This window comes from Hyphomicrobiales bacterium, from assembly GCA_002869065.1.
In the GTDB taxonomy this organism is placed as follows: Bacteria; Pseudomonadota; Alphaproteobacteria; order Rhizobiales; family Rhodobiaceae; genus Rhodobium.
The window spans coordinates 230687-692059 of record PKTR01000002.1; the positions used below are offsets into that span (position 1 = coordinate 230687).

423 protein-coding genes, 7 tRNA genes, 6 pseudogenes and 2 riboswitches (2 of these 438 only partly in view) are annotated in these 461373 nt (G+C 63.7%); of the genes and pseudogenes, 186 read left to right on the top strand and 250 right to left on the bottom strand.

Annotated elements, in window-relative coordinates; translation table 11 throughout:
- The 6 genes from C0606_04820 to C0606_04845 all read left to right on the top strand — a co-directional run.
- Positions 1–1405 carry the 3' portion of a ferrous iron transporter B gene (locus C0606_04820; protein PLX37612.1) on the top strand. Its footprint begins 923 nt before the window's first position, so 1405 of the gene's 2328 nt are visible here — the last part of the coding sequence; its start codon lies beyond the left edge, outside the window; the stop codon is at positions 1403–1405.
- 5 nt (positions 1406–1410) lie between these two features.
- Entirely contained in the window at positions 1411–1674 is a 264-nt protein-coding gene (locus tag C0606_04825; protein ID PLX37613.1) for a sugar metabolism transcriptional regulator, read from the top strand.
- Between the two features lie 179 nt (positions 1675–1853).
- The gene (locus C0606_04830) at positions 1854–2720 is read left to right on the top strand and encodes an ATPase (GenBank protein PLX37614.1); all 867 of its coding nucleotides are present in this window, start codon (positions 1854–1856) and stop codon (positions 2718–2720) included.
- A 148-nt stretch (positions 2721–2868) separates the two neighbouring features.
- Positions 2869–3789, top strand: a complete 921-nt coding sequence (locus C0606_04835; protein ID PLX37615.1) for a homoserine O-succinyltransferase — start codon at positions 2869–2871, stop codon at positions 3787–3789.
- 63 nt (positions 3790–3852) lie between these two features.
- Positions 3853–4170 (top strand): hypothetical protein, encoded by a 318-nt coding sequence (locus tag C0606_04840; protein ID PLX37616.1) that lies wholly within the window; start codon positions 3853–3855, stop codon positions 4168–4170.
- The gene (locus C0606_04845; GenBank protein ID PLX37617.1) at positions 4163–4588 is read left to right on the top strand and encodes a type II toxin-antitoxin system MqsA family antitoxin; all 426 of its coding nucleotides are present in this window, start codon (positions 4163–4165) and stop codon (positions 4586–4588) included. Before C0606_04840 ends, C0606_04845 begins: the two co-directional genes overlap by 8 nt.
- A 75-nt stretch (positions 4589–4663) precedes the next feature.
- Here C0606_04845 and sat read toward each other — a convergent pair whose 3' ends face one another.
- Positions 4664–5842, bottom strand: a complete 1179-nt coding sequence (gene sat / locus C0606_04850; protein ID PLX37618.1) for a sulfate adenylyltransferase — start codon at positions 5840–5842, stop codon at positions 4664–4666.
- Positions 5843–6425: 583 nt separating this feature from the next.
- Between sat and C0606_04855 the strand changes: the two genes are divergently transcribed.
- Positions 6426–8873: a glycogen phosphorylase gene (locus C0606_04855; GenBank protein PLX37619.1), complete on the top strand. Its 2448-nt coding sequence runs from the start codon at positions 6426–6428 to the stop codon at positions 8871–8873.
- A gap of 64 nt (positions 8874–8937) precedes the next feature.
- Positions 8938–11106: a 1,4-alpha-glucan branching enzyme gene (locus tag C0606_04860; protein PLX38680.1), complete on the top strand. Its 2169-nt coding sequence runs from the start codon at positions 8938–8940 to the stop codon at positions 11104–11106.
- Between the two features lie 53 nt (positions 11107–11159).
- Here the strand turns inward: C0606_04860 and malQ are convergent, their stop codons facing one another.
- The 5 genes from malQ to C0606_04885 all read right to left on the bottom strand — a co-directional run bounded on the left by malQ (position 11160) and on the right by C0606_04885 (position 18706).
- The gene (malQ, locus tag C0606_04865) at positions 11160–13307 is read right to left on the bottom strand and encodes a 4-alpha-glucanotransferase (protein ID PLX37620.1); all 2148 of its coding nucleotides are present in this window, start codon (positions 13305–13307) and stop codon (positions 11160–11162) included.
- The gene (glgX, locus tag C0606_04870; GenBank protein ID PLX37621.1) at positions 13304–15535 is read right to left on the bottom strand and encodes a glycogen debranching enzyme GlgX; all 2232 of its coding nucleotides are present in this window, start codon (positions 15533–15535) and stop codon (positions 13304–13306) included. The genes malQ and glgX overlap by 4 nt, the downstream gene beginning before the upstream one ends.
- A 9-nt stretch (positions 15536–15544) precedes the next feature.
- Positions 15545–16996, bottom strand: coding sequence for a glycogen synthase GlgA (locus C0606_04875; GenBank protein ID PLX37622.1), 1452 nt, complete (start codon positions 16994–16996; stop codon positions 15545–15547).
- A gap of 4 nt (positions 16997–17000) precedes the next feature.
- The gene (gene glgC, locus C0606_04880; protein ID PLX37623.1) at positions 17001–18269 is read right to left on the bottom strand and encodes a glucose-1-phosphate adenylyltransferase; all 1269 of its coding nucleotides are present in this window, start codon (positions 18267–18269) and stop codon (positions 17001–17003) included.
- Positions 18270–18370: 101 nt separating this feature from the next.
- On the bottom strand, positions 18371–18706 hold the full coding sequence (locus tag C0606_04885) for a hypothetical protein (protein PLX37624.1): 336 nt from the start codon (positions 18704–18706) through the stop codon (positions 18371–18373).
- A gap of 133 nt (positions 18707–18839) precedes the next feature.
- On the opposite strand from C0606_04885, the gene C0606_04890 reads away from it, so the two are divergent.
- The 15 genes and pseudogenes from C0606_04890 (at position 18840) to dppF (ending at position 30160) form a co-directional block, all read left to right on the top strand.
- The gene (locus tag C0606_04890) at positions 18840–19331 is read left to right on the top strand and encodes a hypothetical protein (protein ID PLX37625.1); all 492 of its coding nucleotides are present in this window, start codon (positions 18840–18842) and stop codon (positions 19329–19331) included.
- Positions 19332–19334: 3 nt separating this feature from the next.
- On the top strand, positions 19335–19988 hold the full coding sequence (locus C0606_04895; protein PLX37626.1) for a hypothetical protein: 654 nt from the start codon (positions 19335–19337) through the stop codon (positions 19986–19988).
- A 66-nt stretch (positions 19989–20054) separates the two neighbouring features.
- Positions 20055–20366, top strand: a complete 312-nt coding sequence (locus tag C0606_04900) for a hypothetical protein (GenBank protein PLX37627.1) — start codon at positions 20055–20057, stop codon at positions 20364–20366.
- A 2-nt stretch (positions 20367–20368) separates the two neighbouring features.
- Positions 20369–20575, top strand: a complete 207-nt coding sequence (locus tag C0606_04905; protein ID PLX37628.1) for a hypothetical protein — start codon at positions 20369–20371, stop codon at positions 20573–20575.
- Between the two features lie 169 nt (positions 20576–20744).
- The gene (locus tag C0606_04910; GenBank protein PLX37629.1) at positions 20745–21011 is read left to right on the top strand and encodes a hypothetical protein; all 267 of its coding nucleotides are present in this window, start codon (positions 20745–20747) and stop codon (positions 21009–21011) included.
- Between the two features lie 521 nt (positions 21012–21532).
- A pseudogene (locus C0606_04915) lies at positions 21533–21616 on the top strand (thiosulfate sulfurtransferase).
- Between the two features lie 344 nt (positions 21617–21960).
- The gene (locus C0606_04920) at positions 21961–22251 is read left to right on the top strand and encodes a hypothetical protein (GenBank protein PLX37630.1); all 291 of its coding nucleotides are present in this window, start codon (positions 21961–21963) and stop codon (positions 22249–22251) included.
- Between the two features lie 10 nt (positions 22252–22261).
- Complete coding sequence (locus C0606_04925) at positions 22262–22546, top strand: hypothetical protein (GenBank protein ID PLX37631.1); 285 nt, start codon at positions 22262–22264, stop codon at positions 22544–22546.
- Positions 22547–22789: 243 nt separating this feature from the next.
- On the top strand, positions 22790–23725 hold the full coding sequence (locus C0606_04930; GenBank protein ID PLX37632.1) for a sulfurtransferase: 936 nt from the start codon (positions 22790–22792) through the stop codon (positions 23723–23725).
- Positions 23726–23751: 26 nt separating this feature from the next.
- Positions 23752–24396: a hypothetical protein gene (locus tag C0606_04935; GenBank protein PLX37633.1), complete on the top strand. Its 645-nt coding sequence runs from the start codon at positions 23752–23754 to the stop codon at positions 24394–24396.
- A 200-nt stretch (positions 24397–24596) separates the two neighbouring features.
- Positions 24597–26195, top strand: coding sequence for an ABC transporter substrate-binding protein (locus tag C0606_04940; protein ID PLX37634.1), 1599 nt, complete (start codon positions 24597–24599; stop codon positions 26193–26195).
- A 76-nt stretch (positions 26196–26271) separates the two neighbouring features.
- Positions 26272–27282, top strand: coding sequence for a peptide ABC transporter permease (locus C0606_04945; protein PLX37635.1), 1011 nt, complete (start codon positions 26272–26274; stop codon positions 27280–27282).
- A gap of 28 nt (positions 27283–27310) precedes the next feature.
- Positions 27311–28210 (top strand): dipeptide ABC transporter permease DppC, encoded by a 900-nt coding sequence (locus tag C0606_04950; protein PLX37636.1) that lies wholly within the window; start codon positions 27311–27313, stop codon positions 28208–28210.
- A gap of 4 nt (positions 28211–28214) precedes the next feature.
- Positions 28215–29189: a dipeptide ABC transporter ATP-binding protein DppD gene (gene dppD, locus C0606_04955; protein ID PLX37637.1), complete on the top strand. Its 975-nt coding sequence runs from the start codon at positions 28215–28217 to the stop codon at positions 29187–29189.
- Positions 29186–30160: a dipeptide ABC transporter ATP-binding protein gene (dppF, locus tag C0606_04960; GenBank protein ID PLX37638.1), complete on the top strand. Its 975-nt coding sequence runs from the start codon at positions 29186–29188 to the stop codon at positions 30158–30160. The genes dppD and dppF overlap by 4 nt, the downstream gene beginning before the upstream one ends.
- A gap of 41 nt (positions 30161–30201) precedes the next feature.
- On the opposite strand, the gene C0606_04965 is transcribed toward dppF, so the two are convergent.
- The gene (locus tag C0606_04965; protein PLX37639.1) at positions 30202–30690 is read right to left on the bottom strand and encodes a BadM/Rrf2 family transcriptional regulator; all 489 of its coding nucleotides are present in this window, start codon (positions 30688–30690) and stop codon (positions 30202–30204) included.
- 113 nt (positions 30691–30803) lie between these two features.
- Complete coding sequence (locus tag C0606_04970; protein ID PLX37640.1) at positions 30804–31730, bottom strand: LysR family transcriptional regulator; 927 nt, start codon at positions 31728–31730, stop codon at positions 30804–30806.
- Between the two features lie 152 nt (positions 31731–31882).
- Here C0606_04970 and rbcL point away from each other — a divergent pair, with 152 nt between their 5' ends.
- The 5 genes from rbcL to C0606_04995 all read left to right on the top strand — a co-directional run bounded on the left by rbcL (position 31883) and on the right by C0606_04995 (position 37486).
- Positions 31883–33304, top strand: a complete 1422-nt coding sequence (gene rbcL, locus C0606_04975; protein ID PLX37641.1) for a ribulose-bisphosphate carboxylase large subunit — start codon at positions 31883–31885, stop codon at positions 33302–33304.
- Between the two features lie 32 nt (positions 33305–33336).
- Entirely contained in the window at positions 33337–33693 is a 357-nt protein-coding gene (locus C0606_04980; GenBank protein PLX37642.1) for a ribulose bisphosphate carboxylase small subunit, read from the top strand.
- Positions 33694–33896: 203 nt separating this feature from the next.
- Positions 33897–34709 carry an AAA family ATPase gene (locus tag C0606_04985; protein ID PLX37643.1) on the top strand — a complete coding sequence of 271 codons (813 nt, stop codon included), beginning with the start codon at positions 33897–33899 and terminating at the stop codon, positions 34707–34709.
- Between the two features lie 117 nt (positions 34710–34826).
- Positions 34827–37163, top strand: coding sequence for a VWA domain-containing protein (locus C0606_04990; GenBank protein PLX38681.1), 2337 nt, complete (start codon positions 34827–34829; stop codon positions 37161–37163).
- A gap of 11 nt (positions 37164–37174) precedes the next feature.
- Complete coding sequence (locus C0606_04995) at positions 37175–37486, top strand: hypothetical protein (GenBank protein PLX38682.1); 312 nt, start codon at positions 37175–37177, stop codon at positions 37484–37486.
- A 92-nt stretch (positions 37487–37578) separates the two neighbouring features.
- On the opposite strand, the gene C0606_05000 is transcribed toward C0606_04995, so the two are convergent.
- The 3 genes from C0606_05000 to ccrA form a co-directional block, all read right to left on the bottom strand.
- Entirely contained in the window at positions 37579–38115 is a 537-nt protein-coding gene (locus tag C0606_05000) for a hypothetical protein (protein ID PLX37644.1), read from the bottom strand.
- A 127-nt stretch (positions 38116–38242) separates the two neighbouring features.
- Positions 38243–40888 (bottom strand): DUF3772 domain-containing protein, encoded by a 2646-nt coding sequence (locus C0606_05005; protein ID PLX37645.1) that lies wholly within the window; start codon positions 40886–40888, stop codon positions 38243–38245.
- 275 nt (positions 40889–41163) lie between these two features.
- Complete coding sequence (ccrA, locus tag C0606_05010) at positions 41164–42450, bottom strand: crotonyl-CoA carboxylase/reductase (protein PLX37646.1); 1287 nt, start codon at positions 42448–42450, stop codon at positions 41164–41166.
- Positions 42451–42918: 468 nt separating this feature from the next.
- Between ccrA and C0606_05015 the strand changes: the two genes are divergently transcribed.
- The 3 genes from C0606_05015 to C0606_05025 all read left to right on the top strand — a co-directional run bounded on the left by C0606_05015 (position 42919) and on the right by C0606_05025 (position 47205).
- Positions 42919–43227, top strand: a complete 309-nt coding sequence (locus C0606_05015; protein ID PLX37647.1) for a hypothetical protein — start codon at positions 42919–42921, stop codon at positions 43225–43227.
- 169 nt (positions 43228–43396) lie between these two features.
- Complete coding sequence (locus C0606_05020) at positions 43397–45391, top strand: protein meaA (protein PLX37648.1); 1995 nt, start codon at positions 43397–43399, stop codon at positions 45389–45391.
- Between the two features lie 374 nt (positions 45392–45765).
- A complete protein-coding gene (locus C0606_05025) occupies positions 45766–47205 on the top strand; it encodes an aldehyde dehydrogenase family protein (GenBank protein ID PLX37649.1) in 1440 nt (479 codons plus the stop codon).
- 152 nt (positions 47206–47357) lie between these two features.
- Here the strand turns inward: C0606_05025 and C0606_05030 are convergent, their stop codons facing one another.
- From C0606_05030 to C0606_05040, 3 genes are all read right to left on the bottom strand, one after another.
- Positions 47358–47630, bottom strand: a complete 273-nt coding sequence (locus C0606_05030; protein PLX37650.1) for a hypothetical protein — start codon at positions 47628–47630, stop codon at positions 47358–47360.
- A 134-nt stretch (positions 47631–47764) separates the two neighbouring features.
- Complete coding sequence (locus C0606_05035; GenBank protein ID PLX37651.1) at positions 47765–48802, bottom strand: hypothetical protein; 1038 nt, start codon at positions 48800–48802, stop codon at positions 47765–47767.
- Positions 48803–48840: 38 nt separating this feature from the next.
- Positions 48841–52014, bottom strand: a complete 3174-nt coding sequence (locus C0606_05040; GenBank protein ID PLX37652.1) for a hypothetical protein — start codon at positions 52012–52014, stop codon at positions 48841–48843.
- Positions 52015–52152: 138 nt separating this feature from the next.
- Between C0606_05040 and C0606_05045 the strand changes: the two genes are divergently transcribed.
- Entirely contained in the window at positions 52153–52617 is a 465-nt protein-coding gene (locus C0606_05045) for a GNAT family acetyltransferase (GenBank protein PLX37653.1), read from the top strand.
- A 33-nt stretch (positions 52618–52650) separates the two neighbouring features.
- On the opposite strand, the gene C0606_05050 is transcribed toward C0606_05045, so the two are convergent.
- On the bottom strand, positions 52651–53478 hold the full coding sequence (locus C0606_05050; protein PLX37654.1) for a murein transglycosylase: 828 nt from the start codon (positions 53476–53478) through the stop codon (positions 52651–52653).
- Between the two features lie 174 nt (positions 53479–53652).
- Here C0606_05050 and C0606_05055 point away from each other — a divergent pair, with 174 nt between their 5' ends.
- Complete coding sequence (locus tag C0606_05055; GenBank protein PLX37655.1) at positions 53653–55047, top strand: cytochrome P450; 1395 nt, start codon at positions 53653–53655, stop codon at positions 55045–55047.
- A 13-nt stretch (positions 55048–55060) separates the two neighbouring features.
- Positions 55061–56116: a hypothetical protein gene (locus C0606_05060; protein PLX37656.1), complete on the top strand. Its 1056-nt coding sequence runs from the start codon at positions 55061–55063 to the stop codon at positions 56114–56116.
- On the opposite strand, the gene C0606_05065 is transcribed toward C0606_05060, so the two are convergent.
- The 7 genes from C0606_05065 to C0606_05095 all read right to left on the bottom strand — a co-directional run bounded on the left by C0606_05065 (position 56113) and on the right by C0606_05095 (position 62939).
- Entirely contained in the window at positions 56113–56808 is a 696-nt protein-coding gene (locus tag C0606_05065) for a cyclic nucleotide-binding domain-containing protein (GenBank protein PLX37657.1), read from the bottom strand. The two genes, C0606_05060 and C0606_05065, sit on opposite strands and share 4 nt — an antisense overlap.
- A 29-nt stretch (positions 56809–56837) precedes the next feature.
- Positions 56838–57347, bottom strand: a complete 510-nt coding sequence (locus tag C0606_05070; protein ID PLX37658.1) for a peptidylprolyl isomerase — start codon at positions 57345–57347, stop codon at positions 56838–56840.
- 535 nt (positions 57348–57882) lie between these two features.
- On the bottom strand, positions 57883–58233 hold the full coding sequence (locus tag C0606_05075) for a hypothetical protein (GenBank protein PLX37659.1): 351 nt from the start codon (positions 58231–58233) through the stop codon (positions 57883–57885).
- A gap of 124 nt (positions 58234–58357) precedes the next feature.
- Complete coding sequence (aprA, locus tag C0606_05080) at positions 58358–60244, bottom strand: adenylyl-sulfate reductase subunit alpha (GenBank protein PLX37660.1); 1887 nt, start codon at positions 60242–60244, stop codon at positions 58358–58360.
- Complete coding sequence (aprB, locus tag C0606_05085) at positions 60244–60723, bottom strand: adenylyl-sulfate reductase subunit beta (protein PLX37661.1); 480 nt, start codon at positions 60721–60723, stop codon at positions 60244–60246. Before aprB ends, aprA begins: the two co-directional genes overlap by 1 nt.
- 43 nt (positions 60724–60766) lie before the next feature.
- Positions 60767–61609 carry an adenylyl-sulfate reductase gene (locus C0606_05090; GenBank protein PLX37662.1) on the bottom strand — a complete coding sequence of 281 codons (843 nt, stop codon included), beginning with the start codon at positions 61607–61609 and terminating at the stop codon, positions 60767–60769.
- Positions 61610–62852: 1243 nt separating this feature from the next.
- Positions 62853–62939: transfer RNA gene (locus C0606_05095), tRNA-Leu, on the bottom strand.
- A 199-nt stretch (positions 62940–63138) separates the two neighbouring features.
- Between C0606_05095 and C0606_05100 the strand changes: the two genes are divergently transcribed.
- The 5 genes from C0606_05100 (at position 63139) to C0606_05120 (ending at position 68577) form a co-directional block, all read left to right on the top strand.
- Complete coding sequence (locus C0606_05100; protein PLX37663.1) at positions 63139–64113, top strand: complex I NDUFA9 subunit family protein; 975 nt, start codon at positions 63139–63141, stop codon at positions 64111–64113.
- A gap of 217 nt (positions 64114–64330) precedes the next feature.
- Complete coding sequence (locus tag C0606_05105) at positions 64331–65149, top strand: undecaprenyl-diphosphate phosphatase (protein ID PLX37664.1); 819 nt, start codon at positions 64331–64333, stop codon at positions 65147–65149.
- 132 nt (positions 65150–65281) lie between these two features.
- A complete protein-coding gene (locus C0606_05110) occupies positions 65282–65974 on the top strand; it encodes a glutathione S-transferase (protein ID PLX37665.1) in 693 nt (230 codons plus the stop codon).
- Positions 65975–66465: 491 nt separating this feature from the next.
- Positions 66466–67644, top strand: coding sequence for a tRNA epoxyqueuosine(34) reductase QueG (queG, locus tag C0606_05115; GenBank protein PLX37666.1), 1179 nt, complete (start codon positions 66466–66468; stop codon positions 67642–67644).
- Between the two features lie 27 nt (positions 67645–67671).
- Entirely contained in the window at positions 67672–68577 is a 906-nt protein-coding gene (locus C0606_05120) for an NAD(P)-dependent oxidoreductase (protein ID PLX37667.1), read from the top strand.
- Positions 68578–68618: 41 nt separating this feature from the next.
- Here the strand turns inward: C0606_05120 and C0606_05125 are convergent, their stop codons facing one another.
- Entirely contained in the window at positions 68619–69308 is a 690-nt protein-coding gene (locus C0606_05125; GenBank protein ID PLX37668.1) for a hypothetical protein, read from the bottom strand.
- A gap of 161 nt (positions 69309–69469) precedes the next feature.
- On the opposite strand from C0606_05125, the gene C0606_05130 reads away from it, so the two are divergent.
- On the top strand, positions 69470–69730 hold the full coding sequence (locus C0606_05130) for a hypothetical protein (protein ID PLX37669.1): 261 nt from the start codon (positions 69470–69472) through the stop codon (positions 69728–69730).
- A gap of 20 nt (positions 69731–69750) precedes the next feature.
- Here the strand turns inward: C0606_05130 and C0606_05135 are convergent, their stop codons facing one another.
- From C0606_05135 to C0606_05160, 6 genes and pseudogenes are all read right to left on the bottom strand, one after another.
- On the bottom strand, positions 69751–70746 hold the full coding sequence (locus C0606_05135) for an aldo/keto reductase (GenBank protein ID PLX37670.1): 996 nt from the start codon (positions 70744–70746) through the stop codon (positions 69751–69753).
- Between the two features lie 132 nt (positions 70747–70878).
- Positions 70879–71823: an oxidoreductase gene (locus tag C0606_05140; GenBank protein ID PLX37671.1), complete on the bottom strand. Its 945-nt coding sequence runs from the start codon at positions 71821–71823 to the stop codon at positions 70879–70881.
- 26 nt (positions 71824–71849) lie between these two features.
- A complete protein-coding gene (locus C0606_05145; GenBank protein PLX37672.1) occupies positions 71850–72692 on the bottom strand; it encodes a protocatechuate 3,4-dioxygenase in 843 nt (280 codons plus the stop codon).
- A complete protein-coding gene (ligA, locus tag C0606_05150; protein ID PLX38683.1) occupies positions 72685–73083 on the bottom strand; it encodes a protocatechuate 4,5-dioxygenase subunit alpha in 399 nt (132 codons plus the stop codon). Before ligA ends, C0606_05145 begins: the two co-directional genes overlap by 8 nt.
- Positions 73084–73161: 78 nt before the next feature.
- Positions 73162–74019: pseudogene (locus C0606_05155) on the bottom strand (3-hydroxyisobutyrate dehydrogenase).
- 91 nt (positions 74020–74110) lie between these two features.
- Positions 74111–75367 (bottom strand): LysR family transcriptional regulator, encoded by a 1257-nt coding sequence (locus tag C0606_05160; GenBank protein ID PLX37673.1) that lies wholly within the window; start codon positions 75365–75367, stop codon positions 74111–74113.
- Between the two features lie 142 nt (positions 75368–75509).
- Here C0606_05160 and C0606_05165 point away from each other — a divergent pair, with 142 nt between their 5' ends.
- The 7 genes from C0606_05165 to C0606_05195 are packed head-to-tail and all read left to right on the top strand — an operon-like array spanning position 75510 to position 80592.
- Positions 75510–76244: a PIG-L domain-containing protein gene (locus tag C0606_05165; protein PLX37674.1), complete on the top strand. Its 735-nt coding sequence runs from the start codon at positions 75510–75512 to the stop codon at positions 76242–76244.
- Complete coding sequence (ligK, locus tag C0606_05170; protein PLX37675.1) at positions 76241–76915, top strand: 4-carboxy-4-hydroxy-2-oxoadipate aldolase/oxaloacetate decarboxylase; 675 nt, start codon at positions 76241–76243, stop codon at positions 76913–76915. Before C0606_05165 ends, ligK begins: the two co-directional genes overlap by 4 nt.
- A gap of 28 nt (positions 76916–76943) precedes the next feature.
- Positions 76944–77981 (top strand): 4-oxalomesaconate tautomerase, encoded by a 1038-nt coding sequence (locus C0606_05175; GenBank protein PLX37676.1) that lies wholly within the window; start codon positions 76944–76946, stop codon positions 77979–77981.
- Between the two features lie 33 nt (positions 77982–78014).
- Entirely contained in the window at positions 78015–78884 is an 870-nt protein-coding gene (locus tag C0606_05180; protein ID PLX38684.1) for a 2-pyrone-4,6-dicarboxylate hydrolase, read from the top strand.
- 29 nt (positions 78885–78913) lie between these two features.
- The gene (locus C0606_05185; GenBank protein PLX37677.1) at positions 78914–79267 is read left to right on the top strand and encodes a protocatechuate 3,4-dioxygenase; all 354 of its coding nucleotides are present in this window, start codon (positions 78914–78916) and stop codon (positions 79265–79267) included.
- A gap of 4 nt (positions 79268–79271) precedes the next feature.
- Positions 79272–80111: a protocatechuate 3,4-dioxygenase gene (locus C0606_05190; protein ID PLX37678.1), complete on the top strand. Its 840-nt coding sequence runs from the start codon at positions 79272–79274 to the stop codon at positions 80109–80111.
- A gap of 58 nt (positions 80112–80169) precedes the next feature.
- Positions 80170–80592, top strand: coding sequence for a hypothetical protein (locus C0606_05195; protein PLX37679.1), 423 nt, complete (start codon positions 80170–80172; stop codon positions 80590–80592).
- Positions 80593–81218: 626 nt separating this feature from the next.
- Here C0606_05195 and C0606_05200 read toward each other — a convergent pair.
- From C0606_05200 to C0606_05210, 3 genes are all read right to left on the bottom strand, one after another.
- On the bottom strand, positions 81219–82433 hold the full coding sequence (locus C0606_05200) for a pyridine nucleotide-disulfide oxidoreductase (protein PLX37680.1): 1215 nt from the start codon (positions 82431–82433) through the stop codon (positions 81219–81221).
- On the bottom strand, positions 82433–82756 hold the full coding sequence (locus tag C0606_05205) for a (2Fe-2S)-binding protein (GenBank protein ID PLX37681.1): 324 nt from the start codon (positions 82754–82756) through the stop codon (positions 82433–82435). The genes C0606_05200 and C0606_05205 overlap by 1 nt, the downstream gene beginning before the upstream one ends.
- 211 nt (positions 82757–82967) lie before the next feature.
- The gene (locus C0606_05210) at positions 82968–84131 is read right to left on the bottom strand and encodes a cytochrome P450 (protein PLX37682.1); all 1164 of its coding nucleotides are present in this window, start codon (positions 84129–84131) and stop codon (positions 82968–82970) included.
- Positions 84132–84207: 76 nt separating this feature from the next.
- Between C0606_05210 and C0606_05215 the strand changes: the two genes are divergently transcribed.
- Positions 84208–85194, top strand: a complete 987-nt coding sequence (locus C0606_05215) for an AraC family transcriptional regulator (GenBank protein ID PLX37683.1) — start codon at positions 84208–84210, stop codon at positions 85192–85194.
- A 94-nt stretch (positions 85195–85288) separates the two neighbouring features.
- Positions 85289–85801, top strand: coding sequence for a GNAT family N-acetyltransferase (locus tag C0606_05220; GenBank protein PLX37684.1), 513 nt, complete (start codon positions 85289–85291; stop codon positions 85799–85801).
- Between the two features lie 89 nt (positions 85802–85890).
- Here the strand turns inward: C0606_05220 and C0606_05225 are convergent, their stop codons facing one another.
- From C0606_05225 to C0606_05250, 6 genes are all read right to left on the bottom strand, one after another.
- Positions 85891–86262: a hypothetical protein gene (locus C0606_05225; GenBank protein PLX37685.1), complete on the bottom strand. Its 372-nt coding sequence runs from the start codon at positions 86260–86262 to the stop codon at positions 85891–85893.
- Positions 86263–86341: 79 nt separating this feature from the next.
- Positions 86342–88735 carry a cytochrome C gene (locus C0606_05230; protein ID PLX38685.1) on the bottom strand — a complete coding sequence of 798 codons (2394 nt, stop codon included), beginning with the start codon at positions 88733–88735 and terminating at the stop codon, positions 86342–86344.
- Between the two features lie 147 nt (positions 88736–88882).
- Positions 88883–90319, bottom strand: coding sequence for a c-type cytochrome biogenesis protein CcmI (ccmI, locus tag C0606_05235; GenBank protein ID PLX37686.1), 1437 nt, complete (start codon positions 90317–90319; stop codon positions 88883–88885).
- Positions 90316–92775 carry a heme lyase NrfEFG subunit NrfE gene (locus C0606_05240; protein ID PLX37687.1) on the bottom strand — a complete coding sequence of 820 codons (2460 nt, stop codon included), beginning with the start codon at positions 92773–92775 and terminating at the stop codon, positions 90316–90318. Before C0606_05240 ends, ccmI begins: the two co-directional genes overlap by 4 nt.
- Positions 92772–93641 (bottom strand): hypothetical protein, encoded by an 870-nt coding sequence (locus tag C0606_05245; protein PLX37688.1) that lies wholly within the window; start codon positions 93639–93641, stop codon positions 92772–92774. The genes C0606_05240 and C0606_05245 overlap by 4 nt, the downstream gene beginning before the upstream one ends.
- Positions 93642–93959: 318 nt before the next feature.
- Positions 93960–96377: a hypothetical protein gene (locus C0606_05250; GenBank protein PLX37689.1), complete on the bottom strand. Its 2418-nt coding sequence runs from the start codon at positions 96375–96377 to the stop codon at positions 93960–93962.
- Between C0606_05250 and C0606_05255 the strand changes: the two genes are divergently transcribed.
- Both C0606_05255 and C0606_05260 read left to right on the top strand, forming a co-directional pair.
- Positions 96370–97110, top strand: coding sequence for a DNA-binding response regulator (locus C0606_05255; GenBank protein ID PLX37690.1), 741 nt, complete (start codon positions 96370–96372; stop codon positions 97108–97110). The genes C0606_05250 and C0606_05255 overlap by 8 nt on opposite strands.
- A 140-nt stretch (positions 97111–97250) precedes the next feature.
- Positions 97251–97802 carry a hypothetical protein gene (locus tag C0606_05260; GenBank protein ID PLX37691.1) on the top strand — a complete coding sequence of 184 codons (552 nt, stop codon included), beginning with the start codon at positions 97251–97253 and terminating at the stop codon, positions 97800–97802.
- 78 nt (positions 97803–97880) lie between these two features.
- On the opposite strand, the gene gabD is transcribed toward C0606_05260, so the two are convergent.
- From gabD to C0606_05295, 7 genes are all read right to left on the bottom strand, one after another.
- Positions 97881–99356, bottom strand: a complete 1476-nt coding sequence (gabD, locus tag C0606_05265; GenBank protein ID PLX37692.1) for a succinate-semialdehyde dehydrogenase (NADP(+)) — start codon at positions 99354–99356, stop codon at positions 97881–97883.
- A complete protein-coding gene (gene gabT, locus C0606_05270) occupies positions 99356–100642 on the bottom strand; it encodes a 4-aminobutyrate--2-oxoglutarate transaminase (protein ID PLX37693.1) in 1287 nt (428 codons plus the stop codon). Before gabT ends, gabD begins: the two co-directional genes overlap by 1 nt.
- A gap of 175 nt (positions 100643–100817) precedes the next feature.
- Positions 100818–101438 (bottom strand): TetR/AcrR family transcriptional regulator, encoded by a 621-nt coding sequence (locus C0606_05275; protein PLX37694.1) that lies wholly within the window; start codon positions 101436–101438, stop codon positions 100818–100820.
- Positions 101438–102220 carry a short-chain dehydrogenase gene (locus tag C0606_05280; protein PLX37695.1) on the bottom strand — a complete coding sequence of 261 codons (783 nt, stop codon included), beginning with the start codon at positions 102218–102220 and terminating at the stop codon, positions 101438–101440. The genes C0606_05275 and C0606_05280 overlap by 1 nt, the downstream gene beginning before the upstream one ends.
- 155 nt (positions 102221–102375) lie before the next feature.
- Entirely contained in the window at positions 102376–104052 is a 1677-nt protein-coding gene (locus C0606_05285) for an ABC transporter permease (protein PLX37696.1), read from the bottom strand.
- Positions 104049–105101, bottom strand: a complete 1053-nt coding sequence (locus C0606_05290; GenBank protein PLX37697.1) for an ABC transporter ATP-binding protein — start codon at positions 105099–105101, stop codon at positions 104049–104051. The genes C0606_05285 and C0606_05290 overlap by 4 nt, the downstream gene beginning before the upstream one ends.
- Positions 105102–105236: 135 nt before the next feature.
- The gene (locus C0606_05295) at positions 105237–106235 is read right to left on the bottom strand and encodes an iron ABC transporter substrate-binding protein (GenBank protein ID PLX38686.1); all 999 of its coding nucleotides are present in this window, start codon (positions 106233–106235) and stop codon (positions 105237–105239) included.
- Between the two features lie 755 nt (positions 106236–106990).
- On the opposite strand from C0606_05295, the gene C0606_05300 reads away from it, so the two are divergent.
- Genes C0606_05300 through C0606_05315 form a run of 4 tightly spaced genes read left to right on the top strand, consistent with a single transcriptional unit; the run spans position 106991 to position 111501 of the window.
- A complete protein-coding gene (locus tag C0606_05300) occupies positions 106991–107554 on the top strand; it encodes a 2-oxoacid:acceptor oxidoreductase (GenBank protein PLX37698.1) in 564 nt (187 codons plus the stop codon).
- Positions 107555–107567: 13 nt separating this feature from the next.
- Positions 107568–108821, top strand: a complete 1254-nt coding sequence (gene porA / locus C0606_05305) for a pyruvate ferredoxin oxidoreductase (GenBank protein PLX37699.1) — start codon at positions 107568–107570, stop codon at positions 108819–108821.
- Between the two features lie 23 nt (positions 108822–108844).
- Positions 108845–109861, top strand: coding sequence for a pyruvate ferredoxin oxidoreductase (locus C0606_05310; GenBank protein PLX37700.1), 1017 nt, complete (start codon positions 108845–108847; stop codon positions 109859–109861).
- A complete protein-coding gene (locus C0606_05315) occupies positions 109858–111501 on the top strand; it encodes a glutamate synthase (GenBank protein PLX37701.1) in 1644 nt (547 codons plus the stop codon). The genes C0606_05310 and C0606_05315 overlap by 4 nt, the downstream gene beginning before the upstream one ends.
- Before the next feature lie 81 nt (positions 111502–111582).
- Here C0606_05315 and C0606_05320 read toward each other — a convergent pair whose 3' ends face one another.
- The 9 genes from C0606_05320 to C0606_05360 form a co-directional block, all read right to left on the bottom strand.
- On the bottom strand, positions 111583–112545 hold the full coding sequence (locus C0606_05320; protein ID PLX37702.1) for an ornithine--acyl-ACP N-acyltransferase OlsB: 963 nt from the start codon (positions 112543–112545) through the stop codon (positions 111583–111585).
- A 372-nt stretch (positions 112546–112917) separates the two neighbouring features.
- Positions 112918–115467, bottom strand: a complete 2550-nt coding sequence (locus C0606_05325; protein ID PLX37703.1) for a hypothetical protein — start codon at positions 115465–115467, stop codon at positions 112918–112920.
- Positions 115468–115494: 27 nt separating this feature from the next.
- The gene (locus tag C0606_05330; protein PLX37704.1) at positions 115495–117024 is read right to left on the bottom strand and encodes an AAA family ATPase; all 1530 of its coding nucleotides are present in this window, start codon (positions 117022–117024) and stop codon (positions 115495–115497) included.
- 306 nt (positions 117025–117330) lie between these two features.
- Complete coding sequence (locus tag C0606_05335) at positions 117331–119049, bottom strand: hypothetical protein (GenBank protein PLX37705.1); 1719 nt, start codon at positions 119047–119049, stop codon at positions 117331–117333.
- A 508-nt stretch (positions 119050–119557) separates the two neighbouring features.
- The gene (locus tag C0606_05340; protein ID PLX37706.1) at positions 119558–120496 is read right to left on the bottom strand and encodes a glutathione synthase; all 939 of its coding nucleotides are present in this window, start codon (positions 120494–120496) and stop codon (positions 119558–119560) included.
- 152 nt (positions 120497–120648) lie between these two features.
- The gene (gene cysK / locus C0606_05345) at positions 120649–121632 is read right to left on the bottom strand and encodes a cysteine synthase A (protein PLX37707.1); all 984 of its coding nucleotides are present in this window, start codon (positions 121630–121632) and stop codon (positions 120649–120651) included.
- Positions 121633–121861: 229 nt separating this feature from the next.
- A complete protein-coding gene (locus C0606_05350; GenBank protein ID PLX37708.1) occupies positions 121862–122326 on the bottom strand; it encodes a dUTP diphosphatase in 465 nt (154 codons plus the stop codon).
- Positions 122323–123555, bottom strand: a complete 1233-nt coding sequence (gene coaBC, locus C0606_05355; GenBank protein ID PLX37709.1) for a bifunctional phosphopantothenoylcysteine decarboxylase/phosphopantothenate--cysteine ligase CoaBC — start codon at positions 123553–123555, stop codon at positions 122323–122325. The genes C0606_05350 and coaBC overlap by 4 nt, the downstream gene beginning before the upstream one ends.
- 61 nt (positions 123556–123616) lie before the next feature.
- Entirely contained in the window at positions 123617–124837 is a 1221-nt protein-coding gene (locus C0606_05360; GenBank protein PLX38687.1) for an ethanolamine utilization protein EutM, read from the bottom strand.
- Between the two features lie 225 nt (positions 124838–125062).
- Between C0606_05360 and rsmI the strand changes: the two genes are divergently transcribed.
- The 4 genes from rsmI to C0606_05380 all read left to right on the top strand — a co-directional run bounded on the left by rsmI (position 125063) and on the right by C0606_05380 (position 129283).
- A complete protein-coding gene (rsmI, locus tag C0606_05365) occupies positions 125063–126055 on the top strand; it encodes a 16S rRNA (cytidine(1402)-2'-O)-methyltransferase (GenBank protein ID PLX37710.1) in 993 nt (330 codons plus the stop codon).
- Positions 126052–126426, top strand: coding sequence for a YraN family protein (locus C0606_05370; protein PLX37711.1), 375 nt, complete (start codon positions 126052–126054; stop codon positions 126424–126426). Before rsmI ends, C0606_05370 begins: the two co-directional genes overlap by 4 nt.
- Positions 126427–126538: 112 nt before the next feature.
- Entirely contained in the window at positions 126539–128266 is a 1728-nt protein-coding gene (locus tag C0606_05375; protein PLX37712.1) for a sodium-independent anion transporter, read from the top strand.
- A gap of 123 nt (positions 128267–128389) precedes the next feature.
- A complete protein-coding gene (locus tag C0606_05380; GenBank protein ID PLX38688.1) occupies positions 128390–129283 on the top strand; it encodes a phospholipase in 894 nt (297 codons plus the stop codon).
- A gap of 127 nt (positions 129284–129410) precedes the next feature.
- Here C0606_05380 and C0606_05385 read toward each other — a convergent pair whose 3' ends face one another.
- The 3 genes from C0606_05385 to C0606_05395 form a co-directional block, all read right to left on the bottom strand.
- Positions 129411–130325 (bottom strand): dihydrodipicolinate synthase family protein, encoded by a 915-nt coding sequence (locus C0606_05385; protein ID PLX37713.1) that lies wholly within the window; start codon positions 130323–130325, stop codon positions 129411–129413.
- 120 nt (positions 130326–130445) lie between these two features.
- Positions 130446–131306, bottom strand: a complete 861-nt coding sequence (locus C0606_05390; protein PLX37714.1) for a hypothetical protein — start codon at positions 131304–131306, stop codon at positions 130446–130448.
- Positions 131307–131557: 251 nt separating this feature from the next.
- The gene (locus C0606_05395; GenBank protein ID PLX37715.1) at positions 131558–131944 is read right to left on the bottom strand and encodes a sulfurtransferase; all 387 of its coding nucleotides are present in this window, start codon (positions 131942–131944) and stop codon (positions 131558–131560) included.
- A gap of 300 nt (positions 131945–132244) precedes the next feature.
- On the opposite strand from C0606_05395, the gene C0606_05400 reads away from it, so the two are divergent.
- Positions 132245–133318, top strand: a complete 1074-nt coding sequence (locus tag C0606_05400) for a penicillin-insensitive murein endopeptidase (protein ID PLX37716.1) — start codon at positions 132245–132247, stop codon at positions 133316–133318.
- A gap of 78 nt (positions 133319–133396) precedes the next feature.
- On the opposite strand, the gene C0606_05405 is transcribed toward C0606_05400, so the two are convergent.
- The 3 genes from C0606_05405 to C0606_05415 all read right to left on the bottom strand — a co-directional run bounded on the left by C0606_05405 (position 133397) and on the right by C0606_05415 (position 135395).
- Positions 133397–134263, bottom strand: coding sequence for a hypothetical protein (locus tag C0606_05405; GenBank protein ID PLX37717.1), 867 nt, complete (start codon positions 134261–134263; stop codon positions 133397–133399).
- 47 nt (positions 134264–134310) lie between these two features.
- A complete protein-coding gene (locus C0606_05410; GenBank protein ID PLX38689.1) occupies positions 134311–134997 on the bottom strand; it encodes a peptide-methionine (S)-S-oxide reductase in 687 nt (228 codons plus the stop codon).
- A 116-nt stretch (positions 134998–135113) separates the two neighbouring features.
- A complete protein-coding gene (locus C0606_05415) occupies positions 135114–135395 on the bottom strand; it encodes a hypothetical protein (protein ID PLX38690.1) in 282 nt (93 codons plus the stop codon).
- Between the two features lie 438 nt (positions 135396–135833).
- Between C0606_05415 and C0606_05420 the strand changes: the two genes are divergently transcribed.
- Positions 135834–135923, top strand: a tRNA-Ser gene (locus C0606_05420).
- 420 nt (positions 135924–136343) lie between these two features.
- Here the strand turns inward: C0606_05420 and C0606_05425 are convergent.
- The 4 genes from C0606_05425 to C0606_05440 form a co-directional block, all read right to left on the bottom strand.
- On the bottom strand, positions 136344–137075 hold the full coding sequence (locus C0606_05425) for a hypothetical protein (protein ID PLX38691.1): 732 nt from the start codon (positions 137073–137075) through the stop codon (positions 136344–136346).
- Between the two features lie 214 nt (positions 137076–137289).
- Entirely contained in the window at positions 137290–138288 is a 999-nt protein-coding gene (locus C0606_05430; protein PLX37718.1) for a hypothetical protein, read from the bottom strand.
- Positions 138289–138388: 100 nt separating this feature from the next.
- A complete protein-coding gene (locus C0606_05435) occupies positions 138389–138814 on the bottom strand; it encodes a hypothetical protein (protein ID PLX37719.1) in 426 nt (141 codons plus the stop codon).
- 21 nt (positions 138815–138835) lie between these two features.
- A complete protein-coding gene (locus C0606_05440; GenBank protein ID PLX37720.1) occupies positions 138836–139156 on the bottom strand; it encodes a hypothetical protein in 321 nt (106 codons plus the stop codon).
- 493 nt (positions 139157–139649) lie between these two features.
- On the opposite strand from C0606_05440, the gene C0606_05445 reads away from it, so the two are divergent.
- Genes C0606_05445 through C0606_05455 form a run of 3 tightly spaced genes read left to right on the top strand, consistent with a single transcriptional unit; the run spans position 139650 to position 141967 of the window.
- Positions 139650–140744 (top strand): hypothetical protein, encoded by a 1095-nt coding sequence (locus tag C0606_05445; GenBank protein PLX37721.1) that lies wholly within the window; start codon positions 139650–139652, stop codon positions 140742–140744.
- Positions 140745–140783: 39 nt separating this feature from the next.
- Complete coding sequence (locus tag C0606_05450; GenBank protein ID PLX37722.1) at positions 140784–141029, top strand: hypothetical protein; 246 nt, start codon at positions 140784–140786, stop codon at positions 141027–141029.
- Positions 141026–141967 (top strand): efflux transporter periplasmic adaptor subunit, encoded by a 942-nt coding sequence (locus C0606_05455; GenBank protein PLX37723.1) that lies wholly within the window; start codon positions 141026–141028, stop codon positions 141965–141967. Before C0606_05450 ends, C0606_05455 begins: the two co-directional genes overlap by 4 nt.
- Positions 141968–141973: 6 nt before the next feature.
- Here the strand turns inward: C0606_05455 and flgL are convergent, their stop codons facing one another.
- The 6 genes from flgL to C0606_05485 all read right to left on the bottom strand — a co-directional run bounded on the left by flgL (position 141974) and on the right by C0606_05485 (position 147461).
- Positions 141974–142885 (bottom strand): flagellar biosynthesis protein FlgL, encoded by a 912-nt coding sequence (gene flgL / locus C0606_05460; GenBank protein ID PLX37724.1) that lies wholly within the window; start codon positions 142883–142885, stop codon positions 141974–141976.
- A 14-nt stretch (positions 142886–142899) separates the two neighbouring features.
- A complete protein-coding gene (flgK, locus tag C0606_05465) occupies positions 142900–144654 on the bottom strand; it encodes a flagellar hook-associated protein FlgK (protein ID PLX37725.1) in 1755 nt (584 codons plus the stop codon).
- Between the two features lie 13 nt (positions 144655–144667).
- Positions 144668–145147, bottom strand: coding sequence for a hypothetical protein (locus C0606_05470; protein PLX37726.1), 480 nt, complete (start codon positions 145145–145147; stop codon positions 144668–144670).
- A 15-nt stretch (positions 145148–145162) separates the two neighbouring features.
- Complete coding sequence (locus C0606_05475; GenBank protein ID PLX37727.1) at positions 145163–145462, bottom strand: hypothetical protein; 300 nt, start codon at positions 145460–145462, stop codon at positions 145163–145165.
- Positions 145463–145523: 61 nt separating this feature from the next.
- Positions 145524–146756 (bottom strand): flagellar hook protein FlgE, encoded by a 1233-nt coding sequence (locus tag C0606_05480; GenBank protein ID PLX37728.1) that lies wholly within the window; start codon positions 146754–146756, stop codon positions 145524–145526.
- Positions 146757–146807: 51 nt separating this feature from the next.
- Positions 146808–147461: a flagellar biosynthesis protein FlgD gene (locus C0606_05485; GenBank protein PLX37729.1), complete on the bottom strand. Its 654-nt coding sequence runs from the start codon at positions 147459–147461 to the stop codon at positions 146808–146810.
- Positions 147462–148198: 737 nt separating this feature from the next.
- On the opposite strand from C0606_05485, the gene C0606_05490 reads away from it, so the two are divergent.
- The 5 genes from C0606_05490 (at position 148199) to C0606_05510 (ending at position 153239) form a co-directional block, all read left to right on the top strand.
- Positions 148199–148873 carry an RNA polymerase sigma-70 factor gene (locus C0606_05490; protein ID PLX37730.1) on the top strand — a complete coding sequence of 225 codons (675 nt, stop codon included), beginning with the start codon at positions 148199–148201 and terminating at the stop codon, positions 148871–148873.
- A gap of 164 nt (positions 148874–149037) precedes the next feature.
- A complete protein-coding gene (locus tag C0606_05495) occupies positions 149038–150537 on the top strand; it encodes a hypothetical protein (protein PLX37731.1) in 1500 nt (499 codons plus the stop codon).
- A 161-nt stretch (positions 150538–150698) separates the two neighbouring features.
- The gene (locus C0606_05500) at positions 150699–152375 is read left to right on the top strand and encodes a flagellar hook protein (protein PLX37732.1); all 1677 of its coding nucleotides are present in this window, start codon (positions 150699–150701) and stop codon (positions 152373–152375) included.
- On the top strand, positions 152375–152773 hold the full coding sequence (locus C0606_05505) for a flagellar protein FliS (GenBank protein PLX37733.1): 399 nt from the start codon (positions 152375–152377) through the stop codon (positions 152771–152773). Before C0606_05500 ends, C0606_05505 begins: the two co-directional genes overlap by 1 nt.
- 220 nt (positions 152774–152993) lie before the next feature.
- Positions 152994–153239, top strand: coding sequence for a hypothetical protein (locus C0606_05510; GenBank protein PLX38692.1), 246 nt, complete (start codon positions 152994–152996; stop codon positions 153237–153239).
- 168 nt (positions 153240–153407) lie between these two features.
- Here C0606_05510 and C0606_05515 read toward each other — a convergent pair whose 3' ends face one another.
- The 15 genes from C0606_05515 to C0606_05585 form a co-directional block, all read right to left on the bottom strand.
- Positions 153408–154052, bottom strand: a complete 645-nt coding sequence (locus C0606_05515; protein ID PLX37734.1) for a nucleotide exchange factor GrpE — start codon at positions 154050–154052, stop codon at positions 153408–153410.
- A 306-nt stretch (positions 154053–154358) separates the two neighbouring features.
- Positions 154359–154679, bottom strand: coding sequence for a thiol reductase thioredoxin (locus C0606_05520; GenBank protein ID PLX37735.1), 321 nt, complete (start codon positions 154677–154679; stop codon positions 154359–154361).
- A gap of 92 nt (positions 154680–154771) precedes the next feature.
- Entirely contained in the window at positions 154772–158344 is a 3573-nt protein-coding gene (gene addA / locus C0606_05525) for a double-strand break repair helicase AddA (GenBank protein ID PLX37736.1), read from the bottom strand.
- A complete protein-coding gene (gene addB, locus C0606_05530; protein ID PLX37737.1) occupies positions 158341–161481 on the bottom strand; it encodes a double-strand break repair protein AddB in 3141 nt (1046 codons plus the stop codon). The genes addA and addB overlap by 4 nt, the downstream gene beginning before the upstream one ends.
- A 172-nt stretch (positions 161482–161653) precedes the next feature.
- Positions 161654–162352: a mannose-1-phosphate guanylyltransferase gene (locus C0606_05535; protein PLX37738.1), complete on the bottom strand. Its 699-nt coding sequence runs from the start codon at positions 162350–162352 to the stop codon at positions 161654–161656.
- 81 nt (positions 162353–162433) lie between these two features.
- Positions 162434–163948, bottom strand: a complete 1515-nt coding sequence (locus tag C0606_05540) for a tRNA (adenosine(37)-N6)-threonylcarbamoyltransferase complex ATPase subunit type 1 TsaE (protein ID PLX38693.1) — start codon at positions 163946–163948, stop codon at positions 162434–162436.
- Between the two features lie 18 nt (positions 163949–163966).
- Positions 163967–166675 carry a two-component sensor histidine kinase gene (locus C0606_05545; protein ID PLX37739.1) on the bottom strand — a complete coding sequence of 903 codons (2709 nt, stop codon included), beginning with the start codon at positions 166673–166675 and terminating at the stop codon, positions 163967–163969.
- Positions 166676–167012: 337 nt separating this feature from the next.
- Positions 167013–168407 (bottom strand): adenosylhomocysteinase, encoded by a 1395-nt coding sequence (locus tag C0606_05550; GenBank protein ID PLX37740.1) that lies wholly within the window; start codon positions 168405–168407, stop codon positions 167013–167015.
- 211 nt (positions 168408–168618) lie between these two features.
- Positions 168619–169356 carry a hypothetical protein gene (locus tag C0606_05555; GenBank protein PLX37741.1) on the bottom strand — a complete coding sequence of 246 codons (738 nt, stop codon included), beginning with the start codon at positions 169354–169356 and terminating at the stop codon, positions 168619–168621.
- A 61-nt stretch (positions 169357–169417) separates the two neighbouring features.
- Positions 169418–169714, bottom strand: a complete 297-nt coding sequence (locus C0606_05560; GenBank protein ID PLX37742.1) for an HPr family phosphocarrier protein — start codon at positions 169712–169714, stop codon at positions 169418–169420.
- Entirely contained in the window at positions 169711–170115 is a 405-nt protein-coding gene (locus C0606_05565) for a PTS fructose transporter subunit IIA (GenBank protein PLX37743.1), read from the bottom strand. The genes C0606_05560 and C0606_05565 overlap by 4 nt, the downstream gene beginning before the upstream one ends.
- Before the next feature lie 142 nt (positions 170116–170257).
- On the bottom strand, positions 170258–170710 hold the full coding sequence (locus tag C0606_05570) for a serine/threonine protein kinase (GenBank protein PLX37744.1): 453 nt from the start codon (positions 170708–170710) through the stop codon (positions 170258–170260).
- 2 nt (positions 170711–170712) lie between these two features.
- Positions 170713–172500 carry a histidine kinase gene (locus tag C0606_05575; GenBank protein PLX37745.1) on the bottom strand — a complete coding sequence of 596 codons (1788 nt, stop codon included), beginning with the start codon at positions 172498–172500 and terminating at the stop codon, positions 170713–170715.
- Positions 172501–172619: 119 nt separating this feature from the next.
- Positions 172620–173321 carry a DNA-binding response regulator gene (locus C0606_05580; GenBank protein ID PLX37746.1) on the bottom strand — a complete coding sequence of 234 codons (702 nt, stop codon included), beginning with the start codon at positions 173319–173321 and terminating at the stop codon, positions 172620–172622.
- A 163-nt stretch (positions 173322–173484) separates the two neighbouring features.
- Positions 173485–174900: a hypothetical protein gene (locus C0606_05585; GenBank protein PLX37747.1), complete on the bottom strand. Its 1416-nt coding sequence runs from the start codon at positions 174898–174900 to the stop codon at positions 173485–173487.
- A 215-nt stretch (positions 174901–175115) separates the two neighbouring features.
- Between C0606_05585 and C0606_05590 the strand changes: the two genes are divergently transcribed.
- The 8 genes from C0606_05590 to C0606_05625 all read left to right on the top strand — a co-directional run bounded on the left by C0606_05590 (position 175116) and on the right by C0606_05625 (position 182998).
- Positions 175116–175868 (top strand): pyridoxamine 5'-phosphate oxidase, encoded by a 753-nt coding sequence (locus C0606_05590; protein ID PLX37748.1) that lies wholly within the window; start codon positions 175116–175118, stop codon positions 175866–175868.
- A gap of 326 nt (positions 175869–176194) precedes the next feature.
- On the top strand, positions 176195–177808 hold the full coding sequence (locus tag C0606_05595) for a phosphoenolpyruvate carboxykinase (ATP) (protein PLX37749.1): 1614 nt from the start codon (positions 176195–176197) through the stop codon (positions 177806–177808).
- Between the two features lie 202 nt (positions 177809–178010).
- Positions 178011–178787, top strand: coding sequence for a desaturase (locus C0606_05600; protein PLX38694.1), 777 nt, complete (start codon positions 178011–178013; stop codon positions 178785–178787).
- Between the two features lie 95 nt (positions 178788–178882).
- Positions 178883–179233: an XdhC/CoxI family protein gene (locus C0606_05605; GenBank protein ID PLX37750.1), complete on the top strand. Its 351-nt coding sequence runs from the start codon at positions 178883–178885 to the stop codon at positions 179231–179233.
- Positions 179234–179235: 2 nt separating this feature from the next.
- A complete protein-coding gene (locus C0606_05610; GenBank protein ID PLX37751.1) occupies positions 179236–179868 on the top strand; it encodes an amino acid transporter in 633 nt (210 codons plus the stop codon).
- A gap of 4 nt (positions 179869–179872) precedes the next feature.
- On the top strand, positions 179873–180589 hold the full coding sequence (locus C0606_05615; protein PLX37752.1) for an XdhC/CoxF family protein: 717 nt from the start codon (positions 179873–179875) through the stop codon (positions 180587–180589).
- Positions 180586–182217, top strand: a complete 1632-nt coding sequence (locus tag C0606_05620) for a 4-diphosphocytidyl-2C-methyl-D-erythritol kinase (protein ID PLX37753.1) — start codon at positions 180586–180588, stop codon at positions 182215–182217. Before C0606_05615 ends, C0606_05620 begins: the two co-directional genes overlap by 4 nt.
- 10 nt (positions 182218–182227) lie before the next feature.
- Positions 182228–182998 (top strand): 2-deoxy-D-gluconate 3-dehydrogenase, encoded by a 771-nt coding sequence (locus tag C0606_05625; GenBank protein ID PLX37754.1) that lies wholly within the window; start codon positions 182228–182230, stop codon positions 182996–182998.
- Between the two features lie 258 nt (positions 182999–183256).
- Here C0606_05625 and betA read toward each other — a convergent pair whose 3' ends face one another.
- From betA to C0606_05640, 3 genes are read right to left on the bottom strand one after another with little or no spacing between them, the layout of a single operon-like run.
- Complete coding sequence (gene betA, locus C0606_05630) at positions 183257–184909, bottom strand: choline dehydrogenase (GenBank protein ID PLX37755.1); 1653 nt, start codon at positions 184907–184909, stop codon at positions 183257–183259.
- Between the two features lie 26 nt (positions 184910–184935).
- The gene (locus C0606_05635) at positions 184936–186399 is read right to left on the bottom strand and encodes a betaine-aldehyde dehydrogenase (GenBank protein ID PLX37756.1); all 1464 of its coding nucleotides are present in this window, start codon (positions 186397–186399) and stop codon (positions 184936–184938) included.
- Positions 186396–186995, bottom strand: a complete 600-nt coding sequence (locus C0606_05640; GenBank protein ID PLX37757.1) for a transcriptional regulator BetI — start codon at positions 186993–186995, stop codon at positions 186396–186398. The genes C0606_05635 and C0606_05640 overlap by 4 nt, the downstream gene beginning before the upstream one ends.
- Before the next feature lie 382 nt (positions 186996–187377).
- Between C0606_05640 and C0606_05645 the strand changes: the two genes are divergently transcribed.
- The 3 genes from C0606_05645 to choV all read left to right on the top strand — a co-directional run bounded on the left by C0606_05645 (position 187378) and on the right by choV (position 190140).
- Positions 187378–188325: a glycine/betaine ABC transporter substrate-binding protein gene (locus C0606_05645; protein ID PLX38695.1), complete on the top strand. Its 948-nt coding sequence runs from the start codon at positions 187378–187380 to the stop codon at positions 188323–188325.
- 122 nt (positions 188326–188447) lie between these two features.
- Positions 188448–189299: a choline ABC transporter permease subunit gene (gene choW / locus C0606_05650; protein PLX37758.1), complete on the top strand. Its 852-nt coding sequence runs from the start codon at positions 188448–188450 to the stop codon at positions 189297–189299.
- A 13-nt stretch (positions 189300–189312) separates the two neighbouring features.
- Positions 189313–190140 carry a choline ABC transporter ATP-binding protein gene (gene choV, locus C0606_05655; GenBank protein PLX37759.1) on the top strand — a complete coding sequence of 276 codons (828 nt, stop codon included), beginning with the start codon at positions 189313–189315 and terminating at the stop codon, positions 190138–190140.
- 32 nt (positions 190141–190172) lie between these two features.
- Here choV and C0606_05660 read toward each other — a convergent pair whose 3' ends face one another.
- Both C0606_05660 and C0606_05665 read right to left on the bottom strand, forming a co-directional pair.
- On the bottom strand, positions 190173–191186 hold the full coding sequence (locus C0606_05660; GenBank protein PLX37760.1) for a rubrerythrin: 1014 nt from the start codon (positions 191184–191186) through the stop codon (positions 190173–190175).
- A gap of 130 nt (positions 191187–191316) precedes the next feature.
- Complete coding sequence (locus C0606_05665; protein ID PLX38696.1) at positions 191317–192150, bottom strand: hypothetical protein; 834 nt, start codon at positions 192148–192150, stop codon at positions 191317–191319.
- Here C0606_05665 and C0606_05670 point away from each other — a divergent pair.
- Positions 192098–193903, top strand: a complete 1806-nt coding sequence (locus C0606_05670) for an elongation factor 4 (GenBank protein ID PLX37761.1) — start codon at positions 192098–192100, stop codon at positions 193901–193903. The two genes, C0606_05665 and C0606_05670, sit on opposite strands and share 53 nt — an antisense overlap.
- A 27-nt stretch (positions 193904–193930) precedes the next feature.
- Here the strand turns inward: C0606_05670 and C0606_05675 are convergent, their stop codons facing one another.
- The 4 genes and pseudogenes from C0606_05675 to C0606_05690 form a co-directional block, all read right to left on the bottom strand.
- Positions 193931–194206 (bottom strand): hypothetical protein, encoded by a 276-nt coding sequence (locus tag C0606_05675; GenBank protein PLX37762.1) that lies wholly within the window; start codon positions 194204–194206, stop codon positions 193931–193933.
- Between the two features lie 14 nt (positions 194207–194220).
- On the bottom strand, positions 194221–195156 hold the full coding sequence (locus C0606_05680; protein ID PLX37763.1) for a diacylglycerol kinase: 936 nt from the start codon (positions 195154–195156) through the stop codon (positions 194221–194223).
- A gap of 57 nt (positions 195157–195213) precedes the next feature.
- Positions 195214–196359: pseudogene (locus tag C0606_05685) on the bottom strand (SAM-dependent methyltransferase).
- Between the two features lie 333 nt (positions 196360–196692).
- Positions 196693–197874, bottom strand: a complete 1182-nt coding sequence (locus C0606_05690; GenBank protein PLX37764.1) for a hypothetical protein — start codon at positions 197872–197874, stop codon at positions 196693–196695.
- A gap of 221 nt (positions 197875–198095) precedes the next feature.
- Here C0606_05690 and C0606_05695 point away from each other — a divergent pair, with 221 nt between their 5' ends.
- Together C0606_05695 and C0606_05700 are read left to right on the top strand one after the other, a co-directional pair.
- Positions 198096–199799, top strand: coding sequence for an alkaline phosphatase (locus C0606_05695; GenBank protein PLX37765.1), 1704 nt, complete (start codon positions 198096–198098; stop codon positions 199797–199799).
- An 87-nt stretch (positions 199800–199886) separates the two neighbouring features.
- Positions 199887–201575 (top strand): hypothetical protein, encoded by a 1689-nt coding sequence (locus C0606_05700; protein PLX37766.1) that lies wholly within the window; start codon positions 199887–199889, stop codon positions 201573–201575.
- A gap of 436 nt (positions 201576–202011) precedes the next feature.
- Here the strand turns inward: C0606_05700 and C0606_05705 are convergent.
- Positions 202012–202098, bottom strand: a tRNA-Leu gene (locus C0606_05705).
- A 286-nt stretch (positions 202099–202384) separates the two neighbouring features.
- Between C0606_05705 and C0606_05710 the strand changes: the two genes are divergently transcribed.
- The 3 genes from C0606_05710 to C0606_05720 all read left to right on the top strand — a co-directional run bounded on the left by C0606_05710 (position 202385) and on the right by C0606_05720 (position 204202).
- A complete protein-coding gene (locus C0606_05710; GenBank protein ID PLX37767.1) occupies positions 202385–202966 on the top strand; it encodes a cytochrome B in 582 nt (193 codons plus the stop codon).
- Positions 202967–203009: 43 nt separating this feature from the next.
- Positions 203010–203495 (top strand): disulfide bond formation protein B, encoded by a 486-nt coding sequence (locus tag C0606_05715; GenBank protein PLX38697.1) that lies wholly within the window; start codon positions 203010–203012, stop codon positions 203493–203495.
- 350 nt (positions 203496–203845) lie between these two features.
- Positions 203846–204202, top strand: coding sequence for a Zn-dependent protease (locus tag C0606_05720; protein ID PLX38698.1), 357 nt, complete (start codon positions 203846–203848; stop codon positions 204200–204202).
- Positions 204203–204235: 33 nt separating this feature from the next.
- Here C0606_05720 and C0606_05725 read toward each other — a convergent pair whose 3' ends face one another.
- A complete protein-coding gene (locus tag C0606_05725; GenBank protein PLX37768.1) occupies positions 204236–204700 on the bottom strand; it encodes a GNAT family N-acetyltransferase in 465 nt (154 codons plus the stop codon).
- A gap of 419 nt (positions 204701–205119) precedes the next feature.
- Here C0606_05725 and C0606_05730 point away from each other — a divergent pair, with 419 nt between their 5' ends.
- Both C0606_05730 and C0606_05735 read left to right on the top strand, forming a co-directional pair.
- The gene (locus C0606_05730; GenBank protein PLX37769.1) at positions 205120–205530 is read left to right on the top strand and encodes a hypothetical protein; all 411 of its coding nucleotides are present in this window, start codon (positions 205120–205122) and stop codon (positions 205528–205530) included.
- A 146-nt stretch (positions 205531–205676) separates the two neighbouring features.
- Positions 205677–206228 carry an RNA 2',3'-cyclic phosphodiesterase gene (locus C0606_05735; protein ID PLX37770.1) on the top strand — a complete coding sequence of 184 codons (552 nt, stop codon included), beginning with the start codon at positions 205677–205679 and terminating at the stop codon, positions 206226–206228.
- Positions 206229–206267: 39 nt separating this feature from the next.
- Here C0606_05735 and C0606_05740 read toward each other — a convergent pair whose 3' ends face one another.
- The gene (locus tag C0606_05740) at positions 206268–206654 is read right to left on the bottom strand and encodes a hypothetical protein (protein PLX37771.1); all 387 of its coding nucleotides are present in this window, start codon (positions 206652–206654) and stop codon (positions 206268–206270) included.
- A gap of 389 nt (positions 206655–207043) precedes the next feature.
- Between C0606_05740 and C0606_05745 the strand changes: the two genes are divergently transcribed.
- The 9 genes from C0606_05745 (at position 207044) to C0606_05785 (ending at position 218003) form a co-directional block, all read left to right on the top strand.
- The gene (locus C0606_05745) at positions 207044–208303 is read left to right on the top strand and encodes an oxidoreductase (GenBank protein ID PLX37772.1); all 1260 of its coding nucleotides are present in this window, start codon (positions 207044–207046) and stop codon (positions 208301–208303) included.
- Between the two features lie 82 nt (positions 208304–208385).
- Positions 208386–210020, top strand: coding sequence for an anaerobic glycerol-3-phosphate dehydrogenase subunit A (glpA, locus tag C0606_05750; protein PLX37773.1), 1635 nt, complete (start codon positions 208386–208388; stop codon positions 210018–210020).
- Complete coding sequence (glpB, locus tag C0606_05755) at positions 210017–211303, top strand: anaerobic glycerol-3-phosphate dehydrogenase subunit B (GenBank protein ID PLX37774.1); 1287 nt, start codon at positions 210017–210019, stop codon at positions 211301–211303. The genes glpA and glpB overlap by 4 nt, the downstream gene beginning before the upstream one ends.
- Before the next feature lie 464 nt (positions 211304–211767).
- A complete protein-coding gene (locus C0606_05760) occupies positions 211768–213510 on the top strand; it encodes an ABC transporter substrate-binding protein (GenBank protein ID PLX37775.1) in 1743 nt (580 codons plus the stop codon).
- Between the two features lie 193 nt (positions 213511–213703).
- Positions 213704–214771, top strand: a complete 1068-nt coding sequence (locus C0606_05765) for an ABC transporter ATP-binding protein (GenBank protein PLX37776.1) — start codon at positions 213704–213706, stop codon at positions 214769–214771.
- A gap of 49 nt (positions 214772–214820) precedes the next feature.
- Entirely contained in the window at positions 214821–215900 is a 1080-nt protein-coding gene (locus C0606_05770; GenBank protein ID PLX37777.1) for an ABC transporter ATP-binding protein, read from the top strand.
- Positions 215897–216760: an ABC transporter permease gene (locus tag C0606_05775; GenBank protein ID PLX37778.1), complete on the top strand. Its 864-nt coding sequence runs from the start codon at positions 215897–215899 to the stop codon at positions 216758–216760. The genes C0606_05770 and C0606_05775 overlap by 4 nt, the downstream gene beginning before the upstream one ends.
- Entirely contained in the window at positions 216760–217560 is an 801-nt protein-coding gene (locus C0606_05780; protein ID PLX37779.1) for a sugar ABC transporter permease, read from the top strand. Before C0606_05775 ends, C0606_05780 begins: the two co-directional genes overlap by 1 nt.
- A 161-nt stretch (positions 217561–217721) precedes the next feature.
- Positions 217722–218003 (top strand): hypothetical protein, encoded by a 282-nt coding sequence (locus C0606_05785; protein PLX37780.1) that lies wholly within the window; start codon positions 217722–217724, stop codon positions 218001–218003.
- Positions 218004–218058: 55 nt separating this feature from the next.
- Here C0606_05785 and C0606_05790 read toward each other — a convergent pair whose 3' ends face one another.
- Entirely contained in the window at positions 218059–219024 is a 966-nt protein-coding gene (locus C0606_05790) for a hypothetical protein (GenBank protein ID PLX37781.1), read from the bottom strand.
- 816 nt (positions 219025–219840) lie between these two features.
- On the opposite strand from C0606_05790, the gene C0606_05795 reads away from it, so the two are divergent.
- The 7 genes from C0606_05795 (at position 219841) to C0606_05825 (ending at position 226078) form a co-directional block, all read left to right on the top strand.
- On the top strand, positions 219841–221238 hold the full coding sequence (locus C0606_05795; GenBank protein PLX38699.1) for a hypothetical protein: 1398 nt from the start codon (positions 219841–219843) through the stop codon (positions 221236–221238).
- 4 nt (positions 221239–221242) lie between these two features.
- Positions 221243–222184: a hypothetical protein gene (locus tag C0606_05800; protein PLX37782.1), complete on the top strand. Its 942-nt coding sequence runs from the start codon at positions 221243–221245 to the stop codon at positions 222182–222184.
- A gap of 4 nt (positions 222185–222188) precedes the next feature.
- A complete protein-coding gene (locus C0606_05805) occupies positions 222189–222989 on the top strand; it encodes a transglutaminase (protein ID PLX37783.1) in 801 nt (266 codons plus the stop codon).
- 33 nt (positions 222990–223022) lie between these two features.
- The gene (locus tag C0606_05810; GenBank protein ID PLX37784.1) at positions 223023–223760 is read left to right on the top strand and encodes a peptidase; all 738 of its coding nucleotides are present in this window, start codon (positions 223023–223025) and stop codon (positions 223758–223760) included.
- A 61-nt stretch (positions 223761–223821) separates the two neighbouring features.
- Positions 223822–224826, top strand: a complete 1005-nt coding sequence (speB, locus tag C0606_05815) for an agmatinase (protein ID PLX37785.1) — start codon at positions 223822–223824, stop codon at positions 224824–224826.
- Positions 224827–224996: 170 nt separating this feature from the next.
- Complete coding sequence (locus C0606_05820) at positions 224997–225362, top strand: CidA/LrgA family protein (GenBank protein PLX37786.1); 366 nt, start codon at positions 224997–224999, stop codon at positions 225360–225362.
- Positions 225362–226078 carry a hypothetical protein gene (locus C0606_05825; protein ID PLX37787.1) on the top strand — a complete coding sequence of 239 codons (717 nt, stop codon included), beginning with the start codon at positions 225362–225364 and terminating at the stop codon, positions 226076–226078. The genes C0606_05820 and C0606_05825 overlap by 1 nt, the downstream gene beginning before the upstream one ends.
- Before the next feature lie 24 nt (positions 226079–226102).
- On the opposite strand, the gene C0606_05830 is transcribed toward C0606_05825, so the two are convergent.
- Genes C0606_05830 through C0606_05850 form a run of 5 tightly spaced genes read right to left on the bottom strand, consistent with a single transcriptional unit; the run spans position 226103 to position 230535 of the window.
- Complete coding sequence (locus C0606_05830; GenBank protein ID PLX37788.1) at positions 226103–226867, bottom strand: precorrin-6A synthase (deacetylating); 765 nt, start codon at positions 226865–226867, stop codon at positions 226103–226105.
- The gene (locus C0606_05835; GenBank protein ID PLX37789.1) at positions 226864–228198 is read right to left on the bottom strand and encodes a cobyrinic acid a,c-diamide synthase; all 1335 of its coding nucleotides are present in this window, start codon (positions 228196–228198) and stop codon (positions 226864–226866) included. The genes C0606_05830 and C0606_05835 overlap by 4 nt, the downstream gene beginning before the upstream one ends.
- Positions 228195–228983: a precorrin-4 C(11)-methyltransferase gene (cobM, locus tag C0606_05840; protein ID PLX37790.1), complete on the bottom strand. Its 789-nt coding sequence runs from the start codon at positions 228981–228983 to the stop codon at positions 228195–228197. The genes C0606_05835 and cobM overlap by 4 nt, the downstream gene beginning before the upstream one ends.
- Positions 228980–229351, bottom strand: coding sequence for a precorrin methylase (locus C0606_05845; protein PLX38700.1), 372 nt, complete (start codon positions 229349–229351; stop codon positions 228980–228982). Before C0606_05845 ends, cobM begins: the two co-directional genes overlap by 4 nt.
- Positions 229348–230535, bottom strand: coding sequence for a cobalamin biosynthesis bifunctional protein CbiET (locus tag C0606_05850; protein ID PLX37791.1), 1188 nt, complete (start codon positions 230533–230535; stop codon positions 229348–229350). The genes C0606_05845 and C0606_05850 overlap by 4 nt, the downstream gene beginning before the upstream one ends.
- Here C0606_05850 and C0606_05855 point away from each other — a divergent pair.
- Entirely contained in the window at positions 230534–231283 is a 750-nt protein-coding gene (locus C0606_05855; GenBank protein ID PLX37792.1) for a cobalt-precorrin-6A reductase, read from the top strand. The genes C0606_05850 and C0606_05855 overlap by 2 nt on opposite strands.
- Here the strand turns inward: C0606_05855 and cobJ are convergent.
- Genes cobJ through C0606_05890 form a run of 7 tightly spaced genes read right to left on the bottom strand, consistent with a single transcriptional unit; the run spans position 231259 to position 239224 of the window.
- Positions 231259–232014, bottom strand: coding sequence for a precorrin-3B C(17)-methyltransferase (gene cobJ / locus C0606_05860; protein ID PLX37793.1), 756 nt, complete (start codon positions 232012–232014; stop codon positions 231259–231261). The two genes, C0606_05855 and cobJ, sit on opposite strands and share 25 nt — an antisense overlap.
- Positions 232011–232733: a precorrin-2 C(20)-methyltransferase gene (locus C0606_05865; GenBank protein ID PLX37794.1), complete on the bottom strand. Its 723-nt coding sequence runs from the start codon at positions 232731–232733 to the stop codon at positions 232011–232013. The genes cobJ and C0606_05865 overlap by 4 nt, the downstream gene beginning before the upstream one ends.
- 2 nt (positions 232734–232735) lie before the next feature.
- A complete protein-coding gene (locus C0606_05870) occupies positions 232736–233365 on the bottom strand; it encodes a precorrin-8X methylmutase (GenBank protein ID PLX37795.1) in 630 nt (209 codons plus the stop codon).
- A complete protein-coding gene (cobG, locus tag C0606_05875) occupies positions 233365–234570 on the bottom strand; it encodes a precorrin-3B synthase (protein ID PLX37796.1) in 1206 nt (401 codons plus the stop codon). The genes C0606_05870 and cobG overlap by 1 nt, the downstream gene beginning before the upstream one ends.
- Entirely contained in the window at positions 234567–237818 is a 3252-nt protein-coding gene (locus tag C0606_05880) for a cobaltochelatase subunit CobN (GenBank protein ID PLX37797.1), read from the bottom strand. The genes cobG and C0606_05880 overlap by 4 nt, the downstream gene beginning before the upstream one ends.
- A gap of 6 nt (positions 237819–237824) precedes the next feature.
- Positions 237825–238859 carry a cobalamin biosynthesis protein CobW gene (gene cobW / locus C0606_05885; protein PLX37798.1) on the bottom strand — a complete coding sequence of 345 codons (1035 nt, stop codon included), beginning with the start codon at positions 238857–238859 and terminating at the stop codon, positions 237825–237827.
- A complete protein-coding gene (locus tag C0606_05890; protein ID PLX37799.1) occupies positions 238856–239224 on the bottom strand; it encodes a metal-binding protein in 369 nt (122 codons plus the stop codon). Before C0606_05890 ends, cobW begins: the two co-directional genes overlap by 4 nt.
- A gap of 95 nt (positions 239225–239319) precedes the next feature.
- Positions 239320–239560: riboswitch (cobalamin riboswitch) on the bottom strand.
- Between the two features lie 35 nt (positions 239561–239595).
- Between C0606_05890 and cobO the strand changes: the two genes are divergently transcribed.
- Both cobO and C0606_05900 read left to right on the top strand, forming a co-directional pair.
- Positions 239596–240231, top strand: coding sequence for a cob(I)yrinic acid a,c-diamide adenosyltransferase (gene cobO / locus C0606_05895; protein ID PLX37800.1), 636 nt, complete (start codon positions 239596–239598; stop codon positions 240229–240231).
- A gap of 3 nt (positions 240232–240234) precedes the next feature.
- A complete protein-coding gene (locus tag C0606_05900; GenBank protein PLX37801.1) occupies positions 240235–241680 on the top strand; it encodes a cobyric acid synthase CobQ in 1446 nt (481 codons plus the stop codon).
- A gap of 30 nt (positions 241681–241710) precedes the next feature.
- Here the strand turns inward: C0606_05900 and C0606_05905 are convergent, their stop codons facing one another.
- From C0606_05905 to C0606_05935, 7 genes are all read right to left on the bottom strand, one after another.
- Positions 241711–242679, bottom strand: coding sequence for a threonine-phosphate decarboxylase (locus C0606_05905; GenBank protein ID PLX37802.1), 969 nt, complete (start codon positions 242677–242679; stop codon positions 241711–241713).
- A gap of 110 nt (positions 242680–242789) precedes the next feature.
- Positions 242790–243728, bottom strand: a complete 939-nt coding sequence (cobD, locus tag C0606_05910) for a cobalamin biosynthesis protein CobD (GenBank protein PLX37803.1) — start codon at positions 243726–243728, stop codon at positions 242790–242792.
- A gap of 148 nt (positions 243729–243876) precedes the next feature.
- The gene (locus tag C0606_05915; GenBank protein PLX38701.1) at positions 243877–244548 is read right to left on the bottom strand and encodes an energy-coupling factor ABC transporter ATP-binding protein; all 672 of its coding nucleotides are present in this window, start codon (positions 244546–244548) and stop codon (positions 243877–243879) included.
- Between the two features lie 16 nt (positions 244549–244564).
- Positions 244565–245359 carry a cobalt ECF transporter T component CbiQ gene (cbiQ, locus tag C0606_05920; GenBank protein PLX37804.1) on the bottom strand — a complete coding sequence of 265 codons (795 nt, stop codon included), beginning with the start codon at positions 245357–245359 and terminating at the stop codon, positions 244565–244567.
- Between the two features lie 3 nt (positions 245360–245362).
- Positions 245363–245983 carry a cobalt ABC transporter permease gene (locus C0606_05925; GenBank protein ID PLX37805.1) on the bottom strand — a complete coding sequence of 207 codons (621 nt, stop codon included), beginning with the start codon at positions 245981–245983 and terminating at the stop codon, positions 245363–245365.
- On the bottom strand, positions 245980–246603 hold the full coding sequence (locus C0606_05930) for a cobalamin biosynthesis protein CbiM (GenBank protein ID PLX37806.1): 624 nt from the start codon (positions 246601–246603) through the stop codon (positions 245980–245982). The genes C0606_05925 and C0606_05930 overlap by 4 nt, the downstream gene beginning before the upstream one ends.
- Before the next feature lie 12 nt (positions 246604–246615).
- Positions 246616–247422, bottom strand: a complete 807-nt coding sequence (locus C0606_05935) for a DUF4198 domain-containing protein (GenBank protein ID PLX37807.1) — start codon at positions 247420–247422, stop codon at positions 246616–246618.
- Positions 247423–247573: 151 nt separating this feature from the next.
- Positions 247574–247789, bottom strand: a riboswitch (cobalamin riboswitch).
- A gap of 228 nt (positions 247790–248017) precedes the next feature.
- On the opposite strand from C0606_05935, the gene C0606_05940 reads away from it, so the two are divergent.
- Both C0606_05940 and C0606_05945 read left to right on the top strand, forming a co-directional pair.
- Positions 248018–248374: a hypothetical protein gene (locus C0606_05940; protein ID PLX37808.1), complete on the top strand. Its 357-nt coding sequence runs from the start codon at positions 248018–248020 to the stop codon at positions 248372–248374.
- Positions 248375–248573: 199 nt separating this feature from the next.
- Positions 248574–249068 carry a DUF992 domain-containing protein gene (locus C0606_05945; GenBank protein PLX38702.1) on the top strand — a complete coding sequence of 165 codons (495 nt, stop codon included), beginning with the start codon at positions 248574–248576 and terminating at the stop codon, positions 249066–249068.
- A gap of 180 nt (positions 249069–249248) precedes the next feature.
- Here C0606_05945 and C0606_05950 read toward each other — a convergent pair whose 3' ends face one another.
- The 3 genes from C0606_05950 to C0606_05960 form a co-directional block, all read right to left on the bottom strand.
- Entirely contained in the window at positions 249249–249476 is a 228-nt protein-coding gene (locus C0606_05950) for a hypothetical protein (protein ID PLX37809.1), read from the bottom strand.
- 135 nt (positions 249477–249611) lie between these two features.
- Positions 249612–250604, bottom strand: a complete 993-nt coding sequence (locus C0606_05955; protein ID PLX38703.1) for an AI-2E family transporter — start codon at positions 250602–250604, stop codon at positions 249612–249614.
- Between the two features lie 188 nt (positions 250605–250792).
- Positions 250793–252412 (bottom strand): histidine kinase, encoded by a 1620-nt coding sequence (locus C0606_05960; GenBank protein ID PLX37810.1) that lies wholly within the window; start codon positions 252410–252412, stop codon positions 250793–250795.
- A 369-nt stretch (positions 252413–252781) separates the two neighbouring features.
- On the opposite strand from C0606_05960, the gene C0606_05965 reads away from it, so the two are divergent.
- Positions 252782–252979 (top strand): CsbD family protein, encoded by a 198-nt coding sequence (locus C0606_05965; protein PLX37811.1) that lies wholly within the window; start codon positions 252782–252784, stop codon positions 252977–252979.
- Positions 252980–253123: 144 nt separating this feature from the next.
- Here the strand turns inward: C0606_05965 and C0606_05970 are convergent, their stop codons facing one another.
- The 3 genes from C0606_05970 to C0606_05980 form a co-directional block, all read right to left on the bottom strand.
- Positions 253124–254152: a sensor histidine kinase gene (locus C0606_05970; GenBank protein PLX38704.1), complete on the bottom strand. Its 1029-nt coding sequence runs from the start codon at positions 254150–254152 to the stop codon at positions 253124–253126.
- A gap of 145 nt (positions 254153–254297) precedes the next feature.
- On the bottom strand, positions 254298–254465 hold the full coding sequence (locus tag C0606_05975; GenBank protein PLX37812.1) for a DUF1328 domain-containing protein: 168 nt from the start codon (positions 254463–254465) through the stop codon (positions 254298–254300).
- Positions 254466–254543: 78 nt separating this feature from the next.
- Positions 254544–255338 carry a response regulator gene (locus tag C0606_05980; GenBank protein PLX37813.1) on the bottom strand — a complete coding sequence of 265 codons (795 nt, stop codon included), beginning with the start codon at positions 255336–255338 and terminating at the stop codon, positions 254544–254546.
- A gap of 147 nt (positions 255339–255485) precedes the next feature.
- Here C0606_05980 and C0606_05985 point away from each other — a divergent pair, with 147 nt between their 5' ends.
- Both C0606_05985 and C0606_05990 read left to right on the top strand, forming a co-directional pair.
- Entirely contained in the window at positions 255486–255677 is a 192-nt protein-coding gene (locus tag C0606_05985) for a hypothetical protein (GenBank protein ID PLX38705.1), read from the top strand.
- On the top strand, positions 255667–256233 hold the full coding sequence (locus C0606_05990) for an RNA polymerase subunit sigma (protein PLX37814.1): 567 nt from the start codon (positions 255667–255669) through the stop codon (positions 256231–256233). Before C0606_05985 ends, C0606_05990 begins: the two co-directional genes overlap by 11 nt.
- Before the next feature lie 19 nt (positions 256234–256252).
- Here C0606_05990 and C0606_05995 read toward each other — a convergent pair whose 3' ends face one another.
- Positions 256253–256618, bottom strand: coding sequence for a hypothetical protein (locus C0606_05995; protein ID PLX37815.1), 366 nt, complete (start codon positions 256616–256618; stop codon positions 256253–256255).
- Between the two features lie 145 nt (positions 256619–256763).
- Between C0606_05995 and C0606_06000 the strand changes: the two genes are divergently transcribed.
- On the top strand, positions 256764–257519 hold the full coding sequence (locus tag C0606_06000) for a hypothetical protein (GenBank protein PLX37816.1): 756 nt from the start codon (positions 256764–256766) through the stop codon (positions 257517–257519).
- A 46-nt stretch (positions 257520–257565) separates the two neighbouring features.
- The gene (locus C0606_06005; GenBank protein ID PLX37817.1) at positions 257566–258837 is read left to right on the top strand and encodes a hypothetical protein; all 1272 of its coding nucleotides are present in this window, start codon (positions 257566–257568) and stop codon (positions 258835–258837) included.
- A gap of 194 nt (positions 258838–259031) precedes the next feature.
- Here C0606_06005 and C0606_06010 read toward each other — a convergent pair whose 3' ends face one another.
- The 9 genes from C0606_06010 to C0606_06050 all read right to left on the bottom strand — a co-directional run bounded on the left by C0606_06010 (position 259032) and on the right by C0606_06050 (position 269732).
- Positions 259032–259286 carry a hypothetical protein gene (locus tag C0606_06010; GenBank protein PLX37818.1) on the bottom strand — a complete coding sequence of 85 codons (255 nt, stop codon included), beginning with the start codon at positions 259284–259286 and terminating at the stop codon, positions 259032–259034.
- A gap of 83 nt (positions 259287–259369) precedes the next feature.
- Entirely contained in the window at positions 259370–259795 is a 426-nt protein-coding gene (locus C0606_06015) for a hypothetical protein (protein ID PLX37819.1), read from the bottom strand.
- Between the two features lie 4 nt (positions 259796–259799).
- Positions 259800–260144 (bottom strand): hypothetical protein, encoded by a 345-nt coding sequence (locus C0606_06020; protein ID PLX37820.1) that lies wholly within the window; start codon positions 260142–260144, stop codon positions 259800–259802.
- A 220-nt stretch (positions 260145–260364) separates the two neighbouring features.
- The gene (locus C0606_06025; GenBank protein PLX37821.1) at positions 260365–261306 is read right to left on the bottom strand and encodes a hypothetical protein; all 942 of its coding nucleotides are present in this window, start codon (positions 261304–261306) and stop codon (positions 260365–260367) included.
- An 849-nt stretch (positions 261307–262155) separates the two neighbouring features.
- On the bottom strand, positions 262156–263481 hold the full coding sequence (locus tag C0606_06030) for a hypothetical protein (GenBank protein PLX37822.1): 1326 nt from the start codon (positions 263479–263481) through the stop codon (positions 262156–262158).
- A gap of 144 nt (positions 263482–263625) precedes the next feature.
- The gene (locus C0606_06035; GenBank protein ID PLX37823.1) at positions 263626–264036 is read right to left on the bottom strand and encodes a hypothetical protein; all 411 of its coding nucleotides are present in this window, start codon (positions 264034–264036) and stop codon (positions 263626–263628) included.
- 65 nt (positions 264037–264101) lie between these two features.
- On the bottom strand, positions 264102–267311 hold the full coding sequence (locus C0606_06040) for a hypothetical protein (protein PLX37824.1): 3210 nt from the start codon (positions 267309–267311) through the stop codon (positions 264102–264104).
- A 657-nt stretch (positions 267312–267968) separates the two neighbouring features.
- On the bottom strand, positions 267969–269132 hold the full coding sequence (locus C0606_06045) for a hypothetical protein (GenBank protein ID PLX37825.1): 1164 nt from the start codon (positions 269130–269132) through the stop codon (positions 267969–267971).
- An 18-nt stretch (positions 269133–269150) separates the two neighbouring features.
- A complete protein-coding gene (locus tag C0606_06050; protein ID PLX37826.1) occupies positions 269151–269732 on the bottom strand; it encodes a hypothetical protein in 582 nt (193 codons plus the stop codon).
- A gap of 169 nt (positions 269733–269901) precedes the next feature.
- On the opposite strand from C0606_06050, the gene C0606_06055 reads away from it, so the two are divergent.
- The 3 genes from C0606_06055 to C0606_06065 are packed head-to-tail and all read left to right on the top strand — an operon-like array spanning position 269902 to position 271749.
- Positions 269902–270120 (top strand): excisionase, encoded by a 219-nt coding sequence (locus C0606_06055; protein ID PLX37827.1) that lies wholly within the window; start codon positions 269902–269904, stop codon positions 270118–270120.
- A 45-nt stretch (positions 270121–270165) separates the two neighbouring features.
- Entirely contained in the window at positions 270166–270612 is a 447-nt protein-coding gene (locus C0606_06060; protein PLX37828.1) for a DNA-binding protein, read from the top strand.
- A 42-nt stretch (positions 270613–270654) separates the two neighbouring features.
- Positions 270655–271749, top strand: coding sequence for a recombinase XerC (locus C0606_06065; protein ID PLX37829.1), 1095 nt, complete (start codon positions 270655–270657; stop codon positions 271747–271749).
- A gap of 74 nt (positions 271750–271823) precedes the next feature.
- Here C0606_06065 and C0606_06070 read toward each other — a convergent pair whose 3' ends face one another.
- From C0606_06070 to C0606_06095, 6 genes are all read right to left on the bottom strand, one after another.
- On the bottom strand, positions 271824–273554 hold the full coding sequence (locus C0606_06070) for a restriction endonuclease subunit S (GenBank protein ID PLX37830.1): 1731 nt from the start codon (positions 273552–273554) through the stop codon (positions 271824–271826).
- Positions 273551–274999 (bottom strand): DNA methyltransferase, encoded by a 1449-nt coding sequence (locus C0606_06075; GenBank protein PLX37831.1) that lies wholly within the window; start codon positions 274997–274999, stop codon positions 273551–273553. The genes C0606_06070 and C0606_06075 overlap by 4 nt, the downstream gene beginning before the upstream one ends.
- A gap of 3 nt (positions 275000–275002) precedes the next feature.
- Positions 275003–277447 (bottom strand): restriction endonuclease, encoded by a 2445-nt coding sequence (locus C0606_06080; GenBank protein ID PLX38706.1) that lies wholly within the window; start codon positions 277445–277447, stop codon positions 275003–275005.
- A 216-nt stretch (positions 277448–277663) separates the two neighbouring features.
- A tRNA-Phe gene (locus C0606_06085) sits at positions 277664–277739 on the bottom strand.
- A gap of 299 nt (positions 277740–278038) precedes the next feature.
- On the bottom strand, positions 278039–279265 hold the full coding sequence (locus C0606_06090; protein PLX37832.1) for an NnrS family protein: 1227 nt from the start codon (positions 279263–279265) through the stop codon (positions 278039–278041).
- A 233-nt stretch (positions 279266–279498) separates the two neighbouring features.
- Positions 279499–280191, bottom strand: a complete 693-nt coding sequence (locus C0606_06095; GenBank protein PLX37833.1) for a cyclic nucleotide-binding protein — start codon at positions 280189–280191, stop codon at positions 279499–279501.
- A 333-nt stretch (positions 280192–280524) separates the two neighbouring features.
- Between C0606_06095 and C0606_06100 the strand changes: the two genes are divergently transcribed.
- Both C0606_06100 and C0606_06105 read left to right on the top strand, forming a co-directional pair.
- Complete coding sequence (locus C0606_06100) at positions 280525–281184, top strand: SCO family protein (GenBank protein ID PLX37834.1); 660 nt, start codon at positions 280525–280527, stop codon at positions 281182–281184.
- Positions 281185–281192: 8 nt separating this feature from the next.
- A complete protein-coding gene (locus C0606_06105) occupies positions 281193–281804 on the top strand; it encodes a hypothetical protein (GenBank protein ID PLX37835.1) in 612 nt (203 codons plus the stop codon).
- 77 nt (positions 281805–281881) lie between these two features.
- On the opposite strand, the gene C0606_06110 is transcribed toward C0606_06105, so the two are convergent.
- On the bottom strand, positions 281882–282256 hold the full coding sequence (locus C0606_06110; GenBank protein PLX37836.1) for a hypothetical protein: 375 nt from the start codon (positions 282254–282256) through the stop codon (positions 281882–281884).
- Between the two features lie 14 nt (positions 282257–282270).
- Complete coding sequence (locus C0606_06115; protein PLX37837.1) at positions 282271–283158, bottom strand: bile acid:sodium symporter; 888 nt, start codon at positions 283156–283158, stop codon at positions 282271–282273.
- A gap of 362 nt (positions 283159–283520) precedes the next feature.
- On the opposite strand from C0606_06115, the gene C0606_06120 reads away from it, so the two are divergent.
- Together C0606_06120 and C0606_06125 are read left to right on the top strand one after the other, a co-directional pair.
- On the top strand, positions 283521–284150 hold the full coding sequence (locus C0606_06120; GenBank protein ID PLX37838.1) for an SCO family protein: 630 nt from the start codon (positions 283521–283523) through the stop codon (positions 284148–284150).
- On the top strand, positions 284095–284724 hold the full coding sequence (locus C0606_06125; protein PLX37839.1) for a TlpA family protein disulfide reductase: 630 nt from the start codon (positions 284095–284097) through the stop codon (positions 284722–284724). The genes C0606_06120 and C0606_06125 overlap by 56 nt, the downstream gene beginning before the upstream one ends.
- Positions 284725–284818: 94 nt before the next feature.
- On the opposite strand, the gene C0606_06130 is transcribed toward C0606_06125, so the two are convergent.
- From C0606_06130 to C0606_06175, 10 genes are all read right to left on the bottom strand, one after another.
- The gene (locus C0606_06130) at positions 284819–285646 is read right to left on the bottom strand and encodes an ABC transporter permease (protein ID PLX37840.1); all 828 of its coding nucleotides are present in this window, start codon (positions 285644–285646) and stop codon (positions 284819–284821) included.
- Position 285647: 1 nt separating this feature from the next.
- Complete coding sequence (locus tag C0606_06135) at positions 285648–286178, bottom strand: protein NosL (GenBank protein PLX37841.1); 531 nt, start codon at positions 286176–286178, stop codon at positions 285648–285650.
- Positions 286175–287056 (bottom strand): ABC transporter ATP-binding protein, encoded by an 882-nt coding sequence (locus C0606_06140; GenBank protein ID PLX37842.1) that lies wholly within the window; start codon positions 287054–287056, stop codon positions 286175–286177. The genes C0606_06135 and C0606_06140 overlap by 4 nt, the downstream gene beginning before the upstream one ends.
- Positions 287053–288030: a NapH/MauN family ferredoxin-type protein gene (locus C0606_06145; GenBank protein PLX37843.1), complete on the bottom strand. Its 978-nt coding sequence runs from the start codon at positions 288028–288030 to the stop codon at positions 287053–287055. Before C0606_06145 ends, C0606_06140 begins: the two co-directional genes overlap by 4 nt.
- The gene (locus C0606_06150) at positions 288027–288767 is read right to left on the bottom strand and encodes a 4Fe-4S ferredoxin (GenBank protein PLX37844.1); all 741 of its coding nucleotides are present in this window, start codon (positions 288765–288767) and stop codon (positions 288027–288029) included. Before C0606_06150 ends, C0606_06145 begins: the two co-directional genes overlap by 4 nt.
- Before the next feature lie 37 nt (positions 288768–288804).
- Entirely contained in the window at positions 288805–290151 is a 1347-nt protein-coding gene (locus C0606_06155; protein PLX37845.1) for a nitrous oxide reductase family maturation protein NosD, read from the bottom strand.
- A gap of 109 nt (positions 290152–290260) precedes the next feature.
- The gene (locus C0606_06160) at positions 290261–291304 is read right to left on the bottom strand and encodes a hypothetical protein (GenBank protein ID PLX38707.1); all 1044 of its coding nucleotides are present in this window, start codon (positions 291302–291304) and stop codon (positions 290261–290263) included.
- 260 nt (positions 291305–291564) lie between these two features.
- Positions 291565–292278: a cytochrome C gene (locus tag C0606_06165; protein PLX38708.1), complete on the bottom strand. Its 714-nt coding sequence runs from the start codon at positions 292276–292278 to the stop codon at positions 291565–291567.
- 46 nt (positions 292279–292324) lie between these two features.
- Positions 292325–293044 (bottom strand): hypothetical protein, encoded by a 720-nt coding sequence (locus C0606_06170; protein ID PLX37846.1) that lies wholly within the window; start codon positions 293042–293044, stop codon positions 292325–292327.
- A gap of 78 nt (positions 293045–293122) precedes the next feature.
- Positions 293123–295417, bottom strand: a complete 2295-nt coding sequence (locus C0606_06175) for a cytochrome C (protein PLX37847.1) — start codon at positions 295415–295417, stop codon at positions 293123–293125.
- Positions 295418–296106: 689 nt separating this feature from the next.
- Between C0606_06175 and C0606_06180 the strand changes: the two genes are divergently transcribed.
- Positions 296107–296688 carry a hypothetical protein gene (locus tag C0606_06180; protein ID PLX37848.1) on the top strand — a complete coding sequence of 194 codons (582 nt, stop codon included), beginning with the start codon at positions 296107–296109 and terminating at the stop codon, positions 296686–296688.
- An 87-nt stretch (positions 296689–296775) separates the two neighbouring features.
- On the opposite strand, the gene menA is transcribed toward C0606_06180, so the two are convergent.
- The 3 genes from menA to ald form a co-directional block, all read right to left on the bottom strand.
- Positions 296776–297762, bottom strand: coding sequence for a 1,4-dihydroxy-2-naphthoate octaprenyltransferase (gene menA / locus C0606_06185; protein ID PLX37849.1), 987 nt, complete (start codon positions 297760–297762; stop codon positions 296776–296778).
- A 3-nt stretch (positions 297763–297765) separates the two neighbouring features.
- Entirely contained in the window at positions 297766–298500 is a 735-nt protein-coding gene (gene ubiE / locus C0606_06190) for a bifunctional demethylmenaquinone methyltransferase/2-methoxy-6-polyprenyl-1,4-benzoquinol methylase (GenBank protein PLX37850.1), read from the bottom strand.
- A gap of 270 nt (positions 298501–298770) precedes the next feature.
- Positions 298771–299889 (bottom strand): alanine dehydrogenase, encoded by a 1119-nt coding sequence (gene ald / locus C0606_06195; GenBank protein PLX37851.1) that lies wholly within the window; start codon positions 299887–299889, stop codon positions 298771–298773.
- 150 nt (positions 299890–300039) lie between these two features.
- On the opposite strand from ald, the gene C0606_06200 reads away from it, so the two are divergent.
- Entirely contained in the window at positions 300040–300501 is a 462-nt protein-coding gene (locus C0606_06200) for an AsnC family transcriptional regulator (GenBank protein ID PLX37852.1), read from the top strand.
- A 5-nt stretch (positions 300502–300506) separates the two neighbouring features.
- Here C0606_06200 and C0606_06205 read toward each other — a convergent pair whose 3' ends face one another.
- Both C0606_06205 and C0606_06210 read right to left on the bottom strand, forming a co-directional pair.
- A complete protein-coding gene (locus C0606_06205; GenBank protein ID PLX37853.1) occupies positions 300507–302285 on the bottom strand; it encodes a TRAP transporter permease DctM/Q in 1779 nt (592 codons plus the stop codon).
- Positions 302286–302318: 33 nt separating this feature from the next.
- A complete protein-coding gene (locus C0606_06210) occupies positions 302319–303269 on the bottom strand; it encodes a TRAP transporter substrate-binding protein (protein PLX37854.1) in 951 nt (316 codons plus the stop codon).
- A 348-nt stretch (positions 303270–303617) separates the two neighbouring features.
- On the opposite strand from C0606_06210, the gene C0606_06215 reads away from it, so the two are divergent.
- From C0606_06215 to C0606_06225, 3 genes are all read left to right on the top strand, one after another.
- Complete coding sequence (locus C0606_06215) at positions 303618–304643, top strand: ABC transporter substrate-binding protein (GenBank protein ID PLX37855.1); 1026 nt, start codon at positions 303618–303620, stop codon at positions 304641–304643.
- Between the two features lie 66 nt (positions 304644–304709).
- Positions 304710–305477 (top strand): nitrate ABC transporter ATP-binding protein, encoded by a 768-nt coding sequence (locus C0606_06220; protein PLX37856.1) that lies wholly within the window; start codon positions 304710–304712, stop codon positions 305475–305477.
- Positions 305470–306312 carry an ABC transporter permease gene (locus C0606_06225; protein ID PLX37857.1) on the top strand — a complete coding sequence of 281 codons (843 nt, stop codon included), beginning with the start codon at positions 305470–305472 and terminating at the stop codon, positions 306310–306312. The genes C0606_06220 and C0606_06225 overlap by 8 nt, the downstream gene beginning before the upstream one ends.
- A 434-nt stretch (positions 306313–306746) precedes the next feature.
- Here C0606_06225 and C0606_06230 read toward each other — a convergent pair whose 3' ends face one another.
- Positions 306747–306959: a hypothetical protein gene (locus C0606_06230; GenBank protein PLX38709.1), complete on the bottom strand. Its 213-nt coding sequence runs from the start codon at positions 306957–306959 to the stop codon at positions 306747–306749.
- 702 nt (positions 306960–307661) lie between these two features.
- Between C0606_06230 and C0606_06235 the strand changes: the two genes are divergently transcribed.
- From C0606_06235 to C0606_06250, 4 genes are all read left to right on the top strand, one after another.
- Positions 307662–308711 carry a cysteine desulfhydrase gene (locus C0606_06235; GenBank protein PLX37858.1) on the top strand — a complete coding sequence of 350 codons (1050 nt, stop codon included), beginning with the start codon at positions 307662–307664 and terminating at the stop codon, positions 308709–308711.
- Positions 308712–308787: 76 nt separating this feature from the next.
- Positions 308788–309009: a hypothetical protein gene (locus tag C0606_06240; GenBank protein PLX37859.1), complete on the top strand. Its 222-nt coding sequence runs from the start codon at positions 308788–308790 to the stop codon at positions 309007–309009.
- 312 nt (positions 309010–309321) lie between these two features.
- Positions 309322–309588 (top strand): hypothetical protein, encoded by a 267-nt coding sequence (locus tag C0606_06245; protein PLX37860.1) that lies wholly within the window; start codon positions 309322–309324, stop codon positions 309586–309588.
- 130 nt (positions 309589–309718) lie between these two features.
- Entirely contained in the window at positions 309719–311857 is a 2139-nt protein-coding gene (locus C0606_06250) for a hypothetical protein (protein ID PLX37861.1), read from the top strand.
- 20 nt (positions 311858–311877) lie between these two features.
- Here the strand turns inward: C0606_06250 and C0606_06255 are convergent, their stop codons facing one another.
- Positions 311878–312948 carry a hypothetical protein gene (locus C0606_06255; protein PLX37862.1) on the bottom strand — a complete coding sequence of 357 codons (1071 nt, stop codon included), beginning with the start codon at positions 312946–312948 and terminating at the stop codon, positions 311878–311880.
- Positions 312949–312989: 41 nt separating this feature from the next.
- On the opposite strand from C0606_06255, the gene C0606_06260 reads away from it, so the two are divergent.
- Genes C0606_06260 through C0606_06305 form a run of 10 tightly spaced genes read left to right on the top strand, consistent with a single transcriptional unit; the run spans position 312990 to position 319947 of the window.
- Positions 312990–314051, top strand: coding sequence for a 4Fe-4S ferredoxin (locus tag C0606_06260; protein ID PLX37863.1), 1062 nt, complete (start codon positions 312990–312992; stop codon positions 314049–314051).
- Positions 314038–315330: a 2-hydroxyacyl-CoA dehydratase gene (locus C0606_06265; protein ID PLX37864.1), complete on the top strand. Its 1293-nt coding sequence runs from the start codon at positions 314038–314040 to the stop codon at positions 315328–315330. The genes C0606_06260 and C0606_06265 overlap by 14 nt, the downstream gene beginning before the upstream one ends.
- A complete protein-coding gene (locus tag C0606_06270) occupies positions 315327–316193 on the top strand; it encodes a hypothetical protein (GenBank protein ID PLX37865.1) in 867 nt (288 codons plus the stop codon). The genes C0606_06265 and C0606_06270 overlap by 4 nt, the downstream gene beginning before the upstream one ends.
- The gene (locus C0606_06275; GenBank protein ID PLX37866.1) at positions 316172–316873 is read left to right on the top strand and encodes a hypothetical protein; all 702 of its coding nucleotides are present in this window, start codon (positions 316172–316174) and stop codon (positions 316871–316873) included. The genes C0606_06270 and C0606_06275 overlap by 22 nt, the downstream gene beginning before the upstream one ends.
- 35 nt (positions 316874–316908) lie before the next feature.
- Complete coding sequence (locus tag C0606_06280; protein PLX37867.1) at positions 316909–317349, top strand: hypothetical protein; 441 nt, start codon at positions 316909–316911, stop codon at positions 317347–317349.
- Positions 317350–317368: 19 nt separating this feature from the next.
- Positions 317369–317755 (top strand): hypothetical protein, encoded by a 387-nt coding sequence (locus C0606_06285; GenBank protein PLX37868.1) that lies wholly within the window; start codon positions 317369–317371, stop codon positions 317753–317755.
- Positions 317756–317803: 48 nt separating this feature from the next.
- A complete protein-coding gene (locus tag C0606_06290; protein ID PLX37869.1) occupies positions 317804–318175 on the top strand; it encodes a hypothetical protein in 372 nt (123 codons plus the stop codon).
- The gene (locus C0606_06295) at positions 318165–318554 is read left to right on the top strand and encodes a biopolymer transporter ExbD (protein PLX37870.1); all 390 of its coding nucleotides are present in this window, start codon (positions 318165–318167) and stop codon (positions 318552–318554) included. The genes C0606_06290 and C0606_06295 overlap by 11 nt, the downstream gene beginning before the upstream one ends.
- A 17-nt stretch (positions 318555–318571) precedes the next feature.
- Positions 318572–318979, top strand: coding sequence for a biopolymer transporter ExbD (locus tag C0606_06300; protein ID PLX37871.1), 408 nt, complete (start codon positions 318572–318574; stop codon positions 318977–318979).
- A complete protein-coding gene (locus C0606_06305; protein ID PLX37872.1) occupies positions 318976–319947 on the top strand; it encodes a hypothetical protein in 972 nt (323 codons plus the stop codon). The genes C0606_06300 and C0606_06305 overlap by 4 nt, the downstream gene beginning before the upstream one ends.
- Positions 319948–320180: 233 nt before the next feature.
- Here the strand turns inward: C0606_06305 and C0606_06310 are convergent.
- Positions 320181–320270: transfer RNA gene (locus tag C0606_06310), tRNA-Ser, on the bottom strand.
- Between the two features lie 730 nt (positions 320271–321000).
- On the opposite strand from C0606_06310, the gene rplU reads away from it, so the two are divergent.
- From rplU to C0606_06375, 13 genes are all read left to right on the top strand, one after another.
- Positions 321001–321654 (top strand): 50S ribosomal protein L21, encoded by a 654-nt coding sequence (gene rplU / locus C0606_06315; GenBank protein PLX37873.1) that lies wholly within the window; start codon positions 321001–321003, stop codon positions 321652–321654.
- Positions 321655–321699: 45 nt separating this feature from the next.
- Entirely contained in the window at positions 321700–321969 is a 270-nt protein-coding gene (locus C0606_06320) for a 50S ribosomal protein L27 (GenBank protein PLX37874.1), read from the top strand.
- Between the two features lie 111 nt (positions 321970–322080).
- Positions 322081–323016 carry a hypothetical protein gene (locus C0606_06325; protein ID PLX37875.1) on the top strand — a complete coding sequence of 312 codons (936 nt, stop codon included), beginning with the start codon at positions 322081–322083 and terminating at the stop codon, positions 323014–323016.
- Between the two features lie 62 nt (positions 323017–323078).
- On the top strand, positions 323079–324134 hold the full coding sequence (obgE, locus tag C0606_06330) for a GTPase ObgE (GenBank protein PLX37876.1): 1056 nt from the start codon (positions 323079–323081) through the stop codon (positions 324132–324134).
- A gap of 59 nt (positions 324135–324193) precedes the next feature.
- A complete protein-coding gene (locus C0606_06335) occupies positions 324194–325318 on the top strand; it encodes a glutamate 5-kinase (protein PLX37877.1) in 1125 nt (374 codons plus the stop codon).
- Positions 325319–325334: 16 nt separating this feature from the next.
- The gene (locus C0606_06340; protein ID PLX38710.1) at positions 325335–326624 is read left to right on the top strand and encodes a glutamate-5-semialdehyde dehydrogenase; all 1290 of its coding nucleotides are present in this window, start codon (positions 325335–325337) and stop codon (positions 326622–326624) included.
- 53 nt (positions 326625–326677) lie between these two features.
- Complete coding sequence (locus tag C0606_06345) at positions 326678–327271, top strand: nicotinic acid mononucleotide adenylyltransferase (GenBank protein PLX38711.1); 594 nt, start codon at positions 326678–326680, stop codon at positions 327269–327271.
- A gap of 121 nt (positions 327272–327392) precedes the next feature.
- Positions 327393–327800, top strand: a complete 408-nt coding sequence (gene rsfS / locus C0606_06350) for a ribosome silencing factor (GenBank protein ID PLX38712.1) — start codon at positions 327393–327395, stop codon at positions 327798–327800.
- A 56-nt stretch (positions 327801–327856) separates the two neighbouring features.
- A complete protein-coding gene (locus C0606_06355) occupies positions 327857–328339 on the top strand; it encodes a 23S rRNA (pseudouridine(1915)-N(3))-methyltransferase RlmH (protein ID PLX37878.1) in 483 nt (160 codons plus the stop codon).
- 250 nt (positions 328340–328589) lie between these two features.
- Positions 328590–329894 (top strand): hypothetical protein, encoded by a 1305-nt coding sequence (locus C0606_06360; GenBank protein ID PLX38713.1) that lies wholly within the window; start codon positions 328590–328592, stop codon positions 329892–329894.
- Positions 329891–331273, top strand: a complete 1383-nt coding sequence (locus C0606_06365) for a peptidase S41 (GenBank protein PLX37879.1) — start codon at positions 329891–329893, stop codon at positions 331271–331273. Before C0606_06360 ends, C0606_06365 begins: the two co-directional genes overlap by 4 nt.
- 68 nt (positions 331274–331341) lie before the next feature.
- Positions 331342–332505, top strand: coding sequence for a hypothetical protein (locus tag C0606_06370; protein ID PLX37880.1), 1164 nt, complete (start codon positions 331342–331344; stop codon positions 332503–332505).
- A 106-nt stretch (positions 332506–332611) separates the two neighbouring features.
- Complete coding sequence (locus C0606_06375) at positions 332612–333121, top strand: RNA pyrophosphohydrolase (GenBank protein ID PLX37881.1); 510 nt, start codon at positions 332612–332614, stop codon at positions 333119–333121.
- An 85-nt stretch (positions 333122–333206) separates the two neighbouring features.
- Here the strand turns inward: C0606_06375 and atpC are convergent, their stop codons facing one another.
- The 7 genes from atpC to C0606_06410 form a co-directional block, all read right to left on the bottom strand.
- Positions 333207–333614 carry a F0F1 ATP synthase subunit epsilon gene (gene atpC, locus C0606_06380; protein PLX37882.1) on the bottom strand — a complete coding sequence of 136 codons (408 nt, stop codon included), beginning with the start codon at positions 333612–333614 and terminating at the stop codon, positions 333207–333209.
- A 54-nt stretch (positions 333615–333668) separates the two neighbouring features.
- Complete coding sequence (gene atpD / locus C0606_06385; GenBank protein ID PLX37883.1) at positions 333669–335096, bottom strand: F0F1 ATP synthase subunit beta; 1428 nt, start codon at positions 335094–335096, stop codon at positions 333669–333671.
- A gap of 22 nt (positions 335097–335118) precedes the next feature.
- Positions 335119–336000 (bottom strand): F0F1 ATP synthase subunit gamma, encoded by an 882-nt coding sequence (locus C0606_06390; protein ID PLX37884.1) that lies wholly within the window; start codon positions 335998–336000, stop codon positions 335119–335121.
- A gap of 39 nt (positions 336001–336039) precedes the next feature.
- A complete protein-coding gene (locus C0606_06395; GenBank protein ID PLX37885.1) occupies positions 336040–337569 on the bottom strand; it encodes a F0F1 ATP synthase subunit alpha in 1530 nt (509 codons plus the stop codon).
- Entirely contained in the window at positions 337569–338129 is a 561-nt protein-coding gene (locus C0606_06400) for a F0F1 ATP synthase subunit delta (protein PLX37886.1), read from the bottom strand. The genes C0606_06395 and C0606_06400 overlap by 1 nt, the downstream gene beginning before the upstream one ends.
- Positions 338130–338637: 508 nt before the next feature.
- On the bottom strand, positions 338638–339678 hold the full coding sequence (locus tag C0606_06405; GenBank protein PLX37887.1) for a hypothetical protein: 1041 nt from the start codon (positions 339676–339678) through the stop codon (positions 338638–338640).
- Positions 339679–339929: 251 nt separating this feature from the next.
- Positions 339930–342119: a primosomal protein N' gene (locus tag C0606_06410; GenBank protein ID PLX37888.1), complete on the bottom strand. Its 2190-nt coding sequence runs from the start codon at positions 342117–342119 to the stop codon at positions 339930–339932.
- Between the two features lie 127 nt (positions 342120–342246).
- Between C0606_06410 and fsa the strand changes: the two genes are divergently transcribed.
- Entirely contained in the window at positions 342247–342903 is a 657-nt protein-coding gene (gene fsa, locus C0606_06415) for a fructose-6-phosphate aldolase (GenBank protein PLX37889.1), read from the top strand.
- 206 nt (positions 342904–343109) lie between these two features.
- Here the strand turns inward: fsa and C0606_06420 are convergent, their stop codons facing one another.
- Positions 343110–343538, bottom strand: a complete 429-nt coding sequence (locus tag C0606_06420) for a peptidylprolyl isomerase (GenBank protein ID PLX38714.1) — start codon at positions 343536–343538, stop codon at positions 343110–343112.
- Positions 343539–343847: 309 nt separating this feature from the next.
- On the opposite strand from C0606_06420, the gene C0606_06425 reads away from it, so the two are divergent.
- Entirely contained in the window at positions 343848–344999 is a 1152-nt protein-coding gene (locus C0606_06425) for a hypothetical protein (GenBank protein PLX37890.1), read from the top strand.
- Between the two features lie 238 nt (positions 345000–345237).
- Positions 345238–345314, top strand: a tRNA-Arg gene (locus tag C0606_06430).
- Between the two features lie 331 nt (positions 345315–345645).
- On the opposite strand, the gene C0606_06435 is transcribed toward C0606_06430, so the two are convergent.
- The 17 genes from C0606_06435 to C0606_06515 form a co-directional block, all read right to left on the bottom strand.
- Positions 345646–345903, bottom strand: a complete 258-nt coding sequence (locus tag C0606_06435; GenBank protein ID PLX37891.1) for a hypothetical protein — start codon at positions 345901–345903, stop codon at positions 345646–345648.
- A 350-nt stretch (positions 345904–346253) separates the two neighbouring features.
- Positions 346254–348128 carry a hypothetical protein gene (locus tag C0606_06440; protein ID PLX38715.1) on the bottom strand — a complete coding sequence of 625 codons (1875 nt, stop codon included), beginning with the start codon at positions 348126–348128 and terminating at the stop codon, positions 346254–346256.
- A gap of 28 nt (positions 348129–348156) precedes the next feature.
- Positions 348157–349080, bottom strand: a complete 924-nt coding sequence (locus tag C0606_06445; GenBank protein ID PLX37892.1) for a site-specific DNA-methyltransferase — start codon at positions 349078–349080, stop codon at positions 348157–348159.
- Between the two features lie 150 nt (positions 349081–349230).
- Positions 349231–349482, bottom strand: a complete 252-nt coding sequence (locus C0606_06450) for a transcriptional regulator (protein ID PLX37893.1) — start codon at positions 349480–349482, stop codon at positions 349231–349233.
- Between the two features lie 894 nt (positions 349483–350376).
- Positions 350377–351519: a hypothetical protein gene (locus tag C0606_06455; GenBank protein PLX37894.1), complete on the bottom strand. Its 1143-nt coding sequence runs from the start codon at positions 351517–351519 to the stop codon at positions 350377–350379.
- 279 nt (positions 351520–351798) lie between these two features.
- Positions 351799–352383 (bottom strand): hypothetical protein, encoded by a 585-nt coding sequence (locus tag C0606_06460; GenBank protein PLX37895.1) that lies wholly within the window; start codon positions 352381–352383, stop codon positions 351799–351801.
- 33 nt (positions 352384–352416) lie between these two features.
- Positions 352417–352620: a hypothetical protein gene (locus C0606_06465; GenBank protein PLX37896.1), complete on the bottom strand. Its 204-nt coding sequence runs from the start codon at positions 352618–352620 to the stop codon at positions 352417–352419.
- Positions 352621–353129: 509 nt separating this feature from the next.
- Positions 353130–354440, bottom strand: coding sequence for an integrase (locus tag C0606_06470; protein ID PLX37897.1), 1311 nt, complete (start codon positions 354438–354440; stop codon positions 353130–353132).
- 594 nt (positions 354441–355034) lie between these two features.
- Positions 355035–355808, bottom strand: coding sequence for a hypothetical protein (locus C0606_06475; GenBank protein ID PLX37898.1), 774 nt, complete (start codon positions 355806–355808; stop codon positions 355035–355037).
- Entirely contained in the window at positions 355805–356830 is a 1026-nt protein-coding gene (locus C0606_06480) for an urea amidolyase (protein PLX37899.1), read from the bottom strand. The genes C0606_06475 and C0606_06480 overlap by 4 nt, the downstream gene beginning before the upstream one ends.
- Positions 356827–357570 carry an allophanate hydrolase gene (locus C0606_06485; GenBank protein PLX37900.1) on the bottom strand — a complete coding sequence of 248 codons (744 nt, stop codon included), beginning with the start codon at positions 357568–357570 and terminating at the stop codon, positions 356827–356829. Before C0606_06485 ends, C0606_06480 begins: the two co-directional genes overlap by 4 nt.
- 14 nt (positions 357571–357584) lie before the next feature.
- Positions 357585–358238: a DUF2848 domain-containing protein gene (locus tag C0606_06490; protein ID PLX37901.1), complete on the bottom strand. Its 654-nt coding sequence runs from the start codon at positions 358236–358238 to the stop codon at positions 357585–357587.
- Between the two features lie 6 nt (positions 358239–358244).
- Positions 358245–359531 carry a hypothetical protein gene (locus tag C0606_06495; GenBank protein PLX37902.1) on the bottom strand — a complete coding sequence of 429 codons (1287 nt, stop codon included), beginning with the start codon at positions 359529–359531 and terminating at the stop codon, positions 358245–358247.
- The gene (locus C0606_06500; protein ID PLX37903.1) at positions 359528–360079 is read right to left on the bottom strand and encodes a C4-dicarboxylate ABC transporter permease; all 552 of its coding nucleotides are present in this window, start codon (positions 360077–360079) and stop codon (positions 359528–359530) included. Before C0606_06500 ends, C0606_06495 begins: the two co-directional genes overlap by 4 nt.
- 118 nt (positions 360080–360197) lie before the next feature.
- Positions 360198–361232, bottom strand: a complete 1035-nt coding sequence (locus C0606_06505) for a C4-dicarboxylate ABC transporter substrate-binding protein (GenBank protein ID PLX37904.1) — start codon at positions 361230–361232, stop codon at positions 360198–360200.
- Positions 361233–361264: 32 nt separating this feature from the next.
- Positions 361265–362080, bottom strand: a complete 816-nt coding sequence (locus tag C0606_06510) for a putative hydro-lyase (protein PLX37905.1) — start codon at positions 362078–362080, stop codon at positions 361265–361267.
- 74 nt (positions 362081–362154) lie between these two features.
- Positions 362155–363051: a LysR family transcriptional regulator gene (locus tag C0606_06515; protein PLX37906.1), complete on the bottom strand. Its 897-nt coding sequence runs from the start codon at positions 363049–363051 to the stop codon at positions 362155–362157.
- Between the two features lie 67 nt (positions 363052–363118).
- On the opposite strand from C0606_06515, the pseudogene C0606_06520 reads away from it, so the two are divergent.
- Positions 363119–363250 (top strand): annotated as a pseudogene (locus tag C0606_06520) (IS3 family transposase).
- Between the two features lie 282 nt (positions 363251–363532).
- Here the strand turns inward: C0606_06520 and C0606_06525 are convergent.
- The 4 genes and pseudogenes from C0606_06525 to C0606_06540 all read right to left on the bottom strand — a co-directional run bounded on the left by C0606_06525 (position 363533) and on the right by C0606_06540 (position 369059).
- A complete protein-coding gene (locus C0606_06525) occupies positions 363533–364003 on the bottom strand; it encodes a hypothetical protein (GenBank protein ID PLX37907.1) in 471 nt (156 codons plus the stop codon).
- A pseudogene (locus tag C0606_06530) lies at positions 363988–364168 on the bottom strand (glycoside hydrolase). The gene C0606_06525 and the pseudogene C0606_06530 overlap by 16 nt, the downstream one beginning before the upstream one ends.
- Positions 364169–364640: 472 nt before the next feature.
- Positions 364641–367355, bottom strand: a complete 2715-nt coding sequence (locus C0606_06535) for a hypothetical protein (protein ID PLX37908.1) — start codon at positions 367353–367355, stop codon at positions 364641–364643.
- Positions 367356–367367: 12 nt separating this feature from the next.
- A complete protein-coding gene (locus C0606_06540) occupies positions 367368–369059 on the bottom strand; it encodes a hypothetical protein (protein ID PLX38716.1) in 1692 nt (563 codons plus the stop codon).
- Between the two features lie 718 nt (positions 369060–369777).
- Between C0606_06540 and C0606_06545 the strand changes: the two genes are divergently transcribed.
- A complete protein-coding gene (locus C0606_06545; GenBank protein PLX37909.1) occupies positions 369778–370803 on the top strand; it encodes a hypothetical protein in 1026 nt (341 codons plus the stop codon).
- 176 nt (positions 370804–370979) lie between these two features.
- Here C0606_06545 and C0606_06550 read toward each other — a convergent pair whose 3' ends face one another.
- The 4 genes from C0606_06550 to C0606_06565 form a co-directional block, all read right to left on the bottom strand.
- Complete coding sequence (locus C0606_06550) at positions 370980–372224, bottom strand: hypothetical protein (GenBank protein PLX37910.1); 1245 nt, start codon at positions 372222–372224, stop codon at positions 370980–370982.
- Positions 372225–372227: 3 nt separating this feature from the next.
- Positions 372228–372899, bottom strand: coding sequence for a hypothetical protein (locus tag C0606_06555; GenBank protein ID PLX37911.1), 672 nt, complete (start codon positions 372897–372899; stop codon positions 372228–372230).
- A gap of 163 nt (positions 372900–373062) precedes the next feature.
- The gene (locus C0606_06560) at positions 373063–373761 is read right to left on the bottom strand and encodes a hypothetical protein (GenBank protein ID PLX37912.1); all 699 of its coding nucleotides are present in this window, start codon (positions 373759–373761) and stop codon (positions 373063–373065) included.
- A 51-nt stretch (positions 373762–373812) separates the two neighbouring features.
- On the bottom strand, positions 373813–374295 hold the full coding sequence (locus C0606_06565) for a hypothetical protein (GenBank protein PLX37913.1): 483 nt from the start codon (positions 374293–374295) through the stop codon (positions 373813–373815).
- 187 nt (positions 374296–374482) lie between these two features.
- Between C0606_06565 and C0606_06570 the strand changes: the two genes are divergently transcribed.
- From C0606_06570 to C0606_06580, 3 genes are all read left to right on the top strand, one after another.
- A complete protein-coding gene (locus C0606_06570) occupies positions 374483–375421 on the top strand; it encodes a recombinase XerC (GenBank protein ID PLX37914.1) in 939 nt (312 codons plus the stop codon).
- A 103-nt stretch (positions 375422–375524) separates the two neighbouring features.
- Entirely contained in the window at positions 375525–375956 is a 432-nt protein-coding gene (locus C0606_06575; GenBank protein ID PLX37915.1) for a hypothetical protein, read from the top strand.
- Positions 375957–376049: 93 nt separating this feature from the next.
- Positions 376050–376688, top strand: coding sequence for an MFS transporter (locus tag C0606_06580; GenBank protein ID PLX37916.1), 639 nt, complete (start codon positions 376050–376052; stop codon positions 376686–376688).
- Positions 376689–376791: 103 nt separating this feature from the next.
- On the opposite strand, the gene C0606_06585 is transcribed toward C0606_06580, so the two are convergent.
- From C0606_06585 to C0606_06625, 9 genes are all read right to left on the bottom strand, one after another.
- The gene (locus tag C0606_06585; protein PLX37917.1) at positions 376792–378201 is read right to left on the bottom strand and encodes a dihydrolipoyl dehydrogenase; all 1410 of its coding nucleotides are present in this window, start codon (positions 378199–378201) and stop codon (positions 376792–376794) included.
- Between the two features lie 73 nt (positions 378202–378274).
- The gene (locus C0606_06590; protein ID PLX37918.1) at positions 378275–379510 is read right to left on the bottom strand and encodes a dihydrolipoyllysine-residue succinyltransferase; all 1236 of its coding nucleotides are present in this window, start codon (positions 379508–379510) and stop codon (positions 378275–378277) included.
- Between the two features lie 51 nt (positions 379511–379561).
- Positions 379562–382522 (bottom strand): 2-oxoglutarate dehydrogenase E1 component, encoded by a 2961-nt coding sequence (gene sucA, locus C0606_06595; protein PLX37919.1) that lies wholly within the window; start codon positions 382520–382522, stop codon positions 379562–379564.
- A gap of 146 nt (positions 382523–382668) precedes the next feature.
- Positions 382669–383574, bottom strand: coding sequence for a succinate--CoA ligase subunit alpha (locus C0606_06600; protein PLX37920.1), 906 nt, complete (start codon positions 383572–383574; stop codon positions 382669–382671).
- Positions 383574–384773 (bottom strand): ADP-forming succinate--CoA ligase subunit beta, encoded by a 1200-nt coding sequence (locus tag C0606_06605; protein ID PLX37921.1) that lies wholly within the window; start codon positions 384771–384773, stop codon positions 383574–383576. The genes C0606_06600 and C0606_06605 overlap by 1 nt, the downstream gene beginning before the upstream one ends.
- A 50-nt stretch (positions 384774–384823) precedes the next feature.
- On the bottom strand, positions 384824–385786 hold the full coding sequence (gene mdh / locus C0606_06610) for a malate dehydrogenase (GenBank protein ID PLX37922.1): 963 nt from the start codon (positions 385784–385786) through the stop codon (positions 384824–384826).
- A 308-nt stretch (positions 385787–386094) separates the two neighbouring features.
- On the bottom strand, positions 386095–386898 hold the full coding sequence (locus C0606_06615) for a hypothetical protein (protein ID PLX37923.1): 804 nt from the start codon (positions 386896–386898) through the stop codon (positions 386095–386097).
- A gap of 120 nt (positions 386899–387018) precedes the next feature.
- Positions 387019–388173 (bottom strand): cell division protein ZapE, encoded by a 1155-nt coding sequence (locus C0606_06620; protein ID PLX37924.1) that lies wholly within the window; start codon positions 388171–388173, stop codon positions 387019–387021.
- Between the two features lie 254 nt (positions 388174–388427).
- The gene (locus C0606_06625) at positions 388428–389048 is read right to left on the bottom strand and encodes a hypothetical protein (protein ID PLX37925.1); all 621 of its coding nucleotides are present in this window, start codon (positions 389046–389048) and stop codon (positions 388428–388430) included.
- Between the two features lie 556 nt (positions 389049–389604).
- On the opposite strand from C0606_06625, the gene C0606_06630 reads away from it, so the two are divergent.
- Positions 389605–390033: a heat-shock protein Hsp20 gene (locus C0606_06630; protein ID PLX37926.1), complete on the top strand. Its 429-nt coding sequence runs from the start codon at positions 389605–389607 to the stop codon at positions 390031–390033.
- A 101-nt stretch (positions 390034–390134) separates the two neighbouring features.
- A complete protein-coding gene (locus C0606_06635; GenBank protein PLX38717.1) occupies positions 390135–390386 on the top strand; it encodes a DUF1150 domain-containing protein in 252 nt (83 codons plus the stop codon).
- Between the two features lie 118 nt (positions 390387–390504).
- Here the strand turns inward: C0606_06635 and ptsN are convergent, their stop codons facing one another.
- From ptsN to C0606_06700, 13 genes are all read right to left on the bottom strand, one after another.
- Positions 390505–390969 carry a PTS IIA-like nitrogen-regulatory protein PtsN gene (gene ptsN, locus C0606_06640; GenBank protein PLX38718.1) on the bottom strand — a complete coding sequence of 155 codons (465 nt, stop codon included), beginning with the start codon at positions 390967–390969 and terminating at the stop codon, positions 390505–390507.
- 70 nt (positions 390970–391039) lie between these two features.
- Positions 391040–391621 carry a ribosomal subunit interface protein gene (raiA, locus tag C0606_06645; GenBank protein ID PLX37927.1) on the bottom strand — a complete coding sequence of 194 codons (582 nt, stop codon included), beginning with the start codon at positions 391619–391621 and terminating at the stop codon, positions 391040–391042.
- Positions 391622–391828: 207 nt separating this feature from the next.
- Entirely contained in the window at positions 391829–393439 is a 1611-nt protein-coding gene (rpoN, locus tag C0606_06650) for an RNA polymerase sigma-54 factor (protein PLX37928.1), read from the bottom strand.
- A gap of 66 nt (positions 393440–393505) precedes the next feature.
- Positions 393506–394219: an LPS export ABC transporter ATP-binding protein gene (lptB, locus tag C0606_06655; protein PLX38719.1), complete on the bottom strand. Its 714-nt coding sequence runs from the start codon at positions 394217–394219 to the stop codon at positions 393506–393508.
- 299 nt (positions 394220–394518) lie between these two features.
- A complete protein-coding gene (locus C0606_06660) occupies positions 394519–395070 on the bottom strand; it encodes a lipopolysaccharide transport periplasmic protein LptA (protein ID PLX37929.1) in 552 nt (183 codons plus the stop codon).
- The gene (locus C0606_06665; GenBank protein PLX37930.1) at positions 395067–395849 is read right to left on the bottom strand and encodes a hypothetical protein; all 783 of its coding nucleotides are present in this window, start codon (positions 395847–395849) and stop codon (positions 395067–395069) included. The genes C0606_06660 and C0606_06665 overlap by 4 nt, the downstream gene beginning before the upstream one ends.
- A 153-nt stretch (positions 395850–396002) precedes the next feature.
- Positions 396003–396617 (bottom strand): ribonuclease D, encoded by a 615-nt coding sequence (locus C0606_06670; GenBank protein PLX37931.1) that lies wholly within the window; start codon positions 396615–396617, stop codon positions 396003–396005.
- A gap of 160 nt (positions 396618–396777) precedes the next feature.
- Positions 396778–396854, bottom strand: a tRNA-Arg gene (locus C0606_06675).
- 220 nt (positions 396855–397074) lie between these two features.
- Positions 397075–397824 (bottom strand): pyrimidine 5'-nucleotidase, encoded by a 750-nt coding sequence (locus C0606_06680; protein ID PLX37932.1) that lies wholly within the window; start codon positions 397822–397824, stop codon positions 397075–397077.
- A 5-nt stretch (positions 397825–397829) separates the two neighbouring features.
- Positions 397830–398711: an acetylglutamate kinase gene (argB, locus tag C0606_06685; protein PLX37933.1), complete on the bottom strand. Its 882-nt coding sequence runs from the start codon at positions 398709–398711 to the stop codon at positions 397830–397832.
- 264 nt (positions 398712–398975) lie between these two features.
- On the bottom strand, positions 398976–399533 hold the full coding sequence (locus C0606_06690; GenBank protein ID PLX37934.1) for a butanol dehydrogenase: 558 nt from the start codon (positions 399531–399533) through the stop codon (positions 398976–398978).
- Between the two features lie 141 nt (positions 399534–399674).
- The gene (locus C0606_06695; protein PLX37935.1) at positions 399675–400967 is read right to left on the bottom strand and encodes a cytochrome C; all 1293 of its coding nucleotides are present in this window, start codon (positions 400965–400967) and stop codon (positions 399675–399677) included.
- Between the two features lie 15 nt (positions 400968–400982).
- Positions 400983–401528, bottom strand: a complete 546-nt coding sequence (locus C0606_06700) for a cytochrome c4 (protein ID PLX38720.1) — start codon at positions 401526–401528, stop codon at positions 400983–400985.
- A 587-nt stretch (positions 401529–402115) separates the two neighbouring features.
- Between C0606_06700 and C0606_06705 the strand changes: the two genes are divergently transcribed.
- Together C0606_06705 and C0606_06710 are read left to right on the top strand one after the other, a co-directional pair.
- Entirely contained in the window at positions 402116–402622 is a 507-nt protein-coding gene (locus tag C0606_06705) for a hypothetical protein (protein ID PLX37936.1), read from the top strand.
- Between the two features lie 153 nt (positions 402623–402775).
- Positions 402776–404836 carry a hypothetical protein gene (locus C0606_06710; protein ID PLX37937.1) on the top strand — a complete coding sequence of 687 codons (2061 nt, stop codon included), beginning with the start codon at positions 402776–402778 and terminating at the stop codon, positions 404834–404836.
- A 46-nt stretch (positions 404837–404882) separates the two neighbouring features.
- Here C0606_06710 and C0606_06715 read toward each other — a convergent pair whose 3' ends face one another.
- From C0606_06715 to C0606_06730, 4 genes are all read right to left on the bottom strand, one after another.
- Positions 404883–405497 carry a YihA family ribosome biogenesis GTP-binding protein gene (locus C0606_06715; GenBank protein ID PLX38721.1) on the bottom strand — a complete coding sequence of 205 codons (615 nt, stop codon included), beginning with the start codon at positions 405495–405497 and terminating at the stop codon, positions 404883–404885.
- A 70-nt stretch (positions 405498–405567) separates the two neighbouring features.
- Positions 405568–407406, bottom strand: coding sequence for a membrane protein insertase YidC (locus C0606_06720; protein PLX37938.1), 1839 nt, complete (start codon positions 407404–407406; stop codon positions 405568–405570).
- Positions 407399–407833, bottom strand: coding sequence for a ribonuclease P protein component (gene rnpA / locus C0606_06725; GenBank protein ID PLX37939.1), 435 nt, complete (start codon positions 407831–407833; stop codon positions 407399–407401). The genes C0606_06720 and rnpA overlap by 8 nt, the downstream gene beginning before the upstream one ends.
- A gap of 61 nt (positions 407834–407894) precedes the next feature.
- On the bottom strand, positions 407895–408029 hold the full coding sequence (locus C0606_06730; protein PLX37940.1) for a 50S ribosomal protein L34: 135 nt from the start codon (positions 408027–408029) through the stop codon (positions 407895–407897).
- 352 nt (positions 408030–408381) lie between these two features.
- Between C0606_06730 and C0606_06735 the strand changes: the two genes are divergently transcribed.
- From C0606_06735 to C0606_06745, 3 genes are all read left to right on the top strand, one after another.
- Positions 408382–409170 (top strand): TVP38/TMEM64 family protein, encoded by a 789-nt coding sequence (locus C0606_06735; protein ID PLX37941.1) that lies wholly within the window; start codon positions 408382–408384, stop codon positions 409168–409170.
- A gap of 4 nt (positions 409171–409174) precedes the next feature.
- A complete protein-coding gene (locus tag C0606_06740) occupies positions 409175–410602 on the top strand; it encodes a dihydrolipoamide dehydrogenase (protein ID PLX37942.1) in 1428 nt (475 codons plus the stop codon).
- 113 nt (positions 410603–410715) lie between these two features.
- Positions 410716–412245: a histidine kinase gene (locus C0606_06745; GenBank protein PLX37943.1), complete on the top strand. Its 1530-nt coding sequence runs from the start codon at positions 410716–410718 to the stop codon at positions 412243–412245.
- Positions 412246–412257: 12 nt separating this feature from the next.
- Here C0606_06745 and C0606_06750 read toward each other — a convergent pair whose 3' ends face one another.
- Complete coding sequence (locus tag C0606_06750) at positions 412258–412755, bottom strand: DUF4405 domain-containing protein (protein PLX37944.1); 498 nt, start codon at positions 412753–412755, stop codon at positions 412258–412260.
- A gap of 231 nt (positions 412756–412986) precedes the next feature.
- Positions 412987–413835, bottom strand: a pseudogene (locus C0606_06755) (TIGR00730 family Rossman fold protein).
- Between the two features lie 267 nt (positions 413836–414102).
- Between C0606_06755 and dapD the strand changes: the two are divergent.
- From dapD to C0606_06785, 6 genes are all read left to right on the top strand, one after another.
- A complete protein-coding gene (gene dapD, locus C0606_06760) occupies positions 414103–414960 on the top strand; it encodes a 2,3,4,5-tetrahydropyridine-2,6-dicarboxylate N-succinyltransferase (GenBank protein ID PLX37945.1) in 858 nt (285 codons plus the stop codon).
- 168 nt (positions 414961–415128) lie between these two features.
- Complete coding sequence (locus C0606_06765) at positions 415129–415863, top strand: hypothetical protein (protein ID PLX37946.1); 735 nt, start codon at positions 415129–415131, stop codon at positions 415861–415863.
- A gap of 33 nt (positions 415864–415896) precedes the next feature.
- Entirely contained in the window at positions 415897–416277 is a 381-nt protein-coding gene (locus C0606_06770) for a hypothetical protein (protein PLX37947.1), read from the top strand.
- A gap of 76 nt (positions 416278–416353) precedes the next feature.
- Entirely contained in the window at positions 416354–417538 is a 1185-nt protein-coding gene (locus tag C0606_06775) for a succinyl-diaminopimelate desuccinylase (GenBank protein ID PLX37948.1), read from the top strand.
- Between the two features lie 61 nt (positions 417539–417599).
- Positions 417600–417881 (top strand): transcriptional regulator, encoded by a 282-nt coding sequence (locus C0606_06780; GenBank protein ID PLX37949.1) that lies wholly within the window; start codon positions 417600–417602, stop codon positions 417879–417881.
- Between the two features lie 146 nt (positions 417882–418027).
- Positions 418028–418627, top strand: a complete 600-nt coding sequence (locus C0606_06785; protein PLX37950.1) for a hypothetical protein — start codon at positions 418028–418030, stop codon at positions 418625–418627.
- Between the two features lie 125 nt (positions 418628–418752).
- Here the strand turns inward: C0606_06785 and C0606_06790 are convergent, their stop codons facing one another.
- The 5 genes from C0606_06790 to lepB all read right to left on the bottom strand — a co-directional run bounded on the left by C0606_06790 (position 418753) and on the right by lepB (position 422511).
- Positions 418753–419490 carry a tRNA pseudouridine(38-40) synthase TruA gene (locus C0606_06790; protein PLX38722.1) on the bottom strand — a complete coding sequence of 246 codons (738 nt, stop codon included), beginning with the start codon at positions 419488–419490 and terminating at the stop codon, positions 418753–418755.
- Positions 419490–420167: an N-acetyltransferase gene (locus tag C0606_06795; GenBank protein ID PLX37951.1), complete on the bottom strand. Its 678-nt coding sequence runs from the start codon at positions 420165–420167 to the stop codon at positions 419490–419492. Before C0606_06795 ends, C0606_06790 begins: the two co-directional genes overlap by 1 nt.
- Positions 420118–421044 (bottom strand): methionyl-tRNA formyltransferase, encoded by a 927-nt coding sequence (locus tag C0606_06800; GenBank protein ID PLX38723.1) that lies wholly within the window; start codon positions 421042–421044, stop codon positions 420118–420120. The genes C0606_06795 and C0606_06800 overlap by 50 nt, the downstream gene beginning before the upstream one ends.
- Before the next feature lie 159 nt (positions 421045–421203).
- Positions 421204–421743 carry a peptide deformylase gene (locus C0606_06805; GenBank protein ID PLX37952.1) on the bottom strand — a complete coding sequence of 180 codons (540 nt, stop codon included), beginning with the start codon at positions 421741–421743 and terminating at the stop codon, positions 421204–421206.
- A 54-nt stretch (positions 421744–421797) separates the two neighbouring features.
- Entirely contained in the window at positions 421798–422511 is a 714-nt protein-coding gene (gene lepB, locus C0606_06810; GenBank protein PLX37953.1) for a signal peptidase I, read from the bottom strand.
- A 176-nt stretch (positions 422512–422687) separates the two neighbouring features.
- Between lepB and C0606_06815 the strand changes: the two genes are divergently transcribed.
- The 3 genes from C0606_06815 to C0606_06825 all read left to right on the top strand — a co-directional run bounded on the left by C0606_06815 (position 422688) and on the right by C0606_06825 (position 426850).
- Complete coding sequence (locus tag C0606_06815; protein PLX37954.1) at positions 422688–423878, top strand: DNA recombination protein RmuC; 1191 nt, start codon at positions 422688–422690, stop codon at positions 423876–423878.
- 36 nt (positions 423879–423914) lie between these two features.
- Entirely contained in the window at positions 423915–424856 is a 942-nt protein-coding gene (locus C0606_06820) for a glyoxylate/hydroxypyruvate reductase A (protein ID PLX37955.1), read from the top strand.
- Positions 424857–424987: 131 nt separating this feature from the next.
- Entirely contained in the window at positions 424988–426850 is a 1863-nt protein-coding gene (locus C0606_06825; protein ID PLX37956.1) for a dihydroxy-acid dehydratase, read from the top strand.
- A gap of 431 nt (positions 426851–427281) precedes the next feature.
- Here the strand turns inward: C0606_06825 and C0606_06830 are convergent, their stop codons facing one another.
- The 3 genes from C0606_06830 to C0606_06840 form a co-directional block, all read right to left on the bottom strand.
- On the bottom strand, positions 427282–428145 hold the full coding sequence (locus C0606_06830) for a glycoside hydrolase (protein PLX37957.1): 864 nt from the start codon (positions 428143–428145) through the stop codon (positions 427282–427284).
- Positions 428142–428492, bottom strand: a complete 351-nt coding sequence (locus C0606_06835; GenBank protein ID PLX38724.1) for a MarR family transcriptional regulator — start codon at positions 428490–428492, stop codon at positions 428142–428144. Before C0606_06835 ends, C0606_06830 begins: the two co-directional genes overlap by 4 nt.
- Positions 428493–428633: 141 nt before the next feature.
- On the bottom strand, positions 428634–430127 hold the full coding sequence (locus C0606_06840) for a leucyl aminopeptidase (protein ID PLX37958.1): 1494 nt from the start codon (positions 430125–430127) through the stop codon (positions 428634–428636).
- A 210-nt stretch (positions 430128–430337) separates the two neighbouring features.
- Here C0606_06840 and C0606_06845 point away from each other — a divergent pair, with 210 nt between their 5' ends.
- A complete protein-coding gene (locus C0606_06845; GenBank protein PLX37959.1) occupies positions 430338–431165 on the top strand; it encodes a pilus assembly protein TadD in 828 nt (275 codons plus the stop codon).
- A 179-nt stretch (positions 431166–431344) separates the two neighbouring features.
- Here C0606_06845 and C0606_06850 read toward each other — a convergent pair whose 3' ends face one another.
- The 9 genes from C0606_06850 to C0606_06890 all read right to left on the bottom strand — a co-directional run bounded on the left by C0606_06850 (position 431345) and on the right by C0606_06890 (position 440639).
- Positions 431345–432319: a type II secretion system protein gene (locus C0606_06850; protein ID PLX37960.1), complete on the bottom strand. Its 975-nt coding sequence runs from the start codon at positions 432317–432319 to the stop codon at positions 431345–431347.
- 14 nt (positions 432320–432333) lie between these two features.
- Positions 432334–433332 carry a pilus assembly protein gene (locus C0606_06855; GenBank protein PLX37961.1) on the bottom strand — a complete coding sequence of 333 codons (999 nt, stop codon included), beginning with the start codon at positions 433330–433332 and terminating at the stop codon, positions 432334–432336.
- 11 nt (positions 433333–433343) lie between these two features.
- Positions 433344–434744, bottom strand: a complete 1401-nt coding sequence (locus C0606_06860; protein PLX38725.1) for a protein kinase — start codon at positions 434742–434744, stop codon at positions 433344–433346.
- A gap of 234 nt (positions 434745–434978) precedes the next feature.
- Positions 434979–436238 (bottom strand): CtpF protein, encoded by a 1260-nt coding sequence (locus C0606_06865; GenBank protein PLX38726.1) that lies wholly within the window; start codon positions 436236–436238, stop codon positions 434979–434981.
- A 38-nt stretch (positions 436239–436276) separates the two neighbouring features.
- Positions 436277–437014 (bottom strand): pilus assembly protein, encoded by a 738-nt coding sequence (locus C0606_06870; protein ID PLX37962.1) that lies wholly within the window; start codon positions 437012–437014, stop codon positions 436277–436279.
- A 29-nt stretch (positions 437015–437043) separates the two neighbouring features.
- Complete coding sequence (locus tag C0606_06875; protein ID PLX37963.1) at positions 437044–438480, bottom strand: pilus assembly protein; 1437 nt, start codon at positions 438478–438480, stop codon at positions 437044–437046.
- Between the two features lie 46 nt (positions 438481–438526).
- Entirely contained in the window at positions 438527–439321 is a 795-nt protein-coding gene (cpaB, locus tag C0606_06880; protein ID PLX37964.1) for a Flp pilus assembly protein CpaB, read from the bottom strand.
- A gap of 222 nt (positions 439322–439543) precedes the next feature.
- Positions 439544–440065, bottom strand: a complete 522-nt coding sequence (locus C0606_06885; GenBank protein ID PLX37965.1) for a peptidase — start codon at positions 440063–440065, stop codon at positions 439544–439546.
- A 394-nt stretch (positions 440066–440459) separates the two neighbouring features.
- Entirely contained in the window at positions 440460–440639 is a 180-nt protein-coding gene (locus C0606_06890) for a Flp family type IVb pilin (protein ID PLX37966.1), read from the bottom strand.
- Between the two features lie 306 nt (positions 440640–440945).
- On the opposite strand from C0606_06890, the gene C0606_06895 reads away from it, so the two are divergent.
- The 3 genes from C0606_06895 (at position 440946) to C0606_06905 (ending at position 443193) form a co-directional block, all read left to right on the top strand.
- Positions 440946–441782 (top strand): hypothetical protein, encoded by an 837-nt coding sequence (locus C0606_06895; GenBank protein PLX37967.1) that lies wholly within the window; start codon positions 440946–440948, stop codon positions 441780–441782.
- A gap of 238 nt (positions 441783–442020) precedes the next feature.
- Positions 442021–442590: a pilus assembly protein gene (locus C0606_06900; GenBank protein ID PLX37968.1), complete on the top strand. Its 570-nt coding sequence runs from the start codon at positions 442021–442023 to the stop codon at positions 442588–442590.
- A gap of 15 nt (positions 442591–442605) precedes the next feature.
- Positions 442606–443193 (top strand): hypothetical protein, encoded by a 588-nt coding sequence (locus C0606_06905; GenBank protein ID PLX37969.1) that lies wholly within the window; start codon positions 442606–442608, stop codon positions 443191–443193.
- Positions 443194–443312: 119 nt separating this feature from the next.
- Here C0606_06905 and C0606_06910 read toward each other — a convergent pair whose 3' ends face one another.
- Positions 443313–444266, bottom strand: a complete 954-nt coding sequence (locus tag C0606_06910; GenBank protein PLX37970.1) for a hypothetical protein — start codon at positions 444264–444266, stop codon at positions 443313–443315.
- A gap of 162 nt (positions 444267–444428) precedes the next feature.
- The gene (locus tag C0606_06915) at positions 444429–445460 is read right to left on the bottom strand and encodes an acetylpolyamine amidohydrolase (protein PLX37971.1); all 1032 of its coding nucleotides are present in this window, start codon (positions 445458–445460) and stop codon (positions 444429–444431) included.
- 169 nt (positions 445461–445629) lie between these two features.
- Between C0606_06915 and C0606_06920 the strand changes: the two genes are divergently transcribed.
- Positions 445630–446193, top strand: coding sequence for a TIGR02281 family clan AA aspartic protease (locus tag C0606_06920; protein PLX37972.1), 564 nt, complete (start codon positions 445630–445632; stop codon positions 446191–446193).
- Positions 446194–446340: 147 nt separating this feature from the next.
- Positions 446341–447861 carry a phosphomannomutase/phosphoglucomutase gene (locus C0606_06925; GenBank protein PLX37973.1) on the top strand — a complete coding sequence of 507 codons (1521 nt, stop codon included), beginning with the start codon at positions 446341–446343 and terminating at the stop codon, positions 447859–447861.
- Positions 447862–448073: 212 nt separating this feature from the next.
- Here C0606_06925 and C0606_06930 read toward each other — a convergent pair whose 3' ends face one another.
- Both C0606_06930 and C0606_06935 read right to left on the bottom strand, forming a co-directional pair.
- Positions 448074–448361 carry an excinuclease ABC subunit C gene (locus C0606_06930; GenBank protein PLX37974.1) on the bottom strand — a complete coding sequence of 96 codons (288 nt, stop codon included), beginning with the start codon at positions 448359–448361 and terminating at the stop codon, positions 448074–448076.
- Between the two features lie 267 nt (positions 448362–448628).
- Positions 448629–449093: an AsnC family transcriptional regulator gene (locus C0606_06935; protein ID PLX37975.1), complete on the bottom strand. Its 465-nt coding sequence runs from the start codon at positions 449091–449093 to the stop codon at positions 448629–448631.
- Positions 449094–449251: 158 nt separating this feature from the next.
- Here C0606_06935 and C0606_06940 point away from each other — a divergent pair, with 158 nt between their 5' ends.
- Positions 449252–450265 carry a 1-aminocyclopropane-1-carboxylate deaminase gene (locus C0606_06940; protein PLX37976.1) on the top strand — a complete coding sequence of 338 codons (1014 nt, stop codon included), beginning with the start codon at positions 449252–449254 and terminating at the stop codon, positions 450263–450265.
- 48 nt (positions 450266–450313) lie between these two features.
- Here C0606_06940 and C0606_06945 read toward each other — a convergent pair whose 3' ends face one another.
- Entirely contained in the window at positions 450314–450787 is a 474-nt protein-coding gene (locus tag C0606_06945; GenBank protein PLX37977.1) for a hypothetical protein, read from the bottom strand.
- Between the two features lie 480 nt (positions 450788–451267).
- Between C0606_06945 and C0606_06950 the strand changes: the two genes are divergently transcribed.
- Positions 451268–451750, top strand: a complete 483-nt coding sequence (locus C0606_06950; GenBank protein ID PLX37978.1) for a hypothetical protein — start codon at positions 451268–451270, stop codon at positions 451748–451750.
- 523 nt (positions 451751–452273) lie between these two features.
- Positions 452274–452756 carry a hypothetical protein gene (locus C0606_06955; protein ID PLX37979.1) on the top strand — a complete coding sequence of 161 codons (483 nt, stop codon included), beginning with the start codon at positions 452274–452276 and terminating at the stop codon, positions 452754–452756.
- Positions 452757–452798: 42 nt separating this feature from the next.
- On the opposite strand, the gene C0606_06960 is transcribed toward C0606_06955, so the two are convergent.
- From C0606_06960 to C0606_06995, 8 genes are all read right to left on the bottom strand, one after another.
- Complete coding sequence (locus tag C0606_06960; GenBank protein PLX37980.1) at positions 452799–453275, bottom strand: hypothetical protein; 477 nt, start codon at positions 453273–453275, stop codon at positions 452799–452801.
- A gap of 126 nt (positions 453276–453401) precedes the next feature.
- Positions 453402–454031 (bottom strand): uracil phosphoribosyltransferase, encoded by a 630-nt coding sequence (locus tag C0606_06965; protein ID PLX37981.1) that lies wholly within the window; start codon positions 454029–454031, stop codon positions 453402–453404.
- A 105-nt stretch (positions 454032–454136) separates the two neighbouring features.
- A complete protein-coding gene (locus C0606_06970) occupies positions 454137–455357 on the bottom strand; it encodes a phosphopentomutase (protein PLX37982.1) in 1221 nt (406 codons plus the stop codon).
- A gap of 149 nt (positions 455358–455506) precedes the next feature.
- The gene (locus C0606_06975; protein ID PLX37983.1) at positions 455507–455974 is read right to left on the bottom strand and encodes a hypothetical protein; all 468 of its coding nucleotides are present in this window, start codon (positions 455972–455974) and stop codon (positions 455507–455509) included.
- A 153-nt stretch (positions 455975–456127) separates the two neighbouring features.
- Entirely contained in the window at positions 456128–456907 is a 780-nt protein-coding gene (locus C0606_06980) for a hypothetical protein (GenBank protein PLX37984.1), read from the bottom strand.
- 158 nt (positions 456908–457065) lie between these two features.
- On the bottom strand, positions 457066–458379 hold the full coding sequence (gene deoA, locus C0606_06985; GenBank protein ID PLX37985.1) for a thymidine phosphorylase: 1314 nt from the start codon (positions 458377–458379) through the stop codon (positions 457066–457068).
- A 91-nt stretch (positions 458380–458470) separates the two neighbouring features.
- Positions 458471–460960, bottom strand: a complete 2490-nt coding sequence (gene hrpB, locus C0606_06990) for an ATP-dependent helicase HrpB (GenBank protein ID PLX37986.1) — start codon at positions 460958–460960, stop codon at positions 458471–458473.
- A 59-nt stretch (positions 460961–461019) separates the two neighbouring features.
- Positions 461020–461373: the end of a glucokinase gene (locus C0606_06995; GenBank protein ID PLX37987.1), read on the bottom strand. Its footprint extends 681 nt past the window's final position; 354 of the gene's 1035 nt are visible here — the last part of the coding sequence; the start codon falls outside the window, past its right edge; the stop codon is at positions 461020–461022.

The window sequence follows — 461373 nt, forward strand, 5'->3', positions numbered from 1 at the left end:
GAGCGCCTTCATCGATTTCTTCGACATCCTGACGGGCACGCTGCTGGTCGACGGACCGGCGCATCTGATGGCCTTGTGGGGCATGCCCGACTGGCTGATCGCGCTTTTGCCGAAGGGCATCGGCGTCGGCATCCAGACCGTGTCGACCTTCATTCCGGTGATCGGCTTCCTGTTCCTGTTCCTCACCTTCCTTGAGGACTCCGGCTACATGTCGCGCGCCGCCTTCGTCATGGACCGCTCGATGCGGGCGATCGGCCTGCCGGGCAAGTCCTTCATTCCGATGATCCTCGGCTTCGGCTGCACGGTGCCGGCGGTGATGGCGGCCCGCACGCTCGACAACCGCCGCGACCGGATCATGACGGTGATGATGGCGCCGTTCATGTCGTGCGGCGCCCGGCTGCCGGTCTATGCGCTGTTCGCCGCCGCCTTCTTCCCGAGTGGCGGGCAGAACATCGTCTTCCTTCTGTACCTGCTCGGTATCGTCTTTGCCGTGATGACCGGCCTGGCGCTGAAGAACACGCTGCTGCGCGGCCAGACCTCGCCGTTCATCATGGAGCTGCCGCCCTATCACATCCCGACCATCAAGGGCCTGCTGCGGCAGACCTGGGACCGGCTGAAGAACTTCATTTTCGATGCCGGCAAGATGATCGTCGCGGTGATCGTCGTTCTGAGCGTGCTCAACACGCTCGGCACGGACGGCAGCATCGGCAACGAGAACACCGACAAGTCGGTGCTGGCGACGATCGGCAAGACGATCACGCCGGTGGTGTCGCCGATGGGCATTTCGCAAGACAACTGGCCGGCGACCGTCGGCCTGTTCACCGGCATCTTCGCCAAGGAGGCCGTGGTCGGCGCGCTCGATTCGCTCTACACCCGCATGGCCGAAGCCGACGCACCGGCGACAGGCGCGGAAGACGACGGATTCGATCTCGCCGCCGGCATCGGCGAGGCATTTGCCTCGATCCCGGCCAATCTCACCGACGCGCTCGCCAGTTTCGCCGATCCGCTCGGCATCGACATCGGCGACCTCAGCGATCAGACGGCGGCGGCGACCGATCAGGGCGTTGCGAGCGGAACCTTCGGCGCCATGGCGAGCCGCTTCGATGGCGTCGTCGGCGCCCTCGCCTATCTGGTCATGATCCTGCTCTACATCCCTTGCGTTGCCGCGATCTCGGCGATCTGGCGCGAGACCGGTACGCGCTGGACGCTGTTCGCCGCTGGCTGGACCACCGGGCTCGCCTATGGAACCTCCGTACTCGTCTACCAGATCGGCACTTATGGCGCGCATCCGAGCTCGTCGCTGCTGTGGATCGGCGGGGTTCTCTCGGTCTTCGTTCTGGTGCTGACCGCGATGCGCATGATGGGCAGCGACACCGATGGCGCCGACCTGTCTCCGGCGGAGTAGAGCCCATGCTGATCAGCGACATCCGCAGCTACATCGCCGATGCCGGGCGAGTCTCGGTCTCCAGCATCGCGGCCCGCTTCGACATCGAGCCCGATGCGCTGAAGGGTATCCTCGACACGCTTGCGGCGAAGGGCACGATCCGGCCCGTCGGCGAACCGCAATCGGCCTGCAGCACAGGCAGCGGCTGCAACAGCGGCGGGTGCGGATGCTGCTCCTACGGCGTTGAAGAAATCTACGAATGGGTCGGCCGGCGGCGCGACCGCGCCTGAGCTCCGGCACGCGACGCGCGGCGGCGGCGTCACCTTGCGCGATTCGTCGCGACGATTCCCCAAGTGTTCCCCTTTGACGCTCCGCCGAATGCGGGCATCATGGCGAAAAAGGCACCGTCTCACCGGCTGTTCAACACATGGCTGGCGGTGTTCTTGTTGTGCGGGGAAGCGGGGCAATCATGTTTTTCACGTCGCCACAGGGGTTCCGGGACTGGGACCGCAAGGCCGTCACGGTTTTTGGCATGTCGGGGGTTGGCAAGACGACCGTCGCCTCGATGCTGCGCTCGAGCGAGTGGTTCCACTATTCGGTCGATTTCCGCATCGGCACCCGCTACATGGGCGAGCACATCGTCGACAATTTCAAGCGCGAGGCGATGAAGGTCAAATTCCTGCGCGACCTGCTGATCTCGGATTCGATCTACATTTCCTCGAACATCTCGTTCAACAATCTCGATCCGCTGTCGACCTATCTCGGCAAGCCGGGCAAGGCGGCGCTCGGCGGCATCTCCTTTCCGCAATACCGCAAGCGCCAGGAACAGCACCGCGTGGCCGAAATCGCCGCGCTGCGGGACGTTCCGGCCTTCATCGAGAAGGCGCGCGACATCTACGACTACGACCAGTTCATCTGCGATTCCGGCGGCAGCCTCTGCCACGTGGTCGACCCGGACGACCCGAAGGACCCGGTGCTGTCGGTGCTGGCGAAGAACACGCTGCTGCTCTACATCCGCGGCACGGCCGAACACGCGGCGATGCTGGTCGAGCGGTTCAAGGCCGATCCGAAGCCGATGCACTACCCCGACGACCTGCTGTGCGAGCTGTGGAACATTTTCAAACGGGACAACGATATCCGCCGCGACCGCGATGTCGATCCGAACGCGTTCGCGGTGTGGGGGTTCGAGCAATTGCTGCACACCCGCATCCCGCTCTATGAGGCGATCGCGGCCAAGCACGGCTATACCGTGGAGGCCGAGGAAATGATGGCAGTGAAGAGCGCGGGCGACTTCGTCGACCTCATCGCCACGGCGATTTCCCGACGCACGGACTGATACACCGCCGGTTCGGTCATGCTGGCCGGACGAGCTGTCAGTTGCGAACGCGCCCGCAACCGCCTATCTCATTCTCCCGCACCTTTCGCAGCGGCACCGGGGAAGCTCCGGCGCCACGAAGGGAGCGCATCCGAAGCAGGAGCCTGTCATGCCGATCAAGATTCCCGACGATCTTCCCGCCCGCGCCACGCTGGAGCAGGAAGGCGTCATGATCATGACCGAGGAGATGGCGGTCCGTCAGGACATCCGTCCCCTGCAGGTGGCGCTGCTCAATCTGATGCCGAACAAGGTCCGCACCGAGACGCAGTTCGCCCGGCTGATCGGCGCCTCGCCGCTGCAGGTCGAATTCACGCTGATCAAGATCGGCGGCCACACGCCGAAGAACGCCTCGGCGGCGCACATGCTCGCCTTCTACGAGGATTGGGAAGCCGTTCGGGACCGCAAGTTCGACGGGCTGGTGATCACCGGCGCGCCGATCGAGCGGCTCGAGTTCGAAGAGGTGACCTATTGGAACGAGCTGAAGCAGATCCTCGACTGGACGCAGACCAACGTCCATTCGACCATGGGGATCTGCTGGGGCGCGCAGGCGGCGCTGCACTATTTCCACGGCGTGCCGAAGCACGACCTGCAGCGCAAGGCGTTCGGCGTGTTCCGCCACCGCAATCTCAATCCGGCGTCGCCCTATCTGCGCGGCTTCTCCGACGACTTCTCGATTCCGGTGTCGCGCTGGACGGAAATCCGCAACACCGATCTGCCGGAGGATACCGGGCTTGAACTGCTGATGGAGTCGGACGACACCGGGCCGTGCCTGATCGACGATCCAACGCGCCGCTTCCTCTACATGTTCAATCACATCGAGTACGATTCGAGCTCGCTGGCGGAGGAATACTGGCGCGACGTGGAGGCCGGCATCGACATGCAGGTGCCGCATGCCTACTTCCCGAGCAACGATCCGCACCTGACGCCGGAAAACCGCTGGCGCAGCCACGCGCATCTCTTGTTCGGCAACTGGATCAATCAGGTCTACCAGACCACGTCGTACGATCTGGACAATATCGGGACGGAGTAACGTGCAGGACGGAGCCCTTAGAGGTCATCTTGAAAAAACACCATAGTGGTGTTATTTTCCGTCATGATCGACAAGCGAAAAGCGACCTACGATCTTGACGCAATTCAGACTGCTTTCTTCAGCGAAAGCAGTCTGGTTGCTACCGGTTCCGCGCTTCGCGGCGCTGCCGCGCTTGGATTTGGACGGCGTGAAATCGTCCGGACCATCCAATCGATCAGGCGCAAGCATTTCGTCAAGTCGATGACGTCCTATGCCGACCACCGCATCTGGCAGGATGTTTATTACGTGCCGAGCGAGGTAGGAACACTCTACGTCAAGTTCACGGCTGGAGCCGTGACGGAGTTTCTCCTCCTGTCGTTCAAGGAGAAAGACAATGGCTGAAGCGATTTGCCCGGAATGCGGCCATCCGATGCATCGCGACGAGCGGCCGATGACCATCACCTATAAGGACCAGTCGACCACTTTCGACATGCCGGGCTGGTACTGCAATGACGATGGCGAGAGTCTCCATAGCGGCGACGACATGAAGGTCTCCGACCGGGCACTGAACCGGCTGAAGGCCGAAGTCGAAGGCTTGCTCGAACCGCAAACGATTCGCCGGATACGCAAGCGCCTGAAACTTACGCAGAAGGATGCCGGCCGCCTCATCGGTGGCGGTCCCAATGCGTTTCAGAAATACGAAAGCGGTGATGTCCTTGTCAGCCGGGCTGTGACCAGCGCTCTGCTCCTGCTCGATTCCAATCCCGACGGCCTGGAGACGCTCAAAAAGCGCGCGGCAGGCGCAAGCGAAGCTGCGTAGCTGCAAGCATCGTTGCCAAACAAAAAGGCCGCGGATCGCTCCGCGGCCTTTCGTGTGTCTGATACTCCGATCGCGTCAGGCGATCTTGGTCTTGGCGTAGAATTCCTGCAGCACCGCGACCACTTCTGGACGCGAGAACTCCGGCGGGATCGGATCGCCATTGGCCAGCATCTCGCGCTGCTTGGTGCCGGAGATGTTGATCTGGTCTTCCTTGCCGTGCGGGCAGGTCTTGGCGGTCGCCATGCCGTAGCACTTCTTGCAGTAGAAGGTGATGTCGATCTTGAGCGGCTCGGTGACCAGCGCACCGTCCCACAGCTCATCGAAGATGTGCTGGGCATCGAACGGGCCATAGTAGTCGCCGACGCCGGCGTGATCGCGGCCGACGACGAGGTGCGAGCAGCCGAAGTTCTGACGGATCAGCGCATGCATCAGCGCCTCGCGCGGGCCGGCATAACGCATCTCGATCGGGTAACCGGCCTGCACCACGGTGCCGGGGCGGAAATAGTTGTCGATCATCGCCTGGATCGCCTTGGTGCGAACCTCGGCCGGGATGTCGCCCGGCTTCAGCGCGCCGAGAACCTGGTGGATGAAGACGCCGTCGGTGACTTCGGCGGCGATCTTGACCAGATGCTCGTGGCTGCGGTGCATCGGGTTGCGGGTCTGGAAGGCGGCGACCCGCGACCAGCCCTTCTGCAGGAAGAGCGCACGCGATTCGGCCGGGCGCAGATAGAGCCCTGCATACTTGGTCGGGAACTCGCCCTCGGAAAGCGCCTTGACCGGGCCGGCGAGGTTCACCGCGCCCTGTGCCATGACCTTCTGCACGCCCGGATGCTCGGGATCGGTGGTGCGGAAGACATGCTCGCACTCAAGCGCCTTGTCGATGGCGTACTTCTCGCGCACTTCCATGATGCCGAGGATTTCATTGTTGGAAGCGTCGACCAGCGCCACTTCCTCCTCGATGCCGATCGAGTCGGCGAGATCGCGCGACGTCGACAGCGTGATCGGGATCGGCCAGAAGACGCCGCTGGTCAGCTTCATGTCGACGCAAGCACCGCGCCAGTCGGCCTCGCCCATGAAGCCTTCGAGCGGCGTGTAGGCGCCCATGGCCAGCATGAACAGGTCGGAGACCTCGCGCGAGGTCATCGGGATCTTCTTCAGCCCTTCGGCGCGCTTGAGCTCTTCCGCCCGCTCTATTTCCGGAGCAAGCAGCGGTTTCAGCGTTGCCGCGCCGTGCGGCGGTACGAGATGCGACATGGGGTTCCCCCTCCCGTGAAGTGTGCAATCGGGGCTATTTCTGTTCGCCCCATTCCGCCGGCTTACCCTCATCGGCATAGCGGTCGTGATGGCGCGAACAGTAAGTCATCCCGAGTGTTCGTTCAAAAAAAGAATATTAGGACTTTTGCATAAGCCGCCGATGCACAGGTTACGGGGCAGAGCCCCGGACATTCGGCAGCCTGCTCCGGTCCGGCGGGTCGCGATGTGTTTCGCACAGCCGCAGGCGTTCTCAAGGACTCTTGGTGCCGCGGCATAACGCGGCCCAACCGGTCATATCGAAGCCGATTTCATTACGCGGATCGCGTGTCTTTCGTGGCGGTGAAATCGTGCTATGAGTTAGCGATGTCTAAACTCGGTTTTCCCAGCCGGGCTTTTGCACATAAAATTGGGGAACTGCTGGGATACCCGTGCCGCCCCGAAAAGGGGCACGGCAGGGGACATGACTGCAATGCCGTATCGGCGAAGGGGCCACGGCTGCGGGGGACCGGACAAGATGTGCCGGGTGCCCGCCTGGTTTGTCCTGCGGTGACATGGCCGCACGGCAAAGGGGATTGGAGAGACCATGACGCTCGAAGGACTGGCCACTGTCGGCGAACTCTGCGAAGGCGATTGCGCGGATCTGCAGCAGCGCATCGTCGACCGGCTGATCTATACGGTCGGCAAGGACGTCGAACACGCCAAGGACAGGGACTGGTGCGCGGCGCTGTCGCTTGCCGTTCGCGACTACGTCGTCGACCGCTGGCATGCCGACATCGTGCGCACCGACGTGGCGCGACCGAAGCGGGTCTATTACCTGTCGATGGAGTTCCTGATCGGCCGTCAGCTGCACGACGCGGTCTCCAATCTCGGCATCGAGGACATCTGTCGCGAGGCGACCGCCGCGCTCGGCATCGACTACGAACAGCTTCTGACGCTCGAAGCCGATGCGGCGCTCGGCAATGGCGGGCTCGGCCGGCTGGCCGCCTGTTTCCTCGATTCCATGTCGACGCTCGGCATCGCCGCCTTCGGTTATGGCATCCGCTACGAGCACGGCCTGTTCAAGCAGCGCATCAAGGACGGCTGGCAGATCGAGGAAGCCGAGGACTGGCTGGTCTCCGGCCATGTCTGGGAGTTCGAACGCTCCGACGTCACCTTCCCGGTGTCGTTCGGCGGCCATGTGGAAACCGACCATTCGGGCCGCGCAGTGTGGCATCCGCAGACCCAGGTGATCGCGGCCGCCTTCGATACGCCGGTGGTCGGCTGGCGCGGCAATCACGTCAATACACTCAGGCTGTGGGCGGCGAACCCGGCGCAGCTGTTCGACCTGCACACCTTCAACCGAGGCGACTTCATCCACGCTTCGCGCGATGCGATCCTCGCCAATTCGCTGTCGCGGGTGCTTTATCCCGACGACACCACGCCGGAAGGCAAGGAACTGCGGCTGAAGCAGGAATATTTCTTCACTGCTGCATCGCTCGAAGACGTCCTGCGGCGGCATATCGACGAGCATGGCGACCTCGAGACCCTGCCCGACTACGTCGCCATCCAAATGAACGACACCCACCCGACGATCGCGGTGCCGGAACTGATCCGCCGCCTGGTCGACGATCACGGCATGACGCTCGATCGGGCGATGGAAATCACCACCGCGGTGCTGTGCTACACCAATCACACGCTGCTGCCCGAAGCTCTGGAACGCTGGCCGGTCGACCTGATGTGGCGGGTGCTGCCGCGGCACATGCAGATCATCGAGTGGATCGACGCCTGGCACGCCGGACGCATTCGCGATCTCGGCGATCCCGTGCCGATCGATGCGGTCAAGGTGATCGACAATCATGGCGGCGTGCGCATGGGCACGCTCGGTTTCATCGGCAGCCACCGGGTCAACGGCGTATCTGCGCTGCATACGGAGCTGATGAAGCAGACCGTGTTCCGCGACCTGCACACGCTCTATCCCGACCGCATCGTCAACCAGACCAACGGCATCACGCCGCGGCGCTGGCTCTACGAATGCAATCCGGAACTGCGCGACCTGATCACCGATGCCATGGGCGACGAATGGGTCGACGATCTGGAGCGGCTCGAAGCGATCGCGCCGCTGGCCGACGACGCCGCGTTCCGCACCCGCTTCAAGATCGCCAAGCAGGACAACAAGAACCGGCTGGCGAATGTGGTCGCCGAGCGGATCGGCCTGAAGATCGATCCGCAGGCGATGTTCGACGTCCACATCAAGCGCATCCACGAATACAAGCGCCAGCTCCTCAACGTGATGGAGACCATCGCGCTCTATCGCGAGATCAAGCGTAACCCGAACGCGGAGTGGACACCGCGAGTCAAGCTGTTCGCCGGCAAGGCGGCGCCGGGCTATTTCATGGCCAAGCTGATCATCAAGCTGATCAACGATGTCGCCAACGTCATCAACAACGATCCGGAGATCGGCGATCGGCTGAAGGTCGCCTACCTGCCGAACTACAATGTCTCGTTTGCCGAAATCATCATCCCGGCGGCCGACCTGTCTGAGCAGATCTCGACGGCGGGCATGGAGGCGTCAGGCACCGGCAACATGAAGTTCGCGCTCAATGGCGCGCTCACCGTCGGCACGCTCGACGGCGCCAATGTGGAAATCCGCGACCGGGTCGGCGACGACAACATCTTCATTTTCGGTCTCACCGCGGAAGGGGTCGACGAGCGGCGGCGCCAGGGCCTCGACGGACGAGGCGCCATTGCCGACAGCCCGCTCCTGTCGGAAGCGCTCAGCATGATCGAGCACGGCGCCTTTTCGCCCGACGATGCCAATCGCTTCCGCGGCATAGTCGACAAGCTGCGTTATGACGACTACTTCCTGGTGACCGCAGACTTCCAGTCGTACTATGATACGCAACGTCGGATCGACCGGGCCTTCCGGGACTCCGAAACCTGGCATCGGCAGGCACTTCTCAATACGGCACGGGTCGGCTGGTTCTCCTCCGACAGGACGATCCGCGGCTATGCCAAAGACATGTGGGACGTCCCTGTCGGGCCTCTGCGATAGCGGGGATCAGATGGCACATTCTCAGGAGATTGCACCCTCGGCCGAGGTCATTTCCACGGCCGAAATGGCTACTCTTGTCCAAGCGGACTGTCACGATCCGTTTTCGATCCTCGGCATGCACGAGACGACGAGCGGGCTTGTGGTGCGGGCGTTCTTCCCCGGCGCCGACAGCGTGACGCTGATCGACCCGGCGGACGGCAGTGCCGTTTGCGAGGTGCCGTGCGTCGACAAGGCGGGCGTGTTCGCCGGACCGGTTCCCGGTCGCGACGCGTGGTTCCATTACCGGCTCGACGTGGCCTGGGGCACCAACCGTCATGTGCTGGAAGATCCCTATCGCTTCCCGCCGGTCATCGGCTCGATGGACGAGCATCTGTTCTCGGAAGGGAATCATCTCGAGCTCTACGAAAAGCTCGGCGCCCATCCGATAACACTCGAGGGCATCTCGGGTGTACATTTCGCGGTCTGGGCACCGAATGCGCGCCGCGTCTCCGTGGTCGGCAATTTCAACGGCTGGGACGGACGGCGGCACATGATGCGGGCGCGTGGAGCGAGCGGCATCTTCGAGATTTTCATACCCGACATCGGCACCGGCGAAGCCTACAAATACGAGATCAAGGCGCAGAACGGCACGGTCCTGCCGCTGAAGGCCGATCCGTTCGGCTTCTACGCCGAGCTGCCGCCGCGCACCGCCTCACTGACCGATACGCTCGACGACACGCCGTGGGGCGACGACGCCTGGCTTGCCGAACGGCGCGAACGCAACAGCATGTCGGCGCCGATCTCGATCTACGAGGTGCATCTCGGATCATGGCGCAAGGACGAGGGCTGGCGGCGGCTGAGCTACCGTGAACTGGCCGAAACGCTGGTGCCCTATGTCAAGGACATGGGCTTCACCCATATCGAGCTGATGCCGATCAACGAGTTCCCGTTCGACGGCTCATGGGGCTACCAGCCGGTCGGGCTGTACGCGCCGACCTGCCGCTTCGGCACGCCGAGCGATTTCAAGTTCTTCGTCGACGCCTGTCACCAGGCCGGCATCGGCGTCATCGTCGACTGGGTGCCGGGGCATTTCCCGACCGACCCGCACGGGCTGGCCCATTTCGACGGCACCGCGCTCTACGAGCATCAGGACCCGCGCAAGGGCTACCACCCCGACTGGAACACGCTGATCTACAATTACGGCCGACCGGAAGTGTCCAACTTCCTGATCGCCAACGCTCTGTTCTGGCTGAAGCGGTTCCACATCGACGCGCTGCGCGTCGATGCGGTCGCCTCGATGATCTATCTCGACTATTCGCGCAAGGACGGCGAGTGGATCCCCAACATCCACGGCGGCAACGAAAACCTCGAAGCCATCGCCTTCATCAAGCGGCTGAACGAGGTCGCCTACGGGTCGGTCGACGGCATTGCCACGATCGCCGAGGAATCAACGGCCTGGCCCGCCGTGTCGCGGCCGACAGACGCCGGCGGTCTCGGCTTCGGCTACAAGTGGAACATGGGCTGGATGAACGACACGCTCGACTATATCGGGCGTGAGCCGATCCACCGCCGCTACCATCACCACCAGATGACATTCGGCATGGCCTATGCCTTCTCGGAGAATTTCATCCTGCCGCTCAGCCACGACGAGGTGGTGCACGGCAAGGGCTCTCTGCTCGGCCGCATTCCGGGCGACGGTTGGCAGCAATTCGCCACGTTGCGCGCCTATTTCGGCTTCATGTGGGGCCACCCGGGCAAGAAGCTCCTGTTCATGGGCGGCGAGTTCGCGCAGGGGCGCGAGTGGAACTACGAGAGCCAGCTCGACTGGCACCTGCTCGACTACTCGCAACATAGCGGCATGCAGGCGCTGGTGCGCGATCTCAACGCCCTCTATCGCGACCGCCCGGCACTGCATGTCTTCGACACCGACCCGCGCGGCTTCCAGTGGATCGAGGCGAATGCCGAGGCCGAATCCTTCTACGCCTTCCTGCGCCGTGGCGAGAACGGCACGCCGCCGATCGCGGTGCTGTGCAACTTCACGCCGGTGCCGCGCGAGGGCGTTCGCGTCGGCCTGCCGAATGGCGGCAAATGGCGCGAGATCCTGAACACGGATTCGGCCGACTATGACGGCTCGGGTGTCGGCAACAAGGGCGCCGTCGTGGCGGAAGAGATCCCGTGGAACGACCAGCCGTTCTCGGCCGAGATTACGCTGCCGCCGCTGGCGACCGTGATGCTGGAATTCAGCCCGGAATAGCGCTACGCGGCTTCTTCTGGATCGAAGAAATGTGAACCCTGAGAGCCGGGCTCTCAGGGTTTCTTGCGTCCGTCCGTCATGATCGCGGCAAGCTCGGTCACGCGCGGATCGCGGCCGATGTCCTCGACCGCGACATCGAGCCGGCGCACCCAGTTGGGATGCTCGCTGGTGGTGCCGGGCAGGTTCGGCTGATCTTCCTGATGCAGTAGATCCTCGATCTGGACGCCGACGAGATCGGACGGGCTCGCGGCCAGCCGGCCATGCAGGCGCCTGGCGATGTCGTCGACCAGCTCCGTATCCTCAAGGCCGGCAGCCGGATCCGGCATATCGGCGGCATCGTGGCGTTCGAGCATGCGGCACAGCCGGCGCCGGTCGATGGCGCGGTCGGCCTGTTCGGCGGCAATCACGTCCGCCGGCTTGTTCTCGATCTTGCCGCGCCAGTCGATCTCGGTGCCCTTCCACCAACCGCGTAGCGGCGGCAGGTCGTGGGTGCCGACGCAGGCCAGCACCCGTTCCGGATAGGTCTCGGGCGGGCAAAAGGCACCATCCCATTCGCGCTCGAAATAGGCAACGCGACAGCCGAGCATGTTGTTCTCGGCAAGTATCTCGCGGAAGCCCTCCGGCACGTTGCCGAGGTCCTCGCCGATGACGACGGCGTTGGCGCGGTGCGACTCGATCGCCAGCACGGCCAGCAGATCGTCGAGCGGATATTTGACGTACGCCCCCGGCAGATCGCCATCGGGCAGCCAGAACGCCTTGTTCAGCCCGAGCACATGGTCGATGCGGGCAAGGCCGGCGTGGCGCAGCAGGGAGCGCAGCAATTCGGCAAACGGACGGTAGCCGCGCTCGCGCAGGGTGCGCAGATTGAACGGCGACAGCGCCCAGCGCTGACCGCCCTTGGCGAAGGCATCGGGCGGCGCGCCCATCGAGACGCCATAGGCGTACTCGTCCGGTGCGCTCCAGGCATCAGCCCCGTTGCCGCAGACGCCGACGGCGAGGTCGAGATAGAGGCCGAGCGCCATGCCCGCTTCTTTCGCGCGCGCCGAGGCCTGACCAAGCTGCTCGTCGGCGATCCATTGCAGGAATTCGAAGAAGGCGACGCGGCGATGGTTTTCGACCGCGAAGCGCGCGACGGCCTCGCTCTTCGGATCGCGGTACATTTCCGGCCACTGGTCGAAGCCGCCCCAACCGCCCGGCGGCGGCGGCAGCACCTCGCTCAGCGCGTCGAACAGTGCGTGGCGGTGCAGCCGCGGGCCGATTTCGGCGCGGAACTCGGCAAAGGCATTGTGGCGGGCGCGGTCGATGCCGCTGCGGCGCTTGAACTCTTCATAGAGGATATCGAGCAGGGCCAGCTTATGGCGGGCGGCGTGGGCGTAGTCGACATGGCGGGTGTCGCGCAGGCTCGCCAGCGCCACCGCGTTTTCCGACACATAGCGGCGGGCCGCCTCGCAGTGCGCGAATTCCGGCAGCATGTCAGGCGCGATGTGCAGCACGTTGAGGAACAGCCGGCTCGACGGCGAATAGGGGCTGGTCCGGTTCGGCTCGGACGGATAGAGCGCGTGGACCGGGTTGAAGCCGACGAAATCGGCGCCGAGCGGGGCAAGCGCCTCGGCAAGGCGGGCGGCGTCCTCGAAATCGCCGATGCCGCAGTTGCGCCTGGAGCGCAGGCCGTAGAGCGGTCCGGTGACGCCCCACAGGCGACTTCCCGCGCCGGCAATATCGCCGACACCGAGCGCGGTCGGCGGGGCGACGATGACGGTCGAGACGTGCCGCTCCTCGCCATGATCGATCACGAGTCGATGCAGCCCGAAAGGCAGGTCGGCGCCGAAGGAAAGCGCACGGCGGCCGTCGCCGGCGTCGTCGAGATTTTCCATGCGGCCGGTGCCGCGCAGTGTCTCGCCACCATCGAGATTGAGCGCCCACTCGAAGGCACCACTATCGGCGCGAAGCGGCACTGATATGGCTCCACCGAGCTGGGTCCGCACCGTCCCCGGCGCGAAGCCGGCATTTGCGGCGGCATCCATATCGGCGAGCGTCGCGCGGATATCGTCGGCATTGTCGGCGGCATAGCCGAGCGACCGCACGATCGCGCGCAGCGACTCGTCGGGCGCATAGTGATGCTGGCCGGTGGTGTCCCAGTAATCGCGTTCGATGCCGAGCCTTGCAGCCAGATGATCGAGCGACGCTGCCGGCTCGGTCATTGCCAGGCTCCATTGGTTTCGCGTGCGGCGACCGCGTTGCGGTCGCGGGGAATTTCAACAAACACCCGGATCGAGCGTTCGGCTGTCATGATCTCGGCGCCGCCGGTGAGAATCAGGACCACCTCGGGCGTACCATCAGGACTCACCGTCGTCATCACCTCACGCCAGAGATAGCCCTCGCGCGGCTGCGGCACGATGAAGGGCAAGGCGACGGTGGCCGCATTGAAGATGATGAACAACGCGTCGTCGCTGTGTTCGTAGGCAGCCGATTCGGCCGCCCCGCGCAACACGACGCCGACGGAACGCCAGTCCGGATTGGCCCAGTCCTCCGGCCCCGGTTCACGGCCGAGCGAGGAGAACCAGCAGATATCCCGCATGCCGTCGCTTTCGCGCGGATTGGAATGCAGAAACCGGTTCTGGCGCAGGATCGGGTGACGGCGGCGGAAATCGACCAGCCGCGACACGAAACGCTGGAAAACGAGTTCGTCGTCTTCCTCCTCGCTGTCCGCTGCTGCAGTCGCCGTCGGATCGTTCGTGAAGGACGGACCGTCATCGGAATGATCGGGCCAGTCGATCCAGCCGATCTCGTTGTCCTGGCAATAGGCGTTGTTGTTGCCGCGCTGGCCATTGCCGACCTCGTCGCCCGCAAGCATCATCGGCGTGCCCTGCGAAAAGAACAAGGAGGCGATCAGATTGCGCCGCTGACGCAGACGGAGCTCGTTGATCGCGGCATCGTCGGTTGGCCCCTCGACACCGTAATTGGCGCTGAAATTGGCGCTGTGGCCGTCGCGATTGTCCTCGCCGTTGGCGGTATTGTGCTTGGTCGAATAGGCGACCGTGTCGGCGAGCGTGAAGCCGTCATGGGCCGAAACATAGTTCAGCGTCGCCCAGGGACGGCGCGAAGAGCGGTCGAAGTAGTCCGCAGAGCCGAGCAAACGGGTGGCGAATTCGGGCGTGATGCCTGCGTCTCCCCGCCAGAAGCGGCGCATGGTGTCGCGAAAGCGGTCGTTCCATTCCGAGAAGCCGGGCGGAAAACCGCCCAGTCTGTAGCCGCCAATGCCGACATCCCACGGCTCGGCGATCAGCTTGACGCGCGACAGGACCGGGTCCTGACGGATTGCCGTGAGGAAAGCCCCGTCGGGATCGAAATCGCGGGCGCCACGACAGAGCGCGCTGGCGAGATCGAAGCGGAAGCCGTCGACATGCATCACCTCGACCCAGTAACGCAGCGAGTCGAGCACCATCTGCAGAACGCGCGGATGGTGGACATTGAGGGTGTTCCCGCAGCCGGAAAAGTCATGATAGTGACGCGGCGAATCCGGTACCAACCGATAGTAACTGACATTGTCGATGCCGCGGAACGACAGGGTCGGCCCGAGATGGTTGCCTTCCGCGGTGTGGTTGTAGACGACGTCGAGCAGCACCTCGATGCCGGCCGAATGGAGCCGGCGAACCATGTACTGGAACTCGCTGATATCGCCCGCCGTCAGATAGCGCGGTTCGGGCGCGAAGAAGCCGATCGAGTTGTAGCCCCAGTAGTTGACGAGACCCCGGTCGACAAGAAAACGGTCGTCGATGAAGGCCTGCACCGGCAGCAGTTCGACCGCGGTGACGCCGAGCTTGACCAGATGGTCGAGCATGGCATCGCTGGCCAGTCCGAGGAAGCGACCATTGTTGGGCGCCCGCACGTCGGGGCGGTGCATGGTGGCGCCCTTGACGTGCACCTCGTAGACGACACTCTCGTTCCAGGGCGTTTCCGGCGGCAAGTCGTCGCCCCAGCTGAACGAGGGATCGACGACGACAGATTTCGGCACGGCGAAGGCACTGTCGCGGCGGTCGAAGGACAGATCGGCGCGGCGCGAGCCGACCCGGTAGCCCATCAGCGCGTCCGACCAGGTCAGGCGGCCGCTGAGCGCCTTGGCATAGGGGTCGATGAGGAGCTTGTTGGCATTGAAGCGATGGCCGACCGCCGGATCGTAGGGTCCGTAGACGCGGTAGCCGTAGAGCGTTCCAGGCCGCACGCCGGCGAGATAGCCGTGCCAGATGTCGTGGGTCTTTTCCGGCAGACGGATGCGATCCGTCTCGCGCCCGGTCTCGGGCGAAAACAGGCACAGCTCCACCCGCGTCGCATTGGCGGAGAACAGGGCGAAATTGGTCCCCTCGCCATCCCAGCTCGCCCCGAGTGGATAGGGCCGGCCGGCCGTGACGTGCAAATGCGCTGACGACATGGACGAGCCCTACCCCGCGGCGCTGGAATCGACAAGCGATCTGTAGAGGTCGAGATAATCTTCGGCCGAGCGATCCCAGCCGACCTGCTGGCACATGCCGCGCTTGCGCAGCGCGGTCCACGTTTCCTTGTCGGCGTAGAGTTCGAACAACCGCTCGAGCGCAAAGCCAAGCGCTTCGGCGGTCACATGGGCGAACTGGATGCCCGTCGCCACGCCATCGCGGAGCGCCACCTCGTTGGCATCGATGATGGTGTCGGCGAGACCGCCGGTGCGCGCGACCACGGGCACCGCGCCGTAGCGCAGGCCGTAGAGCTGGGTCAGGCCGCAGGGCTCAAAGCGCGACGGGATCAGAATCGCGTCGGCACCAGCATAGATCCAGTGAGCGAGCGGTTCGTCATAGCCGATGCGCACGGCGATCGAGCCGGGGTGCTGGGCGGCGATTTCGCGATAGAGGTTTTCCAGATGCCTGTCGCCGGAGCCGAGCATGACGAACTGGCCGCCGCGCGCGGCAACGCTCTCCAGAAGGCCCGGCAGAACGTCGAGACCCTTCTGGTAAGCCAGCCGGCTGACCACGCTGATCAGCAGCGCGTCGGGATCAGCCTTGAGGCCGAGGATCTCCTGCAGGACGCGCTTGTTTTCCGCCTTGCCCTCGGGTTTGAAGGCGGAATAGGGCGCGGCCAGAAGACGGTCGGTCTTCGGATCCCAGATCTTCTCGTCGACGCCGTTCAAGATGCCGTGCAGGGCGTCGGCCCTCATCCGCAACACGCCTTCCATGCCGTAGCCGAATTCGGCGGTACGGATCTCACGCGCATAGGTCGGGCTTACCGTGGTCAGCCGGTCGGCGGAAATCAGCCCGCCCTTGAGGAAGCCCACGCGGTGGTAGAATTCGACCCCGTCATGGGAGAATTCGTGGCCGGGCAGGCCGAGCTCTGGAAAGGTCGCGGGATCGAACGAGCCCTGATAGGCGATGTTGTGGATGGTGAACACCGTGCGGGCCCGCGCGCCATGGCGGTTGCGCAGATAGATCGGCGTCAGACCGGTCTGCCAGTCATGGGCGTGCACGACGTCCGGCCGCCAGCCATCGATGCCGAGATGGCCGATCTCGGCGGCCATCCACGACAGCGCGGCGAAGCGGCGATGGTTGTCACCCCAGTCATTGCCGTCAGGCGCCGTATAGGGGCCGCCGTCGCGTTCGTAGAGATGCGGTGCATCGAGCACCATCAGGTCCAGACCGCCGAAATCCTTGCGGCGCAGCCAGGCCATGCCGCCGAACAGATCGGCGTAGTAGTAGAGTTCCTCGGTCTCGCCGAGCTTCTCCTTGACGCTGGGATAGGCGGGGATGAGCACGCGGACGTCGCAGCCCTTTCCCGCCAATGCGAGCGGCAGCGCGCCGACGACGTCGGCAAGGCCGCCGGTCTTGACCAGCGGGAAACACTCCGAGGCGACGAATAGAACCCGCAACCGGCTAGACCTCGAGCTTGTTGATCATGTTCTGGGTGATCAGCACCACACCGCCCTCGGTGCGGCGGAAACGCCGAGCGTCCTCCTCCGGATCCTCGCCGACAACGAGGCCGGGGGGAATGGTGACGCCACGGTCGATCACCACCTTGGAGAGTCTAGCACCACGATTGATGGTCACATAGGGCATGGCCACGACGTGCTCGAGCTGGCTGTAGGAATGGGTGTGCACACCGGTGAACAGCAGCGACTTGTCGATGCGCGAACCGGAAATGATGCAGCCGCCCGACACCATCGAGCTGATGGCCTGGCCGCGCCGGCCCTCTTCGTCGTGGATGAACTTCGCCGGCGGGGTTATCTCGGCATAGGTCCAGATCGGCCAATCCGTGTCGTAGAGGTCGAGGGCGGGAATGAAATCGGTCAGGTCGACATTGGCCTGCCAGAAGGCGTCGATGGTGCCGACGTCGCGCCAATAGGGTTCGCTTTCCTTGCGCGATCGCACGCAGGACGCCGAGAAGCGGTGCGCGAGCGCGGTGCCGCTCTTGACGATGTGCGGAATGATGTCATTGCCGAAATCGTGGCTCGAATTCTCGTTGTCGCTGTCCTCGGCCAAGAGGTCGAACAGGAACTTGCGGTGGAAGACGTAGATGCCCATCGAGGCCAGCGCCTGATCCGGCTTGTCGGGGATCGCCGGCGGATCGGCGGGCTTTTCGACGAATTCGACGATGCGGTCGTTCTTGTCGACCTTCATCACGCCGTAGCCCTTGGCCTCCATGCGCGGCACCTCGATGCAGCCGATGGTGACGTCGGCGCCGCTTTCGACGTGCTGCACGATCATCGGCTCGTAATCCATTTTGTAAATGTGATCGCCGGCCAGGATGATCAGATATTCGGGACCATAGCCCTCGAGAATGTCCATGTTCTGGGCGACCGCGTCGGCGGTGCCCATGTACCATTTCTCCTCCGTGACCCGCTGCGAAGCGGGCAGGATGTCGAAGATCTCGTTACGTTCGGCGCGGAAGAAGTTCCAGCCCCGCTGCAAGTGCCGGATAAGGCTGTGCGCCTTGTACTGGGTGGCGACCCCGATACGGCGGATACCGGAATTGAGGGCATTGGAGAGCGCGAAGTCGATGATCCGGCTCTTGCCGCCGAAATAGACCGCCGGTTTCGCGCGGGTGTCGGTGAGTTCCTTCAGCCGGCTGCCGCGACCGCCGGCCAGCACGATGGCCATGGTATGGCGCCCAAGGCCTCGCGATCCTTGCATTCTGTCACTCATGATAGCACCGCCCCATTTCTTCAAAACCAGCACACGCACGCCGTTGCCGGCGTTGATGCCGCGTTGTTCCGATCACACAGCCGCAGCCGTTCGCACCCCGGTCATCCACCGTAGACATTCAGGAATTTCAGACAAATGACACGTAAGCAGGAGGCTACGTTCTTATCATTAGCGATCAGACACTGATCGACAATGCGCTCAATCAATTGCGGGACAGTTAAATCGAGATCGTCGGCCATCAGTTCGACGACATTCCAGTAGGCCCGTTCCAGGCGAATCGTCGTGCTGTGGCCATGAATCCGGAAACTGCGCTTTTCCGGCACGAACTCGCTGATCTGGTCCGTTGTGCAGGCCTGGAACATGTGATCCAGGAAGTCGTTTTTTTCGATGAAAATCGACATTGGCCGGTGCTGTTCCCCCACCTCACGACACTCCATCGGCGCCGTCGTCTATAATTACTACCCATGCTTCGCGGCACGAGCATAGCATCCTTCCAACAACGACAGAACGTCGAAGACGCATAGGCGCTGCCCGCTTTGGGGCGGTGCGAAGACCGGGAGGCATGCCGTAATGGAATTGTTCCGCAAGACGCTCGACCCCGTCATTGCGCTGGCGGCGATCGCCGTCCTCGATATCTTCCTGTTCCTGCTGGTCGGCTCATGGACGGTCGGCGGCGGCGAGACGATGATGACCGGTCTGGCGGCGAAAGCGGTGCTCGGCGACGACATCGAACGGCTACCGTTCTGGTCGCTCGTGTTCGAACCGAACTGGGGCTACTGGAAGATCTATATCAGCCTCGGCATGCTGTTCGGCGCCTTCGTGGCGGCCGTGCTGTCGAAGGAATTCTACCTGCGCATGCCGCGCCGGCTCGGCGAATGGGTGATGATCACCATCGGTGGGCTGATGATGGGCGTCGGTATCCGGCTTGCCTTCATCTGCAACGTCTCGACCTTCTTCGGCATCACGCCGGAAATGAACATGGGCGGCTATCTGGCGATCAGCGGCATCATCGCCGGCGCCTGGGTCGGATCTCTGATCTACAAGAAAATCCTGGAGAGCTGAGCGATGACACCGGTTGGACAATGCCTCGTCGCCTTCCTGTTCGGATCCGTCGTCGGGTTCCTGGTGCAGCGCTCGCGGTTCTGCAACACGGCCGCGCTACGCGACGCGATGCTGTTCAAGAGCTTCCGCAACACCAAGGCGCTGCTCGTCGCGATGATCATCCTGACCATCGGTTTCACCGGCTTCATCTCGATCGGCGAAGGGCACACGATGCACTTCGACGTCGGGCTGAACACCATTGCCGGGCTGTTCATCTTCGGCATCGGCATGGTGCTGGCCGGCGCCTGCACCGTGTCGACCTGGGTGAAGACGGGCGAAGGCAATATCGGCGCGCTCTGGGCGCTGTTATTCACCTTCGTCGGCATGTTCCTGTTTTCGCTGGTGTGGTCGTGGAACTACTGGCCGCCGGCACCGGCCTCGATGACCGGCGAGATCAACCTCGAAGCGCTCCAGCTCGGCTTCAGCAACGCGGCCACGCTGCAGGAGAAGTTCGGCATCCCGGCGATCGCCTTCGGCATCGTGCAGGCCGCCGTTCTGGCGCTGATCTACCTCGCAATCCTGAAGAAGGAAGCCGCCCAGCATCAACGTCACGTCGAGGCGCAACAGGCACGCGCCGCCAGGAAGACCGCAGAAGGCACCGCCGAGGCGGCGCAATAGACATCGCAACACCGGTCGCGCCGGCCGCGCCTGGCGGCGGAGCGCGACGAGACACAGGAGGACGCCATGGGTCTGTTCGGATTTGGCAACAAGGGTAAGGAAACCGCGGCAACGGGCGGCACCGTCACACTGTCCGACGGCACCAGCTATCCGGTCGCCGTCGTGGTCGACTGCATCGGCGATTCCTGCCCTCGGCCGCAATTGATGACCAAGAAGACCATCAACTCGGTCGAAACCGGCGACATCATCGAGGTGCTGGTCGACAATCCGTCCTCGGTCGAGGCGCTACCGCCGATGTGCGACGAGATCGGCGCCAGCCACCTCGAGACGGTCAAGGATACGCGCTCCTGGCACGTCTATATCCGCAAGGACACCTGAGCATGAGCGGCCAGTTCATGATGCGCGCCTTTTCGACGCTGATGGGCCTGATCACCTTCGCCGGGCTGGTTTACGTCTACGCGTTCCCGCCCGCCAGCATGCGCGTCGACCGCGACGGGCAGCCGCATTTCCAGCCGCAGGTGCTCAACCCCGAAACCGGGGAAGGCGTGCCGCTCGGCGACCTGATCAAGCACTTCAAGGGAGGCTGAGGATGGCGTTCGACCTGCAGACCGCCGTGCATATCGGCATGTTCTTCGTCGCCATGGCGGCACTCTATGTGAGCTTCCTGAAGGACAGTTACTGAGCGACTCGGCACGGCATGAGTGTCGGCGACGGCGGGATGCGCAGCAACGCAACCGCCGGTGAGGAGGAAACGGAATGGACCGGAACAGCCTGATTTTCTGCGTCGCCGCGGTGATCGCGGCGCTCGGGTTATCGGCGGCGGGCTTTTCGATCGCCGCGCTGCCGCCCGACGCGGTGCCGAGCCGGCCGGTTGCGGCGGAAGATCTCGGCATGGTCGATGTCGGCGACGGGTTCGGCGAAGTGCCGGCAACCGAGCTGATCGGCTACTACATCGACAATCCGCCGGTGACCGCCGCGAGTACTGCCGCCGAAGAGCCGACGCGCCGCTTCGGAGGCTGCTGATGGCCGTCTGGCGCGCCCTTTTGCCGATGCTCGCGGTGGCCGCCACCGCCGGCTCCGCGTTTGGGGCGCCGCTTGCCATGATCGACAGCGTCGACGCCATTCCCGCCAACGCAATCGTCATCGACACGCGTGCCGAAGAGGCCTGCGCGAAAGCTTCGCCGGCGAGTACGGCCGGGCCGGCGCGCTGCCTGTCGGTTGCCTCGGTGACCGGCGCCGGGCAGCGGCTCGCCTCGTTCCGCGACATCGTCTGGCGGCTTGGCACGCTCGGGCTCGACGGCTCGGAGCCGGTGCTGGTCGTCGGCGACCGTCAGGGCGACCGCGATGCGATTGCCGCCTTGCTCCATTTCGCCGGCCAGGCGGAGGTGGTGGTGTGGGCGAAACCGATCGACGCCCTTGAAGGCTCTGCAATCGACTCCGGCCGCACCGCCGATATGGCTCGCCCGGTGGTCTACACCGCCGCGATGCGCGATGCGGGTCTCGTGCTGCGCGACGAACTCGCCATGGAACTTTCAGCCGGCGGCACGCTCGTTCTCGACGGGCGCAGCGAGGCGGAATACTGGGGCGAACGGATCCGCACGGTGCGCGGCGGACATATCGCCGGGGCGCAATCCCTGCCGGCGGTGCGCCTGCGCGCGGGCGACCCGGTCACGGTTCCCGCCGGCACGGTGCCGGTTGTCTATGGCCATGGTGCCATCGACGGGCTCGCCTACTGGACGCTGGTTGCAGCAGCCGGCGTCGAGGCCCGGCTTTATCTCGACGGATTCGCCAACTGGGCCGACAGCACACTGCCGATCGAGGCCGCCGTCTATCCGCAAACTTCGCAGGATGCCGCACCGTCACCGTCGCCACTCGCTTCGGGACCGGTCGGTGCTGCCGCGCTCATCGGCGCCCTCGTCGGCGCGCTCGGCACGGCCGCCGCCTTCACATTCGGACGCAAACGGAGAGCCTGATGGACGTTCTGTTGCTCATTTCCTCGGCCGATGCCGCACCGCTCGCCACCCCGCTCGGCCGAGCGCTGACCCGTGCGGGCGCCTCCTGGGGCTGTTTCCTGACCAATGACGGCGTCAAGGTCGCGGGCGACGCCGCCTTTGCCGCAGCGCTCGTCGGCGCGGAACGCCGGGTCGTATGCGAACACAGCTGGGACCTGCACATGGACGGCCATGACTGCCCGCTGGAGCGCGGCAGCCAGACCATCAACAGCGCGCTGGTGGCCGAAGCCACCCGTGTCGTCAGCCTTTAAGGGGGACACGATGGCCGGTGAAAAGAAATCCATTCTGGTGCTCGCGCGGCGCGACCACACCGAGGCGATGCGGGTCGCGGCCGGGCTGACGATCTTCGGCCATACGGTGCGGCTCGTCTTCATGACCGATGTCGTTGCCGAAACCGAGGCCAATGCCGAACAGGCCGAGCTGCTGGAGCTGTCCGACATCGTGCCGGAAACAACGGTCGCGGCGATGGGCGATCAGCTCGCGCTTTTGTCGGCGAACGAACTCGGCGCGGCGCTGACCGCCGCCGACCACGTCGTGTCGATTTAGGGAGGGACAAACCATGCGTGTTCTTGCTTTCAAGACCGGTCTGTTTCCCGACAGCGAAACCGTCGCAGCCGCGCTCGCCGCGCTCGACGACGACGTGACAATCATGGATCTGACGGAGACGAAGAGCGACGAGACCTGGGATGGGGTCGTCGCCGAGCTGATTTCCGCGGATCGGGTCATCACCCTTTGACCCGAAAACCCGCCATTGGCGAAAGCCGAGGCTAAAAACGAGGAGTCCGAGGAATGAGACTGCTGAAAAACTTCGGAACGTTGCTCGGTGCGGCGCTTGTCGCGGTGAGCATTGGAGGCATGGCCCAGGCCGCTGACCCGCTGGTCAGCGTCGACTGGGTGAAGGCAAACACGGGCGCGGACGGGGTCGTCTTCGTCGACCTGCGCCCGGCAACAGACTATCTGCGCGGGCATATTCCCGGCGCGGTCAACACCAATTACGGCAAGGACGGTTGGCGCGAGGCGCAGGGACCCGTCCCCGGGCAGCTGCCGAAGGACACGGCGAAACTCGCCGGCGTTATCGGCAACCTTGGCATCGGCAATTCGAGCCATGTGGTGCTCGTACCGCCGGGCAAGAACTCGACCGATATGGGCATCGGCACCCGGCTCTACTGGACCTTCAAGGTGCTCGGTCATGAAGAGGTCTCGATCCTTGACGGCGGTATGGCCGCCTATCTCGCCGAGCAGAAGGACAAGAAGCCGGTCAACCCGCTCGAAAAGGGCGCGGCCAAGCCGGAAGCACAGACCTTCGCGGTCAATCTGAACAAGGACATGGTGATCTCCATCGACGACGTGAAGGCGGCCGGCGAAAACGGCATCCAGCTCGTCGACGCGCGCACCGCCGACCAGTATCTCGGCGTCAACCGGCACGGCAAATCCAAGGCAAGCGGCACCATCGACGGTGCGCGCAACCTGCCGCAGAGCTGGATGACGGAAAATGGCGGCGGCAAGTTCCGCTCGACGGACACGCTGAAGAAGCTCTACGCTGCCGCCGGTGTCGACACCGGGGCTCCGCAGATCACCTTCTGCAATACCGGCCACTGGGCGTCGATGGACTGGTTCGTGTCGAGCGAGCTGCTCGGCAACAAGCAGACCAAGATGTATGACGGGTCGATGACGGAATGGACCAACGCCGGACAGCCGACCACGGCGCAGATCACGCTGCAGTAGTCTGCCACTTCCTCAAGGCTATCCCGGTGGCCGCGGCGATGCTGATCGCTGCGGCCACCGCCACCTTCTCCGCCGACAAATCTCCCCGCCCCTATCCGGTCAGCGACGATGCCCGGCGCCTTGCCGCCGAACTGATCGTCATGCGCGGCGATGCGAGCCGGCTTGCCGCCGACGAAGACCAGGACCCGCCCGCGCTGTCACCCCGTGTGCGTTCGGCCCTGACGGCACGACTCAAGGGCTCGGCCGGACCGCTCGCCCTGCTGTTGCGGCGGGGCGGCGCGGCAATTGCCGGCGACGACGTCGCGGTCCTGCGCGCCGGCATCGAGGCGGGCGAGTGGGACGGCGTCGTGGCGCGACTCGATCAACTCATTGCCCGACATCCCTTCGACCCGACCGGCATCCTGCCGCTCGACTTCTCGCCAAAGGCCGTCGCGCTTGGTCAGACCCTGCACGAAAGCTATTGCCTGGGCTGCCACGAAGGCGGCGACCTGCCGGACTGGCTGCCGATGCCCGATCTGTTCGAGATGGCGCGTACCCTCGACGACACCGAACTCGCCGCCCGGTTCTACAACGGCGTGCGCGGGGCGGCCGAAACCGCTCTCGACCAGCCGATGTCGGCCGGTGACCTCGGGGCAATGATCTCGTTCTATCGCACCGCGCCACATCACTGACGTCGGGTTTTCCGTCGCGTTCTGCGCTTTCGCCTTCACTTATGTGAAAAGGCGAAAGTTTTCGCTTGCTTCCCGCGTCCGGGTCGGATGGACTACGCCCTTAGTCGGACCCGGCTGTTGCGGCGGGCATTTCCACGCCTGCCGGCCCGGGTTCTTCGTGACCGCGCCCGCGGTCACCCATTCGGGAGGTAGTTCCACTCATGAAATCCACCATTGCACGATTGCTCGCCGCAACGATCCTTGCCACGGGTCTTGCCGGCGCAGCCAACGCCAAGACCTTCGTACATTGCTCCGAAGGCTCGCCGGAAGGTTTCGACCCGGCGCTCTACACCTCGGGCACGACCTTCGACGCGACGTCGCGCTCGGTCTACAACAAGCTGGTCGAGTTCGAACTCGGCACCACCAAGATCGGCCCGGGCCTCGCCGAAAGCTGGGACGTTTCCGAGGACGGTCTCGAATACACCTTCCATCTGCGCAAGGGCGTGAAGTTCCACGCGACCGACTTCTTCACCCCGACCCGCGAGTTCAACGCCGACGACGTGCTGTTCTCGTTCAACCGCCAGCTCCAGAAGGATCATCCCTGGCACGAGTACACCGCCGGCGCGAACTGGGAATATTTCAACGGCATGTCGATGCCCGATCTCATCAAGGAGATCGTCAAGGTCGACGACTACACCGTGAAGTTCGTTCTCAACCGGCCGGAAGCGCCGATGATCGCCAACCTCGGCATGGACTTCGCCTCGATCCTTTCGGCTGAATATGCCGACAAGCTCGTTGCCGACGGCAACATGCAGGACCTGAACCAGAAGCCGGTCGGCACCGGCGCGTTCAAGTTCGTCGCCTATCAGAAGGACGCCGTCATTCGCTACAAGGCCAATGACGACTATTTCGAAGGCCGTCCGAAGATCGACGATCTGGTGTTCGCGATCACCACTGACGCCTCGGTCCGCCACCAGCGGCTGAAGGCCGGCGAATGCCACTTCAACCCGTATCCGAATCCGGCCGACCTGAAGGCGATCGGTGAGGACCCGGATCTGAAGCTGATGGATCAGGAAGGCCTCAACGTCGGTTACCTCGCCTACAACACGCAGATGCCGCCGTTCGACAAGACCGAAGTCCGCAAGGCTCTGTCGATGTCGGTCAACAAGCAGGCGATCCTCGACGCCGTGTTCCAGGGCGCCGGCAAGGCGGCCAAGAACCCGATCCCGCCGACCATCTGGTCCTACAACGACGCAGTCCAGGACGATCCGTACGATCCGGAAGCGGCCAAGAAGATGCTTGCCGACGCCGGCGTGAGCGATCTCAAGATGAAGATCTGGGCGATGCCGGTGCAGCGGCCGTACAACCCGAATGCGCGCCGCATGGCCGAACTCATCCAGTCAGACTTCGCCAAGGTCGGCGTGACGGTCGAGATCGTCTCGTTCGAATGGGGCGAGTACCTGAAGCGTTCGAAGGACGTGAAGCGTGACGGTGCCGTTCTGCTCGGCTGGACCGGTGACAATGGCGATCCGGACAACTTCCTCGCCGTTCTGCTCGGCTGCGACGCCGTCGGCGGCTCCAACCGCGCCCAGTGGTGCAACAAGGAGTTCGAAGACCTGATCCAGAAGGCCAAGGTCGTTTCCGATCAAGCCGAGCGCACCAAGCTGTACGAAGAGGCCCAGGTCGTCTTCAAGCGCGAAGCGCCGTGGACCACGATTGCGCACTCGGTCGTCTTCAAGGCGATGCGCAAGGAAGTCGAAGGCTACAAGATCGACCCGTTCGGCGGTCACGTGTTCAAATACGTCGACATTGCTGAATAGCCCGATCTAGAAACCAGAGAGGCGCCGGCGGTCATCGCCGGCGCCTTTTCCCTTTTCCCTTGCGTTTCGGTCCGTCATGTTCGCCTTTCTCCTTCGGCGTCTCGGTCTTCTGATCCCGACATTCCTCGGCGTGACAATCGCCGCCTTCGGCTTCATCCGCCTGCTTCCGGGCGACCCGGTCCTGCTGATGGCCGGCGAGCGCGGCCTCACCCCCGAGCGGCACGCACAACTGCTGCATCAGTTCGGGTTCGACCGGCCGATCTACATTCAGTATTTCGATTATCTGATGGGTGTGCTGAGCGGTGATCTCGGCAATTCGCTGGTCACCAAGAAGCCGGTCTTCGAAGAATTCTTCACGCTGTTTCCGGCAACCGTCGAACTGTCGCTGTGCGCGATCATCTTCGCTGCCGCCGTCGGTCTGCCGGCCGGTGTGATCGCCGCGGTGAAGCGCGGCTCGACCTTCGACCACACGGTGATGACGTCGGCCCTGGTCGGCTATTCGATGCCGATCTTCTGGTGGGCGCTTTTGATGATCATCGTGTTCTCCGGCCAGCTCGGCTGGACACCGGTGTCGGGCCGCATTTCGCTGATGTATTTCTTCGAGCCGGTCACCGGATTCATGCTGATCGACTCGCTCCTGTCAGGGCAGTCGGGCGCCTTCAAGAGCGCGCTGACGCATCTGATATTGCCGACCATCGTGCTCGGCACCATTCCGCTTGCCGTCATTGCGCGCCAGACCCGCTCGGCCATGCTCGAAGTGCTGGGCGAAGACTATGTGCGCACGGCGCGCGCCAAGGGCCTGACGCCACTGCGCGTGGTCGGGCTGCATGCGCTGCGCAACGCGCTCATTCCGGTGATCACGACCATCGGCCTGCAGGTCGGCGTGCTGCTCGCCGGCGCGATCCTGACCGAAACGATCTTTTCCTGGCCGGGCATCGGCAAATGGATGGTCGATTCGATCTCGCGCCGCGATTACCCGTCGGTCCAGGGTGGCCTGTTGATGATCGCGGCCATCGTGATGATCGTCAATCTGACCGTCGACGTGCTCTACGGCCTGATCAATCCCCGCATCCGCCACCAGAAGTAACAGCGGGCAAAAGAAAAAAGGGTTCGTCATGGCCGATGTCACCGTCGCTTCCGCCAAACAAGCCAACCGGGCGCTCCTCGCCGAGTTCTGGTACTATTTCCGCGAGAACCGCGGTGCTGTCATCGGCCTGTTCGTGTTTTCTTTTCTGGCGATCGTCGCGATCTTCGCGACGCTTGTCTCACCGCACGATCCGATTCATCAGTACCGCGAAGCGCTGCTGGTGCCGCCGATCTGGGAAGACGGCGGCGACGCCCGCTTCCTGCTCGGTACCGACGCGGTCGGTCGGGATATCCTGTCGCGGCTCATCCATGGCTCGCAGTTCTCGCTGTTCATCGGCTGCATCGTCGTCTCCATTGCGCTGACCGGCGGCATCTTTCTCGGGCTGATCGCCGGCTATGCGGGCGGCATGGTCGACACGATCATCATGCGCGTCATGGACATCATCCTCGCCTTCCCCAGCCTGCTGCTGGCGTTGGTGCTGGTTGCCATCCTCGGCCCCGGACTGACCAATGCGATGATCGCCATCGCGCTCGTTCTGCAGCCGCATTTTGTGCGCCTCACACGCGCTTCCGTGCTGTCGGAAAAGCAGAAGGAATACGTGGTCTCGGCCCGCGTCGCCGGCGCCGGTCCGCTGCGGCTGATGATCCTGACCATCCTGCCGAACTGCCTGGCGCCGCTGATCGTGCAGGCGACGCTGTCGTTCTCGACCGCCATTCTCGACGCAGCCGCGCTCGGCTTCCTCGGCATGGGCGCACAGCCGCCGACGCCGGAATGGGGCACGATGCTGGCCGAAGCGCGCGAATTCATCCTGCGCGCCTGGTGGGTCGTGACCTTCCCGGGCCTCGCCATCCTGATCACCGTTCTGGCGATCAATCTGGTCGGCGACGGGCTGCGCGACGCGCTCGATCCCAAGCTGAAGAGGAGCTGAGCCGATGCCCCTCCTCGACATCCGCAATCTGACGGTCGAATTCGACACCGCAGCCGGACCGTTCCGCGCCGTCGACTCGGTCGATTTCTCCGTCGACCCCGGCGACGTGCTCGCCATCGTCGGCGAGTCGGGCTCCGGCAAGTCGGTCGCCATGCTCGCCGTAATGGGCCTCTTGCCGAAGACGGCGACGGTCACCGCCGACGTGATGACATTCGGCGATCACGACCTCGCCCGCATGGCCGCACGCGAACGCCGCAAGGTGATCGGCAAAGACATCGCGATGATCTTTCAGGAGCCGATCTCAAGCCTCAATCCGTGCTTTACGGTCGGTTTCCAGCTGACCGAAATGCTCGGCGCTCATCTCGACCTCAACCGCTCGGCACGACGCGACCGAGCCGTCGAACTGCTCGACGCGGTCGGTATTCCCGAACCGGAGCGGCGGTTGTCAGCCTTCCCGCACCAGCTTTCGGGCGGGATGAGCCAGCGCGTGATGATCGCCATGGCGATCGCCTGCCAGCCGCAGCTCCTGATCGCGGACGAGCCGACCACCGCGCTCGACGTCACCATTCAGGCGCAGATCCTCGACCTCCTGCTCAACCTGCAGAAGGAAACGGGCATGGCGCTGGTGCTGATCACCCACGACATGGGCGTGGTCGCGGAGACCGCGCAGCGCGTCGTCGTGCAGTATGCCGGCCAGCAGGTCGAGCGGCAGGATATCGTGCCGCTGTTCACGACGCCGCATCACCCCTATACGGCAGCGCTGCTCGATGCGTTGCCGGAACGGGCGACCGAAGACCGACTGCCGTCGATCCCGGGTGCCGTTCCCGGTCAGGGCGACAATATCGCCGGCTGTCTGTTCAACCCGCGTTGCAAGTTCGCCACCGACAAGTGCCGCACGGTCGATCCGATGCGCACCGACGAGGCGCTCGGCGCGGCGCTCTGTCATTTTCCGCTCAACACCGGCGAGGTGGCGGCATGAGCGACATCGTCATCACCGCCCGCAACCTGACGCGGCACTATGAAGTCAGCCGCGGCGCGTTCGCCAAGCCGGCCACGCTGAAGGCGCTAGACGGCGCCAGCTTCGATCTGGAAACCGGCAAGACACTCGCCATCGTCGGCGAGTCCGGCTGCGGCAAGTCCACGCTCGCCCGCCTGGTCACGATGATCGAGCCGCCAACCGCGGGCGACCTCACCATCGACGGCATCGATGTCGCCACCGCTGGCGCTGCGGAGCGCAAGAAACTGCGGCAGAAGGTGCAGATCGTCTTCCAGAACCCGTATGGCTCGCTCAACCCTCGCCAGAAGGTCGGCTCGATCCTGGAAGAGCCGCTGAAGATCAACACCGACCAGTCGTCGGAGCAGCGCCGCGCGGCGGCGCTCGCCATGCTCGACCGGGTCGGCCTCAAGCCGGAACATTACGGCCGCTACCCGCACATGTTCTCCGGCGGCCAGCGCCAGCGCATCGCGGTCGCCCGCGCACTGATGCTAAACCCGAAGATCATCGTGCTGGACGAGCCGGTGTCGGCGCTCGACCTGTCGATCCAGGCGCAGGTGCTCAACATCCTCGCCGACCTGCAGAGCGAGTTGCAGCTCTCCTACCTGTTCATCAGCCACGATCTGTCGGTGGTCAAACACGTCGCCGACGACATCATGGTGATGTATCTCGGCCATCCGGTCGAAATGGGACCGGCGGAGGCTATCTTCGAGAAACCGCGCCATCCTTATACGCAGGCGCTGCTGTCGGCGACGCCGATCGCCGATCCGACTAACCGGCGCGAGCGTATCCGGCTGGAAGGGGAGCTCCCCTCGCCGATCAATCCGCCGTCAGGCTGTCCGTTCCATCCGCGCTGTCGCTATGCCGGCGACCGTTGCCGCAGCGAAGTGCCGCTCGCCGTTACCCATGGCGAGACGTCGGTCGCGTGCCACGCGGTCGAGGAAGGGCGGATCTGAAGTCGCGGGACTAAGGGCGCTCGACTAAAGACGCTTTGGGACTAGAGGCTCGGGCGCGGCGGCGGATCGCTCTCTTCGACCACGAGGTCGGGGAACAGCAGCGCCGTCAGTCCGTGCGCACCGCTTCTGTGAGCGGCGATGACATCGCCGAGCGTGTAGCGATCGAGCACGGTGAGATAGGCGTCCAGCGCCTCGGCGAGGATCGGCTGGACGTAGCAGGCATCCCGAATCAGGCAGGTCGAGGTCTCGGCGTCGAAGCACTCGGCGAGATGCAGGTCGTCCTCGGTTTCGCGAATGAGATCGCCGAGCGTACGCGCGAGCATCTCAGGCGCAAGCCGCAGCCCGCCGCCACGGCCGCGAACGGTTTCGACAAAGCCCGCCTGGCCAAGCTTGTGGGCGATCTTCATCAAATGATTGCGCGAAATGCCATAGGCGCGGGCGACCTCCTCGATGGTCGACAGCGAGCCCTCGCGCAGGCCGAGATAGATCAGAAGACGAATGGCGTAGTCGGTGTAAACGGTGAGCCGCATACCGCGCCCTTCAAATGTGTGCGGAAAATACTCTTTTAGCCGATTCGAACGGGAAAGGGCATGTCGCGGACCGTCGCGCGGCGCTTTGACCGAGGCGCTCGGAGATCATTTTCCTACTCCGATGCAGAGTGATCGACGGTTTCGGCAAGCACGCCGGGTCCGTCGGTTTCGAGGAACTCGAGGAACGAGCGCGCGGCGAGCGGCAATTGCGCGCCGGTCTGGTGCACCGCGTTCCACGGGCGGTGCAATGGGAAGCCTTCGCATTCGAGCAGCGTGATCGACTCGGTTGCCAGCTCGAGCTGCAAACCGTGGCGGGACAGAACCGCGATGCCGAGGCCGGCCATCACACCCTGTTTGATCGCCTCGCCGCTGCCGAGTTCCATGTAGGGCTCGACGGTCAGCCCGCTGGCCTCGAACAGCCGGTCGACGGCCTGGCGTGTCCCGGAGCCTGATTCGCGCACGAGAAAGCGCTCGCGCGCCAGTCGCTCGACGGAGACCGGCTGCTCGGCGACAAGCGGATGATCAGGGTGTGCGACGACGACGAGGACATTGTCGAGAAACGGTACATGGGCGACGTCATACTCGTCCGGCACCTGGCCCATGATGAACAGATCGTCGGCATGCTCTGCGAGCCGGTCGAGCATCTTGGCGCGATTGGTCACGGTCAGGATCGGCTGAATCTTGGGGTGACGGCGAACGAACTCGCCGAGCAGGTGGGGCAGGAAATACTGCGTCGTAGTGACGCCGGAGACCCGCAACGGGCCCGCGACCTCGCCGCGCAGCGTCTCCAGCGCGTCGTCCAGTCCAGCCAGCTCATCGAGAATCTGACGGCTCGAGCGCACCACCGCGCGGCCCGCCGCGGTCAGGTGCAGACGCCTCCCGACCTGCTGGAACAGCGCGAAACCTGCCTGTTCTTCCAAGCGCTTAATCTGGATCGACACGGCTGGCTGAGTAAGGCTTGCCTCTTCGGCGGCACGCGTAATGCTGCCCAGGCGGGCGACGGCTTCGATCAGGCGCAGTTGCTTGAGGGTGGCGTGCATAGCTGGACCATTAAATTTTGTTTATGGACCCCATAAGAATAAAATAATTTTTCTTTATGTGAAGTTCTGGCAGTCTCCGCCTCGCATGAAAACGGTTAGAGCGCTCCCGCACCAACGACGGGGAGGCGCCCCCTACCGGGAGGGAATCACGAATGTCTAAGAAATCCTACCAGGCCGGTGTGAAGGAATACCGCGAGACCTATTGGATGCCCGACTACACGCCGTCGGAAACCGATCTGCTCGCCTGTTTCAAGATCACCCCGCAGGCCGGCGTGCCGCGCGAAGAAGCCGCTGCCGCCGTCGCTGCCGAATCGTCCACCGGTACCTGGACCACGGTGTGGACCGACCTCCTCACCGACCTCGACCACTACAAGGGCCGCGCCTACGCGATCGAAGACGTGCCGGGCGACGACGAAGCCTTCTATGCCTTCATCGCCTACCCGATCGATCTGTTCGAAGAAGGCTCGGTCGTCAACGTCTTCACCTCGCTGGTCGGCAACGTGTTCGGCTTCAAGGCGGTGCGCGCGCTGCGTCTGGAAGATGTGAAGTTCCCGATCGCCTATGTGATGACCTGTAACGGTCCTCCGCACGGCATCCAGGTCGAACGCGACATCATGAACAAGTACGGCCGTCCGCTGCTTGGCTGCACCATCAAGCCGAAGCTCGGCCTGTCGGCCAAGAACTACGGCCGTGCCGTTTACGAATGCCTGCGCGGCGGTCTCGACTTCACCAAGGACGACGAGAACGTCAACTCGCAGCCGTTCATGCGCTGGCGTCAGCGTTTCGACTTCGTCATGGAAGCGATCGAGAAGGCCGAAGCCGAGACCGGCGAGCGCAAGGGCCACTATCTCAACGTGACCGCGCCGACGCCGGAAGAGATGTACAAGCGGGCCGAATACGCCAAGGAAATCGGCGCGCCGATCATCATGCACGACTACATCACCGGCGGCTTCTGCGCCAACACCGGTCTTGCCCAGTGGTGCCAGGACAACGGCATGCTGCTGCACATTCACCGTGCCATGCACGCCGTGATCGACCGTAACCCGCGTCACGGCATTCACTTCCGCGTGCTGACCAAGATCCTGCGTCTGTCGGGCGGCGACCACCTGCACACCGGCACCGTCGTCGGCAAGCTGGAAGGCGACCGCGCCTCGACCCTCGGCTGGATCGACCTGCTGCGCGAGAGCTACATCAAGGAAGACCGTTCGCGCGGTATCTTCTTCGATCAGGACTGGGGTTCCATGCCGGGCGCCTTCGCGGTTGCCTCGGGCGGTATTCACGTCTGGCACATGCCGGCTCTCGTCTCGATCTTCGGCGACGATGCCGTGCTGCAGTTCGGCGGCGGCACGCTCGGCCACCCGTGGGGCAATGCGGCGGGTGCCGCGGCCAACCGCGTGGCGCTCGAAGCCTGCGTCGAAGCCCGCAACCAGGGTCGCCAGCTTGAGAAGGAAGGCAAGGATATCCTGACCAAGGCCGCCGAAAGCTCGCCGGAGCTGAAGATGGCCATGGAGACCTGGAAGGAAATCAAGTTCGAGTTCGACACCGTCGACAAGCTCGATGTCGCGCATCGCTAAGTCGAATTTGAGAACTTGAAAGGAAAACCATCATGAGTGAAATGCAGGACTACAAGTCGAGCCTCGCCGATGTCGCGAGCCGCAAGTTCGAAACGTTCTCCTACCTGCCGGAAATGGATGACGATCGCATCCGCAAGCAGGTCGAGTACATCGTCTCCAAGGGCTGGAACCCGGCGATCGAACACACCGAGCCGGAGAACGCCTTCGACCATTACTGGTACATGTGGAAGCTGCCGATGTTCGGTGAGACCGACGTCGACCACATCCTCGCGGAAGTGGACGCCTGCCACAAGGCGCATCCGAACAACCATGTCCGCCTTATCGGCTTCGACAATTTCGCACAGTCGAAGGGCGCGGAGATGGTCGTCATCCGGGGCACACCGGTCTGATCGGCATAGATTGATGCCGTACTGACGAGAGGGCCCCCGCTTCGCCAGGAACGGGGGCCCTTTTGCTTCCGGCACCCTTGCCGCCGCACAGCCCTGCGCGCCGCCGGAACAGGCGCGCCTGGCTGGTCCGGCACCAGATATTCACGCTCGCTGCCCGGCACGGCCCGTTTTGCCGGTGCGCGACAAAGACTGACGGAAAACCGATGTCCGCTTCGCTTACCGAACAATTCCGTATCGACAAAGAACCGTTCTACCGTCCGGTCGGCAACGAGGTGGCGCTCTACGAAGCCGCCTATGCCCGGCGCATGCCGGTGATGCTGAAAGGGCCGACGGGCTGCGGCAAGTCCCGCTTCGTCGAATACATGGCCTACAAGCTGCAGCGGCCGCTGATCACGGTTGCCTGCAACGAGGACATGACCGCGTCCGACCTGATCGGCCGCTTCCTGCTCGACCGGGACGGCACCAAATGGCAGGACGGCCCGCTGACGACGGCAGCGCGGATCGGCGCGATCTGCTATCTCGACGAGATCGTCGAAGCGCGCCAGGACACCACCGTGGTGATCCACCCGCTGACCGACCACCGCCGGGTTCTGCCGCTCGACAAGAAGGGTGAACTGCTGCAGGCGCATCCCGATTTCCAGCTCGTGATCTCCTACAATCCCGGCTACCAGAGCCTGATGAAGGATCTCAAGCCGTCGACCAAGCAGCGCTTCGGCGCGATGAATTTCGACTACCCGGAAGCCGAGATCGAGACCGACATCGTCGCGGCGGAAACCGGCGTCGACAAGGAGATCGCCGGCAAGCTGGTCCAGATCGCCCACCGCGCACGCAATCTGAAAGGCCACGGGCTTGAGGAAGGCATCTCGACGCGTCTGCTGGTCTATGCGGGCCAGATGATCGCCGAGGGCGTCGATCCCGCGCTTGCCTGCACCATGACGCTGGTGACGCCGCTGACCGACGATCCGGACATGCGCGAAACGCTGGAAGCGGCCGTCGCGACGTTCTTCTTTGCCTGAAGCAGACGCCCGCCAAAGCCGGGTGCCCGCCGGCGCCCATGAAAGTGATCGAGGACAGGCGTGTGCCCGCCAGTGGGCGGCGCGGCGCCCATCCGCAACCGCAGCCGAGCCGCGGCCATGACCATCGACCTTGAAACCTATAGCGAGGAGCTGTGCAAAGCGGCTCCGGAAGTGCGCGAAGTCCTCGAGGCGTCGTTCCACGAAGCCGCGCGGATGATGTCGCCGAACGGGCTCTCGGCCTATCTGGAGGGCGCCAAGGCGCTGTGCAATCTCGGGCGCGGCACCGATCTGGTCATCACCTTCCTGCAGGAAATGCCGCTGGTCGCCAAGGAATGCGGCGACTCGGTTGTCGAGGATTGCGTCATGGCGGCGATGAAGCTGTCGTCGATGACGTCGGGCGAAGTCATCACGCTGCTGGTCGGCAGCCTGCCGACAGCGGCGCGCCGGCTCGGCGACCCGGATCTTTTGCGCGGCTATCTGGCGCTGATCCACCAGACCGCGGCCAAGGCACCGCGCGGCCTGCGCCCGATGCTGATCATCATCGACGAGCTGTTGTCGAAGCTGACCCTGTCGGGGCTGCGCCGCTGGGCGAATTTCGGCGCCGAGGCCTACCGCACCGACCTCAACACGCTGCGCCAGTATTTCGCGCTGGAGACCGCCGACAGCAAGGCGGTATTGCGCAAGGAGCGGCGCGGCACGCTGTTCGTCGGCAGCCAGCGCAAGCTGAACTTCTATCTGCGCGCGCTGTGGGGACGGGACTTCTTCCTCAGGCCGACAGCGGCCGATCACGCCGGCTTCCGGCCCTATATCGAGCATGTGACGCTGCACCTGCCCGACGCCGTCGATCCGATCGGCGAGGTCACCGGGCTCGAACTCTACCGCGCGATGGCGGCCCATCTCGCCGCCCACATCGCCTACACCCACAAGCGGATCTCGGCCGAGCAGATGACGCCGGCGCAGATGTTCTTCATCGGCCTCGTCGAAGACGCGCGGGTCGAATATCTGGCAATCGAATCGTTCCCGGGGCTCAGGCCGCTATGGCGGGCGCTGTTGTCGCTGACGCACCCGCAAGCGCCGGAACACCCCTCGCTGGCGCTGCTTGAAAAAGCCGCGCTCGGATTTCTCGATCCCGAGGCCTCGACCGGCGACACCGATATCGACGCCGTCGTGGCGCGGTTCCACCGCGATATCGCGGCCAACGCCACCGACAACACTTTCTCGTGGCATGTCGGGCTCGAACTGTTCAACGTTCTGGCGGCGCGGCGCGACGTGCCGTCGCTACGCATTCTCGAACAGATCCGCATTCCCTATCGCGACGACAACCGCTTCATCTGGGAATTCGAGGAGTTCGACTGGAGCCGCGGCGCGGAATATCTGCCCGCCAGCCAGCGCCAGGTGCGCAAGACGGTCAGCACGCTGGAAATGGTGCACGAACTCGACTGCGAACTGGCCGGCGACGACGCGCAGGAGATCTGGCGGCTGGAAACGCCCTTCTGGCTCGATCAGGAGGCCTGCACGATCAACGAGCTGGAGGGCAAGGAGCCGATCTCCGATCCGTTCCATTACCCCGAATGGGATTACCAGGTGCAGCTCCATCGACCCGACTGGTCGACGGTGTTCGAGCGCCGACAGCCGAAGGGCGATCCGGCCTCGATCGACACGATCCTGACCGAGAACCGGCCGATCACCTCGCGCATCCGCCAGATCGTCGACATGCTGCAGCCGCAGGGCGTGCAGCGGGTGCGTAACCTGGAAGACGGCGACGAGATCGACATCAACGCCGCGGTCGACGCCATGGTGTCGATCCGTATGGGCATGCAGCCGAACCCGCGCATCACCATGCGCAACGTTTTGCGGCAACGCGACCTTGCGGTGATGCTGCTGCTCGACCTGTCGGAATCGACCAATGATCTCGTCGAGGGCGAGGTCGAGGGCGGCAAGACCATTCTCGACCTGACCCGCGAGGCGGCAACGCTGGTGGCAACGGCTATCGAGGGCATCGGCGACGCGTTTGCCATCCACGGCTTTGCCTCCGACAGCCGGCACGACGTGCAGTATTACCGCTTCAAGGATTTCGAGCAGCGTTTCGACGTCAACGCGAAGTCGCGCCTTGCCGGCATGCAGGGAGGGCTGTCGACCCGCATGGGGGCTGCGATGCGCCATGCCGCTCATCACCTGATGCAGCAGCGGGCGCGGCATAAATTGCTTCTGATCGTCACCGACGGCGCGCCGGCCGACATCGACGAGCGCGATCCGCAATATCTGCGCCACGACACCAAGAAGGCGGTCGAGGAGCTCTATGCCGGCGGCATCCTGAGCTACTGCCTGACGCTCGACGCCGGCGCCGACGACTACGTCAAGCGCATCTTCGGCTTGAACAATTACACGATCATCGACAATGTGCAGCGACTGCCGGAGAAACTGCCGGCGCTGTTTGCCAGCCTGACCAAATAGGACACATGCCGATGGCCGAACCGAAGCGCTACGTTGGGATCGACAACGACGTCAATGGCGGCATGACCGACACGGGCAAGATCATCCGCGATGCCTGGATCTTCGGCCTGATCGAGGAGAGCGAGACCTGCGCCGGCTGGACCGCGCAGGGCATCGAAAGCCTGTGGACCAAGGTCAGCGCGCGCTGGGAGGAATATGGCTTCCTTGTCTCCAACCTGCCGCCGGAGATGCGCGAACGGTTCGACCGCATCCAGAGCGAAGCGATCGAACGCGCCCGCGCCGCGGGATGGAATCCCGATCGCGACGTCGCGGCCGACGAATAGGGTTCGCCGGCATCTAAGATGAGATAGGGCGGGGTCTTTCGCTCAACGCATCGGGTTATCCGAAAACCGGTCCCCGCTTTTCGGCCCGATGCTCAACCGGCGGGCTTTGCTACCACCAGGCTCCAGAACACCCGGTATTTGCTCTTCGGCGTGTACCCCGTGCCGATCCCCATGCGGGTCGCGTTCGGGTCGAGCATGACCGCGTTGTGCTGCTTCGAATCGCGCCAGCCGGAGAAGGCCTCGGCGAGCGTTCGATAGCCGGCCGAGACGTTTTCGGCTGCCGCATCGTGTCCATACCCCGCCGCTGTCAGCCGGGTCGAGACCTTGCGCGTCTTGGCGAGCGACAGGTTGACGTCGTTCTTGTCGGCCATGGCGCCGGCCTGTTCCTCGGCAACGCGCATCAGCACCGGATCGAGCGCCAGCGGTGGCAAACCGTGATTGGCGCGATAGCCGTTGATCATCGACGCTGCGGCTCGGGCATCGACGGCAACTGCCGGACGGCCGAGGTCCTGATAGAAGGACGGCTTCGCCGGGCCTGAGGGACCGCAACCGGCGAGGCCGGCCGCGACACCGCTGCCGATAACGGCGCTGCGCGCAAGCGTGAGCACGAAAGAACAGACGTCGACCATTCAAAAAGCTCCGAAACCGGTGGAACAAGTGCCCATGCACGCGCCGGATCCGACCGGCGCTTCGGCACGCAGTCTAAGGCACACGTGCTTAATCAAACGATAGTGCGCGAGGTCATGGACTCGTGCGTTACGTCGTGTCGCCGTCGCCGCCGTCCTCGATCTCCTGCGACCCCGGCGTCTCCGTTGTCGACGGCTTGCGTGCCCTGCCGCGACGGGGTGCCGGCTTGGCCTTGTCGGCCAGCAGGGCCTCGAGCTTGGGCATGTCGCGCAGATTGACGTCGCGCTGCGGGAACGGGATCTCGATGTTGGCGGCGCGGAATTCGCGGGCAATGGCGAAGCGGATATCGCTCGACACGGTCAGCGAGTTGCCGATGTCGCCGAGATAGCAGCGCAGCTGGAAATCGAGCGAGCTGTCGCCGAAGCCGACGAACACGACATAAGGTGCCGGATAGGCGAGTACCATCTCGTGCTCCTTGCCGATCGTGAGAAGGATCTCCTTCACCTGTTCGGGGTCGCTGTCGTAGGACACACCGATCGGCACGATGATGCGGCCGGACGGATCGTTGTGCATCCAGTTCTTCACGACGCCGGAGATCAGGTCGGAGTTCGGCACGATGACCGAGGCGCGGTCGAAGGTCTCGATCTCGGTCGCGCGCACATTGATGCGCCGGACGATGCCTTCTTCGGAGCCGACGATGATCCAGTCACCGGTCTTGATCGGCCGCTCGGCCAGCAGGATCAGGCCGGAGACGAAATTGTTGACCACGGACTGAAGACCAAAACCGATACCGACCGAGAGCGCACCGGCAACGATGGCGATGTTCTGCAGATCGAGCCCGATATAGGAGAAGGCGAACATGCCGGCGAGGATGACGCCGACATAGCCGACACCGGTACGGATCGACGTCTTCAGGCCGACGTCGAGACGGGTGCGCGGCAGCAGCTTGTGTTCCATCCAGCCCTGGATGGTGCGGGTCACCGCGATGCCGATGATGAACAGCACCAGCGCCGTCAGCACCGTCGACAGCGAGAAGGTGATGCCGCCGAACTGGAAACCGAAGAAGACGTTTCGGATATCGCTGAGAACTTCCTTGGAGCGCACGCCCCACTGGGCAAGCACGGCCAGGGCCGCAATCAGGATGAGCAACAGCCGGGTGACGCCGGAGAGGATGACACCGATCTGTTCGATCGTCGTCTCGCCGAAACCCATATTGACGACCAGGCCACGGCCGAACCGGGTGCCCGGGTGAAACGCGATCGTGATCGCCTCATCGACCAGCAGCAACAGCAGGAACAGAATTCCGAGAACGGTGGACGCCCAGACGAGCTGAATGGCGGCGAACCAGCCAAGCGTGACGTAGCCGAACAATGGCGCCAGGATACAGACGAACACCACCGGCCAGGCGAGCATCAGTCCCCAGCGCCAAAGGACGGATTGGCGCATCGCTTCGTCTTTGGAGATGAAATCGGGGTTCTCTGCCCGCCCGTTTGCGATAACCCGCAAACCGATCGCCACGATGATGCCGATCAGCATGGCGAGAATGCCGCGGCTCAGAGTCACCATTGCAGCCGGCGCGAGGAGAACGTCGTTGAGCCCCTCGTTGAGGGCGCCGAGGCCAAAAACGATGCCGAGGATAAGGCTCAGCCGGGTCAGGTTTGACGCTGCGGTATCGGACAGCGCCACCATCCGCCAGGTGGGACGGCCAGGAGCAAGAAGCGCGCGCGCCAGACCATAGGTCACGGAAAGGATCATGATGCCGAGGAAGAGCGACACGGTCAGAACGTGAATGCGTTCCGGATCGAGGTCCAGGACCGAAATCGCGGCGAAGATGATCGACATCGCGGCCAGCGGCAACAGGACATTGACGAGAACGATGACCGCGGCAGCACCGTATTTTCGCAATGGCGGCGGGTTCATCGCATCGCGGGTGCGTTGCGCACGACGGACGATGAAGCGGCGCACCGGAGCGCCGATGAAAATCGCCAGCAACAGGATCGCGCCGAGCACGAACGGTGCGGACGGGCCGAGCCTTTTACGCGCCAGCGACCACCAGTCGGCCGGCAAGAGCTCCAGGCTCGTTTCCATATGAGGCAGGAATTCCAGGCTTTCCCACCACAGCTTGGGATCGAGAAGCGGTCTGGAGCGGCTCAGAAGATTCGCGGTGAATTGCGCCTGTCGACGGGTGCTGATGGTCTGCAACAATTCGCGCGCGCGCAGCAGCTCGACCTGTCCCTGCCTGACCAGCCCGTTGAGGACACCCAGTTCCTTCTGGATCAGAGCGCGCTGCGCAATGAGTTCAGGTGTTTCGGGCGTCGCTCCGTTGTCGCCCTCTTTTTTCTCAGGCGCGAGTTTTTCAAGCCGCGCCTGAAGCGCCTCGATGGCCGGCGACTGCTCCTGTTCGAGCAGTTGCGCTTCGTCGCGGACCTCCTCGACGGCGGTCCGCAATTCGTCGAAGTCCTTGTCGACGAGGCCGCTCCGCTTCAGCGCGGCAGCGATCCGGTCGAGCTCCACGCGCCAGGCGTCGATCTGCGCCTGGGCGGCCTCGGCCGCGGCCTTGGCAGCGGGCGAAATCGGGACGGCTTCCCCTTCACTGGCGGGTGTATCGGCCGCCTTTTCCTCATCCACATCGGATTGCCCGACGGCTTCAGCGACGGATTCGGCAAGATCCGCGCCGGGCAGCGCCATCTCCTCGGCGGCACCGGCGCCCAGCGCCTCGGACAGCGACGTCGTCTGCGCCAGACCCGCGACAGGCATGGCTGCAAAGACAGTCATGAGAACGGCGAGAGCGATCGCCGACCATGAGTTATCGGGGAAGGACCTTAGTCCGCGCACCATTCGCCTCCGGGGACCCTGCAATTGCGTGCGGATACAAAGGTCGGGAAAGCGGCGAAATCATGCCCGCCGCAACCATTGTCTCCGAATCTTGGCAAAGACTAACGGAATGCGGCTCAAAACCAAGCGCGGGAGAGGAAAAAGCAGAGGCAGATAGTTGCCGGCGCGGCTGAACCGATCAGCCGCGCCGTGCGATATGGCGTTGCGAGGACGCCCTATTCCTCGTCGTCGGCGATCGCGTCCTCGAGCGAGCGAAGCCCGGTGCGCGGCGCGCTCACCAGCACCGCCATGTTGCCCGGGGCGTGCTGGTTCTTCCACATCTTGGTGTGCGCCTTGGGGATCTGATCCCACGGGAACACTTCGGACATATAGGGGTCGATGCGCCGTTCGATCATCAGCTTGTTGGCTGCCGCAGCCTGCTTCAAGTGGGCGAAATGCGAGCCCTGCAGACGCTTCTGATGCATCCACATGTAGCGAACGTCAAAGGTGCAGTTGAAGCCCGAGGTGCCGGCGCAGATCACGACCATGCCGCCCTTCTTGCAGATGAAGGTCGAGACCGGGAAGGTCGCCTCGCCAGGATGCTCGAAGACGATGTCGACGTTGTTGCCCTTGCCAGTGATGTCCCAGATCGCCTTGCCGAACTTGCGGACTTCCTTGAACCACTCGCCATATTCGGGCGAATTGACCGTCGGCAGCTGACCCCAACAGTTGAAGTCCTTGCGGTTGATCACGCCCTTGGCGCCAAGGCCCATGACGAAGTCGCGCTTGTCCTCATCCGAGATCACGCCGATGGCGTTGCCGCCGGCGGTGTTGATGAGCTGGATCGCGTAGGACCCGAGACCGCCCGACGCGCCCCACACCAGAACGTTCTGGCCCGGCTTCAGCTCGTGCGGATGGTGACCGAACAGCATGCGGTAGGCGGTTGCCAGCGTCAGCGTGTAGCAGGCGCTTTCTTCCCACGTCAGATGCTGCGGGCGCGCCATGAGCTGCTGCGCCTGGACGCGGGTGAACTGCGAGAACGAGCCGTCCGGCGTCTCATAGCCCCAGATGCGCTGGGTGGTCGAGAACATCGGATCGCCGCCGTTGCATTCCTCGTCGTCGCCGTCGTCCTGGTTACAGTGGATGACGACCTCGTCGCCGACCTTCCAGCGCCGGACCTTGTCGCCAACCGCCCAGACGATGCCGGAGGCATCCGAACCGGCGATGTGGTAGGGCGCCTTGTGGCCGTCGAAGGGGGAAACCGGAACGCCGAGACCGGCCCAGATGCCGTTGTAGTTGACGCCGGCGGCCATCACGAGAACCAGCACCTCGTGGCTGTCGAGTTCCCAGGTCGGAACGACTTCGAGCTGCATGGCCTCTTCGGGCGGGCCGTGACGCTCGCGACGAATGACCCAGGCGTACATGTTCTTCGGCACATGGCCGAGCGGCGGGATCTCTCCGATCTCGTAGAGATCCTTCTTCTCAGGCGTGGCGGCCGTATCGCCGGCTGCAGTTGAGGTCATTGTTCTACCCTGTCTTGATCTCAGCGGGCACTGACGACCGGTTGTCCCGGACTGTCCGCCGCACTTCCTTCGTTCTCCGGAGGCCCCTCGTGCAGGCTGCGCACCCTGTTCCAGCCCGACGATGCCGCTCCCCGGCTCCCTTGTATTTTTTCCACGTCGTCATATCGCTTCCATCACCCGCCGGAACGCACCGGATTCGGGAAATGGTGCACCGCACCCTCGCATCGTTTGCAGTGCCGAGCAACACTATCGACGCTCCGGTGCAACCGGCCATTCGACATTGGGCCTATACCAGGGCGGCGGGCGGCGATCGTTTGCCCACAACCGCCGACCCGCCCTGTCGCAACGGGTGGCCACTATCATGAACGTTTTTCCTCAAATCACCTGCATTCTCTTAATATGTTCTCGAATTATTTCCTATATCTTTCTCCGGTACGCGGTTATCCGAGCAAAAGCTGACGAACACCCATGCTGGAACACCTGAACGGAAATGAATTATTTCTACTTTCGTCGTTCTTCTTCTTTGGAGCGGGCATTTTCGGCTGGCTGTCCGACGGCGTCGTTCACGATCTTGGCTTTGGTATTCTTGGAAACACGGCGCTTTCCATGATCGGCGCGGTTGGTGCGGTCATACTTCTCGACCGGTTCGGACCGATGCTGGCGGCGCTGCTGACAATACGGGTCGAACCGGCCGTTCTGCTGGTTGGAACATCGGCCGGCGGCGCGACTTTGGTGCTTCTCCTCGCTCTGGCCGCCAAGAACCTGGTGTTCCGCTGAGCCTGACACCCCGCGACGCGGCTCGTTTTGTCGCACCCTGCCGCGTATATTTGTCTTTCATGTCTAACCATTTGCCTAATGACGTGCTGCGCTGCACGATCTATCCCTGAATGGGAGAAAACGGGCCGCGTATGGTTCGGCACGACAAGCAAATTCAAGGGTGGATGGCATGAGCACGACGACGGGAACGGGCGGTAACACGCGCGACAAGGCTTGGATCTTCCGGACCTATGCCGGCCATTCGACGGCAGAGGCGTCCAACGCGCTCTACCGCGGCAACCTCGCCAAGGGCCAGACCGGCCTGTCGGTCGCCTTCGACCTGCCGACGCAGACCGGCTACGACCCGGACCATGCGCTGGCGCGCGGCGAAGTCGGCAAGGTCGGCGTACCGGTCAGCCATCTCGGCGACATGCGGGCCCTGTTCGACCAGATCCCGCTCGACAAGATGAACACGTCGATGACGATCAACGCGACGGCGCCATGGCTGCTCGCGCTCTATGTCGCTGCCGCCGACGCGCAGGGTGCGGACCGGGCGCTGTTGTCGGGCACCACGCAGAACGACATCATCAAGGAATATCTGTCGCGCGGCACCTATGTGTTCCCGCCGGCGCCGTCGATGCGGCTGACCACGGACGTCATCGCCTGGACCTATCGCGAGACGCCGAAATGGAACCCGATGAATGTCTGCTCCTACCATCTGCAGGAAGCGGGCGCGACGCCGGTGCAGGAACTTGCCTTTGCGCTGTCGACGGCAATCGCCGTGCTCGACACGGTGAAGTCGTCGGGCGCCATCCCGCCGGAAGATTTCCCGAAAGCCGCCGGCCGCATCTCGTTCTTCGTCAATGCGGGCATGCGCTTCCTCACCGAAATCAGCAAGATGCGCGCCTTCGTCGATCTGTGGGACGAGATCTGCCGCGAGCGCTACGGCATCGAGGAAGAGAAGTACCGCCGCTTCCGCTATGGCGTGCAAGTGAACTCGCTCGGCCTGACCGAGCAGCAGCCGGAAAACAACGTCTACCGTATTCTGATCGAGATGCTCGCCGTGGTGCTGTCGAAGAAGGCGCGCGCCCGCGCCGTACAGCTTCCGGCCTGGAACGAGGCGCTCGGCCTGCCGCGTCCGTTCGACCAGCAATGGTCTTTGCGCATGCAGCAGATCATGGCCTATGAGACCGACCTCCTGGAATATGCCGACATCTTCGACGGCAGCCACGCGATCGAGGCCAAGGTCGAGGCGCTGAAGGACGAAGCGCGCGCCGAACTCGCCCGCATCGAGGCGATGGGCGGGGCGGTCGCCGCGGTCGAGACGAGCTACATGAAGCGGGCGCTGGTCGAATCCAATTCGGCCCGCCTCGCCGCCATCGAAGCAGGCGAGCAGGTCGTCGTCGGCGTCAACAAGTGGACCGAGACCGAGCCCTCGCCGCTGACCACCGGCGACGGCGCGATCCTGACCGTTTCGGAAGACGTCGAGCGCGACGCCATCGAGCGGCTGAAGGCCTGGCGCGACGCCCGTGACAGCGCTGCCGTCGACGCCGCGCTGACCGAACTGCGCGCTGCCGCACAGGAAGGCCGCAACATCATGGAACCGTCGATCGCCTGCGCCAAGGCCGGCGTCACCACCGGCGAGTGGGGCGAGACGCTGCGCGGCGTGTTCGGCGAATACCGGGCGCCGACCGGCGTCGGCAAGGCGGCCCGCGACGACGCCGACGACCTCGCCGAGGTGCGCGCCTCCGTCGACGCGGTCTCGGAGAAGCTCGGCCGGCGGCTGAAGTTCCTGGTCGGCAAGCCGGGCCTTGACGGCCATTCGAACGGCGCCGAACAGATCGCCGTGCGCGCCCGCGACTGCGGCATGGAAGTGGTCTACGAGGGCATCCGCCTGACGCCCGCCGAAATCGTCAACGCCGCGCTCGAGGAAGGCGTTCATGTGGTCGGCCTGTCGATCCTGTCTGGCTCGCATCTGGCGCTGGTGCGCGACGTCATGGAGCGGATGCGCGCCAACGGCCTCGACGACGTGCCGGTCGTCATCGGCGGCATCATCCCGGCCGACGACGCGGCAACGCTGAAGGCGATGGGGGTCGCGGCGGTCTACACGCCGAAGGACTTCCAGCTCACCGACATCATGGCCGACGTGGTGCGCATCGTCGAGCGCCAGGAACAGGCCGCCTGACGGGGGCATTCCCGTCCCCTTTGGCGTCATCCTCCGGCTCGACCGGAGGATCGGATGCAACGCGGCACGACCTCTCGCCCCCTTGTGCGAGCGCTAGGCCGGCCGTTAGCGCGTCAATGGCGCACGCGCATCGCGCGGACAGCGATCCTCCGGTCGAGCCGGAGGATGACGCAAGATGCGGGCGCGGCGCCATCCGGCAAGGCGTTCCGTCCGTTTCATGCCGTCACCAAAGCCAACTCGATTGCAAACCCATCTTGCGCCGCCGGTTCGTTCGTGCTTCCTGATGCTCCGAAAGTCGGACGCGACGGCTGGCCGCATTCGCGGATTCGCCGCCTCGCCCGACGCTTTGGAACCAAGAAAACGGGTGGAAAGCCATGTTGGAAAAGCGCGAATTCTACATCAACGGCGAGTGGGTCGCCCCGGCCGCGGCCAATGATTTCACGGTCATCGACCCGTCGAACGAAGAACCCTGCGCGGTGATCTCGCTCGGTGCCGAAGCCGACACCAACGCCGCCGTCGCCGCCGCCAAGGCCGCGTTCGAGCCGTGGTGGAACACGCCGCGCGAAGAGCGTCTGGCCGCCGTCGAGCGCATTTTCGAGATCTACAACGCCCGTGCCGACGACATGGCCAAGGCGATCAGCCTCGAAATGGGCGCGCCGATCGACATGGCCAGAAACGAACAGGTCGGCGCCGGCTCCTACCACATCAAGAATTTCATCCGCGCGTTCAAGAATTTCGAATTCGAGCGCATGCTCAGCGAGCGCGCGCCAAATGACCGCATCATCTATGAGCCGGTCGGCGTGTGTGCGCTGATCACGCCGTGGAACTGGCCGATGAACCAGGTCACGCTGAAGGTGATCCCGGCGCTCCTGACCGGCTGCTCGATGGTGCTGAAGCCGTCGGAAATCGCGCCGCTGTCGTCGATGCTGTTCGCCGAGATCGTGCATGAGGCGGGCGTCCCGGCCGGCGTGTTCAACCTCGTCAATGGCGATGGCCTTGGCGTCGGCACGCAGCTTTCCGGCCACAAGGACATCGACATGGTGTCGTTCACCGGCTCGACCCGGGCCGGCATCGCGATCTCCAAGAACGCGGCCGAAACGCTGAAGCGGGTGCATCTGGAACTCGGCGGCAAGGGCGCCAACATCATCTTCGCAGATGCCGACGAAAAGGCGGTGAAGCGCGGCGTGCTGCATTGCTTCAACAACACCGGCCAGTCGTGCAACGCGCCGACCCGCATGCTGGTGCAGCGCGAGATCTACGATCAGGCCGTCGAGACGGCCGCCTCGGTCGCGGCCGCCTGCAAGGTCGGTCTCGCCAGCGAGGAAGGCCGTCACATCGGCCCGGTGGTCAGCGAAGCCCAGTTCAACAAGATCCAGGACCTGATCCAGAAGGGCATAGACGAAGGCGCCCGTCTGGTCGCCGGCGGTCTTGGCCGTCCGGAAGGCTTCAATCGCGGCTACTTCACCCGCCCGACCGTGTTCGCCGACGTCAACAACGACATGACGATCGCGCGCGAGGAAATCTTCGGCCCGGTGCTGTCGATCATCCCGTTCGAGACCGAAGAGGAAGCGATCGCGATCTCCAACGATACGCCGTATGGCCTGACCAACTATCTGCAGAGCACCGATCCGGCGCGCTGCAATCGGGTCGCGCGCAAGCTGCGCTCCGGCATGGTCGAGATGAACGGCAAGTCGCGTTCGGCCGGCGCGCCGTTCGGCGGCATGAAGGCATCTGGCAACGGCCGTGAAGGCGGCGTGTGGGGCATCGAGGACTTCCTCGAGGTCAAGGCCGTCGGCGGCTGGGCCGACGAATAAGCCAGATCACGCTTTTGAACAGAACAAACCCCGCCGGGTCATCCCGGCGGGGTTTTTGTTTGCGCGCCGGCAGATTTACTGCGGAGCGCCACGCTCAGGAAATGCGGCGGCGTTTGGAGCGCACGCGTCCAGCTTGGTGCCCCTAGCTTGTGTTATTGTCTGATCGAACTGACACACTGAATCTGGATATTCTGAGTGACCTGGCTCGCGTTCTCAATGACTTCCACGGTCCCTGCCCGCGCCACGTTCCCGCGGTAGCCGCCACCATTCTCATTGTCCAACCAGATGAAGTCGACGCCGACTTGAGGCAAGATGAAGCTTCCCGACGCTGTCTGGAAATTGGCCGTTGCCAGCACTGGTCCCGACGGATTGCCTCCTTCGAAGAAGGCAATGTTCACCACTGTGGCGAGCTGTTTCGTGCTCATAGAATTCCCTCCCCAATAGTTCTTGGCGCCACAACTATTGGAGATATTTACGCGCGATACAACCTTTTGAGCGAACACCTGACCCCGGCTAGGAAAATCGAGGCGGCAAAACCCTCTTTGGTCTCGCCGGCCGGTCAATTCTCAAGCTTGTGGGCGTCGAGGAACAGAACCTTGAGATTGCGCCAGGGACGGAAGCTGTCGGCCTGCATTTCGAGCCGCGTCGGCGAGCGGCGCTGCAGCCCGTCGAGGCAGAAGAACGCGAAGTCGCTCGGCTTGTCGGCTTCGACCACGAGGTGGAACTTGCGGATCGGGCCCGACCAGTTGTCGCCTGTCTTCAGGATATATTCGAGTTCCTGGCCGAAATAGGTGTACTCGCCGGGCTTGCCCTCGGCACCGATCCGCTTGTCGATGTCGGCCATCATGGCATCATCGATGCAATAGGTCTTGCGGGCGGCCGCAACGGTTTCGGGCTCGTTGACCAACAGGCCGACCGGCGGCGACAACGTGGTGCCGACGACCGGGCGGTAGCTGTGCTCGATGATGACTTCCTGGCCGGCCGGGAAAGTCTGCAGCCAGTAGAAGGTCGTGAACAGCTTCCAGCCCGGCTGGGTGCCGCCAAAGGCCTTCGACAGCAGGCCGAGCGAGGTGAGTTCGGCCCGTTTCGCCTCGTCGAGGGCACCGATTGCGGCGCGGGTCCTGGCCAGATATGGCGTGATCGGAACGCCGAGATCGACCAGCATCTCCGTGCGGTCGATGCCGAGCGCCCGCGCGCGCTGCTCGACCTGCATCTTGACCGGCTCGCCATCGACCAGCGTCTTCATGCCGACGAAATCGACCGGATCGTCCTTCACCGGCAGGATGACGGTGTTGAAATCGTCGACCGCGCCGATGCCGGGCAGCGGAAAGGCGACGAGGGTTTTCACGTCGTCCCTGGAGACATTGCGGAAGACATAGCGCACGGTCACGAGCCCCGGTGTCAGGGTCAGGCTCTCCGCCTCCATCACCACATCCGGCTGGCTGATGAACCGTAACCCGCCGGCGCCGAGCGTCGCCGAGGAGTCATTCGCACCGGCCGGCATCGCGCAGCCAAGCAGGATCGCCGAGCACAGCACCGCCAGGCGGGCACGCAAGGACATCGATGTCGGGATCAGACGCATATCGGCATACTCCATACTTCTGGCCGGTTCGCGAGGGCTGACGTATTGGCGGATTAGTTGGACAGCAATCCGTCGAGCAGGCTGTTACCCGACGGCTGCTGATTTTTCTTCTTGTTGTTTTTCTTGTTGTTGCCCTTGCCGTTCTTGCCGCCGGCTTTCTGCTTCTGGTTGCCGCCGAGGCCGAGGCTGTCGGTAAGCTGTCCAAGGCCGCCGCCCTTCTTGCCACCGCCGAGCAGGTCACCGACAGCGCCGGCGCCACCCTTGCCGTCGAGCAGTTTCTCGACAGTGTCGCCGGCATCGCCATCAAGCAATCCGCCGCCGAGGCTCTTCAGCTTGGAAAAAGCCGCCTGCGGATTGCTCAAGATGCCCTCGATATCGGGATAGATTTTCGGATTGGCCCACGGTCCCTCGATGATGATCGGCACGCCGAGCCCGACCATCTTGCCGTCGTTCTTGTTCTTTTTCTTCTTGCCCGCCTTCTGGCCTTCGAGACTCGGCACGACCTTCGGGTCGACCTTCCATTTCAGGCGCTGTTTGGGCATGTCGATGGTACCGTCGCCGCCAACTCGAACGAGCGGGCCGACCATGCGGAACTTCTTGCCGCTGGCGATGCCGTCCTTGATGTCGAAGGCCACGACAAAGCTGCTGAAGTCGGTCTTCGCCGATTTGTTCTCCTGCCAGCCGAGCAACACGTCGGCGGAGAGACCGCGCATCATCTGAGCGATGTTGATGCCGCGCACCGCGCCATCGCGGAAATCCATGCGCGCATTGCCATCGAGCGCATTGACGAAATCGTACTGGCTGGCGCCGGCTGTCGTCAGGGAGACGGAGAGATTGCCGCTGCCTTCCAGCCATTCGAAATCGGCGGCGTCGCGCAGGAACGGATAGGCCGAGAGCTTGTCGAGGTCGAACTTCGCGTTGACCGCCGCGGCCTTACCCGATCCGTCGAGGGTCAGCTTGCCGGTGCCGGTGCCCTTGTAGAGGCTCAGCTTTTCGAGGTTGGCGGTGAGCGTGCCGGCGGCCAGTTTCACCGACAGCTTCGAGGGGCCGATCTTGATCTCATCCCAGCGGATGCCCTTGGTCGACAGGGTCAGATCGGCGTCGGCGGCACGCAGGCCGGAGAAGTCGATCTTCTCGCGGCTCCAGCCTCGTTTCGCGGCCCCGCCGCCACCCGAGCCCTTGCCGGATTTGCCGAGATAGGGATCGAGGGTGAGAACGTCGAGGGCGAGTTTCGCGGTCAGCGACGGCCGCTTGTCGCCGAACACCAGCTTGCCCGAGCCCTTGCCCGAGGTGTCGTCGAGCGACAGCGTCGCATTGGAAAAAGCAACCGCGCGCTTCGTCAGCTTCAGATTGCCCGAGAAGCTGAATTTCTCGAGCCCCTTGCCCGGCGGCAGCGGATTGCCGAGCCAGGCGGCCAGCTTGCGCACCGACGGCGTCGACAGCTTGACAGCACCGTTGACCCGTCCGCCGGCAGACGCCTTGCCCTCAAAGCCGACCGACAGCCGGTTCGATGACACGCTCGCCGAAACCGGGCTCGGATTGCCGGCGGCAAGGGCTGCGGGCGAAGCATCGGCAGCGATGCGGAACCGCTCGCCCCGCCAGTTCAGGGCACCGGTCACGTCGACCGGTTTACCGAGGCCGGCAATGGTCGCGTCCATGGTGATGCCGTCGATCCTGTTCGCCTTCTTGTCGCCGCCGAAGGCATCGGCGAGGTCGAGGCCGCCGACGCTGCCGTCCCTGAGGCTTGCCTTGCCGGCGAGCACCAGCGCGTCGCTGACGGCAACCGAGGTGGCGCCCTCGGTCTTGAAGGTCAGATCCGAGCCGATCTCGCCGGTGATCGGCCGTTGTTCACCGGCGAGCGCGGCAATGGCCTTCAGCGACAGGCCGCTCGAGCGCAGCCGCCCGGCAAAGGCAGGAACCTTGCCGCTGCCATCCGCCGTCAGTGCCATCGCCACCCGGCCACCAAGCACCGCGGCTTCGTTGACGAGCAGGTCGAGGCGACCGTTCTTCAGCTTGATATCGGTGGCGACCTTGCCGAGATTGACGTCGCTGCCCGTCATCGCGCCGATCTCGATCGCCAGATCCGCGTCGGCGGCCTTCAGCGGCGAAAGGTCGATGGCGACGTCGGGCGGTCCCTCGGCCGCCGTCTTTTCCTTCTCCTTGCGCGCGGCCTCGCGCTTGCCGCGATAGCGCTCGAAGTCGATCCGGTCGAGCGCGAGCTTGCCGGAGAGCGCCGGGCGCGGTCCATCGAGCGCGACGGCAAGGCGGCCGGTCAGCGTGCTGTCGTCGAAGCCGAGTTTCAGGTCGTCGACCGCCGCACCCTGCGGCCGATAGGAAAGCCTGGCGGCAAGCGAGACATCCTCGAAGCCCTTCAGGCCGGCGACCTTCTGGCCCATCTGCTTCAGCAGCTTTCTGATGGCGGGTGCCGATGCCTCGATGGTTCCGGCAAAGGCGAGCGCCGGCTGCTGGCGCAACGTGCCTTCAAGGGTCGCCTCATTGCCGGCCGCGGACAGCGACAGCGAGAGATCGCTTTCGCCGCCATCGGCCAGCGCCAGCGGCGCGGCGACGTTCGATTCGAACGCCACGGTCAGATCGTTCCAGACGACCTTGCCCTCGACGTCGAGCGCGGAATTGAGCGAGGGCATGCTCACCGTGATGTTGATGTTCTTGACCGAGACCAGCTGACCGCTGCGCTGGTCGTCCCACACGGCAAGGCCGTCGCGGATGCGCAGCTTGCCGAAGCGTAGGCGGCGGAGCGTGCTGTTGGCGGCAAGGCTTTGAACGGCGGAGCCACCCGCCGCGTCGTCGGCGGTGTCCTGCGGAGCAGCGGATTGCAGCGTGGCGCGAGGCGCCCAGGAGGTGCGGCCGGTCTTGTCGACCTCGAGGAAAATGTTGGGTTCGATCAGGGTGACGCCGGTGACGCGCACCTTGCCCGATAGAAGCGGCAACAGCCCGAGACCGAAGCGGACCTCGCGCGCGCTCGCGAACTCGATGCCGTCGGCGCCGGCGGCTCCCGAAAGGCCGATATCCTGCGCCGACATCTTGAGGAAAGGCAGCGCGGAAATGCTGATCGGCCCGTCGATGCGCAGGCGCCAGCCGGCGGTTTCCTCGATCTGGGAAATGATCTGCTTCTTGACCGTCTGCTCGGACACGAAGAACGGCACGGCCAGAACGGCTGCCAGCAGCAGGACTATGATCGCGCCAAGGGCAACGAACAGCCGTTTCATGGGCGTCGTCTCCTGTATTCCGAATCAGTGCAAAGTGTAGAGGAAAGCCGGCCGCGATTCTCGCGGGAGCCTGCGACAAAGCCGGCTTTCGTCGCGTTTCGCTCGTCAACAATCCGTCAGCAGACCGGAAAGCCCGCCATGACGACCTCAAGACCGGCCGATCCGGCCGCAAGCGCCACTCTGACCATCGCTCCGGCCACGACCGATCAGCGCGACGCCATCGTCGCGCTGTGGCTGAGTTGCGGACTGATGATGCCGTACAATGACGGCGGCGCCGACTTCGATTTCGCGGCGGCCAAACCGGGCTCCGATGTGCTGGCGGGCACGCTTGACGACACGGTCGTTGCCTCGGTCATGGTCGGTCATGACGGCCACCGCGGCTGGCTCTATTACGTCGCCGTCGACGATGCCTGGCGCGGACGCGGGTTCGGGCGGCAGATGATCGAGGCCGGTGAGGCCTGGCTGGAGGAGCGCTGCGTGGTCAAGGCGATGCTTCTGGTGCGCCCGACCAACACCGCCGTCATTTCCTGTTACGAGCATCTCGGCTACGAAACGGCACCGCGCACGGTGCTGCAGAAATGGCTGCGGCCGCCCGAAGAATAGACGGCTGCCCCCTCTCCCAACCTGCAAACCATGCTACTCGTCGATCTTGGCGCCGATGATGGCAATCGCCTTCTGATAGACGCCAGCGGCGTTCCAGGCCTGGATGGCGCGGAAGTTGGTCTGGCCGGGCTGATAGCCGCCGCCGGCCCTCCAGCCATGAGCCTTGAGGAAGTTCGCCGTCGAGGCGAGCGCGTCTGCGCGGGAACCGATCAGGTCGCGGCGGCCGTTGCCGTCGCCGTCAACGCCGTAGCGCAGGTAATTCGCCGGCAGGAACTGGGTCTGGCCGAGTTCGCCGTGGCCGGCGCCGCGCATCTGGCTGCGGCTCAACTCGCCGCGCTGGATGATCTCGAGCGCCGCGTAGAGCTCGCGGGTGAAGAAGGCGGAGCGGCGGCAATCATAGGAAAGCGTCGCCAGCGCGGAGATGGCATCCTGGTTGCCCGAAAAGGCGCCGAAGCCTGTTTCCATGCCCCAGATCGCGATCAATACTCCGGGCGGGACGCCGTAGCGCCGCTCGATACCGGCAAAAAGGCGGGCGTTCTGTGCCTTCAGTCGCTTGCCTTTGGCGATGATGCCGCTCGCGCCGCGCTTCTGCATGAACTGGTTCAGCGACAGCTTGAAGCTGCGCTGGCTGCGGTCGAGACGGATGGTCTTCGTCGCATAGGTGACGTTGTCGAGCGTCTGGCGAAGCGTCCGCTCCTTGATGCCGTTGCGGGCGGCTTCCTTGCGGAACTCCTTGACCCAGGCCGGGAAGCCGGCGCTGGTATTGCCGCATTTGGCGGCCAGCGCGGCGCCGGAGAACGAGACCACGGCAAGGCCACAGGCCACCGCCACAAGTGTATTGAAAACCCGCAGAAAATGCATTCTGGATCACCCTGCCTGCTCTGCCATCGCGCCCCTCGTGTGAGTGTAGCGGGATTCCTTCCTAGCGTCATCGCGTCTTCGCGCGTTCACGATTGCTTGACTCAGTAGCGGGTGCTGTTTCAGGTAAGCGAAGCTGACCGACGCAACGCGCGCGGTCTTTCGCAGAAAGTCACCATGAACGAATTCGTACCTCCCTATCCGCCGCGGGCTGAGAAATGGGTCCCCCTGCGGCGGCTGATCAAGGTCGCCCGGAAGAACTTCCTCGCCGTCTTTCCAAGAACCGCATACGACAAGGACTTTCTGAGCGGCCAGGTGCTGCGGCGCCCGATGGTGCTGGTCAATTCGCCCGCCCTGATCAAGGAAGCCTTCGGCCAGAAGCATTCGGTCTATCAGCGCAAGAGCCCGCAGATGCGCCATGCGTTGCATCCGTTGCTCGGCGACGGGTTGTTCATCAGCGACGGCGATGTCTGGAGCCAGCGGCGCAAGATCGTCGCGCCGATCATCCATACCAACCGCCTGTCGGAGTTCGCGCCGACAATGATCGAGGCCGCGATGGAACGGCGCGAGGCATGGCTGGCGGCGGGAGACGGCACGGAAATCGACGTGATGTCGGAAATGGCCAAGCTGACGGCGGAGATCATCTGTCGCTCGGTGTTCGGCAAGCAGCTCGACGCGGAACATGGCGACGAGATCGTCGACGGCTTCTTTCACTACCAGAAGCATGTCGACCAAACCGATATCATGTCGCTTCTGAAGATTCCCGACTGGCTGCCGCGGCCGCGCGGTCTGCGGGTCCGCCGCGCGAAGAACCGGGTGCTGGCGGTGCTCGAGGATGTGATCTCGCGCACCAAGGAGCACGAGGCGGGCAACGAGAATTCCGTCGTCTCGACGCTGATCGCGGCACGCGACGAAGACGGCAAGCCGCTCAGCCGGGCGGCGATCCGCAACGAGGCCGCCGTGATCTTCATGGCCGGCTACGAGACCACGGCCAACACGCTGTCCTGGGCCTGGTACATTCTCTCGCAGGCCGACTGGGCGCGCGAGCGGCTGCACGCCGAGCTCGACGAGGTGCTCGCGGGGCGCGTGCCGACGCTCGAAGACGTCAAGAACCTGCCCTACACCCGCGCGATCATCGAGGAAGTGCTGCGGCTTTATCCGCCGGTGCCCATGCTGGCGCGCGAAGCCTCGAGCGACGAGACGATCGGCAGCCACAAGGTCGAGAAAGGCACCATCGTGCTTGTTTGCCCCTGGCTGTTGCAGCGAAATCCGAAGCTCTGGAAAAAACCGGACAATTTCGTGCCGGAACGCTTTCTGCCAGATTCCGGCCCGGCGCCGTCGAAATACGCCTATGTTCCGTTCTCGACCGGTCCCCGCGTCTGTGCCGGCCTTACCTTCGGACTGACCGAGGCCATCATCTGCCTTGCGGTGCTGGCGCAGAAGGTCGACCTCAAGCTTTCGCCGAGCGCCGAGGTGGAAGCCGTCTGCCGGTTGACCCTGCGCCCGGGTGAATCCCTGCCGATGACGGTCCACCGCCGTGCCGAACCGGCGGCGGCGCCGACGCCTTCCTAGGAATTCACCGCTCATGTCGACGAAGCGATTTCCGGACGCCCCGCGGGCTCCGAAACCGGTCGGGCCGCCGCTCACGACACTGTTTAGCGACAGTCGGGGCAGAAAAGCCTTCCTGCGCTACTGGCTGCTTGATCCGCTTCTCGGCGGCATCGGTCTTGCCATGCATTTCCTGTTTCGGCTGGTGCTGCCGAAGACTGCGTCGAAGTTCGGTGCGTTCGGAGGCCGCGTTGTGCGCAAGCTGATCGAAGACGACGATATCGAGGCCTATTTCAAGCGCGTCTTCCTGCGGATCGATCCCGAGCTCGACCACGACCCGGCGCGCCTTGCCGCAATCTCCACAGAATGGTGGCAATCGGTCGGCCGCACCTATGCCGACTACTCCCATGTCGACCGGCTCTACGACCGTGGCCTGGTGGCGGTCGAGGGGCGCGAACATCTCGAGGCAGCGCGCGCCAGCGGCCGCCCGTTGATCTTCGTTTCGGTCCATCTCGGCAATTTCGAACTGCTCGGAGATCTGCTGCTGGTCGGCAAGCTCGGCGTTCATGGCCTCGGCATCTACCAGCCGCAACCGAACCGTTTCGAGAACAAGGTGCTCGACATCGTTCGCCGCCGTTATGATGGCGTCTGTCTGCCGCCCGGCCAGGCGTCAGCGGTCTATCTGATGCGCCACATTCATGACGGCGAGAATGCGCTCATCTTTATCGACGACGTGGCCGACAACCAGATCCATCTGCCGCTGTTCGGGCGTCCGGTGCCGACCCGTTCCAACGCGGTAAAAGCCGTGAAACTGGCGCTTTCCGTGGATGGCCTGCTGGTTCCCGTCCACAATCTGCGGGAGAACGACGGCCGGTTCCGGGTAACGTTCGGAACGGCGATCGAGCCGCTCGACGGCGCCAGCCGAAGCGAGCGAATCGAGCGGACGATCCGCTGGTTCTCCGACTATTTCGAACCGCTGGTGCGCGCGCACCCCGAGCAATGGTTCATGGCCCATTCGGTGCGTTTCCGCGCCGGCGACCGCGAATGCGAAATCTCAGCCCGTGCGGGCGCCTCGCATAGCGCACCCGTCTAGGCCCGCGAGCCGTTTTCCTTCAGCGAGGCATTGGAACGCACCAGCTTGTCGCCGATCGCCCGCGCGATGCTGTTCTCGATGACACGGCCAATCTCGGGACGGTTGGCGACCATATCGCGTAGATGCTGCGCCTCGATCATCCAGAAACGCGCCGGCTTCGAGACGATGACAGTCGCGTTTGCCGGCGTCCCTTCCAGCACGGTGATTTCGCCAATCAGGCTGCCGGGCTCGCAGGTCGCAACCGGCACCTCGCCGGCCAGCACCGTGGCGCGTCCGTCGGCGAGATAGGCAAGGTGCTCAACCGGGGCTCCCTCGCGGGTCAGCACGGTTCCCTCGTCGGCATGCAGCCAGACGCCGGCATCGAGCAGGCGGCGCCGGTCGGCAGGGCGCAGATCCGGGAAACGGGTAGCCATGAAGGCGCCCTCCTCGTCGGAAAAGCGTGCCGAGCGGTTCTTGTGCCAGGTGATGAGAAGCTGGACGACATTGACGACGACGAGCAGCGTGTCCCAGAAGACGCCGACGGGATCATTCAGCCAGACCGCGTCGTAGGTGATGGCGAAGAGCGCAGAAAGAATGACGAACAGGCGCAGCAACACCATCCGCCGCATCAGCATCGAAACGACGAGAAGAATATAGGTCAGATGGCCAACGAGGCCGCCGAGCGAAAACGCCGATTCCAGAGTCAGTTCCATGAAACCCGCCCTTGCCGGGACAGTGCCGGTCAGACCGGAATGGTGCGGGTGCCGCCGAGATCCGGTTCCTTGCGGATCGGGCCGCCGGCCTCGATCTCTTCCTCGGTCGCGTCGCGGACGGTGAGGATGGTGAGCGCGAAGATCACCTCGCGGCCGCACAGCGGATTGTTGCCATCGACGGTGAGCGTCGTCTCGTCAATGCGGGTGACGAGGAAACTGCGGGTTTCGCCGCGATCGTTCTCCATCAGGATACTGGTGCCGACTTCACGGTATTCCTCGGGCACGTTCTCGAGGAGATCGGTGAACACCAGCGACTCGTCACGCGGGCCATAGATCTCGTTGCAGTCGATCGGCACCTCGATGACCTCACCGGCGGAGCGACCGGTCAGCTGCGCATGAACTGCGGGCGCGAGGATCTCGTTGTGGCCGTGCACGTAGCCGAGCGGGAACTCCACGGAGGTGAGCACATGACCGGTCTTGCTGTCGGTGATCGTGTAGGTGAGTTCGACCAGCTTGCTGTCCTGGATCGTTTCGGCCATTTCCAACTCCGATCTGTCGGGCGTTTCGTCTGCAAGGCAAAACCGGCGCAACGTGTCGCCGTGCCGGACGGTTATTCAAAGCATGCTGTGTTTAATCAGAAACACGCACCATGCCTTGTTCGATTGGGTAACGCGTTTTCTTATCCGAAAAGTCTGTCAACTTTGCGGGAAAGAGCGTCAGGCGAATGCCTATTAAACACGAAGAGGGCCCGCATCAAGGGGCCCTCAGCGTATCGCCGTATCAGGTATTGCGGCCGCGCGATCCGAAATGCCGCGCGGCGACAAGGTCACGGCTTTTTCGGCGTCTCGTAGGGGACTTCTTTCTGCATCGGCTCCCAGATGGTCTCGTAGCCGACATAACCCTTCTCGTTCGGCTCCATCTGACGGGTCGTCAGAAAGCGCGACTTGCCTTCAGGAACCTTGGCCTTGGGATCTACCTTCGCCATGTCTCACCTCTTGCTTGCGTTCTTGCTTCGCTGCGTCATGAGGATCGGGACCGATCATCCGCACAGCCGACAATGATGGATCGGAGTGGTCAGAAGATGCTCGCGGCGAAAACACGAACTTCGCCCTCTTCGTAACCGAGGACCAGCCTGCCAAGCCACTCCCCCTCCTTCTTGGTGCTCCGTTGCCGATAGAGCACCGTCACGTGTTCACCGCGGCGGATGATGCCGAGATAGTCGTAATCCTCGGACAGATTCCGCGCCAGCTCGCTTTTCGCGAACTGATGTCCAACTTCGACCTGGTTGGCGGAGAGCGCCAGCTGGCGGGCGAAACGCTTGACGAATTCGCCGTAGCTGCCCTCGTTGGACGACTTGACGAGGTGAGCCCACAAGGGATGCGCGAGGGCCGTGATCTCGTCGTCAGTGTGGTCGATTATGTTCATTCCGTGCTTCTCTGTCGCGGCGATTTCGGCGCCTTCGGCATGGGAGACCCGCTCCCGTCAGCGCGCTCCGGACAGAAGCCCGATAGAGCTCCTGTCCGGTGTCCTTGAACTAACCCTCACCGGGTTATTCGGCAGCGGCCTTTTCTTCAGCGTCGCCGACCAGGTGGTAGCACGGAGCCTTCTCCATGGTGTACTCACCGGTCTTGGGATCGCGACGCGAAACCGTCAGCACGTGCCAGTTCTCGTCGTCGAGCTTCATGTAGTCGCCGCGGTAGTAGTAACCCGGCCAACGCGTTTCCTTGCGGAACAGCGTGTGGTGCATGACGCATTCCGACGTGCGCAGGCGATGCTTCAGTTCCCAGGCGCGCAGCAGCTCGTGAATGTCCTCGGCCGCCAGCTTCTCAAGATCCTCTTCCATGATCTTGATCTTCTTGAGGCCGATGTTCAGGAGCTTCTCGTTGGTCATGTAGTTCACACTCTGACCACCGCAGTACTCGTCCATCAGCTTCTGCAGACGGTCGAGGCCCTGACGCGGGTTGATGTAGTTCGGGTTGACGCTGCCCGCGACGATCTCGTTGCGGTACACCTTGAAGTGCTCGAGCGGCTGGTAGATCTCTTTCTTGCGACGTTCGATCTGCTCGTTGGAGACCTTGATGCCGTTCGCCTTGCCATCGTCGATGTACTGGCAGGCGGCCTTGGCGGCGAGACGACCTTCGGTGAAGGAGCCCGACGAGAAGGCGTGCGGCGTGCCGCCGACGGCGTCGCCAGCCCCGAACAGGCCTTCGATCGTCATCATGCGGTTGTAGCCCCAGAAGTACTCCGGCGGAGACACGTCTTCCGGACCACTGGCCCAGCCGCCGCAACCGGTCGCGTGCGAACCCATGACATAGGGCTCGGACGTGGTCAGTTCCGGGTTCTCGTTCTTCGGATCGACGTCGGTGGCGGCCCACAGGACGGCCTGGCCGACGGTCATGCCGAGGAAGTTTTCCCAGCCCACTTCTTCCAGATGCGGGTCCTGGAACGAATGCATGGTGACCATGTGGATCGGGCCACGGCCGGCATTCACTTCGCTGATGAAGGCATGGTTACGCAGGCAGGTCGGGATCGGGCGATGCGTCAGGTGCGACGCTTCGGGATCCAGATATTCCTTGCCGACCATCTTCTGCAGTTCCGGGAACCACTTGGATTCGTATTCCTCGCCGTAGCCGTTCTGCGTGTAGGTCTTGAGGTGCAGGAAGTACGCACCGACCGGGCCGTAGCCGTCCTTGAAGCGAGCCAGAACGATACGGTTTTCCATCTGCGTCATCTTGGCGCCGGCATCGATCATGAGACCGTAAGCGGAACCCGACGACCACGGCGCGTACCAGACGCGGCCCGCGCCCTCACCGACCGAACGCGGCTTGAAGATGTTCGAGGCACCACCGGCGCCGCAGATCACGGTCTTGGACTTGAAGACGTGATAGTCGCCCGTGCGCACGTTGAAGCCAACGGCACCGGCGATGCGGTTTTCCTTGGCATCGTCGAGCAGCAGGTGGGTGACGCAGATGCGGTTGAACACCTTGTCGGCCGACTTCTTGGCGGCTTCCGACACGATCGGCTTGTAGGACTCGCCGTGGATCATGATCTGCCAGCGACCTTCACGCATATACGTGCCGGTTTCCGGGTTGCGCATGATCGGCAGGCCCCACTCCTCGAACTGGTGGACGGTCGAGTCGACGTGGCGCGCCATATCGAACGCCAGGTCTTCACGAACCATGCCCATCAGGTCGATGCGGGCGTAGCGCACATGGTCTTCCGGGTTGTTCTCGCCCCAGCGGGTGCCCATGTAGCAGTTGATGGCGTAAAGGCCCTGCGCGACCGCACCGGAGCGGTCCATGTTGGCCTTTTCGGCAATGACGATTTTCTTGTCCTGACCCCAGAACCTGGCTTCCCAGGCCGCGCCGGTGCCACCGAGGCCCGCGCCGACGACCAGGATGTCGATGTCGTCTTCGATGATTGTTTTGTAAGTCATCAGTAATACACGCCCGCTTTCATCGTCAGCCCATTGGATTCGAGGGTGTGCAAGCCACCCTCATCCAGGCGGATATACTTCGGTTCGTTGTACAGCAGCTGGCTGTCACGCATTTCCTTCGACGGCGCCGGCACGTCCTTGAGCTGCGGGATAGCCTTGCCCCACGGCTTGGTCGTGATCGGGGAGAGGAAGTTCTTCTCCGTGCCGTTGCGGAACTTGATCCGCCAGGCGATCGTGCCCTTTTCCTCGTCGCGGACGACGCGGACGCTGTGCCCGAGCGGCGCGAAGTCGGCATAGCCGCGCACGTCGATGGCGTGGTGCGGGCAGGCCTTCACGCAGGAGAAGCACTCCCAGCACATGTTGGGCTCGATGTTGTATGCACGCCGATAGGTCTTGTCGATGTGCATGATGTCCGAGGGACAGATGTCGACGCAGTGTCCGCAGCCGTCACATCTCGTCATATAGACGAAAGTTGGCATACTTCGGCTCCTTCTCAGTTCGCAAGAATCTTATCGGTTGTGACTAGTAGTGACGCGGTGCTTCGCGCTTGATTCCAAGGCCCATATCCATCGGCGCATCCACCAGGAGCGACATGGAATGACGGGCACGCTGCTCCGGATCGTCGCGGGTCAGGACCGGCAGGTTCTCGGCGGAACCGTCGGCCTTGGTGACGCGCTTCTGGAAGGCGGCAGCCGGCTTGAAGAACATATGCGCGAACTTCGACCACAGGACCGTTCCGAACAGCACCGTGCTGGCGACGATGAACAGGGCGAGGAACAGGATCTCCCAGACACCGGCGTCAACCGACTGCATGAACGACCAGATCAGACCGAAGGTCGCGGTCGCCAGCAGCGACAGGATGAAGATGTCGGCGCGGCACAGCTTGTACCACGGCTTGCCCTCGGCCGACACGTCGACGCGGATGGCGAACCAGAACCAGTAGCCGCCGAAGCACAGCGACAGGGCGCCGAGATGCCACAGCAGCGGCCAGATGGCCGGGGTCGAAGCGTCCGCACCACCGTACACGAATACCATGATCACGGTGGTCACGATGAAGAGGATGAACCCGTACATGGTGAAGAGGTGAGAAATCCGGCGACGCACATTGGCGAATTCGGAGGAGGTCATAACCTCGCCGAGGCCGGTCTTGACCGCCATGGCCACCATTTCGCCCGAACCGACGTTGCGGACGGCGTTCTTCTTCGACTTCTTCCAGTTCTCGGAGAAATACTTACCGCTCGCCTTGTGCATGACGTCGAGCGCCGTACCACCCACGACCAGGATCGCCATGGCGATCACATAGATCTGCTGGATGGTGGACGGGATGAGCTCCGAAAGCTCGGAGAAGGGATTGATCGTGAACATCAAACTTGATCTCCTGTCTAATTACGCTGCCGATTGCCGCCGTGGTCGCGCCTAAAACGCGTTATCGAATGCATAGCAGAACCGTCCTTGACGGAAACAAGTCGATTTGCCGCGGAGCAAAGGTTTGGAAAAGGATTGCCGAAAGGCTTGTTTCGCTTCTTCACAGGAATAGCGTGGGGCGGAAACCCCTACAAAATCAGCCCCGTAAGATACGAACTCCAAGCATAAACGCCTCTCCCCCTTTACCTGTACAACAGGTCCATTTTTTTTCTTCACCAGATACATTACCGAGTTTGCATGTAACAAACTTTTTTGGTGAGTTCAAACGAAAACCGGGGTGGTTTCGCGGCGCTCTACCCCACGTCAACTATATTATTCCGAGCCGCTAATATACGATGATTTTGCATGACTTTATTTGTGCTGCACACCTTGCGGCGCCCGCAAACAAACGCACGGGCCCTGCCGACAAATTGATCATACCTATTTTCGAACAAGATTCACAGTTTCATACATTCGAATGTGGCAAACACTGACGCCTGCCCGCGGACTCTGCCAAACAAAAATTTGGATATGCTTGAATTCTACTGTTCTCAAGACTTCCGCGCCAATTGAACCGAACGGCGGCAAACGCGCTCCGCGACGGCTGCCGAACCGACCCTCGACGGCACATGGAGACGTCCGGCTCCGGCTGTCCCCGGAGCCACGGCGGATTCCGTTTGTGGCGGAAAAAGGGCTGCAAGAGCATTCGGTTATCGCGAAGGCCCAGGCCGTTGCGGGATGCTGCTTGCTGCGCCCCGCAAGGTGCCGGAGCTGCGGTTTTCGCCCCCCCGTGCAGCCGCGCGACCCCGGCGGCATTGCATGTGGCGGCCAGCCATAGGGCGGCAGCATCTTTTTGGTCGTACGCTGTTAGTCGTAGTCTATTCGTCTAAGAGGCATCTTCGCTGACCTTTGCGAGGCCATGCCGGCGAGAGGCGCGACACGTATCGCAGGCGCGCGGAGGGATGGGGCTTACTCTCTTGCCGAAGCGTCCGCGCACGAGGGCCGCGGTTCGTCTCATATATGAGCCGACGAAAGAAACGGGCTGACGCGGCACCGACGCCGCCGCTCTGCAACGATGCCCCGGACGACATCGGCGCGCCCTGGCTCACCGGACATCAGCCGGCCGCCAAAACGAAAAAAGGCCCGGAAAACCGGACCTTCTTCGGATGTTTCGGACCTTGGTAGATTGTCTGAAACCGGAATATGGTGCCCAGGAGAGGACTCGAACCTCCACGCCCTTTCGAGCACTAGCACCTGAAGCTAGCGCGTCTACCAATTCCGCCACCTGGGCAATGGCCGAGACGTTTACGGCTGCAAAAGCGGCTTGTCAATCACTCAATCGGTGTTCCTGCCGCATTCTTTTCTCCACCGCGCCCGATGACCTGTACAGGCACGCGGCGAGGGGTTAAGAACGCTCAACGGCGGTCGTTCGTCCCCGCGGGTTCGGGCGTCTGCGGCCGCGTCCTCCCTATCCCACGGAGCTCTTCGTCATGGCGCATCCTCAAGACGGCAAGCTGGTCACCATTTTCGGCGGTTCGGGTTTCGTCGGGCGGCACATCGTGCGCGCGCTGGCGCGGCGCGGCTGGCGCATTCGCGCCGCGGTCCGCCGTCCCGACCTTGCGCAGCATCTGCAGCCGCTCGGCGCGGTCGGTCAGATCATGCCGGTGCAGGCCAATCTGCGCGACCGGGCCTCGATCGAGCGGGCGCTTGCCGGGTCGGACGCGGTGATCAACGCGGTCGGCATTCTCGCCGAGGGCGGCAAGCAGCGCTTCATGTCGGTGCACGCGCAGGGCGCGCGCGACGTTGCCGAAGCCGCCAAGGCCGCCGGCGTCAAAACGCTGGTGCAGATCTCGGCGATCGGCGCGGATGCCGAGTCGCCGGCGCTCTACGGCCGCTCGAAGGCGAAGGGCGAAGAGAGCGTGTTCGCCGCCTTCCCGGAAGCCGTGATCCTGCGCCCGTCGATCATCTTCGGTCCCGAGGACGACTTCTTCAACCGGTTCGGCGCCATGGCGCAGATGTCGCCGGTTCTGCCGCTGGTTGGCGGCGAGACGAAGTTCCAGCCGGTCTTCGTCGGCGACGTCGCCGAAGCGGCCGCGCTTGCGGTTGAGGGCAAGACGGACGCCGGCGCGATCTACGAACTCGGCGGGCCGGAAGTGCGCAGCTTCCGTTCCTGCATCGAGCAGATGCTGGAAGTCATCGATCGCAAGCGGCTGATCGTCGATCTGCCGCTCGGCCTCGCCCGTTTCCAGGCACGTTTCCTGCAGCTTCTGCCGAAGGCGCCGCTGACCGTCGATCAGGTCGACATGCTGGGCCGCGACAACGTGGTTTCCGAGGCGGCGATTGCCGACAGGCGCACGCTGGACGGGCTCGGTATCGCCGGCACGACCATGGCGGCCGTTCTGCCGACCTATCTGCAGCGGTTCCGTCCGCAGGGCCAGTTCACCCGCGGCCAGACAGTGGCGTGATGGGCGCCTGACGGGCGCCGCCCGGTATTTGCCGCAATTGCCGGCAATGAACGCCGCAGGCCAGTAGCGTGACTTCAAGATCGAGCGCTCGCGCCCACCCGCGCGGGCGTTTGTTTTGCCGAATTAACGATCCGTTAAGCGTCCGGTGGAATGACCGGTATGCGGGGCCTTTCTTCGTGGCCATATGGCCGCATCCGAATCGGGACAAGGAAACCGAATGTCCATCGAGCAGATCGTTGTGCTGGCCATCGTGCAGGGGCTTACCGAATTCCTGCCGATCTCCTCTTCCGGGCATCTGATCCTGATCCCCGCCTTCACCGGCTGGCCGGATCAGGGCATCGTCACCGATGTGATGGTCCATATCGGCTCGCTGCTCGCGATCCTCGTCTATTTCTGGCGCGACGTCTTCGCGCTGATCGGCGGCACCCGCGACATGATCCTCGGCCGCTGGACGCCGGCGGCGAAGATGGCGCTCTATATTCTGCTGGCGACCTTCCCCGCACTCGGCTTCGGTCTCGCGCTCAAGCTGAGCGGCCTGCTCGACCAGATCCGCGGCGTCGAGATCGTCGCCTGGAACGCGGTGATTTTCGCGATCCTGATGTATTTCGCCGACCGCTTCGGCCCGCGCATCAAGACCATGGCGGAGATGAAGCTCGGCCCTGCGATGATCATCGGTTTCGCACAGGCGCTCGCGCTTATCCCCGGCACCAGCCGCTCCGGCATCACGATGACGGCCGCGCGCGCGCTCGGGTTCCGACGCGACGAGGCGGCGCGGTTCTCGTTCCTGCTCGGCGTGCCGGCGATCACGGCGGCAGGCGCCCTGACGGCGCTCGAAGTGGTCGAGAAGGGCGAGAGCATTCCGCTCGACGCCGTCTATGCGGCCGGGCTGACGTTTCTTTCGGCGATGGCGGCCATCGCCTTCCTGATGGCGCTCGTGAAGCGCATCAGCTTCGTGCCGTTCGTGCTCTACCGGCTGGCGCTTGCGGCCGTCCTGTTCGCCTTCATGTATGGCTGGCTGCCGGGCGTGCAGGGCTAGGTCCGCGCCCAAAGCCGTTGAGAAGCGGCATGAGCCGGTCTATTAGAAACACCTGCCGCGGCCACAACTGCTGATCGGCGGCGGGCAAATCGGGTTTTCGGCTTCAGCGCCGCGATGTGATGACAGTCTGAAATGTTCACGCTCTATCATCATCCGTTTTCCTCCACTTCGCGCTTCGTCCGCCTCGCGCTGGCCGAGTACAACATCAATGCCGAGTTCACGGTCGAGAAGACCTGGGAGCGGCGCAGCGAGTTCCTCCACCTCAACCCGGCCGGCACGGTGCCCGTCGCGGTCGAAAACCACGGGCCGGCGCTCGTTGGCGGCATGGTTCTTATGGAGTATCTCGACGAGACACGCGGCTACGCCGTCGGCGAAAAGCGGCTGATGCCGGATCATCCGGAAAAGCGCGCCGAAATGCGCCGGCTGGTGTCGTGGTTCCTCGACAAGATGGAAAGCGAAGTCACCGAGCCGCTGGTGTTCGAGAAGATCGTCAAACAGGAGATGCCGGCAGCGCTCGGCGGCGGGGCGCCGGAATCCTCGGTGCTGCGTGCCGCGCGCGCCAATATCCGCCCGCATCTGCGCTATATCGGCTATCTGGCGCAGCAACGGAACTGGCTGGCCGGCGACCGGCTGACCTTCGCCGACCTTGCCGCTGCCGCCTCGCTCTCCTGCGCCGACTATCTCGGCGAGGTGCCGTGGGACGAGGATGCCCATGCCAAGGCATGGTACGCGCGCATCAAGTCGCGGCCGAGCTTCCGCCCGCTTCTGACCGAGACCGTGCGCGGCATGCCGCCCTCGCGCACCTACATCGATCTGGATTTTTAGATCGGTTTAGACGGCGCGCCGACTTTCCCTTTCCTCTCCGACGTCATGCCGGACGTGGATACCGGCATCCAATGGCAAACGCCCCATTTAAAAGCTGTTGAGAGTGGGCGTGGCGGTTGCCACGAACAGAACCGGCCTACCGTGCCGAGATGGTCAAGGGACCCCGCGTCAAGCGCGGGGTGACGGAGAGTGCGTGGGGGGTGTGCGGTGCTCAGGCGTTTCCCTTTTCCCTTACGTCATCCTCCGGCTTGACCGGAGGATCGCTCTCCAAACGGATGACGTTCTTGAGTACATACCGCCTTTCCAATCCCCTCCCTCAGTTCGCCAGTATCGCGCTTGTTGCTACCCGATCCTCCGGTCAAGCCGGAGGATGACGACAGTGAGAAGTGGCTGGGGTGACGGTGAGAGGGTTGAGCACACGCAGTACGCTCGGCCGTGAGCAAAAAAGCTCCATCTGGATTTCTAGGTCCTATCCCCGTACATCTGCGGCGATGAGCCCGACCCCTGCCACGCCCGCGAAAGACCTTGCCGCGCTGAAAGAGCGCCTGCGGGAAAAGGCGCGCGCCTACGGCTTCGATCTGTGTCGTGTGACCAGCGCCGAGGCGATCCCGAAAGCCGGCGACGCGCTCGACGCCTTCGTCGCCGCCGGCCATCACGGCAGCATGGAATGGATGGCGACCACCGCCGACCGCCGCCGGGCGCCACAAGCGTTGTGGCCGCAAGCGCGCTCGGTGATCGTGCTGGCGATGAATTACGGGCCCGAGGAAGACCCGCGCGCATTGCTCGACGAACCGTCGCTCGGCGCGATCTCGGTCTATGCCCGCCACCGCGACTACCACGACATCATCAAGGGGCGGCTAAAGCAGATCGCCGGCTGGCTGGTCAGCGAGCTTTCCTGCGATCTGAAAGTGTTCGTCGACACCGCGCCGGTAATGGAAAAGCCTCTCGCCGCAGCGGCCGGCATGGGCTGGCAGGGCAAGCACACCAATCTGGTGTCGCGCGAGTTCGGCTCGTGGCTGTTCCTGTCGGAGATCTTCCTCGACGTCGAGCTGCCGGCGGACGAGGCGGAGACCGATCACTGTGGCCAGTGCCGCGCCTGCCTCGATGCCTGCCCGACCGCTGCCTTCCCCGCGCCCTACCGACTCGATGCGCGGCGCTGCATATCCTATCTCACCATCGAGCTGAAAGGCCCGATCCCGCGCGATCTGCGCCCGCTGATCGGCAACCGTATCTATGGCTGCGACGACTGTCTCGCCGCCTGTCCGTGGAACAAGTTCGCGCAGGCCGCACGCGAGGCGAAGCTCATCGCCCGTGACGATCTCAAGCGCCCGGCGCTTGTCGACCTCGCCGCGCTCGATGACGCGGCCTTCCGCGCCCATTTCTCCGGCTCGCCGGTGAAGCGCATCGGCCGCGACCGCTTCCTGCGCAACGTGCTGATCGCGCTCGGCAACGCGGCCGGATCGGCCGAGGCGGCGACTTGCCTTGCCGCCGCCCTGCCCCATCTCGATGACGACAATGCGCTGGTGCGCGGTGCGGCGATTTGGGCGGTGTCACGTCTTGCGGACGAAACGCAGTTCCGCCACCTTGCCGACGCGCGCGCGGATCGCGAGACCGACCCGGACGCGAAAGACGAATGGGCCGCCGGCCTTGCTGGTTTGGCCGATGAATAAGAAGAAGAAGTGGGAGACCCTGACGCCATGACCGACGACCGGCTGTTCATTTTCGGCTACGGCAATTCCTCGCGCGCGGTGAACGAACGGATCGGTTCCCGCTTCGCCGCCGTTTGCGGCACGACGCGCAGCGCAGACAAGGCCGAGCGCATCAAGGCGGACAGCGTCACGCCCTACATCTTCGACGGCAGCGAACCCGGCGCCGGCATCGACGAGGAACTGGCGCGGGCGACCCATGTGCTGATCTCGATCCCGCCCGATGCGGACGGCGACCCCGTGTTGCGCCAGCATGGCGCGGCGCTCAAAGCCTCCAAATCGCTGAAATGGGTCTGCTACCTCTCGACCATCGGCGTCTATGGCGACCACGAAGGCGCTCTGATCGACGAGACCGCCGAATGCCGGCCGGTGAGCGCGCGCTCCAAGCGCCGCGTGTCGGCCGAAGCCGAGTGGATGGCGCTTGGGGAAGAAGCGGGCGTGCCGGTCGCGGTGATGCGCCTTGCCGGCATCTACGGGCCGGGCCACAACGTCATGACGCGGCTTGAAAAGGGCACTGCCCGGCGGCTGGTGAAGCCGGGCCAGGTGTTCAACCGCATCCATCTCGCCGACATCGCGGCGATGGTCGACGGCGCGTCGAGCCGGCTGCTTGGCGGCATCTATAACGGCGCCGACGACGAAGCCGCGCCGCCGCAGGACGTGCTGGTCTATGGCGCGGAATTGATGGGCATCGCGCCGCCGCCGGAAGAGCCGTTCGATGAAGCCGAACTGACGCCGATGGCGCGCACCTTCTACGGCGAGACCAAGATCGTCAGCAATGAGAAGGCGAAAAGCGAACTCGGCTGGGTGCCGGTCTATCCGAGCTACCGCGAAGGGCTTGCCGCGATGTGGCAGGACGGCAGCTGGAACGCCAAGAACACCAGCGACAAGAAGCGATAAGAGCCGCAAATGGTGAAAGCAGATGAGTGATTAAATAGCATTTATGCTTTCTCTGACAATTTATTCTGCGCCTTTTTCAGTTCTTTTCTTTTTAAATCCATTATAGCATATACTTTTTCAAATATTTTACCTCTAATGATATCAAAATTTTGTATTTTATTATCGAACTCAGGCGTCCTCAATTCATAATATTCTGGACGGTAAAAAGCCTCTAATCTTACATACTCTATTTCATTACTAGTTATTTCTGTAATGCTCGAAAAAATACTCTCTCCTGGAAAGAGATATGCGGCATATGTTTCTAGTTCAATAAAAATATCCTCACTTTTCGCAATATCCAAGTCAAACATTTTGCGTGCTGAGGCGCTCTGATGCCTACCCTCATCCGAGAGGATTTCATTAAAGTTGATCGCCTCAATCGAAAAATTCTCTGCCTCTTTCTCAATTTTCCTCAGAACGAATTCCAATTTAACGAAGGTGTCGATTTGCGAGTATTTTTCTTTGATAATTGCCAATTGGATAGTTTTCCAAACAGGCCTCGCCGCCACCCAAGCGGCAACAAGCGCAAGCAGTCCTGCAGGCGCCCCGAGCCATCCCCTCAGGCAACTCCAGCCGTGTTCTCCCTCGGCACAGAACGGCGCCATGTCACCTGAAATCGAGCCGAGGAAAAACCCAAGCGCGGCGAAGGCAATCGCGATCACACCAATGAAAAAAGGATCATTGAGTTTCATTTCGCCATATTAGGCGAGTCGGCGCTTTTCATGCACGCATAGATTTATCGGCGAGTGGTCTGCCGACAATCGAGTGGGCATTCTCCCCCTCCCCTATCGGTCAGCAGCAATCCGCCCTACACTGCGCCGGGAACGTTCGAAACCGGAACAGGGGATTTTCCATGACGCTCAAATCACTGGCGGACGATGCCGTGCGGCGAATCAACGCCGCCATTTCGACCCAGCTCAGCGATGCGGAACGGATCACGGTATCGAGGATCGTCGAACAAGCGCTGATCGACGCGGTCAACGACGTCACCCAGCGCTATCGGGATACGACAAAAAGCTATTTCGGTGAGGACGCCGACAAGGCGCACAAGCTCGCCGAGGAGATCAAGCGCGCGAAGGCGGCACTGATCTCCAATCTGGATGGGTTGAGATAATACCCGTCGGACGCAAAGGATTACGCCGCGAATTCCTCGGTGTCGATCTCGGTCTGGGTCTTGGCGTTGTAGCGCGGACCGATCACGGTCTTTTCATTGATCAGCGCGTCGAGGCGGGCGACGGTTGCCGCGTCGAGGTCGATCGCGTCGGCGGCCGCGTTTTCGGCCAGATGGGCGCGATTGGCGGTGCCGGGGATCGGCAGGATGTCGTCGCCCTTGGCCAGCGTCCAGGCGAGCGCGAGCTGCGCCATCGTGCAGCCGACCTCGTCGGCAATCGTCTTGTACTCGTCGAGCAGGCGCAGATTGGCCGCGTAGGTGTCGGGTGCGAAACGCGGCATCGAGCGGCGCAGGTCCTTCTCGGCCAGCGTCGAGACATCGCGCAGCACGCCGCCGAGAAAGGCGCGCGCGAGCGGGCTGAACGCCACCAGGGCGGTGCCGAGTTCACGGCAGGCGTCGAGCACAGCAATCTCCGGATTGCGCGTCCACAGCGAGTATTCCGACTGCAGCGCCGCGATCGGGTGGACCGCGTGCGCCTTCTTCAGCGTCGCGGCCGAGACCTCGGAAAGGCCGATCGCCTTGATCTTGCCCTCACTGACGAGATCGGCGAGCGCGCCGACGGCGTCCTCGATCGGCGTCTTCATGTCCCAGCGGTGCAGGTAGTAGAGATCGATGGCGTCGGTCTTGAGGTTCTGCAGGCTCGTCTCGCAGGTTTCCCGGATCTTGGCGGGATCGTTGTTGATCTCGCGTTGGCCGGCGGCGTTCTTGATGATGCCGCACTTGCTGGCGAGGAAATATTCGTCGCGACGGTCGGCCAGCGTCTCGCCGATCAGCTGCTCGCTCAAGCCGAAGCCATAGAGATAGGCTGTGTCGAGATGGGTGTAGCCGAGGTCGAGCGCGTCGCGCAGCAACTGCTGGGCCTCTTCCTTCGGCGGCGGCGAACCATAGGCGTGCGCAACGTTCATGCAGCCAAGCCCGATTGCCGAAACCGTTGCCGTTCCCAGTTTACGCTGCCGCATGTCCGCTCTCCTCGATTGCTCTTGTCACTCTCAAAACAGACGGCGACAGGGTTATGACGCCTGCCGCCGGAAGATTCGCCGCGTGCACCGGATCAGGCACGCGCGGCATCTATGTGTAGCCGTTCGACCGTACTAGTCGAAGCTCTTTTCGATCCGGTCGAGGGTTTCCATCGCCGGGAGGCACTGGGCGACGGAGCTGTTCGGCTCGCGGCCTTCCTGGATGGCGGCGACGAATTCGCGGTCGATCAGCTCGATGCCGTTGTTGGACACCGCGACGCCGGTCAGGTCGATCGGGTTTTCCTTGCCGTCATAGAGATCGTCGTAACGGGCGAGATAGGTGCCGTTGTCGCAGATGTAGCGGAAGAAGGTGCCGAGCGGGCCGTCATTGTTGAACGACAGCGACAGGGTGCAGATGGCGCCCGACGGGGTTTTCATGCCGATCGCCATGTCCATGGCGATGTTCAGCTCCGGATGCATCGGGCCCTGCAGGCCGAAGGCGCGCGAGGCGGTCTCGCCGGTCTGGTACTGGAACAGGTCGACCGTGTGGCAGGCGTGGTGCCACAGCAGATGGTCGGTCCAGGAGCGCGGTTTGCCGAGCGCGTTCATGTTGGTGCGGCGGAAGAAATAGGTCTGAACGTCCATCTGCTGGATCTTCAGCTCGCCGGCCTTGATCTTGTTGTGGATCCACTGGTGGCTCGGGTTGAAGCGGCGGACGTGGCCGGCCATGGCGATGAGGCCGGTTTCCTTCTGGGTGGCGACGACGGCCTGGGAATCGGCCAGCGTGTCGGCCATCGGGATCTCGACCAGAACATGCTTGCCGGCCTTCATGCAGGCGATCGACTGATCGGCGTGCATCTGGGTCGGGGTGGCGAGGATGACCGCGTCGACGTCGTCGCGGGCAAGACTCTCGTTCAGATCGGTGGTCCAGTGGCCGACATTGCGGTTGTTGGCGAAGGCCTCGATGTCGGCCGCATTGCCGCCGACGACCGAGGTGACCTCGACGCCGTCAATCGCGGCCAGCGCGTCCATATGCTTGGTTCCGAAGGCACCGGCGGCGCCGGCAACGCAGATCTTCATCAGTCTTCTCCGTAATACGGTCTGTCTCAGGATTTGTTTTCAAGGATCAGGTGCCCGACGGCGGTGTTCGACGCCGGCACATGGTAATGGCGATGGACGCACTCGACCTCGTCGTCGAGGGCGCCGCGCATGACGAGCCACATAACGAGTTCGATGCCTTCCGAGCCCGCCTCGCGCAGATAGTCCACATGGGGCAGCGCGACGGCGGCGGCCGGATCGCCGGTCAGGTCGTCGAGGAACTTGTTGTCGAATTCCGGGTTGATCAGCCCGGCGCGTTCGGCCTGCAGCTGATGCGACATGCCGCCGGTGCCGAAGATCACCACCTTCAGGTCCTTGTCGAAGGACTCGACCGCCTTGCGGATCGCCTTGCCGAGATTGAAGCAGCGATTGCCGGTCGGAGGCGGATACTGCACCACGTTGACGGCGACCGGGATCACCGGGCACGGCCATTCCTCGGGCTGACCGAACATCAGCGACAGCGGCACGGTCAGGCCGTGATCGACTTCCATGTCGTTGACGATGGTGAGGTCGAATTCGTCGAGGATGATCTCCTGCGCCATGTGCCAGGCGAGTTCCGGGTGGCCCTTCACGACCGGCACCGGGCGCGGGCCCCAGCCCTCGTCGGCGGGCTGGTATTCGGCTGCACAGCCGAGCGCGAAGGTCGGGATGATCTCGAGCGAGAACGCCGTCGCATGGTCGTTGTAGACGACGATGACGACGTCGGGGTCGACCTCCTTGATCCACTCCCTCGACTTCTCGAAGCCGGCGAAAAGCGGCGTCCAGTAGGGATCGCCGGTGATGCCTGTGTCGATCGCGACACCGATCGCGGGGACGTGGGACATGGCAGCGCCTGCAACGATTTTAGCCATTGTTCGACCACTCCGACTTGCTGCGGTTGCCTTCGATGGAGCGGCCGCCGGCCATCATCATCGCGCGGTATTCGTCGCGGCTGACGCCGGTCATCAGCGCCGCCAGATCCTGGAAGGTGATGCCGTCGGTCGCGGCGAGCTTCGAGGTGTAATAGATGTTGCCGCCAAGGCTCAGCATGCCGTTCCAGTCGCGCTCGAGCACGGACTGGCGCTGCTCCTCGGTCATCGGGAAGCGCTCGAGATAGGCCCGCTCATCGGCCTTGAACGCCTCGCGGTTCGCCGCCTGGCGCAGCGACATGCAGAACATGTTGAGGTGATATCCCCGCCGCGACTGGTTGGCATCGAACACATAGGTGCCCGGTATGTCGTGGTAATCCTGTGATCCGGCCATCGTTTCCTCCTCGCTGGTCGGTATTCCTGTCAGACAGTCGAGGACCGCGTCGGCGCGGGCGCCGTAGTCCGGGCCCGCCTCGGCCGCATCGAGCTTCAGATCGCCGACGATCTGCTGCCACTCGACGGTCGAGCGCGCCATGCGGCCTTCAAGGCCGAGTCCATCGACGGTCAGCGCCACTTCGCGCATTTCGGCTGCGCGGCGAACGCCATGGGTCATCACCCGCTCGAGCATGTAGGCGGCGCGCTTCTTCCAGTCGAAGCCGGGGAAGGTCACGTCGAGCGAGGCGAGCACGGCTTCGTCGACGCCGGCCTTTCTCGCCGACAGCACGCATTCGACGGTGAGCGCCTCAAGCCCCTTGATCATGATCGAGCGGATCATCTTGATCGAGGACGCCGCGCCGACCGGGCCGTCGACGAGCTTCGCCTTCATGTCGAGCGCCCCGATCACCGGCATCAGGTCGGCAGCGTGCGGGCCACCGATCAGCAGCGGCGTCTTGTGCAGGGTCGGATGCACCGGCGCCATCACCGCGACGTCGACATAGCGACCACCGGCGGCCTCGACCGCTTCGGCGGCCGCGCGCTTGGTGTCCGGGGCGCAGGAATTGCAGTCGAGATAGAGCGCGCCCGGCGCGATGTGGCCGCAGGCGCTCTTCGCCGCGACAAGGGCCTGATCGGCGGTCACCACCGAGACGATGACGTCGGCATCGGAAAGCGCCTCGGCGACCGTGGCGCCACCGTCGACGTTCCACTTCGCGTAGTCGGCGCGCTTCGCGTCGCGTATCACGGCATCGGTCGCATCGGTCTTGATGTCATAGGCGGAGAGCGCCCGCGGGCGATTGTCGGCCCAGCCCTCGACGAAAGCCTGCGCGGCCTCACCGAAACCGATGAAGGCGAGTTTGGCCGGGACAGCGGCGGTCGACGATGTGCTGGTCATGGGAGTATCCAAGGGTCCGTTGCGGTCTTGACTGAGGGTGGAGATAGCATTCGATTTCAGCGAACGGAAATTGATTGCCTTCAACCCCTATTCAATTTTCGAATAGGAACGCCGGCTGATCGATGCGCGTGTGGTCGAGTGACTGGCCGGCCTTGCGCAACAGGGTGAGGAATCGCTCCTGGGTCGCGGTGGGACGCCAGTCGCGGCGCACGGTGACGCCAATCGGGCGTTCGACCAGCGGCATGTCGACATTCAGCACCGACAACAGGCCGAGGCTTTGCTCGTGCCGCACCTGATGGCCGGAGATGAAGGTCAGGCGATTGCTGCCGCACAGCAATTCACGGATCAGAATGAGCGAGCTCGCCTCGATCAGGCCATTGCGATTGAGGTGCTTGACGCCACCGAATGCCTCTTCGAACAGCTCGCGGGTCGGGGCGCCACGGCGCGGCAGAACCCAGGGATAGTCGATCAGATCGCTGACGCGGACAACCCGCTGGCGGGCAAGCGGATGCCCGGCGCGGACAACCACGGTGAGCGGGTCCTGAAACAGCGGCTCCTGCACCACATCCTCGATCGGCACGGGATCGCGCAACGCGCCGACAAGCAGATCGATTTCTCCGTGGCGCAGGGCGTGCAGCAGGTCGTCATAGGGACCATCGACGATGCTGACGCGGACATCCGGGTTGGTGCGCATCAGGGAGTTCACGGCGCTCGGCAACAGAAACGAGCGCGGCAGCGGCATGGTGCCAACGGCGATCACCGCGGTATCGAGGCCAAGCCAGCCGGCGACTTCCTCGAAACCCTGCTCGAGCTCGGCAAAGGCGAGTTTCGCATGCTGGGCAAGGGTCTGCGCGGCGCGGGTCAGCTCGATGCCGTGCCCGGTCTTGACGAACAACGCGACGCCGGCGAGCCGTTCCAGATCGCGCGCGGCGCGGTGCAGCGCGGGCTGGGAAATGCCGGCCGTTCGGGCGGCGAGGCTGAAATTGCCGGCGCCGGAAATAGCGGTCAGCGCGCGCAGTTGGGCCGCCGTCAGAAGCTGATCGAAATTGGCAAAACCCCGGCCGCCGCCCTTTTTCGAGCCGCTGCGAAGCGCCTCGCGCGCGCCGGTCTGGATATGCGCCAGCGCGCGGTCGACGCGCTCGTGGAACAGCAGCCCCGGCTCGGTCGCGTACATGCCGTCATTGCGCCGCTCGAACAGCGAGACGCCGAGCATTTCCTCCAGCTTGGCAATCGCCTGGGTGATCGCCGGCTGGGAGAGGTAGACCTGCTGCGAGGCGAGGCTGACGCTGTTCTGGCGCACCACTTCGCGAAAGGCGCGCAGGTGGCGCAGGTTCGGGATCTTCTCCACGCATCGTTCCTTTTTCCAGCCTCACGGAAATCATTATAGCAATTTCTTATATCGTGAAAGCGTCTTTGGAATGGGCAATGCCGGCGCCATCGCGGATAGTAGCCTCGAAAATGGACCTTGCTGGTCGAAGGAGAGGCATCCAATGAGCGACAAGAAGACGGCGCTGGTAGTCAGCGCACATGCGGCCGATTTCGTCTGGCGGGCGGGCGGCGCGATCGCGCTGCATCAGGAAAAGGGCTACGACGTCACCATCGTCTGCCTGTCCTATGGTGAGCGCGGCGAGTCCGCGAAGCTGTGGAAGCAGGAGGGCATGACCCTCGACCAGGTCAAGACCGCGCGGCGCATCGAGGCGGAAAACGCGGCCAAGGCGCTCGATGCCCACGACATCCAGTTCTTCGATCTCGGCGACTATCCGCTCGACTTCTCCAAGGACGCGCAGAACATGCTGGTCGACACGATCCGCAAGGTTCAGCCGGCCTTCATGATGAGCCACTCGATGTGGGACCCGTACAATACGGACCACATGAACACGACCAAGTTCGTGCTCGAATGCCGCATGATCGCGCAGGCCTGGGGCCACAATCCGGGTCAGAAGGTGCTCGGCGCGCCACAGCTCTATCTGTTCGAGCCGCACCAGACCGAGCAGATGGGCTGGAAGCCGGACGTATTCCTCGACATCACCGACGTGTGGGAGAAGAAGCGCGCGGCGATCGAGTGCATGCAGGGCCAGGAGCATCTCTGGCACTTCTACACCAATGTCGCGGAAAACCGCGGCAACCACTTCCGCCGCAATTCCGGCGGCATGGCCGGCGGCCGCAATGCGAAATACGCGGAAGGCTTCCAGTCGATCTTCCCGCGCACCGTGGACGTACTGTGATGGCCGTCGTCGTTCAGAACATCGAGCGCGCCGACAAGGACGTGATCGCCGGGCTGGCGGAATGCGGCGTGGCGACCGTTCACGAGGCGCAGGGACGCAAGGGGTTGCTCGCCTCCTACATGCGGCCGATCTATCCCCGCGCCCGCATCGCGGCGTCTGCTGTCACCATCTCCGCCCCTCCGGGCGATAACTGGATGGTGCATGTGGCGATCGAGCAGGTGCAGGCCGGCGACATTCTGGTGCTCGCCCCGACCAGCCCGTGCGAGGACGGCTATTTCGGCTACCTTCTCGCGACCTCGATGCAGGCGCGCAGCGGCGTCGGGCTGATCATCGATGCGGGCGTGCGCGACACGCGCGACCTCACCGACATGAACTTCCCGGTGTGGTCGAAGGCGGTTTTTGCGCAGGGCACCGTCAAGGAGACGCTCGGTTCGGTCAACGTGCCGGTGGTCTGCGCCGGCGAACTGGTCAATCCGGGCGACGTGATCGTTGCCGACGATGACGGCGTGTGCGTGGTGCGCCGCGAGGAAGCCGCCGACGTGCTGGCCAAGGCGCGCGACCGCGAGGCCAAGGAAGAGGACAAGCGGCGCCGGCTGGCGGCCGGTGAACTCGGCCTCGACATCTACAACATGCGCCCGCGGCTCGCCGAAAAGGGCCTGAAATATGTCTAGCGCGACGCCGCCCAAAGCCATTCGCTGCATGTGGATGCGGGGCGGCACCTCGAAGGGCGGCTATTTCGTCGGCGACGAATTGCCGACGGACATCGCCGAGCGGGACCAGTTCCTGCTCGATGTGATGGGCTCGCCCGATCCGCGCCAGATCGACGGTATGGGCGGCGCCGATCCGCTGACCTCCAAGGTCGGCGTGGTCCGCCGGTCCGAACGTGAAGGCGTCGACGTCGACTACCTGTTCCTGCAGGTCTTCGTCGATCAGGCGATCGTTACCGACGCGCAGAACTGCGGCAACATCCTCGCCGGCATCGGCCCGTTCGCCATCGAGCGCGGGCTGGTCGAGGCAGAGGACGGCGAAACCACCGTCTCGATCTTCATGGAGAACACCGGACAGGTCGCGGTCGCGCGGGTCTCTACCCCCGGCGGTGTCGTTTCCTATCGCGGCGAGGCCAAGATCGACGGTGTGCCGGGGACGGCCGCGGCTGTTCCGATCGAGTTCCAGGACGTCGCCGGATCGAGCTGCGGCGCGCTGCTGCCGACCGGCAATGCGGTCGACGTCATCGACGGCATCGAGGTTACGCTGATCGACAACGGCATGCCGACTGTCGTCATGCGGGCGAGCGACATGGGCATTACCGGCACCGAGACCCGCGAGGAGCTCGAGGCCAACGAGGCGCTGCGCGCCAGGCTCGAAGCGATCCGGCTGAAGGCCGGCCCGATGATGAATCTCGGCGACGTCGAGAAGAAGACCGTGCCGAAGATGAGCATGGTCAGCGCGCCGAAAAACGGCGGCGCGATATCTACCCGCACCTTCATTCCGCATCGCTGTCACGCCTCGATCGGCGTGCTCGGCGCGGTCAGCGTCGCCACCGCCTGCCTGCTGCCTGGCTCACCGGCGGCGGCGCTGGCGTCGATCCCTGATGGACCGCGAAAGACGCTGTCGATCGAACACCCGATCGGCGAGTCCTCCGTGATCCTCGATGTTGCCGAGGACGGCACGGTGGGTGCGGCCGCGGTGCTGCGCACGGCGCGCAAACTGTTCGACGGCGTGGTGTTCGGCCGATAGCGGCGCGCTGCAAGAAAACGAGTAACGATGATGATGGACCCGGATTACCTGCCCTTTCACCCGAACCCGTCGAAGCCGGCCTATCAGCCGCCGGCGGGCGCGGTCGACGCCCATTGCCATGTGTTCGGGCCCGGCGACGTGTTCCCCTATGCGCCGGAGCGCAAATACACGCCGTGCGATGCGTCGAAGGAACAGCTCTTCGCGCTGCGCGATTTCCTCGGCTTCGACAAGAACGTCATCGTCCAGGCGTCGTGCCACGGGCGCGACAACGCCGCGCTCATCGACGCGCTGAAGACCGCTGGCGAGAAGGCACGCGGTATCGCCGTGGTGCGGCCCGATATCGAGGAAGCCGAACTTCGCGACATGCACGAGGCGGGTGTGCGCGGCGTGCGCTTCAACTTCGTCAAGCGGCTCGTTGATGCAACGCCGAAAGAGGTCTTCCTCGGCATCGCCGACAAGATCGCCAAGCTCGGCTGGCACATCGTCGTCTATTTCGAGGCGCCGGACCTCGCCGATCTGACGCCGTTCGTGAAGCAGCTGCCGACGACCATCGTCGTCGACCATATGGGCCGGCCGGACGTCACCAAGGGCGTCGATCACCCAGACTTCCAACGCTTCGTCGACCTTCTCGGCGAGAACGAGAACATCTGGACCAAGGTGAGCTGCCCCGAGCGGCTGACCGTTGCCGGTCCGCCCTATGACGACGTCGTGCCCTATGCGCGGCACCTCGTCGACAGCTTCCCCGACCGCGTGTTGTGGGGAACCGACTGGCCGCATCCGAACATGAAATCGCACATGCCGGACGACGGCCACCTCGTCGACCAGATCCCGAAGATCGCGGTCGACCAAGAAAAGCGCCAGGCCCTCCTGGTCGATAATCCGATGCGCCTCTACTGGGCGTAACGCAAGGAAACGCAAAAGGAAGCGGTCACATGAACACGGATCTCAGGCAGGAGCCGATACCCGGCACGCCGATCTTCGACGGCGAGCAGGCCATGAAGGGCTATGCGCTCAACAAGATGTGCTACTCGTTCAACAAGGCTGACGCGCGCGAGGAATTCCTCGCCGACGAGGAGGCCTATTTCGACAAGTTCGGTCTCAACGAAGAGCAGAAGGAAGCGATGCGGAACAAGAACGTTCTGCAGATGATCGCGGCCGGCGGCAACATCTACTACCTGGCGAAATTCGCCGGCATTTTCGGCCTCAACGTTCAGGACGTCGGCGCACAGCAGACTGGCAAGACGGTTGAGGAATTCAAGGAAATGCTGCTGCGGGCGGGAGACTGAGATCATGGCACAGGTTGTTGGCGGACTGACCACGTCCCACATCCCGGCAATCGGCGGCGCCATTGCCAAGGAACTGTTCACCGACCCGTACTGGAAGCCGTTCTTCGACGGCTATCCGCCGGTGCGCGACTGGCTCGACGAGGTCAAGCCGGACGTCGCGATCGTGATCTACAATGATCACGGGCTGAACTTCTTCCTCGACAAGATACCGACCTTCGCGGTCGGAGCGGCGCCGGAATATCGCAACGAGGACGAGGGCTGGGGCATTCCGACGATCCCGCCGTTCGCCGGCGATCCGGCATTCTCCTGGCACGTCATTAACAGCCTGGCGGGCGAGGAATTCGACCTCACCACCTGCCAGGAAATGGCCGTCGACCACGGCTTCACAGTGCCGATGCAGCTGTTCTGGCCGGAGCGCAAGAACATGCCGAAGGCGATCCCGATCGCGGTCAACACGGTGCAGCATCCGATCCCGACGCCGGCGCGCTGCTACAAGATGGGCCTCGCGCTGCATCGCGCCATTACCTCCTATCCGGAGGATCTGAAGGTCGTAGTGCTCGGCACCGGCGGGCTGTCGCATCAGCTCGACGGCGAGCGGGCCGGCTTCATCAACAAGGAGTTCGACCTGATGTGCATGGAGCAGCTCGTCGACAACGCCGAAGAGCTGGCGAAGATGTCGACGCACGAGCTGATCCGGCAGGCGGGCGCTCAGGGCACCGAATTCATCATGTGGCTGATGATGCGCGCCGCGCTCGGCCCGAAGGTGAAGAAGCTGCACCAGAACTATCACATCCCGATTTCCAATACCGGATCGGGTCTGTTGCTGCTGGAGGCCGCGGCCTGAGCGGCGGGACGTACCGCTTGAAGGGTTGCGCCGGAGTGCGTGTCAGGAAAGACCAGATATGATCGACCTGATTAATCAGACATCGCTGACGCTGGAGAGCGCGAGAGTGCTCGCCGGCGAGGCGCTCCGCCAGGCGAAGGCCATTGGCAAATGCATGCACGTTACGATCGTGGATGCGGCAGGCCATGTGCTCGTCTATCAGCGGATGCCCGGCGCGCCCTACCCCGGACGGGAATTTTCCGAGAAAAAGGCCTACACCGCGGTCAGCTTCAAGAAGTCGACTGCGGTGTGGAAAGACCGGCTGGCAGAAAACCCGCATCTCGCCGCCGGCCTCAGCCAGCATCCGGACGTGGCGATGATCGGCGGTGGACTGCCGATCACCATCGACGGCGCGGTCGTCGGCGCCATCGGCATCGCCGGCGGCCTCGAAGAGGACGATATTACCGTCGCCGAGGCGACGCTGGAGGCGTTCGGGCTTTAGGTTTGCCGATTGCGTGGCGGCATCGCCGACGCATTTTGGCCGGACCGCAGTGCCGCTTCCCTCTCCCTCGTCATCCTCCGGCTCGACCGGAGGATCGGGTGCTGCAGGCACGTCGTCCGAGAGTGAAAGCAACGCCTGGCGAAGCCGGCGCAGCGCCAGACAACACATCATCATGCGCGTCGATAGCGATCCTCCGGTCGAGCCGGAGGATGACGCAGAATGTCGGTTTGACGACGGCCCGCCGTCCCGTTGACATACCGTGTCGCGAGGGGCAATGGCCCCCCCGCTCACGGCCGGGGTGACGGGGAGTGGTTGGGGCGAGGCAACGCTTGTGGATCGGCACGGCGTTTCATAGGCGAAAACCCTCTCCGTCGTCATCCTCCGGCTCGACCGGAGGATCGGGTGCAACAGGCACGCCTTGCGAGAGTGAAAGCAACGCCTGGCGAAGCCGGCGCAGCGCCAGACAACACATCATCATGCGCGTCGATAGCGATCCTCCGGTCGAGCCGGAGGATGACGTGAGTATGTGGGACAGAGGACGTGCGAGCTTCGGGCTCTGCCCGCCCGCAAGGCTGCACGCCAACCCAAAGAAGCCCGGGGGAAATGTTCCACCGGGCTTTTTGTCTCTACAGCAGCGACTTCAGCGGGAAATCGGGGTCGGCGGCCTGATCCGGCGTCGGGCCGGCACCTGCGGCGAGCAACTTGCGCGCCATGATGTAGTCGGCGCCCTTGTTGACCGCATCGATGGCGCGGAACGTCCCGTCGCGGAAATGGAAGATCGAGAAGCGCTGGCTTTCCATGTCACCGCGCAGCACCTGCTGATCGCTGCCCTGCGACAGGCCGGCCATTTGCAGCTTCAGATCGAACTGATCGGACCAGAACCACGGCACGGCGTCGTAGGGCTTTTGCTTGCCGACGATGGCGGCCGCGACGCTGCGCGCCTGATCGGCGGCGTTCTGCACCGATTCAAGCCGGATGCGGGCGTCCGCGAAGGGGTGCTCATAGGCGGCGCAATCGCCGGCGGAATAGACGGCGGGGTCCGAGGTGCGGCCGTGATCGTCGACGACGATGCCGTTGTCGCAATGAATGCCGGCGGCTTCGGCCAGCTCCACATTCGGGATGACGCCGATGCCGACGACGACGAGATCGCACCGTACCTCGCCGCCATCGGCGAGTACCACGGCTTCGATACGGCCATCCTTGCCGGCAAACTCGGCGACGCCCGCACCGCAGCGGATGTCGACGCCGTGCGCCTGGTGAACGCCGGCATAGAACTCCGACAGCATCGGCGGCGCGACGCGGGCGAGCACCCGGTCCATCGCCTCAAATACGGTCGCCTTCTTGCCGAGCTTGGAGGCCACAGCCGCGAACTCCAGCCCGATGAAACCGGCGCCGACAACGGCGACATGCTCGGCGTCGGCGAGCCGGCGTTCGATGCGGTCGATATCGGCGAGGGTCTTGAGATAGAACACGCCGTCGAGATCGGCGCCCGGCACCGGAATCTGACGCACGCGCGCGCCGGTCGCTAGCACCAGATGGTCGTAGGCAAGGCCGCTGCCATCGCCGAGCGCGACGGTTTTTGCCGCGCGGTCGAAGGCGGCAACGCCGGTCGACAGCTTCAGGTCGATGCCGTTCTGGCCGTAGAAGTCATCGGCGCGGAATTTCAGCCGTTCGGCATCGGAATCGCCGAGCAGATAGGCCTTCGACAAGGGTGGGCGCTGGTAAGGGGGATGGGACTCCTCGCCGATCAGGGTGATCGGGCCTTCATAGCCCTCCTGACGCAACGAATCCGCACACTGGAAACCGGCCTGACCGGCTCCGACGATGACCACTCCGACCATCAGCTCTGTTCCTCGGGCAGGCGCACCACAAGGCCGTCGAGACTGCCGGACACCTTGATCTGACAGCCGAGACGACTGTTCGCGGTGCGCGTCGATACGGTGAATTCCAGCATGTCGTTCTCGGCTTCCGCCATCGCGCCGACTTTGTCAAGCCAGGCATCGTCGACATAGACGTGACACGTTGCGCAGGCGCAGGAGCCGCCGCATTCGCCCTCAATTCCGGCGACGTTGTTGAGCGTCGCGGCCTGCATCAGCGTCCAGCCTTCGGGCGCCTCGACCTCGGTTTTTGTGCCGTCGTGGGCGATATAGGTGATCCTGGGCATCAGCCGTCCTTCCCCCAAGGGTTTTCTTGCCGCGCGGACCCTCATCCGGCGGCATTCGGAGTTGTTTTCGTTGTAAAATCGGGCAGCACTGTGCCCGCCGGCATGAAAACCGGCGGGCATGGTGCGCTGCGTCTGGAGCCCATCGCGCCCCAAGGCTTTCTGGGGCATGTTGTTTGTCGCAAAACCGGAATCCACTTTTGCGCAACATGCTCTACAGGATGCGGATGTCGAGCTTCAGCGGGCTGCGGAAGGTCGTCGACGGCATCCACGGGAGTTCCTCGTCGACCCGCTCGAAATCCGGGAAGCGGGTGAGGAATTCCTCGAACGCGATCTTCATCGCGAGACGCGCGATCGCCGTTCCGAGACAGGCATGCACACCGCCGCCGAAGCCGAGATGGCCGCGCGGCTTGCGGGTGATGTCGTAGACGTCCGGGTTCGGGAAACGGCGTTCGTCGCGATTGCCCGCGCCATAGGCGAGGCAGACGAAATCGCCGGCCTTCATCGTCTGGCCGTGCAACTCGGTGTCCTTGGCGAGGCAGCGGCGGAAGCGCTGTGCCGAGGTGTTGAAGCGCAGGCTTTCCTCGATCGCATCGGGGATCAGCGAGAGATCGGCAGCGAGCGCCTTGCGGGCCTCGGGATGGTCGGCGAGGTTGAGCGCGAACATGGTCATGAAGCCGGAGAGCGATTCCACGCCGGCCATGATCAGCGTCGTCACCGTCATCTGCACTTCGCGGTCGAGCAGCTTCTCGCCGTCGATCTCGGCCAGGATGAACTGGCTCAGAAGATCCTCGCCGGGGTTCTTCTTGCGCTCCTCGACGAGGCGGGCGGCATAGTCGCTCATCCACTCGAAGGCGGCGATGTGCTCGGGGCCCTTCTGGCGGCTGACCGGGTCGGACTGTACCATCAGCACCGCCTTGTCGCGGACCTCGTTGCGGCCCTCATCCGGCAGGTTGAACAGATAGAACAGCAGGTCGACCGTCATCTTCGACGAGAAACCAGTGACGAAGTCGAACATCGACTGGCCCTCGAGCGCGGCGATATGGGCCTTCGCCGCCGCACGCGCCGGCTCGATGATGTGGTCGAGGGCGCGCTTCGTCACCGCCATCTGGATCAGCGAGCGCAGCCGGTCGTGACGCGGGGGATCGGTGGTGCCGAGCGTGGCGCCGGCGCGGTTCGGGAGCTCGTCCATCAGGTTTCCCTTGGCGGACGAATAGGTCTCCCAGTTGTTCAACGCGGCGAGAATGTCATCGTAGCGGGACAGGATCCACATATTCGCGTCCTCGCTCCAGAAGCAGGGATGTTCGTCCCGGAGCGTCTTGTAATATGGGAACGGGTCCGCATCGACCGCCGGGGAATAGGGATCGAACCGGAACATGGACTTAACCTCCTTCTAATATACGTTTTGTCTTTGTTGTTGGCGGGCAGTTTATGGCCGACCGATCGTTCAAGGAATGGACCTATCGCTCTTCTCCTTGTACTTTTGGAACATCTTTGTCCCCTGGAGCCCGGCGATGCCCGCGACCGAAATCTCCCGCTTCACGCTCTATCGCGACCCCAATACGGCCGACGATCCGGAGTTCGTGCATATCGAGGACATCGGCGCGCGCTCGCGACTGTACGAATGGCAGATCACGCCGCACCGCCACACCGGCATGTTCCAGATCGTGTTCGTGCGCGAGGGCGGCGCGACGGTGCGGCTCGACGAGCGCACCGCGGAGCTGAAGGCGCCGGCTGCCGTGACGGTGCCGAGCGGCGTGGTGCACAGCTTCGTTTTCGAGCCGGAAACGCTCGGCCATGTGGTGACGGTCTCGCAGGTGCTGCTGGTCGATGCCCGCTACCGGCGCAGTCGCAAGCTGCTCGACCCGCTCTATCGCGCGCCGCTCACGCTTGATTTCTCGGACGCGCCGGACCAGCGCGACATCGTCGCCCGGACGCTCGAACAGATGCATGCCGAGTTCCTGTGGCCGCAGCTTGGGCGCTCGTCGATGTTCGAATGGCAGTTGCGCATCCTTTTGATGACGCTGCGTCGCCAGCTCGAGCGGATCTCGGCACCGCAATCGGAGCCGGGGTCCCGCAGCGAGACCTTCGCCCGACTGCGCGAGCTTATCGAGGATCAATATCGCCAGCACTGGAGCATTGCCGACTATGCCGAGGCGCTCGGTATCAGCCGGGTTCAGCTCAACCGGCTGGCGCGCTCGTTCGCCGACAAAAGCGTGCTCGACCTGATCCAGGACCGGCTGCTGCTCGAAGCCCAGCGCCACCTCACCTACACCTCGGCGAGCGCGGCCGAGATCGCCTATGAGCTCGGCTTTCAGGACCCGGCCTATTTCTCGCGCGTGTTCAAGCGGCGGACGGGAGCGACGCCGGGTGAGTTCCGCCGTTCAAGCCGCGCGGCGACCACCCCGGAACCTGCCCGCGAGGCAGCCGAAACCAGATAGGCGCCCTGCTTCCGCTGCGGGTTTTTCGCCGCTCTATTCCAGCCTATGATCCGCACCGCCGGACAGGTCCGGTACGAAAAGACGGGATTTCCGAATGAGCAAAGATGCGATCATCCGTCTGGCCGAGGCCGACGACGCCGAGGCCATTCACGCCATGCTGGAGGCGCTGGCCGGCTATATCGGCGCGGAAACGAAGATGGTCGCCTCGGCTGCAGATCTGCGCCGTTTCGGTTTCGGCGAACATCCCGCCTTCGAGGCTTTGATTGCCGAAAGCGACGGCGAAGCCCTCGGGCTCTGCCTGTGGTTCCCGACCTTTTCGACCTGGCGCGGCCGGCCCGGCGTCTATGTGCAGGACCTCTACGTTTCGGACCATGCGCGCGGCATGGGGCTCGGCCGGCGTTTGCTGGCCGCAGCGGCCGAACGGGGGCGCCAAATCGGCGCGACCCATCTCCGGCTTGCCGTCGATCACGACAATTCCGACGCCAAGGCCGCCTACCGGCGGATCGGCCTCGTCCACATCGAGGAAGACCACATCTTCCAGATCTCCGACGGCCCCTTCGACGATCTGGCCGGGGGTAGCGAGAGCCTCAAGGCGGCGGCCCAATAAAAAACCGGCGACCGCAAGGCCGCCGGTGCAAGTCGGGCTTTGGGATCGGCGGCGCGTCCAGGAATGCGCCGCTAAATTTTCGTTGCGTGCTATTTCGCTCCGCAGGCGAATTTCGCCTTCAGCGTACCCATCAGCGCTTCGGCTGCGGGCATGGTGCGGCGGCTGTATTTCTCGTTGATCCAGCGCATGTAGGCCCAGCGGACCTCGTCGGCCAGATTGTCCTCGGGCAGGCAGATGCCAGAGGCATCGCCAACAGCGCCGGTGAACTTCAGCGCCCCGACATAGCCGAGGATATACTGTTCGCATTCGAGCTCGGCCGTTTCGCCCCAGCGGGCGTCGTTGTCGGCTTCCATGCACGGCGCCAGCAACTGGCCTGCCGAATAGTCCTCGGCCTGGGCTGCGGTGCCAAGAGCCAGAACCAGGGCTGCGGCACCGATCGTCGTGATCTTCAGCTTGAGCATGGGTCTTGTCTCCCTCGCTCGGTTGAAAGGAAAGAAAGGCGGGGCGGCCAACAGCGACCGCCCCTTCCCGGTGTCGCGGTTACTTGGCGCTCTTCTCCTTGGCATAGGCGTTGAGCACCTTGTTCATGACTTCCTGATGCTGGTCGTTGTTGACGAACCCAGGTGTGTTCACCTTCGACCAGAGGTCTTCGTTGGTCATGTTCTGGTGGCAGCCCATGCAAAGGCCCGTGCGCTCCATCTTTTCGCGCATATCCTGCGGCAGCGGACCCGTCAGCGGCCAATGCGAGCCGATGGTGACGAGCTGCTTGCCGTCCCGCGTGATGATCTGCGACAGGTCGTGATCAAGCGTCGGGACAGGTTGCGACTGGAGCTGGGTCTTCTGCGGAATGGTTTCGCCCAGAGCGGTTTCGAGATCGACGGTGAAGCCCTTCTCGTAACCCTTCATGAAGCGACCATCCGAGATGCCGTAGCCAAGCGCCTTCGGATTGTCGTGGCAGCTCTCACATGTGCGGGCTTCACGACCGGCCGTGTGCGGCTGGACGGCGGCATGGTCAAGACCCTTGGTGCCGCCGGCGTCAGGCGTCATCCAGGTTTCGTTATGGGCGACAGTCTTGCCGTCCTTGTCGATAACCGTGGTGATGACCTGGCAACCAGGCATCAGCGGGCTGACGCGACCTTCGCCATTGATGCCAAGCGTCGGTTCTTCCCAACGCAGGTACGAGCGGGTCTCGGAGACTTTGCCCGCGGACTTCAGGCCGTTTGTGCCCAGCTTGTTGTCCTCGGTCAGGCCATCGGGGCCGCGCGAGTTGGCGTTGTTGATCCAGTCGACGTCGGTCTTGCCTTCAGAGTAATCGACGGTGATGTGGCAGCCGTAGCACTGCGGAGCCCAGTCCGCGTGGCAGGCGTAGCATTCCATCGATTCCATGTGCTTGCCGACATTCATCATGGCGACCTGAGCGTTCAGGTTCTTCCAGGTCTTGTCGGTGGCGATCTGCTTGAGCACCGGGATCTCGAAGTCGAGGCCGGAAGCCGAATGCAGGACCACTTTCTTGCCGCTCTTGACGACGTTACCGAGCGGGTTGCCGCGGGCACTCAGGAGATACCCGTCTTCGGCTTCATACTCGGTGGCGAACGCCATGAAGTCCGGCAGTTCGTCAGCAAGGCCGCGACCCTTGTCGCCGATGTCCTTGGCATGCTCTTCGGCATAACCGAGCGGCAGTTCCCAAGGATATTTCGACACGGTGCCGTGGCAGTCTTCGCACTCGATCTCGACCTGCGCCAGCGTGGTACCCGGCAGGTTGCCGTCGCCGTGCATGTCGATCGAGGTGTGGCAGTCCTGGCACAGAAGTCCGCCTTCCGGATTGCCCGGCCGGCTCTGCTTCTGATGGTGCAGATCGTCCTTGATGAAGACGTAGTTCTTGGTGTGCAGCTTGGGCTGCTTGCCACCCTTTTCATCGTACGGCGACCCGTACGGGAACTCCATGATGCCCTGATAGCTCACGCCAATCCGCTTGCCGCGGTTGTGGCACGAGTTGCAGGTCTCGGCCGGAATACCCGAATACTCGATATCGCCATGCTTGATCTTGGTCTTGCGGGTCGACTGCATGCGGTGGGTAAGCAGCTTGCCCGGCTGATCCTTGGCGATCGTCGGATCCTTGCCCTCATAGAAGCCGTCGTTCGAATAGGGAACGTGGCACGACGAGCAGCCCGAACCGCGATAGTCGCCGCGTTTCTCACGACCGGTCACACCGACATGGCAGCGCTGGCACTGCTGGCGCGAGTAAGTGATACCGGCGAGATTCGGATGTTCGGAGATCGAGTCGACATCGACGGCCGGAACCTGCTCGACTTCGGTCGGCATCTGATCCGGATGATCGGCGATGAACTTCTCCATGTAGTCCTTGTACGCCTCGGTACCGACGGTCGGCCGCGGGCCGTCCTCGTCCTTGATGGCGTAGTTGGCCCAGACGACCTTGTGGTCCTTCTGGACGCCCCAGGACCACAAATTGCCCTGCAGCTTGCCGGCTTCGGTGTTCATCAGCGACTTCGAGAGACGCTCGGCATAGCCTTCGTGGCACTGGCCGCACGCTTTTTCCGCCGCGCCCCAGATCGCGCCAGGGTCGGAGTAGAACATGTGCGGGCCGCCCGCTTCGGTCAGCGCCTTGGGCGCGCCGCTGTGGGCCTCGTCGGCCGTGGTTGCGCTCGGGTTGCCGCCATGACAGACGACACAGCCACCCGGGTCGCTGTAGTCATGACCCATCGCTTCGATGGTGTCCTGCATCGGACCGTCGGAGAAACGCTCGATGCCCTCGTGACAGGACATGCAGCCTTTTTCCTTGGCCAGTTCGGACGTCACCGTCATGACTTCCTTCGGCTCCTCAGCCTTCGGCTCTTCCGCCGCGAATGAGGGGCCCGCAACAAGCCATGCAGCCGTCCCGAGTATTGCGAGTAGTTTTTTCACGGTTGCCTCCATCGGCATGGCCCCCGAACCGTCGACAAGACGGCCGCCAAGAGCCGATTCCACCAATCGCAGGGTAAAAAAAGGGCCCGGAATTCGCCCTGACCGAGGTCAGAAATTGGCGTTTCCGGGCCCGAAAACCGACGGCTGTCGGCTGCTGAGCTATTGCGCGATGCCGATTGCGCTCGCGGTTTCTTCCAACTGGGCGAGAACGGTCGTATCGCCCTCGAAATGGGTGCGTGCCGTGGCGAGTGCCGCCTCCGCACGCTCCTTGTCGTGCAGTATCGAATAGGAGCGGATCAGCATGATCCAGCCGTTGATGTCCTTCGGATTCTCCTCAAGCCGCGCGGCAAGGCCCTCGACCATGCCATCGATCATCTGGCCCTGCTCCTCTTCGCTCATCGAAGCGGCGTTGGCGATGTCTTGCTGGGTCGGGCCTTTGGGTTCAGACGCCGCGGGCTTGACCGCATCGAGGCCGAGCGCGCGAGCCGCCTCGTCGAGCTTGGCGACGATGAAGGGCGCGGCCTTGTAGCGATCGCGGGCGGTATCGAGCGAGGCACTCGCGGTCTCGTTTTCGCCGATGCGCGCCTGCAGCGTCGCCAGCTCGATCCACGACTTGTAGTCCTTCGGCTCGTTGCCGAGATTTGTTTTGAGTTCGGCGATGCGTTCCTCGACCTTGGCCTTTTCGTCGCCGAGCGCGAAATTGCCAGCCTTGGAGAGTTCGGCGGCGGTCGCATCGGGGAGCAACGTCTTCAGATCGACCTTGAGGAAGCGAGCCATATTGGTGATGTCGCGGCGAACCAGCGGCATCCACGGTGCTTCCGGCGCGGATTCCCGTTTCAACGCCATCCAGTCGGCGAGCGCGCCCTCGAAATCCTGCGTCTGCGCCTTGGCGAGCGCCAGATAATAGCGGGCGCGAGGGTCCTTCGGCCGCTTCGTGATCACCTGGGTGAAGGCGATACGGGCGGCCGGGACGACGCGGTTGCCATTCGCCAGCGTGATCGCCTCGGCATAGGCGACGACGACGCCGGGGTCTTCCTTAGACAGTTCGACGGCGTGGCGGTAGGCCTCGGCGGATTCGGTGTAATTCTGCAGCATCGCGTAGGCCTGGCCGAGCATCCACCAGTCCTCGAAATTCTTCGGATCCTTTTTGGTCTTTTCGGCCAGATAGGCGACGCGGCTCTTCAGATCGCCGCCCTTGGCGGCTTCGGCGAGCAGATCCATCTTGCGCTGGACAAGCGGCAGGTCGGGCATGGCAGGATTGCCGTAAGTCCAATAGAGGCCAAGCGAGGCGGCGCCGGCAACGACGACGACAGCGGCGGCTGCGGCCGGCATGCGGCGCACGACGCCGGGGCTGGTGTCGAGCTGGCGAGCGGCCTTCAACGTGCGGCGTTCGATCTCTTCCTCGGCGGCGCGGTATTCGTCCTCGCCGATGAGGCCACGATCGCGGTCCCGGGCCAGTTCGTCGATCTGGTCACGATAGACCGAAATCGCGTAGTCGGATTCCATGCTGACCGTCCGCTTGCGGGCGAGGAACGGACGGGCAAGCCACAGCGCGACAACCGCGGTGATGGCAGCGACGGCGAGCCAGAACATCATTGTGCCCCTCCTTCGAGAATCTTGCGGGCCGCATCGCGGTCCTCCGCGCTGAGCGCTGCGCGCCCGGCCACGTCCTTGCCGCTGCGGCGGTAGTAGGCGCCGCCGATCAGGAACGCGATGGCGATGAACAGCACCGGTGCGGCCCACAGCACGTAGGTCGTCGGCTTGACCGGCGGCTTCAGCAGAACGAAATCGCCATAGCGGTCGACGACGTAGCCTTTCACGGCAGCAGCATCATCGCCGGCCTGCAGCCGCTCGCGCACCAGGATGCGCAGGTCGCGGGCGAGCGAGGCGTTGGAGTCGAAGATCGACTCGTTCTGGCAGACGAGACAGCGCAGTTCCTTGCCGATTTCGCGAGCTTTTGCCTCCATCGCCGGATCGGGCAGCAACTCGTCGGCCGTCAGCGCAGCAGCCCGGTCGCCACCCATCGCAGCGAGCAAGCCGAGGGCGAGGATCGCGGCGGGTGCCGCCTTGCGACCGGCCTTGCTGCGGGTCGCACGATTGGCGCGGCGCGCCGGGGCGCCGATGCGCAGCCGCCGGTCGGCGAGCGACACCATGCCGGCGAACGCCATCAGCACGCCGCCGACCCACATCCACACGACGCCCGGATTGTAATAGAAGCGCGTGACCCAACCGCCCTTGCCATCCGGATCGCCGATGACGGCATAGAGATCCCCGTGCCAACGGGTGTCGATGGCGGCTTCGGTGGTTGCCTTGCCCTCGACCGGATACCAGCGGCGCTCGGGATACATGGTGCCGACAGCTTCATCGCCGCGCTTGACGGTGATGGTGGCGATCTCGGCCTGATAGTTCGGGCCCTCGCCCTTGTTGACCTCGACGAGCGTGAAGCCGTAGCCGCCGACCTCGGCTACATCGCCCGGCTTCTGCACCTGGATGCCTTCCGCCTGCCAGACGGAAATCGCTGTGACGCCGAGGATCGCAAGCGCCAGGCCGCCATGGCCGAGATAGAGCCCGTAGCTCGAGCGCGGTAGGCCGAAGGCGCGGCGCAGACCGCCGAGGAAGCCGACGCGGGCGAAGCCGGCGCGGTCGACGAAATCGCTCAGCGTTCCTGCGATCAGCCAGGCGGCGACCGCCATGCCGGCATAGCCGAGGATATCGGCACGGCTGGCGAAGATGCCGGTCAGCACGCAGGCGCCGATTGCGGCGGCGAGCAACACATAAAGGCGCTGTACGAGGGCGCGGGCATCGGCCCGTTTCCAGGACAGCATCGGACCGATGGCGGCGACCAGCGCGACCGGTGCAAACATCGGAATGAAGGTCAGATTGAAGTAGGGCGCACCGACGGTGAGCTTTTCGCCGGTGAAGATGTCGACGAACAGCGGGTAGAGCGTGCCGACGAAGACCGCGCCGCCGCCGGCGGCCAACAGCAGATTGTTGAGCAGCAGGCTGCCTTCGCGCGAAAACGGGGTGAACAGGCCGCCGCCATTGATCGTCGAGGCGCGGGCGGCAAACAGGGCCAGCGCGCCACCGATGGCGATGATCAGCAGACCCAGAATGAACACGCCGCGTTCGGGGTCCTGCGCGAAGGCGTGCACCGAGGAAAGAATGCCGGAGCGCACCAGGAAGGTGCCGATCAGGCTCAGCCCGAAGGTGAGGATGGCGAGCAGGATCGTCCATTTCTGCAGCGCGTCACGCTTTTCAACGACGATCGCGGAGTGCAGCAGCGCGGTGCCGAGCAGCCAGGGCATGAAGGACGCGTTTTCGACCGGATCCCAGAACCAGAAACCGCCCCAGCCGAGTTCGTAGTAGGCCCACCAGGAGCCGAGCGCGATACCGAGCGTCAGGCCCGACCAGGCAATCAGGATCCAGGGCCGCATCCAGCGCGCCCAGCTCGGGTCGATGCGCCCGGCAATTAGCGCGCCGACGGCGAAGGAGAAAGCCGTCGAGAAACCGACATAGCCGAGATAGAGGAAGGGCGGATGGAAGGCGACGCCCGGATCCTGAAGCAACGGGTTCATGCCGCGACCGTCGACCGGCGGCGCGGGCAGACGCTCGAACGGGTTCGACGTGGCGAGAATGAAGGCGAGGAAGCCGAAACCGATGAGGGCTTGAATGGCCAGTACGCGAGCGCGCATGCTGAGCGGGATATTGCCGCCGAACAGCGAGATCAGCACACCGAACAGCGCCAGCATGAAGACCCACAGGAGCATCGAACCCTCGTGGTTCGCCCACACGCCGGTGACCTTGTAGAGCATCGGCTTCGTGGAATGGGAGTTCAGCGCCACGTTGGCGACGGAGAAATCGGAGACGACATAGGCGTAGACCAGCGCGGCAAAGGCACCGGTGACGGCCAGAAACTGGATTTGCGCGGCGCTGTCGGCGAACTGCATGGCGCCGACGGTGCCGCGATGGGCGCCGGCCAGAGGCACGACCGCCTGCAGCAGGGCCACCACGAGGGCAACGCAGAGCGCGAAATGGCCGAGTTCTACGATCATGACTGTGACTGCCTTTCGAACGGGGCTCCGTTGAAGAACCGGCCGCGCGCCGAGGGCCCGGCCGAGGGGTCGGATGCGGGATGGTCGTCGCCCCCGCCATTGTGGCGGGCGGCCTCGGCGGCGGGCCTCAAACCGGCGGCGGTCGGCGCGCGGCCGGCAAGACCGTCGAGGTCGTGGACGACGAAATCGGTCGGTGAAAGGAACGTCACCAGCCGGCTCTTGCGAATACGGGTAAACAGGCGACTGACCGTCTCGGCGTTGAGGCCGAGATAGTCGGCGATGTCCTCGCGGCTCAACGGCAGCGTGACGCGATAGCCGCCGGGACAGGGATCGCCCAGCCGATAGGTCATTTCGGCAAGGAACAGCGCGACACGTTCCAGACCGTCGAAGCGGCCGAGCATGATGAGATTGGCGTTGGAGCGCTCGAGCTGGACGTGGGTGGCGCGGAACAGGCTGGCCGACAGGGCCGGCGCGAGCCCGGTGGATATCATCGCCGCGAGATCGATTTCGCAAAGCTGGCTGGGGGCCAGAATGTCGACCCAGGATTCGACGCCTTCGGCACCGCCAACGGGACAGAGGATATCGCCGGATGTGTTCAGGCTGGTGATCTGGCGGCGACCGTCGGCAAGCGTTGTCGACAGGCCGACGAGGCCGCTGACCACCACCCACAGACGGCGGCAGGGATTGAGACCGCCGACGAGACGCGTGCCGCGGGCGAGCGAGATCAGCCGCTGCGGGCTGACCCCAGTCTCGTCTCGGGCTGCGGTGATGTGGGGTTTGAGCGGGCAACGCGCCAATTCACAGCAGCCGCAATCGTGCTCCTCGGGCGCGGAATACGCCACATTGGTCTTGCGTGCTGCGAACATGACTGCCTCGTCCCCCGGGACCCGCGGCCTTGAGCGGGTCTACCCGTCACCTCCCCGGTGAGCGGAGGTGAGCGGTGCGATCGCGCAGCCAGTTCTGAGGGGCGGAATATTGCGACGATTTGGCTGGCGCGATCGCACACCGGCGTTCAGCCGATGGACGCGACTCTAGTGGGGGGATGTAACGCCGCTTTTTCGTCCGAGCCGTCCGGAGGTTACAAATGATGGCGAGATGTAACGAAATGTAACGACGGCCTCGGGTGTGTCGCGAAAAGCCTTAATCCACGGGCTCGCTGGCGTCTTTGACGTTCGGCAAGCGGATCAGGCTTCAGCCTGCGTCGAGGGCGGCGTGTCGAGCAGACGGCGCAGCGTGCGGGCGAGCTGTTTCGGGTCCATCGGCTTTTCCATCACCGAAAGATGCGCGTCGGGAGCGAGTTCCAGGTCGGTCGCGCGGTAGCCCGTGCAGATGATGACCGGACACTCCGGCTTGGCCTCGCGGACAGCCTTGGCGAGCGCACTGCCGCTCAACTCCGGCATCACCAGATCGGTGACCACCGCATCGAACCGGCGGGGATTGGCGTTGAACACCGAAAGGGCGGTTTTCGGGTCGCTGTAGGCCTCGACCATGTAGCCGAGCCGCATCAGCAGTCGGCGGTAGGTGGTCACCAGATCGACCTCGTCGTCGACGAGCAGGATCTTTTCGTGGCCTCCGGGAGTTGCCGTCACACCGCTTTCGACCGATTCCTCGGGCGGGACCTCGCGCAGACACATGGTGAAGGTCGTCCCCTCGCCCGGCTCGCTCGTGAAGGACAGCGTGCCGTCCATGTCGTGCACCAGCGTGTTGACGACCGACAGGCCAAGGCCCGTCCCCTTGCCGATCGGCTTGGTTGTGAAGAAAGGATCGAAAATCCGGCTGGCGTAGTCGGCGGGGATGCCCGGACCGTCGTCGGCGACGGTGAGCTGCAGCCAGCTGGTATCGGAAGCGAATTCCGTTCGTCCGGCGCCGTCCGACTGTTCCGCCTCGGTGATTTCCGGCGGCGGCGCTGCCATGGATGACAGGGTGATCCGGATCGACCCCTGCTCCGCACCGATCGCCTCGGCGGCATTGCGGCAGAGGTTCATCAGCACCTGATGAAGCTGAGTCGGGTCGGCGCGGGTTGCGAGATCGCTGTCGCCGCCTTCGAAGGACAGCTCGATGGTCGGCGGGATCGAGGCACGGACCAGACGCAGAACCTCTTCCACCGCATCGGCGACACGCAGGGTGACCGGTGCGCCGGGCTGGCGGCGGGCGAAGGTCAACAGCTGGCGAACGAGCGCCTGGGCGCGCTTGGCGGCGATTTCGATCTGGCTGAGTTCCTCGCCGATCTCGCTGTCTTCGGGCACGTCGAGATTGGCGAGGTGAACATTGCCGAGAATGGTGGTGAGGATGTTGTTGAAGTCGTGCGCGATCCCGCCGGCGAGCACGCCGACGGCTTCCATCTTCTGCGCGCGGGCGACCTGTTCCTTGACCTTGCGGCTCTCGGTGATGTCCTCGCCGATGCCGATGAAATTGATCACCTTGCCGTTGTCGTCCTTAAGCGGAAGGATGCTGGTTTCGGCCCAGTAATGGCCGCCGGAGCGGGTGCGATTGCGGAACACGCCGTGCCATTCGCGGCCGGCCGCCAACAGTTTCTTCAAGCGCTCATAGGTGGTTGGCGAGGTGTCGCCAGACTGCAGGAAGCGCGGCGTGCGGCCAATCACCTCCTCGCGCGGGAACTCGGTGAGCAACTCGAACTTGCGGTTGACGTATTCAATGCGCCCGTCCGTATCCGTGATGACGATGGTCGTCGGGCTCTGCTCGATGGCGCGCGAAAGCTTGCGTTCGGCCCGTTCGGCCCGGCGGCGCTCGGTCAGTTCCTCGGTGAGGCGTTCGACGGTGGCGTTCAGTTCGTGGATCAGGGCATAAAACAGGCCGTAGAGGATCAGCGCGACGACGCCGAGGCCGAACAGGAACATGAAGCCGAGCGTGATCAGCCGTTCGCCTTCGGACACCGACAGCACGATGCTCTGGGTCGAGTCGCGGCGCTCGGTGCGCCAGACGTGTTCGAGCGTTTGCAGGGCGCGGATCGCCTTGGTGTCATCCACCTTGACCAGCGTGTCGGTGCGCCCGATGGGCCAGTTTTCCTTCGCCGCGCGGCGCGCTATCGGGATCTTCCACTGATAGAACTTGATGGTCCGTTCGATCTCGTCGAGCGCGAGCCGTTCGGCGCGCGACGGATTGCTGTCGCGATAGGCGGCAACCGCGTTGTGAAAGGCCGGCAACTGCTTGCTCAGGCGGTCGTAATAGAACTGGTCCTTGCGCAGCACATAGTTCTTGAAGTTGTGAATGATGCCGCCATAACCGAGCTGGCCACGGATTTCGCTGATCCACACGCCCTTGCGGTCGGCGTTCTCGGCGTAGGTCAGCCAGGCCTCCTTGATGCTGGAAAAGCGGCGGTCCGTTTCCAGCCCGGTGTAGAGACCGACCAGCACGGTGGCGGCGAGCAGGCCGGCGGCGCCGAAGCCGACGATGCGTGCGCGAATCCAGTGATGGGACGAAAACCACGGTAGGGCCATGAGAGACCGATGCCTCCATTTGCGGGCGCATCGTGACCGTTTAGACTGGTTTTGCAAAGACCGCCGAAGTATGGACATTACCAGCCGGGCCTTTTGCCGGAGCCGGCAAGGTGTTTCACCCGCGCGCAGATCGGGCATGACCATGGCCGACCGTATTCTGGTCGTTGACGACGATCCGCAGATCACCTCGTTTCTCGAGCGCTACCTCGTGAAGCAGGGCTACGAGGTGACGTGCGTGGGAACGGGCGCCGACATGCTTGGTGTTCTGGAGCGCGAGGAAATCGACCTGTGCGTTCTCGACATCGGTCTACCCGATCGCGACGGCTTCGAGCTGACGAAGGAAGTCCGGCTGCGCTCGAACATGCCGATCGTCGTGCTGAGCGCGCGCGACGAGACCTTCGACCGTGTCGTCGGGCTGGAATTCGGCGCCGACGACTACGTCACCAAGCCGTTCGAACCGCGTGAGCTTCTGGCGCGTATCAAGTCGGTTTTGCGCCGCTTTCAACCCGCCGCCGCAGCGCAGCCGGACGACGGCGCGCCGGCGGCCGCGCACCACAAGACCTTCACCTTCGGCGACTGGGTGCTGGATGCCGAAGCGCGCACTGTTTCGCAGCGTGACGGTGGCGCGGATGCCGGTCTGACGAGCAGCGAATTCGATATTCTATATGCACTCGTCACACATTCTGGAACGGTCTTTGACCGTGATCGGCTGCTCGATATCGCGCGTGGTCGCTCGACCTATTCGGGCGACCGGGCGATCGATGTGCACATCATGCGGCTGCGCCGCAAGATCGAGCCGGACCCGGCCAACCCGATCCACATCAAGACCGTGCATGGCGCAGGCTACGTGCTTGCCGGCGCTGTGACCAAGGGCTAGCCGCGCAGCGGGAAGTTCCGCGATTTCTCCTTCATGATCAAAAGATTGCCGCAATGCGGTATTAAAATTTGAGAAGATCGCAAAGGGGTCGTCAGGGTCAGCATTTTCGGTTATTGCGATGCGGTGCAGGAGTGCCGGCAATGTCGATCTGTCGCCCCGTTATTGTTTTCCTCGCTCTTTTCACGGGCCTCGCCGCACTGATGCTGGCGCCTTACGCCGCGGTGGACGGACGTGCGCAAACCTTGATGCAGACCATCGATCCGCACGCGCTCTACGAAGCGCGTTGCGTGCGCTGCCACCCACCGCACGCCGGCGAGTTCGTTCCCTCAGCGCTTGAACGCGACGAAGACGGCACCATCGTCGGCAAGCATCGCGGCGCGGCGATCGACGATCTGCTGGTCAACGGGCATGGCAGGCTGTCGAAGGAAGAGGTCCCGGTGATGCTCGATCATCTGACGCGAATCTTCGAGCTCGGTTCGCTGTTCCGCAATCGCTGCCTGATCTGTCACGACCGCGCGGTCGATCTTGCCCGCGAACGGCTGGCGCTGAAAGACGGGCGGGTGATCGGCCGCTACAGCGGGCGCGACATCGCCACCTTCCTGCAGTCCCATGGGCGGCTTTCGCTCGAGGAAATCGCGCCCGTTATCGACATGCTGACGCGGCAGATCGCGACCGCGCAGCGCGGCCTGTAGATGCCGCTGCGCCAAACGCAAAACGCCCCGCGGGGAGAATCCGACGGGGCGTTTTTCTTCGTTTTCGTGGTCGTGTGATCACACGCCCATGCAGAGATATTTCATCTCGAGGAAATCCTCGATGCCGTGGCGCGACCCCTCACGGCCGATACCCGACTGCTTGATGCCGCCGAACGGCGCCACCTCGGTCGAGATGATGCCGGTGTTGATGCCGACGATGCCGTATTCGAGCCGCTCCGCCACCTGCCAGACGCGACCGAGATCGCGGGCGTAGAAATAGGCGGCGAGGCCGAATTCGGTGTCGTTGGCCTGGGCAATGACGTCCTCGACCGTGTCGAAGGAGAACAGCGGCGCGACGGGGCCGAAGGTTTCCTCCCGCGAGACCTTCATCGCCTTCGTCACGCCGGTGATGATGGTCGGCTCGAAGAACATGCCGCCCTTCTCGTGGCGCTTGCCGCCGAGAATGACCTTGCCACCCTTGGCGGTCGCGTCGGCAATGTGGTCCTCGACCTTGGCGAGACCCTGCTCGTCGATCAGCGGGCCGGTGGTCACGCCTTCCTCGAAGCCGTCGCCGACCTGCATCTCGGCCACAGCCGCGGCGAGCTTTTCTGCGAAGGCATCATAGACGCCGGCCTGGACGTAGAGCCGGTTCGCGCAGACACAGGTCTGGCCGGCGTTGCGATACTTCGAGGCCATCGCGCCTTCGACCGCGGCGTCGAGATCGGCGTCGTCGAAGACGATGAAGGGCGCGTTGCCGCCAAGCTCCAGACTCACCTTCTTGATCTGATCCGAGCACTGGCGCATCAGAATACGGCCGACCTCGGTCGAGCCGGTGAAGGTGATCTTGCGGACCTTGTCGTTGCCGGTCAGTTCCTGGCCGATCGCCGGGCCGTCCTGGCCGACGATGATGTTGAAGACGCCGGCGGGAATGCCGGCCCGTTCGGCGAGAACCGCGAGCGCGATCGCCGACAGCGGCGTCTGTTCGGCCGGCTTGACGACCGCCGTGCAGCCGACCGCGATCGCCGGCGCCACCTTGCGGGTGATCATGGCGTTCGGGAAGTTCCACGGCGTGATCGCGCCGACGACGCCGACCGGCTGGCGGATGACGACGATGCGCTTGTCCGCCTGATGGCCCGGAATGGACTCGCCATAGACGCGCTTCGCCTCTTCGGCGAACCACTCGACGAAGGACGCGCCATAGGCGATCTCACCGCGCGCCTCGGCGAGCGGCTTGCCCATCTCGGCGGTCAGGATGACGGCGAGGTCTTCCTGATTGGCCATGATCAGCTCGTACCAGCGACGCAGAAGCCCGGCGCGGTCCTTGGCGGTGCGGGCGGCCCAGTCCTTCTGCGCGTCATAGGCGGCGTCGATGGCGCGCGCGGTCTCGGCCGCGCCCATATCGGGCACGGCGAGAACCGTCTTGCCGGTCGCCGGATTGGTGACGTCGAAGGTGGCGCCGTTGTCGGCAGCCACCCATTCGCCGCCGACATAACCGTCCGCCACCAGAAGCGAGGGATCGCTCAGGCGGGACTTCAGCGTCACGGTATCGAGCATCAAGCAGCCCCTTCGCTGGCTTCGCGGATCGATTCCTCGAGGATATCGAGGGCCTCGGCGAACACCTCGTCCTGGATGGTGATCGGAGCGAGGAAGCGGATGACGTTGCCGTAGACACCGCAGGTCAGCAGGATAAGACCCTTCTCCAACGCCTTCATGCGCACCCGGTTGGCCATGTCGGCGTTCGGCGTCGCCTTGTCGACGGTGTTGAACTCGACCGCATTCATGAAGCCGAGGCCACGAATGTCGACGATCTCGGGGATCGCATCGCGCATCGCTTCGAGGCGCTGCTTCAGCCGCGAACCGAGCGCTTCGGCGCGGGCACACAGGCCCTCTTCCTCAACCACGTCGAGAACCGCATGGGCAGCTGCGATACCGAGCGGGTTGCCGCCATAGGTGCCACCAAGACCGCCCGGTGCGGGCGCGTCCATCAGTTCGGCACGGCCGGTGACGGCGGCCAGCGGGAAGCCGCCGGCGAGGCTCTTGGCCATGGTCACCAGATCGGGCGCAGCATCGAAATGCTCCATCGCGAACATGCGGCCGGTGCGGGCAAAGCCGGTCTGCACCTCATCGGCGATCAGAACGATGCCGTGCTCGTCGCAAACCTTGCGCACGCGGGCCATGAACTCGCGCGGCGCGGCGTAGAAGCCGCCCTCGCCCTGAACCGGTTCGACAATGATCGCGGCAACGCGCGACGGCTCGACATCGGCCTTGAACAGCTTTTCAAGCGCGGCCATCGAATCGTCGACCGAGACGCCATGCAGTTCGACCGGGAACGGTGCGTGGAACACGTCGCTCATCATCGGGCCGAAGCCGATCTTGTAGGGCGCGACCTTGCCGGTCAGCGACATGCCCATGAAGGTGCGGCCGTGGAAGCCGCCGGCAAAAGCGATGACCGCCGAGCGCTTGGTCGCGGCGCGGGCGATCTTGACCGCGTTCTCGACGGCTTCGGCGCCGGTGGTGACGAAAATGGTCTTCGCGTCGCCCTTGACCGGGGCCATGGCATTGAGCCGCTCGGCGAGCGCGACGTAGTTCTCGTATGGCACGACCTGATGGCAGGTATGCGTGAAGCGGTCGATCTGCGCCTTGACGGCTTCCATCACCTTGGGATGCCGATGGCCGGTGTTGAGCACAGCAATGCCGGACGCGAAATCGATATAGCGGCGGCCTTCGATGTCCCAGATTTCGGAGTTTTCGGCACGATCCACATAGATCTGCGTCATCACCCCCACGCCACGGGAAATGGCACCGTCCTTACGGCTGGAAACCTCGGAATTCGTCGACATGATTGCACCTGATTCTGGTTGGGCGGCAGCGCGTTTTCCCGCCCTCCCCGTTCTCCGGGGCGGCGGCGCCTGCCAAATGTGATCACATTTTCTAGCACACCAAAAGTATGAAGCCGATTCCTTTTTTTCGGCGCTCTCGAGGCTTGTGGAAACCGCGGAGTCTCTCGTTTTTGGGCTAGGGTCGTGGTCCGAACAGGGCTGCGATATGCGCTCTCAGGCTGATCTCGAAGTCGGTCGCGAGGAGCTGGAATTCGGGTTCGCGCACGAGGCTGGCGACGATTGGGCTTCGGTGGGACATGTGCCAGCAGCCGACCAGCGCCTCCTGGACACGAAGCAGGTCGGAAACGGCATTTCTCGCATCGAGAACGCCCCGCTCGACCAATAGCCCGGCAAGCTGTTCGAGATTGGCGACGACGCTCTTTTTGAAGGCGCGCGCGGTTTCCTCGTCGAGATTGGCCTCGAGCACCGTGTTCATGATCGCACTGAGGCGGCAATAAAGCCGGCTCGACAGGACGATCGTAGCCAAGGCGTCCGCCTTGCTTGCAGCATCGACCGTTGTCGCAGCTTCGTGCAGGTGCGCAAAGGCGCGATCGAACAGGCCGATGAAGAGGGATTCCTTGCTGGCGAAATAGCGGTAGAGCGCAGCCTTGGTCACGCCGACATCGGCGGCGATGTCGGCAAGACTCACCTCGGCAAACGTCCGGGTCTCAAAGCGCACCTCGGCGGCATCGAGGATCTGCCGGCGGCGTTCGGCCTTTTGCTCCTCGCCGCGGGCACGCTGGCGGATCGCGGTCATCAGCTCACGATCCAGCCGGCGATCTTGCGCGCAACCGAGCGCGGTGCGAGCTTGGCCGCGACCGAGGATGCCAGATTTCGGCTGCCGGCAACGACGATGGCGTTCTTGCGCTTCGCCAGACCGATGCGGGCGACGTCGTCCGCGGTCATCACGCCACGGTCGAACAGGCCCGAATGGGTCATGTTCGCCGCTTCCGCGAACTCGGTGTCGGTGGCGCCGGGGCAGAGCGCGCTCACCGTGATGCCCTTGCCGCGCAACTCTTCATGCAAGGCCTCGCTGAACGACAGGACGAAGGCCTTGGTTGCAGCGTAGACGGCAAATTTCGGAATCGCCTGGAAGGCTGCCGCCGAGGCCACATTGATGATGAAGGCGCCGGGCGCCCCTTGCAGATGCGGGATCATGCGGTGGCTGAGCTCGACGAGGCGGGTGACGTTGACATCGATCATGCCGCATTGGCGCTCCACTGGGATGCGCTCGAAGCGACCGAGGGCGCCGAAGCCGGCATTGTTGATCAGCCCGCCGAGTTTCCAGTCGCGCGCGGCAATCGCCGCGTCGATGCGGGCCGGCGCATCCCGCTCGGCGAGATCGACGGTCAGATAGTCGACGGCAACGCCGTGACGGTCGCGAATTTCGTCGGCGAGGGAGCGGAGGTTTTCCTCACGCCGCGCGGTGAGCACAAGATCATGACCGCCGGCGCCCAGTTGCCGGGCGAAGGCCATCCCGATGCCGGAGCTCGCGCCGGTGATGAGCACCCGACGGCCGGGGGTGGCTGAAGCGGTCATGTTTGGCTCCTGCGTTAAGTGACCATTAGTTACTAATTGGAATCCCGGCCAATGTAAATAACCCATGTTCACTTAATCTGGAAAGCGATCATGCCGAACGCAGGCGGGCGGGGTCATGCCCCGCCCGTTTCGCCGGTCGCGCCCAGCTGTTTCGATCAGCGGATCAGTGTGACCGCCTTGTGGCCCGTGAGGTTGAGCAGGATGCGCACCGCCAAGAGGCAGCCGACGACAATCGCCATGATGCAGACAGAGAAGGCCGCCGCCTGATTGATGGCACCACGATCGGACAGCTGCAGCACCGATACGGAGGCGACCTGGGTCGAGGGGGTGATTAGGAAGATCACCGCCGACAGCGAGACCATGGTGCGCATGAAATAGAACACACCAACGCCGAGCAAGGTCGGCCAGATCAACGGCAGCGTCACCTTGCGCAAGGTCCGGCCGACCCCGGCGCCAAGCATCGTGGAGGCCTCGTCGAAGGTGCCGCCGATCTGCTTCAGGCTGGTCGAGGAGATCAGGAACGCCTGGCTGTGATTGTAGTAGCCGTTGAGGATGATGATTAGCGCGAAGGTCCCGTAGAGAAAATTGAACGGGTTCGAGGGATCGTTGAAGGCGAGCACATAGCCGAGGCCAAGCACCATGCCGGGCACGGCCGAGGGCAGCACCGACAGCAGCGACAACGGGCCGGTGAGCGGAGTGCGGAACTTCTGCACCACGATGGCGGCAAGGCCGGCGACCAGAACGCCGAACGCCGCGCTCGACAGCGCGACGAACACGCTGTTCCACAACGGTTCAGCGCCATTTTGCACGTCGAACTGATAGTGGCGGAGCGTCAGCGTCATGTTGTAGGGCCACAGCCTGACGAAGCTCGCGACGATAACGATGCCGATCACCGACATCAGCACGGCGGCAACGGAATAGGTGAAGACGCCGAAACCGAGATCGCGCTTGCGCGACGGCTTGATGATGAGCGGCTTCGACTGATCCGTCAGCAAGGCATGCTGATTGCGCGTGATGCGTTTCTCGAGCAGCTTCGCGGTGATCGCCGGCACCAGCAGCACGACGCCGATGACAGCGCCGAGGCCGAACTGGGCCTGGCCGATCACCTGATTGTAGACCTCGGTCGCGAGCACGTTGAAATCGCCGCCAATGACCATCGGATTGCCAAAGTCGGTCATGACCAGCGTGAAGACGACAAAGCAGGCAGCCGCGATGCCGTAGCGCGTTGCCGGCAGGGTCACGGTGCGGAAGATGCGGAAAGGCTTGGCGCCCATCCCCTCGGCGCTCTCGTAGAGCCGCCCGTCGGCGGTTGCCAGCGCCGCCGACAGGATCAGAACCGCATAGGGAAAGCCATAGAGCAGGTTTGCTATGCAGGTGCCGACCGGACCGTAAATGTCGAAATCGAAACCGAGGAAGCGATTGAACGCGCCGTTGCGGCCGAGCAGCAGGATCAGGCCCTGCGCCTGAACGAGTGAGGGCGCGAAGAGCGGCATCATGGCGATAAGCCGCAGTACGCTGCGCCCGCGCACCAGGGTGCGTTGCAGCGTGTAGGCATAAAAATAGCCAATCGTCACGGCGCCGAGGGTCGCAATCGTCGCCATGGTCAGACTGTTGCGGACCAGTCCCCAGAACCGCCCTGCGCCGAAGGTCGAGATGAAATTGCCGAGCCCGTAGCCGTCGCCGGTCTCAAGGCTTCGGATAAGAATGGTGACGAGCGGCAGGATGAGGAACAGCACCATGGGGATGGCGACGATCAGCGTCAGCCCCCAGGAGAACGCCTTGTCGCGGTCGATCCCGGAGCGTTCCTCGACCGTGGCGGCCGGCGCGCTCATGCGAGCACCCGCAGCGTGTCGGCGGGGAGATGCAGCGTTACGGCGTCGCCGATGGCGGGCATGGCGCCGGGGCCGTGCACCTCGACCATGAGCGGTTCGCTGATATCACCTGCCGCGCCTTGCGGCGTCACGAAGACCCGGGTCAGATTGCCGAGGAAAACGACTTCGGCAACGCTGCCGGCAACCCGGTTGGCGCCGGCTGCTCCCGCCGGCTCGATGGCGATCGCTTCGGGGCGAATGCCGAGTGTCGTGCCGGGTTCGACGGTTGCCCCCGTCACTTCAAGCGGTGTTCCGGCGAAGGCGGCGCGGCCGTCGCCGTTGGCGGCGGTCGGCAGCAGGTTCATGCGGCCGATGAAGTCGGCGACGAAGGAGGTTTCCGGCCGCTCGTAGAGGTCGGACGGCGAGCCGATCTGTTCGATCCTGCCGGCGCGCATGACGACGATCAGGTCGGCCATGGCGAGCGCCTCTTCCTGATCGTGGGTCACCATGATGGTGGTGATTCCGAGCCGGTGCTGGACCGCCCGGATCTCGCCGCGCAGCCCTTCTCGCACCTTGGCGTCGAGCGCGGACAGCGGCTCGTCGAGCAGCAGCAGCGAGGGATTGGGCGCAATGGCGCGGGCGAGCGCGACGCGCTGTTGCTGGCCGCCCGACAGTTGTGAGGGCAGCTTGTGGTCGTGGTCGCTGAGGTGAACGAGACGAAGCATCTCGTCGACGCGGGCGTTGGCGTCGGGCTTTTTCCAGCCGCGACACTCGAGACCGTAGGCGACGTTGCGGGCCGCCGTCATGTTGGGAAACAGCGAATAGGACTGGAACACGACACCGAAATTGCGTTCGCGCGCCGGCACGCGGGAGAGGTCGGCGGCGCCGAGCCGTATCTCGCCTTCTTCCGCCGTCTCGAGGCCGGCGATGACGCGCAGCAGCGTGGTCTTGCCGCAACCGGACGGCCCGAGGAAGCACACGAAGGTTCCTACGGGAACGTCGAGCGAGACCGCGTCAAGCGCGGTCAGCGCGCCGAACCGTTTGACGATGTTGCGCAGCGAAAGATCCATGGAACGCCGTCCTCTTGTCCGTCGGGCCGGAAACAGAATGCGGCGCGGCAGGAGTCCCGCCGCGCCGATGTCGGAGGCGGCCGTCCGGCCAAAGGGTCACCCCTCACCCGGACAGCCGGTCCCGGAGGAGCGGGATCAGCGTTCGAACTTCTTCTGCCATTCCTCGATGATGCGGGTGCGCTCGCTGGCGGCCGCCATGAAATCGACCGGGAAGAGAATCGAGGCCACATCCGCCGGCATGCCGGCCTTGGTGAACTTCTCGGGCATGGTGCCGCCCGGAATGGTGACGATCGCCTTCCACTGGAAATAGGCGTTGGCGGCTTCCTGGCTCACCGTCCAGTCGAGGAACCGCTTGGCGGCATCCTTGTTCTTGGAGGCGGCAACGAGGCCGTTGGCTTCAAGCTCGTTGCCGGCGCCTTCCGACGGGATCACCATGGCGAGGGGATAGCCCTCGTCGATGTTCTTCACCGCGCGCAGGGCAAAGGACGCACCGATCGTGTATTCGCCGGCGGCCGTCGTGTTGCAGGGCTTCGAGCCCGACTTGATGTACTGGGCGATATTCTTGTCGAGTTCGCCAAGGAAGGCCCAGCCCTTTTCCTCGCCCATGAGCTGCAGCAGCGAGTCGATCTGGATGTAGCCGGTGCCCGAGCTCGCCGGGTTCGGCATCACGACCTCGCCCTTGTAGGACGGATCGGTGAGATCGGCCCAGGACGTCGGCATTTTCAGCCCCTTGGAGGCAAGGCGCTCGGTGTTGACGCAGAATGCGGCCATGTAGCCGGTCACCGCGAACCACTTGTTGTCGGCATCGCGGAAACGCGCCGGGATCGCCTCGATGCCCTTCGGCGCATAGGCCTCGAGACCTTCGAGGATCTTCGGATTGACCATCGACGTGACGGCGAAACCCCACAGCACATCATGCTGCGGGTTGTCGGATTCGGCGATGATGCGAGCCGCGAGATCGCCGGTCGACAGACGCAGCATCTGCACGTCGATGTCGGGCAGCGCCTTCTTGGCCTCGGCGAGGAAGGCCTGCGCCTCGTCCTCTTCGTAGGCGGTGTAAACGGTGATGGTTTCGGCTTCGGCATACCCGGTCAGGGCGAGCGCCATCGCGGCGGCACCGAACAACGAACGCATGAATGACGTTTTCATGATGCTAGTCCCCTCTGCTTTTCTCATGCGATGCCGCTCCGCCGGTTTTCCGGTCTTGAGAAACCTCGCATCTCTACTCCCAGGGGAAGGCTAGGCGGAAAAAGTAAGCCGGTAAACATTTTTTCTTTCCGCAGTGAGCAGAAATTTATTGTTCAAAACCATTTGCCAGCGAATCTGTTTTTCTGATTTTCGGGATACCACAATGAACGTTGCCTGACGGAAACGCTCCGCTTCCTGCCGCACTGCGCGGCCTTGCCCGCGACAGGAGGCCGCCTCCGTAAGACCCTGAATAGACGGGTCGGCCTATCGACTATAGTCTAGCGCAAAAGCGGCATCTCGAAGCCGTCTCCCGATTCGTCCTTATCATGGCCAAAGGCCACATCGTCGGAACGGAAACAGCCTCCTCGTTCCGGCACCTCCAAGCCAGTTCACTGGCGTAACGGTTTCTCGGCAGGTCTCCCAAACCGCTGAAAAGCCTATGGAACAGGACATCGAAGCGGGCCGGCGGCAAAGACTACAGGGAAGCGGAACTGAACAGGTCAGGGATCGGCACAATCGCACAAACTTCACCGCGGCGGACCGTCAAACCGTCACATCCGGCACGCATCATGCCTGATCGGCATCCTGTCGGATCCGATGGCGCTTTTGGCGGGCGGCAGCGCGAAAAAATGCACACGTAAAAAGGGGAGACGGCGGGCCGACCAGGGAACCGTCGTGTTGCACACAAGGACTGCACAATCATGTTCGAAATCCGGATCCATGGCCGCGGCGGCCAGGGTGTCGTGACCGGCGCGGAGCTTCTGTCGGTGGCGGCCTTCGACGAGGGCATGCATGCCCAGGCGTTTCCGAGCTTCGGCTCGGAGCGGATGGGCGCGCCGGTGATCTCGTTCTGTCGCATCGACGACAAGGAGATCCGCCTGCGCGAGCCGATCGACCAGCCGGACGCGCTGATCATCCAGGACCCGACGCTGCTGCATTCGGTCGATGTCTTTTCCGGCCTGAAGGATGACGGCTACATCATCATCAACTCGACGCGGACCTTCGAAGAGCTCGGGATCTCGAGCGTAGTCGCCAAGCGCCCGCCGCATCATGTGGTCGATATCGGCGCCACCGAAATCGCCAAGAAGCATGTCGGTCGCCCGGTGCCCAATGCCGCCCTGCTCGGCGCCTTTGCTGCGCTGACCGGCAAGCTGCATCTCGAATCCGTTGAAAAGGCCATCCGCGAGAAATTCCCCGGCCCGATCGGCGAAGCCAACGTGTCGGCGGCGCGCGAAGCCTATGCGCTGGCCAAAGAAGCGGCCTGAGGAGAAACGAACCATGTTGAAGCAGGTTGAAGGTTCACAGGCCGTTGCGGAAGCGATCGCCCTGTCGCGGCCGGAGGTCGTGTGCGCCTATCCGATCACGCCGCAAACCCATATCGTGGAAGGCGTCGGCGCGCTGGTGAAGTCGGGCGCGCTGACGAATTGCGAGTTCATCAACGTCGAAAGCGAATTCGCCGCGCTGTCGGTCGCCATCGGCGCCTCGGCGGCCGGTGCGCGGGCCTATACCGCGACCGCCAGCCAGGGCCTCCTGTTCATGGCCGAAGCGGTCTACAACGCCGCCGGCCTCGGCCTGCCGATCGTCATGACGGTCGGCAACCGGGCTATCGGCGCGCCGATCAACATCTGGAACGACCACACCGACTCCATGGCGATGCGCGATGCCGGCTGGATCCAGCTGCACGCGGAAACCAACCAGGAAGCGGCCGATCTCCACATCCAGGCGTTCAAGCTCGCCGAGGCGCTGTCGTGCCCGGTGATGGTATGTATGGACGGCTTCATCCTCACCCACGCCTATGAGCGCGTCGATATCCCGACGCAGGAACAGGTCGATGCGTTCCTGCCGCCGTTCGAGCCGGTGCAGATGGTCGACCCGGACAATCCCTATTCGATCGGTGCCATGGTCGGCCCGGAGGCCTTCACCGAGGTGCGCTATCTCGCCCACTACAAGCAGAATGAGGCGCTCACCCTGATCCCGGAAATCGCCGGCGAGTTCGAGGAACAGTTCGGCCGCGCCTCGGGCGGGCTGCTGCATCCCTACCGGATCGAGGGCGCGAAGACGATCGTTGTCGCGCTCGGTTCGGTCAACGGCACCATCAAGGACGTCATCGACGAGATGCGCGACGACGGCTACGAGATCGGCTCGATCGCGATCAGCTGCTTCCGTCCGTTCCCGCTGACCGAACTGCGCGACCTGCTCGAGGACGCGATGCACATCGTGTGCATCGAAAAGAGCCTGGCGCCGGGGCTTGGCGGCGTGCTGGCCTCGAATGTGCGCATGTCGCTGCGCGCGCTCTACCGGCAGGTCTACACCGTCATCGGCGGCCTCGGCGGACGACCGATCACCCGCGCCTCGCTGCGCGACGTGTTCGAACGGGCCGGCGAAGAGGCGCTCGACGACGTCACTTTCCTCGACCTCAACTGGAAGGCCGTGAAGGACCAGCTCGCGCGGGCACGCGAAACCCGGCATTCCGGCCCGATTGCCGAGAACGTGCTGAAAGCCCTCAACCCCGGCCTCGACGAAGACCGCTGAGCGGAACGAAGGACCAGACGATCATGGACGATACCGTACGCCAGAAGGTCAAGTTCTATCAGACCGGCACCCACACGGTCGGCAACCGGCTCATGGATGCCGATGACCGCACGGTTCAGGCGCAGACCGACCGTACCAACGCCATCACTTCCGGCCACCGCGCCTGTCAGGGCTGCGGCGAGGCGCTCGGCGCGCGCTATGCGCTCGATGCGGCGATGCAGGCAGCCGGCGGCAAGCTGATCGCCGTCAACGCGACCGGTTGTCTGGAAGTGTTCACAACGCCCTACCCGGAAACCTCCTGGCAGATCCCGTGGCTGCACTCGCTGTTCGGCAATGCACCGGCGGTCGCCACCGGCGTTGCCGCGGCTTTGCGCGTCAAGGGCAAGTCCGACGCCCGCGTCGTCGCCCAGGGCGGTGACGGCGGCACCGTCGATATCGGCTTCGGCTGTCTGTCGGGCATGTTCGAGCGCAACGACGATGTGCTCTACATCTGCTACGACAACGAGGCCTACATGAACACCGGCGTGCAGCGCTCGTCCGCCACGCCGCCGGCCGCGCGGACCGCAACGACGCCCGCCGTCGGCGATCATCCGGGCAACGTCTTCGGCACCGGCAAGAACGTGCCGCTGATCGCCATGGCGCACAACATCCCCTATGTGGCGACCGCCAGCGTCGCCGAGCTGCACGACCTCGAAGAAAAGGTCACCAAGGCGATGTCGATGCGCGGCGCACGCTATCTTCACATCATGGTGCCCTGCCCGCTCGGCTGGGGCTCTGCCTCGCACGACACGGTGCGGCTCGCCCGGCTCGCGATCGAGACAGGCCTCTTCCCGCTGTTCGAGGCCGAGCACGGCGCAGTCGTGAAGACCCACAAGATCCGCCGCAAGATACCGGTTGAGGATTACCTCAAACCGCAAAAGCGCTTCGCGCATCTGTTTAAGGGCGACGGCGACGCAGAAAGCATCGCCCGCATTCAGCGCATGGCGGACGCCAATATCGCCCGCTTCAACCTTCTGGGCGCCGAGGAGACCGGAGCATGAGCACCCACGACCAGCTTCCCTTCGCGATCACCCTCGATCCGGGCACCAGCCTTGCCAACCACACCGGCACCTGGCGCACCAACCGGCCGATCTATGTCGACAAGCTGCCGCCCTGCAACAATGCCTGCCCGGCGGGCGAGGACATTCAGGGCTGGCTGTTCCACGCCGAGGAAGGCGACTACGCGGCTGCCTGGCAGAGCCTCGTGCGCAACAATCCGATGCCGGCGGTGATGGGCCGCGTCTGCTACCACCCGTGCGAGAACGCGTGCAACCGCGCGCAGCTCGACGAGGCGGTCGGCATCCATGCCGTCGAACGCTTCCTCGGCGACTACGCCATCGCCAACAAGCTGATGCCGGAGGGCCTTGCGCCGGCAACCGGCAAGAAGGTGCTCGTCGTCGGCGCCGGCCCGAGCGGCCTGTCCGCCGCCTATCACCTGACCCGCATGGGCCACAGTGTGACGATCCGCGAGGCGGGTCCGATGGCCGGCGGCATGATGCGCTTCGGCATTCCGAAATACCGCCTGCCGCGCGATATTCTGGACGCGGAAATCCAGCGCATTGTCGACATCGGCGTGACGCTCGAACTCGACACCAAGGTCGAGGACATCGAAGGCGCGTTCAACGCGGAAGGCTTCGACGCGGTGTTTGTTGCCGTCGGCGCCCACCTCGCCAAGCGGATCAACATTCCGGCGCACGCCGCCGGCAAGATCCTCGATGCGGTCTCGGTGCTGCGCGACATGGAAGCGGGCGCGGAACCGCCGCAGCTCGGCCGGCGCGTCATCGTCTATGGCGGCGGCAACACGGCGATGGACGTTGCCCGCACCGCCAAGCGGCTCGGCGTCGAAGAGGCGATGATCGTCTATCGCCGCACCCGCGAGCAGATGCCGGCGCATGAGTTCGAGGCGGCGGAAGCGGAAGAGGAAGGCGTCCTCATCCACTGGCTGCGCACCATCAAGCAGATCGACGAGACCACCTTCACGGTCGAGAAGATGGTGCTCGACGAGAACGGCAAGCCGAAGCCGACCGGCGAGTTCGAGACGCTCGAAGCCGACACGCTGGTGCTGGCGCTCGGTCAGGACGTCGATACCAGCTTCCTGGAAAGCGTGCCGGGCGTCGAGATCGTCAGCGACGGCATCGTCAAGGTCGACCCACAGATGATGACCGGCCGGGCGGGTCTGTTCGCCGGCGGTGACATGGTGCCGGCGGAACGCACGGTGACGGTCGCCATCGGCCACGGCAAGAAGGCGGCGCGCTGCATCGACGCGTGGCTGAACGGCAAGGACTACGCGAAGCCCGCCGGCCACGGCCTTGCCGAATATGCCGGCATCAACCCGTGGTACTACGACGATGCGCCGGCCTCCGAGCAGGGCCATCTCGACATCGTGCGCCGTCAGACGAGCTTCGACGAGGTGCTGAAAGGGCTGACGGAGGAAAACGCGCTCTACGAGGCGCGCCGCTGCCTGTCCTGCGGCAACTGCTTCGAATGCGACAATTGCTACGGCATCTGTCCCGACAACGCCGTCATCAAGCTCGGCCCCGGCAAGCGCTTCCAGTTCAACTACGACTACTGCAAGGGCTGCGGCATGTGCGCCACCGAATGCCCGTGCGGCGCGATCGCCATGGTGCCGGAAGAGATCTGATCCGCTTCGCTACTGGCTGAAACGACAAACGCCCGGTCTTTTGACCGGGCGTTTCTTTTTCGAGCGCGGTGATGCCCGGGATTAGCTCGCGTGGCGGCCGGCGTCGGCGCCGTAATAGTTCACATAGCGCGGATTGAGTTCCGACACCGGCATGATGATGAGCACGTCGGTGGTGCCGAACTGGTGATCAACCACCGCGCCATCGCCGATATAGGCGCCGAGGCGGAGGTAGCCCTTGATCAGCGGCGGCAGGGCATGCAGCGCCTGACGCATGTCGATCGCCTCTTTCGGCATCAGGTTCATGTCGGTGTAGCGCTCAGACCGAGCCGAGACCCGCCACTCTTCCGGCGCGCGTGAATTGTGGTGCAGGAAGGACAGCGGCAGAGCAAGTCGCTCCGGATCGGTGCCCTCGAGGCTGGCGCAGCCGAGCATCGCGTCGACGCGGTTCATCAGCACATAGGACCACACGCCGTGCCACAGGAGCTCGACGGTGCGCTTGTTGCGGTAGGGCTTGAGCACGCAGGAGCGGCCGAGTTCGAGGAAGTTGAGATCCGGCTTGCGGTCGAGCAGCGGCTGGATGTCGTATTCGCCGGCGGTGTAGAAACCGTCGTTCAATTCGGCGACCGGCTGGCGAAGCAGGCGGTAGGTGCCGACGATGGCCGGCTTCCTGCGGCCAAGCGCCCGGCCGCGCTCCATGATGTCGTGGTCGAGAACCAGCATGTGGTCGCAGATCGCGTCGTAGTCGTCGACATCACGGCCGAGCGCGGCGGTGTGCGGATCGGCAACCGCCGACATTTCCTCGTAGAACACGCGATAGCGCAGTTCCTGCGCCTTTTTGACTTCCTTGTAGGTGCGCGCCAGTCGAACTTCGAGGGAGCCGATGCGGCCGAGAGTCGGGGCTGCGGCCGCGCGGGCAGCCGGCAGGATGCGACCGGTCGGGCTGCGGAAACCGGGTAGCCAGCGCGGCGTTCCGGCCGGTATCTGGCGATTGGGCGCAAAGCGCTTCACCAGCGTCTTCGGATAAGACTTGCCGCCTCGTTTCATCTCGTTCGTGTCAGGTCGCATCGTACGTTCCCGCATTTGCTTTTTGCTCACCGACAAAGCGCCGGCACTTCGCCGGGCGTCTCAGCCTCAAGCTTTTCGAGAACGACGATCCCCCTTCCCCCTGATACCGGAATGTCCGCCGGCAGGTGACATCACGCATTCCCGCGCCCGGTCGCCGTTCGACGTCTCTTTTCCGACGAATCGATGACAATCGTATGATGGTGTCACCAACGCGCCGTACGCACCTCGACGCTACAAGTGGGGCTTCGTATCGCGGAATGAAAGAGGAAATTTAGCCGGCGCACGGACAAGCGCGGCGAACGCCACCGGGCAATCCGATGTCGACGGCGCGGCGGGCAGGCGGGCGTGGCTTCAGGCCGATTGCCGCAGACCGACCGCCTCATCGAGAATGGCGCCGAGCGCATCGACATCGAGCGGCTTTGTCAGCCGCCGGTCTGCGCCCGCGGCCCGGCAGGCTTCCTCGGTTTCGGCCATGGCATCGGCGGTCAACGCCAGGACCGGCATGCGCGTCTGGCCTCGCTCGCTTTCGATGCTGCGAATGGTGGCGGTCGCCTCGAAGCCATCGACGACCGGCATGTGGAGATCCATCAGCACGATATCGATCGGCCGGGCAACGCCGTCGAACGAGGCGAGCACGGCCTCGACCGCGGCCTTGCCGTCACCGACATGGCGGACATGATGCCCGAGCTTTTCGAGCGCGGAGCGGGCGAGCAGCGCGTTGATGTCGTTGTCTTCGGCAAGCAGCACCGACAGCGACCGGCTCGGCACATAGCGCGGCGCAGCGAGACGACCGGCTTCGAAATCGGTGTCACCCTCCCCGCCCTCATTCGCGCAGACCGCCGCGATGACGCGCAACAGCGAGGTTGAGCGGACCGGCTTGACCAGATAGGCGTCGAAGCCTTCTTCGCGATAGGCGGCGAGTTCGGCCCGTTCGCCGGGCGTGACGAGCACGACGGAGGGGCACTCGACGCCGCGCGCGACGAGCGCTTCGCGCGCCGCGACCGGGCCATCCGGCGAGCGACTGTCGACCAGCACCACATCGAAGGGCTGGGCGAGGATCGTTCCCGGCGACACCGAATGCGGATCGCCGGCCACCTCGACGTCGGCGCCCATTCGGCTGAGCGAGCGGGCGAGCAGCGGCACCTCGACCAGCGAGCGCGAGACCATGAGAATGCGCCGGCCGACCAGCGCCTCCTCGTGGCGGGCGGGCTTGAGAACCGGCAATTCGAGGGTGAACGAGAAGGCCGCACCGGCGCAGGGTGCGCTTTCCACCCCGATCTCGCCGCCCATCAGGCGCACGAGGCGCTGGGAAATGGCGAGGCCGAGCCCGGTGCCGCCGAAGCGGCGGGTCGGGCCGAGATCGGCCTGCTCGAATTCCTCGAAGATCCGCTTCTGCTGAGCCTCATCGAGGCCGATGCCGGTGTCGCGGATGGTGAAAGCGAGCGTCGCGGTGCCGGTCGCGTCGCCCGATGCCCCGGTTGCATCAAGGAGGATCACCTCGAGCGACACACCACCGGATTCGGTGAACTTGACGCCGTTGCCGGCAAGGTTGAGCAGCACCTGACGCAGGCGCGGCCCGTCGACCAGAAGCGCGTCCGGCACGGCGGGATCGACATAACCGGCGATCTCGATGCTCTTGGCGTGGGCGCGCGGCGCGATCAGCTCGACCAGCGTTTCGACGACGGCGCGGATATCGGTTTCGGCCGGGTTGAGATCGAGGCGGCCGGCCTCGACCTTGGAGAAGTCGAGCACGTCGTCGATCAGCGTCAACAGCGCCTCGCCGGAGGTGCGAACCGCCTCCACGTAGCTGGTCTGTTCCGAGGACAGCGGCGTGTCGGACAACAGCCCGGCCATGCCGAGAATGCCGTTCAGCGGCGTGCGGATCTCATGGCTGACGGTGGCGACGAAGCGCGACTTGGCGCGGTTGGCCGATTCCGCCTGATCGCGCGCCTCGATGAGGGCTGCTTCGGCGGTCAGGCTTGCGGTGACGTCGCGGATCACCGACTGGATCAGCGGCGGGCCGCCCTCTTCGGCTACGGCAGAATCCCGCCAGAGAAACCAGCGCGGTCCATCGACGGTGTCGAGCATAACATGGCGCTCGGGCCTGCCGCCCCGGTCGGCCATTTCCTCGCGAATCGGCGTCAGCGGCAGCGTGCGACCGGTGACCGCATCGGCCTCGATACCAAAGGTTCGGGTGAAGGCGTCATTGACGAAGACGACGGGACCACCCGCCTCACGGCGCACGACCACGTCGCCGACCGTGTCGATGACGCTGCGATAGAGTTCCAGCGTTTCGCGCAATTCCCAGGAATGGTCGGTGAGCGTTTCGAGGCGCCGGCGCAAAAGGTCGACATCGTCGATCAGTTCGCGGCGGGAATTTGCGAAACGGTCGAGACGGGATATCGAGGCGCCACCGGCCAGCACGAGCGCCGCTGTGCCGAGCATCGCGAAGGGAATGGCGATCGGAACCTCGGTCGCCAGCCCGACGACGGCGGCCGCGCCGCCGAGCGAGGCGGCAGCCGCGGCCGACAATGCGAAAATGGCGGCCCCGGCCTTCAGCGGCTTGCGGCGATTGGCGGCTTTTTCGGAGGTCACGGCCCGACCGGGACGCGTGCGCGGAGCGTTCATCTCTCCGTCGGCGGGATGTCGCCCGGCGGCATCCTTTGCGAGCGCATCGTCAACGGCACGTTCGTCGCCGGCGCGCGCGACTTTTCGCGCATGCCTGTCCCGCATTCGGCCGGCGTGGTTGCCCAACGCCGGGCGTGCTTTCCCCGTTCCTCGACCCGTCACAACGCTACTCCAAAACGCATACGGGCTCAGGATAAGGCAAGGGGATTGCGAAACTCTTGACGCATGGGCGCATCCGCCCGCATTGGCCGGCGGGTTGGCTTCGAAAAACATCGCTGCGGGAGCAACGGGCTGTTGCGGTCAGGCTGCGATGGCGAGCGAGGCGATGGTGCCGCGATAGCCGAGCGCCTCGGCGAGATGGACCCGTCCGACCTGTTCGGCGCCGTCGAGATCGGCGAGCGTGCGGGCAACCTTCAGCACCCGGTGGTAGCCGCGGGCGGAGAGTTGCAGCGTATCGGCGGCCTGACGGAGAAGGTCGAAACCGGCCTCATCGGGGGCGGCGACCTCCTCGATTAGGGCGGCCGAGCAGGTGCCGTTGGTGCGGGTCTCGACGCCAAGCGCGGTGTAGCGGGCAGTCTGGCGGTCGCGGGCGGCGGCGACACGCTCAGCGACAATCGCCGAGCTCTCCGCCGGTGCCGGCGCAATCAGATCGGCGGCGGTGACCGCGGGCACCTCGATGCGGATGTCCATGCGATCGAGCAGCGGGCCTGAAATGCGGGCCTGATAATCGGCGGCGCAACGCTGGCCGCGCCGGCAGGTATAGCCCGGTTCGCCGGCATAACCGCAGCGGCAGGGGTTCATTGCCGCGATCAACTGGAAGCGCGAGGGATAGGTCACCCGATGATTGGCGCGCGCGATCAGCGTGTCGCCGGACTCAAGCGGCTGCCGTAGCGAATCGAGCACCTGCGGGGTGAATTCCGGCAGCTCATCGAGGAACAGCACGCCGTTGTGGGCAAGAGACACCTCGCCCGGACGCGCGCGCAAGCCGCCGCCGACAAGCGCGGCCATGGAGGCGGAATGATGCGGCGCGCGGAATGGCCGACGGCTCGACAATTGCCCGCCGGCCAACGCGCCGGCAATCGAGGCAATCATCGACACCTCGAGCAGTTCCTTCGGTTCGAGCGGCGGCAGGATCGAGGGCAGCCGCGCGGCAAGCATCGACTTGCCGGCGCCGGGCGGCCCGACCATGAGGAGATGGTGGCCGCCTGCGGCGGCGACTTCGAGCGCACGCTTGGCACTTTCCTGTCCCTTGATATCGGCAAGATCGGGCAAGGCGCCGGCGGGCGGGCGCAGGCGCGGCTCCGGCCGCGTCATCACCTGGGTGCCCTTGAAGTGATTGGCCAGCCCAATGAGGCTACGCGGCGCGAGAATATCCATCGAGGCGTCGGCCCAGGCGGCTTCCGGGCCGCAATCGGCCGGGCAGATCAGCCCCTGAGCGAGCGCGTTGGCGCCGATTGCCGCCGGCAGCACACCAGCCACGGGCGCGATGGTGCCATCAAGCGACAGTTCCCCGAGCACCACATAGGCGCGGAGCTGATCGGCCGGCACCGCGCCCATCGCGGCCATCAGCCCGAGCGCGATCGGCAGGTCGTAGTGGCTGCCCTCTTTCGGCAGATCGGCGGGGGCGAGATTGACGGTGATGCGCTTCGCCGGCAGGGCGAGGCCCGAGGCGACAAGCGCAGCGCGCACCCGCTCTCGGCTTTCCGCCACCGCCTTGTCGGGCAGCCCGACGATGGTGAAGGAGACGGCGCCGGCGCCGATCTGCACCTGAACGTCGACCGGTACGGCTTCCACACCCTGAAACGCGACGGTGGTGACGTGACTGACCATGACCGCTCCCCCGGCAAGCGTTCCGCCGGATGCCGGTCCGCCTGAAACCGCGTCCCGAAAGGGGGCGACACGTGAACAAAACGGGACATCGCACGCGGCAATTCAACCGAATACAACCTGACAGCAACTATTCCGCGAATTTTGGAACATTGCAAGAACAAAATGAGGTGTATCGAGATTCTGCCGCAACCGGAGGCCAGGGTGTCGCCGGGGAGTGGCGGGACGGGCCTGCACGAGAAAGGCCGGAGGCGAAGACCCCCGGCCTGGTGTTCCTCATCGCGGAAGGACGTTTGAAACGCCGCGCCGTCAAGCCACCTTGCTCTGGCTCTTGTGGCTTTCCTTGATCGCCATGGACAGCTCGTCGAGGCCTTTCAACACATGGACGCTGGCGTCATCGAGCTCGCGCAGTGCTCTCGACATGGTGTCGGGGTCGTTGCGCACCGCCGCATCGAGGGCGGTCTTGGCCGAGGCGTGGACGATCTTGTGCGGTTCGACCAGCGACGTGAAGGCGGGCATGCCACGAACCGTCGGGTCCTTGATGCCGTCATACCACTTGCCGAGGCGGCAGGTGTGGTGATCCGGCACTTCGCTGCTCTTCCAGTTGTCGGCGCCCATGCAGGTGTCGACGACACGCTGCTTGAACAGCACGTGATCGATCTTGGCCATGTAGCAAAGCGCGATATCGGAATCGGCGTCGAACATATCGCGCGCGTTCTGCGAGAACTGCGACGTGCTTCGGTGCATGTTCTTGGAGATGGTCTGCACCAGCCGGTCGCTCTCGCCGGCGATGTCGGCGACATTGCCGATGCTCGAGGCGATTTCGGAGCTGGCGCCCTTCTGCTGGCCGAGAATGCCTGAGATTTCCATCATCCGGTTCGACACGCTGCTGACCTGATCGGCGATCTGGCCCATCTGCCCGGCGGCGTGGCTGATCGCTTCCTCGCCCTCGTTGACGGCGCTGGTCGAGGCCTGCATGGTCTTCTGGATGGTCGACATGCCCTCGCGCAGCGCGGCGATGCGGTGCGCGATATCCTCGGTCGAACGGGCGGTCTGGTTGGCAAGGTTCTTGACCTCGGAAGCGACCACCGCGAAGCCCTTGCCGGCCTCGCCGGCGCGCGCGGATTCGATCGTGGCGTTCAGCGCCAGCAGGTTGGTCTGCGCGGCGATGCCCTCGATAACGCTGAGGATCTGGCCGATCTGATCGGACGCCTCGGCGAGTTCATCCACGTTGCGCGAGGTTTCCTCGACCGCGGAGGCGATATTGCCGATGGTCGACGACATCTGCTCGATCGCGCTACGGCCGCTCGACACCGACTGGTTCGCCTCGCCGGCCTCACCCGACGCGCTCTCGCTGTTGCGGGCGATTTCCTCGACCGAGGCGACCAGCTCGGCAGCCGCCGAAGAGATCGTCTGGCCGTTGGTGGCGACGTCGTTCGAATTGCGCTGCAGGAAAGCGAGCTGCAGGATGATGTTGTTGATCTCGGCAACGGCCTGGGCGAGCTTTCCGAGGTTTTCGGTATTGGCCTCTTTCAGAGAACTCACCGCCTGCTCGACGGAAGCCTCTTCATAGGAGGTCAGCGAAGTCGCCATATCGGTGAACAGGCGCAGCACCAGGGTCGACAGCGCGGCATTCAGATTGCCGCGGCTCATGCGATGGTGCTGTGTCATCAGCGGAATGGTTTTCAGCAACAGCCACCCATAGGCGGAAACATACCAGGCCGGGGTCAGACCGATGCGCTGATGAATCTCACCGATATGCCGCGATTTCGCGAAGGCGTCGGGGCTGACTTCATCGGCAAAGAAAGTCTTCCAGTGTTCGAGCTGGGCGTCCTTCAGGCGAGGAACGACATTGTTGCCCGGAAATTTTTCCGCGACGGACATATTTTGGAGCTGTCCGTAAAACTCATCGAGAAGAGACGGTATTTCTTTGACGAGATGCTTGCGCAACTCTTCCGGCCGTTCCGGGCTGGAAAGTCCCATGCGCATAAACTCAATGGATTCATCTCGACCGATTTCGGCTGTCATGGCAATACCTTTCCCCCGTCCCGCAAGTAAGAACCTTAGTTTTTTGATGGACCCCTTTGACGCATTGTATTCCTGCAATCCGTTAACAATTGATGAGAAAACTTGAACCTCTTGCTAACGAAAACCCCCTACACAACATGCCCGCTGAAAGATTGAACGGGGTTATACGTTGATACCCTCGCGCGAAGAAAGATTTCATACGCCGCGCGGAAACAAAATTTGTTAATACGAAATTCGGTTATTTAGACAGTCAAGCCGCGACCGACATGACAAACCCGTCAACCAGCAAGACGGGCTGTCAGTCCGTTCGGTGTGAACGCCAAGATTCCGGCTAAAGCCATGCGGGAATGAGGAATTTTTTCTTTTTGTTGCAATGGCAACCAATGTGCGTGGCGACCGCCGGCGACCACTCACAGAACCGCCTCTCCGCTCAGCCGCTCAGGGCCGGCAAAGGGATTGCCGCGGTTTTTTCACGCCGGAAGAGGAGGACGAGTATGTCCACGTGTTTCTAAGTGTTTTCCTCAATGCTGTCCCACAGGAGGGCGGCGACGTCGGGGCCGCCGAATTTTTTCACGGCGCGAATACCCGTCGGAGAGGTCACGTTGATCTCGGTCATGTAGTCGCCGATGACGTCGATACCGACGAAGAGGAAACCGCGCCGCTTCAGTTCCGGGCCGATTGCCGCGCAGATCTCGCGCTCACGGTCGGTCAGCTCAGTCGCCTCCGCCTTGCCGCCCTGGACCATGTTGGAGCGCAAGTCGTCGACTGCCGGGATACGGTTCACCGCACCGGCATATTCGCCGTTGACCAGCAGGATGCGCTTGTCGCCGGCACGCACCGCCGGCAGATATTTCTGGATCACCCAGGGCTCGGGGAACATTTCCTCGAACAGGCCGAGCAACGAGCCGAAGTTCTGGTCCTCGGCGCGCAGCCGGAACACCGCCTTGCCGCCATTGCCATAAAGCGGCTTGACGACGATGTCGCCGTGCTCCTCGCGGAAGGCGCTGATCGTGTCATGATCGCGGGTGATGAGTGTCGGCGGCATCATGTCGGCGAAATCGACGACGAAGAGCTTTTCCGGCGCGTTTCGCACCGCCGCCGGATCGTTGACGACAAGCGTCTGCGGGTGGATGCGCTCAAGCAGATGCGTGGTGGTGATGTAGGCGAGATCGAAGGGCGGATCCTGGCGCAGCAGCACCACGTCCATTTCGGTCAGCTCGACCTTTTCCGCCGGGCCGAGGGTGAAGTGGTCGCCGGCGACATCGCGCACGGTGACGGGCTCGATCGCTGCATAGACCCGCCCATCGCGCATCGCGAGGCGATCCGGCGTGTAGTGGAACAGCTTGTGGCCGCGCTGTTGCGCCTCCAGCATCATGGCGAAGGTGGAATCGCCGGCGATCGAAATCGAGGCGATATGATCCATCTGGACGGCAACGGAAAGCGGCATCTCGGAAATCCCTCAAGACAGAGGATGAATGAATGGAGCGGGCGCCCGGCGAAGCGGCCGAGAGCGTCCACTCCCTTCATGTGTTGCCAAACGGGACGAATGGCAAGTCCACACGGCGTCGCCGTCGACGATTCCGCCCGGCAGACCGGTTGTCAGACCTCGAGGCCGTCGAACAGAGCGGTCGAGAGATAGCGTTCGGCGAAGGACGGAACGATGAGCACGATGTTCTTGCCCTTCATCTCCGGACGCTTGCCGATGGCGAGTGCCGCGGTGAGCGCCGCACCGGCGGAAATGCCGACCGGCACGCCCTCGGTGAGGGCACATTCGCGCGCCATTTCTAGCGCTTCGTCGTTGCCGACCTGGAACACGACATCGATGACATCGCGGTCGAGGATGCCGGGGACAAAGCCCGCGCCGATGCCCTGGATCTTGTGCGGTCCCGGCGCACCACCGGACAGCACCGGGCTATCGGTCGGCTCGACGGCGACGATCTGCACGTCGGGCTTCTTCTCCTTCAACACCTGACCGACACCCGTGATGGTGCCGCCGGTGCCGACGCCGGCGATGAAGACGTCGACGCCGCCATCGGTGTCGTTCCATATCTCCTCCGCGGTCGTCGCGCGGTGGATCGCCGGGTTGGCCGGGTTCTCGAACTGCTGCGGCATCACCGCATCGGGGATTTCGGCGACCATCTGCTCGGCGGTCTCGATCGCGCCCTTCATGCCGCGCGCGCCCTCGGTCAGGCGCAGTTCGGCACCGAACAGGCGCAGCATCTTGCGCCGCTCCACCGACATGGTCTCCGGCATGACGAGGATCAGCCGGTAACCGCGAGCGGCGGCGGCAAAGGCAAGCGCAATGCCGGTGTTACCCGAGGTCGGCTCGACCAGCGTCGTCTTGCCCGGCTCGATCTTGCCGTCTGCCTCGAGCGCATCGAGCATGGCGACGCCGATGCGATCCTTGACGCTCGCGATCGGATTGAAGAATTCAAGCTTCGCCAGAATGTTGGCCTCGACGCCATGCGCTTTCGCCAGCCGGTCGAGGCGGACGATCGGGGTATCGCCGATGGTTTCGGTGATCGAAGAATAGATCCGGCCACGGCCAGGGGCCGAGCTCGTTGCGGTCGTACTGTCACTCATGGGAGCCTCTCAGCGAACAACATGGGTCCGGCGCGGGCCGGAAGGCGTTTTGTCTAGAATAGGGTCGGCGGTCACGGATTTCGAGTTTCGAAAAACGAATTTTTCGCGATCCACGCAACAATTTTGCTCCATCCACCCGTGTTTCACGGGCATGTTTTTGCCAACTGGAAAAAACCGGGCCAAAACCGGAATGAAGTTGCGTGCAGGAAATGCCGCTGGGGCAAGCGCGTTATACGCCGCCGGTAGAGCCGAACCCGCCGGCGCCTCGTTCGCTCTCAGGCAGCGCATCGACGAGTTGCAGATCCGCCTGCAGGACCGGTGCGACGACGAGTTGGGCGATACGGTCGCCGCGCCGGATCAGGGCGGGCTCCGCGCCGAAATTGATCAGCAGTACCTGCACCTCACCGCGATAGTCGGCGTCGATCGTACCGGGCGCATTGAGCACGGTCACGCCCTGCTTCAGGGCGAAGCCGGAGCGCGGGCGAACCTGCGCCTCGGTGCCCGGCGGCAGTGCAATCGAAAGCCCGGTCGGCACGAGCGCGCGCGCGCCCGGCGCCAGCGTCATCGGCGCTTCCTCGGCGACGGCAGCGACGAGGTCGAGGCCGGCGGCATCCGCGGTCTGATATTCGGGAAGCGGCAGCCCGTCCGCATGGTCGAGCCGGCGGACGGCGACGGTGACGCGCGGTGTGGTCATTGCCCGCCTCCCGGCATGCCGGAGAGCTTCTCGGCGATGCGCGCGACGAGGCGCTCGGCAACTTCGGTCTTGGTCAGCTTCGGCCAGGAATCGACACCGTCGGAAGAGACCAGGCGGATGGTGTTGTTGTCACCACCCATGACGCCGGTTTCCGGTGACACGTCATTGGCGACGATCCAGTCGGCACCCTTGCGAGCGAGCTTGCCGAGCGCGTTCTCGACGAGATCGTCGGTCTCGGCGGCAAAGCCGATGACGAGGCGCGGACGCAGCGTGTGATGGCGGCCGACGGTCGCCAGAACGTCCGGGTTCTCGACCAGCGCCAGTTCCGGCACGGAGGCCCCGAGAACTTTTTTGATTTTCTGTGCCTTGGCGTTGTCGACCCGCCAGTCGGCAACTGCGGCGGCGAAAATGGCGGCATCGACCGGCAACGCGTTTTCCACCGCCTCCAGCATTTCGCAGGCGCTCTCGACGTGGATCGTGGTGACGCCGGCGGGATCGGCAACGGTTACCGGGCCGCTGATCAGCGTCACCTCGGCGCCGGCGGCGGCGGCGGCGGCGGCAATGGCGTGACCCTGCTTGCCCGACGAGCGATTGGCGATGTAGCGCACCGGATCGACCGGCTCATGGGTCGGGCCGGAGGTCACCAGAATGCGCCGGCCGGCGAGCGGCTTGTCACCCGGAGCCAACGCCTCCTCGATCGCCGCGACGATCTCGAGCGGCTCGGCCATACGGCCGGGGCCGTATTCGCCGCAGGCCATGTCGCCCTCATTGGGGCCGACAAAGGCGACGCCGTCGGCCTTGAGGCGTTCAACGTTGCGGGTGGTCGCGGGGTGCTGCCACATGCGTACATTCATCGCCGGCGCGACGAGCACCGGCTTGTCGGTCGCGAGCAGCGCGGTCGTTGCCAGATCGTCGGCGATGCCGGCCGCCATGCGGGCAAGCAGATTGGCGGTCGCGGGGGCGACAACGAGCAGGTCGGCATCGCGCGACAGCTCGATATGGCCCATCTCGGCCTCGTCGGTGAGGTCGAACAGCTCGCCATAGACCTTGTCGCCGGTCAACGCGCCGACCGACAACGGCGTGACGAATTCCTTTGCCGCCGCGGTCATGACGGCCCGCACCGAGGCGCCGCGCTCGCGCAGGCGGCGGATCAGGTCGAGCGTCTTGTAGGCGGCGATGCCGCCGCCGATGATGAGCAGAATTCGGCGGTCGTTGAGGGATGGCGCCATGGCGGCCTCAAACTCCGTTCAGCCCGGTATTGCGCCGACGAGAAGCCGGCGCAATCCGGTTCTAGAAGCCCGCGAAGGACCGCGGCGCCGGATCGACGACCGTCGCCGAGCCCGACTTGACTTCGTAGATGGCGAGACCGCGCTGGTTGGTGCCGTCGTTGCGCAGGCGGAAGACGCCGTCGATCCCGAGGAAGCCATCGGAACTCGTCAGCACGTCCTCGGCGAAGCGGCGCGAACCGGCGCTGCGGACGAGGCCGAGCGAAAGGATGGTCGCGTCATAGGCGAGCGTCGCGGTGCGCGGCGGCGGACTGCCGAACTGGCCCGCATAACGGCTGGCGAAACCCGGGAAGTCCTTCTTGGAGGGGCCCGCGAACCAGCCGCCGGCAAGGCTCGGCGCACTCAGGATGGCCGGGCTGTCCCACTGGCCGGTGCCGACGAATTTCACCGTCTGCGGATTGACGCCGGCGGTCACCAGCGTGCGCGCGATGATCGGCACGGCAGCGCCGCCATCAGGCATGAAGACCGCATCGATCTGGCCGCCGAGGCGGGCGATATTTTCCGCCTTTTCCTTGATATCGGCCTCGGTGCCGGCGTAGCGCTCGATGGCGAGCACGCGGGCACCGTACTGACCGGCATATTCGCGGAAGGCTGCTTCTGCCACGCCGCCATAGGCGTTGTTCGGCACGATGGCGGCGAAGGATTTCTTGCCGCGGGCGACCGAGTAGGAAACGATCCGGCGGACGTCGTTCTTCGGCAGGAAGCTCAACAGATAGACGCCGCGCGAGGCGACGCTCGCATCACTCGAGAAAGCGATGATCGGAACGCCGGCCGGGCGCGCGACAGCGGCAGCGCCATTGACGGCGGGTGCGAAGACCGGGCCGATGATCAACTCGGCACCCTCGGCGACCGCCTGCTGGGCCGCGGCGCGGGCGCCTTCGGCCGTGCCGCCGGTATCCTTGACCAGAAGCTGAACGTCGCCGTTCGGGAAATCGTTCATCGCCATGCGGGCGGCGTTCTTGAAGATCGGCGCGATGCTGGCCGCCTGGCCCTGCGCGGAACTCGGCACCAGCAGGGCGACGCGCACCGAACCGTTGCCGATGATCTCACCGCTCGGTGCCTGAGTCGTCAGACCGGGCCCGGACGGTGCCGCCCCGAAGCCGGGAAACATCGGTCCGGACGACGAGCCACCGCATGCAGCAAGCGTCGCCGCCAGCGCGACGGCCACCGCCGTTTGTCCAATCCGCCGCCGCCAGCGGACCAACCCTGTCAAACCTGAACTCAGCACGAGTGCCTCCCCGCTGTCCAAGATCCCTCTCGCCAGCTATACCCAATTCGGCCCCATATTAACAAATATTCCGGGCCATCCACTTCCTGTCAAAGCAAAGCGGCGGATTTTCGACGCTCTCGCTCATGGCCGCGAGACTTTAATATGGATATGGTTAACGAAGGAACCGCGATCGCGGTTCGTTGTCTCCACGCCCTTGCCGCGATCCCATAAAGCCGAATGATGTCGAAATCCCGCTCCAACCCCGAACACGCAGTCAGCGACGCGCCCTCCGCTCCGCAGGCCGAGGAACGCGATCCGGGCGGGTTTGTGCTGTTCGGCGACGTGCGCAAGGCGCATCGGCCCGAGCCGGGCCTTTATCTGGTGGCAACACCGATCGGCAATATCGGCGACATCTCGCTGCGGGCGCTGGAAACGCTGGCCTCGGCGGATCTCGTGGCCTGCGAGGACACGCGGATGACGCGCCGGCTGTTCGACCGCTACGGCATCCACCGGCCGATGACGCCCTATCATGAGCACAACGCCGCAAAGCAGCGCCCGAGGCTGCTTGCCGCACTCGCCGAGGGCGGCGTGGTGGCACTGGTCAGCGATGCGGGCACGCCGCTCGTCTCCGATCCGGGCTACCGGCTGGTGCAGGAGGCGGTCGAGGCCGGCCACAAGGTCTATCCAATCCCCGGTGCGTCGGCGGTAATGGCCGGGCTCGTCGTCGCCGGACTGCCAAGCGACGCCTTCCTGTTCGCCGGCTTCCTGCCCACGAAGGGCGGCCCACGACGGCGGCGCATCACGCAATTCGCCAATGTTCCAGCGACGCTGATCTTTTTCGAATCACCCAACCGGGTTTCCTCCGCGCTTGCCGATCTCGTTTCTGAACTTGGCGGGGAGCGGCAGGCGGCGGTCGCGCGCGAACTGACCAAGAGATTCGAGACCATCGAGCGCGGCACGCTCGGCGAGTTGGCGGAGCGCTTCTCCGGCCAAGCGGTCAAGGGCGAAATCGTCATCCTGATCGGCCCGCCCGGCGACGGCGCGAGCGAAGAGATCGATGTCGATGCCGCTCTCACCGAGGCGCTGACCCGACTTTCCCCGAGCGCCGCCGCCGGCGAAGTCGCCAAGGCGACCGGGCTCGAACGGCGATCGCTCTACAAGCGCGTGCTCGAGCTGCGCGATTCATCAAGCGACGACGCTGAAACAGGCGGGGCAGAAGGGAACGAGGCGTGACACCCCCGGCCCCGGCACGGCGCGCCGCCTACCGCCTCGGTCTGAAAGCCGAAACGCTCGCCGCGTGGTGGCTGCGCCTGCGGGGCTACCGGATCCTCGAACGCCGTTTCAAGACGCCGGCGGGAGAAATCGACCTCATCGCCCGGCGCGGCGACACGGTCGCCATCGTCGAGGTCAAGGCGCGCGCCAGTCGCGACGCGGCCATCGAGGCGGTCACCCCGCGCACCCGGCAACGGTTGCTGCGTGCCGCCGATATCTGGCTGACCCGCAATCCGGCCTATGCCACGTCGGCGATCCGGTTCGACATCATCGCCATCGTGCCGAAGCGCCTGCCGCACCACATCATCAACGCCTTTTTCGACGAGCGGTAAGCCGCGCCGACACCGCCGCCATCGCTAAAGTTGCAGGTTCTGTTTCTGCATCTTGACGGGCGTGATGCGGAGCGCGAACGTGGCCTCCTCCTCATCAGGACGAAGCGCCGCCATGGCCAATCAAGATTCTTCCGTTTCGGGCTCTCCTATCGGCGAGCCCGCCCAACCGAGTTTCGCGGAGCTGTTTACCCCGAAGCTCGTCACCGTCTTTCGTGAAGGCTATCGCCTGCAGAACCTGCGAGCCGATATCATCGCCGGTCTGACGGTGGCGATCGTCGCGCTGCCGCTGTCGATGGCGATCGCGATCGCGTCGGGTACCTCACCGGACAAGGGGCTGGTGACGGCGATCATCGGCGGGTTCGTCGTCTCCGCGCTTGGCGGCAGCCGGTTCCAGATCGGCGGTCCGGCCGGCGCCTTCATCGTGCTCGTCTCGCTGACCGTCAGCCGCCACGGCGTCGACGGGCTGATCCTCGCGACCTTGATGGCGGGTATCTTCCTCACCGCCATCGGCTTTCTGAAGCTCGGCACCTACATCAAGTTCATCCCCTATCCGGTGACGGTCGGCTTCACCGCCGGCATCGGCGTCATCATCTTCGCCAGCCAGGTGAAGGACCTGCTCGGCCTGACGCTTGCCGCGCCGGAGCCGGGGCCGCTCATCGCCAAGGCGCCGGCGCTGTGGGCGGCGCTGCCGAGCATCAATCCGGCAGCGGCCGGTTTGGCAGCTGCCACCGTGGCCACCATCGTCGGCGTCAAGCGCCTCCGCCCGTCCTGGCCGGGCATGCTGATCGCGGTCGTCGCGACCTCGCTCGCGGTCGCCCTTTTCGCGCTGCCGGTCGAGACCATCGGCAGCCGGTTCGGCGGCATTGCGAGTTCATTGCCGATGCCTTCGCTGCCGGAGATCTCGCTCGCCAAGATCGAAGCCGTGCTGCCGGACGCCATCGCATTCGCCCTCCTTGGCGCAATCGAGTCGCTGCTCTCCGCCGTCGTCGCCGACGGCATGACCGGCCGCCGCCATCGCTCGAACTGCGAGCTGGTGGCTCAGGGAACCGCGAACATCGCCTCCGCGCTGTTAGGCGGCATCTGCGTGACCGGCACCATCGCCCGCACCGCGACCAATGTGCGGGCCGGCGCGCATGGACCCGTCGCGGGGATGATCCACGCCCTGTTCCTGCTCGGCTTCATCCTGATCGCCGCGCCGCTCGCCCGCTTCATCCCGCTGGCCTGTCTTGCCGGGGTGCTCGCGGTCGTCGCCTGGAACATGATCGAGCGGGATGCGATTGCAACGCTGTTTCGCGCGTCGCGCGGCGAGGCGGTGGTGTTTTCCGCGACCTTCCTGTTGACCATCTTCCGCGACCTGACCGAGGCGATCATCGTCGGTTTCGTGCTCGGCGCGACGCTGTTCATCAACCGCATGGCCAAGACCATCGCGCTCGAACATGACGGCCAGTTCGCGCTCGACGACGTTGCCGACGGTGCCGAGCGCCAACGGCCGCCCTTCGAGGAAGGCCTCGCCAGCAATCCGCAGGTCGTCGTCTACCGCATTTCGGGGGCCTTCTTCTTCGGCGCGGCCGCCAATATCGGCTCGGTGCTCGACCGGATCGCCGACCAGCACAAGGCGCTGGTGCTCGATTTTTCCGCCGTGCCGTTCCTCGATGCGACCGCCGCCCACACCATTGCCGGCGTCGCGCGCAAGACCAAGGCGGGCAGCGTCAGGCTCTATATCGCGGGCGCGGCAACGCATGTCCGCCGCGAGTTGCTGCTGCACGGGGTCAGGCCGCCGCGGGTGCGCTTCAAACGCACGGTCGCCAACGCACTCGACGATTTCCGCCAGAACCAGTGATGGGCCAGTGATGGGCCAGTGAACGGAAATTTCATCGTGCGGGGAGTTGAGGAAACGTCCGCAGCCTCTATCCTTGCCGGCACCGAGGATGACCGCGATTCGAACCGGAAGGACACGCGCGCGATGGCCCGTTTGCCGGCAATTTTGGCTCTTGTTGCCCTTGTTTTCGGCGTGGCCGCACCGGCGAACGCGGCCGGTCCGCTCGGCAGTTACAAGGACGAGCTGTTCCGCTATCCATCCGTTCTGCACAGCGAGTATGACGGCGACTTCCAGATCGTCGAATACAATGAGGACCGCGACCTGAAGGATCGCGACGAGGTCGACGAACGGCGCGTCTTCCGCCACTACGTGTCGCTGTTCCCCAAGCGCATGGAGCGGGACCTGAAGCTGCAGCTCGGCAAGACGAGCATCGGCTACATCGTCGTCGGCGAACCGGGGCCGTCGTCTAAGATGATCGTCATCTATCTGCACGGCCGCAACGGCAACCGCCATCAGGGCGCCAACGACTGGATGTTCGGCGGCAATTTCAACCGCATCAAGAATCTGATGGCACGCAATGACGGCATCTACCTGTCGCCCGACTTCACCGATTTCGGCAAGGCGGGCACCGAGGAGATCAAGGCGCTGATGAAGGCGTTCGCCGACATCGCACCGAACGCCAAGATGGTGCTCGCTTGCGGCTCGATGGGCGGGCTTCTGTGCTGGAATCTCGCCAAGGACAAGGATGCCTCGAAGATGATCGACGGCATGCTGCTGCTCGGTTCGGTCAGCGACGACGGGTTCCTCAAATCAGCCGCGGTGCGCAGCCGGGCAAACCGCTTCCCGATCTATCTCGGCCATGGCAGTTTCGACCCGTATATCCCCTGGAAGACGCAGCAGCAGTTCTTCAAGCGCGTGCGCCGTGCCTCACCCGGCTACCCGATCAAGTTCGTGCTGTTCGACAGCGGGACACACGGCACGCCGATCCGCATGACCGACTGGCGGCTGGTCCTCAACTGGATGCTGCAGGCCCGCTAAGCCTGCGTAGCAGGCACGTGGACCTGCTGGTTTTTTGCCCGCGTGTTCTTGTCCGAAAACCGCTGCACACTTTTCGCTGCCGCGGACCTTCGGTTCGGGAACACGCGTCAAAGGCTGATGCTGCGGGTCACAGTTCGAAGCTGAACTCGCTCTTCAGCTTGTCAGCCAGTTCCTGCCCGCGGTCTTCGGCGAGCGGCAGCAGCGGCGGCCGGGTGACCGCCCAGCGGGCATCGCCGCTGGCGAGCGACAGAAGCCGCTTCTGCGCCGGGATCGGCGCGTAGGCCTCCACCGTCTTGCGGAATCCGCGCACGCTCGCGTGCCGTGCCTCTGCCGCGTCCCGCCTGCCCTCATCGTAGAGCGCGACCACCTCGGCAATCGCCGTGGCGTTCAGATTGGCGGTGGCGGAAATGCAGCCCGGGCCGCCAAGATCGAGCGCATCGATAAGCGGCAGTTCGGAGCCCGGATAGACGATCAGCCCGTCGATCTCTAACAGCGCGCGCGTGTTTTCCCAATCGCCAGAGGAATCCTTGATGCCGACGATCTGCTCAGGGAACGCCTCGTACAGGCGGCGGACCAGCGAGACGGGCAGGCCGACGCCCGAGACCTGCGGGATATGATAGAGATAGACCTTGAGGCGGTCGTCTGCGACCCAGTCGAGCAGGGTCGCGAAATAGGCGAACAGGCCGTCTTCCGGCACATTCTTGAAATAGAAAGGCGGCAGGATCATCGCACCCGCACAGCCCCTCTCGACCGCATGGCGGGTCAGGCGCGCGGTGTCGGCCAGGTTGGTCAGCCCGGTGCCCGGTACCAACCACTTCGGATCGATGCCGGCCTTGATCAGCGCTTCGAGCACTTCGATGCGTTCGTCGATACCGACCGAAAGCGCCTCACCCGTGGTGCCAAACGGCGCCAGACCAACACAACCGGCGTCGAGCAGGCGCTTGGCGTTGTCGACATAGAGGTCGGTCGCCACCGACAAATCTTCGTTGAACGGGGTGAGGATCGGCGCGATGACGCCACGCAGGGGGCTCGGTGCGGTCATGTGATTTTCCGTCTGGCGGGAGCGAACGAGATTCCTCCGTTCTAGCCCAAGACGACGCCCGCTGCGAAGCGTTTTCGCGGGATCTGGCGACGGGCGCGAACCCTGTCGCCCGCCACTTCCCTAACGAGCTGTCGCCAACAGGCTGACGCCAATGAGGATCACCACCGCCCAGACGAGGCGATGTTTCAGCGCGCCTTCGCCAAGAAGGAGACTGCCGAGAACGACGGTGATCAGCACGCTGATCTCACGGGTCGGGGCGACGAAGACCACCGGCGTGAAGGTGAGCGCGTAGAGAACGAGGATATAGGCGAGCGGGTTGAACAGGGCGATGATCAGCACACCGCCGCGATGGTCGCGCCAAAGGGCGCGGATCTGTGTCGTGCGCCGCGCCGCGAGCGGGGCGAGAACGACGCTGCGCAAGACGCTCGAGGCGTAGTCCTGAATGAGCGGCGGCACCATCAGCGCCGAGACCGCGTAGGCGTCCCACACCGTGTAGGTGCCGATCAGGCAGCCGGTGGCGAGGCCGAACGCGAGCGACACCAGCGGATGCTGGACCTCGCTGCCCTGCTTGCGGGTCAGGAACAGGACACCGCCGATGATCGCGATTGCGCCGATGGCAATCTGCGGCGTCAGCATTTCGCCAAGGAAGACGACGGCGAAGCTCGACGACAGCAGCGGGCCGGTGGCGCGCGCTGTCGGATAGATCAGCGACAGGTCGCCATAGCGGTAGCCCCGCTGCAGCAGCAGGAAGTAGGCGAGATGAAGAACCGCGCTGCCGAGGATGAACACGATCTGCATGGTGTCGAAGGCCGGACGCTCGATGACGACGGCGACGATGGCGACCGGCAGATAGACGACGACGGTGACGGCGGAAAACAGCCAGACCAGTTCCGGGCCGGCGTTGATCCGCTTGACGAAGAAGTTCCAGGTGGCGTGGCAGAAGGCGGCGGCGAGGACGAGCGCGAAGCCGAAGAGAGACATGTTTTACCTCAAGACGAACCGGGTTGAAGACGCGCGAAAGCGCGCCCGTCCATCCCCCCTAGTCTTCTCGTCTTTCAGGTGTCTGCCGTAATCGGCTCATAACGGCGCTCGGTCCAGGCCTGCGCGAAGCAGCGGAACCCTAGCCGCACATGGATGGGCACCGGCGAGACTACGCTCATCGATGCGTTTGTAAAGAGATTAGCCGGCTGTGGTGTGATCTATCCGGCCGCTGGTTCAGTCAGTTTGTTCGGTCAGTCTGGCCGCTTGGTCGGAAGCTGGCGGTTGAGCCAGCCGGGACCGGAGAACGACCCCATCATGCCCTCGCCGACGTCATAGACCGTGGTGAAGCCGACGCGACGCAGCTCGCCGGCCAGCCAGGCCGAGCGGCTGCCGGTGGCGCAGATGACGGCGAGCGGCTTCGAAGGATCGCCGCCAAGCTTGTTGACGACGGCCTGCAGAAAGCCCGGGTCCTGCATGGAGATCGCTTCGGCGGCATCGCCGACACCGGAGCGGTACCACTCCATCGGGGTGCGGATGTCGACCAGCAGCAGGCGTCCGGCAAGCGCTTCGGTGCGCGCCGTTTCCGCGTCGAGCAGTCCGTTTTCGCCAAGCGGCGCCCCGGTCTGAGGGTCAGTCATGCTGTGTCTCCGGTCTTCGTCACGTTTCTTGTTCGACGTCCCGCCCCCTGCAGCGTCCGTCGACGACTTTATATAAGCAATTCATAATATACGGCAAGGCCGCCTCATCGCCAAGGGATACGCGAATGCGGCGCGTTTGCGAAGGGCCATGCCTGATCACGAACCGCCGATTTATGGTTAACGGTTCCTAAACGCCAAGCGCGCATGATTGCGCCATCCGCGACCGTTGGCGCCTTTATGACGACATGGTTTGCGCTATCTTGAATCTGACGGCCGGGGGGCTGGAAAAGGGACTGCAGAATGCGCGCGCTTCTGGCTGCCATGGTGGTTTTGACGAGTGCTCCGGCTTTCGCCGCAGAGCCGATCCCCATGCCGCGTCCCGAGCGGGCGGAGGCGAATGCCTCGACAGCACCGATCGTGGTGGCCGAAATACCGGTTCCGCGCCCGGCGCCGAGCGATCGCCCGAGCGGTTCCGCCGCAACGGTCGCCGACCCCTATGGCGGTAGCGAGGCCCCGGCCCAGAAGGTCTCCCTCAATCGCAACATCGCCGCCAAGAAGCTGTTCGGCGCGGTGCGCAAGCCGGCCCCGCTGAAGGCGCGCTCGATCGGGTCCTATGCGCGCGGCTGTCTGGCCGGTGCCGTGCCGCTCGCCGTCGACGGACCGACCTGGCAGGTGATGCGCCTGTCGCGCAATCGCAACTGGGGTCATCCGACACTGGTCGCGTTCCTTGAAAAACTCGCCAAGAAGGCGCCCTCGCTCGGCTGGAGCGGGCTGATGGTCGGCGACCTGGCGCAGCCGCGCGGCGGGCCGATGCTGACCGGCCATGCCAGCCACCAGATCGGCCTCGATGCCGACATCTGGCTGACACCGATGCCGAACCGGGTGCTGAGCCGCGAAGAGCGCGAGAGCATTTCCGCCAAGTCGGTGCTCGGCGGACGCTATGCCAACGCGGAAATCCCCGAAGGTGGCGCCGTCGACAGGAATGTCTGGACCGACGCGCACGCCAAGCTGATCCGCGAGGCCGCCCGCGACAAACGCGTTGCCCGCATCTTCGTTCATCCTGCGATCAAGAAGAAGCTGTGCGATTGGGAGAGCGGCGACAAGAGCTGGTTGCGCCGCGTGCGCCCCTGGTACGGCCACCACTACCATTTCCATGTCCGCCTCGCCTGCCCGGCCGACAGCGCAGGCTGCAAGGACCAGTCCCCGCCGCCGGCTGGCGATGGATGCGACAAGTCGCTGGACTGGTGGCTGTCGGATGCGCCCTATGAAAAGCGGCGCAAGCGCAAAGCGGCAGCGGCCAAGAACACCAACTGGAAGCCGATGACCATCACGGCTCTGCCGGATTATTGCGAGACGGTTCTGGTCGCGCAGTAGACGGAGCAGTCGAAGAGACTGTTTTGTCGCGTATTCTTGTCCGCAAACCGGTTCCCACTTTGCGGGAATACGCTCAGCTCATTTCAGCTTCAGCGATTTGCCGTATTTCTTCGGCGATGCCTTGTACACCCGCCTGGCGAGCTTCAATGCCCTGTCCTCAAGCTCGGCGCGCTGAACGTCGAGGATGGCGAGGATGTGGTCCGTCGCCCGGCCGGTGCCGGCGAGCGAGGGATTGTCCAGGAGGAGTTCGGACAACAGGGTGCAATCGCAGACAAGGCCGAGCGTTTCGCCCAAGTCATCGATGCGGGCGATGGCCTTCGGTTTCGCCTTGTTGAGGCGACCTTCGGAAACGCGTAGCAGGTGCCAGCGGTGCTTGGCGAGCTTGCGCCAGTCGTGGAACCGTTCCGCCGCGCGGCTTTCGGCCGCCTTTTCCATTGCCCGGCATTCACACGCATAGGTCTCGGCAACGGCCTCGCGCAGGAGCGTGCGGCCCTCGAAATTGGACGCGAGGAACGACGCGGCGGTGCGCGCTTCGTCGAGTAGGGCGACGGCGGCGTCGATCGGCGTTTCCTGCGCGTGCGCCCGTTCGGCGCGCGCATTGAGCGTCTCGATCAGAACATCGAGCAATTCGCGGTCGTGCGCGCCAGCGCTGTCAACCAACGTAGCGGCGGTAGCGGCCACGACATCGGCGTCGCGGGTCGTGGACAACAGCCGGCTCGCGTCGCGCAACCGGCGCACCTCATCGCGATAACCGCGACCGAACAGCGGACGCAGCACACGGATCAGCGAGCGGGCGCGCTTGATACGCCGGCGGGTGCGGTGGATGCGTTCGTCTCGGTTCAGGTTGGTGTCGAACAGGGCGTCGCGGGCGTCGCCGATCGCGTCGGTCAACAGCCGGGTGAGACCGGCGGAGACCAACTGGTCCGGGTCGAGGCGGAAGGCCATCGTTCATTCCTCGTTTTGCGCGGCCGGTCGTTGCGGTGCCGGCGCTGCTACTTCTCGGATGCGTTTTCGGGTGCATCCTCGGGCGCGGGTGAAATCGGGCAGACGACTCCCGTTCCGCGCAGGCCGCAATAGCCGTTGGGATTCTTGGCGAGATATTGCTGGTGGTATTCCTCGGCGTAGTAGAAGTCCTGCGCCGGGGCGATTTCGGTGGTGATCGCTTTCAGGCCGGACGTTTCGAGGGCGTCCTGATAGGCGCGCTTCGAGGCATCGACGGCGGCGAACTGTTCGTCGGTCGTGGTGAAGATCGCCGAACGGTATTGGGTGCCGGTGTCGTTGCCCTGGCGCATGCCCTGCGTCGGGTCGTGGCTTTCCCAGAAGGTCTTCAGAAGCGTCTCGAAGGAGATCTTCGCAGGGTCGTAGACCACCCGCACCACCTCGGTATGCGCGGTCATGCCGGTGCAGACTTCCTGATAGGTCGGGTTCGGCGTGAAGCCGCCGGCATAGCCGGCGGCCGTCACAACGACGCCGTCGAGCTGCCAGAACAGACGTTCGGCGCCCCAGAAGCAGCCAAGCCCGAACCAGACCTCTTCCTGGCCTTCGGCGGGCGGCGCGGCGATCGGGCGGCCATTGACGTAATGGGTCTTCGACGTCTCGATCGGGGTCGCGCGGCCGGGCAGTGCCTCGCTCGGCGAGGGCAGCTTCATCTTCTTTTCCAGAACGCCAAACAGGAACATGGCTTCTCTTTCCTTCCTTGCCCGCTCTTTGCGCAGCTCGTTCTTCGACGCTTCGGGAACGAGCGCGGCGGCATCGTCGGATTCGGCCACCCGGATCGGTGCCGGCGTGCCCGTCGCTAGACCGTGATGTGCTTGACCTCGCGGCGACGCGGCGTGGTCAGCAGGACCAGCAGGAAGCCGAGCGACCCGATCACCGCCCAGTTCGGCAGCAGCAGTACCGACTGGATGATCGGGTCCCACAGAAAAGGGTGGACGTGGCGCTCCACCGCGGCCTGCGAGAGATTGAGCGTTTCCGGGCTGAGCGCATACCACGCCTCGCCGAGCGGGGTGAGGACCAGCGCGTTGGCCGCAATCGATTTGGTGCCATCGACAACGACGCCGATGATCCCGATCGACACGAGCAGCAGTCCGAACATTCGCAGCAAAAACCGAAACACGGCTGGCGATCCCTCTGGTTGCCTTCGTTCGTTGCCATCCATAGCGCGCGGGGACGCAAAACGGAAATACAACTGCGTGTGCGCCGCCTCACGCACGCTCACGGCGGCGGCATTTGCTGCCGGACAGGCCGCTAGAACACTGCCGCGCGCGGGCGCGGAAAAGCACCTTTCTTCCATGTGGGAAAGGCCGGCGGCGGCGACAATGGGGCGCACACCCGCATCAACCGAAGATTTTGCCCGGCAAACCGACAAAAGCCGCGAAAAGTGCACTTGAACCGGCGTCCATGATCGCTATAGTCGCGACGCCCGGACAACAGTTCGGGCACGGACATCGCGCCGTTTCGCCATGGGCCTGCCATCGTGCGCCCTTCAAGCCGGAACACAGCCGATGGTCCTGACGGATGGGTGGCCGAGTGGTCGAAGGCGCACGCCTGGAACGCGTGTAGGCGGGCAACTGTCTCGTGGGTTCGAATCCCACCCCATCCGCCATTATCTTACTTCACGCTGCCGCCCTTCGGGCTTCGCTACAGTCGGGGCCTCGCATTGGCTCGGGCGGCTCTTCGCCTTGCGAACCCTGCGGGAGTTATTTTCGCTCACGGTCGTAGGCTCGCTTTGCTCGCTGACCTCCGCGAGGACGGCCTCTCGGCCGGCGGCCAGTCGGTCTTGCGAACCCTGCCGGGGTTTTTCGCTCACGGTCGTAGGCTCGCTTTGCTCGCTGACCTCCGCGGGGGCGGCCTCTCGGCCGGCGGCCAGTCGGCCTAGCGAACCCTGCGGGTTCGGGACGGGACCTCGGGTCACTCACCGAAGAAGTCGCTTGACAAAACAAAACGGGCGGCACGACCGCGTCGCACCGCCCGAAAGCGTGAAACTGTTTGTTGCGGCGGATGCCGGCCGCCCTTCGAATACGCTCTAAAAGCGGAACACAAGGCCGGTGATCGGGCCGTGCTGCACGACGTCGTAGACGAAACCACCCTTGTTGTAGTCGATGCCGCTGGCGCGGTAGCCGGCGAAGCCCGAAATGCTCGGCGTGAAATTGTAGCCGACGCCGCCCATCACATCCCAGACGAGGTCGGATTCACCGGCACCGATATTGGCCCAGCCGGACATGAAGAGTTTTTCCGTCAGGTTGGCGCGGGCCCGGAAGCCGACCAGACCGTCAACCCAGACGTCGCTGTCGGTGCCGCGCACACCGTTCAGGATGCCGCCGATGAAGCGCATCTTGGTCTTGGCCGCGGTGAGCTGCAGACCGGCATTGAGGTCGACGCGGAAGTTTTCGTCGCCGAGTATCTGATAGCCGCCGAGAGCGGCCATGCGCAGCGTCTCGCTGGTGACCTTCACGCCGGTGGCCAAGATGCCGAAGGGCGTGCCCTCGTCCGTCGTCGTCTTCACGTAGCTGAAGTCGGTGACGACGCTGAAGCGGTCATAGCGAGCTTCGGTCACCATCATACCGCTGATGTCGAGGTCCTTCAGGATATCGCTGAACGACATGTCGAGCTTCGACGACGGCAGGCCGAACTGGGCGACATCGCCGGAGATGCCGGCGGCCCAGACATACGGCGCGACGGTGAACTGCCAGCCGGACGGCGTGCCGGTCTCGGCCGCCTCGAAGGGGCCCATGTCGGCAGCGCGGGCCGGGACCATCGCGGTCGCGACGGCCAGGGCAGCAAGCGGAACAACACGGCCACAGATGCGGACAAGTTTGCTGATCATTGGGGTCTTCCCGTCTCTGGCCCGTCGTTTCCTGATGCGAACCGGGCTGCTCTTTGAAGTATCGGTGGCGCGCACCCGATTCGAGCGCGCGCCGATGTGTTGCCTCGCAGTCTACACCCCCGGTTGAGGATGGAGAACTGCGTCTTTATTTCGCCGGTTGCGGCACCGGGAAGGTCCAGGAGCCATCGAGGATTTCGGCGCGCGCGCCATACATACGAACCGAGTAGTTCCAGCCTTTCGGGATCGGCAGGCAGTTCGGCCGACCATCATCGCAGCCGCCGAAATTGATGGTGAAGGAGCCATCTTCGTTCGGCTTGGCGGTGACGTTGTTATAGCTGTAGGCGTTCATGTCGTTCGGCTCGAGGAAACCCTCGTCATTGTAGACGGTGATCGACCAGAAATCGTCGACCGGGACGTCCTTGACGGTCACGCTGTAGGGCTTGCCGGACATATCGTCGACGGAGCCGACATAGTAGTAGGCTTCGGACTTCGGCAGACCGGCCCAACCGGCGATGGCGCCGATGAAATAGTCGATTGGGTTCACCTCGTCCTTCGTTCCGAAGGCGTGATCGGTGTTGAAGCCAAGCGTGGAGATCCGACTGATCGCATCGCGGGCGATCTTCAGCTGATCCTGATTCCACTCCGGCGCATCGAACGGGCCATCGCCGCCGCCGGTCGCCTTCATCTGGTCCTGGACGGCATGAACGGCCGCGATGTCCTTCTCGTCGGTCGGATCGACGAAGGTACGCACGAGGATCTGGGCGAAACGGCTGCCGACCTGCTCTTCGGTCAGGACGTGGTCGCCGGGCTTCTTGATGACGAAGATGTAGTGATCCTGGCTGATCACCTGATAGCTGATATAGCGACCGCCGGTTTCCGGAAGAGTCACGGTGACGGGCTTGGACAGGTCGAGCAACACCGCCGAATAGAGCGTATCGCGGTTCGAACGGATCACGGTCTGGTTCTCGACCGGCGTGAGCTGCCGAACATGGACGAAATTCTGAAACTTTCCGCCGGCCTGAGCGAGCGTCGTGCGGAAAGCCGTGTCGGTCTCGGCGCGGACGATGGTATCGACAGTGACCGGCTCGGCGGCATAGGCGACAACCGGCGCCAGAACGAGCAATGATGCAATCAGCGAACGCATTTCAGTACTCCTTGGTAATTGCCTGCCATTTTAATGGAATAGACGGTAAGCGGGAAGGCCGGCAGCCGGCCTCCCCGCATCTGTTGTCAGGTCGCAGACCCTATTCTTCGTCGGCGAAGCCGGTCAGCTCGTCGACGATGGCGCCGCACTCGGGTTCGAGTTTCGGCTGCACATCGTGCAGGCAGGTCAGCAGACGGCCACCACCGGCGGCAACGTCGCTGCAGTGCTTTTCGAGATCCGGCGCGCAGGTCGCGAAAGCGGTTGCGACTTCGAAGAACACGGCGTCCAGAAGGTCGCCGAAATCAGCGAATTCCTCGCCGCATTTCTCCGAAATGCTGTTTTCGTGCGCATAGATGCAGGACAGGATCCGTCCATTGCCCGGCTCGACGCCCTCGCAGAGTTTCGCCACGTCGGCTTCGCAGGCTTCCCAGACACCCTGAGCACTTGCCGGAGCAGAAGCGAAAACCGAAACAGCGAGCGCCAGCGGCGCGACGAGAGCAAGCGATCGATTGCGAAGTGCAAACATGTGATGCTCCAATTTCAGGGGTTACGGGTTGACGACGACGTAGACCGTCACGCCTTTTTCGACGACGGGCCGGTAGTAGACGCCGCCGCAGTTCCAATAGGCGTTCCACGGCGTGCAGCCGGCGATCGAATTGCGGCGAACGACGCGGCGCGTCGTGCGGCGAACGGCACGGCGCCCGGCACCCGGAGGCGGCGCGGCTTCAGCAGCCCGAACACCAACGAATTCCGACAGGCTTCCGCCCACCGAATCCAGCGAAGATGCCGGCGCCAGAGCACCGATCACCAAGACTGCGGCGGCTGCCGCAATGCCATAGATCCACTTCGGTTTCATCTTTTTGCCCATACCTGTTCGTCTTTCCCGCCGGCAGAGAAGCCCGTCGGCGTTTTTCATCGTTCAAGAACCGCCCGAACAGCAGATCGGACGCAGCCGCCGCATCGGCGGGGCGAAGAACCGACCCCGCAGGGCCGGTATCCGAAAACGAAAGAGAAGATGACTGGCGAGAGCGGCGCCGCTCCCCGCACAGCGCGAAAGAGCACTACGGAAAGAGGTCGCGATAGTACGCACACTTGTAAGTGTAAATCCGTAGCAAGATCTCGCGCGACAGGAAGGAGGACTGATCCGCATTTGCCTACGTCTCCGCACCAACGCCTTCTACTGCCTAAAGAATTCTGGCTTCTCGGCTAAACAAACCGGTCAAACCGAAACAACTGGAAACTTATTTTACTTTACGCAGACACTAAGAGGCAGGATTCTCGATATAAAATCCCGCGTACTTTGATATATCTGCGCACATTATAGACACCAAGTCATGATAGCCGCATAATTTTGGCGCAATATGATCACTCTTTCCGGATTGCCGCAGCAGATGAAAACGGAAAAATGGGCGCTCAAAAGAGAGTTGGGGCGACCAGTGTCCATACCAATGCAGAATACGCGGGCGTTCAGCGCCACGTGCCAGCTGGCGGAGTCGCTGGGGTCGCGGCAGGCCGTACGACATGCCTGGGACGCCATCGAGCTTTCGCCCGACATGATACTCGGCGGCTCCGCGGTCTATATTCCCTACCGCATTCAGGCGGCCTTCCTCGAAGCGGCTGCGAGAGCCACCGGCATCGAGCATTTCGGTGCGCTATGCGGATCGTATCTGTCGTACACGCAGCTCGATTCCTACAGCAGATATGTGCTCGCCGCGCCGACACTCGGACAGGCGTTTGTGCGCGGCACGCGCGCGCTGCGCTACATCATCAGCAATTGCGCGGTCCACGTCTCCCAGCGCGGCGACTATGTCTGCCTGCAATTCGACAACAACCTGAAAGGCGTCGTCGGCGCGCGGCATGTCGATGAGGCAATGCCGCTGCTTCTTGCCGATCTCATTCGCCGCTTCGCAGGTCGCGAATGGATACCAGAGTGGATCGAGCTGCCGCTGCCGAAATGGACGCCGACTGGCGCGATCGAGGATATCTACGAAACCGAAGTCCGGCTCGGCGCCAAGTTACCCGGCATCGTCCTCCACAAATCCCTGCTCGCGCTGGAAAACCCGATGATGGACCAGACCGGCGGGCTGGATCTCCTGCGCGATGTCCGAGACATGGTGCGCCGCCCGGCGCCGGCGAGTGTCCGGGACATGACGCGGAACACGATTGAACTGCAGCTGCGCAACGCGGACGCGACAATCGAGTCGGTTGCCGAAACGCTCGGTATGGGTGTGCGGACCCTGCAACGCCAGCTTTTGTCGGAATCAACGAACTTCCAGGAATGCCTCGGCGAGATCCGCACCGCTCGGGCGTCCGACATGCTGCGGGAAACCCGTCTGCCGGTCGCGCAGATCGCCAGTCAGCTCGGCTATCAGGAAACCAACGCTTTCCGGCGCGCCTTCCGGCGCTGGACCGGCGTCTCGCCGAACCAATTCCGCAAGCAGGCCTTCGCACAATAATCCCGCCGCAAGGCTTGCCGAACATGAAAGGCGAAAGCCATGGCACTCAAATTCTTCGCTCTTGCGATCCTGATTGTGCTCGCCCTGACGGTAATCGGGATCATCTGGCTGCTCGGCTCGCTGCCTGGCAAGGTCGCCCGTTCGCGCGGTCACGCGCAGGCTGATGCGGTCGCCATCGCTGGCTGGTGCAGCCTGTTGATGCCGCTGCCGTTGTGGCCACTGGCAATGGTCTGGGCCTATATGGCCGAGGCAAACGGCACCGCCACCGAGGAGGCCGCGCAATGATCCTCTTTCTGACGCTTTGCTATATCGCACTGCTCTATGTGCTGGTGAAGATCCGCATCCTGCCGGCCAGCATGCCGGTCAAGCTGTCGCCGATCGCGTTTTCGCTGATCATTTTCGCAGTGCTATTCATTCCGCTGCAATGGGGCGCACCGGAGGGCGGCGTGCAGGTGCTGCGCCACTCGGTCCAGATCGTGCCGAATGTTGCCGGTCAGGTCATCGAGGTTCCGGTCAAGCCGAACACGCCGCTGAAAAAGGGCGACGTGCTGTTCAAGATCGAACCGACCCAATACCAGGCCAAGGTCGATCAGTTGCAGGCGCAGTTGAACCTGGCGAAGAAGCGGCTCGCCCAGTTCACCCAATTGAAGGAGCGCGAGGTCGGCAACCGCTTCCAGGTGGAAGAGGCCGAGGCCAATGTGGCCGGCCTCGAAGCGCAGCTCGGCAACGCCAAGTGGGAGCTGGACAACACCGTCGTGACCGCACCGGCGGACGGCTTCGTGACCAATGTCGCGCTGCGCCCGGGTTCGCGGGTCGCCGCGTTGCCACTTGCGCCGGTGATGGCCTTCATCGACACGTCCGAATCGCTTGTCGCCATGCAGGTGCAGCAGATCGCGGTGCGCAATATCGAGGCCGGACAGCCGGCGGATGTCACCTTCAAGGTGCTGCCCGGCGAGGTGTTCACCGCGACCGTCGAACAGCTCATTCCGGCGAACGCGCTCGGTCAGGCGATGGTGTCGGGCATGGCCGCGAACCCAACCCAGCTTGGGGCGGTGCCGTTCGTTGCGTTGCTCAAGCTGGACGATACTGCGGCTGCCGAGCGGCTGCCGAGCGGTGCCTTTGGCAAAGCGGCGATCTACACCAAGTCCGGCGAGGCCGGCCACATCATCCGCAAGATCACGCTGTGGATGGATGCCTGGCTGAACTACGTCGTACCGTTCTGATTTCGCTCAGCTGAGGAAGTCGAGCAGGGACAGACCGAGGATCTTGGCGAGCGCCGCATAGGACGCCTCAAGCTGCGTCTCGTAGGACGATATCTCGACGGCGACCTCGGCGATATCAACCTCGGTCGCCGCGGAGAGCAGTTCACCGGCAAGCGACACGGCGTTCTCGTTGCGCTCGATCGCAGCTTCAAGACGCCCGGCATCGAGCGATAGCTCGGTCTGGCCGGCGAGGATTTCGTCCAACGCCTCGGTCAGCAGGTCCATGCCGGTTTCACGCGCGTCGTCCGTCAACGTTGCGTCGGTGACGGTGGCGAAGCTCGCCAGCACCCGCAGCGCCTTTTCGAGCCCGCTCTGGTTTGCGGTCAGTCCATAGTCGACCACCTCGGACGACGACACCCGCACCGACGAGGTGCGGTCATTGCCCTGGTAGTAGTCCGAGTTCGTCGTTGTCAGCGTTGTCATGTCGTAGCTGACGCCATCGAGCGAAACGGCCTCGTTGCCGGTGTTGCTGCCGGCGAACAGGTAGCGGCCGTTGAACTGGGTGTTGAGCAGGGCGATCAGTTCATCGCGGGCGGATTCGGCCGCGCTCGCCACCGTCTCCGCCCCGCTGCCGGTCGACGAAGACGACAGGGTCGAGGTGAAGTTGGTCAGCAGATCGGTGATCGACGACATCGCATCATAGGCGGTCTCGATGCGGTTGACCGCTGTCGTCGCGGCATCGGAGTAGGTGGTCAGGCGGGCGGTCGTGGTCTCCAGATCGATGACGTCGCCAGCCTTGCCGCCAAGCCCGCCATAGTCGAAGGACACGAGGCCGGAGGCTTCCTGAAGCTGCAGCTCGCTCATGCGGGCATTGGCCGCCATCGACGCCTGCAGCATCTGGCTGGAAAGGGAAAAGGTCGCTACCCGCATCGCCGTCATCGTTCCCGCCTCCCCTACTGGACCGCCGCCAGCAGCGTGTCGAACATCTCGCCGATCATGTCGAGGATCTGGGCGGCGATCGAATAGAGCTCTTCCATCTCGGCGAGGCGCTGGGTTTCCTCGTCGAGATTGACGCCGCCGGCCGCGGACCGCGCGCTTTCCAGCGCCTCGTAGGCGGTCTGTTTGGTCTCGAGCGTCGAGGCCGCCTGTGTCGCCGCAGTTGCCTTGTCGGTGACCATCTCGGCCATGTATCCGGCAAAGCTCGTCTTCGTCGCGCCGAGCCCGCCGGCGGCATCGAACGATATCGCCTCAGCCATCAGATCGACGAGGGCATTGGCGAGCGTGGTGTCGCCATCGAAGAGCACCGTGTCGCCGGCAGTCAGCGTTGCGTCGCTGCTCAGCTCGGCGGTCGGCAGGCTGCCGGACGAGGCCGCGATGGTGTCGGCGACGGTGATGTCGCGGGCGGTCGTTCCGGTCAGCAGATCGTTCATTCCGAACCAGCTCGACAACGACTCGCCATCGCTGCCGATTGCGCCGTCGAGGCCGGCAAGCGCGATACCTGTCGTGGCGTCGTCGGCTGTGATCGTCAGATGGCCGTCACTGTCGATCGTCGCGGAGACCCCCGACAAGGCATCGATGGCGGTCACCAGATCGCCGATTGTCGCGTAGCTGGAAAGGTCGAAATCGCCGTAGGAGACGAGCGCGCCGTCACCATCGACGACGGCGATGCGCGCAGAGCCGGTGGCGGAAAAGGCGTCCGAGGCATCGACCGTGGCCGTGCCGGTCAGCGTGGATGCGGCGGGGCTCGCATTGCCCGCGTTGCTGACGGCGTTGATTTCCTCGATGAGGGCCGCTGCCAGCGTATCGAGTTCCTGCTGGGCGGCAACCAGAACCTCGTCGCGCTGCGCGAAAAGCGCCGACAGCGAGCCGGACGAGATAGAGCCGGTGATGTCCTTGCCATCGACGGAAATGCCGGACAGACCCGCCGGATAGGTCGTGTCGGAAGACACGAACGCGGCCTTGTCGAATTCGAGCAGATTGGTCTGGCTCGCGGTGACCAGCGCCTGCGAAGTGTCGCCGGTATAGACCAGCATAGCGCCGGTGTCGGTGAGCGAATATTTGACGTCGAGGAGTTCCGACAGGGCCAGAACCGCGGTCGCGCGCTGGTCCTCCATGTCGGCGGTCGCATCGCCGCGCGCGGTCGCCGCCACGATCTGGTCGTTGAGATCGGCGATTGCCGCGATGTAGCTGTTCGCCTCGTCGACGGCGATGGCGATCTCTGCATCGGCATCGGCACGCAGTGTCTGGATGCCCGCGGCCAGATCGTTCATCTGCACGGTGACGCTTTCGAGCGCCGACACGACAGCGGCCTTCAGGCTCTCGCTTTCCGGCGTCGCGGCGAGATTGGTCAGTGCGGTTTCGAGATCGGACAAGGCGGACGCGATCGAGGTGCCCGATCCGTCGCTCGAAGCGGTTTCGCCGTAGAGCGCCTGCAGGCTGTCGGCGTAGCTGTCGCTCGCCGTTGCCGCGCCAAGCGCGGAGGCCGCGCTCGTCACCTGCTTGGTCAACAGCGTGTCGACCAGCGAGGCGAGCTGCGCGGACGAAACGCCGGTGCCGACGCCCGCCGTGACGGACGCCGTCAACGCCGAGACCTTCTTCGTGTAGCCCTCGCTGTCGGCATTGGCGACATTCGAGGCGGCAACACTCATCTGGTACTGCGCGGCGCTGAGCGCGCTTGCGGCGATGCTGTTGGCGGCATTGAGCGACATGGCGGCGATCCGTTCAGATCTCGGTGCTGAACTGCACCGCGCGCTGGCCGCCGGTCCGTTCGGTCATCTGCCCGCTGTTGCCGTAGGCGGTCGAGCGCGGCCGGGTCTGTTCGCGCACCACATGCATGATCGCATCGATGCGGCGGCGGCTGGCGGCACGGGCCTTGGCGAGACGGCCTGCGTTTTCCTCCATCACGCTGTGCATGCGCTTTACGCGCGCCAGCAGGGACGACCGCAAACGCGGCTCCACCCGCTCCAGCTCGAACTGACCGTGGCGCAACCCATCGAACCAGTCCTGCAGCAGGTTGGCCTGGCTCTGCTTCATCGCGACGATGCCGGTCGGCGGTGCCGGGAAGCCATTCGCGTAGTGCTGGTTTTCCTCTTCGGTGATCTCGACGATCTGATCGATGATCGCGATCATGTTCTCGATCGCGGCGGTGACGCTGGTTTCGGCCCTGGCTTCGCCATTGGGTCCGGGTGTGGGAGCGGACATGGTGCGCCTCTCTCGTTATCGGCCATCGGATTGCGGCGGCTTGTCTGCCGGCCTGCGCCCGATCGGCGAAAGGTTCTGGATCGTCCGGTATGACGCGGCCGCGGCAAGGCGGCCCATCATGCCGGCAAGTTCGCTCCCCAGCGCATCGCGCCGGTTTTGAAGCGCGGCGCGCAGCGGGCGCAGTTCGGCAAGAATCGCGACCGCCCTGCGACGGGCCTCCGGTGCTTCCGCGCCATCGAGCGCGCGGGCCTCGGCGATCAGCCGGCGCAAATGCCGGAGTTCGCGGTCGTCGGCGTTGTTCGACTGGTCCGACATGGCGTGCCTTTCCGCTCAAACCGCCGGCCCCGGGATCTAGACCGGGGCGCCCCGCGAAGGCCTAGCGAACCGCGTTCAGCAGGGTGTCGTAGAGCTCGTTCGCCGCGGTCATGACCTGGGCGGCGGACGAGTAGGCCTGCTGGGCCGTCATCATGTTGCTGAACTCGGTGCTGGTGTCGGTGGTGCTGCTTTCCAGCATGCCGCCGGCGATGGTGCCCGTACCCGAGGTGCCGGCGATGTAGAAGCTCGCCACGCCGGAATCGAGGTTCGCCGTGTAGATCGTGCCGGTGACCTGGGTCAGCCCGTTCGAGTTGGCGAAGGTCGCGACCGGGATCTTGGCGATGGTCATCTCGTCGCCATTGTCGAACGAGGCGATCACCGAACCGTCGTCGTCGATGGAGATGCTGGTCAGATTGCCGAGCGGCAGACCGTCCTGGGTGACGGCCATGGTCAGCGTCGGGTCGTCCTCGCCGCTGTCGTACTGCACGAGGCCGTCGGTATCGCCGGAGGTGCCGAAATTGATCTCGACGCTGGAATCAGCCGCGCCCGAATCCCATCCCTCGATGGTCAGCGTGGTCGGCGTCGCGCTGTCGATGGTGCCGTCCTCGTTGAAGGTCAGCGAGATGTCGCTCGAGGTTACCGTGCCGCTGTCGGTGGTGACGACCGCCGTCCAGGTGTTGTCTGCGGTCTTGGTGTAAGTCAGCGTCGCGGTGTTCGACGAGCCGAGTGAGTCGTAGATCTCCGTCGTCGTCGTGAAGCTGTCGCCGACGGCTGCATCCGCCGGCAGGTTGCCGGTGATCGTCATCTCGGTGGTGGCGGCAACCGTGCTGGTGATCTCGTCGACATTGATCGCCGACAGGCCGGTCGAAGACGTATCGGACACGACCGTGCCGTCCTCATCCGTCGCCCAGCCCATCAGATAGTAGCCACCAGAGCCGACGATATAGCCCTCGTCGTCGACGTCGAAATCGCCGGCGCGGGTGTAGAGCAGGTCGGTGCCGTCCAAATCCTTGGAGATCGAGAAGAAGCCCTCGCCCTCGATCGCCAGATCCATGTCGTCGCTCGACGTGACGAGAACGCCCTGGTCGGTGTTGTTGTAGGTGGTGTTGGCCGCGACGCTGCCGCTCGAGGAGGCATCCGTGCTCTGGCTGCTCAGCAGGCTGACGAAGCTCGTCGTCGAGGCCTTGTAGCCGGTCGTCGACACGTTCGCGAGATTGTTGGAGATGTTCGAAAACGCGTTTGACTGCGCGGACAAAGCCGATACCGCCGTCGCGAGAGCGCCGCTAATACTCATGACTCGCCTCTGATTTTGCTAGGAAAAGTGGCCGGGCCGAACGCTCGTGCGTCAGACCGAAAGCTTGATCACGCTGTCGAAGGCAATCTCGACGTCGCCCATCAACAGGGTCGTGGTGCCGCTGTCGTCGGTGCCGATGCCGGTGACCTTGCCGACCACGCTGGTCGATGTGGAAACCTTGGTGCCGGCCGCATCGACAGCCGCGACCGAGATCGTGTAGGCGCCGTCGGCGACCGTATCGCCGTTACTGTCCGTGCCGTCCCAGGTGAAGCCGTGGTCGCCCGAGGAGGTCTCGCCCGAGCCGGTCCACACCGTGTTGCCATCCGTATCGGAGACCGTGATCGTGGTGGCGGCGGCGGTGCGGTTGAGGCTGTAGTTCCAGCTTGCGGAACCGTCCGACAACATCGAGGTGTCGCCCTCGGCCTCCACCGTCGAGCTGATGTAGCTGAGGCTCGACGTCGACATGAAGGCGTTGAGCGAGCTGGTGATCTGGTCGAGCGAGCTGGTGATTTCCGAAAGCTGGTCGTAACTAGCGTAGGAAACCATCTGGTTCATGTATTCGCTGGTATCGGTCGGGTCCAACGGGTTCTGATTCTGGAGTTGTTCCAGCATCAGTTCGAGAAAGTCGCTCGAAGAAAGCTCCAATGCCGAAGAACTCGTCGTGGTCGCGGTGGCCGTTGAAGAGCTGATTGCAGAAACCGTCATGTGTCGACCCTCGGAAGTTGCCGGATCACGAGCCTGAAACGCGGAACCCGGCGGATTTCATCTGGTTTTGCTCGTTAAACGGCACCCGCCGACAAATCAGGCGCACTTTTTTCGACGTCCGGGCCGCCTCGCCCGCGCGCAGTACGGGCGCTATCCGGTTGGAAAATCGAACCGGTCCGAAGGGCGGGGAAGATCACATCGGCGAATGGTGGCTGACGGCGCGGACAACGCTCTCGAAGGCCGCCGGAAGGGGGCAAAACGACCTGCGGGCACGCTCGAATCACTTTTTTTTTCGCGCACCACCGGTCAAAATTTGCCGGTAATTTGGCCGTCCGACCGCGATATGGCGGCAAAGTGGTCCGCAGACTCAAAAATCTACCGTCGGGATACATGCAGATACGGTTGCGCGCGCGGGCGAGCGTTGCCGCACCGCGCCGTGACGTTGCCGCGCTGGAAATACGTCCCCGGAGACTGCCCGGCCGGAGAAGCGGCTGGAAATGTCAGGAAAAAGTTCCCCGCGAAAACGGTGACACGCGGCGCCGTTCTCTCTCCCACACCGTTCCGGACGGCCGCCTCAGTAGGCAGAAAATGCCGCTCGCCGGGCAAATAATTCCTAGTTAACTATCTGATTTTATTGATTTTTACGCGCCTGATCCGGCGCCTTCGCACGTTCAATGATTAAGACGGGGCTTTTTGGACTTTGCCTCGCCACACGTGTAATCGGAGGAAATCGGGTCATGGCTGCTTCAAGTGTTGGCGTTCTGCCGTCCATGTCCGCTCGACACGAACCAGGTGCGGCGCCCGCCGGTGAAGGGCGTTCGAAAGCCGCCAAGGCAAGGGCCTACACGCTATTGAGCGACGAAGACTTGCTGTCGATGATCGGCGCGGACGACGCCGAGGCCTTCCAGGCGCTGGTCGAGCGCCACGCCGACCGCGCCTATGCCATCGCCTTCCGCTTCCTGCGCAACGCGACCGATGCCGAGGACGTCGTTCAGGACGCGCTGCTCAAGGTGTGGACCTCAGGCTGCAAATGGGAGAGCGGCCGGGCCCGTTTCTCCACCTGGCTCTACAGGGTCATCACCAATCGCTGCATCGACCTGAAGCGGCGGCCGACCAGCGAGGCAATCGACGTTGTTCCCGAGGTCGCTTCGGAAGCGCCGAGCCAGGTCAACGAGATACTGCGCATGGAAGCAAGCAGCCGGCTTGAGCGGGCAATTGCAGAACTGCCCGAACAACAAAAAACGGCGTTACTTTTTTCTTACTACGAAAACCTGTCCAACGCCGAAATCGCGGAAATCATGGAAACCACTGTTTCCGCAGTCGAATCTCTTCTGAAGCGTGGCCGCCAGCATTTGCGCGCTGTGCTGCAGCGGGAGGGTGCCGATATGCTGAATTCCTTGAAAAACGATTAAAATATCTTCGACAATTCTACAAAATATTTTCGCCTGCTCGGGGAATCCCCGCCGTTGAACGGTCAGACGCGGAACGACCCACGTCGATGACCAGAGTTTTGGGGCCAATCCCATGGGGCCACCCTCCCCTTTGGCCGCAGCGACAGAGTAGCAGGAGTTTACGCATGCCCGTTATCGCAACGAACACGGCCGCCAACACCGCGGTCCGCTATCTCAACAACAATTCGATCGAGCAGTCCGACAGCCTGTCGAAGCTGGCGTCGGGTTCGCGCATCACCAAGGCGTCGGACGATGCTGCCGGTCTCGCAATCGCGACCCGCATCCAGTCGGACGTCTCGACGCTCGAGCAGGCGTCTACCAACGCCTCGCACTCGATCTCGATCCTGCAGACCGCCGATGGCGGCGCCTCGCGTATTTCCGACATCCTGGAGCGGATGAAAACATTGGCCTCGCAGTCGGCCTCCGGCACCGTCACCGACACGGAACGCGCTTACATCCAGGCTGAATTCTCCGAGCTGCAGGAAGAAATCGACGGCATCGCCCAGTCGACCCGCTACAACGGTTCGAGCCTGCTTTCGAGCGCCACCAACGCCGAAGCGACCGGCACCACCTCGACCGACGACCTGACGACGGCCGCGACCAACGCCACGACCACCGGCTCCGCCGACCTGTCGTCCTATTCGGCGTCTTCGGCCTCGCTGTCGATCAACGGCACCGCGATCACCATCGCCGACGGCGATGACGCCTCCGACGTGGTCACGGCGATCAACGCCCAGTCCGGCACGACCAACGTGACGGCCTCGCTCGACAGCAGCAACCAGCTCGTGCTGACGTCGACCGACACGGCCGGCTATTCGGACACGATCACGGTCACCGGCGACACGACCGATCTGCTCGGCGCCGCGAGTGACGCCCAGGTCGACGCCACCGGTACCGACGCCTACGTGACCGACGCATCGGGCGGCGACATCACCTTCGACGTCAACGGCGAGACCGTGACCCTTTCGTCGACCGGCGGCACCAACGGCGACGGCCTGTATTCGGCCGACGATCTGGTCGACGCGATCAACAACCAGGTCGGCACTTCGGCCAGCGTCACCGCCAGCCTCGATGCCGACAATAACCTGGTCATCACCAGCACCGGCACGGCGAGCTCGGACGACGCCGTCACCGTAGACAACTTCTCGTCGGGCGACGCGACCGATTTCGGCTTCGCCGACACCTCGGTTTCCGAAGCCGGTTCGGGCGATGCCGACGCCGTCGACTGGTCGACCGGCATTTCCGTCGTCGTCGGTTCCAGCGCGGACGACACCATCGCGCTGTCGATCGACAATCTGACGACAGAGGCGCTGAGCGTTGCCGACCTCGACATCTCGACCCAGGCCGGCGCGGAAGCCGCTCTCGATGCCCTCGACGCGGCGATCGACGACGTGTCCGGCGCGCGCGCTGAAATCGGCGCCGTGATGTCGCGCTTCGAATTCCGTCAGGAATCGATCCAGACCAGCATCGAAAACCTCGACGCCGCGCAGTCGGTGCTCGCTGACGTCGATATCGCTGCGGAACAGGCAAAGCTGTCGGCCTCGACGGTCAAGGTGCAGGCGGCCGTCGCCGCGGCATCGCAGGCCAACCAGATGCCGCAGAACCTGCTCAGCCTGCTGCAGTAAGCGGCAGAGCGCTCTCCCCGCCCGCCGGTGTCCTTTCTGGCCGGCTGGGCGGGGTGAGCACGAGAACGGCCGCCGCCGCGCCGGTCCGGCATGGCGGCACGCCTGCTTGAGCCCGGCGTTGCGACGCCGGCGAGCCACAGCACACGGCGCAGGACAAGACAATGACGACGACCAGCGCGACTTCGACCACCACCACCACCGCAACGACGTTCACATGGTCGTCCGGCGTCGGCGACATGGACTGGGATGCCCTTGTCGAGGTTTCGGTCGCGGCCAAAAATGTGCGCGCCGACACCATCGAAACCGAGATCAGCGAAAACGAGGTCAAACTCGCGGCCTATGAAGAGATGCAGTCGCTGCTGACGACGCTCTCGGACGCCGCCTATGCGCTCTCCGCCCCCTCCGGTACATCCAATTCAAGCTACGACGTGTTCAACTCACGCGCGGCCTACACCTCAGCAACGGGCGATACGGACGCCGACAGCGCGGTGTTCATCACCGTCGAGGACGGCACGGACACGGGCAGTTTCGACCTGACGATCGAGCAGCTCGCCACCGCCCACAAGGTTGCCAGCGCCGAGGCCTCCGACAACACCGCGGCGCTTGGCTATGACGGCAGCTTCACCGTCCAGCTCGGCGACGGCGACAGCGCCGAAATCTCGCTCGACAGCGACATGACGCTCGACGACATCGCCGAGGCGATCAACGCGCAGAGCTATCTCACCAATGTCCGGGCGAGCGTCGTCAAGGTCTCCGACGACAGCTACCAGCTGGTGATCTATGGCACCGAGACCGGGCAGGATCTGACGCTCACGGCGGCAAGCGGCGACGACGTGTTGACCGGAATCGGCGTGCTCGACGGCAGTGGCGGCATTGCCGACGAACTGCAGGCGGCGCAGAACGCGATCATCACCTATGACGGAATCACCGTCACGCGAACCTCGAACGAAATCGACGATCTGATCGACGGGGTCACCCTCAATCTCTACGAGGCGACCGGCGAGGATACGATTACGGTCGAGGTCTCGCAGAACGTCGACGAGATCAAGGACGCGATCATCGCGCTCGCCGAAGCTTACAACGCCTATCGCGAATGGGCGCTGACCCAGCAGGAGACGTCGTCCGCCGGCGGCGCGTCGTCGGGCGCGGCGCTGTTCGGCGATTCGACGCTGCGCTCGGTCAACAGCCAGATCGCGTCGGCGCTCGGCACCTTCATCGACAGCGAGAGCATGGCGCTGCTCGGCCTGTCCTATGACAGCTCGAACATGCTGGTGCTCGACGAGGACGTGCTCAACGAGGCGCTGCTCAACGATCTCGACGCGGTGACGTCGCTGCTCAGCTTCCAGATGGAAGCCTCGAGCGCGGATCTGTCGCTGCTCAGCCACAGCAACAATGGCAATCTCGACTTCACCCTCGACATCACGAGCGACGGCGAGGGCAATCTGTCGGTCTCGGTCGACGGCGACAGCTCGCTGTTCACGGTGTCGGGCACACGCATCAAGGGCGCGGAAGGCTCAATCTACGAGGGGCTGACCTTCGTCTATCTCGGCGATGGCGACGAGTCGATCGACGTGTCGGTCACGAGCGGCATCGCCGAAGCGCTCTATGCCAGCGCGGACGCTGCCGCGAACACACTCGACGGCAATCTGCAGACGATCATCGACAATCTCGGGGACGAGAACTCGACGCTGCAGACCAAGGCCGACGACATCCGCTCGCGCAGCGAGACCTATCGTGAGTTCCTCACCGAAAAATACGCCAAGTACCAGGCCGCCATCGAGGAGGCCGAAACCCAGCTCGCCTATCTGGAAGCGCTGCTTGAGGAGAGTTCAAACTGATGTCGATGCAAATGGCTTTTGCTGCCGGGGCCTACCGGCAGGCCGCCACCACCGTCGGGCCGCTGCGCGCCGTGGTCATGGTCTATGACGAGATCATCACGAGTTTCGCCCGCGCCGACCGGGCGCTGGACGGAAACAATCCGGAAGAGGTCTACCGCCAGATCGAGCGTGCAACGACACTGTTGCGCGGGCTGCGCAGCGCGCTCGACTACCGCACCGACGAAGGCTTCGCGACCCAGATGGAGAAAGTCTACACGCGGCTGATCCTTGCCATGCATGCCTCGTTCGGCAAGACGGATGCGCGCGAACGCTATGGCAAGCTGTGCTTGGGGATCGTCGAGTTGAGAAACGCCTGGGCCGAAATCGGACATCTCCCACCACGTGAAGAAACGAATTAGAAACCTTTGTTAATGGTTTGCTAACCATATTTTCCCGAGAATGCGGCGGATCGCGGGGTTTGTTTCGACCATGCGCCGCAAAACGAGGGCCAGCGCCGTTTCCGGCGTGTTTCCAATCGTTGTGACGGATCGCATGACGTTTTCAGGACAGCAGAGCTGCGCTTTCAACCCGGCGGAATGGACCGTCGGCGACTATCGTTGGAAAGACGGCGATTTTTTCATGACGCTCGACGAGTTCCAGGATTGCCTCGACCGGCTTGGCGACGATCTCGCGCTGTGGCCCGCCGAACAGGCCGGGCCGGGCCGCGATCTTCTTGCCGGCAATGCGAGCGCCCGCGCCATGCTGCGCGAGGCGAAGGAGCTGCGTACCCTGTTTGCCGCCGAGGCACCGGTGCACGCACCCGCCGGCCTCGCCGCGCGGATCGTCGAAGCCGCGATGCGCGCGAAAGCCCCCGCGAAGGGGTGAGATGTCCCTTTTTCATTCGCCGGCAACAAACGGCGAAAACGAAAAAAGCCGGAGAGCGAACTCTCCGGCTTTTGTGTATTCAATTCTCAGCGCAACGCTAAGAACACTCGTTCTTTTTTCGACGCGATTTCTTGTCCAAAAAGTCTGCCAACTTTTTGGGAAAGCGCTTTAGACCGTCTTGTCGATGCCTTCGCCGGGGGCCGGTGCTTCCGCGTCCGCCTCTGAAGCGGCTTCGGGCTTGGCCGGTTTCGGGCCACCCTTGGCCACGCCGACAAGCGCCGGGCGCAAAACACGGTCGCCGATCTTGTAGCCGGCCTGCATGACCTGCACGACCGTGCCGGCGGTGACCGTCGGGTCCGGCACCTCGAACATGGCCTGATGCAGGTTCGGGTCGAAGCGCTCGCCGGCCGGATCGATGCGGGCGATGCCGTTCTTCTCCAGCAGCTTCAGCATGTCGCGCTCGGTCATCTCGACGCCTTCGAGCAGACCGGTCAGCGTCGCATCGGCACCGGCGCGGGCCTCCTCGGTCACCGTCTCGAGCGCACGGCGCAAATTATCGCCGACGTTCAGCATGTCGCGGGCAAAGCCGGAGATCGAATACTGGCCGGCCTCGCGCACTTCCTTTTCGGTGCGCCGGCGCAAATTCTCCATCTCGGCCAGCGTGCGAAGGAGCTGGTCCTTCATCTTGGCGTTTTCCGCTTCGAGCGCGGCAATCGGGTCCTCGGCCGGGGCGTCCGCCTGCGGCGCGGCCTCAGCAGCCGGCTTCTCCGCGTCGGGCGCCACGTCTTCCGGGTTGCGCGTTTCGTCCGTCATGGGGTCCTCGGATTGGTTCGATAGGTCTGCAAAAAGTGTCGGCCCGCATGTGCGACTTTTTCGCGCCGATTTCAAGCGCCGGGCGGGCAAAGCGCGCCGATCGGCCGCTATTGCAGACAAACGAAACGCCCCGCACCGGTTTGTCGCCGGTACGGAGCGCCGTCAATTCGGGTCAGGAGAAGAGTGCGGTTCAGCTTTTTTTTCGCGATTTCTTATCCAAAAAGTCTGACAACTTTTTGGGAAAGCGCTTACTGTTCTAGCGCGATTTCTTGTCCAAAAAGTCTGACAATTTTTTGGGAAAGCGCTTTAGACCGAGCCCTTGATCCAGTCCATCAGCCGGTTCTTCGGCTGGGCACCGACCTGCATCGATGCCGGCTGACCGTTCTTGAACATGATCAGCGTCGGGATCGAGCGCACGCCATACTTCACGGCGGTGCCCGGGTTCTCGTCGATGTTGAGCTTGGCGATCTTCACCGTGCCGGCCATCTCGGTGGCGATCTCGTCCAGCGCCGGGGCGATCATCTTGCACGGGCCGCACCATTCGGCCCAGAAGTCCACAACCACGGGCTCGGACGAATTGAGCACGTCCTGATCGAACGAAGCATCGGTGACTTTCTCGGTCGCCATGGGAAATCCTTTCGTTGCTGGGGGGAGTCCCCCGTATCGCGTTATCGCGAAGGTAGGAAGCGGACCGGCAAGCGTCAAGTATTAGGAAACCCTCATCTGCCGGGGATAGGTGCGGCGCGGTCGAGCGCGTCGGCGGGGATTTCGGTAAGCCTCGGGCCGGCCGTCCATAACAGCGCCGCACGGATATCCCGGCCCGGATAGAGACCTGCGAGCACGGCGCGGTAAAGGGCAAGCTGGGTGACGTAAGCCGCCGGCACCTCGTCGAGCGATTCGGGCACCGGGCGGTTGGTCTTGTAATCGACGATCAGCACCGCGTCGTCGGTGACGATCAGCCGATCGATCTGGCCGGAGAGCGCGACGGGTGTGCCGTCCGGCCCCGGCAGCGTCCCGGCGATCGAAACCTCGGCGCGGCCTTCGGCCGAGAACACCGGGGCAAATTCGGGGTGGCGCAGCACGCCGAGCAACTCGTCGAGAAGTGCCGCGCGCGCACCTTCATCGAGACTACTGCGGGCATGAGCAAGGAAGCGCCGGCCGGCGGCTTGCTGGCGGCTTTCTTCGAGACCCGGCAGCAATTCGAGCAGACGGTGAGCGACGCGGCCGCGTTCGAGCGCCGGCGCGTCGGGTCCGCGCAGAGCTGCGGCCAACGCATCGGCAGGCGGGAAGCGCTCGGCTTCCTCCGCTTCGCCGGTCATTTCGCCCTCGCCTTCCAGCGCGGTCGACGGCGTGACCACGCGGCGTGTCGGCAGCGGCGCGACCGGAAGCGTCAGCCATGCGGGGATGGCGACGGTTTCCTCGACCTTCTCGCTGACGTCGTTCGGCGCGTGGGCGGGGCCGGGCGAGACCTGCCAACGCCATTTGTCCGGCGCGTCGGGCGTGCCGCCAATCGGCGCGGCGTCGGGGGTGAGCGCGCGAGAGACGAGGTCGTACCAGCAGCCTTCGGGCGGGCGGTCCGCATTGCCCTTGGCCTTGCCGTTGTCGTCGAGCTTGTAGGGGTTCTTGAAGGCGCAGACGACGAGGCGGTCGCGGGCGCGCGTCAGCGCGACATAGAGCAGACGGCGGTATTCCTCGGCGGCCAGCCGGCGCGTTTCGTCAATCGCCGTTTGCTGCCAGTCGGTCGCCGTCTTCTTGCCCTGCTTCCAGACAAGCGCGGATGCAGCGCCGGGGATCTCCGACACAGCCTTTTCGAGGATGAGCGGATCGTGATTGTGTGAGGTCGGCTGGGCGCAATTGTCGACGAGGAAAACGACCGGCGCTTCAAGCCCCTTGGCGCCGTGCACGGTCATGGTGCGCACACCGCGGACCTCGGTGTCGAGCGCACGCTTGATCTCGGTCGGCACGGCGGAAAGCCAGGCGAGGAAGCCTTCGAGGCTGACGATTGCCGTCTGCTCGTAGTTCAGGGCAAGGCCGAGGAATTCGTCGAGCACCTCGTCGACCTCGGCGCCGAGCCGGCGACGAAAACGGGCGCGACCGCCCTCGGGCCCGAGCAGCAGCGCGAAGAACTCGTAGGGCCGCAGGAAGTCGGCGCGGGCCATGGCCTCGGCGATGAAGGCGTGGGCTGCCGAAAAGGCCGGGGCGTCGCGGCGCGCCGACAGCGCCTCGAACAGCGTGCCTGAACGGTCGTAAGCCAGATCGAACAGCGCGTCCTCGTCGAGGCCGACAAGCGGGCTCTTCAGCACGGCGGCAAGCGAGAGGTCGTCCTGCGGCAGCAGCGCGACGCGGGCGAGCGCCATCAGGTCCATCACCGCGATATGGTCGGTCAGAACCACACGGTCGGAGCCCGCCGTCGGCAGGCCGCGCGCCTTCAAGGCCCGGTCGAGCGCCTGGACGAAGGGGCCGCGCTTGCGCACCAGAACGAGCACGTCTTCGGCGCGGACCGGCTCGCCGGTGCCCTCCAGCCGTTCGCCCGCAGCGACCCAGTCGGCGATGGTCTCGGCGATGCGGTCGGCCAGCCGGCGCGCCGGCGCGTTCGGTCCCTCATGGTCGAGCGGCTCGCGCCAGTCGGTCGGCTCGGCTTCCTGCGCCTCCGTCACCAGCGGCCAGATCTCGACATAGCCCGGATCGTTCTGGCGCAACGCCTCGTGCACCGGGGCCTCGGCCTGCTGGGCAAGTCCGTCATGCGCGGCGGCGGGTTCGAAGACCGTATCGACGGCCTTCAGCACATCCGGCGTCGAACGGAAGGAGAGGATCAGCCGCTCGTCGTGAAAGGTCAGCCCGGCGTCGCGAACGTAGCGCGCAAAGTGCCGCTTCATGTTTCCGAAGAGGTGCGGCGCGGCGCCCTGAAACGAATAGATCGACTGTTTTTCATCGCCGACCGCGAAGAAGGTGCGCGTCGCGGGCCGGGCGCCCTCGCCGGCGAAGAATTCCTCGACCAGCGTGCGGATCACCTGCCACTGGCGCGGATTGGTGTCCTGCGCCTCGTCGACAAGCACGTGATCGAGGCCAAGGTCGAGCTTGTACTGCACCCACGGGCCGGCGTCGGCCTGTGTCAGCAGGTCGGCGGTCTTGACCACGAGGTCGTCGTAGTCGAGCAGGCCCTCCTGTGCCTTCGCCCGCTCATAGACGCCGATAACGGCGTCGGCGAGACGGACCAGCGCGGTGGTCGCGGCAACCGTTCGAAACGCGCGCATCCGCTCGCGCGCCTCTTCCAACCGGGCAACTTCGAGATCGAAGCGATCGACGAGATCGGGGAAGCTGTCCTTGACCGCCTTGGTCGCCCAGCGGGCAGAACTGCGCGGCGTCCCGGCGCCCTTCACCTTGTTGGCGTCGGTGAAGAAGATGGCGAGCCAGGCCTCGGCCCGCGCCTCCCCCGCCGGCATGGCGAGCGCGGCACGAAATGCTTCGGCCCGACCGATGTCGGTCGGCTTGCCGCGCTCCATCTCCGGCAACAGGGCGGCGAGATAGTCGGCGTTGAAGGCTTTCGAGGCGCCGACACCGGCGGCAAGGCCCTCCGCCGTTTCGCTGCCGTCGAGGCCGAAGCTTGTCGCGAGCGCCGCGAGTGCGCCATCGAGATCGCCATTGTCGCGGATCCAGCGCAGCAGCCCGTCGCGCTTGCCGACCAGTGCGTCGATGGCCGCCAGAAACGACTGATCGGAGGCCGCCGCCGAGACCGCGAGCAACGCTTCACCGAGTTCGCTGTTTGGCCGGCTTGCCGCGCGGTGCAGAACGGCGGCACGCGCGGCGGCGAGCATTTCCGCCTGACCGCGCTCGTCGAGCACATCGAAATGGCCGGCGACATTGGCCTCGAGCGGGAACTGGTGCAGCAGCGCCGTGCAGAAGCCGTGGATGGTCTGGATCTTCAAACCGCCGGGCGTCTCCAGCGCGCGAGCGAACAGCCGCCGCGCCATCGCCAGTTCCGCGCGACCGACACGGCGGCCCTCGATCTCGGCCAGTTCGGCGCCGAGCTTTTCATCGTCGAAGCGGGTCCAGGTAGCCAGCGTATCGAAAACGCGGCTCGCCATTTCGGCGGCTGCCGCTTCCGTAAACGTCAGGCACAAAATGCGCGAGGGGTCGGTGCCGGCAAGCAACAGCCGGACCACACGGCGGGTCAGCACGAAGGTCTTGCCGGAACCCGCATTGGCGCCGACAAAGGCGGAGGCCTCAGGGTCGGCGGCGCGGGCCTGACGGGCTTGGGTGTCCTCGGGGATTAACGGGCGAGCGGCGCTCATGCCTCGTCCTCCCCGTTGCCGAGCGACCATTCCTTGACCCGCGCGAGATGGTCGTAAGGGCTCGGGAAGCGCCGCTCCCACACCGGATGGGCGCGAGAAAGATAGCCGCGCTCGGGGTCCGCATAGGCGGCGATCAGCGCGGTCAGCGCTTCGAGGGCGCGGTCGGCCAGCGCCTCGGCACCGGCCTTACCGCGCGTCTGTGCGAACGTCACCGACGCGTCGTCCTTCAGCTCCACGTAGAGCAGTTCCGAGACCTTGCGCCCCGCCTCGATGCCGGCAAAGCCGCCAGCGCGGGCCATGGCGGCCTCAAGCGGCAATTGCGGCGACAGCAGCGTGTCGACCTGGGCCTCGCTCGGCGGCGCACCGGTCTTGAAGTCAACGATGGAGAGGGAATCGTCGCTCAGCTCGTCGATGCGGTCGGCACGGCCGGTCAGCGTGAATTCCGGCCCGCCGGGCAAGGCCAAGGCAAGTTTGCCATCAACCTCGACATGGCGCGTGCGGAAACCCGCCCGGCTGTCGCGCTCCCAGTCGATGAAGCGCGCGGCGATGCGGGTGAAACGCGGCCACCACAGGGCGTGCAGGTCGGGGAAGGCTTCGAGCGGCACGAAGGCCTCGCGGCCAATGGCGATCAGCTCGTCGAGCGCGCGCTCGTCGAACGGGCCCGTCCAGCCTTCGGCGAAGCGGGCGAAGATATCGTGCAGTAGCGTGCCGCGGGTTGCCATGTCCGGCTCGGCGCCGATGGCGTCGAGTTCATCGAGGCCAAGCACATATTGCGCGTAGATCGCGTACGGATCGCGGATCAGGGTTTCGATGCGCGCCACGGAGAGGCGCGTCGGGCGGGCCTCGATCGGTGGTTTCGGATCGGGGCGGGTCGCCGGCAGCGGGGTTTCGACCGGGCCATCGATGTCGCGGGCAAGCAACAGATAGCGGGTGCCGCGTGCGGTCATCGTCTCGGTCAGTTCCTTGCCGAGCCGGGCCTTCAGCCGCTGCAGCCAGCGCGAGGCGACCGTCGGCGCGGTGCCGGCACGCAAGGTGCGGCTCAACACGACCTCGCCGGACCCCATGCCTTGCGCGAAATCGTGCGCGGCAAGGCCGATGCGCCGCTCCGGTGCCTCGAGGCCGAGCGCCTTTCGCATCGGCCGTGACAGCCAGGGGTCGCTGCGCGTTGTCTGCGGCCACACGCCCTCGACCAGCCCGGCGAGCACGATGCGCTCGACCGGCTGCAGGCGGGCTTCGAGCGGGCCCCAGATGTGCAGCCGCTCGTCGCCGGGCGCTCCGGCGCGAACCGGTGTGCCGCTCATCAGCGCGTGCAGAAGTCCCGGCCACTCACCGCTGTGGATGTCGAAGTCGTTTGGGTTGGCGTCGAGCAACTGGCGCAGGAAGCCGGCAAGTGCCTCGCCGGCCGGGCCGTCATAGAGTTCCGACTTCGCCGACTTGCCGGCATCTTCCGGCGGCGCGGCAACCGCGTGGAGCGCGGCGATATGGGCGGTAACCAGATCGGCCGGCGAGACCAGACCGTCATGATCGGCAATCGTTTCGAGTGGAGAAAGCGCTGCCGCTAGCCGGTCAACGAGGTCGCTCGCGGCCTGCCAGTCGGCGGCGCCGAGACGACGGCGGATACGCGGGATATGACCATCGCGCGCATCCACTTCGGTCTTCGAGGCGGCAAGCGCGGCCTTCAGCCCCTCGCTTCCGGAACGCGGGCGCGGTCCGCGCAGCACCGCCACCTCCAGCACGCGGGCGGCGCGACGGATAGCGGCGGGTTCGAGGCCGAAGCGGGCGAGCGGGTGTTTCAACAAAGCAAGCAGGGAAACCGGCGCGAAATCGCCAAGCGCGACTTCGGCAACGAGGCGAGCGAGGATCGCCGGCGGCGTGTCGGCGAGCGGACGACCGGCAGAATCGTCGACGCGAATATCCCAGCGGCGGAGCTGGATCGCGACCCGGCGCGCCAGCATGCGATCCGGCGTCACCAGCGCGGCGCGGCGGTCTTCGGCAATCGCCTCACGCAGCACGAGCGCGATGGCGAGCGCCTCCTCCTCCTCGTTCGCAGCCTCGATCAGCGCCACATCGGCAAAGGCGTCGGCAACTTCGGGATCGCCTACATTGGCGACGCCGGCCCAGGCGTCCGTGACATCAGCGGGGCGCAACGCCTCGGCAACGAGGTGGCGGCGGCGGGCAAGCGCAGGCGTTGCCGGAGCGGCCAACGAAACCACGTCGCTGCGGCTCATCCGCATCGTCTTCAAGAGCTGCTTCAGACCGTATTGCGGATGGCTCGACACGGACTCGGGATCGTCGCGCATGCCGATCGCGTCCCAGGCATCCTCGTCGAGATCGCTGTCGAGACCGGGCAGCACGACGGCGCCGTTTTCAAGCCCGGCAACGGCGGCAAGCAGGCGGGCGGTTGCCGGCATCGAGCCGGTAGACCCCGCGGCGATCACCGGGCCTTTCGCGGGCGCGCGCTGCAGCCGTTCGACCTCGCGATCAAGCAGCATGTTTCGGCGCACGGCGGGATCGAGCGCATCACGCTCGCGCAGGAATTCCGGCCAGGCCTCGGTGACGATCTGCAGGAAACTGAGCGTGATCTGCCAGTAGCGGGCGTAAGTCTCCGGCACCAGATCACCGAGCCGCTCCCAGTCGGCCTCTTCGTTGGCGACCTGATCCATCAGGCCGATGAGCGCATCGCCAAGGCGGGCGGCATCGGCGGGCGAGGCCGGGATCAGGACCGGCGCATCGGCGTCGAGATTGAGGACGGCGCGCGCCTGCATCTGCGCCCAGTAGAGCACCAGCCGGGCAATCGACAGACGCCGTTCGAGCGGCGGGATCGCCGGGGCCAGATCGCCATCGGGCATCTCGCCCTCGTCGACCAGCAGGAGGTCCTCGTCGACATCGCCGATCGGCTGAATGCGCGGCAGAATGGCCGCGCGGCCGCCGAGCGCTGCAACCAGTTCGGCGCGAAAGGCGCGCACGGCGCGGCGGGTCGGCAGATAGATCGTGGCGTCGGCCAGCAAAGCAGGATCGCCGGCGGGATCGAAACCCGGCACCAGCCGGCCGGCGAGCAGCGCCTCAACGAGCGTGGCGATGAATGGGGCACCGGGCGGGATAGTGAAGACCCGCGGCGACCCGTGGCCACCCTCCATGGCTTTGCTCCTCTCCCCGTTGGTGCGGTCGCCCTCAGTGGCGGGGCCAGTGCCGCACGCCCCCGGCCCGTCTGCTATTTGAGGCTGCAACGACAGCGGGACGCAAGGTGGCGGCGGAGGTAATCCCCGGCTTTCAAGTGCGCCACGCGGAAAACCTCATCAGCCCGCCGGCTCAGTCCGAGCTTGCCCGGATGGCGGCTTCGGCATCACGGATCGCGCGCGGCGTGCCGACATGCAGCCACACGCCTTCCATGCGGATGCCGAACAGGCGACCTTCCTCGAGCGCGCGATCAAACAGCACGTTGAGCGAGAACGGGCCTTCCGGCACGTCCTTGAACAGGCGCGGATGGAGGATCGCGGCGCCGGAATAGACGAAGGGCGCGACGGTGCGTTCGGCGCGGCGCTCAAGCACGCCGTCCGGCCCCATGGTGAAGTCGCCGTCGCCGTCATAGCCGGTGCTGACGACCGTGCTTGCAAGCAGCAGGAGACCGTCCATGCGCTCGTCGTCCCAGGTGTCCGCGAGGCGGCCGAGATTGGACTTCGCGCCTTCGATCCAGAAACTGTCGGAATTGAGCAGGTAGAACGGATCGTTTCCGAGCAGCGGCAGGGCCTTGGCGATGCCGCCGCCGGTTTCGAGCAATTGCCGGCGTTCATCCGAGATGACGATTCGGGGCTCCTGCCAGTGCCGCACATGCACTTCGACGAGGTCGGCGAGATAGTGGACGTTGACCACCACGGTCTCGACGCCATCGTTTGCCAAGCGGTCGATGTTGCGGTTGATCAGCGAGCGGCCGGCGACCTCGATCAGCGGCTTCGGCGTCGTCGCGGTCAGCGGGCGCATGCGCTTGCCGAGCCCGGCGGCCAGCACCATGGCGGTTTTCGGGGGAGCCCCTTTGGAAACGCAACTCATCGGTCGTCTCTGTTCGCGTACGGTCTTGCCGGCCCGCAATGCTCACGAACCGGTTGGGAGATGGCTCTCATACCAGAGCTTTAGGCCGGACAGAACCGGATGAGTCAATGACCGATAGAGATAATCACGCACGCGCGGGATATGGGCCAGATAGACGGGTTTGCCGTCGCGGTGATTCAATCGGGCGAAAATGCCGAGCACCTTGGTGGCGCGCTGGGCGGCCATGGTCGCGTAGGCTGCGGCGAAGGTATCCCGGTCGAAATCCGTATCGGCGGCGCGGCGGCGCTCAAGGTAGCGCGCGAACAGAACCTGTTCGAGCTCGGGCGGCACAGTGACGCGGGCGTCCTGCAGCAACGATGCGAGATCGTAGGCGGCGGGGCCGATGACGGCGTCCTGATAGTCGATGAGGCCGATGCGGGCCGGCCCTTCGCGCTCCGGCAGCCAGATCAGGTTCGGCGAGTGACAATCGCGCAGCACCCAGCTTTTTTCGGCCTGATCGAGCGCGTCGAAGCGCTCTCGCCACAGGGCGAGAAACTCATCGAGCGCAGCGCCATCGAGCTCGCCGCCCGTCATGTGCGGCACGTACCAGTCGGCGAGCAGGCGCACCTCGATGGTCAGCGCCGCCTCGTCATAGGGCGGGACATGATGGATCGAACCATCCGGCAGAGGAACACTGTCCGGCCAATCCAACCCATGTATGTCGGCGAGCACATCGGTCGCGACGCCATAGCGCTCGGCGATCGGGGCCCCCTCTTCGACGACGCCCTCGCCGCCCAAGTCTTCAAGCAGCAGCAGACCGGCATCGAGATCGTGGGCGAAGAGTTCGGGCGCGGAAAAGCCGTTCGCGCGCAGTGTCTCGCCGATGGCGACGAAGGGGCGGACGTCCTCGGCGAGACGGGCGATCTGCGAATAGGGCTTGCCGTCGGCGACCGGCGGGCCGTCGGGACGACGCGGCGCGTTCATCAGCACCGCATGCTCCCCGTCGCGGCGAATGCGCTCGTAGGAGCGGGTCGAGGCATCGCCCTGCAGATGGCGGCGCTCGGCGCCCGTCCAGCCAGCCTCGTCGAGGAAGGCGCGCAGGGCAAAGCTGCGAGAAAGCCGCTCGGCCCAGCCCTCGCCCACACTCGTCAGCGTCGCCCGGCGGGCGTCGCCCGCGCCGACGATTTCCAGCGACAGGATCAGCCGGTCGGCGGGCAGCAAACCATCGGCGCGGTCCGGCCATTCGATCAGAGCCGCGCCGATCTCCAGCGCGTCGTCGAAGCCGATCTCGTCGAGCTCCTCTGCCGACCCGAGGCGATAGAGATCGAAATGCACGACCGGAACCCGCAGCGCCTCATAGCTCTGGGCGATGGTGAAGGTCGGGCTCGGGACTTCGAGGAAAGCGTCGTCGGCAAGCGCACGCAACAAAGCCCGCGAGAAGGTCGTCTTGCCGGCGCCGAGATCGCCTTCCAGCGCGATGACATCGCCGGGCGCGAGCACCATGGCGATGTCTTCTGCAAGGCGGATTGTGGCGGCCTCATCGGCCAGATCACGGGTCAGGGAAAGGGGGGCGCTCATCGACGTCTCGGGCGCCAATCAGGAGGCGACTGCCGCATCGTCCGCGGCGGAGAAGCCTTCGGCGGCGCCGGCGGAGGAAGCTGCGGGCGACGCTTCGGCGCCGATGGCCGCCCCGAGTCTGTCAGACGGTTCGTTTTCTCCGTCTTCCGGCGTTTCCTCGCCGGCAAGCGCCGGGAAATGGCAGATCACGGTCACGCCATCACCGGCGCTCGATGTCAACTCGATGGAGCCGCCATGCAGTTCGACGAAGCTCTTGACGATCGAGAGGCCCAGGCCCGCGCCGCCGCGGCGGTTGCCTTCGGCGTGGCTGACGAAACGGTCGAAGACGGAGCCGACATGCTCGGCGGGGATGCCGCAACCATGGTCGCGCACCTCGAACCGCACGCCGCCGTTTTCGCGCGCGCAGGCGATCTCGACCGTACCGCCGTCCTCGGAAAAGCGAATGGCATTGGACAAGAGATTGAACAGCACCTGCCGGACGCGGGCGGCGTCGGCGCGGAAGCTGCCAATGCCCTCGGGGATGTCGGTCTTCAGCGAGATGTGCGTTTCCTGCAGGCGGTCCTGCACCCCTTCGACGGCACTCGCCACGGTGTCGGCGACGTCGACGTTGGAGAGGTCCAGTTCGATGATGCCGGCGTCAACGGTCGCGAGATCGAGAATGTCGTTGATGATCGCCAGAAGCGCCGAGCTCGAGGACAGGATATAGCCGGTATATTCGCGCTGCTTGTCGTTGAACTCGCCGGTCTTGGCGTCGCTCAGCAGTTCGGCAAAACCGATGATGTTGGTCAGCGGCGAGCGCAGCTCGTAGGACACATGCTGGACGAAGGCGTTCTTGAGCTGGTCGGCTTCCTGAAGCGCGTCGTTCTTTTCCAGCAGCGCGCGCTCGACATTCACCGTGTCGGTAACGTCAACGAAGGTGACCAGCGTCGCGCCGTCGGGCAGCGGCACGGTCGCGTAGTCATAGACCGAGCCGTCGGTGCGGTCGAAGCGGCCGGCGACGGCGGTGCGGGTGTCGGCGAGGCCGGCGATGGAGGCAAGCAGCGACTGCCACAGGGTCGGATCCTCGACGTTGCCGCGGCACCATTCGACGATGTCGTTGATGTGAACCTTGTCGCCGAGACGGTCGGCGCTGATCTGCCAGGCGTCGCAGAAGGCCGGATTGAACAGCCGCAGACGACCATCGGAGCCGAACACGGCGACACCTTCGGCGAGGTTTTCCAGCGTCTCGCCCTGCACCCGGCTCAGCGCGTTGTAGCGGCTTTGCAGGTCGAGTTGCTCGGTGACGTTTTCGTAAACGTAAGTGACGCCGCCCTGCGGATGCGGATTGGCGACGACGCGCAGCGTGCGGCCATCGGGCAGGTGCCACCAGTCTTCCTGGGTCTCGACGGCCTGATAAGCGGCCAGCGCGGTCTTCTTCCATTTGCGGAAATCGGCCTGCTCGGGAAGCTTGCGGTTCTGCCGCAGCACATCAAGCAGCGCACCTTCCTGCGGATTGCTTTCGAGGAAGGTGGTGTCGAGGCCCCACAGGTCGCGATAAGCGGCGTTGTAGAATTGCAGCCGCTGATCGGCGCCGAAGATCGCGACCGCGGTCGCCAGCTGGTCGAGAGTGCGGGCGTGGAACTCGGCGGTGCGGCGCAGATTGGTCTGAGCCTTTTCGAGTTCGTCGATATCGATGGCGATGCCGGCGCTGCCGGTCTCGGACTCGACATCGACGATGGAGAACGCGCGGCGATCGCCGGCGACGACGACGGGCAGCTGGCGCTGGTAGATACGGCTGGCGGTGCGGCTGTGGGCAATCTCGCGCAGGGTGCCGGCATCGAGCAGTTCGGAATGGCCGGAGACGACCGTTTCGGGCGACGCGGCCTCGACCGCGTTCGCATAGGCATCGTTGACCCAGACGAGGCGACCGACGGTGTCGCGCAGCCAGACCGGGTTTGGCAGCAGTTCGAGCAGGGAACGCATGTTGCCGACGGTCTCGACCAGCGCCGCGTGCTCCTCAAGCAGTTGCGCGTGAGCGCGCTGTTCGTCGTTGAGATCGCGGAACCGCACGACGGCGCGGCCGGCGGAGATGCGTCCGACAGCTTCGATCACATCGCCGCTCTGGGTGCGCAGGTAGAGCGCGAAGCGCTCGCCGGTGCGCCGCAATGACGACAGGACGGCATCGAGTTCGCCGGCGGATTCCGGCGACAGCCAGGTGCCGAAGGCGACAAAGGCGGTGCCGCTGCGCGGCGCGCCGGAAGTCTCCGACAGGCGGCCGACGACGGTCGGCGGGCTCGCGGGGCGATTCCACACGACGATGCGCTGGTCATCGGTGTCGAGCAGTGCCTCGGCCTGCTCCACGCTGGCGCGAAAATCCTCGATGCCCTGTTCCAGGCGGGCGATGTTTTCTTCCGAGCGGCGGCGGCCGCGAAGTAGCGCCATGGAGCTGACGACGGCGAAGCAAAGCGCGCCGATCAGCGAAACGATCCAGAGGATTTCGAGATAGCCGAGCCCCCGGCCCAACGAGTTGAAGGTTACCGCGCCGGATGCCGGTGCCGACAAGACCGAAGTGCCCAGTATGGTGCTAACGGTGACCGCCCACGATCGCCACATCGTGCTTCGAATCCCTCTATGCCCCCCGCCATGCAAAGCCATGGGAAGGTCCTTTCCGCCGCTGGAAGCCCTTTGAAAAACGCTGTGCGAACCGGGCTTCGGTGCCTCTTCGAAACGCCTGATTCGGGTCACCATACCGCGTTCTGGAATCGCGCTGTAGAGTCCAGAACGGGAACGGATTTTTTTGCGCTTCCCACGATGCCGGCGGTGAGCGTCGACGGCCACAGGGCTTGTGCGATGCAGCAACGGGCACGGCGACTTTCGGCAACGACGCCCCGGGGCGTGCAGACCGACAAGGCAAATCGTTTTCGAGGCAAATGTTTTTCGGCTGACGGTGCGCGTGGGCGGGCGATTTTCGAGCCGCTCGCGAGCCCGCAAAACGAACGCCCCCGGCGCGGTGTGTCGCGTCGGGGGCGCTGAATTTTTTCGTCGCGACGGGCATACCCGGATGGGGATAACCCGGATCGACAGGTCAGTACTTGTAGAGATCCGACTTGAACGGACCGGTCTCGGACACGCCGATATAGGCAGCCTGTTCCGGCGTCAGGGTCGACAGGGTGACGCCGAGCTTGTCGAGGTGCAGACGGGCGACCTTTTCGTCGAGGTGCTTGGGCAGCACGTAGACTTCGTTCTTGTACTGGTCGTTGCGGGTCCACAGTTCGATCTGGGCAAGCACCTGGTTGGTGAACGATGCCGACATGACGAAGCTCGGGTGACCGGTGGCGTTGCCGAGATTGACCAGACGGCCTTCGGACAGAAGCAGCATGCGGGTGTCATCCGGGAAGGTGATCATGTCGACCTGCGGCTTGACGTTGTTCCACTTGAAGTTCTTCAGGCCGGCGACCTGAATTTCGTTGTCGAAGTGGCCAATGTTGCAGACGATCGCCATGTCCTTCATCGCCCGCATGTGGTCGACGGTGATGACGTCCTTGTTGCCGGTCGCGGTGACGAAGATGTCGGCCATCGGCGCGGCCTCTTCCATGGTCTTGACCTCGAAGCCGTCCATCGCGGCCTGCAGGGCGCAGATCGGGTCGATCTCGGTGACCATGACGCGGGCGCCGGCACCGGCCAGCGACTGGGCCGAGCCCTTGCCGACATCGCCATAGCCGGCGACGCAGGCGACCTTGCCGGCCATCATGACGTCGGTGGCGCGGCGGATGCCGTCGACGAGCGATTCACGGCAGCCATAGCGGTTGTCGAACTTCGACTTGGTGACGGAGTCGTTGACGTTGAAGGCCGGGAACGGCAGGTCGCCGCGTTCCTGCATCTGGTAGAGACGCATGACGCCGGTGGTGGTCTCTTCGGAAACGCCGCGAATGTTGCCACGCACCTTGGAGAACCAGCCCGGGTTCTTTTCCAGCCGGCGACGGATGGCGGCGTACAGCGCCTCCTCTTCCTCGCTGTGCGGATTGTCGAGCACGGTCGGATCGGTCTCGGCCTTGGCGCCGAGGATGACCATCAAGGTGGCGTCGCCGCCGTCGTCGAGGATCATGTTGGCGGTCTCGCCGTTGCCCCAGTCGAGGATGCGGTCGGCGTAGTCCCAGTATTCCTCAAGGGTCTCGCCCTTTTCGGCAAAGACCGGAATGCCGGCCTTGGCAATCGCGGCAGCGGCGTGGTCCTGGGTCGAGAAGATGTTGCACGAGGCCCAGCGAACCTCGGCGCCGAGCGCGACCAGCGTCTCGATCAGCACCGCGGTCTGGATGGTCATGTGCAGCGAGCCGGCGATGCGGGCGCCCTTCAGCGGCTGGGCCTTGCCGAATTCCTCGCGCGAGGCCATCAGGCCCGGCATTTCGGTTTCGGCGATGGTGATTTCGGTGCGGCCCCAATCGGCGAGGCCAAGGTCCTTGACGTGATATTCGGCGGTCATGTGTATCAGCTCCTTGCGGTCGGCCCTTTTGAGCGGGCCCCGCCTCGTCGCCTGGGAAGACGGGCGGATGCCGTGCATTTCGCACGGCGGAAAATGAGAGACGGCGTGGCGACGGCGGCGTGGCGATACGTCCGTTCAGGCCGCACGGCCGGTCCATACCGGGCCTCTAACGCAATTCCCCGGACAAAGCAATAGAGATATAAAGATTTCTTTATGTCTTATGGTTTCCAGACCGGAAACGGTGCGGAATCCGGGCGAAGGCGGATGCGATTGCAGCCACGCCCGCAGCAAACTCCGCCTCCGCTGTTTCGCCTTCCGGCCGGCGCGCACTTGCCATCGGCTCCGGCGCGAGAGCTGTTGAGAGCGCCTGCAGCGTTGCAACCGCGCGTGCAAGAATGGCGAGATCAATGGTCTTGCCAATCGCCAGTTCGATCAGGTTGACGGCAATCGCGGCGCGCCGGGCGAGCATCCGCCGATGCATCGCACTGCCGGCGGCCTGCGGGTCGGAAAACGTCGCAAAGCCGACGGGCAGCTCCTTCAGCCGCTCCAGCGCATCGCGTAACGGGCCGACCGCGCGGGCAACGGCAAAGATGCCCTCTTCCACCTCGGCACGATCGATCCGCCTTTGGACTTGCGACGGCTGCCGGTCACCCTCGCCACCGAAAAGTGCCGCCGTCTCAACCGCTGCGGCGATAAGGGCGTGAAACGCTGCTTCGAATTCCGGCGCCCCGAGCGCATTTAACGGCATCGCCTTCAATAGGCGAACGAGATCGGCGACATCCGCTTCCAGATCGGCCGCGACCGGTGGCATGTCGGGTGCGCCCTCAAACGGCACGCGGGCAAGCCGGTAGATCGTCTCAAGCGCGAGTTCGAGATCCTCGGGAACGACACGGCGATCCTGCGGCCAGGCCTCGACAACGGCGTCGGCTGCCGCGCGCAAGCCGGCCATCGCGGCCATTTGTTCGGACGTAAAGGGATCGGAAGGAAACGACGCCATCGGCGAGAGGGGATCAGTCGAATTCGTCGAAACCGCTTTCGACCAGTTCGGTGATGGCTTCGAGAGCCTCGTCGGCCTCGCGGCCCGAGACCGCCAGGCGGATCTTGGCGCCGGGTGCGGCGGCCAGCATCATCAGGCCCATGATGGACGTTCCGCCGACGGTGTGACCGTCCTTGGTGACGGTGACGTTAGCGTCATACCGCTCGACGCATTTCACGAACTTTGCCGATGCGCGCGCATGCAGCCCGCGTTCGTTGACGATTACCAGATCACGTATGCGCACCGAGCGCGCATCGAGGAGTTCGTTCATTGCATGCCTGTCAGGACCTGACTTGCGACGCTGATATATTTTCGGCCGGATTCGCGCGCTTCGATGACCGCATCGGCCAACGGTTTTTCCTCGCGAATGCTGACCAGTTTTACCAGCATCGGCAGATTGACGCCGGCGACCACCTCGATCGGCTTGCCGTCCATCACCGAGATGGCGAGATTGGAAGGCGTGCCGCCGAACATATCCGTCAACACGACGACACCGGTGCCGTCGTCGACGCGGTCGACCGCCGCGATGATGTCTTCGCGGCGTTGCTCCATGTCGTCATCGGGGCCGATACAGATCGTTTCGATCCGTTCCTGCGGCCCGACCACATGCTCCAAAGCTGCCCGGAATTCTTCTGCCAGTCGCCCGTGGGTTACGAGTACAAGACCGATCATGGACCACCCGATTTTGTGTTCCTTCTGCAGACCGGTGGCTGGCTGGCAAGTCCGAGCCGCGGCTCCGCATGAACCCTCATCTTGGCGCATCGGTATGGCGGTGCAACAAAAAAATTCCGGATTTGTAATATTTCGTCACAAATCAGAGGACCGGCCGGTTGTCCCGCAACGCGTGGCCGATCAGGGCAAGAGCTTCGGCGCCGCAACCCGATACGGGCTGCCGGGCGAGCGAAACGCCCGCGATTTCAGCGGCGAAATCGCCGGTTTCGGGCATTCGCTGCAGCGCATCAACGGGGATGATATCAACCACAAGGCGAACAACCGCCGCCGGTTCGCAGGTTGTGGGCAAAATGCCGCGTCCGCGCACTTCGGCATAGCCGGCGATCGTTTCGGGCACGCGGGCAACGACGCGGCCGTTGCGGGCGTCCAGTTCAACACGATCATCGGCGACGAGACGGGCAAAGGTCCCGTTGCGCGCGGCCTCTGCGATGAGACGGGCGGCGAGCGTGCTCTTTCCCGCCCCCGAGGGGCCGCGGATCAGCACCCCGTCGGCCCCGATGACCACTGCACATGCATGGATGGTTTCTCCGGCCATGATCACCCCGCCGGCAGGCGAACGACGAAGCGGGCGCCGCTGACCGTCTTTTCGCCGGTTTCGGGATCGCGCTCGGTTCGGTTCGACGCGATAATCGTGCCGCGATGCGCTTCGACAATCTGTCGTGAGATCGACAAGCCGAGGCCGGAATTGTTGCCGAAGCCCTCCTGTTCGGGGCGATCGGTATAGAACCGTTCGAAGATGCGTTCGACCTGCTCGGCGCGAATGCCCGGGCCGTCATCCTCGACGGCTATCTCGATGAATTTGCGATCGCGCCGCGCCGATACCCGCACAACTCCATCGGGCGGCGAGAACGAGCGGGCGTTGTCGATCAGATTGGTGATCACCTGGGCGAGCCGGCTGTCATTGCCGCTGACCATGAACTGGCTGTGCTTCTCGTCCGGCGTCGGCTCGAGATGGAGCTCGATCGCCGCCCCCCGATCCTGGCGCAAATCGGCGGCGACGTTGGTCACGGCAATCAGCAACTGGGCGATATCGACCGGTTCGGCATCGGCGCGAGCAAGTTCGGCATCGAGCCGCGAGGCATCCGAGATGTCGCTGATCAACCGGTCGAGGCGGCGCACGTCATGCTGGATGATCTCGGTGAGCCGGTCGCGGGACTCGTCCGACTTCGCCAGCGGCAGCGTTTCGACGGCGCTGCGCAGCGAAGTCAGCGGGTTCTTCAGCTCATGCGCCACATCGGCGGCAAAGCTCTCGATGGCTGCGATGCGATCGTAGAGCGAATTGGTCATCACTCTCAGCGCCTGCGAGAGGTTGCCGATTTCGTCGTTGCGGTCGGAGAAGTCGGGGATCTCCTCGCGCGCCTTGATGCCGCGACGCACCCGCTCGGCCGCCGCCGCAAGCCGACGCAGGGGCGCCGCGATGGTGCCGGCGAGGATGATCGACAGCATCATTGTGACAGTCGCGGCAACCAGAAAGACGCGAAAGATCGCCCAGCGCTCGGCACGCACGATGGCATCGATGTCGCCGCCCTGTGTCGACAACAAGAGCGCGCCGAGCACGGTGCGGAAGCGCTTCACCGGAACCGCGACGAGGACGATCAACTCGCCCGTCTCACTGACGCGCACGATGCCCGCCGGCGAACCGGCCAGCGCGGTCTCCACTTCCGGGTAGCCCTTGCCGTTGGCGCTGCCGAGCTCGTTGTAGATCGGCATATCGGCGCTGCGCAGCCACATGCGGAGATGGTGCCACATCTCGTCGAAAAAGCCGGGTTCCTCGGCCTTCGGCGGCGGCAGATCGAAGCGCAGGATCTGACCGCGGCTCATCAGCATGCGCGAATCGAGCAGCAAGATGCCGTCCTGATCGTAGATGCGGGCGCGCGTCTTCGTCGGCGAGATCAGGCGGCGCAGGATCGGCGCGACGCGCTGCGGATCGATCGGGAAATCAAGCGCCTGCAGGGATTCCTCGACCGGTGCGATGCTCTCGCCGGCCTGCATCTCGAGCAGCCGGTCGGGGTCGATCGCGATCGCATCGCTGTCGATGGTGGTCGAGGCGGAAATCGCGCCGGCAATGATCTCGCCCTGGGTCAGCAGGCTTTCGACGCGGGCGTCGATCAGCCCGGCGCGGAACTGGTTGAGGTAGAGGATGCCGAGCACCATGGCGAGGAGGCCGGCGAGGTTCAGAACAAGAATGCGGCGGGTGATGCTGGAAAAGCCGTAGCGTCCGAACAGGCGGGAAAGCCGCGCACCCGTGCGTCGACGCAGCCGCGACCACAGGCCGGGCCGGCGCTTTTCCTGTTGTGCCTTTTCGGCTTGCGGTTCAGCCGTCATCGGGTCCGCCGTCGGGTCATGAATGGTCCGGCATCGGCGCGGATCGCGACGCCGGCGGCCTGCGCCAACGCGCCCCGTTCAAGGTCATACCGGTCCGCGGGATGCCAATTCCGGCGCCCTCAGATTTCCTTGAACCGGTAGCCGACACCATACAGGGTTTCGATCATGTCGAAATTGTCGTCCACCGATTTGAACTTCTTGCGCAGACGCTTGATATGGCTGTCGATCGTGCGGTCATCAACATAGACCTGATCGTCATAGGCGGCATCCATCAGCGCGTTGCGGCTCTTGACCACACCCGGGCGCTGCGCCAGCGCATACAGAATGAGGAATTCGGTGACCGTCAACGTCACCGGCAGCCCCTGCCAGGTGCAGGTGTGCCGCTCCTGATCCATCATCAGCTGGCCGCGTTCGATATTCGACGAGGAATTGACCGCCTTCGGGCCGGTCGCTTCGCGCGGCTGGACGCGGCGCAGAACCGCCTTGACCCGCTCCACCAACAGACGCTGCGAGAACGGCTTGTGGATGAAATCGTCGGCGCCCATCTTGAGGCCGAACAGCTCGTCGATTTCCTCGTCCTTGGAGGTGAGGAAGATCACCGGCATGTCGGTTTTCTGGCGCAATCGGCGCAGCAGCTCCATACCGTCCATACGCGGCATCTTGATGTCGAGAATGGCGAGATCGGGCGGGCGGGCGGACAGGCCGTCCAGCGCCGAAGCACCGTCGGTATAGGTCTCGACGCGGTAGCCCTCGGACTCAAGAGCGATGGACACCGAGGTGAGAATGTTGCGGTCGTCGTCGACGAGGGCAATGGTGGGCATGGGCAAAACCGTTCAATGGATACTCGGGCGGACGCTTTGCTACGCGCCCGAAGGCTCGAATCCGTGCAAAACCGCGCGAAATTAAGGCGCGCAACCATACTCCAGCCGCTTGCGCGGGACAAATGGTGCTGTCACCCCACTTTTGCGACCCCGAAACGCGCCCTCAGGCGCGGCGGATTTCGCCTTTTGTGATGTAGGCGAAACGCGGCAGAAGCATCATCAGCGACGTATAGATGCCGATGACGATGGCGGCAAACAACCCCGGCGGGCCATAACCGGCATAGATCGCGAGCGCGAAGGCAGACGGTATGCCAACACACCAGAAGGCGGCCGATTGCATGATCAGCGCCGCCCAGACATCACCGGCACCGCGCAAGGCACCCGTGGCGACGCCCATCGCGGCATCGGCGGACAGGGCGAAACCGGCGACGAAAATGGTCTGGCTGGTGATCGCCAGCACCGCCGGATCGTCGGTGAAGATCCGCGCCGCGGTGTTCGGCGACGAAATGAACAGGATCGCGAAGGGAATCGGTAAGACCGCGCCGATGCTTATCCCGGTCCAGCCGGCGCGCGCGGTATCGACCCGGTTGCCGCGGCCAACCGCATTGCCGACGCGGATCGCGGTCGCGCCCGCTGTGCCGATCGCCATCATGAAGACGAGCGTCAGCAGCGACATGGTGACCTGATGGGCGGCGGCGGCGGTCTTGCCGAGCGTGCCGGCGATGAGGACGACAGTCGCGAAGGCGGCGCTCTCGACGCCCTGGGCAAGGCCCATCGGCAGGCCGATGCTGCGGATGCGCTTGCCGACCGGGCCGGTCAGCGAGGTGCGCAGCGGCTTCGATTCCGCGAAGGCGGCAAGCACGCCGAATGGATCGCCATGGCGGCGGGCGAGAATGAGGATGACGCCGAAGGACACGGCGAAGGCGACCCAGCGCAGCGACGAACTGGCGATCACGGCGCCTTCGGCGCCGAGCGGCTCGACGAAGCCGAACCAGCCGAGCGCCAGAATGCCGTTCAACAACACGTTGACGACGTTCGCGCCGAGCATGATCCACATGCCGATGCGCGGATGGCCGGTCGCCTCGAGGAACAGATTGGTCGCAACGAACAGCAGAACGGCCGGCGAGCCCCAGGCGAATTGCTGCGTCACGACGGCGGCGCCTGCAGCCAGCTCCGGGAGCTGGCCGGTGGCGAGGAAGAAGGGCTCGGCGAAGAACGAGAAGATGAAGATCATGATGCCGAGCAGCAGGGCATGAAGCTGCGAGGCCAGCAGGATGGCGCCGGCACGTTCCGCCTCGCCTGCACCGACGGCCTGCGCGGTCAACACAACGGTCGACTGCAGCGCGCCGATCGAGATCAGCATGAGAACGAGCTGCGGGGCGATGCCGAGGCCGATATAGGCAAGCTCGGTCGAGCCGGCCCAGCCGGTCATGATCGTATCGACGGTGAACATGACGATCATCGCGGTGCGCGCGACGATGATCGGCGCGGCAAGCTCGAAGGTGCGCTTGATGTGATGACCGAGCGCCATCGGCTCGTCACCGACGGCGTCGGAATGAATCGTGGTCGGACGTCTCATGCGGGGCGGCTTCCTTCCGGCACATCTGTTCGGGGCGAGCGCATCGTCGCTCGTAGGGACAAGTGCCTCGGCACTTAAGTGGGCAAGTGCGTCGGCATCGCCGGAAACCGCCACGCGCCATGAAGGGCGCGCGGTCACAATAGCCAAAGCTTTGCGACACCGCGAGTGAGAATGCGATCACAAATCGTCACCGATCTTTGCCGCAAAGACCGACAATGGCATTGCCTGTGCGCAAGCTTGGGTTAGGCTCCCAAACTATGACACAGGACAATTTCTCCGCAGCCGACGAAAGCCGGCGCCTGGTGCGGCTGTCGCGCACCGCCGCACTCGCCACATTGCGCGGTGGCGCGCCCTATGCCTCACTGGTGACGGTCGCGACCGACCCCGACGGCTCGCCGATCCTTCTCCTGTCGGACCTTGCCGTGCACAGCCGTAATCTCGCCGCCGATGTGCGCGCCTCGCTGCTCTACGACACCCATGTGGACGGCGATCCGCTGACCGGTACCCGGGTGACCCTGTCGGGACGTCTGGAGCGTCTGTCGGGCGATGCCGCCAATCTGGACGTCACACGGCGCCGCTTCCTCGCCCGCCAGCCGGATGCCGCGCTCTATGCCGGCTTCAGCGATTTCGCCTTCTACCGGATGGCGCTCGACGATGCCCATCTGGTCGCCGGGTTCGGGCGGATCGTCGACCTCGCGCCTTCGGACCTCCTGATCGAGACCGCCGGCGCCGAAGCGCTGATCACCGAGGAAGAATCGCTGCTCGAAACGATCAACCGGGACCACGCACAGACCGTCGCAGCGCTTGCCGGCAATCCGGCCGACAGCGGCGCGGTCTGGAACGCGATCGGCTGCGATCCGGCCGGCCTCGATCTCGTTGCCGGCAACCGCACGGCGCGGCTTGATTTCGATACGCCGGTTCTGTCGGGCGATATGCTGCTGGGATGGCTTGAAAAACGGCGCACTTAGGTGCATCGCAAAAATCGGGTGCACTGCGGGAAAACGCCGCCGGGTTTTAAGATAGATCAATGCGGCCCAATGACGATTTTACGACGATAGACTGCCTTGTGTCCCCTAAGTCACTTTACTACGGTGCGTTGCGGCATTTTCGTGCGCGCGTGCGAATGACCGGCCCGGATAATTTCCGAAGGCGCGGTTTTCCTGCGGGCGGGCGGTATGGAATGTCGTCTGGGATTTGGCGTTTCCAGCGTTCGCGGACAGCGAGGGCTTGGAAATGAGGAGGTTGTGCGCGTCCGCGCGCATGGTGGTTGCGACTACGACAGGGAGATAGAGTCGTGCAGGAAACCGGCAAACGCAATCCGGCGGCAGGGGCCGATATGATCGGCCTGAAAGAGCTCGCCGCGGTCCATTGGAACTACAAGGAGCCCGCGCTCTACGGCGAGTCGATCCGGCGCGGCGAAGGTGTGCTCGCCTCCGGCGGCGCTCTGGTGGTCGAGACCGGCGTTCACACCGGCCGTTCGGCGAAGGACAAGTTCGTCGTACGCGAAGACGGCACCGAGGATCAGGTGTGGTGGGACAACAACGCGCCGATGAGCCGGGCGCATTTCGACGTCCTCTATGCCGACTTCATGGAACACGCCAAGGGGCTGGAGCTGTTCGCGCAGGATCTGTTCGGCGGCGCCGACCCGCGCTATCGCCTGCCGACCCGGGTGTTCTCGGAGTTCGCCTGGCACAATCTGTTCATTCGCAATCTTCTGATCCGCCCGTCCGATGACGATCTCGCGTCGTTCGACCCGGAACTGACCATTATCGACCTGCCGAGCTTCCGCGCCGATCCCGAGCGGCACGGCTGCCGCACCGAGACGGTGATTGCCTGCGACTTCGAGAACAAGCTCGTGCTGATCGGCGGCACCTCCTATGCCGGCGAGATCAAGAAGTCCGTCTTCACAATGCTCAACTACCTGCTGCCGCCGCAGAAGGTGATGCCGATGCACTGCTCGGCCAATGTCGGCCCGGCCGGCGACGCGGCGATCTTCTTCGGCCTGTCGGGCACCGGCAAGACGACCCTGTCGGCCGACGCGAGCCGCACCCTGATCGGCGACGACGAGCACGGCTGGGGCGCGGACGGCGTCTTCAACTTCGAAGGCGGCTGCTACGCCAAGATGATCAAGCTGTCGGCGGAAGCCGAACCGGAAATCCACGAAGCCTGCCAGCGCTTCGGCGCGGTGATGGAAAACGTCGTGCTCGACCCGGAAACCGGCACGCCGGATTTCGATGACGGCTCGAAGACGGAAAACACCCGTGGCGGGTATCCGATCCACTTCATCCCGAACGCGAGCGACACCGGCCAGGCGCCGCATCCGAAGAACATCATCATGCTGACGGCGGATGCCTTCGGCGTGCTGCCGCCGATCTCCAAGCTGACGCCGGCGCAGGCGATGTACCACTTCCTGTCGGGCTACACCGCCAAGGTCGCCGGCACGGAAAAGGGCATCACCGAACCGCAGGCGACCTTCTCGACCTGCTTCGGCGGTCCGTTCATGCCGCGTCACCCGTCGGTCTACGGCAACCTCCTGCGCGAGCACATCGCCGAGCACGACGTCGATTGCTGGCTGGTCAACACCGGCTGGACCGGCGGCGCCTACGGCACCGGCCACCGCATGCCGATCAAGGAAACCCGCGCGCTGCTCACCGCCGCGCTCGACGGTTCGCTGAAGAATGTCGAATTCCGCACCGACCCGTCCTTCGGCTTCGAGGTTCCGGTCGCCGTCCATGACGTCGACACCTCGATCCTCGATCCGCGCAGCACCTGGGACGACAAGGACGCCTACGACGCGCAGGCGGCCAAGCTGGTGCAGATGTTCGTCGACAACTTCGCCAAGTTCGAGACCCATGTCGACGCCGCCGTGCGCGACGCGGCGCCGAGCGTGAAGGCGGCCGCGGAATAGATTTCGGCCGCATCCTCGAGATCGAAAGGCCCGCCGCTTTGGCGGGCCTTTTTTATTGCCGCAGCGCCGGCGAATAGCCGGGATGGGCGCGTGATTTGCCGGCGATGATCCGCTAAGGTCGCGCCACGGGGACGACATACCTATCCGAACAGCTGAGAGCCGCGCGGCGGCGCGAGGAGAGTGTTTCGTGATCGATGCGACCATGTTCGGCGGCGATATCGCCGGTTTCTTCCTGTGGTGGGCGCTGGTTCTTGCCGCCCATCTGGCGGTCATCTTCCCCGTCGGCTTCGTGCTGACCGCGCTCAACAAGCGCCATCCCGACCGGCGTATCCAGAAGCGCACCGGCGAACACCGCACCAACAAGGAAATCCTCGCCGCGATGCCCGCCGTCATCACCTCGAGCGGGCTCCTTTCCTTCGGCATGTTCGCGCAGGCAAAGGGCTGGACGATCGCGCCGTACGGCCTCACCGACTGGCAGGCCTATCTCTGCCTGCTCGCCTCGATGGCGCTGTTCGACGCGTGGTTCTTCTTCGCCCATTGGGGCCTGCACACCAAGCCGCTCTACCCGTTCCATCTGCTGCACCACCGCAGCGTCGCGCCGACGCCGTGGAGCAACGATTCCTCCTCTGTTGTCGACACGCTTCTGTCGCACAGCTTTTACGCGCTGGTGCTGTTCGTGCTGCCGCTGCCGATCGAACTGCTCATCGTGCACCGGCTGTACGACCAGGTGACCGGCATGATCGGCCACAGCGGATTCGAGTTCTTCGCCTCGCGCAGTGCGCGCTGGCCCTCGATCATGGTCTGCACCACCTATCACGACCTGCACCATTCCGAGTTCCACTACAATTTCGGCAATTTCACCTCGATGTGGGACCGGCTGTTCGGCACGCTTCACCCGAATTACGACCAGATCGTCAGGGAAATCGAGGAAACCGGCACGACGGAACCGGCGCGACGGCTCGCCAAGGTGAAAAGATAACCTCCCCTGTTGCGGGCGATTGCGTAACGCCCGCGAAACGAAGACAGTAGGCAAATTGCACGGCCCGTCCCGGGCGCGTGCGGGGAGGATTTTTGATGTCCGACACTGATGCGGCAACCGAACTGGGCGACCCGCTCGCCGTCGCCGAAACCTGGTGCGCCGAGGGCCGCGCAGTAGCGCTTGCGACCGTCGTCGAGACCTGGGGCTCGGCGCCGCGTCCGGTCGGCTCGCCGCTCGTCATCGACGAGGAAGGCAATTTCGAGGGCTCGGTTTCAGGCGGCTGTGTCGAGGGCGCGGTGATCACCGAAGCACTCGACGTGATCGCCGACGGCAAGCCGCGCATGCTCGAATTCGGCGTCGCCGACGAGACCGCCTGGCGGGTCGGGCTTTCCTGCGGCGGACGCATCCGCGTCTTCGTCGAACCGCTGACCGGGAGCGCGCACTGATCATGGCGCCGATTGAAACGCTTTACGCCTTCGCGCTGGCGACACTGCTGTTTGCCTATATGCCCGGCCCAGCGCTGCTCTACACCGCCGCGCAGACGATCTCGCGCGGCCGCCGCGCTGGCCTTCTCGCCGCGCTCGGCATCCATGTCGGCTGCTATGTGCATGTGCTCGGCGCCGTGCTTGGCCTGTCCGCACTGTTCGCGCTGGTGCCGACGCTCTATGCGGCGCTGAAACTGGCCGGCGGTGCCTATCTCGTCTGGCTCGGCATCCAGATGTTCCGCAGTAAGTCCCGTCCCGGCGAACCGGTGCCGGAGCTGCCGCCGCGCTCGGCAAAGCGGGCCTTTTTCGACAGCGTCATCGTCGAGCTTCTGAACCCGAAAGTGGCGCTTTTCTTCATTGCCTTCCTGCCGCAATTCGTCGATCCCGCCGCCGCCTTCCCGATCTGGATGCAATTCCTGATCCTCGGCATGATCGTCAATGTGTCGTTCAGCTCGGCCGATCTGGTGACGGTGTTCTTCGCGTCCGAAGTGGCGCGGCGACTGTCGCGCTCGACCCGCTGGCAGAACGGCTTGCGCAAGGCCGGCGGCGCGCTCTTGATCGGGCTTGGCGTCAAACTGGCGGCCGAGAGGAGCTGACCCCATGGAGATCGATCTTCTCAACCGGATGAATGCGGCCCGACGGGCACGCAAGGCCGTCATCCGCGTGACCGCGATGGATGGCAGCGAGGACCGGCTGGTGCTCGACAGCGACGACCTTGCCGGCGATCTGCTCGGCGAGGAACTGACGCGGCGCTTTCGCTCGGCCAAATCCGGCATGATCGAGGTCGAGGGCGCAGCAGGCGACGAACCGCGCCGGCTGTTCCTCACCGTGCACGTGCCGCCGCCGCGCCTCGTCATCGTCGGCGCAGTGCACATCTCGCAGGCGCTTGCGCCGATGGCGGCGATTGCCGGGCTCGACGTGCTGATTGTCGATCCGCGCACCGCCTTTGCGACGCCCGAGCGCTTTCCGAACATGACGCTCTTGGCCGAATGGCCGGTCGACGTGATGGATCGCCTCGCCTTCGACCGCTACACCGCGCTTGCCGCCGTGACGCACGATCCGAAGATCGACGACGAACCGCTGAAGGCGGCGCTCACCACGGGCTGCTTCTATGTCGGTGCGCTCGGCAGCCGCAAGACGCACGCAAAACGCATCGACCGGCTGAGCGAAGCCGGGCTCGACGCGGCGACACTTGCGCGCATCAACGCGCCGATCGGGCTCGATATCGGCGCCGCAAGCCCGGCCGAGATCGCCGTCTCGGTGCTCGCGCAGATCATCGAAGCGCTGCGTAAGCCGCGTGACGGAGCGAACGGGTGAAGTTCGGCCCGGTCTCAGTCGACAACGCTGAGGGCGCGATCCTTGCCCATTCGCTCGGCCTGACCAAAGGCGCGATCAAGAAGGGCACGGTGCTCGGCGCCGCCGACATCGAACGGCTCAAGGCGGCCGGCCACAGCGAGGTCATCGTTGCGCGGCTGGAGCCCGGCGACGTGCATGAGGACGAGGCTGCGAAACGCCTCGCCGCGGCGTTTGCCGGCGGCAACGCCGTTACCGAGGCGCCGTTCACCGGCCGGGTCAATCTGCATGCCGGGGCCGCCGGACTGTTGCGGGTCGACAAGGCCGGCATCGACCGGCTCAACCGACGCGATCCGGCGATCACCGTGGCAACGCTCGCCGACTTCGAGGCCGTCGAGGACGGCCGGCTTATCGCCACCGTCAAGATCATCCCCTATGCGGTGCCCGGCGGCGCGCTCGATGCCGCGCTTACCGATCTCGGCGAAACCGGTCCGCTGATCGAGGTTCTGCCGTTCAGGGCACTGAAGGTCGGGGTGATCTCGACGCTGCTACCGGGGCTCAAACCGTCGATCGTTGAAAAGACATTGCGCGTACTCGGCGAACGGCTGGCGCCCGCCGGCGCGACCATCGTCGCCGATGAACGCATCGCCCATGACGAAGCGGCGGTGGCGGGCGCGCTTGGTGTCCTGAAAGGCATGGGCGTCGACCTCATCGTGATGTTCGGTGCATCCGCCGTCGTCGACCGGCGCGACGTGCTTCCCGCCGGCATCGAGGCGGCCGGCGGTGCGATTGTCCATTTCGGCATGCCGGTCGATCCGGGCAATCTGCTCCTGGTCGCCGATCTGGACGGACTGCCGGTGCTTGGCGCGCCGGGTTGCGCCCGCAGCCCGAAGGAGAACGGTTTCGACTGGGTGCTGGCGCGGCTTCTCGCCGGCGTGCCGGTCACCACAGACGACATCACCGGGATGGGCGTCGGGGGGCTCCTGATGGAAATCGTGTCGCGGCCGCAGCCGCGCGAAGTGCCGGTGGAAAGCAGCGGTGCGCCGAAAGTCGCGGCGCTCGTGCTTGCCGCCGGCCAGTCGCGCCGCATGGGTGCGGCCAACAAACTCGCCAGCACGATCGGCGGCAAGCCGATGGTCCGTATCGCGGCGGAGGCGGCGTTGGCGAGTGCGGCAACGTCCGTGACCGTCGTCACCGGTCACGAGCCCGAGACGGTGCACGCCGCGCTTGCCGACCTCGACGTCGCCTTTGCGCATAACCCCGATTTCGCCGACGGACTTTCGACCTCGCTCGCGACCGGGCTTGCCGCGCTGCCCGACGATGTCGACGCGGTCGTCGTCATGCTCGCCGACATGCCGCAGGTGACGCCGGAAATCGTCGACCGGCTGATCGCAGCCTACGATCCCGCAGCGGGCGCGCTGATCGTGCTGCCGACATTCGAGAAGAAGCGCGGCAACCCGGTTTTGTGGTCGCGACGGTTCTTCGACGAATTGAAAGCCATCACCGGCGATGTCGGCGCGCGCCATGTGCTTGGCCGCTATCCCGACGCCATCGCCGAAGTGGAAATCGGCGCTGGTGTCGCGCTCGACATCGACACACCGGAAGCGCTGGCGGCCGCGGGCGGGCAGCTCCCCAAAAAAGAACAAGATTGAGGAAACGAGCATGGATCTCGGACAAAAACTCGCCGGCAAGCGGCTGCTGATCACCGGGGCATCGAGCGGCATCGGCGCCCATCTGGCGCTTCTGGCCGCGCGCTGTGGGGCGCATGTCGCGGTTGCGGCGCGTCGACGCGAGCGGCTTGAAAAGCTGGTCGGAGAGCTACGCGAGGCCGGTGCGGCAAGCGCGCTGGCGGTGTCGCTCGACGTCAGCGATCCGGCCTCGATCAAAGCCTGCGCGGCGAAGGCCTTCCAGACGTTCGACGGGCTCGACGTGCTGGTCAACAATGCCGGTGTTTCAGGCGGCGGCCTCGCCCTCGATACCAAGCTTGCGGACTTTGACGACGTCATGAACGTCAATCTGCGCGGCCCCTGGCAGATGGCGGTCTCGACCGCACGGCAGTGGCGCGAGAACGGCGAGCCGGGCATCGTCATCAACACCGCGTCGATCCTCGGTTTCGGCGTGTCGGCCGGGCTTGCACCCTATTCGGTTTCGAAAGCCGCGATCATTCAGATGACGAAGGCGTTGGCGCTCGAATGGGCGCGCCACAACATCCGCGTCAACGCGCTGGCGCCGGGCTATTTCGAGACGGAAATCAATGCCGGCTATTTCGACACCGCCGCCGGCGAGAAGATGGTCGCGCGCATCCCCATGCGACGTATCGGAAACCTGCCGGAACTGGACGGACCGTTCATGCTGCTTGCGACCGACGCCTCGTCCTTCATGACCGGAACGGTGCTGACCGTCGACGGCGGGCATCTGGTGTCGGATCTGTAGAAAAAGTGCGTCGGTTGGCATTCCATCGCCTCCCCAAGCACGGCGTCATGCCGGACTTGATCCGGCATCCAATGGCGTTGGCTGTCTGTAAATGTGCCGGCATACCGTGTCGAAGCGGGCAATGGATGCCGGGTCTCCGCCCGGCATGACGGGAGTTTCAAAGGCTCTTCCCTGCCCAAACAGCTATGCGACCCAACGCTTTGTTTTTTCTCGCGAATTCTTGTCCGAAAACCGGTTCCCACTTTTCGGGAATACGCGCTATCTCTGCGCGTGCTGCCAGTCGGGATGAATCCACGGCTCGAGATTCGACGGCGGCAACGGCGTGCGGCCGAGCAGCATGTCGGCGCCCTTTTCGCCGACCATCAGGCTCGGACCGTTGAGGTTGCCGTTGGTGATCTGCGGGAAGATCGAGGAATCGATGACGCGCAGACCGTCGACGCCGATTACGCGGCACTCGTGGTCGACCACGGCATCGGGGTCGTCGGCCGCTCCCATACGGCAGGTGCCGCAGGGGTGATAGGCGCTTTCGACATGCTCGCGGATGAAGTCGTCGAGATCGGCATCCGATGTCTTGTCCGCGCCCGGCGCGATCTCGGCGCCCCGATAGTCGTCGAAGGCCTTCTGACCGAAGATCTCGCGCGTTAAGCGGATCGCGGTGCGGAACTCGGCCCAGTCGTCCTCGTGGCTCATATAGTTGAACAGGATCGAGGGCTTGCCGGCGCCTGCAGCGCCGTTGAGGCGCACCCTGCCCCGGCTCTTCGAGCGCATCGGCCCGACATGAGCCTGGAAACCGTGGTCCTTCGCCGGCGAGCGGCCGTCATAGCGGATGGCAACCGGCAGGAAGTGGTACTGCAGATCGGGATAGGGGATGCCGGCACGCGAGCGCACGAAGGCGCAGGCCTCGAAATGGTTGGTCGCGCCATGGCCGGTCTTTTTCAGTAGCCATTCAAGCCCGATCAGCGCCTTCGAGAACAGATTGAGGTGCTTGTAGAGGGTGATCGGCTTTGTGCAGAGCATCTGGATATAGAGTTCCAGATGGTCCTGCAGGTTCTTGCCGACGCCACGGCGATTGCTGACCACGGGGATGTTGTGGCCGGCGAGCTCGGCGCCGTCGCCAATGCCGGAACGCATCAGCAGCACCGGCGAGTTGATCGCGCTTGCCGACAGCACGACCTCGCGGCGGGCGCGGACGGTCTCGATGGCGCCCCTGTGCTCGAACTCGACGCCGATAGCGCGGCCGTCCTCGAACAGCACGCGGCGGGCGCGGGCGCGGGTCATCACGGTGAGGTTCTGACGCTCACGCGCCGGGGTCAGATAGGCGTTCGCCGCTGACCAGCGCCGACCCTGCCAGATGGTCTGTTCCATGACGCCGAAGCCTTCCTGCTTGGCGCCGTTATAATCGTCGGTGAGTTCGAAGCCGGCCTCGCCGCCGGCATCGATGAAGGCATCGAACAGCGGCGTCCAGCGCCGTCCGCGGGTGACGTGCATCGGCCCGTCGGTCCCGCGCCAGCCGGCCTCGCCGCCGTGGCTCGTCTCAAGCCGCTGGAAATAGGGCAGCACCTCCGCGAACGACCAACCGCGCGCGCCCATCTCGCTCCAGGTGTCGAAGTCCATCGCGTGACCGCGCACATAGACCATGCCATTGATCGACGACGAACCGCCGAGCACCTTGCCGCGCGGCACGGCGAGCCGGCGGCCGCCGAGACCGGGTTCCGGTTCGCTTTCGAAGCCCCAGTCGTAGAGGCTCATATTCATCGGGTAGGACAGTGCGGCCGGCATCTGGATCAGCGGGCCGACATCGGTGCCGCCGAATTCGAGCACGCAGACGGAATGGCGGCCATCCTCGCTGAGGCGATTGGCAAGGACCGAGCCGGCCGAGCCGGCGCCGACGATGACGAAATCGAATTCCATGGTTCAAGCCCTTTCCTGGGCTTTTATTAGTAAGGCGCGTCGACGGGCCCCATGGCGACGTAGACGCTCTTGATCTGCGAATAGTGGTCGAGCGCGGCGGTGCCGTTTTCGCGGCCAAGCCCCGACTGTTTGACGCCGCCGAAGGGCATCGCGATCGGCGTCAGATTGTAGGTGTTGATCCAGCAGGTGCCGGCCTCGAGCGCGGCGACCGTGCGGTGGGCGCGGGCGAGATCACGGGTGAAGACGCCGGCCGCAAGCCCGAACGGGGTCGCGTTTGCCCGCGCGATCACCTCGGCCTCGTCGCTGAACGAAAGCACGGTCAGAACGGGTCCGAAGATCTCCTCGCGGACGATGCGGGCTTCCTCGCCGCCGGTCGCATCGAAGATGGTCGGGGCGACGAAATAGCCGTTGTCGAGACCGGGTACGGCGACGCGGCCACCGCCGGCGACGCAGCGCGCCTCGGCCTTGCCGGCATCCATGTACATCAGCACCTTTTCCATGTGCTCGGCGGAAATCAGCGGACCGATATGGGTCTCGGGATCGAGCGGATCGCCGATCTTCAGCGCTTTGGTACGGGCGACGAGTTTTTCGAGGAAGGCGTCCTTGACGCTTTCATGGACGAAGACGCGGGTGCCGTTCGAGCAGACCTGGCCGGAGGAATAGAAGTTGCCGAGCATGGCACCGCCGACGGCGGAATCGAGATCGGCATCCTCGAAGACGAGGATGGGCGACTTACCGCCGAGTTCGAGCGTGACGTGCTTCAGCGTGCCCGACGCGTCCGCCATCACACGCTTGCCGGTGCCAACCTCGCCGGTCAGAGAGACCTTGGCGATATCGGGATGGGTAACGAGCGTGCGGCCGACCTCGCCAGCGCCCTGCAGGACGTTGAAGACACCGTCGGGCAGGCCCGCTTCGGTGAGGATTTCGGCGAGCGCCAGCGCCGACAGCGGCGTCACCTCGGACGGCTTGAAGATCACCGCATTGCCGCAGGCGAGTGCGGGCGCTGCCTTCCACGAGGCGATCTGGATCGGATAGTTCCAGGCTCCGATGGCGGCGACGATGCCGAGCGGTTCGCGACGGGTGTAGATGAAGTCGTCACCGAGATCGATGTGCTCGCCGGCAAGGCTGCCGGCAAGGCCGGCGAAATAGTCGAAACAATCGGCGCCCGAGGCCGCATCGGCGACCAGCGTTTCCTGGATCGGCTTGCCGGTGTCGAGGGTTTCGAGCCGCGACAGCGGCGTGTTGCGTTCGCGCATGATCTCGGCCGCGCGGTGCAGTACCCTGGCGCGCTCGGAGCCCGGCGTCTTTGCCCAGACCTTAGCGCCCTTTTTCGCGGCCTCGACGGCGCTTTCGACCTCGGCCGGTGTCGCGTAACGGATTTCGGCGATCACCTCGCCGGTCGCCGGGTAGCGGTCGGCATGGGCGTCGCCGGCGCCGGTGACGAAGCTGCCGCCGATGTAGTGCGAGCCCTTCGGCTGAACGGTGGTCATCGGGTTTCTCCCCTGTCGGCGGCGGCAAGCTGGGTTTCGACGTAGTTCTCAAGCATCGCGACCGCGTGCAGCCGGTCGGAGGCGCGGTGACCGAGTGCCTGACGCAGCCAGAAGCCGTCGATCAGCGCCGCGGTGCCTTCCGCGATGCGTTCGGCATCGGCGCGCGGCACCATCGGGGTCAGCGCATCCATCAGGTTCGAATGCAGACGCCGGCCATAGAGGCGCAGCAACCGGCCCACCGGTTCGGAGGATTGCGCTTCGGCGTAGAAGGCGAGCCAGGCCGAGATCACCGCCGGCTGGAACTGGTCGGGCGCGAAGCTGCCCTCGATCACCGCCTGCAACCGGGCACGCGGGGTGGCGGCAGCGCGCAACCGCGCGGCGACTGCGGTTCTGAGTTCGGCCAGCAGATGGCGCATGGTCGCAGTCAGGAGCTGCGCCTTGTTGCCGAAATAGTGGTGCGCCAGGCCGGACGAGACCTTGGCGCGCTCGGCGATGTGGCCGACGGTGACATCGAGCGACCCGCGCGCGTGAATCTCGGCGATTGCGGCCTCGATCAGCGCCCGGCGCCGAATCGGCTCCATTCCAACTTTCGGCATAGCGCCCTCGCAAATTCGGAATTTCGATGCAGCGCGGCCGTCTGCGACGCGTTCGCTGCTCCCACCAGATTATTTTTAATTGACGCGTCAATCAATAAAAACTTGCCGGCGCTGACCTCGGGTGATTGACTGGAATGCGGGGACAAAGCGTCGCGGCAAGCGACCGCACATTGCCGGCAAGGGAAACCGGTCCACGCATGCGAATTGCCTGCCCGCGATCCGGGCATCGTGGGTTTTCGCGCCCAGCGCTTGATCGCTTCGGGCAAGGGTGGTTTGTTCAGGCACGAAAAGCGGCGGATCACGCTCCGCCGACACAGGGGATCAGCATTCAGGGACCATCGCGGGCGAAGCCCGGATGAGCGTCAAAAAGGGAGAAACGACAATGGCCTCCACTCTCGCAAAGCTGTTCGGCGCTGCCGCGCTCGGCATTTTTGCTCTCGGCTCCGCGCAGGCCGCCGAACCGGCCTCGTGCAAGGCGGTGCGCTTTTCCGACGTCGGCTGGACCGACATCACGGCAACCACGGCGGCGACCTCGGTGGTGCTCGAAGCGCTCGGCTATGAGCCGGAAGCCAAGCTGCTGTCGGTTCCGGTCACCTACCGCTCGCTGAAGAACGGCGACATCGACATCTTCCTCGGCAACTGGATGCCGACCATGGAAAACGACATCAAGCCGTATCGCGAAGACGGCTCGGTGGAGACGCTGCGGGTCAATCTGGAGGGTGCCAAGTACACGCTCGCCGTGCCGAAATACACCTACGACGCCGGCCTGAAAGACTTCGCCGACATCGCCAAGTTCAAGGACCAGCTCGAGGGCAAGATCTACGGCATCGAGCCGGGCAATGACGGCAACCGGCTGATCCTCGACATGATCGAGAAGGACATGTTCGGCCTGAAGGGCTTCGAAGTCGTCGAGTCCTCCGAAGCCGGCATGCTGTCGCAGGTCGCGCGCTCGGTGAAGAAGGAAGAAGCCGTCGTCTTCCTCGGCTGGGAACCGCACCCGATGAACGCCAATTTCGAAATGGCCTATCTGTCGGGCGGCGATGACGTGTTCGGCCCGAACTTCGGCGGCGCCACCGTCTACACCAACATCCGCAAGGGCTACACCACCGAATGCCCGAATGTCGGCGCGCTGCTCAACAACCTCGTCTTCTCGCTGGCGATGGAAAACGAGATCATGGGCGCGATCCTCAATGACGGCGCCGAGCCGAACGTCGCGGCCACCAACTGGCTGAAGGCCAACCCGGCCGTGCTCGACGGCTGGCTCGCCGGCGTCACCACCATGGACGGCGGCGACGCGATGGCCGCGGTCAAGGCCAAGCTCGGCCTGTAATTCCCCCGATCGCCGCCGGTTTGCCGTGAGATATCGGTGAGCCGGCGGCATCCCACGAATGGCGGCGCCCGGCGACGGGGTCCGGGCGCGCCCGCGCTGCACCGCAAGGGGGACGGACCGCAATGCTCGAATGGCTGACGGAGCACAAGATCCCGCTCGGCAAATGGGTCGAACACGGCGTCGACGCGTTCAATGACTGGGCGTCGGTGTTTCTCGATGCCTTTTCCGACGGCCTGAAGTTCCTCATCGAAGGGCTGATCGATGTGCTGCTGGCCGTCCCGGCCCTCCTTCTGGTCGTCGTCTTCGCGGCGATTGCCTATTGGGTCCGGCGCAGCTGGGTGCTTTCCGTCTCGATCGTCCTCGGCCTCCTCCTCATCATCAATCTCGGCTACTGGGACGAGACGCTCGCGACATTGTCGCTGGTGATCTTCGCCACCGTGCTGTGCATGGTCGTCGGTGTGCCGATCGGCATTGCCGCCGCGCATCGCCCCTGGCTCGAGGCGGCGTTGCGACCGGTGCTCGACCTGATGCAGACGCTGCCGACCTTTGCCTATCTGATCCCGACGCTGATCCTGTTCGGCCTCGGCGTCGTGCCGGGCCTGATCTCGACCGTCATCTTCGCCATTCCGGCACCGATCCGCCTAACCACGCTCGGCATCAAGTCGACACCGAAACCGCTGATCGAGGCCGGTCAGGCGTTCGGGTGCACCCCCACCCAACTGCTGTTCAAGATCGAGCTGCCGCACGCCATGCCGACCATCATGGCCGGGCTTACCCAGTGCATCATGCTCAGCCTGTCGATGGTGGTGATCGCAGCCCTTGTCGGCGCCAACGGCCTCGGCGTGCCGGTGCTGCGCGCGCTGAATACGGTCAACATCGCCAAGGGCTTCGAGGCTGGCTTGGCAATCGTCATCGTCGCCATCCTGCTCGACCGTGTGTTCCGCCGGCCGGAACGCCCGGGCAGCGACAATTGAGCGGAGAGACGCGATGACCACCGCCATCCGCTTTGAAAATGTCGACATCGTCTTCGGCGAGGAACCGGGCCGCGCCCTCCCCCTCATCGATCAAGGCATGACGCGCGAGCAAATTCTCGACGAGACCGGTCAGGTGCTCGGCTGCGCCGGCGCCTCCCTGTCGGTCGAGCAGGGTGAGATCTGCGTTTTGATGGGGCTGTCCGGCTCCGGCAAGTCGACGCTTCTGCGCGCTGCCAACGGCCTCAACAAGGTCGCCCGTGGCAAGGTGCTGATTTCATCAGGCGACAGCATGATCGATGTCGCCTCCTGCGACGCGACGAAGCTGCGCGAGGTGCGGCGTCAGCGCTGCGCCATGGTGTTCCAGCAATTCGCACTGCTGCCGTGGCGCACGGTGGCGGAAAACGTCGCTTTCGGGCTCGAAGTGCGCGGCGAAAGCTCCGAGGCGATCGCGGCGGCCGTCAAGGACAAGCTGGAGACGGTCGGTCTTGCCGACTGGGCCGACAAATATGCCCACGAGCTGTCAGGTGGCATGCAGCAGCGCGTTGGCCTGGCGCGCGCGCTCGCCACCGACGCCGACATTCTCTTGATGGACGAACCGTTCTCGGCGCTTGATCCGCTGATCCGCTCGCGACTGCAGGACGAGTTGATCGAACTACAGGCGAAGCTCGGCAAGACGGTTCTGTTCGTCAGCCACGACCTCGGCGAGGCGACCAAGATCGGCAAGCACATCGCCATCATGGAAGGCGGCCGCATCGTCCAGCACGGCACGCCGCAGGAAATCCTGGAAAACCCGGCGAACGACTATGTGCGCGAGTTCGTCGCCCACATGCACGACGGGTAACGGGAGCGGCCTGCGGCAGGTGGCGACGCCCGTCAGGCGTTACCGATGATTATGCCGGCAAGGAAGACCAGCACACCGCCGATGACGATCTGGAACGAGGCCGCAAGGAACGGCGTGTCCATGTACTTCCAGCGGATCCAGGCGATTGCCCACAATTCGACGATCACCACGAGCACGGCGAGCAGCGTCGCCAGTCCGAAGCCGGAGAACGCGATGCCGCCGAGCGTCATGGTCAGCGCGGCGGGGATCAGATAGGGCAGCGTGTGGCCGATGCCGCCGACGGTGGTCATGATGCCGGACGCGAAACCACGGATCCACGGGCTGCCGCGCCCGGTCAGCGACCCGTCGTCGGACAGTGCCTCGGCAAAGCCCATGGAAATGCCGGCGCCGACGGAAGCCGCCAGACCGACAAGGAAGGTCTCCCAGTTGTTCTGGGTGGCAAAGGCGGCGGCAAACAGCGGCGCCAGCGTCGACACCGAGCCATCCATCAGGCCGGCGAGCCCCGGCTGCACCACCTGCAGCAGGAACCGGCGACGCGCGGCGGCGTCTTCCGTCTCGATCGCCTCTTCAGTGAGGTGTTCGCCCTCGAGTTCCTCGGCGCGATGTTCGTGATGCCGCTCAGCTTCGGCGAGGTCGCCGAGCAGCTTGCGGATTTCGGTATCGCGGGAGCGCTCGGCGGCGCGCAGATAGAAGGTCTGGGCCTCGGCCTCCATGTCGGCGGCGTGGCTGCGCATCGCCTCAACGCCGCGCGCGCGCACCACCCACCACGGCTTGCGCTGGATGAAGCCGGCGACATCCTCGCGCTTGATCGGCGGCAAACGCGTGCCGTACTTCTTGTCGAAGGTGTCGATCAGCCAGCGCCGATGCTCGTTTTCTTCCGCCGCCATCTCGTCGAACATCTCGGCAACCGACGGGTAGTCGGCGCGCGCGGCGTCGGCGAACTCGCCGTAGATGCGGCCATCTTCCTCTTCCGCCGAAATGGCGAGCGACAGGATTTCGGCCTCGTTGAGATCGGAGAAGCGTCGCTTGGTGGTGAATTGGAGCATGGCTCGAACGTCCGTTGGATCAGCAAGGTGTTGGTGGGAGCGTGCCGCGCGGCGCTGCGTCAATCAAGCGGCAAGACGGCGGCGCACCAAGTCCCTGACATAGGGTGTGTCGCGCATCCGCCCAGAGGGGTTAGCGGCCATCAGGCTGGGATGATGCGCCCGCGGAAAGCAGGTCCTGACAGTCGTCATCGTCGCTGAACCGGCACAGCCGCGCCGGATCGACGCCATTTTCGACCATCCGCACGAGCAAGGCCTCGACGGCTTCGAGAAGATTGTCGGCAAGTTCGCCGTCGAGCCCCTCGGTCAGGGCGGCAACCGCGGCGACGCGCTTCCTGGCGATGTCACGTGCACGGCGCTTGCCGCGGGCGGTCGCCTCGACCTGCACTTCGCGGCCACGGCGGCGCAGACGGCGGACCAGCCAGTCCTTTTCAAGCCGGTCGATCAGCCGCACGGTCGCGGAATGGGTGAGCCCGACATGGGCGGCGATGTCCTGAATCGCGATCGGCTCGCGTTTTCTGATGGTGATCAGAGCGGCTGCCGCCGACGGCGACAACTCGTCGAACTCCGCAGTCGTCAGATCCGATATCGCAGCGGCTAAAATGGCTAGCCGAGCGCCAAGAACATCCTGTTGCATGCGCGATGCATATCCCGAATTCCTGTTTTGCGCAAGGCACTTCGGCGCGTGGAAAGCCGCTCTTCGCGGGATTTCCACAGGTGAGTTCACGCATCTCGAAACCGGCGATGACGGGGCTACGCGATGTCCGCGGCAGCCGGGCGAATCCACTTTGCCGCCCACGATTGAAGCCCGGCGTGTCCGGCGCGGGTCAAAACGGCGACAAAAAGCGGTTTTTCGCGCCTCCCGTCTGTTTCTGACGCTTGGCGGCGATCCGGGGGAGTGGTAATGGACGCGCATGACCACGCATTCCATCGACAATATTCGCAACTTCGCGATCATCGCCCACATCGACCACGGCAAGTCGACCCTTGCCGACCGCCTGATTCACAAGACCGGCGGGCTGGCCGATCGCGAGATGAAGGATCAGGTGCTCGATTCCATGGATATCGAGCGCGAGCGGGGCATCACGATCAAGGCGCAGACCGTGCGCCTGCTGTATCATCACACCGACGGCAAGACCTACACGCTGAACCTGATCGACACGCCGGGCCACGTCGACTTCGCCTATGAGGTGAACCGCTCGCTGGCGGCCTGCGAAGGATCGCTGCTGATCGTCGATGCCAGTCAGGGCGTCGAGGCGCAGACGCTTGCGAATGTCTATCAGGCGCTCGACAACGATCACGAGATCGTGCCGGTGCTGAACAAGATCGACCTGCCGGCGGCGGAACCCGAGCGGATACGTCAGCAGATCGAGGACGTCATCGGCCTCGACGCCTCGGATGCGGTGGAGATTTCGGCGAAAACCGGCATTGGTATCGACAAGGTTCTCACGGCGGTCGTCGAACGCCTGCCGGCACCGCAGGGCGACCCGGACGCGCCGCTGAAGGCCGCGCTGGTCGATTCCTGGTACGACACCTATCTCGGCGTCGTCGTTCTGGTGCGCATCATCGACGGCAAGATGAAGAAGGGCCAGCGCATCAAGATGATGGGCACGGGCGCGGCCTACGATCTCGACAAGGTCGGCGTGTTCACGCCGAAGCTGCTCGAGGTCGATGCGCTCGGCCCCGGCGAGATCGGCTTCCTCATCGCCTCGATCAAGGAAGTGGCCGACACCCGCGTCGGCGATACGATCACCGAAGACAAGAAGCCCTGCGCCGAACCGCTTTCAGGTTTCCGCCCGGCCCAGCCGGTGGTGTTCTGCGGCCTGTTCCCGGTCGATGCCAACGAGTTCGAGGATCTGCGCTCGGCGCTTGGCAAGCTGCGCCTCAACGATGCGAGCTTCTCCTACGAGATGGAAACCTCGGCGGCGCTCGGCTTCGGCTTCCGCTGCGGCTTCCTCGGCCTGCTGCATCTGGAAATCGTGCAAGAACGGCTCAGCCGCGAGTTCAATCTCGACCTGATCGCCACCGCACCGTCGGTGGTCTACCGCATGTCGCTGAACGACGGTTCCGTGGTGGAGCTGCACAACCCCGCCGACATGCCCGATCCGGTGAAGATCACCGAGATCGAGGAACCATGGCTGCGCGCGACCATCCTGACTCCGGACGAATATCTCGGCGGCATCCTCAAGCTCTGTCAGGACCGGCGCGGCGTGCAGGTCGACCTGTCCTACGCCGGCAGCCGAGCGATGGTGTCCTACGATCTGCCGCTCAACGAGGTCGTGTTCGACTTCTACGACCGGCTGAAATCGATCTCGAAGGGCTACGCCTCGTTCGACTATCACCTGACCGACTACAAGGCCGGCAACCTCGTCAAGATGTCGATCCTGGTCAACGCCGAGCCGGTCGACGCGCTCTCCGTCCTGGTCCACGCGAGTCAGGCGGAACGACGCGGGCGGGCGATGTGCGAAAAGCTGAAAGAGCTGATCCCGCAGCACCTGTTCAAGATCCCGATCCAGGCGGCGATCGGCGGGCGGGTGATCGCGCGCGAGACGATCTCGGCGCTGCGCAAGGACGTCACGGCAAAGTGTTACGGTGGCGACGCCACCCGCAAACGCAAGCTTTTGGAAAAGCAGAAGGAAGGCAAGAAGCGGATGCGCCAGTTCGGCAAGGTCGACATCCCGCAGGACGCCTTCATCCACGCTCTGAAGATGGATGACTAGCGCGGCCAGGCCAGAGCCCGCTTCGCCCTATTTGCAGTAGACGCGCAGGCCGGTCTCCGTGCGGAAGACCGCGAGGCTCTCCGCCTTCACATTGAGGGCATAGTCTGCCGCGCGATCCGGCGGCGTACCGCCTTCGGCAAAGCCACACAGCGCCTGCATGACTTCGGCGCGACCGTGAACCTCGCCGGTCGTGCGGCCGATCTCCGTCCATTTCTCGCGGGTTGGCCAATAGGTAGCGGCAGCGCCCGCCGATGCGCCGATCATTGCGGCAATGACTGCGATCACAACACTCTTCCAGGACATTCCAAACTCTTTACTCAAAGCTCCGCGGTTCGCGGCTTGAGACAACGCAACGCTCCGGGATGGATCGCCAGGGCGACACGCGGCTCAAGCGGCAGCAGTTCCCCGTCGATGATGCAGTGCGGCTTGTTCGGCAAACGCTCGAAATGGAGCGTCACATGGGTGCTCGTCGACACCGCAACGTCCGGGTTCTCTCTCCATTTGCCGAGGATCATGTCCTTGGTGAGGCGGAGATTGTGGCGCGGTGCCAAAACGCCGACCCGGTAGAGGCCGAGCACGCCCTCCTCGAGACTGTCGGCGAAGGGGAGATGGCCCTCGCCGTAGAGATTATTTGAAACGGCGACAAGGCTCGCCCGGTCGCGCTCGTGTCCGCTATCGATCGCATCTGTCTCGACCGCGACGGTAAAGCCCTTCGGGCGCGAGGCGACGACGAGGAGCGCGCGCAGCGATGCCACCATTTTCCCAAACCGCGAGGCATAGTCGAAGTTCTCGCGGGTCTTCACCATTCTTGGATGCAGACCGACGGAAAACTCGTGCAGGAAGGGGCGGCCATTGGCCGTGGCGATATCGATGCTCCCTTCTTCGCCCGCCGCCAGCACGGCAAGCGCCTCATCGATATTCTGCGGCAGACCAAAGGAGCGGGAGACGAGGTTCATGGTGCCGCCCGGCAGCACGCCGAGCACCTTGCCGGTGCGCAGAGCAACGGCCGCCGCCGCCGACAGCGTTCCATCGCCGCCGGCAGCGATGAGCAGTTCGGAGGAGGCATCCGCGCCGGCAGCTTCGAGCGCGTTGCTCAGACCGCTGCCATTCACAAGACGAGGCACGATCTGATGTCCTTTTTCGGCAAAGGCCGCTCTGAGCCGCCCGGCGAAGCCATCGACGTCGATCTTGCGTAAACCGCCGCTTTGCCTGTTCAGAATCGCGACGCCGCGCATTCCCGACCTCGATCGCATTTACAGATGGCCACGTGGCCGAAACGACCATCGCGTCTTCAGGTTCCCTTCCAATGCCTATCGATAGAGATCGGCGCGCGTCGGAGGCAGGCCCGAGGGGCCGTTGTCGCGGCGGCTTGAAAGCGTCTGGTAGATCAACAGACTGCCGCGCCGGAAGGCGAGCGAAACGCCGGTGAGATACAGCATCCACAGTCGGTAGCGCGGCTCACCGACCATGGCGATCGCCTCGTCCTTGCGCGCTTCCAGCCGCTCGGCCCACAGCGCGGTGGTGCGCTCATAGTGCTCGCGCCAGTTCTCGACGTCATAGACCTCGAGCCCGTAGGTCTCGAGCATCTTCGACGACCAGCCGATGTGGTCGACCTCGCCGCCGGGGAAAATGTAATGCACCATTGCCTTGTATTCGGAGCCACGGCGGCGGAAGGCGCGTTCGCTGCGCCGGCCGCGGCGGGTGATCGCGTGGTGGAGATAGAGGCCGCGCGGGCGCAGCAACCGGCGGACGGCGCCGAAATACTCGTCGTGGTGGTCGAAGCCGACATGCTCGTACATGCCGATCGAGGCGATCTTGTCGAAAGTACCGGTGAGATCCTGAAACGGCTTCAACTAGATGGTGATGCGGTCGTCGAGACCCTTTGCGGCGATGCGTTCGCGCGCCAGATCGTATTGCGCCTGCGACAGGGTCACGCCATGGGCGGTGACGCCGTAATTCTCCACCGCGTGGATGACGAGCGCGCCCCAGCCGCAACCGATATCGAGAAAACGGTCGCCCGGCTCGAGCCGCAGCTTGCGGCAGATCATCTCCAGCTTGTCGATCTGCGCCTGTTCGACGTCGTTCGCCCAGTCGGTGAAGTAGCCGCAGGAATAGACCATGCGGCTGTCGAGGAAGAGCCGGTAGAAATCGTTGGAGACGTCGTAGTGATGACGGATCGCCTCTGCCGAAGAGCCGCTCGCCTCGCCTTCCGCATCCGCAAGGCCGCTTGCCGCGACGCGGTGATCGTCGCCCTTGAGGAGAAACGGCCAGATCAGCCGGGCAAGCCGCCCTTTTTTCAGCCGACGGAAGATCTTGCCGCTCGGACGGTACTCATTGAATTCGAACAGGGTGCCGCCTTCGAGATCGATGCGCCTGGCGCACCACAGCTCGACGAGGGTCTGCAGCCTGGGGCGACGCGCCAACGCGCCGAAGACGCCTGGATCGTTGAACACCATGAGGAACGGCGCGTCCTCGCCACGGACGACCGAGCCGTCCCAGAGACGAAAGCCGAAGCGTATGTCGAGCGCGCTGTGCACCTCTTCAAGCAAGGCGCGCGCGGCATCCAATCGCTTGTCCGCGGCGGAGACAGCCGTTGAAGAATTATTCCGTCCTGCCAAGGCGATACTCCGGTTGCGGGATAAACGCAGAGGTCGCTTCTGGATCGTTTTCTTGTATCGACGCGTCTTCTATCCGAGAAGTCTGTCAGCTTTGTGGGAAGCGCAGCCATGGTGGCGCGTCCCGCCAGATAGAGCAAGGGGAGATACCCCGGGCGAGAGCGGCAGCGCCGTCTATTTCACCAGATAGAAATCGCGTAACGCCTGCTGCTGGTCCGGCCCGATACCGAGTGCTTCGGTGAAATAGTTCTGGATGGTCCCGTATTTCGTCTCCATCTCGTCGAAGGCGATGTCGAGATATTCCTTGCGGAGCGCGATGATGGCTTCGGGGATTTCCGCCTCGCCGCCGGCGGCAACAAAGCTGTCGATGACGCTCTGGTATTTCGGCACGATGTAGTCGTTGCTGCGCAGATAATCCTCGTAGACCGTTTCCTTCGGCACACCGAGCAGCGTCAGGAAGGCGGCAGCCGCCCAGCCGGTGCGATCCTTGCCGGTGGTGCAATGGAACAGCGCGGGAACCTGCTTTTCATCGGCGAAAGCAAGGTAGAGTTCGCGGAATTCCTTGCGGGCACTCGGCAGCGAGACGAAAGCGCGATAGGACTCGCCGAATTCCTCGGCCGCCTTGCCCCCGCCAAGCACCTCATTGGCTTTTTTCGGCTGGGTCAGCAGCACTTCGAGCTGGGCGGCGCCGGATTCCGGCAAGTCCGAAAGAACGTCCAACGAGACATATTTGACGCCGTCCGGCAGTTCGTCCGGGCGCTTGTCTATCTCGGCCTGTGTCCGCAAATCGAAGGCGGTCTTGAGGCCGAGCGCGGCGAATTTCTTCATGTCGTCGTCGCTGATGCCGCTGAGCTGGTTGGCCCGATAGACAAACCCCTTCTTCACGGTCATGCCGTCGGCTGTCTTGTAGCCGCCGAGGTCGCGCAGATTGGGAATGGAGGCGATGCCGAGGCTGAGGCCGGGCGCCGCCTGCATCGAGTCGGCATAGGCGGGCGCTCCGAGCGGCATGGAGAGAGCCAGGGCGGCTGCGGACAGGCCGGCAACAAAAACCGATGCGAAAAAGCGCGAGGAATATTTCGTCCTGAAAACCATGATGCTCTCCATCCTGTTTGCCACGCGACCACGACCGGCATGAGCCACAAATGCAACGCGGCTCCCATCGACGCTTCGCCGATTGCAGGAAGAATAGCCCAACACACCCCGGTTGCGAGCGCTCAGATTGCGACAAAAACAGGCGGGCGGGAAATCGATCAGACGGAGAGACCTCAGCAAAGGATACGGCGCGTCCGCGCATCGCGGGGACGAAGAGTGCAAAAAGTCGGAAGAATGCGCCCCTGATCCGGCCTTCGCCAGCATGTGGTTGCGGGAATAAGGAGATAGAGGCCTTGGCGGTGTGAGACGTTCCCGCGGCGGGCTCACAAGCGAGATTCACACACTCGTGGACACGGGAAGCGGCCCCGCCGCGTGGTCGGCATACCTCCGTCTGTCGTGATATGATCAGCCCGGCGGTGTTAGATTAGAGACCCAAAATTCGTATCCGGATTGCCGCCAAACCAACGAATTTATGAGAGGTCTCGATGAAACTCGCAGTGTGTCTTGGCACAGCGTTACTCGTCGGTTTGCCGTTGGCTGCGGAGGCGCAGGAGCGCCCGCGGCTGATCCTGCAGATTACCGTCGACCAGTTGCGCGGCGACCTGCCGCTTCGCCATATGAGCCAGTTCGGCGAGGGCGGCTTCCGCTATCTGCTCGAAAAAGGCGTCTACTACAACGATGCGCACCACGCGCACGCCAACACCGAGACGGTCGTCGGCCACACCACGCTGGCGACAGGCGCGCATCCGGCTGCCCACGGCATGATCGGCAATCTCTGGTTCGACCGCAATCTGGGGCGAACGGTCTATAATGTCGAAGATGCCAACTACAAGATGCTGTCGGCGGGCGCCGGCGTGAACGCCAAGACAGAGGTCGACCCGACGCAGCTCGCGGCCGCGACAGACGGGCGTTCCCCCGCATCCATCCTGACCTCGACCTTCTCCGATGAACTGTCCATCGCAACGCAGGGCCGCGCCAAGGTGTTCGGCGTCTCGGTCAAGGATCGCGGCGCGGTGTCCATGGCCGGTCATACCGGCAAGGCGTTCTGGTTCTCGAAGTCGACCGGCAAGTTCGTCACATCGAGCTACTACTACGACGACTACCCGGGCTGGGTGAAAAATTGGAACGACAAGGACTTCGTGCAGAAATATCTCGGCACCTCATGGGAGCTGCTGCAACCGCTCGAAAGCTATGTCTTCAAGGACCGCGACGACCAACCCTGGGAACCGGATTTCGAGGGTTTCGGACGCGTCTTCCCGCATCCGTTCTCGACCATCGATCCGCTCGCCTATGAGAACGACCCGTATTTCCTGACCTTCCTCACCTTCAGCCCGGCCGGTGACCAGATCACCGCGGATTTCGCCAAGACCCTGATCAAGGCGGAAGCGCTCGGCGAAGACGACGTGACCGACTACCTCTCGGTCAGCTTCTCCTCGACGTACTATGTCGGCCATGTCTTCGGGCCCTCCAGCCTGGAAGCCGAGGACAATCTGCTGCAGCTCGACCGGACGCTCGCGGACCTTCTCGCCTTTGTCGACGCCGAGATCGGGCTGGACAAGACCCTGATCGTGCTTTCCGCCGATCACGGCACGCCCGAAGCGCCGGGATTTCTGCGCGAACTGGGCAAGCTGGGAGGCTATGTCAGCCCCGACCAGTGGGATACGACGGCAGCGGCTGAACGGGTACGCAAGAAGTTCGGGCTTACCGGCAAGCTGATTCAAGGCTACGACCATCCCTACCTCACCCTGTCCGAAGAGGTCCGAAATGCCGAGGGCGTCGACCTCTCCGCTCTGCAGACCGCGATTTCCGAAGAGCTGAACGCCTTTGAAGGCGTGGCCTACGCGGTGCCGAGCGCGCGGCTGATCCAAGGCTCGCTGCCCGATAACGGGCTGACGCGCACGATCGTCAACAACTTCAACCCGGACCGCTCCGGCGACATCTATGTCGTCTTCGACCCGGGCTGGTTCATCAATGACTTCGACGGCGTCGCGGTCACGGTCACGCATGGCTCGCCCTGGCGTCACGATACCTATGTGCCGATCGTCTTTGCCGGCTTCGGGCTGTCACCGCAGAAGGTGTCCCGTCGGGTCCATACCGTGGACGTGGCAATCACCCTGTCCGCGATCGCAGGTGCGCGGCCGCCCGACGGTGCTGCCGGCAACGTTCTTGCCGAAGTCGTCGGGCAATAGGGATTGCGGTTGTGGCCGGCTTCAGGCCGGGCTGATGCACGGCCGGATGTCGGATTGGCACGCGAGACAGGGATTCAGGAGCCGGCCATGCGCACGCCTCTGAAGCATGATCGCCGTGGTCTGTCGGCTGCGGCATTCGTGGCGATGACCGTGTTGTGCCTGCTCGTCCTGACTGCCGTGCGCGCCGAGGCAGCTCCGCTCGTCACCTGGGCGGATCTGAAGCCGTCCAGCGAACCCTATGACGATCCGTTCAAGACCATGCCGGCCGCACGCAAGGCGGATCTGCGCAAGATTCTGCTGGCGCAAATGCGCGCCACGGCCGGGCAGTCCGATGCCGCTCTGGACGTGGCGGCAAAACAAGCGCGGCAAAGACTTGAAGCCGACGGCGTCGACATCGCCGCGCTGCTCGCGCAGCGCCAGCGCATCATCGAACGGCGGCAGGAGGCCGCGACCGGGGTTACGGCGAAATATCTCGATGACGAGATCCTGATCGACGGCTATGCGCTTCCGCTGACGGTCGGGACCGGACGGGTCGTCGAGTTTCTGCTGGTCCCATGGGTCGCCGCCTGCATTCATACGCCGCCGCCGGCGCCGAACCAGATCGTCCACGTTTCCGTTCCCGACGGCCTGCAGGTTTCGGGATTGTTCGAGCCGGTGCGCTTGCGGGGGCGGCTGGAATATCAACCCGCCGCGCACGAGCTTTTCCTGGTCGACGGGACCGAGAACATCAAAGTCTCCTATGCGCTCACCAACGCCGAGCGCGGCGGTACGCCGGGCACGATCACCGCACCCGATACGCCGCTTCTCGGGGCCTCCAGCTATGAACGGCTGATGGCGCGTGTGGCGTATATCTTCACCTCGGCGATGTCGGCGATCCGCGACGACCGCTCCTTCACCGCGATCGCCCCGGCGATCCTGATCGCCTTCGCCTACGGCCTCTTCCACACGCTGGGGCCGGGGCACGGAAAGGCGGTGGTCGTTTCCTACTTCGTGGGCGCCGGTGGCAGCCTCGGGCGCGGCCTTTTGATGGGGGTACGGATTGCGGTCGTCCATGTGCTGTCCGCGATCGTCGTCGTGTTCCTGCTGGATTTCGCGGTGAGACAGGCAACGGGCGCCGCCCCGTCCGATTATCGGCTGATCCGGCTGGGGAGCTATGCGGTGATCATCGCCATCGGCTCCTTCATGCTGTGGCGGGCGATACGTGCCGTTCTTGACCATCGTCGCGCAGGCAACGCGGCGGAACACCACACGCATGCCGGCCATGAACACAGCCACGATCACAGTCATGATCACGGCCACGCCCACAGCAGCTGCGCGGCCTGCAACGCGGCGCAGGCGAGAACGTCCGGAGGCGGATGGCTCGCCGTCGCGGTCGGCGCGATCCCCTGCACCGGCGCATTGCTCGTCATGCTCTTTGGACTGGCAAACGATCTGATCGGGCCGGCGATCGTCATGGTCGCGGCAATATCAGCTGGCATGGCGCTCGCGATGTCGGGCATCGGCATTGCCGCGATCCTCGGCCGGCGCTGGCTGGAGAGGCGGATGATTTCGGGTGGCACCGGCCAGGTTCGCTTCGAGCTCGGCGCGGGGCTCGTTGGCGCCGCCTCGGTGTTCGTCATCGGCCTTGGCCTCTTCACCATGACGCTTGCCTCGCCGTCGAGCACGCCTGCCACCGCCGGCGACAGGGTGGCCGAATCGACGCCGTTCGCGACCTATGTCGGTTCATCGACCGGGTATGAGGCGCAACTCGGCGCCTATGGTCCGGCGCCGCAATAGCCGGTTCGCGCGCGAACAGCGACACGCAGGCCGTCGTCCTGTCGATCTTCCAGACCGCCCCCGGACCGCGGTCGGCGGCAGCGAACTGCGGTTTTATGAAGATTGCGCCGGACTGGCCAATGCAAAGCCGCTCCGGGCGGCCATGCAAAATCCGCGTCGGAGGCGACGATCCGGATGGCGAATAACGATGTTGCGGCGGCATAGAGGTTTGGCGCGATCCCGACCGGCACAGGCTCATCCACGCAAGATGTGAAATTAGATCCATTCGGAGAAGCGTAAAATATCGTCTGTAACAACAGTGTTTTGGAAAAAAGGCTGGACCACCTAAGTGGACCAACCTCGAACACGACGGGTTCGCAAGCTCGACCGAGCGCCGGCCGGTCAGGCCGCCGCTTGGAGCTGATGAGCGCAAGCGAGTTCAGCGTGAGAGAGAAAATGGTGCCCCCGGGGAGACTCGAACTCCCACTCCATTTCTGGAAACAGATTTTGAGTCTGCCGCGTCTACCAGTTCCGCCACAGGGGCCCGCCGCGAACCCGCAACGCGGAAAAAACCGCGTCGGATCCGGACAGAAGCGGCGCGATATTAGCCGTTGCGGCCTGTTGGTCAACACGGCTTTGCAATTGTTTATCGTTTGACTGGCAAAAAGGTGATCACGGCCGCCTGCTGCGTTGTGGACAAGCCCCGCGGCCACGACTAAAGCGTGTTGCGTTCAAGCGGAAACAGTAACGCGTATCAGTCCTGTGTTTTTTCGCGTTTTCCTGTCCGAAAAGTCAGTCGACTTTTTGGGAAAGCGCTTTAAGGGATCGCCATGCTACGCCGCCTCTACGACTGGACGATGAGCCTTGCCTCGGGACCGCGCGCGCCTGCCGCGCTCGGAACGGTCTCCTTTGTCGAAAGCTCGGTCTTTCCTATTCCGCCAGACATCCTGCTGATCCCGATGGTGATCGCGGAGCGCTCGAAAGCGTGGTGGTTCGCCCTGCTGTGCACCGTGACCTCGGTCATCGGCGGGCTGCTCGGCTATCTGATCGGCGCCCTCCTGTTCGAGCAGGTCGCCCAGCCGATCCTCGATTTCTACGGCTATCTTGAGAAATTCGAGACCTTCAAGGATTACTACAACGAATGGGGCGCGTGGATCGTCTTCATGGCCGGCGTCACGCCGTTCCCGTTCAAGGTGATCACCATCGCGTCGGGCGCGACGGGTCTCAACATTGCCGTCTTCATCATCTCCAGTATCGTCGCGCGGGGCCTCAGGTTCTTCGTCGTCGCCGGTCTTCTGTACTGGCTCGGCCCGCCGATCCGCGACTTCATAGAAGCGCGCCTTGGCCTCGTCTTCACCATTTTTGTCGTGCTATTGGTGGGCGGTTTCGTGGTGGCGAAATACGCCTTCTGACCGGAAAGACCGAGCCGTGATCCTCAAGCACCCGACCAACCCGCTGCATATTGCCATCGCCGCGTTTCTGCTGGCCGTTGCCGTCGCGACGATCGCGACCGCATGGGGCTACCAGCTCATCGCAGGCGCCCAGCCGTGCAAGCTGTGCTACGCGGAGCGCTGGCCGTATTATCTCGGCATCCCGACGATGCTGATGGCGACCATTGCAGCCTATCGCGGCTGGCCGGCGGCGATCACGCGGGGTCTGTTCCTCATTTTCGCGCTTCTGATGATCTACGGCTTCGGCCTTTCGCTCTATCACGCCGGTGCTGAAGCCGGCTTCTGGCCGGGGCCTGCCGATTGCAGCGGCGACATCGCCTCGACCACACGCTCGGCCGCCGACCTGCTTTCCCAGATGCAGGCGACCAAGGTGGTGAGCTGCACCGAGGTGACGGTGCGCATTTTCGGGCTGTCGCTTGCCGCCTGGAACACGGTCGCCTCGGCCGGCCTTGCCGTGATCGCGCTGTTCGCCGCCTTCACCCGGCGCTGAAGCATGTCGCTGCCATCTTTGATGGCACATGCTTCAGGCTGTTTTTTCACGCTAATTCTTGTCCAAAAAGTCTGCCAACTTTTCGGGAACGCGCTTTGTCCGTTTTCCCGCGCGAATTCTTATCCAAAAAGTCTGCCAACTTTTCGGGAACGCGCTTTGTCCGTTTTCCTGCGCGAATTCTTATCCAAAAAGTCTGCCAACTTTTCGGGAACGCGCTTGATCCCTCGCGAAACGGGCGCGGCGTTCCTATCTATCTCCGAAACGGAGGATCAGACGTGGGACGCGACGGACGCGGAGTATTCACACCCTGGGCGGTGCAAACGGCGCCGACGCTTGCCGAATTCGAGGACATGGCGCTTGCCGCCTACCGGAACCTGCCCGACGCCTTCCGCGCACTGTGCGACGATCTGGTGATCAGCATCGCCGAGTTCGCCGATGACGATGCACTCGACTCGGTCGGACTGGACGACCCGTATTCTCTGCTCGGCCTGTTTCAGGGACACGGGATGGCGCAAACCGGCGGCATGGGATGGACGGGGCGAATGCCGAACCGTGTCTTTCTCTACCGGCGCCCGATTCTCGACTACTGGGCCGACGGCGAGGACGCCCTCGGCACCATCATCACCCACGTCCTGGTGCATGAGATCGGCCACCATTTCGGTCTGTCGGACGCCGATATGGAGCGGATCGAGGCCAGTGCGGAGTGAGCCGCTTAAGGTCTCTGCGCAAAGTCAGGATGATTAGAAAAGCGCCGCAAGCTTGTCGATGCGGATGACGAAGCTGTCCCACGGGGCCGGCTCGCCGATATCGCCGTAGATCGCCTCGGCCGACGGGTTCTTCTCCGACACCAGCCAGCGCAGATGCGCCCAGCCGCGCGACTGACCTTCGGTGACGAGGCTTTCAATCATCCGCCGCCCCGCGCCGCTCGCGCGCGCCTCGGGCGTCACCCACAGATCGTCGATCTGGCCGGCGCGCAGGCCTGAGATCGTCTCGGGCAGATCGAAGAAGATGGCGAAGCCGATCAGCTCGCCGCCGATCCAGGCGCCGAGAAGTTCGGCGGTGCGGTCTTCTAGTAGCTGTTCGGCGTAGAAGTCGTCCGGCCGGCGCGGCGCCCCACGGGTCATTTCCTGGGCGTAGGCGGCGATCAGCGGCGCGAGCTCGTGGGCCGAGTCCGCACCGATGCGGCGAATTTCGATCTTGCTCATGCTGAACTGGCTCCCCCGCCTAAGACATGATCCAACGGCGCAACGGATGGCGGCACAGCGCGTAACCGGTCGCGGCGCGAAGCGGTGTCATCCGGATGCCCGGCCGCGCTCCGGAAGAGGCTGTCCGAAACAGCGCGGCTTCCTAGTGTTACCGCGCCCGCAAGCGGATGAAAACCGCTACACCCGTCGTAGTGCTGCAAGTCTTTCGTCTGTTGCGCTTCGGCCACGCGCAGGCGCCTGTTCAGACGGGCGAACGTCGGCTCGCCGTTGTCTCCAGCCGATGCCCCATTCCGATCCTTTCCGCCTCTTCAGCAATTTGAACGCTCCGTGAATGACGACCTCAGACATGGTTCAGGGCGGCTTTGGCATAACGGTCGCCATCGAGGCAGCGCCAACCGCAAATCCCGAGGAGACCAACGATGAAACTGAACACCCTGATCGCCACCACCTTCGCCGTCGCCACCCTGACCGTCGCCACTGTCGGATTGACCGCCGGCTCCGCCTCCGCCGGCGAGCGCGTCACCGCCGGTGTCACCTTCGGCGATCGCGGCACCCAGGCCGGTATCGAATACAGCTATCGTTCGGGCCCGCGTCCGCTGCCCTATCGCGCGGCACCGCGCCACGTCCACCGCCCGTATGTCGTGCCGGGCCGCTATGTCGCGCCGCGCCGCTGGGCGCCGGTTCGCCCGCCGGTCCAGACCGTGCGCGGTCCGGTGAAGACCCGGAAATGCTCGCCCATCATGAAGAAGCGCCGCGTGTTCCTGCCGGGTCAGGGCTGGCGCTACACCAAGGTTCAGGTCGGCCGTGAGTGCCGGACGATCTGGCGTTAGCCCCCCCCGGACGCCAGAACGGATGCGGCCGGCCTGATTTCCGTCAGGCCGGCCGTTTCCTTTTGCGAACTGTCGGGCGGCTTTGCCGCAGACACGGAAGGGCCGGGCAGGCTACACTTCGTCAGCGACTCAGATCGGAGGCTCCCATGCCGAGACTGTTTGCCGGACTTGAGATCCCGACCGATGTCGGCCTTCACCTCTCGGAATTGCGGGGCGGCTTGCGCAATGCGCGCTGGATCGACGTGGAGAATTACCACATCACGCTGCGCTTCATCGGAGACATCGACGAGCCCACAGCCTACGAGGTGGTCAGCCGTCTGTCGCAGGTCAACCGCGAGCCGGTGCCGGTCGCCTTCGACGGGCTCGGCTCGTTCGGCTCGAAGAAGCCGCACTCGGTCTTTGTCCGGGTCCATCCAAGCCGTGAACTGATCGAGCTGCAGACCGACATCGAACGCACCCTGCAGCGCATCGGCCTGAAGGCCGAGGGGCGGAAGTTCTCGCCGCATGTGACGATCGCACGCTGCAAGCGCGCCGCGCCGCGGGACGTCGCGGACTGGCTCGCGGTGCGGGGCTATTTCCCGGTCGAGCCGTTCCTCGCCACACGCTTCGTGCTGTATTCCTCGAAGGCGTCCAGCGGCGGCGGCCCCTACCTCATCGAGGAAGAGTTCCCGCTGCTGCGGCAAGCCAAATCCGCCTGACCGGGGCCAGGCGGGATTCCGCATTCGATAAGTCCTGAATCAGACTGCGTCGACGACCTTCTGCATCTTGTCGCGAACGATGCGAGCGACCTCGCCGACCTCGGCGCTGTCGATCATGCTCATCGCCGCAGCCGGGTCCATCGCTGAAATCTCGATGCCATCGGCGCCCTTGTCCTGAACCACCACATTGCACGGCAGCAGAACGCCGAGCTTGTCCTCGGCGGTCAGCGCGCGATGGGCGAGCGGCGGATTGCAGGCGCCGAGAATGAGATAGGGACGGAAATCGGCATCGAGCTTCTTCTTCAGCGTCGCCTTGACGTCGATCTCGGTCAGCACGCCGAAGCCTTCCGCCGACAGCGCCTCGCGGGTCTTGGCGACGACATCGTCGAAATTGCCCGAAACGGTGCGGCTGATGTGATAATCCATGAGGTGTTCCCCCTTTTTTGATGAAACCGGTCCACACCGACATGGCCCCGCAACCGGTCGGGGTCAATGGCCGCACCGATGAAAGGAGCGCTCGACCATCCCAACGATACTGTCGGAACCGGATCGCAGGCGCGGCATTCGGCCTGCCTGGAATTGCGTTTATTTTCATATCGGCAAAAATCGAAGCGCTTTTTTTCGCAATTTTTTTCGTTTATCCGTAATCTGCGCAATTGGAGAGCCCCGGAGCCGAGGACTATCTTGGGTCAGGGCCGGTGTTTTCCCGTGACCGGACCCGTTCCCGGATCTGTCCGGATGTGCTTGAGGACCCGGCAATCCAGCGGTGGAGACCGAAAATGGCACCACAAGCAGCCCCTGCCGCCGAACCGGCGATGCCGGTGATCGATTTCAAGGCGATGGCCGACACGCTCCTGCCGAAAGGCGCGAGCTACGATTCCTGCCTATCGTGCGGGCTGTGCTCGTCGGCCTGCCCGGCGTCCGGCTTCGAGGGCATGGACCCGCGCCGCTTCATCCGCATGGCGATGCTCGGCATGAACGAGGAATTGTCCTCGACGCCGTGGATCTGGACCTGCACCCAGTGCAAGCGCTGTCTCTATGTCTGCCCGATGAATATCGACGTGTCGGTGCTGGTCGGGCTGGCGCGCGGCTCGTGGCCGAAGGAGAAGAAGCCGCAGGGCATCGTGCGCTCCTGCGAGGCGCAGATGCGGTTCCCGAGCACCAGCGCGATGGGCGTGTCGCCGGAGGATTTCGTCGAGATCGTCGAGGAGACGGCCGACGAGCTGCGCGAGGACGACGAACGCTTCGCCGATATCAAGGTGCCGATCGACAAGAAGGGCGCCTATTTCTTCCTCAACCAGAATTCCCGCGAACCGGCCGTCGAGCCGGAAGAGCTGCGGCCTCTGTGGAAGATCCTCGACTATGTCGGCGCCGACTGGACCTACGCCTCGAAGGGCTGGGCGGCGGAAAACTTCTGCATGTTCACCGGCGACGACGAGACCTGGAAGGCGATGGTCAAGGAGCGGGTCGACGCGGTCAACGAGCTCGGCTGCAAGGTGTGGATCAACACCGAATGCGGCCATTCCTTCTACACGCTGTGGAAGGGCGTCGAGCGGTTCGGGCTGGAAGCCAATTTCGAGCCGGCGAGCCTCGTCACCTATTACGCGCAGTGGATCCGCGAGGGCAAACTGCCGGTCAATTCCGACTGGAACACCAAGGGCATCAAATTCACCCTGCAGGACCCCTGCCAGCTGATCCGCAAGTCGCTCGGCGATCCGGCGGCGGACGATCTTCGCTTCGTCACCAAGACGCTGGTCGGCGAGGAGAACTTCATCGACATGCAGCCCTGCCGCAGCGCCAATTATTGTTGCGGCGGCGGCGGCGGCTTCCTGCAGGCCGGCATGAACGATCTGCGGCGCGCCTATGGCAAGCGCAAGTTCGACCAGATCACCGCGACCGAAGCGACCTATGTGATGACCCCCTGCCACAACTGCCACACGCAGATGGAAGACATCGGCCATCACTATGGCGGCCATTACCGGGTCGTACATTTCTGGTCGCTGATCTGCCTTTCTCTGGGCATTCTCGCGCCGGAAGAACGCAAATATCTCGGGCCGGATCTCGCCGACATTTGAGGCCGCGGCCTGATCATCCGCGGGGTCTCGCTCCGCGTTCAACCAGAAAAGCCCCGCGCCATGAACGGGGACCGAGGAAACGATGACGACAGTGGATCCGGCGGGAACGCGGACACTTCAAACCGAGGTGCTGATCATCGGCGGCGGCGTGACCGGCACTGGCATCATGCGCGATCTGGCGTTGCGTGGCATTTCCTCCCTGCTGATCGACCGGCGCGACCTTAATGCCGGCGCATCGGGCGGCAATCACGGCCTGCTGCACAGCGGCGGGCGCTATGCGGTCGCCGACACCGAAACGGCAACCGAGTGCCGCCAGGAAGGCGATCTGCTGAAGAAGCTCGCGCCGCAATGCGTCGAGCCCTGCGGCGGGCTGTTCGTCGCCGTCGAAGGTGACGATCCAAGCTTCGTCGACAAGTTCCGCGCGCGCTGCCACGACGCCGGTATCGAGTGCGAACAACTGACGCCGAGCGATGCGTGCGAGCTGGAACCCTCGCTGTCAGAAAAGACCTTTGCGGCCTTCACCGTGCCGGATGCGACGGTGGATCCGTTCCGGCTGACGCTCGAGGCGGTCAACCATGCCCGTACCCTCACCGACAGCCGTTTCCTCGCCCATACCGAAGTCGTCGGCTTCGATATCGCCGACGGCGCGATCAAGGCCGCGCTCTGCCGCGACACGCGCACCGGCGAACAGGTCCGTATCGAGGCCGGTCAGGTCGTCAATGCGTCCGGTGCCTGGGCGATGCATGTGGCGCGGCTTGCCGGCTGCGAGGACATCACGCTGCTCTATTCGAAGGGCACGCTGATCATTTCCAACACGCGCATCTCCGACCGGGTGGTGAACCGGCTCCGCCTCCCCGGCGACGGCGACATTCTGGTTCCCGGCGGCACGGTCTCGCTGCTCGGCACGACGTCGGACAATATCGACGGGCTCGACGATATCCGCCCGACGGTGTCGGAGGTCGAGCGCGTTCTCAACGAGGGCGCGGCGATGGTGCCGGTGCTTGCCGACACCCGCTTCATCCGCGCCTTTTCCGGCGTGCGGCCGCTGTTGATGGCGCCGGGCGCCGGTGCCGACGGGCGCAAGGCGAGCCGTGGCTTCCAGCTCTTCGATCACGAGGATCAGGGCCTTGCCAATTTCGCCACCGTCTCGGGCGGCAAACTGACCACCTTCCGGCTAATGGCGGAAAAGACCTGCGATCTCGTCGCCCGCCGGCTTGGCAACGGCGCGCCTTGCCGCACGGCGGAAGAGCCGCTGCCGTCGGGCGATGCGGTGCGCTGGACTGAGCCCGGTTTCGCGCCGCGCTACTGGTTCAAGCGCAACGACCCGACCGACATGATCCTGTGCGAATGCGAGATGGTGCCGCAATCGGCCATCGACTCGATCGTCGAGGCCGCGCCAGGCGCCGAAGACCATATGTCGCTGCAGGCGATCAGCGTGCGCAGCCGCATCGGCAAGGGCTCCTGCCAGGGCGCCTTCTGCGGCATTCGCGTCACCTCGCACCTCTACGACCGGGGCGTCTATGACACCAGCGGCGGGCTCGTGCATTTGCGCGATTTCGTCGCCGAGCGCTTCAAGGGCGTGAAGCCGGTTCTGTGGGGCCGGCAAATGCCGCAAAGCGAACTCGCCGAAGCGATCCATTGCGGGCTGATGGGGCTTGACCGGCTTGAGGATGAGCCCCCCGCTGCCGGCGACGACACTGCGGAGGACCGGTCATGATCCGCGAACCGCGCCACCTGAAAACCCGCCTCGCCGTCATCGGCTCGGGCATCGCCGGCTTCGCCGCCAGCATCTTCGCGCTCGAACGCGGCATCGCCACCGCGCAGGTCGGCAACACTGGGGCGATTGCCTATACGAGCGGCTATTTCGATCTGCTCGGCATTTCCGGCGGCAAGCTGGTCGAGGACCCGTTCGCGGGTCTCGCCGAACTGCGCGAGGCCGAGCCCGGACATCCGCTGTCGCGCATTTCCGACGAGGACATCCGCGCCGCCTTTGCCGCGTTCACCAAAGCCATCACCGAGATGGGCATCGGCTACAGCGAGCCGGACAATGCCAATCACCGCGCACTGTTGCCGGCCGGCACGGCGAAGCCGACCTATGCGGTGCCGCGCACCATGGTTGCCGGCATCGAGGCCTATGCGGCGGGCACGCCGACGGTGATCGTCGACTTCGTCGGGTTGCAGGGATTTTCGGCCAATGAAATGGTCAGCAATCTGAAGGCCGACTGGCCGGCGTTGTCGGCCGCCCATATCGGTTTCCCCGACATGGACAGCGGCGTTCAGGTCTTCCCGGAAGTGATGGCGCGCGCGCTCGAAGTGCCGGCAACGCGCGAACAGCTTGCCGAGCGCCTGCGTGCAGTCGCGGGCGACGCCGAGGCAATCGGCCTTCCGGCAATGACCGGCATCCACCTGCCGGACAAGGTGCATGGCGAGCTTGAACGGCTCGTCGGCCTGCCGATTTTCGAAATCCCCACCATGCCGCCGGCGGTGCCCGGCATCCGGCTGCGCGAGATGTTCGAGCAGAAACTGCCGGAGCGCGGGCTGCAGCTCGTCAGCCAGCAGACGGTTGAGCACCTGACGCTCGGCGAAACGGGCATCACGCTGGCGCTGCACGACGCCTATGGCGACGTGACGATCGAGGCGGAAGCCGTGCTGCTCGCGACCGGCCGGTTCCTGTCGGGCGGTCTCGATGCCGGACGCGACCGCATCCGCGAGACCCTGCTCGATCTGCCGGTGGAACAACCCGAGGCGCGCGAAGACTGGCACAGCCGGCAATATTTCGATCCGAACGGCCACGCCATCAACCGCGCTGGGCTCGTCGTCGACGACCACTTCCGCCCGCTCGGACATGACGGCACGATCGTCGACCCGCGGCTCTACGCGGCCGGCATCGTGCTTGCCCGTCAGGACTGGGTGCGCCAGCGCTGCGGCGCCGGGGTCGCCATCGCCAGTGCCTATCGGGCGGTCGCATCGATTGCCGAAGATCTTGCCGCCGAGGCGTAGCGCTCTGACGGGCCAGAGCGGCTGGCGAACGGTCGGGAAAACACCTTCGCAGTTTATTCCGGTATCGTTTTTTCGACTTTTCTCATATGACCAACCGGCCAGATCCGGTTTTCTACCAATGCGGCATTCGGTCGGCCCCGCCCCGCCAAACCGCACCTTCTGAATGCGTTCGGTGCGACCTGAAACGCGCCCTGCCGCCACACGGGACGAAACAGTCCCACATGAAACTAATTTAACCCTGCGCTTTCCCTTGATCTTGCTCAGTTTTTTGTCATGCTGGCAAAGGGCTTGCCGACCCTCGAAAGAGGCATTTCGCAGTTTCGATTTTTCTTATTGATGCGCGTTTTGGCCTCGAATGGGCCTTGTTGACGTTCATTTGTTTTCGTTTCATAGTGCCTTGCCGTTTTTATGAAAGCGGCAATTTCGAGGCATTGAGTCCTGCAAATGCCCGTGGGAGGAAGACAATGAAAAGACTTCTGATGGGGTCGGTCGCTGCGGCCGCCCTTACCATGTTTGCCAGCCAGGCGTTCGCCGGCATGGCCGAAGCAGAAAAGTGGGTCAACGACGAGTTCCAGCCCTCTGCCATTTCGAAAGATGAGCAGCTCAAGGAGATGGAATGGTTCGTGAATGCGGCGAAGCCCTTCGCCGGCATGGAAATCAACGTTCTGTCGGAAGGCATTCCGACCCACGAATACGAATCGAAGGTTCTGACCAAGGCCTTTGAAGAGATCACCGGCATCAAGGTCAATCACCAGATCCTCGGCGAAGGCGAAGTCGTCCAGGCCGTTCAGACGCAGATGCAGACGAACCGCAATCTGTATGACGCCTATGTCAACGACTCCGACCTGATCGGCACCCATTCGCGCCTGCAGCTCGCCGTCAACCTTTCGAAGTGGATGGCCGGCGAAGGCAAGGACGTGACCCTGCCGACGCTCGATCTCGACGACTTCATGGGCAGGTCGTTCACCACCGGCCCGGACGGCGATCTGTATCAGCTGCCCGACCAACAGTTCGCGAACCTGTACTGGTTCCGCAAGGACTGGTTCGACCGCCCGGACCTGAAAGAGAAGTTCAAAGCCAAATACGGCTACGACCTCGGCGTTCCGGTCAACTGGTCGGCCTATGAAGATATCGCCGAGTTCTTCTCCGAAGACGTCAAGGAAGTGGACGGCGTACGCGTCTACGGCCACATGGACTACGGCAAGCGCGCTCCTGACCTTGGCTGGCGCATGACCGACGCGTGGCTGTCGATGGCCGGCACCGGCTCGGAAGGCGAGCCGAACGGTCGTCCGATCGACGAATGGGGCATCCGCATGGAAGCCGGTTCGTGCAACCCGGCCGGTGCGTCGGTGTCGCGCGGTGGCGAAGCCAACGGCCCGGCCTCCGTCTACGCGATCCGCAAATGGGACGAATGGCTGCGCAAATACGCGCCTCCGGGTGCGGCCGACTACGACTTCTATCGGTCTCTGCCGGCGCTCAGCCAGGGCAACGTCGCCCAGCAGATCTTCTGGTACACCGCGTTCCTCGCCGACATGGTCAAGCCGAAGTCGGAAGGCAACAACACGGTGGATGACGCCGGCATGCCGCTGTGGCGTGCAGCGCCGAGCCCGCACGGCCCGTATTGGAAGGAAGGCCAGAAGGTCGGTTACCAGGACGTGGGTTCCTGGACGATCCTGAAGTCGACCCCGACCGATCGCGCCAAGGCGGCCTGGCTTTATGCCCAGTTCGCGGTTTCGAAGACCGTCGACGTCAAGAAGAGCCATGTTGGTCTCACTTTCATCCGCGATTCCTCGATCCGGCATGAAAGCTTCACCGAACGCGCGCCGAAGCTCGGCGGTGTGGTCGAGTTCTATCGCTCGCCCGACCGCGTGCGCTGGTCGCCGACCGGCATCAACGTGCCCGACTATCCGAAACTGGCCCAGCTGTGGTGGCAGAATATCGGTGACGTGAACTCGGGCGCCTTCACGCCGCAGGAAGCCATGGACCGTCTCGCCGGCGAGATGGATCAGGTCATGGCCCGCATGCAGCGTGCCGACGAAGCCAACAACACCTATGGCGGCTGCGGTCCGCGCCTCAACGAGGAAAAGGACCCGTCGGAATGGCTCGGCAAGCCTGACGGCCCGAAGGCCAAGCTCGAGAACGAGAAGCCGATGGGCGAAACGATCGCTTACGACGATCTGGTCAAGCGCTGGACCGAAAACCAGTAAGACCGCGTTCCTCCCCGCCGGGGCGCCCTTCATGGGCGCCCCGGATTTCCCTGCACGTGGCTTCGGCCCAAGAGATCGACCTCGCCCCCGCCAACAATGCGGGATGTGGAAATGTCGATCGATATCGATAATCTAGAGCACCCTTGCTGCGCCGTTCTTCGCGCGCAGCCTGCTCTGGCCGGGACGGCGATCCATGACGCTCGAACTTAAAAAGATCACCAAACGCGTCGACGGCGAAGACCACATCTACGAAACATCGCTGAGCTTTGCCGAATACGGTTTCAACGTCCTTCTGGGGACGACGCTGTCGGGCAAGACGACGCTGATGCGGCTGATGGCCGGCCTGATCCACCCCTCGTCGGGCGAGATCTGGTTCAACGGCCGGAATGTGACCGGCGTGCCGGTGCAGAAGCGCAACGTGTCGATGGTCTACCAGCAATTCATCAACTACCCGAATTTCTCGGTGTTCGATAACATCGCCTCGCCGCTGAAGCTGGCGCGGATGAGCAAGGCCGACATCCGCAAGCGTGTCATCGACATCGCCGACCTGCTGCAACTGACCCCGATGCTCGAGCGCTCACCGTCGGAACTTTCCGGCGGCCAGCAGCAGCGCACGGCGCTGGCGAGAGCCCTCGTCAAGGACGCCGACCTGGTGCTGCTCGACGAGCCGCTCGCCAATCTCGACTTCAAGCTGCGCGAGGAATTGCGCGACGAGCTGCCGAAGCTGTTTGCCGACCGCAACTGCACGGTGATCTATGCCACGACGGAGCCCACGGAGGCGCTGCTGCTAGGCGGCCACACCGCCACGCTGCATGAGGGCCATGTCGCGGAATATGCGCCGACCGGGGAGCTTTATCGCAACCCGTCGAGCCTGGTCAGCGCGAAAGTGTTCTCCGAACCGCCGATCAACACCGCGCGAATCACCAAGAAGGGCGGCGAGTTCCAGATGGAGCCGAACATCACCTGGCCGGCGAAAGGTGCGCTCGCCTCGCTGCGCGACGGCACCTACCTGCTCGGCCTGCGCGCCCACCACATCGCGCCCGAACCGACCGGGTCGGAGAGCGTGCCGGTGCGCGGCAAGGTGCTCGTTTCCGAACTGAGCGGATCGGAGACCGTCATTCACATGGATATCGGCCCGCAGTCCTGGGTGTCGCAATTGAGCGGCATCCATTTCTATGACATCGGCCACCACGCCACGCTGCACGCGGACATGTCGCGGGCGATGCTGTTCACCGAAAGCGGAGAAAGGGTCGCGGCATGATCGACGCTCTGTTGACGACCAAGAAGCAGGTGCCGGAGGCGCAGCGGTAATGGCCAGTATCACCCTGCAGAACCTGCGTCACAGCTACCTGACCGAGCCCTCCAGCGTCGAGGATTATGCGCTGAAGCAGCTCGACGTCGAATGGGAAGACGGTGGCGCCTACGCCCTGCTCGGCCCGTCCGGCTGCGGCAAGACAACACTTTTGAACATCATCTCCGGGCTGCTGATCCCGTCGCACGGGCGGGTGCTGTTCGACGGCATCGACGTCACCGATCTTTCGCCGGACAAGCGCCAGATCGCCCAGGTGTTCCAGTTCCCGGTCGTCTACGACACGATGACCGTCTACGACAATCTCGCCTTCCCGTTGCGCAATCGCGGCGTCTCCGAGGTCGAGGTCGACCGGCGCGTGCGCGAAGTCGCCGAGATGACCGAGCTCACCGACATGCTGAAGCGGCGGGCTTCGGGGCTGACGGCGGACGGCAAGCAGAAGATCTCGCTCGGCCGCGGCCTGGTGCGTCCCGACGTCAACGTCATCATGTTCGACGAACCGCTGACGGTGATCGACCCGCATCTGAAGTGGCAGCTGCGCTCCAAGCTGCGCGAGCTGCACCAGCGCGTCGGCATGACGATGATCTACGTCACCCACGACCAGACCGAGGCACTGACCTTCGCCGACAAGGTGGTCGTGATGAAAGACGGCGAGGTGGTGCAGATCGGCACCCCGGTCGAGCTGTTCGAAAACCCGAACCACACCTTCGTCGGCCACTTCATCGGCTCGCCGGGCATGAACGTGCTGCCGGTTTCGGTCGAGGGCGGCAAGGTGCATTTCCACGGCCACATGGTCGATGTCAGCGGCGCGGTGCCGGCAAATGGCTCGGGGCGCTACGAAATCGGCGTGCGGCCGGAATTCGTCTTCCTCGCGCCGACCGGCATCCCGGTCAAGATCGCCAAGGTGAGCGATGCCGGCCGCTTCCGCATCGTCGATGCGATGCATGACGAGCACCGCATCAAGCTGTTGATCGGCGACGGCGAAGACATTTCGGGCGACACCGCCCATCTGGCGTTCGACGCCACCCGCACGCATCTCTATCGCGACGGCTGGCGTGTCGAGGACGGGGGCACGGCATGAACAAGACCGTCAACCAAAAAGCCTGGTTCTTCGTCCTTCCCGTTGTGGCGCTGGTCGCCTTCAACGCCCTCATCCCGCTGATGACGGTGGTGAACTACTCGGTTCAGGAGACCTTCGGCGACAACATGTTCTTCTGGTCGGGCGTGACCTGGTTCGAACAGATCCTCAATTCGTCGCGCTTCCACGCGGCGCTTGGCCGGCAGTTGTTCTTCACCTTCACCATCCTCGCCATCGAGGTGCCGCTCGGCGTCATGATCGCACTCGCCATGCCGCGCAAGGGCTTCTGGGTGCCAGTGTGTCTGGTGCTGATGGCGCTGCCGCTGCTCATTCCGTGGAACGTCGTCGGCGCGATGTGGAACATCTTCGCGCTGCCCGAACTCGGCCTGCTCGGCAAGACGCTGAACTCGATCGGCTTCGACTACAATTTCACCCGCCAGCCGGGCGACGCGTGGTTCACGCTGATCCTGATGGATGTGTGGCACTGGACGTCGCTCGTCGTGCTGCTCGCCTATGCCGGCCTCGTCTCGATCCCCGACGCCTATTATCAGGCGGCCAAGATCGACGGCGCCAAATCCTGGGCGATTTTCCGCTACATCCAGCTGCCGAAGATGAAGCGGGTGCTGACCATCGCGATCCTGTTGCGGTTCATGGATTCCTTCAACGTCTACACCGAACTGTCGGTGCTGACGGGTGGCGGACCGGGGAACTCCACGACGCTTCTGTCGATCGATCTGGTGAAGATCGCGCTTGGCCAGTTCGACCTCGGCCCGGCGGCGGCGATGTCGCTGATCTACTTCCTGATCATCCTGCTTTTGAGCTGGATCTTCTATTCCCTCATGATGAAAAACGAGGAACAGTGATGCGCAGCGCCCGCTTCCTCATTCCCACGATCTACATCGTTTTCCTGATGCTGCCGATCTACTGGCTCTTGACGATGTCGTTCAAGACGACCAACGAGATCCTCGGCTCGTTCACGCTGTGGCCGCAGACCTTCACGCTGGAGAACTACGCGAAGATCTTCACCGATCCGACGTGGTACATGGGCTACGTCAACTCGATCACCTATGTGCTGATCAACACGGTGCTTTCGGTGGCGGTCGCGCTGCCGGCGGCCTACGCGTTCTCGCGCTACCGCTTCCTCGGCGACAAGCACCTGTTCTTCTGGCTCTTGACCAACCGCATGGCGCCGGCAGCCGTGTTCGCCCTGCCCTTCTTCCAGCTCTATTCGGCGGTCGGGCTGTTCGACACCCATCTGGCGATCGCGCTCGCACACACGCTGTTCAACATTCCACTCGCGGTATGGATCCTCGAAGGCTTCATGTCCGGCGTGCCGAAGGAACTCGACGAGACGGCCTATGTGGACGGCTACCCGTTCTGGAAGTTCTTCCTGAAGATCTTCATGCCGACGATTGCCGCCGGTATTGGCGTCGCCGCCTTCTTCTGCTTCATGTTCTCGTGGGTGGAGCTGCTGCTGGCGAAGACGCTGACTGCCGTCGAGGCCAAGCCGATCGCCGCCGTGATGACGCGTACCGCCTCGACGTCGGGCTACGAGCTCGGCCTTCTGGCCGCCGCCGGTGTCCTGACGATCATTCCGGGCGCCTTCGTCATCTATTTCGTGCGCAACTACATCGCCAAGGGCTTCGCGCTCGGGCGGGTCTAGAGCGTATTCCCGAACCGCAGGTCCGCGGCAGCGAAAAGTGGGGACCGGTTTTCGGACAAGAATACGCGTCAAAACAAATGGATAGAGCGTTTTCAGTGATTCAATATTCACAGATAACGCTCTAGAATACCGCGCCGCATTCGGCCAAGGGAGGATGCAGTATGGGACTGTCATGGATGGCCTGGACGTGGCCGACGGCGGCGTTCTTCGTCTTCATCGCGCTTGCCATCACGACCATGGGGGTGTGGGAGTATTTCTCGCCCGGCGGGGCGCCGCGGCGCGGCATCCTCACGCTCGATACGACGCGCGGCGACCGGCTGTTCGTGACGCTTCTCGGCAGCGCGTTCATCTTCCTCGCCTGGCTCGGGATCATGGGCACGCCGCTGTGGGCGCCGCTCGGCATCGCCATCGTCTGGGCGGTGCTGGTGTTCCGCTACGTCTGAACAATTCGCCTTGAAAGCCGGGGGGCCGGGGCAGGTTGGCAACAGAAGGCCGCGTTCAGCGCCCGTTGCCGGCCTCTCTGAGCTTTTCGATCGCCCGCCAGAAGGCGTCGTGCAGATGCGGATCGATGCCAGCCGCGCGCAGCATCTTGATGACCGTTTCCTGATCCTCATGCCAGATCACGCTGCGCACCCGCTCCATCCGGGTCCCCGACAGAACCGATAGCGCGGCGGCACAGAACGGCACGGCGTCGTCCTGCAGCGTCCGCAGCAGGAAACCGCCGGTCAGCACCTGCTGCTTGCGCAGGCGTACCGCACGGGGCAGCAGTTCGTGTTCGGGCAGTTCGCGCACGACCTGCAGGATCGCCGCCTGCCCGGCCGATATCGCCATGGGATCCGTTTGCGCCCGCATGTTGTAGGAGGCCGCCAGCTTGGCGCGCGCCGCCGCCGAAACCTTCTCGATCAGCTTGATGACGATTTCGGTGCTGAGCCCGTCGCGCTCGGCCAGCTTGTCGAGCACCCAGGGGGCTTGTTCGTTGCGGTCGATAACGGCGTGGCAGACCAGCGTTGTCGTCGGGGCATGGGTGTTGCCGACAAGGGCTTCGGCGACGACCGTGTCGCCCAGTTCGGCAAGCGCCAGCGCGATCCCTTCGCTGAGCGATCTGCGTTGGGCCACCGCGATACGTGCCCCGCGCGAGATGGTCAGGATGAGCTGCTGCCAGTCCTTTTCGGAAAACACCTCGGTAACCCGCAGGAACGGACAGGCAATGGAATCGACGTCGTGGGCGATCTTCAGAGCAATGTCCTTGGGCAGGTGATCGGCATGCCGAACAGCCTCCGCCAAGGCCCGGCGGACCCGTTCGATCGCATCGGTGACAAGCTCGCGAGCAAGAATCTCGGCCGCCTGGCGCTCGCATTCCGCGAGCTCTCCCGCGGTCAGCAAAGCCCCAACCCGGCCGGCTATCGTCACCCGTGCGGCTTCATCCTTTCCGGCAAGCTGACTGCCGAACTGCCCTTCGATCATGGAACGCCCCTGGACCCCTGTGCGTCACACGAATCATGCACGCATTTGCTTGTGCATTTGTTAAATTTTTTCCGTATTCTCTTCTTCTTCTTCATATTTTTCGTATTTGAGCGTCTTTCCTTCGCAGCAATTTACGTTACGTCATAGGAAAAACATCTCGCGATTCGAGAGGACTATTGTCTTTCATGCTCCGCTATGATGAAAAGCCGCAAAATCAATTTGTTTCGGCAAGCAAACAGGATTCGTTGAAAAGATTCGCGCTCTGCGGGTTCTGCGACAAAACACAATCGCGCCGCGCGGACGGCCCGATAAAGGTCGCAGCCCGCGACGGAGCATAACAATCCGGCACTCACGTGCGCTATTGCCTATTTTCCTTGCATGTAAGGCGTCTGCTCAAGAAATCACCGATGGACTCGCGCGCGCACCTTAACGTATTGGTTTTATTATCTTATGCCGCTCTTTTCAACTTCCTGGAGACAATGGCACGGCAATTGCTGCACACTTCTCCAAACATTTGCCGGCGTCGCAAGGTGCGCGCCGCACGGTACGGGAGGTGGCAATGGGGTTCCCCTACACAACATCAGGACGAAACACCGCAAAGCGCTTCGTGCGCGCCGGCTGAGCGCAGCCGGCGTCGGCTCGTGGAAATCGCCCTTCCATGAACAGCGCTTTGAGGGATAGGGTTAAATTCGCGAGCGGCCCGCTGTGTTCGGCATTCATCGACATGCGCGGGGAACGAACGACATCGACAAAGCGCCGGAAATAGATACAGGTAACAGAGTCATGGACCAGGAACGCGCTGCCTATTTCGACGAAATGTTCGGCCACGGGGAAACCCCGCGCGACTGCTATGCCGACTACCATGACTGGATCAATGAGGACGATCTGCCGCGGCTGCGCCGCAAGGCGAGCGAGGCGGAGGCCTTCTTCAGACGCATCGGCATCACCTTCGCCGTCTATGGCAACGAGGAGACGACGGAGCGGCTCATTCCCTTCGACATCATCCCGCGCATCATTTCGGCGCGCGAATGGAGCCGGCTTGCGCGCGGCATCGAGCAGCGCGTGCGGGCGATCAACGCCTTTCTCTACGACATCTATCACCGCCAGGAGATCTTGCGGGCCGGGCGCATTCCCGTCGAGCTGATCGCCAACAACGACGCTTTCCTGCCCCAGATGATCGGCGTCACCCCGCCGGGCAACGTCTACACGCACATTGTCGGCGTCGACATCGTGCGCGCGGGCGAGGATGAGTTCTACGTTCTGGAAGACAATGCGCGTACCCCGTCGGGCGTTTCCTACATGCTGGAAAACCGGGAAACGATGATCCAGATGTTCCCCGAGCTGTTCACCCGCAACAAGATTCAAAACGTCAGCAGCTATCCGCGCAATCTTCGCCGGTCTCTCGCGGCCTCGGCACCGCAGGCCTGCACCGGCAAACCCGTCGTCGCGGTGCTCACGCCGGGCATCCACAACTCGGCCTATTTCGAGCACGCCTTCCTTGCCGACCAGATGGGCTGCGAACTTGTCGAGGGCCATGACGTCAAGGTTGTCGACGGGCGCATCGCGATGCGCACGACGCGCGGTTACACACCGATCGACGTGATCTACCGGCGGGTCGACGACGATTATCTCGACCCGCTGAACTTCCGGCCCGATTCCATGCTCGGCGTCCCCGGCATCATGGACGTCTACCGAGCCGGCGGCATCACGATCGCCAACGCGCCGGGCACCGGGATCGCCGACGACAAGGCGATCTACTCCTACATGCCGGAAATCGTCGAGTTCTACACCGGCGAGAAGGCACTTTTGAAAAACGTCCCGACATGGCGCTGCTCGGAGCCGGACGCGCTGGCCTATGTGCTCGACCATCTGCCGGAACTGGTGGTCAAGGAAGTGCACGGCTCGGGCGGCTACGGCATGCTGGTCGGCCCTGCCGCCAGCAAGAAGGAGCTCGCCGCCTTTAAGGCGAAGCTGCAAGCGCGGCCGGGCAACTATATCGCCCAGCCGACGCTGTCGCTGTCGACGGTGCCAATCCTGACCAAGCAGGGCCTGGCGCCGCGCCACGTCGATCTCAGACCGTTCGTGCTGGTTTCGCCCGACAACATCAACATCACGCCGGGCGGCCTGACCCGGGTGGCGCTGAAGAAGGGGTCCCTGGTGGTCAATTCGAGCCAGGGCGGCGGCACCAAGGACACATGGGTACTGGAGGAGTAGCGTAATGCTGGGCAAAACCGCCGGTGGCCTGTTCTGGATGTTCCGTTATCTCGAGCGCAGCGAAAACACCGCACGCCTGATCGATGCCGGCTTTCACATGGCGCTGACCCGTTCGGCCTCGGCCGAAGACGAATGGGCGTCGGTCGTCAGCACGGCCGGCGTGACCGACGACTTCCTCAACCGGCACGATCAGTATACGGCCCCCAGCGTCATCGATTTCCTGCTGCGGGATCCGTCGAACCCGTCGAGCGTCACCTCGGTGATCGAAGCGGCTCGCAGCAATGCGCGCATGGTGCGCACCGCGCTGACCCGGGAAGTCTGGGAAGCGACCAACGAGTGCTGGATCACGCTCAAGGATGCGCTGGCACGCCCGGTGCGCGAGCGCGAACTGCCGGCGGTGCTCGATCTGGTCCGCCAGCAAAGCGCACAGGTGCGCGGCGCCCTGCACGGCACCATGCTGCGCAATGAAATCTACAATTTTGCCCGCATCGGCACCTTTCTCGAACGCGCCGACAACACCGCGCGCATTCTCGACGTGAAATACTACGTATTGCTGCCGTCGATCTCGTTCATCGGCACCTCGCTCGACAATATCCAGTGGGAGACGATCCTGCGTTCGGTGTCGGCGATGCGCGCCTATCGCTGGCTCAACGAGGGAGAAGCAAATCCGCGCGGGATTGCCGATTTCATCATTCTCGACCGGCGGCTGCCGCGTTCGCTGGCATTTTGCTACAGCAAGATCGTCGGCAATCTGAACTATCTCGCCAATGACTACGGCCAGCGCAATCCATGCCACGTCAAGGCAGAAGCGCTTTACAGTCAGTTGATGGATACGACCATCGATGACATCTTTGAGCGCGGGCTGCATGAGTTCATCGAGAGCTTCCTGCAGGATAACAACGCGCTGGGCCTGCAAATCCAGCAGGACTACGGGTTTTACGGTTAGAACGATGAAGCTCAACATCACGCACCGGACCGAATATCACTACGATCAGCCCGTCGCCTACGCGCTGCAGCAGCTGAGGCTGACGCCGAAATCGAGCCACGGCCAGAAGGTCCTGTCGTGGCAGACCTCCGTGCTTGGCGGCCACAAGGAGGCCGAATATCAGGATCAGCACGACAATCATGTCGAACTGGTGAGTTTCGATCCCGGCCAGGAGACCATCGTGGTCGCCTGCGAGGGCGAAGTCGAAACGGCCGACAATGCGGGCGTGACCGGTCCGCATTACGGCTATGCGCCACTTTGGTTCTTCCGCCGCCCGACGCCGCTGACCAAGCCCGGTCCTGCGATCCGCAAGCTGGCCCGCGCCGCCGACCAGACCGGCGACAGCGCGGTTGCCCATCTGCACGCCCTGTCGGCAATGATCGCCGAACAGGTGAGCTACAAGGTCGGCACGACGCACGCCGAAACGCTGGCCGAAGAAGCGCTCAATGCCGGTCACGGCGTCTGCCAGGATCATGCCCATATCTTCCTCGCCGCGGCACGCCTGCTCGGCTTTCCTGCCCGCTATGTCAGCGGCTATCTGCTGCTCGACGACACGATCGAACAGGATGCCAGCCACGGCTGGGCGGAAGTACACGTGGACGGGCTGGGATGGGTAGGGTTCGACATCTCCAACCGCATCTCACCGGACGAGCGATACGTGCGGGTGGCAAGCGGCCTCGACTACAAGGACGCGGCGCCGATATCGGGAATGCGTTTCGGCGATGCAGGCGAATCGATGATTGTAAGCTTGCAGGTTCAGCAGTAGCATTCGCGCACATTCAGCCGGATTCCACATCACATGACCTATTGTGTCGGATTGCGCCTCAATCATGGCCTCGTATTCATGTCCGACACCCGCACCAATGCGGGCGTCGACAACGTGTCCGTTTTCCGCAAGATGTTCACCTGGTCAAAGCCGGGCGACCGCGTCATCACGATGCTGACGGCGGGCAATCTGGCGACCACGCAAGCCCTCGTCAGCCTGCTCGACGAACGCTCCAAGGCACCGGCCGATCGCAGCCCGTCGCTGCTCGAGGCCCCGTCGATGTTTCAGGTCGTAAGCATCATCGGCGAGACGCTGCGCGAGGTCATTCAGTCGCACGGCATCAGCGGGCAGCGCGCCGATTCGACCTTCAACGCGACCATGATCGTCGGTGGCCAGATCGCCACGAGCGAGCCGCGCCTGTTCATGATCTACCCGGAAGGCAATTTCATCGAAGCCTCCAACGACACGCCGTTTTTCCAGATCGGCGAGACCAAATACGGCCGGCCGATCCTTGTGCGCGCCTATGATCCCGACATGAGTTTCGAGGATGCGGTGAAGCTGCTGCTGGTCTCGTTCGACTCGACCATCAAGGCCAATCTGTCCGTCGGCCTGCCGCTCGACCTGCAGACCTATCACGCCGGTAGCCTGGACATCGGCGAGCAACGGCGCATCGACGCCGAGGATCCGTATTACCAGCTCATCTCGACGGGCTGGGGCGAAGCGTTGAGGGACGCATTCTCGTCGCTGCCGCAATACTCGTTCGACACCTAACCGCCCTCGGGCGAGAGGCGGCAGGGGGCGCATCGCCGCGCTGCCGTTTCCTGGAGGCCGCATGAGCGATCCGTTTTTCCATCCCGTATCCGCTTTCGACCTGCCGCGCTTTGCCGGCGTGCCGACCTTCATGCGCCTGCCTTACGTGCCGCTCAACGACGCGAAGATCGGCGAGGTCGAGATCGGGCTGATCGGCATGCCGTGGGATGGCGGCACGACGAACCGGCCGGGACCGCGACACGGGCCACGCCAGCTGCGCGACCTGTCGACCATGATCCGCGCGCAGCACAGCGTCACCGGCATCCGCCCGTTCGAGATGGTGGCGGCCGCCGACCTTGGCGACGTGTCGCCCAATCCGTGCGACTTGCACGACAGCCTGGATCGCTTCACCGCCTTCTACAAGCGGGTCAAGCAGGTCGGTATCGCGCCGCTTTCGGCCGGCGGCGATCATCTCTGCACCCTGCCCGTTCTGCGTGGCGTTGCCGCCGATGCTCCAGTTGGCCTCGTTCATTTCGACGCCCACACCGACCTCACGCGCAGCTATTTCAACGGTTCGCTCTACACCCACGGCACGCCATTCCGCCGCGCCGTCGAGGAGGGGCTGATCGATCCGACGCGCACCGTGCAGATCGGCATTCGCGGCACGGCCTACGACAATGAGGACCGCGACTTCGCGGCCTCGGTCGGCATCCGCATCATCGCGATCGAGGAATACTTCGCGCGCGGCGTTGCCGATGTGATGGCCGAAGCGCGCGACATCGTCGGCGACCAGCCGACCTATGTTTCCTACGACATCGATTTCGTCGATCCGGCCTACGCGCCGGGAACCGGAACCCCGGAGGTCGGCGGGCCGACCAGCTTCGAGGCGATGCAGGTGGTGCGCGAACTGGCCGGCGTCGACATCATCGGCGCCGATCTGGTCGAGGTCTCGCCGCCCTTCGACACCTCCGGCAACACGGCCTGGCTCGGTGTGTCGCTGATGTTCGAACTGTTGTGCGTGATGGCGCCCGCGCTGCGCCGGCGCAAGGACGAAGCGTCGGGCGATCCCGAACAGCTTTCCTGCTGACCCTAATAGGCGGGCGAATATCCCCGGCAAAGCATGTCGCGCTCGAAAAGAAACGCGCAACATGCTTTGCCTGATTTTTTTCACGCGTTTTCTAATCCGAAAAGTCTGTCAACTTTTCGGGAAAGCGCTTTAGACTCGTGATTTCTTCCGCCGCCGCGAGAGGATGCGCGATGCTCGGTTATCTGACCTTCATTTTCGTCTGCCAGCTGATCGGTGAAGTCACCGTGCGGGCGACCGGCCTGCCGGTGCCCGGCCCGGTCCTCGGCATGGTGCTGTTGTTCCTGTTCCTCGCCATACGAGGCGGCATCCCGGACGACCTCGCGCGCACCGCCGACGGGCTGCTCAACAATCTGTCGCTGCTGTTCGTGCCGGCCGGCGTCGGCGTCATGCTGCATATCGAGCTGATCGGCCGCGACCTGCTGCCGATCGCCGTCGCGCTTGTCGGTTCGACGGCGCTGACGGTGGCCGTCACCGCGCTGTTGATGAACTGGCTTCGGCCAACGTCGGACGATGACAGCGCGAAGGATGCGGGCTGATGGGCGATCTTCGCGATATCTGGGTCTATCTGAGCGCCAGCCCGCTGTTGCACCTGACGTTGACGCTGGTCGCCTTTCAGGCCGGCTTTTGGCTCTATCGCAAGGGCAAACTCAACCCGCTGCTCAATCCGGTGCTGATCGCCGTGCTGATCATCGTGGCGACCCTGTTCGCCACCGGCACAAGCTACGAGACCTATTTCGACGGCGCGCAGTTCGTACACTTCCTGCTCGGCCCGGCAACCGTCGCGCTCGCCATTCCGCTCTACCGGCAATTCAACAAGGTGCGCCGCTCCGCGCTTGCGCTTCTGACCAGCATCATCGCCGGCTCGCTGACTGCGGCAATCTCGGCTGTCGGGATCGGCTATTTCCTCGGCGCCTCGAAGGACACGCTGATCTCGCTCGCGCCGAAATCGGTGACGGCGCCCGTCGCCATGGGAATTTCCGCGCAGTTCGGCGGCCTGCCCTCGCTGACCGCCGTGCTCGTCATCCTCACCGGCATTCTCGGCGCGATGATCGGCCCCGGCCTGCTCAACCTTCTGCGCATCCGCGACTGGGGCGCGCGTGGCGTCGCCATCGGCACGGCGAGCCACGGCATCGGCACGGCCCGCGCGCTGCAGGTCAGCGAAGTGGCCGGCGCCTTTTCCGGCCTCGCCATGGGGCTGAACGCGCTCGCGACCGCGATCCTGCTGCCGCTTCTATGGAAGCTTTTCTTTTAAAACACCGGCCTGACGAAATGCGACTTACGCCTCCGTACGCGGCTGCCGGCGCAGGATGTAGATATCCATGATCCAGCCGTGCTTGGCGCGTGCCGCGGCGCGAGCCTCGACGATGCGCGGGCCGGCTTCGGCGAGCGGGCCGGCGTCGATGATTTCCTGCTCCATGCCGACATAGGCGCCCCACCATATCTGCAGCCCCTCCGGGTCGAGCGTCTGGAACGAGCATTCGCCATCGAGCATCACAGCGACCGTATCGACATCCGCCGGGAAGCCATGATCGCGCAATTGCCGGCCTGTGGTGACGGTGAAGGCTGCCCCGATCTCGTTGATCGGGATCGCGTGAGCCGCCGTCAGGCCCTGCAGCGCGGTGATGCCGGGGATCACGGTGAGGCGGAAATCGCGGCGCGCGGCAAGGCGCTCGGTGATCCGCATGGTGCTGTCATAGAGCGAGGGGTCGCCCCACACCAGCAATCCGACACGCTCCGCCGGTCCGTCCCCTGCATCAATCGCGCCGAGCCAGCGCGCGGCAATCGCGTCGTGCCAGGCATCGACCCGGGCGCGGTAAGGCTGAATGGCCGGATCGCGCACCGGCATGTCGAAATGGACAATGCGGGTCGTCTCTGCCCCGTGGGTGGCGCAGAGCTCGTCCCGCAGTTCGGCGAGTTCTGCCTTCTCCTCGCCCTTGCGCGGTACGAGGACGAGGTCGCAGGCGCGCATGGCGCGGATCGCCTGCAGCGTCAGATGCTCCGGATTGCCGGTGCCGATGCCGATGAGGACCAGTTCCTTCATGCGCCCGCGCCTCCCCTGCCCGACCGATCCGAAGCCGCCGCGATCAGATGGAAGAAGGTGCCGGTTGCATTGCCGCGCCGCGAGCCGGTTTCGGCAACCGTCGCGCCTGTCGCATCGGTGACGGCGGCGAGCGGGGCGTCGGGCTGTTCAAGAATGGTCGAATAGTGGAACTCGTGGCCGCGCAGCACATTGCCGGCCGCAAAGCCCGGCATTGGCGCGGAGAGCTCCGCCACGCGGTAGCCGAGATGCATGCGGCGCTTCTCATAGGACGTCACGAGGCCGACGAGGCCGGCCATCTCGTGGCGCGTGCCCTCCTTGTCGATGAGCGCTGCGCCCATCGCCATGTAGCCACCGCATTCGCCGTGCACCGGGCGTGTCTCGGCGAAGCGTTGCAGCGCTGCGCGGAAAGTGCCGGCCGCCGCCAGCCTGCCGGCATGCAGTTCGGGATAGCCGCCGGGAAGCCAGCAGATGTCGGCCGCCTCGTCCGGCGCCTCATCGGCAAGCGGCGAGAAGGGCAGGATCTCCGCACCCGCCGCCCGCCAGGCTTCAAGCAGATGCGGATAGACGAAGGAGAAGGCATCGTCGCGGGCAAGCGCGATCCGCTGTCCGGGCGGCGGCGCCGACCATGTACCGGCCGGCGGCGGTGCGCTCCGTGCCGCGCCGCGCAGGGCGTCCAGATCGCAATGCTCGGTGACGAAATCGGCGGCGGCTTCGAGGATTGCGTCGAGACCATCATGTTCGCCGGCCTGAACGAGCCCGAGATGGCGCTCCGGCAGGGCAATCGACTCGCGCCGCGGCAGTGCGCCGAAGACCGTGATCCCGGCTTCCTCCATGCCGGCGCGCACCAGCGCCTCGTGGCGCGGACTGGCGACCTTGTTTAGAATAACGCCGGCCATCGTCACATCGGCGCGCATCGTGGCAAAACCGCGCGCGATCGCCGCCGCCGACTGCGCCTGACCGGAGACGTCGAGCACCAGCACCACCGGCCAGCCCATCAGCGCGGCGATGTCGGCGCTGGCGCCCGATCCCGTTTCGCCGGGTTTGGCGACCCCGTCGAACAGGCCCATCGAGCCCTCGGCGAGAACGATGTCGCTTTCGCCCGCGCGCGCCGTGAGCGCGGCGATCATCTGCGGCGTCATCGCCCAGCTGTCGAGGTTCACCGACGGGCAGCCGGTCGCGGCTGCATGAAACGCCGGATCGATATAGTCGGGCCCGCTCTTGAACGGCTGCACGGCAAGTCCGGCACGCGTCCAGGCACGCGCCAGGCCGAGCGCGACCGTGGTCTTGCCGGCGCCGGAGGCAGGCGCGGAAACGAGCAGACCGGCCGTCATTGCGGATCCTTTTCAGGGAAGCGGGGCTCGGTGCCGCGCGGCCGGTAGCGACGGTCGTAGTCGTCGGCATAGAGCCGGCTTTCGTCGAAGTCCTCCGCCCCGATGGTATGGCCGACAAGGATCAGCGCAGTGCGCTCCATCTCGCCGGCAATCGCCGCGTTGAGCGTGCCGAGCGTTGCGCGCACCACCCTCTCGTCGGGCCAGGACGCGCGCCAGACGACGGCGACCGGGCACTCGGCGCCATAGGCAGGCGTCAGTTCGGCGATCACCTTGTCGAGCACATGGATGGAGAGGTGAATGGCGAGCACGGCGCCGGTGCGGGCGAAGTTCGCCAGCGTCTCGCCCTCGGGCATCGCCGTCGCGCGGCCCGAGGTGCGGGTCAGCACGACGGATTGCGCCACGCCCGGCAGGGTCAGCTCCGCGCCGATGGTCGCGGCAGCGGCGGCAAAGGAAGGTACGCCGGGGGTGATGTCGTAGGGAATGCCGGCGGCGCGCAGACGGCGCAGCTGTTCACCCATCGCCGACCAGACCGAGAGATCGCCGGAATGCAGCCGCGCCACGTCCTTGCCGGCGGCGTGGGCCCTGGCGATTTCGGCAATGATGTCGTCGAGCGACATCGGCGCGGTGTTGATGATGGTCGCGTCCGCCGGGCAATGGGCGAGCACCCCTTCGGGGACCAGCGAGCCGGCGTAGAGGCAGACCGGGCTTGCGGCGATCAGATCGCGGCCGCGCAGGGTGAGAAGGTCGGCGGCGCCGGGGCCGGCGCCAATGAAATGGACGGTCATTCTATGTCTCCCGAAACGGCGATTGCCGCCGTCGCCATGCGGTCGGGCGAGACGGACCGCGGCGCGACGAGCCGGGCGCCGGGACCGCAGGCGGCCAAGGCGGCGGCCTCCGCGACGCTACCCGTTCCGAACAGGTTTTCGACGCGCTGCGACCGGCTGAGCGTGGTCTCTCCGGCGAGCGCGTCGCGCGTCACCGGTATGATCGGCAGGCCGAGCCGCGTTGCAAGGCTGATGAGTTGCGGTGCGCCGGCCTTCTCATCGAGGCAGGCGAGCGCGTCTAGGCCGTCGGTTCCGCCAAGCGCATCGAGCGCGTCGACAAGCGACGCCTCCTCGGCAATCGTCCGCAGACCGATCCCTGCCACCCTCATCGCGTCACGCTCCATTGCACCACCGGCATTGCGGCGCGCCAGCCATGTTTCGAGCCGAGCGGGCGAGCTTCCGACAGCGCGATCCGGAGCAGATCGCCGCCTTTCTCGCCGGCAAAGCGGGTGATGAGTGCTTCCGTCTCCAGTGTGACGGCATTGACGACGATGCGCGTTCCGGCGGGAGCGGCATCCCACAGAGCGGTCAGCACGGCCTCGCTGGCGCCACCGCCGACGAAGACGACGTCGGGCTGCGGCAGGCCGCCGAGGCCGTCCGGTGCGCGGGCATGAACGAGTTCGAAGCGATGACCGACGCCGAAGCGCTCGGCGTTTTCGCCCGCGCGGGCGGCGCGGGTCGCATCGGCTTCGAGCGCGACGGCGCGTGTGCCGGGAGCGGCGAGCAGCCATTCAATGGAGATCGAGCCGGAGCCGGTGCCGATATCCCACAGCAGCTCGCCGGGGCGGGGGCCGAGCGTCGACAGGGTGATCGCGCGCATCGGCCGCTTGGTGATCTGGCCGTCATGGGCAAAGAGATCGTCCGGCAGGCCGGAGGCGCGCGGCAGGCCGCCTGTGCCCACCGTGTCGATCGCAACCGCCACCGGCGCGCGGATATCGGCAAGGGCGAAACCCTCGGCGCTCGCTCGGCGGACGCGTTCATCGCCGCCACCGAGCGCTTCCAGAACCATCAGCTCGGACGGGCCGAAACCGTGCTCGCACAACCAGGCCGCCAACGCACCGACCGCTTCGCCATCGCGAACGAGGCAGATCGCCCGCACGCCCTTCGACAGCACCGGGCGAAGCCTCGAAAACGGCGCGGCATGAAGGCCGAGGCAGATCGTTTCTTCCAGCCGCCAGCCGAGCCGGGCGGCGGCCAGCGAAAAGGTCGAGGGCGCCGGATGGCAGACCCATTCGGAGGGATCGAGATGGCGCGCCAGACTGCCGCCGACGCCGTGCCAGAAGGGATCGCCGGAGGCGAGCACAATTGTCGGTTCGCCGCGCCGGGCAAGAACCGGATCGAGCGAGAACGGCTGCGGCCACGGCTCGCACCGTTCGCCGGCTTCGGCCAGTTCCAGATGGCGGGGGCCGCCAAAGATGCTATGAGCGGAGGCGAGCGCGGAACGGCTCGCGTGGCCGAGACCCGCCAGCCCGTCCTCGCCGATACCGATGATCGTCAGCCAGGGATCAGTCATGACCCGCTCCCTCATTCTCGGCGGAACCAGCGAAGCAAGCCGGCTGGCGCAGGCCTGCGCCGATGCGGGGCTTGCTGCCGTACTGTCCTATGCCGGCCGGGTGGACAACCCGCGTGCGCAGCCGGTCGAAACCCGTATCGGCGGGTTCGGCGGCGCGGAAGGTCTCGCCCAGTGGATGCGCGACAACACTATCACCCATCTCGTCGATGCGACCCACCCGTTCGCGGCGCAGATCAGCACCAATGCGGTCGAGGCTGCGCGGCTTGCCGGCGTCCCGCTGATGGCGTTCGAGCGCAAACCCTGGGTGGGCAAGACGGGCGACCGTTGGCGTTCGGTGCCCGACATGGCCGGCGCGGTCGCGGCGCTTGAAGGCAACGCGAGACGCGTGTTTCTCGCCATCGGCCGGCAGAACCTCGATCTCTTTGCCGCCCAGCCGCAGCATCACTACCTCTTGCGCCTCGTCGATCCGCCGCAGGATCCGCAGCCCCTGCCGGACTGCAAGATTGTCGTCGATCGCGGCCCGTTCCGCTACGATGACGATCTGGCGCTCCTGAAGGGGCACGCCATCGACTGCGTCGTTGCCAAGAATGCCGGTGGCGAGGGTGCGCGCGCCAAGATCGATGCGGCGCGGACGCTTGGCCTCGAGGTCATTCTGATAGCCCGCCCCGCCGTGCCCGAACGGCCCGTGGCGCACGATCTGGCGACGGTGATGGCGTTCCTTGGTCATGACGCCGACCGTGGCGTGTAGACGTAGCCGGTTCCCTCGACCCGGCGCGTCTGCGACGAGCCGACGATCACCATCGTGCTCATATCGGCCATTTCCGGGCGCGCATCGGCGAGCCTGACCCAGTTCAGTTCCTCGTTCGGCGTCGACACCGCACGGGCGAACAGAATGAGCCGGTCGCCACCGCAGCACTCGGTGAGGATTTCCAGCACCCGCGCGAACGGATGCGGCCGGGCCTTCGAGCGCGGATTGTAGAACGCCATGGCGAGATCGGCTTCGGCAGCGAGGCGCAGGCGTTTTTCGATCAGCGCGAAGGGCTTCAGATTGTCGGAGAGGTTGATGGCGCAGAAGTCGTGACCGAGCGGCGCACCGGCGCGCGCGGCTGCCGCCAGCATGGCGGTGATGCCGGGCAGGATGCGGATGGTGAGCGCCTTCCAGTCCTCCGACCCGCCTTCGAGCGCTTCGAACACAGCCGCCGCCATCGCAAAGACGCCGGGATCGCCCGACGAGACGACGACGACCTTGCGCCCGGACGCGGCAAGCTTCAGCGCCTGACGCGCCCGCTCGACCTCTTCGCGGTTGTCGGAGACATGCAGTGCGAGACCCTCGCGCGGCGGGACGCGGTCGACATAGGTCTTGTAGCCGACGATATCGGTCGCCTCGGCAAGGGCCGCCGTGACTTCCGGCGTCACCAGATTTTCAGCGCCGGGGCCGAGGCCGGCAACGATGAGGACGCCAGTGCCGGACGCGCTCATGGCCGCCTCCCCTGACCGTGCACCAGCACGATGGCGAAATAGGGCGAGACGGCATCGCCCGCCTCGGCAAGCCGCTGGACGTGCTCGCCCGGCATGGTGCCGCGCTCGACCAGCCAGGCGGCCTCCAGCCGGCCGGCCTTTTCCAGCGCCCGCTTCACCTTCGGCAGGTTGCGGCCGATCTTCATGACGGCGATGGCATCGGAGTTTTTCATGCGCTCGACGAGAGCCTCTTCGCCGAGCGTACCCATCAGCACCGTGGTGACGTCGTCGCCCCAGGCAATCGGAATGCCCGTCGCGGTCCAGCAGCCGGACATGCCGGTGATGCCGGGCACGATTTCGAGCGCCACCCGGCCCTGCAACCGCGAATGCAGATGCATGAACGAGCCATAGAAGAACGGGTCGCCCTCGCACAGCACGACGACCTCGTCGCCGGCGTCGGCCATGGCGGCAAGCCGATCCGCCCAATCCTCGTAGAAGGCGGCGAGCAACCGGTTGTATTCGGGGTCGGTGAACGGGATTTCCGTCGTCACCGGATATTCCATCGCATATTCGGTGACGTCCGCCGCCAGCATGCCGTTGACGATCAGACGCGCCTGACCGGTGCGGCCGGCCTTGCGGAAATAGGCGACGTGCTTCGCCTGCCGGATCAGCCGGTCAGCCTTGACGCTCATCAGATCGGGATCGCCCGGGCCGAGCCCGACACACACGATTTTCGACATTGTTATTCTTTCGGGCTGGCGAGCGCGTTGATGGCGGCGACCGTGACGGCGGAACCGCCGAGCCGGCCCTCGACGATGAGTGCGGGCGCGGGCAGATCGGCCATCAGAGCGGCCTTGCTTTCGGCTGCGCCGACGAAGCCGACCGGGCAGCCGACGATCGCGGCCGGGCGCGGCACCGCTGGGTCTTCGAGCATATTGAGAAGATGAAACAGCGCCGTCGGGGCGTTGCCGATCGCCACCACCGAGCCGGCAAGACGGTCGCGCCAGAGTTCGAGCGCGGCGGCCGAACGCGTGGTGCCGAGCGAGGCGGCGAGCTCCGGTACGCGCGGGTCATGCAGCGTGCAGACGATATCGTTGTCGGCCGGCAGGCGGGCGCGGGTGATGCCTTCGGCGACCATGCGCGCGTCGCACAGGATCGGCGCGCCGGCCTCGAGCGCCGCTATCGCAGCCAATGCCATGCCGTCTGAAAACCGAACATGGTTTTCCAGGCCGACCATGCCGGCGGCATGGATCATGCGCACGACCACGCGTTCTTCTTCCGCCGAAAAACGGGCAAGCTCGGCTTCCGCGCGGATGGTGGCAAAGGACTGCGCGTAGATCGCCGCGCCGTCCGTTTCGTAGCTGTGGGGCATCACTGAAGTCCGAAGAGGCCTGCCGGGTCGGCCAAGAGGGTTACAGGGTCGAGACCGGTGGCGACAGGCACGTCGCTTGCCGTTCCGTCGCGGACGAGTGCGAAGCCGTCGTCGGTCGCGACAAGGGTATACGCGCATGGCGACGGGTGTGAACATCCCTTTGTGCAGGCGCTGACATGGAGCCGCGCCCCCTTGGGCAACTGCGGCGCCAGCGCGCGGGCGAGATCGCGGGTCGGCGCCAGCGCCTGCGGACAACCCGGCGCGCCGGTGCAGGCATGGACGTTGAGCAGCGGCTCGGCGGGATCGGCAATGAGCCCGTCGACGGCCGGCACCTCGGCGAGACCTTCGGCCAGCACCATACGCCACGGCGTGATGCGGAAGGCCGGCGCGCAGCGGGAAAGCGCGGCAATCGTCGCGGCGGTCGCCTGGCCGAATTCGAAGCCGGCGAGAAAGCCTGCTCCGGTCAGCCCGGGAATTGCGTCGGGCGCGGCCGGAGCTGGCGCGAGAGTTGGCGCGAACTCCGCCGGCAACTCCGCGCCGCTTGCCAGGTGTCGGGCCATGCGGCCACGACCTTGAGGCGCACCACCGGAGGACAAGAACCATTCGGCGAGCGCGACGGCCTTGTCCGCCGCTTCTTCGGGCGTCACCGGCGTGCCGCGCTCCATGCCGTCGGCTCTGAGCACCAGCGTGCCGTCGGCGGCGCGCTCAAGCCGGATATCGGAGGAGGCCTCGGACAGCACTGGCTGCGGACCGGTGTCGACGGCAAAGCCGAACTTGCCGGGTAGTGCAGGCCCGCTGGCAAGTCTTGCTGCGAGCGCGTCGGCGATCTCGACCGTGCCGTCGCCGGCCTGCCAGAACGGGGTGACGAGGATGTTGCGGGTGGTTTCCTCGGCAATCGACCCATCGATCAGCCCGAGTGCGCCGAGCGCCTCGATCAGCGGCGCGTGGCTGTCGGCGGTGACGCCGCGCATCTGGATATTGGCGCGAGCGGAGAAGTCGATGAGCCCGTTGCCGTGGGTTTCGGACAGGGCGGCGATGGCGGCCATCTGCTCCGCCGCGACGCGTCCCGAATGCGGGCGGATGCGCACGACATAGCCGTCGCCGGACAGCATCGGTTTCAGGGCGCCCGGGCACCATCCCTGGATAATCGGGCCCTGGATAATCGGGCCCTGGATAATCGGGACCACTGTTGACTGCTGGCTCATTGTTCTTCGCCTAGTTCAGCAATGATCGAGTTGCGCCGAGTCATCCAGAGACCGCTGTCGCGAAGCGCGCGGAACCGGTCGCGCATGGCGGCAAGGGCTTCCGGGTTTTCCCGCTCCATGAAGTCGACGAGATCGCCGCGGCCGAGCGTCGCCTCGAAATATGCGTCGAACAGATGGCCGCCGACGTCGCGGGTGGCGTTGGCAAAGGCCGCCATATGATCAAGTGTCGCGGCGATTTCCGCCGCCCCGCGGAAGCCGTGGCGCATCATGCCGTTCGCCCAGTTCGGGTTGGTGGCGCGCGCCCTCACGACGCGGCCGATCTCTTCGCCGAGCGTGCGCGCGCGCGGATCGTCGGGTCGGGTCGCATCGAGGTGGTAGAGCGCCGGGGCGTCACGGCCGAGCGCTGCGCGGGCGGCGGCAAATCCGCCTTCGTGGGCGGCATAGTCGGACGCAAGAAGCAGGTCGGTCTCGACCAGATCCTGAACATGGATGAAACCGTCGGCATCGACCACACGCGCTTCGAGGCCGGCGCGGTCGGCGCGGGCCTCGCCGGCTGCGTTGAAGGTCCATTGCGAGCCGTTCAGCCAGGCTTCGCCGGCGGCGGCGCGCCCGGCATCGGAATAGTCGTCGAGGGCGGCGCCCATGGCGAGCCCGAACAGGCCGGGACGCGGGCCGAAGACGCGCGGCACGGCGCGGCCGCGATAGGGGTTGTCGGCCTCGCTTTCATCGCGCCCGGCAAGGGCAGCGGCGGCCTGATCGAACATTTGCGACAGGCCGGGGAAGACATCGCGGAACAGGCCGGAGATGCGTAGCGTCAGATCGATGCGGGCGCGTCCGAGCAGGGCAAGCGGGATGATCTCGAAGCCCGACACCCGTTCCGAGCCGCTGTCCCAGACCGGTTTGACGCCGGCAAGATGCAGCGCCATGGCGAATTCCTCACCGGCCGTGCGCATCGTCGCCGAGCCCCACAGATCGATCACCATGCCGCGCGGATAGTCGCCGTGATCCTGCAGGTGCCGGCGTACGACTTCCTCGGCGAGCTTGACCCCTTGCGTGTAAGCCGCGCGGGTCGGCACCGAGCGCGGGTCGGTGGTGAAGAGATTGCGCCCGGTCGGCATGACGTCGGTGCGGCCGCGGAACGGCGATCCCGAAGGGCCGGCATCGACGCGGCGGCCGGCAAGCGCGGCAAGCAAGCCATCGCGTTCACCCGCGCCGCACTGGCCGGTCGCGAAGATGTGCAGGCCGTCGCCGTACTGGCTTTCCTTGATGTCGCAGACGAAGCGGTCGATGCGGGTGATCGCCTCCGCCGCGCTGGCCGCTTCGTCGAGCCCGATATCGGCCTCGACGCCGGCTGAACGTGCCTCGTCGCGGATCGAGGCGATGAGCCGCTTGCGGCGTTTCGGATCGAGCCCGTCGGCGGTCGAATACTCATCAAGCAGATGTTCGAGGCGCACCAGCCGCTCGGGCACGCTGGAGGCCGCCATCGGCGGCGGCAGATGGCCGAGCGTGACGGCGCCGATGCGGCGCTTCGCCTGTGCGGCCTCGCCCGGATCGTTGACGATGAAGGGATAGACGACCGGGGTCGATCCGATCAGCGCCTGCGGCCAGCAGTCATGCGACAGCGCGACCGCCTTGCCGGGCAGCCATTCGAGCGTGCCGTGCGCGCCGATATGGACAAGCGCATGCATGCCCTGCGCCCTGAGCCAGAGATAGAAGGCGACATAGGCATGGCGCGGGGTGCGCGTGAGGTCGTGATAGTCGTCATCGCGGGAATTCACGTCGCCGCGTTCGGGCTGCAGCGCGACAATCGCATTGCCCCGCCGCAGGGCGCGGAAATGCACCAGCCCGTTGCGGATTTGCGAGTCGCCTTCCGGCTCTCCCCAGGCAGCAACGAGCGCCTCGCGCAGCGCCGGTGACAGGGTTTCGAGCGCCGCGCAATAGTCAGCAAGCGGCCAGGTGATCGTCCTGGCGAGCAGCGCCTTGCCGAGCCCCTCGCCGGCTTCGACCCGGTAGCCGGCCTCGCCAAGCGCGCGCAGGATCTCCTCGCTGGAGGCGAGCGCGTCGAGGCCGACGGCGTGGGCAAGCTGATGATCCCGGCCCGGATAGGTCGAGAGCACCAGCGCCAGACGACGCTCGGCGACAGTCGTTTCGGCCAGCCGGAACCAGCCGCAGACACGCTCGACGACGGCGCTTGCAAGCGCCCGGTCGGCGCCGTGCTGGCTGCGCGCGTATTGCAGCTCGGGGTCGCGCTCGCCCGCCGTCTTGAAGCTGACGGCGCCGGCGAAGATGCGTCCGTCGACTTCCGGCAGCACGACATGCATGGCGAGATCGGCGGGCGGCAGACCGCGTTCGGCCTCCTGCCAGAGATCGCGTTCCGCCGTCGACAGGGCGACCTGGAACACCGGGCAGCCGGCGGCATCGAGCGGCGAAGGCCCGCCATCGGAGCGGCGGGCCGAGAAAGCCGTCGCGTTGACGACCGCCGCCGGGCTCAGCCGGGCGAGTTGATCGCCGATCCAGGCGGCACTTTCCGGCGCCTTCAGCGAAGCGGAGAAGAGCCCGTGGGCGGCAAAGCCGCGCTCGCGGAACAGCTCGATCAGCGTATCGACCGGTGACAGATCGGCAGCGGTGAAATAGGAGCGATAGAAGCTGACGATGACGCGCGGCCGGTCGGTTTCCGGCAGAGCTTCGAGCACGCCCTCTTGCGGGTCGTACCAGCCGTGATCGGGCACGGGATCGATGGTCGGCGGCGGCGACACATCAAAGCCGATCGCCCGCGCCATTTCCTGCAGCGCCGCCAACGCTGCCGCCGTACCGCCGATATCGCAGAGGCCCGACAGGCGGGAAAGCGTTTCGCCCGGCAGCGTCGAGACCGCGTCGAGCTTTTCGTCGGGACGACCATCCGCCGGCAGCACCGCCAGCGCGATGCCCTTGCGGCGCGCCAACGCGGCCACTTCGCGCAGCCCGTACTGCCAGTATTGCTCGCCGCCGATCAGGCGAATGAGGATGCCGCGCGCGTGTTCGAGCGTGTTCTCCAGATAGGTGTCGACGGAGAGCGGGTGCTTGAGCATCGCCAGATTGGCGAGCCTGAGGGTGGGCAGGCCGTCCCTGCCCCGCCGCCAGCCTTCCGCGAACGCGCCGAGTTCGCTGTCGGAAAACGAAAGCACGACGAGATCGGCCGGCTGCTGGCCGAGATCGCGCGGTGTTTCGTTGTCTTCGAGCCCGCGGCTTTCGCGGAAGATGACGTGCATTGCCGGTTACGACTCCAGTACGGCGCGGATTTTTGCTTCGTCGATATCGTGGTGTTCGGCAATGACCACGAGGCGGGATTTCCGCTCGCCGGCGCCCCAGGGCCGGTCGAACTGGGCGCGGACACGCTCGCCGACCGCCTGCACCAGAAGCCGCATCGGCTTGCCGGCGACGGCAACGTAGCCCTTGACCCTGAGAATATTCTGCTCGCGGGCAAGCCGGACGATCTTCGCCGTCAGCGCCTCGACGTCGTCGATTTCCGGCAACGCCATCACCACCGAGTCGAAATCATCGTGCTCGTGGTCGTCATGGTCGTCGTGATGGGACGGGCGGGCATGGAGATCGTCCTCGGCGGCGGCGTTGAGGCCGAGCACGATGCGCGGATCGATGCGACCCTCGGTCATCTCGAGGATCGGCAGGCGACGCGGCGCTTCCGCCTCGACGATGGCGCGGGCGTCGGCGAGCCGTCCTTCGCCGGCCAGATCCGCCTTCGACAGGAGCACGATGTCGGCGCACGAGATCTGGTCCTCGAAGACTTCCGACAGCGGCGTCTCGTGGTCGATGCTGTCATCGGCGAGCCGCTGCGCGTCGACGGCGGCGACATTGGGCGCAAAACGCCTCTCGGCGACGGCCTCGGCATCGGCGATCGCGATCACCCCGTCGACCGTGATGCGCGAGCGGATATCGGGCCAGTCGAAGGCCTTCAGGAGCGGCTTCGGCAACGCCAGACCGGAGGTCTCGATTAGGATGTGTTCCGGCTTTTCGGGCAGCGCCATCAGCGCCTCGATGGTCGGGATGAAATCGTCCGCGACCGTGCAGCAGATGCAGCCGTTCGCCAGCTCGACGATGTTTTCCGCCGGGCAGTTCTCGTCCGAACAGCTTTTCAGGATATCGCCGTCGACACCGACATCGCCGAACTCGTTGACCAGCACAGCGAGGCGCTTGCCCTGCGGGTTGGCCATGAGATGCCGGATCAGCGTGGTCTTGCCCGATCCGAGGAAGCCGGTGATCACGGTGACGGGGATTTTGGCGAGATCGCTCATGCGGGCACCTCCATGGGCGGAATGCGGGCAACGGATTGTTTGCGGAAGATCTGGGGCCGCTCGCGCCAGGGCACGATGCCGTCGTTGCTGGCGGCATAGGCGGCAGCGCCCGCGAGGATGTCCTCGACATGGTGCTCGGCGTCCATCTCGCCGTAGATATAGGACCAGCAGCCGGGCTGGGTCAGCGCGATGGTGCAGCCGCGCGAGCACGCGGACAGGCACTCGACCGGCACGATCTCGACATTTTCCGGCGCGCCGGCCTCGACCAGACGGCGATAGAGCCGGTTGCCGGGACAGGGCGCGTCCTCGCTCGGCGCCGGACCGCCGCAGCGACAGGTGGTGCAGACATGGAGTTTTGCGGTCATGCCGCGCTTCCCTCACGCTTTTTGGGAACGGGGAAGCTTGCAAGGAGGACAGCGCCGCGGCGCCGTTCCGAGCCGCCTGCGGAACACCCCGTCCGCTGTCTCGTCACGGTGCTGGCAGGTCTCCCGGCTTGCGGATATCGATGACCTCGATGCGTCGATGGCGTTGAGGTATCGGCGGCCCACCCACCTTCCCGGCATGTCGGCCAGTGGCTTTGGGGGGTCTTTCCGGTCACGGTCGCGGGGGCGGCTGCGCTTCACGTCCATTTCACCAATGGACCCTGTCGCATTCCCTCTTCGCCTGTCATAAAGACAGGAACCAGCGTCGCCTCACCTGCTCTGAAAACGGCGCTGATGTCAAGGAAGGAAAGCCGATGACGGAGCCGACGACGCCCGACGCCGCCAACGAGGACTCGGAACGCCACGTCAAGAAAATGGCGAAGAAGAAAGCCGCCCGCGACCGCATGATGGCGAAGAAGGAGGGCGAGGAGGGCCTGATCATCGTCCATACGGGATCGGGCAAGGGCAAGAGCTCGGCGGCCTTCGGCATGATCCTGCGCTGCATCGCCCACGGCATGCCGTCCGCCGTGGTGCAGTTCATCAAGGGCGCCTGGGAGACCGGCGAGCGGCGGCTGATCGAGGAGCGGTTTTCCGATCTCTGCCAGTTCTACGCGATGGGCGAAGGCTTCACCTGGGAGACGCAGGACAAGGAACGCGACATCGCCGCCGCCGGCCGCGCCTGGGAAAAGGCCAAGGAGCTGATCCGCGACGACAGCAACACGATGGTGCTGCTCGACGAGATCAACATCGCGCTGCGCTACGGCTATCTCGACATCAACGAGGTGGTCGCCTTCCTTCAGGACGAGAAGCCGGCGATGACCCATGTGGTGCTGACCGGCCGCAACGCCGCGCCGGAACTGATCGAGATCGCCGATCTGGTGACCGAAATGACGCTCGTCAAGCATCCCTTCCGCTCCGGCATCAAGGGCCAGAAGGGCGTGGAATTCTGATCGATGCCCGCCTTGATGATCCAGGGAGCCGGGTCGAATGTCGGCAAGTCGCTGCTGGTGGCCGGCCTATGCCGGGCGGCGACGCGGCGCGGGCTGAGGGTGCGCCCGTTCAAGCCGCAGAACATGTCGAACAATGCCGCCGTCACCGAGGATGGCGGTGAGATCGGCCGCGCGCAGGCGCTGCAGGCGCTTGCCTGCGGGGTGCGGCCGCATACCGACATGAACCCGGTGCTGCTGAAACCCGAAACCGATGTCGGCGCGCAGGTCGTGGTGCAGGGCCGCCGCGTCGCGACGGTCAAGGCGCGGGAATACGCAAAGCTGAAACCCACCCTGCTTGCGGCGGTACTGGAAAGTTTCGAGCGGCTGAAGGCCGAGGCCGATCTCGTCGTCGTCGAGGGCGCGGGCAGCCCGGCGGAGGTCAATCTGCGCGCCGGCGACATCGCCAATATGGGCTTCGCGCGCGCCGCCGATGTGCCGGTCGTATTGGCCGGCGACATCGACCGCGGCGGCGTCATCGCGCAAATGGTCGGCACCAAAGCCGTTCTCGATCCGGACGACGCGGCGATGATCGCGGGCTTCCTCATAAACAAGTTTCGCGGCGACCCGAGCCTGTTCGACGACGGCTACCGGCTGATCGAGGAACAGACCGGCTGGCGCGGCTTTGGCGTGCTGCCGTTCTTCCGCGATGCCGCCAAGCTGCCGGCGGAAGACGCGCTCGACCTCAAGGCGGGCGAGGCCGGCGGCACTGTGAAGATCGCCTGCCTTGCCCTGTCGCGGATCGCCAATTTCGACGATCTCGATCCGCTGAAGCTGGAAGCCGACATCGACCTGTCGCTGGTGCACGCCGGCCAGGCGATCCCCGGCGATTGCGATCTGGTGATCGTGCCGGGCACCAAATCGACGCGCGGCGACCTCGCCTTTTTACGCGAACAGGGCTGGGACATCGATCTTGCCGCCCATGTGCGGCGCGGCGGGCGCGTGCTCGGCATTTGCGGCGGCTACCAGATGCTCGGCCGCGGCATCGCCGACCCGGACGGGCTCGAAGGCCCACCCGGGACAGACGCGGGGCTCGGCCTTCTGGACATCGAGACGGTGATGGCGCCGGAAAAGCGGCTGACAGAGGTCACCGCCCGCCACGCCGCATCGGGGTGCGCCTTTTCCGGCTACGAAATCCATATCGGCCGCACCGACGGAGCGGACCGTGCGCGCCCCTTCGCTCATGTCGAGAGCATGCCGGAGGGCGCGGTGTCCGCCGATGGGCGCGTTGCCGGGACCTATCTGCACGGCATGTTCGTCGATGACGGGTTTCGCGCCGCGTTCCTCGATGCACTCGGCGCGACGACATCGGCGACCGCTTATGGCGTCGAGGTAGACCGCGTGCTCAACCGGCTTGCCGACGAGATGGAAGCCCATCTCGATATCGACGGCATGATAGCGCTCGCCCGCTGATTCCAAGCACGCTGACCAATGGCCCGCTGACTAGAGCGCGGCGAAGGCCTCTTCGACGCACGCCCATTCGGCCTCGGTGCCGGGCAGGCCGAGCCGAACCCAATGCTTCGACCAGGGGAATATCCGGCTCCAGATATGGGCGGCGGCGAAGTCCGCCTGTGCCTTGCCCGCGTCCGCCGTCTCAAACAGGCGGAAGAGCGTGGTGCCGCCGACGAGGCGCCAGCCGGCGCATTCCGCCAGAGCGTCGAGCCGGGCGGCATCGCCTGCGAGCCGGGCGCGGGTCGCGTCGGCCCATGCCTGGTCCCTGAGCGCTTCAATGCCGGTCGCAATCGCCGCGCCGCTGACCGGCCAGGGACCAGCCCTCGCGGTGAGTGCATCAATGGTCTCTTGCACGGCCAGCACGAAGCCAAGGCGCAGGCCGGCAAGGCCGTAGAACTTGCCGAAGGAGCGCAGCACGGTGAGGCCGCCCTCCCCCGCATGGGCGGCAACGGACAGCTCCGGCGCGACATCGCAGAAGCTTTCGTCGACGACGAGCCGGCCAACCTTGCCGGCAAGGTCGAACAGCGCGTCCGGCGCGTGGCGCTCGCCGGTCGGGTTGTTCGGATTGACGACGACGGCGAGATCGGCGCCCACAAGCGCCGCGAGGCTGGCCGGCTCGGTGACCTGCCATCCGGCGGTTTCGAGCGCGCGGGCGTGCTCGTTGTAGGTCGGCGACAGCACAGCCGCGCGGCCCGGTGCGCCGAGCTGCGGCAGCATCTGGATGGCGGCCTGCGCGCCGGCAAGCGGGGCTATTGCAGCATTTGTCCGATAGGCCGCGCGCGCCGCCTCGGTGAGCCGCGCCAGCTCCGAGCGGGTCGGCAGATCGCGCCAGGCGCTTTCCGGCAAGGGCGGCAGCGGATAAGGCACGCGGTTGATGCCGGTCGACAGGTCCAGCCAACCGGCACGCTCGCCGCCGAAGTGGGCGATTGCCTCATCGAGATTGCCGCCGTGATCGATCATGCCGAACGTCTAGAGCATTTTGCGTTCAGTTTGAATCGTCAAAATGCTCTATCCCTTTGTTTAGCCGCATCTTTGTCGACGCCAATTGGTCCAATTGGCTGCACGATGCTCTAGAACATCGCCGCCCACAGGGCGAGGAACACGAACAGGAGGGCGATCAGCCGGCGATAGAGCGCGAGCCCACGGGTGACGTCAGCCGGCGTCGGATCGGGCGCGGCACCGTTCAACCATGGCTCGTCGCTGACGTGGTCGTGATAGACGCGCGGGCCGGAAAGCCGAACGCCGAGCGCGCCGGCCAGCGCCGCCTCCGGCCAGCCGGCATTGGGTGAACGGTGCTGGCTCGCATAGCGACGCATGACGGCAAACGCCGTTCCACGCCGCTGCGACACGAGCGCGAACAGGGCGCCGGTGATGCGGGCCGGAACGAGATTGGCGAAGTCGTCGAACCGGGCGGACGCCCAGCCGAACGCCTCGTAGCGCGGGGTGCGGTGGCCGATCATGGAATCGAGCGTGTTGAGCGCCTTGTAGGCAACAAGGCCGGGCAGGCCGAGAAGAAGCGCCCAGAACAGCGGCGCGACGATGCCGTCGGAGGTGTTTTCGGCGAGGCTCTCTAAGCTTGCGCGGGCAACGCCGGCCTTGTCGAGCTGGTCTGGATCGCGCCCGACAATGGCCGCGACCGCGCGGCGCGCTGCGGCGAGATCGCCCTTTGCAAGCGGGTCGGCCACGGCGGCGACATGATCATGCAGCGAACGCACGGCAAAGAACGGCCAGGCGAGCGTGCCGACGATCATCGTGTGCGCCCAGCCCGATGGGATCGCCTGCTCGACGAGATGCGCCAGTCCGGCGGAACCGAACACGATGACGCCGGCGACCGCCGCGCCGGCCATGTGGGTGCCACGCCCCGATTCATCGTTGAAGCTGCGGTCGGCGAAATCGATCGCCTTGCCGATCCAGCTCACCGGATGGCCGATGCGCCGGTAGAGACCGTCCGGCCAGCCGATGGCAGCATCGGTCGCAAGGGCGATCAGCATGGAGAGGGCGACACTCATGAGGGTCCTGTCAGCGGCGGCGTTTGCGGCAACCGGCGAAGGGCTGCAGTGATGCCGCGTTGTGGCGGCGGCGCGAGCATACGCGTCCCGGCAGCAGGTTTACAGATGGTCGAAGGGATGCGCGGGCGAGATGCGCCGGGCGATCACCTCACGCCTCGTCGCGGTCGGGATCGTCGGCCGTGAGAACGCCATCGGCGAGCCGTAGCGTGCGTGTGGCAATCGTCTTGCGGAAATGCGGATCGTGCGAGACGACCACCATCGCCTGCGGCAGCGAACGGAGGATCTCCACCAGCCGTTGCTCGTTCTTGTCGTCGAGCGCGTTGGTCGGCTCGTCGAGCAGCAGCACGTCGGGGTCCATGGCGAGCACGGCGGCAAGCGTCACGAGCCGCTTTTCGCCGCCGGAAAGCTGATGCGTGATGCGATCTCTGAGCGCGATCAGGTCGAGCCGGACAAGGACCGATTCGACAATCGCCAGCGCCTCATCGCGCGACTTGCCGAGGTTGAGCGGCCCGAAGGCGATGTCTTCGGCAACGGTCGGGCAAAAGAGCTGGTCGTCGGCGTCCTGAAAGACGAGACCGGCGCGGCGGCGCACTTCGAGGAAATCGGCTTCCGAACGCCGTTCGCTGCCGAAGGCGACGACCTGTCCCGCCGCGGGTTTCAGCAGGCCGACCATGATCTTCAGCAACGTCGACTTGCCAGCGCCATTGTGGCCGGTGATGCAGAGCCGCTCGCCGGCGGTCAGCGAAAAGCCGAGACCGTCCAGCACCGGGGCATGGCCGCGATAGGCGAAGCGGATGCCAGAAAGCTCAAAACAGGGCATATCAGAGCAGGACATATCAGTGCAGGACATGGGCATGCTCGGCGGCGAGGAGCCCGACCACGATCGCGGCGATTGCGAGCCCGAAAACCGCATCGGCAGGCGACAGCGCGAAGCGGGACAGCATCGGGATCGATCCCGTGAAGCCGCGGCATTTCATGGCGTCCATGATGCGCTCGGAGCGCTCCAGCGCGCGCACCAGCATCATGCCGACGAGATAGCCGAAGCTGCGATAGGTGTGCAGCGAATTCGACGGCCGGAAGCCACGCGCCTTCATGGCGGTGCGCAGACGGAGATATTCCTGATGCAGCACTTCGATATAGCGCACGGTGAACAGCAGCAGGTGAACCAGCGAAGCCTGCACTTTCAGCGCGTGTAGCGCATGGCCGAGGGTGACCGCCTCCATGCTGCCGACCAGCGCCATGAGCGACAGAACCACCGCGTTCGCCGTCAGGCCGATGGCGATTGCCTGCACGAAACCCTCCCGGCTCGCCTCGAAACCCCACAGTGTGAAGACCGGTTCGCCCGGCACCGTGAACGGCAGCAGCAGCAGGATGAAGACGATGAAGCCATCCATCGCGGCCATGCGTTTCAGCGTGGCGGCGACGGGCAGGTTTGCCAGCAGCATCAACGTGACGGCGGCGCCAAGCGCCAGTGCGAGAACGCCAAGCGAGCTGCAGGACACCGTGGTCACGGCAAAGGCGACCGCGGCGAGGATGCGCACGCGCGGATCGACCCTGGCGACAAGGCTTTCTTCCGAAGCGTTGCCCGCATCAGCATGGATCCGACGTTGACGCGAAAGAACGTGCCCCATGGGTCAGCTTCCCTGCTTCCGGCGGGCCGCGACATAGAAGCCGATGCCGAACAGGCCGAGAATGTAGCCGATCCCGCCGAGCACGCTCTGCAGGTTGGTCTTCTCCTTGTAGGCGGCGATCTCGCGCCGGAGCGGGCGGATTTCGTCGCGCACCGCCTTCTCGATCGCCGTGCGCTCCGCGTCGCTCAGCGATGCCACGGTGACGGCTTGCGGTGGGGCTGACGCGGGCTCTGTGGCGGAGACTTGCACCGGCGCAGCCTGTTCCGATCCGGCATCCGCAGTCGCCGGTCCGGCCTTGGCGATGATCGCCGCGACGTCGCCCGCCGCCATTGTGGTCTCGACGACATGGCCGGCGCCGAAATTGGCCCTGAAGACATGGGTGACGGGCTGCGTCGGCGTGAAGACGAAGAACCCGTCGCCATCGGTCGTCGTCTCGCCGATCTTCGTGCCGGCATCATCGAAAACCTCGATGAGCTGGTCGGCCGGGGCGTCGCCGTTGGAAAAGCCGATCTCGCCCTCGATCGCGGTGCCGCTGGCAAAAACCGAGGCGATGACCTTGTGCGCTTCAGCCGGGGTAGCGAGCATCAGCGCGGCAAGGATCAGGGACAGTGCTAGTGTTCTCATGCCCGGCCTCCCTCGGCGGTCATGACGCCGAACAGTTCCGGTTTGACCTTGTGGGCAAGGAACACGGCGGCGGCCGACAACAGCGCCTCGATGATCATCACCGGGATGTGGGCGAAGAAGACGAGCTTGGCCGCGGCAACGAACTCTTCCCCCGAGATGGCCAGCACAAGCGCCACCGCACCCGTCGTCAACGCAATCGCCAGTCCGCCGCCGATACCGCCCCAGGCGGCCGCTGTGACCGGTGACGCGGCCTGCATGCCACGGCGGCAGAGGTAGTAGGCGATGACGGCGGGCAGCGCGATGTTCAGCGTGTTCACGCCGAGCACGGTCAATCCGCCGAAACCGAAAAACACCGCCTGCAGCAGCAGGCCGACGAACAGGGCTGGAAAGGCGGCCCAGCCGAGGATGATCCCGGCAAGGCCGCTCATGATCAGGTGCACGGACGACGGCCCGATCGGCACGTGAATGAGAGAGGCGACGAAGAAGGTCGCCGACAGGACGCCGGCGGCCGGGATCTTCTCGGTCGTGAGGCTGCGCAGCCCCAGCGCGATTCCGCCAACCGCCAGCACGGTACCGGCGATGAGGACCGGGGTAGACAATGCTCCATCAACGATATGCATCGGTCCGGCCTCCTATTTCACGTCGTAGGCGCGGATCCAGATGACCGCGTCCTGGCTGAGTTTCTTGCCCTCGTACTCCGTGTCGGGCCCTGAGCCGAGCGCGGCGAACCCCCAATAGCCGGCCTTCGGAATGCCGAAGGTGAAGTAGCCATTGTCGTCGGCAAGCGCGACCACGGATCCGCCGGGCATCGGGCCAGCGACTGGCGCCTTCGCCGTATTTGTCGCCATGTCGGGTTCCGCCGCCATGTATTCGATCTCGATCTCGGCGCCGGCGACGGGCTTGCCGTCGGCCATCACGCGGCCGGAAAAGGTCGAGCCGGCAATCACGTTGGTCGGTTTGTTGAGCGGGATGATCTCGGTCTTCAGGCCGAGCGGCGTGGTCCAGTCGGTCGGCAGCGTGGAGCGATTGAGATACGCCTTGGTGATCTGCTGGATGTAGACGTCTTCGCTCTTTTCCAGATAGGGCGCCGGCGTCACGGCGAGGATGTAGTCGCCGGAGCGCTTCACCGGAACGCTCGCATCGTAGGCAATGGCGCTGTTGCCCGAACCCGTGAAGGTGGTCTCCCTGAGCGTGTCCATCAGGTCGATTTTCTTGCCGCGATGAACGGCAAAGAACGCAAGCGGCCTGCCCATATCCATGACGTGGCCGTTTTCGAACGGATGCCAGAAGATCAGCTTGACCGGAACGTCGCCGGGTTTCCCGATCTGGGTTTCTTGCGTGTAGATGAGCTGGAAATGGGCGGTGGCGGAGGTCACCGCAAAAAGCCCAAGCGGAAGCGCGGCAAGTGCCGCGAGCAGGGCCCTGGTGCAGGTTTTCATATGTCGTCTCTCCAACGGACCGACGAACGCCGGCGAAATGGAAAGGACAACAGGGACAGTTGGCGCCAAGTCGGGTGTGAGAATATCGGAAAATCCTGACCCGCCTCACCGCCAGACGTTCACCCCGACGTCCGGTTCGGCTTGAGCGCACGACGGCGCCCGGTGCGACGGCAGGTCTCCTGGCTCGCGGGTCTCGGCTCTTGCCCGCCTTCCCGGCCGTACGGCCAGTGGCGACATTGCGGCAATCGCTATCCGCTTACAGTTGCGGGGGCAGCCACGGATTCGGTCCCTGTTGGGTACGCCTAACCGTGTTCCCTTTTAATCCCCGATGTTCAACATACGGGGAACCAATCACGCGCCTAACAGACGCGCGGGCGGTGCGAATGTCAAGCGGGCCGGTGTCGCGCAGGCGCCAGATATCCAGGGCGCCGAGCCACGTCGATACCACGATCTGCGACCTGAGCACTTGAACGGCGCGGACGCGGAGCCTAAGACGATCACCGGACCAGGGAGAACCTGTTCGATGGGCGCCGGGCGAGTGTCGCAGGCGCTGCTTCGGGCGGGGAGGCATCGGAGAAAGCGGGAGTTCGCCGACATGCAGCTCGGTTATTTGCTGATCATCCTGAGCGCGCTCGAAACGGGCGGGACATCGGCCGCGTTCGTGAACACCGAAACGCTGGAGAGCTGCGAGGCGCGCAGCGTCGCGGTGCGCAAGATCCTCGAGGCCGGCAAGGTTGACATCAAACTGATGAAATGCGTGCCGTCGGATCTGGTGTTCAAGAAGTTCTCCCATGACGGCGCGGCCGAGGCACCGCGCCGGCGCTTCGTGGTTTCGCTCGGTGAGGACAGCGTGGCTGTGCGGGAGGAACCCGACGAGGCAGCCTGCACCGCCGCGGACGAGGCAGACGCCAAGGTCTATTGCGTGACCTCGACACAGGTGCTGCAGCCCTAGGGCATCCGGGTTCAGGCCACGGCCTGCGCCCCACATCCCAAAACCTCGTTCCGATCTCGAGAGCCGGCCATCTCGGCCCGACAACCTCGCGGGAACCTTTCCCGCCCGTGCCGCGTTTTCTCCTCGAGCCGCCGGCTGGAGCGCGCTGGATTTCGTCCACGCGACAGGCCGCCGGCAGAACCAGAGAATGGAGAAAACGATGCGCAAGATGGCCATTGCAGCCGGCCTTGCCACGGTCCTTACGGGTTTCGCCACCACGACCGCTGTCAGCCAGCCGATCGATCGGGTCGAAGTCGGCGTACTCAACTGCGCGGTGAAGGGCGGTACGGGGTTCCTGTTCGGCTCGACCAAGGACCTGTCGTGCACCTTCGACCCGGTCGGAGACGGCCGCAGCCAGGAAGCCTATTTCGGCGCGATTTCCAAGTTCGGCGTCGATATCGGCTCGACGGAGCAGGGCGTGATTTCCTGGGCGGTGCTGGCGCCGACCGAAGATATCCGGGAACCGGGCGCGCTTGCCGGCACCTATCGCGGGGTCAGCGCAGAAGCGACCGTCGGCGCCGGCCTCGGCGCGAATGTCCTGATTGGCGGATCGAGCGAAACCATCGCCCTGCAGCAGCTCAGCGTATCGGCGCAGACCGGCGTCAATTTCGCGCTCGCCATCGGCCAGCTCGAGTTGCGGACGCTCGCCGACTAGACAGTGGTCGGTCGGCTCCCGGATGCGGTCCGCCCCCGGCCGCGTCCGGGATATTCGCGGGTTTGAAGCTTGCGAAGGCCGGAAACGGGGCACGATCAATGCTGAAAAAAAGCCGCCCGTGGCGAGACACGCCGGGCGGCTTTTGTCGCTTCCCGAGAAGCTCTCGGCAGGTGCGCCGAGCTAGGCGCCAAAATTCCACAGGACAGCCAGCAGCGTCACGATATCGATCGCCAACAGGCCGACGAGCGACAGGTTGATGTGCTTCAGACGCACGTCGATCTTTTCGTCAAGTTCCGAAACCTTCAGCCGCAGTTCCCGAAGGTCGGGCTGGATGCCATCGACAACACTGGTTTCGACGGCGGACGCGCCACGCTGCACCTTGGTGGCGGCCAGCTTCATCTCTTCCATGGTTTCAGTGATGGGTTCGTCTACGGCTTTCAGTCGATTTTGCATGGTGCTCCGCCAGATTCTCCTGTGATGGAGAGGGAACGCGCAAAGCCGCCGATCGGTTCCAAAAAAGACCAACCTCGCCCGTTCGCCCGCTCAGGACCGCGCCGGGAAGGTGTTGCGTATCAGGGCATAGAGAACGAGCAGCGACGGGACGGCGATGAACCCGCCGACCGGGCCCCATATCCAGATCCAGAACACGATCGCCAGGAAGATGACGAACGGGTTGAGCGTCATCGTGCGCCCGAGCACAAGTGGCGTGACGAACTGCGCCTCGATGAAATTCAGCAACAGAAAGATCAGTGGCGGCGTCAGAATTCCGAACGGGGTGGTGGCACTGGCAAGACCCACGCCGAGCAGCAGCACGACCATCATCGCCGGCCCGATATAGATCACGTAGTTGAGGACTCCGGCGAGCATGCCCCACAACAGGGCGGAGGGAACGCCGGCAAGCCAAAGGGCGAGCGAGACGACGAGCCCCAGCCCAATGTTGAGAGCCGTGATGTGAAAGAGATAGGTCGAGACAAGCTGCTCGGCGTCGCGGAAGACATGGGCGATCCGCCACCTGAGCCGGCGACTGAAGAACAGGGAAAGTACCGCGATGCGGATCCGATGACGTGTCGCGACGAAAAAGTAGAGCCCGGCCAGGAACAGGACGATCTGGCCGAGAATGGCGGGAGCGAGATAGGCGACGTCCTCAACCGGGGACCCGCCGTCGACCGCGACGGCAACCTTCGCCGATTGCCCCATCGCCTCGCGCAACTGCTCCTGCAAGCCGGCAATCGAGGTGAAGAAGCTGCGCCAGTCGGTGACCTCCGACTGCAGCCGGCTCCAGATGATCGGCAGCTTTTCCAGCCACGCCGAAAGCGGCACGGCGAACCCCGTTGCCGCTACGAGAATAATCGCGAGAAAAACACTCACCGTCGCCAGTCCCGACGCCCAGGGGGGGATGCCGAGCCGTTCGATCCGGTCGGCGAGCGGGCCGAACATCAGCCCGATGACCACAGCAAGGGCGAGCGGCGCCAGAAGGACCTGCGCGTATTCAAGCACGACGCCGAGCACGACGATGCCGATGGCAATGAGCGACAGGCGCGCGCCGGTGACGATGACCTGATCCATACTCGCGCGGGATTCGGCGCGGACCTTCAGGCGTGGCGTATAGGCATGGTTCATGAAAGCCTCGTTTTGTTACCTGCAAAACGCGGCAACAGCGACGCTTGTTCCCTGAAAAATGACGATACGCAGACGTTCGGGCGCGGTCGATCGGCCCCGGCGGGTCAGGCGACCGGTATCGCGATGCGGATCTCAAGACCGCTTTCGCGGTAGGCGCGCTCGACCGTTCCCGACAGCTCACCCATGACATTGGCGTCGATCAGGCGCGTGCCGAACCCCTTGCCCGACGGCTTCTCGATCGCTTCGTCGCCCCGCTCCACCCAGTCGAGAACAAGACGCCGGGAGCGCGCTGCCCCGTCGACGGTCCACGACACCGAGAGCCCGCCCGTGCCGTCGGTCATGTTGCCGTACTTCATCGCATTGGTGGCCAGTTCGTGGAACACCAGGCCGAGCGCATGCGTGGTCTTTTCGTCGAGAGAGACCTTCGGACCATCGATAGAGACATTGTCGAGGGTTTCGCCGAAGACCTGCTCCAGCTCCTGCGCAAGAAGCTCGTGCAGATCGGCCTTTTGCCAGCGCGAGCGGGTCAGCATGTCCTGAGCATTGGCCATTGCCTGCAAGCGGGCGGAAAACGAGGACGAAAACTCCTCGATGGTTTCGGAACTGCTCGCCGTCTGGCGGGAAATCGCGAGGATGCGAGCGATGGAATTCTTGATCCTGTGCTTCATCTCCTGAAGCATCAGATCCTTTTCCTGGATCGTTTTTTCGGAAATCTCGCGCACCTTGCGGGTCGCGGCCACCGCTCTCAGGCGCGAGCGGATGGAAACCGCGAGCGCGGCGGCAAACAACAGCGAGGCGGCGCCGAGAACGAAGGAACGCCAGTAGACGAGCGCGTTGGGCCGCGTGTGTGCCTCGACCACATTGACGGTCCAGCTTCGCCCGGCGACCTGGATGGACCGCTGTACCATGTGCCCGTCCTCACCCGGCTCGTCGGGATATCGTTCGGACCGAAACAGTAACGAACCGACGCCATCGGTGGTGTCTGTCGTCTCGACCCGGACCGGCAGGTGCGGCGGCCTCAGCAACGCGGCCCGATGCAGATCGCCGGCGCGGAACGGCGCATAGACGAACCCGCTCACGCGCTTCTCCGCGTCAGGGCCGGAGTTTCCGGCCGCTGGCTTTTCCGAAAAAGGCATGTAGACGAGGAAGCCGGCCTGCTTGTCCTCGGTGATCTCCTGAACCAGCTCGATGGGTGCGCTCGCCCGCATCTCACCGGCCGCCAGCGCGGCCCTCATGGCCTCGCGCCGACGTGCCTCGGTGAACATGTCATAGCCAAGCGCGACGCGATTGCGGGCGTCGGTCGGTTCGAGAAGGACGATCGGGGCGGAAAGCCCCTGATCCGTTTCAGGCCAGACGGCCCGCTTCAGCCCATAATTGAAGCCGATCTCGCCGCCAACGGCATTGCGCTCCGCGGAAGGCAACAACCGGGCGAATCCGACGCCCTGGATGCCCTTGAAATAGCCGTTCAGATTGAGACCGGCGACGAAAGCGCGGAACGCGTCACTCGACACCTTGCCGTGGTTGGCGACGAAGAAGGAATTGGTCGCCGTCAGCAACGCCATATGCTGGCTGATGCGTTCCTCGATGCGGTCGACGGCATCGTCCGCGACGACCTCGAAACGCCGGGCTTCGGCCACTTCCTCGGCCCGGTACATGATGAACGTCAGGCCGAGGCCTGCCGCCGAGGCCACCAGAAAAAACACCAGAGGCAGATACCGCTTCATACGCTCTCTTCCGCTGACCAGACTGCCAGTCCCGCGCGTCGGTATAAGCCCGCCGCGCCGCTCCCACAATAAACTTTTACATGCCCACCATGCCCAAAAGCAGCCATTTCAACTTGTAATTCACATTGTTGATTTTTCTATATTTTCGAAAACTGCCGTCGCGTCATCTGTGTTCTGTAAAACCTTCAGTATTGTTCCGTTGCGCGCCGGGGCCATTCCCAGCCACCCGACGGAAAAGATCCCGTTCATGAACGACCGGCCGTGTCTTTTGAAGAATATAATCCCTATCTCGACCGGAACCTTTCCCGGACAATCGCGTTTTATTCAGGCGGACAGCGATCCGCTCAGAAGAACGCAAAGGAGATTGTTATGAATTGGAACCAGGTCGAGGGTAATTGGGAGCAGTTCAAGGGCAAGGTCCAGGAGAACTGGGGCAAGCTGACCAACGACGACCTCGACGTCGTCGCCGGCAAGCGCAAGCAGCTCACCGGCCTCCTGCAGGAACGCTACGGCAAGGCCGAGGAAGACGCGGAGCGCGAGATCGACGACTGGCTCGGCCGCTCTTAGGTCGCGCGATCAACGAAGCCGACCAGGCATCGCTGATACAAAAACACCGCCCGTTTCGGGCGGTGTTTTTTTGCGCCGACGCGCGCGGGTTCCGCTGTGACGACGAAGACGGCAAGCCGGCTGGCTACGTCGGCAAGGCGACTTTTACTGCGCTTCCGTGAGGGGGAATTTCAGCTCGTAGGTGATTTCGTGCTCACCGATTTCGTAACGGCTCTTTCCGTTGACCGATGCCGGTACGATGCGTTCCAGAACGACGCTTCCGAAGTGCCGGTCTGTGGATTCGGCACCGTCCCTGGCAGACAGATCAGCCAGATCGCCAGCAGGGTCCGCAGCGACCGGCTCCCTCCAGGTGAGTTCGAGCAGCTTCGCGCCACCATCACCGTCATGCGATGTCGCGATCGTTATCTCGATGCCGCTGGAGCGACCCTGCCCCGCGCCGTGGCTGACTGCATTGACGATCAGCTCATGCAAGGCGAGACCGACATGGAGAGCGGCGTTCGGCGACAACAACACGTCGTCGCCGGAAACGGAAATCCTGAGGCGGCCTTGTTCGGCGTATTTGTCGAGCTGCTGATGGATCAGTTCCTTGACGAAAGCGCCGCGCCAGCTGGAGTCGGTCACGAGATCCTGGGAACGGGAAAGGGAATAGAGTCGGCCGCGGAACTTTCTCAGGAACCCGTCGACATCGACGGTGTGTTTCGCGGTTTGCGAGGCGATGCTTTGAATGATTGCGAGCAGGTTCTTGGACCGGTGGCTCATCTCGCGCAGCAGCGCACGCAGGACCTTCTCCCGCTTCTGCTTTTCCGAAAGGTCGACGATGGTGGTGAGGATGTGGGTCGAGCCATCGGGTGCGGCGACCGCCTCGACGTGAAAATCGAAGACATGGTCATCGTCGATCTGCAGCTCGGCATGGCTGGGCGCGTTTCCGGTGCGGGCCGCGCCCTTCATCTCTTCCAGACGCGCTGCGATCGCACCGCCGAAAATCGCTGCGTCGGTCGGCCTGTCGCCGGATTTGACGTTCCAGATCTCCGGTAGATTGGCGATATAAAGATAGTCGAGCTCACCATCCTGCAACGTCACGCAGACGCCCGAACGCAGGAGGGCAAGAATAAGATACTCCCGGAGCTGGCCTTCTGACTGGCCGGATTTTTGCCAAGTAAGTCGACGAACCACGAAAACCTCCAACGCGACAGCTCGGGATGTACCAATTCGAGCGCGGGCTGGTCTACTTGTCGATCAGCGAAAACCTCGTTGCGACACTCACGTCAAAACGGGCGCCCTGGAAGCCGGCGCCCGTTTTGTGGCCTTTACCCGCCGACTAGCGCGGCCGGCGGACGAAACCGAAAATCAGCGACGCGACGAGGAAGATCAGGAAAACGTAGAACAGCAACTGGGCGATACCTGCCGATGCCCCGGCAATGCCACCAAAGCCGAGCACGCCGGCAATAATGGCGATGACAAAAAACACGATAGCATAATACAGCATTCTGTTTCTCCTTCTGTGTTGCTATCTGTAAAATGCGTGACATCGTTTTTTGTTCCAAAAATTTTCCCTACATCACCCCTAGACGACCGAATGCGCCGCATCATTGAAGAACAGGGCCTGACTGATCAGCGCTTTGACCATATCCGGGTTGAACGGCTTGGTGACGAGGAAAGCAGGCTCCGGCCGCTCGCCCGTCAGCAGGCGCTCGGGAAAGGCGGTGATGAAGATGACCGGAATGGTATCGGTCTTGAGGATGTCGTTGACCGCATCGATGCCGGAACTTCCATCGGCGAGCTGAATGTCGGCGAGGATCATTTTCGGCGTTGTACGCTGGAACAGATCGACGGCCTCGGTGTGCGTGCGGGCGATACCCGTGACCCGGTGCCCGAGGCTTTCCACCATCTGCTCGATATCCATCGCGATCAGCGGCTCATCCTCGATGATCATGATGTCGGTCGCGACCTGACGCGATATCTCCTCGCTTGCGGTCGCCAGCAAGGCGGGGAACTCGTCTTCGTCGATGCCGAGGATCTCGGCCGCCTCGGCGGTGGAGAAATTCTCCACCGAGACCAGCAGGAAGGCCTGCCGGCCGAGAGGCGGGATCATTTTCAGATTTGCCGCCGCGCGTTTTTCCCATGCAAATGGAGACTCGTGATCCTCGATCTCGAGCCGCGTGGAACCAAACAGCCTCGCGAACAGTTTAAAAAGGGCGACGCGATCGCTTGAGGCTTCGGGAAAGGCCGAGACATCGGCGATCAAGGCCTCGAGAGTGGCCGCGACATAGGCGTCTCCCGACGTCTGCGAGCCGGCGACGGCGCGCGCATAGCGACGCAGATAAACAAGGTGAGGTGCGACGCGCGTGGAAAGCGACATTTAAGAGTCTCCCTGACTTTTCCGCATACGGGCTGGAGGGTAAACGCCGGCCGGTGAAAAAAGTTCCGGGAAGGTTGGAACGTTTTTTTGCTTCGCGCGTTTCACGACAAATGGACGAATGACAGGCACCCTGGAACAATGACTGGCATTGACAAAAAAACGGGCGCGGCCCCGGCAGGAAACAGCGGCGAAGCGGGCTTTGACGATCCCAATTCGCAGATCTCCATGAGGCTTCGCGAACTCTACAGTTCGGTCGAGGCAGAGGGGATTCCCGACCGTTTCCTCGATCTCCTCGAAAAACTCGACGAAGCTGAGAAGGCCTCCGGTCATGAGCAGTGAGCCGAAGACGGAGCAGCCGAGCTTCAAGCGGGAGATGCTCGCCTGCCTGCCGAACCTGCGCGCTTTCGCGGTATCCCTCGTCGGCAGTCCGGACCGTGCGGACGACCTCGTGCAGGACACGATCATGAAGGCGTGGGCAAAGCAGCACAGCTTCGAGCTCGGCACCAACATGAAGGCCTGGCTGTTCACGATCCTGCGCAACGATTTCTACAGCCAGATGCGCAAACGGGGTCGCGAGGTTCAGGACAGCGACGGCACGTTCACGGCGCAACTCGCCGTGCACCCGGGCCAGCACGGGTCGCTCGACCTGCAGGACTTCAAGGCGGCGCTGGAAAAGCTGCCGGACGACCAGCGTGAAGCGATCCTGCTGGTTGGCGCCTCCGGCTTTGCCTATGAAGAGGCCGCCGAAATCTGCGGCTGCGCGGTCGGAACCATCAAGAGCCGCGTCAATCGCGCCCGCAATCGCTTGCAGGAACTGCTCGAGGTCTCCGGCCAGGCCGACTACGGCCCGGATGCGGACATGGCGGCCGCGACCCACGGTGGACCGGTCTTCTGACATTCCGGCCGCGCCGCGATCATGTCGGCAGGACGTATCTCTCGAGAGCGGCCTGCACCGCGGCGACGAGATTGCCGTCGCCATATGGCTTCAGCACCACGGGATAGCCGCACAGGCCCGGCAGCCCGTCCGCGTAGTCGACGCATGTCGTTGAAAAGACGATCGGGACCCTGCTTTCGACAAGCCCGTCGATGAGCGCGGCGTGGCGTTTCAGATCGGCTCCGATGTCCAGCACCACGGTATCGAAGTCCTTTCTGCCCAGATGGGCCGGGCAATTCGCGGGCGAGCTGATGGTCACCTCGCAACGCAGTCCGGTCGTCAAGATCTGTTCCGCATCCATGGCGATCAGGTATTCGCCGTCGACGACGAGCACACGCGGGGTCATTTTTCCAAGCCAATCGTGTTCGCAGGAGAGGCCGCGACAAGAGCGCGTTGCGAGGCTCACGTCATTTAAAAAAGACACGTAACGTTGCGGGAGGGAACAAATTTGCTCCCCGCACGTTTCCGTCAAAACCATTTCAGGAAAGACGATGAGCAAAACCCAACCGACAAAGGCGGCGCGGACGAAGTGCAAGAACTGCCCGTTGGCCGAGTTCAAACACTTCCGGACGTTCAACGCGCCCGAATTGTCGTTCGTGTCGGACTTCAAGACGGGCGAGCTGTCGGCCGATGCCGGCGCGACCATTCTGGTCGAGGGCGCTCACAGTGCCCATCTCTACACGCTGCTGTCGGGCTGGGCGTTCCGCTACAAGATCCTCGAGGACGGCCGCCGGCAGATATTGAACTATGTCGTTCCCGGCGATCTTATCGGCTTGCAGGCAAGCCTGATGGGAGAGATGCAGCATTCGGTCGAGGCATTGACACCGGTCACGCTGTGCGTTTTCGAACGCGACCGGCTGACCGACCTGTTCGCCAATCACCCGACGCTTGCCTTCGACGTGACCTGGATCGCGGCGCGCGAGGAGCGCATCCTCGACGAACATCTGCTGAGCATCGGCCGCCGTTCGGCGCTGGAGCGGGCGGCCTATCTGCTTGCCTTCCTGCATCGCCGCGCCAGCACTGTCGGACTGATCGGCAGCGGCCGGCAGACGATCCCGATCACTCAGTATCATGTCGCAGACACGCTGGGTCTTTCCGTCGTGCACACCAACAAGACGCTTCGCAAACTCGCTAACCGGGACATGATCCGCTGGCTTGATCGCGGCTGCGAGGTGCTGAATTTCGACGGTCTTTGCGAAATCGCCAGCTGGAGTCCGGCACCCGAGACCTGCCGCCCCTTCATCTGAGCGTCGGCGCGATGCTACCGTCGAAGCGAACAGGCGAGGATCCTCGGTGATCGGCAATTTTCTGACCAAACCGGTTTTTCTTCTGCTAACCGTCCCCGCCGCGATCGCGGTCGGCATCGGGCTTATGCCCCTGCCGCTCGTTTTCCTCGAAAAGATGGTCTTCGCGAGCACCTGGAAGGCGCTTCCGCTCTCCACGGATATTGACACGGCACGCACGCTTCTGTCGGTAATCGCCACCGGCGCGATGACGGCGCTCAGCCTCGCCTACTCGCTGGTTCTGGTCGTTTTTACCCTCGCCGCCGGCAATATCGGACCGCGCCTGTTGAAGCGCTTCACCGGCGAACTGGTCAACCAGGTCACGGCCGGCATTCTCGGCGGAACGTTCCTCTATTCCCTGCTGACCATCTATTTCGTGCGCTCCGACTTCGTACCGCGCTCGGCGATCCTGGGCGCGCTCATGCTCGCGATCGTCTCGGTGATCCAACTGATCTTTTTCGTCAGGCACGTTTCGGAAAGCGTCTCCGTCGATGACGAGATCGCCAAGATCTCCGGCCGGGTCACCAAGCTGCTGGGTCGTGGCGCCAGCGACGCCGGCGAGGACATTTCCCCGGATGCCGATTTCAGCCATTCGATCACCAGCACGGCAACAGGGTATGTCGGTCGGATCGACCGGGCATCGCTGGTGACCCTCGCCGCCAAGAGCGGCATTGTGGTTCGGCTCGACGTGCCACCCGGCACCTTCGTCCAATCGGGCGACTGCCTCGTCAGGACATCCGCGGAGACCGATCAGGGGACCGAGGAGAAAATTCTCGCCCTGATCGCAATCGACCCGTCCCGTTCGGATGACCAGACAGTCGTCTTTTCCATCAACCTCCTGGTCGAGATCGCCTTGCGTGCGTTGTCGCCGGGAACCAACGACACGTTCACCGCGCTTGCTGTTGTCGACAGCCTGTCGAAGGTCTTTGCGGAAATGGAGGGCCGCGACCGGGAGCCCGCCGCCGAATGGGACAAGGATGGCGACATTCGCCTCGTCATATCGGGCCTGACGATGAAACAGCTCATGGGACAGGCCTTTCATCCGCTGCGCCGGGCCTCACGCGGAAACATCCTGATGGCGCAGGGTTTCGCGCGGGCCCTCGCCCGCCTCTATGTCACCGAAAGCCAGCAAATGCGGGAACTCGTCGAAAGCCATGTGGACCTGCTCGTCGCGGATCTGCGCGACACGGCCGAAATCCATATCCACGATGTGACGAGCGTCATCGAGTGCCTGCCGACACCTTTGCAGGAAACCGCCCGCAGCGAGCTTCAGGGAAACTGAAACACAACCAAGACCGCCGTCCGCGACGGGCGGAAGGCTCCCTGTCGTGCCGGCTTTCCCGAAACGGTTCGGCGCGCGAGGCCCCACCGACAAGGCCGCTGCGATCGGTTACGCAAAAGAGAAAGCGGACGTGCATCTCCGATGCACGTCCGCTTTGTTTTCAAGACCCGGCTCAAGGTCCGTCATTGCCCCATTCAAAGCGTGGCAGCGCTTTCCTCTTCGACCGCCGCCAGAGGATCGTAGCCGAGAAACTGCAGAGCGAGGTCGATCTCCCGCAGGTCGTTGGTGGATCCGTCCTCGCTGATCATGCCGCCCTCGGTGGCAGCCCTTTGCTGGTCGCGCGCGTCGTCGCGCATCCTCAGCAGTTCCTCGATCCGTTCGTTCGGCGTGAGCGTCTTGTCGTCGAGAACGTTCGAGATCCGCTCTTTCATCGGAACATGAGTCAGCATTTCGATACTCCTTTCATTTCAGCTACGTGTTTTGCTGCCGCCGAGACCGTTTCAATCGAGCCGGCACGGCAGCACCTGTTCGATCAATCCTCGGAGTCGGCACCGAGGAAGCGCTGCGAAACCAGCAGCAGACCACCAGCCGCAAGCACTGCCGCAAGGGGATGATCCTTGATCAGGCGCGGCAACGCGGTGGCTGCGGCAGACGCGCCGACCATGCCGATCGCCGGCCGTTTCCTCGCCCTCCGGCGGTCGCGGCGGTTCAGGATCGCGACAATCGCCAGAACGATCAGCGCCGTGGCAATCAGCGCCAGTGCCAGAACCATGCTGGCCGCGGCCGGGCCAATCGTTTCGGAAAGATAGAGCCCCCCACCGATCAGCGCGGCGACGTAGCCCGACAGCGCCAGCAGCAAGATCAGCGCATAGAGCAAGACGTTTCGTCGGGTCCGCCGCAGCCTGGCGCCGATATCCGACGATGCCGCGCTGATCGCGAGAGGCAGCAAGCGGTACATGCCGCTACTTCCTGACCACGAGGGCGACGAGGAAGCCGATGCCGGCGGCCACCGCGAGAGACTGCAGCGGATTCTTGCGGATACGGCGCTTCATCTGCCGTTCGAGCCGGGCATATTCGTGCTGAATGGCCTCGAGCGCGTCTTCGCTCGCCTGCAGAAGATCTTCCGCGCCTTCGCTTGCACGGGCCGAGTAGTCGCCGGCCTTTGCCTTGCCGGCCTCGGCAATGGTGCGCGCCAGATCGCCGATCTCGCCGCGAATTTTTTCCATGCGGCTCTCGAGATCCTGAACATCGGCATTGCCGGTGTCCGATTTACTCGTCGATGAGTTCGCAGAACGGGCTGTTGCCATTGTCTCTTCTCCTGTCGATTTCAGTTCCGGGTGGCCCTGGCGCCTGACGCTGTCATCATTTCCGGTGTTGTTATGTTGTTTCCACCCGGTTTCAGCGCGCGCATCCTCCCGCTCGTGTATCCAGAACGCGGTGCCTGGCGTTATTGTTCCGCCAAAAAGGAAAAAAGCGCCGGTGTTGCCGGCGCTCTTCCCTCATTACCCTGAATTTTGCCCGGGAGAATTAGCGAACGAGAACGGCGTCGCGATTCGACTTGTAGGCTTCTTCCGAGTAGGCGGTATAGGTCTCGAGCTGCGCCTGGGTGTACGGCGTGTAGATGCTCATGTCGCCGTCGACGTCCTTGAAGATATCGAGCTGCGACGCATCAAGCGCGATCGGCTTTTCGCCGATGCCGAGGAAGCCGCCAACGTCGACGATATAGGCCTCGACGTCGCCCGTGGTCGACACGATCACGTCACCGATCTCACCGATATCCTTGTCGTTCTGACCGTAGACACGGGTGCCGATCAGGTTTTCCGCGCTCAGCGTGTCGCGATTGACGATCTTCATGCCGTCGCGAACATCGGTCACCTTGTCGTCGGTAGCCGTCACGCGCTCGTCGGTCTTGGTGACGTCGGTGCCGGACTTCTCCATCGTCTCTTCCGTCGCGGCCATGTCCGTCTTGGTCATCATCGGCTCGCTAGTGGAGACCTTCTTCATGACCGTCGCGCGATCGAATTCCGGCGCCGATTCCAGGTCTTCCTTGGTTGCATTGATGGAGAGGATCATCTCGTCCTCATGGCGGACCCAGTTGACGCGTTCGAACGCCACCGCCACGTCCTTCTCGCCAATGCCGAGGAAGCCCCCGACGCCGACGACGATCGCGTCAGCCATGCCGTTTTCCGACATCACGATGTCGTTGACATCGCCGATCTCGCTCATGTCGGCGCCCTTGCCGCTGTAGACGGTCTTGCCGAGCAACGAGGAGGCGAGGATCTGGCTGTCCGCAGTCCTGACGTAGCCGTTCATATGGTAGGACGGCGCCTTCCAGTTCGGGTCGATGGTGAAGACGGTGACGGTGTGGACCGTCGTTTCGGTGCCTTCGGCCGTCTTGTCCTCGGCGACGGCGGCGCCGGTCAAGATCATGGTGGCGATGGCGGTCGTGGTGAGCAGCTTGCGGATCATGTTATGATCTCCCTGTATGTCCCTTGTGGCGTATGAGCCGCGCCTTGCGTGTAAGTTTCCTAGGCTGACCGCAGGGCGCGGCTGTCAGACAGTGTGGAAACGGCCGCTGGCGGAAAAGGTTCCCGATCGATTGACGCGCGCCGGCAAACTCGCGGCTGCAGGGAATGGACTTTTGGAGGGTTTCCGGCACTTCAACTGACGATCGCAACGACACGCCAAGGTCGCACCAGGAGGCTAAGCCCGACATGGCGCGCGCGGTTTTGCAGCTTTTTCAGTTCTGATCAGACGAAAGAACGGCCACCGGCGGCAGTGTGCCGCGCCAGCCGTAACGTGGCAGTGTACAGCGCCGGCCGGAACTCTGTGCCCGGCGCATCACGACAATCTGCCGGGCGCTCGCTTAGTCGACGGACAAAAGCGCCCGCCAAGCTTTGCCCGCGTGATCGCGTTGGCGCCAAGCGCTCAGGCAACGGATCTGATTGTGGGGAGAAAATGGTGCCCAGGGGCGGAATCGAACCACCGACACGCGGATTTTCAATTCTCGGCAAGGAAATTCCCACATCACCCCGTAAGCACCTTCAGGCCTTCAAAGTGCTGGATTTGCTGAGATAGAGTTCACATCCGTGCGCCCGCGGCATCCCCCCAGCGCCCAAGAAGACGGTACCACCAAGGTACAACGCTTGGCGTGATCGGTTACTCGAACCGCCAGCGGCGCAGTTCGCTCGCATACCATTTCCAAAGGAACTGTGTTGCTGGAAGCGGTGCAGGTCGGCTTTCAAAGCACGCTCGAACTTCAACCCCCGAAAGAAGACATCACCGAGCATCCTCGCTGTCGGACGCGACCTGATTTTCTCATCGAACCTGCCACACGTGAATGACGGGCTTGTTGCTGTCGGCGTGTGGCTCCAACACATAGAGATGGTCGCCGACGCGATCGTAGGCGATGGCACCGATGCGCTGCAGCCGCTGGTCGCCTAAGCCGAGTTCGGGCAGATCGCCGGCATTCAGCAGCAGATTGTCGTCGACCACCAGACGCGCATAGGGCTGCGGCTCGAAGGGCTCAAGCGCGCCGGTCGCGACCTTCGCGAGATCGTTCGGATCGTACAGGATGAACTGCGCCTCGAAACGATTGGACCACCAGCCGCGCACGCCGTTATGCGCTTTGCATTCCTGATAGTCTTCGCGGGGACAGGGCTGACCGCTGGCCATACTGCAAGACCATTCTTCGCCGGACGATCCGGCAAAGACGCACGGGAACTGCGGGCCCTCAAGATTGGCGAAGCCATACCAGAAACGCTCGCCGACACCCTTTGTCCCGGCGAAAAGCACGGCGGCCTTGCCGGTTGTGGTGGTCAGCCAGGCGCCGCCCTCCCAGGAATCCGGATGCTGATAGCCTTCGAGAATCCGCGCCGGATCGAACCCCTCTTCCGAGCTTTGGTAATTGAGTAGGGTCGTCGACGCCAATTCCGTTCCCGGCCCCGGGAACACTCCCTCGTCGTCCCACGACCGATAGGCGATCAGGCTTGGGCCCATACCCGACCAGCCGCCGTCGCGAAAACGGCCGGTCGCTAGAACGCGACCTTCGGCGAAGCGATCCGCCCAGTCTCTCGGAATTTCGAACAAATAGTCGTTGACGCTGAAAGTCGAATGGCCGGCGAGCCGCCACGGACCCTGGAAGTTCGGCCGCTCCAGATCCGGGTCGAAGACGCCATGGGTGCCTTCGGCGATGTCCGTACCCATGTGCTGGCCGAAGGCGATGTGAACCTTTGGGCCGGTCGCCGGCGTATCGAGATATTCGAGGCCAACGCGCGGCAATTCACTGTTGCGGGCAAAGCTGGTGCCGGTGACGTTCTGCAGTTGCTGCAGGATCGTCGCTGTTGGCAAATCGTTAAGCTTGCGCGACGCACCGGGTGCCGGAATGGCAATTTCGGCGATCTGCCTGCCACTCGGCAACTGATAGGGATGCCCGGTAATGAAAAGCGACCCGGGGAAGCCGTCATCGGGACCCTTCGGGTCGCCCCCGCAGCGATAGGTCAGAGCGTGGGCACCCCAGGCAAAGCTGTTGTCCTCGTCCTCGTCGAGGGGCAGCCGGAAGGCACCGAGATAATGGAAATCATCGACCGAAACCGTTCGCGCCCCGATCTCCGGCTCCGTCGGCCGCGCGCGATCCTGTGCCAACGCACGCGCCGGTGACGTGGCGACGATTGTTGTCGCCAGAAGCAGCGCTCCGACGGTTAGAACTTCAGAAGCTGGAATCGCTGAACGCCTCGCCATGACGCTATCTCCTCGAGCACGACCGATCGGAAGGACGGCACCTGCCGGTCAACCGCACGGTCTCGCGGTGACACGGCAGTAAATCTCACCCGGTCGCTTCGGACGGCATTCGATGCGTTTGTTGCGGGCCTTGCTCCAATGGGAATAGCGCTCGCCATACTGGCTCCGCACCTTCTCCTCCCAGTCGCGGATGGCGAAGGTGCGGGCATTGGTCTCATTGTTCATGGTGGCGGCCTCGGTGACGTCCGACTTGCAGACGAACGCCCTGAACGGCTGCTGCGGCTGCCAGGGCCTGACCCGCGGGTCAGTAACCGGAATGATGCCGCCATCGTCCGACTGAAACTGGACCGGACCGACTTGCCAAGAAGAGAGCGAGCCAGCGAATGTTTCATTTCCCGGGAAACTGGCGAGCGCGAGTGCAAGCAATCCGCCAAAACCAAGTTTGGCCATCGTTTTCATCGCAGACCTCCGGTTTTTCCTGGCTGGCGCTTCTGAGGCTTGGAGGTTGCCAGACGAATGCATGACTACTTGATGCATTTCCGGGCAACCCTGTTCCACTTCAGTCCCTTCGGACAGCCACAGAAGAAGGCGTTCCGCTGTTTCGGAACCGGCTTGGCGATACGGCCGCCGTCGCAGACGCAACGGTTGCCGACCACCTTGCCGAAGCGACAGGAGATTTCGACAATGCACTGCCGTTTCACCTTGTCCCAAACCTGGCCATCACGGCAGCCGCAGAAGAAAGCGTTGCGTTTGCCACGGATCGGTTTGGCAATACGGCCGCCGTCGCAGACGCAGCGGTTGCCGACCACCTTGCCGAAGCGACAGGAGATCTCGGCAACGCATTGGCGTTTCGCCTTGTCCCAACGCTGGCCGTCGCGGCAGCCACAGAAGAACGCATCACGTTTGCCGGGCACCGGCTTGGCGATACGACCGCCGTCGCAGACGCAGCGGTTGCCGGCCACCTTGCCGAAGCGGCATGTGATCGTGGCAACGCATTGGCGTTTGCGCGGATCCCATCTCTGGGTGCCCGGGCAACTGCAGAAGTAGGCGGACTGCCGGTCGGGATCCCGTCGGGCGACCCGCCCGCCGGTGCACAGGCACTGTCCATTTCGCACCGTCCCGCCAACACAGGTGATCTGCTGGCTGGGTTCGGCGACACACTCGCCCGTTCGTTCATCGACGACGGTACCCGGCGGGCATTCCTCCTGCGACTGGGCCGGCTCGGCAACGCATTCGCCGGTCTGTTCGTCGATCACCGTCCCGGCAGGACATTCCTCATCGGAAGCGACCGGTTCGGCAACGCATGCGCCGGTCTGCTCGTCGACGACGGTCCCCGCAGGGCATTCCTCTTCCGGCTCGGCTGACCCGGCGACGCATTCGCCAGTCTGTTCATCGACCACGGTTCCGGCCGGGCATTCCTCTTCCACTTCAGCCGGCGCGGCGACGCAGTCGCCGGTGTTCTCGTCAATGATGGTCCCCGCAGGGCAATCCTCGACGGCCTGATCAGGTTGGGCCGCTTCCTCGGCGGCATCGTCGATGTTTTCCGACACCGCCTCGAATTGCGGTGGCGATCCGCCGCGACGGATACGCGTGCTGATCGTCACGATCCTCGGATCGCCGGTCGGGACGATCTCGATGATCCGTTCACTGCCGTCGAAAAGCGCCAGCGTGAACCTGACCTTGCGCTGATCATGGACACCTTCGCGGTCGCGGGCGACGAAGAGAAAGTTCTCCGGCCAGCTTGTCGTCCATTCGAACAGACGGCCTTCGCCGCTGAACGCGATAGCCGGATGGCCGGGCGGTATTCTGAGTGAGTTTTGGTCCGCATCCCAGGACTGGAATTCCTCCCACTCCTTCGTTGTGGCGTTGCGCCCGTAGCGGGTGATCCGCGCCTGCGTGACCCGCCGTCCATAGCCCAGACGGGCATCCAACGCGATGTTGTCGCAGGCGGTGTTTTCCGGCTCGACGACGAATGTCCGGTTTTCGAAGAACTGCCGATCCGGATCCAGTTCATAGACGCGGTGCCTTGGATCGGCGCTGCGTTCGCACCGGATCTGGATGCCGTAGGTGTTCGGCGGCGCAATCTCGATGTAACGCGTCGTGGCATCGTCGAAATCGAGCTTGATGCGGGAGCGGAAGCGCCGGGTCTCGACCAGATCATAGCTGGCACCCAGGTCCCCTGTGCGCCAGTGAGCGACGCTTTGCCGACCGGAATACCCGTTGACCGGCGCCCGCGCATCGATTGTACCGGCAGATCTCAGGGTTGCGGGATCGTTCCGCCAATACCCGGTCACCGGATCGTAAGCGAAGTTTTGAAGCTCCGCGCCGGTGACGGTTGCGGACCCTCCATCCGCATAGAAGACGTTGATTGCGTCGCACGCGGTCGGGCGCGGCTCGGTGATGAACAGGTCTTCAACGCTGGTGTGGAGCGTACGGACGGCCCTGCCCCCGACAAGGCATTCGACCCGGACGCCGAAGAACGGCTTTTCGCAACTCGGCGCGATGGTCGTCGGCATCGGGCACAGACGGCGCACATTTGCGGGATCGATGGCACCTTCAGGACCGACAGCGGCGTCGATCCGCTGATCGAGTTGCCGCGCCCATCCGCCGGGCTCGCAGCCACCGTTCAGATGCTGGTTCCAGACAATCAGGGCGCGCACATTGCCGAGAAAAGCAGTCTGGCGCCGGCTCAGTTCCGTGAGTTCGGCCGCAGTGGTCGGCGGCGACGGCCCGTCGCAGGCCGATGTGCCGTTCGACAGGCCCCAGTCGGTCCAGGTCTCGATCTCATCGAGATCTTCGTAAACCCAGAATTTCGGCCTCGGCCCGGAGATCGTCGGCAATTGTTCCTGAGGATCTCCGGTCTTTCCGGAGCACTGCATCTTGAAGTTGGAGTTGCGGGTCAGGTGCGTGTTCGAGACGATGATCGCTCGCGGAAGGTCGTCGTTTCCGACGTCGGCATAACCAATGATCGGCATGAAGTGCTGGCCGCCGCGGGACACCATAATCAACGGGATATTGTTGTCGATGAAGCCCTTTATGATCATGCGGGCGACGGTGACGTCGTTCTCCGTCTCGACCGAGAACGGCCGTGCGTCGTTACAGCCAACAACAGTGCGCCGGTTCATGTAACCGTACATGCCGAGCCGGGCAGTCCAGATGCAAGTGTTGCCGACGCCCGCAACGTTTCCGCAGCCGCCCCTGGAGGCATTGAGCCAGGTTTCGAACTGGTTCGAAGGCGGCGAGCATTGGCCGTAGCGCGGAATGGGCGTGTTCGCGACGCCATCCTGGAAGTATCCGTCGCAGGTCGCCGTAGCGGTCGACTGGTTGAACAGGTTGCCGAAGAACACGCCGTCAGCGGCGCTCTGATCGACGGCGCCCTCCCGGCTGCGGTAGGCCTCGTACTCCGCGGCCAAATGTTCAGACGAGCCGAAATAGCCGACATCTGTCACGGCACCGCGAAGTTGGTCGGTCATATATCGCAGCGTGGCGTCATAGTGGACGTTCTGCTCGTAGCGGCTGAAATTGAGCTGCTCGGCGACCATACCCATCGAGAAGAACATGCACTGCGCGCTGTGCTGACGGTGCCGGCTCTCAAGGATATTCTGGCCGTTGCGCGGCTGAACGATCCAGTGCGGCACGCGCTGCAGATAGCCGGCGTCAAGATCGGCGAAGCTGTTGAAGCGTAGCGAGTCCGCCGCTGCGGGTCCCGTCGAAATCAGCAGGCTCGCGAGCACAATCGCAGCGTATTTTATAGCGCCGTGGAGCAGGGACGGCCTCTTTGCGGGCTCGATCGATTCCGGGCGCGTTTCAAAATGAAAAATGCGGCTGGCGACGCGGCTGAAACGGCTTGTCTTACTGTTCTTTGGAGGGTTTGTAGCAGACTGGAAGGGCGACTTCGGACATGCCGTCTTGTCCAGGATGTTTCGCGGGCTCGGCCGCTCTTTGCTCAATAACGAGAAAAGAATCGGCTGCTCACGTGAGATTTGCGCTTCCAACTTCATAGCCGGACCCCCCTATCAATAGCGGTAGTCAGGTTTTCGAAGCATTCTCAGAACGTCCGGAGTCCTATTTTCCTTGCGTTACCTGACCGCCGACTGACCTCTAAAAAGGATTAGGGGAAACAGTTTTCTCCTAACTGTAACCATCACATTTTTCTATTGTACTCGCTAATCTGGTCGAAAACATGATGGCTCGCTCACTACGGGAAGATAGGTGGCGTTGAGAAGCCTTAAATCGCGCCGGAAATGGCCATACAGAACGGCATCGCAAAAGCACGGTCTTTAGTTGAGACAATGGCGTTTCCGCGGGCCATCCATAACTCAGCGGTGTTTTCCAAACACATCGTCACGTTGGAAATCGACGGTCGACGACCATTTCCGAGCCGCCCCTCCTCAAGAGCGGATTTTGATGACGTTTTCAGAACCCGCCTTCGGCGCCATTGATGGCAACGCCTTCATCGCCTCCATCCGCATCTGATCGTTGCTGTGAGAATATCGATGCAGCATCACGTGGGTCTTGTGCCCGGTGATCGACATGATGATCGAGTCCGATACGCCCGCGGCCTGAAGCTGGCTTGTGAAGTTGTGGCGGAGATCATGGGGGCGCAGGCTCTCCACGCCGGCAGCGGCGCAAAGCCTCGCCCAGCCTTTTCGGACATTGTTGTGCGGTTTCGAAGTGTCGTACCTGCCCGGGAAGACCCACTGGCTGCCACGCGCGTGAGGCTTCCACGCAACGAGTTCGTCGCCGAGAACGTCACGTAACGGGATGCGGCGCCCCTCACCCGACTTCGAATCTCGCACGACGATGCAATTGTGTTCGAACTGGACGTCTGCCCATCGAAGCGATAGCGCCTCGCCCAGCCGCATTCCCGTATGGAAAAGGACATGGAAGAGCGGTCGCATGAAGTCGGCGGTCCGCGCAGCGGCGTCGAACAGCCGAGCGGTCTCATCTTGAGAGAGAATGCGGTCGCGCACATTGTTCGGGTTCTTCAGCTTGATCCCCTTGGCCGGATTCGTCTGGGAGATCCCGACCCGCTGCGCTTCCGAGAACAGCGATTTCAAGCAGGCCATTTCCCCGTTCACGGTTGCCACCGCCGCGTCCGTGTCCAAACGCGCGTTGTAGTAGGCAAGGCAGTCACGAGACGAGATCGACTCGATCGGCTTTTTCCCGAAGAAGGGCGCCAAGTGCTGGATCAACTGCTGGCGATATTTGTTGGCCGTCCGCAGATGCCGTTTGGCATCGAGGAATGTCGGGATGAAGTCCGCGAGCGTGGTCGGTGTGGCCTTCCGCCTTGGCCGGTAGGTGCCCTCAAAAATGGCGGCTTTCCTGGCCATGAGTACACCCTCGGCCTGAGACCGATTTCGGCAGTTTGGCAACCGCTCCTTAATCTGGTGCGTTGGCGGCGCCACGCCACTTTCGTACTGGCCGGGGACCGGAGCGCGGTACTTGATGTACCATGTCCCCCCTTCGCTACTCTCGTTCCGCCGATATCCGACACCGTTGTGCCAGGCCCATTCGCCAGGTCCGAGTTCGGACAGCTTTATCGTCTTCGTCATCCTGATCACCTCCCGCCCCTAGAACGGACTCTCGTCATCCGGATCGACGCGTGCGGGCATCGGCTTTTTCCGAAGCGGTGAAGGCGGCGAGTTCGTCTCGCGCGGCCATTTCGGAGTCTTCAACCCGGCGTTCTCCAGGTCCTTTTTCATTTCGTACCCAGCTGCCCACGGATCATTCTGCCGGTTGTCACGCCAGATCTGGATATAGTGCTCCAGCCTGTGCCAAAGGACCTCGACATTCATCAGGTCCGGGTTCTTGAGCTCGTTGGTCTCGCTGAAAAACTCGATATGCGCTTCGATGAATGTCCGGCGTTCGTCGTCTTCGAAATCCGAGGGGATGTCTGAATCCGCGAGCATGCGTATTTCGCGCACCCCCTGCCGAACATCCCAATAATCAAGCCAGATACGCTGAGTTACATCTGTTAGCGGAAAGCCATCGACGGTTGTTTCCCGTGCTCGCGCCTGAATCGCATCCTCCACCACCGTGGTGATGCTCTGTCGGCGCAGCTTCGAAACAAACTCCAGAGCGAATCGGGTTTTCGGGTCGAGTCGCAGCGACAGCGTCTGCGTTTTCGATTTCGTATCAGTGGCGCGGGCCATCTGTTCCCCCTTTATCCACATGTGTCCCACAGCATACATGTGTTGCTGTTGCATTACAATGCTGCAGGACGTATTATTCTCTCTCATGAGCCTACGGGCTCCAACAGGCAAACAAAGAGAGCAGGAGGAGCAGTGATGGACCACGTTTCGAAGAGCAAGGAGGGCAAGTATGCCCAGTCGTTTGATCGATATTCGAGATCTTTCCGAGCAGCTTAAGGTCCCGGAAAAGACCATTCGTAACAAGCTAAGCGACGGAAAGTGGCCGTTGCACCCCATACGTATCGGACGATGCCTTCGCTGGCGGCAATCCGATGTCGACGCCTATATCGAAGACCTTGTCGAAACGTCTCGCCGCTTGGCGGCCGGGATTGATGAGGCCTTTCGATAGCGTGCCTCTGCCGATCACATTGGACCCTATGTGGCGGAGGACGAAATGCCCGAGCGACGAAAGCGCCGCACGTACAATCCGCGGCTGGTTCGACGAGACTGCACCTATTCGATCGAGCAGCTTGCGAACCTGTTCAGCGTCCATGCAAACACCATACATCTGTGGCGCCGCGATGGGCTCAGAGCCATCGACGGTCTGCGCCCCATCCTCTTTCATGGCAGCGATATTCAGGCCTTCCTGAACAACCGCCAGGGCAGGCGGAAGGTGAAGTGCGCACCAACGGAATTCTACTGTTGCCGATGCCGTCGACCCCGCGTCCCGTGGGAACGGCTTGTCGACATCGAAATCAGGAACTCAAAGCAGCTTCTTCTGAAAGCCGTCTGTCCCGTTTGCGGGGCCGGCATGAACAAGGCTGGATCGACGGCAAAGATCGGCGAATACCGGAAAATCTTCGACATCCAAACGGTCGCTGGCGAGGGCCTAGCAGTGTGAGCACGTGCCCTCGTTAACTGTGACTAACGGAGATCAAGAAGAATGCCTGAATACAACGCGAGAAACGAACGCATCAAACGCGACTACTTCGCTCTCCTTGCCGAGGCGGACCAGAGGAGTCAGCAAACCATAGACGGGGTCCGCAAAGCGATCAGCCGTTACGAACAATTCACCGAGTTTGCAGACTTCGCTGCGTTCAACAAAGACATGGCCGTCGGCTTCAAGCGCCACCTTCAAGCGGCCAACGCCGTTCGAACCGGCAAGCCGCTTTCACCTGCCACCATCCGTTCGACCTTGTATGCGGTCCAGGAATTCTTCCGCTGGCTGGCGCGCGAACCGGGTTACCGCACGAAAATCCGGCCAGACGATATTCGCTATCTGAACCTGCCGCGCAAGGATCTTGCCGCGGCGCAATCTCCGCGGACCCGGAAGGTGCCGACCATCGAGCAGGTCCGCGCGGCCTTGGCGGCAATGCCGACGGCGACCGAGGTCGAACGGCGCGACCGGGCCCTTATCGCCTTCACCCTGCTGACGGGAATGCGCGATGGCGCGATCGCGTCGCTGAAACTCAAACACATCGACCTCGATCAATGTCTGGTCATCCAGGACCCCAAGGAGATCAAGACCAAGTTCTCGAAACGGATCGAGACGTTCTTCTTCCGGGTCGGCGATGACATCGAGCGCATCGTAACCGACTGGATCCGGCACCTGCGGGAAGAACAGCTATACGGGCACGACGACCCGGTCTTTCCGCGGACGCGCGTCGCGCCGAACGACGATATGCATTTCGAAGCAACGGGGCTTGAGCCCGTCTGCTGGTCATCTGCAGGCCCGATCAGGCGGATCTTTCAGGGCGCGTTCGCCGCAGCCGGCTTGCCGTATTTCTCGCCGCACAGCTTCCGCTCCACGCTCACCATTCTCGGCGAACAGATCTGCCGAACCCCGGAAGACTTCAAGGCATGGTCGCAGAACCTTGGGCATGAAAGCCCGCTGACGACGTTCAACAGCTACGGCAAGGTCGCGATACATCGGCAAGGTCAACTGGTTCGCAATGCCGGAAAACAGGATCCGCAGGACGAAAAGCTCGACCGGATAGCCTCCATGATTGAGAACCTGCACGCTCGCAAGACGTCATAGGGCACCGAGCCGCGTGGTCTGCCGGCGGTTGACTAGGGCTGTCGAAATGGCGCGACCGGCGTGTAGGACGCAGACTATTCCGCTGCCACCCTTCCGGCAGATGAAGCGGACTCCAGTGCCTCGTGCAGCAACGCTTCGAGGAGGCGGGCGCGGGCAGTGTCGGCGGTAATGAGGGCGGCCTCCAGCCGATCGCAGAGGGCCATGAGGGCATCGACCTTCGCCACGATGCGGTGTTGTTCGGCGAGGGGTGGGAGGGGGAAGACCATCTTGCCGAGGTCGGTTATTGAGATGTGCTTGATTGCGACGCCGGCTGTCTTCTGCTGTAATGCGTCTTGCGTTTGCGGCGAGTCCAACACCAGCTTCAAATACCGTCGTTCAAAGTGGCATGAACGAAGCCACATCACAGCGACACTTTGGTTTATGCAGAACGGCAGATGCCTATCCTCTACGATGGCCGTCCTACCAATGGACCCGTCTTTGGTGATTAGGATGTCACCGGGTTGCGGCTTGTCCTTTTCGTTCAAAGCGTCGAATAGCGTTGTGGGGGTCAGACTGGCAGTCTCGAAAATGATCTGGCCTTCGTTAACGTTCTTGCCCGTTACAATTGGCACACCGGTTTCGACATGCTCCACCGGCCGAGTGAAGCCATAGGTGATCCAGTTTGTGATCTGATCCCAGCGCGTCCAGCACCAGCCCGCCGGAGTCAGGCTCCATTTCTCCTCATCGGCGATGGTTGCGACCTTCTTCGGGTTGCGGAGGTTGTGGTCTGCCTTCAGCTTTACGACCTTTTCGAGTTCGTAGGATGCCGGTTCGTCGGTCGGGTCTTGCTCTACCAGTTTACCGCGGACAGCGAGGTTGAGGATGGTCTGGCGGAGGGGTTTGATCTGGTCGGAGCGGGTGGTGAGGGCGGGGAGCGTGGCGAGGGCGAAGCGGGCGTTTGCCGCGAAGTCGGCGGTGTCCGCGTCGGGCGCGGTCAGGCGGGCGAGGCTGGCGGCGGTCAGCCGGTCGCGGGTGGTCTCGCGCGCGGTGCGCGCCGCCTCCAGCCGGTCCAGCAGCGCCATCAGTTCCTCCACCTTTGCCACGATCCGCCGCTGCTCGGCGAGGGGCGGGAGGGGGACAGGCTGGTTGTTTGCCATCTGTGCAGTCAATTCGACCTGATTTGTCGAACCCGCCGCACGATATTCAATGACGCCGTAAACGTGATCCGTGCGAAGCCACGTCCGAACATACTCCGGGTCGGCTTCGAGGCAGCGCACGACAGTGACGTGGCTATCGCAGACGAGCTTTTCAGGCGGATCAGAAAGCCGGATAATTCGGCCAATGGTGCCAGTGCCGGTCGAGTTCCAGAGCAGGTCGCCGTCGCGCAGGAACCTGATTGCCTCGTATTTCTCAAGTGAGTCCAAAGTGACTCGCTTCGCGGCCGCCAGGTCAAGGCCAGTCCACTGTACGCACTTCTGAGAAATCACCGGCGCTCCGTTAGTGGGGGCGTATTTCGGGGATTTGCCGCGTTGGATGTAAGCAGCGATGGTGCCGAGGCGTGCCCAGGTCCATCCAGGAGGAATCGGGAATGGCGGTTCCTCAATTGGCTCCAGTAGCTTCGGCTTTTTGATCTGCCCCACCTTTACCAGCCGCGCCTTTTCCGCGGCGATCCGTTTCAGCAACTCCGATGCTGGTTCGTCGCCCGCCTCCTGCGGCACCAGCTTCCCCCGCACGGCGAGGTCCAGCACGAAGCGGCGCAAGCGGGGAACGGCGTCGGGCGCGTCGGCCACCTGTTCGTAGAGGGCGAGCAAACGATCGACATTCATCGAGTGAGTGCCTCGGACAGGATCGCCTTCAGCTCGTCTCGGAGGGCCGCGACCTCGGCCTCAGCGGCGGTCAAATCCTTGAGCAAAATCTCGGGATCGCCATGGTCCTCGGCCACCGTGTGGGGGTTCTTGATGTCGAGGTTGTAGCCGCGGGCCTTGACCTCGTCAGCGCTGACCTTCCAAGCGCGCTCGGTCTCCTCCCGCCCCTCACGGCGCGGTCCGCCCCACCAGTCGATGCAGTCGGTCAAATGCTCCAGCCGTATGGGCCGGGTCATGGAATAGGCCTTCTGGCCTTCCGGAACACGGTGCTCCCAGAACCATGTCTCCTGCGTCGGCGTTCCCTTCTCGAAGAACAAGAGGTTCGTGCCGATCGAGGCGTAGGGACGGAAGACGGAGTTGGGCAAGCGCACGATGGTGTGGAGGTTGCACTCCTCCATGAGGTGCTCCTTGAGCCTCGTTTTGATGCCTTCGCCGAAGAGCGAGCCATCGGGCAGCACAACCGCCGCGCGGCCGCCCGGTTTCAGGAGGCGGATGATCAAAGCGAGGAAAAGGTCGGCCGTCTCGCGGGTACGGAAGTGTTGAGGAAAGTTCGACTCGATCCCGTCCTCCTCGCGCCCGCCGAAGGGCGGGTTGGTCAGCACAAGGTCCACCCGCTCCGACTGGTCCCAGGAGATGTAGGGGCGGGCGAGCGTGTTATCGTGGCGCAGGAAGGACGGGTCCTCGATGCCATGCAGCAGCATGTTGGTCACCGCGAGCATATGCGGAAGCTGCTTCTTCTCCACCGCGTGAAGGCTCGCCTGCATTGCGGCTTCGTCTTCCGGGCGTTTCACGTAGTGCTTGCGCATGTGACGAATGGCGCAGGTGAGGAAGCCGCCGGTACCGCAAGCGGGATCGAAAAGCACCTCGCCGGGCTTCGGGTCGATCATCTTTGCCATGAAGGCCGTGACGGCACGGGGCGTGTAGTACTCGCCGGCGTTGCCGGCCGATTGCAGGTCATTGAGGATCTGCTCGTAGATGTCGCCGAAGTGCTGCCGATCACTCAGATCGTTGAAGTCGACCCCGTTGATCTTGTTGACCACCTGCCGCATCAGTTGGCCAGACTTCATGAAGTTGAATGCGTCCTCGAAGACGTTGCGAACAGTTCGGGCGCGGGGTGTTGTGGGCGCCAGATCCTTCAGCGAGGGAAAGAGATCGCCATTTATGAAGTCGAGCAACTCCTCGCCGGTGATGCCCTGCGGGTCGGCGGCCCAAGCGCGCCATTGCAGGTGGGCGGGGATGGGCGGGTGGTAATCGTCCTTGAGGAGTTCGAGTTCCTGGTCCTGGTCGTCGATGATCTTGAGGAAAAACATCCAGCAGAGCTGGCTGATGCGCTGCGCATCACCATCGACGCCGGTGTCCTGGCGCATGATGTCCTGGATTGATTTGACGAGAGTGCGGACGGACATGGATCAGGCGGTGTCCCTGTAGAGTTCGGATTGCAGGTCGTGAACGGCCCGCTCGAAGCCGGACTTCCCTCCGAAAGCGCGGATCAGCGCGAAAGGTGTGCCGATGGTGGAAAAGGGTGTGATGCGCAAGATACTCGCGTCATCGAGGTTCAGTACACCTTCGTCGGCATACTTTGCGAGCAGCGCGTCGAGTACGGCGCGAGCCTGATCGCCATATTTGGTGAAGGCGTCGCGCTTCTTGACGTTCTCTGCGCGCTCGCGGCGGGTCAATGGCTTTGCGTCGAAAGCGACGTGACAGATCAAGTCGAAGGGATCGAGGTCGCGGTCCAACTCCTCGACGATAAGATCGAGAGGCAGGCCCGCGGCCGCCAGTTCCTCCAGGATCGCGTGCTTGCGTTCGGCCGCGTTCCAGCGCTTCAGGAAGTCATCAAGGCTGGCAAAGCGCTTGCGCAGCGCACGCTTGGTGAAATCGCGTAGGGATTCCGTGACGAGCTTGCCGTTCTCGTCGAGGTATTCGACCCGCTCGGCGACAATCGAGGCGCCAATGCCATCGACGTAGATCTTTTTCCGCGGCGCTGTGACGGGCGGCACCGGCAAGCCCGGCTGATCGACGATTGTTTCGTCGTCGTCCGGCTCTTCGGGCAGCGGCGTGCCATCCTCGTCGGTCGGAGGCGCGTCCGGCGGATCGACCGGCTCGTCGCCCGTCGGTTCATAGATCTGCACCGGTTCACCATCGAAGTCCGGGTCCGCGAAATGGCTGCTCGCTCCGCGGAAGTCGATGAGCGTGAAGTAATATTTGCGCGTGTCCTCGTGCACGCGGGTTCCGCGCCCGACGATCTGTTTGAACTCGGTCATCGAGCCGACCTCGCGATCAAGCACGATCAGGCGACAGGTCTGCGCGTCCACGCCGGTTGAAAGCAGCCGCGATGTCGTCACGATCACCGGCCATTTGGATTCTGGATCGATGAAGTTGCCGAGCTGTGCCTGGCCCTCTGCGTCACTGCCGGTAATACGCATGACGTAGCGCGCATTCTCGTCAACGAGATCGGCGTTTTCGTTGACCAGCGCCTGGCGCATGCGGGCGGCATGTTCCTGATCGACACAGAACACGATGGCTTTCTGATAGCGGTCGCCGCTTTCCTTGAGAAACTGCGTGATCTTTTTTGCGACGAGCTTCGTGCGGCCGTCGATGACCAGCGTCCGATCGAAATCCTTGGTGTTGTAAATCCGATCTTCGATTTCGTTCCCCGCGCGATCGAGCTGGCCCTTCTCGGGACGATACCCCGACACGTCGCGGTCGATGTGAACCTTGACCACCTTGTAGGGCGCAAGGAAGCCATCGCGGATGCCCTGCTTGAGGGAATACATGAACACCGGATCGCCAAAATACGCGATGTTGGAGACGTATTTCGTTTCCTTCGGCGTCGCTGTCAGGCCGATCTGGGTGGCGGACGAGAAGTATTCGAGGATCTCCCGCCAAGCCGAGTCCTCGGCAGCGCTGCCACGGTGGCACTCGTCGATTACGATCAGATCGAAGAAGTCCGGAGAGAACTCGCGGAAGAGTTTCTGCCGCTCTTCTGGCCCGGTGATGGCCTGATAGAGCCCAAGGTAAACTTCATAGGCGGTGTCGATGCGGCGTTTCTTGTCGAGAGCCAGGCTCAGATCTTCCGAGCTGCCATCCTGCCGTTCTATGGTTTTCGCGTTGGTCGAGAGCTTGGCCATGGCCCCGCCAAAGGGCCGGAAATCATTGACCATCGTCTGGTCGATCAGGACATTCCGGTCGGCAAGAAACAGGATTCGCTTCTTGCGTTTCGCTTTCCACAAACGCCAGATGATCTGAAAGGCCGTGTAAGTTTTCCCGGTACCCGTGGCCATGACCAAAAGCACGCGGTTCTGCCCTTTTGCGATGGCCTCTATCGCGGCATTGACCGCATTCACCTGATAGTAGCGAGGCGTCTTTCCGCTGCCGTCGTCGAAATAGTCCTGAAGGACGATCTTCTCGGCCTCGGTATCGAGGCCTTTCCACGTACGAAACCGAGCCCAAAGGGCATCCGGCGCCGGAAAGGCATCGAGCGAAAGCGTTGTTTCGCGTGGCGTGCTGGCGCCGGTTCGATCGTGGAATACGAACCCGTCACCATTCGAGGAGAATACGAATGGGATGTTCAGCGTCTCTGCGTAGCCAAGTGCCTGCTGGATTCCGTCGCCGACGCTGTGGGTGTTGTCTTTCGCCTCGATCAGCGCGATGGGGATGTTGGGTTTGAAATAGAGGATGTAGTCGGCCCGCTTGCCTTGCCCACGGGTAACCAGCTTTCCCCTTACGATGATCCGACCCTTTGTAAAGCTCACCTCTTCCCGGATCTGCGCCATCACGTCCCAACCGGCCTTGCGAAGGGCCGGCGTGATGAACTTGGTGCTGATGTCGCGTTCCGAAAGGCTGCTTTTGTCCATATCGAAAAGGGAGGGCTCGCTCTGGAAATGCAATCACGCATTGGTTCGGCGAGGATCGCCGATAACGGTCGTTGAATCAAACGCGAAAGTGCTGGGAACGGACGCAAAACGGCACCATTTCCCGCCACATTGGTACCAATACAGTACCAAGGCTGCGAGAGGACGCGGTAAGCCTGAGCGCCAGAAAGTTAAGTCGTTGATTTTATTTTAGAAAAATGGTGCCCAGGGGCGGAATCGAACCACCGACACGCGGATTTTCAATCCGCTGCTCTACCAACTGAGCTACCTGGGCGCCCGTGTCGCGTCGCGGCCACAAGGGTCGGACAAGCGACAAGCCAGCGCGTTATAGTCAGTCCTTTCGCGCCTGTCCAGTTCCCCGGGCGGTAAAAATGCACGACTTTTCGCGATTGCCGGCGCAGTTGCCCGAGACGCCGTCGTTTGGCGGTTTCGGCCTCCCGGCGACCGTCATCGTGCCCGTCCCACTCGCGCCATGCGAAACGGGCCGAGACCGCTAGGAGGTAAACAACGAGGCCGCGGATCCGTCGCCGGCGTGAAATGATCTGCTGCCGGCTCCGCGTTCGTTCCACGCGCTCAGCCACGCGCATCCGGGCCGGTCAGGATCGGCCAGTAGACGACGGAAAAGATCGTGAAGCCGGCGATCCACAAAAGCCCGGAGGTGAAGATCACCGTGTTGTACCAGGCCGGGAACAGGTCGGTGCCGAAGCCGCGCACCAGCGCGGCGATGCCGATCACCGCATAGGCGACACCGATCGATGGCGCCACCTTCAGCGCCCGGCCGGTATGCCCCAGCGAGGCGCGCGTCATGACCGCGAGCGTCATGCCGCCGACGGCACCGATACCCAGCACGTGATAGGCGCCGATGGTGCTCGGAAACTCGAAGAGATAGGCGCATGACAGGGTCGCGAAGCCGAGCACCAGCATGCCGAATCCAAGGTGCAGACTCCACAGGATCGGATCGTGCAGCGTGTCCTGCCAGCGCCAGGCCGACAGGCGGATGCCATTGGCGGCGGCGGCGGCTGCCGCGGCAATGCCGATGACCACGTCAGGCAGGTCAAGCGCGACGGTCAGCGCCAGAATGACGGCGGTCAGAATGCCGGCCCGGTCGGACCAGGCGCGGCTGACCGGCAGCCGGACTTCCTCGCCGCCACGGCGCAGGGCGTTGCGGGTGAAGGCCGGCACGACGCGGCCGCCGATGATGGTGATCATGACGGCGAGCAGGGTGAGGCCGAAATAGAGGCCCGGGATCAGCGTCGAGGACGTCACACCGATCCATTCGAGATGGACCATCAGATTGGCGACGACGAAGGCGGCGAGGACGCCGATGAACACCAGGTTACGCGGCTGCGGATTGCGCCGCATGTTCCAGGCGACACGGGCGATCAGCGGCGGCAGGAAAACGAGATCGACGAACGCGATGAGCGGCGCCGGCAGATAGGTCGAGAACCAGATCGCCAGCCGGCCAGCAAGCCAGACCGCGCCGACGACGGCGACGAAGCGGGCGCGCGCCGTCGGCTCGCCGGTCCAGTTGGGCACGGCGGTGAGGAAGAAGCCGGAGACGACGGCGGCGCCATAGCCGAAAATCATCTCATGGGCGTGCCAATAATGCGGCGCGACGTTGATGGTCGCCTCGACAACCATGCCGTTGGCGGCGTGGATCGCGAGCCAGAGCATCCACGCGGCGAGCGCAAACACCGCGAAGATACCGGCGCTCAGAAAGAAGAAACGAAATCCGGCACTGACGAAGAGCGGCGGCTTGAACCCGCCCTGCGGCCTGGTGCCTATATCGGAATTTGCCATTGTGCCCCTCTCCTGGCGCAAAGAACTCTCGCGCCGGAGGTAACGGTATCCGCCAGCGCGATCGGACCAGTCTGCTCGGTTCGAGCGGGCGGGCCTTGTCCAACGACAAATGCGGCAGAAAATTCTCCTGTTGGCCGCAAAGCGCGCCGTCGCGCGCATGGTGGCGCAAGTCAACTATATGGAAAAGCTTGGAAATTCCGCGTAGCCACTGGCTGAAGCGAAGCCCGGCAGACTCAGTTCCCCGCGCGCTGCTCGCGGGCGATGAGGGCGCGCAGAGCGCTCACATCGCTGATCTCGGCGGTCGAATGATCGATGCGGACGCCGAAGTCGCGCAGCTTGGAAAACGCCCGGGACAGGCTGTAAGGCGTCATCGCCAGGCGGTTGGCGATGAGATTCTTCTCGAACGGCATGCGGACGATCATCTGTCCGTTGGCCTCGTCACCAAGCGAAAGGAGGAACTGCGCCACACGTTGGGTGCCGGACATGCCGCGAATTTCCTCGATCTCGCGAATCAACGAGTGCAGATGCATCGAGGTCGAGGCAAGCATGGCGATCGCGATGTCAGGCACACGACGGATGCGATCGAGCAACCGGTCGGCGGGAACGCGCAGAACACGACAGTCGGATACCGCTTCGCAGGATGCCGGATACAGACCGCTGGTGAAGGCGGCGGCCTCGGCGATGCTGTCACCGCGGCTGAACACATGAATGACGATCTCTTCGCCGCTCTCGCGAACACGGAAGATCTTCAGCCAGCCCTCGAGGACGACGAAAAAAGCATCTGCCGGATCGCCCTGGACAAAAATCATCTGCCCGCGCTCGTAGGACCGAACCGCAGCGCCACGCAGCAATTCCTGCAGTGATTCCTCGTCGACGCCACTGAAGACAGTCGACTTTTGCACTGTCTCGAAATCGCCTGGCTTCATGTCCGTCCGAACCGCTAGCTGTTAACACACTGCCGACTTTCAACGTGAACCGCCCTCCCCGGCGAACGTCGTCGGTCTTGTATCACAGTTTGCTACAATACGTACCAATCCTGATGTCGTAAATCCTATACATTATTTGCCAGTTCTTTCCACAACCATCTGGGTCCAACCAGCGGCTCTGCCTTGCTCTGCGTCAAGGTGCGCGGGCCGGAATTGCCTACAGTCCCGCTGGAGTGCTTGCACATTGCGGCGCTTCGCCCGAAATATAGGAAACCATCCGAGGACCCGGGAAGCAGGTGTCCGACCCTTCCGTTCACTCCCGACGGTGGGGAGATGTTTCCGGCCCGGAATGTGTTTGCGCGTTCAAACGCGGAGAATAGCGTGCCTCGAAAGACCCGTAGTTCCTTGCCGGCCTTGATCATTCTGACGGTCATCGCAACCGTGGCGGTCGGACTTATGGTGTATCTCACCTCGAACGGCGACAGCGGCAAGAAAAACACGCTGGCAGAGATCGGCGGCCCGTTCGAACTCGTGGATTCCAAGGGTCAGACGGTGCGCGACACCGATTTTCGCGGTACCTATCTGCTGGTCTATTTCGGCTATACGTTCTGCCCCGATATCTGCCCGACCTCGCTCAACACCATCGCCGAAGCGTTCGACCAATTGCCGCCGGGAAAGCTCGCGCACATCCAGGCGCTGTTCGTCTCGGTCGATCCGGAGCGGGATTCAGGCGCCGTGCTTGACGACTACACTCAGAACTTCCATCCCAGGATCAAGGGGCTGACGGGGACCCGCGAGCAGATCAACGACATGGTATCGCGCTATCGCGGCACCTACCGGATCACCAAGGACGACGACCCGGACTACTATCCGGTCGACCATTCCTCGATCATTTACCTGATGGACGAGAATGGAAAATACGTGACCCATTTCAGCCACCAGTCGCCGGTCGACAAGGTGCTGGCGAAACTGAACGAGGTCCTGCCCGACTGAGCGTATTCATGACATGCGGGAGCAGGTGTTTGGAGTTGGATACGCAACGACATGATACCGAGAGCAGATCGAATGACACCGCGATACGAGATATGCTCCCGGGCTTCAGAACGAGGAAAAATATGAAAGTGCAGCGTTCCGGCCGCGTGATGGCGGCGTTTCTCGGCATAATGATTTCGGCGGCAGCGTCGCATGCGGCGGCTGCCGACGTTTCCTGGCTGGCGATGCGCGGCGAGACCATTCCGACAAGCGCCTTCTCCGCGGCAGCGAAGGACCACGATCCGGTTCGCATTTGCCGGGTCAGCCATCGCCGCGAAGCCCAAATCGGCATGATTCGGGATTTTTACTGCCAGATCGGCGGGGACGGCATGAGCCGACCGTACAGCATCTATGATGTGCTGATCGCTGCGCCGGGTACTTCGTGGGTGTCGGTCAAGGACGGCGTGCTGCCCGACAACGCCGTTGCACTCAACGAGGAAATGGGGCCGGACATCTTTGCCTGCCGCCTGACCTATGAAGGCACCGTCCTTGTCGGCATGGTGCGCGACGGACGCTGCTCGGCTAGTTTTCTGTTCAGCGAATTGCGTTCCGACGACTTCGAGGTCCTCGCGGCTGAATAAGGGCCGCACCGGACAACAAAAAACACCCGCGCGGCGGCAACCGCCCGCGGGTGTTTTCGTTTGACGTTCCAGATGCCTTATTCGTCGAACGCGTCGCGCAGGCGCACCTGCGCAAGCTGCGCGGTCACGCTGTAGGTTTCCATGTTTGGGCAGGCCGACTTCTTGGCACCGACATCGGCGAAGGCGGCGTCGCGAGCCTTGCTGAACATCTCGCGCACGGCGACCCGGGCGTCTGTGTCCATGTTCTTGTGATCGGCGATGGTGACCATGGTTTCCTTCAGCGGCAGGGCGACCTTGCCGTAGCCGCAGGCGAGACCGGTGCCGGTGACGGCGCCAAGATTGGCGATCGCCCCGTTCTGTGCGTCGGAAAATCCTTCGGCGGCGGCAACCGCGCCGGTGCCGAGGAGGGTGAAAACAAGGGCTGCGCGAATGATCGACATCGCTTTCTCCATTGGTGGGTGATTGGTCAGCCGCGAGGGAGGTCCGGGCTAAGTCCATCCTCCTCGATTGCCGGAACGAGCCAGCGCCCGGCGGCAATCACGACGAGGATGGAGACATTCATGACGAGGGCGTAGATCACGGCCGGGATCATGAAACGGTCGTCCTGCAGCAATTGCACGGCGATGAAAATCGCCAGCGCGACATTCTGCAGGCCGCATTCGACGGTGATCGCGATCGCCGAGCGGATGTTGAGCCCGATCAGCGCAGCGATACCGAAACCAACCGCCATGGTGGCGGCATTGAGACCGACGACGGCGGGGCCAACCTCGGCCCAGTTCGCCTTGATCGGCTCCCACTGGCCCCAGAAGGCCAACAGCACGATGGTGGCGAACACGATGCCCGCAAGGCTGCGCGCCGGCGAGGCAACACGCCGGGCCAACACGGGGAACCGCGCACGAAAGCCCATGCCGAGAACGAGCGGCAGTCCGGTGAGCAGCACGATGGTGACGATGGTACGGCCGACCGGCAGGCTGATCTCGGCGCTGGCCCCGAGGAAGTGCTCAAGGCCGCTGCCGACGATCAACGGCACGGTCAGCATCGCCAGCAGACTGGTGACGATCGTCATGACGATCGACAGTGCCGTGTCGCCGCGCGCGACCATGGTGAGATAGTTCGAGGTGATCCCGCCGGGTGCTGCGGCGAGCACCAGCAGACCGACGGCGAGGACGGGGGAAAGAGCGGCGAAATATGCCAGCGCCAGCGCGATCAGCGGCAGGCCGATGATCTGGGCGGCAAGCCCCCAGCCGAGCGCCTTCCACTGACCCTTGAGGCGGGTGAAGGCGGAAACATGAAGGCCAAGGCCGATCGCGAACATGATGAACGCAAGACCGAGCGGCAGAAAGATCGACTTCATGGCGTAGCGGTTTCCCTGAACCCGGTTTGCCAATGTCAGGTGAAAGGCTGTCCCGGCCGCTGGCGGAGGAGACGGCAATCTCGGAACGGCCTGTTATGGCACGAAAGGATGCGCGCTGTCCTCCGGCAACATTCCGGATATTTCGCCGCTGAGACTAGCGAGGGAATCCGTTCATGCCTACACACAGGGCAAACCATCGGCGACAGCTCTTCGCTAGGGATGGGGGGCTGTCCCCAGGCGGCGAAAACAATACATTCTACGGTCAGTTATCGAAACCGAACGCGGCGCGAACGGTTTTCTTTGAGGACAAACCGCACTAGGGTCAACCGGTGCTGGGAGAGGCGAAAAGCCGAGGTAGCCATATGTCCGCGTTGCGCACGCCACTGCTTCTGATCCTTGCGGTCTGCATTGCCGCATTTGCCATCGACACCAGCCCGGTTCGGGCCGGCACCGAGATCGTCACTGACGACTCCACAGCGATCGCCAAGCCGAGCCGACGCACCTTCGTGCTGACCGATGGCTGGGGCCGGACGATCAGCGACGACGATCTGATCGGCCATTATCTGCTGGTCTATTTCGGCTACACCTTCTGCCCGGATGTCTGCCCGACGAGCATGATCACCATCGCCGAGGTGCTGGACAAACTCGGCGATGACGCCAGCCGGATCGTGCCGCTGTTCATCTCGGTCGATCCCAAGCGCGACACGCCGAAACACCTGCGCGAGTACACCTCGATGTTCGACGAGCGCATCATCGGACTGACGGGCAAAAAGGAATTCATCGACGCCGCGGTCGACGCCTACAACGTGCGCTACGAAATCGTCGAGGCCGACCCGAACGATCCCGACAACTACACGATCGACCATTCGTCGTCGGTGGCCTTCGTCGCACCGGACGGGCGCATCATCACCCGCTTCGGCCACGGCCTGACGACGGATGAAATCGTCCGGCGCATCAAGAAGACGTTCGTGGCAGATCCACTGCAGAACTGACGACGTGCGCGTGTTGCCCATGCATCGCCGCCTCGCATCAGCGCTGATCGCGCTCGGACTGTGCGCAACGGTCTTTCACGGCACGGCATCACCGGTGCGCGCGAGCGCCGACCGCCCTCATCCGCCGGCCTCCAGGGCACTGACCTTCCACGACCAACCGAAACCGGTGACGGATTTCACCTTCAAGGCCGGCGCCGGCGAAAGCCGCAAGCTCGCCGATTATCGCGGCCACGTTCTGGTGGTGAATGTGTGGGCGCCGTGGTGCCTGCCCTGCCGGGAAGAGATGCCGAGTCTCGAGCGGCTGCAACAGGCGGTGAAGGGGCACAGGATCCTTGTGCTGCCGATCTCGGTCGATCGGCGCGGCGCGCGCCAGGTCGAGCTGTTCTATTTGAGCGAAAAGATCGCCGGTCTGCCGACCCTGACGGCTATCGCGCGCGACGCGGTCGCCGCCCTTGGCGAGGAGATCATGCCGTTCACGCTCGTCATCGACCGCGAGGGGCGCGAGCGCGCCCGCATCACCGGGGCCGCGCGGTGGGACGACCCCGCCTTCATCGACTATCTGAAGGGGCTTTAATTGAAACGACCAAAGACGCTGGCGCGTCCGGTCGTTTGGATACTCGCGGATTTCTCGAACGCGCAAAGTGCTTGAGAAATCCGCGAGCGATCGGTCAGACGAGATCCGTCGAGCGGAAGCGCCAATAGCCGATCGCCGCCAGGATGCCGCCGAACACCGCCGGATAGAGGAACGACCAGATCAAATATCCGGTGTGACCGAAGGCATCGAGGATGACATAGGCGGTCGGCCCGAGCAGCACGAGCTGCGGATCGAACAGCATCATCGCCGCGGTGCGGAACACCTGCATGGGGTTGGCGAGCGCCAGCGCGACGATGAAATCGACCGGCAGCTGCTCGCGGATCATCAGGCCGAGCAGGATAAGGTCGAGGAACAGGAGCAGGATCAGCCAGATCAGAAAGGCCGCGCCCTGGGCGATGTCGGTCGAGCGGGCGAGGCTCGAGATGAAGAAGCTGATGCCGAGGAAACACAGCACCAGCGAGGCGAGCAGGCCGGTGTAGAAAATGACATGGGTCCAGGGAACCTCGACGCCACGCGCCGCGCCATAGGCAATGGCCAACAGCATCGCCAGCACCACCGGTGAGACGACGACCAGAAAGCGGCCGAGAAAGCGGCCCCAGTACCAGGCACTCAACGGCACCGGAAAGGACAGCATGTACTCGAAGACGCCGGTCTCGCGGTCGCCGGCCAGCGAACGCACCGTGGTGATCAGCACGAAGACCGGCAGGATCGCCATGGAAAGCTGGATATAGGTCAGCAGCAGGCGCGACAGGCCGGTGAAGCCCATCACGCGGCTCTCGGTGAGACCGAAGGCGAACAGCGTCGCGATCAGCCCGCCGAAGACGAGCACATAGATGAGATACCAGCGCGCGCGCAGCGATTCGGAGATATCCAGGCGAGCGGATTGCAGAAGACTGGTCATGTCACCCTTTCGGCTGAGCGTGGTCGTGTCCGTCGTCCGCAACGCCTTCCGGCAGGCAAAGGCTCGACGGCCCCTTCTCGATCACGACCTTGCGCATCTCGTCGAAGGAGACAGTGTTCTCGCGGGCGGTGCCAAGCGCGGCATAGCCGTAGTCCATCGGCGTGATTTGACCGGGCAGGAAATGCGCCTTGCGCGCATCGAGCCAGGTCTTGCCGTCTTCGGCATCCATCACCCAGATCTCGGTCTTCGGATCGTCCTTCCACTCTTCCTGCTGGAGAAAGTGGATGGCGTCGCCGATATCGTCGAAGAAGAAGACCTTGTTCTTCGGCCCGCCGCGCACTTCGGCGGCGTAGCGCGGATCGGAAATGATCATCCGGCACAGTTCACAGAGCTGGCGGTCGTAGCGGATGTCGACCGGGCCGGTGTCGGCCTCGCCGAAACAGGCGCCGAGCGGCAGGGCGACCGCCGTGCACACGAGGCCCTGCAGGAAAGGCCGCCGTCCGATCCGATATGCGCCACGCCGTGCCGTCATGTGCGCTTCTCCGCGTTCCCGTTGGAGCCGGAGGCGGCGGTGAGTTCGAAACTGCGCAACAGTCCGGCATAGCGCGTGATCATGCCGAGGAAACGGATCCGGTCGGGGCCCGGGACGTCGCCGTTCCAGGCGGTGCCGGATTCGTTGGCGACAAAACCCCATTCGCCGACCGCCTTGGCGAACGCCGCGTCGGGTTCGCCCAGTGTGACGACGCATTTCTGCAGACTGCCCGGATCGACGGTTTCCACGACGCGGTCATCCAGGATGACGCGGCCGCGGTCCATTTCGACCACACGATTGACGAGGCCGGAGATTTCTTCCAGCCGGTGGGACGAAATGATCATGCCGCGGTCGAGGCGTTCGGCGAGCAGGCCGAACAGCACACGGCGGGCGGCGGGGTCGAGGTTGGCGGTCGGTTCGTCGAAGATCAGCACGCGGGATTCGCGACCAAGCGCGACGGCGACGAGAATCTTTTGCTTCTGGCCGCCCGACAACTTGAAGAACGGCTTGCCGCTGACCTCGGCCAGGTCGAGGCCGAGGCGTTCGCCGATCTCTTCCATATGGGCGGGATCGGCGTTGCAGGTCTTGGCGGCGAAGCGCAGCAGGTCGCGCACCGGCATTTTCAGCGGCGGCGGCATCTGCGGGACGAAGGCGATATCGCTAAGGACGGCGCGGCGCTCACGGCGCGGCCGGCGGCCACCGACCGTGATCTCGCCCTGATGGGTGTACTCCCCCAACAGGCAGCGGATCATGGTCGTCTTGCCGGCCCCGTTGGCGCCGATCAGGGCAATCCGGTCGCCCGCGGCAATCGACAGCGACAGGCTGTCGAGGACCCGCTGGCGTCGGAAAACCTTGGTAACGCCGTCCAGTTGGATCACAGCAAATCTCCCAGTCCCTTAAGACGGAACGTCAACGCGCCGGTCGGACAGGCATCGACGCACATGCCGCAGCGGGTGCAGTCGGCACCGATATCCATATGCACGTCCTCCGCCCGGTTCTTCTTGGTCATCTCAAGCACGTGCGGCACCATGCAGACCTTGCGGCATTCGCCTTCATGCAGGCAGTGCTCGAGCTTGTACTGCACCTTGACCGGAGATGTGGTGCCGATCAGGCCGTAGGTAAACCCGATCGGACAGATATATCGACACCAGAACCGCCGGATATAGAAAATTTCGATCAGCAGCAAGATGGCGACCCATGCGACGGCTATGCCACCGCCATAAATCAGCGAGCGGCTGACGATGCCGACCGGCGAAATGGTTTCGAAGACGGTGTAGCCGGTGACGAGCGCGAGCAACGCGAACACCACGTAGAGCACCGTGCGGGTTCCGCGATGCAGCGGATGGTCGGACACGACCTTCTTGTCGGCGAGCTTGAGATGCAGCATCTCGGCGAGCTCGGCCAGCAAGTGGTACGGGCAGACCCAGGAGCAGAACGAGCGGCCGCCGACGAACCACCACAGGAGGCCGACGGTGACAACGCCGATCACCAGATTGATGAGGATTTCCTTCTGGGCGAGCACGACCTGCAGGGCGGAATTGAGGTCGGCCATATGGAAGCCGACGAAACGCGATGCGGTCAGGGCGCCCTCGACGAGCTGAACGTCGAAATGGAAGGAGACGATGAACATCAGGTTGATCAGAATGATCGATGCCCAGCGACGGCCCTTCCACTTGTAGCTCTTTTCCTTGTTGTCGAACTCTTCCTTGATCAGCTGGATGCGCAGTTTCTTCTGCTCGGGCGTCTGCTTGAAGGCGTGCAGCTCGGCTGCCGCCGGCGTGTAGTCTTCCTTTTCCAGGCGCCGCGGTTCGGCACCGAACAACAGGCGCAGGGACTCGATAAACTGTCTCATGCCGTCCCCCACAGTTTGCGTTCGTCGATCACGATGCAGGCCGGATCGACGGGACAGATCATTTCGCACATGCCGCAGCCGACGCAGGCCTCATGCACCACGGGCGTGCGGCGCTTGTCATCGGCGTTGCCGTCGATCGGTTCCAGCGAGATCGCGTTCTCGATCGGGCATTCACGGACGCACAGATCGCACAGCTCGACGTCGTAGGGATGGTCGGCGACGGGAATCGGGTTCCAGCGGTCGATCTCGGTGTAGCGATGGATGCCGGGGAAGTCGGGGCCCCGCGCAAGGCCCTTGAAGCCTTCGCCCTTGCGCGCCAGGCACGCCTCGGGGCGGGCAAGGCGGGCGAGCCCCATGCGAACCTGTTCCTTCTTGTCGATGGCGTGGGTCAGCGCCCCGGTCGGACAGGCCAGCACGCACTGGACAGCGTCGCAGGAGAAGTCGCAGGCCTGCTTGCGCGCATCGATATACGGAACGCCGATTCCGAAGCCATCGCCGGCGTCGGCCAGCTTGATCGCCTCAACGGGACAGACCTGAACGCACTGCCCACACTTGATGCAGGAGGCGAGGAACGGTTTTTCCGCAAGCGCGCCGGGAGGACGCAGACGCTTGGCGATATCACGCAGAACGGGGACATACCCCATCAGCGAGAGGGCAACGGTTGCCGAACCGGCGAGCGCTGACAGTAACAGCGTGCGCCGCTGGGTCCGTTGCTTGGCAGTGAGCTTTTTGGCCATACCCTTTTCGCTCCTGGTTGTAATTTGGCGATCCCGGTCAGTTGCCGAGAATTCCGAACGGATCGACGCGTTCTACGCCGGCCTCGGCCGGTTTCTCCGAAGCGGTCTTGGCTTCGAACTCGCGCGTCATGCGGGGTTCGGCATCCTGAAGCATCACGAGAGGATCACTGAACGGCGCCAGCCGTTCGAGAAAGTCGAGCGCCGACAGAAGCGGCGTTCCCTTGAAGAAGGCAGCCGGCGGCACGTCCATCCAGACGCGGTCGGCGTAGACCATCATTGTATAGGCCTTGTCGCCGGTGCCGTTCTGGTCGTGGTCGAAACCTTCGAAATCGTCCCAGTAGTTGGCTTCCCAGGTGTTGCGGGTGGCGCCGGCGAACTCGCCGACGGAAGCCTGCTGGATATTGTTGACGAAGACGTTGTCGATGAACACGTTGCCCGGCCAATCGGTCAGGAAGCGCGCGCCGATCGTGTTGAAGGCCACCGTATTGCGGTAGATCCGGTTGGTGGTGTCGGGCTGGAACGGCGACATGTCGAGATAGATGCCGGTGGCATTGTAGAGGATCTCGTTGTCGGTGATCTCGACGTTGCTGGTCTCTTTCAGTCCGACCCCGATGCCGGTCGGGCCGAGCGCCTGGAACATCCGGTTGTTCCGCACCACGACATCGTCGGAATACATCAGGAAGATGCCGACGGAGTTCTTGTCGAAGCTGTTGCCCTCGACGAGATTGTATTTCGAGTACATGAAGTGCAGACCGTAGCGGCCGTTGTGCACGTCATTGTCGGCGATGCGGTTCTCCGAGGAATACCAGATCACCATGTCGCGCGAGCCGGTGACGGTGTTGTTCTCGACCTTGTTGTGCTTGGCGTACCACAGCCGGATCGCATCGCCCTTGACGCCAAGGGTGGCGTCGGACTTCGAGGAGATCTTGTTGCGGCGAACGATGTTGTTGTCCGCCTGCTGGATGTCGACGCCGAACAGGCATTCGTCGATGACGTTGTCCTTGACGACATTGTAATCGCCTTCGAGGCGGATGCCGGCATCGATGTCGTTGTGGGAATCGCCCGAATTCGTGACGTGCAGGTTCTTGATCGTCGTGCCGTTGGTGTAGACGCTGATCACCGTGCCCTTGCCACCGGCGTCGATGGTCGCCTTGCCGCCGCCATCGATGGTGATCGGCCGCTCGATCGAGATCGGCCCCTGGTAGACGCCAGGCGCCAGTTCGAGCACCGCCTTGTCCTCGGCTGCGTCGATCAGCGGCTGCAGCGGGATCGGCACGCGGGCCTCGGTCTCGGCCGCATCCGGGGTTGCGATGTGCATCACGGCGACGGTGCCAAGAAGAACCACGCCAAGCACCGCCGCGAAATGGCGAAAATGCGCGTTCACTGCCTGTCTCCTCGCGCCCCGGGCACTGAACCCGGGGGCTGCCTCACTTCGAAATGGCGACAGGCGGCCCGCATTCCCCGTCTTGGCGAGCCGCCCATTTGCCGAGTGATCAGCCTTGTGCCGATTCCTTCAGCGACTTGCGCCGCAGCAGGGTGGCCAGCAGCAACGCCAACGACGACAGCAACATCAGACCGAAGCCGATATTCGGATAGGAGTGCGTGGTGAACTGCGCCACCTTGCCCTGCCCGAACACGGTCGGCATGAACGGCTTCAGCGTGAAGGCACCCATCTCGTTGAGGCTATGGCCATACCACCACAGCCAGGCCGAATATTCGATGATGAAGAAGACCGGCAGCAGCATCGGGATCAGAACGACAATCCAGTACAGCATCCCGCCCGTCTTCCAGCCCGCGATCATCATGGCGACCATGCCGAGGATGATGACGACGAACAACGCATGGCTGACGAATTCCATCGTCCTGGCCATCGGGTCGATTTCCTGCGGGTTGTTGAACCAGCGACCGAGGTTCTTGTGGTAGTGCCAGATCAGCGTATCGATGCCGGCCCCGGTCCACTGCTTGCGCTCGGCTTCGGGCTTGCGGGTCTGATCCTGATTGAAGTTCTGCTTCAGCGTGCGGATATTGTCTTCCTTGCTCGCCGTTACCGCAGTCTCCGCATTGATCGTGTCAAGCGCCGGAGCAGGTGCCGCGCCGGTTTCCTTCTGCGAATCCAGCATCGACTGGCGCAGCGCCTCGATGATCGGATTGAGCTCGGTCTCTTCCTTGTCCGCTTCGCTTTCGAAGTCGGCCTGGTCGAGCGCGGTCACCAGCGCCGAGATGTACTGGCTGTTCTGATATTTCAGCCCGCCTTCGGTGTAGGAGGTCAGGTACATCCAGACCGCAACGAAGGTGAAGCCGACCGCCATGATGCCGAGGCGCAAGCGCCGGTCGACGAACAGGAAGCCCGCCAGCATGACGCCGAGCATCGACAGCAGGAAGGGTGAGAAAGCCTTTTCGACGACGCCGCCCGATGCGATCGGGTACATGCCGACGAAGTGGTTGATGGTGTCCATCTCGTGGACGCAATCGAGCGCAACATCTTCGTCAATCTCGGCTTTTTCGACCTTCTCGCAGCCGTTGAAAACGCCGTTCATGTGGAAGTTGATACGCACGCCGTCGGGAAATGCCTCGGGCGGATAGTTCGGTGCGGTCAGCGACACCCACCAGATGGGGGCGAAGTAGATCGCCGCGATCAAGACCATGGAGACCAGAATGAGTCCCTTGGTGACGAATTCCCGTTTTGTATTCACGCCTGCGCTCATCGGCTTTTTATCCTGGACACCCGGTCTTTTTTCGCCGGCGAGGTCGGAGCCTCGCCGGCGTTATTATGGACGCGTTGTAGCGCGCTATCGGCTTATTCGAAGTCCGGATTGATCCAGCCCGGAGGCCCGACCTTTTCTGCCGGCGGCTTCTGGCGCGAGACAAAGTCCATCACAGCGACCATGTCGGCATCGGAGAAGCCGGCGATCTGCTTGACCATGTCCGGGTTGGCGTTACGGCGCTTGCCGTCGCGGATCCACTCGAACTGGCGAACCAGATACTTGTAGTGCTGGCCCTGAATGCGCGGGTAGAACTCTTCGGCCTTGCCTTCGCCGTTCTCACCGTGGCAGCGCACGCAGTTTTCCTTGTAGAGCTTCTCGCCGAGCGCCAGATCGGTGCCCGGGCCGTAACCCGGTTCCGGGTTCATCGGCAGGTTCGAGATGTACTCGGCAACGTCGGCGAGGGCCTGCGCACCGCCGATTTCCTGCGGCAGGGCGAAGGGATACATCGTCGGGTTGTCGCGGTTGAGCGCGCGAATGTCGGCGAGCTGCTTGATGATCACCTTGCGGTGCTGACCGGCGAGCTGCGGGAAGGTGCCGTCGACCGTGCCCCAGCCTTCCGTCATATGACAGGCGGTGCAGACTTCGAACACTTCCATGCCGTTTTCGTGGTTCGGCTCGAGGTGCAGGGCTTCGTCCTGCTCGCCGCCGCCCTCATTCCAGGCGGTCGGGCCTGCGGCGATTGCCTGGGCACCGACGAACAGAGCCGCCGACGCGAACAACGCCAGTCCGTATTTCATGGATTTCATGACATCCATCTCCTTCTTCGAATTCCTCTGATCACTCTTTATTCGATCAGTTTGCCGTCCGATCGATCTGGGAGAGATAGTCTGCAAGCGTTCCGATGGTCGCATCGTCCATCTTCTTGACGAAGGAAAGCATCAGCTTCGACTTGCCGTTCTTGCGGTGCCCATCGCGAATGTCGGTCATCTGCGCGACGATATACGAGCGCTTCTGGCCGGCGATGATGGGATATCCCTTCAGCGGTTTCAGACCTTCCTTGCCGTGGCAGGTCTGGCACTTGCCCTTCTTGTAGGCCTTCTCACCGGCAGCGATCTGCTCTTCGGTGATCGGCGGATCAAGCGGCTTGGGCGCGGCCACCGGCTGATCGACGAGCCAATCAACGATTTCCTTGATCTCGTCGGCGGTAACGCGGAGCGTTCCCTCGGCGGTCACCAGCGCGCCACGCATGCCTTCGGCCCGCGGGTTACCTGTTGCGTCCGGACTGCCGGTCCGTTTGCCAGAGAGGATATCCTCAATCTGGTCTATCATATACTTCTTATCTTGCCCGGCGATATTCGGATAATCCTGGATGGCCTTGGAGCCCCCTTTGCCGTGACAGGCCATGCAGGTCCGGCGCAGATAGAGTTTCTTGCCCGGATGCTTCTTGGCGCCCTGGGCGTGGGCCGGGCTCGAGATCGCTACGGGAGCGGCGGCGAAGCCGGCTCCGAGCACCGCGACAAGCGCCGAAGCGGCGATAACGCGGGCGATTGACCGTTTTCCGGTCCTGAACATCTGCTCAATCTCCGTTTGATTAAGGGAGGGGGCGATCGCTCGCCCCCTCTGTGTGCGTAATGGCAGTCGTTCGAGCGATTACTCGACGACCTTGGCGCCGTTCTGGTCCAGGTAGGTCTTGGCACGCAGGCCGATGTCGGCCGCCTTGACCTGATACTGGAACCACTGCTGGGCCCACAGGGTCGCGTTCTGCCAGTCTTCCTTACCCGCAAAGTCTTCCGACTTCTTCTTCGCGTCAGCAGCGAAGTTCAGCTGGTCGGTGGCGTCCTCGACGAGGGCGACGACCGGCGCGAAGTCCTTGAAGTTGCGCTGGGTGATGTAAGTCACGACGCTGTCGATCACAGCCTGGGTGTCGGTGTTGGCCTTCACCTGCTTGTTGTAATCGTCCTGCGTGTAGACGGTGCCTTCCTGAAGCGCAGCTTCCTCGGCCTTCATGCCCTTCGGGCGAACGAGGAGGTAACCCTGCATTTCAAGGTGCAGCGCCGAGCAGAATTCCGTGCAGTAGTACGGATAGACGCCGGCCTGGTCGACGACGAAGGTTGCCGAAACGGTCTTGCCCGGTTCAACCGACAGGTTGACGTTGAAGCCGTTGATGGCAAAGCCGTGGGTTTCGTCTTCGGCGCGTTCGACGTTGGTCAGGTGCAACGAAACCGTCGTGCCTTCTTCAACTTCGATGATTTCCGGCGTGATGTGCGACCGGATCAGGGTGCCGTAGACATGCGTCACGCCATCGACCACTTCGACACGCTCGCGGCCCGGACGGGTGCGGAATTCGGACGGTTTGTCCGTGCGGCTATCCCAACCGGTCTTGTAGCGGATCTTCGGCGACAGCTTGTCGGCGGAGATCGCGACCGCGTAGTGCGGCTCGCCAAGCGGCAGCGGCATATCGTAGATGAGCTGCATCTTGGAGTTCGAGATGTCGATCAGCTGATGGTTCTGCGGATGCAGCGGACCAACCGGGTTGAACCGGTCGATGGCCAGCTTGTTCAGCGAAACCAGGTACTTACCCTTCGGAGAGACGGTATCGCCTTCCATCGACATAAGGTGGCCGATGTTGTAGTGGATCGAAATCTTGTCGAGGACCTTGCCCTCGCAATAGTTCCACTTGGTCACCTGGCTGTCGACGTAGATCGACGTGTACACGATGCACGGCGTCGAGTCGTACTGGTTATGCAGCGGGCCGAGACCAACCTGCACCTGCGTATGCAGCGACTTCTTCATGTCGAGGATCGGAATGCCGTACGGGTCCTTGTCGGCGAAGTCCTTGGCCTCGATGAGGCCCATGATCTTCTCGAACGAATAGACCGACGCATGGGTGTCGAGCTTGCCGGCGACGATGATGAATTTGCCGTCCGGGGAAACGTCGACGCCGTGCGGGCTCTTCGGTTCCGGAATCAGGAACAGAATGCCTTCGGCAACCGCGGTGTCGATGGTCAGCACGTCATGGCCGTTGATCTTGGTGGCCTTGCCGGCTTCGACCAGTTCGGCCGCTTTCTTCCAGTTGATGACGTGCAGGAAGTCGGTGTCTTTCTGCGAGCAGCCGGCTTCAAACGGCGGACGACCCTTCTCGATGCCACCGATGTAACGTTCGGTGCAGAACGAGTTGGTGAACGACCAGCCATCGGAGTCGAGCTTACCGGCGTCCGACAGGTCCTGGCTGTACGGCGGCAGTTCGACGGAGAACGACTTCTCCGGCAGAATGCGGCCGGCTTCACGATCGAACTTCCAGTAGGTGACGGCGCCGCGATACTTGTCGTTGAATTCCGACAGCGGCACGTAGCCGTGCTCGAACGGCGCGGCGTACTGGGTCGCCTCGATCACATATTCGGTGTTCGGGGTCGCGAAGGCGCCACCGTGTTCCGACTGCATGATCGGGTTGACGACGATCTGCTTGGTCTCGAAGTCCTTCAGATCGATAACGGCAATGCGCGGGTTGGCCTTGTCGTTGATGAACAGCCATTCGCCGTCATATTCGCCGTTGGTTTCCGAAAGCGCAGGATGGTGAGTGTCACCATAGTTGATCTGCTTGCCGTCGATCATGCCCTGAGCAAGCACCGCCTTCGACTCATCGTCGAAACCGTAGCCCTGCCACGGCTCCGGCGTGAAGACGCCGATATACTTGAGGATGCGCATCGACGGGATGCCGTAGACGAGAATCTGACCGCTCTGGCCACCCGATGAGAACACCAGGAATTCATCGCGACCACCGGTCGGGACGTAGGTCTTCGCCGCGGCGAGGACGTCCTTTTCCGTCAGGCCACGACGCTTCATTACGTCGTCCAGCGATTCAGCGGAAAATGACGCCGCAGTCCACGCCAGACCGATGCCGAACGCAGTCGACACCGTCAGTAGGCTTTTCAGCATAGTTTTCATTGTGTGCCCCGTTCTTCATACAACTCTTCCCGGTGCCACGGGAAAAGCCGGAGGAACACCCGCGAATGCGGGTTCGCGCACGATTTGCACGCGGAGTGGACCGTAGAGAGAAGCCAAATGGGCGGCCTTGCCCTAGAGCAAATGAGCGCTGCAAAAAAAGTGTTAGAAATACCGCAAATAAGCAGTAATACGGTGGCATTCCTGCCATCTGCGCACCACCCCTTGAACTATATCCAACAAAGCACTTCATCGTGAGCAATGGTGGTGGCGAGGTTATTTTCCGTTACTTTTGAAACCAATAAAGAAATACATGGTTTCCCGGCCATGTGTGATCTTATGCTGTACCATGCCGGCACTGGCGTGCGCATGGACAGGTACGGAAATGGACTCGGACGTCCTGCCATAGTGGCAGCCGATACAGTCCAAGCCAGCCAGCGGGGAAGTGCTTCAACGGCTAGCCGACTGGAATCTCTCCAAAAAAAGACATTCCGAAAGCGGTTAATACGTAGTCTTTCTTATCCGCTTTTTTGGGGGATTCTTTTCCTATTTCCCCTTCCCGGCGGCGACCAAGCAACTTGCCCGGGAGCGCCGACGGAAACGTCGACAAAAACGTTCTTTGTGTTCCGCTCGATTGTCGAGTCGGTTAATTCCGGCTTTACATCGGCATGCATTCAGCCTGAGGAGACCTCATGACTCATCCGCTTTCGCGCCTTTTTCTCTCTGCTGCCCTGGCCGGCACCATGCTTTTCGGGCTGGCAGGCGGGATCGCCGCAGCAAGTCAGGCGACCGTCGGCCCGCTCACGGTCAGTGGTCCGTTCGCCCGGGCGACGCCCGGAGCGGCACGCGCCGGCATCGCCTATCTGACGATTCGCAACGCCGGAGGCGAACCTGACCGGCTGGTGTCGGCTGCAGCCGATGTTTCCGACCGGGTCGAACTGCACACCCACATTGAAGACAACGGCATTCTGCGGATGAGGCAGGTCGAGGCGATCGATGTGCCGGCGAACGGCATGACCGCGCTCAAGCCGGGCGGTTTGCATGTCATGTTCATCGGCCTCAAGGCGCCGCTGAAAAAAGGCCAGCACTTCCCGCTCAGCCTGACCTTCGAAAAGGCCGGCACGGTGACGATTGAAATGCCGGTCGGCAGCATCGGCGCGATGCGCCCGGAGGACGATTCGGCCGCATCCAGCGAGCCGGCGATGGACCACAGCGCGATGGACCACAGCAAAATGGATCATGGCGAAATGGCGCCGAAGAAGACGGCCGAATAGCCACCGGCTCAACAAAACGCCCCGCTCGACAAAACACCCCGCGCCGTCGCCGTCGCGGGGTGTTTTCGTTTCAACGATGTCGTTGGTTCAAGCGGGCGCGCAGAGCAGCACGGACATGGCGATAGTGATTGCGAGGGCGGCCTGGGAGAGCGCTGTTCTGGCGAGCGTGCGGTTCAGTTCGCGCGAGACCGGGGTTGCCGCCATGTCGCGGATGAGCACGATGGTAATCGCGGCGAGCGGCACGAAAGCGGCCATGGCGGGAATCGTATTCGGCTGCACGAAAGCAAGGGCGAACAGCACGGTCGCCACCATCAGCACGGCATAGAGCGTACGCGCTGTAGCGACGCCTGCGACGATGGCCAAGGTCCGCCGGCCGGCGCGCGAATCGCTGACGCGATCACGGTGGTTGTTGACCAGCAGCACAGCGGCGGCGGGCAAACCGACGATGGCGCCGAGCGCGACCGTCGATGCCGTCAGCATCCCTGTCTGCAGATAATAGGTGCCGCCGACGGCGACGATGCCGAAAAACAGAAGCACGAACAGCTCACCATAGGGCGAGGCGGAAATCGGCCGCGGGCCGGACGAGTAGGCAAGGCCGCAAAGAATGGAGACTGCCCCGACTATAGCGATCGGCAGACCGCCCGCGGCGAGCAGGACGATGCCGGCGGCAATCGCCACGGCAAAGGCGCCAAGCGCGACCATCCGCACCGTTGCGGCCGGCAGGATGCCAAGCGCGGTAACGCGGGGTGGGCCGAGGCGATCGGCAGTGTCGTGGCCGCGTTCGCCATCGCAGGCGTCGTTCCAAAGATTGGTGCCGATCTGGATCGCCAGCGCGCCGAGCAGCGCAAAGGCGAGTTCGAACGGCCGCAGCGCACCGGCCTCGAACCAGGCCCAGAAGGCGCCGGCGGCGACCGGCGAGACCGAAAGCGTCAGCGTCTTGGGACGGAAGGCCATGACCCAGGCGGTCAGCGCCGACACCGGTTCCGGCGTGGCGCGGCGGGCCGCTTCATTACCGACGGAGGCCACCGCAATCGGCACGGCGATCGAATACGGCTCGGGTACGCGCTGATCCATTCCTTATCCGTCAGGTTTGGCGGCCACGTGAATGGCCGCGATGCCGAAGAAGAGGCGGTCCGCCGTCACCTTGCCGAAGCCAGTCGCAAGCAAGGTCTGCGACACGGTTTCAGCATCGGGGAAACCGGCAATCGATTCCACTAGATAGCGGTACGCGCCGCGATGACCAGCAACCAGCGCGCCGAGTGCGGGAATGACAATCCGCGAGTAGAGCCGATAGGCCGGCGCGAACCACCAGACCGGCTGGGAGAATTCCAGGATGAAGAGCTGACCGCCGGGACGCAGAACGCGCAGGCACTCATCGATGACGCACTGCGGATCGGTCATGTTGCGCAGCCCGAAGGACAGCGTGACGACGCCGAAGCTCTCATCGCCGAACGGCAGGGTCTCGCCCTCTGCCGCAACGGCGTCATAGGCAGCGGCATCGCGCTTGACCGCAACGCCGAGCATGCCCGTGCTTGGATCGCAGATGACGATTGCTGCATCGGGACGGTGCTTCAGCACTCCGAGCGCGATATCGCCGGTGCCGCCGGCGAGATCGAGGACCGACGCGTTGCCGACCGCTGCTGCCGCCGCTTTCGTGAAGCGCGCCTTCCACAGCCGGTGGGTTCCCCCCGACATGAGGTCGTTCATCAGGTCGTAGCGGGGCGCGATTGCGTTGAACAGAGAACGGATGCGCTGCCGCCGCTCCTGCGGCTCGACCCGTTCCCGCCCGAAGCGGCCCGAAAGATCGTCCATGCCGTGCCCATTGTTGCCGCCCGGCCGATTACTCAAAAACCGGACGTAACCCGTTAAACCCAAATGGTGTCTGGCGACAAGCCCCTGCGCCGAAGTGCCCTTCCCTACCCGCCGGGTGCGCATTTGCGCTTGCCCGGCGGCAATCCGCGGGCAATTTGCCGCCTGTGAGAGACCACTTATTCGACTCAAAAAGACAAAAGGCCGCGCGGTCGCCCGCACGGCCTTTCATTTCCCATCCGTCCTGAAAGACGGTTACGCGATCGGCATCGCTCAGCCGGCAAGCACCGTGTCGGCCGGCACATAGTCGTAGCCAAGGTCGCGGGCGACCGGCTCGCAGGTCACCTTCCCGAAGGCCACGTTGAGGCCGTTCTTCAGATGTGCATCGGCGGTCAGGGCCGCCTTCCAGCCCTTGTCGGCGATTTCGAGCGCATGCGGCAAGGTCGCGTTGTTGAGCGCGTAGGTCGAGGTGCGGGCGACGGCGCCCGGCATGTTGGCGACGCAATAATGCACGATGTCGTCGACCACATAGGTCGGATCGGCGTGGGTGGTCGCCTTGGAGGTCTCGAAGCAGCCGCCCTGGTAGATGGCAACGTCGACGAGCACGGCGCCCGGCTTCATGGCCTTGAGCATATCGCGCTTGACGAGCTTCGGCGCCGCGGCACCGGGGATCAACACCGCGCCGATGACGAGATCGGCGTTCAGCACCTGCTCCTCAAGGATCGCCTTCGCGGAATAGAGCACCGTTGCGCTCGCTTCGAAATGGGTCGCGAGGCGTTCCAGGGTGGCGACGTTGCGGTCGAGGATGGTGACGTCCGCATGCATGCCGACGGCCATCTGCGCGGCGTTGAAACCGACGACGCCGCCGCCGATGACGACAACCTTGCCCGGCTGCACGCCCGGCACACCGCCAAGCAGCACGCCGCGACCGCCATGAGCCTTTTCAAGCGCGGTGGCGCCGGCCTGGATCGACATGCGCCCGGCGACCTGGCTCATCGGCTTCAACAGCGGCAGGCCGCCGTGATGGTCGGTGACGGTCTCGTAGGCGATGCAGACCGCGCCCGAAGCGACCAGATCGCGGGTCTGATCCGGATCCGGCGCGAGGTGCAGATAGGTGTAGAGGATCTGGCCTTCGCACAGCATGGCGCGCTCGACGGCCTGCGGCTCCTTCACCTTCACGATCATGTCGGCGCGGGCGAAGACTTCCGCCGCAGCACCGACGATCTCGGCGCCGGCGGCCACGTAGGCAGCGTCGTCGGCACCGATGCCGGAGCCCGCCATGGTCTCGACGATGACCGCGTGGCCGTGCGCGACGACTTCGGCGACGCTCTCAGGCGTCAGCCCGACGCGGTACTCGTGGTTCTTGATTTCCTTCGGAACACCCAGAAGCATGGCTCTTCTCTCCCTTGAAAGCCGTGCGGATATAACTGAGCAAATCGTACAAGCGACTTGTTGGCAGGTTGTCTCTTTTTTGGTGGCCTTTCGATGATTTTTTCGTCATTCATTCGATAAACCCGCCCCTTTATCGGATAAATTTGCAAAATGGACCGAACAGACAAAAAGATTCTCCAGGCGCTGCAACGCGATTGCCGGCAGTCCGTGGCCGACCTGGCGGAGCGGGTCGGGCTGTCGCCCTCGGCCTGCCATCGGCGTGTCAAACAGCTCGAGGAACAGGGGCTGATCGCCGGCTATGGCGCCCATCTCGATCGCCGCAAACTCGGCTACACGATGGAATTCTTCGTCGAGATCAGCCTCGCCTCGCAAAGCGAAGACGCGTTGCGCGCTTTCGAGGACGCGGTGCGGCGGGTGCCGGAAATCCTCGAATGCCATCTGATGAGTGGCGTCGCCGACTATTTCCTGCGCATCGCGGCAACCGGTCCCGATGCCTATGAACGCATTCACCGCGAACGGCTCGGGCGCCTGCCCGGTGTCGCCAAGATCCAGTCGAGCCTGGTGCTGCGCACGATCCAGCCCTGGGCCGGCTATCCGGTGCCGTCGGACTGAGTGCCTTACACGAACAACAGGCCGAGACCGCCGGCGATCAACGCGACACGCTGGATGATCGCGCGGTGGGTGATCGCCCCGTAGGACACGGCGGCGAGCGCAATGCCGATCTTGGCAAAGGCAACGAGCGCCATCGGCAGGTTCGAGGCGAGCGCGATGATGTCCGGATTGGCGATCATGCCGAGCGGGATGAGATAAAGCCCGACGCCGAGCGCCATCGCCACAACCGCGACCTTCAGCCAGTTTTCCTCGACCATGCCGGCGGCAATGAAGACCGCGCCGCAAACCGGCGGGGTGATCGTCGACAACAGCGCGAACCAGAAGACGAACAGGTGGGCGATCAGCGGCTCGAGACCGAGCTGCTGCAGCGCCGGCCCGGCAACGGAGACGCAGATGACATAGGCCGCCGTGGTCGGCACCTCCATGCCGAGCACCATGCAGGCAAGCGCCGTCAGAAGCAGCGCCGGCCAGAGCTGATCGCCGGCGGCCGACAGGATCAGCGAGGTGATCTTGACGCCAAGCCCGGTCTGGCCGAGCACGCCGATGACGAGGCTGGCGCACAGGATGATCGAGGCGATCATCGAGATCTGCCGGCCCGAGGTGAGGAAGATCTTTTCGAAGCGAGCGAAGGCGCGGGCGAGGGAAAAATTCAGCCGCGCGTCGAAAAAGAGCAATGGCACCACGGTCAGGATCGCCATGCAGGCGGCGTATTGCGGTGTGAAGCCACCGATGAACATGCGCTCGATGAGGACGAGGAATGGCACGGCAAAGAACAGCGAGGTGACGATAACGTCGCGGGTCGCCGGGTGCTGGTCCTTCGACATGCCCTGCAGATCGTAGCGGCCGGCATAGGCGTTGATGCCCACCCAGACGGTGAGAAAATAGAGCAGCGCCGGCAGGAAGGCGGCGGCCATGATGCCGGTGTAGGGCGTACCGGTCAGCTCGACCATGACGAAGGCGCCCGCGCCCATCAGCGGCGGCATGATCTGGCCACCGGACGACGCGACAGCTTCGACCGCGCCGGCAAGCGAGCGGGGATAGCCGAGCTTCGTCATCGTCGGCAGGGTGATGGCGCCGGTCGAGGCGACATTGGCCGAAGCCGATCCGGAGATCGAACCGAACAGGGCCGACGAGATGACCGAGACCTTGGCCGCGCCGCCCTTCAGTCGGCCGGCGGCGGCGGTCGCGACATTCATGAAGCCATCGCCCGCCTCGCCCGCGTTCAGGGCAGCGCCGAAGATGACGAAGATCGAGACGATGGACACCGAGACGCCGGTGAGGCTGCCCCACAAGCCGCCTTCGGCAATCGTCATGGTGCCGAGGAAACTGTCGAGCGGCAGGCCGCCATGGCCGAATTCGCCCGGCAGATATTCGCCGAACAGGCCGTAGGTGACGGCGATCGTGGCGACCAGCGGCAGCGGCCAGCCGATCGCGCGTCGCGCCATTTCCAGCGTGATGATTATGAGCGCGCCGGCAACCGCGCGCTGCATCGGCCCTTCCAGCGAACCATATTGATCCGACAAGGCGGATTCATTGAATACAATGTATAGACAGGCCGCTACGCCGACGCTGGCGAACACCGCGCCGGTGATCCGGGCGGTGTTCGTTTTCGCAGCGAAGACGAACACCCAGGGCAGCGCCAGCGCCATGTGCAGCGGGCGGCTGACGAGGTTCGAGATCAGCCCGGAGAAGATCAGCCAGAGGTGGAAACTGACCGAAACGAGACCGAGCCCGCCCCAGAAGAGGCGGGCCCGCAGGCTTGTCGGCGCGGCGTCGTTGAGCACGCTTCCCTCCCGGGAACGGGGTGAAGGCGCGGGTTATTTCAGCTCGGCGGGAACGTCGACGCCGGCCTCCACGTAATATTTGAGGGCGCCCGGATGCAGCTTGCCGCGCACGGTCGACAAGAGCGCCGGCGACACGCCGTTCCACCAGGCAGCCGAGGCGCCGAGTGCTTCCTTCTGACCCCAGTAGGTCTTGGTCAGCAGGTAGGCGGTGTCGTCGTCCATCTCGGTGGTGGTGTAGGCAACCACCGGCAGCGAGGTGGTGCTGACATCCATGTCGACGCCGGCATAGGTGCCGGCCGGGATGACGAGCTTGGTGCGCTTGGTCTTGGCGATTTCGTCGTCGCTCAGCGACAAGACGGTGATGCCGGTGCCGGCGGCCGCCTCGATAACGTTCGGCGCCGGATAGGAGCCAGCGGTGACGAAGCCGTCGATCTGGCGGTTCTTGAGCGCGGAGACGGCGGCGTTGAGCTCGACATCGGCGAGCGTAACCTTGTCGTTGAGGCCGAACAGCTCGAGGTACTTGGCGCCTTCCTTGGCACCGAACGAGCCCTTGCCGAGCAGGATGGTCTTGCCTTCCATGTCGGCCAGCGTCTTGGCGCCGCTGTCGGCACGCATGACGAAGTGCATGGTCAGCGAGGGGATCGGGAACAAGGCGCGGATCTCGCCGTATTTCGGATCCGGCGACTTCTCGAACATCGCATTGCCGCCCTGCGCCAGACTGACCAGCACCGGCGGTGTGGTGAAGACGTAGTTGCCGGTGCGCTTGACCGCTTCCTTGACGTTCTGGACCGAGCCCTGGCTTTCCTCGACGGTGACGATGACGGCACCGTCGGTGCCCTTCTTCATCGCCTCGGCGATCTGGACGCCCATCTGATAATAGGAGGACGAGGTCTTGGCCGACTTGTAGGTGATGCGGGTCTCCGCGCTCGCCGCGGACGAAAGGGCCACCAGACCGGCGGCGCACAACAGCGCAAGGCGTTTCATCTCACTCATTCTCCCTGTGGTTTCCCGCGGGCTCCCTGTGGTTTCCTGCAGGCGTAATTGAAATCCCAAGTGGAATTCCTTTTTCATTCCCTCGTTCTAGCAACTGCGCGGGCCGCGGCCAAGCGAGCTTGCGGCATTGCGCGCGCAAAATCGCAGAATCCCGCAAATCGGGCGCAAGCGATGCGAAAAATAATCGCAAAACGCCTTCCGATGGCGTTTTTTTGCATGTAGGCGGTTGACTGCACGGCTCAACGGAGTTTGCTCGCAAGGGACCACATCCGCCGGCGGACGAGGCGTCCGGACGGCATCATACCAGGTCCATCAATCGTCACGGGAGGACGTCCAACCATGAAGAGGCTCACTCTTTTCAAGACCGCCATCGTCGGCGGCCTTATGGCGGCTACTGTCGCGCTCGGCGGCACGGCGGCATCGGCTGCCGACGCCATCAAGGTCGGCGCACTGCGCTTCACCTCGCATGCGGCCAGCTTCGTCGCCTTCGAGCGCGGTTATTTCACCGAGCAGGGCCTTGAGGTCGAGTTCAAGTTCTTCCAGGCAGCACAGCCGATGGCCGTCGCGATCGCCTCTGGCGACGTCGATTTCGGCATTACCGCGATCTCCGGCGGCCTCATCAGCCTGGCTGAAAAGGGCGCGGTAAAGGTGATCGGCGGCGCGCTGCAGGAAGAGCCGGGCATCGACGGCCAGATGATCCTCGCCTCCAAGGCCGCCTATGATGCCGGCATGACCTCGCCGGCCAAGCTTGCCGGCCACAGCTTCGGCATCACCCAGGCCGGTTCGTCGTTCCATTACATCGTGGCCAAGATCGCCGCCAAGGAAGGCATCCCGATGTCGGAGATCAGCCTGAAGCCGCTGCAGAAGGTCGGCGCGGTGATCGGCGCGCTGAAGTCGGGCCAGATCGATGCCTGGGCGATCGTGCCGCATATTGCCAAGGCGCTCGCCAAGGGTGACGCCGTCGTCTCGATCGGCATGGTCGCGGACTACATCCCGGACTATCAGGTGACGACCGTGTTCACATCGAGCGACAACGCCGCCAACAAGAAGGATCTGGTGAAGCGCTTCCTCGTTGCCTTCTCGAAGGGCGCCGACGACTTCAACGCGGCGCTGGTCGACAAGACCGCCGGCGACGAAGCGGCGGAAGACATGGTCAAGCTGATCCATAAATACGTCTACGCCGACCGGCCTTACGAAAAGGCCGCGCCGTCGATCCGCAACGGCGCCATGCGCATCAATCAGGGCGCGAAGCTGAACCTGACCAACGTCACCGACCAGCTCGAATGGTTCAAGTCCGAGGGTCTGGTGCCGTCGAGCGTGACCATCGACACGCTGGTCGATCCGAGCTTCGTCGAAACCTTCTGATCGACGCCCGCACCGCTCAATGGCCGGCGGGCGTTCTGTCCGCCGGTCGCTTTGGGAATCCCGCATATGGATCTCGCGCTTCGCGCCGTCAGTCACGCCTATAGCGGTCTGACCGTCCTGTCCGATATCGATCTCGCGATCTCGGCGGGCGAAATCGTCTGCATCATTGGCCCGTCGGGCTGCGGCAAGTCGACCTTGTTGCGCTTCATCGGCGGGCTGGAGCGGCCGGATCAGGGCGAGGTCCTGCAGATCGGCGAGCCGCCCGAGGGCTCGCTCAACCCGCTTACCTACATCTTCCAGGATTTCGCTCTGCTGCCGTGGCGCACGGTCGAGGGCAATATCAGCCTGGTGCTGGAAGACCATCCGCTTTCCAAGGCCGAGCGCTCGGCGATCATCGACGACGTGCTCGCGCGCACCAAGTTGAGCGATTTCCGCACTGCCCTGCCACGCCAGCTGTCCGGCGGCATGAAGCAGCGCGTGGCGATCGCGCGCGCGCTCAGCGTCAAGCCGGCGGTGATGCTGATGGACGAGCCGCTTTCGGCCCTCGACAGCCAGACGCGCGAACTGCTGATGGACGATCTCGTCGATCTGTGGCTGCGTGAATCCTTCACCGCCTTCTACGTCACCCACAATCTCGCCGAAGCGGTTCGGCTCGGCCATAGAATCGTCGTGCTGTCGCGCCGGCCGGGCAAGATCCGCGAAGTGGTCGAGATCGACATTCCGCTCGAGGAACGGGCCAACCGGCTCGTCGAACTGGAAGAGCGCCAGAAGCATCTGTGGACCATCATGCGCGACGAAGCGCGCGCCGCCGACCGGGAGCTCGCTCATGTCTGAGACCGGAATGTTGGCGAAAGCGTCCCAGGACGATGCCAACGGCGAAGCCGCCACAAGGTCCGTGCCGTTCCGCGGCGGCGGCTTCGCGCCGCGACCGCGCATGATCATCGCGCCCTTCGTCTTCGCCGCGCTTTTCACGCTGTGGGAACTCGGCTCGCGCACCGGCGTCATCAGCGCGCTGGTTCTTCCCGCGCCATCGGAAGCCTTCACCGCCTTCTGGAACCTGGTCGAGACCGGCCTCCTTTGGAAACACCTCGGCGCCTCGCTGCAGCGGCTCGTCATCGGCTGGACAGCCGGCACCGCGCTCGGCGTTGTCGTCGGGCTTGCCGTCGGGCTCTTTTCGATGGCGCGCGCGACCCTTCAGCCGCTCGTGTCGGCGATCTTTCCGATCCCGAAAATCGCGCTTCTGCCGCTGTTCATCATCTGGTTCGGCATCGACGAGGGTTCAAAGGTCGCCACGATCCTGTTCGGCACCTTCTTTCCGACCGTCATCGCCACTTTCGGCGGCGTCGACAATGTCGACCGCACGCTGATCCGCATGGGCCAGTCCTTCGGGCTTTCCTGGACCTCGATCGTCAGGAAAATCGTCATTCCCGGCGCCCTGCCGGCGATCCTGTCGGGCTTTCGCATCTCGGCCTCGATCGCCATCATCCTGCTGGTGGCGGCGGAAATGATCGGCGCGGAATACGGCGTCGGCGCCTACATCCTTTTGGCGGGCAGCCTGATGGCGACCGACCAGCTGATCGCCGGCGTCGCCATTCTCTCGGTGATGGGGCTGACCATGGCCTGGCTGATCGGACGAGCGGAAAAGTATTTCCTCAACTGGCGGACGTAATATCGGGATCCAATTTTCCGCCTGCGATGTATTTTCATGCTCTACCGGTAACGTCTTTGTGTATTCCGCAATCAATTTACATTGCCGGGTCAGCCGCCTACCGTTCCCACTTTGATATTCAGGAGCGGAGCCATGGTCGTACGCTACGGAACGAGCGGCAACAATATCGTTACCGGTGGCAGTCTCGACGATGAGCTGCACGGACTGGCCGGCCACGACACCATCGCGGGCTATGGCGGCGACGACCTCATCGACGGCGGACCGGGACAGGATATCGCCGACTACCGGCAGTCGACGCAGCGGATCATTGCCAACCTGGCGAACAAAACTGTTCAGGATGGTGCCGGCGGCACCGATTTCCTGTCCTCGATCGAGGGCATCTTCGCGGGCCCCGGAGATGACAGGATCACTGGCGACGGCAACAACAACAGGTTTCACACCTTCAGCGGCAATGACTCGATCGCGGGAGGCGCGGGCAACGACACGATTTTCGCCGGCGCGGATAACGACACCCTCATAGGCAACGGCGGCAACGACAACCTCTCGGGCGAAGCCGGCGACGACACGCTGCGCGGCGGCAATGGATACGACACGCTGGATGGCGGATATAACGACGACAAGCTGATCGGCGGCAGCCATGCCGACAAGCTTAGCGGGGCGCAGGGTAACGATATTCTCCGTGGAGGCATCGGGGCGGACAAGCTGATCGGCGGCCCGAACACCACTGGCTGGTGGACGGACAGCGATCGGCTCGAAGGCCAGGGCGGCGACGATCAGCTTTACGGCTTCTACGGACGCGACACGCTGACGGGCGGAACCGGCAACGATATCCTTTACGGTAATTTCGGTGACGATCTCCTTCACGGCAACCGCGGCAACGATATCCTCGACGGCGGATACGGCCGCGACACGTTGCACGGAGATCAAGGCGCCGACACGCTGCGCAGCGGCGTAGGGCAGGACAAGCTGATCGGCGGTGACGCGGCAGACCTGCTGCTCGCCGGGGCCAGCAATGACACCCTCGTCGGCGGCCAGGGCAACGACAGCCTTTACGGCGCCAGCGGTATCGATACCGCAGTGTATTCCGGCAACCGCAGCCAGTACACCTTCAACACCAACAAGAACGGCTTCATCGTCGTTCGCGATACGCAAGGGTCCGGCGTCGACCATCTCCACGGCATCGAGAAGGTGATGATCGGCGGTACGGTGTTCGACATCGCCGACCTTCTTTGAGCGCAAGGCCCGTGGACAGCTGACCGCCGCCCCGCGCGGGTCTGGCAAAAGGGTCGCGCTTGCGTGCGCGAGAGAGTAGAAAACTCCCACCTGCACGCACCGCAAAGGGACCTTCGATGTCCAGCCCCACAGCATTCGGCAAACTCGACACCCTGCCCCGCCACCGGCTTGGCCATGCGCCGACGCCGATCGATACGCTCGCCAATCTGAGCAAACGTTTCGGCGCGCGCACCCTCCTGATGAAACGCGACGACTGCACTGGTCTCGGCTTCGGCGGCAACAAGGTGCGCCAGCTCGAATTCTATCTCGGCGAGGCGGGAGCGCGCGGCGCCGACACGGTGCTGATCACCGGCGCGGTGCAGAGCAACTTCGTGCGCGTCGCCGCCGCCGCGGCCCGGGTCTGCGGTATGGAATGTCATATCCAGCTCGAGGAACGGGTGCCGATGTCGGGCGAGGCCTACCGCAATTCGGGCAATGTGCTGCTCGACGTGGTGCTCGGGGCAACGCTCTATTCCTACCCGGATGGCGAGGACGAGGCCGGCGCCGACCGCCGGCTCGGCACCATCGCCGCTGAACTCAACGCGCAGGGCCGCACGCCTTACATCATCCCGCTCGCGCCCGGCCACGCACCGCTCGGTGCGCTCGGCTATGTGGTGATGGCAGCAGAACTGCTCGATCAGATCGCCGCGAGCGGACAGCCGATCGATGAAATCGTCGTTGCGACCGGCAGCGGCCACACCCATGGCGGATTGCTGTTCGGGCTTCGCGCGCTTGGCTCGCGCATCCCGGTCACCGGCGTGTGCGTACGCCGTGCCGCCGATCTGCAGCGGCCGCGCATTGCCGCGCGCTGTCAGGAAATCGCTGACCTGCTGGGCGTCGCAAATCCTGTAAGCGACGACGACATCCAGATCATTGATGACTTCCTCGCACCCGGCTACGGCCGGCTGAACGCTCCGGTCGTCGAAGCGATCCGCACCGCGGCCGAAACGGAAGGCCTGTTCCTCGATCCGGTCTATACCGGGCGCACCATGGCGGGGTTCCTGAAGCGCGCCGGCGAGATCGAGGACGGCAAGACGATCATGATGGTGCACACGGGCGGCACGCCGGCGCTGTTTGCCTACGGGCCGGAACTGACCGCCGCGCTCGGCCGCAAGCAGGGCGACTGAGAGGTCCGGCTGGCGCAGATTTTTCTCCCTGCGCGCAACGCCGATCCTTGAGGCTTCAGCCCCATCGAGGCCAACCATGATCGACGTGAGCATGCCCGCGTTCGAACTGCACCTTCACGACCCGATCGCGCCGCGCGAAGAGGGTGGCGACCGCCAATCAAAAATAGAACTCTTTGAAACTATTAGGTATCTCGGAATCATTCAAAAGAACTTCATGCGTCGGCTAAATAGTTTTGCGCCTGAGAATTTGATTTTAGTCAATCACAAGCCCGGGCAGATATGTGTATCAATCTGGTAGATTCCGACCCGTTCGAGCGGGCCGGGTTTGCCGCAGTCGGGAACGCCTAAAACTGCGGCACCACGCATCGCAAAGAGCTTCCAGCTTGCTGCGATGCCGACGGCTGGTGCTCCGGGATATCCCGGCCGGCGCCATGAGTAACGCCGCGTGGCGATGTTACCCTGCGTGCAAGGGGCGACGATGAGGTATTTTCGTACAGAGCAGAGGGAGTGGCCGGTTTTTCTGGCCCTGTTCGCTTTGTACGTTCAAGCCCTGCTCCCGCTCGGCATGGCCATTCCCACGGGCACAAATGACGACGGCTTCCCAAGCCGGATGATCATTTGTACGTCCTACGGTTTCGAACTGGTCGACGTGACGACCGGCGAGACTGTGGTTGAGGGGCAGACGGACGATCGATCCTGTCCCGTCTGCGATGATTTGGCGATTGGCGCATCATCGCTGATCAATTTCGACGTTCCGTCCATCGAAACCGTACAGCTGCGTGTCGTCGCAACGCTGACGCCTGCGAAAACCTTCCAGGTTGCCCTGCAGTCGTTCGCCCGCAATCGCAATCCCCGCGCGCCCCCCATTTCCGCGTAATTCACCGCCCGCCCTGTGACTGACTGACCGTCAGCGTAAGGCTTCGCGCCGTATCGGCCGATGCCAGTGGGCAGCTGTTGGCTAATTCCAGAAACGCTCAAAACGAAACACCGTTGTAATTCAGTGCTGTATGGCGCTGTCGCGAGAGGCGTTTGTCTGGAGACACATCAAACAAGAAGAACACGGGTCGTGCATCGACTCCGAAGATAAGTGGATCAGGGAAATGATGTTTGTGCACAGTGGACGTCTCAAGAGACACCTGCTCGCGACGGTCGCGGGCGTTGGCATCGGCGTGATGCCGGGCGCCACACTCGTCGCCCAGGCGCAAGAGATATTGCAGGATAGCTGGCTCGACACGATCGTCGTCACCGGCTCCCGGCTCGCCGAGCGGATCAAGGAAACGCCGAATGCAATCGTGGTCATCGATCGCGAGGAAACCGAGCATGTGAACTTCGTGGACTCGCGCGAGGAACTGCTGCGCCGGATTCCCGGCAACAGCATGATCCGCAACCTGCGCATCCCGATGGGCGACAAGAACTACACCGCGAACCTCGTCGACGGGCTCTCCGTGCGCGGCATCGGACGCGGCACCAACACGTTCGTGGATGAATCGAACCCGTTCTATATCGAGCGGGTCGAAGTGACGCGAGGACCGGCATCGGCGGTCTATGGCAGCAACGCGATCGGCGGCGTGATCAACGTGATCACCCGTAAGCCGCCGGAGACCCCGACGGTACGCACCTGGGCGGATGCTGGCTCCTGGGGCCGCCGGCGTTTCGGTATCGATGCCGGCGCCACTTTCGGCGCGTTCGGCGTCCTGTTCGACGCGAACAAGGAGGACATGGACGGATGGCAGGACCGCAGCGCGCTCGAGCGCTGGCGGACCAGCGGCAAGGTGTTTTACGAGTATGGCGAGGGATCGAGCATTTCGGTGCGCGGTGAATACCTCGATCTCGACAATCAGGATCCGGGTACCCTGACCCAGGATCAGTATGACGCGAACTGGCAACAGGCGGGCGTGCCTGATGCATTCACCCACCAGAAACTGGGCACGTTCTCGACCATCATCGAGCATCAGTTCGGCGAAAACACCACGATGCGCCTCGCCTACGGCGTTCGCCATTCGGAAACCGAAGGGACGCCGTCCTACAACGCCACCGGCGAATATGGTCGCGAGACGGGGATCGCGCACAATTTCGTGCCGCAGATCACGCAGAAGTTCGACCTGTTCGATACCCAGGTGGTGTTCGGCGTCGACTTCACTTTCGATGATCTGACCGACCGGACCCTGCTCGACAGGTCCGCGAGTTCGCCGGTCGAGACGAAACTCGACGTTACCGGCACCCAGAAATCGCCCTTTGCCCAGGTGCAGTTCTGGCCGACGGAATGGATGAAGATCTCGCTTGGTGGACGCTACGACTTCGTCGAAACGGAAGTCCACGGCTTCGACCAGCTGACGACCGTGCCGGTGCTGGTTTCCGGGTCCCGGTCGTTCGAGAACTTCAGCAAGAACGCAGGCATCACATTCAACCTCACCGAGGAGCACAGCCTGTGGCTTGGCTACAGCGAAGGTTTCGTGGTGCCGAGCACGACGGCGCTGTTCACCGGCGGTCGGTACGATCCTGACCCGACCCTCGATCCGGAGCAGGCAAGAAACTACGCGATCGGCGTCAGGGGCAGCCTGTTCGACAACAAGGTCGGCTACGACATCTCGCTGTACCACACCGAGATCGACGACCTGATCATCGCCAATTCCGACACTGACACCTACGAAAACGCCGGCAAGGCGACGTTCCGCGGGGTCGAAGCCGCGGTCTCCTATCAGGCGCTGGATTGGCTCGGATTCGTCGGCGCCTACACCTTGGCGAAAAACACGCTCGACGAGTACTACACCGGCACGGGTATGGACTACAGCGGCAACACGCTGCAGGCCTCGCCGCTGCACCACGTCAACGCGCGGGTCGTCCTGACCCCGACGCAGGTGCCCGGCTTCAAGACCGAGCTCGAATGGGACCGCGTCAGCGCCTACGAGACCGCGAACAGCAACGACGACCCGATGGGAAGCTACAAGCGCCCCGATCTCTTCCACCTGCGCGCGTCCTATCAGAAAGACAACTTCCGCATCTGGGGATCCGTCCTCAACCTGACCGACGTCAAGTACCCGGAGCGTGTGACCTACAGCGCCGGCTCCCGCTACTCGCCGGGCGGACGCAGCTACACGTCGGGTGAACCGCGCACCTTCGTCGTCGGCGGAGAATGGACCTTCTAGGGCCGCGCCGACAACGTAACTCAAACCGTAGAGAGACCGACATGCTGAGGGTTTCTTTGAAAGGTCTGGCCGTCGCGATCGCCGGCCTGACATCGATGGGCGGAGGTCTGGTCAACCAGGCCTTCGCCACGACAAACCTCATTTGGGTCGAACCTGTTTCGCGTGACAGCAACCGGACGTGGGGGCAGAAGCCCTCCCGTCCGGACGGCTCGGGAAAGCGCTCGCCAGCGCAGACGAAGGACAGCGGGAAGCCGCGCGGCGCGGGCTCTTCCAGTCGCGAACGCCAGGTGGCGCAGCTGGCCGCACATGCCGGGGGGCCGCAGCAGTTGGTTGCGCACGACGGACAGCCTCAGCGGCTGGCCGCGCGAGGCGAGCAATCGCAATCGCCGGCACAGACGCGCGGCAAAAAGGAGAAGAAGCCGCGCTCCTACGGGGGCGAGCGGAACACGCTGCAGGCGCTGGTCAAGGCCGGGAACTTCCCACTGACGAAAAGCGGCCCGACGGATCCCGATCTGCAGTTCACCGAGTTCTGGCTCGAGTTGCCCGACAATCAGATCGTCGCGATTGATCTGAAGAAAACAAGAGGACGCTATCAACTCGAAATACCAGCCGAAACGGGCGGCAACTACCGCCTGATCGGATACAACAGAAACCGCGTCGAAGCCGGCAGCCTGCTGCACCGGTATTCCTTCTACAATTTCATGCGCCATGGCGATGCGCCCGACACGATGCCACGCGATATGTCCTATCGCCGAGGGTTCGACGACGGGCGGCCGACGCTGGAGATCGTTCGCCTCTACGACCGCGAGCGCGAACGCTATCGCTCCCAGAGCGGGCAAGAGGCGCGCATACGGGTGTTGTACAAGGGCGAACCCGTCGCCAACGCGCCGGTTACCCTGAAAACCTCCGACAACTGGCAGAAGCGGGTCATTACCGATGACAATGGCGAAGCCCACTTCACGCTCATCAAGGACGTCTTTCAGGACGGCGTATTCGATAAGCGCAAGTCGACCATCTACCTGTTCGAGACCGAATACGTGGAGGATATCGCCGGCCATCTGGGCGGCATCGGATACGACCGCGAAGCCCATATCGCGACGCTGTCGTTCCAGGTGTTTCCCGACAGCAATGAATGGGAAAGCAAGAGAATTGCGTTCATCATCGTTCTCTTCACCGCGGTGATCGCGGGCGCGGCCATTGCGCTCCATCGCAGCCGCCGGAGGAACAGGGCATGAACGTCCAGCGCCTCCGCTTCTTCGTGCAGCTGTTCTTCTTCGTGGTGCTTGTCTACGGCGGCAGCCTGTTTGCGCTGAAGATCGACAGCATCCTGCCGACCTTCTCCTGCGTGTTCGTCGACGGCAATGGCGGCGGCTGCTTCCTCGTCAGCCTGCAGCATCAGCTCGCCCGGCCACTACCCGCATTTCTCGGCTCGTCCGGAGTCATGTTGCTGACCACCCTTGGCACCGTCGTGGTTCTGGCGATCCTCCTCAACAAGGCGTGGTGCGGCTGGATCTGCCCGTTCGGCTTCCTGCAGGACCTGATGACCAAGCTGCGCAACCTTCTCAACATCGATCTGTCGCGGCTGTCCTGGCTGACCAGCAAGCGCTACCGGTCGGTCAAATATATCCTGCTGGCCTTTCTCGTCCTCGTTCCCCTTGCCATCGGCAATCTCGGCCTGTCGCGCGACTGGACCGCGCCGTTCTGCCAGATGTGTCCGGCCCGGCCGCTGATGCCGCTGCTGGAGGGGAATCTGAGCGAGTTTCACATCGATTTTTCGAGCGCGCCAACGATGATCCTGACCAGCATCGCCATTTTGCTGGTGGGCCTGTTCTTCACCGCCTCGTTCATCAACCGCCGCTTCCTGTGTTCCTACTGCCCGATGCTGGCGTTCCTGTCACTGTTCGACAAGGTCGGCCTGTTGTCGCTGAAGAAGGACGGCGAACGCTGCACGCGGTGCGGCAATTGCTATCGCGCCTGCCCGATGGAAATTCGCGCCATCGAAGAAGAGAAGGAGAAGACCAATCTCGTGACTCAAGACTGCATCCTGTGTCTGCGATGCGTCGAGTCCTGCCCCGAAAACAAGGCGCTTACAGCCACTTTCCTTGGCGTGCCGGTGCTGCGCGCCAGCCAGGAAGGCTTCCTGAAGCGCCAGCAAAAGACCAACGGGGACGAAGAGCGCGATGACCACAACTGAGCAGCAAAAGCCGAGCAAGCAGGAGCGGCTGGCCAACAAGGTCCGCATCCATCTCGACATGACGGTCCGGGAGATCTTCGATGGCATTGAAGAGGACCACACCCGGCCGGCGAACATGGCGTATTTCGATCGCATCTTCAAAGCCTTCATCGGTGGCGGCAAGGACGTCGTCCAGATCGATGACAAGCGGCAGATGGTCGGCACCTATTGCGTGTTCGTCCCCGAGGAACTGATCTACGCGTCGGGCGCGCGTCCGGTACGGCTTTGCGCGGGCGCCTACGAGAGCGTCGAGATCGGCGAGGACCATCTGCCCGACGTCGCCTGCCCTATGGTCAAGTCGGAAATGGGGTTTTCGACCCTTCCCGTCCTCGATTTCTACCAGCGATGCGATCTGGTCGCCCTACCGACCAGCTGCGACTGGAAGAAGAAGATCGGGGAGATGATGGCCGAGCACCACGAGGTGCACATGCTGTCACTGCCGTCGATCAAGGAACTGGAGTCCTCGCGCACCTTCTGGCTCGAAGAGGTCAAACGCTTCAAGGAATCGCTCGAGAAGCTGACCGGGACGCGCATCAACCGCAAGCGGCTGACCCATGCGATCCGGCGCATCCAGCGCGCGCAGCGCGAGGTCCACCGGTTTCAGGAGCTGCGCAAGCATATTCCCGCCGTCATTCACGGGCGCGACGCGCTCGAGGTCCTCAACGCCTATTTCTACGACGAGGTCGAACCGTGGACGAAGGCGCTGGCCGACCTCAACGACGAACTCGAAAAGCGCATCGCTGACGAGGTCCACGTCGCCAAGCCGAAAGCCGCGCGGCTGATGCTGACCGGGTCGCCGATGGTGTTCCCGAACTGGAAGATCCCGACCGTCATCGAGGAGCTTGGGGCGGTGCTTGTCACCGACGAGTTCTGCACGTCCGGGCGCTATCTGAGCGACATGGTGTCGGTCGATGAAGGCACTCTCACAGATATGCTGCATGCAATTGCGGACCGCTACATGCTGCCCTGCTCCTGTCCGACCTTCACCAATACGACCGAGCGCCGGGATCGGGTTCTTCAGCTCGCGCGCGACTATCAGGTCGACGGCGTCATCTACCACACCTTCAAAGGCTGCCACCCCTTCGACATCGAGGCGAAGGCCATCGAAACGATGCTGCAGCAGAACGACATCCCGATGCTCAAGATCGAAACCGACTATGCCCCGCAGGACATAGAGCAGTTGCGCACGAGAATTGAGGCATTCACGGAAACCCTGAGAGGAAGAGAGCGTCAGCGATGAATTTCTTTGCGGGAATTGACGTGGGATCGACCACCACCAAGGTCGCGATCGCGGATGAAACGCAAGTTCTCGGCCACAAGGTGGTGCCGACCGGCGTTCACTGCAACGACAGCAGTTATCGGCTGTTTCAGGAAGTCTGCGGCAATCTCGGCGTCGATGAGGCCGGCGTCAGGCATGTGACGTCAACGGGCTACGGCCGCCGGCTGCTGAAATTCGCCGACAGCACGGTGTCCGAAATCACCGCCAATGTCAGAGGCGCCGTCTGGTACGGCGAGCAGGCCAATCTCAAGGTCTGCACCATCATCAACATCGGTGGCCAGGACACCAAGGTCATCGGCATCGACGAGCGCGGCGTGGCGAAGAATTTCGCCATGAACGACAAATGCGCCGCCGGCACGGGGCGCTTTCTGGAGGCGCTGGCCCGTATCCTGGAAATGGAGGTCGTCGATCTCGGCGATCTCGCCCTTGAGGCCGAGGTCCCCCTGCGGATCAATTCGACCTGCACCGTCTTCGCGGAATCGGAAATCATCTCGCTGCTTGCCCGCGAGAAAAAGCCGAGCGAGATCGTCGCCGGGGCCCATTTCGCCATCGCCAAGCGGCTGGCGAAGATGGCGCGGCGGGTCAAGGTCGTCGAGGAGGTGTTCTTCGATGGCGGGCCGGCGCTCAACAAGGGATTGATCAAGGCGCTCGAGGACGAATTGGCGACGGATCTCGTCGTGCCGCCGGACGTGCCGCAGGTCACCACGGCAATCGGGGCCGCGATCATCGCCCGCGAGGAGTTCCTCACCGGTGCGCCGGTGACCGAACTTTCCAAGGCCAGCAAATCGCAGGAGTCGGAAACATGTCTGACCTGCCCCCAATAGGCGCCTATCTCGCACCCTTCGAAGGCCTCGGCAGCATCTATCTTGGCGTCCTTGCCATGGGGTTTTTCTACGGCCTGACCGTGTGCAGCCTGTCGTGCCTGCCGCTCGTCGCGCCCTATGTGTTCGCGACGCAGACCGGCTTCAGGAGAGCCTTCGACGTCACCGCGATCTTCATTCTCGCGCGCGTCGTCGGCTACACCCTGCTTGGTGTGCTTTCCGGTCTTGTGGGCAAGGTCGTGCTGGAGAAGGTCGGCATCCATGCCCCAATGTTGGTTGCCGGAGCCGTGGTGCTTCTGATCGGCGGCTTCATTGCTTTGCGTCCGCGCCGGACCTCCTGCTCACGCCCCGCCTCCCCGGCTGTCCCGCGGCGCCAGTCCTCCCGGCATATGGCCGCGCTCGGCCTGGCGACAAGCCTCACGCCCTGCCCGCCGCTCTACGCGGTCATGCTCTATGCCGCGACGACCCAGTCGGCGGTGACTGGCGGCGTGCTCGCCTTCCTGTTCGGGTTCGGCACGCTGGCATCGCCGCTCTACTACCTGGGCGCGGCGACCGGCTGGCTGTCCGGCCGGATCGGACATCAGACAGCCTTCAGATACAGCGGCCTGCTCAGATCGTTCAGCGGCCTGGTGATCCTGCTGTTCGGCCTCAAGCTGGTCGTGAGCGGGGCATCGGGGCTGTAGAGCCGCGGAATCAAAAACAGGACGAGGGAAGAGAGATGCAGAAGACACCAAACAGGACATTTCGGCGGCGCGGCGCGCTTCTGGCGTTTGCCGGGCTGCTGCTTGGAACCGCGGCGGCAACGGCCGGCGAAACCGGAAAGATCGACGTTGAACTGAACAGCCTGTCGCAATCGGCCAAGGGCTGCGAGGTCAGTTTCGTCATGCGCAACGGTTTCGAGACCGCCATCGATGCGCTGACCTTCGAAATCGTGCTGTTCGACGACGATGGTCGCATCGCCAGCCTGCTCAACCTGAAGGCCGGCGACCTGCCCGTCGGCAAGACCCGGGTGAAGCAGTTCCGCCTGGCGAAGTGCGAACGCGTCTCGCGCATTCTCATCAACGACGTCAGCGAATGCAGCGGAACCGATCTGACGCCAAAGGCGTGCCTGCAGAAGCTCAACGTCACCAATCGAACCGGGGTCAAGTTCGGGCTCTAGCCTCGAAGGGAGAAAAGCCATGGAAAACCAAGTGGTAACGTCGCAAGATCTGGCCGCGCCACTCGCCACGGGCACTGCGGGCGAAACCGGACTTTCCGGCGGCTGGGGACTCGATTTCCTTCGGCAGTTGCTGACGGACGGCGGGCCGATCGTTGCGATCCTGCTGCTGCTGTCGGTCTTCGTGGCCGCCGTCATCATCGTCAAGATCTGGCAGTTTCAGTGGTTTGGCGTCGGCCGCCGCGGCAAGGCCGACCTCGCCCTGCGGCTCTGGATTGCCGGCGATGAACAGCAAGCTCTCGCGCTCGTCGCACACAGCCGCAACCCGGTGAGCAAGGTGCTGGCGCACGGGATGCGCGGCCTTCGCGCCAATGCGGACAAGCTGGATCTGGTGCGCGAAGACGTCTAGCGGGTCGCCCTCGAGCAGACCTCGGCGGCACGCTCCTTCCTCAAGGCAATCGAGGCGGTCGTGCAGATCGCCCCGCTGCTTGGCCTTTTCGGCACTGTGATCGGCATGATCCAGGCTTTCACCGCCCTGCAATCGGCGGGCGCGGAAGCCGATCCGGCCGTTCTTGCGGGCGGGATTTCGGTCGCCCTGCTGACCACGGCCGTCGGCCTTGCGGTCGCGATCCCCTCGGCCTTCGTGCTGCACTGGCTGGAGGGTGGCGTCGAGCAGCTTACCGACAATATCGAGGGGACGCTGACGGGGCTGTTCACCAGCCGCCTCACCGACATCGTTCCCTCGGTTCCCGAATTCACCGAACGCCCGAGCTTTTCCCCGCGTTCCAAGGAGGGGCCGAGACTGGCTGCGATCTCACATGCGGATTAGTCGCCCGCCACGACGGAAAAGCCGGATCGGCGTGACGTCGTTGATCGACGTGGTTTTTCTGTTGCTGGTGTTCTTCATGCTGGCATCGACGTTCCTGCACTACACCGGGTTCGACCTTTCCGGTGGGCGCTCCCGCGCGACCGCCAGTGCCGATGTCAACAAGCTGGTGATCGTGCGCGTCAGCGGCGACGGTATGCTCGATGTCAATGGCAGGCCGGTCGATCTCGATCGGCTGGCGGATGAACTGACCGTTCTTGCCGACGGCGCGGACGTCAAAGTCGCCGTCAAGCCGGTTACGGATGCCAGGGTACAGGACGTCGTCGACGTCATCGACCGGATCCGCATACCTGCCGTACGCGACGCCATGATCGTTCGATAGGCAAAGGCGAACTCATAATGAGATTGAAGCGACCCTACAAGAAGCGCGATGAGGAAAACCTCATTCCTCTCATCAACATCGTCTTCCTTATGCTGATCCTGTTTCTTGCGGCCGGCGTCCTGCGGCCGTTCAAGGAAGGGAGCGTAAGCCCCGCCGAATCCAGCTTCTCGCAGCAGGGCGAGCGCCCCATGGAGCCTGTACTGGTCGACCGGTCGGGTCGCATCTTCGTAGGCGGCGAGGAACACGATCCAGCGTCGCTGACGAGCCTGCTTCAATCCCGGCGCACGGCGGGGATGACCAATCCAGTCCCGGTCGTCGCCGACAGAGATCTGCCCGCCGACCAGCTCGTCGATGTGATCGAGGCGACGAAAGCCGCCGGTGTCGAGAAAATCCGCCTGGTGACCCGGAGGAGGGCAATGCCGTGACTCCCTCTTCGGCTCATTGGATCGTCGGTTTGGCTCTCGCGGTCGGCGCCCATGTGCTGACCTTCTCGGCGTTGGGCTATCACGAGCCTCAGGCTCTGGTCGACGATGCTTTCAGCACGGTCATTTCCGTCGCCGGGTCACTCGATGATTATGCCTCGGACGCCGAACCGCTGGGACAAGACAGCGAGTCCGATGTCGAGGCACTCGATGATTTTGACGAGGTGGAAGCGGAGCCCATTTCTGAGAACGAACCGGAGGATGCGACCGATCCGCTGGATGCGCCGATTTCACCTCCGCAGGAACTCGAACCGGAAGTCGTCGAGACAATCAGCGAGGCGATCGAGCCGGAGCCCGCCGAAGTCGCCGCTGAACCCGTCGAAGTGACCCCCGAGCCCGTTGAAATGGCCCCGGAGCTGGTCGAACCGCAAGCCGCCGAGCTGACGCCCGAACAGATCGAACCGGAGACCATCGAAGATACGCCGGAGGAGATCGAGCCGGAAACCGTGGTGGCCGTACCGCCGCCGAAACCTGTCGTCAAAACCGTCGTGCAGGAGAAACCGCAGATAGTCCGGGCGAAAAAAGCGCCTCCAAAAGTCGACAAGCGCAGGCAGGTGGCGCCCAAGAAGGCGCCCGGCAAAAAGGCCGCGCAACGCGGCACCAGTCGCGGCGCAAGTCAGGGCAGCACTGGCGGGCTGTCTGCCTCGGCCAAACAGGCGGTCTTCGCCAAGTACAAGGCACGCGTGCGGTCGCGCATCGTCCGCCGGGTTCGCTCGACGCGCGGTCGGGGTACCGTTGTCGTTCGTTTCACGATCGCGGGTGGAGGAAGCGTTTCAGGATCGCGCGTCGTCCGCAGTTCCAACGCATCCTTGAACAATGCGGCATTGAAGGCGGTGGGCGGGCGGTTTCCGCCAATTCCGTCCGAGTTGCCGCGAACGATCACTTTGACCGTACCGATCGCGTTCAAGTAGCGGACTCATTTGCGAGGAAGGCCATATCTCACCCGTACGGTGAAGCTCGATAAGTGCGTGTGAATGATGGCGCGCGAAATTGCGCCCTCAAACGCCAACGAAGGAAACTGGCGGAGATGCCGGGGAGCCTCTCAGACTCGGATTGGGGAGCGCGACCACGCGACCGGCGGGAAGGCCGGAAGGCCGCCCTCGCGGAGCCTGCGAACGCAGTGAGATTAGCCTGAGTGAATAAATGGCGGAGAGGGAGGGATTCGAACCCTCGGAACGCTTGCGCGCTCAACGGTTTTCGAGACCGCCCCGTTCGACCACTCCGGCACCTCTCCGCAAAAGGGTCTAGGGCTTTTCAAAGCGCGCGGACCATACACGTTCGAATCGCGTCCGACAAGCGGGTTGGAACAGGAAATCCGGGCTGTTTTCTGGAGGGGCGAAAAGCGGCGCAAAACATGGGCAGAGAGGGATCCGATTGCCCGGCAAACACGCACACAAGAGGCCGCCCACGATGCATGCGGCAGCCGCAGGCGGCACGCAGGTTGCCGATCCGGCGTCCCCCATCCCGCCACACAGCGCGGCGCGCGCGGCATGTCGAACGGCCAGGGAGGCGCCGGCGGGAACGTTTGCATATGGTTCTGGAAGGCAGGGTCGCAGATGCGCGCGACTCACGCGCCAGTACTATGGTAACAGCACCGAGATGCGCCGGCAGAGAAAGGGACCGCCACGCAGCGCCGTGCAGACCGATATCAGCGGGTCGGGGCCGCGGTCTGACACTCCGGAACTGTCGGCCGGCCGCAGCGGGACCGGGCTCGAAACCCGTTTCGCACGCCCCATATCGACCCGGACGACGTCAAACTGCGGTTTTGCCGGCAGAATCCCTTGATCCGGCCACTCATTTGCATTGACTTCGGCAGCACCGTCCGTATAGTGCGCGCCGATCGCTGAGCGGTACGGTATGTGCCGCCTAATGCGCTGCCCGAGGCTCCCCGACGTTTTGTCGAACCAAAGTCCGCGGATTTGCCGCGGCGCCGAAGGGCGCGATCGAAACAAAGGTAAGAAGACATGTTCGCAGTCATCAAGACCGGCGGCAAGCAGTATCGCGTCGCCAAAGACGATGTCATCGACATCGAAAAACTGCCGGCTGAAGCCGGTGAAACCGTCGTTTTCGACAATGTTCTGATGGTCGCCGGCGACGGCGAGCCGGTGATCGGCTCTCCGCTGGTCGAGGGCGCCTCGGTTGCCGGCGAAGTCGTCGAGCAGTTCCGCACCCGCAAGATCATCGTCTTCAAGAAGCGCCGCCGGAAGAACTTCCGCCGCTCGAAGGGCCACCGCCAGGCGCTGACCTCGGTCCGGATCACCGACATCCTGACCGGTGGCGCCAAGCCGAAGGCCGCCGCGAAGGCGAAGCCGAAGGCGGAAGAAAAGCCGAAGGCCGAGAAGCCGGCCAAGGCCGAAGCCCCGGCGAAGGCCGAGGAAGCCGCAGTCGCGCCGCTGTTCACCGCGCCGGAAGGTGCCGCCGACGATCTCAAGAAGATCTCGGGCGTCGGTCCGGTTCTGGAGAAGAAGCTCAACGCGCTCGGCATCACGCAGTTCGCGCAGGTCGCCGCCTTCACCGCGGAAGACATCGCGCGCGTCGACGATGCGCTGTCGTTCAAGGGCCGCATCGAGCGCGACGACTGGCTCGGCCAGGCCGCCAAGCTTGCCGCGGGCGAATAAGTCCGGGCATAATCGTTTCGAATTCAAGGATCAGGAGACAACGCCATGGCTCACAAAAAAGCAGGCGGTTCCTCGCGTAACGGACGTGATACGGCTGGCCGTCGCCTCGGCATCAAGAAGTACGGCGGCGAGCACGTCATTCCGGGCAACATCATTGCCCGCCAGCGCGGCACCAAGTGGCACCCGGGCGACAATGTCGGCATGGGCAAGGACCACACGCTGTTCGCGACCGTCGAAGGTACCGTAACGTTCCGCGCCGTCGCCAACGGCCGCACGGTCGTGTCGGTTGCGCCAATCGCGGAAGCGGCTGAGTAACGTCGGATACACACGCCGGCGTCCCATCGACCCGGCGGATGAAACATCCGAGACGAATGCAAAGGGGAGACGGGATGCCGTCTCCCCTTTTCGCGTTCGCGGACGACAAAGATGACCGGGCAAACGGACAAGACAGATCAGGCCTTTACCGACGCTTCGCTGCGCACCGCGCGGCTCGTGCTGCGTCGGCCGTGCGCGGCCGACCTGCCGGCGATCGTGCCGCTACTCGACAACGCAAACGTGTCGGAGATGACCTCGCGCATCCCGCATCCCTACACGATGGCCGATGCGCAGGGCTTTCTTGCCGCACTCAATGAGCCGGGCAATCTCGAAGACCTGTTCTTTGTTCTCAAGCGCGACGGCGGCAACGAAACGCTGATCGGTGCCTGCGGCACCATGGAAGCGGATGAGAAAAGCCGGGAGATCGGCTACTGGCTCGGCGAACCGTTCTGGCGGCAGGGCTATGCGGCGGAGGCCGCGCGCGCCGTCGTCGACTACACATTCGCGAAATGGCCGGTCAGCGAACTGATCGCCCGCAGCCGCACGGACAATGGCGCGTCGCTCGCCGTGCTGGCAAAGCTCGGCTTTGCCGAGACGGGCTGCGGGAGCTGTTCCTCGAAGGCGGCCGGGGCAAGCTTTCCCGCCACCCTCTTTTCGCTGACGCGCGAGCGTTGGGAGGAGGCGCGCGGCGGCGGCGGCGGCGGCGGCGAAGGACCGTTCCTCGGCGAGTTGTTTGCAGGCCGGATCGGCGTCCAGTGGGGGTTGCGCGGCGACCCGCCGCTGTGGGAGGCGATGGAGGTGCACTTTGCGCGCACGCCCCTGCCCGCCTCGCGCAACGAGCTGCGCGTGCTTCTGACGGATGCCTTCACGCTGTTGACCGGCGCGCACATCGACGATCCGTCGCGCGGAATCGAAGTGCTCGCGTTCCGACGCGGCGGCATGTCGAGCGGTCTCGTCTCACCGAAATTCTGGCGCGAAACAGGCCTGCCGGAGATCGAACAGCGCTGGACAGACGCGCAAAGCCGGCAAACCGCGAACCACGGCTGATCAAACTATGCAAAACCGCGGGAAAATGCGCTAAAAGCCAGCGTGCAGAAACGGATTGATCCATGAAATTCCTCGACCAGGCGAGAGTCTTCATCAAATCGGGCGACGGCGGTGCCGGCAGCGTCAGTTTTCGTCATGAGAAATACATCGAGTTCGGAGGCCCGGACGGCGGCGACGGCGGGCGCGGCGGCGACGTCATCGTCAAATGCGTCGGCGGCCTCAACACGCTGATCGACTATCGCTACATGCAGCATTTCAAGGGTAAGACCGGCGGTCACGGCATGGGCAAGAATCGCAATGGCGCCAAGGGTGCCGATGCGATCCTCAAGGTTCCGGTCGGCACGCAGATCCTTGAGGAAGATAACGAAACGCTGATCGCCGACATGACCGAAGAAGGCCAGGAGCTGGTGCTGGCGCGCGGCGGCAATGGCGGTTTCGGCAACACGCATTTCAAGTCGTCGACCAACCAGGCGCCGCGCCGCGCCAACCCGGGCCTCGAGGGCGAGGAACGGTGGATCTGGCTGCGGCTGAAGTTGATCGCGGATGCCGGCCTCGTCGGCCTGCCGAATGCCGGCAAGTCGACCTTCCTGGCCACCGTGACGGCGGCCAAGCCGAAGATCGCCGACTATCCCTTCACCACGCTGCATCCCAATCTCGGCGTGGTGCGGGTGCATGAGCGCGAATTCGTCATCGCCGATATTCCCGGCCTCATCGAGGGTGCGCATGAGGGTATCGGCATCGGCGACCGCTTCCTCGGCCATGTGGAGCGCTGCATGGTGCTCCTGCATCTGGTCGACGGTACGCAGGACGACGTCGCCGAGGACTATCGTGTCGTGCGCGGCGAACTGGAAGCCTACGGCAATGAACTCGCCAACAAGACGGAAGTCGTCGCGCTGACAAAGGTCGATGCGCTCGACGACGAGGAGCGGGCGGAAAAGACCAAGGCGCTCGCCAAGGCCGCCGGCCGGCCAGTGATGCAGCTTTCGGCGCCAACCCGCGAGGGCGTCGATGCGGTGCTGCGCGCCTTGTGGCAGACGATCGCGGCGGAACGGGAGCGGGAGGCGGATCAATCCGTGCCTGCCGAGAAGGACACACCGGGCGAATGGCTGGACTTCTGATCGTCCGCCACCGGTAGAAACGATGATCGCCGCCAAGGGCGGCAGGGAGAGGCTGCGCCGTGACGCACAAGCTGAATTCCTTCAAGCGGATCGTGGTCAAGATCGGCTCATCGCTGCTGGTCGATACCCGCAAGGGCGTGTTGAAGCGCACCTGGCTCGAAAGCCTGGCCGACGACATCGCCGATCTCGCCGAAGCCGGCTCCGAGGTCGTCATCGTGTCGTCGGGCGCGATCGCGCTCGGCCGTCACGTTCTCAAGCTGCCGATGCGGGCGCTCAGTCTCGAAGAAGCGCAGGCCGCTGCCGCTGTCGGCCAGATCTCGCTCGCCCGCACCTATACCGAGGCGCTTCGGGCGCGCGGCATCACCGCCGGGCAGATCCTGCTGACACCGGGCGACACGGAAGAGCGGCGGCGCTATCTCAACGCACGGCGCACGGTCGACACGTTGTTGACCATGGGCGCGGTTCCCGTCGTCAACGAGAACGACACGGTGTCGACGGCGGAAATCCGCTACGGCGACAACGATCGGCTCGCGGCGCGCGTCGCCTCGATGATCAGTGCCGACTGTCTGGTGCTCCTGTCCGATATCGACGGGCTCTACACGGCCCCGCCGAACGAGACCCCGGACGCCACCTTCATCGCCGAGGTTCCGCGCATCACCACGCAGATCGAGGCAATGGCGGGCGCTGCCGGTTCGGAGTTGTCGCGCGGCGGCATGAAGACCAAGATCGAGGCGGCGAAGATCGCCACCACCGCCGGTACGTCGATGGTGATCGCATCCGGCAAGAAGCTGCACCCGCTGTCGGCCCTGTCCGAGGGCGGCAAGAGCACCTGGTTCCCGGCGCCGGCCTCGCCGGTAACAGCGCGCAAGAAATGGATTGCCGGCCACGTCAAGACGAACGGCGCGATCACGGTGGATGGCGGAGCGATGCGGGCGCTGCGCAACGGCAAGAGCTTGTTGCCGGCCGGTGTGCGCGCCATCGAAGGCGACTTTTCGCGCGGTGACGTGGTGGTGATCCGCGATCAGAATGGGCATGAACTCGGCCGCGGGCTGGTTGCCTACGACCATGACGACGCCGAGCGGCTGATGGGCCATTCGAGCCACGACATCGAGGCCCTTTTGGGCTACCGGGGACGCTCCGAGCTGATCCATCGTGACGATATGGTGCTCGGCGGCGAGGAATGAGATGACGGAGACGACGATGCTGGACCAGGCAGAGACGGGCGACGCGCTCGACGTGCGTGCCACCATGATGGCGATCGGCGCCAGGGCGCGGGCGGCCGCGCGGGTGCTGGCCAATGCCTCCACCGAAACCAAGAACACGGCGCTCGCGACGATGGCGCAGATGATCCGCTGCTCGGCGGCGCAGATCCTTGCGGCCAATGCGCAGGATATGTCGCGGGCCAAGGACGCCGGTATTTCCGGCGCCTTCCTCGACCGGCTGAAGCTGACGCCGGACCGTATCGAGGCAATCGCCAAGGGCATCGACGACATTGCCGCCCTCGCCGATCCGGTCGGCTCGATGATCGCCGAATGGGACCGCCCGAACGGGCTGCATATCGAACGCGTGCGCACGCCGCTCGGGGTTATCGGCGTGATCTATGAAAGCCGGCCGAACGTGACGGCGGATGCGGGTGCGCTGTGCCTTAAGGCCGGCAACGCGGTGATCCTGCGCGGCGGCTCGGATTCGTTTGCTTCGGCGCGCGCGATCCATGGCTGCCTGGCGCGCGGTCTGGCGCAGGCCGGCCTGCCGACCGACGCGATCCAGATCGTGCCGACCATCGACCGCGCCGCCGTCGGCGAAATGCTCGCCGGGCTCGGCGGCAATGTCGACGTGATCGTGCCGCGCGGCGGCCGCAGCCTCGTCGAACGGGTTCAGAGCGAGGCCCGCGTGCCGGTCTTCGCCCATCTCGAAGGCGTCTGCCATCTCTACGTCCATTCCGCCGCCAACCTCGAGATGGCGATCGACATCGCGGTCAACGCCAAGATGCGGCGCACCGGAATCTGCGGCGCGCTCGAGACGGTGCTAGTCGACAAGGCCGTCGTCGACACGCATCTGAAACCGCTCGTCGACGCATTGCAGACTGCCGGCTGCACGATCCGTGGTGACGAAACCGTGCAGGGCGCGGCGGACAGTATCGACGTGGCGACCGAGGACGACTGGTACGCCGAGTATCTTGACGCCATCCTCGCCGTGAAGGTGGTTGACGGGCTCGATGCCGCCATCGATCACATCGAGACCTATGGCTCGCACCACACGGATTCGATCGTCACCGACGATCAGACGGCGGCGGACACGTTCCTTGCCCGCGTCGACTCGGCGATCGTCATTCACAACGCCTCGACCCAGTTCGCCGATGGCGGCGAGTTCGGGATGGGCGCGGAGATCGGCATCGCCACCGGCCGCATGCATGCGCGCGGGCCGGTCGGCGTCGAGCAGTTGACCTCGTTCAAGTACCGCGTGCGCGGTTCGGGCCAGACACGGCCGTGAGCCGCGACGGGCTCCCCTACGAAGCCCTGCGCATTCCCGCCCATGCGGCGGGGATGACGATCGGGCTGTATGGCGGCTCGTTCAACCCACCGCACGCAGCGCACGAACATGTCGCCTCGACCGCATTGACGCGGCTCGGGCTCGACCGTGTGTGGTGGCTGGTGACGCCGGGCAATCCTTTGAAAAGCCACGATGAACTCGCCTCTCTGGCCGACCGCATGGCGGCCGTGAAGCAGCTCGCCGATCACCCGCGCTTCGTCATCACCGCGCTCGAAGCGGGCCACGGGCTGACCTTTTCGGCCGATACGGTCTCCTTCCTGCGCAAGCGCTGTGCCGGCGTGCGCTTCGTGTGGATCATGGGGGCGGACAATCTCGCCGGCTTCCATCGCTGGCAGAGCTGGCGGGATATCGTCGAGACCGTACCGATCGCCATCGTCGATCGGCCGGGCTCTTCGCTCGCGCCGCTGTCGGCGCCGATGGCGCAGATCTACTCGGGCGCGCGGGTCGACGAGGCTTCGGTGAAAGGGCTCGCCTGGCGCGAGGCGCCGGCGTGGACGTTCCTGCATGCGCCGCGCAGCCATCTGTCGTCGACCGAGATCCGCCAGCGGACCAAGGTGAAATCGGCGGAAATTGGCGGTTTGTCTTGAAATTGATACCCTCAACCCCTTATGTTCCGGCCGAGGGGACCGGTTCGGCCTCTCCCGGCATCCCGGGCAAGGATGCGATCAACGCGGAAACGCATGGCGAAAGGTGCAGTTCCTGACCATGATGGTTGAAAATGAGGCGTCCATGGAAAAGGCGTCTCCTGTTGTGCTTGACGGCGCCACCGACGCCGAAAAGGCACGCGAAGCCGTTCTCAATAGCCTCGATGATTCCAAGGCTGAGGACATCGTCCCCATCGACATCACCGGAAAGTCCTCGCTCGGCGATCACATTATCGTGGCGTCGGGGCGGTCGCATCGGCATGTCGGCGCCATCGCCGACCATCTGCTGCGCGACCTGAAGGATGCCGGCTTCGGCAATTGCCGGGTCGAAGGCCTGCCCCATTGCGACTGGGTGCTGGTCGACGCCGGCGATGTCATCGTTCACATCTTCCGCCCGGAGGTCCGGGGTTTCTACAACATCGAGAAGATGTGGTCGGTCGACAAACCGGAAGGCGACCGGGCTCTGAGCTGAACGCCGGCTAGCCGATCGGCTGCCTGCAAGGCCGCAAGCGGCACGAGTTGAGTATCATGCGTATCGTCGTTTCTGCCGTCGGACGGCTCAAGGCCGGTGCCGAACGAGATTTGTGCGACCGTTATCGCGACCGCGCCGACAAGGCCGGACGCGCGCTCGGCTTTACCGCCGTCGACACCCGTGAAACCGCCGAATCGCGCGCCAGCCGTACCGAGCAGCGCGGCAGCGAGGAAGCCACCGCCCTGCTTTCCAACCTGCCCGAGGGTACCTTCGTGGTTGCACTCGACGAGACCGGCAAGACGATGACCAGCCGGGCCTTCGCCGACCGGCTGTCCGGGCTGCGCGACCGCTCGATCCCGGAAGTCCGCTTCCTCATCGGCGGCGCCGACGGCCATGGCGACGCGGCGCGCCAGCGTGCCGACCTGATGCTGTCGCTCGGCCCCATGACCTATCCCCACCAGATCGCCCGCGCGCTGATCCTCGAACAGGTCTACCGGGCGATCACCATTCTCGCCGGCCACCCCTATCACCGCGACTGAGGCGCCATCCCGGCATCCCCAGGCCCGTCCCCGCAGAAATGCCGCATTCCGTGGCCATGGTGGCGCGGTCCGGCGCATTGGTTGACCAATCGTTAATACGGTTGCGGCACGATGACCGGCTGTAGCCCGTGTGATTTGGAACGACGCCTTGCCGACCCTTTTGCCGATGCCTTCTCGGATCGACAGACCTTCCGCGCCCGCCGGGTCGGGGGTGCGGTATGCTGTGCGCTGTTTCACTCCTGGCATGCTGATGGCTGCTCTGGCTGCCGCGACACTTCTGGCACTACCGGCCACCGGCTTTGCTCAAAACGCCGAAGAAAGCGCGGTCCCCGCCGAAAAACCCTCGCCCGACGACGCCAAGAAGACGCGTGAGGCCGAGTTGCAGGCGTTGACGCGGGACATGGCGCTCAGCACCGAACGGCAGGCGGAAATCGCCCGCGAGATTGCCGAACTCGATCAGGATCGCGCCAGTCTCAATGCTGCGCTGATCCGGTCTGCCGAACGCATCGGCAAGCTCGAAGAGGAATTGGAGGCCAGCGAACAGCGGCTGTTGCGGCTCGGCGAAAACGAGGATTCGATTCGCGCCTCGCTCGGCAAACGCCGGGCGGTACTGGCCGAGGTGCTCGCCGCGCTCGAGAGGATCGGCCGCAAGCCGCCGCCGGCGCTCGCGGTGCGACCGGAAGACGCGCTTGCCGCCGTTCGCAGCGCCATTCTGCTCGGCGGGGTGCTGCCCGAGCTGCGTGTCGAAGCCGAAGCACTTGCAGCCGACCTCTCCGCGCTGACTTCCTTGAAGCGGGAAATGACAGCGGAGCGCGATCGGCTGAAGGCGGACAGTACGCGCATTGCCGAGGAACGCGCCCGCAAGGAAGCCCTGTTTACGGCCAAGAAACAAAGTCAGGAAGCCAAGGTCGCCGCGCTCGACGTCGAGAAGCAGCGGGCCGCAGAGCTTGCCGGCAAGGCAACAAGTCTGAAAGCGCTGATCGCCGATCTGGAAAAAGAGATCGAAAGCGCGTCGCGCGCCGCCGAAGCGGCGCGACAGGCAGAAGAGGCGCGGGCAAAGGACGGCAAGACGGCCGATGCCAACGACGCGGGACGGCTTTCGCCGGCGATTGCCTTCGCCGAGACACGCGGCAAACTCGCCCTGCCGGTCACCGGTGTCGCACTGCGCTCGTTCGGCGACACCGACGGCCTCGGCGGCACATCGCAGGGGCTGTCGATGTCGGCGCGGCCGGATTCCCAGGTCGTCTCGCCGTGCGACGGCTGGGTGGTCTATGCCGGACCGTTCCGCTCCTACGGGCAACTCTTGATCCTGAACGCCGGCGACGGGTATCATGTGTTGCTCGCGGGGATGGATGGCATTGACGTCGAGCTGGGACAGTTCGTCCTTGCAGGAGAGCCCGTTGCCCGCATGGGAAGGACCGGATCGGCAAGCGCGGCAACACTTGATATTGGTTCCTCGAAGCCGGTCCTCTACATAGAATTCAGAAAAGACGGCACATCGATCGACTCGTCGCCCTGGTGGACGTCTCCGTCAGAACAAAAGGTCAGCGGATGATTCGCAAGTTCTCGCTTCTCGTGGTCGGCGCCCTTTTGGGCGCAACCGTCATGGTGTCCCTGTCGCCGTCGCGACTCTTCATCGGCGGCGAAGCCAACGCCGCGGCCTCCGACACCTATCGTCAGCTCAACCTGTTTGGCGACGTGTTCGAACGCGTCCGCAGCGACTATGTCGAGGCGCCCGACGACGGCAAGCTCATGGAAGCCGCCATCAACGGCATGTTGTCGTCGCTCGATCCGCATTCCAGCTATATGTCGCCGAAGTCGTTCCGCGACATGCAGGTGCAGACCCGCGGCGAGTTCGGCGGTCTCGGCATCGAAGTCACGATGGAGAACGACGTCGTCAAGGTCGTTACCCCGATCGACGATACGCCGGCGCACCGCGCGGGCGTGCTGGCCGGCGACCTGATCACCCGTCTCGACGGTGAGGCGGTGCGTGGCCTGACGCTGAACCAGGCGGTCGACAAGATGCGCGGTCCGGTCAATACCGAGATCGTGCTTACCGTCGTGCGCCAGGGCGCCGAAGAGCCGATCGAGATCAAGATCGTGCGCGACATCATCCGCATCCGTTCGGTGCGTTCGCGCGTCGAGGAAGATGCCGGCTATATCCGCGTCACCCAGTTCAACGAACAGACGTTCGACGGACTGCGCAAGGCGATGGAAGAGATTTCGAACGATATCCCGGCCGATCGCTTCAAGGGCTTCATTCTCGACCTGCGCAACAACCCGGGTGGTCTGCTCGACCAGGCGATCTCGGTTTCGGATGCGTTCCTCGACCGGGGCGAAATCGTTTCGACGCGCGGCCGCAACGCCGAGGAAACCCAGCGCTACAACGCCCGCTCCGGCGATCTCGGCAAGGGCAAGCCGGTCATCATCCTGATCAATGGCGGCTCGGCCTCGGCGTCTGAAATCGTCGCCGGCGCGCTGCAGGATCATCGCCGGGCCACCATTCTCGGCACCCGGTCCTTCGGCAAGGGTTCGGTGCAGACGATCATTCCGCTCGGTGCCAACGGTGCCATCCGGCTGACCACTGCGCGCTACTACACGCCGTCTGGCCGCTCGATCCAGGCCAAGGGCATCACCCCGGATATAGAGGTGCTGCAGGAGCTGCCGGACGAGCTCAAGGGCAAGGTCGGCTCGGCCAAGGGCGAAGCCGGTCTGCGCGGTCACCTGAACGCGGAAGACGCCGCGGAGGACGAAGCCGAAGCCGCGGATGGCGAAGAGGCGGCCAAGACCGACGAAAACCAGGAACCGCTGCAGGCCTATGTTCCGCCGGATCCGAAGGACGATGCGCAGCTGACCTACGCGCTCAACCTGCTGCGTGGGCTGCAAGCGAATTCGGCCTTCCCGCCGGACCCGAACAAGGCGGTTCCGAACTGATATGACAAGGTGACAGGCGGCGGGGAGAGAGGTCTTCCCCGCCGTTCTCACATGATGCGGCAGACAAAATGGCGGCTGATGAACTGACCGCGCCTCTCGGCGTTGACAAAACCCCGGCCAGGAAGTCGTGGTATCGGCGTCTGCCGTTCGGGTTGATCGGCATTGGCTTGGTGTTCCTCGTTGGCGCCGGCACCATCATGTGGACGACTGTGGTCGAAGACCCGCTCGGCGGCGAGCCGGTTGTCGTGCTCGATGTCGCCGCACCGGGCAGCAGTCTTGGCAAACCGGAGGTCGCCGTCGTCGAGATCCAGCCACAGGACAACCGGGTTCCCAACGGCGCACAGGGGCTCGATTCTCCTCTGGTCGAGGGTCTGGGGCGCCCGGGCGAAAACGGGCCGGTACAGTCACCGGCGTTGCGCGATGGCCCGCTGTCGACCGCGCCGATCCCGAAGATCTCCGAAAAGACCCGCACCGGCGTTCTGCCGAAGGTGGCCGGTGACGGCAGCCGGGCACTTGATCTCTACGCTGCCGGCACGCCGGCGCGCTCGGCGAACATGCCGAAGGTGGCGATCGTGGTCGGCGGGCTCGGTCTCAGCCAGACCGGCACGCAGCAGGCGATCCGCAAGCTTCCGAAGGGCGTGACGCTCGCCTTCTCGCCGTATGGCAACAGCCTTGACCGCTGGATGAAGAAGGCGCGCGAAGACGGCCACGAGTTGCTCTTGCAGGTGCCGCTCGAGCCCTATGACTTCCCGCAAAACGATCCGGGCCCGCACACGCTGCTGACCTCGCTGAAGGCGCAGGAAAATATCGGCCGGCTTCACTGGGTGATGACGCGGCTGACCAACTATGTCGGCATCGCCAGCTATATGGGCGCCCGGTTCACGGCCTCGGGCGAGGCATTTTCTCCCGTCATGGAGGAAATCGGCCGGCGCGGGCTGATGTATCTCGACGATGGCAGTTCGACCCGCAGCATCGCGGCGAGCCTGGCGGACGCGACGCGCACACCGTTTGCCCGCACCGAGATCACGCTCGATGCGACCCCGACACCGGAAGAAATCGACCTTCGGCTGCTGCAGCTGGAGTCACTGGCACGCAGCCGTGGCGCAGCGGTTGGCAGCGCGTCATCGCTGCCGGTTTCGATCGAACGCATCAATCAGTGGGCGGAAACGCTTGAGCGGCGCGGTATAGCGCTTGTCCCCATTAGCGTCGTGGTCAAGCAGGAGCGGCAATAGCGCCGTCTCGACGGCGCCGCAGGCTGACAGAACGGCCGTCGCGGTGTATTCCCAAGCCGACACTTTCCCCGGTGGATCCGCCGGCATTCTTCATGAGACAAACGCGATGATCGACAAGGAAAAGCTGCCCTATCGCCCGTGCGTGGGCGTCATTCTGTTCAATTCCGAGCGACTCGTATGGGTCGGCAAGCGGGTCGCGGGATCGGCAAGCGACGCCGAGGGGCAAGGACACTGGTGGCAGGCGCCGCAGGGCGGCATCGACAAGGGCGAGGACGCAGCCGAGGCGGCCGTCCGCGAGCTCTACGAAGAGACCAACATCCGTTCCGCCTCGATCCTGTCTATCACCGAGGACTGGCTGACCTACGACCTGCCGGAACATTTGATCGGCAAGGCCTGGAAGGGCCGCTATCGCGGTCAGAAACAGAAATGGGTCGCGATGCGCTTCGAGGGCGACGATAGCGAGATCGATGTGCTGCAGCCAGGTGGCGGCAAGCACAAGGCCGAGTTCTGCGAATGGCGCTGGGAACGACTGGCGGCCCTGCCCGAGCTTATCGTGCCTTTCAAGCGCGGTGTTTACGAGCAGGTTGTGAAGGCTTTCTCCGACCTCGGCGCCTGACGACGACACGCCACGCACTCATCAAACGAAAAACGCCGACCCGGTGACGGATCGGCGTTTTCTGTTGCTACCGGTACGCGGTGGATTAGAGCCTGGACAGAGCCTCGCGGATGTCCTGCAGCAGGCCGAGCTTGTGCGCGGCCGCCGTCTTGGTCTCTTCCAGCATCGCGTTGGCGATGTCGTCCTCGGCTTCCTTGATCGCCTCGTCGAGGTGCTCGGTCTTGAGCTCGTCGATAGGAATCGCCTGTTCGGCGAGGATCGTAAGGCCCGTCGGATTGGTGTCGGCGAAACCGCCGCGCACGAAGATCTTCGATGTCTTGCCATCCGTTGTGGTGACCTGGATGAAACCCGGGCGAATGGTCGACATGAACGGCGCGTGGTTCTTCAGCACGCCGAAATCGCCTTCCATACCGGGGACGACGACTTGCTCGACCGCCTCGGAAATGACGAGGCGCTCCGGCGAGACGAGGTCGAACTGAAACGCTTCGGCCATGGTCCAATCCTGAAGTTGCGGCGGCGGACACCAGGCCCGCCGCGCTGAAAGATGTTACGCGGCTTCGGCGGCCAGGCGCTGCGCCTTGGCGATCGCGTCATCCATGGTGCCGACCATGTAGAAGGCGGCTTCCGGCAGGTGATCGTACTCACCGTCGCAAAGGCCGCGGAAGCCCTTGATGGTGTCGGCGAGATCGACGAACACGCCCGGCGAACCGGTGAACACTTCGGCGACGTGGAACGGCTGAGACAGGAAGCGCTCGATCTTACGGGCGCGGGCCACGATCAGCTTGTCCTCTTCCGACAGTTCATCCATGCCGAGAATGGCGATGATGTCCTGCAGGGCCTTGTAGCGCTGCAGGATCTCCTGCACGCGACGGGCCACGCCGTAGTGCTCGTCACCGATGATGCGGGCATCGAGCATGCGCGAGGTCGAGTCGAGCGGGTCAACGGCCGGGTAGATGGCCTTTTCCGCGATCGAACGCGACAGCACGGTGGTGGCGTCGAGGTGGGCAAACGAAGCGGCCGGTGCCGGGTCGGTCAAGTCGTCGGCAGGCACGTAAATGGCCTGCACCGAGGTGATCGAGCCCTTCTGGGTCGTCGTGATGCGTTCCTGCAGCGCGCCCATGTCGGTGGCGAGCGTCGGCTGATAGCCCACCGCCGAGGGGATACGGCCGAGCAGCGCCGACACTTCCGAACCCGCCTGGGTGAAGCGGAAGATGTTGTCGACGAAGAACAGCACGTCCTGGCCCTGATCGCGGAAGTGCTCGGCGACGGTCAGGCCGGACAGCGCAACGCGGGCACGGGCTCCCGGGGGCTCGTTCATCTGGCCGTAGACAAGCGCGGCCTTGGAGCCTTCGCCGCCGCCTTCCTTGTTCACGCCGGATTCGATCATTTCCCAGTAAAGGTCGTTGCCTTCACGGGTACGCTCGCCAACACCGGCGAACACGGAGTAACCGCCGTGCGCCTTGGCGACGTTGTTGATCAGTTCCATGATGAGAACGGTCTTGCCGACGCCGGCGCCGCCGAACAGGCCGATCTTGCCGCCCTTGGCGTACGGCGCCAGAAGGTCGACGACCTTGATGCCGGTGACCAGGATCTCGGCTTCCGTCGACTGCTCGACGAAGGCCGGGGCTTCGGCGTGGATCGGGCGATAGTCTTCGGCCGGGATCGGATCGCCTTCGTCAACGGCTTCGCCGACGACGTTCATGATGCGACCGAGCGTGCCGGCGCCGACCGGAACCGCAATCGGCTGTCCGGTATCGGTCACGGCCTGGCCACGAACGAGACCCTCGCTCGAGTCCATGGCGATGGTGCGCACGGTGTTCTCGCCCAGATGCTGGGCAACCTCGAGCACCAGGCGCTTGCCCTGGTTTTCGGTTTCCAGCGCGTTCAGGATCGCCGGCAGGTGGCCGTCAAAGCGGACGTCGACGACCGCGCCCATCACCTGGCTGATCTGTCCGATCGATTTCTTTTCCGCCATTTTCTTTCCTCGTCGTGGCTCCTCAGAGCGCCTCGGCGCCGGAGATAATTTCAATCAGTTCATTCGTGATCTGCGCCTGACGCTGGCGGTTGTACTTCAGCGTCAGCTTGTCGATCATGTCGCCGGCGTTGCGGGTCGCGTTGTCCATGGCGGACATCCGCGCGCCCTGCTCAGACGCGGCATTTTCCAGCAAAGCCCGGAAAATCTGGACCGAGACATTGCGCGGCAGCAGATCGTTGAGGATCTCGCCCTCGCTCGGCTCGTAATCGTAGATCGCGCCGCCGGTGTCGAGATCGGCATCGGCCGGGATATCGGCCGGAACCAGCGGCAGGGCCGTCGGGATCTGGCTGATCACGGACTGGAAGCGCGAATAGAACAGCGTGGCGACGTCGAATTCGCCGGCTTCGAACATGCGCAGGATCTCGGATCCGACGGACTGGGCGTTCTCGTAGCCGACGGCCCGCACGCTGCGGAAGTCGAACTTGGTGCCGAGAATGTACTTGCCCATGTCGCGCTTCAGGGCATCGGCGCCCTTACGGCCGACGCAGAGGATCTTCACCTCTTTGCCCTGGCCGATCAGCTTGTTGGCGCGCTCCCGCGCCATCTTGGCGATCGACGTGTTGAAGCCACCGCACAGACCACGCTCGGCGGTGCAAACGACCAGGAGATGCACCTGGTCCTTGCCGTTGCCGACCATCAGCGCCGGCGCATCGGCCCGGCCCTCGAAGGCGCGGCCAAGATTGCCGAGCACCGCGGCCATGCGTTCTGCATAGGGGCGGGAGGCTTCCGCCCGCTCCTGCGCGCGGCGCAGCTTCGCCGCGGCCACCATCTGCATGGCCTTGGTGATCTTCTGTGTCGCCTTCACCGAGGCGATACGGTTTCGGAGGTCCTTGAGGCTCGCCATATCCGGCTCTGTTCCGCCTTACTGGTTCACGTTCCGAAATCAGGCAAAGTTCTTGGCGAACGCGTCGACCGCGCTCTTCAAGTTGGCCTTGATCTCGTCCTTGAGTTCCTTGCGATCGCGGATCTCGGCGAGCAGGTCGGCATGCTGGTCACGCAGGAACAGCAGCAGGCCCTGTTCGAAGTCGCCGACCTGGCTGACTTCGAGCTTGTCGAGATACCCGTTCACACCGGCGAAGATCACCGCCACCTGCTCTTCGGTCTTCAGCGGCGAGAACTGCGGCTGCTTGAGCAGCTCGGTCAGGCGCGCACCGCGATTGAGAAGGCGCTGGGTGGTGGCGTCGAGGTCGGAGCCGAACTGGGCGAAGGCGGCCATTTCACGATACTGGGCGAGTTCGCCCTTAATCGTACCGGCAACCTGCTTCATCGCCTTGACCTGAGCGGCCGAGCCGACGCGCGACACCGACAGACCGACGTTCACCGCCGGGCGGATGCCCTGGTAGAACAGATCCGTCTCGAGGAAGATCTGGCCGTCGGTGATCGAAATCACGTTGGTCGGGATGTAGGCCGACACGTCGTTCGCCTGGGTCTCGATGACCGGCAGAGCGGTCAGCGAACCGGAGCCGTTCTTGTCGTTGAGCTTCGCGGCGCGCTCCAGCAGACGGGAGTGCAGATAGAAGACGTCGCCCGGATAGGCTTCACGTCCCGGCGGACGACGGAGCAGCAGGGACATCTGGCGATAGGCCACGGCCTGCTTGGAAAGGTCGTCATAGGCGATCACGGCGTGCATGCCGTTGTCGCGGAAGAACTCGCCCATGGCGCAACCGGTGAACGGGGCCAGGAACTGCATCGGCGCCGGGTCGGATGCGGTCGCGGCGATGACGATCGAGTACTCGAGAGCACCGTTGTCTTCCAGCGCCTTGACGAACTGGGCAACCGTGGAGCGCTTCTGGCCGACGGCGACGTAGACGCAGTAGAGCTTGGCGCTCTCGTCGTCGCCCTGGTTGAGCGGCTTCTGGTTGAGGAAGGTGTCGAGAATGACCGCCGTCTTGCCGGTCTGACGGTCACCAATGATCAGCTCGCGCTGGCCACGACCGACCGGGATGAGCGCATCGATGGCCTTGAGGCCGGTCGACATCGGCTCGTGCACCGATTTCCGCGGGATGATGCCCGGCGCCTTGACGTCCACGCGGCGGCGCTCGACGTTCTCGATCGGGCCCTTGCCGTCGATCGGGTTGCCGAGCGCATCGACGACGCGGCCGAGAAGGCCCTTGCCGACCGGAGCTTCAACGATGGCGCCGGTCCGCTTGACCGTGTCGCCTTCCTTGATGGCGCGGTCGCTGCCGAAGATCACGACGCCGACATTGTCGACTTCGAGGTTGAGCACCATGCCGCGCATGCCGTCGGCAAACTCGACCATTTCACCGGCCTGGACGTTGTCCAGACCATAGACGCGAGCGATACCGTCACCGACCGAGAGGACCTGGCCGACTTCGGAAACCTCGGCTTCCTGGCCGAAGTTCTTGATCTGCTCCTTGAGGATTGCGGAAATTTCCGCGGCCCGAATGTCCATCAGCCGACCTCTTTGAGTGCAATCTTAAGGGAATTGAGTTTGGTCTTCAGCGAAGTGTCGATCATGCGGCTACCCAGTCGAACGACCAGACCACCAATCAACGACGCATCAACCGTCTGATTCAGCTTCACGGTCTTGCCCGTGACGCTCTTGAGCGCTTCGGCCAAATCCTTGACCTCCGCGTCGGAAAGGGTTTCTGCCGACGTGACGTCGGCGGCGACTTCACCACGCGCATCGGCGGCAAGCTTCTTGAACCCGTTGATCATATCGGGCACGGCGAAAAGGCGACGGTTGCGCGCTGCGAGCTGGACGAAATTGGCGGCAAGCCCGCCAATACCGGCCTTCTCCATGATCGCGCCGAGCGCCTTGGCCTGTTCACTCGCCTGGAACACGGGGCTGCGCACGAGACGGCGCAGGTCCTCGCTCTCGGCGAGCAGCGCGGCGAAGCGCTCGAGATCCGCTTCCACGGACTCGACAGCCTTGGCCTCCGCAGCCAGCTCATAAAGAGCGGCGGCGTAGCGCTGGGCAACAGGCGAGACTAGCGAATTGCTCTCAGTCACGGGATCCCTTTTCTGGACGCATGGTGTTGTCCGGCGGCTGCGGGAGAATCACAACACCCTGAAAAAGAACACTTTTTCAAATCGCGTGACGAGCCGCTCACACGGCGCCCCCAAAAGCCGCGCTTCGCATAGCATATGGGTAACAGGTGCGCAACTGCGTCTCATCATCCGATCGTCGCAATGGACACCGCTTTTTGGCCTTTTCGATGGCCTTCTACGACCTTTTCCACACATCCGCTCGCGGGGGTGGCTGACGCTGCGTGGACCCTGTGGCCGGACGGACGGGCGACAGGTCGTCGATGCCACGCCGCCTGCCCGCCTGCGCGCCTCAGCCCGCGCCAAGCAGCGTCCTTGCGGCGGATCGGCGTTTCCTGCCAATGCCTAGCAATTGAAGAAAAAACGCGCCCCGGGTGAGTGGGGCGCGTTGCAGTCTACCCTCCGGCGCTCCTCGCGGCGGGCGCCGGTTTTTGGCGGGGCGGCAGCGGGGGCGCCACCGGCCCGATCCGGATCAGGCGGCGAGGCGAATCGCGCGGGCAAGGATTTCCAATGCGATCGCTTCGAAGGCCTTCTTGAACTGGTTCTGGTTATTGGTGTCGAAGAAATGGTTCTCGCTCGTGGCGCATTGCCGCAGCGTATCGGCGTCGCCGTCCAGATTGACGGTGAAGACCTCGATACCGGCTTTCTTGAGCGCCGTGCAGTTGGCGAGGGTGGCGCGCACGTCCTTCTTCGGATTCACGGTCGAATAGCCGTCGGTCATGAGAATGACGAAGCGCAGCGAGCCGACCGAGGCGAAGGCGTCCTTTTCGCCCTCGATCATGTCGGTCATGGGATCGAGCGCGGCGTTGATCTGGGTGAGATTGCGCGGGCGCAGGCGCTCGACCTTGCGGCGCACGTCCGACGAGCCGTTGTCGAATTTGATCTTGTCGACGAGATCGGTCGAGAAAGTGGTCAGACCGGTGCGCAGGTTCGTACCCTTCGGGTCCGCCTTGTCGAGGATGTCGAGCAGCGAGCGCGAGGCCGACTTCAGCGCGTTCATGCGCGTGGTGCCGCCCGGGATGCTGGTGCTCATCGAGCCGGAGACGTCGAGCACCATGCCGACGGAGACCGGACGCACCTCGTTGAACTTGGTGCGAGCGGTGCTCGAGACATCGAGCTTGGTCATGCCGGCGACGCCGAGGAAGGTGGTCGGCATCTTCGCCGACACGGTCACATCCATGGTGTCGGCCTCGGTATCGACCGAGATCGTCAGATCGTAGTCGTCGACCTTGCCGTGGAAATTGTCGGCGAAGTAGGCTTTCGCCACCTTCTTGCTGGCGGCCTCGTTGCCGTAGCTGGTCATGAACTCCCGCGCACCGGCGAGCGCCGCGGAATCAATCGCGACGCTCATTTGATTGCGCAGCATGACGGCACGGCCGAAATCGACCGCCGAGCCGACGAACATCAGGATCGGGATGAGGACGAAAGCAAAGATGATGGCGATGTTGCCACGATCGTCGCGACGGAACGCCGAGAGGTGGCGGGCGAAGGCCTTTTTGGAGAAGGTGTACATTGTTTCAGGTCCGCGAGTGTTGTTGTTGGCCCTCACCTCGCAGAAGCCGTACCAGTGGCGACGCCAGCGGCCGCGATGCCGCCTAGCGACTGCCAAGCCCTTGAAATTGCTTGGCGTCGACCACTCTAAAACCTTAATAAACCATTAATTTCAAAGGCTTATTTACTCTTTCTTTACCTTTGGACGGCCGTGCGGACACAGCCGCGCCGTCCCGTTTCGGCGCAGCGTCCCGTTTCGGGACACGGCCTCGATCAAAGGAAGCTGAGCGGATCGACGTCGACGGCAAGCCGAAGATTGCCGCGCGGACGTGGCCCGGCCTCGAGCCAGCGGCGCAGGAAGGCCTGCATGTCGACGCTGCGCGGGGCATGGACCAGCAGGCGGAACCGATGGCGGCCGCGAATGACGGCGAGCGGCGGTTCGGCGGGGCCGAGGATGCGGATCTGCGGGTCGACCGGCGCTGCGCGGGCAAAGGCGCGCGCATAGCTCTCGGTCTCGCTCCGCTCCAGCCCGGAGATGACGATACTGGCGAGGCGGGCGAAGGGCGGCATGGACGCGCGTTCGCGGGCGTCGATTTCGGTCTGATAGAAATTCTCGCGATCGCCGGAAACGAGCGCCCGCATCACCGGGTGCTCGGGCATATAAGTCTGCAGGAACCCCCTGCCCGCCCCGTCAGCGCGGCCGGCCCGTCCGGTAACCTGCGACATCAGCTGGAAGGTGCGTTCCGCCGCGCGCGGATCGGCGCTCGCCAGTCCCAGATCCGCATCGATGACGCCGACGCAGGTGAGCTTGGGGAAATTGTGGCCCTTGGCGACAAGCTGGGTGCCGATGATGACATCGGCCTCGCCGCGCGCCACCGCCGCCAGTTCCGCGCGTAGCCGCTGCGTGCCGCCGGGAAGATCCGACGACAGTACCAGCACGCGGGCGTCCTCGAAGCGTTCCGCCGCCTCTTCCGCGATGCGCTCGACACCGGGTCCGCAGGCGACCAGCGAATCGATATCGCCGCAGGACGGGCAGGCTTGCGGGGTCGGCATGGAGTAGCCGCAATGGTGGCAGGTCAGCACGCCGCGAAAGCGATGCTCCACCAGCCAGGCGGAGCAGTCCGGGCATTCGAACCGGTGGCCGCAGGAACGGCACAGCGTCAGCGGGGCGTATCCCCGGCGATTGAGAAACAGCAGTGCCTGATCGCCGCGTTCGAGCGTCTCCGAGACCGCCGTGACGAGAGCCGGCGCGAGCCAACGGCCGCGCTCCGGCCCACGTCGGCGCATATCGATGGTGATCAGTTCAGGCAACGCCTGACCGGCGGCGCGTTCCGGCAGCACGACACGGCGGTAGCGGCCGATATCGGCGTTGTGTCTACTCTCTATAGAGGGCGTGGCCGACGACAGGATCACCGGGAAGCCGGCAAGGTGACCGCGCACCACGGCCATGTCACGGGCGTTGTAGGCGACCCGGTCCTCCTGCTTGTAGGCCGGGTCGTGCTCTTCATCGACCACGATCAGACCGAGATCGGGAAACGGCAGGAACAGGGCGGAACGCGCACCAACGACGACGCGCACCTCGCCGGTCGCGACACCACGCCAGACGCGCGCACGCTGTTTCGGCGTCACGTCGGAGTGCCATTCGGCAGGCCTTGTGCCAAAACGGGTCTCGAAGCGGTCGAGGAATTCCGCGGTCAGGGCGATTTCCGGCAACAGCACCAGCGCCTGACGGCCGGCGCGCACGGCTTCTGCGACCGCCTCGAAATAGACCTCGGTCTTGCCGGAGCCGGTGACGCCGTCGACGAGGGTGACGGAAGACGTTCCCGCCTTCACCGCGTCGGCGAGCGACTTTGCGGCATCGTCCTGTTCCGGATTGAGCGCGGTCGGGTTCCAGTCGGGATCGGGGGCGGCTGCCGGTGGTGCTGCCGGCAGGTCGACGGCCTGCAGCGTGCCCGATTTCACAAGCCCGTCGATAACGGAAGGGCTGACGCCGGCAGACGCGGCAAGCCCGGTGCGCGACCAGGCGAGCCCGTCGGCGGTCATGTCGAGGATGCGGCTGCGCGCCTTGGTCATGCGCTCGGGCGGCTCACCGATGCGGCGGACGCCACGCACCGGCGGTTCGGCCTCGAAGGCCTCGGGCGTGCGCAATACCATGCGCGCCACCATGCCCGGCGGGCTCAGCGTCCAGCGCGCGACCCAGTCGACGAAGCGTCGGATTTCCTCCGACAGCGGCGGCACGTCGAAGACGGCGGCGACGTCGCGCAGCTTGGCCGCCGACACCTTCGCCGGCGGTTCGCCATCCCACACCGCGCCGATGACCTCGCGCGAGCCGAGCGGGACGCGCACGATCGTGCCCGGCGCCAAAATCCTGTCATCGGGCGCGCGGTAGGAATAGGCGCCGGGGACGGCGACCGGAACCAGAACTGATACGACCTGTTGCGGCACCCGCTTTTCTCCAGCGATCCATCAGGACCAATGGGCATTTAGTCTGATTCGGGCTGACCCTGCGTATCGGATAGGATAAAGGAAGGTCGACCCGAGACGCGAGACGCGGCAAACCTCCCCACCGCCGCAGCAAAAGAGGATCCTCATGAAGTTCTTTGTCGATACCGCCGATGTCGCCGAAATCCGCGATCTGGCCGAGACCGGTCTGCTCGACGGCGTGACCACCAATCCCTCGCTGGTGATGAAGGCGGGCCGCCCGTTCCGCGAGATCATCGCCGAGATCTGCTCGGTGGTCGATGGGCCGGTTTCGGCCGAAGTGACGGCGATGGAAGCCGGCGCGATGATCGCCGAGGGGCGCTCGCTCGGCGAGATCGCCGACAATGTCACCATCAAGGTGCCGCTAACCTGGGAAGGCCTGAAGGCCTGCCGGGCGCTGACCGGCGACGGCTTCATGGTCAATGTCACGCTGTGCTTCTCGGCCAACCAGGCGCTCTTGGCGGCCAAGGCCGGCGCCACCTTCGTCTCCCCGTTCGTCGGCCGGCTCGACGATATCGGCCTCGACGGCATGGAGCTGATCGAGGAGATCCGCACGATCTACGACAATTACGAGGGCCTCAACACGCAGATCCTCGCCGCCTCGATCCGCACCCCGAACCACGTCAAGCTGTCGGCGCTGTACGGCGCGGACGTCGCGACTGTGCCGCCGAGCGTGCTGCGCCAGATCGTCAAGCACCCGCTGACCGACAAGGGCCTTGAGCAGTTCATGGCCGACTGGGCGAAGACCGGCGAGACGATTCTCTGATCGTTCGGACCAGCGACAAACAAAAAGGCCGCGCGGTGCACTCCGGCGGCCTTTTTTATTGTGTATTGGAGGCAGGATTGCCCCGAGGGATCGGCCCGTGCGCGGCACTCACCGGCGCGTAGCGCCGCAAGGCCGACCGGCCGCCGCCCAGTCAGGGTGCGCCCGCGCAGGCCAGTACGCGAAGCGTACGTCCGGCCGTGAGCGCCTTAGAGAATCTCAAGCAGTTCGACGTCGAAGATGAGGTCCTTGCCGGCAAGCGGATGGTTGGCGTCGAGCGTAACATCCTCGTCGGTCAGCGCGACGACGGTCAGGACCAGCGCGTTGCCGTCTTCGCTGACGGCCTGGATCTGACCACCAAGGTCGAGCTGGATGTGCGGCGGGATGGCGCTGCGCTGCACGACCTGGACGGCGTCGTCCTGACGCGGGCCATAGGCTTCGGCGAACGGGATGGTCACGGTGCTCGCCGTGCCGACGACCATGCCGAGGATTTCCTGTTCGAGACCGGGAATGATCTGGCCGGCGCCGAGCTCGAATTCGAGCGGATCGCGGCCGATCGAGGAATCGAACTGGCTGCCGTCGGTGAGGCGACCGGTATAATGAATCCGGACGGTATCGCCGGCTTTGGCTGCGGACATCGATGTCTCCATTTATTGGGATTGTTCGAGGGCGGTGCGTGGCTCCACTCCGCGGCACGGGCAAACGCCCGCCACCCTCATATTCAAAAAGGATCGGCCTTGTGTGACCCGTCCGGCCCGAAACGGCCTCTTGCCGGGATGCATCCCGCCGCATGGGTCGTTGCGAACTACGCGCCCGGCCGGCCGGCCGATCATGGAGCAAAACTGGCGACGTCCCGAAAACGGCCGACAGAATCGCGAACGCACCCGTCCCGTTCAGGAGGGGAAACGCGGGGCGGACCCTAGCACGGCGAGCAGCGTGCTGTCACCGTGCGCGCCGCGATGGTTGTCGCCGATCGCGGGGGTTGCCTTTTCGCCGGCCGTGATGTTCTTTTCCCGCGGCTGCGGTCGCCTCGAGCGCCGGCAACCCACTCACCCCTTCCGCCAGACGGAGCTGCCTGCGTGAACAACGCAACGACATCGTCCGCCGCATCGTCGGGCGGCCAATCGGCAGATGCCAGACCGTCGGGCACCAAAGCGTCGGGCGCGCGGGTGTTCACGCTGGTGCGGATCGGCAACCGTCCGGAAGTGACGCCTTGGCTGTTTTCCGAAGCGTTCCTGGCCCGCTCCGACTGCGCCGTCAGCCTTTATGTCGATCAGCCGCCGGCTTCCTGCCCGCAGCATGTCCGTCAGCACCATTTCATCGGCGGCAAATGGACCGGCATTTTCGACTTCTTCCGGCAGAATCCGGATATTGTCGACGCCTACGACTATTTCTGGTTTCCCGACGACGACATCGAGTCGACGCCGGAGGACGTGTGCCGGTTTCTCGACATCGCCGAGCGCGAGGGTTTTCGTCTCGCCCAGCCGGCGCTGACGCCGGACAGCGACCACGCCGACCGCATCACCCTCGCCAATCCGCGCTTCGAATGGCGGCGGACAAATTTCGTCGAGCTGATGCTGCCGCTGATGCATCGCGAGGTGCTGAAAAAGGTGCTGCCCCTGTTCGAAGGCCGCCATTTCGGCCTCGGGCTGGACTGGATCTGGCATCTCCTGACCGAGGACCCGGCGCATCAGGTGGCGATCGTCGATGCGGTGCCAGTCGGCCACAGGCGACCACGGCGGAAGCATCTGAAGCAGAACATGCAGCAGATCGACGTCGACATCGCCAGTGAGCGCAAAGAGACCCTCGGCGAACTGGCCATCCGCCGCGCGCGGCCCGTGGTGCTTTCGGCGAAAACGCGCGAGGGCGGCGAGTTGCGCCGGGGCACCGCGCTCTGGCGGCGCTATTTCGCCGGCCAGTGGCAGACACGGCGCGCCGTCACCGGCCGACCGTGGACGGTTCTGGCGGCCGTGCTATCGACCCTCGACCAGTTGACCGGGAACCCGGCGCGCGCGTCGTTCGACCGGGAGAGCTACCGGCGGATTGTTGCGCGCGGGGGTGATCCTGCTGTCCGTTCGGATGGCCACACTCCGGACTAGGTTGAACCCGGGCGCGGAAAGCGACGAAGCGATGGAATCGCCGCAACCGATTCAAGCCGCACGGTTGCCGCATCTCGTGTCTTCACGCGACGTTTCAGAGCCGGGGTGGACTTCGTCAACGCACGCGTAGCGGTCCACTTTGCGCGCGCTCGACGAGTTCCTGCGAAGCCGCCGCCAAAGTCGTTGCAGCCTTCGGCATGATCAGGTATCAGACGGTGTCCGGCGCACCGGCCCTTTTGCACCCGTAGCTCAGCTGGATAGAGCGCTGCCCTCCGAAGGCAGAGGTCACAGGTTCGAATCCTGTCGGGTGCGCCAATAATTTCAATGACTTAGATGGTTACAGCTTTCCGCTGAAATGCTCCGGGTAGCACCGGGGTAGCACGCTGGGTTGAGATTTCGCGCCATTTTGGTTGTGAGAAAACCCACTGTTTTCTGCCGTTTTTCCTGCGAATTCCCGTGCCCCACCGAATTCATCCCAGACCACCGCACTGCTGCGGCCACAAGATAGAGTTAGAGATAGGGATATAAGAGAGTTTGCTTTCCTCGGAGCCGCCTTCGCACAAAGCGAAGGAAGGCGGGTCCGAGGGAGGCAAACGGCGCTTTCCTTGGTGAGCTAGAGCTACACTCAAAGTGCCGCACAAAGGGGCTACATCCTGAAAATCTGCCTCAAACTCTGCTGGTCTAAGTGCTGCCTAGTCACCTCTTTTGCTAAGAATGGGTAACGCCTTTGGAGAAAGTCCAATGAGACGTCCCCACGTGCGTAGTCCATTAGAATGTTGCACCTTTCTTGCACGTAGTTGTCGTCTTGATTCAACCGCAGAGAGTTAATCGTTCCGGAAATTCGATTGCGAAGTTCCTTATCGAGAGACGGGTTCGGCCTCAACAGGCAATCAGGGACATCCATGTAAAACCAGTCGTCATCGACTTCGAATGGGTCGAGGATATTTGCCGAATGCCCTTTTGAGCTATTTACCCGGCCACTGGACAGGCGGAAGTTGCTCCACTCGTAAGCAAGGTGTGGATGAGTGGTTTTCGGAAGAAAGTGGTCTACCGATCCCTGCTCGGGCAAATACATTGCCGTGTAAGCGCAGATACCCGAATATGCCGCATGAAGATTCGTAGCAGCCCTACTCCAAAAGTTCTTCTTTTTGAACTGCGCTGAAGTTGGCAAAGGACAGGTCGCGAGAAAGGCGGCACCGGGACGGCGCACTTCGTTGTCGAAAGCTGGATATTCCGGCTGAGCAAAGACGCGGATCAAATCGTTACTCCATGCTGTTCGGCGAAGTAGAGCCATCGCGGCCAGAATTTGTCATCTGCCGCCAGGTGCTTTCTCAGCCTGTCCGAAACCGCCGAGACTTCCTCGGTCGCGGGTTGCGCCTGAAGCTGCAGTGACTTGGCCGATTCAATGGCTAACTCTGCTTCGCGTGACCGAGCGTGGCGAAGTCCAAATATTGGAGAGGTGAGCCATCCAGACACATCGCCGTATTTCACGAATGGAAATTCTTCCAGTTTCACATTCGGACCGTCACCGTACAGATGATAAAGAACGTCACTTGAAGGATCGAACGTTGGTTCCATTGAAAGAAGAACCATCGGGGAGTGCGTAGCTGCGATCATCTGGATTGCCAGATCGCTGCTTAGTAGGTCGCCAACACCCATCAACGCAGGTAGGACTATGCGCTGCCATTTCGGATGCAAATGGGCTTCCAATTCGTCAACTATTACCATCATTCTACGGAGTGGTGATTGGCCTAGATGCTGAGCAGCAAGTTCGTGCTCTTGCCAAGACCAAATGATGAGGTAGGCGAGAAGGAGCACCCGCTTAACTCCAGAAGATGCATGAGTAATTGGGACTGTTCCGTAGCGGTGCTCGATTGTTGGAATGTCCTTTGGCTCGCCGGGCAAGCGGACAGGCGGCCCCGGAATTAGGTCCCCCAAGTCCTCTGGAGATAATCTCTTTAATATGGTCGCGAATTGATCGAAAGTTTTCTGATCTTTGGCGGCTTGCCAGCGAACCCAGTCACGAATGAGGCCTTCAATGACGCCATCACGGCCATTCCAGACATCGCTGGTAGATAAGCTACCAACGGTCGAAGAGGGGCCTCGATTGAACTTGCCCCTAACAGGGTCGGCTATCGCGAATGAACCATCGGCGCGCGAGAAGACAGCCAGGGCTTCAACAGTCATGGAAGCTTTAGGGCGATTCCATGTGAAGCTCTTGCGATCAAATTTCGCGGTAAAGGTCGATAACCGTCCCGACGACGTGGTCATTGTGTATTCGACTTGCGGTGTTGGCTTCGACTCGTCCAATTCAGGAAGCGCTTCACGGTCAGCCCAACGGCCGGTTGCGGCCCACCATGCAAAATCCAGAAGAAACGACTTTCCCAAGCCATTATCGCCAGTGATTACCGACAGGCGCGATCCAAAGTCCATCTGCATGTCACTTGCCGGCCCAGCATTAGCCAAGTGCAAGGATGTGATCGTCCGACCACCTTCGGCGGCGGCATCGGGTGATTGCGGTAGTTGATGGATGACAGAAGTCATCTCCAGCGGCTCTGCGACGAATGACCTTTCTGCGGGCAGTTGCGTCTTCATAAGTCGTGCCGAAAAGAGACGAGACTTCTCTTCCTCATCGATATTATATTCTTTGAAGAATAGCTCTGATAACTGTTCGTAGTCTGATACGCCCCCTAGGTCGCTGTCTTTGAACAGCCAGACCGCTAGAGCGTCCGCAGGAATGGAAAGAGCAAATTTTCGCAGTTTCAGGACGTCTTCAATTCGATCAAGATAATCTGGTTGAAGTCCCCACTCCTTCGAATTGTGGGAGTGCAAAAAAACGGTCTTAAAGGTCTGAGTGTTTGTTTTTTGTAACCCACTAGATGGGTATTTCTTATCGAGCCACCACCTTGAACTTCCTCTGAACGGCTGAAAATAGAAGGCGCTGCGACGGTCGATGCGATGGTGCTCATCCATGTGGTTTCGCGTCAGCATATCGATGCTGACGTCATCGACATCTCCAACCGTCAACCCATTTCGTTTGCATGCAATAAAAGTTATCCCAATAAAAGGATGGACGCTGGCGCGAAGGATATTTATTGCCGTTAATACTGCATCAGATGATAGATACATAGCGCGCCCCCGCATGGAATAGACCTAGCTATTCCACCTCATCTACTTCTTCTTCAATTATATTTTTCAGCTGCTCAACCATCAAATCGCAATATTCTTTTTTGGCGTCGATGCCGATGGCACGAAATCCATGCTTCCGAGCGAAGATAAGTGAGGTGCCGCTCCCTGCAAACGGGTCTAAAACCACTCCCCGGGGAGGCGTTGTCGTTAAGATAGGTATACGAACCAGCTCCTCAGAAAAGCGCGCTCTGTGCCGTCCCGCTTGTCCACGCACGGGAGGAACCTCCCAAGTATCGAGTGGTGGGAGCACAGTTCCCTTGTCTGATGTCCGGCCCACGGCATTCTTATCGAAATAGTACCAACGCTCTTTTACGAAATGGAACACATACTCGTGGGACATTGAACATCTGTCGCGAACTTGGTCGGGAATTGGATTGGGCTTCACCCAAACGTTGTCATTCCGAACCACCCACCCTTTGTCTTGCATTTCGATCGCGAGTCGATGGGGGATTAGCAGCAGTTGTTTCGGAATGCACCACTTTCCGTCCCCTTTCCTGTCTTGGGGACGAATTCCGAAACGTCGTGCGGATTGCTTGGATTCGCCGCTTCGATGCTCGCCTTTACCGCTCCAGTAGGTATCGCCGATGTTAACCCAAAGACTACCGTTATCAGCGAGCACCTTGCCAGATGCGTCGAACACTTCAGCAAGTTTTGAGATGAAAGAAGATGGGTGATCCTCAAGGCCGATCTGGCGATCTACTTCGTAGTCCCGTTGGCCGTAAAAAGGTGGTGAGGTTACTACACAATTCACTTTCACTCCGGCCGCTTCGAGCAACCTTAATCCGTCGCGAACATCCATATGTAAAATAATTGCCGTTTCATCGGCGAAATAAGCCGCGTCCTGCAATTGCCTAGAAGTAAATGCCTCTTCCGACATAACTTGTGGATGCATTGCCTCATTGGCTCGCGTCTTAGGACGGCTTTGATTCAGATCGCTGTCTACCAATCTAAGTCTCGCGCTGCGTTTTGTTTGTTTCATCTGTGTCTCGCGGTGCTTCTGTATCCTGTTGGTAGCAAGTGTTGTATGGAAGGGGAACCTTACCTAGACATTGTGAGCCTGACTTGATCGAATTTTAGTGATTGCAACAGCCGCATCAAATCCCAGCACTTCCGCGAGTTCAAGAAACTCAATGACATCAACCCTTCGTTGACCGCTCTCCAAGCGGGCGACAAATGACTGATACTCGCCAAGCTTCTCCGCCAGCTCCGTCTGGGTGAGACCTGCCCGCTCCCGCGCTTCGATCAGGTAGGCAATCAGTGCTGTGTGCCGCGCGCTCCCGAGTGTCTTTACCACCTCGCTACCCCATCTGATTCCCGATGGGGTCTTCAGGTATATCTGATTTTCAGTTATCTTAAATTCAGATATTTTGGAGACTTAGCGATGGACTGGGTGCAGATGGTAGTTTGGGCGGTTTGCCTTTCTCCGATTTGGGGTGCATTCGCTTGGGGATTTTGGGAAGGAACGATCCGGCCCGGCCTGATCCCGCGCAAGGTGATTATCGCCGAAGCTGATAGGTTGTGGGCAATCGATAATGATCGCGCCTTTGATAAGGCCTGCATCGAAGAACACGCGGCATGGTATCGTTCAAACACTTTCGAGCAGGGCCGTTGGCGGCGGATAAGGCGCGAAATCATGCGCAGGGAACGCGCAAGGGGTACTACGTTTCGAAAGGTGCATCATGCTCCTGACTTTCTGTGAGAATTGAAGCCTTCCGGTTTGGACTTTTCATCCTCACCGGAAGGCTGATGCCGATTTCTCCCAATCGGCAAGGGTTGGCTTTGCCTATCCTGTCGATCTGTCCTTGGAATACTTTCCAACTTCCTGATCCTGTTATTCTCCGCTGGATTATTGCCTGTTACCTATTCCGTTTCATGCTCGTTAGCATGGAGTAGATGTTCGGGTTGGAGTGCCGGTCCGTTACCCTGTTACTCCGCACCGATGACTGAGGCCGGCGACAACCCCGGTGAAGAGACGAAACGGGAGTCGCATGACGCGCACTTTCCGCTCTCATGTAACGTCCATACAGAGTCGATAGTCGGCATCAAATGCTCGGACTCTGGTCAGGGGAATAGATTCCGGGATATTTAGCCGCTTTGCATGGCTCGCGCGTTGGCCAATTCGCTGGGGTAACATGGGGGAACCGGGCCGAGACGAAAGTCCTGAATGGCACGGCGGTCGCAAACGCGTCTACCGCTGTGCTGCCTCGGTCTTCAAATTACGGATCGCGCCGAGAAATTTCTCGTGGATTGCCTCTTCCAGTCGATCTGAAGCATCTGCCGCCCATTCAATAATCTCAGGCCAGACATCCGAATTGAAGCCATCGCACTGGTACTCTGCTTCGATCCTACTCGCCTTCTTCTCATCCATGCGCCGCCAATTTAGTGGTACGCCAAAAAGCTCTTCGATTTTATCTTTGTCCTGATAGAGGCGATCAAAAAGCCATTTGTTTTCGTCGGCCTCGAACCTCGTCAGGTTCAGCTTCACGGCGATGGAATTTTGGGTGAAGACGATTGAATAGTGACACCCGTCAATGGACGACGATGTGATCCAGTTGTCAGTTGTGATATTCGGTGACGGGAAAAGCCCTACAGGACGAATGGCAAAACGCGCGCTCACCGCTTTCCAAAATTCTTGGCGGACAACGTGTCGGCGCTCCTGAGCTCCCTTCGCGGTTTTTTCCTCTGCGTCCTTCTGCACCATCCGTATCATATAATCGGCGGCTTCTGGAGTTGGTATGACCTGCTGAAGATCAATCAAAAGCTCTTCGCCATACTTGTAGGGAATGACCTTGACGCACCGCGCATCAATTTGGTGCTCGCGAAGCCAAAGAACGGTGGCCGTAACTTCCCGCCTGAAGTTCGCAGCTATAAATACGATCCGTTGATCGTTTCCTTCATTCAGCACGAATTCGTCTAGCGTGCCTACCTCAAGAAACTCGCAAATCGCTGCCGCCGCATCGCCGCCGCCTTGGCGATCAAGATACTGCTGAAAAATTCCGACTATCTCGGCCTTCTTCAGGCTTGAGCAGTATGCCGCGTACTTGATTGCCTGCCAGGTAACGTCTCTTCCCGAGTCGTCCAGCTTATTCTCAATAACAACGATCTGGCCGTTGCGATCCAACGCCAATAGGTCAAGCCGCTCACGGGTGCCGTCGAAACCATCAAACTCTTTTTGGATAATCAGCAGGTCATCGTCGAGCGCGTCTCCCAGCGCCTCGGGTGATGCCGCCAACCATTCTTGGAGGTGTTCGCGTTCCTTGATGCGTTCTGCAGCAAAGGTGGTGCTTTCCAGCTTGTGGATGCGATTTCCGTGCCGGTCGATGCGAAACATTATGGGCACCTGTTATTTCTTCTTCAACTATGAACTAACCATACAGCGTCGGTTCAATGAGGATCAATTAGCGATTCAGTGACAAGCAGCAGCGGTTCTTTGGTGTTTCTCTGTTTCTCATCTTGTTTCCCGTTTGGTTCTAGCGTTTCCCGCGCCTGTTTCGTCGGCACCACTTACTATACGCAGGCACCGACTCGATTAAAGACATCGGCGTGTTTCTTTGTGTTTCCCCATTTCTCCGGGGTAACATGGGGGAACCGGGCCGAGACGGGCCTTGAGTCATTTGGCCCGTCTCAGCAATTCGCCGCTCTTGTGCATCGGGCGTGGATCGTTTCCTGCCATCGCTTCGATGCGTGCTTCGCGGGCCAAACGTTTTGCCAAGTCCAGCGGCAGATTGCCGGACTTGCCCAAGGTGATTTTGCCTTGTGTGCTGCGCCCGTTGATCCTGAACATGACGATATAGGTCTTCACGCCTGTTGGCCGAATGCGCAGGCCGAATCCCGGCACCGCCTCTGACCAGATTGTGTACTCGGTTGACCGGGGTGGAGCCGTTGCCACGCTTTCTTCTGTGAGGTCGGGCCGCACAACTACGGCAAGCTTCTGCACCTCAGCGTTGACGTTCGGCACGAAAAGCAGCTCGTCGGGGTCGATGTCCTCTATGTCGTCTCCTGACAGTTCCACCGTCTCCCGATAAAAGCGGGGGAGCATGTCCCGAAAAGCGCGACGAGCGAAGGCATCCGAATAGCCTTGATGGCGTAATGCCCAATAGGCATCATTGCGGGCGCGGGGATCGTGAGGTCCGATTGGCTCGTGCTGCTTGCGCCGCAAGAGCTGTCTATCAGTGGGATTCTTGCGGGGCTTCATCGCTCAAGCCCCGCAAGTTTCAATCCATAGAGGTTACCGGACTTCCGCGACTTCGGCCTCCAAGTATCCCGCGATCTGCGGGATACTCGCGGTCGTGTAAACCGAGGGGCCGGATTTGAGATAGACGATGCCACCCTCCGCGCCGTTGGGGCGACCTCCGGCGATTTCGCTGCGGCGGACAAGCGCCCCGCCGCCTTTGGCCGGGATGAGAATGAAGTCGTTGGTTTCGTGTTCCATGACATGTGTCCTTTCACTGGGTTGGTGTCATGGTGAGGCGCAGCGGCCTTCACCTCTAATAACAAACCAGACCCTCCAAGGGTGTCAACTAATTGTTTTCGTTCAGAAAATTTTCCTTTTTGCATAGTTCAAACCTCCTCAAACGGCATACCGAGACCGGATTTCAGGTAGGAGAATGTCGATTTGCTTCGCGCTCGCTCGCTGGAATTTTCGAAAGGGCCTTCGAGGCGCTGAAAGGTCCATGCCTCCAATGCGTCGGCTCGATACCGCACAGCCCGTCCGAATTTCCAATAACGCGGACCACCTCCGGTCACGATTAGCTTGGCGAGCCAGTTGGGCGAGCAGCTAAGGCCAAGCTGTTCCCGAACGAATTTGGCGGCTTGAATGCGGGTAAGATAAATGGGTCTCATTTTGTTTCTCCGTTTCTCAAAGTTGCCGGAGACGCCCTCCGGTAACTGTAGATACCGGCGTTCATGATTTGTCCCACAAAATCTGAGTGAAATATTTTTCTAGCTGTCGGCAGTCGGCTTTTGCGGTGCCGCACTCAAAGCGCTCATGATGGTGTCCGCGATGTGTTCTGACGTCCTTTTCAATGGATCATCGCCCAAATGCGCGTAACGCTGCGTGGCGGCGGTCGACTTGTGACCTAGTAGCTTGCCAAGGATGACTAGCCCCATGCCGCTTTCCGCTCCAATCGAAGCGTAGGTATGCCTGAGATCATGGAGCCGTAGACCCTGAAGCTCTGCATGTTCGGTTATGCGCTGCCAAGGCCGTTGCAGATCGGCGCGTGGTTTATCGGGACTGTTGCCCGCTATGACATAGACGCTTGAACGTTCGAGGCTCGAAAGGATTTCGATAGCCGCTCTTGGTACTACAATCTTTTTCTGGCCTGTTTTGCTGTCTGGAAGATTGAGAATGCCGCGCTCGAAGTCCACTTCTTCCCATCGCAGATGCAGGATTTCGCGCAAGCGGCAACCGGTCAGCATCAGCAGCCGGATCGCTGCGACGACATGCGGCGAGAATACCTCGCGCTGGTTCTCGGGCCGTTTCGGTCTGTGCTTTGCCTTGCGGCCCTCATTGAACTTCCAAGGCAGGCCTTCGGTTTCTGCGAGCTTCAAGGTTTCACCAAGGCGGCGAAACTCCTCGGGCTTCAAAAAGCGGTCGCCTCTTCCGTCCTTATAGAGCTGCACACCTCGGCAGGGATTGGCCTGCACATAATCGCGCCTGACTGCATAGGTGAAGATGCCGCCCAGCAATCGCACCGTCCGTGTGGCGGTTCCCTTGCCGCCTTTCACAATCGACTTGCCTCGCTTCCCTGTCTTTTTCTCCCGCGCCGTCTTGCCTTGCGCAACGTCACGCAAGAAGCGCTCAATGTCTGTGCGTGATATAGCGCCGATGCGCTTTCGACCGAGAAGCGGCCTTATGTGGGCTTCGATCCGGCTGATATCGCTTTGAATGGTCGTTGGCTTTTTGTGCTCGACGCCCTCCTGCATGTACTCGTCGCACAATTCGGAAACCGTCATTTCCGCTCGCTGCTTTGCGCGTTCGGCGGCAACGTCCTCGCCGAGCTGCGCCTTGGCCAGAATCTTTGAAGCCTCAACTCGCGCCTGATCGACGGTCAACTTTCCATAGGTGCCAATGGTGACTTTGCGCGGGACAGCGTTTCGGCCACCAGCGCGATACATAACGATAAAGGTCTTGTGCCCGTTCCCCCGAACCCGACACCCAAAGCCCGATAGCTTTCCGCACCACTCTACATAGTCCTTCCCTGTCGCGGGCAGGCCATCGACAACCTGTTTGGTCAAGCGCGGTTTTGTCATTGTCTGTTCTCTCGGGTAGCACCGGGGTAGCACATTAGCGGTAAAGCCGAGAAATCTCGAAAGCACCGCTCACCCAAAAGAAACACTATTTTTCAAGCTAGATCAATATGTTACGTAAAATCCAGATATTACGGGTAAAGCCGGGGAATAAGAAAATTTCACCCTCCGAAGGCAGAGGTCAGAGGTTCGAATCCTCTCGGGTGCGCCATTCTCACTACGTTCGAATAGCTTCCCGATTGCTCGACTGGGTTCGGACTTCGTCCTCTCGGGTGCGCCATATTTCCCAATAGCTTATATGAAATATGAAAATGGCTCCTTTGGAAAAGGAACCACATAGTCACCACCAGACCTGCTTAGTCGACGCCTTGCGGACCAGGTCCATAGATGCGTTTGAGCGGGACGATGCGCTGCATCGCGGGCGTGAACTTGCCATGGACGGGCTGTGTCCCGAATCCGATTTCGTTCGGCGATGCAAACTACTTCCGGAACCTTGATTTGCGACAGCGCCGAGTATTCACCAGATCATCAATGCGCGGCCTATCAAGCCGAGGGTTCCGGCTTGCCTGACCCGGATCGACTATCCCAATCCGTCCTTCAAAGTGTTCTTCCTCGGAACTGGCCGACCGTATTACCAGCCTCCTCCAAGGCCTTCCTTGTCGATCTGGCGATTTCCACGGCCTCAGGCGTGTCGCCATGCAGACAGATCGTGTCGATGCGGGTCGGAATGTGTTTGCCGCTTTCCGTGATGATCGCGCCCGCGTGGATCATCTCTACCATGCGGGCGGCCGCGCGGTTCGCGTCGTGGATCACGGCTCCGGGTTGGCTGCGATGGACCAATGTCGCATCGTCGTTGTAGGCCCGGTCGGCAAAGATTTCACAGGCCGCCGCGCAGCCCAACTCGCGTGCGGCGGCTTCTTGCGCCGTGCCAGCCAAAACCATGACGATGAGGCCCGGCGCAACCGACAGCGCCGCGCGGTAGCACGTCAGCGCCAAGGCCTTGTCTTCCGAAGCCATGTTTGCAAGCGCCCCGTGCAGTTTCAGATGCCGAAGGTCCGCCCCGACCGAGCGCGCCATACCTTCAGCCGCCCCGACCTGATAGCGGATCAGATTTCCAAGGCTCTCACCCGGCAACGAGATGCGCTGGCGCCCAAAGCCCTGAAGATCGGCAAAGCCGGGATGGGCGCCGATGCCAACACCGCGGTTGTTTGCGACCTGAATCGTCTTGGCCATCACATCCGGATCACCTGCGTGCAGGCCGCAGGCGATGTTGGCCGAAGTGACGATGTCCAAAAGGGCCAGATCGTCGCCCATGACCCATGGGCCGAAGCTCTCTCCCATATCCGCGTTTAGGTCGACGCTTTTGATCATGCTCCACCTCGCTCAAGGTCATCGCCGGAAGTCACGCCGCTGACCAATTGATAGGACAGCAAATCGGCTATTGTCGCGGGGTCGCGGATCAGAGGCGTCAGTTTTTTCACCAGCGCATTGGTGGATTCCATGTTCCGCCTCTGGATCGCGACTGCCTCGTCCAGCGTCACGAACGTGAACCGCAGGAGTTCGCCGGGTCGGGCCTGGACAACACGCGGCAGATCGGCCGGCAGAACCGAGCCGATCCGGGGATAGCCGCCGGTTGTCTGACATTCGCATAGCAGGACAAACGGTATGCCGTCACCGGTGATCTGGATGTCGCCGGGAACAATCACTTCGGACAGAACACTCCGGCCGGTGTCGCTTCCAAAGCCGCCGCCCTCGGGGAGAAGGCGCACGCCCATGCGGTTACCGCGTGGATCCCTTTTAAACGTCGTCGCTTCAAAACGCGCCAACGCGTCAGACGCGAAAAGACCTGTCTGGAGACTTGAAACGATCCGAACGGTTCCGCCGCCGTACCGGTCCTCGGGGTCAAGCTTCATTCCCACCACGTCTTGGCCATCGTGGCCCACGGCAAGGCGATCGCCAGGTTTTACCGGCGTACCAAGCCCAGCGGCCAGATGCGCGCTACATGCGCCCAGACGCTGTGGGATCTCAAGCCCTCCGCCCAGATGCAGGTAACCGTAGGTGCCCGTCTCGGCTGCCCCAATCGACAGACACGCGCCCTTGGGCAAGAGATGGCTGGCGTTCCAGACGACCCGGGCGCCGTCGATGCTGGCGCGCATTGGCGCGCCGGTCAGTGCGATGCGCATGTCTTCGGTGGCTTCGAAATCGCCGCCCATACTGGCCATTTCCAGCGCTGGGCGGGTGCTTTTCTGCCTTAAAAGAGCGGCCCCTTCATCCAGCGCCAACCGATCGGCAGCCCCGCCACGCGACAGCCCAAAAGCAAGATAACCCGGCCGACCGAGGTCTTGCACGGTGACGCCCGGCCCCGTGCGGTGAACGATCAAGGCGCGGCTCACGCGATCACCTCAGAGGTTGCGCCGCCGTTTTCGTCGTCTTGCAGTGCGGCAAGCGCGTCGGGGTCTATGGGCTCAAAAAGCACCTCGTCGCCAGGGCGCAACAGAAACGGTTCGGAGGAGTTCGGACGGAACAACTTGAGCGCGGTCTGGCCGATGTGGCGCCAGCCGGTAGGGGTGGCGACCGGGAAAAGGACAAGCTGGCGGATCGCCACGCAAAGTCCGCCTGCGGGGACTTGCGCCGTGAGTTCGGTCTGGCGGGGTATGTCCCATTCGGGCGGCAGTTCGCCCAGATAGGGCATGCCCGGTGCGAAACCGATGGTCTGCACGCGAACCCGCATGGCCGAGAACGAGGCAATGGCCTCGGCCTCGCTGAGCCCGGCCAGCTTTGCCGCCTCGGCAAGTTGCGGTGCCGCATCGCCGCCAAAGACGGTCGGCACCCGCCAGAGCCTGCGCCCGGTGGGAAGCGGGGCAGCGTACCAGTCGCGCTCCTGCAGCAACCCTTCCAGTGCCGCGCGCATAGCATCGTGATCCCGGACAAGTGGATCAAATCGCAGATAGGCCGAGACAAGCGACGTCGAACTTTCTTCGACTCCCTCCCAGCCCGCAGCCGAGACAGCATCTCGAAAGGCCAGGGCGGCGCTGTTCGCCGCGTCGCTGAGGCGATCTCCAAAGCTGACGACAAAACCGTCATACCCTGCGGTCCGGACCTGTGGCGATGCGGGTTTGGGAGACTCGGACAACGGGTGGGCCTCCCTCAGGCGACCACAGGCAAGGTTTGGACGCGATATGCAAGATCAAGCGTGCGACCGAGAACGGGATCGACAAGGTGCATTCTGTAGGCGGTCGCGGGCCGCACGCCGCCAATGGCACCAAGGGTCCCGCAGAGCATCGCCTGCCCATCGGCAAGGCCCACACTTGCCGCCAGATCCGCCAGCGGCCGGATACCTTGCAGCGTTCCATCCTGATAGGTCACCCACTGGCCGTCCTCTTCGATTTCGCATCTAAGGGCCAGTCGGTCGAGATGGGGCAAAACCTCTTCGAACCGCCAGAGCCGGTCGGCGACGGGTTTCGGGCAGGCCTGTTTCGAGGCAGCGACAGACACAGCTTCAAGGTCCCGATCCGTATGATCGGAGCCCAGTCCAAGGTACAAATCACCTTCCAGTTTGACGAGAAACGGCTCAACCTCGCCCGAGGTGTCCTCCCCCAGAACCTCGATCTGATCCGACTGCGACAGCAGCGAGGCCGAAACCCGGTAGAACAGCGGCACCTGACTGGGCGCAGCGATCCCGTGAGCCGCCAATTCGTCAATATGGTGCTGAACCGCCTCCGGGTCCCGCCCCGTCCAACCGGCGACAATCAGTTGATTGATCTGGGCAGTGATCACCCTCTCGTCGATCGAAAACCGCATGACGTGTCAGGCTCCAAGCACCGATGGCAGATAGAGCGCGATGGCAGGGAAGGCGATCAGCAGGCCCGCCATGATCAGCATCGCCACCACATAGGGAATGCTGCCGAGCATCACTTCGTTCATTGTGCCCGATTTCCTTGCGCCCTGAACGACGTAGAGGTTCAGCCCGACCGGCGGCGTGATCAGCGCCATTTCGATCAGCACAATCATCAGGATGCCGAACCAGATCGGGTCATAACCCTGCGCCACAACAAGCGGCACGATGATGGGTATGGTGACGACCATGAGCGACAACGTCTCGATGAAGAAGCCGAGGACGATGTAGATCAGAACCACGACCAGGATCGTGCCCAGAGGCGAGAGGCCCAGACCATTCAGGAATGCCTCCAACTCGCGGCCCAATCCGGCCGACGCGAGCGTGAAGTTCAGGAACGATGCACCGATCACCACCAGCATGATCATCGAGGTGATCTTGATGGTGCCCAGAATGCTTTCGGTGAACATCTTGACGCTGATACCACCGAAAAATGCCGCGATCAGAACCGCCCCCGCGACACCCACGGCGGCAGCCTCGGTCGGGGTGGCCCAGCCCTTGTAAATTGTGCCGATGATGATCGTAAAGAGCAGCACAATCGGGATGAGCTGCACGAGCGCGCGGAGCATTTCCGGGAAGGGAAAGACGCGCCGCGTGCCGCCCAGCGACGGGCGCACCGAGCAGATCAGGATGGTGATGGCCATGAAGCCAAGGGCAAGTGCGACCCCCGGGACAAGTCCGGCCAGGAACAGGCGAGGTATCGATGTCTGAGTCAGAAAGCCATAAACGATCAGGTTGATCGAGGGCGGGATCATGATGCCCAAGGTGCCGCCCGCAGCGATGGCGCCGGAAAAGAGCTTTTGGTCATAGCCCAGCTTTTCAGCCTGCGGCATGGCAACTGTGGCGACAGTCGCTGCGGTTGCAACGGATGAGCCCGAGGTGGCCGAGAACATCGTCGCCGTGGCCACATTGGCGTGGACGAGACCGCCCGGCAGCCACGAGACCCAGCGGTCAAGCGCGGCATAGGTGCGCGTGGCGATGCCGGAACGCACCAGTATCTCGCCCAGAAGCACGAAGAAGGGAATCGCAATCAGGGTTGCGTTATTCGATGTCGACCAGACCTGATTGCCGAGGCCCTTGATCAAGGGAAAGGGGCTGAAGAAGGCATCGACGCCAAAGCCCAGAAGGAACAGGACGATGCCAACCGGGATCGACAGAGTCAAAAGGCCAAGCAGCCCGATGGAAAGATAGCCGATCATTTCAACAGTTCCCCTTCCTCGCCAAAGGAACCGATGGCGGCTTCGGAATCCTCGAACCGGCCTTTTACAACCAACATGACCGCTGCAATCAGCGTCAGCCACGAGACGACAGCGAACCAGACCCAGCCCGCAAACCAGGGCGTTTGCACCCAGGCGAGCGGGGTTTCCAAGGGCGTGTTCGCGCGCGACGAATTGGCCAGAGAACGGGACAGCACGGGCCAGCATCTGACAGCGATCAAGGTGACGGTTCCTGCCATCATCGCCATCGCGAAGAGGTCAAAGATCGCGCGGCCCTTCTTGCCGGTGCGCGAGCGCACGATGTCGATGCGCACGTGACCGAGTTCAAGCAGCGTGAAAGCCATGCCCCAGGAGGTGGCAATCGCCATTACATAGCCGGAAATCTCGTCAGTGCCGCCAAAGGAAGATCCAAACCGGCGCAAGAGGATATCCAGAAGGACAATGCCAGCGCATCCCAGAAGAACGATCCCGGTCAGGATGGCAATCCGCCTGTTCAGGTTACGAAGTCTATCAAGAACAATCAGTTCCATGTGGCCCCTCTGGTTCTTCGCTTGGCTGAAAACAGAGAATTCGCGCCGCGCTCAGGTAGCCGCAAACCCAACAGATCGGCGATAGGGATGGGCGCTTGGCGCACCCATCCCAAATGTCTTATTTCGCGATGGTCACGCCGACTGTGGCACCCACGCTGGCATTCCAGCGCTCGACCCAGTCGCCGCCCGCGCGTTCGGCCCAGTCGGGCAGAACCTCACCCACCAGAACGTCACGTGCCTTGGCGAAGTCGGCGTCCGAGACCTCGACCAGCTTCATGCCGCGCGCCTCACCGGCAGGGCATTCGCCATTGCCGGTCAGACAGGCAATATCGTTGACCAGGGCGTCTTGCGCTGTTTCCCAGGCCGGGCCTTCGAACTTGGTTGCGACCTGCTCGGTGATCAGCGCCTGGGTGTCAGCATCAAGGCTGTTCCACTTGTCCATGTTGATCGCGGTCACGACGCTGTCCCAGCCGCCGAGAGGGATCGGCATCAGATGGGTCGAAACTTCCCACCAGCCAGCGGAGTAACCCGAGCCAGCCCCCGTCACGGCGCAGTCAACAACGCCTTTCTGAAGCGCACCCGGCACTTCCGAGAAGCCGACGTTCACGCCCTCGGCGCCAAGCGCTTCAAGGAACTTGGCGGTCATGCGGCCGGAGGCGCGCACTTTCAGGCCTTTCAAATCCGCCAGTTCGCTGATTTCGGCGTTGCAGAACACCACTTGCGGCGGATAGGGCGCGATGGCCAGCACGTGACTGTTGAAACGCGCCTTGAAAATATCGGCCACCATTGGGCGCGCCGCATCGACCATGGCGCGCGCCTCGTCGGCAGTCAGCGCCAGAAGCGGCACATCAAGGCCCTCAAGCTCGGGCGCATCGGCCACGGCATAGTCGGCCACCGTCATGGCAACATCGTAGACACCATCGCCCAGGAGGCGGAAGACATCGCCCACGCCAAGGTTCATCTGGTTATGCGTCGTGAGGTTGACGTTAATCTTGCCGCCCGAAGCAGCCGGAAGCGTTTCACTCCAGAAAGGTGCTTCGAACTGCTTGTGCAGCGGCAGGCCAGACCAGCTTCCGACGACCGACAGGTCTTCGGCCATGGCCGGCGTTGCAAGCGCCATGGTGACTGCAAGGAATGCTGAGATACGTTTCATTTCGGTCTCCTTGTTGGATCGACTACTCTGTCTCAGGTGAAAGTCAGGACCGGCACTTCGGCGTCCTCGGCCACATCGGTGATCAGCATGTGACCGGGTTTGTGCGTGATGCACAGCGGCAAACGCGCTGCCTCGAGTGCCACTTGCGGGGTCACACCGCAGGCCCAAAACATCGGCACTTGGCCGGGGTTGACCGGGGCCGGATCACCCCATTCAGGCTTTGATAAATCGCTGATGCCGATCCCGGCAGGATCGCCCCAATAGACCGGTGCGCCATGCGCCAGGGGGAAGCGGCGCGAGATTTCCACCACCTCTCCCAGTCGTTCCTCGGGCACGGCTCGCATCGAAACGACCATCTTGCCGGCAAATGGTCCGGCAGGCACTGTGTCGATGTTCGAGCGGAACATGGGCACAGTCGTATTGTTCTCGATATGCCAGACCGGCACCCCGGCACGCATCAGTGCATGCTCGAAGGTGAAGGAACAGCCAAGCGCGAAAGCCACGAGATCGTCCTGCCAGATGTGGCGGATGTCGTTGGTCGAACCGGTCAGCTTGCCGTCGTGATAAATGTTGTAGGCAGGAACGTCCGTCCGGATATCGATATCCCGGCCCATGGTCGCCATCATCGGATCGCCGGTGTCGTTGACGCCTGTCAGGGGACATGGCTTGGGATTGCGCTGGCAGTAGCGCATGAAATCAAGCGCAAAGGCCTCAGGCATGATCGCGAGGTTCGCTTGCAGATACCCTCGCCCCAGCCCGGCAGTGTGCGAACGATAGCGTCCAGCGCGGATCGCGGCACGCTGCTCGGGCAACGCGCAGGCCTGCAATTGTTCGTATGTTGTGCTCACAGGTGCCCCTCCGTTACCAGGAGGTTCACAAATCTAATCTATAAGATCAAATCGAATATTTTTGTCGATTTCGATCAAATATTTTTATCACTAGTATATTCTGCGGCAACATCCAAAGCCGTCTTGGCCGCCATCTCGACCAGGTGGCTTCTGGGTTCGCCCAGATAGGAGGCCGTGAATTGCAGGGGTGAAGGCACCCAGCCCGGATCAAATTCGGTAATGCGTCCGGCGCGGACATACTCCTCCCCCAAAGCGCGGGGCAGAACGGCAACACCCAAGTCAGCCTCAACCAATCGGAAGCACGCCGACAGAGACGACGACGGGAAAAGCGAAACATCCGGTCCGACACGTTCGAACAGCATTTCTTTCAACTCCCGGAAAGGTCGGGTGTTGCGCGCGTAGGTTAAAACCGGGCGCGTCAGATCGGCAACGTCGACCCGATCACTCCGTGATGCCGCTGCATACCAGGCCAGATCAAATCCAGGCAGTTCGATGTTGTTGACCTTGTGCTCGGAAATGGGCCCGAGAAGGATCGCGAGGTCAATTTCGCGGTTCATCAGGCCTTCGCGCAGGTTCACCGAGATGTCGACGTTGAACTCGATCTCCAACCGGGGGTAAAGCGCATGTAGTCGCGACACCAGATCCGGCAACCAGCACTGGGCGATGGTCTCGGACACGCCAAGGCGCAGCCGTCCCTCTATCCCTGCCGGGTCGACGACATCGCGCTCAACCAGTTCGGCCAGATGCTCGAATTTCTCGGCATGGGCCAGCAGCAATTCCCCCCGCTTGGTCAGCCGCATCCCTCCCGAGCGCCTTTCGAATAATTTACAGGCTAGTGTTTCCTCAAGGTTCTTGATCCGGGCGGTGGCGGCAGGTTGGGTCAGATTGAGTGTCGGCGCCGCCTTTCGCACCCCGCCGTGACGGACGACTGCAAGAAACGTTCTGAGTTGTTCGATATTTATTCGGGTCATCGCGGCTTGGCCTGCTGCCGGTTTCGAGGACACTAAGACAAGGTGTTTTGGAGACAGGAGCGCAGAGATGATGAGACGACAGTTCAGTCCCGAGTTCAAGCTCGAGGCGGTGAACTTGGTCAGGGAGCGGAGCGTGTCAGTCGCCCGGGCTGCTCCAGATCTTGATGTTCATGGGAACGTGTTGCGCAGGTGGATTCGGCTGCAGCCTCAATAGCTAAACGGGCGCGCTCATCGTCAGATCCCAAGTGCTCCAGGGTGGTTCCCAGTCGCAAAGCGTTTCGAACAGTCACCATCTAGGCGCGCTATTATCTCGCTCACGACAGTCTCGCCCTGCTCGACGTCTCCGCGGGGGCGGCCTGACCGGCCGGCGTCCCGTCGGACGCTGGGCTACGCCATCATCTCGCTCACGACAGTCTCGCTACGCTCAGCGCCAGTGGCAGGGGCGGCCTGACCGGGCATCCTGTCGGTCAGCGCCGATGCGTCAGCGGTACGGAGTGGCCTTCCACAACTGGCCCGAGACGTTCTGGCAGGCATCCATGAAGGCCTCTCCCGCCCGGGAAGGACCATTCATCTGGTTGCCCTCCAGGCATTCGCCGGCGCTCTCGCGGAACATCGTGGTCAGGCGGAAATAGCCATTGCCCTGATCGGTCGCCTTCCACAGCTGTCCCGAGACGTTCTGACAGCGATCCATAAAGGCCGCTCCCTGCCGGCTGGGACCGTTGAGCTGGTTGCCCTCCAGGCATTCGTTCGTGCTCTCGCGAGCCATCGTGGTCAGACGGAAATAGCCGTTGCCCTGATCGAGCGCCTTCCAGACCTGGCTGGAAATATCCTGGCATCGTTCCATGAAAGCCGCGCCGCCGTGCGATCCACCATTGAACTGATTGCCCTCAAGACATTCGCCGGCGCTCTCGCGGAACATCGTGGTCAGGCGAACATAGCCGCCGGAAAGCAACGCGCCGGTGCTCCCGGCCGGCTGAGCAGGCGCGGCATAGGTTGGCGCCGCATAGGTTGGCGCCGGCGCGGCCGGCGCCGGTGCGGCATAAGTCGGTGCAGGCGCGGCAGGCGCCGGGGCCGGAGCTGCAGGCGCCGGAGCGGCAGGCGCCGACGTGGCTGCCCCGTATTTCGGCAATTTCGGATCATTGAAGCAGGCCGAAATCTGCTTTTGCTTGAAATTGTAGACCTTCATCAATTCGGCGCCGTTGAACGTTGCGCCGACACATCCGCAATAGCGGGACTCGCGCGCGTTCGGGTCCCGCCATCCCGCGCCGTTATTGCTGATCTGGATCGCCTCGATGCCGGAAATGGCGCCGACATCGTTGGAAAGGACGTAGGTGTCAAAGGCATCGGTCAGGGCGATATAGTATTGGCCTTCCATTTCGATCCAGCCGCATATCGTTTCGTCGCGAACACCGGCGTGAGCCGCCGTATTGAACGCGACAACAACAAGACTGGACAAAAGCAGTGCCCTGAAACGACCCATAAGCGTTTTCCTTGCTTTGGCCAGCGCCGTGACATACGGCGCTGGCTTTCATTTTCTGTCGATGGAGTTCTCGACGCCGCCACTCACCGTAGCGGCGTCTTGAATCTGCTCATTCTGCTGGCGGACGTTGCATCTGCATGATGCCATTGAAGATTTTCCCGATAGCCTCGGCATCGGCGCCCGGATTGCTCCGCTTCTTCTGGCTCTGCTGCCGCTGCTTCTTGCTCGGGCTCTTCTTCCTGGTGGATTTCACCGTGGTCTTCTTCTTCGTTTTGACGCTCGGCTTCGGCGTGACCGCGGGCCGGGCGACGGGCGCCGGCGCCTTGACCGACGGAACCCCAACGGACGGCGGCGGGGCAACCGGAGCCGTCTGCACGTTGACCGCACCACCGCAACTGCGCGTGCGCACATCATAGGTGGAACCGGCCGGGCAAACGCATCGCCCGTCCGCGCTCATCACCATGGTGGCAGGGCAGTTGTTCGGCACCGCCGTCGGCGCGGGAGCCGGCGTGCGCGGCTGAAGAGCGACAGGCGCCCCCGGCACGGGCGGCACAACCGCCTGAGGCTGGCGCGGCTGCAGCTGGACCGGAGCCGGCGTGCGTGGCTGCAAGGCAACCGGTGCGTCTGGTTCCGGCTGGCGCGGCTGAAGCTGGACCGGGGCCGGCGTGCGTGGCTGCAAGGCAACCGGCGCGCTGGGTTCCGGCTGGCGCGGCTGAAGCTGGACCGGAGCCGGCGTTCGCGGCTGCAAGGCGACCGGCGCCCGCGGTTGAACCGGAGGGGGCATCCGCACGGCGTCGACGGGCGGCTTCGGGTCTTCCTCGACATCGGCCGGCGGCACGATAGGCGGCAGGCCCATCGTCGCGCAGGACTCCAACCCATCGGCCACGCCCGGTATCAGCAAGGACGCGCAGTTGGGCACGGATTGCAGACCGCTCTGGCTGATGGTGGCAGGATCCACCTTGATCCAGGACGACACCTGCATCTTGGCACCCGGCGGCAGGGTCACGTCCTGCTTGCTCACACATGTCTGCTTGTCAGGACCGTTCGCGGCGCAATCGTAGAATCCCGACCCGGCATGGATGCTCGCACCCAGCCCCGGCGCCGTCCGATCGGCGAAGTTGATCGGGCCGGAATAGGTCGAACCGCCTTCATTGGTGATCTCGAAGGTGAAAGCGCATGAGCCGCTCGGCGAGCAGGTCGACGCTTTCGGCGTTTTGACCACAGTCAGTTTTGGCGGGTCGCGCTCTTCCGGCGGCAACGGTTCTTCCGGAACGAACGCATAGACGCAGTCGCTACTCGACAGCAGCCGGAGCCCGGGGGGAAGTTGCGCGTCGGCCAATCCGATATCCAACCGTGCGCAGTTGACCGCATCCTCGCGTTGTTCAGCCGTCAGGCCGGTCAGCGTCAAATCGAGAGACAGCGTCTGACCTGCCGCAAGGGTCACCTGCGGGTGACCGCAGATGACGGGTGTGGTCGGGCTGCTGCATCTCCATGGCGCGGCGGGCAGTGCGGCGAGAGAGGCTCCTCCCTGGGTCAGATTGTCGACCAGCGCAATCGGACCGGAATAGGAATTCGGCCCCGGATTGGTGACCGTCATGCGGAACGTGCATTCCGTTGCCCCGACGGGACAATTTGCCGGCGATTTTTCCACCTTCAAGGGCGGCAGCGGCGGTTCGGGACACTCATCCACCGGCACGACGATCTCGATCAGACGCGTGCAGCACAAGCCCCAGCCTTGTGCGGGCCCGTTGTAGCTGGTTTCGCCCGTTACCTCGAAGGACAGCGTCATGCCGGGTTGCGTGCCGCTGATCGTCCATTCAAGCGTCGCACCGCCGACCGGGACGACCTGTTTCGGCGGATCGACCCAGACACCCGGCGTCTGCGCCGCGAAGGAGACGGTCCTGCCGGCCATTTCCGGGCCAACGGGCATGCGGTAGATGTACGTGCCGTTGGTGGAACACGCGATCTCGCCTTCGATGAGCTCGAAGCAGGCGTCGCCCCCAACGGGCGGCATCATGGGCGCTGCCGGGTTGGTCCCGCCAACGCCGATGATCACCGTCGTCGAGCCAGGTCCCGAGCCGCCGGTTCCGCTCACGCCCGACGATCCGGCACCGCCGGAAGCAACGGTCTGTGCGATGTCCGGACAACCGGTAAGGTCGACAAGCACCGAGGTCGGCTGGCCGGAAAGCTGGTCGCCATCCTCGGGCTGCCCCGCATCGTGCGACTGCATGGCGGCATAGGGGCCGAACGAGGTCGAAATGGCGAGCGTCGCCTGCGTATCGATGACGGAAGGCGCCGCAAAAGCCGCGCGGTCGATCCGCGCGTCGATCGCCACCTCGAACGACAAGGCCGACTGGGTCGGCGTCAGAGCCGCCGGATCGAACTGAATGCCCGCGATGGTCACTTCAGCCGGATTGCCCGCCACCTGATTGATCGTTGCGGGGATGGCGAGAATATCGCCGGAAAGATGCACGCGTTCGACATGCAGTCCGGCCGGCAGGGTGTCGGCGAAATCAAACCGGACGGTGCTGACACTGTTGAGAAACTGCGCATCAGCCAACAGGCCGGGTTTGAAATCGAGCTGCAGGCGGGCGACGAGGCTGACATAGTCGCAGCTCGCCTGACGGCCCGATTTCTTGAAGGAAATGTTGTAGGGCGCCGCCGGCAGTGGCGCCGCGGGATCGGCTCCCGGCGGCGGGAAGTTGCTGGTGACCAGCGGCAGAACGCTGATGTTCTGAACCTGTGCTGCGCCTTGCGCGTTGGCCTGGATAACCGCCAGACCCATCAGGGCGACACAGACGAAAAGCGAACGAAGATGCTTCATCACAGTCTCCCCTTACGGCTTGCAAAACAGGTTGGTCGGCGTCTGGATCTCGACAGTCGCCTTGCAACACGGATGGGAGATTCCCGGCTGAGCCGTGGTCCCGTCGAACAGGCACAGATCGAGACTGACCCTGTCACCAGGCCAGGTTTTGCCGAGTTGGAACCTGAAACTGTGTCTCGGAGACAGCCGGTTTAGCGGGGTCGCGGGCCAGAGTGTGATACCGGGCGTGTTGACGCTCACGCTCAACGAATTCGCCGTCGGCAAACCGGAATCGCCGAAATAGATATCGGCAACCAGTTCGCCGGTCGGGCTGCAATTGAAATACACCTGTTCCGGCTTCAGGCAGGCGTTACGGGGCGTTCCCGGAGGGCCCGGAATAAGGATGATCAACGGCACGCCCGGATCATACCAGCCATAGCGGTCGTAACCGGACGGCGTGCCGGGCCGGGGCTCGCACGGGCGCCAGACTTCCACATCGCCGACGTGACCGGTCAAATGCGGATCGATGGTCTCGCCGTCGAAATCGAAGAACCAGCTTCCCCCGGGCGGCTCGTTGTATGGCTGCACGAGCGTCTTGTCGGTCAGCTGCGTGCCGTGCACCGAGGGTTGCGGCGCCTGACTGGGATTGGCGACAATCGAGCCGTCATTCATCAAGTCGTCGCCGGTCGCGAAAAAGGTCGCCTCACAGCTGCGCCGATCGATCCGGCCGTCGTCGTGATAGCCGTATTGCAGGTCGATGCCGCCGGTCGAACGCCGGTGGGGCTTCTGCGCGCCGATTGCGTAGCTTTGCGGAACCTGCACCCAAACAGGCGCCTGCGGGTTGCCGTTATTGGCTTCGTAGTAACGCAGAACCGCACTTCCACCGGCGTCGGCGAAACTGGAATAGTCGTAGGCGTTCCGTAGCGCGCCGCGCTGCGCGAGATAGATCATGCCCTCGCTGTCGAACGCGATATCCGTGACCGCGCCCTTACCGACAGGCTGGCCACCGGACGGGAGGTCGATTTCCAACCGCGCATCACCGAGCACGGCGCCGTCGGCGGCAAGGCCGACCGACCAGATCTGCGCGGTCGTGCCGACGGAGTAGTAGAGCCGACCGCGGTATTCGGCGAGGCCGTAGACGCGGCGGGCGTCCTGGGTGTAGCCGAACGTGTCCGGGTTCTGGCTGTCGAAGGCGGGATTGAAGATATTCATGATCGAGCCGTCATCGGCGAGCGGAGCCGCGCCGGCGGCAGGTCGTCCAACCGTACCGTGATCGTAGGAATCGAGCAGTTTTCCATCGATGGAGAAACGCCAGATCAGCCCGTTGTCGAGGTCCGAGACAAAGAACTGCCGGTGACGGCCATCGAAGGCGATGTTGCCGAAGGCCGGACCGCTGTTGCTCGGCACGCGCGCGAACAACGACACGGAGCCGGTCGTGCCGTCGATCTTCCAGATCGCGCCCGGGCCAGCATCGGCGGCGCCGAACTGCGCTTCCATGAAGGTCGCGCCGGGCTGGCCATTGCGCAGCCGCTCCGGTCGTCCATCCGCGTCTGCGTCAGGCGCGACGATCTGGATGCCGAAGAACGATGTTGCGGTGGCATAGAGGTTTGGCGAGGTGCCGACCGGCGCGGACCCGTCGAGACCGCGGCCATCGTCATAGGCAAGGCCGAAAACCTGGCCGATGACACCTGCCTTCACCTCGAATGGCGGCGGCGTGTGAACCAGCTGGCCGGAAGCCGCTGCCCCAAGATTGGTGACGTCAAAGACGCGCAGGCTGGCCTTCGCCGGATCGATGAAGACCTCGTCGTCGGGATTGACGCCGGGCGGAAAGCCGTTTTCCAGGCCCGGTATCCAGCTTCCCGAGAAGCCGGTCTCGGCCTTGAAACCCGGCTGGATGATCTTGGCAGCGCCGGACGCCGACTGGGCATTGGAAACGGGTGGCGAGATGCACAATCCGACCAGAGCCGCGCAGCCCAGAAGCCCGATCTGAGCGACGGCGGTTCGCGTCTGTTTGAACCGGAGTGTGGAAAATCGACGAGAATTCCGCAGGCGCGGCAATGCCACGCCCGAAACGCAGTATGATTTCGCCACCGCGATGCCCCATTCTTGGCGCGTCATATTGACGCGCAGCGTGCCCCGTCTAACTGCTTAGTTTAACTTTGCAATTTGCACAAGAGCTTACTTTGGGGAATTTATTCTGCGGCTTTTCGATTGATTGGCGGCTAGTTGAATTGTTGCCGACTCAAGAACCACTTCGGTTTCTTGGAGCCCGATACATTTTTCACTTTGTTGCCGAATTCCACGATGCTCCATCGGCTTGTTCATCTTTCCGGTTACCGGAAAAACCGACCGGCGCGTGATTGACCGATTTCAGTGCGACGGGCCCGCGAGCGATGCAAACTGGTGTTTGATATTCCGCAGGCGCCGCCGGAGGAACCTCGCAATGCCCCGCCTTTTCGCCCGTCCGGTCTGGCCGGCGCTCGTCCTCTCGCTTGTGCTTGCGGCGTGCGGTCAGGAGCCGCCAAAGGAGTGGATGACGGATACCCGGGTTCCCTTTGTCGATTACGGGCTCGTCTGGATGGACAATGACCGGCTCATGTTCCAGCGGATGGAATACGACGCCAAAAAGGCAGAGAAAGACAATCCCTGGGCCGCCTTCACCTTTCCGCTGAGCGTCTGGTCGGACGAAGGCGGGCTGGAGACGCTGAGCCGGGCGGACATCACCAATCCCTGCTACGCGCCGGCGACCGACACGCTGTCCTACCAGGCCGGGCACGATGGCTCCGGCGCCACCTTCGTTGCCGGCAGGCCCGGCGCGATGACGAAAACGCCGCTCAACACGAACGAAGACAGCCGCCTCTTCAACCGGTTCATTTGTGCCTATCAGGACCGGCCGGCAAACCTTGAAGGGCGCATACTGGTACCGCTAAAGCCCGGCGACGGCGTGGTCGATCTCGGCCGCCAGCGCAGTGCAGATGCGGGCCGCCTGATAAAGGCTGACGTGGCCGCGATCCCCCTCCCCTTCAGCCAGAACGAGGTCTCACCCGAGGGCATTTCCGCCGACGGAGACGGCTATCTGGTACACGCGCGGACGAAGCGCGGTGCCGATTGCCGTCCTATCTGGCGTCTGGTGCCGGGAACAGGCGCGACGGAAGAAGCCTGCCTGCCGGAGATGAAGTCGTCACGGGTGGTAAGGACCGCGCTTGGCTGGGCGCTCGACAAGCGGGAATATGATCGCGACGGGGACATTGGCGATTCCGGCATTTTCCTCGCACGCCCGGACGGTGAGACGATCAAACTTGCCAGCGGCTTCACTGAAAATCTGGCCGCGTCGCCCGACGGCTGTCGCCTCGCCTTCGGGCAGGCCAGGGACCTCAACACGTCCTGCACGGACGGCACCTACAAACAAAAGACCGTCAAGATCATCGATCTGTGCAGGTTGAAAGGGGAGATTTTGGGGGAACAGTGAGGCGTGAGGTGTATTTCGCTCACGGTCGGGCACCCGCTCCGCTCGCGGACCTCCGCCGGGCGTCCTGACTGCCTCAAGTTGGGCACACCCGACTTGTCAGCCCTCCGTAGAGCGAAACGCGGGAACACCCGCGTTTACGAAGGTGCGGCCTCGAACGGATCAGTCGCCAGCGCGAGTCACTCACCCGATGAGGACGTGTCGGACTGGGCCGCGTTTGCATCGTCCTGGTCGCGTTTGCAGGAAAAGAGATTGCCCTCGACCGCAACATTCTTTGCCGCGTCGCCATGGCGCAAGATCAGCGGGCGCCCTTCCGCGGTTTTCAGGAAACGATTGTGGCTGACGAAACCCCGCGCGGACTCGTTGAACACCAGGCGGCCGCAATCCGGCTCACACGTGTTTGCGTCAAATTCGAAGTCACCGGCTATATGGGCGATATCGCCCCGCCGGTTCGCAGCGCGCGAGCCGTGGAAGTCGCAATCCCGAACGACGATATGCGTGCCGGGCTGGGTTGAAATGGCAGTGTTAGCTCCACCGCCGCCAAACGATACGGCATGAAACTTTGCCGCCCCCTCTATCAGCCGGACATAGGGGAACTCAACGTGCGCACAGGTGACGCGGCCGCCAAACATTCGCAGCCCCCGTACGGGGTCCAGCGCAGAGATCTTCAACAGAGGACCCTTGGCTGTTTTCTGCCACGGTAGCCAGCCGTGGATCATGCAGTCACGCAAGGTGATGAGCCGCGGTTTTTCCGCGCCCTTTCCAGCACCGACCTCAAGGCCGGTGCCGTTCGGGAAGATGATATAGACCGACTGGAAGGTCACGTTGTTGCAGGCATCGCCGCCGGGCTGACTCTCCAGACTTACGGCAGCCTCGCGGCGGGTGCCGCAATCGAGCAGATGCACGTCGCGAAAGGTTGTCTCCATCACCGACGGGCCGAGACGCAGCCCTGCGCCGTCGCGGGTGCGATGAATGAACAGGTTCGAAAACACTCCTTCCATCAGGAACTCGACGGAAAGGCCTTTGCCGCGCCCCTCGCCATCGATGCACAGATTGTGCATCACGATGCCGTGGGTGCGGTTCTCCATGTTGTAAAGCCAGGTCGTGGCGTCACGAATGATATCGCGTCGCAAGGGGCTGCGGGCGGTCACCCTGACGTCGACGGCGAACTCGCCGGCTGGCGGGATCAGCTTCGTCGCGTAGCCCGCGCCTTCGAATGTGACGGACTTGTCGACCCGAATCGGTCGCTTCAGGACGTATCGGCCCGACGAGAGCCGGATATGACCCTGATCTTCGTCGCAAAAATCCATCGCATACTCGAACAGCCCGTCGACATCGTCGGCTGGAGCGGTCAGGAGTACGGTGCTGGCGGACGACAACAGAACCGTGTCGCCCTGATGGACGATGTCGAGCCGATGTCCCAAAGCCTAACGCCCCGCCGGACGGGCTCGGACGATGCGCTGCCCGGCCGGATGTTGCCATTCGCCGATATAGTCGCAATGCCAACCGGTCTTGGCGCCGAGGGATTCTATCTCTTCGCGTGAGTAGAACCAGTTGCGGTTGGGGTCGGAAGGCCCGTCCGGGTTGGTTTGCTTGTCGGACTGTCTTTCGAAGAAAGTGAAATAGAACTTGCTGTGGTCGTTGCACTTTTTGCGCATCGACAGCAGGCAGTTGCCGATGTCTTCGGCCGTCAGATGCGTGAACAGCGATTGCGCAATGGCGTAGTCGAAGTTCGGCGCATCGCCGAGATCGAAGCTGTCATTGACGTAGAATCGTGGATTCCGCATCGCGATGATGTTCGCGTAGAACTCCTCGGCCAGACCCTTGTCGATGAGCGACTGGTCAAGGTCGATGCCGTGATAGCGACCGTCCTGCAGGTACGGAATGAGGTACTGACCAAGGCGCAGCGAGCCGCACGCGACGTCAAAAAAGACGTGCCGGGGTTCCAGTCCTTCGCTGATCAGGAAGTGATACTGCAGTTTGCCGATCTCGTACCAAAGTTTCTCCGAAAAGCCGCCGACATATTGCCGGTGACCGACGGCTTCCACTCGATCCGCGATGTTTTTCTCGAAGTACCCGTCGGGCCAACGATTGGACATGACCAATATCTCTGCATTCTGGTGTCTGATATGCGACCGACCGCTAAGGGCGCTCTGGAGAGGCGCACTGTCTTGCGCGCGCGTTGCGGCGGCACTTTAACGTCATGACATCTGTTCGTCGAGCCGCGCGACACCCTGCGGGTTCGGCTGGCGGGCAAGGAGTTCAGTTGCGCTCGACGCGGACGCGGAAGGCGTGGCCGGGTGCGCCTTCGACCTCGCGCCAGGGGCCGTATTCCGCCGTTGCCGGCGGATCGCGCGGCAGACCGAGATCAACGGTGATGCGGTCGTCATGGTTCGGGGCACGCCAGAGCTGGAAAATCCGCCCGGTCACGCGCCAGCGGATGCGCCCCTCGATGCGCAGGATGGTGTGTCCGCCTTCGTCGCGGGCGCGGGGGTCGTCCCAGCCGGTGCCGAGCGTCCAGTTCATGTAGGACGAGCGCATCGTGTAGCGGTAGATCCGGTCGACCCATTCGTGGGGCACCGTTTCCGGCAGGCGCCATTCGATCAGAACCTCGGGCTCCTGGTACGGCTCGTAGGGGTCGCCGTCGGTCAGGTCCTCGTAAAGGAACCAGCCGCCGACCGCGAGCGCGACCAGCGCAACAAGACCGAAGCCGGCCGCCATCACGGCCTTGGCCTCAAGGCTCTTGATGAGCCGCCAGGCGAACCAGGCACCGAACGCTGCCCCCGCCACACCGCCGACCGGCGCAATGCCCGCCGCGCCCATGGCGAGCGCCCCTTCCCGGCTGCTCACGCCCATCGCGGTCGAAATGATGATCAGGCCGAAGAAGGTGACGGCCGCGCCGACCGCCGCTGAGATGACGACGATCTGGAGGAACAGCAGGGCTCGCGCGATCATGACCATGGGGCAGGATAGCGTGAATTCAGCGGGCGCGAAAACCGCCCGGCGGCGACACTAGCGGCTGCGCGGGAAGTCGGCGGCGATGAAGGCGACAAGATTCCAGCGCTCGGTCTCGCTGAGCGCGAGCTTGTAGGGCGGCATCGGCGAGCCGATCGGCTCGCCGCCCTCGCTGATCGCCCACATCAGAAACCCGTCGGAGAAATAGACGTCGTCGGAACCATCGGCGGCGCGATCGCTGCGGCGCAGGCTCGGCGGGCGCGGATCGGTGCTGCCCTCGCCATCACCGCGTCCCGACGGGCCGTGGCAGGTGGCGCAATAGTCGATGTAGAGCTGCGCGCCTTCCGCCAATGCCTGCGGGCCGGCGCTATACGGGTTCGCCATCGCAGAATAGGGCGTCGGCAGTCCGCTTGCGGCGAAGGTATCATGGCGCAGCGGGTTGTCGCGTAGCGATCCGGCGAAGGCGCCGGACGTCAAAGCGAGCGCTGCCATTGCCGCGACCACGGCAAAGATCCGCTCTCTGTTCCCTGCCCTGCGCATCGTCGCTCATCCCTTGTCGCCCGTGATGCCGCGAAGCTAGCGCGCGTCTGCGAAGCGCGTGTGAATGCCGGCTGCAAGCTGCAAAAGAGTTGGCGCGCATTCAGCGCCGCTTCGCCCTCACCTTTCATCAACCTTCCCGCGCCAGACTCGTACTTCCGAATCTCCCGCTTGCGTGCAAAAGGCCGCCATGACCGCACCACTCATCATCGCCGCCCCCGACGTGATGCTGGCGCTCGACGACTGGCTCGGCCATCTCGGCGATGAGCGGCGGCTGGCGGAAAAGACGCTGGATGCCTATGAGCGCGACGTGCGGCAGTTCCTGTCCTTCCTTGCCGGTCACCTTGGCGGCGCCCCCGCGCTTGCCGATATCGCCGATCTGAAGCCGCTCGATATCCGCGCCTATCTCGCACGACGCCGACGAGGCGGGGCGGAAGCGCGCACGCTGGCGCGCGGGTTGGCCGGGGTGCGCTCGTTCTTTGCCTTCCTTGAGCGAAAGGGGCTCGCCAATGGCGCCGCCCTGAAGGCGGTGCGGGCGCCGAAACTGCCGAAGACGCTGCCGCGTCCGCTGCCGGCGTCCGCCGCGACGCGGCTGGTCGATGCCGACGAAGCTCTCGACGAGGAACCCTGGGTCGCCGCGCGCAACGCCGCCGTGCTCTGCCTGCTCTACGGCTCGGGCCTGCGCATTTCCGAAGCGCTCGGGCTGAAGCGTCGCGACGCGCCTTCATCCGGGGTCGACGCCATCCGCGTCACCGGCAAGGGCGGCAAGACGCGCGTCGTGCCTGTGCTGCCGGTGATCAACCGCGCGGTCGAAGACTATCTGCGGCTGTGCCCCTTCGCGCTCGATGCCGATGGCCCGCTATTCGTCGGCGTGCGCGGTCGTGCGCTGTCGCCACGCATCATCCAGCTTGCGGTGGAGCGCATGCGCGGTGCGCTCGGCTTGGCCGAAACCGCGACACCGCACGCGCTGCGCCATTCCTTCGCCACCCACCTGCTGGCGGCCGGCGGCGATCTGCGCACCATCCAGGAGCTGCTCGGCCATGCGAGCCTGTCGACCACGCAGATCTATACCGGCGTCGACGCGGCCCGCCTGCTCGACATCTATTCGAAGGCGCACCCGCGCGCCTGAGGCGCGGCGCGGCACGCTCATCGTTGGCCCCGAAAATGCCGTGGTTTCGGCGATGCTTGGCGTTGTGTTACGCTTTTTGCGGGAAAGAGGAGGAAACGGGTCGATGCTGAGGGCGGTTCGCGCGGCCACCGCAAGGCTGTTCGTTGTTACCGGGATGATTGCCGGGACGGCGGGTGCGGTTCTGGCCGAAGAAGACTGCGTACCCTCCAGCGAAGCCGGGACCTGGGTCAATCCGTCGGCCAAGGTGCGGGAACTTTCCTCCATCGAACTGGAATATTTCTGCCCCGAAGATCCAGTCTACGGCGCCTGGCGCATGCGCATGAAGACGCGCTGCCATCCACGCGATTGCAGCTGGGGCTGGACGCGGGCGGAGCGCCGCAGCGTCACCACCTTCCTCGGGAGTTTCCAGGGCTTCTACACGACCTCCTTCGTCAAACTCGACGTGATGGGCGGGCGCATGTCGGTCGAGGTCGAGAACCGCTCGCTTTCGACCACCATCGACGGCATTAAGCGCTATATGCTGATGCGCAAATAGGCCGCGCCCGAACCGTCAGATCGCGCCTTGCCGCGTACCCGTCCCGGCGGGCATGCTCTCGGCATCTGTCACCTGCACGCGCGGAGAATGCCGATGGGCTGGTCGCAAATTTCGGCTTTCATTCTGGTCGCCACCCTTTTGACGATGTCGCCGGGTCCGAACGGGCTCCTGGTCGCCAAGACCGTTCCCACCTCGGGCAAGGCCGCCGGTTTTGCCAATGTCGGCGGCATCCTGACCGGCTTTTATCTGCACGGCACGCTGTCGATCCTCGGTATTTCGGTCATTCTGGTGAAATCGGCCACCGCTTTTGCGATCGTCAAATACCTCGGCGCGGCCTATCTGTGCTGGATCGGGCTGAAGGCGCTCTGGGCCGCTTATCAGGGCGTTGAGCCGGCGGCGCGGGTGACCGGCTCCGACAGGCGGCGGACTCTTGGGGCGGCCTATCTCGAAGGGCTGATGACCAACGCGCTCAACCCGAAGGTCTCGATGTTCTATCTCGCCGCCTTCCCGCAATTCCTGACGCTGGAGACCAACACGCCGGGCGCCGCCGCCCTGCTCGTCTTCCTGCATTCGGCGATCGCCGCGCTGTGGTTCGGCGCCATGATCCTGCTGTTCTCGCGGCTGACACGCTTTGCCTCAAGCGGACGCTTCCAGCGCTGGCTTAAGGGCTTCACCGGCATCGTCTTCCTCGGCTTCGGCGCGAAACTCGCGACCTACCGCGTCGCCTCCTGACCACGCCGCGCAATGAAAAACCCGGCGCTCGCAAGGAACGCCGGGTTGTTTTTTGCGCGAGTTCTTATCCAAAAACCGGTTCCCACTTTTTGGGAACGCGCGACTAGATATGTATCGGCCGCTTGTCGACGGCGAGTGCGGCTTCCTTGACGGCTTCCGACAGGGTCGGATGGGCGTGGCAGGTACGCGCCAGATCCTCGGCCGAGCCGCCGAATTCCATCAGCACCGCCGCCTCGTGGATCATCTCGCCGGCGACCGGGCCGATGATGTGAACGCCAAGCACGCGGTCGGTGGTCTTGTCGGCGAGCACCTTGACGAAGCCTTCCGAGGCGCCCATCGCCTTGGCGCGACCGTTGGCGGTGAAGGGGAACTTGCCGACATTGTAGGCGATGCCGGCGTCCTTCAGCTCTTCCTCGGTCTTGCCGACGGAGGCGACTTCCGGCGTCGTGTACACCACGCCCGGGATGATGTCGTAATTGACGTGACCGGCCTGACCGGCAAGCCGCTCGGCCAGCGCCACGCCCTCTTCCTCGGCCTTGTGGGCGAGCATCGGGCCGGCGATCACGTCGCCGATGGCGTAGATGTCCTCGGCACTGGTCTTGAAGTGCGCGTCGGTCTTGACCCGGCCGCGGTCATCGAGTTCGACGCCGACATTCTCCAGTCCGAGATTGTCGGTGTGCGGACGGCGGCCGATGGCGATCAGCGCGACGTCGGCCTCGATGGTCTCGGCAGCCGCTTCGCCGGCGGCCGGCTCGACAGTGATCGAAAGCCGCTTGCCCGACTTGTCGATGCCGTCGACCTTGGAGGACAGCTTGAAGTTCATGCCCTGCTTTTTCAGCATGCGCTGGAACTGCTTGGCGACGTCGCCATCCATGCCGGGCAGGATGCGGTCGAGGAACTCGACAACGGTGACTTCGGCGCCAAGCCGGCGCCACACCGAACCGAGCTCGAGGCCGATGACGCCGGCGCCGACGACGACGAGGTGCTTCGGCACCTTGGTCAGCTCGAGCGCGCCGGTCGAGGTCACGACCCGGGTTTCGTCGATCTCGATGCCCGGCAGGTTGGCGCTGTCGGAGCCGGTCGCGATCACGATCGCCTTGGTCGCAAGGATCTGGCTCGAGCCGTCCTCGGCCATCACCTCGACCTGACCCTTGGCGAGGATCTTGCCGGTGCCGTGGAACGGCGTGATCTTGTTCTTCTTGAACAGGTAGTCGATGCCCTGAACGTTGCCGTCGATGGTCGCCTGCTTGTGCGCCATCATGGCCGGCAGGTCGAGCTTCGGCTTCGCCACCTTGATGCCGAAGCCGGCGAAGGAATGGCCCGCCTCCTCGAACAGCTCGGAGGTATGCAGCAGCGCCTTCGAAGGAATGCAGCCGACATTGAGGCAGGTGCCGCCATGGGTCTTGCGCTTTTCGACGACGGCGACCTTCATGCCGAGCTGGGCGGCGCGAATGGCGCAGACATAGCCGCCAGGGCCGGTTCCGATGACGACGAGATCGTAAGTGTCGGCCATGATTGTGCTCTCCGACTTCCTTTTGGTACGTGCGGGCTTCGATTTGTTCGGGCGGTAGCGGACGGAGCTCGACCTAGAGGTCGAGCACCAGGCGCTGCGGATCCTCGATCGCTTCCTTGATGCGCACCAGGAAGGTGACGGCTTCCTTGCCGTCGACGACCCGGTGGTCATAGGAGTGGGCGAGATACATCATCGGGCGGGCGACGATGTCGCCACCGCGCACGACCGGGCGCTGCTCGATGCGGTGCATGCCGAGAATGCCCGACTGCGGCGCGTTGAGGATCGGCGTCGACATCAGCGAGCCGTAGACGCCACCGTTCGAGATGGTGAAGGTGCCGCCCTGCATCTCGTCGATGCCGAGCTTGCCGTCACGGGCGCGGCGGCCGAAATCGGCGATCTGTTTCTCGATGTCGGCGATCGACATCTCGTCGGCATCGCGCACCACCGGCACGACGAGGCCCTTCTCGGTGCCGACCGCGACGCCGATATGGTAGTAATTCTTGAACACCAGATCGGTGCCGTCGATCTCGGCATTGACCGCGGGCACGTCCTTCAGCGCCTGCACGACGGCCTTCACGAAGAAGCCCATGAAGCCGAGCTTGACGCCGTGCTTCTTCTCGAACAGGTCCTTGTACTGCTTGCGCAGATCCATCACGGCGCCCATGTCGACGTCGTTGAACGTGGTCAGCATGGCGGCCGTGTTCTGCGCGTCCTTCAGCCGGCGGGCGATGGTCTGGCGCAGCTTGGTCATGCGCACGCGCTCTTCGCGCTCCTCGTCAGCCGGGGCGGACGGGGCGCGCACGGTGACCGGGGTCGGCGCAGGCGCCGTGGTCATCGCGACAGCCGGCGCGGCAGCGGGCTTGGAACCGGCCGCGAGCACGTCTTCCTTCAGCACCTGACCGCGCTTGCCGGAACCGGCGACGTCGGCGGCATCCATGCCCTTTTCTTCCAAGAGCTTCTTTGCTGCCGGAGACGGCGGCATGTCGGAGCCGGCTTCAGCCTTGGCTGGTGCGGCGGCAGCGGCGGCCGGTTCGGCCTTCGCAGTCGGCGCAGACGCGGCAACGGCGCCGGAGCCTTCGCCCAGCATGCCGAGCAGGGCGCCGACCTCGACCGTCTCGCCGTCCCCGACGATGATCTCGGCCAGCACGCCGGCGCTCGGCGCGGGCACTTCGATGGTGACCTTGTCGGTCTCGAGCTCAACCAGCGGCTCGTCGGCGGCAACGGCGTCGCCCGGCTTCTTGAACCATTGCGCGATCGTGGCTTCGGAAACCGACTCGCCAAGGGTCGGAACGCGGATCTCGGTGGCCATGGTTTTCGTTGTCCTCAAATCTTGGCCGGCGATACCACCGGCATCGTCGGGTTATTCGGCGAAGGCTTCGTCGAGGAAAGCCTGCAGCTGGGAGAGATGCTTCGACATCAGGCCGGTTGCGGTCGAGGCGGATGCCGGACGGCCGGCGTAGCGCGGCCGCTCGTGGGTCGCACCGATCTGCTGCAGCACCCACTCGATGTAGGGCTGCACGAAGCTCCACGAGCCCATGTTGCCCGGCTCTTCCTGACACCACACCATGTCGGCGAAGCGGAAGCGGAGCAGCTCGGTGAGCAGCGCCTTGGTCGGGAACGGGTAGAGCTGCTCGATGCGCAGCAGGTAGACGTCGTTGATGCCGCGCTTCTCGCGTTCCTCGAAGAGGTCGTAATAGACCTTGCCGGAGCACATCACGACGCGGCGGATCATGTCGTCGGGGACGAGCTTGATGCCCTCCTCGTCGGGATGCCGCTCGGCGTCGTCCCACAACACGCGGTGGAAGCTCGATTCCTCGGCAAACTCCTCGAGATACGACACGCAGCGCTTGTGGCGCAGCAGCGATTTCGGCGTCATCAGAATGAGCGGCTTGCGGAAGTCGCGGGTCAGCTGGCGGCGCAGGATGTGATAGTAGTTCGCCGGCGTCGAGCAGTTGGCGACCTGCATGTTGTCTTCGGCGCAAAGCTGCAGATAGCGCTCCAGACGGGCCGAGGAATGCTCCGGTCCCTGCCCCTCATAGCCGTGCGGCAGGAGGCAGACGAGGCCCGACATGCGCAGCCATTTGCGCTCGCCCGACGAGATGAACTGGTCGAAGACGACCTGGGCGCCGTTGGCGAAGTCGCCGAACTGGGCTTCCCAAAGTGTCAGCGCGTTCGGCTCGGCCAGCGAATAGCCGTATTCGAAGCCGAGCACGGCCTCTTCCGACAGCATCGAGTTGATGACCTCGTAGCGGGCGGTTTCCGACGCGAAGTTGTCGAGCGGAGTGTAACGCTCGCCGGTATCCTGTTCGTGGATCACCGAATGGCGCTGCGAGAAGGTGCCGCGTTCGACGTCCTGGCCGGAGAGGCGGATGGCGTGCCCGTCCTTCATCAGCGTCGCGAAGGCGAGTGCCTCGGCCGTCGCCCAGTCGATGTTCTTGCCGGCGTCGATCGCCTTGCGGCGATTGCCCATGAAGCGCTGGATCGTGCGGTGCGCCTTGAAGCCTTCGGGAATGTCGGTCAGCGTGTGGCCGATCTCGACGAGCTGATCGAGCTCGACTCCGGTGCGGCCGCGACGCGGATCGTCGTAACTGCCGGCCTGGCGCATGCCGACCCAGCGGCCGTCGAGCCAGTCCGCCTTGTTCGGGCGGTAAGCCTGGCCGGCCTCGAATTCCTCGTCGAGCCTGGCGCGCCAGGCGGCCTTCATCTCGTCGACCTCTTCGGCCGAAATCAGGCCTTCGGCCACCAGCTTGTCGGAATAGATCTGCAGCGTGGTCGGGTGCTGGCGGATCTTCTGATACATGATCGGCTGGGTAAACGCCGGCTCGTCGCCCTCGTTGTGGCCGAAGCGGCGGTAGCAGAACATGTCGATGACCACCGGCTTGTGGAACAGCTGGCGGAACTCGGTGGCGACCTTGGCGGCGTAGACGACGGCTTCCGGATCGTCACCGTTGACGTGGAAGATCGGCGCTTCGATCATCTTCGCGGCGTCGGACGGATAGGGCGACGAGCGCGAGAAGATCGGATTGGTGGTAAAGCCGATCTGGTTGTTGATGATGACGTGGATCGAGCCGCCGGTGCGGTGACCCTTGAGGCCGGAAAGGCCGAAGCATTCGGTCACCACGCCCTGGCCGGCAAAGGCGGCGTCGCCGTGCAGGATCAGCGGCATGACGGAGCCGCGATCGAGCTTGTCGCCGTGCTGCTCCTGCTTGGCGCGGGCCTTGCCGAGCACCACCGGATCGACGATTTCCAGATGCGACGGGTTGGCGGTCAGCGACAGGTGCACCTTGTTGCCGTCGAACTCACGATCCGACGAGGCACCGAGGTGATACTTCACGTCGCCCGAACCCTCGACGTCGTCGGGGTGGTAGGATCCGCCCTTGAACTCGTGGAAGATCGCGCGGTGCGGCTTTGCCATCACCTGGGCGAGCACGTTGAGGCGGCCGCGGTGGGCCATGCCGAGAACGATTTCCTTCACGCCGAGATGGCCGCCGCGCTTGATGATCTGCTCAAGCGCCGGGATCACCGATTCCGCGCCGTCGAGACCGAAGCGCTTGGTGCCGGTGTATTTGATGTCGATGAAGCGCTCGAAACCCTCGGCTTCGATCAGCTTGTTGAGGATCGCCTTCTTGCCCATGTCGGTGAAGGCGACGCCCTTGTCCGGGCCCTCGATGCGCTCCTGGATCCAGCTCTTCTGCTCGGGCGAGGAGATGTGCATGAACTCGACCGCGAAGGTCGAGCAATAGGTGCGCTTGAGGATCGCGATCATCTCCGGGATGGTCGCGAATTCCAGACCGAGCACGTAGTCGAGGAAGATCTTGCGGTCGTAGTCGGCCTCGGTGAAGCCGTAGCTCTTCGGATCGAGTTCCTCGTGCTGGGTCGCTTCGCGCAGATTGAGCGGATCCAGGTCGGCCTGCAGATGACCGCGGATACGGTAGGCACGGATCATCATCAGCGCGCGAATGGAGTCGCGCGTGGCCTGCTGCACGTCGTGGTCGGAAAGTTCGACGCCGCGCGTCTGCGCCTTGGAGCGGACCTTTTCGCCGAGGTCCTTTTCCACCGCGCCCCAATTGCCGTCGAAGGCGGAGATCAGCTCACCATTGGTCGCCGGCGGCCAGTCGGTGCGTTCCCATGACGGGCCCGACGCCTCCTTCAGGACGCTGCCGCGCTCATCTTTCAGATCGGCAAAAAAATCCCGCCACTCCTCGTCGAGGGAGGCGGGCTCGTCCTGGTAACGGGCATAGAGTTCTTCGAGATAGGAAGCGTTGCCGCCGTAAAGGAACGACGTCAACGCGAAGGCCTTGTTCGCGTCCTGGCGTGGCATCTCTCGTCCGGCGGGGTCGCGCCCCGCCCCATGTTACGGCCACGGCCCCATGCCGTGCCCTTTCCTGTATCAGCGGCGCACACCCCTTTGCGCGCCGCAGATCAGTATAACCCCGTAATGTCGCCAAAAGGTTGACCGCAATGCGGTCAGCCCTTCAGCACCTCGACCAGGGTCTTGCCGAGCTTGGCCGGCGACGGCGAGACGACGATACCCGCCGCTTCCATCGCCGCGATCTTGTCCTCGGCGCCGCCCTTGCCGCCGGAGATCACCGCACCGGCATGGCCCATGGTGCGGCCCGGAGGTGCGGTACGGCCGGCGATGAAGCCGACCATCGGCTTCTTGCGACCCTTCTTGGCCTCATCGGCGATGAACTGGGCAGCTTCCTCTTCGGCCGAGCCGCCGATCTCGCCGATCATGATGATCGACTCGGTGGCGTCGTCGGCGAGGAACATTTCCAGCATGTCGATGAACTCGGTGCCCTTGACCGGGTCGCCGCCGATGCCGACAGCGGTGGTCTGGCCGAGGCCTTCATTGGTGGTCTGGAAGACCGCCTCGTAGGTCAGCGTGCCGGAGCGCGAGACGATGCCGACATTGCCCTTGGAGAAGATCGAGCCCGGCATGATGCCGATCTTGCATTCTTCCGGCGTCAGAACGCCCGGGCAGTTGGGGCCGAGCAGGCGGGACTTGGAGCCTTCGAGCTTGCGCTTGACGTTGACCATGTCCATCACCGGAATGCCTTCGGTGATGCAGACGATGAGCGGGATTTCCGCCTCGATCGCCTCGATGATCGCCGCGCCGGCGCCTGCCGGCGGGACATAGACCACGGACGCGTTGGCGCCGGTCTTTTCCTTGCCCTCGGCAACGGAGGCGAAGATCGGCAGCTCGGCGCCGCCCTCGACGTCGCCCCAGGTCTGGCCACCCTTCTTGGGATGAATGCCGCCGACCATCTGGGTGCCGTAATAGGCGAGCGCCTGTTCGGTGTGGAAGGTGCCGGTCTTGCCGGTCAGTCCTTGGACGAGGACCTTGGTGTCTTTGTTGACCAGAATGGACATTACGCGGCCCCCTCAACGGCTTTGACGATCTTCTGGGCGGCATCGTCGAGGTCATCGGCGGCGATGACGTCGAGGCCGGAGCCGTTCAGGATCTCCTTGCCCTTTTCAACATTGGTGCCTTCGAGGCGAACGACCAGCGGAACCTGCAGGCCGACTTCCTTGACCGCGGTGATGACGCCTTCGGCGATCACGTCGCAGCGCATGATGCCGCCGAAGATGTTGACCAGGATGCCCTTCACGTTCGGGTCGGCGGTGATGATCTTGAACGCCGCGGTGACCTTTTCGGCCGAGGCGCCGCCACCAACATCGAGGAAGTTCGCCGGCTCAGCGCCGTAGAGCTTGATGATGTCCATGGTCGCCATGGCGAGACCGGCGCCGTTGACCATGCAGCCGATGTTGCCGTCGAGGGCGACATAGGCGAGGTCGTACTTGGAAGCTTCGATTTCCTTCTCGTCTTCCTCGGTCTTGTCGCGCAGCTCCATCACGTCGTCGTGGCGGAACAGGGCATTGCCGTCGAACGAGACCTTGGCGTCGAGCACCCGGATGTGGCCATCCTTCATGACGATCAGCGGGTTGATCTCCAAGAGGCTCATGTCCTTCTCGGTGAAGGCCTTGTAGAGGATCTTCGACAGTCCGAGCATTTCCTCACGCGCCGTTCCGGAAAGCTCCAGCGCATCGGCGAGCTTGCCCGCATCGGCATCGGTGACACCGGTGTCGGGATCGATCGCGATGGTGTGGATCTTTTCCGGCGTCTCTTCGGCGACCGTCTCGATGTCCATGCCGCCCTCGGTCGAGGCGACGAAGGCAACGCGGCCGACGGTGCGGTCAACGAGCAGCGACAGGTACAGCTCGCTCTCGATGTCGGCGCCGTCCTCGATGTAGAGGCGGTTGACCTGCTTGCCGGCCGGGCCGGTCTGCTTGGTCACCAGCGTCGAGCCGAGCATCTGCAGGGCGAAGGTCTTGACCTCGTCGATCGAGAAGGCGAGGCGCACGCCGCCCTTCTCGCCGGCGGACGGCTCCTTGAACTTGCCCTTGCCGCGGCCGCCGGCATGGATCTGCGACTTGACCACCCAGAGCGGGCCCGGCAGCGACTTCGCGGCAGCCTCGGCCTCGTCGGGCGTGAAAATCGCGACGCCCTCGGCGACCGGTGCGCCGTAAGACTTCAACAGGGCTTTCGCCTGGTATTCGTGGATATTCATCCGTTGCGTTCCTCGTCAGCAGGAATGTCCGTCGGGACGGTTCAGCGAAATCAGGCGAGAGCCGGCTCGATGCCCTGGCAGACCTTGATCAGGCCCTCGACCGCGTCGACCGACTTCTGGAACAGCGCCTTTTCGTCGGCATCCAGCTCGATCTCGACGACACGCTCGACGCCACCGGCACCGATCACGATCGGCACGCCGACATAGACGCCGTCGACGCCGTATTCGCCGTTGCACTGCGCGGCGCACGGGAAGACGCGCTTCTGATCCTTGAGGTAGGCCTCGGCCATCGCGATGCCGGCGGTGGCCGGCGCGTAGTAGGCCGAACCGGTCTTCAGGAGGCCGACGATTTCGGCGCCGCCGCCACGGGTGCGCTGAACGATCTGGTCGAGCTTTTCCTGGGTGGTCCAGCCCATCTTGACGAGGTCCGGCAGAGGAATGCCGGCAACGGTCGAGTAGCGGGCGAGCGGCACCATGGTGTCGCCGTGGCCGCCGAGCACGAAGGCAGTGACGTCTTCGACCGAAACGCCGAACTCTTCCGACAGGAAGTAGCGGAAGCGGGCGCTATCGAGCACGCCGGCCATGCCGATGATCTTGTTCGGAGCAATGCCGGAGAACTTCTGCAGAGCCCAGACCATGGCGTCGAGCGGGTTGGTGATGCAGACCACGAAGGCGTCCGGGGCGTGTTCCTTGATGCCCGCGCCGACCGAGGCCATGACCTTCAGGTTGATGCCGAGCAGGTCGTCGCGGCTCATGCCGGGCTTGCGCGGCACGCCGGCGGTGACGATGACGACATCGGAGCCGGCGATCGACGAATAATCCTGCGTACCGGAGAGGGCGGCGTTGAAGCCGTCGATCGGCGAGGACTGGGCGAGGTCGAGCGCCTTGCCCTGCGGCAGGCCTTCGGCGATGTCGAACATCACGATGTCGCCGAGTTCCTTCAAACCGGCGAGATGAGCCAGGGTACCACCGATCATGCCCGAGCCGATCAGAGCAATCTTGTTGCGCGCCATGGTGCTTCTTTCCCTTTACGTAAACGTCAAGATAAATACTTCGTCGTTGTTGGTGTCCCTACTCCCTTTGCCCGCCCGGCGCAAGGACTCACGGGGTAAAATATAGTCGAATACGGCGCTGCGGTAAGACCCGCAACTTATTAGCATTTTCTTATTTTAGAAGGGTGGCGGCGCGGGGCGATCGGGCGCCTTTGCCGTGCGCTGCGGCGCCCGCTTTCAGCGACGCGCGCGTTCATCCGCCTTCAAGGACAGTGCCCGCGAATTCAACGACTTCGTCGGCAACCGGGCATGGAACCCGGCGCGCCGTCTCAGCCAATCCGGGTCTGCAGGATGAGTGCGGGCATCGTGTCCGTCGCCTCGGCGATGAAGAACCGGTCGCGGCCAGTCCGTTTCGCCTGGTAAAGTGCAACGTCGGCGAGCTTCATGGTTTTTTCGAGGGATTCGCCCTCGATATGGACGGCGCCGCCGATGCTGATGGTCAATTCAAGCTCATGACCCGCAATCACCTTGCCGCTGCGGCGCATGCCATCGCAGAGCTGGGCGGCGGCGTCGGCGGCCTCCTTCTCGCGGGCGCCGGGCAGGAAGATGCCGAACTCCTCGCCGCCGAGCCGGCCGATAATGGCGTCGTAGCTGACATGGTTGGACAGCACCTCGGCGATGGTCTTCAACGCCTCGTCGCCGATGTCGTGGCCGTAGGTGTCATTGATCGCCTTGAAGTGGTCGGCGTCGACCATCAGAAACGATCCCCCGTCTGACAGCCGGTCGCGGATCTGACCAAGCAGATAGGCCCGCGTCAGCACGCCGGTCAGGGTGTCGAGGCGGACATAGGCATCGACCTTCTCGATGGTCTGGGTGAGCAGGCGCAGGATGCTGAGGGAAAACACCGAAATCGGTGGCGCGATGAAAAGCGGGATCAGGGCACCGATTGCCAGCACCAACCAGAACCCCTTGCCAGACGCCCCGGTGTAACTCATGGCGACCGCAAGCACCGTAACCGGCGAGGCCACCGAGATCGCGGTGATGACGATCGTCATCAGCCAGACCTCCCGGTTGGAGCGAATTTTCAGCTTCTGCAGGATCCAGTCCATCTTCCAACCACGCACAGGCCACATACACAGGCGCCGGCGCTTCGCTCTTCTTTTGGCTGGAGGCGTTCGCGTTCCGACGCCCGTCCAAAATAGACCGGGCACGTTAAGATCGGCTTATTCCCGCGATATCGAAAAGGAAAATATTCAGCCGCGCTTGCCGTGCGGGGCGGCGAGATAATCGTTCGAGCGCATTTCGATCAGCCTCGAGATGGTGCGGGCGAACTCGAAGACCTCGGCACCGCTTTCGGCGCGATACAGCGTGTCGACCGGAGCGTCGGCGGAAATCACGATCTTGACGCCGTTGTCGTAGAGCGCGTCGATCAGATTGATGAAACGCTTGGCCTCGTTGCGCCGGTCCTCGGCCATCACCGGCACATGATCGACGAACAGCGTGTGATAGGCGTGGGCGATGCGCAGATAGTCCGCCGCACCGAGCGGGCGGGCGCACAGATCCTCGAAGCCGATGCGCGCGGCACCATGGGCGACCTGCGGGATTTCGATCCAGCGGCCCTTGGCCTCGAGACGTTCGAGATGGCCGCCGTCCGTGCCGGCAATGCGATGCCACAGGTGATCCATCGCGGCGTCGGCCTCTTTGCCGAGCGGCGAAAAGTAGAGCGGCTCGCCGGACAGCATTTCGAGCCGGTAGTCGGTCCGCGAGTCGAGCCGCACGACATCGACATGGCGCTTCAACAGGGCGATGAAGCCGAGGAAGTGGCCACGATTGAGGCCATCGCGATAGAGGTCGTCAGGATCGACGTTGGAGGTCGCGACCACGATCACGCCTGCCTCGAACAGCGCGGTGAACAGGCGGCCGAGGATCATCGCGTCGGCGATATCGGTGACGGAGAACTCGTCGAAACACAGCAGGCGGATTTCGCCGGAGATTTCGGCGGCGAGCGGCGGGATCGGATCGTCGCCGCTGACCTCGCCGCATTTCAGCGCCTGGCGGAAGGCGTGCACGCGCTCATGCACCTCGGCCATGAATTCATGGAAGTGGACACGGCGCTTGCGGCGCACGGGCACGCGCTCGAAGAACAGGTCCATCAGCATGGTCTTGCCGCGCCCGACCTCGCCCCAGATGTAGAGGCCCTCGACGGTCTCGGGCACGTCGCGGCGGCCGAACAACCAGCCGAGCGAGCTCTTCTTGCTGGCGAGCCGTGTCTCACTCAGCGTCGCGCAGAGCGCGTCGAACCGCTCGATGAGCGCGGCCTGTGCCGGATCGCGCTCGATCTCGCCGGCGCGCACCATTGCCTCGTAACGGTCGGAGACCGAGCGCATGACCTGGATGTCGCCGCTCATCGACCAACCCCGCTTGCGTTATCGCCACGGACCGGCACCGTCGCGATGCATTCAAGGCCTGGAATGGAAGAGCGAAATCGGGACATGCCGTCGGTCAGATCGGATCCGGGAGGTCTCGGGCGAGACGATGCTGCGGCGAGCGATAGAAAATATTGCAGCGCGAAGCAAGGAAAAGACGGCACGGAAAGTCAGCGAGACCGGGCGCCGGTCGTGCCGGCGGCGGTGCGGCGATGCAGAAAGGAGCGAACAGGGCGTCAGGCCATCAGGCGCATGAACAGCGCCTTCATCTCCATATTGGTGACGTGCATGCGGTTCGGCCCGAAGGTGCTGAAGCGTTCGTCGATCTCGCGATTGACGTAGAAGGTCAGATCTTCGAGAATCTTTTCGTTCTTCAAAGCCGGCGAGAACCGTTCGACAAAGGACTTCAGAATGGCTCGCATCTCGGGATCCTGCACACAGGCCTCGACGGTCAGGCCCTCAAGCAGCACGAAGGCAAGCACGTTGTAGCGCCGGCCGACATCGGCGGACAGATCCATTTCCAGCTTGTGGCTGGCATAGGTCATCAGCGCGTGGACGAAGAACGCCGTCCAGTTCTTGCTGGAATCCTTGGTCTGGCCGACGAAGGTCTTTTCGATCGCCGCCTTCATATATTCGGTGACGAGGAAATGCGTCAGTTTGCGATTGTTGAAGAGCACATTGCTCGCATTCACCGACGCGTAGCAACGCATGTTATTTTCGTAATAACGGTCGATGTTCTTGTACATGCCCTGGAGATATTTCTCCATGATGGCATCGATCACCTTGCCGTCGATGCAGCCCTGGTTCTTGGCACTGTAGTCCTTGATGAAGCGGAAAATGTTGATCGCTTCACTCACGCCGAGACCGACACAATGATGTGGGCCCGGTATCTGTCTATTCATGCTTCGACCCTGGTCCAAGTGTTGATCCGCCAGTTTGTTTTGGAAACATTACCGAATTCCAGTTTACAACGTCTTAATCCGGAAAAATTGTGATACATTTCAAACTATATGGAAATAATCGTTCGCATTTCGTACTAAATGAAACTTTCCGTCTACTGCGACAGCTTGTCTGCAACTTACCCGGAAGCATGCTACCTATTTGGCCCTCCGCGTTTTTGTCTCGGGCAACGCCGACGCAGCGCACAATGGGAAACAACCGGCCGCCGCGGACCGGCTCCCGACCGCCGCGCACGGCCCGCGGACCGTGCTGCGCCGCCGGCGCAGACAAAACCGGTTGCCCCGCAAACCGGATTTCCCGGCAGCGGGTCGGGGCGGCGGTGACGGGCGGCGGTGACGGGCGCGCTTGAACCTCGGCCGGTCGCGTCCCATATTTCCCCCTAACGGGCCATGCCCGCCGACGGATGCCAATTCGGGTCCGTATAACAAGGTCGCTTCGAGAGAGGACTTTGGCATGTCACGCCTATCTACGCTTTCAAGCCCGTTTCTGCTCGGCTTCGAGGATATCGAACGGGTTCTTGACCGGGTTTCCAAGGCCACCAACGACGGCTACCCGCCCTACAATATCGAGCGGCTGGCCAAGGCCGACGGTTATGGCGAAACCCTGCGCATCACGCTGGCGGTCGCCGGCTTTACCCGCGACCAGCTCGACGTGACGATGGAAGAGAACCAGCTCGTCATTCGCGGCCGACAGACGGAAGAAGGCGATCGCGAATATCTGCATCGCGGTATCGCGGCGCGACAGTTCCAGCGCACTTTCGTGCTGGCCGAGGGCATCGAGATCCTCGGCGCGGACCTGAAGGACGGCCTCCTGTCGATCGATCTCGCCCGCCCCGAACCGGAGCGGGTGGTGCGCAAGATCGAGATCACGGCGCACGACTGATGCCGTTCGCCGCGCCGGGAGACGACCGGCCAGGCGACGCAACAGCCGATCAACAAGCGACCAATCGGCGGCATGGCGAGGAGGAGTGAGTGATGATGAATATGGACATGAAGACCCAGGTGATGCCGGTCGACGCCTTTGCCCTGCTCGGCGACGGCGAAGTGGCCTATGTGCGGGCGATCTCGTCGGACGAACTCGGCGAGATGTTCCCGCAGGCGCCGCGGCTCGAGCCGGGCCTGAAGATCTGGGCGCTGCTCGGCGCCGACGGCAACCCGATCCTGTTGGCGGACAGCCGCGAGGCGGCGGAAGCCAATGCGCTCGAGCATGAGCTGGTGACGGTCAGCGTGCACTAAACCAAACAACCGCCCGCCGCCTTCAGCCGGTCTGAAAAACCAAAGGCCCGACACCTTCAAAGGTGCCGGGCCTTTTGATTCATGCTCTCGATTGCCCTGAGAGGGGCTCAGGAGCCGCTCAGGCGGCGTTTGAGGCCTGAGGCTGGGTCAACAGCGCGAACAGGGCCGCGGCATCCGCAGTGTCGCGCAGCTTGCCGACTGTTGCGCCATCACGCAGCACACGGGCGATCCGCGACAGCGCCTTCAGATGATCGGCACCGGCCCCCTCGGGCGCCAAGAGCAGAAACACCAGATCGACCGGCTGGTCGTCGAGGGCCTCGAAATCGATCGGCCGGTCGAGCCGCGCGAACAGGCCGACCAGACGGTCGAGCGTCGGCAGCTTGCCGTGCGGGATGGCGATACCGGCGCCGACGCCGGTCGAGCCGAGCCGCTCACGCTGCAACAGCGTGTCGAAGATATCGCGCTCGCTGAGACCCGTAAGGTCGGCAGCACGTCCCGCGAGATCCTGCAGGGCCTGCTTCTTTGAGTTCACCTTGAGCGCGGGAACAACCGATTCCGGGCTCAGAAGGTCGCTGAGATCCATGTCTTCCGTCCAATTCTTGCCGACATCGGCCAAGGCCGATACCGCATTTTCGGCACGAAACAGAAGCGTGTCAGGCCTGGGGAGCGCCAAGCGCCGGGTCGATCCAGCCGACATGGCCGTCGGGACGGCGATAGACCACATTCAGATTGCCGCTGCCGGCATTGCGGAACATCACCACCGGCGCATCGACCAGTTCGAGCTGCATCACCGCCATGCCGACGGTCATGGTCTTGATGGCGGTCGAGGTCTCGGCAACGATGACCGGCGCGAAGTCGGCCTCGAGCTCCTCTTCCGGTTCCGGCGTCGCGAAAACCGTGTAGGCGGCGGCGGCTTCCTCACGGGCAGCACTGTTGCCGTTGTTGTGGTCTTTCAGCTTGCGCTTGTAGCGGCGAAGACGCTTTTCGATCCGGTCCGCGGCCTGATCGAAACCGAACTGGGTTTCCTGACCGACACCGGAGGCCTGGAGAACAATGCCGGTGTCGAGATGTACCGTGCAGTCGCTGCGGTAGCCGGAGCCTTCCTTTTCGAAGACGACGCTGCCCTTGAAGCCGCCGTCGAAATATTTGCCGACGGCTTCTGCCATCCGGTCTTCGACGTTGGACCGCAACGCGGCATTGATATCGACGTTCTTGCCGGTAATCGTGACTGTCATCAGTTCCTCTGAATTCTAAGAAACGCGCCGCCCTGGCCCGCGCCCACTCTCAAATACCGGCGCATCCGGCGGAAACTTCCGGGCAGATTGCCCTCGGCGCTACCGTAGCGCCTTTTTCGTGATTGCGGCGGGTCTTCTAAGACCGCGCGCGCGCGAAGTCAACGACGGGTTTTCTCCCGGTCCCGGGCGGTTTCCACCACCTTACGGCTAAGTCCGTACCATCGCACGCTTTTCCCGCCTGCGCTGGACGGACGAGGGAATGCGCATCGCCTCACGATATTTCGCCACCGTTCGGCGGGCAATATCAATTCCCGACTCCCGAAGAATTTTCACGATCGTGTCGTCGGAAAGAATCTTGCGCGGGTTTTCCTCGTCGATGAGCTGGCGGATACGGTGGCGGACCGCTTCCGCGGAGTGCGCGTCGCCGCCCTCGGCGGAGGCGATCGCCGAGGTGAAGAAGTATTTCAGCTCGAAGATGCCGCGCGTCGTCGCCATGTACTTGTTCGACGTGACGCGGCTGACGGTCGATTCATGCATGCCGATGGCCTCGGCCACGGTTCGCAGATTGAGCGGCCGCAAATGCTGGATGCCGTGCACCAGGAAGGCGTCCTGCTGGCGCACGATCTCGGTCGACACCTTGAGAATGGTCTTGGCACGCTGGTCGAGGCTCTTGATCAGCCAGTTGGCGGTCTGCAAGCACTCGTTGAGATAGGCGCGCGTCTTGGCGTCACCGCTGCCGAGCGTGACGTCGGCGGCGTAGGTCTGGTTGAGCAACACCCTGGGCAGCGTGTCGGTGTTGAGTTCGATCCGCCAGCCACCATTGCTCGCGGGGCGCACCAGCACGTCGGGCACGACCGGCTGCAGCACTTCGTTGCCGAACGCATTGCCGGGCTTGGGATCGAGGCGGCGGATTTCCGCGACCATGTCGCCAAGATCCTCGTCATCGATGCCGCACAGCCGTTTCAAGGCCGGGAAGTCCCGCTTCGCCAGGAGATCGAGATGGGCGATCATCGCCTGCATCGCCGGATCGTAGCGGTCGCGCGCCTGGAGCTGCAGGGCGAGACATTCGGCGAGCGAGCGCGCGGCGATGCCGGCCGGCTCAAGGCTCTGCACCTCGGCAAGCACGGCCTCGACTTCCTCAACGTCGGAGCCGAGGCGCTCGGCGACGGTTTCAAGGTCGATGCGCAGATAGCCAGCCTCGTCGAGACTGTCGATCAGAAAGAGGCCGATCAGGCGGCGAGCCGGATCGTGGATCACCATCGCCAATTGTTCGGCGAGATGGTCGCGCAGAGAAATCGCTGATGTCGCAAAGGCTTCGAGGTCATAATCCTCACCGCCCCCACCCCGTCCGGAGGATGTCATCCAGGGATCGCCGGCAAGACTGCCGGGGTCCGGGATCACCGCCGGATCGTCGGGATAGACATCGCCGAGATCGACGTCCAGTTCACCGGTGACCTTTTCCGCGGAGTCGTCGAGACCGGCGGCGAGCACTTCGGAGGTCTCGACCTGATCGGACCCGTCGGTATCGCCGGACGAACTGTCGACGCCCGTGCCGACAGCCTCGCCGCTTGCCGCTTCGGAGTCGCGCTGCGAGCGAGCGTCACCACTGTCACCGTCGCTGTCGCGGGTCTCGCGGACGCCCTCGTAGCCGTCGTTTTCCTCGTCGCGCTCGAGCAGCGGATTGCGCTCCAGCTCGGCCTCGACATAGGCGCTCAGATCGAGGTTGGACAATTGGAGCAGCTTGATCGCCTGCATCAACTGCGGCGTCATTACCAGCGACTGCGTCGCTCTGAGCTCCAGTCTGGGCGTTAAGGCCATGGTTCGCGCAAGGATCCCGACACAATTGGTCCGTTTCTTGCTTATTACCTTAGCCGACAGTTCCAATCAAAGGGTAAATCGTTCACCAAGGTAAAGCCGGCGCACATCCGGGTTGGCGACGATCTCGTCGGGGCGACCCTCTGTGAGCACGTGGCCACCGGCAATGATGTAGGCGCGATCGATCAGCCCGAGCGTTTCGCGCACGTTGTGATCGGTGATGAGAACGCCGATGCCGCGCTGCGTCAGGTGGCGGACGAGCACCTGGATATCGCCGACGGCGATCGGGTCGATACCGGCGAAGGGTTCGTCGAGCAGCATGAAGGACGGCCGGCTGGCCAACGCGCGGGCGATTTCGACGCGGCGGCGCTCACCGCCCGACAGCGCGATCGACGGCGAATGGCGAATGTGGCCGAGGCCGAATTCCTCGATCAGCGATTCCAGCGATTCGCGGCGGCGAAAACGGTCGGGCTCGACCACCTCAAGCACGCCGAGAATGTTCTGCTCGACGTTGAGGCCGCGAAAGATCGAGGCTTCCTGCGGCAGATAGCCGATCCCGAGCCGGGCGCGGCGGTACATCGGCAGATGGGTGATGTCGTAGCCGTCGAGCTCGATGGTGCCGTGGTCGGGGCGGATCAGGCCGATGATGGTGTAGAAGACCGTCGTCTTGCCGGCGCCGTTGGGTCCGAGCAGGCCGACCGATTCGCCGCGGCGCAGCGACAGGCTGACCTCGCGCACCACCTGGCGGCTGCCATAGCTCTTGGCGATCGTTGTAACGGACAGGCGGTTTTCACCGTCGCCCGCGCCGTTTCGCGGGTCTTCCGCCCCGTCCGCGCCATCGGCCCAGCGCGATGCCGCAGCGGCACCCTTGCGGACATCCCTGGCGGCGCGCTTTGCGCCCTGGCCGAAGCCGGAAAGAAGCGAGCGGAGCTTCACGAAGACTACCCCGAATTGACACGGTTGTTGGTGATACCGCCGCTTTCCGGCGCTGTCGAGCCGCTATCGGGTCCGGCACGGCATGACGTCACGGCAGGAAAGCGGCCGGCCGCGGCGGCGCGTATCGAAAGACCGCGTTACCGCCGTCAGTTTTTCTTCAGGCTCTTCGGCTCGATCAGCATGCGGACGCGGGAGGTGCCGCGAAAACGGGCTTCGCCGGTCTTCAGGTTGATCTCGAGGCGCTCGCCGGTGACCACATTGGCACCCTTCGACAGCACCACGGAGCCGGTCATCACCAGCCGCTGCGCCTTCATGTCGAATTCGGCCGTCTCACCGGTCGCCGTCTGATCGCCGGAGGTGACGACGACGGTGCCGCCGGCGACGAGCCGCGAGATGTCCTGATTGCCGGCGCCGGGACGGCCGTCATAATAGATCCTGATCCGCTCGGCCTTGAGCACCGCGTTCTTCTGGCGGACATGAACGTTGCCCTTGAGGATCGCGACCTGCTCCTTGTCGCGCACCTCGAGCTCGTTGGCCTCGATCTGGATCGGATCGTTGCCGTTGGCGCCGAGCCCGGCAAAGGAATCCTGAAAGGTCTGCGCAGACGCGGCGCCCGCGGCAAGACCAATGGCTCCGGCCGCGAGGGCAAGGCAGAAGGCGCGGGCGAGCCGCGCGCGCGAGGTGCGGAAACCGGTCATGGCTTCTCCTGAACTGGGGCGGAGCCCGTGGCGCCGACATCGTCGGTCGCAATCTCAGAGGCGGACGGGGCTGCGGCCTCGCCCTCTTTGTTGCCGGACGCCCGCTTGAGCGCGGCAGGATTGATGGTCACGGTGATGCCGTCGCTGAACACGATCGCCTTGCCGCCATCCGTCACCGAAATCGCGCCGGCACGGATCTTCGCCTTATCGGAGGTCAGCTCGATCGGCGTCACGCTGACGACGGTACCGCCGCGCAGATCGACCTTGGCGTCGCTCAACGTCGCGCGGTAGCCGTCATTGGATTCGATCGCGATGCCGTCGCTCAGCGTCAGGCTTTCCTTTTCGCCGTCATAAGCGCCGACACCGGCGGTAAACGCCGCCCAGTTGCCGTCGCCGAGCTTGATGCGCGCATCGACTTTTTCGAGCCGCACCTGTTTGGGGTCGAGAATGCTCTGCACCGCACGCTCGGCGGTCACCTCGTAGGAGCGGTTCTTGCCGTCGTGCCCGGAGATGTGCGGGTTGGCCATGACGATGCCGTCGGAGCTCAATTGCAGCGCACCGATGTCGAACCCCGGCGCAATCGCCGAGACCAGCATGGTGACCGCTATGCCGGCGACGATGACGCCACCGGCGATCGGCAGCACGACCTTGAGGCGGCGAACACGGCGGCTGTGGCGGGTCGCCTGGCGACGGGCGGCCTCGCGGCGGACGACTTCATCGTCTTCCCATGCCCCTGCCCGGTTCGCTTTCAGCGTCGTTTCGACCGCCACCGTTTCCAATCCCGCCTGACGCCGGCAAAACTCCCCGCCGGACGCACGTCGTTACCGGCCGAAAAGGCCGCGTCGACGTTGTTGCCGTACAATATGATGCTTTTCGGGCAAATCCCAAGGGGTGGGCGCCTGCAAGGTCCGGGACCGATGCGCGACGCCGGATCAGGAATGCGCGAAAATGTCCTCGTCCGGCCAGCCGGCCAGATCGAGCAGCGCCCGCGTCGGCAGGAAATCGAAGCAGGCTGCTGCCAGCTCGGTGCGTTCCTCGCGCGCCAGCATCTCTTCGAGCCGGGCCTTCAGCGCATGCAGATGCAGGACATCGGAGGCGGCATAGGCAAGCTGCGCGTCGGTCAGCGTCTCCGCCGCCCAGTCCGAACTTTGCTGCTGCTTCGACAGATCGACGCCGACCAGCTCACGGGTGACGTCCTTCAGCCCGTGCCGATCGGTGTAGGTGCGCACCAGACGCGAGGCGATCTTGGTGCAGAAGATCGGCCGGGTGACGACGCCGAAGGTCTTGTAGAGCACGGCGACATCGAAACGGGCGAAATGGAAGATCTTGGTGACGTCGGGATCGCTCAGCAGCCGCATCAGGTTCGGCGCCTCGGTCTGGCCGCGGGCAATCTGGACCACATCCGCGGTGCCGTCGCCGGGCGAAAGCTGGACCACGCAAAGGCGGTCGCGATGGGGGTTGAGCCCCAGCGTTTCGGTGTCGATGGCAACGGAATCGCCGTAGCGGGAAAGGTCGTCGAGATCGCCCTTGTGGAGACGGATGGTCATCGCTCTGTGCCCGGATCGTGGCGCCGGGAAGACCATGCGGCCGTCTCGACAGCGTTTCGGCAATCCGGCCGGTCAGGGACAGCCCCGCGACGGCCGAATGGTTCGTCGGTTCGAACGAGGTCCGAACCGATCAGCGCAGAAACCGTCGTTCGAGGGAAAGTGGCGCGCCGGAGAAGATTCGAACTCCTGACCCCCAGATTCGTAGTCTGGTGCTCTATCCAGCTGAGCTACCGGCGCCAACCTTTCGGGCGGAAGAGGCTAGGCCTCGAATTCCGGGGGCAGGAACCCCTGCTTTTTAGCGTCTGCGGCACGCTTACGGCCCCGCAAACCGGAACGCTTCCGAACGGTGGAGAACTAGGTATCGCCTTGCGCCGGCGATTGCAAGGGTGATTTTTCACAAAACCGACACGACGGCGGGGTCGCAGCGGACCGGCGTTTCGTCCGCCCCGTCCGGGCCTTATCCGGCCAGCCGGTCGAGCACGGAGCCGAGGAAGCCGGCGAGATCGTCGGTGACGAATTCGATATGCGGATCGGAACGGCCCTCGAGTTCCCAGTCCTCGCGAAACACCTCCCGCGTGCCGCCCGGAACGACGAGCACGGTGCGCATGCCGACATCGTGCGGCACGACGAGATTGCGCGGCAGGTCCTCGAACATGGCAGCCGCACGCGGGTCGATGGCGTGGCGGGCGAAGAAGCGGTCGTAGGTTTCGCGGTGCGGCTTCGGCAGCAGATCGGCGGCGACGATGTCGAAGATGTCGTCGAAATGGTGGGTGATGCCGAGTCGTTCGGCGACCTTTTCCGCGTGCTTGGTGGTGCCGTTGGTCATGATGAACTTGCGGCCGGGCAGCCGCGCGATGGCATCGCCGAGGGCGGGATCTGCTTCGACCGGCGAGTGGTCGATATCGTGGACATATTCCAGGAAGCCGTCGGGCGATATCTCGTGTTCGATCATCAGCCCGCGCAGGGTCGTTCCGTAGCGCCGGTAGTAGTCCTTCTGGATGCGGTGCGCCTCGTCGGCCTCGACGTCGAGCAGGCGCATAAGATAGGTGCGCATGCGCACGTCGATCTGTGCGAACAGGTCCGAATGCGCCGGATAGAGCGTGTTGTCGAGATCGAAGATCCAGTCGGTGACCGGCCGGAACAGCGCCAACGCGCGCAGATGCTCGTCCGGCGCCGTGCCGGCGTCTTCTTTCTCCGATGTCGTCATCGCACCTACCGCCGGATCAGCGTGCCGACGCCATGCTCGGTGAACAGCTCGAGCAGCACCGCATGCGGCACCTTGCCGTTGACGATGACGACGCCCTCGACGCCGCGCTCAAGCGCCTCGATGCAGGTTTCGACCTTGGGGATCATGCCGCCATGGATGGTGCCGTCGTCGATCAGGCCGCGCACGTCGGACACGCTGAGTTCGGTCAGCAACCGGCCTTCCTTGTCGAGCACGCCGGGGACGTCGGTGAGGAACAAGAGGCGCTTGGCGTCGAGCGCACCGGCAATCGCGCCGGCAAAGGTGTCGGCGTTGACGTTGTAGGTCTCGCCATCCTCGCCGGCCGCGACCGGCGCGAGCACGGGAATGATCTCGCTCTTGGCAAGCAGGTCGAGCAGCTCGCGGCGCACGGCTTTCGGCTCGCCGACGAAGCCGAGATCGACGATCTGTTCGATCGAGGACTCGGGATCGCGCACGGTGCGTTTCAGCTTCGACACCGTCACCATGTTGCCGTCCTTGCCGCACAGGCCGATCGCGCGACCGCCTTCGGCGCTGATCGCGGCGACGATTTCCTTGTTGATGCCGCCGGCGAGCACCATTTCGACGATCTCGACGGTTGCCTGGTCGGTGACACGCAGCCCGGCGCGGAACTCGCTCTTGATGTCGAGCCGCTTCAGCATGTTGCCGATCTGCGGGCCGCCACCATGAACGACGACCGGATTGACGCCGGCCTGGGCGAGCATGGTGATGTCGCGGGCAAAGGTCTTGCCGAGATCGGGATCGCCCATGGCGTGACCGCCGTATTTCACCACCACGGAGGTGTTGTCGTAGCGCTGCATGAAAGGCAGCGCCTCGGAAATCGTGCGGGCGCGGCGGATGAAGCTTTCCATGTCGGGGATATCTCGGGTCTTCATCACGTGGAACCTCCGCAGCGGAAATGGGTTGGCGACTCCGCGAGCCCGGCCGGGACAGGTGACCCGAAACAGGTGACAGCGCGCTTCGGGGCGCGCGGGATGCGGAGTGCTCGCTCTATAGCGGCTTTGAGAGAGGCGGGCAATTGCCACCGGCCGGGCGGGCGGCGCCGTGGCCGGGAGCCGTATCGCGTCCCGGTGGGCGGCACCGGGCGCGCATGACGGCGTTGGCTTGATACCGGGCTAGTCGTCGCTCGGATCGTAGCCGGCGGGCAGCGTGTGCACGATACCCTTGTGGCAGCTGATGCAGTGGTCGCCCTCTTCCTTCGCCTGCTGATGCTTGCGACGGGCGCGGCGGCTCTGCTCTTCCAGTTCCATCGACTCGAAGTCATGGCAGCTGCGGCAGTTCTTCGACTTCCGCTTTTCCATGTGACCCCAGACGCGTTCGGCCATGATCAGCCGGCGGGCGTCATATTTTTCCCGGGTGTCGATGGTGCCGAGCAGATGGTGCAGGACGTCCTTACTGGCCGCGATCTTGGCGATGTACTTGGCCGGGAAATCCTTCGGCACGTGACAGTCGGCACAGCCGACATGCACACCGGAGATGTTCTTGTGATGGAAGCTCTTCTTGTACTCTTCGTAGTTGATCTGCATCTCGTGGCACGAGGTGCAGAATTCGGTCGTGTTGGTGTAGTCGAGGGCGGCACTGAAGCCGACCATGACGCCGAAAAGCCCGAGTGAGGCGACAAGCAGCGACCCCAGGACCCTCGGTTTGGTGAGCCAATTCCACAGACGTTTCACGGCCCGCTCCCTATCCCGAAAAGTGGTGACGAGAGAGAGCCGCCCGCAGGTACCGACGGCACCGTACGGGACGGCTCTCGGGTACGACACGTCGGGTCACCGGCCCACAGATGAGTGCGGACCGGAACCCGGCGCCCGGGATCAGCCCCAGGTGTCCTTGCGGATGTTGTTGTACCAGCTGTGGGCAAAGGCGACTTCGCGCTTGCGCTGCTCGGCCGACGCATCCATCGGGGTAAGGCCACCGGCACCTTCGACACCGGCGATGACGTCCTTCTCGGCGTTGTAGCGGTAGACCGCGGCAACGGAGAAGCCATAGTCGGCACCGGCGATCGAGTAGCAGGTGTTGACGTAGGACGGCTCCGGCGCCTCGACACCGGCCAGCGCGGAGGCGATGGCAGCTGCCGTGACCTTGCCCTGCGAGTTGGCTGAATAGCCCGACTTCGGCATCGCGGTCGCGATCGAGGCGTCGCCGATGACGTGAATGCCGGCATGCTTCTTCGACTCGAAGGTCTTCTTGTCGACCGGGCACCAGCCGCTGTCGTCGGTCAGATCGGCGTCCATGGCGATCTTGCCGGCCTTCTGTGCCGGGATGTAGTTGATCACCGCCGGCTTGAAGGTCTCGAAGTCGGTCTCGACCGTCATCGCGGCCGGATCGATCTTGCTGACGCCGCCGACCTTGGAGAAGGTGTTCCAGGCGATCAGCGAGTTGTCGGTGTCGTAGCCGTACAGGTCCTTCCAGGCCTGCATGAACAGACCCTGCTTGGAGAACTTCTCCTTCGGGTCGAGGATCATCAGCTTCGACTTCGGCTTGTGCATCTTGAGGTAATGCGCAATCAGGCTGGCCCGCTCATACGGCCCGGGCGGGCAGCGGAACGGGTTCGGCGGCGCGATGATGCAGACGAGACCGCCGTCATCCATGGCTTCGAGCTGACTGCGCAGCAGCGCGGTCTGCTCACCGGCCTTCCAGGCATGCGGGATCTTGCCCGCATCGGCCTCGGTCGCGCCTTCGATCGTGTAGTTGAAGCTGATGCCAGGCGCCACGACGCAATGGTCGAAGGCAAAGGTCGAGCCGCCACCAACGGTCACGGTCTTGGCCGCGGGATCGATGCCCGTCGCCATGTCCTGGACGACGTTGACGCCGAGCGCCTTCAACCCGTCATAGCCGACGGAGATGCCTTCCAGCGTACGTTCGCCGGCCAGCACTTCGTTCGACATGAAGCAGGTGTGATAGACCGCGTTCGGCTCGATGAGCGTGACGTCGATCGCCGGGTTGGCGATCTTGAGGTAGCGCGCGGTGGTGGCACCGCCGACGCCGCCGCCGACGATGACGACCTTGCCACCGGCAGCGCGGGCAATCGACGGGATGCCGATCGTGCCGGCCAGCGCAGCCGCGCCGGACAGCTTGATGAAATTACGACGACTGAACGTGTTCATGAGTTCCCCCCGCGCTTATTTCTGGCTTCCGAAGAAATTGACCAGCGCGGCGATTCCCTCATCGCCATGCGTATCGACCAGTTCCTTCAGGTTGCGCTGTTTCTTGCGCCGTTCCTTGCTGGACAGCGCCTCGTTCTTTTCCAGATCGCGCGTGCCGGCGATCAGGTCGCGGATTTCGTGCTCCAGATACGGCATCATCTGGCCGGCCAGCGCCGGATAGTCCTCGGCGGCGAAGCCATTGTCCTCATGACAGCCCTCGCAGAGGTTGTCGTAGATCGCCTTGCCCTTTTCGGCGAGCGCGGCATCGGACCCCTGATCGAGAACGCGACCGAACGGTTTGGCGGCGAAAAAGCCGGCAATCAGTTCGATTTCCTCGTCGTTGTAGCCCTTGGCAATACGCTGCATGATCGTCGACGGGCGATCGCCTGAGCGGAACGCCTTCATGGTCTCGACCATATAGTCCTTGTTAGTGCCGCCGATGGTCGGCGCTGCCGGACCGTAGCTGGTTCCATCCGGACCGTGACACCCGTTACAGGTGTTGGCCAGAATCGACGCACGCATATCGTTGGCGCTAGCGGCGGAGCCTGCAAAAACCCCGATCAACGCCGCGAAAGCCAGCGTCGAAATATATTTCCCCCGACTGGTCATTTCTCCTCCACAACCGTTTCTCTTATGACGGATGCGAAATCCTAAATATGTTTCCGCAGGAAGAAAAGTGGTGATTAGAATATTTCATTTTTTCCGGTGAAATAGTGAGGTATTTCATTCCCCTTTATACCAATTACCTAGAACTAAAATTTCAGTGCTTTGCTTTCTCTAATATTAGAGATTTCTAAAATGATCGTAACACTTCAATTATTCTTCACCCCTTGGGCTATCTGACCTTTTTGTACTGCAGCGCAAAATGCGCACGGTGTTTTCAAGGGTTTTCCTCGGCTTTTCCTTTTGCTGCAACCGCGACGTGCGGCACGCCATGGCAAATGATCGGTTACGGACTTTGATGCAATTTTATTCAAAATCGAGGCGATTTTCTCGAATATTGCTGAGCAAAACTTTTTGTTGAGGGTTTGGCGCTATCTTTCGTCGCAGGCATGAAAGGAGCGTCGGACAGGACGATGGTATCAGCGCAAAGGCTCGCAATCCGGCACGTGGCTGCGATCGTTGTGACGGCCGTTCTGGCGGGGGCTTTCGTCTGCGGCACGGCACGCGCCGAGATGAAGCCCGTCAGCTACGCGGACAGTTCGGGCAGAACGGCGTTCAAGGCCGTGAAACCGGGATCCGAACGGCTTGTCAGCGTACGCGAGATCGAGGCCATCGGCCTCAAGGAGCTGGTAACGCGCTCGCCCTGGGAATCCGGCGACCATCGTTACGCCGGCGTGTTGCTGCGCGACGTTCTCACGTATCTGGAGATGGACGATGCGGTCCGTGTCGCCATTGTCGCGACCGACAACTACGTCCAGGTCATTCCGCGTGAGGACTGGACCAAGTGGCCGGTCCTTCTGGCGACACGCGAGAGCGACGCTCTTCTTGCCCGGCGCTCGAAGGGGCCGACCCGGGTGGTCTACCCGATTTCGTCGCATCCCGAGCTGGACAGCGCCGTCTATAAGGGACGCTGGATTTGGCTGATCGAGTCGATCAGCGCGGAATACAAATGAGGCGGGAACAACGCCACCGCGGCTCTTCCCGCGTCACAAGAAACGAGCCCACGCTGCGAACTGTTGACTCCTGACCGCTGCTGCCAGCGGGGCCTGGGGCGCACGAACAAACGAACGAGCGGCACACAGCGCGCGAAAAACGGGATTTGGGGCATGAAGTGGGCGTTGCCGAAATCAGGCGGCATGGCGAGGGAAAGCCACCCGTATCGGTCGTATTTCGGCTCGATGCTGTTCATTGGCGCAAGCCTGATCCTCACCGCGATCCTGATCGTGCTGATCTGGGGTACGCTGAACTCGGTCCAGGTTTTCCTGCCGCGCGCCGACTTTGTCGTCACCCGCGACCTGCAGCTGATGATCCGCGACGTCGAGCGCGCCAAGGATGCGGCACAATCGCTCGCAATCGCGCCCGACAATCGCGAGATGCTGGCCCGCCTCGAGGAAGCCAACGACCTTCTCTATATCCGCTTCATTCGCGGCGACCATCGTGAGGTCTACGAGCAGAGCCGCACCATCAGCAAGATGGCCGACAAGCTGCGCGCCGCCATTCCCGTCATCGACGACATGGTCGGCAAGGGCGTTCCTGTCGACGAGCTGGCGATCGGCAATCTGAGCAAGACCTTTGCCGACGCGGCCGTGGTGTTCAATCGCGACTATTACCTGTTCGGCCAGTCGACCAGCGCATTCCTCGAAAAACAGAACGCCAAGATCCGCGAACTGGCGGGATACATTCCGTTTGCGCTGGCCTTTCTGTTCGTGTTTTCGGTCGCCTCGGCTTTCCTGTTCCATCTCCGCCGCAAGGCACTCGGCCGCCTCAGCCATATCGCCTGGCACGACAGCCTGACCGAGATCACCAACCGGGCAGGGTTCGTCGAACATTGCCAGTCGCTGGTCCGCGGCGCGACGGGCACCTCGAAAACATTCGCCCTCATCCTGATCGACCTTGACCGGTTCAAGGACGTCAACGACGCCTATGGTCACCAGATCGGCGACCGGCTGCTGCAGGAAATCGCGCGCTACTTCGAGCGCAATACGCGTGCATCGGACTTCGTCGCCCGGCTCGGCGGCGACGAGTTCGTCATGATCATCGAGGACGCGGCGAGCATCGATGACATCGCCAACCACATCAACCGCCTGTCGCGGACCCTGCAGGGCTACATCAAGATCGAGCGCTTCAACGTGCCGACGAGCTGTTCCATGGGGATCTCCTTCTTTCCCAAGGATGCGAACAATTTCAATGGGCTGATGCGCAATGCCGACCTCGCTCTCTACGAGGCCAAGGAACGGGGCGGCGACAGCGTCGCGGTCTATGCGCCGGAACTCCTCGACCGGCATTCGAGCCGCATCGACCTGCAGCAACGGCTGCGCGAGGCGCTTGCCAGGGACGAGTTCCTGATTGCCTGGCAGCCGCAATTCGACCTGCGCACCGGCCGGATCGAAAGCGCCGAAGCCTTGCTGCGCTGGCGCTGTCCGCGCGAGCACCGCCTGATTTCGCCCGGCGAGTTCATTCCCACAGCCGAGCAGAGCGGCCTGATCAAGAAGATCGACATGACGATCCTCGAGAAGGCCTGCTGGCAGGGCAAGGCATGGGAAGACGGGCCGCTCGGGCCGATCCGCGTAGCGGTCAACCTGTCAGGCCATCACTTCAAGTCGACCTCGGTGGTGCCGCGCATCCTGCGCATCCTGGCGCGCACCGGCCTGTCGCCACATCTGCTCGAGATCGAGCTGACGGAAAACGTCTTCATCGAGAACCACGAGGTGGCGACGGAAATCATCAAGGCGCTGCGCGCCAAGGGGATCCACGTCGCGCTCGACGATTTCGGCACCGGCTATTCGAACCTGACGATTCTCGACGATCTGCCGCTGACCAGCCTGAAGATCGACCGTTCGTTCGTGTCGGAGCTGGAAGACAACCCGCGCAAGCAGACCTTCATCAACATGATCATCGGGCTTGGGCGGGCGCTCGGCCTCAGCGTGATCGCCGAGGGGATCGAAACCTGGAAACAGTTCGAATTCTTCGTCGGTTCGGATTGCGACCAGATTCAGGGCTATCTGGTCTCGAAGCCGATCGAGACCGAGGACTTCGAGGCCTGGATGACGGCGAGCGACAATCTGTTCACCGACTTCAAGGTGGCGGCCCTCGACGCGATCCTCAAGGAGGCGGAACACTACCGCGTTGCCAGCGAGCAAAAGAAGGCCGGTCGCCTGTTTGGCTGATCTATTTTGCTGACAACCGGCTGCCGCGCGGGGGCCGAAACGGGCCCTACTCCGCGACCAGTTTCGCGATTGCCGCGCGCAGGTGATCGATACCGGTGCCCTTTTCCGACGAAGTAGACAGGATCGTCGGGTAGGCCGCCGGGCGCTTTCTCAACGCATCGCTGACATCGGCCATGACGCGGGCGACCGCGGGCGTCTTCAGCTTGTCGATCTTGGTCAGCACGACCTGATAGGAGACGGCCGACTTGTCGAGCAGGTCGAGAACGGCGAGATCGTTGTCCTTCAGACCGTGGCGGGAATCGATCAGCACGTAGACGCGGCGCAGATTCTGGCGTCCGCGCAGATAATTGAAGACCAGCCGCGTCCACTCTTCGACCGTCTTCTTCGGCGCCTTGGCGTAGCCGTAACCCGGCATGTCGACGATCGACAGCGGGCCGTCGATGACGAAGAAGTTGAGCTGCTGGGTGCGGCCCGGCGTGTTGGACGTGCGGGCGAGGCCCTTCTGGCCGGTCAGCGCGTTGATCAGGCTCGACTTGCCGACATTCGAGCGACCGGCGAAGGCGATCTCGACGCCCTGCATGTCCGGCAGCTGCGCCATCGTGGTTACGCTGAGCAGGAACTGCCAGGGCCGACAGAACAGCAGCCGCCCCTCTTCCAGCAATGCCGGCGAAAACTCGTCGTCGGGTCCACCGTTGCCGGGGGTTTCGGCGTCAGTCACCGGATCGCTCCCGTCAACTGCCCGCCTTGGGCTTTTTCCGGAACGTGTCGCGGATATTGCCGAGGATATCCACCTCGACGCCCTGGCGGCGCATGATCACCCACTGCTGGACGATCGACAGGAAGTTGTTCCACGCCCAGTAGATCACCAGACCGGCCGGGAACGAGGCCAGCATGAAGGTGAACAGCACCGGCATCCAGTTGAAGATCATCTGCTGGGTCGGGTCCGGCGGCGTCGGGTTCAGCTTCATCTGCACGAACATCGTGATGCCCATGATCAGCGGCCAGATGCCGAGCATCAGGAATTGCGGCGGATCGTAGGGGATCAGACCGAACAGATTGAAGAGCGTCGTCGGATCGGGAGCCGACAGGTCCTGGATCCAGCCGAAGAACGGCGCGTGGCGCATTTCGATGGTGACGAACAGCACCTTGTAGAGCGAAAAGAAGACCGGGATCTGGACGAAGATCGGCAAGCAACCGGCCAGCGGATTGATCTTCTCTTTCTTGTAGAGCTCCATCAATTCCTGCTGCTGCTTCATCTTGTCGTCGGGATGGCGTTCCTTGATCGCCTGCATCTCCGGCTGCACCTTCTTCATGCGGCTCATGGAGACGTAGGACTTGTTGGCCAGCGGGAAGAAGAACAGCTTGACGATGACGGTGACGGCGAGGATCGCGACGCCGAAATTGCCGAACAGCTTGAAGAACCAGTCGATGGCGAAAAACAGCGGCTTGGTGATGAAGTAGAACCAGCCCCAGTCGATCAGCAGCTCGAAGCGGTCGATCTTGGCCGATGCCTCATAGCCATCGATGACCGAAACTTCCTTGGCGCCGGCGAACAGCCGCGTCGTCGTCGAGGCGCTGGCGCCCGCGCCAACGGTGACGGCGTCGGAAAGGAAATCGGCCTGGTAGATATCCTGGGCGCCGCCGGCGTGGCTGTAGCGCGGCTGGAAGGTGCCCTCGCCGGGCACCATGGCTGCAGCCCAGTACTTGTCGGTGATACCGAGCCAGCCCGAATTCACCTTGGCCGGCTTGATCTCGCCTTCCTCGGTGACGTCCTTGTAGCTCTGCTCGGAAAGACCGTCCTCGCCGAACACGCCGACGAAGCCTTCATGCAGGATGTAGAATCCGCTCGTCTTCGGCGTGCCGATGCGCGAGATCAGGCCGTAGGGATAGATCGTTGCGGCGGCGCCCGTGCCGTTGTCGACCGAGTCGGTGACCGTGAACAGGTAGTTCTCGTCGATCTCGAAGCGGCGCTTGAAGACAAGCCCCGCGCCATTGTCCCAGTTCAACGCAACCGGCGAACCCGGCTTCAGCGTCGTATTGCCCTCGACGCTCCAGACCGTGTCGCGGCCCGGCAGGGCGAGGCCGGCGGCGGCATCGGCGGTCCAGCCGAAATCGGCGTAGTAGGGGTTCGGACCGCCATCGGGCGAGAACAGCGTGATGTTGGGGCTGTCGTCCTTTACGGTCTCGCGATAGTCCTTGAGCACCAGATCGTCGACGCGGCCGCCGGTCAGATTGATCGAGCCGGAAAGCCGCGGCGTATCAATGGCGATGCGCCGACTGGTGGCAAGCGCGGCCTCGCGGGTCATCGCGGTCGCGGCCGGCTGACCGGCGATCGGTGCAGCGGCGCCCGAAGCGCCCTGCGGGGCCGGTACCGATGTCGCCGCGCCCGGTGTGGCCGGGGCCGCCGGCGCGCCGGTACCGGCTGCGGTCTGTTCGGTCGTCTGCCCGGACTGGGTCTCGGCGAGCTTGCGCTCCGACTCCATCTTCGGCCCAAGCACGAAATACTGCCAGCCGATGAGGATGACCAGCGACAGCACGATTGCCAGGATGAAATTGCGGTTATCAGACATCGGAGGATCTCGCTGGGCTCGGCGCGGCTGCCGGGATGCGCTTGTCCCGCGCCGGTGCCTTGGAGCGTTTGTGTGTCTGGGAGCGATTGGGTGTTTGCGAGCGCGGATCGTGGACCTTGCGCAAGGCGGAGGCAAGGTCGCCGACAAGGGTCGGAAACGGCTGGGTCAGGGCATCGCGGCGACCGACCAGGACGTAATCGCAGCCGGTTCGCGCGGTGGCATGAACGACATCGACGGCGGCGCGCAAACGCCGCCGGATGCGGTTGCGTTCAACCGCATTGCCGATCCGTTTGGTGACCGTGAAGCCGAAGCGGGCGGGCGATTCCGCCGGCCGTTCGCACAGCGCCTGAAGGACAAAAGCACGCCGGGCCGTCCGCGCGCCTTGCGCGACAGCCAGGAATTGGGCTCGTTTCTTCAAACGGTCCATGAAATATACGGCTGCGTTGGGGGATGCTTCGGGCAACCGCCCCGCCGGCGCAATCACACCGTCAGGCCGACAACCGCTTGCGTCCGCGTGCGCGACGAGCCGCGATCACCTTGCGGCCACCTTTGGTCGCCATGCGCGCCCGGAAACCATGGCGGCGCTTGCGAACGAGCTTGCTCGGTTGATAAGTCCGTTTCATTATCTCTTCACCGCCGGAGCGGCCTCTAAACAACGCGTTTGTCAGGATGAGGAGGCGCGACCAGACGGCGCGACGGACCGTCGCATTTCCTTCGGCCTGTCGCCTGCGCTGTGGGGCTTATACGGGCGCGGCCCGTGCAAGTCAACGCACTGGCCCGGCGAAGCTTGCATCACGACGCTCAAACTTTCGCCGAAGCCGTGTTGACGCCCTCTTCACAACGCGGTGACACGCCGCCGCAGCGCCATCACTTCCCCGCGAGAGCCGGTACAAACACGTCAAAGACGCTTAAATAGGATCAACCGGAGCGCTCACCGCTCCATACCGGCATACATCTGGAATTCGGATCGTCGCAATGACTTCACCCACCGCGTCAGGTACCCGCGCCAGCCGGCTCAAACGCTGGGCACCGCTCGCGGCCATCGTGCTGATCACGGCGCTAGGCGTGCAGCAGGGCTGGCATGAGCAGCTTTCGCTGTCGGCGCTGATCCGGCATCAGGACGCGCTTGCCGCCTTCATCGCCGAGAACCGCGCCCTCTCGCTCCTCACCTATGGCGTCGTCTACGCGGTTGCCGTGGCCGTTTCCTTCCCCGGCGCCTCGTTCATGACGATCGCGGCCGGCTTCCTGTTCGGCTGGCTCGCCGGCGGGCTGGTGACGATCGTCGCGGCGACGCTCGGCGCCGTCGCGCTGTTCCTCGCGGTGCGCACGTCGCTCGGTGCCGCGCTTCGCGAACGGGCCGGGCCGTTCATGACGCAGCTTGCCGCAGGCTTTCGCGAGGACGCGGTGAGCTATCTGCTGTTCCTGCGGCTGACGCCGGTCTTCCCGTTCTGGCTGGTCAATATTGCCCCGGCGCTGTTTCACGTCCCGCTGCGCGTCTACGCGATCACGACGCTCGTCGGCATCATCCCCGGCACCTTCGCCTATTCGGTGTTCGGCTCCGGCCTCGGCTCCGTGATCGAGGCGCAGAAGGCGGCCAATCCGGGCTGCGCGGAGGCCGGCACCTGCTCGGTCGACCTGTCGGCCATCGTGACGACGGAGATGGTGGTGGCGCTGGTCGCGCTCGGTCTTGTCGCGCTCATCCCGGTGGCGTTGAAGGCCTGGCGCCGGCGCGGTGCGCCGTCCAGCGCGTCGAACGGAAGCTAGGCCCATGACCGAAACGCTCACTCCCGACATCTGCGTCATCGGCGCCGGTTCCGGCGGTTTGACGGTCGCGGCAGCCACCGCCGGCTTCGGTGTGCCCGTGGTGCTGATCGAAAAGGACCGCATGGGAGGCGACTGCCTCAATACCGGCTGCGTGCCGTCGAAGGCGCTGATCGCGGCTGCAGGCCATGCGCAAGCCGCCCGCGCGGCCTCCGCCTTCGGCATCGGCTGCGGCGATCTCGATGTCGATTTTTCCGCCGTCCACGCCCATGTGCACGACGTCATTGCCGGCATCGCCCCGCATGACTCGGTGGAGCGCTTCACCGGGCTCGGCGTTCACGTCATCAAGGGCGCCGGCCGGTTCGTCGACAAGAACACCGTCGCGGTCGGCGACACACTGATCAAGGCGCGGCGCTTCGTCGTCGCGACCGGTTCCTCGGCGCTGATCCCGCCGATCCCCGGCATCGACACGGTGCCGGTGCTGACCAACGAAACGATCTTCGAACTCACGACCCTGCCGGAGCATCTCGTCATCCTCGGCGGCGGTCCGATCGGAATGGAACTGGCACAGGCCTTCCGCCGGCTTGGCTCCGCCGTCACAGTGGTCGAAATGGCGAAGCCGCTCGCCAAGGACGATCCCGACATGGCCTCGGTCGTCGTCGACGCGCTGACCCGTGAAGGCGTGATGATCCTCGCCGAGACACGTGCGACCGCCGTTGCCCGAGATGGCGAAGGCATTGCAGTGACCGTCGAGGGGCCGGAGGGACCGCGCACCATCACCGGCAGTCACTTGCTGGTCGCAGCCGGGCGAAAGCCGAATCTCGACGGCCTCGGGCTCGCCGAGGCCGGCATCGCCTCCGAGCGCAGCGGGATTGTCGTCGACAAGGGCCTGCGTACCACCAACCGGCGGGTCTATGCCATCGGCGACGTCGCCGGCGGGCTACAATTCACCCATGTTGCCGGCTATCACGCCGGGCTTGTCATCCGCTCCGCGCTGTTCCGCTTGCCGGTGAAGGAGAACCGCGCCATCATCCCCTGGGTGACCTATACCGATCCCGAACTCGCCCATGTCGGCCTCACGGAAGCCGACGCCCGCACCCGCCATGGCGATGCGGTTCGGGTGCTGACATGGTCGTTCGCCGACAACGATCGGGCACGTGCCGAGCGGCGCACCGAGGGCAAGGTCAAGGTGATCGCCACCAAACGCGGCCGCATTCTCGGCGCCGACATCGTCGGGGTGAATGCGGGCGAGTTGATCGCGCCATGGGCGCTGGCGATTTCGGCCGGGCTCGGTCTGAAGGCCATGACCGGCTTCATTCCCGCCTATCCGACCCTTTCCGAAGTCAGCCGGCGGGTGGCGCTGACCCATTACATTCCCGGTTTGACCAACCCCTTCGTCCGCCGCATCATCGCCGCCCTCAGACTGTTCGGCTGAGTCCGGGTCGGCGCCGTTTACGACGCGGATGAGGATATTTTGCCCAAATCGAAATATCGGGATAGTTTCGCCGACGGGGAACGGCGACGCCAATGGCGCGACGAGAGGATCGGATGGCGACGGATATCGAGCCGACATCGGGCGACGACCTGCGCGGGCGGCCCCGGCGACGGCGTTTTGGCCTGTCCTCGAAACTGCTGGTTCTCACCATCCTCTTCGTGATGCTCAGCGAAGTGCTGATCTACCTGCCCTCGATCGCCAATTTCCGTGAAACGTGGCTGCGCGACCAGGTGCACATCGCCTCGGTGGCCGCAGCCGTTCATCCCGGCACGACACCGATCGATCCGATGAGCCAGAAGCATCTGATGGAGATTTCGGACGCCCTGGCCATCGCTGCGAGTGACGGCGAACGCCGCCGGCTGATCGCATTGTCATCGATGCCGGTGGCTGTCGACCGGGTCATCGATATCCGGGAACAGAGCATCGTCGGGGCGTTGCTCGCGACCTTCGACACCCTGCTGAATGGCGGCGACCGCATCATCCGTGTCATCGGCCCGCCGGCGATGGGCGACGGCTTCGTCGAAATCCTTTTGCCGGATGCACGGCTTCGCGCGGCGATGCTGGAATTTTCGCAGAACATCATGGCGCTGTCGCTGATCATCTCGATCATCACCGCCACGCTGGTCTATTTCAGCCTGCGCTGGCTGTTCGTGCGCCCGCTACAACGGCTGACAACGGCGATGGAGGGCTTCGCCGAGGACCCGGAAGACCCCGAGCGCAAGATTGCCCCGTCCGGGCGCAGCGACGAGATCGGCGACACCGAACGCGGGCTGGCGGCGATGCAGGACGAGCTTGCGCGCACGCTACAGCAACAGCGCCATCTCGCCGACCTCGGCCTCGCCGTTTCCAAGATCAATCACGACCTTCGCAACATCCTCGCCTCGGCGCAGCTGTTTTCCGACCATCTGGAAAGCGTGCCGGACCCGGTGGTGCAAAAGGTCACGCCGAAGCTCGTCGCCTCGCTCGACCGGGCGCTGGTCTATACCCGCTCGGTGCTCGCGTATGGCCGCGCCGAGGAAGCCGCGCCGCAGCGCCGCGTCGTGGTGCTGAAACATCTGGTCGACGATGTCGGCGAGTTGCTCGGCATCGGCACCTACCGGTCGATCGAATGGGTTAACCAGGTCTCCTCCGACCTTGAGGTCAATGCCGACCCGGATCAGCTCATCCGCGTGTTGATGAATCTGTGCCGCAACTCGGTTCAGGCGCTTGAGGCGAGCGATGATCCGGCTCTCGTCCGCCGGATCGAGGTGAGCGCGTCGCGACCAGACGGCAAGACCGTGATCCGCGTGCGCGATACCGGACCGGGCGTGCCGGCGCGGGCGCGAGAAAAACTGTTCCAGGCGTTCCGCGGTTCGGCGCGGGCGGGCGGCACCGGCCTCGGGCTCGCCATCGCCGCGGAACTGACGCGGGCTCATGGTGGTACCATCGCACTGATCGACAACGGGCCCGGCGCACTGTTCGAGATCACCTTGCCCGACCGGGCGGAAAACGGTCCGGCCGCCAACGGCAACGGCAAACGGAACGGCCTACGCAAAGACGGGCGCCCCGACACCTTGCCGTCGCGCCCGCCCGTTATCGACTGATCGCCAGCGCGATCATTTTCCCGACGAAACCAGGAAGACGATATCGCGGCCCGACCGGCCGGAATTGCCGGCAATGGTCTTGAGCGTCTCGTCGCCGCCGGCAACCTTGAAGCCGGCATCGGTCAGCTTCGCCGTCAGTTCGTCGGCGGTTGCGTCGAACAACGGCGCGACTTCGGCCACTGTCGCGTTTTCCATGGCGTGAAAGACGCGGACCATCGGGTTACCGCCACCGCCGCCCATGGTCGCGGCACCGAAGGCAATGGCTGCGACCAGCGAAATCGCGGTCGGGATGTAGATCGTCTTGCGCTTGAAATAGGTCAGGAACGAGTTCCAGTTCTTGTAGAGATGGAACACGACCGGCACGAGCAGCACCATGCTGAGCCATTCATGCATGGCCTTGAAGATGTCCTGAGCCGTATGGAAGAAGATGAACACGCCGGACACGGCCGAGATGATGAACAGGGTCGTGGTGAAAGTGGTGGCGTATTTGTTGACGATATTCTGGAACATTGGATCACCCGCTTGACTTGGGCCGGTCTCCGTCTGTCTTGGGGCGAGCGGAGCGCCGGCCGTTTTCGACACGCAAATTCCCGCTCCCGGACGCCATCGGGGCAACGGGGTTATTGCGCGGTTTTTCTTGTTTTATGCGCCGACACTGAACCCGGGCGCGGCCGAATCCAAGTTAAATTCCTGTAAGATAGCGGGCGCCGAATGTTTACCTTGCGAGTGCCGGCAAATTGGTCAGATCGCCGCGTCGAGCGCGTGGAACGCCTTGATCGCGGCCCAGCCTTCCTCCGCCGTGTCGACGAAGCAGAACAGGTCGAGATCCTGCGGTGAAACCGTCCCTTCCTCGACCAGCGCGTCGAAATTGATGACGCGGTCCCAGAACGACTTGCCGAACAGGATGACCGGCAACCGCTCGATCTTGCGGGTCTGGATCAGGCAGAGCGCCTCAAACAGTTCATCGAGCGTGCCGAAACCGCCGGGGAAGCAGGCAAGCGCCTTGGCGCGCAGCAGGAAGTGCATCTTGCGGATGGCGAAGTAGTGGAACTGGAAACACAGCTCCGGGGTGATATGCGGGTTCGGTGCCTGTTCGTGCGGCAGCACGATGTTGAGGCCGATCGAGGGCGCCTCGACATCGGCGGCGCCGCGGTTGGCCGCTTCCATGATGCCCGGGCCGCCGCCGGACACGACGACGAACTCGCGGCCATAGTGCTTCATCGCCTCTTGCGAGGCATAGCGGGCGAGCTTGCGCGCCTCTTCATAGTAGCTCGACTTGGTTTCAAGGCTTGCCGCGGCCGGATTGTCGCCGGAGACCGTAGCGCCCGGTTCCGGGATCCGTGCCGAACCGAAGATGACGACGGTGGAGTTGATGCCGCGCTCGCTCAGAATCAGTTCCGGCTTCATGAGTTCGAGCTGCAGGCGTACGGCACGCATCTCGTCGCGCAGCAGGAAATCGGGATCGTCGAAGGCAAGCCTGTAGGCCGGCTAGCGGGTCTGCGGCGAGCTCGGCGCACGTTCCCACGCGGCCCGATCTTCCTCGGCCGTCGGAAATGCCTGGCCCGACCGCCCGTCCTTGTTCCTGCGCATGTGGCCTCCTCCTCGTCGGATGGCGCGAAGCAACGCCCCTCGGTAGGGGATGGCGGATATCGAGGCAAGGGGGAAACCCGCCGCATTGCACATTGTCGCCGCGGCGGCTATTTTCGCGCGCCATTCGATGGAGCATAATCCGGGCAAATCGGCCCGATTTGACCGCACGGACCGTGCTTCACACCGTGAATCCACGAGCGCTCGCCGATCGCCGGACGAATCCCCGCGATCGAGGAGCGCCCCAGCAACTGCCGGAGCAGAGCCGTCATGAACCACGACCACACCGACGTTGCCGCGCTGGCCGCAACCATCGAAGACGCCTTCGAGAACCGCGACCAGATCGATACCAACACCCGCGGCGCCGTACGCGAGGCCGTCGACGCGGCGCTCGACATGATGGACAAGGGCCGCGCCCGCGTCGCGGAAAAGGTCGACGGCGACTGGGTGGTGAACCAGTGGCTGAAGAAGGCCGTGCTCTTGTCGTTCCGCCTCAACCCGATGGAAGCCATCAAGGGCGGTCCGGGCGATGCGACCTGGTGGGACAAGGTGCCGTCGAAGTTCGACGGCTGGCGCGCGGTCGATTTCGAGAAGGCCGGCTTCCGCGCCGTGCCGAACTGCATCGTGCGCCGCTCGGCCTATGTCGCGCCGGGCGTCGTCCTGATGCCGTCCTTCGTCAATCTCGGCGCCTATGTCGACACCGGCACTATGGTCGACACCTGGGCGACGGTGGGGTCCTGCGCGCAGATCGGCAAGAACGTGCACCTGTCGGGCGGCGTCGGCATCGGCGGCGTGCTTGAACCGATGCAGGCCGGGCCGACCATCATCGAGGACAATTGCTTCATCGGCGCGCGTTCCGAAGTCGTCGAGGGCTGCATCGTGCGCGAGGGCTCGGTGCTCGGCATGGGCGTCTTCATCGGCAAGTCGACCAAGATCGTCGACCGCGCGACCGGCGAGATCCATATCGGCGAAGTGCCGCCGTATTCGGTCGTCGTCGCAGGCACGATGCCGGGCAAACCGTTCCCCAATGGCGAACCGGGACCGAACCTCTACTGCGCCGTCATCGTCAAGCATGTCGACGAGCAGACCCGCTCGAAGACCTCGATCAACGAGCTCCTGCGCGACTAAAGCGCTTTCCCGAACTGAAGGTCCGCGTCAGCGAAATGTTGACAGACTTTTCGGATAGGAAAACGCGTGAAACCAACGAGACGAAGCATGCTGCGTCCTTCAAATACGACGTAGCATGCTTGATGGCCGGCACCCGCCGCCTCGCGTCAAGACAGGGGTCGACCGCCGATGTACCGCACGCTCGATTCCGAAAAGATCGTGGCCACGCTGGAGCGGCTTCAGATGCGCATCGAAGACCGCTTCCCGGGCCGCGGGCTCGGTGCGGTCTGCCGCGAGCTGACCGGCATCGCGGTCGAGGCAAAGACCCGCGCCGAGCAGATCGCGGCGCCGAATGTGGCGCTCAGGATCGCGGTCGGCTCGGTGCTCGCGGTTGGCATCATGCTGCTGGTCTCCGTGCTGCGGAACGTCGATTTCCACCCGACCGGCGGCACCCTGTTCGGCGTCGCCCAGGGCATCGAGGCGACCATCAACGTCATCGTGCTGACTGGTGCGGCGGCGCTGTTCCTCGTCACACTGGAAAGCCGGGTGAAGCGCAAGCGCGCGCTCGACGATTTGCACGGGCTGCGCGCCATCGTCCACGTCATCGACATGCACCAGCTCACCAAAGATCCGGCGATGGCTTTTCAACCCGGCCGGCAGACCCCATCTTCGCCTGTGCGCAAGATGGATCCGTTCGAACTGGTGCGCTACCTCGACTACTGCTCGGAGATGCTGTCGCTGACCGGCAAGGTCGGCGCGCTGTACGCCCAGAGCCTGAGCGACAGGGTGGTGGTCGGCGCGGTCAACGACATCGAGGTTCTGACGACCAATCTGGCGCGCAAGATCTGGCAGAAAATCATGATCCTGGAGACCTATGGTCCGGGTGCCATGAGCGGACCTGCGATCGACAAGAACAAGGGATAATCGCGGCTAGAGCCGCGTCGTCGGGAAAGATTGATGGACGGATACGATAGCACCAAGGCGGAGCCGAACCTTCTGTGGCTGTTCACGGGCATCACGGGCCGCATCACGCGGATGCCGTTCTGGCTCGGCATCGCCTTCGTCAATGTCATCGTCGCCTTCTTCGTCGGCACCCCGATGCGCAATCCGGCGCTGGCACCGACCTTTGCACCCTTCATGCCGTTCATCCTGATCCCGGCGATCTGGGCGGAGATCGCGCTGATCATAAAGCGGGCGCATGACTGCAACGTCACCGGCTTCGTCGCCCTGTTGAGCCTCATTCCCTTCCTCAATGTTCTGCTGGTGGTCTTCTTCGGCGTGCAGCCGGGCGACCCGAAGCCGAACGCCTTCGGCCGCGGACGCAACAGCCCGGTCTGACGGCAGGTGCCGTTCGCTGCCGGCAAATGCCCGCCCGCGCATTGACGCCTCCCGGCACGGGGGATACATCGCCTTCATGACCCAGTCCCAGAATACCCAGTCTCAGAACGATCCGGTGCGCCTGGCGCACGACCTCATTGCCTGCCCTTCCGTCACGCCGCGCGAGGGCGGCGCGCTCGCCTATCTGGAAGAGCTGCTGACGGCTGCCGGGTTCGCGGCTCACCGCGTGACCTTTTCCGAACCCGGCACGGACGACGTGGAAAATCTCTACGCCCGCTTCGGCACCGGTAGTCCGAATTTGTGTTTTGCCGGCCATACCGACGTGGTGCCGACCGGCGACACGGCGCGCTGGAGCCAGCCGCCTTTTGCCGCAAACGTCATCGACGGCGTGCTGTACGGGCGTGGTGCGGTCGACATGAAGGGCGGCATCGCGGCCTTTGCGGCGGCTGCCCTCGATTTCATCGCAGAACAGGGCGACGCCTTTACCGGCTCGATCTCGTTCCTGATCACCGGCGACGAGGAAGGCCCCGCCGTCAACGGTACGGTGAAGCTTCTGGAATGGTGCGCGGAACGCGGCGAGACGCTCGACGCCTGCATCGTCGGCGAGCCGACCAATGTCGACGACCTCGGCGACACCATCAAGATTGGCCGGCGCGGCAGCCTGTCGGGCACGCTGACGGTGAGCGGGCGGCAGGGCCATGCCGCCTATCCGCATCTCGCCGACAATCCGGTACGCACGCTGGTGAAGATGTTGGACGTGCTCTTGAACGATCCGCTCGACGCCGGTACCGAGCATTTCCAGCCCTCGAACCTCGAGGTCACCTCGGTCGATGTCGGCAACCCGGCGTTCAACGTCATTCCGGCGCAGGCGACCGCGCGCTTCAACATCCGCTTCAACGACCAGTGGACGGCGGAAAAGCTCGATGCCTGGCTGCGCGAAAAGCTTGATGCCGCCGACGACAACAAGGGCCGCTATACGCTCGACTTCGAGCGCGGCGCGAGCGAGTCCTTCCTGACCCGTTCGGAAGTGCTGATCGGCACGCTCGCCGATGCGGCGGAGGAACTGACCGGACAGCGGCCGGCGCTGACCACAGGCGGCGGCACGTCGGACGCGCGCTTCATCAAGAACTACTGCCCGGTGGTCGAGTTCGGCCTTGTCGGCCAGACCATGCACCAGATCGACGAGCGGGTGCCGGTCAGCGATCTGACGCAGCTCACCGCGATCTACCGTCGCTTTCTGGAACGCTATTTCGCCGGCTGATTTCCTCCCCTCGCGCGGGGAATGCTAGACTTGTCAGCCTGCGTACTGAAAGGAACCCGGCATGTCGTTTTTTCGATCCCTGTTCGGCGGCGGTGGCAAGGCAGCGGAGCAGAAGCCGCTTGCCGAGGAGACCTACAAGGACTGCCACATCACCGCGACACCGAGCGAGAACAACGGCCATTTCCAGATCGCCGGGCTGATCGTCAAGGAGATCGACGGCGAGCGGCGCGAGCACAAGCTGCTCAGAGCCGATTATTTTCCCGACAAGGCTCAGGCGGCGGAAGCCACCATTCGCAAGGCGAAGCAGGCGATCGACCAGCTCGGCGACACGCTGTTTCGCTAAAGCGCAAATCGCTCATCCCCATTCAAGGGCTGGCAGGATCGCCTATCGCAGCCTATCTGTGCACAGGCGGCGCGTGCTTCGCATGGCGCCGGGTCAGAGCGTAAGCCCTATCCGAGGGCTCACGGCATGAGAGGAATGGCGCCGCCATGCTGTCATTGAACGAGGTTTCGCGCGGGATCACCGGCGCCTGGCTGCTTGCCAAGGGCAAGCGCGAGGCGATGGCCGTGTTCGACGTCTCGCTCGGCGGCTTCTGGCGTTCGTTCGCCGCGGTGTTCCTGATCCTGCCGATCTACGTCGCGACGATGTTCGCGCAGCGCGCGGTGCTGATCTCCGACACGCCGCTGACAGTCGACACCTTCCCCGACAACGCCTTCTTCATCGGCAACACGATCGGCCTGTTCCTCGACTGGCTCGCCTTCCCGATCGTCACCGCACTGCTCGCCCGCCCGCTCGGCTTCGCCGACCGCTACGTGCCGTTCATGGTGGCGCGCAACTGGACCAGCGTCCTGGCGATCATCCCCTATTCGGTGCCGATCCTGCTCTATTCGCTCGGCATCATCTCGGCCGAACTGACCACCCTGTTCACGTTGGTCGCGATCTTCGCCGTGCTCTACTACCGCTTCATGGCGACGCGCATCTCGCTCGACGCCAACGTGTCGCTGGCTGTCGGCCTCGTCGTGCTCGACCTGGTGCTGAGCCTGCTGCTCGGCGAGGCGATCAACCGGCTGATCGGGTTTAGCGGATAATTTCGCTCACGGTTGAGCGCTCACTGACGTTCGCTAACCTCCGCGGGAGCGCGCTGACCGCGCGGCGGCCGTTGGCCTTGCGAACCCTGCGGGTTCGGGTGGCCGTGCCGACCCCAACAGTGAACTCAATAATCCACGCGGTACAGATAAAGCCCGTCCGGCGGGGCGACGGGGCCGCAGCGGGAGCGGTCGCGGGCGTCAAGCGCGGCGCGCAGGTCGCGGGCACTCCACTTGCCGGTGCCGACCTCGACCAGCGAGCCGACCAGCGAACGCACCTGATTGTGCAGGAAGGAACGCGCCGAGGCGCGGATCTCGATGTCCTCGCCGTAGCGGGCAACATCAAGCCGGTCGAGCGTCTTGACCGGGCTCTTTGCCTGGCACTCGCTGGCGCGGAAGGTTGTGAAGTCGTGATTGCCGAGGAGAAGCTGCGCGGCGTCATGCATGGCGTCCGCATCGAGCGGGCGAGCCACCTGCCAGGCGCGATGCCGGTCGATGACCAGCGGCGGGCGGCGGTTGACGATACGGTAGAGGTAGTGCCGGGCGGTGGCGGAAAAGCGGGCGTCGAAATCGTCGTCGACCCGTTCGGCGGCAAGCACGGCGACCGGGTTCGGCCGCAGATGAGCGTTGACCGCATCGCGCACCGTATCGGTCGGCCAGTCCTTTTCCAGATCGATATGGGCGACCTGGCCGAGCGCATGGACGCCGGCGTCGGTCCGCCCTGCCCCGCCGACGACGATTTCCTCGCCGCAAAAGGCTTCTATTGCGGTCTCCAGCGCCTCCTGCACGGTCGCGCCCTCGGCCTGGCGCTGCCAGCCGACGAAGCCGGTGCCGTCATATTCGATGGTGAGCTTGTAGCGCGGCATCAGGCGGCTCCGCACGACCAGCCGGCGGGCGGCACAGGTTCGCCGCCGTCCTCCTCAGGCGCCGGCATGAAACGGGCAAAGGCCGGCGCGTAGTGCAGGAAGCCGGTGACGCCGGCAAGCGCGCCGGGCACCAGTTCGAGCGCCATATGGGCGTCACCCGCCTCGGCGGACCACGGCGAGGCAATCGGGCGCGCCAGATCCGCGGAGAAATCGAAACAGCGGTAATAGTCCGGCTCGCCGAGCACGAAGGCAACCGCCTCGCCGCCCTCGGTCATGGTGCGAATGCCGGCTTCGGTTAGCGCGGTGCCGATGCCCTCGCCCTGACGGCCGTTCGCCACCGCAATCGGCCCAAGCACGGTAACCGGGATCCAGCGGCCCTCGGCTTCGATCATGGCACGCGAGAAGCCGATATAGCCGACGATCTCGTTGTCGATCTCGGCAACGAGGCCGAGCAACAGGTCGCCGCCCTTGCGCAGATCGGCAATCAGGCGGGCTTCGTCGGTGGAGTCAAATGCGGTGCGGAAGGCCTCGGTCACCAAATCGGCGATTGCCTTGTGGTCGCCGGCGATCTCGCTGCGCAGCGTCGGGGTCACGGCGGTCATCTGCGGATCCTCATGGGGCATCTCCTCAGGCAATGACGGCGCCGGCTTCAACCGGTGTGCCGCGCAGGAATTCATCGGCCTTCATCGGCTTCTTGCCGGCACGCTGTACCTCGATGAGCCGCACCGCACCCTCGCCGCAGGCAATCGCCAGCGTATCATCGAGCACCGTCCCGGGCGCGCCCGCGCCGTCGGCCAGTTCGCTACGCAGCACCTTCACGCGCTCTTTCTTTCCGGCAAGCGTCATCTCGCACCAGGCGCCCGGGAACGGTGACAGACCGCGGATGTGATTATGAACCTCTGCAGCCGTGCCGTTCCAGTCGATGCGGGTCTCGCCCTTGTCGATTTTTTTCGCATAGGTCGCGCCCTCATCGGGCTGCGGCGCGCAGCCGAGCGAGCCGCGCTCGAGCGCAGCCAGCGCGCGCACCATCAGGTCGGCGCCGAGCGGGCTCAGCCGGTCGTGCATTTCGCCCGCCGTCATGTCGGCGCCGATCGCAAGGCGTTCGGCGGAGCAGACCGGGCCGGTATCAAGCCCTTCATCCATGCGCATGACCATGACGCCGCTTTCGGCATCGCCGGCCATCACGGCGCGGTTGATCGGCGCGGCGCCGCGCCAGCGCGGCAGCAGCGAGGCATGCAGATTGAGACAGCCATGTTCCGGCGCCTCCAAAATCGCCTTCGGCAGAATCAGGCCATAGGCGACGACGACAGCGACATCGGCATTCAGTTCGGCAAAGGCGGCCTGCTCGTCCGCGCCTTTCAGGCTCTTCGGCGTCATTACCGGGATCCCGAAGCTCTCGGCGCGCTCATGCACCGGCGACCTGCGCAGATCGTAGCCACGGCCGGCGGGGCGCGGCGGCTGGGTATAGACGGCAACGACCTCGTGGCCCTGACCGACGATTTCGGACAGGGTCGGGACGGAGAAATCCGGCGTTCCCATGAAAATCACGCGCAGCGGCATCGGCAAGGCCTTCGTGTTGGCGGCAGGCCGGCCATCGCCGGCGCCACATTCAAAACGCTTCGTCCCGCAGGTGCCGCAAACAAACGGCCGCGGTCAAGCCCGCGGCCGGTGAAATCGATTGAAGGCGGCAGGGTGCCGCGCCGGCAGACGGAGTCAGGCGGCGCCGCGACTGGTGGCCACCTTCTGGCTGAGACGCGCCTGTTTCTGGAATTTCTTGACCACACGGTCGCGCTTCAGCTTCGACAGGTAATCGATGAACAGCGCACCGTCGAGGTGATCGATCTCGTGCTGCAGGCAGACCGCGAGAATGTCGTCGGCCTCGATTTCCTGCATCTCGTTGTTGCGGTCGAGATAACGCACGCGCACCCGCGCCGGACGTTCCACGTCGTCATAGAAATCGGGCACCGACAGGCAGCCTTCCTGATAGACGTGGAGCTCTTCCGACGCCCACACGACCTCCGGATTGGCGAGCTGCAGCGGCTGCGGCTCCTCGCCCTCGCGGGCAACGTCGACCACGATGACGCGTTTCGGCACGGCGACCTGAATCGCGGCCAGACCGATGCCCGGTGCCGCGTACATGGTTTCGAGCATGTCGTCCATCAGCGTGCGGATTTCGTCGTCGACACGCTCGACCGGCTTGCAGACCTCGCGCAGGCGCGGATCGGGGACGATGATAATTTCACGTTTTGCCATGGCGTTGAAATAAGCAAGTCGATTGCGGGCGTCAATGAATCGGCGAGCTGGACGTTACCGAATGGTCGAAAAATAGCGTCGACTTGCGCAGGAAAGGCCGGGCTCCTCGGTGCATTCGTGCAGCGAGAAGAGGATGACCTCGGCACGCCCGATGACGTTTTCCATCGGCACAAAGCCCATGTCGTCGACAAACCGGCTGTCGGAAGAGTTGTCGCGATTGTCGCCCATCATGAAGAGATGGCCGGCGGGCACGCGATAAGGTCCGACATTGTCGGCGTTTCCGTTGTCGCGCTGTTCGAGGATGGCGTGGCGGCGTCCCTCGGGCAGCGCCTCCTCGAAGCGTCCCGCCGCAACCACGAAGCCATGGTCGTCGCGATAGCGGAACGTCTTTTCCAGCTGGCGCGGAAGGACCTTGCCGTTGACGGCGAGGCGTCCGCCAATCACGTCGACCCGGTCGCCGGGCAAGCCCACCACGCGCTTTATCATGGTCTCGCCGCTCTGCGGATGGCGGAACACGACAACGTCTCCCCGTTCCGGCAGGCGCGCGAAGATCCGCCCGTCGAGCGGCAATTCGAGCGAACCGAGCAATTCGGGCAAGGATGCCCGGCTGTAGCCGTAGGCGAACTTGTTGACGATGATACGATCGCCGACCTGAAGTGTCGGCAACATGCTCTCCGAGGGAATGAAATAGGAGGCGAAGGCGACCGTCTTGAAGACCAGCGCCAGGGCCAGCGCGGCGCCCAGCGTCTTTGCCGTATCGGCAAGCATTTTGAATATCTTACCCAAGACCCGGCCCTTCCGTCATCTCGCACCCGTCCTGCGACGTCGTTCGGCGATGGTTACCGCCAATTCTGGCAGCGATATGACAATAGCAGCGTTCGCGCGCGCTCGCCAACGAAGCAGCGCAGTCGCGCTTTTTGCCCGAATCGTTCTATGTTTGTTTCATGGACGCTATTCTCATTCAGATCGCCGGACGCCCCATCACGACCGGTGAAGTTGTTATTTTCGTCGCCGCCCTCGGGCTCGGGCTGTTGCTCGTTGCCGTCATCGCGCTTGTTCGCGGCGGACGGCAACGCGCGGCGAGCGAAGCGCTGGCGCAGGAACGGTCGCGCGAGCTGGAGAGCCATATCGAGGAGCTGATGCGCACCCAGGCGGAAATGACCGGGCGCATGCAGACCATGGCCGAGGTGTTCGGCAGCCGCCAGTCCGATCTCGGCAAGGCGCTGATGGAGCGGCTCGACGGCATGGGCCACCGGCTCGGTCGCTCGATGGCCGACACGACCCGCGACACGCACGACAATCTGCGCAAGCTGCACGAGCGGCTGGCCATCATCGACCGCGCCCAGCACACGATTTCCGACCTGTCGGGCCAGGTCACCGGACTGCAGCAGATCCTCGCCAACAAGCAGAGCCGCGGCGCCTTCGGCCAGGGCCGTATGGAGGCGATCATCTCCGATGCACTGCCGCCGGCGAGCTTTTCGTTCCAGGCGACGCTGACCAACGGCACCCGTCCCGACTGTCTCATTCACCTGCCGAACGACGCGCCGGCGCTGGTCATCGACGCGAAGTTCCCGCTTGAGGCCTTCAACCGGCTGAAGGAAGCGGAAACGCCGGAAGCAACCAAGGCGGCGCAGGCGCAGGTGCGGCGCGATGTCGGCAAGCATATACAGGACATTTCCGAGCGCTATTTCGTCACCGGCGAGACGCAGGACACCGCCTTCCTGTTCGTGCCCTCCGAGGCGCTGTTCGCCGATCTGCACGAGCATTTTTCCGATCTGATGCAGAAGGCCCACCGCTCACGCGTCGTCATCGTATCGCCATCGCTGCTGCTGTTGTCGATCCAGATCGTGCAGACGGTGTTGCGCGACGTGCGCATGCGCGAGGAAGCGCACATCATCCAGCGCGAGGTCGTGCGTCTCGTCGACGACGTCAATCGGCTGCGCGACCGTGTGCTGAACCTGCAGAAGCATTTCGGTCAGGCCAACCGCGATGTCGAGCAGATCCTGATTTCGAGCGACAAGATCACGACGCGTGGCGGCAAGATCGAGTCGATGGAGCTGGACGATACGCCGGCCGACAAATCCGGCAGCGCCGCCGTGCCGTTCAAACCCGTCGCCGGCAGCGCCGCCGAATAGCCGTATCGTTTCCCCTCCCCTTTTGCGGACAGTGTCATGAGCCTTCTGTTTTCCATTTCCGGCTGGGACGTCGAGACCTGGGCGGCGCATTTTCGCCGCCGCGCGCCGCAATACGACCTGCAGACGGGTCCCTTCGCCGAAGACCCGGCGCGCGTCGACTACGCGCTCGTTTGGAAGCCACCGCATGGCGCGCTGAAACAGCTTCCGAATTTGAAGGTGATCTTTTCACTCGGCGCCGGCGTCGATCACATCCTCTCCGATCCCGAGCTTCCCGACGTGCCGATCGTGCGCGTCGTCGACCCCGATCTCACCGGCCGCATGACCGAATGGGCGGTGTTCCACGTTCTGCTGCACCATCGGCGGCATCTGATGCTGGCCGAGGCGCAGACACGGCATGAATGGGCGAGTTTCACCCAGCCCGCCGCGCGCGACGTGCGGGTCGGCATCATGGGGCTCGGCGTGCTCGGCGCCGATGCCGGTCAGGCGCTGGCGCGGCTCGGCTTTCAGGTCGCCGGCTGGAGCCGCGGCAAGAAGGCGGTCGAAGGCGTCGAAACCTTCCATGGCGCGGACGGGCTCGGCGCCTTTCTTGTGCGCACTGACATCCTCGTCTCGCTGCTGCCGCTGACGCCGGACACGCGCGGCATCCTCAATGCCGACCTGTTCAAGCAGCTCGCCCGCGACGGCGCGATGCCGGGCCCGGTGCTGATCAATGCCGGGCGCGGCGAGACCCAGCGCGAGGACGATATCCTTGCAGCACTTGCCAACGGCACGCTTCACGCGGCGAGCCTCGACGTGTTCTCGACCGAGCCGCTGCCCGCCGATCACCCACTGTGGGACCACCCCCGCGTGGTGATTTCGCCGCACAACGCCGCCGACAGCGACCCGGATCGCCTGTCCGGCTATGTGCTCGACCAGATCGCCAGCTTCGAGGCCGGCAGGGGTCTGACCAACGTCATCGACCGTACCGCCGGGTACTGATCTGGTCGGCAAAGCGGATTCCACTCTTTCGTTGGCGCGAAAAACCTGACAAAACGGGCCGGACAGATCGATCCGACACTGGTTGCGCGCGGACAGACGCGACCGGCAAAGCAAAAAATTCGAGGTGTGAAATGCCCCCCTATCGCTCGCGTACGTCGACCCATGGCCGCAACATGGCCGGAGCCCGCGGCCTGTGGCGCGCGACCGGCATGCAGGACGAGGATTTCGGCAAGCCGATCATCGCCATCGCGAACTCCTTCACCCAGTTCGTGCCGGGCCATGTGCACCTCAAGGACCTCGGCCAGCTGGTTGCCGAGCAGGTCGAGAAGGCCGGCGGCGTCGCCAAGGAGTTCAACACCATCGCGGTCGATGACGGCATCGCCATGGGGCATGACGGCATGCTCTATTCGCTGCCCTCGCGCGAGATCATCGCCGACAGCGTCGAGTACATGGTCAACGCCCACTGCGCCGACGCGATCGTGTGCATCTCCAATTGCGATAAGATCACGCCGGGCATGCTGATGGCCGCGATGCGCCTCAACATTCCCGTCGTGTTCGTCTCCGGCGGGCCGATGGAAGCCGGCAAGGTGGAACTTGAGGACGGCAAGGAAGTCGCGCTCGATCTGGTCGACGCCATGGTGGCGGCCGCCGACGACAAGATTTCCGACAATCTGGTTGCGGCCATCGAGCGCTCGGCCTGCCCGACCTGCGGCTCGTGCTCGGGCATGTTCACGGCCAATTCGATGAACTGCCTGACCGAAGCGCTCGGCCTCGCACTGCCGGGCAACGGCTCGATGCTGGCGACCCATGCCGACCGCGAACGGCTGTTCGTCGAAGCCGGCCACCTGATCGTCGACCTCGCCAAGCGTTATTACGAGCAGGACGACGACAGCGTGCTGCCGCGCTCGATCGCCTCGTTCACGGCGTTCTGCAACGCCATGACGCTCGACATCGCCATGGGCGGCTCGACCAACACGGTGCTGCACCTTCTCGCCGCCGCGCAGGAGGGCCAGGTCGATTTCACCATGGAAAACATCGACGCCCTGTCGCGCAAGGTGCCGGTGCTGTGCAAGGTCGCGCCGTCGGTCTCCGACGTGCATATGGAAGACGTCCACCGCGCTGGCGGCATCATGGGCATCCTCGGTGAACTCGACCGCGCCGGGCTGATCGATGCGAGCCTGCCGACCGTGCATGCGGCAACCATGAAGGACGCGCTGGAACGCTGGGACGTGACGCGCACCACCAGCAACGCGGTGCACGAGTTCTATTCCGCCGCGCCCGGCGGCGTGCCGAGCGTGACCGCCTTTTCGCAGTCCAAGCGCTACGCCGAGGGTGTCGACACCGACCGCGAGAACGGCGTCATCCGCGACAAGGCGCATGCCTTCTCGCAGGACGGCGGTCTTGCGGTGCTGTTCGGCAACATCGCGCTCGACGGCTGCATCGTGAAGACGGCCGGCGTCGACGCCTCGATCCTGACCTTCTCCGGCCCCGCCTATATCTGCGAGAGCCAGGACCAGGCGGTCAGCGACATCCTGACCGGCAAGGTCAAGGAAGGCGACGTGGTGCTGATCCGCTACGAGGGTCCGAAGGGCGGCCCGGGCATGCAGGAAATGCTCTATCCGACGAGCTATCTGAAGTCGAAGGGCCTCGGCAAGGCCTGTGCGCTCATCACCGACGGCCGTTTCTCGGGCGGCACGTCCGGGCTTTCCATCGGCCATTGCTCGCCGGAAGCCGCCGAGGGCGGCACCATCGGCCTCGTCGAGCACGGCGACACGATCTTCATCGATATTCCGAACCGCATCATCCGCGTTGAGGTCAGCGACGAAGAGCTGGCTACCCGCCGCGAGAAGATGGACGCGAAGGGCGCTGCCGCCTGGCAGCCGGAGAAGCCGCGCAAGCGTCATGTCACATCCGCGCTGAAGGCCTATGCGGCGCTGACGACGAGCGCGGCGCGCGGTGCCGTGCGCGACGTGGAGCAGCTTTCGCGCAAGTAGGTTTGGCGTTTACGGGAACACGAAAAGCGGCGGGCGCAGGTCCGCCGTTTTTTGTTGGTGCGCCCTACCCGCGATCTGGCGCTTTCACGGCACCATTTGTGTCGCTAAGTCCCCCCTACAAACACTCCCCCTCGTCATCCTCCGGCTTGAACTGGAGGATCGTTCTCTACTCGCACGGGCGTGCACTGTTGCGCCCAACAAACGTCTCTGTTCGCCCGTGGAGCAAATCCGCACCGTCCGTGGGTGTCGCGGGCCGATCCTCCGGTCAAGCCGGAGGATGACGTGAGCGGGGGGAAGAGCCAATTCCTGAGCCGCACCGGCATACCGTTCCGAGAGGGGCAATAGCCCCCGGATCAAGTCCGGGGTGACGCGGAGCGAATGCCGTTCTTAGCCACGAGCCAGAACCAAACGGCTCGTTACGAAGTCTGACCCTAAAGCCGCCGCACGGCGGTCACGGGGCTGCCGGAGGCGGCGATGCGGGTGACGGCGTCGTCGAGCGGTTCGATGGCGACGGCCATGAAGAAGCCGCTCGCGTGCAACAGTCGCGTGTCGTCGAGCATGATGCCGACATGGCCCTTCCAGAAGACGAGGTCGCCGCGCTGCAGCGACGGCAGGCCGGCGGAGATATCGAGCTGATCGCCGAAGCCCGCCTCCTGCATGTCGGAATCGCGCGGCGCGGCGATGCCGGCCTCGGCGGCGGCCAGTTGCACCAGCGCCGAGCAGTCGAGGCCGAAACTGGTGCGCCCGCCCCAGCGATAGGGCGTGCCGACGAAGCTCTCGGCGACCGCGACCCAGTCGTCCGCCTTGTGATCGAGCGGCACGAGGTGTTTGGCGGCGACGGCGCTGCCGTCGGGCAGGATCGCGTATTCGAGATCGCGCACCGTCTGCGTCGAAACAACCGTGACCCGCGACCCCATCGAAATGAGCCCGCGCGGCGGCAGCTTCAGCTCGGCCATCGGATAGCGATAGGTCCGCAGCACCGCGACGCGATGGGTCGGTTCGGGTGCGAAAGGTCCGAGCGCATCGGCCGGCAGCCAGCCGACATATTCGTCGGTGCCGGCCTGGCCCCAGACCCAGCCTTCCGGCGTGCGGTCATAGATTGTGACGGTTTCGCCGAAGAGGAGTTCGGTGTCGATGGAGCGGTCGGCGCGCGGCTCGGGGCGCATCGGCGTTGCATCGGCCACCACCCGCAGCGTCTCGCCAACGGCGTAGCGGTCGGCGGTGACGGTGCCGCGCAGATGTTCGGCGGCCAGATCGGGACGGGCCGGAACGAGCCTGCGGTCAAAAGCCTTCATCGCGGCAACTCCCGTGCCTTGTCGACGACCAGATCGCCGAGCTTTTCCAGATAAAGCGCGCCCTCAAGCGTGCGCTGGATGACGACATTGCGCCGATCGGCCTCATCGCGGCGGCGCGACAAGAGCTTCATGTGCCCCATCGTGTCGAGCGCGCGGGTGATCGCCGGCTTGGTGACACCGAGCTTCTCAGCCAGCCCGCGCACGGTGTGCGGCGGTGCCTCGAGATAGACGGTGAGCAGGATGGTCAACTGGCGGGCGCTCAGATCCTGATCGCCGTCGCGGACCAGCGCCAGATTGACGTCATGCATCAGTTTCAGCGCCTGGGAGGGGCGCATCTCGACAGCCATGGCAACGAACACTCACTCGGCCGCCGGCGCGCGGCAGCGATACGCGGAACAGGGAAGCACTCCGAAATTCGTTTCGGAGCCGATATCATTATGCCCGAGACGAGCACTCTGGCAAGGTTGGCGCTTTGAGACCTGCCCCGGCTATTTGCCGTAGCGCTCTTTCAGCATCGCGTAGAGGGCGCGGATCGCCTGGCCCTCGCCGCCTTCTGGCTTGCCGGGCTTTGCCGTCGGAGTCCAGCCGTAGATATCGAAATGAGCCCAGCTTCTGGCGTGTTCGACGAAGCGGGACAGGAACAGGGCGGCGGTGACGGATCCGGCAAACGGCGCCGAGGTGATGTGATTGATATCGGCGATCTTGGAATCCATCATCTTCAGATAGGGCTTCCACAGCGGCATGCGCCAGAGCGGATCGGCGACGGCAACGGAGGCCTTTTCGATGGCGCCGGCAAGCGCATCGTCGTCTGTGTAGAAGGGCGGCAGGTCGGGCCCGAGCGCGACGCGGGCAGCGCCCGTCAGGGTGGCGAGGTCGAGCATCAGGTCCGGGTGCTCCTCATCGCCAAGCGCCAGCGCATCAGCGAGGATCAACCGGCCTTCGGCGTCGGTGTTGCCGATCTCGACATTGAGGCCCTTGCGGCTCGGCAGCACGTCGCCGGGGCGGAAGGCGTTGCCGGAGATGGAATTCTCGACCGCCGGGATCAGAACGCGCAGACGCACCGGCAGCTCGGCATCCATGATCATGGTGGCAAGGCCGAGCACGTTCGCCGCACCGCCCATATCCTTCTTCATCAGCGCCATGGCCGAGCCCGGCTTGATGTCGAGGCCACCGCTATCAAAGCACACACCCTTGCCGACGAGGGTGACTTTGGGGTGATCAGGATTGCCCCAAGCGAGATCGACGAGGCGGGGATGGCGGCTCGAGGCCTTGCCGACGGCGTGCACCATCGGCAGGTTTTCGGCCAGAAGGTCCTCGCCGACGATGACCCGGTCGGTGCCGCCATAGGCGACCACCGTGTCGATCGCCGCGTCGGCGAGTTCGACCGGTCCGAGGTCGTTGGCCGGAATGTTGATCAGATCGCGGGCGAGCGCCACGCCTTTGGCGATGCGGACCACCTCATCGCGGTCGACATAGCCCGGCGTGACGAGACGCACACCCTTGTCGGTGCGCTTGCGGTAGCGGTCGAAACGGTAGGCGGACAACAGGAAGCCGAGCGCGGCGCGGCCGGCATCGACCGCCTCACCTTCGAGCCGGTAGGTACCCGCCGGCAGATCGGTCGCCAGCTTGCCGAGCAGGAACGGGTCCTCCTCGCCATGCCCCTTGCCGAGCCCGAACAGAACGCCGGCAAGCGCGCCATCCTCGCCGGCGAGCCGCAGCATGGAGCCGGCCTCGGCCTTGAAGCCGTTGGCCGCCACCCAGCCGGCAACCGACGGCGATGCGTCGCCGAGATAGCGCTCCAGACCGTCGGTCGAAACGCAGGTGACCGGAACGCTGGCGACGGAGGCGTCGGGGGCAAGAAGGATATCGGGCGCAAGGCTATCGGACACGGGCGCAACTCTCTGATTGGACGCGAAAAAGGCTGTGCGGAGGCGGGGCCGGGCATCGGTCGTGGTGCCAGCGGCAAGGCCAGCCAACCGCATGGCGAACCACCTCGACGATGGTACTCGCCGCGCTGCCAGCGTGCAACGCGAGGGCGACGAGATTACGGCAAAAGACGAGACCTTTGCTGCCTGTCTACGGTGGCCCGGAGCACGCCTTCGCGGCCGTTTTAACGAACTATTAGGGTTAACAGACTATTGCTGCGAGGGACGGCGACCGCCTGCGTCGCCTGCAAACGGCCGGAGCCCGACATGCCGAATCTCTCGATCCGCTCCTTCGCAAATTCGCTGGCGCTGCGCAGCGCGCTCGTGCCGATCGTCCTTGCGGTCGGTCTTGCCGCCTGTTCGACGACGAAGAAGTCGTCGGTCGGCGCGCATGGCGGCGCCGCGATCAGCCAGGGCGCCAGTTATTCGAGCGAGCAGATCCGCCAGGCAGTTCAACAGTGGGGCAACAAATACGAAGCGAGCCCCGACGACCGTAATGTGGCGCTCAATTATGCAGCCGCGCTTCGTCTCAACGATCAGATCGATCAGGCCGTCGCCGTGCTGCGCAAGGCGATGATCAAGCACACCAAGGACCGCGAGGTGGCGGCGGCCTATGGCAAGGCGCTCGCGGCTAAGGGGCAGTTCGACGAAGCGCTCCGGGTCATCCGCTCCGCGCACACCGACGACCGGCCGGACTGGCGCCTGCTGTCGGCGGAAGGCGCCATTCTCGATCAGATCGGCAAGAATGCCGAAGCCCGCCGGCAATACGGCCAGGCTCTCAAGATCGTGCCGAACGAACCGTCCGTGCTCAACAATTTCGGCCTGTCCTACGCGCTGACCGGCGATCTCACCCAGGCGGAGAAGGTATTGCGGCAGGCCGCGGCGCAGCCCGGTGCCGACAGCCGCGTCCGCCAGAACCTCGCTCTCGTGCTCGGCCTTCAGGGCAAGTTCCAGGAAGCCGAACGAGTGGCGCTGAACGAACTGGAGCCGGCCCAGGCGGAAGCCAATATCGCCTATCTGCGCGGCATGCTGAGCCAGCGCAACACTTGGAACGACATCAAGGCGCAGGACAAGAAGAAGAAAAACCGCAGCTGATTTTCAGCTGGCCGTCCTTCGGAACAGCCCCTCAGCCAACGGAAAACAAAACCGGCCGCATCGCCTGCGGCCGGTTTTTCGTTCGAGGTCTGCGGTCCCGGGTCTGCCGTTCCAGGGTCTGACTTTCCAGGGCCTGCCGGGATGGGATTCGTTCGGAGCCCCTGCCCGGCCTGATACGGCTACATGTTCATGATCTGAATGATCGCCGGGCCCATGATGACGGCGAACAGCACCGGCAGGAAGAACACGATCATCGGCACGGTGAGTTTCGGCGGCAGCGCAGCGGCCTTCTTCTCGGCCTCGGCCATGCGCATTTCGCGGTTCTCGTCGGCCATGATGCGCAATGACTGGGCAAGCGGCGTGCCATAGCGTTCGGCCTGGATCAGCGCGGTCGTTACCGCCTTGACGCCGTCAAGACCGGTGCGAATGGCGAGGTTTTCATAGGCCTGCCGGCGGTCTTCGAGATAGGACAATTCGGCCGTTGCCAGCGTCAGCTCTTCCGCGAGCGGCACTGAAGCGACGCCGATTTCCTCCGACACCTTGCGGAAGCCCGCCTCGATCGACATGCCCGATTCCACGCAGATCAGCATCAGGTCGAGCGCATCCGGCCAGGCGCGGCGGATGGAGAGCTGACGTTTCTGAATGACGTTCGAGATGAACAGGTTCGGCAGATAGAAGCCGACCAGCGCGATCAGAACCGCAAGCGAGAATTTCAGGCCGGCCGGCTGCTGGCTCGCATGCATGACGACGAACAGATAGAAGAGCGCCAGCATGAACATGATAAAGGGCGCGACGAAGCGGGCGAACAGGAACACCACCATCGGCGCCTGGCCGCGGTAACCGGCCATCTTCAGACGATTGCCGGTCTCGTCGTCGGACAAGGCGCGGCGCAGGTTGAAGCGGTCGACCAGCTTCTGCATGTAGTCCTTCGGCTTCGGCCGAAGATTGACCTGCTTTTCCTGCTGCAGCCGCAGACGCTCGCGCGCCCGGATCTTGTCGCGTTCGATGGCGACCGTCTTCATGCGCGACTGGAACTGGTCACGCTCGAGCAGCGGCAGCGCCACCGTCAGAATGGTCGCGGCAACGGCGATCGCGGTGACCGCCATCAGCAGGAACTGGCTGTTGGTGAGGAGTTCGGCAATGTCGGAAAGCATGCTTTCGTCCCCCGCTAGAAGTCGAAGTTGATCATCTTGCGCATCATCAGGACGCCCATCAGCATCCACATCCCGGCGCCGCCGAGAATGAGGTTGCCGGTGGTGGTCGTGAACAGCGTCATGATGTAGCCGGGGGTGGTGAAGAACACGAGCAGCATGACGATCAGCGGCAGCGAGCCGATGATGGCAGCCGAGGCCTTCGCCTCCTGACTCATGGCGATGATCTTGCCCTGCAGCTTCTTGCGATCGCGCAGCACCTTGGAGAGGTTGCCGAGCGCTTCCGACAGGCTGCCGCCGGCCTGTTGCTGGATGGCAATGACGATGGCGAAGAAGTTCGCCTCTTGCAGCGGCATGCCTTCATAGATGCGACCGACGGCTTCATGCAGCGGAACGCCCATCTGCTGCGCCTCGAGGATGCGACGGAACTCGCCGCGCACCGGCTCTTTCGCCTCCTGGGCGATGATGCGCAGGCAGTCGCCGAGCGGCAGGCCCGCCTTGACACCACGCACGATGACGTCGACCGAATTCGGAAACTCGGTCAGAAAGGCCTTCTGGCGCCGTTTGCGCATGAACTTGATCAGCCAGTTCGGGAAGCCGAAGGCACCAACGACCGCGATCCCGCCGGCCACGAGAAGCGGTGCACCGGCAACGAGGCCGAGTATGAAACCAACAACTCCGCAAATGGCGCTGATGATGAAGAATTTCGGTTTAGACCAGGTCAGCCCGGCCTGGCGGAGACGCAAAGCAAGCGGCGGCGAAGCGTTTTTCTTCTTCTGCGCCTTCTGCTTTTCCTCCATTTCCTTGAGGGTTTCCTGCACCGAACGGCGCCGCTGGCGGCCGTCGCTCTTGGCGACCTGAGCGGCCAGGCCCGGTGTCTTGCGGACTTTTTCGACACGCTTGCGGCCGCGGGTCTCGCCGGTGATCGCAGGGGCGACCAGCGCGTAGATGATGGCGCCGACGCTGAACGTCACCAGGACAACGATCGCCAGAACGGTAGTGCTCACGCCGAACATCGATGCGCCCCTCAGACCATGCCCGGCTGTTCGCCGGTATCGGCGGCATCAAGCGCCGCGGCAAGACGGTTCTCTTCGCCGAAGTAGCGCGCCCGATCCCAGAAATAGGGCCGGCCGACGCCGGTCGAGCGGTGACGGCCGACGATCTTGCCCTGCGCATCCTCGCCCATCATGTCGTAGACGAAGAGGTCCTGGGTGATGATGACGTCGCCTTCCATGCCGACCACTTCGGTGATGTGGGTGATGCGGCGCGAACCGTCGCGCAGGCGCGAGGCCTGGACGATGACGTCGACGGAGGAGACGATCATTTCGCGCACGGTGCGGGACGGCAGGTTGTAGCCGCCCATGGCGATCATCGATTCCATACGGGCGAGGCATTCGCGCGGGCTGTTGGCGTGGATGGTGCCCATCGATCCGTCGTGACCCGTGTTCATGGCCTGCAACAGGTCGAACACCTCGGGTCCGCGCACTTCGCCGACGATGATGCGCTCGGGGCGCATACGCAGGCAGTTCTTGACCAGGTCGCGCATGGTCACCTCGCCCTCGCCTTCGATATTGGGCGGGCGGGTTTCAAGGCGGACCACATGCGGCTGCTGCAGCTGCAGTTCCGCGGAGTCCTCGCAGGTGATGATGCGTTCGTCGGTGTCGATATAGCGGGTCAGGCAGTTGAGCAGCGTCGTCTTGCCCGAACCGGTACCGCCGGAAATCACCGTGTTGCAGCGGACCCGGCCGACGATCTGCAGAATGGTCGAGCCTTCCGGCGAGATCGAGCCGAAATTGACCAACTGATCGAGGGTCAGCTTGTCCTTCTTGAACTTACGAATGGTCAGTGCGGGACCATCGATGGCAAGCGGCGGCGCGATGACGTTGACACGAGAGCCGTCGGGCAGGCGCGCGTCGCAGATCGGACTCGATTCATCGACGCGGCGGCCGACCTGGCTGACGATCCGCTGGCAGATGTTCATCAGCTGCTGATTGTCACGGAACCGGATCGGCGTATCGGTCACCTTGCCGGCGACTTCGATGTAGGTGATGTCGGCGCCGTTGACCATGATGTCGGCGATGTCGTCGCGCGCAAGCAGCGGCTCCAGCGGACCGTAGCCGAGCACGTCGTTGACGATATCCTCGAGCAGTTCCTCCTGTTCGGAGATCGACATGACGACATTTTTCAGCGCGATGATCTCGCTGACGACGTCACGGATTTCCTCACGCGCCGATTCCTGGTCGAGCTTGGCGAGCTGCGACAGGTCGATGGTGTCGATCAGTGCCGAGAAGATCGACGTCTTCACGTCGTAGTAGTTTTCCGAGCGCTGCTTGGAGCGCGGTGCCTGGTCGTAGCTGAGCAACGGCTCGGGCGCGGGAGCCTCGACCGGCGCCGGCTCACTGGCGAACGACGTGAAGCCGTCATCCAACGCCTTCTCGTTCAGTGCCGGTTCGTCGCCGAACGGATCGAAATCGATGCTCGGTTCAAGCGGCGTCGTCGGCGACAGGGAGTCCGTGCGCGGCGGTTCCGCCGGCCTCTCGACCGCAGGTTTCGGCGCTCCAGGAGTAACGCTGCCACGCTTTCCGAACATGCCGTTCGCCTCTCGCTTCCTCTGCACTCAACCTCAACGCGCGCATCGAAGCGATGCGCACGACACACTCACTCAGGCGCTCTTCTTGGCGCGAAACCGTTCGAGCAACGGTGCCAGCGCCGATTTCTTCTGACGACGCGCCTCGCCACGGCCCGTGATCACCTGAGCGATGGTGTCGAAGGTCGCGCCGACCGGGTTTTTCGGGTCGACTTCGCTGATCATCTGACCGTTGTTGGCGGCACCGCCGAACAGCGGAATGTCGAACGGAATTTCCGCCAGGATGTCGGTATCGAGCGCGCGCATGAATTCCTCGCCGCGAATTTCCGGCCGTTTCGGCATACCGACCTGGTTCAGCACCAGTCGGGGAGCCGCGTCATTCGGCCGGGCGTTCTTGAGGAAGTCGACGATGTTCTTGGCATTGCGCAGATTGGCGAGATCCGGCGCGGCGACGACAACGATTTCGTCGGCGCTGCGCAGCACCTGGCGCGACCAGCGGGTCCACACATGCGGCACGTCGAGGATGGCGGTCGGAATGCTGCCGCGCATCACATCGAGCAGCCCGTCGAAGCTCTTCTCGTCGAAATCATACGGCCGGTCGAGGGTCGCGGGCGCCGCCAGAAGGCTCAGATGCTCGGCGCATTTCGACAGCAGGCGGTCGAGATAGACCTCGTCGAGGCGCTCCGGCGACTGCACTGCCTCGGCAATGCCCTGCACCGGGTCCTGATTGAAGTCGAGACCGGCGGTGCCGAACGGCAGATCCATGTCGGCGAGCACGACCTCGCTCTCGAACTGGCGCGCGATCGACCAGGCGACGTTGTGGGCAACCGTCGAGGCGCCGCAGCCACCCTTGGCGCCGACGAAGGCGACGACGCGACCGAGCGGGCTTGCCTCGGGGTTGTGATAGAGGTCGCCGACCGCACGGATGAGGTCGAAAAGCTGCAACGGAGCAACGAGGTATTCGCTGACGCCACTGCGGATCAGATCGCGGTACAGCTCGACGTCGTTGACGTGGCCGATGACGATCACCTTGGTGCCGGCGTCGCAGACTTCGGCAAGCGAGTCGAGTTCGGCCATAAGATCGACGCGCTGCTTCATCGACTCGACGATGATCAGGTTCGGGGTCGGCGCCGAGTGGTAATAGTTCGCCGCCGCCATCACGCCGCCCATGTGGACCTTGACGTGGGTCTTGGTCATGCGGCGGTCCTTGGACGCGGTCTCGATCAGGCGACTGATCTCGGGCGTCTCGCAAAAGGCCTGCATGGAAATGCGCGGCAAGGGGCCGAGGCTGGCCAGCATGTCGGCTTCGCCCGTAGCGGCGGTCTGCCCGGTCATCTCCGGTTCAGGCGGCGCTCCGAAAGTGAGAGTGGCCATTACTCACCTCCCTTGACGTTGGCGATTGCACCGGCGCCGTCGTCGCCATAATCCGTGCCCGTCTTCTCGCCCTTGGCGTACTTCTCGAGGACCGTGGCGCGGCGCATCGGGTCGGACGGCGTCATGGCGCGCGGATGCAGGAGGTCGGCCGGATTGGCGACCATCGCCGCCAGATTGCTCTGGGTAGCGCAACCGAATTCGCTGTAGCTCGAGTTCTCGAAATTGGCGGCGAGATTGTCGCGCCAGATACCGCACTGCCCGACGGAGGCCTTGAGGCCGACATATTGCAGCCGGATCGGCGCGGCCGCCTCGGGGGCGTCGGTGCGATAGGTAAAGGACTGGATCATGTCGGAACGAATACCGGCATTGATCAGGGTCGAGCGGACCTGACGGGCCACATACATCGCCGCGGTATCGTTGTTGGCGCCACTCGGGACCTGGATCTCGATGCCGCCATCGCCGCGCTTCCTTGCGCGATCGGCGAAGGCGACGACGACGCCGGCAAGATCGGACGACAGCACGCGGGTGTGAGCGCCGACCGGAATGTCGAGCACTTCGGGCGCCTCGCTGATGATGATCGGGTGCCGCGTCTTGTAGCCGTCGGTCGGGACCGAGCCGGTTATGACGGGATCCTTGCGGCACGCGGAAAGCGCCACAGCGGCAAGGATGACGGTGCCGATCACGACCGGGCGAAGAGGCCCGCGGGCCGGCCGGCTATGTTGCGTGACAGTACTCATGACAGATCTCCAAATGCCCACCGACCGGGTTACTCGTAGATGAATCCGTAACGGCCATGGTACTGGCCGGGAGCGCCCTGCTCGCCGTCAACCCGGTACATCCGGTTGAGGCGATTGAGGAAAATCGTTGCGGCATCGGATGCCGGCGAGAGATTCTGGTCCGGACGCCGTAGCGCCGACGTCTTCACCGGATCGACCAGATACGGCGTCACGAAGACCACGAACTCGCTCTGGCTGCGTTGGTAGTCGCGGCTCTTGAAGAGCGCGCCGAGCACCGGCAGGTTGAGCAGGCCGGGAATGCCGTTGATGCTCTGGCGAACGTCGTCCTTGATGAGACCGGCCAGGACCAACGTTCCACCAGACGGCAGTTCGACGGTGCTGTCGGCGCGACGCACGCGCAGGCCCGGGATCGACAACGTGTTGCCCGAGCCGCCACCGCCGACGGTGTAACCGCCATCGGTGGTCAGTTCGCTCATCTCCGTCTTGACGCGGGTGCTGATGCGACCGCCGGACAGAACGACCGGGGTGAATTCGAGGCTGATGCCGTATTTCTTGAATTCGATCGTGATGTTGCCATCCTGGTCGCGGCCGACCGGAACGGGATACTCGCCACCGACCAGGAAGCTGGCGCTTTCACCGGAGACGGCGGTCAGCGTCGGCTCGGCCAGCGTACGGATCACGCCGTCCTGCTGCAGGGCGCGGATGGTGCCGCTGACGCCGGAACTGCCGGTCTGGTAGGTGCCGTTGACGAGGCTGTCGGCAATCGCCGCGCCGGCGACGGAGAACGGATTCTCCGTCACAGCCTGAACGGTCATATTGCCGATCGAGCCGAACGGCTGCAGGTCGACGCCGAGCTGCTTGATGATGGTGCGCTGCACTTCGGCAATGGTCACCTTGAGGTGGACCTGTTCCTCGCCGCGCACAGCGATCATCGAAACCACCTTGCCCTCTTCACCGCCAGTGAACTTGGAGGCGATGTCAACGGCGCGCTTGGCCTCTGCCGGGGTGTTGGCCGTGCCCGACAGGACGACGCTGCCGTTGAGGGATTCCGCCTTGATGGCGCTACCGGGAAGCAGGCGATTGAGCGCCCGTTCCAGATCGCCGGTATCGGTTTCCACCGAGAGCTCGAAGCTGGCGAGCTGATGACCGCCCTGACCGAACAGGAAGACGTTCGCCTGGCCGGCGGCAACACCGAGAATGTAGACCCGGCGCGAGGATCTCACCACGGCATCGGCGATCTCGGGATTGGAGACGAGGACGTCGGCGACGTCGGCTCCCAATTCGATGACCACCGACTTGTTCAGGCCGACCTTCAGCGGACGAGCTCCGGAGAGCCCGCTGGCGGGGACGCGCAGCAGCTTGGGATAGTCACTTGCGGCAACAGCCGGCGGCGCGGCAAGGGCGCCGAGCACCGTTGCCAGCGCAACTGCCAGCAGAACCGTATTTCGTTTCAACCAACCGCTCATCTCACTCACACTCCTCAGCCGGTTTACCGACACGCACCCGCGACGATTACCGTGACGTGGTCGACTGGGTTTGGATTCCGTATTTGACGTAGCTGACACCGCTGCGCCGTTTGCGCTTGACCGTTTCTTCCGTCCCGGGCTGGGAATCGGCGATCGACCGCAGGGCCAGCGAAATCGAGCCGAGCTGCTGCGACTGGGCGATGATTTCCGCCTCCGACGGCCCAAGCTCGAGGGTCGCCGTTTCGCGACCGACAACGGCCTTCTCGCCCTCGCGGTCCTCGATCGTCTGGTCGATGGCGAGCACGCGGACATTCTCGAGGATCGTTTCGCTGTACCATTCCTGGCGTTCGCCGCCGTTCGAGCGCTGCCGGGTCAGGATGACGTCGACGCGGTCGTTCGGCAGCACGAAGCCGCCGGCGGTGTTGAGCGCGGAAACCTGCACCGCGATGGCGCGGCGGCCCTTCGGCAGGATGGCCGACATGAAGCCGCGATCGGAACGGATCAGCTTCTGTTCCTTGATCGGTTCACCCGACAGGAATGGCGTGCGGGCGATGGTGCCGGTCAGTTCCTCAAGCGCCTGAGGGCGCGAGGAGCGCACGATATAGGCGCCACCGAGACCGGATTGCGGCCATTTCTGCCATTGCAGCTCGTTCGGGGTGATCATCTTGCCGATCGGGACGTCGACGGAGGCGACGAGGACCTCATCGGACGGGATCTCTTCGACCTTCGTGATGACGGTCTGCTTTTCCGGCTTCTGCCCGATCGCATTGACGAGCAGCATGGCGGCGAGAAGGCCCGCCACGATGGCCACCGCGATGAGAATGAGACGCTTACTTTTCATTGCCACCGATCCAACAGGTTCTCGGGCGACCTGATCCGCCCGTTGTCTGAATTCTCGGAGGCAATCCTCAAATTATGGTTAATCGGTCGTGACGATTTTTAGTTAATCTATTCTTGCACCGGGAAATGGCGGAGTTCGTGGGAGTTTGAAGCGGCAAACGCGCACCGATTGAGGTCGGCCGCGCGCACGGGAGGTGCCAGGACAGGAGGTTCGGACGGTATCCTAGTGCAGGACAGCCGCCAGCCAGAGCGTTTCGGGATAGATCACGAGCGCGCCGGCAGCCAATGCGATGCCATAGGGTACGCCGTTTGTGGCGTTATGCAGCCGGGCAACCCAGCCAATGTCGGCCATTGCCGTGGGCAAGGGAATGCGGCGCGCGAAAAGGATCACAAGGGTGAGCGCTCCACCGAACACGGCCGCAATCAGCAGAAACTGAAGCGTATGGAAGCCGCCGAACCACAAGGCGATCGAGGCGGCCATCTTGGCATCGCCGCCGCCCATCCAACCCATCGAAAAACCCGCGAAGCCGATCGCCAGAACGGCGAAGGCAACGAGCACATGCATGCCGGCCTGTTCCCAGCCAAGCCCGATCCGGGCGGCGAAGACGGCAAAACCGATGATCAGCACCAACGACAGCTTGTTGGAGATCCGCATGGTCAACATGTCCGACAGGCCGGCGAAGATCATCGCGAGCGGAAACACAGCGATGAGCAGGCTGTCGACGATGCCGAGGCTGGTAAACATGGGGGAACTCCTTGCCGTTTGCGAAGCCGACATTAGAGCGTTGAGGTGAAAACCCGGTAAACGCGTGGACCCGCGCGGGATGAGAAACCGCAGCCGCAGGGGCATTTTACGTTCGGGTCGAATAGGCGAAATGCTCGATCGGCCTGTTTCGGGCAGCTCCGTCGGCGCCAATTGGTCCAATTGGCTGCACGATGCTGTTCGTCTAGGCGCATCTTTGTCGACGCCAATTGGTCCAATTGGCTGCACGATGCTTTTGACAAAGAAAAACCGGCGCAGGTGACTGCGCCGGTTTTCCATACCCGTCTCGATTATCCCGGTCGGTTGGCCGCTCCGCCGTTGCCGGCCAGAGCGGCCAGAACCCGATCGCGCGGGATAATCGGATCAGACCGTCTGATCAACCGCCGTTGGCGGCCTGCAGCTTGGTCGAAACGGTGCCGAAGGTCGTGCTCAGCTGGGTGCCCAGCGTCGTCGCGGCGCCGATGATGGCAACGGCGATAAGCGCGGCGATCAGACCGTATTCGATCGCGGTGGCACCATCTTCGTCCTTCAGAAAACGCATGAAATTCTTGGTCATGTTACTTGCTCCTTGCTCCACTGTCGTCGCTTTTTCGGTTTCGTCGGATTGTTTTTTCCCGCCGATCGGAACCTGAAAGCACCCTATCACGTAGCTCTTGCCAAGTTCTTAAGTCACGATGACGTTTTTCTCGAACCTGACTGCAGTGAATGACTTGGTTAACAGTCTGTATCCAGGCACTCAACTGCGGAACTACTTGAAAGATTGCTTCAAGCGATCCGAGGGCAACTCTAGCGGCCAATTCCAAACATTCCGTATCCGCGACTCTCTAAAGTCCGCCCTATCTCGGTTTTCAGGGCGTTAAGGATGACGGATTCACGCCCTGCTCAGCGGGCCTCAGCAGCCTGGCAAGTATGGCGCTGCATTCGACAGCGACGGGGTGGCGGATATCGCTACCGGGGTTCGCACTGCGCGCCTTACCCCACGAAATTCGTCATGATCTCAATAGATTGTGCGGGTTCTCGGACATCAGCCGGCGATGCCGCTGGTAACCTTTGCACACCGCTGAGCAACGATCCGCGAGATCTTTTTCCCGCCCCCACGGGGACTGTTAGGGAATCCTTCACCAAACTGGCGGAAAACTCATGCGAAGTTTGTTTCGCGGAGGGATCCCGCATGTCGAAGTCCAGATCAGTCACCCAAACGCCCGCTGCCGGCCGCATGGCCCGCCGGAACGGACTGTATGCGGCCTTCGTCGTCGCGTTAGGCCTCGGCCTTCTTGTGTCTCCGGAACCGGCCGCGCTCGCCAAGGAACCGATCAAGGTCACGCTCGACCGCGCCAAGGTGATGCGGATCGAGTCGCCCGCCGACACGGTCATTGTCGGCAACCCGGCCATTGCCGATGCCGTGATGCATGACCGCACGACGCTGGTCGTGATCGGCCGCGGCTTCGGCTCCACCAATCTGATCATTCTCGATGAGAACGGCGAGGCGATCGCCGACGAGACGCTGGTCGTCGGTCCGCAGTCGGATGCCGTCGTCACGGTGCAACGCCGCGGCCTGCGCTACAGTTACTCGTGCTCGCCGGCCTGCGCCCCGACGGTCAATCCGGGGGATGAGGAAAAGTTCTTCAAGCAGGTGAGTGAGCAGGGCTCGTCGCGCAATGCCGCTGCCCAGGAAGCGGCCTCCGCCAAGGGCAACTGACACCATCGCGTGCCGAGGCCTGACGGAGCGGTTGACGTGTCGTTCCGCGCTATACTCATTATAGACTCGCGCACGTGAAGTGTTGCGTAAACAGAGTGTTACCACGCGCCTTCACAGCTTCACCTTAAAAAGAAACCGTTCCGAAAGATATCTTTGCTACTCCTTGCCCAAGAATAATGGGTCAGGGCCGCCTGCCGTTTTCACCGACAGAACCGGCCCGAGGGTAAGGCGTAAAAGAATGCAGGCGTTTCGACGTCGAAAGATAGAACTCCCGAACTGGTTGGGCAGATCGCTCCCGGCGCGTTTCGTGCGCAACGAGGATGGCGTTTACGCGATCGAATTCGCGATGGTCGCGATGCCGTTCTTCGCGCTGCTGTTCATGATCTTCGAGGTCTCTTTCACGATTTTCGCCAACCAGATCCTCGACAACGCCGTCAGTGACGCCGCCCGGATGATCCGGACCGGACAGGCGCAGCAACAGAATTTCAGCCAGGCGGAGTTCAAGCAGCAGGTGTGCGGAGGCCTTGTCGGCCTGTTCGACTGCGACTCCTACCTGCATATCGACGTCAAGACGTTCTCCTCGTTCGGCAGCGTCGCCCTGAGCGAACCGACGGATGAAAACGGCGACGTCGACGATGGCAGCTTCAGCTACAATGACGGCGGCGCCAATGACATCGTCGTGGTCCGCGTCTTCTATGAATGGCCGATGATCAGCCCGTTGTCGGGCTCGCACCTGGCCGATCTTTCGAACGGCCGGCGACTGCTTTCCTCAGTTGCCGCGTTCCGCAACGAACCGTTCCCCTGGTAACGAGGAGGCGTAGCGATGGGTATTCCGCCACTCTTTGAAAAGGCCAGCCGGACCGTAGCCGCGAAACTGGCGCGCTTTCGCCGCGACAAGCGCGGTATTGCCGCCGTGGAATTCGCCATGCTGGCACCTGTGCTCGTCATTGCCTTCATCGGCACGTTCGAACTGAGCGAAGCGATCACCGTCAACCGCAAGGTGACGCATGCGACCAGCACCATCGCCGACCTGGTCACCCAGTCGGAGAAACTGACGAACAGCGAAGTCGAGAACATTTTCGACGCGACCGCAGCCGTGCTATCGCCCTATCCGAGTGCCAACCTGAAGCTCGTGGTGGCCACTATCGGCCCCGATGCCAATGGCGACCCGATCGTCGTTGCCAGCCGTGCGCGCAACACCACCAAGTGGACGGAAAATACCGCGCCGCCGATCAGCCTGCCCGAAGGGCTCGACTACAGCAGCCAGCAGATCGTCATTGCCAAGAGCGAGTACAGCTACAAGGCCGTGTTCTCCAGCCTGAGCAAGGAGATCATCGGCAACGAGAGCTGGACCATGGGCGACATATTCTACCTGCGCCCGCGCAATTCGAGCTCAATCACGTTCAACTAGGCACGTGATTTTCTGAGGCCAAAATTCCAACTTTATGATTCTAATTCCACAAGGATGCATTCCAAAATTGATTTTTTGGAATGCATCGTTGGTTTTTCATATTCCAGAACATTTTCGCATCAACCCTTCGGCATGGCCGCCGGAGACGCCTCGCGCTGCGGCCGGAACGCATCGATCAACAGCGAAAACATCGAGCGGTCGGCGGCGACGAAGCCCCCGCCATAGACACGTTCGACCGCGTCATAGGCAGCCCCGTCGAGCTCGTTGAGGCGCACCAGTTCCGCCACCAGCAACTTCTTGAGCGCATCCGGCAATCCGCGACGAACGGCATGAGGTCCGTGCGGGATGAGCCGCGAACGCCACACGATGGCCACTTCATCCATCGTCATCGTGCCGTCCGCGACAAGATCGTGGAGCGTACCGCGGTCGAAGCCTTTTTCGGGATCGCCGGACAGGCTGCTCCAGGCGATGGCGGCGTCGGCGGCCCCCAGCAGGACCGTCTTGACGGCGGATGCCGGCGCACCGGCAAAGGTGACCGACTGGAAATAGTCATCGACATGGATGCCGGCGCCCTGAAGCTCGATGAACGGCACCAGATGCCCGGCCGTCGAGCCGGGACGCGAGAGCACGAGGGTCGCGTCTTTCAGGTCCGCCAGCGACGCGGGTTTCCTGTCGGAACGGGCAACGATGATCGAATGGTAGCCGGTCGACCCATCCTCGGCCTTGGGAACCACCAACGGCTCCAGGCAGCGGCAGGCGGCCTCGGCGGCGGCATAGGCGCTGGCATTGTAGATGGCGTAATCGATGCGGGCCGAGGTGTGGGCGTCGATCAGCATCGCGGTGTCGGCCATCGGCAGCACTTCGACGGGGATGGCTAGCTCGAGCGACAGGCGGCGGCGGAAGGGCTCGATCCGCTTCAGGCCATGGCGCGGATTGGAACCGGCCACGAAGCCGATCCGCAGCACCTTGACGCGCTCACGCCAGTCGGAGTCATCGGCTCTGGCCGACGTCCCGAAAAGTGCGGCAGACGCGACGGCAAACGCCAAAACGAGACCGAACATCGTCCGGATCATCGGATCCCTACCCTATGTGCAAACCCTGGCCCCCGCCGCCGCTAGATATGACGGAACGCGGCAGCGAGTTCAAACGCCGACGGCAAATACGGTTACTGGGTATATTTTCCGGCCCCGTTGCCGCATTCGTTCGTCACACCGAAGCACCCCTCTCCGGGATACTCAGGCCTGTTCGAAGCCGGTCAGCACGTTGACGCAATTGATGCCGAGATCCTCGACCGCGTAGCCGCCTTCCATGATGAAGACCGTCGGTAGATCGAAACCGGCGAGCGCCTCGCCCATGCGCAGGAAATCCTGGTTTTTCAGCGCAAAGCCCGAGATCGGATCCTTCTCGAAGGTATCGAGACCGAGAGACACGACGAGCGCGTCGGCGCCGAAAGCGTCGATGGCCTTGCGCGCCGTGCCAAGCGCCTCCGCGTAGGCCGGCCAGGCCGTGCCGAGCGCCAGCGGCAGGTTGAGATTGTGCCCCTCGCCCGCACCCGTGCCGGTCTCGTCGGCATAGCCGAGGAAATACGGGTACTCGTCGGCCGGATCGGCGTGGATCGAGCAGAAGAACACGTCGTCACGGTCATAAAAGATCGACTGAGTGCCGTTGCCGTGGTGGTAGTCGACGTCGAGGATCGCGACGCGAGGCGCGCCCTGATCGCGCAGATAGGCGGCGGCGATGGCGGCGTTGTTGAGGAAGCAGTAGCCACCGAAATAGTCGGCGGCGGCGTGGTGTCCGGGCGGGCGGCAAAGCGCGAAGGCAGAGCGTTCGCCGCTGTTGACGATGCCGGCGGCGGTCAGCGCGACATCGACGCCAGTGCGAGCCGCCGCCCAGGTTCCCGCCGTCAGCGGCGAGCCGGCATCGAAGGAATAGTGGCCGAGCAGGCCGTCGATATGACGCGGCACCACGTCGGAGCGCAGCCCGCGCACCGGCCAGGCGAACGGGAAAGCCTCGTGCACGCGCTCCGCGGCCAGCCATTTGGCCCAGAACCCTTCCAGGAAATCGAGATAGTCGGCCGTGTGCACCCGCTCCAGGTGGCTGCGCTCGAACGCGCGCGGCGGCTCGATCGGACCGAGGCCGACGGCCTCGACCCGGTCGCGCACCATATTTGCGCGGACGGGGATTTCGACCGCCGGCTTCAGCATGCCGTCGGCGATTTCCTGCTCGGGGTGATGCAGGGCGTGGTCGGGCGAGAAGATCGTTCGCATGGGTGCGGTTACCGTCTGGAGAAGGGAGCGACGGCGCGACTTTAATGCGGAACCGGGGGACGGGAAACGGCTTCTTTACCGTGATCGCAGGTGGCTCGAATTGCTCGGGTTTTCTTCACGGCGCTGAAAGCGCGCGCTGCCTACTCTTGCCACGGATCAAGCCGAATGGATGACGGAAATGATGCGTCTCGTGATGCTGGCGGTCGGCCTGTGTGCCGCTGCCCTGCTCTTCCCCCAGCATGTGGAAAGCGTGATTGCCATGGTGGCCGGCCAGAACCAGGCCGGGGAATCGCCGGCCGAACAGTCCGCGCCGCAGCCGACGCGTTCGGCGGGGCCGCTGGTCAACGCGCCGCGCGCGGTCGGCGGCACCGTGATCCTGACGGCGGCATCGAACGGACATTTCTACACCGAGGCGATGATCAACGGGCGGCCGCTCAAGGTCGTCGTCGATACCGGCGCGACATCCGTCGCCATTCCGTATGAAGACGCGCGGCGCCTCGGCATCATGCTGTCGCCGTCGGACTTCACGGTTCCGGTGCACACCGCAAACGGCGAGGGCCGCGCCGCATCTGTCAGCTTGCGCGAAGTCCGCGTCGGCTCGATCCGGGTCAGCAATGTGCAGGCGATGGTGCTGCGCAAGGGGCAGCTCGGCATCACGCTGCTTGGCATGTCGTTCCTCGGGCGCCTGTCGCAGGCCTCGATCTCGTCGGGCGAGCTGATGATGCGGCCGTAAGCGGCATCACTCGCGGACTTCAGCCGACGTCCGGCCGCGAAAACCATCCGCAAACGCCCCGACCGACAATCGGTCGCCTTTAAAAAACCGCGCCAATCGGCTAACAGGAATGAGCAGTTCCTCTCAAGCCGCGCGAGACACATTCCCATGTTGCCGACACCGAAACCGGCTCTCAAGCCGAACACCTACGAGTTCGAATCCACTCCTCTCGTCAAGCCGACCGGCTTTCGCGAATACGACGCGCGCTGGTGGTTCGGCAATCCGGGGGCCGCGAAGGACCCTGAGCTCAACCTGATGGGCGTAACCGCGCTCGGCATGGGGCTCGGCACGCTGATCAAGGAAATGGGCGTCAAGCCGGAGATCGTCACCGGCCACGACTACCGGTCCTATTCCTCGTCGATCAAGATGGCACTGGTGTCTGGCATGATGGCAGCCGGCTGCAAGGTCTACGACATCGGCCTGGCGCTTTCGCCGATGGCCTATTTCGCCCAGTTCGAGCTCGATGTGCCGGCGGTCGCCATGGTCACGGCCTCGCACAACGACAATGGCTGGACCGGCGTGAAGATGGGCGCCAACCGCCCCCTCACCTTCGGTCCCGACGAGATGACCCGGCTGAAGGAAATCGTGCTGTCGGGCGCGTTCGCCAAGGGCGACGGCGGCGGCTACGAATATGTCGAGAATTTCGCCGAGCGCTACTTCGCCGACCTGACGGGCCGGGCGAAGCTGTCGCGACCGATCAAGATCGTGGCTGCCTGCGGCAACGGCACGGCAGGCGCCTTCGCGCCGCAGATCCTGAAAGCGCTCGGCGCCGAGGTGATCGAACTCGACTGCGAGCTCGACTACTCCTTCCCGCGTTACAATCCGAACCCGGAAGACATGGAGATGCTGCACGCGCTCCGCGACAAGGTGATGGAAACTGGCGCGGAAGTCGGCCTCGGCTTTGACGGCGACGGCGACCGCTGCGGCGTTGTCGACAATGAGGGCGAGGAGATCTTCGCCGACAAGGTCGGCGTCATGCTGGCGCGAGATCTCGCCGCGATCTATCCGAACTCCCAGTTCGTCGTCGACGTGAAATCGACCGGCCTGTTCATGACCGATCCAGTGCTGAACGAGCGCGGCGCCAAGACCGACTACTGGAAGACCGGCCACTCCTACATCAAGCGGCGGGTCAACGAACTGAACGCGCTCGTCGGTTTCGAGAAGTCGGGCCACTATTTCTTCAACGCGCCGATCGGACGCGGCTACGACGACGGCCTCGTCTCGGCGATCGCCATTCTCGACATGCTCGACCGCAACCCGGGCAAGTCGATGGCCGATCTGCGCCGCGCGCTGCCGAAGACCTGGGGCTCGCCGACCATGTCGCCGCATTGCGACGACGAGACCAAATACGGCATCGTCGACAAGGTGGTGCAGCGCTTCACCGACATGAAGGCCGCCGGCGAGACGATCATCGGGCAGAAGATCATCGACCTCGTCACGGTCAACGGCGTGCGCGTCGTCGCCGAGGACGGCACCTGGGGCCTGGTGCGCGCCTCCTCGAACAAGCCGGAGCTGGTCGTCGTCGTCGAAAGCCCGACCTCGGAAGAGAACATGCACGCCATGTTCAAGGCCGTCGACGCGGTGCTGCGCGAGAACCCGGAAGTCGGCGAATACAACCAGACGATCTGACGGGAGTCAGCGTCTTAGCGAATACGAAAGGCCGGGGACTTCCCCGGCCTTTTTGTTTGGAGTGGGAGCCAGAAATCGTACTTGGTGGACAGGGATTCAGAGATTGGGTTCAACAACAGGGAGGTCGGTGAGAGCCCACTTTTCCTCTCACTCACGTCATCCTCCGGCTTGACCGGAGGATCGCGTTCCAAGTTCTCCGGCGCTATCAACTGCTAGCGATTAAGCAAGGGATAGAGGTCTTCCCACTCAGGATTACTTTTCTCAATGAGTTCGACTTTCCAAGCCCGGTTCCACGCCTTGAGACGCTTTTCACGATGGATCGCGTCAGCGACCGACGGGAAGCCCTCATAATACACCAAGCGGTCAAGAGCGTAGCGTCTGGAAAAACCTTCATGGATCCCTTCGCGGTGTTCCCATATCCGCGGTGCAAGATCGTTGGTAACCCCGATATACAGAGTCCCTTTCGGCCGATTGCTGATCATGTAGACGAAGAAAGTCATGCTCTTATACAGGCCGCGCCCGATCCTCCGGTCAAGCCGGAGGATGACGTGGGGTGGGCTGAGGATGAGGTGGTTTGAACCGGAAGTGATGTCGGCAGAGTGTCATGCAGCTCCTTCCACAAACGCAACGGCATACCGTATCGAGGTGGGCAATAGACCCCGGCTCAAGGCCGGGGTGACGGGGAGTGTGTGTGGTAAACGGCGAGCCCGACAATTCATGCCGCGCCCACGCAGGCGACGCAGTGACGCCCTTCTTTCTCCGCCTCCTCAAAAATCGAGCGGGGCGTTGTCGACCACTTCCTTCATGACGAAGAAGGTGCGGGTCTGGCGCACGCCGGGCAGCGCGATGAGCTGTTCGCCATGCAGCCGGTTGAAGTCAGCCATGTCGCGGACGCGGATTTTCAGGAAATAGTCGAAGTCGCCGGCGACCAGATGGCAATCGAGAATGAAGGGCAGGTCGCGGGTCGCCTCCTCGAAGGCGGCGAAGCTTTCCGGCGTCGAGCGGTCGAGCACCACGCCGACCATGACGAGCGCGGCGCGACCGACCTTTTCCGGCGCCACATGGGCACGCACGGTCTCGACATAGCCTTCGGCAAACAGCCGCTGGGTGCGCCTATGGCAGGTCGCGGCGCTGACATTGACCCGCGCGGCGAGCTCGGCATTGCCGATGCGGCCATCGGCCTGCAGCAGGCGGAGAATCTTCAGATCGGTTCTGTCGAGATCGGAGGGCATGAAAGTTTCTTCCGTTTATTGAAATATATTCCGAGTATTCGCTCAACATTCTCGTCCACTCTCACTTTGCCCGTCAATTCCATCTCCCATTTCGAGAGCACCTTTCTGAGCTGTTTCGCTAGGATTGAACCAATTCCTTCAATCGCACAGGTGTTCTCATGCTGGAAAAATTCGACCGCTACCCGCTCATGTTCGGGCCGACCCCGATCGAGAAACTCCCCCGCCTTTCCGCCGCGCTCGGCGACAAGGTCGAGATCTACGCCAAGCGCGAGGACTGCAATTCCGGTCTCGCTTTCGGCGGCAACAAGGTGCGCAAGCTCGAATATATCATCCCCGACGCCATCGCGTCCGGCGCCGACACACTCGTCTCCATCGGCGGTGTGCAATCGAACCACACACGGCAGGTGGCCGCCGTCGCCGCCAAGATCGGCATGAAGTGCCGGCTGGTACAGGAAAGCTGGGTGCCATTCGAGGACGCCGTCTACGACCGGGTCGGCAACATCCTGATGAGCCGGGTGATGGGCGCGGAGATCGAACTCGTCGACGAGGGCTTCGACATCGGTATTCGCGAGAGCTGGGAAGCGGCGCTCGAGGACGTGAAAGCCAAGGGCGGCACGCCCTACCCGATCCCGGCCGGAGCCTCGGTGCACAAGTTCGGCGGGCTCGGCTTCGTCGGCTTTGCCGAGGAAGTGCGCGCGCAGGAGGCCGAACTCGGCTTCAAGTTCGACTATGTCATCGTCTGCACGGTCACCGGCTCGACCCACGCCGGTATGCTGGTCGGCTTCGCCGCCGACGGCCGCGCGAACAGGGTGATCGGCATCGACGCGTCCGGCACGCCCGACCAGACCCGCGCGCAGGTGATGGAGATCGCGCAGAACACAGCTGAACTGGTTGAACTAGGGCGGCCGATCAGCGACGATGACCTCGTCCTGATCAACGACTATGCCTATCCCTGTTACGGGGTGCCGTCGAAAGAGACCAACGAGGCGATCCGGCTTTGCGCCCGCACCGAAGGCATGATGACCGATCCGGTCTATGAGGGGAAATCGATGCAGGGGCTGATCGATCTGGTCGGCAAGGACTACTTCCCGGCCGGCTCGAAGGTCCTCTACGCCCATCTCGGCGGCGTGCCGGCGATCAACGGCTACAGCTACATCTATCGCAACGGCTGAGGTCGGCGACGCAAGCAGAGGCCGGCGGTGCAAACCGCCGGAGGGTCGCTACTTCTTGGTGGCTTTCGGCGGTTTGTCCTCGCACATGCGGCGAACGTAGGTGGCGTGGTTTTCCGGGCTCTGCTGCTGCAAGTCGAAGGACAGCAGATACCAGGTGTCGCTTGGGCGGTAGATGTGGAAGATCAGCGAGAACGTGTTCTGGCCGTGCACGAAATAGGAACGGCAGACGATCGACGGCGTAATCGAGGAATCGTGCGCGGGATCGAAAGCGACCGGTTGCAGCCCGTTCACGAGGCCCTGAAAGCCGGCAACGCTGCCCGCCACCTGCTGTTTCACCTTGGCGTACGAGTCCGGCATCCGGGCGATCACCCCATCGGTGAAGCTTTTCGCATCGCGCTTGACCAGACTGGCGACCAGGTCGTCGGTCCACGGCGCCATTTCGGGAGCAGCATGCGCCGACGTCGCCGCGAGAAAAAACACTGCGGCAGTGATGCGCGCCCAATTGCAGGAAAAATTGCCCATTCATCATCTCCGTTGCACGGTTCAGGCGAACCGGCCTGTTTCAGGTGAGGGAACGACGCCGCATCGTACCATGCATCGGCACTTCGGGCAGTATCGGAGGCGCGGGCTGGGGCGAAAACATTGTGCAGCGCAAACGTTCATGGAAACAACCAGAGACATTTCCGGTTGAACTTTTCATTGATGTTACCGGATTTTTCCGTTTATCTGATTTACGTAACAAAAACGGCAGCAGGGATCGCCGGCAGTATTTGATGCCGGGCGGGACGATTTCCGAAGTCGCCGGACGCATAAATATTCCAAAGCAGCGGGGAAATGCTCATGAGATACCGACTCGGTCATCACTTCCGATCGGCCTAGATCCGTTCGCCCGACAATCCGCTTTCCGCGCTCCGTGACCACCCGAACGCGCGGAGTCAAAACGATCTCGCACGGATTAAATTCCGCCAATCGGCCGCAACTCACTCAACGGTGCCAATCGGTATGTCATTCCAGCCAATGAACCGGCTTTCCGAAAATGTCGCCTTCGTCGATCTGACCGATGCCGACAAGAAAGCCGCCTGGGCGGCCTGGGCAGTTATCGCGACCGCCCTGCCCGCCATCATCGAATCCTTCTACGAACACCTGCGGTCGATTGACCAGGATTACCCACTCCACGGCATCGACATGCCGAGATTAAAGGCGCAGCAATTCGCCTATTGGGAGATGATTTTCACCGGCAACCTCGCGGGCGCGGCCGAACTGCAGAACAAGCGCATCGTTGCCAAACACAAGGCGCGCGACATTCCGCTCAGCACCTATCTCGGTAGTTATGGCTGGTTCGGAACCCACTTCATGCAGGCGGTCACGTCGACGCCGCTGCCTGACGGCGTTTCGGTCGGCGCCGCGATGACGGCGATCCACAAGCTGATCGTACTCGACATGATGACGGCGTCGGACGCCTACGATTCGTTCGCGGTACTTTAAGGAAAAATCCGAAGGCGAAAGACAGCACCGTGCGGCGCTGCCGAATGAGGTGTGTCCTGCCCCGTTGAAAATGCGTCATCTTTTGTGTCACTGGGCCAGAGATTTTTTATACGAATTTCGGATATATGTCGTGAAATGATCAATAATTCTCAATTTTTTCTCATTTATACTGCACAGTTTTGGCGTTATTCTCCTATTGCTCTACGGAATAACTGCATTTCTTCCATTGGTTGCAATCTTCATGCATAGAAAATTAAATATTGCACTCGACGATAAGAAGAAATTGGGGATTCGCGGGGACTTCCTGGCCAACGTGACACGCTTCTTGACCTTTCTTCGGAATAGAACACGAATCAATGCTTGGGCCGAGTGTCCATTACGGACTTATCTCAATTTCAACGCCGAAAATTCTTGCTGGCGCTCGCGAGCGAGCAAGATGCTCGATCACCCTTCGTTTCGCTGCTGAACCCGCGCACATCCGACATCCACCGTTTCACCGAGCAATCAAGAAGAACATGCAGCCATGAACGCCACCGCAAGAAACCTGCTGAACCACCATGAAGCCTTCGTCGACCTGACCGCATCCGACAAGGCCGCGGCAGAGGTGGCGTGGACCATCATCGGCCCGCAATTGCCAAAGGTGATCGACGCGTTCTACGAGCACCTTGCGCGCATTCGACAGGATCGCCAGCTGATCGGTATCGATGTCGAAGCGCTGAAGAAGAAACAGTTCGCCTATTGGGAGATGATGTTCGCGGGCAACCTGAAAGGGGTGTTCGAGGCGCAGAGCAAGCACATCGTCGCCAAGCACAAGGCCCGGGATATCCGCCTCAGTACCTATCTCGGCAGCTATGGCTGGTACGGCATCCGCTTCATGGCGATGATTGAAGGCGCGGAGATCCCGGAGGGCATGACCGCGAGTTCGATCATGGCCGCCATCCACAAGCTGATCGTGCTCGACATGATGGTGGCCTCCGACGCCTACGACAATTTCACCCTGCTTTAGCCGCCCGCTTGCCCGCGGGGGTTTGAGCGACGCGCTTTTGTGTTAGTGAATCCGGAATGCCGCGTGGCAGGCGACGCAGGTTTCGGTGACCGCGCCGAGCGCGGAGAAAATCGCCTTGCGACCCTCGGCGCTGTTGGCGAGATCGGCATCCTGGACGGCGACCACGAAGCGGCTGGCGGCGTGATGCATCTCGGTGCCGATGGCCTGCATCCGCTCGGGCATGAAGGGCGCCATGTGCGCCGCGCCATGCGATCCAAGCGACGACATGCCGAGACGGGCTTCGGCTATCTTGCCGGCCGCAGCCGGATCGTCGTCGGCCAGCGCGGCAAGAATTTCGTTCACCGCAGCCAGGTGATCGCGCATGTTGCCGAGCATGTGCTCCTGCATCATCGCCGGCAGCTCGACCAGCTCGCGCTCGTCGCCGGCGGCATTCAGTGAAACCGGCGCCAGCGCGGCCAGAGTGAATGCGGTCAGCGCGAATGCGGCCGACACGCCTGCTGTGATGAGTTTCCTGCGCATGATGTCTCCTCCCCTACGGTCGACGCACTCTAGCGAGCCGATGCGAGGAAGTGCCATCACGCATCGGCATGGCGCAGTCATTTTTTCGCGAGCAGAGGACGGACCGGCACAGCCGGGCGGGCGGTGCTATTTGGTGCCGTACATGCGGTCGCCGGCATCGCCGAGACCGGGCACGATATAGCCCTTCTCGTTGAGGTGATCGTCAATCGCCGCGGTAACGACCGGCACATCCGGATGCGCCTTTGTAAAGTGCTCGATGCCTTCGGGGGCGGCCAGAAGGCAGAGGAAACGGATATGCGAGGCGCCGCGCTCCTTCAGCTTGTCGATGGCCGCAACGGCGGAATTGGCGGTTGCCAGCATCGGGTCGACAACAATCACCAGCCGGTCGCCGAGGTCCTCCGGCGCCTTGAAGTAATACTCGACCGGCTCCAGCGTTTCGTGATCGCGGTAGAGCCCGACATGAGCAACGCGGGCCGACGGCACCAGATCGAGCATGCCTTCGAGCAGGCCGTTGCCGGCGCGCAGGATCGAAGCGAAGACGAGCTTCTTGCCGGACAGGACCGGCGCCTTCATCTTCGCCAGCGGGGTCTCGATTTCGATCTCTTCCAGATCGAGCGGGCGGGTGATCTCGTAGCACAGAAGCAACGATATCTCGCGCAGCAGGCGACGGAAACCGGCGGTCGACGTGGACTTGTCGCGCATGAGGGTGAGTTTGTGCTGTACCAGCGGATGGTCGACGACGGTCACGTCCGACATTGGCTTTCCCCGAGATTTGCCTGCCGGCGCGTGAGAGAAGGCGCCCGGCACATCGTCAAACGATAGAAGCTCCGGGACACCGGGGAAAGGCTCAGGCGTGAGGACTCACAGAAAACTGGTGCCGTGGGAAAGGCTGGGGAGCTTCAGCCAGCCGGCGACCGAGGCGCCGATATCGGCGAAGGTCTTGCGGGCACCGATATCGCCGGCGCCGAGCATGCGGCCGAAAGCAAGCACCGGCACGTATTCGCGGGTGTGATCGGAGCCCGGCCAGGTCGGGTCGCAGCCGTGGTCGGCGGTCATGACGACGAGGTCGTCGTCGCGCAGCGCCGCCTCAAGCTCCGGCATGCGCCGGTCGAAGGCCTCAAGCGCCGCAGCGTAGCCCGCGACATCGCGGCGGTGGCCGTAGAGCATGTCGAAGTCGACGAAGTTGACGAAGACGAGGGCACCGTCGGGCGCGTCGGCAACGGCATCCAGCGTGGCGTCAAACAGCGCGTCGTTGCCGGCTGCCTTGACCGTGCGGGTAATGCCCTGGTGGGCGAAGATGTCGGCAATCTTGCCAACGGCGATGACGGACCGCCCCGCATCCTTGGCAACATCGAGCAGGGTCGGCGCCGGCGGTGGCACCGAAAAATCACGGCGGTTCGCGGTGCGCACGAAGCTTTCCGCGTCCTCGCCGACGAAGGGCCGCGCGATCACCCGGCCGATGTTTAGCGGATCGACCAGTTCGCGGGCGATCTTGCACAGCGCCATGAGACGTTCGAGCCCGAAGTGGTCTTCATGGGCCGCGATCTGGAACACGGAGTCGGCCGAGGTGTAGCAGATCGGTTTGCCGGTGCGGATGTGCTCCTCGCCGAGTTCCTTGATGATCTCGGTGCCGGACGCGTGGCAATTGCCGAGAATGCCCGACAGATCGCCACGGGAAATCAGCGCCTCGGTCAGCGACGCGGGGAAACAGGGGATTTCGTGCGGGAAATAGCCCCAGTCGAAAAGGACGGGGACGCCGGCCATTTCCCAATGGCCGGACGGCGTGTCCTTGCCGCGCGAGGTTTCCGCCGCAAAACCCCACAGGCCCTGCGGCGCGCCGTTTGCGGGGATGCCCTTGACGCCCTCGCCGCGGGCGGCAAGAGCGGCGGCGGCAAGGCCGTGGCCGATCAGGTTGGGGATGACGAGGGGGCCTGAGCGCAGGCCATCGCAGTCGCCATCGCCACGGGCACAGGCTTCGGCGATATGGCCGAAGGTGTCGGCGCCGACGTCGCCGAAGCGATCGGCGTCACCGGCCGCGCCGATGCCGAAGGAATCGAGTACCAGTATGAAGGCTCGCGCCATGGAAAAACCCCGCTTGCCACGGGATTCATCCCGCGACCTCTGTCGGTCATTCCCTCAACATATAGGCGTTGGCGGAAACGGAAATAATCCCGCCACGAAAAAACCTCGCCGGTGCCGGGCGGCGCGGCCGCGTGTCCCGCGCTTTTCGTTTATCCGGCCGCCCCGCAGGCAAGGAAGCGGGCGACGACGTAGGCTTCATAGGGAAGGTCCTCGCCCATCAGCGGTTCGAAGCGCTCTTCGCGCCAGGAGAGGATATCCGTCTCGCCGAGCTGCACGGTCTGCCGGCTGCCGGCATCGCCGAACTTGCCCCAGCCGTATTTCTCGTAGGTCAGCGCGAAGGGATCGCCGCAGGTCAGCGTCAGCATACCCTTGTTGACCGCCTTTTCGTTGGTCTCGAAATAGATCTTGCGGGCCGTGCCGTCGGCGCTTTCGACCGCCACCGCCCAGGTCGTGTAGGCCATGCCGAGATATTGCCGGTAGATCGGCACGACCGTCTTGCCGGGCCGAAAGTCGCTCGGCTTTTCCGCCAGAGTCATTTCGGCCCTTGAGTCCGCCGCGATCGCCATGGACAGACCGGCAACAAGCGCTGCCAGCGCAAACCGAAAAACCGCCTTCATGAAATCCCTCTCCTCGAAATCGCATCCGCACTCAGCGTGCGAAAAGCCGCCCGCCGCCACTTTGTCCGTGGCGACAAGGCGGGGTCAAGGAAGAGGACCCCGTTCGACCGCCGGAGCCAAACATGTTCCGGGACGCTGGGGTTATGCCGGCGCCTACAGGCGACGCAGTATCGGCACGATCACCGATGCCTTGTTGGTGATCTCACGATCGAGCCTGAAGTCGTAATTGCCGGACGCGTTCCGGAACACCTTGAGAACGTAATAATTCGCGAGCGCCGGGACGTTCTCCCCCTCGAACTCGACCTTGTCGTAGCCCTTGAGAGTGACGCCGGCGCCGGCGAGATCGAAGCTGCTCAGAGTCACCTTGCCGTTTGCCACTGCGTTGCGGTTTCCGACGATGCTGCCCTTGTCGGCGCGCAGGGTCTTGCGGACAATGATGTAGCGCCACGGGGAGCCCGGTTCGGCGGCTTCGTCGAGGAACCAGGTCTGGCGGATATCCTCGTCGCCCGCACTGATCCGCCGATTGATCTCGCGGCCGAATTTCGTGAAAGCCTCGTTTATCGAACGGCCGCGAACATTGTTTTCGAGCTTGATAGCCAGATCGCCTTCGAGTTCGGTCTTCAGACCAACCGGGACAGGCTTGTTGATGTCTGCGGACAAGGAAACACCGCTGAGATTGTTCGCGACGACCGAAGTTCGACTGAAGCCGTCGACCGTGACCGGAAGCTGGAGTCCGGAGAGAACCTCGGAAAACCCGGTTTCCTTGTTCCAGACGATGATCTGCCCCTCAACGTAACGCGAAGAATTGATATAGCCCTCATCCGTCTTGAGGTGCGAGATATCAACAACATAAGTGCCCGGCCCGCTGGTGTGGTGACACCCAGCCACCAGCGCGGCCACTGCAAACGTGCCGATTGACTTGCCGAATTTCATCGCTGCCCCCTATGCTTCTTTTAATTGCAGATTCTATTTATACTCGTTTCAAGCGTACTTCAGGGCAAATGTGAAAATCAACCGGCAACCCCGCTGATTGCCGAGAGTGGGAAACACGAATTTCCACGGATCAGTTAGCCGTTTAAGCGAACGGAGGCTCAGGTGCCGATGCGCTCAATGATGGCGCCGCCAGGCGCCATTTTCTCGCTGACACTTATGTATGCTGCACGCAGTCGTTTTGCAGCGCGATCGGCATCGCTGTCATTCGCGGCATGAACGACAGCAAGCGGTGCATCGGGGCCAACGGCCGCGCCGAGCCCGGCGAGCACCGTGAAGCCGACACGGTGGTCGACGGCATCCTGCGGGCGGGTTCGACCGCCGCCGAGTTCGACCACGGCCACGCCGACGGCGCGGGTGTCGATCGACGATACGAAGCCGCTTCGCTCGGGGTGGATGGCGCGCACCACAGGCGCTGCAGCGAGATATGCCTGCGGGCGCTCGATGAGATCGACGGGCCCGCCAAGCGCCACGACCATCTTCGCGAAACGTTCAGCCGCCGCGCCAGAGGTGAAGGCATCGGCAATACGGCGTTCGCCCGCGGCGGCGTCTTCGGCAAGACCCGCGGTCGCCAGCAGCTCGCCGCCGAGCGCCACCGTCACCTGCCACAAGCGAAGATCGGCCATTTTGCCGGTGAGGAAGTCGATCGCGTTGACGATTTCGAGCGCGTTGCCAGCACCCGACGCGAGCGGCTCGTTCATGTCGGTCAACAGCGCGGTCGTCTTCAATCCCGCGCCATTGGCCACCGCGACGAGGCTTTTCGCCAGATCGCGGGCGTCGTCGACGCTCGCCATGAAGGCGCCGGAGCCCGCCTTGACGTCGAGCACCAGAGCATCCAGCCCTGCGGCGAGCTTCTTCGACAGGATCGAGGCGGTGATGAGGTCGATCGATTCGACCGTCGCCGTCACGTCGCGGATGGCGTAGAGCCGGCGGTCGGCAGGAGCGAGATCCACCGTCTGGCCGATGATCGCGCAGCCGGCCTCCATGAGTGCGGAGCGGAACAGCGCGAGGTCGGGCTGGCTGACATAGCCGGGAATGGAATCGAGCTTGTCGAGCGTGCCGCCGGTGTGGCCAAGGCCGCGCCCGGAGATCATCGGCACATAGGCACCGCAGGCAGCAAGTGCCGGCGCGAGCATCAGCGAGACATTGTCGCCGACGCCGCCGGTCGAATGCTTGTCGAGCGCCGGGCCGGGCAGATCCGACCAGTCGAGCACGGTTCCCGAGTCGCGCATGGCGAGCGTCAGCGCGACGCGCTCCTCCGTGGTCAGTCCGCGAAAGAACACCGCCATCGCAAAGGCCGCCGCCTGTCCCTCGCTGACGGCGCCGGCGGTGAGGCCTTCGATGAGAAAGCTGATTTCCTCGGCGCTCAGCACCTCGCCTTCGCGTTTCCTGCGGATGATTTCCTGCGGCAGCATCGGTCGTCCTCGTTCGTCGGCAATAGTCAATTATAGCAGGCCCCGTTTTAGCAGGCCCCGATTTAGCAGGCTTTGCCCCGCGCCGTCCGGCTCATTGTTTGCGCGGCTTCGCCCCGCGTTGCGGATGGGCGTTCGCCGGATCTTCCGGCCAGTCGTGTTTCGGATAGCGGCCGCGCATGTCGCGACGGACGTCGGCCCAGGAGCCCCGCCAGAAACCCGGCAGATCGCGCGTGACCTGCACCGGACGCTGCGCCGGCGACAGCAATTCAAGTACCAGCGGGATGCGGTGGACGCCTACGGTCGGGTGTTCGGCAAGGCCGTAAAGCTCCTGCACCTTGACCGAAACGGAGGGCCCGGCTTCGGCGGCATAATCGACGGCGATGCTGCGCCCGGTCGGCACGGTGACACGCGGCGGCGCGAGCCGGTCGAGATCGGCCTTGCGGTCCCACGGGATCATCGCGTCCAGCGCGGATTTCAGGTCGCCGGGCTTGATCTGTGCGAGCGCCGTCTTGCCGGCGATGAAAGGGCCGAGCCAGCCGGCGAGACCCTCGGCCAGCGCCGTATCGGACATGTCCGGCCAGGGGTTGTCGCCCTCGCCGGCGGCGTCGCGATGGAGGAAGCCGATGCGGGCGCGCAGGCGGGTCAGATCGTCGGTCCACGGCAGGCATCCGAGCCCCTTCGCTGCGATGCCCGCGAGCAGCGCTTCCGCGACGCGATCGGGATCTGGCAACGGATCGTGCGCCGCGTCGAGCACGACACGGCCGAAGCGGCGCGTTCGCCGCGCACGCACACTGCCGGAACCGGCATCGAACTCCGCACTCGTGCCGGCGTCGATATGGTCGGCGAACAGCTCCTCGATGTCACTCTTGTCGAGCGGCGCGGCGAGCAGGATGCGTCCCGCCTGAGCACTGCCCTGCACTTCGGCAACGGCGAGGTATTTTTCGCGGGCGAGCGGATCGGCAGGGTCGAGTCTGGCACCGCGCCCGTTGGCGAGGCGGTACGCGCCCGGTGCGCCACGGGCCTCGGCCACCCGGTCGGGATAGGCGAGCGCCAGCAGGCGGCCGGCATCGGCGTCCGAAGTTCCGCCGTCGCCGCCACCCGCGCCGGCGAGTTTCGCCCAACGGTCAGCGAGGCGGCGCGCTTCGCTTGCGCGCCCTCCCTCGCGGGCAAGACGGCGGAGCCGTTCGCGCAGATCGGTATCGGTGCCGCCGAGCGCGTGTTCGGACACGGTTACGGCGATGCGGGCGGCGGTGCGCACCGCCCCGGGTTCGAACAGCGTCTTATCGCTCGCGCGGTGGATCATGTGGGCGAGGCGCGGGTGCAGCGGCAAACGGGAAAGCGCCCGCCCCTCGTCGGTGAGGTGTCCCGCTACGTCGATCGCTTCGAGATCGCGCAGCAGCGCGACAGCCTCGCTCCATGCCGGTGCCGGCGGCGGGTCGAGCCAGGTGAGCGCGGCCGGGTCGGTCACGCCCCAGGCAGCGAGATCGAGCACGAGATTGCACAGATCGGCTTCGAGGATTTCGGGCCGGTCATAGGGTGCGAGCGCCGCAGTCTGGCCCTCGTCCCACAGCCGGTAGCAGCGGCCCGACGCGGTACGCCCGGCGCGGCCTCGACGCTGGTCGGCGGCGGCGCGGGAAACGCGCATGGTCTCCAGCCGCGTCATGCCGGTCGCCGGTTCGTAGCGCGGCTTGCGGGCGAGCCCTGAATCGACAACCACCGTGACGCCATCAATGGTGAGCGACGTCTCGGCGATCGCGGTCGCAAGCACGATCTTGCGGCTGCCTCCCGGCGCCGGCCGGATCGCCGCGTCCTGATCCTTGCCCTCCATCGCGCCGTAGAGCGTATGCACGCTGACGGTCGCCGGCACCTTGTCGCGCAGACGTTCGGCGGTGCGTTCGATTTCGCCGCGTCCGGGCAGGAAGGCAAGCACGGATCCGGCCTCTTCGCGGCAGGCGCGCAGGATCGCAGAGGTCATGTCGTCTTCGATGCGGAGCGCAGAATTCCGGGAAATATAAATTGTATCCACCGGATACATTTTGCCTTCACTGGCAATGACGGGAGCATCGCCGAGCAGGCCTGCAACGCGCGCGCCGTCGACGGTCGCCGACATCACCACAAGCCGCAGATCGGGCCGCAAGGCCCCTTGCGCGTCGAGCGCCAGCGCCAGGCCGAGATCGCCGTCGAGGCTGCGTTCGTGGAACTCGTCGAACAGCACGGCGGCAACGCCGGACAGCTCCGGATCGTCGAGGATCATGCGCGTGAAGACGCCCTCTGTGACCACCTCGATGCGGGTGCGGACGGAGATGCGGGCATCCATCCGGACCCGGTAGCCGACCGTCTCGCCGACCTTCTCACCGAGCGTTTCGGCCATACGACGGGCGGCGGCGCGGGCGGCAAGGCGGCGCGGTTCGAGCACGATGATGCGCTCGTCGCCGCGCCAGTCGGCTTCGAACAGGGCGAGCGGAACGCGGGTGGTCTTGCCGGCGCCCGGCGGTGCGACGAGAACGGCGGATGGTTGCGCGTCGAGAGCTGCAAGAAGATCGGGAATAGCGGCATCGACGGGCAGCGGAGCGGGGCGCATGTCAGCCCCTTTCACAGGACCGGGCACCCCGGATCGCAACGCTCCAGGTCACCCCGTCCTCAAGCGCGCCAGCGACGGCGGTCGCAATCAAGTGCAAACGCACTCGGCGTGCGGGCGAAAGCGGCCATGCCGACGAGACCGGGGAACGGATGCTTGACGATCTGCGTCGGGATCCGCGACATGATCGCGCGATGCGGGCCCTTGGCCTCGAAGGCGGCGCGGAAAGCCCCGCTGGTGAGCCAGCGCTCAAGGCTGCCGACGACACCGCCGGCGAGGTAGACGCCGCCGCGGGCGAGATAGACCAGCGCCAGATCGCCTGCGATGCGGCCAAGGATGATGGCAAAGCGCGTCAGCGTCTGCGAGGCGAGTTCATCGCCGGCATCGGCGGCCGCGGTCACGGCTTCCGGCGTTTC

Coding starts and splice junctions, on each gene's coding strand:
- C0606_04825 (PLX37613.1), top strand. CDS start 1,411: ATGCTGATCAGCGACATCCGCAGCTACATCGCCGATGCCGGGCGAGTC.
- C0606_04830 (PLX37614.1), top strand. CDS start 1,854: ATGTTTTTCACGTCGCCACAGGGGTTCCGGGACTGGGACCGCAAGGCC.
- C0606_04835 (PLX37615.1), top strand. CDS start 2,869: ATGCCGATCAAGATTCCCGACGATCTTCCCGCCCGCGCCACGCTGGAG.
- C0606_04840 (PLX37616.1), top strand. CDS start 3,853: ATGATCGACAAGCGAAAAGCGACCTACGATCTTGACGCAATTCAGACT.
- C0606_04845 (PLX37617.1), top strand. CDS start 4,163: ATGGCTGAAGCGATTTGCCCGGAATGCGGCCATCCGATGCATCGCGAC.
- sat (PLX37618.1), bottom strand. CDS start 5,842: ATGTCGCATCTCGTACCGCCGCACGGCGCGGCAACGCTGAAACCGCTG.
- C0606_04855 (PLX37619.1), top strand. CDS start 6,426: ATGACGCTCGAAGGACTGGCCACTGTCGGCGAACTCTGCGAAGGCGAT.
- C0606_04860 (PLX38680.1), top strand. CDS start 8,938: ATGGCTACTCTTGTCCAAGCGGACTGTCACGATCCGTTTTCGATCCTC.
- malQ (PLX37620.1), bottom strand. CDS start 13,307: ATGACCGAGCCGGCAGCGTCGCTCGATCATCTGGCTGCAAGGCTCGGC.
- glgX (PLX37621.1), bottom strand. CDS start 15,535: ATGTCGTCAGCGCATTTGCACGTCACGGCCGGCCGGCCCTATCCACTC.
- glgC (PLX37623.1), bottom strand. CDS start 18,269: ATGAGTGACAGAATGCAAGGATCGCGAGGCCTTGGGCGCCATACCATG.
- C0606_04885 (PLX37624.1), bottom strand. CDS start 18,706: ATGGAGTGTCGTGAGGTGGGGGAACAGCACCGGCCAATGTCGATTTTC.
- C0606_04890 (PLX37625.1), top strand. CDS start 18,840: ATGGAATTGTTCCGCAAGACGCTCGACCCCGTCATTGCGCTGGCGGCG.
- C0606_04895 (PLX37626.1), top strand. CDS start 19,335: ATGACACCGGTTGGACAATGCCTCGTCGCCTTCCTGTTCGGATCCGTC.
- C0606_04900 (PLX37627.1), top strand. CDS start 20,055: ATGGGTCTGTTCGGATTTGGCAACAAGGGTAAGGAAACCGCGGCAACG.
- C0606_04905 (PLX37628.1), top strand. CDS start 20,369: ATGAGCGGCCAGTTCATGATGCGCGCCTTTTCGACGCTGATGGGCCTG.
- C0606_04910 (PLX37629.1), top strand. CDS start 20,745: ATGGACCGGAACAGCCTGATTTTCTGCGTCGCCGCGGTGATCGCGGCG.
- C0606_04920 (PLX37630.1), top strand. CDS start 21,961: ATGGACGTTCTGTTGCTCATTTCCTCGGCCGATGCCGCACCGCTCGCC.
- C0606_04925 (PLX37631.1), top strand. CDS start 22,262: ATGGCCGGTGAAAAGAAATCCATTCTGGTGCTCGCGCGGCGCGACCAC.
- C0606_04930 (PLX37632.1), top strand. CDS start 22,790: ATGAGACTGCTGAAAAACTTCGGAACGTTGCTCGGTGCGGCGCTTGTC.
- C0606_04940 (PLX37634.1), top strand. CDS start 24,597: ATGAAATCCACCATTGCACGATTGCTCGCCGCAACGATCCTTGCCACG.
- C0606_04945 (PLX37635.1), top strand. CDS start 26,272: ATGTTCGCCTTTCTCCTTCGGCGTCTCGGTCTTCTGATCCCGACATTC.
- C0606_04950 (PLX37636.1), top strand. CDS start 27,311: ATGGCCGATGTCACCGTCGCTTCCGCCAAACAAGCCAACCGGGCGCTC.
- dppD (PLX37637.1), top strand. CDS start 28,215: ATGCCCCTCCTCGACATCCGCAATCTGACGGTCGAATTCGACACCGCA.
- dppF (PLX37638.1), top strand. CDS start 29,186: ATGAGCGACATCGTCATCACCGCCCGCAACCTGACGCGGCACTATGAA.
- C0606_04965 (PLX37639.1), bottom strand. CDS start 30,690: ATGCGGCTCACCGTTTACACCGACTACGCCATTCGTCTTCTGATCTAT.
- C0606_04970 (PLX37640.1), bottom strand. CDS start 31,730: ATGCACGCCACCCTCAAGCAACTGCGCCTGATCGAAGCCGTCGCCCGC.
- rbcL (PLX37641.1), top strand. CDS start 31,883: ATGTCTAAGAAATCCTACCAGGCCGGTGTGAAGGAATACCGCGAGACC.
- C0606_04980 (PLX37642.1), top strand. CDS start 33,337: ATGAGTGAAATGCAGGACTACAAGTCGAGCCTCGCCGATGTCGCGAGC.
- C0606_04985 (PLX37643.1), top strand. CDS start 33,897: ATGTCCGCTTCGCTTACCGAACAATTCCGTATCGACAAAGAACCGTTC.
- C0606_04990 (PLX38681.1), top strand. CDS start 34,827: ATGACCATCGACCTTGAAACCTATAGCGAGGAGCTGTGCAAAGCGGCT.
- C0606_04995 (PLX38682.1), top strand. CDS start 37,175: ATGGCCGAACCGAAGCGCTACGTTGGGATCGACAACGACGTCAATGGC.
- C0606_05000 (PLX37644.1), bottom strand. CDS start 38,115: ATGGTCGACGTCTGTTCTTTCGTGCTCACGCTTGCGCGCAGCGCCGTT.
- C0606_05005 (PLX37645.1), bottom strand. CDS start 40,888: ATGACTGTCTTTGCAGCCATGCCTGTCGCGGGTCTGGCGCAGACGACG.
- ccrA (PLX37646.1), bottom strand. CDS start 42,450: ATGACCTCAACTGCAGCCGGCGATACGGCCGCCACGCCTGAGAAGAAG.
- C0606_05015 (PLX37647.1), top strand. CDS start 42,919: ATGCTGGAACACCTGAACGGAAATGAATTATTTCTACTTTCGTCGTTC.
- C0606_05020 (PLX37648.1), top strand. CDS start 43,397: ATGAGCACGACGACGGGAACGGGCGGTAACACGCGCGACAAGGCTTGG.
- C0606_05025 (PLX37649.1), top strand. CDS start 45,766: ATGTTGGAAAAGCGCGAATTCTACATCAACGGCGAGTGGGTCGCCCCG.
- C0606_05030 (PLX37650.1), bottom strand. CDS start 47,630: ATGAGCACGAAACAGCTCGCCACAGTGGTGAACATTGCCTTCTTCGAA.
- C0606_05035 (PLX37651.1), bottom strand. CDS start 48,802: ATGGAGTATGCCGATATGCGTCTGATCCCGACATCGATGTCCTTGCGT.
- C0606_05040 (PLX37652.1), bottom strand. CDS start 52,014: ATGAAACGGCTGTTCGTTGCCCTTGGCGCGATCATAGTCCTGCTGCTG.
- C0606_05045 (PLX37653.1), top strand. CDS start 52,153: ATGACGACCTCAAGACCGGCCGATCCGGCCGCAAGCGCCACTCTGACC.
- C0606_05050 (PLX37654.1), bottom strand. CDS start 53,478: ATGCATTTTCTGCGGGTTTTCAATACACTTGTGGCGGTGGCCTGTGGC.
- C0606_05055 (PLX37655.1), top strand. CDS start 53,653: ATGAACGAATTCGTACCTCCCTATCCGCCGCGGGCTGAGAAATGGGTC.
- C0606_05060 (PLX37656.1), top strand. CDS start 55,061: ATGTCGACGAAGCGATTTCCGGACGCCCCGCGGGCTCCGAAACCGGTC.
- C0606_05065 (PLX37657.1), bottom strand. CDS start 56,808: ATGGAACTGACTCTGGAATCGGCGTTTTCGCTCGGCGGCCTCGTTGGC.
- C0606_05070 (PLX37658.1), bottom strand. CDS start 57,347: ATGGCCGAAACGATCCAGGACAGCAAGCTGGTCGAACTCACCTACACG.
- C0606_05075 (PLX37659.1), bottom strand. CDS start 58,233: ATGAACATAATCGACCACACTGACGACGAGATCACGGCCCTCGCGCAT.
- aprA (PLX37660.1), bottom strand. CDS start 60,244: ATGACTTACAAAACAATCATCGAAGACGACATCGACATCCTGGTCGTC.
- aprB (PLX37661.1), bottom strand. CDS start 60,723: ATGCCAACTTTCGTCTATATGACGAGATGTGACGGCTGCGGACACTGC.
- C0606_05090 (PLX37662.1), bottom strand. CDS start 61,609: ATGTTCACGATCAATCCCTTCTCCGAGCTTTCGGAGCTCATCCCGTCC.
- C0606_05100 (PLX37663.1), top strand. CDS start 63,139: ATGGCGCATCCTCAAGACGGCAAGCTGGTCACCATTTTCGGCGGTTCG.
- C0606_05105 (PLX37664.1), top strand. CDS start 64,331: ATGTCCATCGAGCAGATCGTTGTGCTGGCCATCGTGCAGGGGCTTACC.
- C0606_05110 (PLX37665.1), top strand. CDS start 65,282: ATGTTCACGCTCTATCATCATCCGTTTTCCTCCACTTCGCGCTTCGTC.
- queG (PLX37666.1), top strand. CDS start 66,466: ATGAGCCCGACCCCTGCCACGCCCGCGAAAGACCTTGCCGCGCTGAAA.
- C0606_05120 (PLX37667.1), top strand. CDS start 67,672: ATGACCGACGACCGGCTGTTCATTTTCGGCTACGGCAATTCCTCGCGC.
- C0606_05125 (PLX37668.1), bottom strand. CDS start 69,308: ATGAAACTCAATGATCCTTTTTTCATTGGTGTGATCGCGATTGCCTTC.
- C0606_05130 (PLX37669.1), top strand. CDS start 69,470: ATGACGCTCAAATCACTGGCGGACGATGCCGTGCGGCGAATCAACGCC.
- C0606_05135 (PLX37670.1), bottom strand. CDS start 70,746: ATGCGGCAGCGTAAACTGGGAACGGCAACGGTTTCGGCAATCGGGCTT.
- C0606_05140 (PLX37671.1), bottom strand. CDS start 71,823: ATGAAGATCTGCGTTGCCGGCGCCGCCGGTGCCTTCGGAACCAAGCAT.
- C0606_05145 (PLX37672.1), bottom strand. CDS start 72,692: ATGGCTAAAATCGTTGCAGGCGCTGCCATGTCCCACGTCCCCGCGATC.
- ligA (PLX38683.1), bottom strand. CDS start 73,083: ATGGCCGGATCACAGGATTACCACGACATACCGGGCACCTATGTGTTC.
- C0606_05165 (PLX37674.1), top strand. CDS start 75,510: ATGAGCGACAAGAAGACGGCGCTGGTAGTCAGCGCACATGCGGCCGAT.
- C0606_05175 (PLX37676.1), top strand. CDS start 76,944: ATGTGGATGCGGGGCGGCACCTCGAAGGGCGGCTATTTCGTCGGCGAC.
- C0606_05180 (PLX38684.1), top strand. CDS start 78,015: ATGGACCCGGATTACCTGCCCTTTCACCCGAACCCGTCGAAGCCGGCC.
- C0606_05185 (PLX37677.1), top strand. CDS start 78,914: ATGAACACGGATCTCAGGCAGGAGCCGATACCCGGCACGCCGATCTTC.
- C0606_05190 (PLX37678.1), top strand. CDS start 79,272: ATGGCACAGGTTGTTGGCGGACTGACCACGTCCCACATCCCGGCAATC.
- C0606_05195 (PLX37679.1), top strand. CDS start 80,170: ATGATCGACCTGATTAATCAGACATCGCTGACGCTGGAGAGCGCGAGA.
- C0606_05200 (PLX37680.1), bottom strand. CDS start 82,433: ATGGTCGGAGTGGTCATCGTCGGAGCCGGTCAGGCCGGTTTCCAGTGT.
- C0606_05205 (PLX37681.1), bottom strand. CDS start 82,756: ATGCCCAGGATCACCTATATCGCCCACGACGGCACAAAAACCGAGGTC.
- C0606_05210 (PLX37682.1), bottom strand. CDS start 84,131: ATGTTCCGGTTCGATCCCTATTCCCCGGCGGTCGATGCGGACCCGTTC.
- C0606_05215 (PLX37683.1), top strand. CDS start 84,208: ATGGACCTATCGCTCTTCTCCTTGTACTTTTGGAACATCTTTGTCCCC.
- C0606_05220 (PLX37684.1), top strand. CDS start 85,289: ATGAGCAAAGATGCGATCATCCGTCTGGCCGAGGCCGACGACGCCGAG.
- C0606_05225 (PLX37685.1), bottom strand. CDS start 86,262: ATGCTCAAGCTGAAGATCACGACGATCGGTGCCGCAGCCCTGGTTCTG.
- C0606_05230 (PLX38685.1), bottom strand. CDS start 88,735: ATGGAGGCAACCGTGAAAAAACTACTCGCAATACTCGGGACGGCTGCA.
- ccmI (PLX37686.1), bottom strand. CDS start 90,319: ATGATGTTCTGGCTCGCCGTCGCTGCCATCACCGCGGTTGTCGCGCTG.
- C0606_05240 (PLX37687.1), bottom strand. CDS start 92,775: ATGATCGTAGAACTCGGCCATTTCGCGCTCTGCGTTGCCCTCGTGGTG.
- C0606_05245 (PLX37688.1), bottom strand. CDS start 93,641: ATGTTCGCAGCACGCAAGACCAATGTGGCGTATTCCGCGCCCGAGGAG.
- C0606_05255 (PLX37690.1), top strand. CDS start 96,370: ATGACCATGGCCGACCGTATTCTGGTCGTTGACGACGATCCGCAGATC.
- C0606_05250 (PLX37689.1), bottom strand. CDS start 96,377: ATGGTCATGCCCGATCTGCGCGCGGGTGAAACACCTTGCCGGCTCCGG.
- C0606_05260 (PLX37691.1), top strand. CDS start 97,251: ATGTCGATCTGTCGCCCCGTTATTGTTTTCCTCGCTCTTTTCACGGGC.
- gabD (PLX37692.1), bottom strand. CDS start 99,356: ATGCTCGATACCGTGACGCTGAAGTCCCGCCTGAGCGATCCCTCGCTT.
- gabT (PLX37693.1), bottom strand. CDS start 100,642: ATGTCGACGAATTCCGAGGTTTCCAGCCGTAAGGACGGTGCCATTTCC.
- C0606_05275 (PLX37694.1), bottom strand. CDS start 101,438: ATGACCGCGATCCGCCAGCGTGCCCGCGGCGAGGAGCAAAAGGCCGAA.
- C0606_05280 (PLX37695.1), bottom strand. CDS start 102,220: ATGACCGCTTCAGCCACCCCCGGCCGTCGGGTGCTCATCACCGGCGCG.
- C0606_05285 (PLX37696.1), bottom strand. CDS start 104,052: ATGAGCGCGCCGGCCGCCACGGTCGAGGAACGCTCCGGGATCGACCGC.
- C0606_05290 (PLX37697.1), bottom strand. CDS start 105,101: ATGGATCTTTCGCTGCGCAACATCGTCAAACGGTTCGGCGCGCTGACC.
- C0606_05295 (PLX38686.1), bottom strand. CDS start 106,235: ATGCGTTCGTTGTTCGGTGCCGCCGCGATGGCGCTCGCCCTGACCGGG.
- C0606_05300 (PLX37698.1), top strand. CDS start 106,991: ATGTTCGAAATCCGGATCCATGGCCGCGGCGGCCAGGGTGTCGTGACC.
- porA (PLX37699.1), top strand. CDS start 107,568: ATGTTGAAGCAGGTTGAAGGTTCACAGGCCGTTGCGGAAGCGATCGCC.
- C0606_05310 (PLX37700.1), top strand. CDS start 108,845: ATGGACGATACCGTACGCCAGAAGGTCAAGTTCTATCAGACCGGCACC.
- C0606_05315 (PLX37701.1), top strand. CDS start 109,858: ATGAGCACCCACGACCAGCTTCCCTTCGCGATCACCCTCGATCCGGGC.
- C0606_05320 (PLX37702.1), bottom strand. CDS start 112,545: ATGAAACGAGGCGGCAAGTCTTATCCGAAGACGCTGGTGAAGCGCTTT.
- C0606_05325 (PLX37703.1), bottom strand. CDS start 115,467: ATGTTTTTCGAAGCCAACCCGCCGGCCAATGCGGGCGGATGCGCCCAT.
- C0606_05330 (PLX37704.1), bottom strand. CDS start 117,024: ATGGTCAGTCACGTCACCACCGTCGCGTTTCAGGGTGTGGAAGCCGTA.
- C0606_05335 (PLX37705.1), bottom strand. CDS start 119,049: ATGACAGCCGAAATCGGTCGAGATGAATCCATTGAGTTTATGCGCATG.
- C0606_05340 (PLX37706.1), bottom strand. CDS start 120,496: ATGCCGCTTTCCGTTGCCGTCCAGATGGATCATATCGCCTCGATTTCG.
- cysK (PLX37707.1), bottom strand. CDS start 121,632: ATGAGTGACAGTACGACCGCAACGAGCTCGGCCCCTGGCCGTGGCCGG.
- C0606_05350 (PLX37708.1), bottom strand. CDS start 122,326: ATGACCACACCGCGCGTCACCGTCGCCGTCCGCCGGCTCGACCATGCG.
- coaBC (PLX37709.1), bottom strand. CDS start 123,555: ATGGCGCCATCCCTCAACGACCGCCGAATTCTGCTCATCATCGGCGGC.
- rsmI (PLX37710.1), top strand. CDS start 125,063: ATGTCGAAATCCCGCTCCAACCCCGAACACGCAGTCAGCGACGCGCCC.
- C0606_05375 (PLX37712.1), top strand. CDS start 126,539: ATGGCCAATCAAGATTCTTCCGTTTCGGGCTCTCCTATCGGCGAGCCC.
- C0606_05380 (PLX38688.1), top strand. CDS start 128,390: ATGGCCCGTTTGCCGGCAATTTTGGCTCTTGTTGCCCTTGTTTTCGGC.
- C0606_05385 (PLX37713.1), bottom strand. CDS start 130,325: ATGACCGCACCGAGCCCCCTGCGTGGCGTCATCGCGCCGATCCTCACC.
- C0606_05390 (PLX37714.1), bottom strand. CDS start 131,306: ATGTCTCTCTTCGGCTTCGCGCTCGTCCTCGCCGCCGCCTTCTGCCAC.
- C0606_05395 (PLX37715.1), bottom strand. CDS start 131,944: ATGACTGACCCTCAGACCGGGGCGCCGCTTGGCGAAAACGGACTGCTC.
- C0606_05400 (PLX37716.1), top strand. CDS start 132,245: ATGCGCGCGCTTCTGGCTGCCATGGTGGTTTTGACGAGTGCTCCGGCT.
- C0606_05405 (PLX37717.1), bottom strand. CDS start 134,263: ATGGCCTTCCGCCTCGACCCGGACCAGTTGGTCTCCGCCGGTCTCACC.
- C0606_05410 (PLX38689.1), bottom strand. CDS start 134,997: ATGTTCCTGTTTGGCGTTCTGGAAAAGAAGATGAAGCTGCCCTCGCCG.
- C0606_05425 (PLX38691.1), bottom strand. CDS start 137,075: ATGGTCCCGGCCCGCGCTGCCGACATGGGCCCCTTCGAGGCGGCCGAG.
- C0606_05430 (PLX37718.1), bottom strand. CDS start 138,288: ATGCGTTCGCTGATTGCATCATTGCTCGTTCTGGCGCCGGTTGTCGCC.
- C0606_05435 (PLX37719.1), bottom strand. CDS start 138,814: ATGTTTGCACTTCGCAATCGATCGCTTGCTCTCGTCGCGCCGCTGGCG.
- C0606_05440 (PLX37720.1), bottom strand. CDS start 139,156: ATGGGCAAAAAGATGAAACCGAAGTGGATCTATGGCATTGCGGCAGCC.
- C0606_05445 (PLX37721.1), top strand. CDS start 139,650: ATGATCACTCTTTCCGGATTGCCGCAGCAGATGAAAACGGAAAAATGG.
- C0606_05450 (PLX37722.1), top strand. CDS start 140,784: ATGGCACTCAAATTCTTCGCTCTTGCGATCCTGATTGTGCTCGCCCTG.
- C0606_05455 (PLX37723.1), top strand. CDS start 141,026: ATGATCCTCTTTCTGACGCTTTGCTATATCGCACTGCTCTATGTGCTG.
- flgL (PLX37724.1), bottom strand. CDS start 142,885: ATGACGGCGATGCGGGTAGCGACCTTTTCCCTTTCCAGCCAGATGCTG.
- flgK (PLX37725.1), bottom strand. CDS start 144,654: ATGTCGCTCAATGCCGCCAACAGCATCGCCGCAAGCGCGCTCAGCGCC.
- C0606_05470 (PLX37726.1), bottom strand. CDS start 145,147: ATGTCCGCTCCCACACCCGGACCCAATGGCGAAGCCAGGGCCGAAACC.
- C0606_05475 (PLX37727.1), bottom strand. CDS start 145,462: ATGTCGGACCAGTCGAACAACGCCGACGACCGCGAACTCCGGCATTTG.
- C0606_05480 (PLX37728.1), bottom strand. CDS start 146,756: ATGAGTATTAGCGGCGCTCTCGCGACGGCGGTATCGGCTTTGTCCGCG.
- C0606_05485 (PLX37729.1), bottom strand. CDS start 147,461: ATGACGGTTTCTGCAATCAGCTCTTCAACGGCCACCGCGACCACGACG.
- C0606_05490 (PLX37730.1), top strand. CDS start 148,199: ATGGCTGCTTCAAGTGTTGGCGTTCTGCCGTCCATGTCCGCTCGACAC.
- C0606_05495 (PLX37731.1), top strand. CDS start 149,038: ATGCCCGTTATCGCAACGAACACGGCCGCCAACACCGCGGTCCGCTAT.
- C0606_05500 (PLX37732.1), top strand. CDS start 150,699: ATGACGACGACCAGCGCGACTTCGACCACCACCACCACCGCAACGACG.
- C0606_05505 (PLX37733.1), top strand. CDS start 152,375: ATGTCGATGCAAATGGCTTTTGCTGCCGGGGCCTACCGGCAGGCCGCC.
- C0606_05510 (PLX38692.1), top strand. CDS start 152,994: ATGACGCTCGACGAGTTCCAGGATTGCCTCGACCGGCTTGGCGACGAT.
- C0606_05515 (PLX37734.1), bottom strand. CDS start 154,052: ATGACGGACGAAACGCGCAACCCGGAAGACGTGGCGCCCGACGCGGAG.
- C0606_05520 (PLX37735.1), bottom strand. CDS start 154,679: ATGGCGACCGAGAAAGTCACCGATGCTTCGTTCGATCAGGACGTGCTC.
- addA (PLX37736.1), bottom strand. CDS start 158,344: ATGAGCGCCGCTCGCCCGTTAATCCCCGAGGACACCCAAGCCCGTCAG.
- addB (PLX37737.1), bottom strand. CDS start 161,481: ATGGAGGGTGGCCACGGGTCGCCGCGGGTCTTCACTATCCCGCCCGGT.
- C0606_05535 (PLX37738.1), bottom strand. CDS start 162,352: ATGGTGCTGGCCGCCGGGCTCGGCAAGCGCATGCGCCCGCTGACCGCG.
- C0606_05540 (PLX38693.1), bottom strand. CDS start 163,948: ATGAGCGCCCCCCTTTCCCTGACCCGTGATCTGGCCGATGAGGCCGCC.
- C0606_05545 (PLX37739.1), bottom strand. CDS start 166,675: ATGGTGACCCGAATCAGGCGTTTCGAAGAGGCACCGAAGCCCGGTTCG.
- C0606_05550 (PLX37740.1), bottom strand. CDS start 168,407: ATGACCGCCGAATATCACGTCAAGGACCTTGGCCTCGCCGATTGGGGC.
- C0606_05555 (PLX37741.1), bottom strand. CDS start 169,356: ATGGCCGGCTTGCGCGCGGCAGCCGACGCCGTTGTCGAGGCCTGGCCG.
- C0606_05560 (PLX37742.1), bottom strand. CDS start 169,714: ATGAACGAACTCCTCGATGCGCGCTCGGTGCGCATACGTGATCTGGTA.
- C0606_05565 (PLX37743.1), bottom strand. CDS start 170,115: ATGATCGGTCTTGTACTCGTAACCCACGGGCGACTGGCAGAAGAATTC.
- C0606_05570 (PLX37744.1), bottom strand. CDS start 170,710: ATGGCCGGAGAAACCATCCATGCATGTGCAGTGGTCATCGGGGCCGAC.
- C0606_05575 (PLX37745.1), bottom strand. CDS start 172,500: ATGACGGCTGAACCGCAAGCCGAAAAGGCACAACAGGAAAAGCGCCGG.
- C0606_05580 (PLX37746.1), bottom strand. CDS start 173,321: ATGCCCACCATTGCCCTCGTCGACGACGACCGCAACATTCTCACCTCG.
- C0606_05585 (PLX37747.1), bottom strand. CDS start 174,900: ATGAGACGTCCGACCACGATTCATTCCGACGCCGTCGGTGACGAGCCG.
- C0606_05590 (PLX37748.1), top strand. CDS start 175,116: ATGGCATTGCCTGTGCGCAAGCTTGGGTTAGGCTCCCAAACTATGACA.
- C0606_05600 (PLX38694.1), top strand. CDS start 178,011: ATGTTCGGCGGCGATATCGCCGGTTTCTTCCTGTGGTGGGCGCTGGTT.
- C0606_05605 (PLX37750.1), top strand. CDS start 178,883: ATGTCCGACACTGATGCGGCAACCGAACTGGGCGACCCGCTCGCCGTC.
- C0606_05610 (PLX37751.1), top strand. CDS start 179,236: ATGGCGCCGATTGAAACGCTTTACGCCTTCGCGCTGGCGACACTGCTG.
- C0606_05615 (PLX37752.1), top strand. CDS start 179,873: ATGGAGATCGATCTTCTCAACCGGATGAATGCGGCCCGACGGGCACGC.
- C0606_05625 (PLX37754.1), top strand. CDS start 182,228: ATGGATCTCGGACAAAAACTCGCCGGCAAGCGGCTGCTGATCACCGGG.
- betA (PLX37755.1), bottom strand. CDS start 184,909: ATGGAATTCGATTTCGTCATCGTCGGCGCCGGCTCGGCCGGCTCGGTC.
- C0606_05635 (PLX37756.1), bottom strand. CDS start 186,399: ATGACCACCGTTCAGCCGAAGGGCTCGCACTACATCGGCGGCAGCTTC.
- C0606_05640 (PLX37757.1), bottom strand. CDS start 186,995: ATGCCGAAAGTTGGAATGGAGCCGATTCGGCGCCGGGCGCTGATCGAG.
- C0606_05645 (PLX38695.1), top strand. CDS start 187,378: ATGGCCTCCACTCTCGCAAAGCTGTTCGGCGCTGCCGCGCTCGGCATT.
- choW (PLX37758.1), top strand. CDS start 188,448: ATGCTCGAATGGCTGACGGAGCACAAGATCCCGCTCGGCAAATGGGTC.
- choV (PLX37759.1), top strand. CDS start 189,313: ATGACCACCGCCATCCGCTTTGAAAATGTCGACATCGTCTTCGGCGAG.
- C0606_05660 (PLX37760.1), bottom strand. CDS start 191,186: ATGCTCCAATTCACCACCAAGCGACGCTTCTCCGATCTCAACGAGGCC.
- C0606_05670 (PLX37761.1), top strand. CDS start 192,098: ATGACCACGCATTCCATCGACAATATTCGCAACTTCGCGATCATCGCC.
- C0606_05665 (PLX38696.1), bottom strand. CDS start 192,150: ATGTGGGCGATGATCGCGAAGTTGCGAATATTGTCGATGGAATGCGTG.
- C0606_05675 (PLX37762.1), bottom strand. CDS start 194,206: ATGTCCTGGAAGAGTGTTGTGATCGCAGTCATTGCCGCAATGATCGGC.
- C0606_05680 (PLX37763.1), bottom strand. CDS start 195,156: ATGCGATCGAGGTCGGGAATGCGCGGCGTCGCGATTCTGAACAGGCAA.
- C0606_05690 (PLX37764.1), bottom strand. CDS start 197,874: ATGCTGGCGAAGGCCGGATCAGGGGCGCATTCTTCCGACTTTTTGCAC.
- C0606_05695 (PLX37765.1), top strand. CDS start 198,096: ATGAAACTCGCAGTGTGTCTTGGCACAGCGTTACTCGTCGGTTTGCCG.
- C0606_05700 (PLX37766.1), top strand. CDS start 199,887: ATGCGCACGCCTCTGAAGCATGATCGCCGTGGTCTGTCGGCTGCGGCA.
- C0606_05710 (PLX37767.1), top strand. CDS start 202,385: ATGCTACGCCGCCTCTACGACTGGACGATGAGCCTTGCCTCGGGACCG.
- C0606_05720 (PLX38698.1), top strand. CDS start 203,846: ATGGCGCTTGCCGCCTACCGGAACCTGCCCGACGCCTTCCGCGCACTG.
- C0606_05725 (PLX37768.1), bottom strand. CDS start 204,700: ATGAGCAAGATCGAAATTCGCCGCATCGGTGCGGACTCGGCCCACGAG.
- C0606_05730 (PLX37769.1), top strand. CDS start 205,120: ATGAAACTGAACACCCTGATCGCCACCACCTTCGCCGTCGCCACCCTG.
- C0606_05735 (PLX37770.1), top strand. CDS start 205,677: ATGCCGAGACTGTTTGCCGGACTTGAGATCCCGACCGATGTCGGCCTT.
- C0606_05740 (PLX37771.1), bottom strand. CDS start 206,654: ATGGATTATCACATCAGCCGCACCGTTTCGGGCAATTTCGACGATGTC.
- C0606_05745 (PLX37772.1), top strand. CDS start 207,044: ATGCCGGTGATCGATTTCAAGGCGATGGCCGACACGCTCCTGCCGAAA.
- glpA (PLX37773.1), top strand. CDS start 208,386: ATGACGACAGTGGATCCGGCGGGAACGCGGACACTTCAAACCGAGGTG.
- glpB (PLX37774.1), top strand. CDS start 210,017: ATGATCCGCGAACCGCGCCACCTGAAAACCCGCCTCGCCGTCATCGGC.
- C0606_05760 (PLX37775.1), top strand. CDS start 211,768: ATGAAAAGACTTCTGATGGGGTCGGTCGCTGCGGCCGCCCTTACCATG.
- C0606_05765 (PLX37776.1), top strand. CDS start 213,704: ATGACGCTCGAACTTAAAAAGATCACCAAACGCGTCGACGGCGAAGAC.
- C0606_05770 (PLX37777.1), top strand. CDS start 214,821: ATGGCCAGTATCACCCTGCAGAACCTGCGTCACAGCTACCTGACCGAG.
- C0606_05775 (PLX37778.1), top strand. CDS start 215,897: ATGAACAAGACCGTCAACCAAAAAGCCTGGTTCTTCGTCCTTCCCGTT.
- C0606_05780 (PLX37779.1), top strand. CDS start 216,760: ATGCGCAGCGCCCGCTTCCTCATTCCCACGATCTACATCGTTTTCCTG.
- C0606_05785 (PLX37780.1), top strand. CDS start 217,722: ATGGGACTGTCATGGATGGCCTGGACGTGGCCGACGGCGGCGTTCTTC.
- C0606_05790 (PLX37781.1), bottom strand. CDS start 219,024: ATGATCGAAGGGCAGTTCGGCAGTCAGCTTGCCGGAAAGGATGAAGCC.
- C0606_05795 (PLX38699.1), top strand. CDS start 219,841: ATGTTCGGCCACGGGGAAACCCCGCGCGACTGCTATGCCGACTACCAT.
- C0606_05800 (PLX37782.1), top strand. CDS start 221,243: ATGCTGGGCAAAACCGCCGGTGGCCTGTTCTGGATGTTCCGTTATCTC.
- C0606_05805 (PLX37783.1), top strand. CDS start 222,189: ATGAAGCTCAACATCACGCACCGGACCGAATATCACTACGATCAGCCC.
- C0606_05810 (PLX37784.1), top strand. CDS start 223,023: ATGACCTATTGTGTCGGATTGCGCCTCAATCATGGCCTCGTATTCATG.
- speB (PLX37785.1), top strand. CDS start 223,822: ATGAGCGATCCGTTTTTCCATCCCGTATCCGCTTTCGACCTGCCGCGC.
- C0606_05820 (PLX37786.1), top strand. CDS start 224,997: ATGCTCGGTTATCTGACCTTCATTTTCGTCTGCCAGCTGATCGGTGAA.
- C0606_05825 (PLX37787.1), top strand. CDS start 225,362: ATGGGCGATCTTCGCGATATCTGGGTCTATCTGAGCGCCAGCCCGCTG.
- C0606_05830 (PLX37788.1), bottom strand. CDS start 226,867: ATGAAGGAACTGGTCCTCATCGGCATCGGCACCGGCAATCCGGAGCAT.
- C0606_05835 (PLX37789.1), bottom strand. CDS start 228,198: ATGACGGCCGGTCTGCTCGTTTCCGCGCCTGCCTCCGGCGCCGGCAAG.
- cobM (PLX37790.1), bottom strand. CDS start 228,983: ATGACCGTCCATTTCATTGGCGCCGGCCCCGGCGCCGCCGACCTTCTC.
- C0606_05845 (PLX38700.1), bottom strand. CDS start 229,351: ATGAGGGTGGCAGGGATCGGTCTGCGGACGATTGCCGAGGAGGCGTCG.
- C0606_05855 (PLX37792.1), top strand. CDS start 230,534: ATGACCCGCTCCCTCATTCTCGGCGGAACCAGCGAAGCAAGCCGGCTG.
- C0606_05850 (PLX37791.1), bottom strand. CDS start 230,535: ATGACTGATCCCTGGCTGACGATCATCGGTATCGGCGAGGACGGGCTG.
- cobJ (PLX37793.1), bottom strand. CDS start 232,014: ATGAGCGCGTCCGGCACTGGCGTCCTCATCGTTGCCGGCCTCGGCCCC.
- C0606_05865 (PLX37794.1), bottom strand. CDS start 232,733: ATGTCGAAAATCGTGTGTGTCGGGCTCGGCCCGGGCGATCCCGATCTG.
- C0606_05870 (PLX37795.1), bottom strand. CDS start 233,365: ATGCCCCACAGCTACGAAACGGACGGCGCGGCGATCTACGCGCAGTCC.
- cobG (PLX37796.1), bottom strand. CDS start 234,570: ATGAGCCAGCAGTCAACAGTGGTCCCGATTATCCAGGGCCCGATTATC.
- C0606_05880 (PLX37797.1), bottom strand. CDS start 237,818: ATGCACGTCATCTTCCGCGAAAGCCGCGGGCTCGAAGACAACGAAACA.
- cobW (PLX37798.1), bottom strand. CDS start 238,859: ATGAGCGATCTCGCCAAAATCCCCGTCACCGTGATCACCGGCTTCCTC.
- C0606_05890 (PLX37799.1), bottom strand. CDS start 239,224: ATGACCGCAAAACTCCATGTCTGCACCACCTGTCGCTGCGGCGGTCCG.
- cobO (PLX37800.1), top strand. CDS start 239,596: ATGACGGAGCCGACGACGCCCGACGCCGCCAACGAGGACTCGGAACGC.
- C0606_05900 (PLX37801.1), top strand. CDS start 240,235: ATGCCCGCCTTGATGATCCAGGGAGCCGGGTCGAATGTCGGCAAGTCG.
- C0606_05905 (PLX37802.1), bottom strand. CDS start 242,679: ATGATCGATCACGGCGGCAATCTCGATGAGGCAATCGCCCACTTCGGC.
- cobD (PLX37803.1), bottom strand. CDS start 243,728: ATGAGTGTCGCCCTCTCCATGCTGATCGCCCTTGCGACCGATGCTGCC.
- C0606_05915 (PLX38701.1), bottom strand. CDS start 244,548: ATGCCCTGTTTTGAGCTTTCTGGCATCCGCTTCGCCTATCGCGGCCAT.
- cbiQ (PLX37804.1), bottom strand. CDS start 245,359: ATGGGGCACGTTCTTTCGCGTCAACGTCGGATCCATGCTGATGCGGGC.
- C0606_05925 (PLX37805.1), bottom strand. CDS start 245,983: ATGAGAACACTAGCACTGTCCCTGATCCTTGCCGCGCTGATGCTCGCT.
- C0606_05930 (PLX37806.1), bottom strand. CDS start 246,603: ATGCATATCGTTGATGGAGCATTGTCTACCCCGGTCCTCATCGCCGGT.
- C0606_05935 (PLX37807.1), bottom strand. CDS start 247,422: ATGAAAACCTGCACCAGGGCCCTGCTCGCGGCACTTGCCGCGCTTCCG.
- C0606_05940 (PLX37808.1), top strand. CDS start 248,018: ATGCAGCTCGGTTATTTGCTGATCATCCTGAGCGCGCTCGAAACGGGC.
- C0606_05945 (PLX38702.1), top strand. CDS start 248,574: ATGCGCAAGATGGCCATTGCAGCCGGCCTTGCCACGGTCCTTACGGGT.
- C0606_05950 (PLX37809.1), bottom strand. CDS start 249,476: ATGGAAGAGATGAAGCTGGCCGCCACCAAGGTGCAGCGTGGCGCGTCC.
- C0606_05960 (PLX37810.1), bottom strand. CDS start 252,412: ATGAAGCGGTATCTGCCTCTGGTGTTTTTTCTGGTGGCCTCGGCGGCA.
- C0606_05965 (PLX37811.1), top strand. CDS start 252,782: ATGAATTGGAACCAGGTCGAGGGTAATTGGGAGCAGTTCAAGGGCAAG.
- C0606_05975 (PLX37812.1), bottom strand. CDS start 254,465: ATGCTGTATTATGCTATCGTGTTTTTTGTCATCGCCATTATTGCCGGC.
- C0606_05980 (PLX37813.1), bottom strand. CDS start 255,338: ATGTCGCTTTCCACGCGCGTCGCACCTCACCTTGTTTATCTGCGTCGC.
- C0606_05990 (PLX37814.1), top strand. CDS start 255,667: ATGAGCAGTGAGCCGAAGACGGAGCAGCCGAGCTTCAAGCGGGAGATG.
- C0606_05995 (PLX37815.1), bottom strand. CDS start 256,618: ATGACCCCGCGTGTGCTCGTCGTCGACGGCGAATACCTGATCGCCATG.
- C0606_06000 (PLX37816.1), top strand. CDS start 256,764: ATGAGCAAAACCCAACCGACAAAGGCGGCGCGGACGAAGTGCAAGAAC.
- C0606_06010 (PLX37818.1), bottom strand. CDS start 259,286: ATGCTGACTCATGTTCCGATGAAAGAGCGGATCTCGAACGTTCTCGAC.
- C0606_06015 (PLX37819.1), bottom strand. CDS start 259,795: ATGTACCGCTTGCTGCCTCTCGCGATCAGCGCGGCATCGTCGGATATC.
- C0606_06020 (PLX37820.1), bottom strand. CDS start 260,144: ATGGCAACAGCCCGTTCTGCGAACTCATCGACGAGTAAATCGGACACC.
- C0606_06025 (PLX37821.1), bottom strand. CDS start 261,306: ATGATCCGCAAGCTGCTCACCACGACCGCCATCGCCACCATGATCTTG.
- C0606_06035 (PLX37823.1), bottom strand. CDS start 264,036: ATGAAAACGATGGCCAAACTTGGTTTTGGCGGATTGCTTGCACTCGCG.
- C0606_06045 (PLX37825.1), bottom strand. CDS start 269,132: ATGACGAAGACGATAAAGCTGTCCGAACTCGGACCTGGCGAATGGGCC.
- C0606_06050 (PLX37826.1), bottom strand. CDS start 269,732: ATGGCCCGCGCCACTGATACGAAATCGAAAACGCAGACGCTGTCGCTG.
- C0606_06055 (PLX37827.1), top strand. CDS start 269,902: ATGCCCAGTCGTTTGATCGATATTCGAGATCTTTCCGAGCAGCTTAAG.
- C0606_06060 (PLX37828.1), top strand. CDS start 270,166: ATGCCCGAGCGACGAAAGCGCCGCACGTACAATCCGCGGCTGGTTCGA.
- C0606_06065 (PLX37829.1), top strand. CDS start 270,655: ATGCCTGAATACAACGCGAGAAACGAACGCATCAAACGCGACTACTTC.
- C0606_06070 (PLX37830.1), bottom strand. CDS start 273,554: ATGAATGTCGATCGTTTGCTCGCCCTCTACGAACAGGTGGCCGACGCG.
- C0606_06075 (PLX37831.1), bottom strand. CDS start 274,999: ATGTCCGTCCGCACTCTCGTCAAATCAATCCAGGACATCATGCGCCAG.
- C0606_06080 (PLX38706.1), bottom strand. CDS start 277,447: ATGGACAAAAGCAGCCTTTCGGAACGCGACATCAGCACCAAGTTCATC.
- C0606_06090 (PLX37832.1), bottom strand. CDS start 279,265: ATGGCAAATTCCGATATAGGCACCAGGCCGCAGGGCGGGTTCAAGCCG.
- C0606_06095 (PLX37833.1), bottom strand. CDS start 280,191: ATGAAGCCAGGCGATTTCGAGACAGTGCAAAAGTCGACTGTCTTCAGT.
- C0606_06100 (PLX37834.1), top strand. CDS start 280,525: ATGTTTCCGGCCCGGAATGTGTTTGCGCGTTCAAACGCGGAGAATAGC.
- C0606_06105 (PLX37835.1), top strand. CDS start 281,193: ATGACATGCGGGAGCAGGTGTTTGGAGTTGGATACGCAACGACATGAT.
- C0606_06110 (PLX37836.1), bottom strand. CDS start 282,256: ATGGAGAAAGCGATGTCGATCATTCGCGCAGCCCTTGTTTTCACCCTC.
- C0606_06115 (PLX37837.1), bottom strand. CDS start 283,158: ATGAAGTCGATCTTTCTGCCGCTCGGTCTTGCGTTCATCATGTTCGCG.
- C0606_06120 (PLX37838.1), top strand. CDS start 283,521: ATGTCCGCGTTGCGCACGCCACTGCTTCTGATCCTTGCGGTCTGCATT.
- C0606_06125 (PLX37839.1), top strand. CDS start 284,095: ATGAAATCGTCCGGCGCATCAAGAAGACGTTCGTGGCAGATCCACTGC.
- C0606_06130 (PLX37840.1), bottom strand. CDS start 285,646: ATGACCAGTCTTCTGCAATCCGCTCGCCTGGATATCTCCGAATCGCTG.
- C0606_06135 (PLX37841.1), bottom strand. CDS start 286,178: ATGACGGCACGGCGTGGCGCATATCGGATCGGACGGCGGCCTTTCCTG.
- C0606_06145 (PLX37843.1), bottom strand. CDS start 288,030: ATGAGACAGTTTATCGAGTCCCTGCGCCTGTTGTTCGGTGCCGAACCG.
- C0606_06150 (PLX37844.1), bottom strand. CDS start 288,767: ATGGCCAAAAAGCTCACTGCCAAGCAACGGACCCAGCGGCGCACGCTG.
- C0606_06160 (PLX38707.1), bottom strand. CDS start 291,304: ATGAACGGCGTTTTCAACGGCTGCGAGAAGGTCGAAAAAGCCGAGATT.
- C0606_06165 (PLX38708.1), bottom strand. CDS start 292,278: ATGAAATCCATGAAATACGGACTGGCGTTGTTCGCGTCGGCGGCTCTG.
- C0606_06170 (PLX37846.1), bottom strand. CDS start 293,044: ATGTTCAGGACCGGAAAACGGTCAATCGCCCGCGTTATCGCCGCTTCG.
- C0606_06175 (PLX37847.1), bottom strand. CDS start 295,417: ATGAAAACTATGCTGAAAAGCCTACTGACGGTGTCGACTGCGTTCGGC.
- C0606_06180 (PLX37848.1), top strand. CDS start 296,107: ATGACTCATCCGCTTTCGCGCCTTTTTCTCTCTGCTGCCCTGGCCGGC.
- menA (PLX37849.1), bottom strand. CDS start 297,762: ATGGATCAGCGCGTACCCGAGCCGTATTCGATCGCCGTGCCGATTGCG.
- ubiE (PLX37850.1), bottom strand. CDS start 298,500: ATGGACGATCTTTCGGGCCGCTTCGGGCGGGAACGGGTCGAGCCGCAG.
- ald (PLX37851.1), bottom strand. CDS start 299,889: ATGCTTCTGGGTGTTCCGAAGGAAATCAAGAACCACGAGTACCGCGTC.
- C0606_06200 (PLX37852.1), top strand. CDS start 300,040: ATGGACCGAACAGACAAAAAGATTCTCCAGGCGCTGCAACGCGATTGC.
- C0606_06210 (PLX37854.1), bottom strand. CDS start 303,269: ATGAAACGCCTTGCGCTGTTGTGCGCCGCCGGTCTGGTGGCCCTTTCG.
- C0606_06215 (PLX37855.1), top strand. CDS start 303,618: ATGAAGAGGCTCACTCTTTTCAAGACCGCCATCGTCGGCGGCCTTATG.
- C0606_06220 (PLX37856.1), top strand. CDS start 304,710: ATGGATCTCGCGCTTCGCGCCGTCAGTCACGCCTATAGCGGTCTGACC.
- C0606_06225 (PLX37857.1), top strand. CDS start 305,470: ATGTCTGAGACCGGAATGTTGGCGAAAGCGTCCCAGGACGATGCCAAC.
- C0606_06235 (PLX37858.1), top strand. CDS start 307,662: ATGTCCAGCCCCACAGCATTCGGCAAACTCGACACCCTGCCCCGCCAC.
- C0606_06240 (PLX37859.1), top strand. CDS start 308,788: ATGATCGACGTGAGCATGCCCGCGTTCGAACTGCACCTTCACGACCCG.
- C0606_06245 (PLX37860.1), top strand. CDS start 309,322: ATGATCATTTGTACGTCCTACGGTTTCGAACTGGTCGACGTGACGACC.
- C0606_06250 (PLX37861.1), top strand. CDS start 309,719: ATGGCGCTGTCGCGAGAGGCGTTTGTCTGGAGACACATCAAACAAGAA.
- C0606_06255 (PLX37862.1), bottom strand. CDS start 312,948: ATGGGCTTCGCGGTCGTATCCGATGCCGCCCAGATGGCCGGCGATATC.
- C0606_06260 (PLX37863.1), top strand. CDS start 312,990: ATGGGAAAGCAAGAGAATTGCGTTCATCATCGTTCTCTTCACCGCGGT.
- C0606_06265 (PLX37864.1), top strand. CDS start 314,038: ATGACCACAACTGAGCAGCAAAAGCCGAGCAAGCAGGAGCGGCTGGCC.
- C0606_06270 (PLX37865.1), top strand. CDS start 315,327: ATGAATTTCTTTGCGGGAATTGACGTGGGATCGACCACCACCAAGGTC.
- C0606_06275 (PLX37866.1), top strand. CDS start 316,172: ATGTCTGACCTGCCCCCAATAGGCGCCTATCTCGCACCCTTCGAAGGC.
- C0606_06280 (PLX37867.1), top strand. CDS start 316,909: ATGCAGAAGACACCAAACAGGACATTTCGGCGGCGCGGCGCGCTTCTG.
- C0606_06285 (PLX37868.1), top strand. CDS start 317,369: ATGGAAAACCAAGTGGTAACGTCGCAAGATCTGGCCGCGCCACTCGCC.
- C0606_06295 (PLX37870.1), top strand. CDS start 318,165: ATGCGGATTAGTCGCCCGCCACGACGGAAAAGCCGGATCGGCGTGACG.
- C0606_06300 (PLX37871.1), top strand. CDS start 318,572: ATGAGATTGAAGCGACCCTACAAGAAGCGCGATGAGGAAAACCTCATT.
- rplU (PLX37873.1), top strand. CDS start 321,001: ATGTTCGCAGTCATCAAGACCGGCGGCAAGCAGTATCGCGTCGCCAAA.
- C0606_06320 (PLX37874.1), top strand. CDS start 321,700: ATGGCTCACAAAAAAGCAGGCGGTTCCTCGCGTAACGGACGTGATACG.
- C0606_06325 (PLX37875.1), top strand. CDS start 322,081: ATGACCGGGCAAACGGACAAGACAGATCAGGCCTTTACCGACGCTTCG.
- obgE (PLX37876.1), top strand. CDS start 323,079: ATGAAATTCCTCGACCAGGCGAGAGTCTTCATCAAATCGGGCGACGGC.
- C0606_06340 (PLX38710.1), top strand. CDS start 325,335: ATGCTGGACCAGGCAGAGACGGGCGACGCGCTCGACGTGCGTGCCACC.
- C0606_06345 (PLX38711.1), top strand. CDS start 326,678: ATGACGATCGGGCTGTATGGCGGCTCGTTCAACCCACCGCACGCAGCG.
- rsfS (PLX38712.1), top strand. CDS start 327,393: ATGGTTGAAAATGAGGCGTCCATGGAAAAGGCGTCTCCTGTTGTGCTT.
- C0606_06355 (PLX37878.1), top strand. CDS start 327,857: ATGCGTATCGTCGTTTCTGCCGTCGGACGGCTCAAGGCCGGTGCCGAA.
- C0606_06360 (PLX38713.1), top strand. CDS start 328,590: ATGGCTGCTCTGGCTGCCGCGACACTTCTGGCACTACCGGCCACCGGC.
- C0606_06365 (PLX37879.1), top strand. CDS start 329,891: ATGATTCGCAAGTTCTCGCTTCTCGTGGTCGGCGCCCTTTTGGGCGCA.
- C0606_06370 (PLX37880.1), top strand. CDS start 331,342: ATGGCGGCTGATGAACTGACCGCGCCTCTCGGCGTTGACAAAACCCCG.
- C0606_06375 (PLX37881.1), top strand. CDS start 332,612: ATGATCGACAAGGAAAAGCTGCCCTATCGCCCGTGCGTGGGCGTCATT.
- atpC (PLX37882.1), bottom strand. CDS start 333,614: ATGGCCGAAGCGTTTCAGTTCGACCTCGTCTCGCCGGAGCGCCTCGTC.
- atpD (PLX37883.1), bottom strand. CDS start 335,096: ATGGCGGAAAAGAAATCGATCGGACAGATCAGCCAGGTGATGGGCGCG.
- C0606_06390 (PLX37884.1), bottom strand. CDS start 336,000: ATGGCGAGCCTCAAGGACCTCCGAAACCGTATCGCCTCGGTGAAGGCG.
- C0606_06395 (PLX37885.1), bottom strand. CDS start 337,569: ATGGACATTCGGGCCGCGGAAATTTCCGCAATCCTCAAGGAGCAGATC.
- C0606_06405 (PLX37887.1), bottom strand. CDS start 339,678: ATGTACACCTTCTCCAAAAAGGCCTTCGCCCGCCACCTCTCGGCGTTC.
- fsa (PLX37889.1), top strand. CDS start 342,247: ATGAAGTTCTTTGTCGATACCGCCGATGTCGCCGAAATCCGCGATCTG.
- C0606_06420 (PLX38714.1), bottom strand. CDS start 343,538: ATGTCCGCAGCCAAAGCCGGCGATACCGTCCGGATTCATTATACCGGT.
- C0606_06435 (PLX37891.1), bottom strand. CDS start 345,903: ATGGATGTCCCTGATTGCCTGTTGAGGCCGAACCCGTCTCTCGATAAG.
- C0606_06440 (PLX38715.1), bottom strand. CDS start 348,128: ATGTATCTATCATCTGATGCAGTATTAACGGCAATAAATATCCTTCGC.
- C0606_06445 (PLX37892.1), bottom strand. CDS start 349,080: ATGCATCCACAAGTTATGTCGGAAGAGGCATTTACTTCTAGGCAATTG.
- C0606_06455 (PLX37894.1), bottom strand. CDS start 351,519: ATGTTTCGCATCGACCGGCACGGAAATCGCATCCACAAGCTGGAAAGC.
- C0606_06460 (PLX37895.1), bottom strand. CDS start 352,383: ATGAAGCCCCGCAAGAATCCCACTGATAGACAGCTCTTGCGGCGCAAG.
- C0606_06465 (PLX37896.1), bottom strand. CDS start 352,620: ATGGAACACGAAACCAACGACTTCATTCTCATCCCGGCCAAAGGCGGC.
- C0606_06470 (PLX37897.1), bottom strand. CDS start 354,440: ATGACAAAACCGCGCTTGACCAAACAGGTTGTCGATGGCCTGCCCGCG.
- C0606_06475 (PLX37898.1), bottom strand. CDS start 355,808: ATGATCAAAAGCGTCGACCTAAACGCGGATATGGGAGAGAGCTTCGGC.
- C0606_06490 (PLX37901.1), bottom strand. CDS start 358,238: ATGCGGTTTTCGATCGACGAGAGGGTGATCACTGCCCAGATCAATCAA.
- C0606_06495 (PLX37902.1), bottom strand. CDS start 359,531: ATGATCGGCTATCTTTCCATCGGGCTGCTTGGCCTTTTGACTCTGTCG.
- C0606_06500 (PLX37903.1), bottom strand. CDS start 360,079: ATGGAACTGATTGTTCTTGATAGACTTCGTAACCTGAACAGGCGGATT.
- C0606_06505 (PLX37904.1), bottom strand. CDS start 361,232: ATGAAACGTATCTCAGCATTCCTTGCAGTCACCATGGCGCTTGCAACG.
- C0606_06515 (PLX37906.1), bottom strand. CDS start 363,051: ATGACCCGAATAAATATCGAACAACTCAGAACGTTTCTTGCAGTCGTC.
- C0606_06535 (PLX37908.1), bottom strand. CDS start 367,355: ATGAAGCATCTTCGTTCGCTTTTCGTCTGTGTCGCCCTGATGGGTCTG.
- C0606_06545 (PLX37909.1), top strand. CDS start 369,778: ATGCCCCGCCTTTTCGCCCGTCCGGTCTGGCCGGCGCTCGTCCTCTCG.
- C0606_06555 (PLX37911.1), bottom strand. CDS start 372,899: ATGTCCAATCGTTGGCCCGACGGGTACTTCGAGAAAAACATCGCGGAT.
- C0606_06560 (PLX37912.1), bottom strand. CDS start 373,761: ATGGTCATGATCGCGCGAGCCCTGCTGTTCCTCCAGATCGTCGTCATC.
- C0606_06565 (PLX37913.1), bottom strand. CDS start 374,295: ATGCGCAGGGCAGGGAACAGAGAGCGGATCTTTGCCGTGGTCGCGGCA.
- C0606_06570 (PLX37914.1), top strand. CDS start 374,483: ATGACCGCACCACTCATCATCGCCGCCCCCGACGTGATGCTGGCGCTC.
- C0606_06575 (PLX37915.1), top strand. CDS start 375,525: ATGCTGAGGGCGGTTCGCGCGGCCACCGCAAGGCTGTTCGTTGTTACC.
- C0606_06580 (PLX37916.1), top strand. CDS start 376,050: ATGGGCTGGTCGCAAATTTCGGCTTTCATTCTGGTCGCCACCCTTTTG.
- C0606_06585 (PLX37917.1), bottom strand. CDS start 378,201: ATGGCCGACACTTACGATCTCGTCGTCATCGGAACCGGCCCTGGCGGC.
- C0606_06590 (PLX37918.1), bottom strand. CDS start 379,510: ATGGCCACCGAGATCCGCGTTCCGACCCTTGGCGAGTCGGTTTCCGAA.
- sucA (PLX37919.1), bottom strand. CDS start 382,522: ATGCCACGCCAGGACGCGAACAAGGCCTTCGCGTTGACGTCGTTCCTT.
- C0606_06600 (PLX37920.1), bottom strand. CDS start 383,574: ATGTCCATTCTGGTCAACAAAGACACCAAGGTCCTCGTCCAAGGACTG.
- C0606_06605 (PLX37921.1), bottom strand. CDS start 384,773: ATGAATATCCACGAATACCAGGCGAAAGCCCTGTTGAAGTCTTACGGC.
- mdh (PLX37922.1), bottom strand. CDS start 385,786: ATGGCGCGCAACAAGATTGCTCTGATCGGCTCGGGCATGATCGGTGGT.
- C0606_06615 (PLX37923.1), bottom strand. CDS start 386,898: ATGTGGCCTGTGCGTGGTTGGAAGATGGACTGGATCCTGCAGAAGCTG.
- C0606_06620 (PLX37924.1), bottom strand. CDS start 388,173: ATGAGCGGCGACATCCAGGTCATGCGCTCGGTCTCCGACCGTTACGAG.
- C0606_06630 (PLX37926.1), top strand. CDS start 389,605: ATGTCACGCCTATCTACGCTTTCAAGCCCGTTTCTGCTCGGCTTCGAG.
- C0606_06635 (PLX38717.1), top strand. CDS start 390,135: ATGGACATGAAGACCCAGGTGATGCCGGTCGACGCCTTTGCCCTGCTC.
- ptsN (PLX38718.1), bottom strand. CDS start 390,969: ATGGATCTCAGCGACCTTCTGAGCCCGGAATCGGTTGTTCCCGCGCTC.
- raiA (PLX37927.1), bottom strand. CDS start 391,621: ATGACAGTCACGATTACCGGCAAGAACGTCGATATCAATGCCGCGTTG.
- rpoN (PLX37928.1), bottom strand. CDS start 393,439: ATGGCCTTAACGCCCAGACTGGAGCTCAGAGCGACGCAGTCGCTGGTA.
- C0606_06660 (PLX37929.1), bottom strand. CDS start 395,070: ATGACCGGTTTCCGCACCTCGCGCGCGCGGCTCGCCCGCGCCTTCTGC.
- C0606_06670 (PLX37931.1), bottom strand. CDS start 396,617: ATGACCATCCGTCTCCACAAGGGCGATCTCGACGACCTTTCCCGCTAC.
- C0606_06680 (PLX37932.1), bottom strand. CDS start 397,824: ATGACGACATCGGAGAAAGAAGACGCCGGCACGGCGCCGGACGAGCAT.
- argB (PLX37933.1), bottom strand. CDS start 398,711: ATGGAAAGCTTCATCCGCCGCGCCCGCACGATTTCCGAGGCGCTGCCT.
- C0606_06695 (PLX37935.1), bottom strand. CDS start 400,967: ATGAACACGTTCAGTCGTCGTAATTTCATCAAGCTGTCCGGCGCGGCT.
- C0606_06700 (PLX38720.1), bottom strand. CDS start 401,528: ATGCGTGCGTCGATTCTGGCCAACACCTGTAACGGGTGTCACGGTCCG.
- C0606_06710 (PLX37937.1), top strand. CDS start 402,776: ATGAAGTGGGCGTTGCCGAAATCAGGCGGCATGGCGAGGGAAAGCCAC.
- C0606_06720 (PLX37938.1), bottom strand. CDS start 407,406: ATGTCTGATAACCGCAATTTCATCCTGGCAATCGTGCTGTCGCTGGTC.
- rnpA (PLX37939.1), bottom strand. CDS start 407,833: ATGGACCGTTTGAAGAAACGAGCCCAATTCCTGGCTGTCGCGCAAGGC.
- C0606_06730 (PLX37940.1), bottom strand. CDS start 408,029: ATGAAACGGACTTATCAACCGAGCAAGCTCGTTCGCAAGCGCCGCCAT.
- C0606_06735 (PLX37941.1), top strand. CDS start 408,382: ATGACTTCACCCACCGCGTCAGGTACCCGCGCCAGCCGGCTCAAACGC.
- C0606_06740 (PLX37942.1), top strand. CDS start 409,175: ATGACCGAAACGCTCACTCCCGACATCTGCGTCATCGGCGCCGGTTCC.
- C0606_06745 (PLX37943.1), top strand. CDS start 410,716: ATGGCGACGGATATCGAGCCGACATCGGGCGACGACCTGCGCGGGCGG.
- C0606_06750 (PLX37944.1), bottom strand. CDS start 412,755: ATGTTCCAGAATATCGTCAACAAATACGCCACCACTTTCACCACGACC.
- dapD (PLX37945.1), top strand. CDS start 414,103: ATGAACCACGACCACACCGACGTTGCCGCGCTGGCCGCAACCATCGAA.
- C0606_06765 (PLX37946.1), top strand. CDS start 415,129: ATGTACCGCACGCTCGATTCCGAAAAGATCGTGGCCACGCTGGAGCGG.
- C0606_06770 (PLX37947.1), top strand. CDS start 415,897: ATGGACGGATACGATAGCACCAAGGCGGAGCCGAACCTTCTGTGGCTG.
- C0606_06775 (PLX37948.1), top strand. CDS start 416,354: ATGACCCAGTCCCAGAATACCCAGTCTCAGAACGATCCGGTGCGCCTG.
- C0606_06780 (PLX37949.1), top strand. CDS start 417,600: ATGTCGTTTTTTCGATCCCTGTTCGGCGGCGGTGGCAAGGCAGCGGAG.
- C0606_06785 (PLX37950.1), top strand. CDS start 418,028: ATGCTGTCATTGAACGAGGTTTCGCGCGGGATCACCGGCGCCTGGCTG.
- C0606_06790 (PLX38722.1), bottom strand. CDS start 419,490: ATGCCGCGCTACAAGCTCACCATCGAATATGACGGCACCGGCTTCGTC.
- C0606_06795 (PLX37951.1), bottom strand. CDS start 420,167: ATGAATTCCTGCGCGGCACACCGGTTGAAGCCGGCGCCGTCATTGCCT.
- C0606_06805 (PLX37952.1), bottom strand. CDS start 421,743: ATGGCAAAACGTGAAATTATCATCGTCCCCGATCCGCGCCTGCGCGAG.
- lepB (PLX37953.1), bottom strand. CDS start 422,511: ATGCTTGCCGATACGGCAAAGACGCTGGGCGCCGCGCTGGCCCTGGCG.
- C0606_06815 (PLX37954.1), top strand. CDS start 422,688: ATGGACGCTATTCTCATTCAGATCGCCGGACGCCCCATCACGACCGGT.
- C0606_06820 (PLX37955.1), top strand. CDS start 423,915: ATGAGCCTTCTGTTTTCCATTTCCGGCTGGGACGTCGAGACCTGGGCG.
- C0606_06825 (PLX37956.1), top strand. CDS start 424,988: ATGCCCCCCTATCGCTCGCGTACGTCGACCCATGGCCGCAACATGGCC.
- C0606_06830 (PLX37957.1), bottom strand. CDS start 428,145: ATGAAGGCTTTTGACCGCAGGCTCGTTCCGGCCCGTCCCGATCTGGCC.
- C0606_06835 (PLX38724.1), bottom strand. CDS start 428,492: ATGGCTGTCGAGATGCGCCCCTCCCAGGCGCTGAAACTGATGCATGAC.
- C0606_06840 (PLX37958.1), bottom strand. CDS start 430,127: ATGCGGTTGGCTGGCCTTGCCGCTGGCACCACGACCGATGCCCGGCCC.
- C0606_06845 (PLX37959.1), top strand. CDS start 430,338: ATGCCGAATCTCTCGATCCGCTCCTTCGCAAATTCGCTGGCGCTGCGC.
- C0606_06850 (PLX37960.1), bottom strand. CDS start 432,319: ATGCTTTCCGACATTGCCGAACTCCTCACCAACAGCCAGTTCCTGCTG.
- C0606_06855 (PLX37961.1), bottom strand. CDS start 433,332: ATGTTCGGCGTGAGCACTACCGTTCTGGCGATCGTTGTCCTGGTGACG.
- C0606_06865 (PLX38726.1), bottom strand. CDS start 436,238: ATGACCGGGCAGACCGCCGCTACGGGCGAAGCCGACATGCTGGCCAGC.
- C0606_06870 (PLX37962.1), bottom strand. CDS start 437,014: ATGAGTACTGTCACGCAACATAGCCGGCCGGCCCGCGGGCCTCTTCGC.
- C0606_06875 (PLX37963.1), bottom strand. CDS start 438,480: ATGAGCGGTTGGTTGAAACGAAATACGGTTCTGCTGGCAGTTGCGCTG.
- cpaB (PLX37964.1), bottom strand. CDS start 439,321: ATGAAAAGTAAGCGTCTCATTCTCATCGCGGTGGCCATCGTGGCGGGC.
- C0606_06885 (PLX37965.1), bottom strand. CDS start 440,065: ATGTTTACCAGCCTCGGCATCGTCGACAGCCTGCTCATCGCTGTGTTT.
- C0606_06890 (PLX37966.1), bottom strand. CDS start 440,639: ATGACCAAGAATTTCATGCGTTTTCTGAAGGACGAAGATGGTGCCACC.
- C0606_06895 (PLX37967.1), top strand. CDS start 440,946: ATGACGGATTCACGCCCTGCTCAGCGGGCCTCAGCAGCCTGGCAAGTA.
- C0606_06900 (PLX37968.1), top strand. CDS start 442,021: ATGCAGGCGTTTCGACGTCGAAAGATAGAACTCCCGAACTGGTTGGGC.
- C0606_06905 (PLX37969.1), top strand. CDS start 442,606: ATGGGTATTCCGCCACTCTTTGAAAAGGCCAGCCGGACCGTAGCCGCG.
- C0606_06910 (PLX37970.1), bottom strand. CDS start 444,266: ATGATCCGGACGATGTTCGGTCTCGTTTTGGCGTTTGCCGTCGCGTCT.
- C0606_06915 (PLX37971.1), bottom strand. CDS start 445,460: ATGCGAACGATCTTCTCGCCCGACCACGCCCTGCATCACCCCGAGCAG.
- C0606_06920 (PLX37972.1), top strand. CDS start 445,630: ATGACGGAAATGATGCGTCTCGTGATGCTGGCGGTCGGCCTGTGTGCC.
- C0606_06925 (PLX37973.1), top strand. CDS start 446,341: ATGTTGCCGACACCGAAACCGGCTCTCAAGCCGAACACCTACGAGTTC.
- C0606_06930 (PLX37974.1), bottom strand. CDS start 448,361: ATGACTTTCTTCGTCTACATGATCAGCAATCGGCCGAAAGGGACTCTG.
- C0606_06935 (PLX37975.1), bottom strand. CDS start 449,093: ATGCCCTCCGATCTCGACAGAACCGATCTGAAGATTCTCCGCCTGCTG.
- C0606_06940 (PLX37976.1), top strand. CDS start 449,252: ATGCTGGAAAAATTCGACCGCTACCCGCTCATGTTCGGGCCGACCCCG.
- C0606_06945 (PLX37977.1), bottom strand. CDS start 450,787: ATGGGCAATTTTTCCTGCAATTGGGCGCGCATCACTGCCGCAGTGTTT.
- C0606_06950 (PLX37978.1), top strand. CDS start 451,268: ATGTCATTCCAGCCAATGAACCGGCTTTCCGAAAATGTCGCCTTCGTC.
- C0606_06955 (PLX37979.1), top strand. CDS start 452,274: ATGAACGCCACCGCAAGAAACCTGCTGAACCACCATGAAGCCTTCGTC.
- C0606_06960 (PLX37980.1), bottom strand. CDS start 453,275: ATGCGCAGGAAACTCATCACAGCAGGCGTGTCGGCCGCATTCGCGCTG.
- C0606_06965 (PLX37981.1), bottom strand. CDS start 454,031: ATGTCGGACGTGACCGTCGTCGACCATCCGCTGGTACAGCACAAACTC.
- C0606_06970 (PLX37982.1), bottom strand. CDS start 455,357: ATGGCGCGAGCCTTCATACTGGTACTCGATTCCTTCGGCATCGGCGCG.
- C0606_06975 (PLX37983.1), bottom strand. CDS start 455,974: ATGAAGGCGGTTTTTCGGTTTGCGCTGGCAGCGCTTGTTGCCGGTCTG.
- C0606_06980 (PLX37984.1), bottom strand. CDS start 456,907: ATGAAATTCGGCAAGTCAATCGGCACGTTTGCAGTGGCCGCGCTGGTG.
- deoA (PLX37985.1), bottom strand. CDS start 458,379: ATGCTGCCGCAGGAAATCATCCGCAGGAAACGCGAAGGCGAGGTGCTG.
- hrpB (PLX37986.1), bottom strand. CDS start 460,960: ATGCGCCCCGCTCCGCTGCCCGTCGATGCCGCTATTCCCGATCTTCTT.